A 461373-nucleotide genomic window follows, 5' to 3' on the forward strand; every position below is an offset into this window, starting at 1 on the left:
TGAGCTTCGCGTCATGCCGCCTGATCGGCTGACGCGTTCGTTGTCGCGCTCAGTCCTTGCGGAACAGTGACAGCAGGCCGTCGAGCCCTGCATGGTTGAAGGCCACCGAAGCTTTCTCCCGCACCACCGGCTTGGCCCGGAACGCCACCGACAAACCGGCGATGGCCATCATCTGAAGATCGTTCGATCCGTCTCCCATCACGATCGCCTGTGCAGGCGTAGCGCCGAACTGCGCCGCGACTTCGGCGACCGTGCGTGCCTTGACTTCCGCATTGACGATTTCACCCAACACGCGGCCGGTGAGCTTGCCGTCGACGATTTCCAGGGTATTGGCGCGGGTGACGTCGAGATTCAGGCGTGGCTTCAGACGGTCAGTGAAGAACGTGAAACCGCCCGAGACCAGCAGCGTGCGAATGCCTAGTGCCTGAACGCCGCGTAGCATCGACTCGGCACCCGGGGAAAGCTGCAGACGCTCCTCGTAGACCTTTTCAAGCGCACTGGCGTCAAGCCCTTTCAATAGCGCCACGCGTCGCGTCAGACTTTCGTTGAAGTCCTTGATCTCGCCGCGCATGGCGGCTTCGGTGATGGCAGAGACTTCCGCCTTCAGCCCGCAGTAGTCCGCGATTTCGTCGATGCACTCAATGGTGATGAGTGTCGAATCCATATCCATTGCAACGAGCTTGAAGTCCGTCAGTCGTCGCTGGCTGTCGACGATCGAGACGTCCACGCCGTATTGCTGTGCGAGCGCACCGATCGCGCTTCTGAGGGCAGGCGTATCGGTGACGTCCCGAACACGTGCAACCCCTTTTGCCATATCGAGAGCGCTCTGTGGCGCCAACGCCTGAATAGCCGCTTGCGGCACGGGCAGCGGTGCGTCTGCCGATTGCGTTGCTGCACCCGAGCCGGGGTGAGCGGCCGTGTGGGGTCCCAATATGACGAGGTCGTGAGCCATCTGAAAAGGAAAGTAATCGATTGCGCAAATATCGCGTGGAAGTCGCCCGGTTTTGGGGGCGTCGCGTGCGAATGGAACCGCATTTTACCGTGTTGCGACAACAGGAACCGCATTTCCCAATGCGTCGAAGTTGGGCGAAAAGTGAACGCAGCGGCGCGGCCCGCGGTAGGAGTATCTGAGCGCCGTGACCGATTAGCCCCAAAGGAGAGAGTTTGCCGATGCTTCTACCTCCATTGCGTTTCCCACCAACTGGCCTCGCGGCCACCTCGTCCAATGTGTCGTCATCCGATGACAGTTCGCAGCGGCCATCGTCCAGTCAGACGCCCGGGCATGAGCCACCGGCCGGGGCGGCCGTCGACAGCTCGCCGCAAGTGACGCCCATCGACATGGCGCTTCCCGAGGTGCTGGTCGGGCAGGATTGGCGAGCCCGTGTCGTCTGCGGTCTGGTGTTGCGTGCGCCCTCGCACTGGGGGCCGGTGTCCTCTGCCATGGCATTTGCGCTGCTGGATCGGCGCGGCGACCTGCATGACGCTGTCGAACAACACGGACTGGCCCGGTTGGCTGGAATGATGGGGGCGGCGGGCTTCGTGCTGCACGAGCGGGAAGCGGCGGGCCTGCAAGAACTGCTGTATGAAGACGGACGTTTTGGCATCCGTGTACGCCGGGAGGCGCAGGTGGAGGTGCGATGGGCTTCCGGCGATCTGCCGTGCGATGGTCTTTGGCATGCCGTGCTGGCAGCGGTTGTCGCGACCGAGGTGGAGGACATCGATCCGTCGTTACTGTCGACACTGCCCGGGTTGTTGGCACGTCTGGTGGCGGAGGATCCCGGCTTCGCCGTCGCAGCGTGGCAGTCGCACCTGGCTGGCGACTTACCGGCATTTATGCCGGCCACCACCGCAACGCTGGGCGACGTTGCGTGGCGATGCGGTTCATGGATGGCGGTAGCCGCTGGTGCTGCGATAGGGCTTACGTTTGGGTTTGCATCAGACGCATTGCAGTCGTCTGCGGTGACGGCGAGCGACGGCGCGCTGCAGCCTTCCACCGAACTGATCGGGAGTGAGACCTTGGGATGCCGGGGAGGGAATGGGATGTTGGGGGCCGTCGCGCCATTGGCGGGCGCGTTCGCGTGTGGTGCGATGGAACTGGCAGCGGCGGCTCGACTGTATGCCGCCGTTCCGTCCGAGCGCGCGGCAGTAGCCTTCGATCGCGCACAGCATCTGTCTGCCTACGCGCTCTTGCTGCCTTCGCTGACGGCGGACGAGTTACGACTCCTGATGTCGACACTCGGCGAGACGTTCGCCGAGCTAGATGTCTTCGACGTCGCCGCGACGGTGCAATTTCGTCTAACAGAAAGACCGACGCCGATGACGCCGCGCGGCGCGATTTCCTGCATCAAGTGGCAAAAGCTACGTCGCAAGGCACGACAACGTGAGCAAAGCCGATTTCACTTCGCCGCGCCCGGTTGGGTAACCGCGCTCGAGTCCGCATTGCAACTGGCGCAAGGGGCGAATTTGCTGACGCCCTTCGGGAACGTGGTTCAGGAGGCGCACGCCCAGCGCCGTCGGGCGCAATGGAATGCCGAGTGCGATGTATTGGATGCGCAAGCGCTTGCGAACGCGCCGCGTCGCTTGCCAGCCTTTGCGGGCGAGCCGCCACCAGTCGTGACCTGTCCCGGGAGCAATCGGTCGTCGCATGTCGTAGAAAGAGCAACAAGCGCAACAAGCGCAACAAGCGCGACGGGGCGCGGCGGTCCGGATTCGACTCATTGGCTCGTGACGGCAGCGTCGCAAGCCGCTATGGCGTCGCTGAGTCCGAGTGCATGGCGCCGCCGGTGGCTACCGGTCACCGGTGTGCTGAGCCTTGGGGCGCTTGGCGGTCTGGTGATGTGGAGCCGCTTTCGCTCGGAGGGCGACCTTGCCGAGTCGACGGCCGTCGACGCCGACGCCCCTCGCAGGCAGACGCGGGAGCTTCGGCCCTTCCACCACCTTGCCCCGCAGCGCGAGGGGATGGAACTGGCCCAGACCGCGGAGCCGGAGACGCTTGAAGACATGCTGAATCTGATCGACGCGACCGATGCTATCGAAGCGTCGGCCAACGTGATGGAAAAGCATCGCAGCCAGGCGGTGACGGTCATCGAAAAGCAAATGGAGGCGGTGCTGCGCAAGCAGGGAAAGGGGGCTGCCGATCTGGGATATCGCACGGCATTGCCGTGGAGCGCCGAAGTCGAGGTGACCTACAGCAAAGCCGGACGCTCTCCGGACACCAGAGGGTTCACCTTTTCATTCAGTGAAGAATACGAGACCAAACGTGTCACGGTGCGAGACGTGGCGATAGGTACACATTATTCGGACGAGTACGAAATTACCGGTGGCTATAAACGTGTCGTGTCGTTACGTGTTCTCGATAACGCGGCGCATAGTTTGCTGATGGCCGTGAACCGGGACGAGTTCCGGACCCAACTACAGGAGCGGGATGAACGCCAACTCAAGGCACTGGAAGCGTCGGGCGAATTGATGAGCGAGTACGCGCGATACGTGCAAGAGGTATTCACGGGCGTACTGTTTAACGCGACGTCGTTCGATTGGGAGCGCCAGATTCCCCCTGGCAGCCGGGCGGGGAGCTCCATGCTGGCGCCACATCCGCAGACAGTCGGAACGCGTTCGCGCGTAAGGGTCGGTCGGGGGCCTGTGCGCCTGATTTCGTTCGACGGCGAAATACTGGCGGACTTGCTATCCGTGCAACAGCCGGATGGCAATGCAGTGCTGCTGATTTCGATCAAACACGCGACGTACTTCTGGTGGTGGCCCGGTGTCGAGGCGACGCTGGAGTTTCAGGAGTTCATCAGCCTGCACATGTCGCCAATCGACTTGCAGCGACTGGAGAGTCCATTACGTCGCAGTCGTATGCGGTATCAGATCGACCCGGGGTCTGCGAAAAGCCATTGGGCATGTGCGTCTTCGAACCGGGAAGTTGGCGAGACGACGACAACGCCGCAGCCTCGGGGGCCGTTCGACGCGCTGTACGACGAAGTCTCGCTCAAGCCTTACTTCAAGTTCGAGACCTGTCCATCTTTGCACCTGGCCCTGTGGACTGCAAAAGTGCGCCGGGCGCATAGTGACCGCGATCTGGTGATCGTCACGCAAAAGGTGCGTGACGAACGCCGCCTGAACAGCGTTCAGCATATTGTGCTCAATTACGTGAAGCTGCTGGGGCCCGCCATGATCGCGGCGTTCAAGAGCAAGGGGCGTATCGCGAGCGCCATCATGACGCTGGCGTTCGAAGTGGGGCCGTACTTTGGCACCTACGCGTTGCTCGCCGAGCGGGCGAAGTCGGCGGATCTCGAAGAGCTCAAACGCATTCATCGCGAGATGTCGGTGTCGTACGCGGTGGCCATGATGCTTCGGGCGTTGAATTCACCGACGCTCGACGCCATCGCCGACAGGATCGTCGGTGATCTGGAATCGACCCGCGTCGCATCCCAGCACCTCAGGACCTTTATGGCGGCGTGGCCGCTGGTGAGCGAACAGCGCAAACAGTTTGCCGACGACGTGCGCGCCATCGTCAGGGGAGAGCGTCGGGAAGGCACGCTTAACCGGCAGCCTGCCTGGACCATATTCACGGGCATCAAGGCCTATCGGAATCTGCTTACCGACGGTGCGCAAACCGAACCGATGACGGCGGACGAACAGCACGTCGACAGGTTCCTTGGGGCCGGGCGAAGGCAGGTCACGACGCAACGTGAGCTGATGCGCTTGCCCGAAGGCTACTGCGTTGCGCTGACCTATCCCGACGGCACCATGTTTTTTGCAGCGGTGACGAGTGGATCGGGCAAGCTGTTGGGGGCCGCCACCGACGACAGCGATGGCACCATCATGCGACGCACGGAATTGCCGATCCATCGCATGGAACGCATTTCGCAAGATGCCATGGTCTTTCTCGACGATGGTCGCGTCATGTGTGGTGCCATCGAAGCGCGTATGTACGTCGAGCCATTGCGTGACCGCGTGCCGCCCTGGCGGCAACCCGAGCAAAGTGCGAAAAGTGCGAAAAGTACGAATGGCATCTGGCCGCGAGTGCCGACGCTTCCCCCGCTCTACACGTCGACCCCTGCGTCGCCCGAGCTTGCGTCGAATCGCGCTCCCGTGATCGGCTCGGGGTAACCATCCCCCGCCAGTCGTTCGAAGCGCGCGCTCGATCGATGGGGGAAATTCGTGGACACCTGGTATGCGCGCGCCGGACGTACCGTCGTGCCTGGCGAGTCCTTGACGGCGACGCCTTCGAATATGGCTTCATTGCCGCTTCCCGTTGCATCGGTGAGTCCCATGCCCCCAACACCATCGACACCGGTGAGCTTCGTCTCCCCGACCGTCGGTACGCCGCCACCGTCCCCCGGCGTGATGGCGGCCTACTGGAACGCGCCGCCGTTCAGGCGTGCGTTCGGGGAGGTCGTTTCACGCGTCACACGAGGACTGCTGCTCTGGCATTTGCAGGCCTCGCCCATTGCCCAATCTGCGCCGACGGCGCAACACCGATTGTTACTGCGCGCGCTACAGGGCATTGGGACGTTTCGTCCGATCACTGTGAACACCGTGCGGGTACCGGGGGTAGTCGGCATGATCGGCGATGAGGGTTGCTTACTCCTCTCGTTGACGACTTGCGAAGCCATCACGGTGAACGGGGAGGGCGGGGGCGCATCGACACCACGCATTCCTGCAGACGCGAGCGAACCGCTGCGAAGATTCGTCGGGATGCACGTGACTGAGGACATCGCCGGGCAACTGCGTGGCCAGGCGATGGGCGTCGCGCTCGATGGTGCACAGGCCAGCGATGCGCAGGAAGACAATCGCGACACTCACCGGATCATTGGCGACCTTCGCAATCGGGTCGAACGGGCGACGCAACGCGGACACACGGTGGACGGCGGAATTCTCAGACTGATAACGCATGCCGTGCGCACATTGCCGGGCATCGACGGCGAGACATTCACCGCTGGCATTCAGGGTGTGACCCGCGAGGTGCCGCATAGGGCGTCGGATGTCGTCTATCTCAACGAGCCGGTCGACGGGCCACAGATCGCTCCGAGCGTCGAACTGGCGTATGACCTCGGGACGGCGATCAGAGAGTTCGCCAACGACGTGTTCCCGCGAACGCCGTCCGACGACGGTCTTGCCACCGCGACCGTGTTTGCGACGAGGTTTGTCGATTCGGTGCAACAGTGCCGCATCCTGACGAGGGTGAGCAACGACGTTGCGAGCCTGATCGAGTCGGGGATGGGAGATACCGAATTCGTGACGGCGATGCTCGCTGCCGGACGCGGTTTAGGTGACGGAAAGTTCGGTGCCGCATTCGCCAGCATGTGGGAGCAGGTTCCCGGGCAAATCGGCGCTTGCGGGCGACAGTCGACGGTGCCGCAACTCGTGAAACTGCGTGGTACGCGTTTGCTGCAACAGGTGCCCCGGGGCCACCGCATTCTCGCGCGACTGACGTCTGCCGACGATGATCCGCAAGGAGGCTACGACGACATGTTGAGTCTGGGCGAGGGGCATGTCGCTGTGGCAAGTCATGTGGGAACCGAGCTTGCACCGCGCTTCAATCTGACGTCGGTCGATCTGACGCGCGCCGATGGCGATATTGTCTGGTCCGAAGATGTGGGTGCGTGGCGTCGCGATGGCCACCACTTCGACTTCTGGATACAGAGCGACACCCCGGGAGTCTTCGCCGAGCCGATTCGGCAAGAACTGGAGGCCGGGAGCCTGAATCCTGCCCCGCTGAGGGGGGCGCTACTTGCGCATTCGAGCCTGACGGCATTGCAGGCCGAGCGCCCCGGGGCGAGTGGGTGGCTGTTGGGCGATACGACGACGCGCATGCTCGATGCGTCCACCGAAATCTTCGCCAAGTACGGGTTCACGGACATTCGTTATCGCCTGATTGTGGCCTGGTCCGAACCTGACCAGTTTAAGCCAGCGGTGTCGTTTGCCTTGGTCGGCAAAGGCGCAGGGGAGACGTTCAGGTCGTGGATTACGAGTGGCTATGTCGATCGCGTCGTAGCCGATCTACTGCCGAGGCGGACCTTGGGAAATGGGCCACGGCTTACCGGCGATATCTGCGTCGCGAGTGAGGTCGACTGGGCTTACTTCTATGAAGAGCACAGCGCGACGCAGTGCATCAAGTATGTCGATTTCGATACGGCAGATGCCGTACTCGCTGCGGCGCGCCGCTACACCGCTGTGCCCGGCGTGTTGCCCGGTGACTTCATGCCGGCAGGCATATTGCTCCGGGTGCCTGTCTGGTCGAGCGCTTCAGCGCGGGCGTCTTGAAAGGGACCGGTGCGTTACTGCGGGTGAGGCGTCAGTCGGAGATTCGTCGCGCCCGGCTTGGCGGTAGCGCGTCGAACTTGTGCCACACACGTCGCAGGTGACGGCCAGACCCGAATCCCGCCCGCTGCGCAATGTGTTCGAGATCGAGATGACTGTTGCCGAGCATCTCGCGGGCGAGCGCTATGCGCAGGCGATGCAGGTAGTCGATGGGCGCGACACCTGCGTGTTCGCGAAACAGACGCGTCACGTGTCGCTCGCTGGTACAGGCGATGTCCGCCATCGCGGCAAGCGTCCAGTCGTGTGCGGGGTCTGCGGCGACGGCGTCCTGCACGCGATGCAGGGCGGGGTGCAGATGGTTGCGGCCTTCGAGCCACGGCGACAACTGGGGATCGGCACCGGCGCGTCGCGCGTACACGACCATCTGACGGGCGACGGCTGCCGCGCAGAGCGGGGTGGTCGCGTCGGCGATGAGCGTGAGCATCAGATCGAGACCGGCGGTGACGCCTGCACTCGTCCAGACGTTGCCGTCACGCACATAGAGCCGGTTATCGGCGACCCGCGCGCCCTGCGCCAGTGAGCGAAGTTCGTCGCAACTGCCGTGGTGCGTTGTGCAGGCAAGCGTGTCGAGCAAACCCGCGCGTGCAGCAAGCAGCGAGCCTGTGCAGATGCATGCCAACTGATGCGTCGGACGCACGACCCGACGAAGCCATGCGACGGCTTGCGCTTCGGCGTCTGACGTCGGGGTCGAGGTGTCGTCCGGCGGCACCGGGAGCGGCTTCTCCACGGTGCCGGTGACAACCAGCCACGCGTTGTCCGGCACCGACGCGGGCAGCACGTCGAGCGGTGAGAGGCGCAGGCCGATCGACGTTGCCACTGTCGGCTGCGTGCCGACGTAATGCAGTTCGAACCGAATCTCGTCCTGTTGGTGATTCGCGATGCGCAAGGCTTCGGCCGGCGCGGCGATATCGAGCAGCAGCGCATTCGGCATCGCGAGAAGATACACGGGTTGAAGTCTTGGCATTGCAGCAACCGTTTAGGACGGATTCAGACGGAGATGTCGAAACGTTACACCGCCGCGAGCGCCTCCTCAACCGTCACGATCCGCGCGAAGCGGTCGACGAGCACCGTCTCTGTGCGCTCCTTGAGGTCGGCGACCGACAGCTCGCGACCGGTGCGCGGGTGCTGCATCGGGAACGTGAGCGTGGCTTCGGTGACGAAGTCGACGGCGTAACCGGCGTCGGAGGCAGCACGCGTCGTCGTCTCGCAGCACTGCTCGGTGCGAATTCCGGAAACGATCAGGCGGGTGATGCCATGATCGACAAGCCAGGCGCCGAGCGTGGAGCCAGCCAGCGCGCTGTGCTTGACTTTATCCACCGTAAAGTCTGGAGTAATGCGCAATTCTTCGAGCGTGCGCACGAAGCCCGAATCGCGGGAGAACGTGCCCGATCCGATGTGGAAGACCTGCACCACCGGCACGCCACGCGCCACGGCCCCGTCGACGAGCGCTTGCTGACGGGCGAAGTATTCGGAGAGGTCATCTTCGCGCCAGTACGGGCGGGTGCGGAAGGATTCCTGAGCATCGATGACGAGCAGGGCAGTACGCGAAGTTTGCTGGGTTTGCGACATGAGTGCGGCTCCATTGCGTGGGTGACGATGGTGCCATCTTACGTGTCTCCCATTCGCTCCAATAGACCCGCCGAAGACGAGAATCGGACGGATTCGGACATTGGCGTTCGCCTTGCGTCGCGCGCGTGTTTTAGATTGCAGCGCGTACGCCGACGTTGCCCGCTTGCGCCCGGTGATAAAGCGCAGCGGCCAGTGCAACGTCCTGCGCACCCATGCCGAGCGACTTGAAGAGCGTGACGGATTCGGCGTCGGTGCGCCCCGCATGCGTACGAATGACCAGTTCACCGAGTTCGGCAAGCAGGTCGTCGGGCCCGATGCGGCCTTCTGCAGCGGCGGCCAGATAGTCGCCCGATTCATTGATCGTCGATTCGCGACGGTCGACGAAGAGTTGTGCCCGCGCCATGAGCGACGTGTCGGCTTCACGATGGCGTGGCGTGCTGCTGCCCACCAGATTGACGTGGGCACCCGGTGCGATCCATTGCGCTTGTAGCACCGGGTCGGTCGAGTTCGTCACCGTCACCACGATGTCGGCGTCGCGTACGGCCGCCTCGACACTCTGCGCCGCTTCAAGGCGAAAGCCGTAGTTCGGTTGTTCCTTGTCCACGAACGTCTGTGCTGAGGCGAGCGAGCGGCTTGCCACACGCACATGTCGCAGCGGGCGGGCGGCGGCAAGCGCAGCAAGATGCCAGTGCGCCTGATGGCCTGCGCCGATCAGGGCAAGACGGGAAGCGTCATGTCGGGCAAGCAGACGCGTCGCCAGTCCCGTTACTGCGGCGGTACGAATGCCGGTGATCTCGGCGGCGTTCATGACGGCGAGCAGTTCGCCCGTCTCGCCGCTCATCAGCAGCACGCAACCCTGGTGGGGATCCTTGCCCAGCGCACTGTTCCCCGGGAAAAAGGTGCCCACCTTCGCGCCGTAGACCGGTGTGCCGGACACCGTTGCGCTCAGGAACGCAGGCATCATCCCCAGCAAACCCTTTGCGCCCAGCGTCTCGGGTGGCCGGACGATCTGGCGCAACGGCAGGTGAATCTGCTCGCGAGCGAGCGCACCGAACATATCGGACATGACCGGGATCGCTTCGGCCACCGGCATGAGCGCGGCAATTTGTGCAGCATCGAGCAGGAGAACGGGGGGCGAGGAAACAGTGGCGGACATTGGGAATCCTTGTCAGCCGTTCGCTTCTGCGGCGAGGGCGGCTTCGATATGGCGGTTGAACGTCGCGGTATCGGTGTTCGTCCCGCACAGCAGGACACCCACGCGCTTGCCCATGAGCTTGTCACGCAGCGGGCCCATCAACGCAGCCGTCGCTGCCGCACACGCCGGTTCCACGGCCAGCTTCAACTGACGGAATAGCGTGAGCATGCCCGCGCGCATTTCGTCGTCGGTGATCGTCACCAGTTCGTCGATGTGACGACGGCACAGCGTGTAGCCGTACAACTCGGTGTGCGGCGCCATGAGACTGTCCGCGATCCCCGTCATCGGTCCCATCTTGATCGGGCCGCCTTGAGCAAAGCTCTGGGCCATGGCGTCGGCACCTGCAGGCTCCACGCCGTAGACCTTCACGTGCGGCGCGAACAGCTTGATGGCGGTGGCGACACCCGAGATCAGACCGCCGCCGCCAATGGGGACGATCACGGCGTCGAGGTTCGGGGCCTGCTGCATCCATTCGTAGCCGAGTGTGGCGGTGCCGAGAATCGTGCGATAGCCGTTGAACGGATGCACGAAGTAGCGGCCTTCTTCCTGTTCCACGCGCTTGACGATCTCGAACGCCTCATGGACGTTCTCCGCGAGAATCAGGTCGGCGCCGTACTCTCGGCACAGCGACGAGCGGGCCGGGCTGGCCGTCTTGAGCATGACCGTCTTGGCGGCCACGCCCATCGCCTGCGCCGCGTAAGCGACTGCGACGGCGTGGTTGCCGGCGGACACACATGTCACGCCTGCCTTGCGTTGTGCATCGTCGAGCGAGAGCAGATTCGAGAAAGCGCCGCGCGCCTTGAACGTCCCCGACGCCTGCAACAGTTCGTACTTGAACGTCACTTCCGTGTTGCCGAGCGTCGGAAAGTCGCGGCGGGTGAAGACCGGCGTCGTACGCACGTAGGGCAGCAGCTTTTCGTGTAGCGCGGCAATGGTGTCTTTCGTCGGGACGGGCTGGCCGTCGATGGTCTCGTCGTGCAGGGCAGGGGTCGATTGCGTCACTTGGACTGTGTCTCCGTAGTTAGGGAATCCGATGCGATGACAATGCAATGAGCGGGGCGGCAATGTTGCCAGCCCCGTATCGCTGCACCGACGATCGGACTCAGCGCATGCCGATCTTACGGCTGCGCAGCAGCGCGGTAATGCTGATGAGCGCTGCGAAAATCAGATAGAAGCTAGGCGCAAGCTTGTTGCCCGTTGCGCCAATCAGCCACGTGATGATAAACGGTGCGAAGCCGCCGAACACGGTTGCCGCGATGTTGTAGCCGAGCGAGAGGCCCGTGGTGCGCACCTGCACCGGGAACAGTTCCGTAAGCAGCGCGGGCAGCGCGCCGAAGTAGGTCGTCATCAGCAGGCCGAGCACGATCTGGAACACCATCAGCGAGCCGAACGTCGGGTTCGCGTCGAGGAAGCGGAACATCGGGTAGACGAGCACCAGCAGCGCCACAGCGGCTGCGAGCATCGGCTTGATGCGACCGTGCGTGTCCGACCAGTGACCTACGATCGGTGCGACGATCAGTTGCACCACGCCCGTGAGCAGCACTGCCGAGAAGGCGGCCGACGACGGCAGACCCAGTTGCTTCACGGCGTACGTCGGCATGTAGAGCACGAGGTACGTCGCAACGGTGGCCATCACCACCACGCCGATGGCGAGCAGAAGGCGTTCCTTCTGGTTGGCGAAGGTGTCGCGCAGCGGGCTTTGCGTCGGTTCGATGTCGAGGAACTCGGGCGTCTCGTCCAGACGGCGGCGAATGTAGTACGCCACCGGGCCGATCAACAGGCCGAAGAAGAACGGCACACGCCAGCCCCACGAGGCCATTGCCTCGGGCGACAGGTTGCCCGTCAGCAGTGCGCCGAAGCCAGCGGCCAGCAGTGTCGTGAGACCTTGCGACGCAACCTGCCAGCTTGAGAAGAAGCCACGACGCTGCGGTGCGTGCTCGGCGAGAAACGCCGTCGCGCTACCGAATTCGCCGCCAGCCGAGAAGCCCTGAACCATGCGGGCGATGACGATGCCCACAGGCGCGAGCACACCGATGGCGGAGTACGTCGGCATGATCGCGATGAGCAGCGTGCCGACCATCATCATCAGGATCGAAAGGGTGAGGGCGGCTTTACGTCCCGCGCGGTCGGCGTACGCGCCGATCACGATGGCGCCCAGCGGACGCATGAAGAACGACACCCCGAACGTGCCGAGCGTGAGCAGCAGCGACACCGTATCGTTGCCGGTCGGGAAGAACAGTTTCGCGATGGTCACGGCGAAGAAGCCGTACACCACGAGATCGAACCATTCGAGCGCGTTACCGATCGAGGCCGATACGATCACACGCCAGGCGTGTGGGGAAGTGCGGCCGGCCTGTGCCGTCGCGTTGGGGGCTGCGCTTGCGCTCATGGGCGAGATCTCCAAAACCTGTCTGACGTACGTATTTGTTATCTTGCGGATGGATGTCCTGTGCGCCCTTGTTATTTAGGCGTCTGTTACTGCGTGCTTCATTCGTACAAATTGGGTCTTGCCAATGCTTCGGGTGAACCCGGTCCTGCACTTGCTGCGAAGGCAACGGGCCGCATCCGACGAACGGAGTACGGCCCGGTTGGACGGCGGTTGCGCTGACCACGTCCCTGAATCGGGATGTTGCAGCGGCCCGAAGCGATCCGGGCCGACATTCACGCTCAGGCGCCGACGGTGTTGCTGCGAAGCAGCTTTTGCAGGAACGACTCGCACTGCGCGATCTGTTCGAGCGACACGAACTCGTTCGGCTTGTGGGCCTGTTCGATGTTGCCCGGACCGCACACGATCGACGGCACGCCTGCGAGCTGGAACTGACCCGCTTCGGTACCGTAGGCGACCTTGCGCTTGTCGGTGTCCTTGGTGAGCGCGCGCACGAGTTGGGTGATGGCGTCCTGCTCCGAGGCGTCGAGCGCCGGGGCAGCCGCAATCTTCTTGAACTCGATGCCTGCGTTCGGATGCTCCTTCTGCATCTTCGGCACCAGTTCGTTCACGGCGTATTCCTGAATGCGCGCGAAGATGCCTTCGGCGTCCACGCCCGGCAGGTTGCGATATTCGAAGACGAACTCGCACAGGGCCGGAATCGTGTTCAGGGCGATGCCGCCCGAGATAGTGCCCGTCTGCGCCGTGGTGAACGGCACGTCGAACAGTTCGTCGAACGGACCGTTCTGCTTGAAGTGATCGGCCAGATCGCGGATGTAGCAGATCAGGCGCGCGGCGTACTCGATGGCGTTCGAGCCCTTGGGCGTGAGCGACGAGTGTGCTGCATGACCGCGCACGCAGCACTGGTAAGCGTTGATGCCCTTGTGTGCGACGATCACGCGCATGCTCGTCGGCTCGCCCACGATGCAGCCGTCGGGGCGGATGCCGCGCTCGCGCAGTTCGGCGAGCATGACCGGCGCGCCCACGCAGCCGATTTCTTCGTCATACGAAAAGGCGAAGTGGAACGGCGTCTTGAGCTTGGCGTCGCGCATCTGGGGCAGCATCGTCATGACCGAGCCGATGAAGCCCTTCATGTCGCACGTGCCGCGGCCGTAAAGATTGCCGTCGCGCACGACCGGCTTGAACGGATCGGTGTCCCATGCCTGGCCGTCGACCGGCACGACGTCGGTGTGACCCGAGAGGACGATGCCGCCTTGCGTGTTGCCGTCGGCAGCGGGCAGGGTGACGAACAGGTTGGCCTTGCGCTTCGTGGCGTCGTAAGACAGCCACGGTTCGACGCCGGCGTGTTGGAGGCTGTCGCGCACCGTCTCGATCAGGCCGAGGTTCGATTCGCGGCTCGTGGTGTCGATGCTGACCAGCTTCGAGATCCAGTCGACCGATGCCGGCTGAGCCTCGTTGGTGGCCTGCGGGGCGATAGCTTGGGAAGCGCTTGTCATTCGAATCTCCGGGAATCTTCCAGTCATACGATCAATACGTTCAATGCGTTGGATCACGTTGAATACGTATTGCTACTGGGAAATGTTACTCAAAAATAATTTAGAGGTAAAAGGTTGTGTGAACAACCATTCTTGCCTCGCGGGAAAACGCACGAGAAAACGCACGCCGGGCGCGGGTTTGCCCGGACGTGCGAAAAAGCGGTGAGATGGAAATTGCTGCGCTGCACACGAGGTTTGCTCGTTTTATTTGGCTTTCGATGTGTTCCGGGCAAGCGTCGTGTGCATGGCGACGTTATGAAACTCAGGCCGCTTTCGCGCCGGGTGAGCCCAGCGCGCGCAGCGTTTCCTTGATCGCCCGTACGCGGTCGGTCAACTGCGCGTGCTTCACTTCGATGCGCAGCTTGTCCTGTCCGGCGAGCTTGATGTGGCGGTGTTTCTGCACCAGCTCGATGATGCGCATCGGATCGACGGGGGGCGTCGGCTCGAATTGCAGCGCGACGGCTTCTTCGCTGGCGTCGATCTTGATAATGCCGAGCGGTTTGGCCAGCAGACGCAGCCGGTGTGTCTCGATAAGCGCCTGAGCCTGTTGCGGCAGCTTGCCGAAGCGGTCGACGAGTTCTTCCTGAATCGTGTCGATGGCGTCGGGATGCGTGCCGTTAGCGAGACGTTTGTACAACGAGAGTCGCTCCTGAACGTCGCCGCAGTAGTCGCTCGGCAGAATCGCAGGCACGTGCAGGTTGATTTCGGTCGTGGCAGCGAGCGGGGCGGTGAGGTCCGGCTCGCGACCGGCCTTGAGAGCGCTCACGGCGTCCGCCAGCATGTCGGTGTACAGCTGGAAGCCGATCTCGTGAATTTCCCCGGACTGCTTGTCGCCCAGCACTTCGCCAGCGCCGCGAATTTCCAGATCGTGCATGGCAAGGTAAAAGCCCGCGCCGAGTTCTTCCATCTGCTGAATCGCTTCGAGACGGCGCTGCGCCTGCTTGGTGAGCGACTTCGGATCGTGCACGAGCAGATAGGCGTAGGCCTGATGGTGCGAACGCCCGACGCGGCCACGCAACTGGTGCAACTGCGCCAGACCGAACTTGTCGGCGCGATGCATCAGGATCGTGTTGGCCGTCGGCACGTCGATGCCGGTCTCGATGATGGTCGTACACAGCAGCACGTTGGCGCGTTGTGTCACGAAGTCACGCATCACGCGTTCGAGATCGCGCTCGTGCATCTGGCCGTGGGCGACGACGATGCGCGCTTCGGGCACGAGCGCTTCGAGCTGCGCCTTGCGGTTCTCGATCGTCTCTACCTCGTTGTGCAGGAAGTACACCTGCCCACCGCGCTTGAGTTCGCGCAGCATGGCTTCGCGGATCACGCCGTCTTCCTCGCGTCGCACGAAAGTCTTGATCGCCAGACGCTTCTGCGGCGCGGTGGCGATCACCGAGAAGTCGCGCAAGCCTTCGAGCGCCATGCCCAGCGTGCGCGGGATCGGCGTGGCGGTCAGCGTGAGCATGTCCACTTCGGCGCGCAGCGCCTTGAGCGCTTCCTTCTGACGGACACCGAAGCGGTGTTCTTCGTCGATGATCACCAGGCCGAGGCGCTGGAACTGGATGTCGTTCGATAGCAGCTTGTGCGTGCCGATCACGATGTCGACCTGACCTTCGTTGATCGCCTTCACGCTCGCGTTCACTTCCTTCGTGGTCTTGAAGCGTGAGAGCTCGGCAATTCGCACCGGCCAGTCGGCGAAGCGGTCGGAGAAGGTTTGCGCGTGCTGCTCGGCCAGTAGCGTCGTGGGCGCAAGAATCGCGACCTGCTTGCCGTCGAGTACGGCAATGAACGCGGCGCGCAGGGCGACTTCGGTCTTGCCGAAGCCCACGTCCCCGCAGACCAGACGGTCCATCGGGCGGCCGCTTGTCATATCGCTCATCACGGCGGCAATGGCGGCGGCCTGATCCGGCGTTTCTTCGAAGCCGAAGCTGTCCGCAAACTTCTCGTAATCGCGCGGCGACAGCTCGAACGCATAGCCCGAGCGTGCGGCACGGCGGGCATAAAGGTTAAGCAGTTCGGCGGCGGTGTCGCGGATCTGTTGTGCAGCCTTGCGTTTCGCCTTCTCCCACTGGCCGGAGCCGAGCGAGTGTAGCGGTGCGGTGTCCGGATCTGCGCCGCTGTAGCGCGAAATCAGATGCAATTGCGAGACCGGCACGTACAGCTTGCTGTCGCCCGAGTATTCGAGATGCAGGAACTCGGTTTCGCCCTCGCCGAGATCCATACTGACGAGGCCGTGATAGCGGCCGATGCCGTGCTGGCTATGGACGACCGGGTCGCCAACCTTCAGCTCGGCCAGATCGCGCACCATCGAATCGACTGATGTGGCCTGCTCCTGGCGGCGCTTACCCGCACGGCGCGCGAGCCCTTCGTAAAGTTCGTTCTCGGTGACGAAGGCGAGGTCTTCCGTCGGTAACAGGAAACCGGCGGCCAGTGGCGCGACGCCGATCGCGAAGCGTTTGTCCGAGGTCAGAAAATCTTCTAGCGATTCGACGCTTGTCGGGCGCAGATCGTTGTCGTGCAGCAGTTGCAGCAGCGTCTCACGACGTCCGGCCGAGTCGGCGCACAGCAGCACGCGCGCGGGTGTGCGCGCCAGGTACGCGCGCAAGGCGGCGAGCGGATCGTCTGCACGACGGTTGATGGCCAGCGGTGGCAGGGCAATCGCCCAACTGCCGTCACCCGGCGTGGGCAGCGTCAGGCGCGCGAAGGGTTTGGCGAGCGTGAAGAAGTCCTGATCGAGCAGGAACAGCTGCTCTGGCGGTAGCACCGGGCGCTCGCGGTCGTGAGACAGAAAGTTGTAGCGCTGGCGCGTGTCGTTCCAGAAGCGGTTGATGGCCGCGTCGAGATCGCCGACGAAAACGAGTTGCGCGTCTGCTGGCAGATAGTGAAACAGCGTCGCCGTCTCTTCGAAGAATAGCGGTAGGTAGTACTCGATACCGGCCGACGGCACACCGCTGCCGATGTCCTTATAGATGGGGCTGCGGCTCGGATCGCCTTCGAAGACTTCGCGCCAACGGCCCCGGAAGGCCGTGCGGGCGGGTTCGTCGAACGGGAATTCGCGCCCGGGTAGCAGACGCACTTCCTTCACCGGATACAGGCTGCGTTGCGTGTCGGGATCGAACGCGCGAATGCTGTCGATGGTGTCGTCGAAGAGATCGAGACGGTACGGCAGTGCCGAGCCCATCGGGAAGAGGTCGATCAGGCCGCCACGCACGCAGTATTCGCCAGGGCGCATGACCTGACTTACGTGCTCATAGCCTGCGAGCGTCAGTTGCGACTTCAGACGCGCTTCGTCGAGCCTTTCGCCCTGGGTGAAGAAGAACGTGTAGGCCGCCATGTAGCTGGCGGGTGCCATGCGATAGAGCGCCGTCGTTGCGGGCACAAGCACAATGTCGCAGCGCTTTTCGCCCAGATCGTGCAGCGTGGCAAGACGCTCGGAGACCAGATCCTGGTGCGGCGAGAACGTGTCGTAGGGCAGTGTCTCCCAGTCGGGGAGCAGGCGCACGCGGGCCTCGGGCGCGCACCACTTCAACTCCTGCTGAAGACGCAGCGCATCGGTGGCTTGCGCGCACACCACGGCCAGCAACGGCAGACGCTCGCGATTCTCTTCGAAATAGCGGGCGATGAGCAGGGCGTCGCTCGATGCGTGCGAGCCGGCGAAAGCGTAACGCTGTCCCGCTTTTACGAGCGGCACAGGCACGGTATTACGGGATAGGGCGTTGGCGGAGGACATAAGAAAACGTTGCAGAAATGGCAAAGCACGGGGCTCCATTCGCATGGGGCCCCGTGACAGTCAGTGTCTATTATAAAATCCCTGCTTTATCCTTACCTGCGTTTTATCGTGAGCGACCGACTTTTTGCCGTGATCCCGTGTGCCGGGGCCGGTGTACGCGCCGGGGCGGACGTGCCCAAGCAATACCGAAGCGTCGGCGGACGTCCCATGCTTCACTATGCGCTCGCCGCGTTCGACGCCTGTTCCGAATTCGCGCAGACCGTGCTGGTGCTGGCGCCGGACGACAATCATTTCGACGGGCGACGCTTCGGCACGTTGCGTTTCGCCGTGCGCCGCTGTGGCGGGCCGTCGCGCCATGCGTCGGTGCTGGGCGGGCTTCAGGCGCTCACCGAGTTCGGTGCGCAGGACACCGACTGGGTGCTCGTGCACGATGCGGCGCGTCCCGGTATTACGCCTGAACTGATCCGTACGCTCGTGGGCGCCCTGCGCGACGATCCCGTCGGCGGTATTCTGGCGCTGCCGGTCGCCGATACGCTCAAGCGTGAGCAGCCCCCTGTCGAGAAAGGCAAGTTGGCGGCGATTCAGGCGACCGAGTCGCGCGACGGGCTCTGGCAGGCGCAGACGCCGCAGATGTTCCGTCTCGGCATGCTCCGTCATGCGCTGGAAGACGCGCTCGCCGCTGGGGCCGAAGTCACCGACGAGGCCAGCGCCATCGAGCGCATGGGCCATGCGCCGAAGCTCGTGCGCGGTAGCCTGCGCAACTTCAAGGTGACGTATCCCGAAGATTTCGCGCTGGCCGAGGCGTTCCTCGGCACGGCCAAACCGGCCTGAGCCTCGAGCGTCCGACGTGAACTGACGTATCGTATTTCCGCCTTTGGCGATTTCAAGACTCCACATGACTGAACAAGCTGTTTCTCCTGTTTCGCTGGCCGCACTGTCCAAACTCCGTATCGGTCAGGGCTACGACGTGCATGCCCTCGTGCCGGGCCGTCCGCTCATCATGGGCGGCGTGACGATCCCGTTCGAGCGCGGCCTGCTCGGCCATTCGGACGCCGACGTGCTGCTCCATGCGATCACCGATGCCGTGCTCGGTGCTGCTGCGCTGGGTGACATCGGTCGTCACTTCCCGGATACCGACCCGACGTTCAAGGGCGCGAACAGTGTCGTCTTGCTCAAGGAGGCGATGCGTCGCGTGCGTGAGCAGGGTTACGAGATCCTGAACGTCGACTGCACGGTCATCGCACAGGCCCCGAAGCTCGCGCCGCATATTGCAGCGATGACGCAGTCGATTGCGGACGCACTGGGCGTGAGCGTCGCGCAGGTGAATGTCAAAGCGAAGACAAACGAAAAGCTGGGCTACCTCGGACGTCAGGAAGGTATTGAAGCGCAAGCGGCGGCGTTGCTGATCGGACGCTAATGTTGCTGTGGTTCGCTTAAGTCTCTGACCCCACCGTCAGCCGGACAACAAGCAAAACGGCGCTACCGGAATCTTCCGGTAGCGCCGTTTTTATTGGGCGACGACGTATGTCGTCCGCCGCATCGAAGCTTATGCCGCTTCGGCAGCGATCACCTGAGCCGCAGCATTGATGACGGCAGCGATACGGCCGACGTCACGCAGTTGCGCGGTGCTCATGCCATGCTCGGCGGAGAGCAACTGCGCGTGCGACTTCACGCAGAAGTGGCACTTGCCGACGATGGACGCGGCCAGCGCGTACATCTCGAAGCGACGCTGGTCGACACCGCCACGCGTGGCGTAGCCATTCATGCGCAGTTGGGCCTTTTCGTTCTTGAGCTCGGCGTTGTCGGCCATCTCGAGATACGGATACCAGGTGTTGTTCATGCCCATGAGCGCGGCAGCGGTCAACGCGCCTTCAAGCTCTTCCGGGGCCAGCACGCCAGCTTCGCGAATTGCCTTGACGAGCGGCTGGCTCTTGGCCGCAAATGCGGCGGCGAGGGCCACGCCGACGGCGTCGTTGCCTTCCAGCGAGGAGCGGACGATGGTGCCGTCGAGGTTCAGGCGGATGTCCTTGGCGTAGTCAGGGATCTGCGCCTTAATCGCGGTGATGAATTCCATAAATTTCTCCTATTGCTTTGGGCTGAAAAAGCCCGCTTGCGCGGGCTTCGGGAGACGCTTAGAGCGTTTCACCGCCGACTGCACGGTTGCACGGGCAGAGTTCGTCCGTTTGCAGACCGTCCAGAATACGCAGAACTTCTTCCGGGTTACGGCCGACGTTCAGGTTGTTCACCGACACGTGCTGGATGACGTTGTCCGGGTCAACGATGAACGTTGCACGCAGTGCCACGCCAGCTTGCTTGTCACGCACGCCCAGTTGGTCGATCAGAGCACCGGTCGTGTCGCCGAACGAGTAGTGGTTCAGCTTGTTCAGGTCCTTGTGCTCACGGCGCCATGCCAGCTTCACGAATTCGTTGTCGCTCGAGCCGCCGAGCAGCACTGCGTCACGATCCGAGAAGTCATTGGCCAGCTTGCCGAATTCCACGATTTCGGTCGGGCACACGAAGGTGAAGTCCTTCGGGTAGAAGTAGATGATCTTCCACTTGCCCGGGAACGAGGCTTCGGTGATCGTTTCGAAAGCCGACACGCCGTTTTCTTCGTGGTTGTTGAAACCAGGCTTGGCCGCTACGACCGAGAACGCTTCGAGTTTATCGCCGACAGTCTTCATCGATTACTCCTAAATTAGTGCGGTTTATGTCGTGATGTCGCACGGACATCAAAACTAGCAACTGACCGAGTTCACGCGATCCCGGTCAACTAAAGCAGTATACGCTATCGAACATTTGATGGCAATAGCTTATTTTTATGCAGGGGATAGTTAAAACAAATCCCGTCGATAGGATTTTGCGGCTTGGGGCGAGGCCAAGCCTTGAGCATAGCCAAATTTTCGTCCGATCACATCAAACACTTATTTAGCAAGCGGAAATGACACCGTGATTTCAAGTCCGGAGCCGGGGTGCACGTTGCGCAGCGAGGCATGGCCTTTGTAGCGCGTTGCGATGCGCTGCACGATGGCCATGCCCAGGCCCGTCCCGTCGGCCTTCGTGCGGGCGGTGTCCACACGATAGAAGGGACGGAACACGAGGTGCAATTGTTCTTCAGGGATGCCGGGGCCGGTATCGCGCACGCGCATCTCGACGCGCTCGCCGAGGACTCGCGTGGAAATGTGGACGTTGGCGACGTCGGTTTGCGCGTCGCGGCCGTACTTGCGAGCGTTTTCGATCAGGTTCGTGAGCAGACGCTTGAGGTCGGTCCGCTCGGCCAGTATCAGCGCCGTATCGGCAAGTTCGACGCTGATGTTCACCTCATCGCGCCCTTCGAAAGCGCTTGCCGTATCGCGCGCGATTTCGGACAGATCCACGGCCTGTGCGGCGCGCGAAGCCGGGCGTGCGTAGTCGAGGAAGCGGCCGATGATCTCGTCCATTTGCTCGATGTCGCTGATCATGTCGCGCTTGACCGTTTCATCCGACGGGCTCATTTCCGTCTCGAGACGAAGGCGCGCGAGCGGTGTGCGCAGATCGTGCGAGATGCCGGCGAGCATCAGTGCCCGGTCGGCTTCGAGCCGGTCGAGTTCCTCCACCATCTGATTGAAACTTCGGTTGGCCTCTGCCGCTTCGCCCATGCCGCGCTCGGGCAAGGGATCGGGGCGCTGACCTTCGCCGATGGCGCGGGCCGCGTGGGCGAGTCGCGCGAACGGCCGGTTCACGAGCGCCGTGATGAACGCCGCGCCGATGAGCGAGAGGGCGAGCGCGAACGTCCCCCAACTGAACAGTTGAAGGCCTGTCGCCGTGTCGATCCGGTCTTGCTCGATGGCTACCCAGTAGTCGTCTTCATCGATCTTGAAGCTGATCCACATGGCGGGGATCTCGTTGACCGACGCGGCGATGATGGTGTCGGTGCCAAGGCGTCGTTGTACGTCGCGCGCGATCAGGTCCTGTACGACGCCACCGGGTTGCTTCTCGATCGAATCGGCCGGTTCGCGCGGATAGACGCGAATGCCTTCGTTACTTTCCAAATCCTGAAGTAGCGCGCGACGCAGGTCCGGCTCGGAATAGAGCAGGGCGGTGCGCGTGAGCTTGACGATGGAGACGAGTTGCTGCGCGACGCGCTGTGCTCGCGGCTCGCGTTCGATTACGCGAAAGCTCTGATACCACGCGGCGAGACTGACGCCGATGAGCAGTGCGATGAGGAAAAAGGTACGCCAGAACAGACCGCCGAACAGCCCGCGTACCATCCGAATCGGATGCATGGGGTTGCTCCGTCTAATGCGTGACGAGGGCGGGTCGGAAGTTCCGAAGCGCGCAAGATTCGAAATGACGGAGGCTCATGGGAGCCACGGCAAGCGACATGAATTGCGGGAATTGCGAGGTGAGGCAAGACAAGACGCCGGTGCGCGAATGGGGCGCGACCGGCGTCGTTTTGCAGCGCGAGACGTGATGCGCGATCACGCGCCGCCGTCCGGGATGAACACGTAGCCGAGGCCCCATACCGTCTGAATGAAGCGGGGGCTGCCCGGGTCCGGTTCGATGAGCTTGCGCAGACGCGAGATCTGCACGTCGAGGCTTCGGTCGAAGACTTCGTATTCGCGGCCGCGCGCGAGCTCCATGAGCTTTTCTCGCGAGAGCGGCTGACGCGGATGCCGTGCGAAGACCTTGAGGACCGAGAATTCGCCGGTCGTCAGGGCAATTTCCTGGCCGTTCTTGGTGAGCGTGCGTGTGGCGAGGTTCAGGGCGAAGTCGCCGAACTCGAACGTCTCCATGGTTTCGCTGGGCGCGCCCGGAAGTTCCGGCGGGGCCTGGCGACGCAGAACGGCGTGGATGCGCGCGACGAGTTCGCGCGGATTGAAGGGCTTGGGAAGATAGTCGTCGGCGCCCATCTCGAGGCCGACGATTCGGTCGACATCCTCGCCTTTGGCCGTTAACATGATGATCGGCGTGCGGTCATTCGCGCCACGCAGACGGCGACAAATAGAGAGACCGTCTTCACCGGGGAGCATCAGGTCCAGCACGAGCAGATCGAAGCGCTCGCGCACCCAAAGCTTGTTCATGGCCGTTGCATTTTCGGCCACAAAGACATTGAAACCCTGTTCCCCGAGGTAACGACGAAGCAGGTCGCGCAGGCGCGGATCGTCGTCGACAACCAGAATTTTGGGAGAGTTTTTGTTTTCCATGCCACGTATCTTAGCCCGAAATGTTGCGAACTGAGGAGGCCGCCAAAGCGGGTTACAAAGGGTTACACAATTTACCCTACGGCTTGTGCGCTGACCATAGGCAGTGGGTACACTTGCACCCCTGCCAGGGCAAAAACAGCCGCATGGCATGAAGGACATACGCACAAGATGAGATGGGCTGCTGAGTTTACGCTACTGTTCGGGGGAATCATGCTCTGGGGACACCTGGGCGTGACCTATGCCCGTCCCGTCGCGCATTTCAGTACGCAGCATCAGGGCGCGAGCGCCCCTCGGATTCAACGCGCGGCCCCGGCGCCGTCGCCGCGCAACCCCACCAAGAATGCCCCGGCGAGCGATCCCAACGCCGATCGCCGCAACGACGACCTCCCGAATACGCCGCCTGGGCGACGTCCCAATGGACATATGTCGCCCGAAGACCGACGTTTGCTGCGTCAACACATTCAAGACGCCGTGCGTGAACTGTATAGTCACTGACACGACGCTCGCCTTTCCCCTTGTCCGAACTGTTCGGATCAGATAGGAATCGCCGCGAAACGCTTCTTCCGAAAACGCCAGTGACGCCACTTTGACGAGAGCGTGACATGAAGCAAAACCGAACCCCGCCAGCCTCTGCCGACGCTGGCTTTTTTTGCGTCCGAAATACCGAGTCCGGCGATGGATTGCCTATTTCGATGGCGTCGCCCGGGAGGCTCGGGGCATCGGTACCTTCGGTCGCGTCCCCATTGCCCCTTTTTCCCTTATTAACCAGGGCGAAAATTCTTTCCGTCCGTGTGACGGCTCTCTCGGGGGCGGCAGTGGCAGTTTGCCTTGCGTCGCCGCTCGGCTATGCATCCGGTTCGCGTCACTCGGATGCACAACACACCGCCCAGTCGACGCGTACTAAGGCTTCGAAGTCGGCGACGTCCGCCGCCGATGCATCCCGCCGCGAACTGACGGCCGACGACGCGCGCTACCTGCTCACGCGCACCGGCTACGCGCCGGACGCCCGTGAGCTTGCCCCATTCGTCGGCCTGACCCGTGCACAGGCCGTTGACCGGCTGTTGGAACAGACAAGGCGGACGGCAGTTACGCCGCCTCCGGCGTGGGTCTCGGAGCCGCCGTTGGCCAGTGTGCCGGTCAAGGGCATGACCGACGCGCAGCGTCGTGATCTCAATGAGCGACGCAATCGCATGTCGGCGTCTCTCAAGGCGTGGTGGGCGCAGGAAATGGCGACCACGCCGTCTCCGCTGACCGAACGCATGACCATGTTCTGGCATAACCACTTCGTCTCGAGCGACGACAAAGTGCGTGAACCGGTCGTGCTCTATCGCCAGAACGTGCTGCTGCGCGCGAACGCGCTGGGCAACTTCGGCCTGATGCTGCACGAGGTGTCGAAGGACCCCGCGATGCTCATCTATCTGGATGGCGCGAATAGCCGCAAGGGGCATCCCAACGAGAACTTTGCACGCGAGGTGATGGAGCTGTTCACCCTGGGCGAAGGGCATTACACCGAACAGGACGTGCGCGAGGCGGCGCGAGCCTACACCGGGTGGAGCATCGACCGGCCGACGATGACCTACGTCTGGCGTCCCAATTTCCACGATACGGGCGTGAAGACGGTGCTGAATCAGACGGGTGACTTCGACGGCGATCAGATGCTCGACGTGCTGCTGGCGCGTCCTGAGACGGCGATGTTCATCACCAGCAAGCTTTGGCGCGAATTCGTGTCACCGACGCCCGACCCGGTGCAGGTTAAGCGGATAGCTGCGACGTTCCGAGAGAGTGGCTACGACATTCGTGTCGCATTGCGCGCCTTGCTACTCACGTCGGCGTTTTGGGATGCGCGTGCGCGAGGTGCGCTGGTGAAGTCACCTTCCGAGTTCGTGACGGATGCGGTGCGGCAATTCGACATCGGGTATGACGATCCGCAGATGCTCGCGCAGCAGATGCGGGTGCTGGGGCAGGACCTGTTCCGTCCGCCGAACGTGAAGGGCTGGCCGGGCGGCGACGCGTGGATCGACAGCACTACGCTGCTCGCGCGCAAGCAGTTCGTCGAGCGTATGTTCCGTGCGACGGAGAACGCTAACGCGGGTGGTCCGTCGATGGCTGCACCGTCCATGTCGGCGCGTCCAGGCGTGCAGCGTGCGGCGCTCCGTCCCGCGCAGCCGATGTCACGAACGGTGGCGGGAGTGCGCTTCGATCTGTCTCGCTGGCTGCAGCCCTATACGCTCGGGCCGATCGATGTGCCGGACATGGGGGCGCGCGAGTCCCTGCAGCGCGCTGTGTTGCCACTTGCGCCGGCGGCACCGCAAACGCCGGGCGTCAACAGTGCGGCGTTTCTGCAAGCGCTATTGATGGACCCTGCGTACCAGCTGAAGTGATCACGATGGTGATCGCGAAAACCGCATCGATGGGGATGGATGTAACGGCAGGGACGTTCGGGGCAGTTCGGGCGACTGAGACGATTCAGTTCCTTGGGACGCCGGGCGATGGCGAGTTTGGTGACAGGTATGTTTGCGACTGGCGCTCGGGCGGTGAGTCCGGGCGGGTCATGAGAGGTGTGAGATGCGTCGACGTGATTTTCTGACGTTCGCTGGTGGTCTCGGGGCGGCTTGGCTGGCGCCGACGCCGGTGTTGGCCGCTGCGCGCGATCTGTCCGGGATAGTGCCGGGCAGTGGCGGTAAATATGGGAATTTGCTGATCCTGATTGAGCTTAAGGGTGGCAACGATGGGTTGAACACGGTCATTCCTTATGCGGACGCAATGTACGCGAGCTTGCGTCCTACGATTGGCATCAAGCGCGAGCAGGTCGTGCAGCTGGACGAGCACAGTGGTTTGCATCCGGAGATGCGCGCTTTGTTGCCGATGTGGCAGGCGAACGAGTTGGCGATTGTGCAGGGTGTGGGGTATCCGCAGCCGAATCTTTCGCACTTCCGGTCAATTGAGATTTGGAATACGGCGTCGCGCTCGGACGAGTATTTGCGTGACGGATGGTTGTCGCGGGCGTTTGCGGAGCAGGCGGTGCCGTCCGGATTCGACGCCGATGGCGTGATCGTCGGCAGTGCGGAGTTGGGGCCGTTGAGCGGTGGCGCGCGGGCGGTGACACTGACGAATCCGGCGCAGTTTTTACGCGATGCGAGTCTGGCGTCGACGAATGCTGCGCAGGTGAGCAATCCGGCGTTGGCACACGTGCTGCGGGTGGAGAACGACATCGTGAAGGCGGCGGACGGTTTGCGTCCGCGCCAGGGGCAGTACGTCTTGCGCACGCCGATGCCGCAGGGAGCTTTCGGCAATGTGGTGAAGACGGCGTTGCAGGTGGTCGCCGCTGCGGATTCCCCGAGCGGCGTGCCGCAGCCGGGGCGTGGCGTGGCGGTGTTGCGTCTCACGCTCAATGGTTTCGATACGCATCAGAACCAGATGGGGCAGCAGGCGAACCTGTTGCGTCAGTTGTCGCAGGGGATGATGGCGTTGCGGGCTGGGCTGACCGAGCTGAATCGGTGGCGGTCGACGATGATCGTGACGTACGCCGAGTTCGGACGGCGCCCACGTGAAAATCAGAGTGGCGGGACGGATCACGGCACGGTCGCGCCGCACTTCATCGCGGGCGGCCGCGTGCGTGGCGGTCTGTATGGCGAAGCGCCGAGACTGGATCGGCTGGACGGCAACGGCAACTTGCCGTTTGCCGTCGATTTCCGCGACGTCTACGCGACGGTGCTGCAGCGGTGGTGGGGCCTGAACCCGCAGCCCGTGCTGGGCGGCGTCTTCAAGCCGTTGGATGTGATGCGGGTTTGAGTGGTGGAGGGGCGTGACGAAGTGATGGCGTGATGGCGTGGGCTGTGATTCGAGCCCACGGTCTGTGCCTGGCGGCGCGCTCAAGCTCAGCGCGCTCGCCACGCTCGCCAGAATTTGCGCAGCGGCGTCAGGTCGATACGCTGATGGAGAACTTGATAGTCACTCGCGGCGACTTCGTCCATCAATGCCAATTGCAGTGCGGCGAGGGCAAGCAGAGGACGTTGCTTGCGACGATCCTGTTTAGGGATCGCGGCGGCGGCGTCAATGATGGCCTGGCGTGCGCGTGCGTGCTGGAACTTCATTAGCTCGACGAAGGCGGGCGAGTACTTGCCGTTCTGGATGTCGGCGGCAGTGACGCCGAAGCGCTGAAGTTCGTCGATGGGGAAATAGACGTAGCCGGAGCGTGCGTCGACACCGGCATCGGTGACACGTCGTCCGAGCGTGATGGCGTGACCTAGGGCGCGCGCGAGGGCGGGCGTTTGCGGGTCGTCGAAACCGTAGACTTGGGACGTAAGTTCTGCGGGGGCACCGCCGGCGGCATCGCAATAGTGTGTGAGGCCGGCGAAGTCGAGATAGCGCATCTGCGAGAGATCCATCTCGGCGCCGTGCAGGACGGCCTCGAAGGTTTCGCGCGAGAGCTTGCTATTCTGCACGACGGGAAGGAGTGCTCGCGTGACCGGATGTGCGGGGTTGCCAGCAAAGAGGCGAGCCAGTTCCTGGCGCCACCAGTCGAGTTTGGCGTGTGCGACGCCGGGGTCATGAACCGCCGAGTGAATATCGGAGATTTCCTGACAAAAGGCGTGGGCAGCGTAGGCGGCGTCGCGCTTGGACGGTGGCAGTTGGAGCAGGGCGTAATAGAGCGCGGATCCGGGCGGGCCAGCTTTCTGGCGGCAGTATGCGTTGGCCTGGGTGATGTTTGCGGGGGAGCCGGAGGCGTCGTCGGCGGTCTCGTGGGGTTGCATGCGAATGGGGTATCGGTTTGGTCAGGTGCCCGGAAATCGGTGCGCAGGCGCTTGGGTGCGTAAGTGGGGCGTAAGTGCGCAAGCGGGCAGAAGCCATGAATTGGTGCGAATTCTAGCATTGCGAGCTGACCGGACGCGCGGGACGGCGTGAGCGTGAGAGGAGATTGCCGGTCGAAATCGGTTCGTGTAGAATACGCGCCTGCTTTGACGCATGCAGCGGGGCGGCGACAAGTCGCCCTTTTTCATGTCCGACAGGACGCATGCATGTCGTCGACCCGATGCCGGGATGTCGCGCCTAAAAGGTAACGACGCCCACGGGCTGCGAGGATGGCGAAATTGGTAGACGCACCAGGTTTAGGTCCTGACGCCCGAAAGGGTGTAGGGGTTCGAGTCCCCTTCCTCGCACCACAATTCTTTTTAAAATCAACGGGTTACGTTTTGATGCAGGCAAAAATCTAGCCGGTTTTTGCCCGTTTTTCTCCAGAAATGCCAGCTTTTGTGCCAGCATTTTGGGCGAACTTCTTCACCGCTTTATTCCCCGCTTCCTCGTCCGCCGCCGGCATCCACCGTCCGTACACCCGCGCGATCATCGTCCAATCCGCGTGCCCCATCTGCTTTGCTACCCACATCGGGTGCTCGCCCGCCGAGAGCATCATCGATGCATACGTGTGCCGGGTCTGGTACGGGTTACGGTACCGCATGTCGGCCCTTTTTAGAGCCGATTGCCAGATGCGCCAGATATGATTAGCGCCGGTGAAGCGCTCTCCAGACCGATCCTTAAAAATTGCCCCGTCTTCTTCCGATAGAAAAGTCAGTGCCTTTTGTGCCTGAAGGGCAGCGCTTGCTGGCGCAAGCAATCGAATGTCGCGCCGACCGGCCGCGGTCTTAGGGAATTCGGCGATGCCCTTTGCCTCGCGCGTCATCGCCCGACGCACTCGAACATATCCTCCAACGAAATCGATATCCGACCAGTTAAGAGCGATGAATTCTGAGGTGCGCATCCCGGTCCAGAGCGCAAACTGGATCAGATTGCGATTCCCGCCCGTCAGCTTATCGAGAATAGCGGCGTGCTCTTGTGGGGAAAGTGGATCGATTTCGTCTTCCTCAATTCCTTCGGTCGTTCTGCGCGTGCGTAGGTGTATCCCGCTAGAGGATTCGCCTCGATGATCTCGTCACCTGCTGCATCGCGAAGGGCCGAGCGCATGCAGCTTTGAATATTCGCCAGCCACTTGTTGGAGACTTTGTGCTCTCGTTCCTGATCGATTGTGACGCGCCAGTCTCTGATGGTTGCACGCTTAAGGTCAGATAACGGCAGCTTGCCGAACTTCGGGATGACCCAGTTGCGTTCCACTGCAAGGTTGTCAGAATTTTCGAGGTGCTTTACCGAGTTCGCAAGTCCCTTCCCCGGTGGACATAGGGGGAAGGTCGTAGGTGCCGTTCGGCCTCCTCGAATACACCGAAAACTTGTAGGCTCCTGACGACCTCGAAATCTCCCCTTCCTCGATCCATGGTAGCCGGCCGTTCGGCCTTGGTCGCCCCTCTCGCTTCACCCTGTATGTGGTCTCTGACGCAACCGCCTCGGCCTTGGGATAGTCGCTGGCTAAGCACTCGACCGTGTCTCGGTCAGCGCCGGCGCAATTAAAGGCTCTATACGTGTTGGTCTTGTAGTCGAACTCGCGGACGCTACTAAGGGTGCAGAAAAACATGTCGACTGAATCGGCGTATGCGAAATTATTCAAGCAAAGAATGAGGGTGGCTGCCGGCAAATGGAGCTTCTTATGCATGTATGACCTCTTACGGGAAGAGCGGTTGGCGATGTTGCAGGCATATTAGCTTCCCGATGAACGGCCAAATATCACTCAAATGAATGATCCGTCTCGCATATTGAGCGCGCTATCTTATTGCATGGATTGGAGGTTCTCTTTAGCAATTAAGCGTATCGGGGGTCACAAATGAGCGTAAAAAATTGGTTGGTTTTGGCGATTTCCGCATCGTACTTTGCAGCTTCAACGTCGTGGGCTGCATCGTGCATTCCAGTGAGCAATAGAGGGGAGAAGTGCGTCAGTCTTATCGATAACACTAGCAAACCGCGTTACGACGGGGGCACAACGTACACCCTTAAGTTCCGGAACATCTGCAATAAGATCTTCACTGTGAAGGCGCAGCGCTCTATGCATTTGGATCGCGGCGACGATGGGGTTTCAAGCACCGGCGTGCGCCCAAATGGTGAGTCGGAAATTGTCTGCACTGATATTCCTTCTGGAAGGAAGTGTGCCGGATTTAGGGAATGGTGGGTTGACTGCTACTAATCGAAAGTCGCGACTCGGCTGGACACGTGTCTCTGTTCCCGTACTTTTGCCCGCCTTGCAATAACAGGGGCAAGCCAGATCACGACGTGTTGCTTGTCCCTGCGGCTTCTCCCATCACTCTTCCCGTTCCGCCCCATAGCGGACGTCGCTCATCAGCCGCCGAGTGCACCCGTTTCTACCTGCATAGCAAATAAAATTCAAATATTGCAAATGCAGGTGAAAGTGATCATTTATCGGGCGCGCCAGGAATCTGCGGCAGTTCTCCCCTTGATTCACGGTTCTCCCCAAGCGCGGACTTCAGCCATTCAAGTGCGATGAGCGTGCCGCCGACTTCCTCGCGCCATGCCTGATTGATGATCACGCAAAGCGTCTCCACCCTCCGAATCACCGCCTCTTTGCGTCGAACCTGTTCCCGACGGAAAACCAACTCTTCAAGAGCCTGGCGCACACCTGGATCCTTGTTGGTGAGCCATAGGCTGCGCAATTGATCGATCGTCAGGTCGGATGGACGCGGATGAAGCGGCACGGCGGCCTCCCTCGTGGTGCTGGTGAGGGAGGTAAATTAGCATAAATACTGTACAAAAAAACAGTATAATGCAACTATGGAAGATTCCCTTAGGTGTGGGAACAAGCGCTCGCCCTTGCATTCCTCGGCAAGCTTGCCGTATCGTGCCCGGGGCGCCGAAGGTCTTCGTTTCCGCGCCTACCGATGTGCTCGATTGCAATTGCCGGAGGATCAATGCTGAGCGGTTTCGCCAAATTTCTCTTAGCGTTGACCGCCCTTTCGCCGGTAGCGCTTACATGGGCTATTGCTGACTATAGTCGTCGTGGCTTTGTCAGCGATCAGCTATTTGCGATTTCGATATCGTTGATTCTGGCGGTCGGATGTGCGGCATTGCTGCGCGTTAGTAGAAAAAGATTGACGAAAGTCACATTCGCAGTCGATGAGCTAAAGGCGGTAGATAACGAGGTGGTCGCTTACATAGTCACCTATTTATTCCCGCTGGTTGCGCCAGCAACCGATATCAGTTTGCTCGCACAAGGATTTGTTTTGGCTCTTCTTGCATTGGTGCTGTCGACGTCCAATGCATTCACGTTCAACCCGGTGCTAAGCCTCTTGGGTTATCATTTTTACGAAGTAAAATGCGCATCTGGTGTATCTTATTTGCTTCTGTCGAGAAATGACATAACAGACGTGCGCGTCATTAAGAAAGTCGGTCGACTATCGAGGCACCTTATGCTCGACCTATCGTAAATCGGGGGATTTATGGATTTTTTTGCGCTTGTTGGTGGGCATCTACCTGCTGTTTATCGGCTTGATTTGCAGCAGGACCTACAGAACCGACTAGACCAGATGTTCGTGGACCATTCCGAGCAGTTGCTGAATCCTGATCTAGTTGCTGTTCCGTTTGAGCGAGAAAATTTTCATCCAGACGACTCCGAAATATTGGAGATAAACCCATTCGACCTACCAGATCTGATTTTCGATCCAATCGAAAATGCTATCGGATGGCCGGTGCTTCCCAATGATCCGGACGTGCTTTCCCGAGTCTACTGTGTTTTTGCTCACGACGATGGGAGTGATAGAGTAATTTTTCAGGTCATCAACAAAGCTCAGCGGCTTAATACCAGCGCGATCAATATCATTCTGCGTGGCAACGTATTTTCTAGGTTGGAAGAGCCGGGGTTGATGCTTGCCAACGCATGTCATGCGGTATATCAAAATAACGCCTTGCGCTTTAAGAGCATATGGTGGTTGAAGCAAATATTTGATATTGGCGACTACTACCGCGCAGCGACTGAAGCTGATGTCGATGCGTTCTCTCGACTGGAAAATGTCAGCGTCGAAAATCTTGATGCGCTCAAGAACCGTTCGGGGCAATGGGTTAGGACACGACTTGCGTATATTGTTGACTCAGGTGTGTTAGAGCAGTGCCCGCCGGAGCGGCTTGTTGAGAAAGCTGCAGAATTTAACGTTGATCTGCAGTGCGTGAATGAGAATGGTCGACAAAAGTTGCTGATTCCCGAAGCTCCAAGGCAGTTGCGCAAAGTCTTGAAGTTTTTAGAGGAAGAGTATTACGCGGGTCCCATCACGGGTGCCGCATATGAAGCGAATTCGAAGCGCCGACGCGGGCAAGATTAATGTCCGGGGCCGGGCTGCGTATGTTTATGGACGGCGGCGGTGTTTTCCTTGGATGTGGCCGTCCCGGAACCAGGCTCAGAAGCGCACTTGATGACGATCATCAAGCCGGACGATTACCATGACTGGTTGGGCGTGCGCTTGATCGACGAGGCGCGGTCGTTTGTGACTTTGCCGGATGCTCAGTCAATGGCCGCGGCCCCCGCCTCAAAGGCCGCCGTGTGAGGCTGCGTCGTCGGATGATCAAAGACGTCCGCTAGGCGGACCCAGTCTGGACGCGGCGCAATAAATGGTTCGTGCTTTAGGGGAAGGACAGGGACCTGATCGCCTCCGAACCTGTGCCGCGAGTTGAGCATCTGTTGATACACGTTGTAGACGCCCAACCCACCGTTCATCGGCAAGACGATATTGAAGTACATCACGATGGCAACGACGCGCTGCGTTCCACGCAGGAATTCGAATGCAGCTTGCTCCAGCATTTCACTTAGCGGCGGCTTGATGTCGCCATCGGGCGCCCAGGATTGCGGGCACTTGAGGAAGAATGCTCCCATTTGATCATTTGGCAGTTGCGTGCGCGCACCTTTGAGGGTGTTTAGGATCGCGCTCGAACTGGGGGAGGGGCTACTCTCAACTTTGCACTTGACGTCCGCACACACCTTGCCCGCCGACGTCGCGATCTCTAGGTCGTAGCTGCTGCCACGGGGGCCGCCGGGTGTCACGAAATTGACCCGCGAGCCAGCCATAACCAGCATCTTGGCCACCTCAAGCTCAGCAAAGCGGTCTTCAATGTGGCCCAGCTTCATCTCGTGGAGAACGTCGATCAAGCCTGGAACCTTCCGAAGGTTGATGATGGTCTCGGCGAGATCAACCACGCGCGCGCGATGCAACGCCTCGTCTCCAGCGGCCGCGTCGACATTGCGAAAGAAGGGGGATTGGTTATCGCTGGCGAATATGTGACGTTCCAACCAGTCATTGCCGAATTGCGAGTTCAGGACCCTCACCGCCAAGGTGTATACGTGATTCGCCCACGACTCGTTGGGCATCATTTCACGCACTTCCCGTGCGTATTCGCGGAACTGTTCGACCATTGAAGGTAGCGGCGGTGTTGTCATGTCATTCTTCTAGGAGCAAGACGAGCGGATTCTCCTCGCCGTTCGTCTGGTGGAACATCGGATAGCATAAATCACAATGGCAGTTTTGCCCCTGATGTCCGCTTCTGGCCGAAAGTTGTCATTGCAGACAGGACAAGTACAAAAGTGCCAGCTTTGTGCCAGTGTATCGTCTGAAAGCCGCTATGTATAAGGATTGTGCGGGGGTTCGAGTCCCCTTCCTCGCACCAACTCCCCGTTTTGGCATCGGTTTCGTAGGTCTCACTTCTTCCCGCAATATCTCGCAAATGACCTGCCTGTAAGGCTTGGCGGGGTTCTTTGCGTGAATTCCGATTGTTCGTAGGACGTCCAAATCTCACCTCATTACCGCCAAAATCGTGGCCGATCTCCCATTTTTTTACCTGGTGATTCCCCGCGGATGGTGCGAAAAGTTGCAGTGCGAACGCCTCGCGCCGAGCATGTCTCGCGTCAACGCATTTGGCTCGGCCTGATGTGGACTCGGATCAACCGTCACGGCCTTGACGACAGAAGGTCTCCACTGGAACTCCCTATAGGTCGCATTTAGACGCGACGGTAAAATGCGCTTCAGATGACGCCAAGAGGTCATTCATTCATTCGTTACATGGAGGACTTCACAAATGCGTAAACTCGCTTTCCTGCTTCTCGCGACCACGGTCTTGCTCGCAAGCTGTGCCGTGTACGTTCCCGACGACGGACCTCACGGTGGTCGTGGTGGTCCCGGCAACGGTTTCTGTCCGCCGGGACAAGCGAAAAAGGGGAATTGTTGACGGAAGTGGCTTCTTGCCCGCCAGCGCCCCTAGCCGCAGACGGCGGCGCTGGCTACGTATTGAGAGCAAGGGTCACTTCCTGGCCCCATATGCTCCCACGGTGACCCCCATACGTGCTCGTCGATTCAGGGCATGCTTACTACGTAGTCTGCGCGCATCCATGTAGATCGTTCGTGGTCTTTGTCCTAGTTTTCATTATCTTCGCCCGACGGAGTGCATCCTCGTCGCGGTGGCAGAGCTCACTATTGCCGGTTGTTTTAGGCGAACCGGCAACGCTCAGGCCTCACGTTCGCGCTAGTCCCATTCTCGCTACGCAACCCATCCGATCGTTCGCCCCCTAGACTTTGTTCATGCATGGCAGTCCCCTGTCGTGTGTGTCGTGAGAGGAAGTGCTTGCCCCGGCATTGAAGAATGCCGGGGCTTTTTTGCTCGGTGATGTACGCGAGTGATGCCGCTCACCACGCTCGCATTTGCAGGGTCGTTTCTTCCCGTCCATGTGGTGGTTTTGGCCCCGACGACCCCGCCGTCGGGGTCTTTTACTTGCGTCATGTGTGGAGGTCAACGAAGTTCAATCACTCCCACTCAAACGCCTTCTTCTTCCACTCATAAGCGAAGCCGAGGACTAACACTCCGAGAAACGCGATCATCGCCATCAGGCTCACCATGCCCGCTTCGCGCAGTGAGACCGCCCAGGGGATGGTGAACGCCAGTTCAATGTCGAAGATGATGAAGAAGATGGCGACGCGATAAAAGCGGACGTCGAACTTTTTGCGCGCGTCGCCGAAGGCGTTGAATCCGCATTCGTAGGGAGAGTTCTTTGCGTCATCAGGCCTGCTTGGCCGGATGGGTTTGGCGACGAAGAGTAAGCCCACCCCCATCAGCAACGCCACGACGAGAAAGAGAAGTGCCGGGTAGTATTCAGAGACGTCCATCAATCGATCCAATCAAAAGAAGCGCGCGCCGGTGGCAACGCAAACGTGCGAACGCATACCTTCGCACAAGCCCACCGGTGCATCGAAACGAATCCCAAACCAAGTCATAAGCAACACCAACACGAGACGCGCAAGTGCCTCACCGGTTCGAATGACCTAAAACGATGTTGTCGACTACGACGAGAGTTTCATGAGGATCAGGCCGCTGACGATCAACGTTGCAGCGGCGATGCGGGCGGTACTGACGATTTCGCCAAGCGCGAAAATGCCGACGACAAATGCGCCAACGGCACCAATGCCAGTCCAGATCGTGTAAGCGGTGCCCAGCGGAAGGGATTTCATGGAAACCGATAGCAAACCAAAGCTAGCGGCCATCGTCACGAGTGTGACTACAGAGGGGATGAGCTTCGTGAAGCCTGCTGACTGCTTCATCGTATAAGCCCAAAGGACTTCCAGAACACCTGCAAGCGTGAGATAGATCCAAGCCATACGGCTCTCCAAAAAAGAGCCGGGCCGTCCCGGAGTGTCTCGTCACAGGTGAGGTCGTCCTCACGCCCGTCACTATACGAGTTCAACCGATTCTGCGCAATCTCTCCACGGTTTATCCGAGATTGACGGGTAGGATCGCTGGCGACAGATGATCAGGATCGTCATTGGCATGTCGCCAGTGTGCCCTGAGTGGTCGGAGCAGCAATGGAGCACCCCGGAAGTCAGGACATGCGCGAGGCCATCGAGCGCCTCGCCACCGCAATGGACAAGTCCCGCAAAGAACTGGAAGGTCTTGCAAGACGCGACGTCGCACTTCGCGCACGGTATCGCACCTCGGTCGCACGCGTTGCAGAACGCGCCATTCCAGATCTCCGCCGCAGGACGCTCGAACAACTGCTCACCGACCATCGCCTCTTTGTAAGCGAAGCAGTGCTCGACGTCTTCGCCCGAAATAGCGTCATGGCCCGGATTCTCAACACGCGCCGGTATGCCGCGTCGCTAACCTCACTGCGCGATAGCTTCTGCGACTACATCGGTCGCTCCGGCGCGGCTCCGTTTGCGTCGGCGCGCGCGGAAATCGCCGCGATCGAAGCTTTGATGGTGCGTGCCCGAGCGGAAGAGGCCGATGCCGCCGGTGTCCTAGCCGGTATGCGAAGTGTCCTTGCCAACGACATCCAGATTCCTGACGAACTCGTCCCCGATATCCGGCTTGTCTGTCGTCCACGCTCAAGAAAATCGGCCAGCGTTACGGCGTCCACGCAGAGCAGCGCAAGCGGTGACGTCAGCGAGCTTTCGGGTATCCCAAATGCCGTCCGGCAGTTTGCGTTGTCTGTGGCTGTCGCCTGAAGCGACAGATCAAAACAATATCAAAACCGATTAGCAACACAAATCAATACAAAACAGAGCACGACCAACAAACGCTCAACGCAATCGCGGGCTATCGTCGAAAGCCGGGTGATGACATCGCCATCGGTGTCGTCGGGTGATTTCGTAACGTTTGGAGAGATCGTGTTGTTGGCTAAATTCTCGTTGTTTGGGGCGCGGACACGCGCGCTTAATCTGACCTTCGTGGCCTGTCTTGGCGCTCCGATCCCCGGCCTGGCACAAGTCGCCGAGCATGCGGGCACGATGAGCATGGTGCACGCAGGCGACGACGTCAGTGCTATAGCAAAAGTCCTTGGTGATGCGTGTCAGATCGACGTGCAGGGCCGTCCCGGCAAGAAGTTCTCGCCCACGCACATTAGCGTGCCGTCGACGTGCAAGACACTCACCGTCCAATTGATTCATACGGGCAGGAAGCCCAAGACCGCCGCCGGACACAACTGGGTGCTGGTCCGCGAGAGCGACGTCCATGCGGCCATCGCCGATGGTCTCACTGCGGGGCCCGACTATGATTGGGTCAAGCCGGGTGACGAACGTGTGATCGCGAAGACCGCGATGATCGGCGGCGGCGAACGGACGTCAGTGACATTCGACGTATCGAAGCTCTCGCGCGGCACCGCCTATACCTACTACTGCTCCTTCCCGACCCACGCCGAGATGATGCGAGGCACGCTATCCATCGAATGACCGTGCCTCACCCAATCCTGAGCATCGGGATCTCCGTCGAAAGCGCGTCGATAGCGCAGCGCGTCTTCGACGGCAGATAGGGCGACTTCGGCCATACCACGTGAATCGCTTGCGGACGCACCCCGCAACGGCTGCGCACGACCACCAGCCGTCCTGCCGAGGCATGCTTCTCGAGAAACCAGCACGGCAAATACACCAGCCCAAGCCCGGCAATCCCCGCGTCGGCAATCGCCTGAACATCGTCGAGACTGAGCTGACGGGTAATCTGCAACTCGTGTTCGGTGCCGTCGTCGTCGAGCATGTGCCATCGCGACATGGACCCACTGCGCGAATACGAGATTCCGGTGTGGGCCGCGAAATCGTCCGGCTCGATGGGCATGCCATGCTCCGCCAGATACGCAGGCGACGCGCCGATGCTCATGTACTGCGTACCGATGCGTCGGGCGTCGAGCGTCGTGTTATCGCGCAACTCGCCAATGCGCACCGCCAGATCGATGTTCTCCTCGATGAGATCCACGCTCCGGTCGGAAAACGAAATGTCGATTTGCAGCTTGGGATACTGACGCGCCAGCCCGAACAACACCGGCGCGACGCATTGATGGCCAAACGCAATCGGCACGCTCACACGCAGTCGTCCGCGCGGCTCGTTCAGCCCGCTTTCGACCTCCGCCGCACCTGCGTCGAGTTCGGCCAGCGCCCGCACGCAACGCTCGTAATACACACGTCCCGCTTCCGTGAGCGTATGACTGCGTGTCGTGCGATGCAGCAGACGCACCCCCAGCCGCGCTTCCAGTCGCGAAATCACCTTGCCGATGGCCGAACGCGTCAGATGCATGCGCTCCGCCGCGAGCGTGAAACTGCCAGCTTCGATGACCTGAACGAAGACGGCCACGCCGTCGAGTTTATTCGTCATATTGGGTCTCTGGTGTCGCGTATTGCGGGAAGAAATGTCAGTAATCGGGAATATGGTTCCCGATATATTACCTCTGACTTCATTCTCGTTCGCGAATCTCATGACACCCTCACGCGCGTCTCAAAACGCACTGGCGCTTGCCGCCGTCTGCCTGACATCGCTGATGTTCGGCCTGGAAATCTCCAGTGTGCCGACCATCCTCTCCACGCTGGAACGTGTACTGCCTGCGGATTTCCGGGAAATCCAATGGATCATGAACGCCTACACACTTGCGTGCACCACGGTGTTGATGGCAACAGGCTCGCTCGCCGATCGGTTCGGACGACGTCGCGTCTACGTCATCAGCATTGTGGTGTTCGCGCTGACGTCGCTCGCCTGCGGGCTGGCGCAGAGCGCGCCGGTGCTCATCGTCAGCCGCTTCCTTCAGGGGATGGGTGGGGGCGCGATGCTGATCTGTCAGGTCGCGGTGCTATCGCACCAGTTCCGCGAGGGACGAGAGCGCAGCAAAGCGTTCGGCGCGTGGGGCATCATTTTCGGTATCGGTCTGGGGTTCGGTCCGATCATCGGCGGCATGATCGTTGCCGTGGCCGACTGGCAATGGGTCTTCCTCGTGCACGTGGTGCTGTCGATTGTGGCACTGGGACTCGTGTTCGTCGGGGTGCAGGAATCGCGCGATCCGCATGCGAATTATCTCGACGTGCCGGGCATCGTCACGCTGTCGCTCGCCACGTTCGGTCTCGTGTACTTCATCACGCAAGGGCCGGATCTCGGCATGGGCAGTCCGCAGGCGCTCGGCATCGCAGCGGCGACGCTCGTCAGTTTCGTTACCTTTCTCTGGATCGAGAAACGCAGCCCGCGGCCGATGTTCGACTTTTCCGTGTTCCGCATCCGACGTTTCTCCGGCGCAATGTTCGGATCGATGGGGATGAACTTCAGCTACTGGTCGTTCATGATCTACCTGCCGATCTACTTTCAGGGCGCGCTTGGTTACAGCAGCGTGAACGCCGGGCTGTCGCTGCTGGCGTACACATTGCCGACGCTCGTGGTGCCGCCGTTCGCCGAGCGCCTGTCGCTGCGCATCGATGCTCGCCGTGTCATTCCGCTAGGTCTGTTCACCATCGGCCTCGGCTTCCTGTTGATGAAGATCGGCTCGGGCATGGCCGATGCCAGTTGGCTCACGATGCTACCCGGCAGTCTGCTTTGCGGCGTGGGCCTGGGCATGACGAATACGCCTGTCACCAACACGGCTACCGGCGCGGTGTCGGCCAATCGTGCGGGGATGGCGTCGGGGATCGACATGAGCGCGCGGCTGATCAGCCTCGCCATCAACATCGCGCTGATGGGCTTCATCTTGCTCAAGGGCGTGAGTGCGTCGCTGGCAAACGCGTTGCCGGGCATCTTCGACGCGGCGTCTCTGCGTATGCTCGCGGAGAAGGTCGCCGCCGGTAGTCTCGAACACCTTGCGCAAAACAACGCGGCGCTCGCAGCGGCCGACCCGCAGGGGCAGATCGTGCAAGCGGCACTGGTGCACGGCTTCGGTTGGGTGATGGTGTACGGCGTGGTAGGGGCGTGGGTGCTCGCGCTGCTGAGCGTGGTGGCGTTCGGGGCGGGCGGGCGCGACGTCGAGCGGGTATGCGAGCCGCCGCCAGCCGCCGCTGAGCGCGTGTGCGAGCCGACGTTATAACGCTGAGGCGCTAACCCGCTAACCCGCTAACCCGCTACAGCGCTTACGCCCGCGTCCGGTAAGCCTTGAGCTGCGGGAACGTCTCGTCGTCCAGCGAACCGAATTCGCCGCGCTGATAGGCGGACATCCGGTCGTTGAGTTGTTCGACGGTGTTCATGACGAACGGGCCGTGTTTCGCTAGCGGCTCGCCGAGTGCCGGTCCGGATAAGACCACAAAGTGGCAGTCCGCCCCGGCACGCAAATCGATGGCGAGGACGTCGGCCGTCGCGCGCTTGCTCAGGCCGACGGCGACAGCCTCGCCAGCGCCCAGTTGCCGAGTCGTGCCGTCGGCATCGAACTGCAAGTGCCCCGAGACCACACAGACGGTGGCATTCCAGCCGCGCGGCAAATCGTGGTGGAACGCGGCGCGATCCGTCAGGAACCCGTCGAGCAAGGTGAACGGTTGAGGAAGGTCATCATTCTTCTTTGCTGTCACCCCATTGCTGGCGCCCAAAACCACCCGCACACGCACACCCGGCGACACCACCTCGGGAATTTCCGTGGGTTCGACGTCGAACGCATAGGGCGCGTCGTATTTCTGCGAAGCGGGCAAGTTGACGAAGATTTGCAGCGCGTGCACGTCATGGCCGTCGCCTTCGGGTTGCTCGGTATGCACCGCGCCGCGTCCGGCGGCGAACCAATGCAAGGCGCCCGGCACGATCGGGCCGTAGTTGCCGAGTGAGTCGTAGTTGACGTGGGCGCCGACGGCGTCTTCGAACATGTACGTCACGGCAGAAATTCCGGCATGCGGATGCGGCGCAAAGGTCGGGGCCGTCATGTGGAAATGATCCAGCATGACGACCGGGTCCATCAAACCGCCGAATGTCTGCTCGCCGAAATGCTTGGCGCGAAAGCCATCGCGAATGGTCATGTCATGACCGCTCACGACTTCCGAAATCCGCACGAATTCGCTGCTATTGCCGACGTTGCTCATGTCATCTCCCCGCATCTTGAGTGGAGTCAATCATAGCGACGAGACGCATCGCGGAATATAGGCGGTTCGGTAACTCGAAGTTGCGCAGACGGAACAATCGCGACGGCTAATGAGGCTAATGCGGCCAATGCGGCTGATGCCTCAGAACCGGTAGCTCATCACCAGCTCCGCGCGACGGTCGTTGCCCAGCAGCCACTGCGTGTTGTTGTAGTAGGCCGTTTGCACGTAGTGCCGGTTGAAGACGTTATAGACGCGTCCGGTCAGCGTGAGATCGCGGCGTGGCTTCCACGCGAGCGCCAGATCGACCGTCGTATAAGACGGCAGCGTCAGCGTATTCGCGGTATCGGCATAACGCTTGCCGACGTACTTCAGCCCGCCGCTGGCCGTCCACGCTTGTGCGAAGCGCCAGCTCAGCCACAGATTTGCCATCTGCTGAGGCACGTTCACCGGAATGTTGCCCGCCCGCGAGACGGATATACCGCCCACGCTTTCGTCGAACTGGTCGTACTTGGCGCGCAGCCACGTGCCGTTGGCGTCGATCCGCACGTCGCGCGTCAACTGCGCCCCCACGGTCAGTTCCACGCCCCGTGACGACTGTTGGCCGACCTGGAGACTGAGCGACGGATTGAGCGGGTCGACGGTGAGCAGATTGTTCTTGACGATGCGATAGACCGACAGCGTGCCATCGACGCGACCGTCGAGCCAATCCTGCTTCACGCCGAACTCGATCTGTTTGCCTGTCGCAAGATCGAACTTTGCCTTGGCCGGTGTGAGCGAGAGCAGTGACGTGATAGGGTCGGCGGCGACCGAGTACTGACCGTAGACGTTAGTGTTAGCGCTCAAGTCATAGACCGTGCCCACGCGCCAGCCGGTGTAGCTGAGGTCCTTGGAGAAGGCGGTGCCTGCGATCAGATCGTCACGATTGATGCTGGCATGGTCGTAGCGCACGCCGCCAATGACCGACCATCGCGACGTAACTTTCAGACGGTTCTCGGCGAAGAACGCGTATTGGTTCGCCTGCGACCGATACTTGGGAAAGGTGCCCGCCACATTCACGAAGTTGCCGGGATCGGGGTTGTACAGATCGACGAGCGACGTGCCCGAGTAGGGCGAGTTGTTGGTGTGCTGGAACGTCGTGTGATTGAACTCGAAGCCTGCCGACACGGCGTTCTCCATCCCGAACAGTTGGCCCTTGAGCGTCGCGGTCGTGACGTTGCCGATCTGTTCCTGATCGTGAAGGATTTCGGTGTAGCTGCTGCGCTGCACGAGGCCGCTTGAGGGCACATAGTTGTAATACTCGGCGTCCTTCCAGTGGCGTTTGCTCTTCATGCGATACAGCGTGCTCGTGATCGTGAGATTGTCGATAGGGCGCCACGTGGCCCCCAGCGTCGCCCAACTGTCACGAAACGTGATGAGTGAATCGGCCACGTTGTAGTTCTTCCGATAGGTCGCCGGGTCGAGACGCCCGTTCACGAGCGGTACGCCGAAGTACTGCATCGGATGCTGATTGCCCTCGGCGAGCGTGGCCGTCACGGAAAAGCGCGGCGTGAAGTCGTACTTGATGGCGGCGGAGAACGACGCGTTGTGCGAATTGCCTCGGTCAACCCAGTTGTTCGAACTGTTGGCGCTCGCATCGAAGCGATAGGAGAGTTTGTCGGTGATCGCGCCGCCGCTGCCGAACGCTGCGCGGCCAGTCTTCTCGGTGCCGATGCCGAGCTGAATTTCGTTTTCGATGGGCATCTGCTCGGGCTTCTTCGGGACGATGTTGACCACACCGCCGATGGCCCCCTCGCCATAGATGACAGAGGCCGGGCCGCGCAAGACCTCGATGCGCTCGACGGACCACGTGTCGAACGGGAACGTGACGCCGATGGCACCGTATGGACGCACGCCGTCGTAAAGCTGTGTGACGGACGCGCTGCCGACGAAGCCGCGCGCGCCAAGCTCCGAGCCGCCATTGCCTGGATGGGGAGAGGCATTGATGCCGGTCGCGCGACTGACGGCGTCGACGATGTTCGCATCGCCGCGCTCCACCAATTGCTGCCGGTCGATGACCTCGACGCTCGCCGGTGTCTCCTTGATCGAGAGGCCAAGACGACTGCCGGTCTGCACCGGTTCGTCGAGCGGTTTCACGATGTCCGCGTGTACCTGCGTCGCGGGGAGTTCGACGTTTTGCGAGGCGTTGGCGTTGTTGCTGTTGTCGGCAGCGTGCGCGAGGGCGCACAGCGAGCCAATGGCCACCGCGATGGCGGTGCGCACTGGAATTGACGTTTTCATGACGCTGTCTGGTTATCGTTGTCGGGCACACGCGGGCCTGCGCCGCTGGGCGGTGCTGGGTTGGCGTGTGCGGGCTGCCGCTGGTCGGTGTGCGATGGGCGGCAGCCGTGAGAATCGGAGTCGATGCAATGTGACGATCGAACGCGCCCGCCCGCGCATCCACATCGCCCCGAACACGGGCGACGCGATGTGCGGGACATCGGCGAAACGAACGACTTGAGGGTGTCAGGCGTGCGGCGGGGCGCGTGAGGGCGGGGTGAGACGCTGCGGCGTGCCGCTATGAGGCAGCGCTGGCGCAAGGGTGAGGCGTGGTCCGCCGATGCGAATGTCGGCCAGCGTGACCGGAGTAGACGGGAGTGGTGGCGTGTGCGCGAGCAGCGAGCAATAGCCGCAGGCGGCGCTCGTCGCGTGCGTGATCGGTGTGTGCCGACCCTGTGCTGCCGTTTCGTCGAGACTGGTACAGAACGTGCTGGACAGCGCGTCGTCGATTGACGACGGGTGCGCGCGCAGATACTGGCTGATCAGCGGTGCGCAAAGCAGCATCCACATGGCGGCGAGGCCGACCCATGCGATGCGTTTGCTGCGTGACCATACCGGCATGTTCAGGGCGCGCGACGACAAGCCGCGTTCGTGACGACGAGCGGCGATGCTATCACGCAGCGCCGTTCGATCATTCGTTGTCCCTGACAAATTCACGATGGATGCGACGCGTTGCGGCAATTTGTCGCGCAGTCATGGCGACGAGCGCTGAGTGTGTCTTGAATCGATGCGTATTGCTAAGCCTGATTAAGCCAGGTTATGTCTGGTGTGCCTGGTATGCCACGTCGAACGAGACAATTCGGCGGCGGGCTGGTAATATACGTTTCGTAGCTATTTCGTATATAGGAGCCCGCCCTATGGGTATCGTCAAGATATCGGAGCAAATGCATGAGGCGCTGCGCAATACCAGCGGCGCGCTCAGTCGCTCGATCAACGCGCAAGCCGAGCACTGGCTGCGCGTCGGCATGCTCGCCGAACTGAATCCCACGTTGAGTTACGGCGAGATCTGCCGTCGACTCATCGAATCCGATGGCTCGCCGGTCAGCGAGACCGGCGCTGTCGCTTCTCCAGCAACCGGTGCACCCGTCACCGTCATGAATAAGGTGGCCTAATGGTGCGCGAACGCGTTGTCATCCGCTCGAACGAAGAAATTGCCCTGTCGCGTCGCGCCGGGGAGATGGCCGCACAAGTGCTCGCGATGATCGGCGAGCACGTGAAGCCCGGTGTCACGACCGATGAACTCGACCGTCTGTGTCACGACTTCATCGTGAATGAACTGAAGGCGATTCCCGCCAACATCGGCTATCACGGGTATCCGAAGACGGTGTGCGCGTCGGTCAATCACGTGGTGTGCCACGGGATTCCGGGCGATAAGAAGCTGCACGACGGCGATATCGTGAACATCGACGTCGCCCTCATCAAGGACGGCTGGTTCGGCGACACAAGCCGCATGTATTACGCGGGCAAGCCGAGCATCATGGCCAAGCGTCTGGTCGACACGACCTACGAAGCGATGGTCGCAGGCATTCGCGCGGTGCGCCCCGGCGCGACGCTCGGCGATGTCGGTTATGCGATTCAGTCGGTCGCGCATCGCGAAGGTTTCAGCATCGTGCGCGACTACTGCGGGCACGGCATCGGCACGACCTATCACGACGATCCGCAAGTGCTGCATTACGGACGTCCGGGCACGGGTCTGACGTTGCGCCCGGGCATGATCTTCACCATCGAGCCGATGGTCAACGTCGGCAAGCCGGACACGAAGCAACTCGCAGACGGCTGGACCGTCGTCACGCGCGACCGCTCGCTCTCGGCGCAATGGGAGCACATGGTGGCTGTCACGGAGACGGGCTTTCAGGTGCTCACGCAATGGCCGGACGGGCTTGGCGAATATGCGCGCTATGGTGCGCTCGATAGTGGTGGCGCGACGGCGAATGCGGCCTGAGCGGCGGTAGTTTCGGCACGACACAGGACGTCATTGAAATGAAGAACGGGGCGCAAAGTTTGCGCCCCGTTTCGTTATGCGTCGCGATTTTACAAATCGTCCGGCGCACCGTCCATCAGCAGCAACTGGCTGGCATAGCGATGATAAAGCCATCCGCCGACGCCGCATGCGACGGCGAGCCACGCAATCGAAAACACCGTTTTCAGGATCAGGGAGCCGAGTACCGCAATGGTGACTTCCGGCATGAATCGCAGGACTAGCGCCAGCAGCAGTGTGATCACGATGCCGGTGCCGAAGAGCGGCAGGAACGTCACGAATGCGGTCCCGAACATCGACCAGAAATGTCCGCGCGAATCCTGCCACGCGGCACCCCATCGCTTGCTGCGTCCGACCGCGACCTGCGCATAAATGAGTGAGATGCGCGTGATGACGAAGACCGCCGCGCAAGCCATTAACACGATGAACGTGGCGAGTAGGGCATAGGAATGGCTGTTCCCGCTCATCCGCGTGGCGAAGCCGATGATAAACGCGGGAATGAAAGCCGCGATCATCATGGCGATCACGATTTGCAGCGATAGCCAGATATAACGCCACACGTCGCGACCGAACCAGGGCGATTGCCGGGCGGCGTCCGGGCCGAGGATGACATAGCGCAGGATGTGAACGGCAAGTACCGCGAGCGCGATCAAATTGACGAGTCCAACGCCAAGCGACAGAAGGGCGATGTTGATGCGGTAGGTCGCGTCACCCCCTTGAGCCGCAGCGCTGGCGAGTTGCTTCAGCGAGATGCCAAGTGCGGACGACACCAGTACAACGAGGGCCACTATCAGACTTAACAGTGGTCGATTGCGTAACGCATTAAAACCGTCGATCCATGCTCCTACGAAACACTGCTTGAACGTTATCGGTTCCATGTTTCCCCCTGAGCGAATTTTTTTGCTTCGGTGATCGAAGCTGTACGGCGTGACTGCGTTACTTCGACGCCATTCTTGCAGATCGCCCTACGACTGACAATCTTGCAATGAATGGTGCAATGACGCGGGATAGCGCCTGTTGTGGCGGGGAGACGGACAGGCCTGCGAGACGCGCGTGGGGGACGGGCGGGGATGTGTGGGGAGGTGTGGGGACGGGGGGATTCGACCTGCGACGCCGGATTGACGTCGCAGGCCGCAGACGGCTGAGGCCTCAGGCGTTCACGACCTTGCGCAGCACGTCGGCGTTCGTGACGACCCCCACGAGCCGGGCGGCGTCGTCGAGCACGGGCAGTGTGCCGTGGCGTTGCGTCGAAAGGAGCGCGACCAGTTCGGAGAGCGGCATGCCTGCGGTGGCCGACTTGAGATTGCCTTGCATCAGATCGCGGACGGCCGGGCGTTGACCATTCCCGAGCGACACGCCGAAGCGCGGCCAGTTCTGGCGACGCGCACGCCGCATGTGCAGATCGTGTCGCGTCAACAGGCCGATGACGCGCGCTTCCGAATCGATCACCGGCACGGCGTCCAGTCCATGACGTTGCAGCAAACGCCATGCGGCCGGTACTTCCTCATGCGCTTGTACCTTGGCAAGCGGCGGAGCCATCACGTCGGCCGCCGTCAGTTCGCGGGCACGACGGGCAAAGGCTTCGCGTTGCGTGTCGCGCAGCAGGCTGGCCAGATCGTCGGCCGAGATGTCGAGCAGTTCGCTGCGACGGGCGAGGGCCTTTTCGGCGTCTGCCGTCGTCACGGGAATCGCTTGTGCATTGACCGGACGCGCCGGTGCCTGCGTCTTCATCGCATGCGGGTAACGGTGGCCGGTGATCGCGTGATAGCCGATGGCCGAGCCAAGCAGCATGACCGACTGCAGCGCAATCGGTTCGAGCACGAAGCCGTAGCCGAGTGCATGAACTGCCGGGCCGCCGAGCACGGCGGTGAGCGCAACCGCGCCTGACGGCGGGTGCACGCAGCGAAACGTGAACATCAGTGCGATGGACACACCGACCGCAGTCGCGGCGGCGATGACCGGTGTCGGAATAAACATGGCGCACGTCACGCCGACGACAGCCGCCACGAGATTGCCGCCGAGAATCGACCAGGGTTGCGCGAGAGGACTGGCGGGCACGCCGAAAAGCAGAACGGCCGACGCACCCATCGGGGCCACCAGCCAGGGGATGTAGGAGGCGGGGCCGAGCAGCCACAGCATCAGCCCACCGGTCACAGCGATACCGCATAGCGCGCCGAAGCCTGCGCGCAGGCGCTCGCGCCAGTGAACAGCCACCACGGCGGGCAGAAAACCCGCCATCCAATCCTTCACATCACGTCGTGTCATTGCCATCTCGTCCCGCTCCATCGGACGCACCTTTCTGGGGTGTCGTCTTGATATTTTGTGCATGATATATCGTATATCGATAAATTGGGAGGGCGGGAGCGCGTGATTCTAATGCTGCGACGCAGCGAAATCACCGCCTGGAACCGGCGCACATTAAAGCGGCGCACCAAATCGAGGAAAACGAGACGGAAAGGGCGTGAAGCTTGCTACGGCAGGAGGGATCGGGCGGGGCGGGAGAGCGGAGCACGTGATACTTCTGGCGCCAAGCGGCGAGCAAAGACGAAACGCCAACGAAATACGGCAGGGCGCGAGGCCCTGCCGTACGGCTGGCGAGTCAGCGAAAATTCACGGCGCCGACGAGTGGCTAAGGCGTCGGTCGGGGATCAGTGCCCGCCCACGATCTGAACGATCACGCCCGAACCGTTGACCAGCAGGAAGTCGCCGCCCACGCCGACCCAGTGGTGGCCGCGTTTCGGCGCGTCGAGATGGTACTGACGGTAGTCGTCGACGCGGTATTGCGCATCGCGGTATTGCTGCGGCACGCGATCGCCCTTGCGCCAGTCGGGATGTTGCCACCCGGAATCGTCGCCGGGGCCACGTTGGGCCTGCGGGGGCGGTCCGCCGTGCGGACCCTTCTTCGGACCATGACCCGGAGGACCACCGTGTGGGCCACCCGGCTGATGTCCCGGGGGCGGGCCACCCATACCGCCCATACCGCCCATACCACCCTGAGGTGGCGGGCCGCCCTGTGCCAGGGCGAGAGAAGAGGAAACCGCCAGACCGGCGGCGAGGCACAGCGACAGTGTCTTGCGCATCTTCATTATTTGCACTCCTTATCGTAGGGTCGAGGGACCGAACGCGGGGGAAGCATTCGAGATGACTTGCCAGCGACGGCCGACGCCTTCGCACCGTTCGCATCGCGCACAAAACAGCGCAAATGGCGAAAACGAGGCTCAAAAGACGAAAGCCGTGCGTCCATCCTACCATCGCAGCGCAAAAAAAAGCCCGGACATGCCGGGTGTCGTTTGACATAGGGCATGCGCCGGGCAAGCAGGGACGCAGGGAAGAAACCTGTTGGACGGGGCTCGACGGTGCGCGCGCACCGCATGAGGCGCATCGAGACCGGCGGCTCGCCAGGCGCGCGTCGGGGGCAGGTCGGCGCGCCTCTCGTCTTGGGGGCACGAGCGCGGCCGCCGGTTCGATGCATCCATCGCTGCGCGACGTTCCCGGGGGGAAGAACGCCGCGCCTGCCGCCGGGACTGTCGTTCAACACAACATGCCCCGACGTTTCACGACGCGTTTGAACGCGCCGCGATACTACTCAACTCACGGTCTTGCTACTCAGTTCCGCTACTCAGTCCCGTTAGCTACTCAGCGGGCCGCGACCGTTGCACCGGCCGCGTTCGCCGTGGGTACGGCTGGCGCGGCGCCGTCGGCGGGCGTCTTGGGCAAATCGCCCCAGCCGCCGCCCAGTGCGCGGATCAGGTTGACGGTCGACACGGCTTGCGCCCCGGCGAGTTGAACAGCGCTGCGACGCGATTGCAGTACCGTGCGCTCGGCGTCGATCACATCCAGATAGGCAATCGAGCCTTCCTGATACTGCGTACGCGAGAGCTGCGCGGCACGGCCCGACGCCTTCACGGCATCGTCCTGCGCACGCGTTTGCTGCGCAAGCAGACGCAGATTCGACAGGTTGTCTTCGACTTCCTGGAACGCCACGAGCACTTGCTGCCGGTAGTTCGCGACGTCTTCTTCGTACTGCGCACGGGCACGCGACAGATTGCCGCTACGTGCACCGCCATCGAAAATCGGCATCGAGAGCAGACCACCGACAACCGGTCCCAGCAGGAACGTACGGCTCGACCAGTTGAACAGATCGCCCAGCGTGGCGGCTTCGAATCCGCCCGAACCGGTCAGCGACAGCGACGGGAAGAACGCGGCCTTTGCGACACCGATGCGCGCATTCGCTGCGGCCATCGCACGCTCGGCGGCCGCGATGTCCGGGCGACGCTCAAGCAATGCCGACGGCAGACCCGCGGGGACCTGCACGGTGACGGGCACGAGCGGCGAGGGCGCGAACGAGAACTCCGCCGGCGTCTTGCCCAGCAGAATCGCCAGGCTGTGTTCGGACGCGGCACGCAGACGCGCAACCGCCAGCGCGTCGGACTGCGCCGTGGCCAGTTCGGCCTTGGCACGGGCGACGTCCAACTCGCCAATATCGCCTTCGGTGAAGCGTCGCTGTACCAGCTTCAGTGCTTCTTCTCGCAACGTGACCGTCTGCGTGTACAGCGCCTGTTCGGCATCGAGTTCGCGCAGATTGAAGTAGTTCTGCGCGACGTCGGCTTGCAATGCGAGCTGCACCGAACGGTACAACGCTTCGCTTTGTTCAGCGTCGGCGCGGGCAGCGGCGACGTTGTCCGACACACGGCCAAACAGATCGACTTCATAGCCCACGCTCGCTTGCGCACGCCACAGCGTGTACGGCGCGATGTTCGTGCCGTCCGGCTGTAACTGCGAGGCGGGCGAGATCTTCTGACGTGACGGGCCGAAGCCTGCGTCAAGCGTCGGGAAGAGCGCCGCGCGGGCCTGACGCTGCACGCCACGTGCTTCCTGCACGCGCGCGGCGGCCGCCTTCAGGTTCTGGTTAGCGGACAACGCATCGGCTTCCAGCTTGTCGAGCGTTGCGTCGCCGAACACCTTCCACCATTCGCCGCGCGCCAGCGCTTCCGACGGCTCAGCCGTCTTCCACGTGCCCGCTTCACCTGCGGGCAGTGCGGCTTCCTTGAATGCCGTCGGCGTACCCTTGTCGGTCACCGTCGGCACTTCGTATGTGGGAGCCATCGAGCAGCCCGCCACCACCAGCAGGGTGGCGAGCAAACCCGAGACGCCCAGACTTCTTTTCATCCATTGCGCTTGCATGATTGGCATCCTTCAGACTTCGGATTTGACGTTGGCGGGCATGGTCGAGGCGTGCGCGCTATGCAGCGGCTTCTTGCCCGCCAGCGTGCGCAGCAGCACGTAGAACACCGGCGTCAGGATCAGACCGAAACCGGTCACACCGATCATGCCGAAGAACACGGCCACACCCATGGCATGACGCATTTCCGAACCTGCACCCGTCGACGTCACCAGCGGCACCACACCCATGATGAACGCGATGGACGTCATCAGAATCGGGCGCAGGCGCAGACGGCTGGCTTCGATGGCGGCCGCGATGGCCGTACGACCTTGCATTTCCAGTTCCCGCGCAAACTCCACGATCAGAATCGCGTTCTTTGCGGATAGCCCCACCAGCACCATCAAACCGATCTGCGTGAAGATGTTGTTATCGCCTCGCGTGAGCCACACACCGAACAGCGCGGACATGATGCTCATCGGCACGATCATGATCACGGCGAGCGGCAGCGTCAGGCTTTCGTACTGCGCAGCCAGCACCAGGAACACCAGCAGCACCGAGATCGGGAATACCCACAGCGCGGAGTCGCCAGCGAGGATCTGCTGATATGTCAGGTCCGTCCATTCGAACTTCACACCGCGCGGCAACGTTTCCGCTGCGATACGTTCCACAGCCGCCTGTGCCTGACCCGACGAGTAACCCGGGGCCGGGCCGCCGTTGATGTCGGCAGCGGTGTAGCCGTTGTAACGCACCACCATTTCCGGACCGTACGTCGGCGAGACCTTCACCAGCGACGAGAGCGGGACCATGTCGCCATTGACGTTACGCGTCTTGAGCAGGCCGATGTCGTCGGCGTGCGCACGATACGGCGCGTCGGCTTGCACACGGACCTGGTACACGCGACCGAACTTGTTGAAGTCGTTCACGTACAGCGAGCCGAGGTAGATCTGCATGGTGTCGAACACGTCGGTGATCGGCACACCCAACTGCTTGGCCTTCACACGGTCGAGGTCGACGTTCAGTTGCGGCACGTTGATCTGGTACGACGAGAACGTCGGGCCCAGTTCCTTCGTCTGCGAAGCCTTCTTGATGAATGCCTGCGTCGCGTCGTTCAGCGCTTCGTAACCGAGGGCGCCACGGTCTTCCACTTGCAGCTTGAAGCCGCCGAGCGTACCCAGACCCAGCACCGGCGGGGGCGGGAACACCGCAATGAACGAGTCCTTGTTCTTCGCGTATTCGCCGTTGAGCTTCGCCGCGATGGCACCGGCCGAGAGCGACTTGTCCTTACGCTCGCTGAACGGCTTGAGCGTGACGAACACGATACCGGCCGACGACGAGTTGGTGAAACCGTTCACCGACAGACCCGGGAACGCCACGGCATTCTTCACGCCAGGGGTCTTCAGCGCGATTTCCGACATATCGCGAATCACCTTGTCGGTGCGGTCGAGCGAGGCACCGTTAGGCAGCTGTGCGAAGGCGATCAGGTATTCCTTGTCCTGTGCGGGCACAAAGCCACCCGGCACCACCTTGCCCAACAGCATCGTCACACCCAGCAGCACGGCGAAGATGGCCATCATGACGGCCTTGCGACCGATCACGCGGGTCACCCCCTGACCGTACTTCTCCGAACCGCGATGGAACACGCGGTTGAACGCACCGAAGAAGCCACCCAGATAACGGTTCATCTGACGCGTGAGCCAGTCCGGCTTGGCGTGATGGTCCTTGAGCAGCAGGGCAGCCATGGCTGGCGAGAGCGTCAGCGAGTTGAAGGCCGAGATCACCGTCGAGATGGCGATGGTCATGGCGAACTGCTTGTAGAACTGACCCGTCAGGCCCGACATGAAGGCGAGCGGCACGAACACAGCGACCAACGTCAGCGCGATGGCGATAATCGGCCCGCTCACTTCACGCATTGCCTGATACGTCGCTTCCTTCGGCGAGAGACCGGCGGCGATGTTCCGCTCGACGTTTTCCACCACCACAATCGCATCGTCCACCACGATACCGATGGCCAGCACCATCCCGAACAGCGACAGCGCGTTGATCGAGTAGCCGAAGCCGAGCAGCAGCGCGAACGTACCGACGATGGACACCGGCACGGCGAGCAGCGGGATGATCGACGCACGCCACGTTTGCAGGAACACGATCACCACCAGCACCACGAGCGCGATGGCTTCGAGCAGCGTGTGCACGACGGCTTCGATCGACGAGCGAACGAACTGCGTCGGGTCATACGCGATGCGGTATTCCACGCCCGGGGGCATATCCTTTTGCAGGTCGGCCATCGCGGCGCGGACGTCGTCCGAAATTTGCAGCGAGTTGGCGCCCGGCGACTGGTTGATACCGAGACCGATCGCCGGCTTGTTGTCGAGCAACGAGCGCAGGCTGTACGACGACGCGTCGAGCTGCACGCGGGCCACGTCGCTCAGATGCGTGACGGCACCGTCGGGCGAGGTCTTCAGAATGATGTCGCGGAACTCTTCTTCCGTGTTCAGACGACCGCGCGTATTCACGTTCAGCTGCAACGGCGTATTCGGACCGGCGGGCGTCGCGCCGATCACACCGGCGGCCACCTGCACGTTCTGTTCGCGAATGGAGCGCACCACATCCGACGCCGTCAGGCCGCGCTGTGCGACCTTGGCCGGATCGAGCCAGACACGCATCGAGTAGTCACCCGCGCCCCACATCTGCACTTCACCCACGCCCTTGATTCGCGAGAGGCGATCCTTGACGTTGATGAGCGCGTAGTTGCGCAGGTAGGTCATGTCGTAACGGTCGTTAGGCGAGATCAGGTGCACGACCATCGTGAGCGTGGGCGAAGACTTGATCGTTGTCACACCCAGGCGCTGCACATCGTCCGGCAGGCGCGGCAGCGCTTGCGAGACACGGTTCTGCACGAGCTGCTGTGCCTTGTCCGGGTCGGTGCCCAGACGGAAGGTCACCGTCGTGGTGAGGTTGCCGTCGCTATTCGCCTGCGACTGCATGTACAGCATGTTTTCCACACCGTTGATCTGCTCTTCGAGCGGGGACGCAACGGTTTCGGCGATCACCTTCGGGTTCGCGCCGGGGTATTGAGCGTGCACGACGACCGACGGCGGAACCACTTCCGGGTATTCCGAAATCGGCAGCTGGAACACGGCGATCAGGCCGGCCAGCAGCGTGAGGACCGAAAGCACGCCCGCAAAAATGGGCCGGTCGATGAAAAATTTTGAGATGTTCATGACGAAACTCTGGGGTGTCGTTCAGCGTGCGATGTTGCTGTGTGCCTGCACGCGCATTTCTCGCATCGGATGCTCGACAGCGATGATGAACTTACGAACGCGACGCGGTTTTCGCCGCGGCTTTCGTGGCGGCGACCGATTGCGTCTTGCTGTCGTTCTGCGAAGTCTTCTGCGTCGTCGGTGCGTCGTTGGCCGCTGCTGCAGGTGCCGGGGCAGGGGCCTTGGCGGCGTCTGCCGTACCGGTCGTTGCGACGGCCGTCGGTGCGATGTCGTGCGCGTCGCCCGTGTCGCCGGCCATCTTCACTACCTTCGGCGTAACGGCGTCGCCCGGGCGGATGCGTTGCAGGCCGTTGACCACGATGCGCTCGCCGTCCTTCAGACCGCCTGCGATTTCCACGAGACCGCCGTGGCGTTCACCAAGCTGCACTTCGCGGTACTGCGCCTTGTTCGCCTGATCGACCACCATCACGTATTTCTTGCTCTGGTCGGTGCCGACAGCGGCTTCGTCCACCAGCAGTGCCGGGTGCGGCTCGCCGCCACCGACGCGAATCCGTGCATACAACCCCGGCACGAGCGCGCCATCGGCGTTGTCGAAGCGTGCACGTACGCGGATCGTGCCGGACGTGGTGTCGAAGCGGTTATCCACCGAGTACACCGTGCCCTTGCGCGAGTAACCCGACTCGTTGGCGAGACCCAGATCGACCGGAACGCCGTTCGTCTTGGTGTCCTTCGAGAGATAGCGCAGGTACGTTTGCTCGTCGACGTCGAAGGCCGCGTAGATCGGCGAGACGGACACCACCGTGGTCAGTGCGGGTGATTGCGCGCCTGCCGAAACGGTGTTGCCCACGGTGATTTCCGCGCGCGACACGCGGCCGGCCACCGGCGCCACGATCTGGGTGTAGCCGAGGTTGATGCGGGCCGTTTCCAGTGCGGCTTGCGCGGCCTTCACGTTGGCGACGGCTTCACGCGCTGCGTTTTCCTTCTGGTCGAAGTCCTTCTTCGCGATGGCGTTATCCGCGATCAGGCGCTGCGCACGCGCGAGGTCGGTGCTGGTGAAGACGTCGCGCGCTTGTGCCGACGCGAGTTGTGCCGCAGCGCGGTCGACTTCGGCGGCGTACGGACGCGGGTCGATCGTGAACAGGGCGTCGCCTTTCTTCACGAGCTGGCCGTCCTTGAAGTGCACGGCGGTGATGGTGCCTGACACGAGCGGCTTGATATCGACGCGATCCACGGCGTCGAGACGGCCGGAGTAGCTCTGCCAGTCGGTGACGGTGCGCGAGAGAACGTTGGCAACGTCGACTTCGACGGTCGGCATGACTTGCGCGGCGGGCGTGCTGGCATCGACGCGCACGACAGTGAGCGTGCCGATGGCCAGGAGCGCGGCCGTGGCGGCAGCGGCGATAAGTACGGGTTTGCGAGCGAGGGTGGTCATTATTGAAATCTCCGGGATCGGATTGGACTCACTGGGTAGAGCCGGTGGCAGGCAGTGCCAGCCGACGTGTCAGGAAGGTGGCCACCTCCCGCAGCGCTGCGGGCAGGGCGGCCAGGCCGTAATGGGACGCGCTGCGATGGCGCGTAACTTCTGTCGGCACGCCGGCCGCGATGAGCTCGGCAGCGTATTTTTCAGCTTCGACGTGCAACAGGTCGTGTTCGGCGGAGGCAATCAGCGTGGGCGGCAGGCCCGCGAGACGGCGCGACTCCAGCGGTGCGGCGTACGGATGCAGACGTTGCGTTGCGTGCGGCAAATAGGCGCGGTAGCAACGGGCGCACTCGTTGGCTTCGATGTCGCTGGGTGTGCGACCGTCGGCCAGACGCGTCATGCTGGGATCGAGCAGCGGCGCGAGCAGGGCTTGCGCCGACACCGTAATTTCGCCCCGATCTCGGGCAATCATCGTGAGGGCAGCGGCAATGTTGCCGCCAGCGTCGTGCCCCGCCACGGCCAGACGGCGCGGACTCGCACCGTACCGGCGAGCGTGACGGTGCAGCCAGAGGGCTGCGCACCAGGCGTCTTCGGGCGCTGCCGGAAACGGGTGTTCGGGCGCGAGCGAATAGCCGACCGAGACGACCAGCGCCGGGACGTTCGACGCGAGGTAGCGGGCGGCGGCATCGCCATCGTCCAGCGAGCCTTTGCAAAAGCCACCGCCGTGGAAGTACAGCACGGCGGGCAGATGCGCTTCGAGCGGCACGACGACTCCCGGCTGACCGGCGTGCGCATCCGCGGCACCGGGCGTGGCGACGCCGACCGGCCGGTAAACGCGTAGCGTGACAGGCGCGGAATGGCCCGGGATGCTGACTTCTTCGATGCGCAGTCCGTCGTCGCTGCTGAACAGCTTGTCGGTCTTACCGGATTTGCCCGGTTGTACCGACTTTCCCGAGGGCGACTTGGCGTTGGCTGACATATGGCTTCGGGTTCGCGCGAGCGATACCCCTCTGATGACATTCGATGGAGCGAAGTCTAGAGGCCACGGACATTGGGATAAACGCCTATAATTTGGCAACACTGTTCGGCCAGCTCGACTAATCGGTCTCGGCCTTATGGGCATTGGCTTATGCCGTCGACCAATAAGCATATGCAGTTGCGACGGAGGTGAAATTTCGTTGATTTCGCCTGTTCGGCCAGTGCAACAGTGCTTTCAATGGGGAAATATCATGGATCGCTTGCAAGCGATGCAGGTCTTCACGCGGGTGGTCGAGGCGAACAGCTTCTCGCGTGCCGCCGACAACCTCGGGTTGCCGCGTACCTCGGTGACCACGATCATTCAGAATCTGGAGTCGCATCTGGGCACCCGGTTGCTCCAGCGTACGACCCGCAGACTCAACCTGACGCCTGACGGCGCGGCATATTACGAGCGCTGCCTGCGCATCCTCGCGGATATCGAAGAGACGGAATCGTCTTTCCGCGAAAGCAGCCAGCGCGTGCGGGGCAAGCTGCGCATCGACATGCCGGGCTCGCTCGGCAAACTCGTGGTGCTGCCGTCGCTGTGCGAATTTCACGACCGCTATCCGGAAATCGAATTGATGGTCGGCATGGGCGATAAACCCGTCGATCTGATTCAGGAAGGGGTGGATTGCGTGCTGCGTGTGGGGACGCTTCAGGATTCGAGCCTCGTGGCACGACGCGTGGGCATGTTTCAGAGTCTCACGTGCGCGTCACCGGCTTACCTTGAGCGCATGGGCATGCCGCATACGCTGGACGACCTTCAGCGCCACACGGCGGTGCACTATTTTTCGAGCCGCACGGGCCGCGTGATCGAAGAGCAGTTCGTCGTGGACGGCAAGGAAGTCGAAATCCACATGCAGGGCTCTGTCGCGGTGAACGACGCCGAGGCATATCTGCAACTCGGTCTCTCGGGCTTCGGCACCGTGCAACTGGCGCGCTTCATGGCGTTGCCGTATCTGCAATCGGGCCAACTGGTCGAGATCCTGCACCAATGGAAACCGCCCCCCATGCCGATTTCGGCGGTGTACCCGCATAACCGCCATCTGTCGCCAAAAGTGCGCGTATTTGTCGACTTCATCGCCGAAATCTTCGAAAGATGCCCGTTGTTGCAAGGGCTCGACGAGACGGCGGGCCAATGCAAGCCGACCGTCGCGGCGGCCGATGCCGACTCGGCTGCAAATGACCGCTGGGCGGCCTACGGCACGGAAATGTCGCCACAAGAGGTCGTGGTTTGACGCTTCAAGAGGCGGTGCGAGTTCGGCTCGCGACGCCAAACGAGGTGTCTCGGTTGCTCGCCGTCGAGCGTAGTGCTGGCGAGATGTTCCGGGCGCTGCCGGGCTTGCAGGCACTGGCAGACGGCGAGCCGATTGCCGAGGCACGTCATCGCCAGTGGGTGGCGCAGGGGACTGAGTGGGTGGCGACGGATAGGGAAGGCGTACCCGTTGGCTTTCTCGCCGGTGAGGTGTTCGACGATGTTCTGCACGTATGGGAGATGTCGGTGCATCGCCAGTGGCAAGGTCGGGGAATTGGGCGAGCGCTGATGGAGGCTGCTGTAGCGTACGCGCGCGACACAGGGCTTCAGGCGCTCACGCTCACGACGTTTCGCGACGTGCCGTGGAACGCGCCGTTTTACGCCCGTTTGGGCTTTGCGCCGTTGACCGACGGCGAGCTCGACGTGCGCTTGCAGGCAACGCTCGCCGACGAGGTCGCCGCCGGGCTCCCGGCGGAACGTCGCTGCGCAATGCAGCGACGACTCGTCAGTCCGTAACCTGAATCATTCCGAAATCGGACGATGCGCTTTTCACCGAATTAGTTAGCATAGCTAATCGAATTGCATTGCGCGCACGCCTCATGCCTTTCCCCGGGGCGGGCGATGAGCGATTCTCGGACGCGTGTGAAACGGCCTCAATGAAAAAATTGGGCCCTTTCATCGCAAACCGATGGGGGGTGTCCTATCCATCTCCCCGTTCAATACGACCATGCCGTTCTCGACGAATGACTGTCTGCCGTTCGAGCCCTCGCTCGATCTACCCGCGCCGGTCCTCACCGGTGCCACCGATTTCCATCGCGACACTTGTGCGCTGACTGCCCTGAATCCGCTGCTGCGCAAAGGGGTTCGATGATTGCCGACGCTATTCAGGCGCTCAGAAGTGCGCTCCACCCGTGTCGTAATCTCGCCTCGGCATCGGCTCATCTGACGCGGGCGATGAACACCTTGCAAGATCGCCTGCAAGACTGTTCTCCAGGCTCGGCTGAACTCTCCAGAGCGATTGAGCGGGTCGAAGCTGCTTTCACCGGGAACGACGGTTGGCAACTCCTCAAACACTGCTTTGAACGCGACGTCGACCGTTCTACGTTCGTCAGGCGCCTCGTGCGCAATCACGTCTGCACGACACCGGTTGGCTTCGAACACGTTCGTCGCAAGATGTCGGAGGCGCAACTCGATGCGCTCGCCACGCAACTGAGTAGTGCGCTAAGACCGCATATTCGTGAGGAAATCGTCGATCGCTGGTCGCAAGCAGAAGACACCGGGGTCCATTTGACAGAAGGCGGATTCATCGCTGTCGGCATTCCGGGTACGGACCTTCGTCTCTCGCTGATGGACGCTGGATTTTCGCATCGAGGGTTGAATCTGACGCAGGCGGAGGTTACCCGGTTGTTGCTCGCACGCCCTGACGGGATGCCGCCTGGCGCGACATTGCTGGACGCGATGCCCGCGCTCACGCAGGACCACGCGCTGGTCTGCTTCCGTCTCATCGGCGCGGCGCTCGGGGCCGACGGTAGCTTGCTGCCCGGACTTGATCCGGCGGCAGTCCGAAGCGTCGCCGCCGCAGCACACGACGCCCTCTCGCCGCTCAGCGGAACGCTGGCAGAAAGAGAGCCGCTGGCGCGGTACTTCCATCGGGTGGGGGACGACCTTCGGGCTGGCCAATCGAGGCAAGCGATCGCGACGATTCGCGAGCAAACGTCGGCGCAGGAAGACCTGCCTTCCGACGACATCGCACGGGCGATGCTCGCGTCCGGTGAGGATGTTCGCCGGGCGAATGGCCTGCGCGTCGGCATCGATCGCCACCGCGCGGCATTTCACTACGACCGGGCTGCGCAGCCGCGTCTGGCTGCGGAACAATATCTGGCTGCCGCAAACGTCTTTGTTGCGGCCGGCGATCGCGTGATGGCCGCCGGAAACTACGCGAGTGCTGCGGAAAAACTATCGGCTTGCGAGACATTTACCCCGATGGTGACTACGCTTGCCCACGCCATCGAGCTATACGGCGACGACTTCCAAGCGGTGAGCAAGTTAGGCGCGCGCTGCGCGGAGGTCTTCGCGGCGCGTGGGTTTCACGTCAGTGCCGCCATGGTCCATGAACTTGTCTTCACCCGTCTTGAAGTGCTCGAGCGTGATGCCCGCGTGAATGCTGCCGCCCTGAAGTCTCTGCTTGCGGATCATGTGGCGAAGGCGGAAGCGGCGTTCGCCGCAGTTGGCCTCTCCGCGCTCGACGAGAATGTTCCGTCCCTGATCCGGTCGGCCATTGACGCGAGGCTGGACTGCTTCACGACGACGGAGGGACTTCAGGGCAATGGATACCGCATTCTGTTCGAAGACCACAGCGACATGATCTCGGCCGAGGAGTTCGACAAGAACGCGCCGACCGAGTGGGTACTGTTGCGCAGAGGCTTATCCACGGCATCTCATCACGTCTATGAACTGATGACCGGCGACACGCGGCATTCGCTGATTTCGAGCAGGAGTCTTCATCCGTATCTGCAACGACCATTGATCGAATCGGATTTCGTCGATGGTGTCGATGCGCTCGACATGCTGACGGCTGCGACGCTCGGGGCAGGTTCCGGCAAAACTGAGACTGCGTCGCATCCGGACACTTACTCAATGACCGACTCGATCGAATCGACGAGACTATGAGCCGTTGATGCCGCCACCCGTGCGGTCGTCCCTGAGTGATGCGAGCGCGGGCGCAATCGAGGCAAGCCTGCCAGCACCTGGCTCGGTGTTCCCGCTGCCAGGTGCTCCGCGATAACGACTTATCGCCCGCCAGCCTCTGTCACGCGCTGCGCGATGTGCGCCAGCGCTTCGTCCACCTGATCGATGAGGATCAGGCACAGGTCGCCCGGTTGCAGGCGGGCGAGGGCCGTGTCGATGGCGATGAACTCGCCGTTGATCTCGTCGACGTAGCTCGTGCGGCTTGCGTCAACCAGCCCTTCACGCAGCAGGCGGATCACTTCGCCGTCTTCACGGCCACGCTGGCACTGGTCCTGATACAGCAGCACGTCGTCGAACGCGCCACCCAGAATCTCCGTCTGACGGCGAATGTCTTCGTCGCGACGGTCTCCCGCGCCCGAAATCACCACCGAGCGACGGCGCGCGGGCATCGTCTCGATGGCCTGCGTGAGCGCGGCAATGGCGTCGGGGTTATGGCCGTAATCGGCAATCACCGTCGCGCCCTTGTAGTCGAACACGTTGAAGCGTCCCGGGGCCGTGCCAGCATCGTTCACGAAGGTCGCGAGACCGGCGCGAATCGTGGCCGGATCGATATGCAACGCCCATGCCGCACCGATGGCGGCCATCGCGTTCTCGACCTGGAAGCCGATTGCGCCGTTGCGCGTGAGCGGAATCGCCGCCAGCGCGTAACGGGTTTCTTCGCTGCCGTGCGCCGTTACGATGTGAGCGCCGTCGACATAAACCACGCGCTTGCCCTTGGCGCGGTGCGTGGCGAGTACCGGATGGGTGGCGTCGGCCGTGAAGTAGGTCACGTCGCCCGGGCAGGCGTCTGCCATGCGCGCGACCATCGGGTCGGCGGCGTTGAGCACAGCCATGCCGCGCGGCGCGACGTTGCGCACGATCACGCTCTTGAGCACGGCGAGGTCCTCGACCGTGTTGATGTACGACAGGCCGAGGTGGTCGCCCATGCCGATGTTGGTCACCACGGCGACGTCGCAACGGTCATAGGCAAGACCTTCACGCAGCAGGCCGCCACGCGCCGTTTCGAACACGGCAGCGTCGACGTCCGGGTGCATCAGCACGTTGCGCGCGCTGCGCGGGCCGCTGCAATCGCCGGTATCGATACGCTGGCCGCTGATGTAGATGCCGTCCGTGCCGGTCATACCGACACGCAGGCCTTGCTGGCCAATGAGGTGGGCAATCAGGCGAACGGTGGTCGTCTTGCCGTTCGTGCCGGAGACCGCCACGAGCGGAATGCGGCCGTCGTCGCCGTCTTCGAACATGGTCGAGACGATGGCTTCGCCGACGGCGCGCCCCTTGCCGTACGACGGCTGGAGGTGCATGCGCAGGCCGGGCGCGGCATTGACTTCTACGATGCCGCCTGCCTGATCTTCGAACGGTTTGATGACGGTTTCGCACACGGCGTCGACGCCGGCGATGTCCAGACCGACCTGCTGTGCGGCCGCTACGGCGCGCGCGGCGATTTCGGGGTGGACGTCGTCCGTCACGTCGGTGGCGGTGCCGCCCGTCGACAGGTTGGCGTTGTTGCGCAGGACGATGCGCGCACCGGCATCCGGCACGGAGTCTGCGTTCAGGCCCTGCTTGGCGAGCGTTGCCAGCGCAATGTCGTCGAAACGAATCTTGGTGAGCGACGTGGCGTGACCTTCGCCACGGCGCGGGTCGGCGTTCACCGTTTCGACCAACTGACGCACGGTGTGCACGCCGTCACCGGTCACTTGCGGCGGATCGCGGCGGGCCGCGGCCACCAGCTTGTTGCCGATGACCAGCAGGCGGAAGTCGTGACCCGGAATGTAGCGCTCGATGATGACGTCGCGGCTAATGTCCTGCGCGGCTTCGAACGCCTTCTCGATTTCTTCGCGCGTACGCAGACGCACGGCCACACCCTTGCCCTGGTTACCGTCGCGCGGCTTGACCACCACCGGGGCGTCGATTTCCTGCACCAGCTTCCACGCGTCTTCGATATCGCGCACCGTGCCGCCCAGCGGCACCGGCACACCGGCGGCGTGCAGCAGCGTCTTGGTGAGATCCTTGTCCTGCGCAATCGACTCGGCCACGGCCGACGTGCGGTCGGTCTCGGCGGCCTGAATGCGGCGTTGCTTGCTGCCCCAGCCGAATTGCACCATCGACCCTTCGGTCAGACGGCGGTACGGAATGCCACGGGCGACGGCGGCGTAGACGATAGAGCCGGTCGACGGGCCGAGGCGCACGTCTTCATCCAGATCGCGCAAGCGGTAAAGGGCGTCGGCCAGATCGAACGGGCCGTCTTCGAGGGCGGCGTGAATCAGTTGCTGCGCCAGGTCGAAGGCAAGGCGTCCCACCGGCTCTTCGCTGTACTGCACCACCACCTGGAACGTGCCCGGCTCGATGGTTTGCGTCGTCTGGCTGAAGGTCACGGGGCAACCGGCGGCGGCTTGCAGATGCAACGCCGTGGTCGCCAGTGCGTCGGCCAGCGAGACCGGGCGCTCTTCAGCGTCGGGTGTGAGCGCGGGCAGCTCGGGGAAGCGAGCGCGCAGTCGGGCCTCGAAACCGGCCAGATTGCCGATCGAGTATTCCAGATCGGTGCACGTCACAATCGCCTCAATGGCGGTGTGACGGCTCCAGAGGTTCGGCCCGCGCAATGCGCGGATGCGGGAGACTTCCATAAATTGCAATCCCTGTCTGTCCACTTCGCGTCCCTGTATATCTCAATATGGCAGATGCGTGGCGAGAAAAACGACTGTGGCTAGGTATCTGGTGACTATCTACATATAGAGACGGCGGTGGCGGAGATGTCTGCCGACCGCCGCTCGTCATTCATCTTTCAGTGACTCATTGCCTCAGGCCGCCAGTGCGCGCATCGGCTGACCCATCCACAAATGGACGAGATCGAGCATCGCGGCGGCACCGCCTTCGTCGGCCTGCAACACGAGCAGATCGCCGCTCGTGAGCTGGGCCAGCGCGGCCTCGGCGGCGGCACGGCGTTCGCCTGCGTCCGTCACCTGCACCTTGCGACCGGCGGCGTCGATGCCTGCACGCAGTTGAGCGCGTGACTCGGACGACTCGCGCTTGCGGGTAATGCTCAAGTCGTCGCACAGCACTATGCGCTCGAACGTCTGCGCCAGCAGCTTGCCTTCGGCCTGAAGGTCTTCGTCCATGCGATCTGCACCCGGGCCGTAGACCACGGAGCGGCGCTCGGCGGGCAGGGTGGCAAGGGCGGCAGCCAGTGCGGTGAGGGCCGGGGCGTTATGCGCGTCGTCGACGATCACCGTCGCGCCTTGCTTCTCGAACAACGTGAAGCGGCCCGGGGCATCGACCTGACCGACGTCGAACGTCGTCACGCCGGTGCGCAGAACATCCAGCCCCACACCCATCGACCACGCGGCGGCCACGGCGGCCAGCACGTTCTCGACCTGGAAGGCGACACGTCCTGCGTAGGTCAGCGGCATATTGGCCGTTGCACCGATGGCGGTTTCTTCTTCGCCCGTCGCGAGGATGACTTGACCATCGCGCACGAAAACGGCGCGCTTACCGGCGGCGCGGTGAGTCACGATGGCCGGGAGTTGCTCGTCCAGACCGAAGAAGATCACGTCACCGTCGCACAACTCGGCCATTTCCACGACCAGGGGGTCGCGGGCATTGAGGACTGCCACGCCGTCGGGCAGCACGACGTCGACTTGCGTACGCAGCACGCTGAACATGCGGTCGACGTCTTCGACGAAGTTGTGGCCCAGATGGTCCGGACGGTCGATGTTCGTGACGATGCCGACCTGGCAACGGTCGTAGGCAAGGCCCTCGGACAGAATGGCGGTGCTGTCGTTTTCGAAGACGGCGGCCGTCACGCTGGCGTTCATCAGCACGCGGTTCGCGGCGTCCCAGTTGGCGCGGTCGCCGCCTTGCACCAGACGCTTGTCGAGGAACAGGCCATCGCTGCATGCGAGACCCGTATGTTCGCCCGCCAGTTGCAGCAGGTGCGTGAGCAGGCGTGCCGTGACCGTCTTGCCGTTCGTGCCGGTAATGCCGACGACCGGAATCCGGCCTGCGTCGCCATCGGGGAACAGATGGTCGACGATGGCGCGGCCGACCGGACGCGGGGCGCCGTCGGCAGGTTTCAAGTGCATGAGCAGGCCGGGGCCGGCGTTGACTTCCACGATCGCGCCACGCTGTTCTGCGAGCGGACGCGAAATGTCTTCGGCGACCAGATCCACGCCGGCAATGTCCAGACCCACGATACGGGCGGCCAGCGACGCATGGGCGGCCACGCTCGGGTGCACGCGGTCGGTCACGTCGAAGGCGACGTTGCCGTTACGCTGGATCAGCACGTTTTTGCCTTCCGGCGGCACGGAATCGGCGTCGAAACCCTGGCGCTTCAATTCGAGGCGCGCCGACGAGTCGATGCGCACACGATTGAGCGGCTGGTCTTCAGCGCTGCCGCGACGCGGATCGCTGTTGATCTGGATCTCGATGAGTTCCGAGACGGTGTGCTTGCCATCGCCGGTCACGGAGGCCATTTCGCCCATCGCTGCGGCGACGACGCGACCGCCCACGACCAGCAGACGGTGTTCCAGACCCGTGACGAAGCGCTCGACGATCACGCCGTTGCCTTCTTCAAGGGCCACACCGAACGCGGTCGTGACTTCTTCTCGCGTGGTGAGATTAATGAACACGCCACGGCCATGATTGCCGTCATACGGCTTGACGACCACGGGCAGGCCGATGTCCTCGGCGGCTTCCCAGGCGTCTTCCGCGCTGTCGACCAGACGGCCTTCCGGCACGGGCACGCCGCACGATTCGAGCAGTTGCTTGGTCAGGTCTTTGTCGCGCGAAATGCTCTCGGCGATGGCCGGGGTGCGGTCGGTCTCGGCCGTCCAGATGCGACGGGCGGCAGCGCCGTAACCCAGTTGCACCAGATTGCCGTCGGACAGACGCAGATGGGGGATGTCGCGGTCGTCGGCGGCGTCGACAATGCACGCCGTGCTCGGGCCGAGGCAGTGTTTGTCGACCAGGCCGCGCAGTTCTTCGACGGCGGCTTCGACGTCGTATGGGCGGTCTTCGATGGCAGCCATGACCAGATCGCGGGCGGCAAACAGGGCGGCGCGGGTCACGTCCTCATGCCAGGCGCGCACGATCACCTTGTAGACGCCCGAAATCGGGGTCTCGCGTGCCTTGCCGAAGCCGCCGGGCATGCCGGCGAGGTTCTGAAGTTCGAGCGTGACGTGCTCGAGGATGTGGCCGGGCCACGTGCCTTCGCGAAGACGCTGAAGGAAGCCGCCGCGCTCGCCGATGCTGCAACGGTGCTCAATGAGGGTCGGCAGCCATTCGGACAGCCGTTCGGGGAACCCCGGGATCTTGTTGGACGGGAACTCTTCCAATTCCCCGATATCGACCCATGCCTCAAGCACCGGCCGATATGTCCACATATTCGGTCCGCGCAGCGACAGGACATCGAAAATCTCAATGTCTTTCTTTTTCATCTAAGGCTTTAATTCACGCGTCAGGGCTGGTACACAAAAGCCGGCAAGGCCGATTTCATGCGGCACAGCCGGTCGCGCTCTTTCAGTTAACTGGATGCTTAACGCAAAAATTCCGTAAACGGTTGACACCCGCAACAATATTTCGATGTTGCACCGTGTCATGCGGGAACTCCGTGCCGCAAGAAGCGTCGCTGTGGTTATACTTGCGGCAATTTTGCGGACCTGACAGGGAAAGTCCGCGTCGATTCTTTACCGTTTGCCTCGATGTCCGCCCCTTGAGGACACGTCTGCCGCATCAATGACCGACACCTCCGCCGCCACTCCGTCCGACGCCTCTGCGGATTCGCCCGCGCAAGCCTCCCCTGTGTCTTCCGCTACCGCCCGCAACGCCGCAGCCGAACCCTGGTACCCCGATCTCGCGGGGCAACTCGCCGACGGGGAGACGGTGCTGGCCTGGTTGCCCATCGATCTGGATGCGCAGTTGCACTTCGCCCGGGGCGTGGTCGTGGCGACCGAGCGTCGGGTGCTGGCGCGTGACGCGCGGCGCGACGGCGGATCGAGCCAGTCGCCGTGGCAATCGTGGCCGTACCACGCGGGGCTATCGCTCACCCATACGGACCACGCGGGCGTTGGCTCGCTGGAGTTGTGCGATGCGCGCCAGAAGCTGGCGAACTGGCGTTACACACTCGGTCACAATCCGGCGGCGCTCACGCTGATGGACACAATCGTGCGTCAGCGCGATATCCACGTGGCCGGTCACGCGGCGGTGCATGAGGCAGAAGAGGCGGGCGTCTGCCCGATCTGTCAGGCGGAACTGCCGCCCGGCGTGGACGAGTGCCCGCAATGCAATCCCGAGGTAGAAGCCCCGCCGTCGACATGGGCATTGCTCCGGTTGTGGCGTTTCGCCCGACCGTATCGCTTTGAGTTGTTGGCGGGTTTCCTGCTGACGCTTTGCGCCACGGGCGCGACGTTGATCCCGCCGTATCTGACGATGCCGCTCATGGACAACGTGCTGATCCCGTTCCAGAACGGCAAACCCATCGATTACCACCAGGTGGGAATGTATCTGTCCGGTCTGCTGGGGGCCGGTCTGGTCGCCTGGGTGCTCGGCTGGGCGCGCACATATCTGCTGGCGAAGGTGTCGGAGCGCATCGGCGCGGACCTGCGCACGGCAACGTATTCGCATCTGCTACGGCTGTCGCTGGAGTATTTCGGCGGCAAGCGCACGGGGGACCTGATGGCGCGTATCGGCTCGGAGAGCGATCGCATCTGCGTGTTCCTGTCACTGCACTTGCTGGACTTCGCGACGGACGTGCTGATGATCGTCATGACGGCGGTCATTCTGGTGTCGATCAATCCGTGGCTGGCCGTGGTGACGCTTCTGCCGCTGCCGTTCATCGCGTGGCTGATCCATCTGGTACGTGATCGCCTGCGTCATGGCTTCGAGAAGGTCGATCGGATCTGGTCGGAAATCACCAACGTGCTCGCCGACACGATTCCGGGCATTCGCGTGGTCAAGGCGTTTGCGCAGGAAAACCGTGAGGTCGCGCGCTTCAAGGAAGCCAACCGACACAACCTGATGGTCAACGACCGGGTGAACAAGGTTTGGTCGCTGTTCACGCCGACGGTGACGTTCCTCACCGAAGTGGGCCTGCTGGTGGTCTGGATCTTCGGTATCTGGCAGGTCTCGAAACACGAAATCACGGTCGGGGTGCTGGCCGCGTTCCTCACGTACATCAGCCGCTTCTATACGCGTCTGGATTCGATGAGCCGCATCGTCTCGGTTACGCAAAAGGCGGCCGCCGGCGCGAAGCGCATCTTCGACATTCTCGATCACGTCTCGAACGTGCCGGAGCCGGTCAATCCGGTGCATCTGAAGGAAGTGAAGGGCGCCATCGATCTGCGCGACATCGGTTTCCGCTACGGCAACCGGGCGGTGATTCGCGGGATGGATCTGCGCATTGCGCCGGGCGAGATGATCGGTCTGGTCGGCCACAGCGGCTCGGGCAAGAGCACGCTGGTGAACCTGATCTGCCGCTTCTACGATGTGGCCGAGGGTTCGATTCAGATCGACGGCGTGGACATTCGCGCGCTGCCGGTGTCGGACTTCCGTCGCAACGTTGGGCTGGTCTTGCAGGAGCCGTTCCTGTTCTTCGGCACGATTGCGGACAACATCGCTTACGGCAAACCGGACGCAACGCGCGCAGAGATCGTCGCAGCCGCGCGCGCAGCCCATGCGCACGAGTTCATTCTGCGTTTGCCGCACGGGTACGACTCGCTCGTAGGCGAGCGGGGTCAGGCGCTGTCGGGGGGCGAACGTCAACGTATCTCCATCGCCCGCGCGCTGCTGATCGATCCGAGAATTCTGATTCTCGACGAGGCGACATCCTCGGTCGACACGGCCACGGAAAAGGAAATTCAGAAGGCGCTCGACAACCTCGTCAAGGGACGCACGACCATTGCGATTGCCCACCGGTTGTCGACGCTGCGCAAGGCCGACCGGCTCGTGGTGCTCGATCGCGGCAAGATCGTCGAAGTGGGCAACCACGATGAACTGATTGCCCGCGAAGGCGCGTACTACAAGCTCTATCAGGCGCAGCAGCGCAATGTCGATACGGATATCGACGAGGTCGTCGCCTCGGCCGAAGCGGCCGCCACGGTCGCGGCAGTGACTGCAGCACCGGCACAGCCGCTGTCCATCAACTAATCGCAGATTGACCGTCAACAGAACCGTTCGCGAAGACTCCTATGCAGATCGATTTCACCCTGTCGCGCAACGCCTTCGGCCGTTTGGTGCTGACCGATGCCGAGGGCGTGGCCCATGAGGGCGTGGTGCCCGTGAGGGCCTTTCCGATTGCCGCGCCGGACGAAGGGCTGGCGCTCGTGAGCACGGAAGGGCGCGAGCTGGTCTGGCTCGACTCGCTCGACGTGCTGCCGGCAGCCATGCGGGTGCTCGTCTCGGAGGAACTTGCCGCGCGCGAGTTCATGCCCGAAGTGCTGCGCATCAAGGGCGTGTCGACGTATGCGACACCCAGCACCTGGACCGTTGAGACGAACCGTGGCGAAGCGTCGTTCGTGCTTCGCGGCGAAGAGGACATTCGCCGTCTCGGTGGACAGACGCTGCTCATCACCGATAACCACGGCATTCACTTCCTGATTCGCGACACGGGCACGCTGGACAAGCCCAGCCGCAAGATTCTCGACCGCTTCCTGTAACGTCTGGTTGCACGATTCGGGTTAGCGCACTTCGCTGCACCTCGGCACACTGGTAAAATCCATGCTTTTGATTTTGCGGTGATGCCGATGTGGTTCAAGAATCTTCAGTTGCACCGAATTCCTGCCGGTTGGTCCATGAGCGTCGCGCAAATGGAAGAGGCGCTCGAGAAGCACGCCTTCCGTGAGGGCGGCAGCCTCGAAATGCAGGTACAGGGCTGGGCGCCGCCGCGCGATGGCGGCGAGCTCGTGCACAGCATCAATCGTCAGTTCCTGCTGGCTTATCGCGCCGAAAAGAAGCTGCTCCCGACGACCGTCGTCAATCAGGTGACGCGTGCCAAGGCCGCCGAGCTTGAGGAGCAGCAAGGCTTCAAGCCGGGGCGCAAGCAGATGCGCGAACTCAAGGAGCAGGTCACGGACGAATTGCTGCCGCGTGCGTTCGGCATTCGTCGCGACACGCGTGTGTGGATCGATCCGGTCAATCGCTGGCTGGTCATCGACGCCGCGTCGCCCGCCAAGGCCGACGAAGTGCGCAGCTTGCTGCTCAAGACGCTGGACATCACGCTTGAGAACGTCGAGCTCAACGAAGCGCCGGTGTCCGTGATGACGTCGTGGCTGGCTGGCAATGAAGCGCCGGGCGGCTTCACCGTCGATCAGGACGTGGAACTGCGCTCGAATACCGACGAAAAGGCGGCCGTGCGCTACGTGGCGCACCCGCTCGATGGCGCGGATGTGCGTCAGCACATCGAAGCTGGCAAGCGCTGCACGAAGCTGGCGATGACGTGGAACGACCGCATCTCGTTCGTGCTCACCGACGCGTTCATCATCAAGCGCATTACGCCGCTCGACATCATCAAGGACGCTGCCGACCCCACCGCAGAAGGCGAAGCCGAGAAGTTCGATGCCGACGTCGCGCTCATGACCGGCGAACTCGCCCGTATGCTCGACGATCTGGTCGAAGCCGTAGGCGGTGAACGTCAGATGGACAAGGCGGCCTGATCCGGCTGGACGGGAGCTTGGGTGAGCTCTGGTACTCGCCTGTGGCTCAAACAAGACAAAACGCCGCGATACCTGAAAGGGTGTCGCGGCGTTTTTGTTGGCGAGCGCGAAATCTTTCGAGACCTTTTCAGGACTGCGCTTCGGCTTCCAGATCGATCAGATAGACGCCCTGCGACAGACCTTGTTTGACCTGGCGCGTGGCGTCGTCGACGCTCACCTCCAACGCGCCCGCTTCGATGGCCTCGTAAGCCTGACGCACGACATCGGACGGCGCGCTTTTTTTTGCGTCGAAGCCGCTCGTGAGATCGGTGTCGATGTAACCCGCATGCAGGCCGATCACCTGCGTGTTCTGGGCGCTGAGTTCGCGCCGGACACCGTTCGTCAGCGACCACGCGGCCGACTTGGTGATGGCATATTCGGGAATGCTGCTCGAAGTGATCCAGCTAACGACCGAGAGCACGTTGAGCAGTGCGCCGCCGCCGTTGTTGCCGAGGATAGGCGCAAATGCCTGCGTCATGGCCAGCACGCCGAACAGGTTGGTTTCGAGCGTTTCGCGCAGCAGCTCGGTGGAACCCGGCTGGGTCAAGCCCTGGGTCAGGCGAGCGATCCCGGCGTTGTTGATGAGCAGGGTCACGTCGCCCGCGAGTTGCGCAGCGGCCGCGACGTCGTCCGGATTATTGACGTCGAGCTTGACGGGAATCACGCCCGGCAGCGTCACCTTCGACGGGTCGCGCGAACCTGCATAGACCTTCTTCGCGCCGAGCGCCAGCGCCTGTTTGGCAAATTCAAGGCCGAGGCCCCGGTTGGCGCCAGTCACGAACACAACCGCATCTTTGATCTTCATTTCACTGCTCCAGCAAGATAAGTGGGCCGCGCCAGTCGGGCGCACGGCGTAAGGTTTCGGCTATACTTCATGACAATTGTGATCGCCATCGTCATTTGCGTTGCATTGTGCCGACTCCGTTGTACTAATGTCAATGGTGATCGACATTGTCTTTTTCGATGAGTCCGATAGCGGCGATTGCGCCGTCGACGGACGGGGAGTGATCAATGGGTATTTCCAGAGAGCAGGCCGCAGAGAACCGCGAGGCGATCGTCAGTGCGGCCGACCGGCTGTTTCGCGAGCGTGGCGTCGATGCGGTCGGGCTGACGGCGTTGATGAAGGAGGCCGGTTTCACGCAGGGTGGCTTTTATAACCACTTCAAGTCGAAGGATGCGCTCGTCTCGGCCGTGATGGCGCGAGCGATGGCCGCCAACGAAGTGCTGATGGCGCAAGGCATGGGTGAGGCGTCGGGCGATCCGGCTGTCGCGTCGAAGGTCGGTGTCGAGCAGTATCTGTCGACGGCGCATCGTGACGATGTGGCGTGCGGTTGCCCGGTGGCTGGGTTCGCTGGCGACGTCCCACGCATTGGCGAGGAGGCGCAGGCTTGTTACGCGAAGGGACTGGCGGCGTCGCTCGAACGAATGACGGCGGCAGGCGTTGCCCGAGGGCTAACGCGGGAGCAGGCGACGCGCAATGCCATGGCGCGATTCTCGCAGATGGTCGGCTCGTTGATTCTGTCGCGCGCGGTGGTCGAAGCCGACCCGGCGCTATCCGAAGCGCTGCTGGCGGCGGGACGTGAAGCGACTGAAGCGTCCGAGGCGGGGCACGCGAACAATTGAGCGCCGGGGCGCGATGACGCCGTGTCCGTCAATCCGGCGACCAGCGCCACGTCGCGCGTAGCTGGTCGCGCAGAAAGTCGATGAATACCCGCGTGCGTGGCGCAACATGACGGCTATGTGGATACACGGCGTGCAGTGGCGCGGCCGGAATCCGAAGCGACGGTAGCACGCGTACCAGTCGCCCCGCCTGGATATCGTCGCTGACGTCAAAGATCGATTTCTGTGCGATGCCTGCGCCATGCAGGGCGAGTTCGTGTGCGGTGTCGCCGTCGTCTACGACGTATGTATCCGGCACTTGTACGCGCAATGTTTCGGACTGCGATACGAAACGCCAGTCGCCATGTGGCGAGTTGCCAAACAAAATGCAGTCGTGCTGCCGAAGGTCGCCGACGTCCTCGGGCGTGCCGCGTCGTTTCAGATACTCGGGCGACGCGATAAGTACCCGGTAATTCGGGGCCAGCTCCTGCGCGACAAGACTTGAATCGGGTAGGGTGCCGACGCGGATCGCCACGTCGATGCCGTGCGCGACCAGATCGACCCACAAGTCGCTCAGTGACAGATGTACCTTCACATCCGGGTGGCGTTCGCGAAACGCGACCAGGAGCGGTGTCAGATGACGACGCCCGAACGCGCGCGGGGCGCTGATGCGCAGCACCCCGCCGACGGTGCCCGCCTGCCGCGTCATCAGCCGTTCCGCCTCGGCAATCTCCGCCAGAATCCGCTGGCAGCACGCGTGAAACACCTGCCCCTCTTCGGTGAGCGCCTGTTTGCGCGTGGTGCGATTGAGCAGGCGCACGCCGAGGCGCTGCTCCAGCAACCCGAGCCGTTTGCTCACGACGGCGAGCGACAACCCCAGCTCGCGCGCGGCCGCCGACATGCTACCGGTAGCGACAACTCGGTCAAAGAGCGTGAGATCCAGCGTCTGGTCGATCATCGTGGTGATAATTATCAAAAATTTGTAGAGAGTGATTCAGTTCTTCGAGGGATTATCGTCTTGCGTGGAGAGGATCACAATAGCCTCATGACGTTGCTTCCGGGTTGCGACGTCGCAGTTGTCTTCTCCTTCCGATTTCATCGATCTCATTCTGGAGTCACACCATGTTCAATTTCGAAGGCCAGCGCGTGCTGGTGATTGGCGGCAGTTCCGGCATTGGCCGTGCCGCCGCACAGGCGTTTGCCAAGGCGGGGGCGGTCGTCACGATTGCCTCGCGCAGTCAGGCGAAGCTCGACGAAGCGCTGGCGACGATCGGCAGTACGGCGCGCGCCGTCGTGCTCGATACCGGCGACGTGGCCGCCGTCGAACGATTCTTCGCCGACCATGCACCGTGGCAACACGTCGTGATCTCAGCGGCGCAAACGCCGACCGGTCAGGTGCGCAAGCTCTCGCTCGACGACGCGCATGCGGCGTTCGACAGCAAGTTCTGGGGGACGTATCACGTGGCGAAGTTCGCGCGTATCGAGGACGGCGGATCTCTCACGCTGACGTCGGGCTATCTGAGCGTGCGGCCGAACACGTCGTCGGTGGTGCAGGGGGCGATTAACGCGGCGGTGGAGGCATTGGGGCGCGGGCTGGCGCTGGAATTGTCGCCGGTTCGCGTCAACACCGTGTCGCCGGGGCTGACGGTCACGCCGTTGTGGAACAAGCTTGCCGAAGCGGACCGCGAAGCGATGTATCACAACGCAGCGCAGCGATTGCCAGCACGTCGGGTCGTCGCGGCGGAAGACGTGGCAAATACCATCCTGTATCTCGCCGGTACGCCGAGTGCGACAGGCTCCACGGTGCTGATCGACGCGGGTGGCGCTATCGCCTGAGGCCCTTCGATCTGGCCCGTCGGACGCTGAAAAATGCTGCGCCGCCACATCCTCCCGGCCCCGAAGTTGCGTTCTTTTTGATGTCACGCAAACGCGGTATACCCGAATCACTTTCGGGTACCTATTTCGATAGGGATTGCCTAGAATGAAGTCGTGCCATCCCGTGACATCGAAGAATGGAGGCCACTATGCTGACAGGGAGCTTGATTGGGACTTTGGTGATAGCGCTGGTCGTGGGCGCGGCAGTGGCCTGGCTGGCGAATCGCAACTGGTGCCGGGAGCATCCGGCGGCGCGCCACACGTGGCGACGCCACCGTCGTGACGTCCGGCACGGTTGAGTCGTGTCGAGAGATTCGGGCGAACGGCCCGGACAAATGAAAAGCCCGCCTTCCGGCGGGCTTTTTTGCGACTACAGACACCTCTACATCTGGCTGGGCGCTCAGGCAACGGCCTGAAGGAAGTACTTGCCCTGAACAGTCAGGCGGGGTGACTTCGCTCCCGTCTCCAACTCTTCCCACTCGATCAGTTTGCTCTCAAGCAACGATTCGAGGTCAGGGCGATCCAGCTCCACTTGCTCCGGAGCATCCTTCACCAGCATCAGGGTGGCAAATTCATGATGACTCAGCATCTTCGTCTCCCGGTTTGCGGTTCCACAGGGGGGTCCCTCGTCAGGGACTTTAAGGATAGGTCACGAAAAAGACGCTTGCGCGACAAAATTCGTACTTTCGATGCTGCTTTGCAGCACTTCTCGTGTTGGACTTTCCCACGCAGAGAATAGGCTTTGCTGATGACATTGGCATGTCAATCGTCTAGCATTTCGCAACGCCATAAACGTATTCAAAATGCATCGTGCTGCTGCGTTGCGGCAATGGTGTTTTTTGGGCAATTTGCGGGGGTGCCTGGGGGTTGCCCTGCTTATTAGCGGTTTGCAGGAGGTCAAGGGGCGGTAGAATGGCCCAATTTGCCAGCAATCGCGCACAACAACCTGACATGCCGCAAAAGAAAACGCCGTACTTCGAGTTACGCAGTGGTGCCGTAGACACCTTGCATTTCGTAGTCAAGACGCCTCAACTGGACAGCTTGCGCACCGAACTGGCGCAACGTTTCGAAGCGACCCCGGAGTTTTTTGCTGGCGACACCGTCGCCATCGACGTACGGCGTCTGTCCGGCGACGAACGCGTCGCCGTGCCTGCGTTGGCCGAAATGCTGGCCGAATTCCGCATGAAGCCGATCGGGGTCGTCGCCAACACCGAACAAGCGGGTTGGGCTGTGGTCGACGGTCTGCCGCTTCTGGACAGTCATGAGCGCCACGAGCGCCGTGCGCCGCGCGCGGCACGCGACGACGATGCAGCGCCGCAGGCAGGCGTCGAGGCTGCGTCGGAGGCGTCTGCACAGGCGGTTCCCGAGGCATCGTCCATCCCCTCGACCATCATCGACAAGCCGTTGCGCTCAGGCCAGCAGGTCTATGCGAAGGGCGACCTGATCATCCTCGATCTGGTCAGTTATGGGGCCGAGGTGATCGCGGAAGGTAATATTCACATTTACGCGCCGCTGCGGGGGCGGGCACTGGCAGGAGTGAAGGGCAAGCTCGATGCGCGCATCTTCTGTACCTGTCTTGAGCCCGAGCTGATTTCCATCGCCGGTATTTACCGGACTGGCGAGTATGCGCTGCCGCCCGATGTTCAGGGGCGTTCGGTGCAGGTGCGGCTGGTAGACGACAAACTGATTTTCGAGCCCCTCGGGCTCAAGTGATTCGTAGCTAATTTCATCCTCAAGTTTGGGAAGGCATCGACAGATGGCAAAAGTGATTGTGGTGACCTCTGGCAAGGGTGGTGTCGGCAAGACGACGACCAGCGCCAGCTTTTCCGCCGGCCTCGCCTTGCAGGGGCACAAGACGGCAGTCATCGATTTCGACGTCGGCCTGCGCAATCTCGACCTCATCATGGGTTGCGAGCGCCGCGTGGTGTACGACCTGATCAATGTGATCCAGGGCGAAGCCAACCTTAATCAGGCGCTCATCAAGGACAAGTCCTGCGAGAACCTGTTTATCCTCCCCGCCTCGCAAACGCGTGACAAAGATGCACTCACGCAAGCGGGCGTCGAGAAGGTCATCAAGGACCTCACTGACATGGGTTTCGAATACATCGTGTGCGATTCGCCGGCCGGTATCGAGTCGGGTGCGTTGCTCGCGATGCACTTCGCCGACGAAGCGCTCGTGGTGACGAACCCGGAAGTGTCGTCGGTCCGTGACTCGGATCGCATTTTGGGCATTCTGTCGTCGAAGACGAAACGTGCCATCGATGGCAGCGAGCCGATCAAGGAGCATCTGCTCATCACCCGTTACAACCCGAAGCGTGTCAACGACGGCCAGATGCTGTCGCTGGAAGACATTCAGGAAATTCTGCGAATCAAGCTCATCGGCGTGATTCCGGAATCGGAGTCGGTGCTCCATGCCTCGAACCAGGGTACGCCCGCCATCCATCTGGATGGCACGGACGTGGCCGATGCGTATCGCGACGTGGTAAGCCGATTCAAGGGCGAAGACAAGCCCATGCGCTTTACCGACTATCAAAAGCCGGGCCTGTTGCAGCGCATTTTCGGCTCGAAGTAAGGAGCGCCCATGTCCTTCCTGTCTTTCCTCCTGGGGGAGAAGAAAAAGACCGCCGCCGTTGCCAAAGAGCGCCTGCAGATCATTCTGGCGCACGAACGCACGGGCTCGTCGCCACCGGCCGATTACCTGCCGGCTTTGCAACGCGAGCTGGTCGCCGTCATCTCCAAGTACGTGAAAATCGCGCAAGACGACATCAAGGTCAGCGTCGAGCATCAGGACAACCTCGAAGTGCTCGAAGTCAAGATCGAACTGCCGCAGACCTGAACGGTCATCGGTGATCCGGCGGCTTCTTTGCAAGACGCCGGTGTTTGACGTGCGAATAAGCGAAAAGCCCGCCACCCTCGATGCAGGGTGGCGGGCTTTCGTCGTGCTTGTGGTGGTTGTCTGGCGTAGGTTGCGTCAGAACTTGTAGTCTGGGTTCTTCGGATCGAACGTGGCGTCCGTCCACTGTTCCTTGCGCACCTTCTCGAAGCGCATTTCCTCGACCTTCTGCCCGGCGGCGTCCCATGCTTCGATACCTCGCGGTCTGCCTGTCTTGAGATCGAGCAACACGCGCGACTTGTTGGCGTAGTGCTGAGGCGGCCCGGACGGGGCCTCCCATTCCAACGCGAGCACGCGAACGCCATTCGATTCGGATACCGATATTCTTGCGGGCTTCTCGGAAAGTCCGGCGGCGCGGAAGCTCTTGCCGTCGTGTGCAATCTGTTCGGCGATGAAGGCAAAACCGAGATCGCGCACCGTGTGGTTCGACTGTGAGCGTGCGAGCGAGCCGTCGATGCTGCTCCAGATCGACGTGAAGCCGAGGATGCCGCCAAGGTGCCCGTACATCTCCTTGGGGCGCTTCGTCTCGTCATAGATGATTTCCTGCCCGGCATGCGCGCCGTCAGGCTGCCATTTCGCGTAGATCTGCAATGGATTTTCGCGAATTTTCACGAGCATGCGGTCGGGCGTGGTCTGCCACTGATTGTTGATGCGTTCGTGACGCGTCAGTTCGTACTGATACTCCGGCAATGCCGACGCCTCGGCTTTCAGAAAGCGCACGAGCGCTTCCGGCTGGATGGCCTGCATGGTGGCGACGATCTGTTCGTCGGGCATCTTCGCCAGGTCGCCGCTCTTGATTGCGCGCGCGAGCCATTGCGTTTGCGCTGCGACGGGCAGGGCGGCGAGCTTTGCCGTGTCGGTGTCTGGCGCGCTGGCGGAGGTGGCCGTGGATGCGGCGGGGGCGCTCGCCTGAGCGAGCGCGCCGCAAGGGCCGAACACGCCCGCGAGCGCACTGAAGGTCAGTGCTGCGGGCAGCAAAAGCGTCAATGTCGTTCGCATGTTGTTATCTCCCTTTATCTCTCTGTGTTGCCGTGAGTCTCTCGCTACCTCCCTGAGACCGGATCGCGCAGCTCTCGCCGCAGGATTTTGCCCACCGTCGACTTGGGTAGTTCGCCCTGACGGAATTCGATGATGCGCGGCACCTTGTATGCGGTCAGATGCTTGCGGCAGTGCGCGGCCATGGCTTCGATGGTGAGCGTCGGGTCTTTGGCGATGACTACGAGCTTCACGCGCTCGCCAGCCACCGGATCGGGCACGCCGACGACGGCCGCCTCGCGCACGCCGGGGTGGAGCATCACGACGTCCTCGATCTCGTTCGGATAAACGTTGAAACCCGACACGAGAATCATGTCCTTCTTGCGGTCGATCAGCCTCACATAACCGCGTTCGTCCATGACACCGATGTCGCCGGTCATCAGCCAGCCGTCTGCGTCGAACGTTTTGGCCGTCTCTTCGGGGCGATTCCAGTAGCCGCGCATGACCTGCGGTCCGCGCACGCACAACTCGCCCGGCTCGCCGAGGGGTGCCCACGTACCGTCGTCGCGCTTAAAGCGAACATCGGTCGACGGCGCGGGCAGGCCGATGGAGCCGGAGAAATCGACCGCGTCCATGTGCGCGATGTCCACGGGATTCATCGTGACGATGGGGGAGCATTCGGTGAGGCCGTAGCCTTCGATGATCGGCTTGCCCGTGACCTGCTTCCATCGCTCGGCTATCGCGCGTTGCGTTGCCATGCCGCCAGCGAGCGACAGTTTCAGTTTGGAGAAGTCGCGTGCACGGAAGTCGGGGTTCTCGAGCAACCCGTTGAACAACGTGTTGACGCCGGTCACGCCGGTGAACGTTTCGTTGCGAATGATGTAGACGACCTTTTTCACATCGCGTGGATTCGCAATCAGGATGTTGCGTCCGCCCAGGCTCATGAACACCAGACAGTTCAATGTGAGCGAGAGGATGTGATACATCGGCAGCAACGACAGATTGACTTCGATGTCGCCGTCGAGCTGATCGGCCGCCCACGCCTCCGTTTGCAGCAGATTGGCCAGCACGTTGCCGTGAGAGAGCATGGCGCCCTTGGCGACGCCCGTTGTCCCACCGGTGTATTGGAGAAAGGCGAGGTCTTCGCGCACGAGAGGCACCGGCGTGGCCTTCAGCCTCGCGCCGCTCGCGAGCGCCTGACGAAGCGCCACCGCCTGCGGCAAGCGATACGGCGGCACTTGTTTGGCGATGTGTCGCATGAGGAAGTTGACGGCACGCCCTTTGACGTTCGCTCCCGGCTGGAGCAAATCGCCGATCTGCGTCACGAGTATGTTGCGCACCTCGGTGTCGGGTAGCGCTTCCTCCAGTGTTTTGGCGAAGTTCTCGAAGACGACGATGGTCTGCGCACCGCTGTCCTGCAACTGGTGCTTCAGTTCGCGCGCGGTGTACAACGGGTTGACGTTGACGACCACAGCACCGGCAATGAGCGTGCCGAACAGGCAGATCGGATACTGAAAGCAGTTAGGCATCATGAGCGCGACGCGCTCGCCTTGCTTCACGCCCTGGGCTTGCAGCCACGCAGCGAAGGCATGAGCCTGACGGGACACCTCGGCATACGTGATCTCACTGCCGAGACTCACGAAAGCGATGCGGTCGCGGTACTTCTCGATCCATTCGTCGAACGCCTGCACGAGCGATGCATAGCGATTGACGTCGATGTCGGCAGGTACCCCGGGAGGGTAGGCACTGAGCCACACGCGTTCCTGATGAACAGCTTGATCCATCGTTGTCTCCGTTGAAGTTTTCTGCATTTTTATGCGCCGCCATGATTGCGATGCGGCCGATCTGTCGTCGGCTCGCGCTCGTTCGCCCGGCGGCGTTTGCAACTTCCCCTGTGTGGCTTTGCTCGTTGTTTTATCGTTCCAGCATCGCGACGACACCCTGACCGCCAGCCGCGCAGATCGAGATGAGGCCGCGGCCGCCGCCGCGCTGAGACAACAGCTTCGCGAGGGTGGCCAGAATGCGCCCGCCGGTGGCGGCGAACGGATGCCCGCAAGCGAGCGAACTGCCGTTCACGTTCAGACGCTGACGGTCGATGCTGCCCAGCGGCGCTGCCAGTCCCAGCTTGTCGCGGCAGTACGCAGGGTCTTCCCACGCCTTGAGCGTGCAAAGCACTTGCGCGGCGAAGGCTTCGTGAATTTCGTAGAAATCGAAGTCCTGCAACGTGAGACCCGCCTGCGCGAGCATGCGCGGCACCGCGTAGGCCGGGGCCATCAGCAAGCCCTCGCGCTGCGATTCGTCCGGATTGAAGAAGTCGACGGCCGCCGTTTGCGAGTACGTCAGATAGGCGAGCACCGGATGGTTGTGCGCCCTCGCCCAGTCTTCGCTCGCGAGCAGCACGCATGACGCGCCATCGGTCAGTGGCGTGGAGTTGCCTGCCGTGAGCGTGCCTGTCGCGCTACGGTCGAACACCGGCTTGAGGCTGGCGAGCTTCTCCAGTGTGAGATCGGGGCGCAGGTTGTTATCGCGTTGCAGGCCGCGAAACGGTGTCATCAGATCGAGGAAGAATCCGCGCTCGTACGCCTGCGCCAGATGCTCGTGACTGGCAAGCGTGAGCGTGTCCTGCGCAGCGCGCTCGATTTCCCAGCGCTTTGCCATCAACTCGCAATGCTCGCCCATCGAGAGGCCCGTGCGAGGCTCGCCGTTGCGCGGCAGCGCCGGGTTGAACAACATGCCCGGACGCACCTTCGCCAGCGCGCCGAGCTTACCGCCGGTGCTGCGCTGACGGTTCGCTTCGAGCAGGATCTTGCGCAGCTTCTCGTTGACGCCGATGGGCGCGTCCGATGCCGTGTCGACGCCACCGGCAATCGCCACGTCGATCTGACCGAGCGCGATCTTGTTGCCGGTGAGGATCGCCGTCTCAAGACCCGTGCCGCAGGCCTGCTGCACGTCGTAGGCGGGCGTTTGCGGGGCGAGCGTGGTCGACAGCACCGACTCGCGCGTCAGATTGAAGTCGCGGGCGTGCTTGAGCACGGCGCCCGCCGCGACTTCGCCGAGCGTCTGACCGTGCAGGTCGAAGCGGTCGATGAGGCCCTGAAGCGCGGCCGTGAGCATGTCCTGATTCGACGCCGTGGCGTAGGTCGTGTTCGAGCGCGCGAAGGGAATGCGATTGCCGCCTAGAATCGCGACTCGGCGCAAGGCGGGGGCGGGCGCAGTGGGTTTGAGGGCGCTCATGGCTGGTCCGGGAGATGGGTCTGTGAGGATGAGGAAGACGAAGCGGGCTTGGCCGAGGACGCGCCGTCTAGGGCCTGCCAGCGTCCGCGCAGGTGCGGGACGGTGCCTGTGGCGTCGCGCAGTTCAAAATGTGGCGCATGCGGTTGCACGTGCGGATGCGCGGGCGGTGCGCGCCAGAAGGTGACGTCGCCGGGGAGCAGCACAGGTGTCTTGAATTCCACCAGCAGATCGACCGGGCCGGAGGCGTTCACGTCTTCTGGCAGCACGGCCGCAAGCGTTCGCGCGAAGCTCCACATCCCGTGAATGATGGGGCGCGCAAAGCCGAACAGTTTCGCCGTGAGCGGCCACAAATGGATCGGGTTGTAGTCGCCCGAGATGCGCGCGTATTGGCGTCCAAGGTCGGCCGGGACCGGCCATGTCGCGACTTTCGTCAGTGACGGATCGGCGCTCAGTTGCGCCTGATAGGGAGCGCCGAGTGCGTCGCGCACGCCAGTACGCAGGTACAGACTCTCGCCGATCCACACGACGATGTCGTCGCGACGCGCCGTCGTGACCACCGTGAACACCTGTCCTTTGTCGTGGGCGGACAGCGGGCCGCACCGCACATCCAACGTCAGGCGGTCGCCCACATTCAGCGTCGCAAACTGCCGGATCCGGTTCGCAAGATGCACCATGCCTAGCATGGCGAACGGGAAGGCGCGGTCGGTCATCAGCAGCATGTGGAGCGGGAAGGCGAGCAGATGCGGCCACGTGGGCGGCACGCCCATCGTCTGCGCGAAGCCGCACAGCCGCGCGTAGCGCGCGATGTCTTCACCGTCCAGTGGCACGTTGCGTCGCTCGAAAGCCAGCGGCGGCATCGGCTGCGCGCGGGCCGGTTTGCGCGAGGTCATCAGTGCGCGCAAGTACAAATGCAGTGGCGACGGCAGATACGTGACCTGCTTCAGTTGTGTGGCAACGGCGATGTTCGGACTGTCGGATGGATCACGCGGTCGATCGTTAGGCATCGTCATGCTCCGAGCAGGCTCTGGCCGCACACGCGCACGACCTGTCCGGTCAGCGCACCTGAGGCCGGATGGGCGAGCCACGCGATGGCTTCGGCCACGTCGACAGGTTGACCGCCTTGTCCGAGCGAGTTCATGCGGCGTCCGGCTTCGCGAATGGCGAACGGGACCGCCGCGGTCATCTGCGTCTCGATGAAGCCGGGGGCGACGGCATTGATGCTGATATGGCGTGCGGCGAGCAAGGGCGACCATGCCTCGACCATCCCGATGACGGCCGCCTTCGATGCGGCGTAGTTGGTCTGCCCGCGATTGCCCGCAATGCCACTGATAGAAGCGACGCCGACGATCCGGCTGTTTGCGCGCAGCACACCGGCGTCGAGCAACGCGGCATTGAGACGCTGGGGTGCGCCGACATTGATGTCGAGCACGCTTTGCCACTGCGCATCGGTCATGCGAACAATCGTTTTGTCGCGTGTGATGCCAGCGTTGTGTACGAGGATGTCCAGACCGTGCGGCGCGTGCGTTGCGAGATGCGCCATCAGTGTGGCTGCTGCCTCCGGCGATGCGATATCGCACGTGAGGGCGCTGCCGCCGAGGCGCGTGGCAACGGTGGTCAGCGCGTCTTGTGCGGAAGGCATGTCGACGCAAACGACATGCGCTCCGTCGCGCGCGAGGACGGTCGCGATGGACTCGCCGATGCCGCGTGCCGCACCCGTCACCACGGCGACCTGTCCGGCGAGCGGACGGGTGTCGCGCATAGGGGGTGTTTCGAAGACAGGCGCTTGAAGTGTGATCGCCTGACCGCTCACATACGCGGCGCGAGGTGAGAGGAAGAACCGCAACGTGGAGTGCAGCGATTCGCGGGCATCGGGGGCGACATAGAGCAATTGCGCCGTTGCGCCACGCTTTAGCTCCTTGGCCAGCGAGCGCACAAAGCCTTCCAGCGCGCGCTGCGCAATACTCGCCTGCGGCGTGGCGGCCATTGACGGCGGCAGACCCAGCACCAGCACGCGAGCGCATCGATCAAGCGTTGCCAGCGTGTCGTGGAAGAACGCGTAAAGCGACTCCAGCCCCGAGGTGTCGGCAATGCCGCTCGCGTCGAACAGCAACGCCTTGGGACGCACGCCTTCGTTCTCGTTGAATCGTCCGCTCATCGTGCCTGCCTTATTCGCGTAGGAGATCCAGTCGAGCCGCTGCGCGTGAGCGAGGCTCGGGATGCCGAGCCAATGCAGTTCGCGGGCGAGACCGGGCAGCAATGGCGCATCGCCCGCGCCGCCGACGACGGCTAGCGGCGGCGCAACGAGACGCGCTTCGGCGACATCGTCTCCGTAGTCCGGCATGCGCTCCAGCGGTACCGGGCGTGGCAGGCCCAGCGCGTTGGCCAGGCGGCTGCCCACGGCGGAGTTGGCAAAGGCAAGGTATCGGTCGGACGTCGTCACGGCGCGGAAATCCTCAGAGTGTTCTGGCGAAAAAATGGGCAGCGGTTGATGGCTGTTGATAGCGGTTGATAGCAGTTGGTAGTGGTGGCGGATGGACTCACGACGTGAGCGCTTCGTCCGCCGGAGCCTGCTGCCGGGCGTGTTGCATGTCGGCGGCGCGCCCGAAGTCGGCCGGAAAGTCGTCCACCGCCACGGCCTTCGCCGCGTAATCGGCGTACTGCGCCAGCAGGCGGCGCTCATCGTCGCTTACCAGTTGCAGCGTCGCCGCGTGGTCCACCCAGGCGGTGAATTCGGGCAGGCTCTGCGGCATGGCTGCCAGACGCCCCTCCTTGATCGCGGTGCGCAGACGTTGTTCGATCACGGTGACTTGCGGCGTCATCTGGAAGACGATTTCGCCGTAAGCCAGATCGTCGACATCGGCGCTCGGCGAGTAGCTACCGGCGATGAGGCGCTCGCGGGCGTCGCCCGGTGTCTGCATCACCTCGGCCACGCGTGCGGCCAGCGCATCCGACGGCTTGGCGTACGGCAGGCCGAGCGGCATCAGCTTCCAGCGCATCCACCATGCGACGCCCCGCGACGGATAGTTCGCCAGCACGCCCTCGAAGGCCTCGCGCGCTTGCCAGAGGGCGTCCTGCGCAGCCCAATGCACCAGTGGCAGGTCGGCTTCGGGACGGCCTTCGTCCTCGAAGCGTTTGAGCGTCGCCGTGAGGAGAAATAGTTGGGAGAGGATGTCGCCGAGGCGTCCCGTGATGCTCTCGCGACGCTTGAGCGAGCCGCCGAGTACCGCCATTGAAATGTCGGCCGCGATGGCGAGCAGCGTCGACATGCGGTTCGCCGCGCGGTAGTAGACGTGCAGTTCGGGCGCGGCCTTCGACGGTACGGCGGAGAAGCGCGCGTGCGTGATGCCTTGCAGCGCACCCCGCACGATGTTGCTCGTGACGAAGGTCAGGTGGCCGAAAAGGGCGTCGTCGAAGGCGCGCACGGCGGCAGTGTGGTCGGCCGTCTGCGCGGCGGCCAGTTCCTTGAGCACGTACGGATGGCAGCGGATCGCGCCCTGACCGAAGATCATCAGACAGCGCGTCATGATGTTCGCGCCCTCCACGGTGATCGACACAGGAATCTGCTGGTAAGCGCGAGCAAGGAAGTTGTTCGGGCCCATGCAGATGCCCTTGCCAGCGACGACGTCCATGCCGTCGTTCACCACTTTGCGGGCGCGCTCGGTCACGTGGTACTTCGCGATGGCCGAGATCACCGAGGGCTTTTCGCCGAGGTCGACGGCCAATGCTGCCATGCGACGCGCAGCGTCCATCGCATAGAGGTTTCCGGCCATGCGCGCGAGCGCTTCCTGTACCCCTTCGAATTTGCCGATCGGCGTGCGGAACTGGCGGCGCACGGCCGCATATGCGCCGGTCGCGCGAACGGCGATTTTCGAGTAACCGACGTTCGACGACGGCAACGAAATCGCGCGGCCTGCGGCCAGACATTCCATCAGCATTCGCCAGCCCTTGCCGACTTGTGCCTGTCCGCCGATCACCCAGTCGAGCGGGATGAAGACGTCCTTGCCCGAGTTCGGACCGTTCTGGAAGACGGCATTCAGCGGCCAGTGACGACGGCCGATCACCACGCCCGGATGCTTCGTCGGAATCAGCGCACAGGTGATGCCGGGTTCGGCGTCGTCACCGAGCAGGTGATCGGGGTCAAGGGCGCGGAACGCGAGGCCGAGCACCGTGGCGATGGGGCCGAGCGTGATGTAGCGTTTGTTCCACGTGACGCGAAAACCGAGAGTTTCGCGGCCCTCATGCACGCCGCGGCAGACGATGCCGACGTCGGGAATGGCGGCGGCGTCCGAACCCGCGTAGGGGCTTGTCAGCGCAAAGCAGGGGATTTCTTCGCCCTTGGCGAGGCGGGGCAGGTAGTAGTTCTTCTGGTCCTCGGTGCCGTAGTGCAACAGCAGTTCGGCCGGACCGAGCGAGTTCGGTACCATCACCGACACGGCGGCAGCGGAGCAGCGCGAGGCCAGCTTCATCACCACCTGCGAGTGCGCATAGGCGGAGAATTCGAGACCGCCATAACGCTTCGGAATGATCATGCCGAGAAAGCCTGCATCCTTGGCGTATTGCCAGGCCTTGGGCGGCAGATCCTGCCAGACTTGCGTGCTTTCCCAGTCGTTCGACAGATCGCAAAGATGCTCGACCTGATTGTCCATGAATGCCTGCTCGTCCGCCGACAGCGCGGGGGCGGGCATGGCGGCGAATTTGTCCCAGTTCGGGCGACCGGAGAACAGATCGGCATCCCACCAGACGGTACCGGCTTCGATGGCATCTTTTTCGGTGTCCGACATTTCCGGCATGATCGAACGGAACTTGGCGAGCATCGGTGCAGTGACCCATGCACGGCGCAGCGGGCCGATGCTAAGAATCAGTGCGGGAACGATCAGCACGACGGCGAGAATCGCTGTCGCGACCGCCCCTGTCAGTCCGAGCGAGATGCCTGCACCCACCCACAGGACGGTGGCGATCAGCCATTGCCAGGCGCGCGCACGATAGAACAGCAGGGCGGTGACGCCCACGAGAAACGCGAGAATCCATAAGACCATCATTTTTCTCCTCCCTTCGGGTTCAGCTCCCCGGCCGGTGCCAGATGGCCCGCCTTCGCGCTGAGCGTGCGCCCGGAGGGGCGAACGCAGCGCCGGGGCTGTCGTCCTCGTGCCGTCTGTCGATCTTCGCTGGCGGTGTGCGCAGCGAGATTCGGTGACGGCGTTGTTGTTGGATCGTTCGGCAACACAATGGTGCGCCGGGAATTCGAGTAAAGCGTCGAAACCTGAAACCATCACGCGATGGAAAGCCGACGGCCGTCCAACGCGCGTTATGGGTTAAGGGTTAGTCAATTGACACGGCAAGCGCGCGGCCATTTGTCCGGCCGCGTAAGTCGCGGAATATGCCGAACACGTTCTGCGTCAGACGTTCGCGAGCGAACGGTCGCTGGCGCTCGATTCCGGGCCGCCCGCGTGCGTTTGAGATTCCGTATGCGCGGACGCTTGTCCGGCTTCGCGCGGCGGGGTGACGTCGGCATCTTTCGCCAGAGCGAAAACGGCGGCGAAGCTCGCCAGTTGCTCGTCGCCTGGCATCGGGGCTTTGAGCGCGGCGACCATGAGCGCCGTCAGGCGTGCCACGACTTGCAGATCGCCCATCGGCTGGCCCTGTGCGAACGTGTCGATGAGGCGGGAGGTGTCGCTGCTGGCGAGCACGCCGGAGAGCGCTTGCAACGCGAAGTGCAGACGCCAGCCCAGTTCCTGGCGCGGTAACTCCGGTAGCGCGCGCGCGAAGGCTTCGAAGAAGCGCTCGAATACCGGCGCGTAATGCTGTTGAAGATAGTCGCGGATGAAGGGCGAGGGGTCGGCGTAGACGCGTCCGAGCAGCCGCAGGAACGCGGGGCCGCCGATGTCGCGATGATGGGAGATGGCGAGCGCTGGGATGAACATGGCGCCCAGCACGTGTTCGCACGTCAGCTTCGGGGCGGGCCATGTGGCCTCGGCGCGCGTGAGCAGGGCGAGGCGTTCGTCGTTGAGCCGGTCCAGCCGGCGGGAGAGCATCGCCTGGAGCAGGGTTTCCTTGCTGCCGAAGTGATAGTTCACGGCCGCCAGATTGACCTCGGCACGCGAGGTGATCTGGCGTAAGGACATGGCTTCATAGCCGAATTCGATGAACAGGTCTTCTGCCGCATCGAGAATGCGCAGTTTGGTGTCGCCAGCTTGACGGCCGGCCGAGACGCGAGGACTCACGACGAACCTCCTGTGTGTTCCAGGGACGGACTCAAGGGATGGACCCTGCGGACGGACGGCACGACACCGCTCCATCGTCAGGAACCGATGTTTCATTCAAACGTTCGATTGAATCCTAGGCGGTAAGCCGACGTCCCCCAAGCGCTTTTTGTGGGTGCCGCCCTCTAATCTGCGTTTGGCGCAACGACCGCCGGGGGCGCCTTTTTCGGGACGGAGAACTTCGGGAACGGTGGAAAGGTCTGATTTCGGTGCTTTCCAGCCGGAAAGTCTGGAGGCGGGACAATAGTTTGCTAAAATGTTCCGCTTTGTGTGCAAGACCGTTTTGGCGCTAACCCGATTTGTCGGGTGCGGAGGGAAGCCGGCGTCGCATCGTCGGTTCCGGCCCAAGGTTGATTAACTGACAGGGTCCGCTTGCGGCATTCCCTCGCCGCAACACAGAACGACCCTCTGGATGGACGAATATCCTCATGACTATCGCTGTTGAAAACCTCGGCAAGCTCGAGCGTCGCTTTACCATCACCCTGCTCAAGCAGGACGTCGAAAAAGAAGTCGCGACGCGCATTCAGCGACTGTCGAAGACGGTTCGCATGCCGGGCTTCCGTCCGGGCAAGGTGCCGCTGAAGATGGTCACCCAGCAGTACGGTGGTCAGGTCGAAGCCGAAGTCGTCAGCGACAAGGTTGGCCAGCAATTCTTCGAAGTCAGCAAGGACCAGGACCTGCGTGTGGCCGGTCAGCCGCGTTTCGCGCCGAAGGCCGACGCCGCTGAGACCGAATACGCTTTCGACGCCACGTTCGAAGTCTATCCGGAAGTGAAGATCGGCGATCTGGCCACGGCTGAAGTCAGCCGCACCACGACCGACGTCTCGGAAGCCGAGATCGATCGCACCATCGACATTCTGCGTAAGCAGCGCGTGCACTACCACGTGCGCGGCGAAGCCGGCGCCCATGGCGACGGCGGCTCGGTCGAAGCCAAGGACGGCGACCGCGTGACGGTCGACTTCGTCGGCAAGATCGACGGTGAAGTGTTCGCAGGCGGCAGCGCCGAAGACTTCGTGTTCGTGCTGGGCGAAGGCCGCATGCTCCCGGAATTCGAAAAGGCAACGCTGGGCCTGAAGGTCGGCGAAGCGAAGGAATTCGAACTCAAGTTCCCGGACGAGTACCACGGCAAGGAAGTGGCCGGTAAGACCGCCACGTTCACCGTCACGCTCAAGAAGGTCGAGTGGGCGCACCTGCCGGAAGTCGACGGCGAATTCGCCAAGTCGCTCGGCATCGCCGATGGCAGCATCGAAAAGATGCGCGCCGACATCAAGGAAAACCTGTCGCGCGAAGTGAAGCGTCGCACGCAGGCGCTCCTCAAGGATCAGGTCATGAACGCGCTGATCTCGGTGTCGGAACTCGACGTGCCGAATGCGCTGATCGAACAGGATCAGGAACGTCTCGTCGCGATGGCCCGTCAGGACCTCGCACAGCGTGGCGTGCCGAACGCCGGCAACGTGCCGATCCCGGCTGAAATGTTCAAGGAACAAGCCGAGCGTCGCGTGAAGCTGGGTCTGATCCTGGCCGAGCTGGTCAAGCAAAACGACCTGCAAGCCAAGCCGGACCAGATCAAGGCCGAAGTCGAAGAGTTCGCGAAGAGCTACGAAGACCCGCAAGAAGTCGTCCGCTGGTACTATGGCGATCAGCAGCGCATGGCGGAAATGGAAGGTTTCGTCGTCGAGAACAACGTGGTCGAGTTCGTCCTTGGCAAGGCCAAGGTGACCGACAAGCAAGTTAGCTTCGAAGAGCTGGCCGGCAACACGCAAGCCTAATCGGCGCGACACGACCGACTGAACCGCCGCGGCCGCAAGGTCGTGGCGGTTCTTTTCCAAATGGCCTTCGGGCTTCCTCCTTGCGGCGCGCAAAACCATCTCGATAGAAGGGTCGAACCGATATGATTACCCGTTCCGAATTGCTCGCCCAACTCGCCTCCCAGACGCACAACTCCGCTCTCGAAACGCAAGGCCTTGGCCTCGTGCCGATGGTCGTCGAGCAAAGTGGTCGTGGTGAGCGCGCTTACGATATTTATTCGCGACTCCTCAAAGAGCGCATCATTTTCATGGTTGGCGAGGTCAACGACCAGAGCGCCAACCTCGTCGTCGCCCAATTGCTGTTCCTCGAGAGCGAAAATCCTGATAAGGAAATCTCGATGTACATCAACTCGCCGGGCGGTTCCGTCTCGGCGGGTCTGGCGATTTACGACACGATGCAGTTCGTCAAACCGGCGGTCTCGACGCTGTGCCTCGGTATGGCTGCGAGCATGGGCGCTTTCCTGCTGGCCGCCGGTGAGAAGGGCAAGCGTTTTGCGCTGCCGAACGCACGCATCATGATTCACCAGCCGCTGGGCGGTGCGCGTGGTCAGGCGTCGGACATCGAGATTCACGCCAGGGAAATCCTGCTGCTCAAGGACCGGTTGAATCGTCTGCTGGCGGAGAACACCGGGCAGTCGCTCGAAGTGATCGCACGCGACACCGACCGCGACAACTTCAAGTCCGCCGCCGACGCCGTCGAGTACGGTTTGATCGATCGCGTACTTGAAAAGCGTCCCTGATTCGGACCCGAATACGGGGCGCCTGACGGCGAAATCGTTGGCGCGACACCAGGCATTTTCGATTCGGGAAGCTGGGTGATCGCGCCAAGTCTTTGTCGTTAAAGGGAATTTCCGGCTGTCGCGAGTGGGCCACACGCTCGTACAGCATGGCGTTACAATGGGATTCACGTATGCCGCGTTTGCCGCCCCCGGCGGGGGACGACCGGGGCGCAAATTGCTAGCAGGCTGACACAGATATGGTGGATAAAAAAAGCACTTCCAACGGCGAAAAGCTGCTCTACTGCTCCTTCTGCGGAAAGAGCCAGCACGAGGTCAAGAAGCTCATCGCAGGTCCGTCCGTGTTCATTTGCGACGAGTGCATTGATCTGTGCAACGAGATTATTCGCGACGAGGCCGCAGCGGCTGAAGACGAGAGCGGCAGTGGCGCTAAGTCCGATCTGCCGTCCCCGCAGGAAATTCGCGAGAGTCTCGATCAATATGTGATCGGTCAGGACCGGGCCAAGAAGATTCTGGCTGTTGCGGTCTACAACCATTACAAGCGATTGAAGCATCTCGGCGACAAGCGCGACGAGGTCGAACTTTCCAAGAGCAACATCCTGCTGATCGGGCCGACCGGCTCGGGCAAGACGCTGCTCGCGCAGACGCTCGCGCGTCTGCTCAACGTGCCTTTCGTGATTGCCGACGCCACCACGTTGACCGAAGCCGGTTATGTGGGTGAGGACGTCGAAAACATCATCCAGAAGCTCCTGCAAAACTGCAATTACGAGATCGAGCAGGCGCAGAAGGGCATTGTCTACATCGACGAAATCGACAAGATCAGCCGTAAGTCGGACAACCCGTCGATTACGCGCGACGTGTCGGGCGAAGGCGTGCAGCAGGCGCTGCTCAAGCTGGTCGAAGGCACGATGGCGTCGGTGCCGCCGCAGGGCGGTCGCAAGCATCCGAACCAGGATTTCATCCAGGTCGATACGACGAACATCCTCTTCATTTGTGGCGGTGCGTTCGATGGTCTTGAAAAGATCATCATGAACCGTACAGAAAAGACGGGGATCGGCTTCGGCGCAACGGTCAAGACGGGCGAAGAGCGCGACGCAGGCGAGTTGCTGCGCGACGTCGAGCCCGAAGATCTGATCAAGTTTGGTCTCATTCCGGAACTGATCGGTCGTCTGCCAGTGGTTGCCACGTTGGGTAAGCTTGACGAAGACGCGTTGGTCACGATCCTGATCGAGCCGAAGAACGCGTTGGTCAAACAGTATCAGCGCCTGTTCTTGATGGAAGGCGTGGAACTGGAGATTCGTCCGGCCGCCATGCACGCCGTGGCGCGTAAGGCGATCAAGCGCAAGACGGGGGCGCGCGGCCTGCGTTCGATCATCGAACAGGCCTTGCTGGAAGTCATGTACGAGTTGCCGTCGCTTAAGGGTGTGACCAAGGTCATCCTTGACGAAAACGCGATCAGCGGCGACGGAAAGCCGCTCTTGATCTATCAGGAGTCGCCCAAGGTTGCCGGTTCCAATTGAACGGTCAACTTAGCGCTACCCCAAGCCGTTCATGGAAACATGGACGGCTTTTTTTCCTTCATACTAGTGCCACGGGCAATGAAACCCCGAGTGGTGCAACTTGTTGGCGAAAGGGCTTTCCCAGCCTCTTGTAATTCTCGCCGGCGGCCTCAATTAGCTGGAACACAACGGTATCGTTAAATATGGGGAACGAGATGTCAGGCACCCAAATCCTCCCGCCCGAAGCGATTCAACTGCCCCTGTTGCCTCTGCGCGACGTGGTCGTGTTTCCGCACATGGTGATTCCCCTTTTCGTGGGGCGTCCGAAATCGATTAAAGCGCTTGAAACCGCGATGGAAGGCGGCAAGCACATCATGCTGGTCGCGCAGAAAGCTGCGGCCAAGGATGAGCCCACGTCCAAAGATCTCTATGAGATCGGCTGCGTGGCGAACATCCTGCAAATGCTCAAACTGCCCGATGGCACCGTCAAGGTGCTCGTCGAAGGGATTCAGCGCGCCCGCACCCTGAGTGTGGACGAAGAAGAAACCCAGTTCACGTCGGAAGTTATGCCGCTTGAGCCGGACGACGGCAATTCGCCGGAATCCGAGGCCCTGCGTCGTGCGATCGTGGCGCAGTTCGACCAGTATGTGAAGCTCAACAAGAAGATTCCGCCGGAGATCCTGACGTCGCTGTCGGGGATCGACGAAGCGGGTCGTCTGGCTGACACCATCGCTGCACACCTGCCGCTCAAGCTGGAGCAGAAGCAGAAGATTCTGGAGATGTTCCCGGTCATCGAGCGCCTTGAGCATTTGCTCGCGCAGCTCGAGAGCGAGATCGACATTCTCCAGGTGGAAAAGCGCATCCGTGGCCGCGTAAAGCGCCAAATGGAAAAGAGCCAGCGCGAGTACTACCTGAACGAGCAGGTCAAGGCGATCCAGAAAGAGCTGGGTGAAGGCGAAGAGGGTGCGGATCTCGAAGAACTCGAGAAGCGCATCAAGGCCGCACATCTGCCCAAGGAAGCCAAGAAGAAGGCTGACGCCGAACTCAAGAAGCTCAAGCTGATGTCGCCGATGTCGGCAGAAGCGACCGTCGTGCGCAATTACATCGACACGCTGGTCGGTCTGCCGTGGCGCAAGAAGAGCAAGGTGAACAACGATCTGTCGAACGCCGAGAAGGTGCTCGACGAAGACCACTTCGGTCTCGAGAAGGTCAAGGAACGCATCCTTGAGTATCTTGCTGTGCAACAGCGTGTGGACAAGGTCAAGGCACCGATCCTGTGCCTGGTCGGGCCCCCCGGTGTGGGCAAGACCTCGCTCGGTCAGTCGATTGCGCGTGCCACGAACCGCAAGTTCGTGCGTATGGCGCTGGGCGGCGTCCGTGACGAGGCTGAGATTCGCGGTCACCGTCGCACGTACATCGGTTCGATGCCCGGCAAGATTCTGCAAAGCCTCTCGAAGGTCGCTGTGCGCAACCCGCTGTTCCTGCTCGACGAAGTGGACAAGATGGGCATGGACTTCCGTGGCGACCCGAGCTCGGCGTTGCTCGAAGTGCTCGATCCGGAACAGAACCACACGTTCTCGGACCACTACGTCGAAGTCGACTTCGATCTGTCGGATGTGATGTTCGTCGCGACGTCGAATTCGCTGAACATCCCGGCGCCGTTGCTCGACCGTATGGAAGTGATCCGCCTGTCGGGTTATACGGAAGACGAGAAGGTCAACATCGCCCAGCGTTATCTGCTGCCGAAGCAGAAGAAGAACAACGGGTTGAAGGAAGGCGAAATCGATCTGACGGAAGCCGCGATTCGCGACATCATTCGCTATTACACGCGTGAAGCGGGTGTGCGTTCGCTTGAGCGTGAAATCTCGAAGATCTGCCGCAAGGTCGTGAAGATGTTGCTGCTCAAGAAGGTCGATGGTTCGTCGATCAAGGTCGACGCTGGCAATCTCGACAACTTCCTCGGCGTGCGCAAGTTCGACTTCGGTCTGGCCATGAAGGAAAACCAGATCGGTCAGGTCACGGGTCTGGCGTGGACGGAAGTCGGTGGCGATCTGCTGACGATCGAAGCTGCACTGATGCCTGGCAAGGGCAACATCATCCGCACGGGTTCGCTCGGCGACGTGATGAAAGAGTCGGTCGAAGCTGCACGCTCGGTGGTGCGTTCGCGTGCACGTCGTCTCGGCGTGTCCGACGAGCAGTTCGAGAAGAAGGACATCCACATCCACGTGCCCGAAGGCGCGACGCCGAAGGACGGTCCGTCCGCCGGTATTGCGATGACGACGGCGCTCGTGTCGGTGCTCACCGGGATTCCGGTGCGTGCGGATGTGGCAATGACCGGTGAGATCACGCTGCGCGGTGAAGTGCTGCCGATCGGCGGTCTCAAGGAGAAGTTGCTCGCAGCGCATCGTGGCGGCATCAAGCTCGTGTTGATTCCGGAAGAGAACGTGAAGGATCTCGCCGAGATTCCCGATACGGTCAAGAACGCGCTGGAGATCGTGCCGGTGCGCTGGATCGACAAGGTGCTTGAACTCGCACTGGAGCATGCACCGACACCGCTGCCGGAAGAAGAAGCCAAGGCAGCGCCTGTGACGCCTAGCGCAGACGCAAGCGGCAAGCAGGAAGTCATCAAGCACTGAAAGCGGGTTTCGTTGAGCGACTGATCGCAGTGCGGTCGTCGCTCGATGGAAAAACGTTCAAAAAGCTCGGGGTTTTCCCCGGGCTTTTTTTGTTCACGCAAAGTGCTCGAAAATAATGTCCGGCAAGCATTGATTCAGGAGTGCTTCCGATGCAGTCAGAACGCCGCAAAACGGCTTGACATCAGGGTTTGCGGCTTGTCTAATGGCAAAGCCAGCGGACCTCTCAGATCAATGTCAAGGCGCGCAAAGAGCGCCTCCGCGGCTCAATCGCCTACTATCCTTGCAAGGGGGTTACAGTGAATAAGACGGAACTGATCGAGCACATCTCTGAACAGGCAGATATTTCGAAAGCTGCCGCAGGCCGATCGCTTGACGCATTGGTGGGTGCAGTAAAGAAAGCGCTGAAGAAGGGTGACGACGTGACGCTGGTCGGCTTTGGCACGTTCCATCTCGCCAAGCGCGCCGCTCGTACGGGACGCAATCCGCGCACGGGAGAACCCATCAAGATCAAGGCGGCGAAGGTTCCGAAATTTCGCCCTGGCAAAGATCTCAAAGATGCAGTAAACTAACGAGCTTTCCTGCTTCGGCAGGAGGCAGCAAGAACAAGACTAAAATCGGGAACGGGTGCTTAGCTCAGTTGGTAGAGCGGCGCCCTTACAAGGCGTAGGTCGGGGGTTCGAGCCCCTCAGCACCCACCAGTTCCAGATCTTGGGGAGCGGTAGTTCAGTTGGTTAGAATACCGGCCTGTCACGCCGGGGGTCGCGGGTTCGAGCCCCGTCCGCTCCGCCAAATTGTGAAAAGGCGAACTTCGGTTCGCCTTTTTTGCCATATAGCGTCATAAAACGCATCCAGACGACTCTTCCGATTTCGTATGTTCGACTTCATTCGCCGTCACCAACGCTTAGTTCTCATCTTCCTGACGGTGCTGATCGTCCCGTCGTTCGTGGTGTTTGGCGTTCATGGCTGGCAGGAATACGCCTCGGATGCCGGTACGATCGCGAAGGTTGGCGATCAGACCGTGACGCGCCAGGAATACGACAGCGTGCTGCGCGCGCAAACGGAGCGCATGCAGCAGATGTTTGGCGGTGCCGTCGACGCGAGCCAGATCAACACGCCGGAAATGCGCAGTGCTGTGCTGGATAATCTGATCCAGCAAAAACTGCTGCAACAGGAAACCCTCAAGAAGAATCTGTCGGTGCCTGACGCGCAAGTGCGTGAGGCGCTGCTCGCCATTCCGGCGATTGCGCAGTTGCGCCGTGCAGACGGTTCGATCGATCAGGCTGCTTACGAGCAATTGCTGTCCGCGCAGAACCTGACCCCGCAGCGTCTCGAAGCGCAGATCCGTTTCGAATTGGCCTCGAATCAGTTGCCGTCGAGCGTGCAGGCGAGCGCCATGCTGCCGAAGACGGTGCTCGAACGTTTCGCACAATTGCGTTCGCAGCAACGCGAAGTGTCGGCGCTGGACTTCCCGCTGACGGACTTCGCCGGCAAGATCGTGCCGACGCAGCAACAGATTCAGGCGTACTACGACGCACACAAGGCTGCATTCCAGACGCCGGAGTCGGCTGATATCCAGTACGTGGTGCTCGATCCGAAGGCCATGCCGACGTCGGCGCAAACGGCGCCGAGCGACGATGTGCTGCGCAAGATGTACAACGACAATCTGAAGCAATACACGACGCAGGAAGAGCGCCGTGCATCGCACATTCTGATTGCCTCGCCGGCCGATGCGTCGCCGGCCGACCATGCCAAGGCGAAGGCCAAAGCTGAAGCCGTCCTCGCGCAGATTAAGAAGAATCCGAACGACTTTGCCAAGCTGGCCAGCGAGAACTCGGAAGACCCGGGTTCGAAGGGTAACGGTGGTGACCTCGGCTTCTTCGCGCGCGACGCTATGGTCAAGCCGTTTGCCGACGCCGCATTCGCACTCAAGAGCGAAGGTGAAGTGAGCGATGTCGTGAAGAGCGACTTCGGTTATCACATCATCAAGCTCACGGGCATCAAGCCGTCGCAGACGAAGTCGTTCGACGAAGTGAAGTCGCAACTGGCCGATCAGTATCGTCAGCAGGAAGCCGCGAAGGGCTATGCCAAGCTCGCGGACCAGTTCACGAACGCTGTGTACGAGCAGCCGGACAGCCTGCAACCGGTGGCCGACAAGCTGAACCTGAAGGTGCAGACGGCCAAGGTAACGCGTACGCCGGATGCCGCACTCGCCCAGAGCCCGCTCGGCAACGAGAAGCTGCTGAAGGCTGTGTTTGGCGACGAGTCGCTCAAGAACAAGCGCAATACCGAAGCTGTGGATGTGGGGCAAGGCGTGCTGGTGTCGGCCCGCATCGTGACGTATCACCCGGCTGCCACGCCGCCGCTCGATCAGATCGAAGCGCAGGTGAAGCAGAAGGCGATTGCCGATCTGGCCGAACAGGAAGCCAAGAAGGCTGGCGCAGCAAAACTGGAAGCGCTCAAGAAGGGTGGCGATGCGGCATTCGGTGCTGCGCAAACCGTCTCGCGCGACAATCCGGGCAAGCTGGTGCCGACCGCTCTGACCGCCATTTTCGGTGCGGACACGAGCAAACTGCCCGCCTACGTGGGTGTGTCGCTGGGCGAAGGTCAAGGCTACGCCGTGTATCGCATCAGCAAGGTGTCGCAACCGGCAACGCAAGATCCGCAGCGTCTGGCAGCCGAAGCGCAACAACTCAACCAACTGGCCGCACAGGCTGAGTGGAATGCCTGGGTGGGTGATCTGCGGGCGCGCTCGAAGGTCAAGGTCGTGAACGACGTGACCAAGGCGGCGAGCAACTGATCGAGTGAGGATCGTATAGCGCACGATGGGTACGATCCCTCAGCAAAAAGAAAAACGGCCAACTGAGTTGGCCGTTTTTTTATGCGCCGGACTTTGATGCGCGCGAGTCAGGCGCTTTCGCGGATGGTTTGGCAGGGGCTGCCGCAGCAGCGGGTTTGAGCAGCGGCTTCACCGTCGGCCAGACGTTTTGCAGAATCTGCGGATGCGCCTTTGCGAGCGGATGAATCTGGTCTTGCTGGAACCAGTCCTGATGTTCGATGACGCCCGCCAGCAGGAAGGGGACGTAGCCGGTCTTTTCCTGCTTGGCGATGGTCGAGAACATGGTGAAGAATTGCTCGCTATAGTCGGGGCCGTAGTTCGGTGGGATGCGCATGCCGACCACGATCACACGGCTGCCGACCTTGCGCGACGCGGCGATCATCTCGCGCAGATTGGTGCGGGTGAGATCGAGCGGAATGCCGCGCAGCGCGTCGTTGCCCCCCAGTTCGATGATGGTCACGGCGGGGTGATAGCGTTCGAGCAGCGGGGCGAGACGGGAGCGCCCGCCACTCGTTGTGTCGCCACTGATACTGGCATTCACGACGTTATAATCGTACCCACTCTGCGTGATCGTCTGCTGCATCAGATTGACCCAGCCGGCACCGCGCGCGATGCCATATTCCGCCGAGAGGCTGTCGCCGACGACGAGAATTGTCGGCGCGCCAGAACTTGCCGCGTTCGCTGCGGTCCCTGTCAGCATGCACCAGCCAAAGGCGGCTGATGCGGCCAATTTCAAGAACTCTCTTCTTGCCATGTCGTTTTCCGAAAACGTAATTGAAGTGCGGGGCCTGGGCAAACGGTTGCGCGACGCCACCGGCGAGCTAGTCATTTTGCAGGATATCGACTTCTCCGTCGCGAAAGGCCAGAGCGTGGCCATCGTGGGAGCGTCGGGGTCCGGCAAGTCCACGCTGCTCGGTCTGATGGCCGGGCTCGACACCGCGACCGACGGCAGCATCACGCTGCTGGGCAAGTCGCTCGGTGAGCTTGACGAAGAGGGGCGCGCCGCGTTGCGACGGGGTGCCGTCGGCTTCGTCTTCCAGTCCTTTCAACTGATGCCGCACCTGACGGCGCTAGAAAACGTGATGTTGCCGCTCGAGCTGTTGGGTGAGACACGGGAGATTCGCAATCGTGCCGTCAAATTGCTGGAACAAGTGGGTTTAGGCTCGCGCCTGACGCACTACCCGAAGCAACTCTCGGGCGGCGAGCAGCAGCGTGTGGCGCTCGCACGCGCGTTTGTGACGGAGCCTGCTGTGCTGTTCGCCGACGAGCCGACAGGCAGTCTCGATACCGCCACGGGCGAGCGAGTCATCGAACTGATGTTCTCGCTCAACGAAGCCAGTGGTGCGACGTTGGTGCTGGTGACCCACGATCTGGCTATTGCACAGCGTTGCGACGCCACGGTGCAGCTTGCGGGCGGACGGGTCGTGAACGGCGCTGCGATCTGATGCGCGGTTTCGATGCGAGGTTCTGAGGATTGCCCGCTTGCCTGACGTTACCTGAAACGAAAAAGAGAAGCCGCAATGGCTTCTCTTTTTGTTGGCATCTGACGAAACCACAGGCGTTTGCCGGAAAGTTTCCGGCCCTCTGTTGTCCTGTTACCCCTTCTTCTTTAACGCATTCCCCGCGATGCGGATCAGCGATGCCGTCGAGGCGTCGTGCGCGTCCGGCTTGAGCGAGTCCGGATCGAGAAGCTCCGGCTCGATCGCTCGGCACAGGGTCTTGCCCAGCTCTACACCCCACTGATCGAACGGATTGATATTCCAGATGGCGGCCTGCACGAACACCTTGTGTTCGTAGAGTGCGATCAACGCGCCAAGGCGTTCGGGCGTCAACTTATCGATCACCAGCGTATTGCTCGGACGGTTACCCTCGAAGCAGCGTTGTGCGCCTAGCGGGCCGCCAGCCTGTTCGGGCGTCGCCATCGAGCCGCCCTGAAGCAATGCCTCGCTCTGCGCGAAGCAGTTCGCCAGCAGCTTGCGATGGTGGTCGAGATAGGCCGGCTGATCGTATTGCGGTTCGAGCACGGCGATGAAATCGACCGGCACGAGCGTCGTGCCCTGATGCAGCATCTGGAAGTAGGCGTGTTGGCCGTTCGTGCCGGGCTCACCCCAGATAATCGGTGCCGTCTGCCAGGCGACGGGCGAACCGTCAATCTGCACCGACTTGCCGTTGCTCTCCATGTCGAGCTGCTGGAGATATGGCGGCAGCTTTTGCAGTGCGTCGGTGTACGGTGCGATGGAGAGCGTCTGTGCGTCGAAGAAATTGCGATACCAGATGCCGAGCAGGCCGAGCAGCACCGGCATATTGGCTTCGAGCGGCGCGTGACGGAAGTGTTCGTCCATCGCATGCGCACCGGCGAGCAGTGCTTCGAAATGCTGCGCGCCCAGATACAGCATGACGATCAGACCGACGGACGACCACAGCGAGTAACGTCCACCCACCCATTCGCCGAACTGGAACACGTTCTCGCGAAGAATCCCGAATCCCATCGCCTCGTCCACATTGGTCGAGACCGCGACGAAATGCTTGTCGAGATCTTTCTCGGGGATGCCGCTCTCAATGAGCCACGCGCGAATGGTGCGCGCGTTCGTCATGGTTTCGAGTGTGGTGAACGTCTTCGAGCAAACCACGACGAGCGTGGCTTCAGGGTCGAGCGCAGGCAACGTGCGCGCGAGCTCTGTCGGATCGATGTTGGCGATGAAGTTTGCCGAGAGGTCTTCACGCCCGTAGACGGCGAGGGCGTCGCACACCATGCGCGGGCCCAGATCCGAGCCGCCGATGCCGACGTTGATCAGATGCTTGATGCGCTTGCCCGTTGCGCCGACCCATCGGCCGTCGCGAACGCGTTCGCTGAAGTCGCGCATGCGCGCAAGTGTCTCGCCTACGCCGCTGCTGACTTCGCCGGTCGTGTCGCGAAACGTTACGCCCTTGGGGGCACGCAGCGCGATGTGCAGCGCGGCGCGATTCTCCGTGACGTTGACGTGTTCCCCGGCCCACATGGCGTCGCGCTTGGCGGGCACGTGGCATTCACGCGCCAGATGGGTGAGGAGCGTGCGCGTTTTGTCCGTAATGCGATTCTTCGAGTAATCGAGATACAGCCCGGCCGCGTGCAGCGAAAAGTTGTCGACGCGGGCGTTGGCCCCTGCACCGGCGAACCAGTCGCGCATGTGTTGTGCAGCGATCTCGTCGCGGTGTTCGAGCAGAGCGCGCCAGGCGGGAAGTTGGTCCAGACGAACGGATGTCTTGTACGGCATGTGCGATATGGCCATTTCGATAAAGCGAAGTATAACGGGAGTCACCGCGAAATCACGTTAAACGCGCTGAAATGCGGCTACGGGCAGCTAAGGACGGCGTTATGCGCGGATTGCGCTTGCCATCGCTATTGCCAGTTCTGCGCGGATCGCCGGCAGGAGTTCCGACGCCGTCAGACCCGCTGGCCCCGCACCGTCCCTTACGCAACGATCGGCGGCGCGTCCGTGAATCCACACGCCAGCCAGCGCCGCTTGCGTTGCAGGCATGCCTTGCGCAAGCAGCGCGCCGATGACGCCGGTCAGCACATCGCCGGTACCGGCCGTCGCCAGCCCGGCATTGCCGGTCGTATTGATCCACGTTGTTGCGCCATCGTCCACGACGGTGCCCGATCCCTTGAGCACGACCGTCGCACCAAAATGCTGTGCCAATGCGCGGGCGGAAGCGAGTCGATCCGACTGAATACGGGCGACGTCGCAGCTCGCGAGCCGAGCGGCCTCCAACGGATGCGGCGTGAGTACCGTCGGTCCGGCGCGGCGTCGTACGCGCTCCGCAAGTGTCGGTTCGGTGGCCAGCAGGTTGAGTGCGTCGGCGTCGATCACCAGCGGCGTATCGTCTAGTGCCAATGCGCGGGAGAGGCAAGCGGCTGAGGCGGCCGACGTTCCGAGTCCAGGGCCGACGGACACCGCACTCATGGTCGCGAGATCGAGATTTTCGGCGTGACGCAGCATCAGTTCGGGGTGCGCCGGATCCCACGCAGGGGCGTCGTGCGCGACGAACCCGACGTACACGCGACCGGCACCGGTCATCAGGCCCGTGCGCGCAGAGAGCATTGGCGCGCCCACCATGCCATCAAATCCGCCGAGGAGCGCCAGCGAACCGTAGCTGCCCTTGTGCGACGCATGGTGACGATGTGGCAAATGCGTGCGAAACGCGTCTGGCGAAATGGTGAGGATGGGCGATCGCGCCGGTGCTTCGGCGAATGCATCGTGGGCGCCCAGGGTGGCAACGTGCACGTCACCCGCGACATCGCGGCCGATGCCGGTAAAGAGTCCCGGGCAGGCACCGATCATCGCTATCGTCGCGTCGGCCCGGATGACCGGCCCATCCGCCATGCCGGTGGCGGCGAGCAGCCCGCTGGGAATATCGATGGCGAGCACTGGCGTGCCTTCTGTGTTTGCGTACGCAATGTTATCGACCAGTGCGGCGGCTGCGCCGTCGAGGGGCCGGGACAGGCCGATGCCGAACAGGCCGTCGACGATCCACGCATAGGCCATCGGCTGCGGCCAGGTGGTTGGCGCAGGCCGCACCGGTACGCCAGCAGCGAGAGCTTCGCCGAGCGCCCAGCGAGCGTCGTCTGCTGTGGGGGGGGAGAGTTGCCACACGTCGATCAGCACGCCTCGACGGTGCAGTTCGCGAGCGGCAATGTAGGCGTCTCCGCCGTTGTTGCCGGGGCCGGCGAGCACCAGTACGGGTTGACGTCCCGCGCTTGCAAGGACGGGGAGGCGACCGTAGAGCCAGTGTGCAATGGCCGCACCGGCGCGTCTCATCAGGGTGTGCGGTGCCAATTTTGCGGCGGCAGCGCGCTCGACGTCGCGCAGTGTGGCAGGCAGATGCAGATCGAGCGACGCGATGGCGGTAGCGGTCGTTGAGACGGTGTCTGGGAGGGAATGCGTTGCGCGCGGGGAATCGGACATGGCAGGCGAAGCTCCCGGAAACTAGGGCAATGGACATGGCGTCGCAGCGCGCGACGCGACCCGTTCGATTCCTGTCGGGGGGACAAGAGGCGTTGGGGGATGTCGCTGCGCTTGGCGCGCCTATCTGGAGATTATGCCGTCAACGCGCCGCTTCGCCTGTCGGTGTGAATCCCGACACAGTGTCGGCAATCGCCGACGCAGCGCACCGAACGGGAAAGGGGAAGGGGAAAGGGGGGAATCCCCCGTCGTTTCCGCCCGGTTAGCGCTCAACGATCGTATCGAGCGAGCGTCAGCCCATTGAGATCGATATCGGGCGTTTGTCCGGAGATGACGTCCGCGAGCACGCGTCCCGAGCCGCAGGCCATCGCCCAACCAGTCGAGCCGTGGCCGACGTTTAGGAAAATGCCGGGCAGATGTGTCGCGCCGAGCAGCGGCGGGCCATCCGGCAGCATCGGACGCGCACCAACCCACGCCCGCGCCTCACGGTATTTACCTGCCCCGGGGAACCAGTCGGTCGCCACTTTGTAAAGCGTGGCGATGGCGCGCTCGCGCAGCACGAGCTGCGTGTCGCCCAGTTCGGCCGTGCCCGCAATGCGTAGGCGGTTGCCCTGCGGGGTGATGGCGGTTTTGTACGACTCGTCCATGACGGCGATTCGCGGACTGAACAGTTCGGTCTTGACTGGCACCGTGATCGAGTAGCCCTTGATCGGCCACAGCGGCAGGTCGATACCGAGCGGGCGTAGCAGCGTGGTGCTCGCCACACCTGCGGCGATCACGACGGCGTCCGCTTCGAGCGTCGATGTTTGCCCCATCTGGGCGGTACTGGCCGTCTCGACGCTCACACCGGCACGACCAACGTTCGGTCGCACGGAGAGGACCGTCGTCTCGGTGGCGAGCGTGACACCCATGTCGCGTGCGATTTGGGCGAGGCGCTTGGTGAACAGCGGGCAGTTGCCGGTCTCGTCGCGCGGCAGATGCAGGCCGCCAGCGAGCTGCGCATCGGTGGAAATGGCAGGTTCGAGCTTGCGGCACTCCTCGGCAGTCAGCAGCCGGTGCGGCACTTCATTCTCGGCGAGCATGGCGCGCGCCGGCTCGTTCATCTTGATTTCGCGCTCGGTACGGAACAATTGCAGATAGCCCTGCGTGTGTTCGTATTCGAAGATGTGCGACTCACGCAGTTCGTGGAGGCAACGCTGGCTGTAGAACGCGAGACGCTGCATGCGTTCGCGATTGGCGCGATAGCGGTCGATCTTGCACTCACGCAGCCAGCGGGCGGCCCAGCGCCACGTGCCGGCCGACAGGCCAGGGCGGAAGATGAGCGGGCTGGCGGCGCTGAACATGTAGCCCAGCAGCTTGCGCGGCATGCCAGGTGCCGCCCAGGGCGTGACGTAGCCCGGGGCGATGACGCCTGCGTTGCCGAAGCTGCTCTCTTGCGCAACCGTGCTATTGCGCTCGACGAGCGTGACCGTGTGCCCCGCAGCGGCCAGATAGTAGGCAGTACAAGTGCCAATGACCCCGCCGCCGATAACGATGACCTTCATTCCCAACCGTCTGGTGTGTGGCGAACGCCCGTTCGTTCGCTTGTTAGTGTCGTTTTTTGACGTGCCGCATGACCGGCGAGCTGCATGAACCGGGTTTTGCGGCCCGAGTGGATACGGGGCGCATAGGTTACCAGAGAGACGCCCTCACCGGGCGGGACGCAACGCAGATTGCCTGTCGCGCACTCGGGTATAACCCGGGGTAAGCAGGGTATAATCCCGGTTTGTCGTTCCCCCGCGTTCTGAACGCCTCGCCTTCCGTCCTTCCATGACTCACATTGCCTGCTTCGCCGGCGCCTTGGCGCTCTCCGAATTCCGCCAGCAACGTCTTCTGCAGACCCTGCAAGCCATCGACAGTTCGATCGTGCGCATCGATGCGCGCTACGTCCACCTGGTCGCCAGCGCCGAGCCGCTGTCGGGTGACGATGTCGCTCGCGTCGCCGGTCTGCTCACTTACGGTGAACCGGTGCGCGAAGAGCCGGTAGGCGACCAACTGCTGGTGATTCCGCGTCTGGGTACGATTTCGCCGTGGGCAAGCAAGGCCACGGATATCGCCCGCAACTGCGGCATCGATCACGTGCGCCGCATCGAGCGCGCAGTGGAATACACGATTGGCGTGAAGTCGGGCCTGCTGGGCGGCAAGAAGTCGCTCGCCGCCGACGTGCTCGCCCGTGTGGCCGGCGTCCTGCACGACCGCATGACCGAAACCGTCGTCGCGACGCGCAAGGATGCCGAAGCGCTCTTCATCGAACTGCCGGCCAAGCCGCTGCAGACGGTCGACGTGATCGGCGTAGGCCGCAGCGCACTCGAAGCCGCGAACCGCGATCTGGGTCTGGCGCTGGCCGAGGACGAAATCGACTATCTGGTCGACGCGTTCACCACCCTGAAACGCAATCCGACCGACGTCGAACTGATGATGTTCGCGCAGGCTAATAGCGAGCACTGCCGTCACAAGATTTTCAACGCCGACTGGACCATCGACGGCGAGCGCCAGGACCTGACGCTGTTCAAGATGATCAAGAACACGCACCAACTGCACCCGCAGGGCACGGTGGTGGCGTATTCGGACAACGCTTCGGTGATGGAAGGCGCCGAAGTCGAGCGCTGGTATCCGCGCGGTGCCGATGGCAAGTACGGCCGCAGCGTCGAACTGACGCACACGCTGATGAAGGTCGAGACGCACAACCACCCGACGGCGATTTCGCCGTTCCCGGGTGCGTCGACGGGCGCGGGCGGCGAAATTCGCGACGAAGGCGCGACGGGCCGTGGATCCACGCCGAAGTCCGGTTTGACGGGTTTCACCGTGTCGAATCTGGCGCTGCCGGACGCGCGCGAATCGTGGGAAAACGACCGCGATGTGGCCGTGCCGCCGTCGCTGCGCAAGCCCGACGACACCGGTACCGACTACGGTCGTCCGGACCGCATCGCCTCGCCGCTGCAAATCATGATCGACGGCCCGCTCGGCGGCGCTGCGTTCAACAACGAATTCGGTCGTCCGAACCTGGGCGGCTACTTCCGTACGTACGAACAGAATGTGGGCGGTCGTGTGCGTGGTTATCACAAGCCGATCATGATCGCGGGCGGCATGGGCAACATTGCCGCGCAACACACGCACAAGCACGACCTGCCTGCCGGCACGCTGCTGATCCAGATCGGCGGCCCGGGCATGCGCATCGGCATGGGCGGTGGTGCGGCCAGCTCGATGGCGACGGGCACCAACACGGCTGAACTCGACTTCGACTCGGTGCAGCGTGGCAACCCGGAAATCGAGCGCCGTGCGCAGGAAGTCATCAACTGGTGCTGGCGTCAGGGCGAAGCCAACCCGATCCTGTCGATTCACGACGTGGGCGCAGGCGGCATCTCGAATGCATTCCCCGAACTGGTCGACGGTGCAGGCAAGGGCGCTCGTTTCGATCTGCGTCAGGTGCAGTTGGAAGAGTCGGGCATGTCGCCCGCTGAAATCTGGAGTAACGAAGCGCAGGAGCGCTACGTGCTCGCCATCGCACCGGACAGCTTCCCGGCATTCCAGGAAATCTGCCAGCGCGAGCGTTGCCCGGTGGCGGTCGTGGGTGTCGCCACGGACGAGCGTCAACTGAAGCTGGTCGACCCGATGCATCCGGAATCGCCGGACCCGGTCGACATGCCGATGGACGTGCTGCTCGGCAAGCCGCCGCGTATGCACCGTAACGTCACGCGTGTGAAGCACGAACTCCCGCCGGTAGATGTCACCGGTCTGTCGCTGGACGAAGTGGCGCGTGCCGTGCTGCGTCACCCGACGGTCGCGAGCAAGTCGTTCCTCATCACCATTGGCGATCGTACCGTGGGCGGCCTGACGGCGCGTGACCAGATGGTCGGCCCGTGGCAAGTGCCGGTGGCCGACTGTGCCATCTCGCTGATGGACTTCGCGGGCTATCGCGGTGAAGCGATGACGATGGGCGAGCGCACGCCGCTGGCCGTGATCGACGCACCGGCATCGGGCCGCATGGCAGTCGGTGAAGCCATCACCAACATCGCCGCAGCGCCGATTACGTCGCTGGACCAGATCAAGCTCTCGGCCAACTGGATGGCCGCATGCGGCACCGAAGGCGAAGACGCTGCGCTGTTCGACACGGTGAAGGCCGTCGGCATGGAATTGTGTCCGGCGCTGGGGCTGTCGATTCCGGTCGGCAAGGATTCGCTGTCGATGCGCACCAAGTGGGACGACGCTGGCCGCAACAAGGATGTCGTCGCGCCTGTGTCGCTGATCGTATCGGCGTTCGCGCCGGTCGAAGACGTTCGTGGCCATCTCACGCCGCAGTTGCGCTCGGTCGCTGACGCGGGCGAGACGGTCCTGATCGCCATCGATCTGGGACACAACAAGAATCGTATGGGCGGCAGTATCCTCGCGCAGGTGACGCAGCAGATCGGCGATGTGACGCCCGATCTGGACGATCCGGCGGATCTCAAGCGTTTCTTCGACGCGATTCAGAAACTCAACAGCGACGGCAAGCTGCTCGCTTATCACGATCGTTCGGACGGCGGTCTGTTCGCCACGGTTGCCGAAATGGCGTTCGCCGGTCACGTCGGCGTGTCGCTCAACGTCGACATGCTCACGCTCGACGAAGGCTTCGAGTCGGATTATGGCGATGCCAAAGATTGGGCGAAGCAGACCGTCGGACGTCGTGAAGACAAGACACTGCGCGCGCTGTTCTCGGAAGAGCTCGGTGGCGTGATTCAGGTGCGTGCTTCGGAGCGCGACGCTGTGTTGCAGACGCTGCGTGAAGCGGGTCTGTCGTCGTGCACGAATGTGATCGGCAAGCCGAACACGAGCGACGTCATCGAAATCTATCGCGACGCCAAGAAGGTCTTCGGTGCCCCACGCGCCGAACTGCAACGCGTGTGGAGCGAAGTGAGCTGGCGCATTGCGCGTCTGCGCGACAATCCGGCCGCCGCGGACGCTGAGTACGAGGCGCTGAACGACACGAGCGACCCGGGCCTCTCGCCGAAGGTGACGTTCGATCCGAGCGAAGACATCGCGGCACCGTTCATCGCGTCGGGCGCGCGTCCGAAGGTGGCTGTCCTGCGTGAGCAGGGCGTGAACTCGCACCTGGAGATGGCCTACGTGCTGGACAAGGCCGGTTTCGAGGCTTACGACGTGCACATGAGCGATCTGCTTGCGGGCCGTCACTCACTTGAAGCGTTCAAGGGCTTCATCGCGTGCGGCGGCTTCTCGTACGGCGATACACTGGGTGCGGGTGAAGGCTGGGCGAAGACGATCCTGTTCAACCCGTCGCTGGCCGAGCAATTCGCGGGCTTCTTCAATCGCGCTGACACGTTCGCGCTTGGCGTGTGCAACGGTTGCCAGATGATGAGCAACCTGTCGAACCTGATTCCGGGGGCGGCGGCTTGGCCGAAGTTTACGTACAACCAATCGAAGTACGAAGCGCGTCTGACGCAGGTGGAAGTGCTTGATTCGCCGTCGTTGTTCTTCAAGGACATGGCGGGTTCGCAATTGCCGATCGTGATCGCACACGGTGAAGGCTTCGCCAACTTCGGTCAGCAAGGCAACATCGACCAGGCGATTGCGGCGATGCGTTTCGTCGACCATCGCGGTCAGCCGACCGAGCAGTATCCGTACAACCCGAACGGTTCGCCGCGCGGTCTGACGGCAGTGACGACTGGCGACGGTCGCTTCACGGTGATGATGCCGCACCCGGAGCGTGTGTTCCGCACCGTGCAAATGAGCTGGGCACCGGAGCAATGGGGCGAAGACAGCCCGTGGATGCGCATGTTCCGCAACGCGCGCCGCTGGGTGGCTTGACGAGTTGCGCGGTGACCGCGCGCCTCGATTGATGTTGTAAGTCTGAAAGACCGTCTTTCCTGACAAGGGGAAGACGGTCTTTTTACGTCCGGTTCCCATAAACAAAAATCCCGCCGAGTGGCGGGATTTTCATATCGAATTGCAGCGCGACCTTACTGAATCTTGGCCTTCTTTTCCAGGCCTTCGATAAAGCCTTGCAGCTTCTCTTCCTGCATCTGCTGCACCAATTGCGGCTTGACGTCTGCCAACGGTGGAATCTGCGCGTCGCGTACGTCGTCCAGTTCGAGCACGTGGTAGCCGAACTGCGTCTTAACCGGCGTTTGCGAATACTGACCCTTCTGCAGCTTTTGCAGCGCATCGGCGAACTCGGGCACGTAGGCGTTGGCGGGCGACCAGTCGAGGTCGCCACCATTCTGTGCCGAACCCGGATCCTTCGAGTACTGCTTGGCGAGGTCGGCGAACTTCGCGCCGCCCTTGAGCTTCGCGATGATGTCCTTAGCCGTATCTTCGCTCGGCACCAGAATGTGACGCGCGTGATATTCCTTGTCGCCGAACTGCTTCTTCAACTGGTCGTAACGCGCTTGCAGGTCGGCGTCCGTGACCGGCGACGTCTTCCGGAAGTCAGCGATGAGCGCGCGGATCAGCACGCCTTGCTCAGCCAGTTTGAGCTGCTGCTTGACGCCCGGGTCCGTAGCGAGGCCCTTGCTGATGGCTGCCTGCGCGAGCACTTCGCGCTTGACCAGTTCTTCACGCACTTGCTGCTGCAGTTGCGGCGAGTTCGGCTGACCCGGACGGGCCACCTCGCGCAACATGGCGTCGGCGCGGGCCACAGGCACCGGCGTGCCGTTCACGACGGCGACGTTCTGAGCGAGGGCGGGGAGGGGGACGGCGGTCAGCGACACGGCTGCGCCGAGCGCCAGTGCCGTGCGGGCGAGTTTCAATGCCATGCTGTTTTTCCTAACGAATGACGAAGGCAAGATTAATCGACGGGGGACGCGTCGCAGGCTAGTTACGCTTCGCCCGGGGCGAGCGCAACGATGGCGAGGGCGTGAATGCCGTTCTGCATCAAATCGGCTAGCGCATCATACACCAGGCGGTGACGCGCAACGCGGTTACGTCCGGTAAACGCGGCGGAGACGATACGCACGTTGTAATGCCCGCCCGAGGCGGCGCCAGCGTGTCCGGCGTGCCGTGCGCTATCGTTCTCGAGCGCAAACTCGAGCGGGGACAGCGCAGCGGTGAGCCGCGCTTCGATTTGCTGTTCCATGGTCATGGCGGAGGCTTCCTGACAGACGACGTTATTCGTCCTGTTTGATGTACTTCGCGAGCCACAGGCTCTGCACGACGATGAACACGACCATGAGGCCCATGCCGCCGAAGAGTTTGAAGTTGACCCACGTGTCGGTGGAGAAGTGATAGGCGATGACCAGATTGAGCACGCCCATCGCGAGGAAGAAGAGCGCCCAGCTGAAATTCACGGCACGCCACAGATGCTCGGGCAGCGCCATTTGCTTTTCCATCATCGCGCGAATCAGATTCTTGTCGAACATCAGTTCGGCAACGAACAGCGTGACGCCGAAGAGCCAGTAAAGCGCAGTGGGTTTCCACTTGATGAAAGTCTCGTCGTGCAGCAGCATGGTCGCGCCGCCGAACACCACGATGATCGCAAGACTCACCCATTGCATGGGTTCCACCTTGCGGTGGCGCAACCACATCCAGATAACCTGAGCAATCGTCGTGACGATCGCGATGCCGGTCGCAACGTAAATGCCAGCGAATTTGAAGGCGACGAAAAACAGGATGACCGGTAACAGGTCGAAGAGAAATTTCATGAAGTCTCGGCTTGGGGGCTTCGGAGGTTTCCGCCCCCGGCGCAAACCCGCATTATATTTCAAAGGCCCGTGCCGGGAACGGAGAAGCGTGTCGGTTATTTGACGATTTCGATGCGCTTCACGTCGATATCGTTCGGCTTCATGCGGTGGGTGTCCACCTCGCCGATGATGCGTACCAGCGTCTGCGGGGTAATCTGCTGCCCGGTCGGGAGGTATTTGTCGTCGAGTTCGATCTCAATCGAGCCGGAAGCGTCCTGGAACGTGTAGTGCTCGTGCTTGATCCGGTTGACGATGTGCCCCTCGATGACGGCCTCCATATCTTTCGGGGCCTTGAGCGCCTGCTCGACCGTCACGGCGCGCGGCGTGACAGCCGGTACAGCCACGCTGCCTCCGGCCGGCGCGCCGGCCTGCGGCACATTGATTTGCGCATGCGCCGGGGCGCTAAGCATGACGCCGCCGGCAATCAGCGAGGCGGCGACGGCGAGGCTAAGGCGGCGTTCGGATTTCTTGGACATGACATGGGCTCCCAGTAAAAAGTCAGGTGGACGCAAGACTAAGGCCAGAAGTTGCCAATTGCGGGAGAAGGGCGTGAAATTCACGCCGATTCACCGTGATTCAGCGGCGCGTGACCGCCTTTTGAAAGCGGACGCCGTGGCGTCCGCTATGCAGAAGATTACCCTCAATCGTCTTTCGGCTTGTCGGACTCTCCCGCCTTGTCCTCAAAGTTCAGCGATGCCGAGTTGATGCAATAGCGCAGGCCGGTCGGCTGCGGACCGTCTTCAAAAACGTGCCCGAGGTGGGCGTCGCAGTTGTGGCAGCGCACTTCGACACGCACCATGCCGTGACTGTAATCGGCGATTTCGTCGATGCCTGCGCCGTCAATTGGCTTGGAATAGCTCGGCCAGCCGCATCCGGCGTCGAACTTCTCGGTCGACTCGAACAGCGGTGCGCCGCAGCACACGCAGCGGTAAGTGCCGTCCTTCCAGTGATCCCAGTAACGGCCGGTAAAGGCACGCTCGGTCGCCGCGTGGCGGGTGATCTGGTACTCGACATCGTCGAGTTGGGCACGCCATTCGGCGTCGGTCTTTTCCACTTTGCTCATAGAAGTCTCCTGTGGGGCGCCAGCACGGCGTTGGTTGCCGTGCGTCGCATACGTTCAGTCGGGTTCAAAGGGATTCAGCGTGTCAGGAAGCCAATATGGGGACGAAACCTGTCTTTGCAACGCGCGGGTACTCCACGTTAGCGGCGCGCCGGATCCAAAAAAATCAAGACGAGCAACTCACTTCCAACTGACCGGCCCAGTCGGGCGGCAATTCGGCGTAGCGCTCGAATTCGGGTTGTTCGTCATACGGATGCGAAAGCACCTTGAGCAGCGTATCGACCTCGGAGAAGTCCTTCTCATTGGCGCGACGAATGGCCACTTCCGCCAGATGGTTGCGCAAGATGTATTTCGGGTTGACGAGTCGCATTGCTACGGCGCGTTTCGCATCGGTGCTGGCCTCATGGCGCAGACGCGCGCGGTAATCGACAGCCCACGCGTCGAAGCCCTGACGGTCGATGAACATGTCGCGCAGCGGGGCGTCCGCGTCGGGGTTGTCCAGTTGGAACGTCGCCAGTGTGCGGAACAGATGCGTGAAATCGACACGCCCTTCGTGCATCAGCTTGAACAGCCGGTTGATGAGCGCCTCGTCGTCGGCGTGCGACTCGCGCAGGCCCAGCTTGGCGCGCATGCGCAGGTCAATTTCTTCGGCAAAGCGCGTCTTGAAAACGGGCAGCACCGATTTCGCCTGTTCGACGGCTGCTTCGCCTTCGCCGAACAGCGGCAGCAGCGATTGCGCCAGACAGAACAGGTTCCAGTACGCCACGTTCGGCTGCGCCTGATAGGCGTAACGTCCCTGCGTATCGGAGTGATTGCAGATGTGATGCGCGTTAAAGCCATCGAGAAAACCGAACGGGCCGTAATCGATCGTCAGACCGAGAATCGACATGTTGTCGGTGTTCATCACGCCGTGGCAGAAGCCCACGGCCTGCCAGTGCGCCACGAGTTCGGCCGTCGCGTCGCATACGGCGCTCAGCAGGGCGAGATAGGGATTGGCTTCCTCGCGGCAGTGCGGATAGTGGTGATCGATCGTGAAGTCGGCCAGCTGACGCAAGGCTTCGTACTGATCGCCCGCCCAGAAGTGTTCGAAGTGGCCGAAGCGAATGAAACTTGGCGACAGACGCGTAACGACGGCTGCGGTCTCGATCGTTTCGCGGCGCACCGGCGCGTCCGAGCCGATGACGCACAGGGCACGTGTGGTCGGTACGCCGAGGTGAAACATGGCTTCCGAGCCGAGAAATTCACGGATCGACGAGCGCAGCACGGCGCGTCCGTCGCCCATGCGCGAGTACGGTGTGAGACCGGCGCCCTTGAGCTGAATCTCCCAGCGCCCGCCGGGGCCGTCCGATTCACCGAGCAACAACGCACGGCCATCGCCCAACTGACCGGCCCACACGCCAAACTGGTGCCCGGAGTAGACGCTGGCGAGCGGATCGCCGCCGACCAGCGGCGTATTGCCCCCGAACGTGGCAAGGAATTCCGGATCGCGCGCGGCGTCCGGCGACCAGCCGAGCAGACGCGCTGCGTCGGCGGAGAAACCGACGAGGTAGGGCGCGGGGAGGGGCTGGGGCGGCAAGCGGGTAAAGAACTCGGTGCCGAGCGTCGCGAAACGGTTCGCCAACGGTAGCGGTCCGAACGGTTTGAGCGAGGCGGAAACAGTGGCGGAGCGGTCGGTGGCCGGCATTGGGGACGTTCCTGATGGTGAACAAACATTCTACTTGAGGTGTCCGTTGCTTGCTGCCAGCTTGCGTACACTGGCGGGGCGTTGCCCGTGTTGCGCCGCACAAGCGATGAGCGTTGACCGGGCGAGCGTGCACGTCAAGAATGAATTCAAAACATGCCTTTCGGATCGCCGCTTTCAAGCGCTCGCTGTTCAGTCTTTCCATTGTTGTTCCCCGACGTATCCCCGTAATTCCGGTTTTTCCGACTTTTCTGGAGATTCGACGTATGGCAACACCGCTCCTCGGTCAGATGATGGCCGCGCCGCTCCTGATTTCCTCGCTGCTCACCCATGCCGCCCGCCACCATGGCGACACCGAGATCGTGTCGCGCCGTGTCGAGGGCGATATCCATCGCTACACCTGGCGCGACGCCGAGCAGCGCGCGCGTCAACTGGCTCAGGCGCTGCGCCGTCTGGGCGTGAGCGACGGCGAGCGCGTGGGCACGCTGGCATGGAACGGTTACCGGCACCTTGAGCTTTACTACGCCGTCTCCGGTATGGGCAGCGTGGTGCACACCGTCAATCCCCGACTGTTCCCGGAACAGATCGCCTACATCGTGGGGCATGCCGAAGACCGCTACGTCGCGTTCGACATCAACTTCCTGCCGCTGGTCGAAGCCATTGCGCCGTTGTGCCCGGGCGTGCAAGGCTGGATTGCGATGACCGATGCGGCCCACATGCCTGCGTCGAATTTGCCGTTGCTTTGTTATGAAGACCTGATCGCCGCCGAGGACGGTGACTTCGCGTGGCCGTCGATGGACGAGAACACGGCGTCCGGGCTTTGCTACACGTCGGGCACCACGGGCAATCCGAAGGGCGTGCTGTATAGCCATCGCTCGACGGTGCTGCATGCTTTCGGCGCGTCGCTGCCCGATGCCATGTGCATGTCGGCGCGTGACGCCGTCCTGCCTGTGGTCCCGATGTTCCATGTGAACGCCTGGGGACTGCCTTACTCCAGCGCGCTCACCGGCGCGAAACTGGTATTTCCCGGCAAGGATCTCGACGGCAAATCGCTCTACGAACTCTTCGAAGCCGAGGGCGTCACGTTTTCGGCGGGAGTGCCTACCGTCTGGCTCGGGCTGCTGACGTACGTGAAATCGATCGGAGCCCGTTTTTCCACGTTGGAGCGAACGGTCATCGGCGGTTCGGCTTGCCCGCCAGCCATGCTGCAATCGTTCGAAAAGGATTACGGCGTTCGCGTCATTCATGCGTGGGGCATGAGCGAAATGTCGCCGCTCGGTACGTTGTGCCACCTTCGCAAGCATCATCGCGATCTGCCGGAGTCGGCGCAGCAACACATTCTCGAGAAGCAGGGGACGGCCATTTACGGTGTCGATCTGAAGATCGTGGGGCCCGATGGCGAGGCGTTGCCGTGGGACGGCAAAGCATTCGGCGATCTGCATGCGCGCGGGCCCTGGGTGCTCGACCGTTATTTCCGCGCCGACACGTCGCCGCTGATCGACGGCTGGTTCCCGACCGGTGATGTGGCCACCATCGACCCGGAAGGCTACGTGCAGATCACGGACCGCAGCAAGGACGTTATCAAATCCGGCGGCGAGTGGATCAGTTCCATCGACGTCGAGAACGTCGCCATGGCGCATCCGGAGATTCACGAAGCTGCGTGCATCGCGATTCGTCACCCGAAATGGGAGGAGCGGCCGTTGCTGGTGGTCGTGCGCAAGCCCGGATCGACCTTGAGCCGCGAGGACGTGCTGGCGTTCTACCAGGGGCGCGTCGTGAAATGGTGGATTCCGGACGACGTGGTCTTCGTCGATGAGATTCCGCATACGGCGACGGGCAAGATGCTCAAGCTCAAGTTGCGAGAGAAATTCCGCGATTACCAGTCGGCGACGTGACGTTGCCGGAGTGAGGGCAGCGTGCACCGCAGACCGGATCGGAATCTTCCGACTCAGCGGTGCTCGTCGTCCGAAATCCAGCATTGACGCCGTTTTTCGGGCGATCCCGGGCCATTCCGACGGCACGTCCCATCTATAATGTCACCCTGAATTTCCCCCCGATGCGGCGCTTGCGCCGCGTCTTTCATTGGCTTCCCGAAGGAGACGAAGTGCATCTGCTGAGTGCCACCGCCGGCCTCGTGCTGGTGAACGGTGTGAGCTACGGCTTGCTGCTGTTCATGCTGTCCAGCGGACTCACGCTGATTTTCAGCATGCTCGGCGTGCTGAACTTCGCGCATGCCAGTTTCTACATGCTCGGCGCGTACTTTGCTTATGCGTTATCGGGCGTGGTCGGTTTCTGGGCGGCGCTGGTCGTCGCGCCGCTGGTGGTTGGCGCTGCGGGCGCGTTGTTCGAGCGCGTCGTCCTGCGACGTCTGCGCGCGCGCGGTGCTCTGGCGGAATTGCTTGCCACATTCGGACTGGCCTATATCGTGGTGGAGTTGGTGCAACTCGCCTGGGGGCGAGGGCCGGTCGACTACGGCGTGCCAACAGCCTTCGAAGGCGTTCTCGTGCACGTGGGCGGGATTGCGGTGTCGGCCTACCGTCTGTTCCTGATGGGCCTTGCCTGTGCGATTGCGCTGCTCGTCTGGGTAGCGTTTCGTGCGACACGCGCCGGGCTGATCCTCCAGGCGGCGCTCTCGCAGCCGGCCATGACGCAGGCGCTGGGATACGACGTGCCGTCTCTGTATACAGGGGTGTTCGCATGCGGTGCGGCGCTGGCCGCCCTTGCCGGTGCGGCAGGCGGCAATGTGCTGGTGACGGAGCCGGGCATGGCCGCGACGGTGGGCAGCGTGGTATTCGTCGTCGTGGTCGTCGGTGGACTCGGTTCGCTGGGCGGCGCGTTCGTCGCGTCGGTGCTGATCGGGTTGCTGCAAACCTGGGCGGTGACGAGCGACGCGACACTCGATCAATGGTGGTCGCGCAGCGGAGCCGGTGACGCTGCCTCACCCCTTTCGCTTCTGTCGCCCTTGTTGCATCTGAGCGTTGCGCAACTGGCACCGGCCGTCCCCTATCTGCTCATGGTCGCGGTGCTGTTGTGGCGGCCGCGCGGGCTATTCGGCCTGAGGGAGGGGTGATGGACGAGGTGATCGTGAGGGCGCCGCATGCGTCGCATGCGAGTCCTGCGTCGTGGCGCTGCCGGGTCGCCGTGTGGGGAGCCTTTGCCGCCATCCTGTGTGCGGCCCCGTGGTGTTTCCCGTCCGACGCGGCGCTGACCCTGATGACGCAGATGGGGACGGCCGCGATTCTTGCGCTCTCCTTCAATCTGCTGCTTGGCTCGACGGGCCTGCTTAGCTTTTGTCATGCGACTTACGCGGGCATCGGCGCATATGCCGGTGTGTGGTGCATGAATCGCATCGGCATTCAGGGGTTGCCGGTGTCGATGGCGCTCGTGCCGCTCGCGGGGGCGCTGGCCGGGGGCTTAGCGGGCGCCACGCTCGGGTATGTCACGACGCGTCGCGCCGGAATGACATTCGCCATGATCACGCTCGGTGTGGCTGAGCTTGTGTGGGTGATGGCCGCGATGCTGCCCGAGTGGTTCGGCGGCGAGCGCGGCATTCCCACCGACCGCACGCTTGGCGCTGCATGGTTCGGCGTGACATTCGCGACGCAGCGCGAAGTCTATGGACTGGTCGCGTTCTGGTTGTTCATCTCTGCGGGCATGATGTTTGGCGTGACACGCACGCCGCTGGGATTTCTGGCGCGCGCCGTGCGCGACAACCCGGTGCGTGTCGCATTCCTCGGCGAGTCGCCTGCCAGTGTGCGATACCGCATGCAGATCCTCGCAGCAGCGTTTGCCGGGGTGGCCGGTGCGTTGGGCGCAATGAATTTCGAACTGGTGAGCGCCGACACATTCAGTCTGGAGCGCTCGGGTGTTGTACTCGTCTTCACGGTGCTGGGCGGGGTGTCGTATTTCGCCGGGCCGATGCTCGGGGCTGTCGTTGGCGTGTTTGCGACTGTCGTGCTCGCCACGATTACCCGCGCGTGGCAACTCTATCTCGGTCTGGGATTTCTGGTCGTCGTGGTGTTCGCGCCGGGTGGCATTGCGGGCCTGCTGGCGGCGCATTGGCAGGCATGGCGTGAAGGTGCGCTTCGCAAGCTTTGGAAGCCCTACGCAGCCGTGTGTGTGGGCGTCGTGCTGACATTGTTTGCGGGCGTGACGATCATCGAAATGATCTATGACGCGCGCCTTGCCATCGACGGCGTGTCGACCAGCGGTCTGAGCCATCGATTGGGCGTGCGCGCTTGGATGCTCGCTGTCGTTGCGGGTCTTGCCGGTGGGGCCATCCTGACGTTTGCAGGGCGTCGCTTGCGCCGCAAGATCGGCGACGTCTCGGTGTCGGCGGAGGTCTTGTGATGAGCCCATTTGTCATGCGCGCGGATCCGGCGGCGACCCAGGCACAGGCGCTGAGCGTTCGGGGGGTCGGTAAAGCGTTCGGCCGCACCCAGGTGTTGGGTGGTGTCGATCTCACGCTCTCGCCCGGCGAGCGGCTTGCCATCATCGGTCCGAATGGCGCAGGGAAAAGCACGTTGTTCGATGTCATCACGGGAAGAACGCGTCCCGATAGTGGGCGGGTGCTGATGCACGATCGCGATGTGACGGGCCGCCCACCCCACGTCATCAGCAGGCTAGGGTTGTCACGCAGCTTTCAGACGTCGCAATTGTTCGGTCAGATGAGTGTGATCGACCATTTGCGGTGTGCCGGTCTTTGGCCGAGCGGCCATCGTTATACGTTTTGGCGGCGCTTGCGTGGTCTGGACGATGTGACCCGTCGCAGCGAAGCATGGCTCGAACGTCTTGGGCTGGAGGCCCGGCGTGACGTGCCTGCGAGGGCGTTAAGCTACTCGGAGCAGCGTGTGCTGGAGGTCGGCTTGTGCGCGGCATCGGCGGGCGACGTGATGTTGCTCGACGAGCCGACCGCTGGCATGAGCCAGTCGGAGTCGGTGCGCATGGTGTCACTGATCGCCGAGCTGAGCCGAGGGCGCTCGCTGCTCATGATCGAACATGACATGCAGGTCGTGTTCTCGCTGGCCGACCGGATCGCGGTGCTGGCGCGGGGTGTCGTGATCGCATGCGATACACCGGACCGGATTCGTACGCATCCCGACGTACGGATGGCGTACCTCGGGGAATTCGCTGACAGATTCGACGTCGATGCAACGAGCGAGGGACACGATGCTTGAGTTGATTGACGTCAGAGCCGGTTATGGCGGCAGTCGCGTGTTGCACGGCGTGACGATGCGGGTCGCACCGGGCGAGATCGTGGCGGTGCTTGGGCGCAATGGGGCGGGGCGCTCCACGCTGGCTCGCGCCATCATGGGGCAGGTGGCGCGCGAGGGAGAGATCCGCTGGCAAGGGCAATCGCTGAGCGCACTGGCGTCACATCATATCGCCAGACTGGGCATCGGCTACGTGCCGGAGACGCGGGATGTCTTCGGACCGCTGACGGTGCTCCAGAATTTGCAGCTTGGCCAGCGTGTCGTTAGACACCGGAATCGCGCGGGTGTGTCCGACCGGACAATGACGGTTGCGCAGGCCTTTGAGCGCTTCGAGGAGCTAGCACCGCGTCGTGATGCACCGGCCGCCTCGCTATCGGGTGGTGAGCAGCAATTGCTTTCTCTGTGCCGGGCCATGATGGCCGGGCCGGATTTGTTGATCGTCGACGAACCGACCGAGGGACTTGCGCCGCGTGTAGTGGCTCGCATTGGACGGATTCTCACGGATCTGCGAGCGACGGGCGTCGCCATTTTGTTGATCGAACAGAAACTCTCGCTCGCGCTGAGTTGTGCGCAGCGCGTTGCCGTCATGGGGCGCGGAGCGCTGGTTTTCGAGGGCACTCCGGAGGCGCTTGCGGCCGCGCACGAGATCCGTCGCGAATGGCTTGAGGTGTAGCGCTGCGCTAGAATCGGGCGATCGTCTTGCCGCAGCTTGCGGGATCGCGGCGCCCCCAAACGACGCCAACACTATAAGGAAAGAGACAAGGATGAGCACGGCTTATGAGGTTCGTGACGGCGTGGCCGTCATCACATTGGAGAATCCCCCGGTCAACGGCCTGGGTCATGCAACGCGTGCTGGCATTGCGCAGGGACTGGCGCAAGCCCAGGCGGATGCGCAGGTGCGCGCGATTGTGCTGATCGGCAGCGGAAAGGCCTTCTCCGGTGGAGCCGATATCCGTGAGTTCAATACGCCGAAAGCCACACAGAGTCCGCTGCTCGTTGACGTGATCAATGCGATCGATGCGTGCACCAAACCGGTCGTCGCGGCGGTGCATGCGGTCGCCATGGGCGGTGGTCTGGAACTGGCGCTCGCCTGCCACTATCGCGTGGCGTTGCCGGGCGCGCAAATTGCCTTGCCGGAAGTGAAGCTGGGCTTGCTCCCGGGGGCAGGCGGCACGCAACGCCTGCCGCGTGCTATCGGCGTTGCGCGTGCGCTCGACATGGTCGTCACGGGGCGCGTCGTGAAGTCAGAAACGCTCGTCGGTACGCTTTTTGCTGATGTTTTCGAGGGCAATCACGACGATTTGCTGGCGGGCGCCATCGCGTTCGCCAGTGACGTCGCTGACGCCGGGAATGCGCTGCCGCGACTGCGCGACGTCGCAATCGAAGACACCGACGGCTCCGCTCAATCGGCTATCGACGCCGCACGAGACAAAGTGCAGCGCGAGCAACCGCATTTTCCGGCACCGCATAAGTGTGTGGCGGCAGTCGAAGCGGCGTTGCAGCGTCCGTTCGACGAGGGCGTCAAATTCGAGCGTGAGTGTTTCGTCGCACTGGTGAGTTCGCCGGAATCGAAGGCGCTGCGTCATGCGTTTCTCGGTGAGCGCGCGGCCGCCAAGATTGTGGACGTGCCCGACGATACGCCGGTGCGCAGTATTGAACGCGTGGCCGTCATCGGTGCGGGAACGATGGGCGGTGGCATTGCGATGACGTTTGCCAATGCGGGCCTTCCCGTCACGCTTGTGGATACGACTGAAGCCTCGCTGGCGCGCGGCGTCGAGGCCATGCGCAGCAACTACGCCCGGGCCGTCACGCGCGGCAAGCTGTCGGCCGATGAGGCGCAAACGCGGCTGGCACGCATTCACGGCAGTACCGATTTCGCATCGGTGGCCGACGCCGATCTGATCGTCGAAGCAGTTTTCGAAGATCTGGCGATCAAGCAGGTCGTTTTCCGCGAACTGGACAAAGTCGCGAAGTCGGGCGCAATTCTGGCATCGAATACCTCCACGCTGAATCTCGATGTACTGGCGGAAACCACTTCGCGCGCGGCGGATGTCATCGGGATGCATTTCTTCAGCCCGGCGAACGTCATGCGTCTGCTCGAAGTCGTGCGCGGCGCGCATACAGGCAAGGATGTGCTTGCGACCGTAATGAAGCTCGCTAAGCGTATCGGCAAGCTCGCCGTGGTGGCGCGCGTGTGCGACGGCTTCATCGGCAACCGTATGCTCGAACCGTATTTCAAGCAATCGCAGTGGATGGTCGAGCAAGGCGCGACGCCTGCGCAGGTGGATGCAGCCATCGAGCGTTTCGGTTTCGCGATGGGGCCGTTCCGGACGAGCGATCTGGCGGGCAACGACGTCAGCTGGGCGATTCGTAAACGCCGTCACGCCGAGCAACCGGGGATCGTGTATCCGAAGATTGCCGACGTACTTTGCGAAGCGGGGCGCTACGGTCAGAAGACGCACGCCGGCTGGTATGACTATGCCGAAGGTGATCGTACGCCGCGTGAGTCGGCGAAAGTTGCGCAAATGCTCGAAGACTATCGCAAGACGAACGGCATTACGTCGCGCGTGTTTTCGGACGACGAGATCGTCGATCGCCTCGTGTACGCACTGGTGAACGAAGGCGCCAGAGTGCTGGCCGACGGAACGGCGGCGCGCGCGTCGGACATCGACATGGTGTACCTGAACGGCTATGGCTTCCCGCTGTGGCGCGGTGGCCCGATGCTCTATGCCGATACGGTCGGGCTCGATAAGGTGCTCGCACGTGTGAAGGCATTCGAAAGTGGCGAGCACGGCGAGGACTGGGTACCCGCGGCTCGACTGGTCGAATTGGCCGAAGCCGGGAAGCGTTTCAACGGCTAAGGAGAGGGGCAGAACATGAAGCCAATGGATGAAGTGTTGCTCGTGATCGACGCGCAGAACGATTTCATGCCGGGCGGCGCGCTGGCGGTTCCGCATGGGGACGAGGTGGTCCCGGCGATCAATGCGTTGGCGAGTCAGTTCGCTCATGTCGTGATCACACAGGACTGGCATCCGGCGGCGCACGTGTCGTTTGCAGACAATCATCCCGGACGTCAACCGTTCGAAACGATCACGTTGGCGTACGGGGAGCAGGTGTTGTGGCCGACGCATTGTGTTCAGAACACACAGGGCGCAGCTTTACATGCGGATTTGCATATTCCGCATGCGCAGGCGGTGGTGCGCAAGGGCTATCAGGCTAGCGTCGACAGCTACTCGGCGTTTCTGGAGGCCGACCGCAAGACACCGACGGGCCTTGCAGGCTATTTGCGCGAGAAGGGCGTCAGGCGGGTGCATTGCGTGGGACTCGCGACGGATTTCTGCGTCGCGTGGAGTGCGCTCGACGCCAAAGCCGGAGGCTTCGATGCGTGTGTGATCGAACACGCGTGCCGCGCCATCGACCTGAATGGTTCGTTGGCCGCAGCATGGGCGGCATTGGCCGCCGCAGGCGTGTCACGTGAGTAGAAGTGAGTAGACGCGGGTGGTCGCGCTTCGGCGCGATCGTAGGTGTAGCGATGAAAATCAGACGTCGCGCCGCATGGGCGAGGTCGTTAGTTGAAGACAAGACGATGGACAAGTTTTACCGTGAAGGCCAATGCGCCCGGAGTTTCCGATGAGTGCGCTGACGATTCGTTCGGGATTTATCGATCATCTGGGCATCGAGTTGTTGCGCGCCGAGAACGGCGAGTCGGAGTTACGTCTGGACTTGTCGGCCAAGCATCTGAATAGCTGGGAGGTGATGCACGGCGGCGTCACGATGGCGCTGCTCGATGTTGCGCTGAGTACTGCAAGCCGTAGCGTCGCACCGGAAGGTACGGGTGTCGTGACCATCGAAATGAAGACGAGCTTCATGCAGCCCGGTTCGGGTGAAATGCGTGCGTTCGGCCGATTGCTGCATCGCTCGACGACGATGGCGTACTGCGAAGGTGAGGTGCGAGATGCCAACGGCAAGCTCGTCGCCAAGGCGATGGGCACGTTCAAGTATCTGCGCCGTCTGGCAGTTGGACGCGAAGTGCACGAGCAACGTCGACCGGGCGAGCCCAGTGGGGACTGAGGTTTCGCGACGCAACCCGATCGCGCGGTCAGGTCACTCGTTTACGTAATTCATGCATGTCACTGATGCGGAGGAAGTCACATGACGATCAATCGCCAGATTTTGTTGGTCTCCCGCCCGACGGGGGAAGCCACGCTCGACAATTTCCACCTTGCCGCCCCTGAGCTACCGGAGCTTGGCGACGGGCAGGTGCTGGTGCGTAACTTCTACCTTTCCCTCGATCCGTACATGCGGGGCCGGATGAGCGACGCCAAGTCGTACGCACCGCCGCAGCCGCTCGATACGGTGATGATCGGTGCGACCGTGGGCGAGGTGATCGAGTCGCGAAATCCGGACTGGCAACCGGGGGATGCCGTGACGGCTATGTTCGGCTGGCAAGAGTATGGTATTTCGGACGGCAGCAATCTGCGTCGTCTTCACGATACGAGCATTCCGATGAGCGCTTATCTGGGGGCCGCTGGCATGCCGGGGGTGACAGCCTGGTACGGTCTGAACCGGATCATTGCGCCGAAGGCGGGCGAGACGGTCGTGGTGAGCGCGGCATCCGGCGCGGTGGGTAGCGTTGTAGGGCAGTTGGCCAAGCGGGCAGGATGCCGTGTGATCGGCATCGCCGGTGGCGAGCAGAAGTGTGCGTACGTCGTCGAGACGCTCGGCTTCGACGCGTGTGTCGATTACAAGGCGGGCAACGTCTACGAAGCATTGCGTAACGCGGCGCCCGACGGCATCGACGGATACTTCGAGAACGTGGGAGGTGAGGTGTTCGATGCGGTGATGCGCAACCTCAACGCGCATTCGCGCATCGCACTGTGCGGCATGATCGCGGGGTACAACGGCGAGCCGATTCCGATGAAGTACCCGTCGCTGTTGCTCACGCAACGTGTGAAGCTCGAAGGCTTCATCATCATGGAACACCTGGACATCTGGCCGCAGGCGCTCAAGGAACTGACCGAAGCGATCTCTGCCGGTGAGTTGCGTTACCGCGAGTCGATGACGCAAGGTATTGAGAGTGCCCCCGCCGCATTCCTCGGATTGCTCAAGGGCGAGAACTTCGGCAAGCAGATCGTGCGACTGGTGTAAGTCCCCGATCGAGTGGCCGGATGACAGAGGCTTGCGGACCGGTGACTTCGTCAGGGCGCCTTCGGTCAGGCGCGGTTGACATCGAACCGGTAGTGCCGAAGATCGCGCAATTCGCTCGCAGGTTGCGACGGCGAGACGGTTGACTCGGTCACTTCGATGACACCGTCGCGGTGAAAACGCAGCAACGTCGTGCAACGCGTTCCGTAGGCGGGCGATGCGATGAACGCCGCCGAGAGCTTTTTTTCCCAGTCATGCGTTACCCCCGTTTCAGGCAGTGATTCGTCGGCGGCTTCGGCGGCGTCGCGCATGACTTCCATGAGGGCGAAGTCGTCGGCACCGTTCTCCAGCGCGTCGCGTAGCGCATTACGTCGACTCACCAGCTTGGGCCACGGCGTGTCCAGAAGCGCGTTCGATAGTCCGTGAAAGCCCGGTGCGATCACGTGGGCCACTGGCAGAGACGTTCGGCTTCCTGCTCGTTCCGCAGTCCGCGCATCTCCGGCCTGCGTCTCCCGATTCCCCAACCAAAACAACTTACCCGCGGGCAAATCGCCCGCAAGCAGGTTGAAGCCTGCGTATTCGTGGGCGTGCTTCTCGACGCGTGCCAGATCGTCGTCGAATGCGGTCGCGTCGAGCATGGCAGACACCAGCAGGCCGCGCGACGGCGAGTCCTTCGGTGTCATTGGTGCCCGGCCGTCACGGAAGTTGGTCAGGGCGGCGAAACGTCCCGCACGATTGACACCCATCCACGTTCCGCCGCCGCGCAGATCGCGCCCGGCAAGCACATCGGGATGATCGGACCACCAATGTAGCGGCTCGGCGGCGCGCTCGAAGAATTCGTCGCGATTGGCGAGCAAGATCAGCGGGGTGGCGGCGTCGGGTTGCCAGGAGAAGACGATCAGGCACATGGGGAAGCGGGCGCCGGCATATCGACGAAGCATTCGACATGGCGTTCGCCTTCGAGCAACGACGCTAGACCAGATTCGACGACCATTTGCGGCAGCGCCTCGACGAACGCGGCATCGACGGCGTCGTATCGCTCCATCCAGGTCGCGCCGCCCTTGGCGACATCGTTGTCTGAGACGTCGGCGCGCCATTGAATGCGGCCGGAAACGCCGAAGCGCCCGGCCGTCAACGCAAAGAGACGGGCGACAGCGTCACGGGCGGCAGCGGTCTGCGTGATCGAGACACGGTAGTAGACGTAACAGTCCATCGGCGCTGGCCGTAGGGGCAACTCAGGAAGCAGCGGCCGACGGCGCCGATGATGCAGGCGCCTCCGTCGGATCGATAATTTCGTAAGGCAGCTCACCGAATACCAGCGCCGGGCCGTCGACCTTGCCCAGGCGGACATCGTCGGCTTCGCGCGCAGTGAGTTTCAGCTCGACGAGGACGTCATAACCGCCACTTGGTGCCGGTGCAGCCAGCACGACCATGCCGCAAGGCTGTTCGGCATCGCTCGTTTCGACCAGTTCCTGGCCCGGCGCAGGCAGCACGCCGTCAACATGGGCCAGATGAAGCCGACGCTTGATCGTGCCGCGATACTGGCTGCGCGCGACGACTTCTTGCCCCGGGTAGCAGCCCTTGCGGAAGTTCACGCCGCCAACGACTTCCCAGTTGATCATCTGCGGTACGAACTGTTCTTGCGTTGCCGTAGTGACACGGGCCACGCCGCTTTGCACGTCGAGCCAGGCCGCGAGCGTCGGGTCGACGGCGACCACGCCGTCCGTGCCGACAAGCGAGTTCCAGACTGCGGCGGCCTGCGCGACCGGCACGCTCCAAAGGAAGCGGGAGAGCGAGCGAGCCGTACCGGCGTCGGGCAGACGAATCAGGCTGGTGCCGTTGCCGGGCGCGTCGCCCATGGTGGCATGTGCGGCTGCCAGCGCGGCGGCGGGCAGCGACGCGAACGTCCGCGACAGCACGGCTTCAACGGCCGGGCCACCGACTTGCAGCAGGACATGCGTGGCGGTGCCGTCCGTCAGTTTCGCCTTCGCGCGCAGCACGAACATCGACAGACGTTTCTGCACCGCGGCCTGCACGGTGGCGTCGCTGGCGAGATAGATCGTCGCGTCGGGCGACGTGTCGCGCCACATCAGGAAGGTCGCGAGCAGGCGTCCCTTGGCCGAGCAATAGCCCGCCAGACGTGCCTGCACGGGCGACAGACGTTCGACGTCGCTGGTCAACTGACCGTGCAGGAACGTGGCCGCGTCGGCACCGTTCACGGCGATGAGGCCGGTGTCGCTCGCCAGGGCGACGAAGCTGCCCGTGCGCAACGCATCGAACTGTGCGGCACGTGCATCGGACGAAATATCGGAAGGAGAAGCGGCTGCCGCTTGCGGCAGAAGATCACGCCATGTGGAGGTCATAAACGAAAGTGCCTGTCAATCTGTGAGGGTTCGGCAAGTCAAAGTATTATATTGGGTCTTCCGCCAGGACGTGCGAGCCCGGTTCGACGCGCAAAATGCGCCCCCCGACACCGTTGCCGCCACGCGCGTCCGGCAGACGAGTCCCCCGAACCCGCTGTCGTCATCGCGCGACTTATCCTGCAATTCATGTACTTCATCAAACGTCTGTTTGTTCTGTTGATCGTCGCGGCACTGGCGGCCGGCGGCGCTTTCTATTATTGGGCACAAGCGCCGCTGCAATTGGGCAAGCCGACACTGGACGTCACGATCAAGCCTTACAGCTCGGTGCGCAGCGTCGCCACGCAGTTGCGCACGGGCGGCGTGCCGGTGCATCCGCTGCTGTTCAATCTGCTCGCCCGCGTGATGGACGTGGGCACCAAGCTCAAGTCGGGCAACTACGAGTTCGCGACCGGCATCACGCCCATGGAAGTCATGGACAAGCTCGCGCGTGGCGACGTCAATCAGTACGTGGTGACGATCATCGAGGGCTGGACCTTCAAGAAGATGCGTTCCGAGATCGATGCCAACCCGGCGTTGCGTCACGACACGGCCGGGCTGCCCGACGCCGACCTGATGCAACTCGTGGGCGCAGATCGCGCGGAAGCGGAGGGCATGTTCTTCCCCGACACGTACCTTTTTCCGAAAGGCACCAGCGATATCGATATTTACAAGCGTGCTTATCGCCTGATGCAGAAACGTCTGGACGAAGCATGGGCGTCGCGCGCACCGGGCTTGCCGTACGCCACGCCGTACGAGGCACTTATCATGGCTTCCCTCGTCGAGAAGGAGACGGGGCAGGCTGTGGAGCGCGGGCAAGTCGCCGCAGTGTTCGTCAACCGGCTGCGCAAACGCATGCTGCTGCAGACCGACCCGACGGTGATCTACGGCATGGGCGATCTGTACACGGGACGTCTGCGCAAGCGCGATCTGCAAACGGATACGCCGTACAACACGTACACGCGCGCCGGTCTGCCGCCGACGCCGATTGCGCTGCCGGGAGTGGCGTCTCTGGCGGCGTCGCTCAACCCTGCGCCGACCGACGCTCTGTATTTCGTGGCGCGCGGTGACGGCACGAGTCACTTCTCGACCAATCTTCAGGAGCACAATCGCGCCGTGGACAAATATCAGCGAGGTGAGCAATGACGCATTCCCCGGACGCACCGGCCGTGGTGCCGGGCAAGTTCGTGACATTCGAGGGCATCGACGGCGCGGGCAAGAGTACGCACGTCAACGCCTTTGTCGACGCACTGCGTCAGGGCCTGGCCACCGTTGGCCGTGACGTCGTGGCGACGCGCGAGCCGGGGGGGACGCCGCTCGGCGAAGCGCTGCGCAAGCTCGTGCTCGACGAGCCGATGGATATCGAAACCGAGGCGCTCCTGATGTTTGCGGGTCGCCGCGAACATCTGGTGAAGGTGATCGAGCCCGCGCTTGCACGCGGAGACTGGGTCGTCTCCGATCGTTTTACCGATGCGACGTTTGCGTATCAGGGCGGCGGGCGTGGCCTGTCGCGCGACAAGCTGTCGATTCTCGAACGCTGGGTGCAGGGTACGCGCCAGCCCGATCTGACGATTCTGTTCGACCTCGATCCGGCAATTGCCGCCGCACGACTGGCCGGTGCCCGCGCGCCCGACAAGTTCGAACGGGAGTCGGCCGCGTTTTTCACCCGGGTGCGCGAGGAGTATCTGCGTCGTGCCGGGGAATCGGGCGGGCGCATGGTGCTGATCGACGCAGCGCAGAGCATCGACGCCATTGCCGAACAACTCGCTGACGTATTCGCACGGCTGGGATTGCCGGGGCACTAAGCCACATTAGGCAACATTGAGCGTTTGGGGGAAGGGATGGACTTCATCCGGTTTTTCCCGACGCGCGCATAATTCGGATATCCACGTCGATGGCTGACGTTGAGCACATCACGATTTCCCGCGGTCTCCCATAGACACGGGCCTCGGTCGACGCGCCAATGCAGCACCGAAACATCTGCAACATCCGGCCAAGGAGCCCACATGCTGTATCCGTGGCAGTCAGAGGACTGGACACGCCTTAACGACCTGCGCACCCAGATGCCGCACGCCCTGCTATTGCAGGCGGTGCCGGGCATTGGCGAGGTGGCGCTGGCGCGGACGTTCGCGCAGGGTTTGCTGTGCGAATCGCCGCGTGACGATCATCTTCCGTGCGGTACTTGCGGCGCATGCCAATGGTTCGCGAGCGGCAATCACCCGGACTTTCGCGTAATTTGCCCCGAAGCGCTGGCGGACACGCTCCCCGGCGCAGACGCGCGGGCAGAGACCGACGGTGACAAGAAGACGAAAACGCCGAGCAAGGAAATCAAGATCGAGCAGGTGCGCGAGGTCATCGACTTCGCGAGCCTTGGCTCGCATCGTCAGGGGCGTCGTGTCGTGTTGCTGTACCCGGCCGAGTCGCTCAACGTGCACGCGGCGAACGCCTTGCTCAAAACGCTGGAAGAGCCGCCCGAAGGCGTCGTGTTCCTGCTGGTGACGACGCAACCCGACCGCTTGCTGCCGACGATTCTGTCGCGCTGTCGTCGACTGGTGCTCACGCGTCCCGACGACGCGCAGGCCACGCAATGGCTGATGGGCGAGGCTGGCCTAAATGCAACCACCGCCGCGGCCGTGCTTGCAGAAGCAGGCGGTGCCCCGCTGGCCGCGCGCGCGCTGGCCGAGCCCGATGAGCGTGGCTGGCGCGACTGGCTGCTGGGGCAGCTCGCGCAAGGCGGTGCTATCGACGCTTTCGCCTGCGCCGAGCAACTGCACAAGGGCAGCTTGCCGGGCATTCTTGAGACGTTGCAACGCTGGTGTTTCGATGTGCTCGCCGAGCGCATGGCCGGTGCCGTCCGTTTCTTTCCGGCGCAGGCACAGGCGTTGCGCCGCTGCGGCGACGCGACCGACGACGTCCGTCTGCTTGGCTTCCTGCGCGAACTGGCGCAACAGCGTCAGGTGCAGAATCACCCGCTCAATACGCGCGTGCTGCTCGAAGCGCTTTTCCTGAAATACAAACAGTTGTTCGGCGGGCCCGCATCGCTTTGATGCGGATCACCGGCAACCGATCGCACATCATGTTCATCGATTCGCACTGTCATATCAATTTCCCTGAGTTGGCCGAGCAGATGCCGGACTTGCTCGCTCGTATGCGCGAGAACAAGGTCAGCCATGCGCTGTGTGTCTCCGTCGACCTGCCGACGTTGCCGCAGGTGCTGGAGATCGCGGCGCAGCACGAGAATGTCTACGCCTCCGTAGGCGTGCATCCCGACTATGAGGACACACCCGAGCCGAGCGTCGAGGATCTCGTGCGTCTCGCGGCCACACCGAAGGTCGTCGCCATCGGGGAGACCGGCCTCGACTACTACCGGCTCGAAGGCCGCAGCATCGAAGACATGGAATGGCAGCGCGAGCGCTTTCGGACGCACATCCGCGCCGCACGCGCGACAGGCAAGCCGCTGATCATTCATACCCGCTCGGCCGCAGACGATACGCTGCGCCTGATGCGCGAAGAGGAGGCTGGCGAGCCAGCAGGGGTGATGCATTGTTTTACCGAGAGCTGGGATGTCGCGAAGGGCGCGCTCGATCAGAACTTCTACATCTCGTTCTCGGGCATCGTCACATTCAAGAGCGCGCGCGATTTGCAGGACGTTGCGCGTCGCGTGCCGCTCGAACGCATGCTGATCGAAACGGATTCGCCCTATCTCGCGCCGGTGCCATATCGCGGTAAGCTCAATCAGCCGGGCTATGTGCGCCATGTGGCGGAATTCATCGCGGATTTGCGCGGCGAGCCGTTGCAGAAGATTGCCGAGGCGACAAGCGAGAACTTCTTCCGCCTCTTTGCCACGGCGAAGCATTGAACTCGCATCGCGCGTAGCTTTCGAACCGACGTTTTTCGTCGACGCTTTTGCCGACGCTTTTAATCGAACTTCCCGGACGACCGACAGGAGCCCCCGATGCGTAAATTTTCAGTGATCCACGTCTTCACGCTGCTGAGCGTGTTGTGGTTGACGGCGTGTGCTACGGCCGCGACCTCCAATACGTCATTGGTCAAAGCGGTGGTGTTCGACGACACCAAGGCCGTGCAACAGGCACTTAAGGCCGGTGTCGATCCGAACACGCGCGACGAGAAGGGCGATCCGTTGCTGGTGATTGCAATGCGCGAGAAGTCCGTTGGCGTCGCCAAATTACTCATTGAAGACAAGCGTACCGATCTGGATGCCACGAATCGCGCGGGCGAGAACGCCATGATGATCGCGTCGCTGCAGGGCCTCACGCCGATGGTGAAGCTCCTGATCGACAAGGACGCCGAAGTCAACAAGAAGGGCTGGGCACCGCTGCACTACGCGGCGACGAACGGTCATGACGACATCGTGCAAATGCTGCTCGACGCGTCGGCCTACGTCGATGCGGAATCGCCGAACGGCACGACGCCGCTCATGATGGCCGCACGCGGCGGCCACATCAGCACGTGCAAGGTGTTGCTCGACGGTGGGGCGGACGTTCGTCTCGCGAACCAATTGAAGATGACGGCCATCGACTTTGCGAAGCAGGCCAATCAGAAGGAAATTGCAGACGGTCTGAGCAAGCGTCTGGCGCAATTGCCGCCGCTTCCTGCACCGGCCCGATAAGGCTCGATAAGGCCCTGAGCGTTGGTCTGTTTTGGCTTCCGACGCCGGGGTTACAGGCGGTACAGGAGCAGGGGTTAAGGCGTTAAGGGGCTAAGGGGCTAAGGCGTCTTGCGCGGCGCACCATGCCTGCCAGCGCCGGCCAGAAACGCGCGAGCGCCGGCGACGCCTTCCGAGAAGACGACCTCGTGTCCGGCAGCCCCTTCCTGACGCAGCGCAGCGTCCAGCGGCAGATCCCACTGTGCGTAGGCCGCCCGGCGGTCGGCGCGCAGTGCGCCTTGTGGTAACTCGGCGATCTGATGCGCCAACGCAAGTGCGCCCTGACACGCCATGCCTTCCGGCACCAGCCGGTTCACCAGCCCGATCTCGAACGCCTCCTGCGCGCCCACCGCACGGCCTGTCAGAATCATGTCGAGCGCCCGACTCATACCGATCAGGCGCGGCAGGCGGACCGTTCCCCCATCGATCAGCGGCACCCCGAAGCGTCGGCAGAAGACGCCGAACGTAGCGGAGTCGTCCGCGACACGCAGGTCGCACCATAGCGCCAGTTCCAGTCCACCCGCCACGGCATGACCGGTGACGGCCGCAATGACCGGCTTGTCCAGATGACGTCGCGTAAGGCCCATCGGTCCGTCGCCACTGCCGTCGGGCGTCACGTCGTTGCGGCGCTCGGGATCGTCGAAGGCGGAAAGATCCGCACCGGCGCAGAACGACGCCCCCTTGCCGCAAAGCACCGCGACGCGCGCGTTCTCGTCCTGTTCGAAGGCGAGCAGCGCGTCACGCAACGCCGCCGCCATGTGGCGGTCGACGGCGTTGCGACGGGTTGGACGAGCAAGCGTGATGAGCGTCACCGGCCCGTCGGTCTCGACTTCGACGCACGGGGTGTCGGCAGGGTCAGAGGTGTGGCTCCGTTGGCGCATGGCATGGCTCCTGAGGGCGTCGTCCACGGCCGTCCTGCGCAGTCGTCGGACCGAAGCTGTCGGACCGAAAGTATCGGACCGGCGCAGGACCGGCAGTCAGGCCGCGGCGGGTTGGGCGCAGCGCAACAAGGCGGGTGTCGCGGTCGTCGGCGCGCGCAGATCGGTAATGAAGCGGTCGCGCCACGTCGAGAGGTTGTGCTCGCGCAAGGTACTCATCATGCTCTCGTGACGCGACTGGCGCTCGGACAGCGACATGTTCAGCGCCGAGCGCAGGGCTTCGGCCATACCGTCGATGTCATAGGGATTCACGATCAGTGCGCCGTCGAGTTCCTGCGCCGCCCCTGCAAAACACGACAGTACCAGCACGCCGGGGTCGGCCGGATCCTGCGAGGCGACGTATTCCTTGGCGACGAGGTTCATGCCGTCACGCAACGGTGTGACGTATCCCACCTGCGACGCGCGGAAGAACGACATCAGCACTTCGTGATCGTAGCGCTTGTTGATGTAGCGCAGCGGTGCCCACGCCAGGTCCGAGAATCGACCGTTGATATGACCGGACAGCGTTTCGAGCTGACGCCTGATTTCGCCATAACCCGCCACGTCGGAGCGGCTTGGTGGCGCAACCTGAACAAAGCTCACCGTGCCTTGCTGGTTTGGCCATAGCTCCAGCAGTCGTTCGAACGCGCGAAAGCGTTCCAGCATCCCCTTCGAATAATCCAGTCGGTCCACGCTCATGATGAGCTTGCGCTCCTGCAATCCTTGCTTCAGATCGAGGATGTGCTTGACGGTCGCGCGGGCAGTCGCCTGTTTCTGAATCTCGTCCGGATACACGCCGATCGGATACACACCCGTGCGCAAAGTGCGGCCATAGGCGGTGACCGTGCTGTCGCTGTTGAGCGTGGCCCCGGCGTGGCGGACCAGATAGTCGGTGAAGGCGGTGCGGTCCGTCTCGGTCTGGAAGCCGACCAGATCGTATTCGCACATCGCACGCACGAGCGCTTCATGCGGTGGCACCGTCATCAGGACTTGCGGCGACGGGAACGGAATGTGAAGGAAGAATCCCAGCCGTTGGCGCAGACCGATCTGGCGGCACGCCTGTGCGAAGGGCAGCAGGTGATAGTCGTGCACCCAGATGAGATCGTCGTCTTTGAGCAGTGGGGCGAGCAGCGCGGCGAAGCGTGCGTTGACGTGACGATAACCGTTGTAATCGTCGCGTTGATACCGTGTGAGGTCGTCGCGGTAGTGAAACGTCGGCCACAGGGTCGCATTGGAGAAGCCGCGGTAGTACGTGTTGTAGTCGCGGCGGGTGAGTGGCACGGTGGCGAAGGTGACGTTGTTGCGATGCGCGATCTCGGGGGCGGTGGCGGGCTGCGCATCGATCTCGCCGTTCCAGCCGAACCACATGCCCCCGGTGTCCTTGAGCGCATCGAACACGCCGATGGCAAGGCCGCCGGCAGTAGGTTTGCCCTCGGTCATGGGGGCAACCCGGTTCGATACGATGACTAAGCGACTCATACGTCTGTCTCCTGTGAGCGTTGAGGCGGGGCCGGCGAGGTGTCGCCGTGCAGCGTGAGCAGCCAGGCGGTGAGCGCCTCCGGCGAAGGCAGCCGGTAATGCGCACAGGTCTCTCCGTCCCCGATCTTGATCGTGATGCCACCCAGCGCATTCACGTCGGCAAAACCGGCCTCGTCGGTGAGGTCGTCACCGGCAAAGAACGGCGTTCGACCCGCAAACGGGGCCTCGTTCAGAAGTGTCGAAATGGCGCGGCCCTTGCTGACATTGCGCGGGCGCAGTTCGAAGACCAGCTTGCCTGGCTGTAGCGAGAACCTGTCGGTGTGCAGATCGGCCAGTGCGCGCATGGTGTCGCGCGCCACACCTGCCAGTTCGGGGGCGCCGCGATAGTGCAACGCGAGCGCACAACCCTTGTTCTCAAGCAACAGCCCCGGATGCTGCGCGACCAGCGCTTGCAGCGGTGCGGCCATGGCGGCGATGCTTTCGGTGTCGGCGGCGTGGCCGTCAGCGCGCGCGAGCCTGCCGTCCGCATGACGAATCTCAGCGCCATGCAGACCGGCGGCCGGTACGTGCAGTGGGGCGAGCAGGCCGTCGATGTCGTCGATGGCGCGACCCGACACGACGGCGACTGCGCCGTTCGCGCGCTCGAGCAGGCGAGCAAGCACACGGGCGGTGTCGCGCGGCAGTTTGACCGCGTCCGGACGCGCCGCCAGCGGGGCCAGCGTGCCATCCAGATCGAAAAAGAATGCCACCGTGGCAATGCTGACGGCGCGCTGATCGGGTGGATGAGCGGCGAACGCAGTCGCAGACATCGCTGATGGCGGGGCCGTTGGCGTCACGCTCGTGACGGGCGGGGAAGACGTTGTGGGTTGCATGGCTCTCCGTCGCTGTCGTGCCGCAGGTCGAGAGGTCGTTCCAGGGCCAGCAGGAGGGCTAGGGATTGGGCAGACGAGACGTGACGTGCGGCGGGATTGAAGGGCGGGAGCGCGGATATCCGCGCGGGATGTATTCATCCTAACCGCTCAAAAAGCGACCAGGCGTCGTCCGATGTATGAAATTCCTGTCAGATGACACCTACGCGGGGCGCGGTAGACGTTAGACAGCACCCTCAAGACGAAGAAAGGCAAGTAGGTATTGAATATGAGAATCGTTTGCAATAACATTCGTTAATTGCCGCATAGTGCTCCATCCGGGGATTGCGGCACGGCACACCTGCCACGCACGCGCCACCACCGGCGCACGGACGTGCGTTGGACGACAACAATGATGAAAAGACTGTGGTTTCAACTGCACTGGTTCTTCGGCATTACGGCCGGTCTGGTGCTGGCGGTGGTTGGCCTGACCGGCGCACTGCTTTCCTATTACGAAGAACTCACCCGTGCATTCAGTCCGGGTGTCATGACCGTGGCGGAGCGCGACACGGCACCTTTGCCGGTGCCCGACCTGGTCGCGCGCGTGCATGAGGCCGTCCCCGATCGCCGCATTTTGTTGATGACGGTCATGCGCAATCCCGAGGACGCGGTTGGTGTGCGGCTCTCTATCGGTGACGGCACACGCGGCGAGACCTATTTCGTCGACCCGTACACCGGACAGATGCTGGGCCGCTCGCAGGCCGACGTCGTTTTCCGCTTCATCATGGACATCCACCGTTTCCTGACGGTGGACGGCATCGGCAAGCAGATCACGGGCGCGGCAACGCTGCTGCTGTTCCTGCTCGCGGCGAGCGGTTTGTACCTGCGCTGGCCGCGCCGGATCGGCAACTGGCGCGCATGGTTTCACATCGATTTCAAGAAGCAGGGACGCCCGTTCCTGTGGAATCTCCACGCTGTGATCGGCACGGTCGTGCTGGTGCCGTATCTCGTGTCGGCGACGACGGGCCTGTATTGGTCGTACGACTGGTGGCGCGGCATGCTCTTCTCGATGGCTGGCGTTGAACAGCCGGTACGCAACAAGCAGCCCGAGAAGCCGAAGATGGCGAAGCAGGGTGATGCGAATACCAAGGGCGAGCGCAAGAAGGCGCTGCCCGATCTGGCGTCGACCTCTGCAGACGACATGAGCACCGTGTGGGACAGCTTCGTCGCGCGCGTGCCCGATTACACGAAGGTCTATCTGCGCCCGTCGCAAAAGGCAGGTGGGCCGCTGCAGATGACGTGGCTCGACAAGTCTGTGCCGCATGAGCGTGCGTTCAGTCGCATGGATATCGAGCCGGCGTCCGGCACGATTCGCAACGAGGAGCGTTACGCGCAGAAGACGACCGGCGGCCAGTTGATGACGAGCATCTACGCGCTGCACCGTGGCAGTTTCTTCGGGCCCGTGGGCATCGTCGTCATGATGCTGTCGAGTCTGATGATGCCGGTGTTCTTCGTCACGGGCTGGATGCTCTATCTCGACCGGCGCAAGAAGAAGCGTGCGTTGGCGGCGGCGCGCCCGGCGCAGGGTGCCGATGGTGCGAAGGGTGCGAAGGGCACGAATGGCGTGACGGCACCGTCGAGCGGTGGTTCGTTCGCCGACGAAGGGGTGCTGATCGGATACGCAAGCCAGAGCGGCGTGGCCGAGGGGCTTGCCTGGCAGACGGCCGGTATGTTGCAGGGGGCGGGCGTGCCCGCACAGATTCAGCCGCTCGCGCGCATCGGACAGGCGCAGCTCGGCGCGGCCAAACGCGCGTTGTTCATCGTCAGCACGTTCGGTGACGGCGAGCCACCCGACAGCGCACGTCGTTTCTCCCAACAACTGATGAATCAGGCGCTGGCGCTGCCCAAGCTGCGCTTTGCCATGCTCTCGCTGGGCGATAGTCATTACGACACCTTCTGCGGTTTCGGCCGCAAGCTCGACGGCTGGCTGCGGGCGCAGGGCGGTGTGGCGGCATTCGAGCCGATCGAAGTCGACCGTGGCGATCCGGGCGCCTGGGCAAGCTGGCAGGAACGTCTGGGCGAATGGCTCGGTCGTCCGCTGGTTGCCACGAAGGCCGACGACGGTCCGCGCTTCGCGCCTTGGGCGCTTGCCGAGCGCGAAGTGCTCAATCCGGGCAGCACCGGTTTGCCTGCCTATCATCTCGCGTTCACGCCGCCGCAAGGCGCGCAGTGGGTCGCGGGCGACTTGGTCGAGGTGCTGCCGCGCCATACGGCCGCGCGCATCGACGCGTTCCTCGCGGGCAGCGTGTGGGCGTCGGATGTGCGCGTGAGCGTGGCCGGTCGCGAGGCGTTGCTGGGGGAGGTGTTGCGTGAGCGCGTGCTGCCGGACGCTGCACCGCCTGCTGGCGTCGACTTGCAGGATTGGCTCGAACGTCTGGCACCGTTGCCCGAGCGGGAGTATTCGATTGCATCGACGCAGGACGAGGGCAAGCTGATGCTGCTCGTGCGCCAGACGCGCAATCCCGATGGCTCGCTGGGCTTGGGCTCGGGCTGGCTGACGCACGGCATGGCGCTGGGCGATAGCGTATTGATGCGCGTGCGTTCGAATCCCGGCTTCCACGGTCCGGCTGACGCAAAGGGCATGATCTTGATTGGTAACGGCACCGGGCTGGCCGGGCTGCGCGCCCATCTCTCGGCGCGCATCGCAAAGGGGCAGGTTCGCAACTGGCTGATCTTCGGCGAGCGGCAGGCGAGTCACGATGCTTTCCACGACGCGACGTTGCGCGAGTGGCAGGTGCAAGGCGGTATCGCTCGTCTGGATCGGGTCTATTCGCGTGATCAGGCTGAGCGGATCTACGTGCAGGATCACGTCCGCCAGTCGGCGCAAGAGATTGCGAAATGGGTGGCCGATGGTGCGTCGATTTACGTCTGCGGCAGTCTTGCGGGCATGGCCCCTGCGGTCGATGCGGCATTGGCCGAGGCCATCGGCGCAAATGCTCTGCTGGACCTCTCGGCACAGGGACGCTACCGCCGCGACATCTATTAGGCGTGTACCGGTGGTGTGCTAACGTAATGACAGGGCTCGATAGTTATCGGGCCCTTTTTCAATCGAACACCATCGAACGCCATCGAACACCATCGAACGTACTGGCGACGGCAGGAGGCGCAATGACGACAACGTGGCAAATCGTGGTGCACGGGCTGGTGCAGGGCGTGGGGTACCGCGCCGCGTGCGTGGTCGAGGCGCGCAGGCTCGGTCTGGTGGGATGGGTGCGAAATCGTCGCGACGGTACGGTGGAGGCCATCGCACAAGGCGAGGCTGCGCAGTTGCTGGCGCTGTGCGAATGGATGCGTGAGGGGCCGCGAGGGGCGCAGGTGTCGTCGTGTGACGTCGACAAGGCGTGGGTAGCAGAGTCGCCGCTCAAAGGTTTCGAGCAGCGCGCCAGCATCTGAGGTCTCAGCGCGCTTGTCGCATTTGCCTCCCCCGCCGCAAGCCCGCCAAACGGACGGCGGGCAGGGCGGGGCGGTGCAGCAGAGGTATCAGGCGGCGAGCGCCAGCGCGCCCGGTGCGCCGGTCGACGCCGTGCCACTCGTGCTGTGTGTCTGCGCGTGGCTGGCTTCGTGCGACGACAGTCGGAACAGCGCCACCGACTCGCGTAGGCGGGCGGCCTGCGTTTCGAGCGCAGCCGCCGCGGCCGAGGCTTCTTCGACGAGCGCCGCGTTCTGCTGCGTCATCTCGTCCATCTGCGTGACAGCCATGTTGACCTGCTCGATGCCGCTCGACTGCTCCACGCTGGCCGCGGAGATCTCGCCCATGATGTCGGTTACACGTTTGACGGACTGCACGACCTCCGCCATCGTCGAACCGGCGCGCTCGACCAGACGCGTCCCGACCTCGACACGATTGCCCGACGCTTCGATCAATCCTTTGATCTCCTTGGCGGCCGACGCGCTGCGCTGCGCCAGCGTGCGCACTTCGCCTGCGACCACGGCAAAGCCGCGGCCCTGTTCGCCCGCACGTGCCGCTTCGACGGCCGCGTTCAGCGCCAGGATGTTCGTCTGGAAGGCGATGCCGTCGATGACCGTGAGAATGTCCGAGACTTTTTGCGAGGCTTCGGCGATATCGCGCATCGTCGTCACGACTTCCTGAACGACGTCGCCACCGCGCGAAGCGGTTTCCGAGGCCGTCACGGCCAACTGGCTGGCCGCGCGAGCGTTCTCGGCGTTCTGTTTCACAACGGCCGTCAGTTCTTCCATGCTCGCGGCCGTTTGCTCCAGCGACGATGCCTGCGATTCCGTGCGGCGAGACAGATCGGCATTGCCATCGGCGATCTCACGGGCGCTGCCGTGAATGGCTTCCGTGCTCTCGCGCACCGTGCCCACCGTGCTGGCCAGCCCATCGCGCATGCGGCCGAGCGCGCCGAAGAGCTGGCCCATCTCGTTGCGCGTGCGTTGCTCGATGCGCTGGCTCAGATCGCCGGCGGCCATCCGCTCGAAGTACGCAATGACCTCGCGAATCGGGCGCAGGACGGCGCGCGCCAGCATGGCGCGGCCCCAGAGGGCAAGCAGTAGCGCGATGACGAGCGTGGCGCCCATGGCGATGCGCATGACGTTGTATCGCTGCTGAGCGGCGTCGTAGCGCGCCTTCTGACGCGCCACCTGAATGTCCTGAAGCTCGCGCATGAGCGTATCGACACCGTTGTATGCGGCCGGGGCGACGCGTGCCTGAATCTGATGGAAGCCTGCGACATCGCCTTGCTTGAGCGCGTTGAGCGCGGGCGTGATTACCTTATCGAAAAAGGCCTTGCGCTTTTCGTCGGCCGCCTTGGCCAACTCCGCTTCGTGCGCATCTTCTTTGGGACGTTTCAGATAATCGTTCCAGAGGGCGTCGGAAGTGGCGATGTACTGGGTGCCTCGTTTGAGGACTTTGTCCGATTCTTCGGGATTGGCCCCGAGGCTGACGTACGACGCATAGGTCGCCATCGACAGGCGGGTCCGGAGGATTTGCTCGCCGGTTCCCTTGAGTTCGGCCAGGGCGGGGGTGTCTTCCGTGGCCATCTTGCTCAGGGAGTCGTTGCTGGAGCCGAGCGCCCAGAGGCCCAGCACGCTGGCGAGGACGAGAAGTGCACCAAGCAAACCTAGGACCAGTGTCAGGCTGGCCCGAATCGTAATGTTCTTATACATATTGATCGATGGATTGAATGCCCAGGCCGCGCCAGGAGATCGCGGGCCTCCCCGTCCATCGGTGAGTGCAAGACAGGGCATAGGGATTATCGGCATATGAGAAGCAGAACTTGAGCCATTCGGGCTCGGGGGAATCCGAAAGTGCGCCTGCGCGGGAAAAAGTTCGGAATTTGCGCAGTCGCAAGCGTCACGCAAACGGCCAGACTTAAAGGCTGTTTCACTTTCTTCAGTACGCCGAAGCGCGTGAATCGTGATGCGGCGTCAATGACGCGATGAATCCCGACAAATTCAAGTTCCGAAACAGAAATGATGAAAGTCACGCCAATCCCGCAAGCCCGAATTCGGGGACGTATGCATCGGAGGGCGACAGCCTGCCGGAAGGATTTGTAAGGAATGCTGCCGAACACGTTACGGCAGACGCCGGCACGTTTCGCATGGCGCTGGTGCACGAGTTGCGTGCACCGCTCCAGGTGTTGCAGGGGCATCTCGATGCGCTGTGGGACGACGCCGGGGAGGTCGCTGGCGCGATACACGCATCCGCGCCGCGCGAGCGGCTGGGCAACATGCGGAGCATGCTCGATGTGCTCGCCGGGGCCGTCGACGATGTCCTGTACCTCGGGCAGGACGACGTTGCACGGTTGCCGCTGCGGGAGGCGGTGTTCGAGGTGCGCCGGAGCCTCGATGCCGAAGTCGATGCCTTTGCCGATTTGGCGCGTCGCAAAGGACTCGATCTGACGTGTGAGATCGAGGATGCGGTGCCTGTCTTTTTGTGGGGCGACGGCGCGCGACTGCGGCAGATCTTGCGCACGCTGATCGATAACGCGTTGAAGTACACGGTGGTCGGTGGCGTCGCGGTGCGGGTCTCGTGGGCGTGCGGGCTGGTGCGTTCGGATGCGGCGGACGCTGCCGATCTGCCTGATGGCGGCGACACCATTCGCGCCCCGCATCTGTCCATTCGCGTTACCGACACGGGGCCGGGCATTCCGGCCGGGATGGAAAACGCGGTGTTTGCCGCGTTTTCCCGTGCGCAAACGTCGGTGAAAGGCACAGGGCTTGGGCTTTGGGTCGCCCGGCAGTGGGCGTGGCGTCTGCGCGGCACGCTTCATGCCGAGCCGTGCGCGTCCGGTGCGCGATTCCGGTTGTCGGTGCCATTCGCTTTGCCGGGAGGTGGTGCGACGGCGCAGGCCATGGATGACACGCCTGCCGAGGCGAGTGCAACGTTGCCTGGGGGACCGGCGCGCAGGCCCGAGCGAGAGGTCGTCGAAGTGGCCGTGCGCCCCGGATTGCAGGCACTTGTCGTGGACGACCATGTGATGAATCGCAGGATTCTGGCCGATCAGTTGGCGTCGCTCGGATGCCACGTCGCCAGTGCGGCGGACCTTACGGACGCGCTCGTGCAATGGATTGCGCTCGACGTCGATGTCGTGCTGACCGACGTGCACCTCGACGGCGTGAGCGGTCTGGCGCTCGCAAAGACGCTGCATGCGCTCGCCCCGATGCTGGGCCGTCGGGAGCCGGTCGTGTACGCGGTGACAGGTTCGGTGGTGGAGGCGCGCGCTGCCCGTGAGGCCGGACTGGACGGTGTGCTGACCAAGCCGGTTTCGCGTGAGCGGTTATCGCAAACGCTGGCGGTGCGCTGGCCCGCGTTGGATGAAGACGATGACGACCTCGCCCGCGATGTGACCTGCAGTGTCGGGGGCGATGCAACGTCGGAGGTGGCTCCGTCGCTCAGCCAGGAAAAAAGCTTGCCGAAATCGCGGTCGGCACTAAGGGATGACCCCTACGCGCGACGCATGATGCGAGATGAAATGGCGAAGGATCTGGCGCGCTTTCGTCGTCTTCTGGCAAGACGTCGTCGCGAAGACCTGGAAGTCGCTCAGGGCCTCATTCATCGCATGCGAGGCGCGTGCCGCATGTTCGGCGATCCGGCGTTGACCGAGCGATGCGACCGGCTCGCCAAGCGGTTGGCGAACTGCCGGTGCACCGCGCAGGGTTTAGACGACGGATGAGCGCAAAGGTACCGAAAGCGTCAGATGTAGCGCCACACGGCGAGGTAATGACATACGGTGCCGCCGATGGCGAACAGGTGCCAAACGAGATGCCCGAACTTGATGTGTCCGTCGAGCGAATAGAAGATCGCCCCGATGGTGTAGGCGGCGCCACCGGCATACAGCCATCCTGCGCCGGGGCCGGGAATGGCGGCCAGCACCGGCCCGGCGACCAGCACGGCCATCCAGCCTAGCCCGATGTAGAGCAGCGTCGAGACGAGCGGGCGGTCGAGCAGTCCGAGTGACTTGGCGACGAGTCCCGCGATCGCCATCGCCCAGACGCCGGTGAGCAGGGGCCAGCCCCACGGATCGTGCAGGATCTTGACGGTGAAGGGCGTGTAAGTACCGGCAATGAAGAGAAAGATGGCGCAATGGTCGACGCGCATGAACACCCGCTTCGCCCGGCCGTCCGGCAACCCGTGGTACAGCGCCGATGCCAGATAGACCACGACCATCGTGACGGCGAACACGCCGATGCCGATCTGCTGCACAGTGCTCGGCATCGGTGGGCGTACGGCGGTGAAGAGAAACGGGATCGCTGCGAGCGCGGCCAGACAGGCGAGGCCGTGGCTGAGGCTGTTGGCGAGTTCTTCGCTGCGGGTCTGCGCGCGGGCGATGGCCCTCGTCCTCGCCGTCGGTGTAGCCGTGGTCATGCCGTCCTCATCGGAGAGTCGTCAGTGGTGTCTTTGCGATGCCTTCAGTGATGCGTCTCGTGCCATTTGCGAACGGCAGCCATCGTGTTCTGGACGTGCTTGTCCGGATCCATGCTGACGTAGCTGTAGATCACCTTGCCGTCGGGGGCGATGACGTAGGAGATGCGATTGGCGATGTCCGGTTTGAGGGCGAGTACGGCGTCGTACGCCTTCATGATCTTCTGATCGGTGTCGGCCGCCACGGCAAACTTGCTGCGGCACTCGGACACGGAGAACTTGTTGAGCGTGTCGATGTTGTCGTGCGAAACGCCAATCACCGTCGCGCCCATCTCCTTGAACTTGTCGGTCGCTTCGGCGAAGTCATGCGCTTCGATCGTGCATCCGGTGGTGAACGCGGCGGGATAGAAATACAGCACGACGGGGCCCTGTTTGAGCGCGTCCGCGAGCGAGAACGTGAAGACTTTGCCGCCGAGCGAGGCCTGCGCCTTGAAGTCGGGCGCCGATGCGCCGTTCTGCAATGCCGCATGGGCGGGGATCATGCACCAGGCCGTGACACCGACAATCGCGGCAGCGGCGGTCATTCCTAACCAACGTTTCATGCAAGGCTCCCGAAGTGGATGCTTAAGGATAGAGGCTTGCGGGGGCGCTGTCCAACGTGCTCCGCGTCGTTTATCAGGACGAGCGAAGGCTGCCTGATGTTTAACGGAAGCCAGACAAGCGGCAGACGAACGACCGACAGTCTACGGTCGGTTTCGTGACATGAATCTGTCAGCACTGCGTCATGAATTGCCGGAAGACGCGTTGCCGTGCGCACCGGCCTGTCCGCTGCCGATCGGCAACACCGTGGTCGACTTGATCTGCGAGAGCGCAATCATCGAGTTCACTTCCTGCACCATCGGCAGTTGTGAGAGCCGCTCGAAGAAGAAGCGTTCGTAGGCGTCGACATCACGCGTGACGATGCGAAGCAGAAAGTCGACGTTGCCCATCAGCACGTGGCATTCCAGAACTTCGGGAAAGTCCTGAATCGCCTTGGAGAATTCGGGCAGCGCGTTGCGGTTGTGTCCCGCGAGTTTCACGTGGGCAAACAGCATGACGTTCAGCCCGACCTTCTTGCGGTCGACCAGCGCGACACGCCGCTCGATCACGCCTTCGGCATCGAGCCGGTCGATGCGTCGCCAGCATTGCGACTGCGACAGGCCGATGCGCTCGCCGATCTGCGCGGCGGAAAGTGACGCGTCTTCCTGCAGAATTGCGAGGATTTTTTCATCGAATTCGTCAATTTGCATGATTTATTCCTCGGTAAATGTAAATTTGAATGAATCATGTGAAACTGAGTGGTTTTTGTCAACGATACGCGAAGCATTTACCGCTCAGACCCCGTAAACTTCAAACCTCAGTGATATTCGCCGCAGCAATCCTCTCCCGTTCGACTGAATCAGCAGGAAAACACGTACCCATGAAACTCGATTTGACTTTGCCCGCTGCCGAAACCGCGACCGGTGCCGTCGCCCAGCCCGTTGCTCCGCTGTCTGCCAAAGGCGCAGACCTGATTGCGCGCACGCTGGTCGACATTGGCATCGATACGGTGTTCTGCTACCCGGGCGGAGCCAACCTCGAAATGCTCGATGCGCTCTCGCGCGTATCGATCACGCTGGTGCGTACCGAGCATGAGCAGGGCTCCGTCTTTGGGGCGCAAGGCTATGCGCGCGCAACCGGCAAGTTGGGTGTCTGCCTGGCGACGTCCGGCCCGGGCGCGACCAATCTTGTGACGGGCATCGCCGATGCTGCGAGCGATTCGGTGCCGATCCTGGCCATCACCGGCAACGTCGCCACGCACTGGCTGGGCAAGAACGCCTTCCAGGAAGTCGATATCGTCGCCATCACCAAGCCCGTTACGAAGCTCGCGCGTCAGGTGCGCGAAGCGCGCGACATCCCGGCGGCCCTGCGCGAAGCGGCGGCGTGCGCGCTGGCCGGACGTCCCGGTCCGGTCTTGCTCGATTTTCCGAAGGACATTCAGCAGGCGCGTCCCGAACAGCCGACAGACAAGCGCTTTACGTCTGCCGTGCCTGCGGGCATGAGCGACGAGACGGCACAACGCATTGCCGCGTTGCTCGCGCAGAGTGAGCGGCCGGTGCTCTACGCCGGTGGCGGAGTGATCGCGTCGGGGACGAGCGCACAACTGGTCGCGTTGGCCGAAGCGCTCGACTGCCCGGTCGCGCTCACGATGATGGGACTGGGGGCGGTGCCCGACGACCATCGTTTGTTGCTCGGTCCGCTGGGCATGCACGGTGCGTATGCGGCGAACGTCGCGGTCAACGAAGCCGATCTCGTGCTGGCGCTCGGCGTGCGCTTCGACGACCGGGTGATCGGCGATCCGGCGTCGTTCGCGCGTCACGCGAAGATCGTCCACATCGACGTGGATGCTGCCGAGATCGGCAAGAACAAGCCGGTGACGCTGGGAGTGCACGCGGATCTGCGCGATGCGTTCGCTGGTCTGCTGGCGCACGCCAAACGGCGCGAGGTGCCCGCCTGGCATAAGTATCTTCGCGAGCGTCGCGAAGCCCATCCGCTGCGTGCACCGCAGATGGCAGGCGAGGCGAGTGCAGGCAAGGACGGCAGTGTGCTGACCGGGGTGGACGTCATCGCGGCGCTGGCGGCGATGCTCCCGCCCGAAGCGGTAGTCACGACGGGTGTGGGGCAGCATCAGATGTGGGCCATGCAGCACCTGCGTTTGCGCGAGCCGCGTACGTTCCTGTCGAGCGCTGGATTTGGCACGATGGGCTTCGGGTTGCCCGCGGCCATCGGCGCCAAGGTCGCGTTGCCGAACGTGCCGGTGATCGATATCGACGGCGACGGCAGCCTGAACATGTCCGTCAACGAGCTGTCGACGTGCCGTCGTTACGGCCTCGGCGTCAAGGTGCTGGTCATCAACAACCAGTGGCTGGGCATGGTCCGGCAGTGGCAGGACATGATCTATGCGCGCAACCGGGTGGCGTCGTCGCTGGTCGACCCGAACGCGCCCGATGGCGCAGACGACGGCCGTCCGTACCCGGATTTCGTGACGATTGCGGCGGGGTACGGTGTGGCGGGTGCCCGTGTCACCCGCGCCGAGGATTTGCCCGCTGCACTGGAGCGCATGCTCGAAGACCCGAGTGAGCCGTATCTGCTCGATGTGCTCGTGGCGCGTGAAGACGACGTCTACCCGATGATCCCTGCCGGTAAAACCTACCGTGATGTGGTTTTCGGTCCGGGGCAAGCCGCCGGACCGATTGCGGCGGGCGCATTCTGAATTTTCTGCGCAACCGGCAGGACGACCGGGAGGGCGGTAGGCCCTGCGGCACAGGCGTTTTCATGACGTGAGAATTCGGTCGTACGTCGCGAGATCGCAACGAGAAAACCCGCTTTGGCGGGTTTTTTTCGTTTCAAGGGCGCCGAGGAGTATCATTGCGCTCTTTCTGGAATCCTCGCCAAGGAAATTACTATGTTGACGAAGCGCCTGGTGCTGGCCGCCGCTTGTTTTCTGACGACCTTTGCCGCGCTGCCGACAGCGCAGGCCGCCGATCCGACCTACACCGTAGGTGCAGGCGGCACGTATCGTCCGTTCGAGTTCGAAACGCCGCAAAAGGAACTGGTGGGCTTCGATATCGACATCATCAAGGCGATCGGCAAGGCGGGCGGTTTCAACACCAAGCTGGTCAGCACCCCGTGGGAAGGCATCTTCGCCACGCTCGATCAGGGCGACCGCGACATCATCATTTCCGGCATCACCATTACGGACAAGCGTCGTGAAATGGTCGACTTCTCGGCCCCGTACTTCCCGGCCGATCAGGTCATCATCACCTCGCCGGGCGCGAAGGTCGCCGGTCTGGCCGATCTGAAGAAGCTGCAAGTCGGTGTGGTCAATTCGAGCACGGGCGATATCGCCGTCTCGGAAGAGCTGGGCAAGGCCAGCACCGCTATCCGTCGCTTCGACAACACGCCGCTCATGCTCGAAGAGCTGTATCGCGGTGGCGTGGACGCCGCAGTGGGCGACGTCGGCGTGATCAAGTTCTACATCAAGAGCCATCCGGAAAAGCCGTTCAAGCTCGTCTACGACAGCAAGTTCAAGCGCCAGTACTTCGGTATCGCCGTGAAGAAGGGCAACAAGGTCGCGCTCGACAAGATCAATACCGGTCTGAAAAAGATCGTGGCAGACGGCACCTACGCCAAGATCTACAAGCAGTGGTTCGACGCCGACGTGCCGACCCTGCCGCAACAATAAGTCATTCGCAACGCGTATAAGATTCGCGCCACGCGCGCCAGAGATTCTGGCCACTCGCGGCCCGTGAGCTGATCGTCAACTACCGACGTCAACCCCCGGGCCGCGAGCGTTTTTCCGCCGGTCGGACCGGTTCGTTTCATTTTGTGAGAAAGGTGCTTCATGGGTGGGTTCCAGTGGAACATCATCAGCGAATACATGCCCCTGTTCGTCGAGGGCACGCTGATGACGCTCAAGTGCACGGTGATCTGTGTGATCGCCGGCACGTTACTTGGGCTCGTGCTGGGCGTTGGCCGTCTGGCCGAAGCGCGTCACGGCTTCTATAAGTATTTCCTGCGCTACGCGGTGCAGTTCCCCGTGCGCTTCTACGTCAGTTTCTTTCGCGGCACGCCGCTGTTCGTGCAGATCCTGCTGATCCACTTCGCGTTGATGCCGTTGCTGATCAATCCGTCGGGCGGCTTGCTCGTGAGCGGCGATTTCGCCCGCGAAATCCGTTCGCAGTACGGTGCGTTCATGTCGGCCGTGCTGGCGATCTCGCTGAACGCCGGTGCCTACGTGTCGGAAATCTTCCGTGCCGGTATTCAGTCGATCGACCGTGGCCAGGCCGAAGCGGCCCGTTCGCTCGGCATGACTTACATGCAGACGCTGCGTAAGGTGGTGCTGCCGCAGGCGTTTCGCCGCATGCTGCCGCCGCTGGGCAACAACGCCATTGCCATCGTGAAGGACTCGTCGCTCGCATCGGCCATCGGTCTGGCCGAACTGGCGTACGCTGCACGCACGGTGTCGGGGGCCTACGCGCGCTACTGGGAGCCGTATCTGACGATTTCGCTCATCTATTGGGTGATCACGCTGGTGCTGTCGGCATTTGTTCAACATCTGGAAACGAGGTACGGCAAAGGTGATCGTCGTCAATAACCTGCAAAAGCAGTACGGCGAGGCGCACGTACTGCGCGGCATTTCGTGCCGCATCGAAGAAAAGGAAGTGGTGTGCGTGATCGGGCCGTCGGGCTCGGGCAAGAGCACCTTCCTGCGCTGCCTGAATGGTCTGGAAGACGTGAGCGGTGGCGAAGTCCTCGTCAACGGCTTTCACGTGGAAGATCCAAAGACGGACATGAATGCCATGCGCGCCAGCGTTGGCATGGTGTTCCAGCGCTTCAACCTGTTCCCGCACATGTCGGTGCTGGAGAACCTGATTCTCGCGCCGATGCAGGTGAATGGCATCAAGCGTGACGAGGCGGTGACTATCGCCGAACAGTTGCTCATGAAGGTGGGCCTGATCGAGAAGATCGACGCGTTCCCGAATCAGCTCTCCGGCGGTCAGCAGCAGCGCGTGGCGATTGCCCGCGCACTCGCCATGCAACCGACGGTCATGCTGTTCGACGAGCCGACCTCGGCGCTCGACCCGGAGCTGGTGGGCGAAGTGCTGGAAGTCATGAAGTCGCTCGCCGAAGAAGGGATGACGATGGTCGTCGTGACGCACGAAATGGGTTTCGCTCGTGAAGTCGCCGACCGCGTGTTCTTCATCGACCAGGGCGTGATCATGGAAGAAGGACAGCCCGAACAGATATTCACGGCGCCGAAGCACGAGCGCACGCGCGAATTCTTGCGCAAAGTCCTGTAATTCTCACGATTGCGGTGCGCACAGAGGTATATCCGCGCGTCGCATCTGATTACAATGCGAGGGTACGCGCGCTGAGTGACCGGGGTGACTTAAGGCCCCGGCGCGTCGCAGGCACCCTGAGCGCCCAGCCAGGTTTTTTTACAGGGCAGTGACCTTTGTCCGGGCCTGCCCCGCAATCGCAGATTGCACTCCGATTTCACGAGGTAGTCATGAGCCAGCAAATCGCTGTGACCCGCCAGACGTTCGACGACGTGATGGTGCCCAATTACGCTCCTGCCCAGATGGTGCCCGTGCGCGGCGAAGGCTCGCGCATGTGGGATCAGGAAGGTCGCGAGTATGTCGACTTCACCGGCGGGATCGCGGTCAACGCGCTTGGCCATGCCAATCCGGAACTGGTGAAGGTGATCGAAGAGCAGGCCCGCAAGGTCTGGCACATCGGTAACGGTTATACCAACGAGCCGGTGCTGCGCCTGGCCACGGCGCTCACGCAAGCGACGTTCGCCGACAAGGCGTTCTTCTGCAATTCGGGTCTCGAAGCGAACGAAGCCGCCCTCAAGCTGGCGCGCCGCTATGCCTACGACCACGCCGCCGAGCGTGGCGGCAAGGAAAAGAGCGAGATCATCTCGTTCTACAACTCGTTCCACGGCCGTTCGCTGTTCACCGTGAGCGTGGGCGGTCAGGCCAAGTACACCGAAGGTTTCGGTCCGATCCCGGCCGGCATCATGCATCTGCCGTACAACGATCTGGAAACCGTCCGCGCGACGATTTCGGACGCCACGGCCGCTGTCATCGTCGAACCGGTGCAAGGTGAGGGAGGTGTGTTGCCCGCCGATCCGGAATTCCTGAAGGGGCTGCGCGAGCTGTGCGATCAGCACGGTGCGCTGCTGATTTTCGACGAAGTGCAGACGGGCGTCGGTCGTACCGGCACGCTGTATGCCTACGAACAATACGGCGTGACGCCGGACATCCTGACCACCGCCAAGGCGCTGGGCAACGGTTATCCGATCGGCGGCATTCTCACGACGAGCAAGATTGCTGCGAGTTTCTCGCCGGGCACGCACGGCTGCACGTACGGTGGCAACCCGCTCGCGACGGCCATCGCCGGTCGCGTGCTGGAACTGATCAACACGGCCGAGACGCTGAACGGTGTGAAGGCGCGTCACGATCATTTCGTCAAGGGCATCGAAGCGATCAACGCGCGTCACGGCGTGTTCGATCAGGTACGCGGCATGGGCCTGCTGATTGGCGCCGTGCTCAAGCCGGCGTTCGCCGGTCGTGCCAAGGACATCGTCGTCGAATCGGAGAAGAACGGTCTGATGCTGCTGGTGGCGGGCGGCGATGTGGTGCGCTTCGCGCCGTCGCTGAACATTCCTTTCGCCGACATCGACGCCGGTCTCGCCTCGCTGGAGAAGGCGGTCGCAACGGTGGCTGCCACGGCGAAGGCCGCTTAAACGCGCTGCGAACGAAACGAGACCTGCGCCGATGCACAGGACTTCGGGCCGGACCGACGGATAACGTCGCTCCGGCCCTCGTTTTATCCAACTCACGGGATGCTTCCATGACGCGTCAATCGAAAGCGACGACGACCTCCGACGTATCTGCTGCCGCCTCCGATGTATCTGCTGCCGCCGCTGACGACATCGCTGCGAATTCGCTGCGCGTGGTGCGTCTCGCGCGTCCCGGCGATCTACCCGCGCTGCTGGCGCTGGCAGCGATGGCCGGTCCGGGCATGACGTCGTTCAAGCCTGACCGGGCGGCGCTCGAAGCGCGTCTGGCGCGCGTGGCGGCGACCGTCGAAGGACATGCGCCCACGGCGGAGCAAGGCTATCTCTTCGTGATGGAAGACGTCGACACCGGCGAGATCGCAGGCGTGTGCGGACTGGAAGCCGCCGTCGGCCTGGACCAGCCGTTCTACACCTATCGCAAGGACACGATTGTCCACGCGAGCCGGGAGCTGAATGTCTGGTCGCGCATGCTGACGCTCTCGCTCTCGAACGACCTGACCGGCTACAGCGAACTCTGCTCGCTGCTGCTTGACCCGAAATGGCGCGGACACGGCAATGGCGCATTGTTGTCCAAGGCACGCTTCCTGTTCATGGCGCAGTTCCCCGAGCGGTTCGGTCCGCACGTGTGTGCCGAGTTGCGTGGCTTTTTCGACGATGAGGGCCAGAGCCCGTTCTGGCAGTCGCTCGGGCAGCACTTCTTCAAGATCGACTTCGATCAGGCAGACTACCTCACGTCCATCGGCAAGAAGTCGTTCGTGGCTGAGCTGATGCCAAAGTACCCGATTTACGTCGACTTCCTGTCGCAGCAAGCGCAAGCGGCCATCGGCGTGACGCACCGCGACACGCTGCCCGCCCGGCGTCTGCTCGAGCAGGAGGGGATGCGTTCCGGATCGCACGTGGACATCTTCGACAGCGGCCCGGTGCTCGAAGCCCGTGTTGCCGATTTGCGTGCAGCGCGCGACAGCCGGTATATGGCGGCCAATGTGATCGCCTCCACAAACGAAGACGGTAGCCCCGTACCGGCGACGCCGAACGCGGAGCCGTATCTCGTGGCATGCCTGGGCCTCGAAGGTTTTCGCGCGACGCTGGTGAACGGTCGCCCCGAACGTCGTGCGTTTGCGCTCAGCCCGCTCGCCGCGAAGGCGTTGGGCGTGAAGACAGGAGATCGCCTCCAGGTCTTGCCGCTCAAGCCGCCGCGCGCCGAAGCGGTCTGAACTCGCTCGGAACGCTATCAGAACTGAATCGTCGCCGTGACCGCGTCGGTATAGACCCCGGGGGCGGGCGTCGATTGTGGCGGCACGCGCGCATAGATGGGGATGGCCTGCACGAGCCCTGTACCGGTGCCGGTCAGTTGTGACGTCCCCGACGTTCCGTCCCCCAGATCGTGGCGTAGCCGCTGTCGAGATATAGCTGATAGCCGATGCTCGACGTGAGGCCGCTCATTGTGCGCGACGTGACCGTTCCCAGAAGTCCGCCCGACAAGCTCACGCGATAGGCGTCGTTCTTCGTGCATTGCACCGTGAGTTGCCCGCTGCTGGTGACTGGGTTTGCGAGCGTCGATTGCGTGGCAAAGGTGATGTTGGCGGCGGCGATGGTGCAGTTGTTGATCACGGTGACGTTCGCGGTGAACGGCGAGCCAGGCGCGGCCGTCATAGCTGTGCCGCAGGCGGGCGCGGGCGAAAGCGCCGCGTAGGACGCGTATTGCAGCGAGGTGTCCGTCGACGCGAACGTCCGTGTGTAGACCGTGTTGCTGCTGCCGCTCGTGGGTACCGTCGTTTGCGACGCCGCGATCCTGCCGTAAAAGTTCACATTCTGTGTGACCGTGCCACCGAGCAGCGGCCGCGCCATTGTCAGCGAGATCACATTGCTCGTGCCGCTGCCCCACGCGGTTGAGTAGGCAGGATCTGTGAAGAGTCCGAAATTGATCGCGTTACCGGCATTCGTCAGCGTGAGTGGCTGCGTGACATTCAACGCCAGACAGAGTTTGACGTTCGGATTGCCGGTAAGCACGGGCCAGTTGCACGATACCGGGATCGTGCCGGTCGCCGAGAGCGCGAAGCCCGAGATCGGGCTGAACGCAGCGAACGCCAGCGTTGGCGTGCCGACGGAGCATGTCTGCGCCAGCGCACTCGCCGACAACGCGAGGCAGCCCGCTGCAATGGCGGAGTGCCGTCGCACGATCCGAAGCAGTGTCGTAAGCGTCATGACCGGCCCTCCCCATCGGAAGGCGTTGGCGGCATTGACGGCGTGAACGGCGTTAGCGGCGTTAACGGCGCTGCCGGTGCTAGCCAATCCGATGCCGACACTGCCTGCGGCGAGCGCGACAGCGCTTCCCTCGCGAGCGTGCCGAATGCCACGCACGCCAGCGGACCGACGCGGGCGATGCGTCCTTCGGGCGGCGTCGTCCAGTCGAACGAAACGCGGCAGCGCTGCCGTCCGTCTCGCGATTCGAGGGTGTTGCGGGGGCCGAGTGCGTCGATGAACACTTCGCCGTCGTAGCCCACCACCGTCACCATGCCGCTCTGCACATGGCGCACCGATGTACCCGGGCGCAGCGGTTGCCCCAAAGTGTCGACCAGTGTAATGAGTGCCGCGCGATAGCGACGCACCGGGAAGTGCACGAGCACGCCGCTGCGCGACTGCGGGGCCACACGGCGTTCGGTTGTCGTGACTTCGAGATCGGCGGGCAGATGCATGGGGTCGATGCCGATGCGCGACGCTTCGAAGCCGTTCAGATCGGGCACGAGGAAGTAGCCGTGCGAGTCCGTACGGCCGACACGTACCGATTCGCGGGTCACCGGGACGTTGGCTTGCGCGTCGGTGCTCACGAGCGCGAAGGCGTCGTAAGTGCGTCGTGTGGCGTGCACGCTGTTGTCCATGACAACAAGTGCGCCGGTCATGCCTACACCGACACCGGACTGCCGTCCCACTTGCTGCGCCAGTGCCGAGACCTGACCGTGCCGCCCGAGATACTGCACTTCGCCCTGCATCGTGCGCTGCGAGAAGGCTCGTCCGCCGAGTACCTGCCAACCCCAACCGCCTGCGTAATCGGGTGTGCGGTTCGCGCCTGCCCACGCCTGCGTTTGCCCGTCCTGTTGACTGAGCGATGCGTTCCCCAGCGCTGCACTGGTGCCCTCGCTTCCACCCTTGTTTCCGCCGCCGAGCAAGACGCTGAGCATTGCGAAGATGCCGTGCGAGCGACGCCTCGCAAAGTCGCGAAATCCCCCCATCGAGAACATGCCGCGCGTGCCTGCGGGTAGCGTCAGGCTGGCGGACAGCACGCGCGTTGCCGGCTGACGTGGCGCGCGTTGGGCGAACCAGGCGAGCGACGCGGTGCTGCCACGCGCTAACGGCACTGAGAGGCTCACGCGATCGCTCGCACGGGGCACAGGCACGCCGTCGAGCGTGGCGATATCGCGGTAGCGACCGGTCGTGCGGATCGTCTGCAAGTCGACGCTCACGCGGCGCGACAGGTACTGATAACCCGCGCTCCATTGGCTGCCGGTGCCACCGCCACCAGACACGGCGGTGGATGCGCTGACGACGCCCGCCTGACCGAGCGCAATCAGCGCGCCTGCTCCAGCGAGGGCGAGCCGCCTCCCGGCTTGCGCCTGCGCTTCGACGGTCAGGGTGTCCGTTGCGCCGTAGCGCGCGGCCACCGACGCGACAGGATGACGCCTGTACGAAAACGAGCGCACGCCGTAGTCGTCGCGCGGCAGGCCTGCCTCCACGGAAAAGCTCGACAGACCACGTGCGAGCAGGCGGGGATCGATGTACAGGGGCACGGTGGTGATCTGCTCGCGCCCGAGTGCGTCGCGTGTCACAACGCTCGCCTGCAAATCGCCCGTGAGGCCTGGCGTTTCCTGAATGACGAATGGACCGGGCGGTACGTGTCCGCCCATGCGGCGCACGCCATCGAGATACAGATCGACGGAGGAGGGCACCACGGCGCTGCCATGCAGCGCGGGGATTGGGAACGTCACCAAATCCGGACGCAGCGCAAAGTTGCGACGCCACTGAAGCCCACCAATGCGCAGCGACCGGCTCCATGAGAGCGAGCCGGTAATGAGGTCGCCCGCGACCCACGTGGTCAGGCGCGACGGGTCGTCGTGTTGCCACCAGGTGTCGTATCGTCGATAGCCACGACGCCACCGCGAATGCTCGGCGAGACCGGTCTGTTGCAGCGTGCCGCCCGACCAGAAGCCACGTACCTCACTCCAGACGGAGGCGCGCGTGAAACGGTCACGCTGCACGTAGCCGTCGTAGTTCAAGAGCAAACCGGGGTCGGACGTCGCTCTGACAACAACGGGTGCAGGGCTGCCCAGACGATACGGCGAGAGCCACGCGTCGCCAACCTCAAGCGAGAGTGTCTGGTGCGTGGCGTCGTACGAGGCGCGGATGCCGTTCAGCGAATCGAGCGCGACGTCGGCCGCGTCGTTGTCGGGCAGACCGCCGGATGAGGATGTCAGCCCGAGCGCGCGCAGATCGCCTGCATGAGCGAACCAGCGGCCTTGCCGTCGCACGAATGGCGCGATGCGCCCGGTCGATTCGCCGTTGATGATGACCTCCAGTACGTAGGGCCCGTCGAGCCGGGAAATGCCTGCTGTACTTGTCGTTCGCGTGGGCACGGGCTTGGACGACGGCACTGTCGATGTGCGGGAGACGGCCAGCGACGCATCGTCGAACAGGGCCGCGCCGACGGCGCGTGGCTCGGCCGATATTGAGCCAGGCGCGAGTGCACCCATCGTCGTCAACGTAGCAAATGCGACCCTCATCGGCGCGGCGGCGGCCACGGACACGCCTATCGACGTTCGTCCGGCTCGGCGCCTGCGACAAAGCGCATCGGCACCGCGTCGACGCGTGACTCCACCGTGAACGGTGCAACGGGGGGCGCGCCGGCGGGCCAGCGCACCGCGAAGCGACGCGTTTGTCCGGCGAGCACGTAGCCCAGCAAGCCGCGCGTGAGTTCCACGCTGCGTCCGGAAGCGTCGAGTACCCGTGTCGCCCCTAACTGCGCGTGACGCTGGCCTTCGTTGCGCACTTCCAGCTCGCCCTGGGTCATGCGCACATCGAAATGCAGCGAAGGCGAGCGCGTCTGATTCGCCTGCACGAACACCGGCAGCGAGTAACGCAGACGGATGGAGACACCCTCCGATGGCGCCGCATCGACAGGCGGCAACTCGTCCACCAGCAGTCGGTAGCTCTGCTCGTCTCCCTCGACTTTTGGGGCCATGTACACCAGCCGCACGATCTGTCGGTCGCCCGGTTCGATACGCACGATGGGCGGGCTGGCGATGAGCGCGTCGGTAGGGGTGAGGACGTTGTCGCCGTTGCGTTGCGTCCACGCATACAGACGTAACTGGCCGTGAATCGGCAGATCGCCTGAATTGCCGAGCGTGAGCGTGGTCGCGGGCTGCGTAGGCAGGATGTTCACGATGACCGGCGAGACCTGCAGGGTCGCGCCGTTGCCGTCAGTCACGCAAAGTGTGACCAGCGCGACGAACGCGCCGCCACAGGCATACGCCGTCGGCCGCCGGGCGACCGGTCTGGGAGGGCTCATGTTCGCCATAATTCACCTGACCTCTCAGAAGTAGACGGTCGCGGTGACAGTCGACGAGTAGACGTCCGGCGTGGGCATAGTGGCCGAGAGGGTCGCCTGACCGTAGACGGTGTACGTCTTCACCACGCCCGTACCCGAGTCGCTGAGCGTGTTCGAGCCCTGCGTGTTGCCCCATGGCGTGGCGTAGCCAGCGTCCTGAAAAAGTCCGAACGGAATGGTCGTGGTGTTGCCGGTGAGTGTGCCCGCAAGCAGGCGGTTGGTCTCGGTGGAGTTCGGCACGGTGCCCGCATTCAGGCCGATGTTGTAACCCGTCGACGCGGTACAGATCACGGTGAGCGACGAGGTGCTCGCCACCGGTCCTGTCGCCGAACCCTGTACCGCGTTGAACGTCATGGGTGTGGTGGCGATGGTGCACCCGGGCAGGATCGTCAACTGAACACGCATCTGTGCAGTTGCCGACCCGTTGGAGTAAACGGCGGCGTGAGCCGGCGCGCTCTGTCCAAGCGCGACGACGATTCCCGTGAGGGCCAGACAAAGCAACGGTCGGTTCATGATGTTTCTCCTTTGGAGTCCTATTCGAAAGCGCGATGATTCACCGTGGGGACTACGTAGATATCGTTCTCGCGACGCCCGTACACGCCCTGCATTTCAGACGCTTTTTGCGTAGTCTAGGAGGGCCTTTGCCCGAAATGCGAACGCCCAAAGGACTTTCGGAATGATCCCAATTGCAAGGCGCAGCGACGCTCTGAGGGGCTCGGGCGTGTACGCGCAAAGCGCACGTTTTCGATGGACGCATTGCGCATGTGGTGAGTGGCTGCGGGCAATGATGGTGAGGTAATGCGTGCGAATGCGACGCATTGCCGCAGCGATGGCAGGACGATCGCGAGTGTCGTTGCGGAAGTGCCTGTGGACGTGCGGGGCGGAGAATCGAGGCGGGATGACGTCAATCAAAGCGCGTACGGATGACACAAGCATTCGCGTATATTTCACTTGATCTCACGTCGAAGCCGTCTCTAGAATGAGTTCTTGACGCCCATCGAGCGCGCCCAGCCACACCAAAGGTGTCATAGGTGTGGTAGGTGCCCGTCGTCCGGATTCGCTACCTGCGGATATTTCACGAGAGGGATGCCATGCTCAGACTTCTGTCGAAATACTGGTGGTTGCTTGTGCTACGCGGTGTGTTGGCCGTGATTTTCGGTATCGCCGCCTTTGCGTTACCCGGCGTGACGATTGCAGTGCTGGTGCTATGTTTCGGCGCGTTTTCTTTCGTGGACGGGGTCTTCTCGCTCAGCGGCGCATGGAGTGCGCGGCAGGAGCATGCCGATTGGTGGCTGCCGTTGCTGCAAGGCATCGCGGGCATAGTGATCGGAGTCCTGACTTATCTCAACCCGGCGTTGACCGCCGTTGCGTTACTTATCTATATCGTGGCCTGGAGTTTCGTCACCGGCGTGTTGCAGGTGGCTGCCGGTATCGCGTTGCGTCGCGAGATCAAGGGCGAGCTGTGGGTCATTCTCTCCGGCGTCTTCAGCATCTTGTTTGCCATCTTCATCATGTGGCAACCGGGCGCGGGTGCGTTGGCGCTGATTTGGGCCATTGGGTCGTGGGCCATCATCTGGGGCGCTTTGTTGGTGCTGGCAGGTTTCAAACTGCGAGGTGCCGCGCATGGCGTGTCGCATGCGCCGCCGGGACACCTCAAGTCGTAGTCGCATTGTCTCCGTTCGTCCGCATGGGCGCCGAGCGCCCGTCGCCGACGGCTTCCCCCCGGCAACCTGCGAGTTGCCAGACGTCAGGAGTGTCAAATGGCTTTGAATCATACGCGTAACACCCTCGGTGAAAAGATCCGTATCGAATCGGTCAACCAGCTCAATCGTGGGCTGATCAATGGCATCGACGTGCAGCGTCAGGCGAAGCAGGCGCACTGGAACGTGCACGGCCCGGGCTTCATCGAGCTGCACTTGCTTTTCGACGAGGTCTATAACGCGGCCATCGAGTGGGCCGATCTGTGCGCCGAGCGTCTGGTGGCGCTGGGCGGCGTCGCCGACGGCCGCGTGCAGACCGTTGCACAGAAGACCGAATTGCCGACGTACAAGAACGAGTTCAAGCGCGGTCTCGATCATGCCGCCGCTTTGGCCGAAGCCCTCGCGGCCTACGGTGAGATCATCCGCGGCCTGATCGATGCGTCCGCCGAGATCGGCGACGCCACCACGTCGGACGTCTTCACCGAAATCTCGCGCGGTGTCGACGATCACCTGTGGAAGGTGGAAGCGCATCTGCGCGGTGAGTGACGATAAGCCCGGGCGCCTGTGCGGGCGCCCGCGCGACGAACCCATCTTTCGACGTCGACGGCGGCGCCGATAGTTCTGCATCTCAGACGACGATGAACGCGCGCGCCGTTTGAACCGGGGCGCGCGTTCTCGCGTGCGCCGTCTCGCTGTTTCCCACGCTGTCTTACTCGCCCCCGGAGTCGCCATGACCACCCGTAATCTGAGCCAGATGTTCCAGCCGAAGTCGGTCGCCGTGATCGGCGCGTCCAATCGCGAGCGACGCGTGGGGACGACCGTGCTGCAAAACATCGTCGACGGGGGCTTCAAGGGCGACATCTATCCGGTCAATCCGAAGTATTCGACGCTCCTCGATCTCAAGTGCTACCGCGATGTCGGAGATCTCCCGCAGGCACCCGACCTCGCGGTGATCTGCACGCCGCCGTCGACCGTGCCCGATCTGATTCGCGAACTGGGTGAGCGTGGCACGCGCGCGGTGGTCGTGCTGACCTCGGGGCTTGCCAGAGAAAAGGATCGTCACGGGGTGACGTTGCAGGACCGCATGCTCAAAAATGCGAAGCCGCACGTGCTGCGTATTCTCGGTCCGAACTGCATCGGGCTGCTGAGTCCCGGCATTGGTCTGAACGCCAGCTTCGCGCACATGGGGGCACGCGCAGGCAAACTCGCGTTCGTCTCTCAGTCGGGGGCACTGACGACGGCCGTACTCGACTGGGCCGACGCCCGCGAAATCGGCTTCTCGCACTTCGTGTCGATGGGGGACAGTGCAGACGTGGATTTCGGCGACATGCTCGATTACCTCGCGAGCGATCCCGGCACGGACGCCATTCTGATGTACATGGAGTCGATTCGCGACGCGCGTAAGTTCATGTCCGCCGCACGCGCAGCAGCACGCAACAAGCCGGTCGTCGTGATCAAGTCGGGACGCGTGCCTGAGGGCGCGCAGGCCGCTGCGTCGCACACCGGCGCGCTGGCTGGCTCGGACGACGTGTACGACGCCGCGATCCGTCGCGCAGGGATGCTGCGTGTGGATACCACCGACGAACTGTTTGCGGCCGTCGAGACGCTGGCGCGCCTGCGCCCGTTCGCAGGCGACAAGCTGTCGATCATGACCAACGGCGGCGGTGCGGGCGTGATGGCGACCGACGCGCTGGTGCTCGACGGCGGCAAGCTTGCCCATCTGACGGAAAAGACCCGTGCTGCGCTCGACGCCGCGTTGCCGAAAACGCTGGGCCGTGCGAACCCGGTGGATATTGGCGGCGACGCGGATCTCGAACGCTATACGGCCACGCTCGCGGCGCTATGCGAAGACCCGGAGACGGCAGCCGTTCTCTTCATTCAGGCGCCCACGGCCGTGATGCCGAGTCTCGACGTGGCGAACGCGCTGGCGGCGCTGCCGCGTCCGTCGAAGAACGTCTTCACCTGCTGGCTCGGTGGCGAGACGGCCGAGCGCGCGCGCCGCATCTGCCGCGAAGCCGGACTGCCGACCTACGACACGCCGGAGAACGCTGCGCGGGCCTTTCTCGAAGCCGTCAACTATCGCCGCAATCAGGCGTTGCTGATGGAAACGCCGCCCTCGATCCCGCCGGGCTTTGCACCGGATGTCGCGCGCGTGCGCGCCATTGTCGACAGCGCCATGCGTGAGGGCCGGGAGTTGCTGACCGAACCGGAAGCGAAGGGCGTGCTGGCGGCCTACGGGATTCCGGTGGTCGAGACGCTCGTGGCCGAGACACCAGAGCTGGCGGGCGAAGTCGCGAAGGGCATCGGTTTTCCCGTCGCCGTCAAACTGATTTCACCGGACATCACGCATAAGTCCGATGTGGGCGGCGTGGTGCTCAACATCGAAACGGCAGAGCAGGCGAGCGACGCGGCACGTCAGATCGCCAAGCGTGCACGGGCTGCGAAACCCGACGCACGTGTGACCGGCTATTCGGTGCAGCGTATGGCGAACGGTGCCGAAGCCTTCGAGCTGATCGTGGGGGTGGCGACCGATAACGTCTTCGGTCCGGTGCTGCTATTCGGGCAGGGCGGCACAGCCGTCGAAGTCATCGCCGATCGCACTATCGGCCTGCCGCCGCTGAACCTGAACCTCGCGCGCGACATGGTGGCGCGTGCCCGTGTGTCGAAGTTGCTCGCGGGCTATCGCAGCCGCCCGGCCGCCGATCATGAGGCGATTTATCTGACGCTGGTGAAGCTCTCACAACTCGTGTGCGATGTGCCGGAGATCGCCGAGCTGGACATTAATCCGTTGTTTGCAGATGCCCACGGCGTGCTGGCGCTCGATGCGCGGATTGTGGCGCGCAAGCCGTCGCTCCCCGGGCATGGACGGCTGTCGATTGCGCCGTATCCGCAGGAACTGGAAAGTACCGTCGATGCAGGAGGTAAGCCGGTGCGTGTGCGTCCCATCCGTCCGGAGGACGAACCGGCCTATAACGCGTTCTTCCACACACTGACACCGCAGGACGTGCAGTTCCGCTACTTCGGTCTGATCAAGGAGTTGTCGCATTCGCAGATGGCGCGCGTCACGCAGATCGACTACGACCGTGCAATGACGTTCGTCGCCACGGAAAAGGACGAGGCGGGCAACACGCGATTGCTGGGCGTGGTGCAGGCGATGGCCGACCCGGACAACACCGTGGCGGAGTTCGCGGTGACGGTGAGTCCTGCGGCGCAGGGGCGAGGGTTGGGGCGAGCGCTCATGGAGCATATCGTCGACTACAGCCGCAAGCGAGGCACCGGGGAACTCATCGGCTATGTGCTCACGGCAAATACGCGTATGCTGACACTCGCCCGTCATCTTGGCTTTGTCGAAGACAAAGAGATGGAGGCGGGTATCGTTCATATCCGGCTGCCGCTGCAACAGACGGCGCAGGCGCGGGAGACACGCAAGGGCTGACGGTCGCGAGGTGGCGGCGGTGGCGTGCGCAGTGCCCGGCGCTCGCGCCGCGCGTAGCATGCAGGGCGGCCGCCTCGACCAGGAAGACGCATGCTAGTGAACTGTGTGGCCTATGAGGATGGCCGCAAGATTGCCGATCTGCACCCCGATGAAATCTCGGACTATCTCGAGCGTCCGCACTGCTTTGTCTGGGTGGCGCTCAAGGATCCCGGTCCGGGCGAACTGGCGCAGATGCAGCATGAATTCGGTCTGCACGACCTCGCCGTCGAAGACGCCCAGCACGGGCATCAGCGTCCGAAAATCGAGCAATACGGCGACTCGCTCTTTGCCGTGCTGCACGTGCTCAACAAGGACGCCGACGGCGATTTCACGATTGGCGAAGTCGCGATTTTCGCGGGCCACAACTATGTGCTTTCGGTGCGCTCGAACGCCACGCAGGGACTGGGGGCGGTGCGAGCGCGAGCGGAGAAAGAACCGAATTTACTGCGCCAGGGCTCGATCTTCGTCCTCTATGCCCTGATGGACGCTATCGTCGACAGTTACTTCCCTGTATTCGACGACCTCGAAGCACAGCTCGAAGCCATCGAAGAGCAGATCTTTACGCCGAATGCGCCGAACAAGGGGCGCGCGATCATCGAGGATCTGTATCAGCTCAAGCGTCGGCTCATTACGCTGCAACACGCGTGCGTGCCGCTCATGGAAGCGGTCAGCAAGCTGTTCGGGGCCATGGCGCCCAAGCTGTGCGGCGGCATGCAGGAGTACTTCCGCGACGTCTTCGACCATCTCCAACGCATTACGAAAAACATCGATCTGCTGCGCGAAATGGTCACGACGGCGCTCTCTGTCAATCTCGGCATGATTTCGCTCTCCGAGAACGAGACGACGAAGCGGCTCGGGTCGTTCGCGGCGCTTTTTGCCGTGCCAACGATGATTGCCGGCATCTACGGCATGAATTTCGCCGATATTCCCGAACTGAAATTCCAATACGGATATCCGGCTTGTATTGCCGCGATGGTCGTCATCGACGTCTTGCTATTCATGAAATTCCGCAAGGCTGGCTGGCTGTAACGGCCCTTATAACGCTGCGGCTGCTAACGGGCGGGGTGCGCTGTCTGTGTCAGGCGCGTGTCCCGGCGGGCGTTGCCACCCGGGTTGTTGCCCGGTGGCAACGTGTGTTGCGACCTCCATTTTTTCGCAGTGACCGGCGTTGAATAACTGTTCTAGAATGCGCTGAATGCCGCGTCAGACGGCTGCCAAGGGTTGAAAACAACAACAAACCGCCAGGCAAGCAAATAGGGGTCAGATATTGAATGCACCACTCACGGGGATCCGCGTCATTGAGTTCTGTCGTGGCGCGGCAGGTGCCTATTGCGGCATGCTGCTTGCCGACATGGGCGCGGACGTCATCATGGTCGACGATCCCGTCGACGATATTTCCACCGAATATCAAGGCACGATCGGCGAATCGGCGCAGGTCGGATTGCGTCGCAACAAGCGCTCTGTCGCGCTGGACCTGCTAACGCTCGAAGGTCGAAGCCTTGCTCACACGCTGGTGCGCGGGGCGGACGTCGTCATCGAGTGTCTACCACCCGGCACGTTAGCGCGCGCCGGGCTTGGTTACGATGCGCTATCCGTTGTGCAACCGCATCTCGTCTACGTTTCCATTTCCGCATTCGGGCAGGATGGGCCACGCTCTGTGCCGCAGCCTGGAGTACCCGCGCTTGAAGCGCTAAGGGGCATGCTGGGAGTGGTGCCAAGCGGCGCCGAGCCGCCGCGCGATCTGCCCATTGCCGATCTGGCCGCGGGACTGTACGCCGCGTTTTCCGTCTCTGCGGCGCTCGTCGCAGCGAAGCAGCACGGCGTGGGCGTGCACATCGATGTACCGATGCTCGGGGCGACGCTGGCCATTGCCGCATTGCGGGCGGGCGATGCCGGGGCCGAGGCTGCCCATCGCGCAGGGCTCGTGCCGGCGGCCGCCATGGCCGGTACCGAAGCAGGCGACACGGCGCAGGCCGACGCCGAAATGTCGGCCGTGGCGCGTCAGCGCAGGGCAATGGCTGACGCAGCGGGCCATGGCAAGGTGTCGCCGCTGGCCGTGCCACTGCCCGGTGAGGGCGAGCGTTTCGGCGGCCCGTCGGCCCCTTGGCCGACTTTCCGGGCGCGCGACGGGTACTTCGGTATGGATCTGGACGCCCAGACGCATTGGGAGGCAATTTGCGCCCTCGTGCACCGTGTGGATCTGCTCGACGATCCGCGCTTCGGCAGTGCGCGGGAGCGGGCGCGCCATCAGGCAGCGTTGCGCGACGTGCTCGAAGGGGTATTCGTGCTGGACGACCGCGATGTCTGGCTTGCGCGGCTGGTGGCCGTGGGTGTCCCGTGCACGGAAATCAGCACCTATTCACGTGTGCTTTCCGATCCGCAGGTGGCCCATATGGGCTGGGTGCGCCCGATGGTGCTGCCCAGCGGCGAGACGACCCACACGATCGTCTCGCCCGTGCGTCTTAACGGTCAAAGCCCTGTCACGCGCCTCGACCCGCCTGCGCCGGGCGCTCACACGGGAGACATCATCGCGGAACTCGACGCAGGGCTCGATGCCGGGCCCGCTGCCAGCGAGTTGCCGGTGGACGTCGGTGTCCGGACATCCTCGTCATAGGCATTTCTGGTTGTTTCCCGCATTTTCAGACATGGCGGCGCTCAGGTAGCGCCGCTTTTCTTTTCTGCCGTCCGATGCTTCTATATAATTCATCGTCATAAGCTTATGACAAATAGTGATTTGGCTTTGGTGCCAGGTCACCCTCTGCTGGATACCGCCCATGTTCTCCGACCTTTCGAGTGCTTCGCCCACGGCCGCCCTGCTCGGTGCAGCGGTCGGACTGGTGTTGGGTTTGACGGGCGCGGGCGGGGGTATCTTTGCGGTGCCGGCGCTGGTGTTCGGACTCGGTTGGGGCGTGCCGCAGGCAGGGCCCGTCGCCTTGCTTGCCGTTGGCGCGAGTGCCGCCGTGGGCAGTGCGCAAGGCTTGCGGGCCGGTATCGTGCGCTATCGTGCGGCGATGCTGATGGCGGGCATCGGGGTTTGTCTCGCGCCACTAGGCTCGTGGATGGCGCATCGGCTGCCGGAGCGGTGGCTCGTCGGGCTGTTCGCCATGGCGATGCTGATCGTGGCCGCACGGATGTATCGGGCGTCTCGAAGTGGGGCGCGCAGTGCGGGCGCGAGTGACATCGCTGGTACGTATGCACCGTTGCCGCCATGCCGGATGGACCCCGTCACGGGGCGCTTGCACTGGACGCGGCAAGTGGCGAGCACGCTGGGTGCGATCGGTGCCATCTCGGGCTTTGCGTCGGGGCTGCTAGGCGTTGGGGGCGGTTTCGTCATCGTGCCTGCATTGCGGCGCTTCACCGACATTTCGGTGCACGGCGTCGTCGCGACGTCACTCTTCGTCATTGCGCTGATTTCTGCGGGCACCGTCGCCAATGCATGGTGGCATGGCATGCATCCGGGCACGCAGGGATGGACGTTTGTCGTGGGCGCGGTAGCGGGAATGTTGCTGGGGCGTGCGCTCGCGCCACGTCTGGCCGCATCGCGACTTCAACAGATATTCTCTACGCTCATGGCCGTGGTGGCACTCGGCATGTTCTTCAAAGCATTTGGCGCTTGAATCTATTTATTCAAAGTCGCTGAGTCTGCGTAATTCTGGATTTCCTTCGGCTTATCTTCCGCTTTAATCAAATTTAATAGAATTTAATCGTATTTAATCGCCGCCGGTATCGGCGGCGTTGACGCGCGTTACGTCTCACAATCAAAAGACACGAAGTATTTCGAAAGTCGCAACGTCTTTCGAGTGACTTTTTGCCGTTTCGGCAATGACCTACTACGTCGTGTGCGGCCTGTGGCTGACAAGATTGGCATCTTTCAAATGAATCTTTTCCTCATTTGCGTGTCCATTGGAACGCTGCCTGAGCGTCCGCGCTACGTCATCTGAGTTATTTCCGCACTGAATTCGATGCTGACGCGCGGGCCGTGTAGGGCGCGAACGGTATTCCTCCTAATTTGGACTAGGATGTTTCCTATAAAGAGATCCAAATCGGCTGGGATTTGTAGATTTATCCTATATTTCCGCTGGTCGTAAAAACGACGCGTAACGTTCCTTTGTCACGCGGCGAGACGATTGGTAATGGACCGATGACACAAACACACGTTGACGCTTTCCTGCTCAGCCAATGCCCTCGCTCAAGTGCCACACAAGCGATGGGACGGCGCGCTGTGACGACACTAATAGGCTTTGGCAGCGCGCTGGCGATCGCGCTGCTTGCGGGGTGTAGCGAATACAAAGCGTCGACGGCGGATGTGACGGGCCCCACGCTGGAATCGGGGGGCGACGGGGCTTCGCTGGCGCGTGTTGAGCCTCCGGTTGCGTCATCGCGAGAGGTCGAAACGCGGATGCGCCCGGTGGCAGCAGCGGTGAAGCTGAGCGATACGCCGAGGGTGGGCACGCTCGTGAGCGGCTCGTACCGATGGATGGCGGATTGGCCTGAGACCGATAGCGTGCATCTGTGGGAAGCAGCCGCCGGGCCAACGCGCATTCGCGTCGTCGGACGCACGCGCGAAATGATGCCCTCGGCAGGTTTGCGCGGCGTTCGCATTCGTTACTGTGTCAAGCCGGTCATCGGCGCGGGCACAACCCGGTTGACAGGGCACAAGACGTGCTCGGCGTGGACCACCGTCGATGGACCGGGTGCGGTCGTCGCCGGGAGTGTCGGATAACTCGAGCAGCGGGCGAGGGGCCGCGAGCGGCCCACGCATCGGACTGCGGGGTCCCGCAATCGTCGCCCAGCAGCAATGCGGTCACGCCTTTGTGACCAACGCGTGCGTCGGCAAGACGCACATTCCTCTTTTGGGAAGCCATGACGCGAAGACACGGCGAGGGATCGCGCGCGCCCACGGCTGACTTCTTTTAATAGGATCCAGCAAATGATGGTAAAGATTCTGATTGCGGACGATCACCCGATCGTCGCCTCCACGCTTCGTGAAATGCTTTCTCCGGACCCGGGCTTTCACGTGCTGCCTCCCGTCTCGAATTCGACCGAGTTGTTCAAAGCGCTCGAAACGAATTCCGTCGATGTCCTCATTACCGATTACTGCATGCCCGGTGGCGCATTCGGTGATGGCCTCGTCATGATCAACCGCGTTCGTCGTAAGTATCCCGACGTTAAGATCATCGTGTTCACGTCGATCGAACAGCCGGCCATCATTCACGCACTCGACAGCTGTGGCGTGTTGGGTGTGATGACCAAGTCCGACGATCTGCGTGAAATCACCGTGTGCGTGGAGCGTTGCCGTCGTGGAATGAGCTATCGCGGAGGGCGTGCCGAGCAGATTCTCGAGGAGCAGATGCGCCGCAAGCCGACGGCACGACGCCCGCTCTCGCCCAAGGAAATGGAAGTGCTGCGCATGTATCTGGATGGTCAGAACGTGTCGCAAATTGCGGGCGCGCTCAAGCGTTCGGCCAAGACGATCAATAACCAGAAGCGCATGGCCATGTGCAAGTTGGGGTGCCGTACCGACATGGAGTTGTTCAAGCTGCATGTGTCGAGTCCGGTTCAGTTTGCGCGTGACGGCGAAGCCGAAGCGCCGAGTGCCGCCTGAGTTCGCCCCGATCACGGACGTTGGAGTCTATGCCTGCCAGAACGATGACCCGCGACATCGCCATCGCGGGCCGCCTGCTTCGCATTGGTGGCCTGCTGGCCCTGCTGTTCGGTTTGTCGGTGTGGGTCGCGGCGGTCTCCTATGCACTCTTCGGCACACTCTGGCAGAGCGGACAAAAGACGGAGTCGTTCTTTGCGGCCGTCGGGCGAGAAATCCGGGATCTCGAAATCTTCAACGAACAGGCCCGCGCGATGGCGCAGGCGACCCAGGCAAGCTCCGTGCGTCCCGGCGGTACCACCCAGGCGCTGACCGACCGCATTCTCAAGCCGCTTGTTTCCATGCCGGTGGGCACTGCGCGACGCATCAGCGGGGTGGGCTGGGACAGCGAATTCGAAATCGTCAAACTGGCGGAAATCACGCAAGAGCGTGCGGCGTTGCTCGCGCGTCTGACTTTGCGCCTAATGGTGCTTGACGCCAACTTCTGGAGTCCGCTCGACGCGCAGGATGAGACTTTCATCATTTCCGCAGACGGCGCGTTTGCAACCTATCGCCCCGCCGTCGGCCGGGAGGCGTTCAGTCCGGCCGATCTGGCGCGCGACACGCAGGCGATTCTCGCGGAAATCAACAAGGTCGAGCGCTATCACGCGCGTATCCGGGGCAACAGTGAAGGTCCATTCTGGACTTACAACTACACGCATCCCGTCACGCATCTGAAAACCGTTTCGAGTTTCGTGCCGATCCGCGATCTCAACGGCCATCTGGTGCTTTATGTCGGCACCAGTATGTCACCGGACATGATCGTGCCGCCGCGCATGCGCAACCTTGAACGTTCCGGCGAAGCGCTCCAGTTGATTTCGGAGGATGGCCTCGTCATTGCGAGCGCCGGGCTTCCGATGTCGTCATTGGGCTATTTGCGTACGCTGGTAACGCTGCCGCTCTTTGGTGGGGCGCAGATGACCTTGCGCTCCGACGGTCAGCGTCTGGTGTTCGAGCGCCGACTGGCCTCTACGCCGTGGTTCGTGCGTTACGCCGTGCGCCCCGCGCAGTTGCTGCAAGAGAACGCCACGTTGCTGCTCGGCGCGACGTTGCTATTGCTTCTGTACGCCGGCGGCGTTTATGCGGGCATGCGTTACATGCGTCAACGGATCATCGAGCCTGCGCGTCAGCGCACGACGGCGCTGCTCGAGCGCGATGCGTTCACACAGACGCTTATCGAGACGGCACCCGTCGGTATGGCGATCATCGATCCATTCGAGCCGGCCGTGGTGATGAGTAATCCGGCGTATGCCGGTACGGTCGATTTGCTCAGGCATCTTGGCGATGGCGAGCTGACGCGGATGTACCGTCAACTGCACAGCGGCGTGGTGGCGCGTCCCGTCCGGCGTCTCCTCAGTGCGCTCGACGACGCCGGTGAGCGCCACTACGCGGTGAGCTTCGTCGATACGGTGTTTCGTGAGCAACCGGTGTTGATCGGCACCCTGTCGGACGTCACCGAACAGCGCCGCTTCGAACTGGAGCAACGCAAGGCACGTCTTGCAGCGGAGAGCGCCAATCGCGCAAAGGACGTGTTCCTCACGACCGTCAGCCATGAGATGCGCACGCCACTGTATGGCACGCTGGCGTCGCTCGAATTGCTCAGCGCCCAGAACCTTGGCGACGACCATCGTTATTACGTGGACGTGATGGAGAGTTCGACACGTAATTTGCTCGATCTCATCAACGATCTTCTCGATTATTCGCGCATTCAGGTCGGTCGCTTCGAACTGAATTCCCGTGATTGCTCACTGCTAAAGGAGCTTGAGGCGGTGGGGTTGTCGTTCACGGGCCGCGCGCGTTTGCAGGGCCTCACGTTGGACTGGATGATCGATCCGCTCCTGGTTCGTGCGGTGCACACCGATGCCCTGCGTCTCGGACAGGTCGTGACCAACCTTGTCGGCAACGCCATCAAGTTCACCGAAAAGGGATACGTGGCATTCAGTGCAATGGTGACGCGCTCGGACATGCAGGGCTGCGACGTGGCCTTTACGGTTAGCGATAGCGGCGTAGGCATTGCGGCCGCAGATCTGGCCGATCTGTTCCGGCCATTCGGCAAGAGCACGACCGAGCCGGGAATGCAGCATGGCACCGGACTGGGGCTGGCAATTTCGCATCAGTTCGTGGGCATGCTCGGTGGTGTTCTGGCCGTCGACAGCGAGCAGGGGCAGGGCACGACCATGCGCTTCACGCTGCATCTGCCGTGGGCGCCCGATAGCGAGGCACCGGTTGTCGTGGATTCGCAGGAGACGTTCGCTTATGTGAGCGCATTGTCGCGTCGACATTGGTACCTCGATGCGTTGATCCGCCGTGCGGGTTTCGTCCCGGTTCGATATGACGACGCCGTGTCGTGGTCGACGGGCGCCGGTCGCGAACGGGATTCCGGTCTCCTGATGTTCGCAGACGAATGGCCGGTGCGCGGCATGGCGGGCGCGGAAGTCTACTTACTCCGTGCTACGCCGGTGGACCGTCCGGCCGGAAGCACACCGACGTGGCCGCGCGACATCGCCCTGCTGCAACAGGCCGAACTTTGGGAGGCACTGGGCGCCACGCCGCGCCCTGGCCTGTCGACCAACGGCGACCTGCCGGTGCCGGGCACGGCCAATGCGCAAACGCGCGTGAGGCCGTTGGCCGGTTGGTACGTGCTTGTCGCAGACGATCATCCGATCAGCGGCATGTTGCTGTCACGTCAGTTGGAAGGGCTCGGCGCGATGGTGGATTGCTATCACGACCCTCGCGAAGCGCTCGACGCGTTCGATGCCGAGTCGCACATGCTTGTGATCACCGACGCCAACATGCCCCACATTTCCGGGCATGCGCTGGCGACGGCGATCAAGGCACGTGCACCCCATGTGCCGGTGGTGGTGGCGACGGCCGACGTCACGCTGCGCAATGATCGCGAGGCGAAATCGCCTTACGATGCGGTCGTCTATAAACCCGTCGACGCCCGTTCGTTGCTGCGTGTCATCGAACTGGTTCGCTCGCGCTACCCCTCGCTTTGCGTGGAGATCGCGCCGTTGCCGGCGTCGTCGCGACTGATCGAGAATGCGCCTAAACCTGTGCCTGAGGCGGCGTCACCCAAGGATTGGCGTTTGCCCTTGTCGGATATGCTCGACACCTTTGTCAAGATTGCGGATCAGGACATCGCGAATTGCAGGGCTGCGCTCGCCGAGTCCTCGCGCGAGACACTCCGCCACTCGGCGCACCGGCTGCGCGGCGGCTTCATGGCGTTTGGATTGAGTTCGCTGGCGTCCTTGGCTGCACAGGTCGAGCATCTCGCGCCTCAGGCGTCGGTCGGACAGATGGAGGCGGCTTTCGACGCTCTCGATACCGCATGGAACGATTGGCTGCGCTCGCAAGGGCATGCCATCGCCAGCGACGCATGAGCGCGAGATGGGAGGGGATGGCGGCGGACTGTGCCGGGAAAACGTGGCTCGTCGTGCTATTCCACAAAATGCTCCGAGATCAGCTGACGTAGCCACTGATTGCCTGCGTCCTGATGGTAGCGCCGGTGCCAGAACACGTTGGTTTGCAGCGCTGGCAGACGCAGGGGCGGTTTGACGAAGTGCAGCCCGAACGGTGCGGCGGCGCGTTCGGCAAACTTCTGCGGTACCGTCACGACCAGATCGTTCGTGCTGACAATGTAGGGCACTGCGATGAAGTGGGGCACCCAGAAATTGGCGTCACAACCGAAGCCGGCCTGTGCGAGAAGCTGATTGACGCGCGCGTAGGGGTTGTCGCCGGTAGCGACGAACAGATGGCGAGCCGCCTTGAATTCTGGCAGCCCGGCGTCCGGCGAATCAAGCGCGTGACCGATGCGGAACATGCTCACATATTGCTGCCGGAACAATCGTCGCTGGAAAAACGGCCCGGTCAGATCGTCGAATGCGCCCACCGCAAGATCGATGCGCCCTGCGGCCATCGCCTCCTTCAGATCGGGCAACGACGCCCGAACCGTGCTGATACGCACCCCCGGCGCCAGTTGCGTGCATAGATCGATCAGCGCGGGCATAAAGTAGACCTCACCCACGTCCGTCATCGCCAACGTAAATTCCCGCTGACTACTCACCGGATCAAACGCCTCGCGATGGTTGATGGCGCGCGAAATGCCTTCCAATGCAGCCGATACCGGTTCAGCCAGCGCCTCGGCGAACGGCGTGGGTTGCATGCCGGTGCCCGTGCGCGTGAACAACTCATCTTCGAACGTCTGCCGCAACCGTGCGAGTCCATTGCTGACGGCGGGCTGCGATAGCCCCAGCTCCCGTGCTGCCTGAGAAATGCTCCGATGCGTGAGCACCGCATGGAACACCACCAACAGGTTCAAATCGACGTCGCGTAAGGAAATCATCAACAAAGCGTCCGCGGCTCACTGCAGTGATATTCGCGTTGTGAATATAGTGGATTTGTCTATTTATATCGCAAAATGTGGTCGCTTGGCGGACAATTGTGCCATTCGAAAACAGGAGACGAGGCACTCATGCGTCAAGCAGACCAAATTCAGGGGGAACTGGGCTATTTGTCCGGTTTCGCCAACGAGCTCGCGACCGAGGCATTGCCGGGCGCGCTGCCGATCGGGCAAAACTCGCCGCAACGTGCGCCTTACGGCCTCTACGCGGAACAACTCTCCGGTACGGCGTTCACGGCACCTCGCGGTCTCAATCGCCGCTCGTGGGTGTACCGCATTCGTCCTGCCGCTATGCACAAGCCGTTCACCGCGATCGAGAACACGCGCTGGTTGAGCCGCTTCGATGAGGTGCCCACGCCGCCGAACCAGATGCGTTGGGACCCGCTGCCGATGCCCGAAACACCGACCGATTTCGTTGATGGCATGGTGACGATGGCCGGTAACGGCGGTCCGGACGCAGGTCACGGCTGCGGTATTCACGTGTACGCGGCTAACAAGTCGATGGACGGTCGCTTTTTCTACAACGCCGACGGCGAATTGCTGGTCGTGCCGCAAGAAGGGCGTCTGCGTATCGCCACAGAATTCGGCGTGCTGGAAGTCGAGCCGTATGAAATTGCCGTGCTGCCGCGCGGCGTGCGTTTTCGCGTGACGCTGCCCGATGGACGCGCCCGTGGCTACATCTGTGAGAACTACGGCGCATTGTTCCGTCTGCCGGATCTTGGCCCGATCGGCTCCAACGGTCTCGCGAATCCGCGCGACTTCCTGACGCCTGTCGCGGCATACGAAGATGTCGAGGGCGACTTCGAACTGGTGGCGAAGTTCGGCGGGTCACTGTGGCGTGCCGATATCGGCCATTCGCCGCTGGACGTGGTGGCCTGGCACGGCAACTACGCGCCATACAAATACGATCTGCGCCACTTCAACACGATCGGCTCGATCAGCTACGACCATCCGGACCCGTCGATCTTCCTGGTGCTGCAGTCGCAAAGCAATGCCCCGGGTGTCGACGATATCGACTTCGTGATTTTCCCGCCGCGTTGGTTGGCGATGGAAAACTCGTTCCGCCCGCCTTGGTTCCACCGCAACATTGCGAGCGAGTTCATGGGCCTGATCCATGGCGTGTACGACGCCAAGGCTGAAGGCTTCGTGCCGGGCGGAGCAAGCCTGCACAACTGCATGTCGGGGCATGGCCCCGATGCGGGAACCTTCGAGAAGGCCTCGGCCGCCGACACGAGCAAGCCGCATAAGGTGGACGCCACGATGGCTTTCATGTTCGAAACGCCGGCGGTGATTCGTCCGACGCGCTTCGCACTGGAGACCAAGCAGTTGCAGGACAACTACTACACCTGCTGGCAGGACTTGAAGAAGCACTTCAATCCCAACCAGAAATAAGGGACGGTGTTGGCGTGAAAGGCACAGACGCCATTGCGCCACAGCACCTTTGATCATCACGACGGCCGACCCGGCGCTTCGCTTGCGCACGGTCGGCCGAAGCGTTACCTCGAACAAGGAATTCCACATGTCTGCTCTCCTGCAAAGCTGGGTCGCGTCCGCCAACACCGGTGTGACGGACTTTCCGCTGCAAAACCTTCCCTACGGTGTGTTCAGCACGCAAGCACAGCCCACGCCGCGCGTCGGCGTCGCGATTGGCGATCAGGTGCTTGATCTGGCGGCGCTTGAAGCCGCCGGCGTGCTCAAGGCAAGCGACACGCCCGTCTTCGCGCAAGCGTCGATCAACGCGTTCGTGGCGCTCGGTAGTGCCGCCTGGCGTGCCACGCGTGCTCGCCTGACGTCGCTGCTGGCTGTCGACGGCGACGCCGCACTGCGCGAAAACGCCGCGCTCAAGTCGCAAGCGCTCGTGCCGCTGGCGCAAGCTACGCTCCATCTCCCGGTGCAGGTGCCGGGCTATACCGACTTCTACTCGTCCAAAGAACACGCGACCAACGTCGGCAGCATGTTCCGTGACCCGGCTAACGCGTTGCTGCCGAACTGGCTCGAAATTCCGATCGGTTACAACGGCCGGGCCAGCTCGGTGGTCGTGAGTGGCACGCCGCTGCACCGTCCGAACGGCCAGATCAAACTGCCGGATCAGCCACGCCCGATTTTCGACGCCTGCCGCAAGCTTGACTTCGAACTGGAAACCGGCTTCATCGTCGGTCGGGAAACGGCGATTGGCGAAGCACTGAACGTGGAAGACGCCGAGGCCGCCATCTTTGGCATGGTGGTCCTCAACGACTGGTCCGCCCGCGATCTTCAGCAGTGGGAATACGTGCCGCTCGGCCCGTTCAACGCGAAGACGTTCGGCACGTCCATCTCCCCGTGGGTCGTGACGATGGAAGCCCTCGAACCGTTCCGCGTGGCCGGTCCGGCGCAATCGCCCGAGCCGCTGTCGTATCTGCAACAGCAGGGCGAGCACGCGTTCGATATCGAACTCGAAGTCCTGCTGCAAGCCGAAGGCGATGCCGAGGCGACGTCGATTTGCCGCACGAACTTCCGTCACATGTACTGGAGCATGGCGCAGCAGTTTGCCCATCACACTGTCTCGGGTTGTAACGTACGTGTGGGTGATCTGATGGGCTCTGGCACGATCAGCGGTCCGACGCCGGACTCGTTCGGCAGCCTGCTCGAACTCACGTGGAACGGCAAGAATCCGATCACGCTGGCCAGCGGCGCGAAGCGATCGTTCATTGAAGACGGCGACACCGTCGTGATGAGCGGCTGGTGTCAGGGCGACGGCTATCGCATCGGCTTCGGCGACGTGTCCGGCAAGATCCTGCCTGCCAAGGCGCGCTGAACGCACGGGGCGGGGCTGATTCCGCCCCCGATCTGATCAGACTATGCGGGCAAGCGTTGCCACCACGGATTGACGCGCCCCACTGACAGGCTCGCGGTGACACGGCAACGTGTCGGGGTATAGGCCAGTTCATCGGCGACGCGTCGCAACAGTGGCGGATCCCCCAGGCGGGCGCGACGCGGCACGCGTAGCGAGCGCCGGGGGCGTGGGGTGGTCTGGACGGTGGTCTTGATCGATGGCATGGCATGGCTCCCGGACAGGTGTGGGTGTGAGAGCCATTTAGCCACGTCGCGGTGATGCGCGACAGGTGAAGGAATCCGAAAAATGAGTACGGGGCGCGTAACGTACGCGCCCCGCGTTCATCCCTCTGATTGGGCGGTCAGCGAGGTTTTTTGACGTCCGGTGCGGCCGTCGAGAGTGCCTTCGGTGCCGCATCCGGCGTACTTTCCGGCAAGACTTTCTCATCCGCATGCGACGCCAGCGGTGCACCGCTCGGTGCTGTCGCCGGACGGTTTAGTCCCTCGTTGATCCACGCCATCAGCAGCGTGTATGTCACCGCGAGAATCACCGGGCCGACAAACAGTCCGACGATGCCTAACGTCAGCATCCCACCGAGTACCCCAGCGAGAATCAGCGTCATCGGCAGATCGGCACCTCGGCGAATGAGCATCGGTCGCATGACGTTATCGAGCATGCCGATGAAGATCGACAGCACCAGCAGCAACGTGGCGAGCGTCGGGCTGTCTTGCCAGTAGAGCCATGCCACGCTCGAGAGCAGTACCGGGAACGGCCCGATCTGGGCGATACACAGCACCAGCATCAGCGCCGTCAGGAAACCCGGCAGCGGCACGCCGGTGAGCCACAGGCCTAGTCCGCCGAGCAACGACTGTGTGACGGCCGTCACCACGATGCCAAGCGCAACCGCGCGGATCGACATACCTGCAAGCCTCACCGACTCTTCGCCGCGATCCCCGCCGAGGCGTCGCGCAATGCGAATCAGTGCGCGTGCGGCACGTTCGCCCTGCATGAAAAGAATGCCGGAGATGATCAGCGTGAGGCCGAGGTGGACTACCAGCAAGCCGATGGACCCCAGCTTGGAAAACCCCCACGACGCCGCTTTGACGGCATACGGCTGAACCTTGGAGACCAGACCACCGGGACCGGCGACCGCAAGCGACTGCCATTCTTCGCTGGCCCGCTGGCCGACCACCGGAATGCGCGCGAGCCACTCGGGGGGCATGGGGAGTCCTTTCTGGCCGAAGGAATGCACCTGATCGCTGATGTCCGAAGCGTGCCCGATCAGCGTGCCGATCGCTGCCGAGAGCGGTGCCACCACGATAATCAGCATCCCGACGATCATGATGGTCGTGGCAAGCCACCGCTTGCCCCACAGGCGACGCTGCAGACCGATGAGCAACGGCCAGGTCGAGGCGACGATCGTCACGGCCCAGATGAAGGCGGGCAGGAACGGCAGTAACACCCATAAAGTGCCGACGATCAGCAGTCCCAGGACCAGCACGATCAGCAGGTTACGAGCGAGTTCGCTCGGCGTGGAATTAAGCATAGGCGCTCCGGCAGGCAGGGGATGACGCGTCTTGCGGTGCGTCCGTCAGAAGTGTCATGCGCAAAGAACGCGCTTGGAGAGCAAGATGCCACGCCGGGGCAGTCACGGCAAGTGCGCGCAACACTTCGTCACAAAGCCGTCTGGATGTCCTCGGGTTCGCCAGCTTCGTCCGGGGCCATGGCCATCTGGTGTCTCGCGGGTGGCGATACCCCGGCGGGCGGGATCGACGTCCCCCGTTTGCGTGCCTGAAAGCTCTGATGTCCGGGATGCAGGTCATGGGGTTCGGCTGGCACAGGATCACCGACGTCGCTATCCGACGACGTGCTGGTGGCATCGTTCATCGGCAGGAAGACGGCGTCGTCGCCGGACGTGTCACCGGCATCGGTGTGTTGTCCATTGGCGACGGAAAAGGCGTTCGTGCGGTGGCTAGCCGGGCTGGCCGGACTGACCGGACTGTCAGGCAGGTCCGAGTGAGAGCCGCCGGAGGAGCGCCCCGAATCGGCCTGCGAGGTCAGTGTGACGGTGCTGATCTTCGGGCGTCCTCGCCGACGCGTGTAGGCCGTGGCAATCGCCTCATGCCGCGACGCCATGCCCTGCATCGACACGAAGGACGCAATCAGTCCATAAAGCACGCAGAGCACCGCCTGTGTGTGCCAGTCGACGCCCCCGCTTGCGGCACTGCCTGCCTCCGGGGGCGTGGTCGCATTAGCGCTGAGCGTCATCGCGTTTTCCCACGCGGTCTCGTCGGTGCCGGACGCGTCGAACGCATCGTCGATTTCCCCGGTCACGGAAGTCGAGCCGTGGAACGTCGACAGAAAATAGAAGCCGAGGGTCAGCGTGAGCCAGATAGCCTTCGGCGCGCCGGAGCGCAGCAACTCCCTGAAGGCGGTCTGAAACGCGGGCCAGAACGAATCGCCGCCCTCCGGCGCGACGTCATCGCTCATCTTGCAGATTAGATCCGCAAAGCGATCCTGCAATAGCGGCTCGAGCCGGGCATGGTCCGGGTCCAGCGCGATGCGGTCGATGATCGGCCCGAGGAACGTGCCGGGGATCGGACACAACAGGATCTCGAGCGCGGCGTGGATCGTGCTGCCGAATCGATGCGTCATGATGCCCGGTACGGCACTCGACAGCCCGGCTTCTGCGGCGATTCTCGCCAGATTGCGCACGACACCGTAGCAAAACACGAATCCGATCACATGTGCGGCAACGTCTCGTACCGGATGTCGCAGCATGGTGCTAACGGCTTCGAGCGACTGCGTCGGTGTGATTCGCGCCATCCGGCTCGCCAGTTCAGGATGCCCTGCGGTAAAGCGCGCCATGCCGATCAGGTTGATCAGCACAACCCCCATCGCTTCGATAGGTGGCCACATGAGGGCGAGACGCCGCTGAGGATCGACAGTGTCCGCGAGTACGGCGAGCACGGTGGAGCCGAGCGCGAAGGGAAACGCGTCGCGCTCCAGTCCGATTTGCATCGCGCGCCAGGAGACGCCGGGGTGCTCGTGACGAACGAGCGCATCGAGCCGATGCCGGACCGTGTCGACGCACAGGCCGCGCTGAGCCAGCAGTTGCGATTCCGTGCGCAGATGGGGAAGCAGGTCGTCGAACCACGGCGGCGTGGCCGTCATGGTGTTGGGGCGAGCACCCATGCGCGATGCAGGCGCTGGAGACCTGGCGCGCGTCGCGGCGTTGCCGTGCATGCGTTCAAAGCGGCGCAGCGCGGGTACGGCGACCTCGTCACGTAGCATCGTGTAGATCTGATCGGCTGCGGCGGGGGCATCCCGTGCGATGGACAGGCCTGATGCAAGGGCGCGTCCCCCTTGTGCATCCCGCGACGATGCCAGGTTGGCAGTGCGCCGCAGCACGAGCGAGAGTTCGTCGCCGTGTTCGCGGGGAATCGCCTGTGCGACAGTGGTGATCCGAGGGCCCTGAGTCAGCATCAGAGCTGCCTGCTGCGCACGCGCGAAATCGCCGACGAGGCGCCGCGCGGGTGTGGTCGATGGTGTAGGCGTCGCGCGCTCGACGCTCAACGCGTTGACGCGTGAAATGTAAGAAGGGGCGAGCGAGAGTTCGTGAGGCATGTCGTCGGTGGACGGCCGGACGCGCGCGTTTTCCCGATTCCCTTTACCCGCGACGCCCGCGGCCGTTTCGCAGGAGAAATGAAGTGGGCGATGCTACCCGTATCCCCGCGCGACGACGACGCCCGGACAGGCGTTTAAAACCGTTCATTCGCGATCCTGCGTAGGCGCCGTCGCACATTGCCAGTGACATGTCACCGGCATTCACGCAAAACGTCGCCAACCATCGGCCTGTCGGGCACCTGATTTACTCAGGCACGACCATGACGCCTGCACGCAGGCCGTTCGCTACATTCGGATTGGGAAACACGATGCGCTCTTCCGGATGCGAAACGGTGTAGGTGTTCTCGCCGTCGCGCGCTAGTACGGTACCTGCGGGATACGCCGTGAAGTTCGGCGTGTCGGCGGGCACGTCGAGGACGAATGCATCCGTACGGCGCACGATTTCGGCCGCCACCCGAAATCGTTTCGCCTGCAACACCTGTCCATCTTCGCGTGCCGCCATGTCACCGCCGGACAACCATCGGCGCAACGCGGCGTCGATGCCCGCGAAGTCGGCCAGCCGGTTCTCGCCGAAGGGCGCAACCTTGCCCAGCTCCAGCGTGCAACTCTCGGCCCCGAAACGGGCGCAAGTGTAGTAGGAGAACGTGACGGACGGCTGTTCAGTGCGCATCGTCGCTTCGATATCGGCGGCGGCGAGTGCGTCGAACCAGGCCGACTGAGGAGGACGTTCCGGCGTGCCAGGGACGACGGCAAAGCGAGGGAACAGTGAAGCGCGAATCGCGGTGTGCATGTCGACGTGACGTCGTTGACGGCGAACGCCGTCTACCCCCGCAAAGAACTGCGCCACGATGACTTCCAACTCGCGTGCGCGCTGAACGGCAGGCGACTCGGCGCGCTTGGCGTGTGCACCCTGAAACAGGCGATTGAGGTCGTATTCGAGATAGCGCTTACCTGCGCGCACGGCATCCGGGTTGCCGAGCACTACGAGCACACGCTCGCGCAGCGTCAATTTTCCGTCAGCGATGTCGTGCAAGATGCCGTCGACGATTTCGATGGGGGCGGTCTCGTCTCCGTGAATGCCGCAGGAGAGGATGGCGTCATAACGATGGCCAGGACGGCCCGTATGGCCTGCTGCGGATGCGGATGTGGCGTCGGAAGATTCGGACACATCTGACGTCGTGGGGGCAGCAACCATCCCCGGCGGCGTCAATTCCAGCACACCCTCTGCGTGCCGCTGCCAGTGCACTCCGCAAGGATCGATGCCTGCGTCATGCGGATGATCTCGCGATTCGCGTACGTCACTGAGCCAATGACGAAGGGCTGAACGTTTGGCGTCGGTCATGATGAGCATTCTCCTAAAGCTGATGCGTATTCTATGCGTGTCCATGGCGTGACCGTCATGTGACGTCGCGCATGCCCGGGGGACAGGCGATTGCAGCCGCGTGCAACGACCGCGCATTGTTCCGCCTGTCGAATCCGTGTCATCATGATCCGCATCGCACGCCGCACCATCGGGCGTGGCCTCCGGGACTGCGATTCATGACCGATCTGTACATCGAAGGTGTCTGGCGCGCTGGCAACGGTGCGCAATTCTGCTCTCTCGATCCGATGTCGGGCGACGTCGTCTGGCGCGGGCATGCTGCCGATGCGGCGGACGTGGACGCTGCGGTACAGGCAGCGCGTCGTGCCCAACGCGACTGGGCGCGGCTCGGCGTCGATGCGCGTCTGGCCATCTTGCAGCGCTTCGCAGCGATCGTGAGCGCGAACACGGAAACATTGGCGCACGCCATCGGCCGCGAAACCGGCAAGCCGCTCTGGGAAGCGCGCACCGAAGTCGCGACGATGTCCGCCAAAGTGGTCAACTCGGCCAGAGCCTATCAGGAGCGAACCGGCGAGCGACGCACTCAGGTCGCCGACGGCGAGAGTGTCGTGCGGCACCGCGCCCACGGCGTGATGGCCGTCTTTGGCCCGTACAACTTTCCCGGGCATCTCCCGAACGGGCACATCGTGCCCGCACTTCTCGCGGGCAATACCGTGGTGTTCAAACCCAGCGAACTGGCACCCGGCGTCGCGCAGCGTACGCTGGCATGCTGGATCGAAGCCGGTTTGCCGCCGGGAGTGCTCAATCTTGTGCAAGGTGCGCGCGAGACCGGCGTCGCGCTGGCCGCACATGACGCTATCGACGGCGTGTGCTTCACGGGCAGTTCTGCCACGGGGCGTGCGCTTCACCAGCAATTCGCAGGGCGACCGGACAAGATGCTCGCGCTTGAGATGGGCGGCAATAATCCGTTGATCGTCGAAACACCCGCGAACGTCGACGCCGCAGTGCACGTCGCCGTGCAGTCGGCCTTTCTATCCGCCGGACAGCGATGCACCTGCGCGCGCAGGTTGCTGGTGCCCAAAGGCGGGCAGGGCGATGCGTTCGTCGAGCGGCTGGCGTACGTCACGCAACGCATCAGCGTCGGTCGCTACGACGCCGAGCCGCAGCCATTCATGGGCGCGGTGGTGTCGTTGCAGGCCGCACGTCGCATGACGGCTGCGCAGGCCGGTTTGGTGGGGCTGGGGGCGCGCACCATTGTGCCGTTGTCTCAGCCCGATGGTCGCTCGGCGTTGCTGACGCCGGGTCTGATCGACGTCACGGCGCTTGCCGAACGCGATGCCTTGCCCGACGAGGAGTACTTTGGACCGTTGCTTCAGGTGCTGCGGTACGACACATTCGACGACGCCATCCAGCTCGCGAACCGCACCCGCTACGGACTCGCCGCCGGGTTACTGTCCGACGATCCCGCGCGATACGAACAGTTTCTGGCCGAGATACGGGCAGGCGTCGTCAACTGGAACCGTCCGACGACAGGGGCGGCGGGGGCCGCTCCGTTCGGTGGGGTGGGCGCGTCGGGCAATCATCGACCAAGTGCATGGTATGCCGCCGATTACTGCGCGTACCCGATAGCGTCGATGGAGACAGACCGCCTGGCGATGCCGGAACGCCTGAGTCCGGGATTGAATTTTGGTGCAGCGTGATTCAGGCACAATGCCGCAGATTGCTGTACGCAGTGCAGTAGGTTTTTCGTCTCAGGGTTTGGGTTTTTCTCTCAGGAATTCACATGACGCGCTTTGCCCTCGAAGCCAACTTCGACGGATTGGTCGGCCCCACGCATAACTATGCGGGTTTATCGTTTGGCAACGTGGCGTCAGCCAACAACGCCAATCGCGTATCGAACCCGCGCGAGGCCGCGTTACAGGGGCTCGCCAAGATGAAAGCGCTGGCCGACATGGGCTATGCGCAGGGTGTGTTGCCGCCGCAGGAGCGTCCGTCGGTCGCGTTGTTGCGCACGCTCGGGTTTTCGGGGGACGACGGCACCGTCATTCGTGAGGCCGCTCGCAGCGCACCGGGACTACTGGGGGCCGCCTGCTCAGCGGCGAGCATGTGGACAGCCAATGCCGCGACCGTCAGTCCGTCGGCCGACACGTCCGACGCTCGCGTGCATTTCACTGCGGCGAACCTCTGCAGCAAGCTGCACCGCGCCATCGAACACGAGACCACGTCGCGCGTGCTGCGTGCCGCGTTTCCCGACGAGGCCCATTTTGCGCATCACGACGCGTTGCCCGGCTGGCCGTCGCTCGGCGATGAGGGCGCCGCCAACCACACGCGACTATGTGGCGCGTATGGCGAGCGCGGCGTCGAGTTCTTCGTCTACGGTCGCGACGACCTCGCCACCGGCGCCGCGCCCCGGCGCTTTCCCGCCCGTCAGACGTTGCAGGCGAGTCAGGCCATCGCCCGCCTGCACGGTTTGAACGAGGCGGATGTCGTCTTCGCCCAGCAACATCCCGACGCCATCGACGCGGGCGTCTTCCATAACGACGTGATTGCGGTGGGCAACGGCAACGTGCTGTTCTGCCATGCACAGGCATTCCTCGATCAGGCGGCCGTGCTGGCCACGCTGCGCGAACGGCTGGCCGCACAGGGCACGTCGCTCGAAGTCGTCGAGGTCTCGGCTACCGACGTGTCGATGGAAGACACCGTGGGCAGTTACCTGTTTAACAGTCAGTTGCTTGCGAGAACGCCGGAGGCGCGGGGCGGCATGCGACTGGTCGTGCCACAGGAATGCCGCGAGCGCCCGGCAGTATGGCGTTATCTAGAGTCGCTAGTCGCCAGCGGTGGGCCGATTCGCGAGCTGCACGTTTTCGATTTGCGCGAAAGCATGCGTAACGGTGGTGGACCGGCGTGTCTGCGGCTGCGGGTGGTGCTCACCGAGCAAGAACGTCAGGCGGCCCACGCGGGGTTGTGGATGGACGATACCCGCTACGCCACCTTGACCGATTGGGTGAAGCGTCACTACCGCGACCGGTTGGCGGTGGCCGATCTCGCCGATCCTGCGTTGCTCGACGAGTGCCGCACCGCGCTCGACGAGCTGACGCAACTGCTTGCTCTCGGCAGCCTGTACCCCTTCCAGCGCGTGGCGTGAGCGGTGCCGAGCGTGGTGCCGCCGTCAGCACATTCCGTTTTGCAACGACAAAGGAGTCGATTCGATGACGACGATCATTGGTTTGTCCGGCAGCCTCCGCAAGGGCTCTTACAACACGGCACTGCTGATGGCCGCCAAGGCGGAGGCACCGGCGGGCGTCACCCTGGACGTCAGAACCCTTCACGGCATTCCGCTGTATGACGGCGATCTCGAAGCGAGCGAGGGGATCCCGGCGGCGGTCACAGTTCTGAAGGATGCCATCGCACAGGCCGACGGCCTGCTGCTCGCGACACCCGAGTACAACAACGGCATACCGGGCGTGTTCAAGAATGCGCTGGATTGGCTATCGCGTCCGCCAGCAGATAGTGCGCGGGTGTTCCGCGACAAGCCGGTGGCGATCATGGGCGCATCGCCCGGCGGTTTCGGCACCATCCTCAGCCAGAACGCCTGGTTGCCGGTGCTGCACACCTTACAAACCACGCCCTGGTGGCAGGGGCGGTTGATGGTGTCGCATGCGAACAAGGCCGTCGACGCGGATGGCAATCTTGTGGACGACGCTGTGCGTCAACAAGTGAAGGATTTTGTCGCAGGCTTCGTCGAATTCCTAGGGTAGTGAAACCTTGCGGGGTAATTTAGTCGTTATTAATCATTGCGTTGTGATGATTTGTTAACGTTAAATATCGAGATTCGAGTGATCCGGAACCTTCCCCAATCGATCGTGACGAACCGATAAGCGACGCAATTTTCCGATCGTCCACCGATGCACTATGCTGGATGGAACGTGTCGGCCGACACGTCGATTGCGTCCTTTCGTCAACCGGGGGTGCCGCCATGCAGATCGAGTTTCCGGATCACCGTCCCATGTTCAATTACGAAGAGCTGACGATCGAGTTTGCTGTCGTCGTCAATGGCCGCCCGATCGATTGTGCCGTCTCCGCCGAAGCGCTGGAATCCCACTTCCACGCCCACTCGGCACGCGCTGATGACCTGCTTCACGCGTTCGAACACGGTCGCAGCCGCATCCATGCCCTCACGCGCGAATACCTCGCGATGGGACTTCCCGGTCCCGTCCTGCTGCGCAGCGGGCATTTCCGCTGGGCGCAAAGTCAGAGCGCGCGCCGTTAAGCAACGGTCAACCGACAGTCGAGCGACATCCCGTAGTCAGCCGTCTTCCCATGAGGTGAAGGTAGGGCTCGGCGGGTTTCGCTCTGCCCCAACGGGCCCAAAAGGGGCCAAAAAGGGGCCAAAAAGGGGCCGAAAAGGGGCCGAAAAGGGGCCCAAAAGCGCCAAAAAGGCCCGAGATATTGACGCGCATCAAACCCCGGATGGTTAGGCATACGACTCAATTGGCGCGCCATAGCGTTCGGCGTACACTGATGTTGCCGCGAAAGAGGTTACTCCGCTAACGGATGTAGCGAACGAATGAAGGTTCGCGCGCGGCACCATTGCCGATAACTAGAAGGAGTCGCTATGGGCTCGGAATTTCGCGTCGTCATCGCCTCGATTGCGGCCTTCATGACGCTTGGCGGGGCATTCGCCACCATTCACGGACTGCTCTACGACAAGACGCACGTGATGAACGGCGGTGTTATCACGGTGCTGTTCGGGATTTTGTTCGTTGTCGTGATGCTCACACCCTGGCCGCGCGACAGCGAGGCCGAGACCAAGTCAAAGTCCTGACTTCCGACATTTTCGCTGCACGAAGGTCTGACCGGCGACGGTCGGCTTACCGTTTGCGCAACGGCGTCCTACACTGAAATCGAGGGACGCCGTCGAAGCCATCCGAAGTTTGCGCGGCCCCGGGGTGCGCCGATGTGGCGATGCCGCCGGTCGCGTGAAGTCTCGCGATCGAAGCATTGGCTTCGCAACGGGCGTGGCCTCGTTGCGAGGTGACGTATGTGCTCCGATACCCGCGTCTTCATTGCCTCCATCGCCGCGTTCGTGATGCTAGGCGGCATTTTCGCCACAATCCACGGTTTGCTCTTCAACCTGCCCGAGGTGTCCCGCTACGGCGTGGCCGCCGTGCTGGCAGGGGCGACGTGCACCGCCACGATGCTGATTCCGTGGGGTGCGCGTGACGAGTCGTGACGATTCAACTGAGCGCGTTGCGCACCCGACTTATGGCGCGGGCTTCTGTAGCCGTGCCCGCAGACACATGAACGCGGGGGCTTGGGATAGCTCGTCATAAAGCCGGGGGCTGACGGCTTTCATCTCCGGCAGCGGGAGCGGTTCGACCATGTGTTCAAGCCGCCAGCCAGCCGCTGCGGCGGCATTGAGAATGCCTGCCAGCGGACGACGGTAAGACTCGACAAAGGGCTTCGGCTCGCCGAACCCACTCCAGTACATCCCGAAGCGTGTGATCTCGAAGTAGCTGCGGTTGCGTCGCGTGCGCTCGTCGAGCCAGTCGCGCATGGGGTGTCCCATCGACCAGACCAACGTTGCGCCGGGTTTGGCGACGCGCGCGAATTCACGGAACGTCGGGCCGAGGTCTTCCACGTAATCGAGTGCGAGGGCGCTGACGATCGCGTCGAAGCTGTCGTCGCCGAGTGTGGCGAACGGTGCGCCGAGGTCCTGCACGTCGAAAGCGGCGGCCATGCCCTGGCAACGCTCGCGCGCCAGCGCGATCATTTCGGGCGTCACGTCGATGCCATAGACGGTAGCCCCTTGCTCGACAAGCCACGCGCTGTTGATGCCCGGCCCGCAGCCCGCATCGAGCACATGCAGACCGGCGACGTCGCCCAGCAACTGGCGCGTTGCAGGGCGCTCGTACAGCGCGTTGTGCGGCTTGGTGACGGCAATCTCCGCGTAACGTTCGGCGAAACTGGCGTAAGCGGTGCGTCCCATCGACGGCGGTTCGGATGACGACATTCGCGACTCCACGTGTGACGTCCTCGGCGCGAACGGCGAGCGTGCATCGGCAGCGGTGGCCGGGCAGGCGTCTCGATCGCGACAGGACGGATGAAAAATGCGGGGGAGGGATTGTAACGCCAAAGCGTCGAATGTTCCGTGAGTGGCGGCTCCCCTGCGTCAAATCGACAGGGCGTTAGAGGGTTTCATACGTCACCGATGTGGGACAATGTCGGCCTTGCCGCGCGGGCTTCCCGCCGCCGGTCTTCTTCATATTCCAGCATGCCCCCATTGAACGCACCTCACCCCTCATCCGACGATCTGAATGCTGCCCCGAACCCCGCCATCGATGTTGTCGATGTGGCGGTGATCGGCGCGGGACCGGCCGGTCTGATGGCGGCCGAAGTGCTGTCGGCGGCGGGCTGGCGCGTGGACGTGTACGACGCCATGCCCTCGGTCGGACGCAAGTTCCTGATGGCGGGCAAAGGTGGCATGAACCTCACGCATAGCGAACCCGCCGAGCCGTTCGTGGCGCGCTACGGCAAGCGCGCCGGGGCCGTCGGTCAGTGGTTGCGTCGTTTCAGCGCAGACGACGTGCGCTCGTGGTCGCATCGCTTGGGCGTCGACACGTTCGTGGGCACGTCCGGCCGAGTGTTTCCTGTCGACATGAAAGCAGCGCCGTTGTTGCGTGCGTGGCTTTCGCGGCTGCGCGCGTCAGGGGTGCGCCTGCATGTGCGGCACCGTTGGCTTGGATGGGACGAGAATGCCGCAGCAGGACCGAATCATCTGCGCTTTGCGACGCCGACCGGTGAGCGTCAGGTCTGTGCGAAAGCGGTGGTGCTGACGCTCGGCGGCGCGAGCTGGCCGCAACTGGGGTCGGACGCCGCGTGGGTGCCGTCATTGCGCGAGCACGGCGTGAGTGTCGCGCCGCTGATTCCGGCGAACGCGGGCTTCGAGGCGGACTGGACGCCGCACATGCGCGAGCGCTTCGCGGGTCATCCTGTGAAGTCCGTCACGATGACGTTGCCCGACGGCACCACGCGCCAGGGCGAATTCGTGATCTCCGAACACGGCATCGAAGGCAGTCTCGTCTATGCGATGTGCGCGCCGATTCGCGACGCCATCCGGTCGAGCGGCAGCGCGCAGGTCTATCTGGATTTGCTGCCGGACTGGAGCGCAGAGCGCGTGGCGGCAGAAGTGGCGCGTCAGCGCGGGTCACGTTCGATGGCGAGCCACTTGCAGAGTCGTCTGGGTATCGCGGGCGTGAAGGCCGCACTGCTGCGCGAATGCTTGTCTCGCGAGACGTTCAACGACCCCGCAGCGCTGGCCGCAGGGATTAAGCGCTTGCCGCTGACATTGCTCAGAGTCCGGCCGATTGCCGAAGTCATCAGCAGCGCTGGTGGCGTGTCGCTGGAATCGCTGGATGCTCAACTGATGGTCAAGGCGCTGCCCGGCGTGTTCTGTGCGGGCGAGATGCTGGACTGGGAGGCGCCCACTGGGGGCTATCTGCTGACGGCCTGCTTTGCGAGCGCCTGTGTGGCGGGAGATGGCGCGGCCGCTTACCTCGAAGCGAACCGCTGATCCGATGCTTGCCGACGGCGTTCGCCGTCGGCGCTTACTGAATCACTTGCCGGTCATGCATCCCCGAGCTTAGGCGGGGCGCACACCCAGACGCCATAGCGACGTCACTTCGGCGCGTCGCGCGGCATGCAGCGGATCGTTGGCATCGGCCGCCTTCGGGTGATTGGCCCGCACGTCGTGACGCGCCAGCACCACGAGCCCCGCGCCGTGAATCCACGACAGCAGCGTCTCACGCGTGCGCAAGCCCAGATGCTCGGCGAGATCGGACATCACCAGCCAGCCTTCGCCGCCCGGGCTCAGATGCGCAGCGAGCCCGTTCAGGAAGCCTTTGAGCATCTGGCTGTCCGGATCGTAAATGGCGTGCTCGATCGGCGCATTGGCCTTCGCGGGCAGCCACGGCGGATTACAAACGATCAGGGGCGCCTTGCCTTCCGGGAACAGGTCGGCGTCGACGATCTTCACCGCGCGGTCGTAGCCAAGACGCGTAATGTTCTCGCGCGCGCAGGCCAGTGCACGGGCATCGCGATCGGTGCCGATGACTTGCTGAACACCGCGACGTGCCAGCAGCGCCGCGATCACCCCGGTACCCGTACCGACGTCGAAAGCGAGGGACGTGGCGGGCAGCGGTGCCTGATCGATCAGTTGGAGATACTCGCCGCGCACGGGCGAGAACACGCCATACCACGGGTGGATGGAAGCACCCAGCGCCGGAATCGCGACACCCTTCTTGCGCCACTCGTGCGCACCGATCAGACCGAGAATTTCACGCAACGAGGCGACCGAGGCGTTAGCGTCCGGCGCGCCCCATGCTTCGGTGCAGGCTTCACGTACGTCAGGGGCGCGGCGCAGCGGAATGCCGTAGTCGGCGTCCAACGGGATCAGCACCATGCCGAGAATGCGCGCACGCTGCGCCTGTGCCATGCGGTGCTTGTGGAAAGCGTCGGCGGGACTCGGGGCCGGGGCATCCTTGGCGGCCGGTTTGCGACGCGGGCGATGCGGCGGACGGTCGACGCGACGCGCCATTGCTTGCATCAACTGACGCGCGTTCTGGTAATCGCCACGATAGAGCAGGGCGGTACCGCCACAGGCGAGTTGATAGGCTTCGTCGGCCGTCACGGTGTCGTCGACGACTTCGACGCGACGCGGCGGCGTGACGCCGGCTTCTGAGCGCCAGCGGGCGGTGACGGGGCGACCGTCTTCGGTCCAGTCTAGCGTCGGGGTATTGTTCATGCGGGGGTCTTCTGAAAGGCGTGGCGGCGCGCCGTGGGTGCGCCGTAAGCCCGCATTATGCCTGCGTTGGCACGTGCCCGGGCCGAAAGACGGTTTCAGTCGGGTGTGCCGGGTGCGCTAAAGAGCATGCCGATGGCCTCACGCAACACGCGATCCAGGATCGGATCGACGCCGTCGATGGGACCGTCGGGTAGCACGGGTACGGGACCACCGTGACGCAACGCGGCGGCCATGTGCGTGAGAATCGCCGCGCCGGGATGCACCGGTGCATCGTGATCGTCCCCATGCGGGACCGTGTCGGTGATCGCGTTCGCCACGCGCTCAAGTGACACCAGTGCGGGCCACCAGCGTGCGGCGCGTCGACTCACCAGGGGCGGCTCGGACAGCGCCCGCTGCAAGGCGACGCGTGTGTCGTCCAGTGCCTTGTAGGCTGCGCGTCGCGCCGCAAACGCAGCGTCCGCGTCGTGGGTGTCCGCCAGGGCTGCGTAACGGCCAAGCGCGTCGAGTGCATTCGCGACCCGCTCATCCAGTTGGCGGCGCTCCCACTTGGCCCACGGCAGATAGCCGACGAGCAGCACGATGGCGCAGGCCGCTACGGCATCGATGAAGCGCGCCAGCGCAATGTCCTGACTGCCCGGCTGCAATGCCCCCATCACCAGCATCAGGATAGGCAGCAGCAACGCGCTGAACAGTCCGTAGTTGCGCCGCAATGCCCACGGCAGGCAGGCCGCCAATGGCACCAGTGTGACGAGATTGAACCAGCCGTTGCGGTCGATGGCGACGACGGCGGCCGACACCGCCACGCCGACGATACTGCCTACGCCGCTTTGCAGCGCGCGCGCAAACACGGAGCCGTAGTTCGGCTTGAAGATCACCACGACGATCAGCGGCACCCAGTACGAGCGCGGGAGCGCTGTCACGGCGATGAAGATCTGCGCGACGAGCACGCACAAGCCAATGCGCACGAGGTAACGCCAGACGTCCGGCCACGGCCATTTCGGCATCCAGCGCGGATGCACCGCGGCGCGCGCCTGATGGCGGGCGAGCGCCACGAGCGGGGCTTCGGACGCATGCACGACGCCCGTGAGCAGCGGTTCGGCGCGACGCAGGGCGGCAGCCAGCGTCGGTGCGTCGTTTTCTTTGGCTACCGCGACGGCGGTGTCGAGCGCCACTGGCCGGTCGCGCGCAATGTTGCGTGCCACACCGTAGAGCGCTTTGCCCAGCGGCGCCGGTACTGGCTGGCCGCTCTGCACGAGCCCGATGACCGCCGACGTGATCGGCTCGGCGGCGAGAATCTGCGCGGCGCGGCGCTCCAGCACTTCCCAGCCGCTCGACGTGCTCGCCCGCGCGGTGAGTAACGTGTCGTAGGCGGCAGCAATGGCGTTTTCGAGCGAGCGCCGGGCCAGCCTCACGCGGGGTGTACCGCTGGCATCGAGCACGTTCGCCAACTGTTGGTAAATGGCGGCGACGGCATCGCGCTCGGCCGCACCAGGGTGCCTTAGCCAATGCACGGCCATGAGGAGCATGCTGAAGATGCCGCCGGCGGCGAGCAGCAACGGCGCGCGCCATTCGGGCGGGGGCAGCGCGAGGCCCCAGCCGACGATCAGGTAGACCGCGCCCTGCAACGTTGCTGCGGACGCCACGTTGCCGAACGTGCCGATGAAGCTGAAGAGCAGGATGGCGATTTGCAGCAGCACGTGGGCCAGCCACGGTTGGGTCTCGCCCACGGTGTGGATCAGCATTCCGGCGTGAAAGCCGAGCACGCCGGTCACGATGGTGATCAGGATGGAGCGGGCGCGCGAGCGATAAGGGCCGGTGCGGTCACCCGTGATGGCGGGCAGTGCGCCGAGGGCGATGAGCGAGGCGTCGGCGCCATACCCGATGGATGCGCCGATGCCCGTGGGCACGGCGACGGACAGGGCGGCGTGAACGGCGTCCCAGCGCGAGAACGCCACCGGCTCCAGACGTGCCAGTCGCGACATCCATGCGACGCGCCGCCCCGGCGGCGGCAATTCAGGTGTGGGAGGTGCTGGAGGTGTCGGGGGTGTGGGCGTCATCGCGATGGAAGCGCTCCCAGACTCACAGGGCGCGCACAGGCGCGTCGGCGTCAGTGAGCGGCATCAACTTGCCCTGACCCCGAATCCACGCATGGTCGGCACGCTCGGCCATTTCCTTGTCGCCACGGCTGTCGCCGTAAGCGAAGAGGACACGCGGCGGCGCATCGCCCCACCACGCTTCGAGGCGTCGCACCTTTTCGGGACCCCAGCAGTTCGGTTGGGCGAAGGTCCCGGTGAAACGATCCTGCGCATCGAAGGCCAGTTCGGTACTGAGCACGGCCTCGAAACCGACGCTTGTCGCCCAGGGCCGCAGGTACAAACCCGGCGACGCGCTCACGAGCACAATGCGGTGGCCCAGCGCCCGATGCTGTCGTACGCGTGCGAGCATCTCGGGACGCAGCAGGGCGGGCAACCGATGTGCGATGAAGTCTTGCGCGTCGGCTTCGAGTTGCGCGCGGGAGCGGGCTGCGAAGACCGCGCGCAGGAAAGCCGCTTTGGCCGTGCCCCGGTCGATGAGTTTCATGGCTGCCCCGATCAGCCAGGGCGACGCGAGCAATGCCCCCGCCACAAAGCGCGGTGTGCCGACAGTGCGGCGCACGAACACGCGCAGGCTGTCCGTGGTGGAGATAGTCCCGTCGAAATCGAACGCGGCGACGATGGAAGCGTCTCGCATGCCGGGTCAGCGCGTCCCGGCCGAATGTTTCGAAGACTGAGAGAGTGGCGAGACCGACGCCGCACCTGCACGGGCGTTCGCAACGGCCACCAGATGCGGCCAGCGCTCGCTGGCCTGCTCGCTCGCGACGATGGCCTGCTCGTCGCGGTAGTGGGGCAGCACGTCGGCGCCGACGACTTCCCGCAACCGATCGATATCCGACGGATACCGTCGCTCGATCATTGCATCGGCGGCATGCTCTGCCGCGTGTTCACCCACAGGATCGACGGCAGGGGCGGCAACAGATCCAGCCGCATGTTCGACCATGCGCACGTCGGACGGGCCGGCAGCGGAGGAGGAGAGTTCGGTCTGGCTCATGCCGGGCATTCTATACGGTGCATTGCACACAGGGCAATTCCCATGGCGGCCGGTCGACCGATGTACCCGCCGCACGACACTCGGAGGCTAACGTCCGCTTGCTCACTCACACCGAGGCAAGCTAGCATGACGCAACGTGCCATTTCCAGACACATGAACTGCGCTGTCCCGCCGGGCCTTGGCTATCTTAGGATTGCCCGACGACGTGATGTGACGTCGGGTCAATGGGGCGTCGTTCGTGTGGATGTGGCGAACATGCAGCGCAAGAACAGACGAGGCATCACACATGCAGCTTCGAGCGTCTTGGTCGCGTTACACGAAGGTCTCAGCCATCTGCTTGCTGGTCGCCGCAGCGATGGACCCCGGGGGTGTCATGCTTGCGGGAGCAGCGCCCACCGCAGGCCGGACAGGCAAGGCTGCGGCACCGGCCGGTGCCACGACCGCACCGGAAGTCGCCTCTGGCGTCAGCGCGGCAGCGGATGCGTCCGGCGCTACGGCGCCGGTCATCGCGCCTGTGCCCGGCACCAGTCAGCGCACCGTCACGTTCGCCCAACTCGGGCAGACGAACGGGCTGCGTCTGCGCGGCACCGAGGGGTCGGGAGACGTCAACTTCGGAATCCGACTCGATCAGTCGGTCGCATCGGCCTTGCTCCGGTTGCGCTACGCCTATTCCCCCGCGCTGATTCCCGATCTGTCGCAGCTCAAGGTTTATCTGAACGAAGAGCTGATCGCGACGTTACCGTTCAACAAGCAGGACGGCGGCAAGAATCTCGTGCGCGACATTCCGCTCGACGCGCGCATGCTCTCGGGCTTCAATCGCGTGCGCCTCGTACTCATCGGGCATTACACGATGGAGTGCGAAGATCAGATGCATTCGAGTCTATGGGCCGATATCAGCCCGCAGAGCGAGATCATCACGAGCACGCAGCCGCTCACCCTGCGCAACGATCTGTCGACGCTGCCCGCCCCGTTCTTTGACCGTCACGACAACCGCGATCAGACCGTTCCGTTCGTGTTCGGCGCGCCGCCGTCGCTGGCAGTGGTCCATGCCGCAGGCGTGGTGGCGACGTGGGCCGGTGCGATTGGCGACTACCGTCGCACGCGCTTCCCAGTCAGCGTGAATGCGTTTCCGTCCAGGCATGGCATTGCGTTCGTGACGAACGACACCATGCTGCCCGGCCTTGATCTGCCTAAGGTCGACGCGCCGACGTTGCGTATGGTCTCGAATCCGAACGACCCGTCGCTCAAGCTGCTGGTGATTCAGGGACGTGACGCGAAGGATCTGGAGACGGCCGCGCTGGCGCTGGTCTCTGGTCGGGCGGCGCTCTCGGGCGACGCGACCCGCATCGCCGAGCTTAAGCAGTTGCCGCCGCGTCCGGCTTACGACGCACCGCGTTGGGTGCGCACCGACCGTCCAGTGAAGCTGGGCGAACTGGTCGACAACCCGAGCGACTTGCAGGCGAATGGCTATATGCCGTGGCCGATCCGCATCCAGCTCAATCTCCCGGCCGATTTGCTCACGTGGCAAAACACCGGCGTGCCGATGGATCTGAAGTATCGTTACACGCCGCCGGTCAAGCCGGACGATTCGTCGATGAGCGTGTCGATCAACGACCAGTTCGTGCGCGCGTATCGCCTGCGCTCGGCGGGTGCGAGCAGCGACAAGAGCCATATGCTCGTCGAACTGCTGTCCGATGGCACGATGGCCGACCGCAAGGAAGTGCGCATCCCGGCGTTCCAGGTCGCGTCGCGCAACTCGCTGTCGTTCCAGTTCGCGATGGAGCCGCACAAGGAGGGCATGTGCAGCCAGACCATCACCAACGCGGCGCGCTCGGCCATCGACGCAGATTCGACCATCGACTTCAGCGAATTGCCGCATTACGCCGAGTTACCGAATCTGAGCTTCTTCGCGGGTAGCGGCTTCCCGTTCACCAAATACGCCGACCTTGCTCAGACGGCTGTCGTCATGTCGAAAACGCCGGACAAGGCGGAGCTGGAAACGGTGTTTTCGGCGCTCGGTCAGTTCGGCCGCTCCACCGGTGTGTATGCCGATCGCTTCGAGGTGCTCGACACAACGCAGACGGATCGCTTCAAGGATCGCGACCTGCTGGTCGTCGGCGGGAAAGATGCGGCCGATCTGCTAACGAAGTGGGGCAAGAATCTGCCGCTCGTCATCGACCAGACGCGTCGCGTTATGCAAGCCGAGCCTCAGGGCTACCGTGGCGACGGCGCGACCGGCTCTGCGCTCGCGGCCAGCCGCATCGGCCCGCAGCGTATGGACGCGATCTCCCAGGGCCCGCTGGCGGCGCTGGTCGGCTTCGAGTCGCCGGTGAGCAGTTCGCGCTCGGTGGTGGCGATCAACGCGTCGAGCGACGACGGACTGCTGAGCGTAGTCGATGCCATCGACACGCAGGCCAATGCGATCCACGGCGATCTGGCGGTCGTCAACGGTGCCAGCACGGCATCGTACCGACTGGGGAAGACGTACTTCGTGGGCGACGTGAGCTGGTGGACGCGCATTCGTTACCACCTCTCGAGTTATCCGATTCTGGTCGGTCTCGTCGCGTTGCTGGCGGCGTTCGCGATAGCGCTCAAGTGTTTCGGCTGGTTGCAGCGTCGCGCCGCACGTCGACTGGAGAAGTAAATGACACGCGCCGATGCTGACAGGCGGCGCCGTCGGGCCGTGCTGCGGGCGCTGGTCGCCTGTGGCGCAGGACCGGCGCTCGCCGGACTGACGCCCGCCTCGCATGCTGCGCCCACTGCGCCCACTGCACCCGCCAAGCCATCGGGCGCGTCTGCGCCGGGTGGGAAGCCTGTCGCCGGTGGCAAAGCGTGCCCGCCGGTCGACTGGGCGTCGTGGACGCGCTTCAAGGCAGGCTTTCTGAGCGACGACGGCCGCGTGGTCGACCACAGCATGGCCGACCAGCGCACCGTCTCCGAGGGCCAGGCGTACGCGCTGACGTTCGCCGTCATCGCCAACGACCGGGCCACCTTCGACAAGGTGCTCGACTGGACGGTCGACAATCTCGCGCAGGGCGACCTAACCGCGCATCTGCCTGCCTGGCTGTGGGGCAAGAAGGACGACGGTCAGTGGGGCGTGCTCGACAGCAATCCCGCCAGCGACGCCGACATGTGGATCGCCTATGCGCTGGGCGAGGCAGGGCGACTCTGGAACGTGCGTCGGTACACGGCGCTCGGTGCGCTCGTCGCCCGGCGTATCGCGTCGGAGGAAACCGACTTCATCCCCGGACTCGGGCGCACGCTGCTGCCCGCGCCCGTCGGCTTCCATCCCGCCAAGGATCTCTGGCGTCTGAACCCCAGCTATGTGCCGATGCAAGTGGTGCGGCGTCTGGCGGGGCTCTTTCCCGAGAGCGGGTGGGGGCAACTGATTACGTCCTCGCTCAAGCAGATCACGTTGACCGCGCCGCCGCTGGGCTTTGCACCCGAGTGGGCGATGTATCGCGCGGGACGCGGTTTCGACATCGATCCCGAGACACAAGGCGAGGGGAGCTACAACGCCATTCGCGTCTATCTATGGGCGGGCATGCTGGCGCCGGGCAGCGATGATTTCCGGGCGTTGATGCACTCGTTCCCCGGCATGTTGAAGTATGTGGCTGCGCATGGCGCGCCGCCCGAGCGGGTGAACACGCGCGACGGCACGGCGAAGCAGGAAGGCGGTTCGGGCTTCTCGGCGGCGCTCGTGCCGCTGCTGCAAGCTGTCGGCGACACCGCGCTTGCACGCGCGCAGGCTGAGCGGGCTCGCTCGCTGGACGCCCAGTCGCCCCCCGGCTACTACAGTTCTGTGCTCTCGCTCTTCGGATTGGGATGGCACGAAGCGCGTTTCCGTTTTGCGGCTGACGGCACATTGCAGGTGCCATGGGAGGCGGTTTGCGCGACACGCTGATCCGCTCCGCTTGCATGACGTGCCTGCTGATGGCCGCAGGCGGTGGGCATGTGCGTGCCGCGCCTGCGCCTGCGAACAGTACGGCCAAGCCCGCCGTCGCCGCGAACCGTGACGTCAGCAACCTGCTCTCGAGCGCGACGCTGTGGCACTCGCGTCATCGCAACGACCTTGCGCGTGCCGCGCTGGAAAAGGCATTGCTCGTGCAGCCGGAGCAACCGGAAGTCCTGTCGTTGCTCGGGCAGATCGATATCGAAGAGAACAAGCCTGCGGAAGCAAACAAGGCCTTGCAGACGCTGCGTGCCCGCTATCCGAACGCTCCGGCGACGAAGGCGCTGGCCGATGTGATTCGCATCAACACCGTCGATAAATCTCGCATCGCCCGTGCGCGGCTGCTGCAACGTAGCGGTCAGGCCGATGCAGCGTTCGCCGAATACAAGGCGCTGTTTCCCGACGGTCCGCCGACGGGCGATCTCGGTGTCGAGTACTACCGCGCGCAGGCCAACGCCACGAACGGCTGGCCTGCGGCGCAGCAGGGGCTGGCGAACCTGTCGAAGGTGTCGCCCGAGGATTCGCGGGCGTCGCAGTCGCTGGCCGAGCTGATGATCGACCGGCCGTCGAGTCGTCTCGCGGGCACGCGGATGGTCGCGGATCTCGCCGCGCGTCCGAACGCCGATCTGAACGCCTTGCTGCCGCTCTGGCAGAAGGGGCTTTCCAAGGCCGACGGCAACCTTGCATGGCTGCCGCTCTATCAACGCTATCTCGCACTTGCGCCCAACGACGCCGACATCCGTGCGGCCTACGACAAGCTGAATGCGCAACAAGCGGCGCGCACGCGCATGCTTAACGACCCCGCATACAAGTCGCGTCAGGCGGGCATCAAGGCGCTGGATCAGGGGCGTCTTAACGACGCTGAGAAGTCGCTCGATGCCGCCCGCGTCAAGCGCCCCAACGATGGCGAACTGCTCGGCTCGCTGGGTCTGGTGAAGATGCGTCAGGGCGATCACAAAGGCGCGCAGGAACTGTTTGCGCAGGCCTTGCGCAAAGACCCCGACAACGCGGGCAAGTGGCGCAGTCTGTTGAAGACGTCGCAGTTCTGGGGCGCGATGTCGCAGGCGCGCGACGCCCGTGATGCCGGACGTCTGGACGAAGCGGACCGTCTTGTGCGCGGCGCGCTCGCCAGCGACCCGAACAACCCAGACGGACTCGCACTGCTAGGCGACATCGCGCTGGACGACAAGCGCGACAAGGACGCTGAGCGTCTTTTCCAGCAGGCGTTGAAGATCGAGCCGGACAACGACACGGCGCTGCGCGGCATGATCACGCTGTACTCGCGTCAGCAACGCCGCACGGAACTGGCGAACCTGTTGGGCGATCTGCGACGTCGTTTTCCGCAAGACAAGGCGCGCTTCGACAAGGCTGAGGCGGCAGCGCTGTCGGATGACGCCGATCGCGCCATCGCCGAAGGGCACAACGGTCCCGCACTTGCCGCGCTCGAGCGCGCCGTCGCTCTTGATCCGGGCAACGCATGGACGCGCTACTCGCTCGCGAGCCTCTATCGCAAACTTCGTCTGCCGCAGATCGGGCGAGAAGTCATGGCCGAAGGCATGCGCCAGCCGTTGGAGGCCGACGACCGTGCGCAGATGCTTTACGCGCAGGCCATCTATCTCAACGTGATCGACGACGAGGCCGGTGCCCGCGAATCGCTCGCGCAGATTCCGGCGGCGAACGTCACCCCGTCGATCAAACGCATGCAGACGACGCTGGCGATTCGCGACACGGCGCGCCTGGCGCGCGAGGCGCGTGCGGCAGGCAACGACGACGATAGCGAGCGCCGCTATGGCGAAGCGCTTTCGCTGGCGGGCGACGATCCCGAGCTGATCGGCGAGGTCGCACGGGCGCGGGTGTCGGCGGGGCAACCCGATCAGGGGTTGGCGCTCATGCGCGACTGGCTCGCGGCGCACGCCGACAAACCGCAGCCTGATGCGCAATTGCGCTATGCCGAGTTGCTCAATACGGCCGAGCGCGACGAGGAACTGGGCACCTTCCTCGCGAGCATGGAACCGTCTACGCTCGGTGCCGACCAGCGCGACGAATGGCAGGATCTTCAGGACCGGCTGGCACTGCGTCAGGCGGACCGTGCCCGCGCGTTGGGCGACTTCGACACGGCGCAGCAAAAGCTCGAACCGCTGCTCTCGCGTCAACCACCGGACAAGCGCGCGTTGTCGACGTTGGGCGACATCTATTTCGACGAACGCCGTTTCGACGATGCCCGCAAGATTGCCGAAGACCAGATCCGCCAGGATCCGACGAATCAGGATGCCCGTCTGTCGCTCGTGCGTGTGCTGTACGAACAGCAGGACGACGAGGCCGCCAACCGCGAACTCGACCGCGCGCTCGCTGAAGCTCCGCCCGACGACGTGTGGACGCAACTCGCCGCCGTGCGGCGTCTGACCGCCATGGAGCGCTACGACGAAGCCATCGCGCTCAACGACCGGTTGCGCACGCAGTTCCCCGACACGTCGGCCGTCACCGTGCAGCGCGGACGCATTGCACAGTCGCAACGTCACTACAACGAAGCGAAGGGGTGGTACGACCAGGCACGCAAGGAAGAGATCGTGCAGGGCGCGCTGCCGGGCTACGACGGCATGACGTCGGCCGAGTCGGCCATCGATTCGCTGGAGTCGCGCCGTAACAGCTATGTCGCAGCCGGTTACGAAATCGACCAGAAGAAGGGCGACGGCGGCATCTCGATGTTCAACGCCCGCGCCGTCCCGCTCTATGGTCAGTACGCTGTGGGCTACGACGGCCATGTCTTCGCGCAGACGGATTACGTCAGCGCCGATTCGGGCGACTTGCCGCTCAATGGCACCTCGGAGTTCGGCACGCTGCCGTTCCTGAACGTGGCGTCGTTCCGTGCGGCGAATCCCGGCGTGCAGAGCGACTACGGCACGAAGCGTCAGAAGGCGCATGGGCAGGCGCTCATGCTCGGTTATGAGAACGACTGGATTCGCGCCGATATCGGCCACACGCCGGTCGGCTTCCCGATTTCCTATGTGACGGGGGGCGTGCGACTGTTCGGCAATCTCGGGCGCTACAACTACTGGGTCGACGCGTCACGTCGGCCGATGACCGGCAGCATGGTGTCGTACGCCGGGGCGTATCTGCCGCTGCCCGAAGTATTCGGTGACGGCAAGTGGGGCGGCGTGCGTCGCGATGCGATCACGTTCCACGCGTCGCGCGACTTCACGAAGTGGGGCATCTTCGGCGAGGCCAGCGTGGCACGTCTCACGGGCGAGAACGTGCTGAACAACTCGGAAGTGTCGGCCCGTGCGGGTGTCGATCTGCCGTTGATCTACAAGCGCGATATGCGCCTGAATACCGGCCTCACGCTGTTCTTCGACAGCTTCGCGCAGAACGAACGCTATTACACGTACGGTCACGGCGGTTACTACAGCCCACAAACCTATGTGTCGCTCACGTTGCCGCTCGAATGGTATGGCCGCACGCAACGCTGGTCGTATTACCTGCGCGGTTCGGTGTCGTTCTCGCAGAGTCAGGAAAAAGCCATGCCGTACTTCCCGACGAACGGCGCGTTGCAGGCCGCGAGTGGCGATCTGACCTACGGCTCCGGTGGCGGCTTCGGCGTGGGCTTCTCCGTGACGGGGCGCGCCGAGTACTGGGTCAACCGCCATTGGGTGATCGGCGGACAGGTGCAGTTTGAGCGTTCCGACTACTACGCGCCGAATCGTTTCCTCGTCTACATGCGCTATCACTTCGACGCCCGCCGTGGCGACGTACCGATGCCACCGTCGCCGGTTCGCCCGATCTGGAGTTACTGACACATGAGCGCTCGCGTCGATACCGAATTCATGATGACAAACGATGTCGTTCGGCCTGTGATCCCGGCCGGGGAGGGTGCATGCTGACACTCATCGCCATCGTTTCTACCGCAGGCGGCGCGGGGCGAAGCACCGTGACGGCGCATCTCGCCGCGCAACTCGCCCATGCCGGACAGCCGGTCGCCGTGCTTGAACTTGATGCGCAGAACGCGATCGGTGCGCTGCTCGGGTTGCGTGAGACCTGTGAGACGGGCGTGCTGTCGTCCGGCGTGGCGCCGGACGGCTGGCGCGCGGTATTACGCGACACGCCCGCCGGGGTCCCGTTGCTGCCCTCGGGCCGCACGAGTGTCGGCAATCTATCTGCGATGGCGCAATGGCTGCAGGGCGATGTGGGCGGATTGCGTCGTCAGTTGACGGCCGTCGGCTTGCCCGAAGGCGCGCGTGTCCTGATCGACACCCAGCGCCTACCCGATGCCATCGCACTGGCCGCCGTTGCGGCGGCCGATCTGGTGCTGGGCGTGGTGCCCGTCACGACGGCCGGTTACGTGACGCAACCGGATCTGATGGCCGCGTGCGACGGTCGCGTGCAGATCGTGCCGAACGTGGCGGCAGCCAATTCGTCGCTCAACAACGATCTGCTGAATCTGATTCAGGGACGTGGTGGCGACGCCGTGGTCCCGGTGCGCATCCATCGCGATATCGCCGTCGGCATGGCGGCGGCGAACGGTGTGACGCTGGCCAAAGCGGGCAACGGCTCGCAGGCCGCGCTCGACTTCGTTCATCTCGAAGCGTGGTTGCAGCGCGCAACGGAGGTGGGGGATGGGAGTGAGGGCGCCGCCAAGGGAGGCACGCGCCGATGATCAGCGACGCGCTGCGCTCCCTCTATCGGCTCGGACGCGATATTCTCGCGGTGCGTCTGGTCGTGCCGCATCGCCCGGACGGGCGTCCGCCGGGCGTCATGCAGTGGATGCTGGCCGCGACCGTGCGCTCGCCGCAGCACCGATGGTGGATCTCGCAGATGTCGGACCATGTAGTGGCGCGTCTGGCCGTGCGACTCGATGTCCGTCAACTGGACGAATGGCGCGACTGGTGGCTGCGCGCAGTGTTTCAACCGGCGCGCTCCGGTCGTCCCGACTACCCGGGCCGGGCCTTCGCATGGCTTAACGAACGGTTGACGCAACGGCTCGACGTGCCAGCCGATGCGGGCTTCTGGCACGTTGTCGGTGCAATGCTGTGGCGTCGCAGCGATCGGCGTCCGGCATTTCCTCCCTATACCGCGTGGCTCGCGTTCCGACGGGGCAACGAACGGCTGCGTCTGTGGCTCGTGCAGACACTCTTCGGCATTCCGCCCGACACGCCCGCCGAACTCGCGCATCGCTTCGACCGGAAGCTGGAAAAGGTCATGCAATGGCGCGTGACGTCGACCATCGTTGCATTGCTGGGGTTGTTCGGCGTGTTCTGGATCGTCACCACGCCGTTCGATCCGTTCTCGCAGTTGCTGTTCTCGATCTGCACGCTCACGCTAGCGCTGGTGTTCCGTCGTCTCGACAGCCAGTACTCGGTGCTGGTGCTGATCGGCCTGTCGCTCACGTCGACGGTGCGTTACGTGTGGTGGCGTCTCACGCAGTCGCTCGCGTTCGATACCGTGGCGGAAGCCGCCGTCGGCTACACACTCGTCGCCGCCGAAATGTATACGTGGATGATTCTGCTGTTCGGTTACATCCAGACGATCTGGCCGCTGCATCGCCGTATCACGCCGCTGCCGCCGGACACCCGTGAATGGCCGACCGTCGACGTCTACATTCCGACCTACAACGAAGGGCTGGATGTGGTGCGCCCGACCGTGTATGCCGCGTGCGGCATCGACTGGCCGCCCGAGAAGCTCAATATCTATCTGCTCGACGACGGACGCCGTCCGGAGATGCGCGAGTTCGCGGCGCAAGCCGGGGTGCATTACATGACGCGCCCCGACAATCGTCACGCGAAGGCGGGCAACATCAACCATGCGCTCGGCAAGACACAGGGCGAGTTCATCGCGATCTTCGACTGCGATCACATTCCCGTGCGCTCGTTCCTGCAAACGACGATGGGCTCGTTCCTCAAGGACGAACGTTGCTCGCTCGTGCAGACGCCTCACCACTTCTTCTCCGACGACCCGTTCGAGCGCAACCTCGCCACACGTGGTGCGGTGCCGAACGAAGGGCGTCTGTTCTACGGGGTCGTGCAGGACGGCAACGACTTCTGGAACGCCTCGTTCTTCTGCGGTTCCTGTGCGGTGTTGCGTCGCACGGCGCTCGACGAGGTTGGGGGCGTGGCCGTCGAGACGGTGACGGAGGACGCGCATACGGCGCTCAAGATGCACCGTCGCGGCTGGAATACGGTCTACCTCAAGGTCGTTCAGGCCGCAGGTCTGGCGACGGAATCGCTGTCAGGACACGTCGGGCAGCGCATTCGCTGGGCGCGCGGCATGGCGCAGATCTTCCGCGTCGACAATCCGCTGTTCGGCCGGGGCCTGAAGATCGGTCAGCGCATCTGCTACGCGAACGGCATGCTGCACTTCTTCTACGGCATTCCGCGCATCATCTTCCTGCTCGCGCCGATCTGCTATCTGTTCTTCGGGCTGCATATCGTGCAGGCAGCGGCGTTAAGCATTTGCGCTTACGTGCTGCCGCACATTGCGCACGCGAATATCGCCAACTCGCGCATTCAGGGCAAGTACCGGCACTCGTTCTGGTCGGATGTCTACGAAGCGGTGCTGGCCTGGTACGTCGCGCTGCCGACGACCGTCGCGTTCATCAACCCGCGCTACGGCAAATTCAACGTGACCGCGAAGGGCGGGCTGATCGAACAGAGTTTCTTCGACTGGAGCATCTCGAAGCCTTATCTGGTGCTGCTCGGCTTTAATGTCGCGGGTTTTCTGGCGGGCATTCTGCGCTACTTCTACGGCCCTGCACACGAGTCGGGAGCGCTGGTGTTCAACCTGCTCTGGGTGACGTTCAACCTCGCCGTGTTGGGGGCGGCGGTGGCCGTGGCGACGGAAGTGAAGCAGGTGCGGCGCACACACCGGGTGTCGATGCGCATGCCCGCCACGCTTTATCTGCCGGACGGCCGCACCGTAGCCTGTCACACTCGCGACTTCTCGGGCGGTGGGCTGGCGCTGGTGCTGCCGGTCGCAATCGATCCGGCCGTGGGCACCGAGGCGCACGTGGCGCTCGCACGGGGCGCGACCGAGTACGGCTTCCCTGTGAGTGTCGTCGGTGCGCGCGGCAACCAGCTCTTCCTCGCGTTCATGCCACTCACGGCCGAGCAGGACAAACATCTCGTGCAGTTCACGTTCGGGCGCGCGGACGCGTGGCGCGACTGGGACGCCGAGCGCACGCGCGACGAACCGATCAAGGCGTTGTTCGAGATGCTGGCGATGGGGCTGCGAGGCTATCAGGTGCTGGCCAATTACCTCCTGAGCAAGCTGGTAACGCGCTGGCAGAATAGTCTGCGTGGAGCACGGCAAGCGTGGCGCGATGTGCCCGATACGCCCGATACGCCCGACACACGTGCCTGAGACCAAGGAAACCATACGATGGGTATCTGGAACCTCTATTTCATTCTGAAGCTGCTGCTGCTGTGGGCGGGCATCCTCGGCTTTCACGTGCTGCCGAACTTCGTCTTCGCGCTGTTCCTCGTGGTGCGGCTGCGCCCGCGCTGGGCGCGTATCGCGCGGCAGGTCATCGCCATCCCGCTCGGTGCGGCGCTGCTTTACTACGACTCGAATTTGCCGCCGTTCGGACGCTTCATCGAACAATTGCCCGCGCTTCTGCAGTTCCGCTTCTCATACATCGTCGAACTGCTCGGCCGGTTCGTGCCGGCGCGCGACTGGTTGCTGCTCGCGATCATGGTGCTGGCTTACTGGATCGTGAATCGCTGGGTGCGCGTGACGACGTTCGTCCTGCTGGCGTTGCTGATCGTGCCGGGGGTGCTGCGTGTCGGCACGCTTGTCTCCGTCGCGCCGGTCGTGGCCGCGCAGGGCGATAAGACGGCCCTGGCTTCGGGTGCCGCGACGGGGGCACCCGCAGCAGGTGCCGCCAGCGGCGGCAGCGAATTCCTGACGGGCGACGGCGAGGTGCCGCCAGGTGCGAACCCGAACGCAGCGCTTAACAGCTTCTATTCGCGCGAACTCACCCGTTCCGTCTCGTTGCCCGCGCAGGCGGGGGCAGGTCCGGACTACGACATCATCTTCCTTCACATCTGCTCGCTCGCGCAGGACGACCTCGATGTCGACAACCTCGATAACCTGCCGTTGCTCGCGAAGTTCGATTTCATCTTCAAGAACTTCAACTCGGCTGCCAGCTATAGCGGCCCGGCGGCAATTCGCGTGCTGCGTGCCGGTTGCGGGCAGCCGGAGCACAAGGCGCTGTACGACCCGGCAGGCCCGCAGTGCTATGTCATGAGCGATCTGAAGAACCTCGGTTTCACGCCGACGCTCGCAATGAACCACGACGGTCACTTCGACAACTTCATGCAGGAAGTGCAGCAGAACTTCAACGTGCAGGGCGTCACGCCCTTCGACAACACGCGTACCCGCGTGGCGATGCGCGCGTTCGACGAGACGCCGATCCGCTCGGACGGCGACGTGCTGCAATCGTGGTGGAAGCAGCGCACGGCCATGCCGGACAAGCGCGTGGCGCTTTACTACAACACGATCTCACTGCACGACGGCAACCGTCTGGAAGGCTCGAAGCTCAGCAGCGTGCAGAGCTATCCGTTGCGCGCGAAGACGATGTTCGACGACTTCGGTCAGTTCATCGACACCATTGCGAAGTCGGGACGTAAGGCGGTCGTCGTATTCGTGCCGGAGCACGGCGCAGCACTACGCGGAAGCAAGCTGCAGATCTCCGGCATGCGTGAGATCCCGCTGCCTGAGATTACGCACGTGCCTGTGGCGGTGAAGCTCGTCGGCTTCGGCGACGGGGCCGCCGCGTCGCACGGCACGCCGGTGACGATCTCCACACCCACGAGCTATCTGGCGATGATGACGCTCATCTCGCATCTGATCGCCAACAACCCGTTTGCGGGCACGCCGGATCTGGCGCAGTACGCCAACGATCTGCCGCAGACGGCCTTTGTATCGGCCAACGAGCAGACGACCGTCATGAAGTACGGCGGCAAGATGATGATCCGCGGCGCGGATGGCGTCTGGCTCGATCTGAAGTCGCTGGAATAGTGCACGAAGCGCGCGCGTCGCGTGAGCGTTGGGCGGCGCACGCGTTTTCCCGGAATCGCGCATACTGTGCACCTTGTCCGCCACGCTGACTGATTCGAAACCTCCGGGAGTTACCGTGCAATACACGAAATTCGGCCGCACCGGCCTGACCGTTTCCCGCCTGTGCCTGGGCACCATGACGTTCGGTCTGCAAACCGAAGAAGCCGCGAGCCACGCCATTCTCGACCGCACCGCAGAGGCGGGCGTCAACTTCATCGATCTCGCCGACGTCTATCCGCTGGGGGCCGACAATTCGCTCGTCGGCCGTACCGAAGAAGTGGTGGGTCGCTGGCTCAAAGGCCGTCGCGATCAGTTCATTGTGGCGACGAAGGCGTGCGGGCAGATGGGGCCGTCGCCGTGGGACAAGGGGGCGTCGCGCAAGCACTTGCTGAGCGCCATCGACGCGTCGCTCAACCGCATCGGCACCGATTACGTCGACCTGTATCAACTGCATTCGGACGACACCGACACGCCCATCGACGAAACGCTCGAAGCGCTCGACACCATCGTGAAGTCGGGCAAGGCCCGTTACGTCGGCGTGTCGAACTACCTCGCGTATCGTCTGGCACGTGCGTTGGGCCGCGCCGACGTACTGCGTGTCGCGCGTTTCGTGTCGGTCCAGCCGCGCTACAACCTGCTGTTCCGTCAGATCGAACGGGAACTGCTGCCGCTGGCGAGCGAAGAAGGGCTGGCTGTCATCCCCTACAACCCCCTCGCAGGCGGACTGCTGACCGGCAAGTACCGCCACGATGCGGCGCCGACCGAAGGCCGCTTCACGTCGGCCACGGTGGGCAAGGCAGGCGCGATGTACCAGCAACGCTACTGGCATGAGCGCGAATTCGAGACCATCGAAGCGCTCAAGGGCATTGCGAAGGACGCAGGCGAGTCGCTCACGCGTCTGTCCCTCGCGTGGGTGCTGGCGAACCCGACCGTGACCTCGGCGATCATCGGCGCAAGCCGTGTCGAGCAACTGACCGAGACGCTGGGCACCATCGACTACACGCTGCCGCCGGAGCTCAAGGCAAAGCTCGACGACGCGTCGCACGCTTATCGCTGGGGCGACGCCGCACGCTGAGCCGCCGCCGCACGCTTCGTCGCACTCTGACGCCACAGGTCCGCTATGTCGGGCCTGTGGCGTTTTTGCGTTGCGTCAAAGGAAGCGAAGTCCACTGCCCAATCCGGCCGTGAACGGTGCACGGAGGGTGGCCTTCGCGCCCTATCGAGCGGTATAGTGGAAGCGTCGTGCAAGGTTCGTCAGATGAAACATCGGGATGGCTGGACACGCGCATGGCAATCCTTCGACTCTCAACGCGAGGCTGCTCATGACAAAACGCATTCTGCTGGCGACCGACGGTAGCGAGTCGTCACGCCGCGCATTGCGCGAGGCTGCTGCCTTTGCGCGTCACGGTGACGCGATTCGCGTCATTCACACCGTGGAAGACCCCGTCAATCTGCTGACGGCCGCCTTCGGCAAACTCATCGATCTGGAACAGGTGCGTCGCGACATGCAGCGCGAAGGCGAAGAACATCTCGCACGGGCGGTGCTGTACTTGCGCGAAGAAGGCTTCGACGCGCAGGCGCATTTGCTCGACTTGCGCACGACGGGCGAAACCGTGCCCGAAGCGATGACGCGCGAAGCCATCGAGTGGGCGGCGGACATCATCGTCGTCGGGACGCACGGGCGCAGTGGCGTGCGCCGCGCGATGCTCGGCAGCGTCGCGGAACAGATCCTGCGCAGCGCGGAAGTGCCGGTGATGCTCGTGGCGGGCGAGGCGCGCCCGCATCAGCCGCTGCGTGCGGGCGGCCATTACGAACGTATTCTCGTCGCGCTCGACGACAGCGAGACGTCGCGGCTCGCCTTCGAATATGCGTTGGCGCTCGCGCGCACGCATGGCGCGTCGCTGCGGGTGGTGCACGTGCTCGACCTGCCGGGACCGTTCCTCGCAGGTTTCGATCCGGAGCCGTTGCTCGATGCCGTGCGCGCCGTGGCCGAACAGGTGCGAATCTGGGCGCACAAGCGCATGAAAGAGGCGGAAGTACCGGGCGAAATCGAGATGCGGGAAATTCAGCCGGTGGGTGAGGGCGTGGCGGATCAGATCATCGCTGCGGGGCGCGATGCCGACGTCGACCTGATCGTGCTCGGTACGCACGGGCGACGTGGATTTCGGCGCTTTACGCTAGGCAGCGTGGCCGAAGATACGGCCCGTCATGCGGGCCGTCCGGTGCTGCTGTTGCCTGCACACGCGCCATCCGCCAAATAAGGCTGACGGCGCGCGGTCGATGGCAAGTTTCGACGCAATTAGCCGAGCTCAGTCAGCAACGTCTTGAGCGGCGTGGCGGCATCGGCAAGACGCGCCGGATCGACCACCGCACGGCGGCCGACGAGTTCACGCGCCGTCATGAATTCCTGCGCGCGGTTGATGCTCGCAGCGGCCACGATCGCGCCATCGCGCAGATAGAACAGCATGAAGACGGCGGCGCCCTGTGCATCGGGCAAACGGCGTTCGATCACGGCGTCGTGGCCATCGGTCATGCCGACCATCTGCAACTTCGCGTTGAACTGATCCGACCAGAACCACGGGGCAGTTGCGACGGCCTTCGGTGCGTCGCCATGCACCACGCTGGCGGCAACCTTTGCCATTTCGCTGGCGCTCGGTACCGATTCCAGCCGGATGCGACGACCGAGTGCCGGGTGTTCGTGATGGGCGCAATCGCCCACGGCAAGAATCGCCGGATCGCTGGTGCGGGCGAATTGGTCGACGACGATGCCGTTGTCCACGCTCAGACCGGCGGCTTGCGCGAGTTCGACGTTCGGGATCAGACCGATGCCGACGACGACCACGTCCGCTTCCAGACGCTTCTCACCGGCCACCACGGCCACCACATTGCCTGCGGCATCCTGTTCGAGGGCGGTGACGCCCACGCCCACCTGAACGTCCACACCGTTCTCGCGGTGTAGCGTTGCGAAGAAGCCTGCGAGATCTGCTTCGGCCACGCGGGCGAGCAGACGCGGGGCAGCTTCGAGCACCGTCACCGAAGCGCCTGCCTTGACGGCGCTCGCCGCCACTTCCAGACCGATGTAACCGCCCCCGACGACCACAACACGCTTGCCCGGCGCGAGCGCTTCACGCAGGCGCTGCGCGTCGGCGATGTTGCGCAGGTAGTAGACGTTGGACGCGTCGCCGCCGGGAATCGGCAGGGGACGCACACGGCCGCCGAGCGCAAGCACAAGGTGGTCGTAACCGAGCGTCTGGCCGTCGTCGAACGAGACGGTGCGCGCCGTGCGGTCGATGGCAGTTGCGCTCACGCCGAGGCGCACGTCGATCTCGGCTTTCTCATAGGCGTCGGCCGGGCGGATCAGCAGACTGGCTTCGTCGGCCTGACCGGCGAGGAATGCTTTCGAGAGGGGCGGACGGCGATACGGCAGATGCGTTTCGTTGCCAGCGAGCACGATGCGGCCGGTGTAGCCGAGCTGACGCAGCGCGAGGGCGGTTTCGCCGCCGGCTTGACCGGCGCCGAGAATGACGGTGGTGGAGGTGGCTTCGGACATGGAGTTGGAGGCGTAGGAAGCTTGAACAAAGCGAGTGAATTTGGCCGCCAGTGTAATGCATCGGCGCCGTCAAAGCGTCTCGGATACCGTCAGATGGCGCTTGTGTCTCTCGATCTGGCGCATCCGGGCACATGGTGCAGCAAGTCGCGCAGCGGGCGGAAGCCGCGCTTTTCGCTTGCCCGGCACACGGGTTTGGTCAGGCAAAACCCCCGTCGGAACCCTTTTCGTTCCGCGGTGTTCGAGCATCCATGCGGGCTGTGGGCCGGTCTTGGACTCGCTTGCATGATGGTCGGTTTTCAGGCGTAGAGTGATTTCGTCGCGCAACATTGCCGCCGATGGAGGGACACCATGGCCTGGACCAGAGAACAGAAGCATGTGGTAACGGCAAGCTATCTTGGGTGGACGCTCGACGCGTTCGATTTCTTTCTGATGGTGTTCGTGCTCAAGGACATCGCAAAGGAGTTCAATACCGAGCTGGGCAGCGTGGCGTTCGCGCTGTTGCTCACGCTGGCGATGCGCCCGGTCGGCGCGTTCGTCTTCGGTCGACTGGGCGACAAAGTCGGACGCCGCCCGGCCATGATGGCAAGCGTGCTGCTGTACGCGTTGCTTGAGCTGGCCTCCGGCTTTGCGCCAAGTCTCACCGTCCTGCTGATCCTGCGCGCGCTCTTTGGTATCGCGATGGGCGGCGAATGGGGGGTGGGTGCGGCGCTCACGATGGAGAGCGTGCCGACGCACTCGCGCGGCATTGTCTCCGGGCTGTTGCAGGCGGGATATCCGAGCGGGTATCTGCTGGCGTCAGTCGTCTATGGGCTCTTCTACGACAGCATCGGCTGGCGCGGTATGTTCTTCGTCGGCGTGCTTCCGGCGTTGCTTGTGCTCTACATCCGACGGCACGTGCCCGAGTCGCCCGCCTGGCGCAAGGGCAAGACGACCCGTGCTGCGCCACGCGCCAACTTCATGCAGGTGCTGTCGCGCGACTGGAAGCTGGCGTTGTACGCCATCGTGTTGATGACAGCCTTTAACTTCTTCTCTCATGGCACACAAGATCTGTATCCGACCTTCCTGCAAGTGCAGCATAAGTTCGATACTCACACGGTGAGCTGGATCGCCATTACGTACAACATTGGCGCCATCATTGGCGGTCTGTTCTTCGGTGCGATTTCGGAGAAGATCGGACGCCGCCGGGCCATCATCATTGCGTCGCTGATCGCGCTACCGGTGCTGCCGTTGTGGGCGTTTTCCAGCGGTGCGGTGCTGCTGGCGATCGGTGCGTTCCTCATGCAGATTTCGGTGCAGGGGGCATGGGGCGTGATTCCTGCGCACCTCAATGAGCTGTCTCCCGACGAAATTCGCGCCACGTTCCCGGGGCTTGTCTACCAGCTGGGCAATCTGTTCGCGTCGGTCAACGGGAATTTGCAGACGACCATCGCGAAGGCGCACGACGGCAACTTCGGACTGGCGATGGCGCTTGTGGCCGGGACGGTCGCGGTGGTGATCGCCGTCATGATCTACTTTGGACGCGAGCGGCGCGGTGTGGTGTTGGGCACAGGTGCCGATACCCCGCAGGCAGGGGTGATGCCGCCCGGCGCATCGATGTCGCACTAGCGCGATAGCGATAGGTGTGCGCTGCAGATGACGACACCGGCGGGCACCGCATCAATATTCGACCGTCGGTTCATTCGTCCGCTCGTGGCGGCGTGAAGAAGACCATCTCGACCTGCTTGAGCAACGCCGGCCCGAACGCCTCACCGCCGACCTCAGGCGCAATGACCTGCATGAGCACCGGCGAGCCGGGGGGCGGATGCAGCGCATGGGCGAGTACGCAGAAATACATCGCGGGATGCTCGGCGCGAATCACACCTGCGGCCATCCCCTCCACGATGAGCTTTTCCATGCAGTTGTAGACGGGTTCGAGGAGGTGGCGATAGAGAATCGCGCCACGCTCGCCCGTCTCGGACGCATGCAGCGAAATGAAGCACTTGTGTTCGGGGTGCTGCACCGCGTAGGCCGCGATGAGCCCGATGGCGTCGCGAAGGCGGTCTCTGACCGGGCGCGTTTCGTCGACCGAAATCGCACGGAGCATTTCGACGGGCGCGGCCAGCGCGGCTTCGAGCGTATCGACGCAAGCGCGCCATAGCTGTTCCTTCGAGCCGAAGTGCACGCGCACAAGACTCGCGTCGACCTTGGCGGCCGCAGCGATACCGCGCAGGTTAGCGCCGTCGTAGCCGAGGTGCGAGAAGGCGTCGATGGCCGCGTCGAGCAAGGCGGCGCGGCCATCGGGGAGGTGTTTGGGGCGTCGGCCCCGGGTCGTGGTTCGGGTGGTCATCGTCTGGCTACGTCTTGCGACGGGGCCGGTTGTGCCGCAGCCGGGGCTTGCGCCGGGGCGGCGTCGGCGGGCTCGGGCGGCACGCCCATCGCGTAAAACAGTAGCGCAGTATCCGACAAACGCGCACCGGTTGCACGCACCGTCGTCAGGTAGGCGTTCCAATACTGCTGTTCGCGCCCGCGTGCGGACGACACCGGCAAAGCCCCCAGACGCACCCGTGCCGCCGTATCGCGATAGATCTGCTCGGCGGCCGCACTGGCGCTGTCTGCGTGCAACAGCGACGTATTGTCGGCTTCGAGCGACGCCAGCGTGTCCGCCACGTTCTTGAACGCCGTCAGCACGGTCTGCTTGTACTGTTCGACGGCCGCCTCGTACGTCGCCTGTGCCGCGCGACGCTGCGCAAGCAATGCGCCGCCGTGGAAGATCGGCTGCGAGATCGATGCCGCGATGCTCCACAGCGACCCGGCGTTGGACATCACCGTCGGCCAGTTGAAGCCGCCTTTGCCCATCGATGCACTGAGCGACAAGCTCGGGAACATCTGCGCGGTCGCCACGCCCACCTCCGCCGAAGCCGCCTTGAGCGCCATCTCCGCCGCCTGAATGTCGGGGCGCGATTGCAGCAGCGTCGAGGGCACGACCACCGGCACGGTGCGCGGCACCTTCAGCTCTCCGAGCGCCAGATCGTCCGGCGCCTGATCGGGCGTACGGCCGAGCAGGACGGCGAGCGCATGGCGCGTCGATTGCCACTGCGCACGCAACCCCGGTAGCGACGCGGCCAGCGATTCGGCATTCTGGGCAGACGCCAGCGCATCGGCACGCGACACCGCGCCGAGCGCTTCGCGCCGGGCCATATCGGTGGCATCCGCCTGCGCCAGTTCGACCAGTCGCTCGGTCGCCTTGACCTGTGCGCCGAGCACCGACGCGCCAATCGCACCGGAGACGATGTTCGCCGCGAGCGCCTGACGCGCCGATTCCAGCTGGAAGGCCTGCTGATCGACTTGCGCGGCGAGCGACGCATTGGCGAAGCGCGACGCTCCGAAGAAGTCGAACGTATAGCGCGCCTGAATCTGTCCGACGAACATGTTGTACAGCGCCGTTGGCGGACGGATGTTCGGAATGCCGAGATTGCGCTCGCGGGCCACTTCCCCACCAAGGTCGATGGAAGGGAACAGCGACGAGCCGATCTGCGCCTTCAATTGCTCGCGCGCTGCTTGCAGTGCATGGTCGGACGTCGCCAGATTCGGACTGTTGCGCAGGCCTTCGTCGACCAGTGCGTTGAGTTTGTCCGACTCGTAGGCTTGCCACCAGGCCTTCACCGGCGGTGCGCCCACGTCGAAGCGTTGCGAAGCCCCCTGCGCCGTGACCGTGCGCTCGGGCAGGGCGTTCGCGCCGTAGTGCGACGGCGACGGCATTGCGGGCGGTTTGTCGCCTGGCGTGAATGAGCAGGCGCTCAGCCAGATCATGGGGACGAGCGGGGCGCACCGCAGGGCGCGCGAAACGATGCGCGAAGTCATGAGCGGTCTCCTTGCGGACTGCCGGACGATGCCCGCGACGGATGATCGGCACGTTCGTCGTGACGCACACGGAACGCCGTCGCATACAACGCTGGCAGGAAGAACACGGTAAGAATGGTCGCGCTGGTGATGCCGCCCATGAGCGCCGTCGCCATCGGTCCGAAGAAGTTACTGCGCAGCAGCGGAATCAGGGCAAGCACGGCGGCAGCAGCGGTGAGCGTAATCGGACGGAAGCGTCGCACTGTCGCACTGACGATGGCGTCGAAGCGCGGGTGTCCGGCCGAGACGTCCTGTTCGATCTGGTCGACCAGAATCACCGAGTTACGCATGATGATCCCGAACATGGCGATCACACCGAGCATCGCGACGAAACCGAACGGTTTGCCAAACAGCAGCAGTGTTGCGACGACCCCGATCATGCCGAGCGGCGCGGTCAGCACCACCAGCATGGTGCGCGCGAAGCTCTGCAACTGAATCATCAGCAGCGTGAGCACCGCGATCACCATGATCGGCATTTGCGCGTTGATCGACGCCTGACCCTTACCCGACTCTTCGACCGATCCGCCGATCTCGATGCGATAGCCGACAGGCAGCGCCTTGCGAATATCGCCGAGCTTCTTGTAGACGGCTTCGGTCACGTCGATGCCTTGCTTGCCTGCACGCACGTCGGAGCGCACGGTGATGGTCGGCTGACGATCGCGCTCCCAGATCACGCCGTATTCCAGTTCGTCCACCACACGGCCGAGTGTGGCGAGTGGCACCGGGCCGTTGGGCGTGGGCATGGCCAGCGTTGCGAGCTTCGCCGGGTCCACGCGTTCGGCCTTCGGCGAGCGCAGCGTGATCGAGATCAGCTTGTCGCGTTCGCGGTACTGACTGATGTCGTAGCCCGTGAGCGTCATGGCGATGAAGTTCGCGATGTCCGACGAACTGACGTTCAACGCACGCGCTTTCTGCTGATCCACTTCGAAGCGTACCGAGCGTTGCGACGGCTCGTCCCAGTCGAACTGGACGTCGACGGTATCGCCGTTGTTGCGCATTACGTCCGCCACTTGCTCGGAGATCTTACGCACCGTGCCGATGTCGTCGCCGCTCACGCGGAACTGCACCGGGAAGCCGACCGGCGGCCCGTTCTCAAGGCGTGACAGACGGGTGCGCACGCCCGGCATGCTCTCGCGCAGCTTCGGTTCGAGCCACTGCGCGAGCGCCTCGCGCTCTTCCACCGACTTGGCGGTGATCACGAGCTGCGCGAAGTTCGGCGTGGGCAGTTGCTGGTCGAGTGGCAGATAGAAGCGGGGCGCACCGGTGCCCACGAAGCTCACCGTGTGATCGATCTCCTTGCGGCCTTCGAGCAGCTTTTCGAGGCGCTCCGTCTCGCGCAGCGTGGCCTGATACGACGCGCCTTCCTGCAGGCGCAAGTCCACCATCAGTTCAGGCCGGTCGGAACTTGGGAAGAACTGCTGCGGCACGAGCGAGAAGCCTGCCATTGCGATCAGGAACAGCACGACGGTGATGACGAGCACGATGAACTTGCGCTCGATGCACCACGTGAGCCAGCCGCGCAGACGGTTGTAGAACTTCGTGTCGTAGACCTCGTGCTCGTGATCGTCGCCATGATGCGCTTCGCGCGGGCGCTCCGGGAGCATCTTGTAGCCGAGCAGCGGAATGAGCACCACGGCTGCGAGCCACGACGCGAGCAGGGCAATCGCCGAGACTTCGAAGATCGAGCGGGTGTATTCGCCGGTGCTCGACTTGGCGAGCGCGATCGGCAGGAAGCCGGAGACAGTCACGAGCGTGCCGGTGAGCATCGGGAACGCGGTGCTGGTGTACGCGAACGCGGCGGCGCGCTTGCGATCCCAGCCCTGCGCGAGCTTCACCGCCATCATTTCGACGGCGATGATCGCATCGTCCACCAACAAACCGAGCGCGAGAATCAGCGTGCCGAGCGAGACTTTGTGCAGCCCGATGTCGAAGATGTACATGAACAGCGACGTGACGGCGAGCACGACCGGAATCGAAATCACCACCACCATGCCCGTGCGGAAGCCGAGCGAGACGAGGCTCACGACCAGCACGATAGCGACGGCTTCGGCCACGGCTTCGAGGAAGTCGTCGACCGAGTGCGACACGGACTGCGACATGCTCGCGACTTCCGTCAGCTTCAACCCGGCAGGCAACTGCGCGCGCAACTCGCCCATGGTGTTCTCGAGCGCTTTGCCGAGGTGAATGACGTCCTGTCCCTTTTGCATCGTGATACCGATGCCGAGCACCGGCTTGCCGCCAAAGCGCATTTCCGAGACGGGCGGATCGACATAGCCACGCTTGATCGTCGCAATGTCACCGAGACGGAACGTGCGATTGTTCACGCGGATGAGCGTGTCGGCGAGTTCGGCGACGTTGCGGTACTGGCCGCTCGGGCGCACGACCACGCGATCGTTAGGCGCTTCGATGGTGCCTGCCGGTGAGACGGCGTTCTGCCCGTTGACGGCCTGCGCGATCTGATTCGGCGAAATGCCGAGGCGCGTGAGTTGCGTGTTGCTGATTTCGACGTAGATGCGCTGATCCTGATCGCCGAAGTAATCGACCTTTGCCACGCCGGGCACGCGCAACAGCACGGTGCGTAACGCGTCGGCGTAGTCACGCAACTGGGCGGGGCCGAAGCCATCGCCTTCGAGTGTGAAGATGTGCGTGTAGACGTCGCCGAACTCGTCGTTAAAGAACGGTCCCTGCACGCCTTGTGGCAGCGTGTAGGCGATGTCGCCCACCTTTTTGCGAACCTGATACCACTCTTCGGGTACCTCGTTGGGCGGCGCGGAATCCTTCATCGAGAAGAACAACAGGGACTCGCCGGGGCGCGAATAGCTGCGCTGGAAGTCGATGTTGGGCATCTCCTGAAGCTTGCGTGCGATGCGGTCGGTGACTTGCTCCTGCACCTGCTTGGCGGTCGCGCCCGGCCAGAACGTGCGAATCACCATCACGCGGAAGGTGAACGGCGGATCCTCCGATTGCGCGAGACGCGAGTAGGCCAGAATGCCGAAGATCGTCGCCATCGCGATCAGGAAGATCACGAGCGACTTGTGACGAAGCGCCCACGCGGAGAGGTTGAAATGCCCCTCCTCGTGACGATAGTCCTTCGGTGCATCGGTGGGGGCGGCTGGACCCGTTTGCGGATCCTGGGGTACGGGCGGCTTCCCGTCCAGCGTGCTCATGACGCGAAGTCCTCAGGATGCAGCGGCGCGACCACGCGCACTTTCTGGCCGGCGGTCACGGTGTGCACGCCTTGCCAGACGATGCGCTCGCCGGGCTCGATGCCCCCCGCGACCGTGACGGTGCGCTCGCCATAGCGAACGATCGTTACACGGCGCAGAGCGAGCGTGTCGTCCTGCTTGACGACCCATACGGCAGGTTGATTGCCATCGTGGAAGAGTGCGGTAGAGGGCAGGGTGATCGGTTGCGCGGTGGCGGCCGTCGCGCCGGATGCCGCCGCCGGTGCCGACGCATTCGCCACGGGGGCAGCGCCTGTCGGAAGCGGCTGGGCGAAGGCGACGTTGGCCGTCATGCCGAGTTTGACTTCGTTGCCTGGCGACAGCAGCGAAAGCTTCGCGCGATACGTGCGGCTCATTGGATCGGCAGCGGGCGAAATTTCGCGCACGCGTGCCTGCCACGTCTTGCCAGGAATCGCGGGGAGAGAAACCGTGGCCGTCTGTCCGATGCGGAACGCGCCGAGCGCGACTTCGGGGACGTCGGCAATCACATCGACGTCACCCGTCCAGGCCAGCTGATATACCGGTTGACCGGCGCTGACGTTCTGTCCGGTGTCGGCTTGCTCCGCGGTGATGACGCCGTCGCGGTCCGCCTTGAGATTGCCGTAGCTCAACTGGTCACCGGCGAGGGCTGCCTGTTGCGTGGCCTGATTGCGCTGCGCGAGGGCGCTGGCATACGCGTTCTCGGACTGTTCGAGCTGCGCGGGGGCGATCAGGTTCTCGCGCGCCTGCGCGCGGTCGCGGTTGACCGTTTGCGTCGCGTAATCGAGTTGATGCTGCGCGGCGTCGAGCTGCGCACGCGCGCTGGCGGCATTCTTCGACAAGTCGGCGGGGTCGAGTCTGGCGACGACCTGACCCGCCTTGACGGCGTCGCCAAGGCGCACCGAGCGATCGACGATCTTGCCTGCCACGCGGAACGACAACGGCGTGGTGTAACGCGCTTCGATCTGCGCGGGCAGCGATGCAATCGGCGTTTGTTCGGTGAGCTTCGCGGCGACGGCGACGACCGGTCGCGGCGGCGGCTCCGGCGGCGCCTTGCGTGAGCAGGCAGCTAACGCGGCGGCGGCAATCGTGGTGATGGCGACAGCCAGCACGAGCCGGCGTCGGGGGGCGTTATCCGCAGTATCGGGCAGAAAGGGCATCATGCGCTCGTGACCCACAAAATAGGAATTCGGGTAAGAAAAACAACGAGTTACGACGACTTCAACGACGTGATCGCAATGATGGTGTCCGCCCCGAGGACGGTCGTCTTCGCGCGATCAGGAAAAAATCTACGGGCGATGATATATGGATTGCCGGTGCGCTGCAACGGCCACGAAGGGGCTCGACGCATACCCCTGTGACTATCGATAGGGGCGGGCCATTGGATTGTTGTTGACGAGGTGCGAATGACCAACCAACAAATTATTTTGGAGTACGATGCCTGACAGGCGTACCCGCAAGAGCGTACGCGAATGAGGTGCCAGCAGATCGTCATATTGCATGCAATCGACGCGGTGACGACGCATGCTGGCGCGCATGTCAGAAAGGCTACTCTCCGGGACAAATTGTCACAACCGAGGAACGTTGTCACGCGCATCGAGTCGCACTCGGGCCAGTTGCAATGACTGGCGACATCGCGGCGTTGACACCCGGCAGTTCACAACAAGAGCAGCACAGGAGGTCGATGCCGGCAGCGCGCTTTTCGATGCTGACGGTGCCGAGTGTTGCTGCGGCTTGACCAGGGTCAAGCGAAGTCTTTGCCGGGGTGTCGATTGCCACAGCAAGTCGGTCGTTCGCGACTATGCTGGATGTATCCGAAGTTTAACGATAGACGTTAACCAGAGACGGATAGCCATGACAACACGAACAGCATTGGTGACAGGCGGCATGGGCGGTTTGGGCGAGGCGATCAGCCTGCGTCTTGCCGATGCCGGATACCGCGTTGCGGTCACCTGTTCACCCCAAAATCACGATTGCGAAGGATGGGTCGAGCGCATGCGCGCAACCGGCCGCGACTTCGCCGCATATCGTGTCGACGTTGCCGACTTCGCGTCCTGCGAGGCTTGTGCAAAGACCGTCGAATCGGACTCCGGTCCGGTGGACATTCTCATCAACAATGCGGGGATTACGCGCGATGCCACGATGCGCAAGATGACGGCCGAAGACTGGCAGTCGGTATTGCGCACGGATCTGGATAGCGTTTTCAATATGACCCGGCCGCTTTTTGGCGGCATGGTCGCGCGTGGCTGGGGACGCATCGTCAACATCTCCTCAGTCAATGGCAGTCGCGGGGCATTCGGCCAGGCAAACTATGCGGCGGCCAAAGCAGGTATGCATGGCTTCACCAAGTCGCTCGCGCTGGAAGTCGCCAAATCGGGCGTGACGGTCAACACGATCTCGCCGGGCTATCTCGCGACGAAGATGGTCACGGCCGTGCCGCAAGACGTGCTCGAATCGCGCATTCTTCCGCAGATTCCGGTCGGCCGACTCGGTCGTCCCGACGAAGTGGCTGCGCTCGTCGCCTTTCTTGTGTCGGACGACGCAGGTTTCATCACCGGCAGTAACCTCGCCATCAACGGCGGCATGCATATGGAGTGACGTGCAGCGACGCATCAAAACTACTGACTTAGGAGATTGACGATGTCAAAGGAAACGAATCCGGCACTGGCGCTGGTCAAACTGGGTACGGCGAGCGCGCTGGGTGCTTACGGGATTCTGCTTGAAGCCGCGCAACGCACGCATCAGTTGCAAGTCGAGCGCGACGGCGAGTTGCTCAAAGCCCATTCGGAAGCCGCCAAATCGCTGGGCGGCGCGAAAGACTTCAACGGCCTGCTGACGGCCCATCTGCAACTGCTCAATGGCCAGATCGCTCAGCAGAACGAGTTCTGGCGCGAGTGGCTGGCCGTGTGTGCGAACAACCAGTTGCTGTGGGCGGAGCATTGCCGCAAGACTGGCGAGGAGCTGCAGCACGGCATGGCGGGCGCAATGACGCTGCCCGATCTGATCGGTGCGGGCACGGCCGCCGGTGCAGCAACGCAAGCGGCCGAGGCGCCGTTGCAGAAGTGGTTCCAGGCGTTCAACGAGGCGACGCAGGGCACGATGGACGCGTGGCGTCGCATGTCGACGGAGGCCGTCCAGGCGACCGAAGCCGCGGTTTCGCAGCAGTCGCCGCTTAACGGTCGCGTGCCGCCCAAGCGCGGCGGCAGCCACGCTCAGCGTTCGAGCACGTAAGCACCGGGCGCGTCGCCGAGCGAAGTCGCCGGCGGCCAGGGGGCTGCGACGGGTTTGTCGCCGCCCCCGTGCTTGCCTTGCGCCAGCAGCCACGCCTGCCATGCTGGCCACCATGAGCTTTGCATAGCGGGTGTCGCGCCGAACCATTCATCCGGATCGCGATAGGCCGAACCGGCCACGCGCGTGGCGATCCGGTGATGGCTGCGTGCGTGTCCCGGCTCGCACACCACCCCCACGTTGTGCCCGCCCGAGACGAGCGCGAATGTCAGATCGCCGTGGTTCAGCAGGTGCATTTTGTAGACCGAGCGCCACGGCGAAATGTGATCGCGCTCGGTCGCCACGACGAACATCGGTACGCGAATATCCGAGAGTGCCACCGGTTGACCACCGATTTTGAGTGTGCCGGTCGCCAGCGCGTTGTTTAAATACAGTTCGCGCAGACATTGACTGTGCAGGCGTGCCGGAATGCGGGTGGTGTCGGCATTCCAGACGGTGAAGTCGGTCGTCTGTGCCGCTTCGCCGAGCAGGTAGTCGTGCATGAGACGCGACCAGATCAGGTCGCGCGAATTGAGCAACTGGAAGGTACCTGCAAGTTGCTCTCCACCGATGAATCCTTGCCGCCACATCATCGCTTCGAGATACGCGACCTGACTCGCGTCGATGAACAGGCCCAACTCTCCCGGCTCGCTGAAGTCCGTTTGCGCGGCGAGCAAAGTGACGCTGGCGAGCGTGCCGACATCGTCCACTTTGCGCGTTGTTTGCCCTGACGGGCCGGCGGCGCCCGATTGACGCGCGAGCGTCGCCGCAGCGATGGCGAGCAGGGTGCCCCCGAGACAATAGCCGCAGGCGTGCACGGGCACGTCGCCGGTCATGCGACGCACTTCGCGCAGGGCGGTCAGCAGGCCCGACTCCAGATAGTCTTCGAGACCCCCGTCACGATCTTCCGGACCGGGGTTGTGCCAGGAAATCATGAAGACGCTATGGCCTTGCGATACCAGATAGGCCACCAGCGAATGTTGCGTTTCCAGATCGAGGATGTAGTACTTCAGCAGCCACGACGGCGCGATCAGTATGGGTTCACGCCAGGTCTGCGCCTGCGCAGGCGCATATTGCAGAAGTTCGAAGAAAGCGTTTCGGTAGACGACCTTGCCCGGCGTGGCGGCGATTTCGTGTCCGACGCGAAACGCCTTGCACGCCTCGGGGCCTGCGCCGGGGGCGTTGCCTGCCGCCATATCGCGCAGATCCGACCACCAGCGTTGTGCACCTTTAACGAGGTTCTGACCTTGCGTCTCGCGAATCGACGAGAGCACTTCGGGGTTCGCCCACCACTGATTGCTGGGTGAAAAGACGTCGAGCCACTGCCGCGCCATGAACCGTACGACATCCCGATGGTGCGGGTCGACACCGGGAATGTCGCCGGTCATCTCGTCGACGAATGCCTGCGTGCGCAGGAATCGCTCCCGCCACCAGGAGAACGGCGGCTTGTCCCATGACGGATCGCGAAAGCGCCGGTCGGCCTCGCGGGGACCATTGACGTTCGTCGCATCGGTGCTTGCGGGCTTGTCGATGGCGGCGAACGCTTTGAACACGTTCAACTGATGGCCGGGCGCGGTCGCCGCGTGCATTGCCCAGTCGGCCCATGCCAGGGCGACGGCGGCGGGCGAGACGTTGCCGGTGAAACGGGCAGTCGTCGCTATTGCGGCGCGATCGAGATGATCTGTGAACGTCGTGAGTGGCGGGGCCGAGGGGGACGAGGGCGCTTCCGATGGCTTCGAATCGGGCGTCGCTGGCGTCGCCTTGTGCGTCACCGAGGGACCGACAGTCGTCCCACTGGGCATCGTCCGACGCGTTGGTGGGTTGGCCGTCTTCGGCGCACCGCGAGACCTCGACGCGGTGGATGAAGCCGGTGGCGGCGGCACTTCCGCCGTGGTACGGGGCTTGCTGGATCGGGAAGTCGTGGAGCGGGACGTCTTGTCACTGCGAGCAGGCATGGCGGACTCCGTTCGGTCGCACGACGTGGGTCGTGCGTTTCACTGAATATAACGCACGCCACGTATGACTACTCTGATCTACGACAAGTTGCGCCCGCGCGCAGCGACTGCCTAACGCACTGAGGCAGGGCTCGGCGTGGGAAGCGCGGGCGTCATCGGTGTCACCGGTGTCGCCGGTGCGGGCAAGGGCTTGTGGGCCAGCCAGCTATAGCGTTTGAAGGGCTGTTCGCGGCCCGACATGATGAGCGCGATGTCGGTGATCCAGCGTTGCGTCGGCACACTCTCGCCGTGCAGCCACATCATGAGCATGAACAGACTCGCGCCCATGGGCAGCGTCTTCAGATTAGGCGCATCGTCGCCGCGCGTGTACCACGCGAATGCCGCACAGACCGAGAAGCCGACGACACAGCCCGCAATCGACTCCGAGACCGAATGCGCCGACAGCGCCACCCGTGAGACGCCCACGGCCACGCTCCCGGCAGCCGCGAGCAACGTGCCGAGTACCCGCCACGGCCATGGCAGCTTGCTCAGCAGTAGCCACGCAATGACCGGATAGACGGTCGCGGCAAAAAACGTATGGCCGCTCACGCCGGTGAAATCGATTTCGCGAACGCCAAGCCCCCAGCCGAGGAACATGACCTTCGAGACGGCTACGACGAGCGAGCCCGCGCCAAACAGCGCAATCCAGGCGAAGGCGGCGTGCCACGCGCGTGCGCAGAGCAACCAGAGGATGAGGGCGGCGGCCAGCGGCACCGTGACGGCAGCGCTACCGAAATCGGTAATGGTGATCCAGAAGTTAGACATGACTGCGGAATGACGGCCCGGGAGCAGGGCGCTCCGGGCGAAAGCGCTATCTTACGCGTGCCGCCGTGACGAAACCAAATTGTCATGTGGCGGCGCGATATGCCCCCGGTGACCCCGTCGAATTCGATGGGGTGTCACCGGGACAACGGCATAGTACGATGTCTGCGGTGTGACCCCCCGCACACCTTCCGGAGTTCTCATGGCTTTACCCCCGGCGCAAGCGCCTGCGCTGCGCGCGCGCAACGATGGCATCGACCTGCTGCGCGGCTTGTCCATCCTGTTCGTGGTCGTTCACCACCTCGCCCTGAAGTTTCGTCTGCCGCTCGGCCCGAGTTTGTTGGGCGATGTGTTGCCCGAGCGCATCGTCAAGGGCATCAGTTTCAACGGTTACGAAGCCGTGTTTGTCTTCTTCGTGATTTCCGGTTTTGTGATTACGCGTCGTTCGCTGGAACGCTACGGTTCCCTCGACGCCATGCGCTGGCGTCACTTCTACGCGCTGCGCGCCGTTCGCATCTTCCCGTTACTGCTTTTGCTGCTGAGCGTGCTCTCGGTGATGCACCTGCTCGGCGTGCCGACGTTCGTGATCAACAAGCCGGGGCAGTCGCTCGCCGGTGCCCTGACGTCGGCGCTCACGATGACCCTCAACTGGTACGAAGGCCGCACGAACTGGTTGCCGGGCGGATGGGACGTGCTCTGGTCTCTCTCCATCGAAGAGTGCTTCTATCTGGCGTTCCCATTGCTCTGTCTGTTGCTGCGCGGCCCATGGCGCGTGCTCGCGCTCGTGGCGCTTGCCGTCTCGTTACCGTGGACGCGCGCGGCGCTGGCGGGCAATGAGATCTGGCAGGAGAAGGCATATCTTCCGGGCATGGCGGCGATTGCGTGGGGCGTGCTCACGGCATTGCTGATGCAACGTGTGACGCTCCCGCGCGGTGTTGCCCGAGGCCTTGGCGCGCTAGGCGTGGCGGGGTTGCTTGCCGTCGTTTTTTTCAACGACGTGTTGTGGCCGCGCCTGCACGACCACGTCATGTTGCTGCTGTGTCTGAGTGCGGCGCTGTGGCTCGCCGCCGCACATGGCGCCACGCGCGCGGTACCGCGCGGCTTCGGCTGGCTCACGCAAATGGGCCGCTGGAGTTACGAGATTTACCTCAGTCACATGTTCGTCGTGCTGGCCGTGACGCCAGCGTATCGTGCGCTCGCGGGCGACGACATGCGCTGGAGCTTCCTCGTCTACGTGCCCGCGCTCGTCGTCTGCACGCTGCTCGGCGGCGCGCTGCACCGGCATGTGAGCGGACCCGCCGCACGGCGCCTGCTGCCACGTCAGCCAGGCGTGACGCCAGCCGCTGCGTTGTGATTTGTTGACGCTTGAGGCACTGCACCAGCCGTTTTGAAGTGAACTTCCAACGCGCGATGGTACATTTCGGGTTCACGCTTTTTGAAGAACAGGATAGGTCGTGAGCCAAAATGCCGTCGCCGTTATGCCCGAAAGCAATACGCTTTTGGAGATCGTCAAAGCGCAGACCGAAATTGCCAAACTCGGCCTGGATCTCGGCGGCGTGATGGACTTTGTGACGGAGCGGGTGCAGCATCTGACGCAAGCGAATGGGGCGGTGGTGGAGCTGGCCGAGGGCGACGACATGGTGTATCGGGCGGCGTCCGGTGTCGCCACCAACCTGTTGGGCATGCGGCTGTCGCGCGATGGCTCGCTCTCGGGCCAGTGCGTGAAGACGGGCGAGATCCTGCGCTGCGACGATTCCGAGACCGATCCGCGCGTCGACCGCGAGGCCTGCCGCAAGGTCGGTCTGCGCTCGATGATCGTCACACCGCTCAAGCATCTGGACACGACCGTCGGTGTGCTCAAGGTTTTCGCGCCCGACCCGTTGGCGTTCCCCGATGCCGACGTCCGCACGCTCGAACTGATGAGCGAACTGATTGCGGCGGCGATGTTCCATGCAGCGCGCTTCGAGACGAGTCAGCTCTATTTGCAAGCCACGCACGACGCGCTCACCGGCCTGCCCAATCGCGCGTTGTTCTACGACCGCTTGCGACAGGCCGTGCATCTGGCGCTGCGTTCGTCGTCGCGGCTGGGCATTCTGAACATCGATATGGACGGGCTCAAGCCCATCAACGACCGCTACGGCCATCGTGCGGGCGACGCCGCCATTCGCGCCGCCGCCGAGCGTATGAACGCCACGGCGCGACGTTCGGATACGATCGCCCGCGTGGGTGGCGACGAGTTCGGCATGATCCTGTGCGGTATTCACTCGCGTGAAGACGCCGAGGCGCACAGCCAGCGACTGGCTCAGGAAGTAGGCGCGCCGTTCGAATTCGAAGGCAAGCCGCTCGAACTGGGAGTGAGCGTCGGCATTGCCATGCTGCCTGATGACGGCACAGATATGACGCAACTGATGGATCACGCCGACGAGGCGATGTACGCCATCAAGCGCACGCGTCCCGGCACGCGACGCTGACCTGCCCGGCGACGCCACCTCCGGCGCTCGCCTACCTCAGTGCATCGCGTTGAGGAAAATCCCAGTTTCCGGGGTTTTGGCCGCAACTTGCGGTTATTTTGAGTCTTTTCCTATCTAATAGCGTCACATCGCCCCGTAGACTGCGTCGTCTCCGACTGAGTTTCTCGAGCGATGTCTTTCTCTACTCCTTTCGTTTGGTGCATGCGCGCCGCGTTGGGCAACGCCGCGCAGAGCCAGCGAGGGCAGGGCGAGTGCGCCCGCCCGCCCGGGGCTGCCGTCGCTGTTGCCTTCGGACTTTGGCTGATCGCGCCGCTGTCGGCGCTGGCTGCTGCAGACGGGCTGCTGCAGGCGCATCCGCGACTAACCACGGTGCCGTTGTTTGTTCTCGAAGCGCCCGTGTCGATGGTGTCGAAGGCGTCACGTGGTCAATTCGGCAGCGGCACGAGCGGCACCAGCGCGCCGCACGCTCCTATGCTCGTATCGGCGGTCGGCCCGTGGATGCCGCCGGGGCTGGCACGTCCGGGTTTGTTTTCCCAGCCGACAAACATCCGCCCGTCAGCACAGACCAAGTCGTTTGTCATGCCGGTCGCCGGGGGGCGCATCACGTCTGAATTCGGCATGCGACGCCATCCGGTCCGTCGGGTGTCGCACAGTCACACCGGCGTCGACTTCGCTGCCCCCGTCGGCACGCCGGTACGCGCGGCCGCCGATGGCGAAGTGAAGTTCATCGGGTTCCAGCAATACGGCTATGGGCGGTACATCGTGATCTCACACCGGTACGGGAGCGAGACGCTCTACGCGCATTTATCCGCTGTCGTTGAGGGCCTTCGCGTAGGCGACACCGTCGCGACTGGCGAGCGGATCGGTGCTATCGGACGAACGGGAACTGCTACAGGGCCTCATCTGCATTTCGAATTGCGTCGAAACGGAAATCCGGTCGATCCGGGGCCGCTGTTGCGCCAGCGCGTGGCAGATGCCGAGGGCGTCGGTAACGAGTACCAAAAGACAGTGCTGGACGTCTCTCCGGGCGCGCCGACCTGGGTGACTTATGGCCGTGCCGGCGTGCTTCCCCGCTGGAACTACTCACCGCTCTGACCCCAGCTTCGAAGTTCGTCTATTTGCAACGTCGCTCAGGCGATCGGGAATAAATCGTCGGGTGCGCCGGTATTACAGATAACGGCGCGCTCGAAACCCCGTCATGGTGACGAACCGGGCGCCCCCATTCTGCGGAGGTGTGCCATGAGCGATCGGGATCCGAAGGACGATGGGAAAGACGTAGTCGACGCGCCAGCGATGTCGCGTCGTCGTGCGATGGCCTGTCTGGCGTGGGCTGGGGCGGGGATCTTATGGACGCTCGATGGCGGCGTGCCACGTGGCCTCCCGCTGGCGACGATGCTGGGCGGCACGACGGCCTCCGCTGCCGGGAATCCGTTGTCCGGCACGCTTTCGTTCGTGCAGATCAGCGATAGCCACATCGGCTTTAACAAGGCCCCCAACCCCGATCCGGCCGCCACGCTGCAATCCGCCATCGAGCGCATTCGCAGTGCCTCGCAGCGGCCCGCGTTCATGCTGCACACCGGCGATGTCAGTCATCTTTCCCGGGCCGAAGAGTTCGATACCGCGCAGCAGATCGTGAATGGCGCAGGTCTCGAGACCCACTACGTCCCGGGCGAGCATGATGTCATTGGCGACGACGGGCGCGCCTTCTTCAGCCGCTTTTCCCCCGCAGCGGGGGCAATGGCTGGTACAGCTTCGACCAGCAGGGCGTACATTTCATTGCGCTTGTGAACGTCCTCAATCTCAAGGCGGGTGGCATGGGCTACCTCGGCGACACGCAGCTCGACTGGCTCGCCGCCGATCTCAAGGGACGGTCCCGCAGCACGCCGCTCGTCGTGTTCACCCACATGCCGCTCTGGTCCGTCTATCCCGCGTGGGGATGGGGGACAGACGACGGCGACCGTGCGCTTGCGTTGCTGCGTCCGTTCGGATCGGTGACGGTGCTCAATGGCCACATCCATCAGGTATTGCAAAAGGTCGAAGGCAACGTGCGATTGCAGACGGCGATGTCGACGGCGTTTCCGCAGCCTGCGCCGGGTGACGGCCCGGGGCCAGGACCGTTGAAGGTCGACGCATCGCAACTGCGGCAGACGTTGGGGATTCGCCGCGTGGATTTCACCTCGCTGGACGGTGCGCCGCTGTTGGGCGACACCACGCTGGCGTCATGACCTGGAGTGCCGCCATGAAATCGTCTTCTTCGTCTCCTTCTTGTCCTTCTTCTCGCCTGAGTCCGCATGCCGCGCAACGTCGCACGCTGCTGGCAGGTCTCTCGATCGCAGCGACCGGTATGCTCGTGCTCGCTGGGCGAGCCGAGGCCGCCGCGGCCACAGATCCGGGCGCAGTCCACATCGATAACTTCACCTTTTCGCCCGCGACGCTCACCGTCAAAGCTGGCACGCGCGTGACGTGGACCAATCGCGACGACGAGCCGCACACCGTCACGAGTTCGTCGAACCCTCGCACGTTTGCATCCGGTGCACTCGATACCGACGGCACGTTCGCGTTCACCTTCGACAAGCCGGGAACGTACCCGTACTACTGTGCGATTCATCCCCATATGACGGGGGTGATCGTCGTGAAATGACCGTTCGCGCGAGCAGATGTGATTCAATGAGCCCACTGACGTTGTTTGCGCACGCCTGTGACGATCAACGCGATGTCGTTCGCGATGTAGTTCACGGTGTCGCGCGCAGCGTCAGTCCGACTCACGCGGGCACGGTGTTGTCCGATCTCGGGAGATCCCGGTGACCGATGCGCATACCCCCGGCGCTCATGCGTCAGGACGATTCGAAGCGCTGGCCTTGCCGCATCTCGATGCGGCCTACAACCTCGCGCGCTGGCTCTCGGGCAGCGCAAGCGATGCAGATGACATCGTGCAGGAGGCCTATCTGCGCGCGCTGCGCTTTTTCGACGGCTTTCGTGGCGAGAACGCGAGAGCCTGGCTGCTGGCCATCGTGCGCAATACATGGATGACCGAGTGGCGACGCCGGTCCGATGCCGCCGACGGCACCCCGTTCGACGAAGCCATGCACGGTTTGCACGAGGCGGATCGACTGCCGGGCTGGGACGACGCGTCACCCGGCGATCCGGAAATGCTGGCCGTGCGCCGCGATGAATGTGCGCTGGTGCGCGAAGCGCTCGCGAGCTTGCCTGTCGTATTCCGCGAAGTGCTGGTTCTGCGTGAGATGGAGGATATGAGTTACCGGGAAATCGAGACGATCGTCGGCGTACCTGCGGGCACGGTCATGTCGCGGCTCGCACGCGGCAGACAGATGCTTGCGGCGGCATTGCGCGCGGCGCAAGCGAGTGGGGCGGACGCGTCATCGTCTTCCGCGTCTTCTTCGTCTTCCTCATCTGCGCAAGTGACACGCCTGACGCGCTTGCCGCTCGATGGCACGACTCGGGGAGGACGCGATGAGTAAGCGTGACAATGGGCATGAAAACGAGCGTGACGACATGCACGACGATCCTAAAGACCCGCCGACGACAAGCGAAACAACCACGCTGGGCAAGATGCTGCGCGACGGCTCGTTGCATCACACGGCGCCGCAAGCGTTGCGCGAACGGCTCCGTGACGAGTTGGCGAATGCCGAGCGTCGTGCCATCGCGCAGGAGACGGTGAGTGCATCGTCCTCGTCCGACGTTCAGCGCGAACCCATGCGAGATGTAACGCGGGATGTGAAGCAGGAGGTAAAGCAGGAAGCGAAGCCGCAAACCGGACCCGCGAAGCCCGTCAGGGAAGCCGCGTGGGGGCCGAGTCTTGCGCCGTGGCTGTTCGGTGGCGCGGGCGGTGCGATGCTTGGCGGGCTGGCGGTGGCGATGGCGCTGCTCGTGGCGCGTCCGCCTGCGCCCGCGCAGGCGCCCGAACCGGCAGCTCAGACTGGCTTGCAGCCGCAGGAGATTGTGTCGAGTCACGTGCGCGCGCTGTTGTCGCAGCATCCGCTCGACGTGATCTCGACGGACCAGCATACGGTCAAGCCGTGGTTTAACGGACGCCTCGATTACGCACCGCCGGTCGTCGATCTGGCTGACAAGGGATTCCCGCTCGCGGGCGGACGTCTGGACTACGTCGGCGGTCGCACGGTGTCCGTGCTCATCTATCACACCGACAAGCATCCGATCGATGTCTACGTGTTTCCGGCACGCGACAAGGCGTCCGCTGCGCCCATGATCACCGGAAGCGACGGCTATGCGATTGCTCGCTGGCGACGCAACGGCATGACGTACTGGGCGATCACCGACGCGGAACCGTCGCATCTGCGTGTCTTCGTGGAGGCGTTGCAGGCGGCGACCTGATATCGTGACGGCTGTTGATCGATACCCCCCGATGGAGTGATTCATGTCGCAAAACCAGCCCTCGAATACCTCGCACGCCCCGACCAACCCGGCATGGCAGGCGTCGCAGTACGTCAAGTTCGAAGACGAGCGCACGCGTCCCGTGCGCGATCTCGTCGCTGCGATCCCCGAGCTTCCCGGCCGCGATGCGGCACGTGTCGTGGATATCGGGTGCGGCCCCGGCAACTCGACCGAAGTGCTTGCTGCGCGCTATGCGCAGGCACAAGTCCTCGGGCTGGATAGTTCGCAGGATATGGTCGACGCGGCGCGCAAACGTCTGCCTCAGTTTCAGTTCGACGTCGCGGATATCGGTGCGTGGAAGGACGGCCCGTTCGACGTGATTCTCGCGAACGCCGTGTTGCAATGGCTGCCGGATCACGAGACGCTTTACCCGCGCCTCGTTGCGTGTCTTGCGCCCGGTGGCTCGCTCGCGGTGCAGACGCCCGACAATCTCGACGAACCCGCTCACCGGCTGATGCGCGAAGTCGCCGCCGACCCGCGCTGGGCCGATACGCTCAAAGGCACGGAACGCACCGCGCGACATGGCGCGGCGTTCTACTATCCGATGCTGCGCGCCCTGTGTACGCGCGTCGATATCTGGCGCACGACGTACTATCATCCGCTCGCTGGCGGTGCACCGGCCGTCGTCGAATGGTTCAAGGGCAGCGCGTTGCGTCCGTTCCTCACGAAGCTGGACGACGCGTCGCGCGAGGCGTTCCTCGCCCGATACACGGAAGAAATCGCAAAGGCTTATCCGGCGCTGGCTGACGGCACGGTACTGCTGCCGTTCCCGCGACTCTTCGTCGTGGCCACGCGCTGATCGAGCCAGCGTGCCGTGCAGGCGGCACCGGCCACAGCCAGCAACATCGGCGCGAGGAAATCCTGATTCACGTGCGTGAATTCCAGCGCCAGCACCACGGCCGTGATCGGCATGCGCATCGACACGGCGAGGAAGGCGGTGGCCCCGATGAGGGCTGCCGCGCCGAGCGCCACTTCCATCTCCTGCGGCAGCGCGCCATTCCACAATCCCACCAGCACGACCGCGAGTAACGCACCGTTCGCCAGTCCCGGCGTGAGCAGACCGCCTGCCGCCCCGGCGCGCAGACTGCTCCAGGTAAAGAGCACGCGCAGCACAAGCAGCACGAACGCCAGTGTCGTCACCAGTTCGCCGTTGAATGCGAGCGATGCCGGGCCCTTGCCATTGCCCGGCAATTGCGGGTACCAGGCGATCACCAGACCCAGCACCATGAAGTTGGCCAGTGCGAAGACCGGTGCGCGCCAGTCGCGCGGCGCAGCGGCGCGGGCCTTTTCCGTCAGACGCGCGAATGCCCACGCGGCCACTCCGACGAGCGGGCCGCACACGAGCGCCCAGCCGACGAGCGGCGCGGTGACATCGAACGCCGGGACGGTGTACTGCTGTTCCGCCCCCATGCCGATCCATGCCACAGCGGCCGCAATCGCCGAGGTCGCAAAGGCGGGCAGCACCGCACGCCACGCGAACGTACCGAGCAGTACTTCCAGCACGAAGATCGCGCCACCGAGCGGTACGTTGTAGACGGCAGCGAGTCCCGCGCCTGCGCCGCATGCGACGAGCAAACGGCATTGTTCGGCAGACAGCCCGGCGCGACGCGCCAGTTGGTCGCCGATCAGCGCACCGATTTCACGCGGCGCGACTTCGCGCCCGAGCGGTGAGCCGAGCGCGACTGTCACGATCTGCAACAAGGCATGGGCGAGCGTGCTGCCGACGGGCATTGCGCGGGAGCGTCCGACCGCTTCTTTGATGGAGACGAGCTTTGCGCCGTAGCGATGCACGGCATACCAGCCGAGTCCGGCAACGACGCCGCACACCGTTAGCACGGCAAAGCGACGTTCGGGCGAGGCGGCTGCAACGCCGCTCAAAAAGCTTTGCGCACCGAAGACCTGATCCTCGGCATAGCCAAAGGCCATGTGCTGAACGATGTGGAGCAAGGCGGCGAGCAGTGTGCCGCCGATGCCAGCCCCAATCCCCGTTAGTGCAGTGACGACGGCGAGCGTGACGAGCGGGGTGGCTCGGATGCCCTCCATCTGCGCGGTCTCGCGGCCGGCCGGTGCGACGGCCGTGCGCGGGGTCGGTTGCCCGGTCTGATGCGTTGGGATTTGCGTGGCTTGCGGGGTGTTCATCGTGCTGCGCCTTAACTTCGGATACTCAGGACGTTCCTGTTGATCAGGGAATACCCGGAGTGTATGGCGCAACGCAGCATAAGAGAAATGAATGTTGCGTTGATATTTATGATTATTTCGTATGGGTGTCGAGTGCGATGTCCGGACCGGCGACCGGCAGGTGCAGTTCGGCGCGCAATCCGCCGCCGGGGCGGTTCGAGAGGATCAGCGAACCATCGTGCGCCTGTGCGATGGTGCGGGCAATGGCCAGACCGAGACCGGCACCGTCAGGACCGCCAGGCACACCGTCATGTCCTTGCTCAGCGCCCTGCCGATGGGCGCCGCCGCGCACGAAGGGCTCGACAGCCGCCGAGAGTTCGGCATCCGGGATGCCAGGGCCGCGATCTTCCACCACGATTTCGAGATGCGTGCCCTGCGCCGACAGATGTGCCGACAGCCGACATCCACCGGCATAGCGCAACGCGTTGTCGACAAGGTTCTGTACGCAGCGTCGCAATGTGCGCGGATAGCCGCGTACCGTGCCGCTTGCGCTCTGGTCGCGCACGCGCACGTCGCCGCCCGTCTCTCTCGCGTCTTCCGCCACGGCGCGCAGCAAGGCTTCGATATCGACGTCGCGCAACGCTTCTCCACTCGGCACGCCGCGCACGTGATCGAGCGACGCGGCGATCATCGCTTCCATTTCCATCAGATCCTGACGAAAGCGCTCGCGCTGGGCCGGATCGCTGAGCGTTTCCGCGCGAAGTCGCAGCCGTGTGAGCGGTGAGCGCAGATCGTGCGAGACGGACGCGAGGAACGCCGTACGCGCCTGCATGGCTTCGATCAGCCGATGCTGCATGGCGTTGAACGTCTGTGCAGCGCGGCGCACTTCCACCGGGCCGTTCTCGTCGAGGGGCGGGCTGTGAATGTCGCGTCCGAGCCGGTCGGCCGCCGCCGACATGCGCGCCAGCGGACGTAAGGCGATCCGGACCGCGATCACCGCGATCAGAATCACCGCAAAAATGCGCGCGAGATAGATGCGGACGAAGTAATCCGCGAACGCCGCACCGGGACGCAGATCGAGCCCGGCCTGACCCGCCACCACGGCGAGCGACATCCATTGTCCGTCTTGCAGACGCACGTCGGCGGCGAGGTGCGCCGTTGGGGCGTGCGCGCGCAGCAACGTGGCGAGCGCCAGGGGTTCGCCGGTGTCGTCGTACAGCACGACCGGGTGCGCGACGAACGCATGCATCGGACCGAGTTGCGACGTCAGCACGCTGTCGAACAGATCGTCGGAGAAGTGCGACATGCGTTGTTGCGCGGCGGGGGCGTCGATATTGCGCACTTCGACGCCGGTCGCGCGCAGCCGCTGCATGAGCGCGCCGCGCTCGGCGGGTGGAACGACGTCAAACAATTTGACGGCATCGGCAATGCGCGCGCCGCCCGAGCGCACCGGCACTTCGGCCACGCGGCCATAGCGGGCGTCGAACCACACAGTGCCTGTGACGAGTTGTGTCGCGAGCATGCCGATGACGAGAATCAACGCGAGGCGTCCAGAGAGCGTGCGTGGCCAGCCAGGATAGCGACCATAGCGTGCCCATCGCGAAGCGTACGACGCAGGTGCGGTCTGCGCACGGGAGAGATCAGACATGCGAAGCCACCACATCGGCGGCGAGCATATAGCCTTCGTTGCGAACCGTACGAATCAGCGGCGACGGCCGTGCACGCGTATCTAGATGGGCGCGCAGACGGCTTACGCAAACGTCGATGGCGCGATCGTTGGCGGCCCCATGACGACCGAATGCGCAGTCGAGCAGAAAGTCGCGCGAGAGCGGCCGGTGCGGATGCATCACCAGTGCCTGCAACGTGCGGTAATCGGAGCCGCCCAGTGTAATCACGCGACCTTCCGGTGAAATGAGCTGGCGCGCGAGCGTATCGAGCCGCCATCCGTCGAAGTCGAAATACGCCGCCTGTGAGGGCTGGAGCTGCGCATGGTGCAGTGTGGGGAACGACGACACAGGCACACCGCGCGCGGCCATCACGCGGTCGGACGTCACCGCCTGTGTGCTCCCTGGCGGCAGACGTGGCCCGCGTCGCAACACCGCTTTGATGCGCGCGAGCAATTCGCGCGGATCGAAGGGCTTGGGCAGGTAATCGTCCGCACCGACTTCGAGGCCGACGATGCGGTCGAACAACGTGCTGCGCGACGTGAGCATCACGACCGAGACGTCACCGCGTGCATGCAACTGTCGGCAAAGCGACAAGCCATCCTCACCCGGCAGCATCAGATCGAGCACCACCACATCGGCAGGTATCGCGGCAAGCTGCGCCCACATCTGCACGCCGTCGGCGGCGGTCGCGACATCGAAACCCGACTCGCGCAGATAGTCCGAGAGCAGGTCGCGAATCTGAGGATCGTCGTCGACGACCAGCAAGCGCGCAACCGAACGCGCAGGAGCCATAGCGGAAACAGCAGAAGAAGAGGGGGCGGCCGACATCACAAGGACATTCCAAAGAACGGGAGTCTACCGGCGGGCACCCGCTTTGCGAGCGTTGCCCATATACCGATACACGCCAATACAAACCAATACATACCGAAATTCCGTCAACACGAAGCCAACACAACGCAACGCTACATTCTAATGGAAATGAGAATGGTTCTTGATTCTATGTTGGATGTCACTGTGATGCGGATGTTTTTCTCTCAGACCGTCAGACGCACTGTGTGCGCGGCGAGTGTTGTACTGTCGACAACCCTGGCGGCCATGACCGCAACGGCGGTTGTCACCCCGGCCCACGCGGGCGAAACCGTGACCGATATGGCCGGACGGCAAGTCACGCTGCCCGACCACGTCGACCGGATTCTGCTCGGCGAGGGACGGCTGCTTTATGCCGTGGCGTTGCTTGAGGGCAAGCAGCCGCTTGCGCGCATCGTGGGCTGGCAGGGCGAGTTGCAATCGCTCGACCCGCAGACGTGGCAGCAGTACGAAAAGATTTTCCCGAAGATCGACACCATTCCGAAGATCGGCCAGTCATCGGAAGCGACGGTCAGCGCTGAGAAGGCGCTGGCGCTCAAGCCAGACCTCGCCATCTTCAGCATTGGCGGTCACGGCCCCGGGCGGCACAACGCACTGGTCAAGGAGTTCGCCGCCGCCGGTGTGCCGGTGATCTTCGTGGACTTTCGTCAGAAGCCGCTCGAAGACACGGTGCCGAGTCTGCGCCTGATGGGCAAAGCCATGCACCGCGAAGCGCAGGCCGACGCGTATATCTCGCTCTACGAGTCGCACCTGAAGGCGGTGCGCGACGCCGTCGCGACGATTCCGGCGAACGAACGTCCGAAGGTCTTCGTACAGATGCTCGCAGGCGTCTGGCCCGGTTGCTGCCACACGGTCGGCAACGGCAACATCGGCGAGTTCGTCGATGCGGCAGGCGGTGTGAATATCGCGCGCGATTTGCTGCCGGGCGTCATCGGCGACCTGAACGTCGAGCATGTGATTGCATCCCGGCCGGACGTCTACATCGCGACCGGCACGCGCGGCAACGCCAATCAGTTGCGAATTCACGTGGGGGCGCAGACGTCGGCGCGCGATGCGCGCGATTCGCTGAACGCCTTCGTGAAGTCGCCGGGCATTGCCTCGATCAAGGCGGTGCGCGAGGGCCGCACGCACGGGCTCTGGCACAACTTCTACGACTCGCCTTACAACATTGTCGCGGTCGAAGCGATGCTCGGCTGGTTCTATCCGGGCCGCTTCAAACAGATCGACGCGAACGCGACGTTTGCCGAGATTCACAAGCGCTTCCTCGCGGTGCCCTTTAACGGCACTTACTGGACCGACGGAGATAAGCCGTGAGTCTTGCCGGAGAAGTGGCGGATCTGTCCCGAGCATCGGGGCGCGCGCTGCCGGGTGCCCCCTCGGCGAAGCTGGCGGCAGAAGACGTTTTGCATGCGGGCGTGGCGAGTGGTTATCGCCGGTTGAACCTGCGCCGTGCCCTCTGGCTCGTTGCATTGGCGGCGCTGATCGTGCTTGCGTTGGCGCTGGACTTCACACACGGGCCGTCGGCGCTTGGCTGGCGCGATTTGTGGCGAACGATCGTGTCGCCTGCGACCGCCAGCCCCGATGCACAGGTCATCGTCTGGCAGATTCGTCTGCCGTACGCCCTCATGGCGGTGCTCGTCGGTGGTGCGCTGGGGTTGGCCGGTGGCGAGATGCAGACGATTCTCGACAACCCGCTCGCCAGTCCGTACACGCTGGGTGTGTCGGCGGCGGCGGCCTTCGGCGCGGCGCTGGCCATCGTGCTCAACCTGCACGTGCCCGGCGTGCCGGACGTGTGGGTCGTGCCCGTGAACGCTTTCATCTTCGCGTTGATCTCTGCGCTGGTACTCGACGGTGTGGCGCGCTGGCGCGGTCTGCCGACCTCGGGTGTGGTGCTCATGGGCATCGCCCTCGTTTTCGTCTTCCATGCGCTCGTCTCGCTGATGCAGTTCGTCGCCACCGAGGACGCGTTGCAGGGACTCGTGTTCTGGACGCTGGGCAGCCTCACACGCAGCGACTGGACACAGGTGCGCGTGTTGGGCGCAGTGCTCGTGATCATGGCGGTGCTGGCATGGCGTCAGTCGTGGGCGATGACGGCGCTGCGGCTCGGTGAAGACCGCGCAGCGAGCTTCGGTATTCGTGTGGCGCGGCTGCGGCTTGTCACACTCATGCGCGTGTCGTTGCTCTCGGCGCTGACGGTGTCCTTCGTCGGCACCATCGGCTTTGTCGGACTGGTCGCGCCGCATATCGCGCGTGGCATCTTCGGCGAAGACCATCGCTTCTATCTGCCCGGCTGCGTGATCGTCGGTGCGCTGGTCATGTCGCTTGCGTCGATTGCGTCGAAGACACTGCTGCCCGGTGTGATCATTCCTGTGGGCATCGTAACGGCGCTCGTCGGCATTCCGTTCTTCCTTGTGATCGTGGTGCGTTCGAGCGGGAGGTCGCTGTGACCGTCTCGTCTCAAACACTTGCCCTGTCGGCGACGGGCATCGATGTCACGCTCGGCCGCCGTCACATCCTGCATAACGTGTCGCTGCCGCCGCTGCTTGCTGGCAGCGTCACCGCGTTGCTCGGACCGAACGGCTCGGGGAAATCGACCTTGCTGCGCACGCTTGCCGGACTCGTGGCCGGGCGCGGCGAAGTGACGTTCGGTAGTGAGATTCTGCACCGCTGCACGGGCCGTGCGCCCGCGCGCAATGTCGTCTATCTGCCGCAAGCACTGCCCGCAGGCGTGCATCTGCGCGTGCTCGAATCGGTGCTGGCCGCCGGGCACGGTGCGCGCCGTGCTGCGCGCGATTCGGTGAGCGCGACAGCCCCTACGCCCGCCGTCGTCATGGCGTTGCTCACGCAGTTGGGGATCGAAGCGCTGGCCATGCGCTTTCTCGACGAGCTCTCCGGCGGTCAGCGACAACTCGTCGGGTTGGCGCAGGCACTGATACGTGCGCCGCGCATCCTGCTGCTGGACGAGCCGCTGTCGGCGCTCGATCTGCACCACCAGTTTCAGGTGATGCGGCTGATTGCGCGCGAGACCGTGGCCCGTCAGATGATCACCGTCGTGGTCATGCACGATTTGTCGATTGCTATGCGCCACGCCAACGCGGCCGTGATGCTGCGCGAGGGACGCGTGGTCGCAGCGGGCGATGTCGGGGACGTGGTGACAGCCGACGCCATCGCCCGCGTATTCGACGTGCAGGCCCGGGTCGAGCGCTGCTCGCGCGGCTTGCCGCAACTGATCGTGGACGACGTCGTGACATCTGTCTAGACGCCGTTCGCCACCCCGACGCGACCCGCCGGGCTTCGCAGCTCAAGTCCTCTGCGCAGCAGCGTCAGCACCGGCGCGCCCAGCCACATCGCCACGCCGGTCGCGTCGTTCTTTCCTTGTTGTCCGAGTCAGTCCGAACGCATCGGCGGTGTCGCGCACCCCGGCGCGCGGGGACGCATTTTGTCTATTCATCTCATAACGCACAACACCAGATGAAGCACTTGAATTCGATGAAACCCGGCATCGCCGACACCGCGTTTTCGCCATTCGCCTCGCCGCTGGGGGCGGCGACGCCAACGGCGCGCCAATCTCGGCTGCGGCTGAACACGCGCATGACGCTGGCCGCCGCATTGGCGGCCGCGTCACTGCATGCCGCCGCACAGACGCCACCTGCAACGGATGCGTCGGTCGCCGCGCAGCCCAACGGCACTGCGACCCCCGCGAAGACCACTGCGGATGCGGTGGCGCTGCCCGCAACTTCCGTCACCGCCACGGTCGACGCGCCCTACAAAGCCGAGACCGTCTCGTCGTCGAAATACACGGCGCCACTGCGCGACATTCCGCAGAGCATTACGGTCGTGCCCAAGCAGGTACTCGATGAGCAGAATGCGCAGTCGTTGCAGGACATTCTGAAGAACGTCCCCGGCATCACGTTCATGTCGGGCGAGGGCAATCTGGGCTGGGGCGACCTGTTCTCGATTCGCGGCTTCTCGTCCGAGCAGAGCATCACCATCGACGGTGTGCGCGATGCCGGTCTGTCGAGTCGAAACGACACGTTCGATCTGGATCGTGTGGAGGTCTACAAAGGCACCGGCACCATCGAGTCGGGTGTCGCGGCGCTGGGTGGCTCCGTCAATCTCGTGTCGAAGGAAGCCGAACTCGGCAGCTTCTATCGGTCCTCGTTCGGACTGGGGAGCGACAACTACCGCCGCATGACAGCCGACCTGAATCAGCAACTCGGCGATTCCACGGCGCTGCGTCTGAACCTCATGTCGCACCACAACGGCGTGGCCGGGCGGGATGAAGTGAAGAACGACCGCTATGGCATTGCGGCGTCGCTGGGTCTTGGGCTGGGCACTAGCACGCGGGTGATCTTCGACGTCTTCCATCAGAAGGACAACAACGTCCCCGACACGGGGCTGCCGATCCAGCGCGGCACCGGCGGGCAACCGATGCCGGGTGTGCAACAGAGCAACTGGTATGGCGCGGCGGACATCTACACGCAGCAGACCGAGAGTACGTCGCTCTCGGGGCGCGTCGAGCACGACTTCAACGACACCACACGGATTCGCAGCCAACTGCGCTGGCAGCGCACCGACAACTTCTCCGTGCTGTCGCCCGCGCGCTTTTTCGCGGCGACCGCCAACGGCAACAAGGTTTGCAGCGGCACGCGTTGCGCCACGCTGGGATACGCGGGGGTGGGACCGTTGTCCAGCATCGGTGGCGTGAATTCGTACACCGATTACACGTTGACTGGCGCGCAGTACGGCATTCTGCGCGGCAGCAACTTCGGTAACTCCACGCGTTATCAGATTCTCGATAACCAGACCGATCTCAAGTTCACGGCGAACACCGGGCCGTTCAAGCATGACGTGGTCACCGGGTTCGAGCTGTATCGCGAGACTTACGGCGGCAACCCGCGCGCGGCCTACGTCCCGGCGGGCGACATGTTCTTCAACATGGCGAATCCATCGAATTCATTCGCGGGCACGTGGTCGATGGAGGGCAACAATAAGTCGAGTTCGACCGTCAACGACGCCGCCGTCTTCGCCAGCGACACGATCACGCTGTCACCGCACTGGCAGGTGCTCGCGTCGCTGCGTTACGACCGGTGGCGTGCGGAAACGAACTCGCCAACGGGTGCCACGCTCACGTCGAGCATCAACGGTGCGTGGAGCGGCCGTGCGGGTCTCGTCTACAAGCCGGTCGAGCCGGGCAGCATCTACGTGTCGTACAGCCGCGCAACGCAGCCGACCGCCATCGGCGCGAGCACGAACAATCTGATCTACGGCACGGCGACGACGGCCAAGTACGATCCGGCGACGTCGCAGACGTACGAGCTGGGCACGAAGTGGGATCTCGCGGGCGGCGCACTCGGCCTGACGGCGGCCGTCTTCCGTACCGAACTGAGCAACTCGTGGCAGTACACGAGCGACGACACGTCGCCCGTGCGTGCGCTTCCCGCCAAGCGCGTCGACGGTGTCGAACTCGGCTTGCAGGGCAACATCACCGACAAGTGGTCGATCTTTGCGGGCATCTCGCGCATGAAGAGCCGTATCACCAAGGGCGCGAACGAGGGGGCGGAGGCGGCCAACGTGCCTGACTGGAGCGGATCGATCTGGACGACCTACAAAGTCACGCCGGACCTCGCGCTCAGCTACGGCGTGCAGTATGTGGGGCATCGCCGCTATACGGACAACCTCTACGTCGGCGGCCAGAACAACAACAGCAGCAATGCGTCGGGGCCGTCGGGGGTGAACCCGATCTATACGGCGGACAACGAGAAAGCGCCGAGCTACTGGGTGCATAACCTCGCGGCGCGCTACCGCGTGAACCGCCATGTGCACGTCAACCTGAACCTCAACAACGTGTTCAACAAGTTCTATTACGCACAAATCGGCGCGTCGCTCGACGGGTTCCAGTTGTACGGTGTGCCGGGCGCAGGACGCACGGTGACGCTCAGCGCGGATATCGCGTTCTAAACGTTCCGAGCGCAGGAGAAAGCACCATGATGATCGAGATTCCCGGCGTCTTCAGTCGCGACGAAGCGCGCGCTCTGTGCGAGCAATTGCAGGCGCAAACGTGGGTCGACGGTAAAGCGACGGCGGGCATGCAGTCGGCACAGGCGAAGGAAAACCGGCAGCTTCCGGAAGACGACCCGTGGGGGCGTCGTCTGGGCGACGAGATTCTGCGGCGTCTGTCGCAGGACGCCGTGTTCATGTCGGCCGCGCTGCCGCGCCGGATCTATCCGCCGCTGTTCAACCGGTACGAAGGCGGCGAGGCGTTCGGCTATCACGTCGACAATGCCGTGCGTGGCATCAAGGGCGTGCGCGAGCGGGTACGCACGGACTTGTCCGCCACGTTGTTCCTCGCGGAGCCGGATAGTTACGACGGTGGCGAACTGGTGGTGCGCGACAGCTTCGGCGAGCGGGCCGTCAAACTGCCTGCCGGTCACATGGTGCTTTACCCCGGTACGAGCGTGCACAAGGTCAACCCGGTCACGCGGGGCGTGCGGCTGGCCTCGTTCTTCTGGATCGAGAGTCTGGTGCGTGACGACGCCCAGCGGAGTGTCTTGTTCGACATGGACGTAGCGATTCAGCGCATGACGCAACAGGGGGCCGATCGGGTCTACGGCGAATCGCTGGTGCAGCTGACCGGCAGTTATCACAACCTGTTGCGCATGTGGGCGGATGTTTAGCCGCGAGGGTTGTGGCCGCTCCCGGTCGTCCTCGTGCATGCCTGACGGCCGTGTGCGGCGCAGTGTAAAGTAACGGCCATGGATGCCTTGTTTCAGCCCGTTCAACCGTTTCAGCCGTTCCGCAATGCCCCTTTGTACTGGCGCTCGACGCTCGTGCCCGGGGGCGACATGCTTACGGCCGAATACAACGACCATACGTTCGCGCCGCACTGGCACGACGCGTACACGTTCGCGTGCATCGTGGCCGGAGCGGAGCGCTACGCCTATCGCGGCGGCGAGCACGTGGCGGACGCCGGGTCGATCGCCATCATTCATCCCGGCGAAGTCCACACGGGCGCGCGGGAAACCGACTTTGGCTGGCGTTACCGAGTGTTTTACCTGCCGGTCGGCTTCGTGCAGGGCGTGCAACGTCAGTTGGAAAGTCCGCTGGACATGCCGGGCGGGCCGTCGTCGGTGGACGAGGCGATGCCCTGGTTCGGCGAACACGTCATTTACGACGTGCAGGCCATGGACCGGCTGCTCGAAGCGCACCGGCTGCTTCAGATGGGGGCAGATCCACTGTTGGCGGAAAGCGTGCTGATCGAAGCCGTGTCGATGATGCTGGTCCGCCATGCGCAGGCGCGCGTGCCGACGTTGGAGATGCACCGCGACGCCGTGCGCGTCGAGACGATGAAGGCGCGTCTGTCGGCCGATCTCACCGAATCGCTCTCGCTGACGGCACTCGCTGAAGCCGTCGATCTTTCTCCATTCCATGCAGCGCGCCTGTTCTCCCGCGAGACCGGATTGGCCCCCCATGCGTGGCGCAATCAGTTGCGCCTCGTGCGCGCGCTGCCTGCCTTGCGCGACGGGGTGTCGGCGACGGACGTCGCACTCGCACAGGGCTTCAACGATCTGTCGCACTTCACCCGGTACTTCCGTCGCGCGTTCGGCGTGTCGCCCGGGAAGTGGAGCGTCGGACCGGGGGCGTAAGCGCTGCGGTAGGCGTGTGTGCAGCTTCATGCGCGGCTTCATCTGCGGCTTCATGCACCCACGCCAGGAAATCCCGCAACGGTCTCGATTTGTCGGCGTCGCGCGGCACGAGCGTGACGTAGGTCGCACCGTCCGCCTGAATGTTCGGAAACGGCATGACGAGGCGACCGGCCGCCAGTTCTCGATCGAGCGTCGGCGTGCAGCCAATCCCCAGCCCCAGTCCATCCACCACCGCCTGCAAGCTCACGTGATAGTGGTCGAAGCGATGGAATCGCACTGGCCGAAGCGCGGGCACACCGGCCACACTCAACCAGTCTTCCCAGGCACCCACGCGCGTTTGCGTGGCGACGAACGTGTGCTTCGCCAGATCCTTCAACCGACGCAATGGCAGCGCTTCGAGCAGCGAGGGGGCGGCCACGACGCTGGCGCGTTCGGTGAACAACAGCGTCCTCTCATAAGGCTGCCATTCGGGACGTGGGGGCGGATCGCGTCGGATGGCGACGTCGAACCCACCGCGAAACGCCGGATCGGCCCCGCTCGACGTGGTGACGACCACCTGCACATCCGGGTGAGTTGCATGAAACGCGGGTAGCCGTGCGATGAGCCAGTGCATGGCAAGCGTGGTCTGAGCGTTGACGCGCACCACGCGCGTTTGCGGTGCTTTGCCGAAGCGCAGCGCCGCGTCGCCAATGAGGTCGAACGCAGCACTGATCTCGGCCGCGAACGCCCGTGCGTGGTCCGTCGCGACATTACGCTGCCCCTGACGGACGAACAACGTTTGCCCCAGCCACTCTTCGAGCAAGGCGATCTGTCGGCTCACGGCACCATGCGTGATCGACAATTCCTGTGCGGCGGCGCTGAGGCTCTCGGCGCGTGCGGCGGTTTCAAAAACACGCAGGGCATGCAACGGCGGTAGTTGGCGCGACATGTTGGGGGCTCTGAAGGGCGAGGTCGTCAATGAACTGTGACTTTTTATCACAGAAGGGCGGCGAATTTGTCGATGGTGTGAGTGTGAATCATGCTTTATCGTCGCGGCTAAGGGTCACGCTGCATGAGATGGCTTAATCGCGTGAGGAAATCGGCAAATCGCGAGGCACGGATGTTGGCAGGATTCTTGGCGGGACACGCTTGGGGCATGGTCATGATCGCCATCGTCGGGACGGCGGCGGGGGCGGTCAGCGGGGTGGTCGGCACGGGATCGTCGATGATGTTGCTGCCCGTGCTGGTGTACACGTACGGCCCGAAACAGGCGGTGCCGATCATGGCTGTCGCGGCAATCGTCGGCAATCTTTCGAAGGTAGTGGCCTGGTGGCGCGAGATCGACTGGCGCGCCGTGCTGGCCTACTCGGTGCCGGGCGCACCGGCGGCCGCCCTCGGTGCGAAGACACTCTGGAGCCTCCCGTCGACCGCCGTCGATATCGCGCTGGGATTGTTCTTCATCGCCATGGTGCCGACCCGGCACTTCCTTCGACGCCGTCAGTGGCGTCTGACGCTCTGGCAACTGGTCGCGGTAGGCGCAGTGATCGGCTTCCTCACCGGCATCGTGCTTTCGACGGGGCCGCTCAGCGTTCCCGCATTCGCCGCGTACGGCCTGTCGGGCGGTGCGTTCCTAGGGGCGGAGTCGGCCAGCTCGGTTTTCATCTACGTGGCCAAGGTGTTGATGTTCTCAGGCCTGGGTGCGCTGCCGCCCGAAGCCTGGGCCAATGGCCTCATCGTCGGCATGACGCTGATGCTGGGCACGATGCTGGGCAAGCGCTTCGTCCTCGGCATTACGCCGACCGTCTTCCAGCGCTTGCTCGATACGATGCTGGTCGTCTCCGGTGGCGTAATGTTGAGCGCGGCGTGGCGATGAGTCGCGTGAGGGCGCATTCGTCGCCCAACTGACCTCTGGACTTCAAGCCTTCAAGCCGGAATCGCGCCTGCCTCATCGAGCAGCCAGTCCGAGAACGTGCGAATCGGTCCCTGACGCAATTCGAGCGGTTCGGGTAGCACGAGACAGAAGTTCTTTGCCACGGCGCTGTCCTGCGGCCACGGTGCGACCAGGCGGCCTTGTTCAAGCTCGGCCCCAACGTAAAGGCGCGGTACCAGCGCCACGCCCAGACCGGCCAATGCGGCTTCGATCAGCATCGAGTGAAAGTCGTAACGTGCACCTACGGCAGAGTTCGTCAGCGTGATGCCTGTGCCCTGCGCATAGTGTTGCCAGGCGTCCGGATTCTGGCGACGATGCAGGCGCGGCAGATCGTCCAGCGACGCGCCTTCCCCCGCGCGGGCCAACAGCGACGGACTGCACACAGGGATCAGCACTTCCTCTAGCAGACGATGCACGTGCATCCCGGCCCATGCCGGATGCTCGAAATGGATCGCCGCGTCGAACCCGCTACCGGCCAGCAGGAACGGCGCCATGCATTCCGAAAGGTGGACGGTGATATTCGGATGCTTGTCCTGAAAACGCGCCAATCGGGGGATGAGCCAGCGCGTTGCAAAGGTCGGTGTCGCTGCAATATCGAGACTCGCCCCCTCGCTCGGTTGCCCCATCAGATACAGGCTGTCCCGCTCAAGCCGGTCCAGCGTTTCGCGCACCTGCGCGGCATATCGCGCGCCGTTCGGCAGCAACCGTACCCGGTTGCCGATGCGCTCGAACAACGTCACCCCCAGAAATTCCTCCAACCGTCCGATCTGACGGCTGACGGCACCTTCGGTGCGGGCCAACTCGTCGGCCGCGCGCGCGAAGCTCCCATGCCGGGCGGCGGCCTCGAAGGCGAGGAGGGCGGAATGGCTCGGGATCTTGCGTCGCATCTGGGTTCGGTCGGTGGGAAGGCGATGGCAGTCAGCTTGATTAAATATCAGTGAAGACTGATCGGAAATCGTTATGGACGTCGAAAATGCAAGATTAGCATTACGTTCATGCAATGAAAACGCACGATTCACGTGCGAATGCCCAACCTCCCGGAACGACGAGACATCATGATCTACACCGTCGAATGCACCTTCGCCGACCTTGCAAGCGAGGCCGAATGGAACGACTTCTACAGTCGCGAAAAGCTGCCTGCCCTCATTTCAGTGACGGGTTTTCAATCGTCGCAACGATTCAAGGCGCTCACCGGGGGATGTCCTGTGTATCTCGCCATCCATACGGTCGACGGGCCGGACGTGCTGACCAGCGACGAATATCGCCAGAAGGGCGGTGGCAACTTCGCGCGGTGGCAGCAGCACATCACGGACTGGCATCGAAATCTGTACAGCGACATCGGTCTGGCACCTGCCGTGCAGCCCCGCGAGCGTCTGGCGCTCTGCGAGCGCGGGCCTGAGCCGCTGATCGACATGGGGCTCAAGCCGCTCGCCATGCAAGCGGTGGCGCTGGAAAAGGTTCCGGCGCATCGCTGGCTTGCCGTGGTGCCCGCCGACGAAGCCGTGCGTCTCGCCGAGCCGCCGCAAGGTGTGCATCTCTACGCGCCGATGGGCGAACGACTGACCCGCAGCGAAATCAGCGAAATGCCGCGCTGAGGGAAGCTAAAGCGAGCGAATGCGCGCCGAATCCCGGCGGGCGCCACTACCTGTTCAGGAGTTGCAAGATGTCTGTCCCTCACTTCCCGCGCCAGCAGATTGGCGATTTCACCGTGGTCGCCATCAGCGACGGCTACCTCACCGCGAGTTTCGACTTCCTGTCGAATATCGACGCCACCCACGCCGAGAGCATTCAGCGTGCTGCCGGTGAGCGCAATCCATCGGCCGTCCACATCAATTGCTACGTGGTGCAAGGCGGCGGGCGCACCGTCCTCATCGACAGTGGGGCGGGTGGCATCAAACAGTGGGGCGGCCATCTCATCGCCAACCTTCGACATGTGGGCATCGACCCGGAATCCATCGATACTGTGCTGCTCACCCATGCGCATCCGGATCACGTTGGTGGGTTGATGACGACGGATGGTCAGCGGGCATTCCCGAACGCCGAACTGGCCGTCAACGAGAGAGAGATCGCGTTCTGGCAGGACGATACCCATCTGGCGCGCGCAAGCGAACGGGCGCGAGGCAACTTCCAGATCGCACGCGGCGTCTTCGAAGGCTACCGCGAACAACTACGCACCTTTCGCGCCGGAGAAGTGCTCCCCGGCATTCAGGCGATGCCGCTGCCCGGGCACACGGAGGGCCACACCGGTTTTCTCGTCGAATCGCGCGACGCGGGGCTGCTCGTCTGGGGCGATATCGTGCACTTCCCGCATATTCAGATCCAGCGACCCGATGTCACGATTGCGTTCGATCAGGATGCCTCGCTTGCTGCGGCGACCCGCTCGCGGTTGCTCGATAGCGTCAGCGCTGACGGCGTGCTGATCGCAGGGATGCATCTGGGTGAGCCTGGCTTCGCGAGGATCCGTCGCTCGAAGGGCGAGTACGGTCTCGCGTACGAGACCGATGCATGATCGATGCCGAATCGGTGAGTAATGGGTGACCAATCGGTGAGTCGGGGGCGTGCGGCGTCAGGCCCGCGCCATCCTCGCCGCAATGAGGTTCACCGCCAGCCCGAGCGTCATGGCGACGCCGCCTACGACGAACAGCAGCGAGTAGTTGCCGGACGTCGCGGCGAAGAGGAACGACAGCCCGTAGGCAGCACCTGCCTGAAAGGTGGCGAAGCTGGTCGTCGCGGTACTCCAGGCACCTTTTTGCGCGGCGGGATGATGAACGAGGAGTTCGTTCACACGGCCGAGGACGAGCGGCACGATGCCCGGCGTGAACGCTCCCATCACCATGCTGGAGACGATCAGGGCGGGTAGCCCGAGACCGAGCACCGGCAGGATCACGGCAAACATCTGCGCGACGTACGCGACCCGCAAGGCGCGTGCAAAGCCAATACGATCGGCGAGGTGTCCGACGAAGAGCGGGCCGACGATGGCCCCCAGTCCGTACAGCACCCAGTAATTGGCGCCTGCGTCGAGGCCTTTGCCCAGACCGCGCGCAACGTAATCGACCAGGAAGATCATGTGCGGGACCAGTGCCACGGCGTTCAGCGCGTACTCGATATAGAGCGAGCGCAACGTGATGGGCGCGGCAGGGCGGTGCCTCGGATGCGCGGCCGTCGCGGCTGTCGCTGGCGCATTCGCAGGCCAGCCGCGCCATGCCACGACGGTCAGGACTAGCGACAACACGCCGAGTCCGATCCAGGTTTGCGCGAGGCCCTGACGCAGCAACAGCGGCACGAGCGTGCCCGATGCCGCGATCCCCAATCCAAGGCCCGCGAAGATCGCGCCGCTCACAATGCCGCGCCGCGACGGCGTGACGTGCGCCAGCACCGAAGGGGCGGCAATGACCATCAACACGCCGCCCGCGAAGCCCGAGACGAAGCGCCACGCGAAGAACCACAGGAACGAAAGCGGCCACGCACAGGCAAAAAATGCCGCAACGACCAGCAGCATCATGACGCGCAGGATCGTCACGTTCGACGCATGACGCGACAATACGCGCGCGCCCAGCGCACCGGCGAGATAGCCGCCGAGGTTTGCTGCACCCAGGTAGGCCGCCGTCGAGGGCGCAAACCAGTGCGCGCCGATGATCGCAGGGAGCAGGGCGGTGTAGGCGAAGCGGGCAAAGCCGATACCGATGAGACTTGCGCAGGCGGCGCAAAGTGTGGCGCGCCAGGCGTTGAAAGGGGCGGTCGACGTGCCGCCGAGGACTGCATTGGACATGATGACTCCGGGGGACGCTGTGTCGCGTCGCGCATCGAACTGCGCGGCGCGCAAAGGCGATGGAGTCAGTGTAGGTTGCTGCGGTGCGTCAGAGAACGGCTGCGCGTTGGAAGTCATTCTTCCGCGCGGCGTACGAATCGACGCCCATTTAGCCCGTCCGTCGTGGTGGATTGCCGCTTAACGCTTGCCTGCCGCCAGCTTGTGCGCATGCGAGAAATGCTTGCGCAGTCGCGGCACTGCGAAGTCCACGAACGCACGGACCTTGGGCACGGCGAGTCGCCCTTGTGGCGTGATGACGTGCACCGGCATCGGCGGATGTTCGTAATTCTGGAGGACGATCTGCAACGCGCCGCGCTCCAGTTCGTCGACGATGTGATACGAGAGCATGCGCGCCACGCCGTGCCCGGCCACGACCGACGCGATGGCTGCCCGAATCGAGTTGACGATCAGTCGCGGGGTGAACTGGACGATCTGGGGCACGGTGCTGCGCCCCGTGGGCGGGAAGCGCCACGAGTCGATACCGAAATAGGTCATGGAAACGATGCGATGTTTCGACAGGTCGGCAGGCGTCTCGATGGGCGGGTGCGAGGCCAGATATTCGGGGGACGCGGCGATGACGCGTCGCACTTCGCCAACCTGCGTCGCCACCAGCGACGAGTCGGGCAGGTGTGCCACGCGTACCGCCACGTCGACGCCTTCGTCGATCAGGTTGACCGGCAGGTCGCTCATTTGCAGACGCACTACAACGTCCGGGTAGCGCTCGATGAACGCTTCGGCGATCTCGCGCATGAACGTCTCGCCAGCGGCGAGGGACATGGAGACGGTCAGTTGTCCGCGCGGTGCAGATCGTTCACCCGCGGCGATGACGTCGGCTTCATCCAGGTCGAGCAGAATGCGTCGGCACGCGGCCGCATAACGCTCGCCGGCGGCGCTGAGCTTGAGCGTGCGCGTGGTGCGATGGAGCAGCGCGGTGCCGGTGTGTGTCTCAAGATAGGCGATGGCGCGGCTCACGGCGGCGGCCGAGCGTCCGAGACGCCGGGCGGCTCCGGCGAGGCTGCCTTCGTCGACGGTGGCGACGAAGACCTTCATGGCGTCGATTCGGTCCATGAGCGATAGATGAGGGCGAAGACGGCCAAGCGTACCCGAAACCCCCGAAACCGCCTAATGCGGCGACAATGGCGTGCGGATTTCCCGCCGGAGCCAGACACCATGCTGACGGTTCATCACCTGAACAACTCCCGCTCGCAGCGCGTGCTGTGGATGCTCGAAGAACTTGGGGTGCCGTACGATCTGCAACGTTACGAACGCGATCCGAAGACGATGCTCGCGCCGCCGGAACTGCGCCGCATTCATCCGCTCGGAAAATCCCCCGTCATCACCGACGGCGATCTGACGCTAGCCGAATCGGGGGCGATCATCGAGTACCTGACTGACCGCTATGGGCAGGGACGTCTCGCACCGCCGCGCGACACACCCGAGCGTCTGCGCTGGACGTACTGGTTGCATTACGCCGAAGGCTCCGCGATGCCGCCGTTGCTGCTCAAGCTGGTTGCCTTGCGTATCGCCAGCGCGCCGATGCCGTTTTTCGTCAGACCCATCGCACGCAAGATCAGCGGCACGCTGCAATCGAGTTTCGTCGATCCGCAACTGGCGCTGCATTTCGGGTATGTCAACGATGCCTTGACCAGTACCGGATGGTTCGTCGGCGATAGCTTCAGCGCGGCCGATATTCAGATGAGCTTTCCGCTGGAGGCCGCTGCCGCACGCGGGGACGCGAAAGACCGCTGGCCCGCCATCGCCGATTTCCTTGAACGTATCCATGCACGCGACGCCTACCAGCGCGCGCTCACGCGCGGCGGTCCATACGAACTGCTAAGCTGATCGCCCGAGCGCGCCACACCACATTCGTCAAACGTTATGAAAAATCCAATTGCTTCGTTGCTCGCCGCCGCCGTCTGCCTTGTCGCAACGGCGTCCGTCCATGCCGCAGAAGGCATGGCGCCGTTGCCCGGTTCGGCGATTTCAGCGGCTGCCACGGAAGGACTGGGCGCATCGGGCAGTGCGACGCCTGCCGTGCCCGTGTCGCAACTGGCCGCGAACAAGCAGGCCGTGCTGGCCTTCTATGAAGCAGGTCTGAATCGCAAGGACTTCGCTGCCGCGCGTCAGTATCTGGGTGACAAGTACATTCAGCACAACCCGAATGCGCCCGACGGTGTCGAGGGTTTCGGCAAGTTCGTCGACTTCCTGCGCAAGAATCAGCCGGACTCGCACAGCGACATCGTGCGCGCGTTTGCCGACGGCGATTTCGTCATTCTGCATGTGCGCAAGGTGCCGCATCCCGGCGATCTGCCGATTGCCATCGTCGATATCTTCCGTCTGGAGAAGGGCAAGATCGTCGAGCATTGGGACGTCTCGCAGCAAACGCCCGCGAAGACCGTCAGCGGTAACTCGATGTTCTGATTTCCCGGCAAGCGACACGCGCACGCCCGCATTAGCCGGGCGCGTCGTTGGCGAACAATCGTTTGCAGTGTTCGAGGTAAGCGGCTTCGTGTTCGCTTGTGAGCTGGACCACGCTGTTCCAGAGCCAGACCGGCGAGTCGATGGTCTTCGAGCGGTTGCGTTGCAGGTCGGCGAGCCACTCGCGACAAGTGACGTCGTCCATTTGCCTTGCGTGCGCGCGGCCGACGACACCCCCGAGGTACTGCGCCACTTCGGCGGCATCGTGCTGCGTGAGGGTGTCGATCTCGAGCTTCAGATCCTGCGGTAGCAACTCGCGAATCACGACGGAGCGATCCATCAGACGTGCCGCACGCATGCGTTCACCAAGCGACGGCGATAGATGCCGCGCGCCGGTGACGACACGTTCGGCGTTGTCGCGAGGCATGCGAACGCCTGCATAGCGAGGCGCTGCCGCTTTCACGCCTTCTTTCAGGTCCATGAGGCAGAGGTCGTCGCCCTGCACGACGCCACCGTCCACGTCGAGCAACACCGCGTAGCGCAGTCGCCCGAGCGAGCTGCATCCCTTCACCCAGTAGGCCGCGTCGAGCACTTCGACGGCACCGTCGTTTGGCCGTCCGCGCAATGACGTGGCCAGACTCGCGATGGTGTCGAGCTGAAATAGCGCATCGATTTGCTTTTGCTCCGTCGCGCTAAGGGGCCAGAAGCGTCGGCCCAGCGGAATCTTCGGACGAATGTCTTCAATGCGCTCCAGCGCGAGATGCTTCCACGAGCGTTTGACCGCGCGCCGCATGATCAGATCGACAATCTCCGGGCGCTCGTCTTGCTGCTTCCCGTTGCGCGATTTGCCATGCCCTTTGCTCGCTTTCGTGCCGCGTGACTTGCCACCCTTAGGATCGTCCTTGCCATCGCCGCGATCGAACGCGGCCATATAGCCATGCGTGAGCGCTTCGAGCATGTGGATGATGGTCAGTCCGGAGAGCGCCGAGCCGCGCGCGGCGCTGGCCAGCGAGAGGGCGAGGCGGATGAGGTCATGGACCGGGTTGCCGATGACGGTCTGGTCGAGATCGCGAATCAGCACGTCGACGTGCCCGTTTGCGTCCGCGAGCGGGCCGAGATTGCCTGTGTGACAGTCCCCGCAAATCCAGATCGCGGGGCCTTGCGGCAAATTGACGTCGGCTTCGGCCAGCCATTCGTAGAATCGTGCGGTGCTCCCGCGCACATAGGCATGGGGTGATCGCGCCATCTTGCGGTCGCGTTCTCGGGTGAGTCGCTCCAACCGGGCCTTGGGCGTGGCCCATTGCTTCTTCTTGCCAGCTTTGACGCGCTTGCCGTTCGCCATTCGACGCTCCCTGAGGGCGCGTCGCGCCAGCCACGCTTGTGGCTGGACGCGATGCAATGCACCCAGTGTCCGGCAAACGTTGCCTCAATGGCAAGCGACGAGCGTCTTGACGACGTCGGCAAGCGAGGTCGTGCCGCATCGCGGCGTGCCTTCGAACGTCAGCCAGCCCTCGTTGAAGCCGTCGAGCATTTGCATGCGCGGCGTGGGGTGACGCATGCCTTGTGCGAGGAATCGCGCTTCCCATTCGTCGCGGGCAATGACTTGCGGCGCGACGTCGCGACCAAGTGCGTGGCCCAACGTCTTCGCCAGTAAGTCAGGCGAGACGGGGTCCGGCCCGCGCAACTCGACAACGCGCTTGCCCGCCCACGGTTCGCGCAGCAAATGGGCTGCGGTCGTGCCGACGTCGGCGGTGGCGACCATCGGGATCGCACGGTCGAGCGGCGACAGGTAGCTCTCCAGCACGCCGTCCGTGCGGGCACGTGCCACGTCCCACGCCGCGTTCTCCATGAACCACGCCGCGCGAAGGAAGGTCACCGGCAGGTCGAGTGCGCCGACGTGCTGTTCCAGCAGCGATAGTTGTGAGAGCAGGCTGGGCTGGGTGGCCTGCGCACCGACGGTCGACAGGCAGACCACGCGCGCGGGTCGCGCGGCCTGCAGCGCTTTGACAATCCCCGCGATGTTGGCGCGTGACTCGGCGAAGTCGGGGGACGGATCGAAGTGCGGCGGCAACAGCACGAACACGCCTTGTGCGCCGGTGAAGGCGCGGGTGAGGGCGTCGGCATCGGCCACATCGGCGACGGCGACGTCGCAGCCCCGAGCTTTCCATGCCGCGCCCTTAGCGGCGCTGCGCACCACGGCGCGCACCGTGTCACCCTGATCGAGCAGCGTTTGGGCGACGACGCCGCCGACTTGTCCGGTAATACCAGTAATGGCGTACATCTCGAATCCTTAAATGGTCGCGGTCCCTACCGCGCTGGTCGCTATTCTCGACAGATCACGTGCATTTCGCGATAACATCAATGGCATTTGATTCATGCCAATTTGGCATCTGATGTCAGGGGAGAGCGAGGTGGCCGGATTCGATGAACGCATGCTCAACGGCATGAGCGTGTTCGTGGCGATTGTGGAAGCGGGCAGCTTTGCGGCGGCGGGCGAGCGGTTGGATATGTCTCAACCGGGTGTGAGCCGCGCTGTGTCGCGCCTGGAGGGACGGCTCGGCATTCGCCTTTTCGACCGGACGACGCGCGTGGTGTCGCTCACGGACGAAGGGCGTCGCTTCTACGCACAGGTCACGCCGTTGCTCGCCGGGCTGGAGGATGCAGCCGCGACGGCGTCGGGCGGTGCCACGGCCGTGCGCGGGCGTCTGCGAGTGAACATCGATCCCTTCTTTTCACGCCTGATTCTCGGGCCAAGTCTTGGGGCATTCCTCGCGCAATATCCCGCGCTCCACCTCGAGCTGATTACGCGTGACAGTCTGGGCGACATGATTGCAGACGGTTTCGATCTGGCGGTGCGTTTCGGCGTGCCGCCCGACTCGACGCTCGTCGCGCGCAAACTGCTCGACACGCCGATCCTGACGGTTGCAGCGCCCTCGTATCTGAAGCGCTGCGGGCGACCGCTCAAGCCTGAGGAACTGGCGTCGGACGCGCACACCTGCATCGAGTTTCGCGATCCGCGCACGGGACGTCCGTTCCCGTGGGAGTTTCATCGCAAGCGCAAGCGTCTCGAAGTGCCGACGAACGGGCGGCTCGTCGTGAACGACGCGGGCACGCTGCTCAGCGCCTGTCTGGCTGGTTACGGCGTGGCGCAGGTGATGGGCTTCGGCACCGAAATCTGGCGCGAGAGCGGCCAACTCGTCGATCTGTTTCCCGACTGGCCCGACGAGCGATTTCCGCTCTACGTTTATCATCCGTCGCGCCATCATCCGCCCGCCAAGACGCGGGCGTTTCTCGACTTTGTGACGTCGCTCACGGCGCAGACGTAAGGACCATTCTCGCAATGAGACGCTGCACCGCGTTACTGCCCCTGCGCTTGCTCGCGGAAGGTGCGGAAGGCGCGCCACATCTCCTGCGCGAAGATCGCCGGTTCTTCAAAGGCCGCAAAGTGTCCGCCTGCACCGACTTCGTTCCAATAGAACACCGTTTCCCACGCCTGCTCCGCCCAGTGACGCGGCGGGTTGAACGTCTCCGCAGGGAAGAGGCTCGCGCCCATCGGAATCTCGATCCTGCCGCCACCTGAGCGGCCCGGAGAAAAGAATTCGTGACTGCGGATCGTCTCGCCGACCCCTTCCCAATACAAGCGCGACGCCGATGTACCTGTGCCGGTGAACCAGTAAAGCGAGATGTCGTCGAGCATCTGGTCGAGACTTAGCGCGTCTTCAGGCTTGCCCTGATTGTCGGTCCAGTCCCAGAACTTCTCGTACATCCACATGGCGAGCGCCAGCGGTGAGTCGTTCAGCGCGTAGCCGATGGTCTGCGGACGCGTGTTCATCTGGTCGGCGTAACCAGTCCCTTTAGTAACGAAGTACTCGATGCCTGCAAGCGCTTTAGCTTCCGCCTCTGTGGGGTGTTCAGGCAACTCGGCAGGCACCACCATCGGTAGATTGACGTGCGCGGCGAGCAGGCCGTCGGGCTTTTGACCGGCGAGCGCCGTCGTGATGGCAGAGCCCCAGTCGCCGCCTTGCGCGACCCAGCGTCGATAGCCGAGGCGTTCGGTCATCAACACGCTCCACGCTCGCGCGATACGGGCCGGATTCCATCCGAGCTCACGCGGCTTGTCGGAGAAGCCATAGCCGGGAATCGCCGGGACGACGACGTGGAAGGCGTCTTCGGCCTTGCCGCCGAACTTGACCGGGTCGGTCAGCCGCTCGATCACATTGACGAACTCCGCGATCGATCCTGGCCATCCATGCGTGAGCAAGATCGGCATGGCGTTCTCATGCGTCGAACGGGCGTGAATGAAGTAGATGCCGACTCCGTCGATGCGCGTGCGAAATTGCGGGAAGCTGTTCAGGCGCGCTTCGAAGCGTCGCCAGTCGTAGCGATGCAACCAATGTTCGACCAGTTGCTGTGCTGCAGCCAGCGGAACGCCTTGCGACCAGTCGTCGACCAGTTCGCGATCGGGCCAGCGAATGCCCGCGAGACGGCGGTGCAGATCGTCAATGGCGGCGTCGGACACACGAACTTCGAACGGCGTGACGGCCTCGGTGGCTTCGGGCAGCGTCAGGAATTGCGGCAAAACAGACATGAAAAACTCCATGAACCGACATCGATCAACGGCGTGACCGATATCGAAAAGGGGAAATCAACGCTTAAATGTAGCGAGTGCTACAATATTAAACATGCAACGGCATGCGCATCAAGCGTTTTTTAACGGTCGCTACATTTGGAGTACACTTCGCGTCATGGCACGCAAACTCGCATTCGACTACGAGCAGGCGCTCGACCGCGCAACCACGTTGTTCTGGCAACGGGGGTACGCCGCGACCGGACTGCGCGATCTTCTGAAAGTGATGGAGATCGGGGAGGGTTCGTTCTACAACACGCTCAAGAGCAAAAAGCACCTGTATCTGCTGTGTTTGCAGCGCTATCAGGATCAGGTCGTGAGCGCGCGCATGCATGCGCTAGTCACCGCGCCGGACGCTGCATCGGGCATCCGCGCGTTTTTTGCCGCCGTGCTCGACTGCCTCGACGACCCGCAGACGCCACGTCTTTGCATGCTCGCGGCGATGGAAGTCGACGAGGTGCTGGCCGAACCGGAGCTACGTGAGCGCGCCGAGCAGGGGTTGCATCAGTTGCGCTCGGCGCTGGTGAAGCGGTTGAAAGAAGACCGCAAGTCAGGCCGATTGCCGGCGACGCTGGACGTCGAGACCGTCGCCCAGATCCTCGTGACGTTCCTGCAAGGCCTCTGGCGCATGGCGCTGGTCAAGTACGACAAACCGGCTTATGTGCGCCAGATCGATGGCCTGTTGACGGGGCTCGGCCTCTGAGGTCAGCGCGGGGCGTTCCACAGATCGTCAATCGCGCGGATGGCGAGCAGATACCCGTTCGCCCCCGCGCCGCAGATCACCGCCGTCGCCGCGACGGAAATCGTGGAATGGCGATACTCCTCCGTGCGTCGATGAATATTGGTGATGTGCAGCTCAACCACGGGCCGCGCCAATAGCTTGACGGCGTCCAGCACGGGAATGCGTCCGAACGAAAAACCGGCGGGATTCAGGATCAGGGCTGCGTCCTGAAGGAACGCTTCCTGAATCCAGCCGACCAGTTCGCTCTCGCTGTTCGTTTGACGGAACACGCAATCGAATTCGAGCGTCTCGGCCAGCTTCAGACAGTTTTGTTCGATGTCCGCCAGCGTGGTGGTGCCGTACAGCTGCGGCTCTCGCAAACCCAGCATGTTCAGGTTTGCGCCGTTGAGGATGTAGAGTTTTCGGGTCATGACGTCAGTGAGTGGATGATCGTTCCAGGGGCGTGCCCTTCGTTTCGGGCGAGATGGCGATCATCAGGAAGGAAAGCAGATTCAGCGAGCCGCACACGGCGACGATGGCCCAGGGCGAACCGTTGAAGGCGCCCAGCAGCGCCACGGCGACGATGGGCATCGGTCCGCCTGTCAGCAGATTCGCCCCCGAGTACGACAGGGCCGACCCGGTGTAGCGGGCTTCGGTCGGGAAGGACTCCGCGAACCACACGGGTTGAATGCCGCTCTGGAACTGCGTGAAACCGAGGAACGCGCCCATCACGACCATCGTCAGGGGTAGCGAGTTCTGCCCCAGGATCGGGAAGTAGATCAGGCAGCAGACCAACGTACAGAACGAACCGAGCAGCAGCGCACGCTTGCGACCGATACGGTCGCTCAGATAGCCGCCTGCCAGCGCGCCTACGATGGCGCAGACGTTCGCCACCATCAACAGCATGAACCCCGTTTGCTTGGGCACGCCGAACTGTTTGGTGAGGTAGCTGAGCGAGAACACCACGATCAGATAGAACAGCGCAGCGGGGCCGCAGAAGAACAGCGTCAGACGCAGCGCCGTACGCCAGTGATGCTTGAACACGATGCCGAGCGGATTCGACACGCGCTCGCGTTGCCCGTCTTTCTTGAGCGCTTCGAACGCGGGCGTCTCGCTGACCTTGCGGCGAATGTAGATCCCCAGCAACACGAGCACGAAGCTGGCGAGGAACGGCACGCGCCACCCCCACGATTCGAAGGCGTCCGGCGAAAGCAGGCTCGCTAGCGCGAACAGCGAGAAGTTGGCGAGGATCTGGCTCAGTGGCGAGCAGATGCCCAGTAAGCCGGAATACCACCCGCGCCGCTCGGCGCTCGCGTGCTCCACGGCCATCAGTTGCGCGCCGGTCGATTCGCCGCCAAGGGCGAAGCCCTGAATGATGCGCAGCGTCACGAGCAGCGTCGGTGCAATGATGCCGACTTGCGCGTAGGTGGGCAGCAGCCCCATCAGAAACGACGAAACGCCCATCACCGACACGGTAATCAGCATCAGTTTGCGACGTCCCCAACGGTCGCCGAGCATGCCGCAGATCACTGCGCCGAGCGGACGCGCGGCGAGTCCGGCCCAGAAGCTCGCGAGCGAAGCGAGCAGTGACGCCGTCGGGTCGAGCGACGGGAAGAACAGCTTGGGAAAGATCGTGGCCGCGACCACACCGTAGAGCGCGAAGTCGAACCATTCGAGCGCGGTGCCAACCGTCGCCCCCGCGACCGCCCGACGCGCCATCAATTGGGCCTGCGTGGATTGTGCTTCCACGTTCAGGTCCGAATCCACCAAAGTTGACATGTTGTCTCCTGAGTTCTCGATATTTTGAAACGTTCGTTTCTGGCGACGAACAAGTGCTATTGTTTGCGCGCACCGGAGAGGTCGTTCCAGACCGGAACTCCATTCCACATTATGGAAGATGACATCGGATGTCACTGAAAAACGGGCTGAGAATTCTCGATTTGCTGGCGTCGGAAGGTGAGGGCGCGGGCCTTGTCGCGATTGCCGAAGCGCTGTCGTTACCGCGCAGCACGTGTCACCGCGTGTTGACCGAACTGGTCGAGAGCGGGTACGTCAGGCAACTGGTCGATCACGGCCGCTACATCCTCACGATGCGCATGACGTCGAACGGACTTGAATTCCTGAGTCTGACAGGCATCGCGGACATCGCGCAGCCGATCATCGAACGTCTCGCTGCGCAGACGGCCGGGCTGGTGCGTCTGTCGCTGGTCGACTGCGACGCCATCATCTGGGTGGGCCGCGCCGACGGTCAGCGAACGGGCTTTCGCTACGACCCGGACATGGGGCATGCAGCGCAACTCTCCTGCACGTCGACGGGCCATGCGTGGCTCATGACGATGACCGACGAACAGGCGGCGTCGCTCGTGCTCAAGCAAGGCTTTGGGCAGCCGAATGAGTTCGGACCGAACGCACCGACGACGCTCAAGGCATTGCTGGGTTTTCTGCACGCCGCGCGCGTGCGGGGTTACGCGATGATCGACGAGGTCTTCGCGCCACGCATGGCGGCGGTGGCAGTGCCTGTCGTGAGCGGTTCGCGTTGCGTGGGCGTCATCAGTCTTGCGGCGCCTCGCGTGCGGCTCACGGCGAAGAAGATCCACGAGTTTTCGGGGCTGATGCTCGAAGCGGCCAACGAACTGGCGCAACTGAGCAATATGGCGGGCTTTCCGAGCCGTCCGCCGTTGGGCAAAGGCTAAGCGCTCAGGCTGATTCGCCGCGAACAGGAATCGCGGCGATAATCGTGGGCTACCCAATGGAGTATTAGATGGACATGCGTAATCAGCGCGATGCAACGCACGTTGAACCGGCGGCGGTGAGCGTGAACATTCCGAGCGATTTCAGCCGAATCGACGTGCCTGCGCGTCTCAAGGCGCAGTTGTTGTTCATGCGCGAAGTGGATGCGCTCAAAGAGACCTGGCGCAACACGTTGCTGATCACCGGCAAGCGTTTCGAGAACGATGCCGAGCACAGTTGGGAAATGGCGTTGATGGCGACGGTGCTGGCCGAGTATGCGCCGCAAGGCACCCAGATTCCCCGCGTCATGCTCATGCTGCTGATCCACGATCTGGTCGAGATCGATGCGGGCGACACCTATGCTTACGACGCCGTGGCCGCTCAGGATCAGCACGAACGCGAGCAGGCGGCGGCCGAGCGCATCTTCAATCTGTTGCCCGTGGATCAGGCGAAATCGTATCGCGCGCTCTGGGAGGAGTTCGAAGCGCGCGAGACAGTCGATGCCAGGTTCGCACGCGCGATGGACCGGCTCCAGCCGCTGCTGCACAGTTATCACACGCACGGTCGCGTGTGGGCCGAACGCTCGATCAAAGCGTCGCAGGTGCGCAAGCTGATGCATGTGATCGGCGACGCGTCCCCCGCGCTTGGAGAACTCGCCGACCGGATGATCGCCGACGCTATCGACAGCGGCTTCCTCGAGGAGAACTGACGTTTAGCGGCGGATTCTAGCGACAAATGTCCGCGATCTGCTCGCGCAGCCATCGATGCGCGGGGTCGACGTCGCGACGCGCGTGCCATGCGGCCTGAAACAGAAACGGCGGTATCGCAAACGGCGCGGCGAAGCGACGCAACTGGCGGTCGTGACGCAGATGCGCGACGGCCGTTTGCGCGACCGTCAGAATCAGGTCCGTCCCCGCAATCAGCTCCGGTGCAATGCTCCAGTGCGGCAACGTGACGGCTACGCGCCGCGTGTGTCCCAACGCCTCTAGCGCCTGATCGATTTCGTTGTCCGCCCCCGGTCGCATCGCGACCAGCACATGCGGGCGCGCCAGCCATGCCGCCATCGTCAGCCCGCCCCGCGCAGGCAGCGTGGTGCGATCCGCCAGACAGACGAACGATTCTTCGAACAGCGTCTGCGTCTCCAATTCCCCCGGAAATTCGTGAAACACCCCCAGGGCCAGATCGATTTCGCCGTCGAGTAGCTGGGTGAGCATCGCTTCGCGGCTCGCTTGCGTGGCTGCGAGATCGATGCCGGGTGCTTGCTCTCGCACGCGACGCGTGAGCTGTGGCAACGAGACGCGCGAACCGTAATCGGACAGCGCGATACGAAAGGTCCGCTTCGCCCGGCGTGGATCGAACGCCGGAGCGTGCAACAACCCTTGCAACTGATCGAGCGCGTCTTCGAGCGGACGTTGCAGTTCCAGCGCTCGCGAAGTCAGTGCGAGGCCACCGTCGCGCCGCACCAGCAGCGGATCGTCGAAGATGCCGCGCAGTTGCGCGAGCGCGTGGCTGACTGCCGGTTGGCTGCGATGCAGCCGCAGCGCTGCACGCGACACATGCCGCTCCGCCAGCAAAGCGTGCAGCGTCAGCAACAGATTGAGGTCGATTCGACGCAGATCATCCATTTGGCGAATAGTTTGTGTGACGAATTCGAATTTCCATTATTGAAATGGATGATTCATGCTGAAGGCAAGCGATTTTTACGAATAGAGAGGTCACTTCATGAATGCGTCAATGACACCCCAAATCCCCGCGACAGTCCTGTTGCCGCTCGCCATCGCGATGCTGGCCGGTGCTGTTGTCCCGTTCCAGGCTGGCAGCAACGCAGCGCTTGGGCGCGCACTGGGTCACCCGTTGTGGGCGACGGTGGCGTCGTTGCTCGTAAGTCTCATCGTTGTGCTGCCCGTGTTGATCGGCATGCGCGCGGGATTGCCGGACATCGGTGCAGCCGCACGCGGGCCGTGGTGGCTGTGGATCGGCGGTATTGCGGGCGTGGCTTATATCACGGCGGCGCTGGTGCTCACGCCGCGTCTGGGGGCGGCGAACTTCATCGTTTGTGTGGTGGCGGGGCAGGTCGTCGCGTCGCTCATCATCGATCACTTCGGGCTGATGGGACTTGCCACCAAGCCCGTCAATCTCGCGCGCATTGCGGGTGTAGCGCTTATTGTTCTGGGCATGCTCGTTGTGCAATGGGGCACACGTGCGGCATCAGCAGGGGCGACAGACGCGGTTAAGTCCATCGCGTCCTGACGGACGCAACCCGTGTCGTCGTCACCCGTTCGGCATTACGTTCAACGTCGATGTAATCAGGTGGCTTGATATATTTGGTGTATACGCAATTAGCGTTGTTCGGACCCCATTTCGGCGCACCGTTCCACCGGTGGAACGCCTTGTCTGGCGGGCGTTTTCGGGGTGCCGGATGAATTTGTCACGGCAAGGCTCAAGTTTCGTCAAAAGCACTCGTTAAGTCTCGTCAGAGGTACCGAAAGCGGTACGGAGAGAGACAGTGACCTGCCGCGCGTGCTGGCGGCAGGGCGAAACCAAGACCCCCAGGACGAATCGCGCAACCACCGATGTTCAAGAATCTGAGTATCAGCAAACGGCTCGCCGCCGCCTTTTCCCTCAACGTTCTCATGCTGCTGGTCGTGGCGGTCGTCGCCGTGACGAAGATGGCGACGATGGACACGAACACGCAGCTCATCGTGTCCGACCTGAACAACAAGATTCTCGAATTCCATAATCTGAAGGATCGCGCGGCCCATGTGGCGGTGCTGCTGCGTGACATCGCGATGTCCGAAGACGCTTCGCAGCTCGACACGCGTCTGAAGAAGATCGAAGAGCTGCGTCAGGCGAACCTGAAGAGCATCGACGGCATGGCGACGATGTTCTACACGGAGAAGGGTAAAGCGCTCTATCAAACGCTCACGCAGGCCAGCGCGGAGTACGGCAAGCAACTCGACGCGTTCAAAGCGCTCGTACATAACGGCGACTACGCCGGGGCCAAGGCGCAACTGCTGGGCAGTCTCCAGAAGGCGCAAGTGGCGTTCTTCTCCCCGCTCGACGACCTGATGGGCGTCGGCAAGGCAGTGAGTGCGAAGGAAGCGGCTGACGCTAACGACGCCTATCTTTCCGCCCGCGTTTGGCTGTTTGCAACGTTGTTGCTGTCGGTGACGTTGTCTGTAGTGGCGGGCGTGGCGATTGCGCGCTCGGTGACGCGTCCGGTGCGCGCGGTCTCGCAAGGGGCTTCGGCGCTCGCCAACGGCGACCTGACGCATCGGGTGAAAGTCGAAAGCCGCGACGAAATCGGAGAGATGGCCAATGCGCTGGACACGGCCATTGCACAACTGAGCCATCTGGTGCGCAACATCCAGGGTGCATCGGGTGCCATCGACACTGCCGCGCGTGAGATCGCACAGGGCAACACGGATCTGTCGCAGCGTACGGAAGAGCAAGCCGCCTCGCTTGAGGAGACGGCGGCGTCGATGGAGGAGCTGACGTCGACCGTGCGTCAGAACGTCGAGCATGCCGTCGAGGCCAGGCGTCTGTCGCAAGAGGCGTCGGGCGTGGCCGATGCCGGGGCGCACAGTGTGCGTGCCGTCGTGGAGACGATGCAGGCGATGGCCAGCGCCTCGGCGCGCATGAGCGAGATGATCACCGCCATCGAAGGCATTGCATTCCAGACCAACATCCTCGCGCTCAATGCCGCAGTGGAAGCCGCGCGTGCGGGCGAGCAAGGCCGCGGGTTCGCTGTCGTGGCTGGCGAAGTGCGCACGCTGGCGCAGCGCTCGGCGGGCACCGCCAAGGACATTCGCGAGTTGATCGCGGCGTCCGTTAAGCAGGTGCAGGACGGTTCGTCGCGCGTGGAAGTCGCCGGTCGCACCATGGATCAGATCGTGGTGTCCGTGCGGCGTGTGAGCGAACTCATCACCGAAATCGCTGCGGCTAGCGACGAGCAGGCGCGCGGCATCGAACAGGTCAATCAGGCCGTCGCGCAGATGGATCAGGTGACGCAGCAGAACGCCGCGCTAGTCGAAGAGGCTGCGGCGGCGGCCGAGCACATGCGTCAGCAGGCCGCCGACCTCGTGAGCGAGACGTCGAAGTTCCGCGTGGACAGCGGTGTCGGCACGCACGGCGACTTTGCGCATCATCCGGTGCCCGTGACGCCGGGGCTCGCCGCCCCCGAAGACAGGCATTTGCGCGTCGTCGCCTGACGACGCGCTATCGCCGTCGTTGCGTACTTGCTTCAGGCAGCGTCGGCCACCGTCGCCCCTTGCGCTGCCTTCGCACCGAACGCAGTGTCGATGGCGGCGACGGCATCTACCAACTGCTGCGCAAGCGCCGGTGACGCACTCGTCATCGGTGCACGCAGCACGTCCTCCAGCCAGCCTTCGCGCGCGAGCCACGCCTTCACCGGGCCGGGGTTCGCTTCGGCAAACAGCAGCCTCACGACCGGCATGAGCGCATGAAAGAGTACGCGCGCGACGTCGAGTTGCTGCGCGCGCACGGCACGATAGAGCGCTGCGAAATGGGCCGGACGGCAATGCGACGACGCAATGATCGCGCCATGGCCGCCCATCGTCAGCGTCGACAGCAGTTGATGATCTTCGCCCGCAAGGACGGACAGACGCCCATCGGCGATCAGCGCCTGTGTCGTGTGCGCATTCCCGCCGCAATCCTTGATGCCGCGAATGTTAGCGTGACCGGCGAGCGTGAGCAGTGTCTCTAACGTCAGCGTGGCCCCTGTGCGATACGGAATATCGTAGAGCACCAGCGGCGCGGCCGAGCGGTCGGCCAGCGCATGGAACCAGTCGACGAGCCCCGCCTGCGACGGGCGGATGTAATACGGCGCGGGCGTCAGCACACCGGCGAGCGGCAGTGCGTTCAGGGCGTCCATGCGCGTGAGCGTATGCCCGAGATGATTACCCGCTAGCCCCGCGATGACAGGCAGCCCGTCGGCTTCTGCCAATACGGTCTCAAGCACGGCGATTTGTTCGTCGTCTTCCAACGCGGCGGCTTCACCGGTCGTGCCACAGATCACGAAGCCCGCAATTCCCGAATGACGATAGTGCGCAACGATCCGCCGCAGTGCGGTGTGATCGACCGGCGCATGTGCGCCTTCTCGCTTGAACGGCGTGATGAGCGGCAGCCAGATCCCGCGAAAGCTGGACGACGCGTGAAGCGAGGTCGACTGAGCGGCGGCGATGGGCGATTGCGAGTCTTGCATGGTGTCTCCCTGATACGAATACGATGAACGTGTGGTGACCTTGTACGGAAACCGTTCAGCAGGGCGACGCAAGATTTGACGCGTGGCGTTCGGGGCAGATTGGCCGGTGATGCGGTGCGGGTATTGCAGGCGCGCACTGGGCGCTGGGCGGGACTGCCGGTCCACGTGGCTATTCCGTCGCTCAACTGACGGAACAGCACGCTCCGGTCAGTTGAGCGACTGTTTTTTGCTTTTGACGAACGCACCCCGTTGTCCCGGAAGGGCAACGCGCAGCGTCTGCGAACGGAGGAGGGCGGAATTCGTCATGCGGTGACTCTATACGCAACGCGCGGGTAACGTCAAGCGCGTCAATGCAAAACGTCAAGGCGATGCCAGCAGGGTCTCAGACAGGGCGAACTTGCCACGAATGGAAGAAAAGCTTCGGCGGTCGTCCACCCGACCGGGATTCGCGGGCGTGGCGTCTACATCCGACGCATGGCATGCGACTTGCACAAGGATTTGTCCGGTGCCGGATCGGTTGAACAGGAGCCGTTGCTTCTGGACCGCTGGTGCTGTTCATCTGGAGAATCATCATGCAACGACGATACGCAACGCGCGATAACGAACGCGAACGGCAAACGCAAGGTGGCGGACAGCGCAACCAATACCGTCGCGATTTCGACGAGGAGGCCATGCAGCGGGAATTCTCCGCGTACGACCAGGAGGACGAGTACGGCATGCAGCCGTCGCGCGAGCGTGGCGAACGAGGAGGACAAGGGGCATGGCAAGCCGACTGGAGCGAAGCTGGCCGTGCACGCATCGACGATCCACGCTACGGCTATTCCCGCGACACATACGGCCGTTCGCAAGGCGGGCAAAGCCGCGAAACCTGGGGAACACGCAGCGGTTCGGGTGGCACGGGCGGCTACGGCCGAGACTACGGTCGCGATTACGAGGACGCTTTCATGGGCGAATACGGCAGCGACAATGGGGGCGATTTCGGCGCCAACTATGGTCGTGACTATGGCCGAGATTACGGGCGCGATTATGACCGCGATTACGGGAGCCGTATCTCGCAAGGCGCCGGACGTCGCCAGGGCTACGGCGGGCAGTCGATGCAGCGCGGACCCCAAGGCTGGGAATCGCAGGCGCAGCAGCGGGGCTACGGCAACCATGGCAGCTACGCAAGCCAAGGCGCTCAGGGAGGTCGGGGAGGTCAAGGCGCGTCGATGGACATGCGTCATCGTCAGGGACCAAAGGGCTACAGCCGTTCGGACGAACGCATTCGTGAGGACGTCTGCGAACGCCTTTGCATGGCGCACGAGCTTGAAGTGCAAGACGTCAGCGTGCAGGTGAAGGACGGTCGCGTCGACTTGCAGGGCAGCGTGCCGGAGCGCTGGATGAAGCACGCCATCGAAGACTGCGCCGAGCAGTGCTTCGGCGTGCAGGACGTCGAGAACCGCATCCGTACGCAGTCGTCGCACGCCGACCACCAACACGGTGGCACCGGCTCGGGTGCCTCGGCGTCGCAACGTACTTCGGGGCAAACAGGTACGGTCGGCACGGCAGGGGCGCACACAACGTCGAGCGCCGCAGGCTCGACCGGCGCGTCGTCGGGGACGTCCGGCCAGGGTAACGACGCAGGTAAGCACCACTAAGAAGGATCGGGGCCGCCACTTCCTCGTGATATGGGGAAGTGGCCGGGGGCCGTCACTGCGATCAGCGCCCGGTGGATGTCGTCAGCCGGTTGTATAGCGTTTTCAGACTGACACCGAGTGAGCGTGCAGTGCGTGGCTTGTCGTTCTCGTGATGTGCCAGCGATGCCGCGATGAAGTGATGCTGTGCGTCGGCCAGCGTGATGACGCGAGGCAATTCGAGCGTGCCGTGATGAACGACGGGATCGGCGGGCATCACGGAATCAGTCGTCACGTGCAGCACGTCGTCGGAGAGAATGAACGCACGCTCGATCACGTGATGCAACTCGCGCACGTTACCGGGCCACGCGTGCGCGTCAAGCGCACGCATCGATGCGACCGACAAACGTTTCGACGTTCTCGCCCGCGCGTTAAGCGAACGGACATGGGCATGCGCGAGCGTCGCAATGTCCCCGTCGCGATGGCGCAGCGCGGGCACGTGCAATACAAACGCGGCGAGCCGGTAGAGCAGGTCGTCGCGCAACGCGCCGTTGCGCAACGCCTCGGTAACGTCGTGACGCGTCGCCGCAATCACGCGAACGTCCACAGGCACCGCCTGACTGCCGCCAACGCGGCACAACGTGCTCGATTCGAGCGCCCGCAGGAGCTTCACCTGCATGGCTGGCGGCATATCGCCGATTTCGTCGAGGAACAATGTGCCGCCGTTTGCGGCTTCGAAGTAGCCGCGCCGCTGGTCGACAGCGCCCGTAAAGCTGCCGCGCTCGTGCCCGAACCACTGGGACTCGGCAAGGTCTGCGGGCATCGCACCGCATGGCACGGCAACGAACGGTCCGTCGCGACGATCGCTCGCGGCATGCAACGCACGCGCTGCAAGCTCTTTTCCGCTGCCACTTTCACCCAGTATCAGGACACTGACGGACGTTCGCGCAACACGCTCGATCTGCGCGCGCAAAGCGCGAATCGCTGTCGAGTTGCCGAGCAGTGAAACGACGGGGATGTCGGGCTGACGTGTCATGCCGTTGTGACGCGAAGTGCTCCGCGAATATCCCGTCCGATCCGAAATTCGACATTGAAATTTTGTAGTCGATGCGCGTATCGCATAGGAAGTTTCGATGACATCGCGCCGAACGGCATCGCGGATTACGTAGTCGAACAGAGCATCTGCGGTACCCCCGGAGGAGTTCATGTCAGTCTATTCTGACGCGTCACGCCACGCTGCCGACCGGTCGCCCATATTTTTGGTGGGCGCGGATACGGCGACACGCGATGCGTTGTCCGATTTGTGTCGCGCCGTCTGCCCACCGACATTTCCGCCGCCCGCATGGGCCGGTACGCTGGCCGAGGCCGATGCGTGTCTCTCGCACCTCTCGGATGCACCGCCTTCGCTTGTGATGACCGACGTCGATATGCCGGACGGTTCCGGTTTCGACGTGCTCGACGGCTGGGCGAATCATCGCAACCTTGATGTGGTGATGTGCACTGCGCGTCCCGGCTGGGAGAGCGCCGTGCAGGCGCTGCGCCGGGGCGCAAGCGACTATCTCGTGCTACCGGGGGACCGACAGCGCGCGGGCGAGTGGATCGCGAAGGCGTCGGAGAGCGCGGTTGCTAACGAGGCTTTCTGTGGCGCTGCGGCGTCGTCGGTCGTCGGCGCGTCGACGAGCGACGCATTTGCCGCATTGGTGGGAAAGTCCGTGGCCATGCAGCGTGTCTTCGATGCTCTCTCACGCGTTGCACCCACCGATGCCGCTGTGTTGCTCACCGGGGAATCCGGCACCGGCAAGGAATTGGCGGCACGCGCCGTACACGATCTCAGCGAGCGCCGCGACGCGCCTTTCCTCGCCGTGAACTGTGGCGCCATCGCACCGAATCTCGTCGAGAGCGAAGTCTTCGGTCACGATCGTGGCAGCTTCACGGGGGCCGAGCGTCGACATCGTGGCTTCTTCGAGCGCGCGCACGGCGGCACGCTGTTTCTGGACGAAGTGGCCGAAATGCCGCTCGCGTCGCAAGTCAATCTGTTACGCGTACTGGAGACCGGCAGGCTCATGCGTCTCGGGGGCACGGAAGAAATTGCGGTAGACGTGCGCATCGTCGCCGCCACCAATGTGTCGCCCGAGGCCGCCATGCGTGCGGGCAAGCTGCGCGCGGACCTCTATCATCGGCTCAACGTTTTTCCCGTGACCATGCCGCCATTGCGCGAGCGTGAGGACGATGTGACGTTGCTGGCGCAAACGATGCTCAATGAGGCCAATGCACGCGATGGCCGCGCAATGCGATTCGCGCCGCATGTGTTGACGGCGCTGCGCCGTCACGACTGGCCGGGCAATGTGCGCGAGTTGCGCAACTTCATTCAGCGCGTTCGCATTCTGAGTGCGACGCCCGTTATCGATTCTCTACCGCCGCCGATCTTCGACGAACTGGCGGGCTTTCCGGTGCGTGACGACCGCACGACCATCGCGCTCGACGCCCCGCTGGCCGACCTCGACCGTCAGGTCATTCTCGGCGCGCTTTCGCAATGTGGCGGTATCAAGGCACAGGCCGCGAGACAGCTCGGCATCAGTCTGAAAACGCTGTACGCGCGCCTGGCACAGATGCACGCATAGACGTCTCACAACAATGCCGGGAGGGCATATGTATTCACGAATCACTAAAGTGCGCAGCGCTTGTGTACTCAGCGCTGCACTTATGGCGAGTCCGTTCGTTATCGCGCAGGAACTGCCGAAGGGCGACCCGGGGCAGGGCGGCGGCACCGATCAGGCGTCGCCGACGGCGGGCGTTGAAGTGACGCAAGTGGCCCCGAAGCCCATGCGCACGGCACAGCCCAGCGCGGGCATCGACGTCGAATTCGTCGACAAGGCGCAAAAGGCTGGCAAGGCCGAAGTGCAGGCGAGTCAGGTGGCGGTGCAACGTTCCAACAATCCCGCCGTCAAGCGCTTCGCTCAGCAAATGGTGACGGATCACAGCAAGGCGAACGAAGCGCTGCGTCAGTTGGGCGCGAAGAAGGGGGTTAGCGTGCCGAACGACGCCGCTGTCGATCCGGATATCGAAGCGCTCAAGAGCAAGAAGGGGCGCGAGTTCGACGTGGCCTACATGGCGCTCGCCGGTCCCGAGGCGCATGAGCAAGCCGTCAAGCTCTTCCAGACGGAGTCAGAGAAGGGGCAGGATCCCGATCTGAAGGCCTTCGCGACGAAGACGCTGCCGACGCTTCGTCATCACCTGAGCGAAGCCCGGGAGGTGTCGGCCAAGGTCGAAATGGGTAAGTAAGTGCCCGGCGCGACCTCAGGCGACAGATCGGCATCGGTGGCACCCTCGGCACTACTGCGCGAAGGGCAGAACTGCTGGCGTATCGCTCCGGCGGCACGCATGCGCATGCTGGTGGACGGCGAGCAGTACTTCAGCGCGCTGCGTGAAGCGCTGCTGGCCGCTCGTCACGCGGTGTTCATTCTCGGCTGGGACATCGACAGCCGGATGCAACTCACCCCTAATAAATCGGACGACGGATTGCCGCCGGGGCTGCGTGATTTCCTCGACGCGCTCGTGCGCCGCCGCAAGACGCTGCGCATCTATTGCCTCAGTTGGGATTTCGCGATGCTCTATGCGCTGGAGCGCGAGTGGCTGCCGTCGGTCAAGCTCGACTGGAAGACGCATCGCCGGCTGAGCTTTCGGCTTGACGGACGCCATCCGACGGCGGCGTCGCATCATCAGAAGGTCGTGGTGGTCGATCAGCGGGTGGCGTTCGTGGGGGGACTCGATCTCACACGCAATCGCTGGGATACACCGGCGCATGCTCCTGACGACCCCGGTCGCAAGGATCCGTCAGGGCACGCCTATCCGCCGTTTCATGACGTGCAGGCGATGGTCGACGGTGAGGCGGCATACGCGCTGGCGGAACTCGCCGAGGACCGATGGCACCGCGCGACGGGCAAGCACGTCGACCTGCGTTTGCGCACCCCGCGCGATGCCCCTTACGCGCCCCTCGACCCGTGGCCGGTATCGGTCGCCCCCGACCTGACGGAGGTCGATGTCGCCATATCGCGCACGGCACCGGCGTTCGAGGGCAGGCCTGCGGTGCACGAGATCCAGACGCTCTACCTCGATGCCATTGCCAGCGCGCGTCGTCGTCTCTATCTCGAGAACCAGTACTTCACCGCAACGTGTATCGGCGACGCGCTGATCGAGCGTCTCGCGTCGCCCGACTGTCCGGATGTAGCCGTCGTCTCGCGTCGTGCAGAGTCGGGCTGGTTGCAGGAGCAAAGCATGGGCGTGTTGCGTGCCCGGCTCTACCGGCGCTTGCGCGACGCCGATCCGCAGGCGCGCTTTCGTCTCTATTGTCCTGAAGTGCCCGGCATCGCGCCGGCGTGCGTGAACGTCCACAGCAAAGTGATGGTCGTCGACGACGCGTTGCTCGTGATCGGGTCGGCCAATCTCAACAACCGGTCGATGGCGCTCGACACCGAGTGCAACCTGTCCGTCGCCGCCAATGGCGACGCACGTATCGCGGCAGGTATCGCGCGTGCACGCAACCGTCTGCTCGCCGAGCATCTCGACGTGTCGGAGGCTGCAATGGCCGCAGCGTTGTTGCGAGACGAAGGGCTGCACGAGGCCATCGACGAACTGCATCGCGAAGGGGCGCGAACGCTGTCCGCGTTCACGCCCGCGCTGAAGGACGCTGACGACGCGGCGTCACCCGGTGCTGTCGTGCTCGACCCGATGGAGCCGATCGACTTCGAGAACGTGATGGGGACGTTCATCGAGACCGAGGCGCGGCCGCTTCTTGCCGGGCGCATCGTCGCGCTCGTCCTCCTGTTGCTGGGGCTTGCCGGACTTGCATTGGCGTGGCGTTACACGCCGTTGCGTGAGTGGACCGATCTGCCGCGCGTGTTACGTGTCGTCGAGCGCATTCGTCTGATGCCGTTCGCGCCGCTCGTGATCATGGCGGTGTACCTGCTGGGCACGCTGATCATGGTGCCGGTGACGGTGCTGATCATCGTGACGGTGGTCGTGTTCGGGCCGTTCGCGGGCGCCGCGTACGCGCTGGCAGGAACGTCGCTCGGCGCGGCGGCCGGTTATGGCGTGGGCCGGACATTGGGACGCGACGCGGTGCAGCGCTTCGGCGGTGAGCGGCTGAACGCGTTAAGCCGTCAGATCGGCCATCACGGATTGCTGGCGATGGTCGTGTTGCGGCTGATGCCCATTGCGCCGTTCACGCTCGTGAACCTTGTCGTGGGCGCGTCGCGCATCCGGCTGCGGGATTGTATGCTGGGGACCGTCATCGGCATGTTGCCGGGCATTCTGATCGCGGCAGCGCTGGTGGACCGCGTGGCGGCGCTGGCACAACGCCCGAACGGCTGGACGGCTGCGCTGCTGGCCGCCGTGCTCGTGTTGCCGGGCATGGGCGTGGTGGCGCTGCGTCGGCGTATCCGGGGCATGGGTGGTGAGACGCCGGAAGATGACCGTCCGCCACGGCGTTCGATTGATGCGGACGTTTCGTCACGCCCCGCGTTGCGGGATGTCTCGTCGTCGCGCGTTGAAACCATTAGCCGCGAGATGAGCGTGGCGAGCTACAACGTACACGGATGTGTCGGCACGGACGGCGTTCACTCGCCGGACCGCATTGCGCAGGTGCTCGACGAGATCGACGCGGATATCGTCGCGTTGCAGGAGATCGAAGCCAGTGCAACCGACGTCGGCACGTTAGCCCGGCTGGCCGCCGCGCGAGACATGCATTTCATTCCGGGACCGACACTTCGGTGCGGCGGACAGGATTACGGCAACGCCATCATGACGCGCTTCGCACCGGTGGCCGTGCGACACATCGATCTGAGCGTGGCAGGACGCGAGCCGCGCGCTGCCATCGACGCAACGCTTGCATGGGAAGACCCACACGGACGGGAAACGCAACTGCGCGTGATCGCGACGCATCTCGGCCTGCGGCCCGGCGAGCGGCGCGAGCAGGTGCAACGTCTGCTGGAATGTCTGGCGAATCAGCCGGGAGCGGCGACTGTGCTGATGGGGGATGTGAACGAGTGGTGTCTATGGGGGCGTCCGTTGCGATGGTTGCATCGCTTTTTCGAACGCGCACCGCATGTGGCGACGTTTCCGTCTCGCTGGCCCTTGCTCGCCCTCGACCGCATCTGGACGTCGCCGCGCGCGCATCTCGGCGCCGTGCGCCGCCATGCGACGCCGCTCGCGCGACGGGCGTCCGATCATCTGCCGTTGGTGTCGGTGTTGCGCATCACCGTCCCGGTGTCGCCGCGCGCCAGCGCACGCCGCGACGCCGAGACAGCGACGCAAGCCGTCGCCGCTGTGGCGGGCGGACGCTAGCTCGACCGGCTTCAGCCCGCTGCGGCGCGATCGAGCGTGGCGATATCGATCTTATGCATGGTCATCATGGCTTCCATTGCACGGCGCGCTTTGGCGACGTCGGGATCGGCCATCAGATCGAGCAGTCGCTTCGGAGTGATCTGCCATGAGAAGCCCCAGCGGTCCTTGCACCAGCCGCACGCCGATTCGGCGCCGCCGTTGCCGATGATGGCGTTCCAGTAGCGGTCGGTCTCTTCCTGATCCTTCGTGACGACCATAAAGCTGATCGCCTCGTTCGGCTTGAACTCAGGGCCACCGTTCAGGCCGACGAACGGCTGACCCAGCACGGTGAACTCGACGGTCAGTTCCTGCCCGGCGCCAATGCCGGGGATGGGGGAGACGTGGCGGGCCTGAACGTGACTGTCGGGAAAGGTGGCCGCGTAGAATTCGGCAGCCTGGCGGGCCTCACCGTTGAACCAAACACATGTGACGAGCTTCGTCATGAATGTCTCCTGTCGTGAATCGCCAATGCGAAGAAGAGGGCGAAGGCGAGTCAGGTTACTACACCGGTTGGCTGCGGAAGTCGGGCATCCCACGGCCGGTGTAGAGCGGCGGCGCCGCGCGTGAAAATGCCGCGGCCAGTTGAAAGGCCGTGAGGTCGTCGAGCGTGTTGGACACGATCTGCATGCCTATCGGTACGTTGCCCGGACCTATACCGGCAGGCGCGGAGACCACCGGATACAGGCCCAGCAGATTCCAGACCCACGTCAGCGCGAACGTCAGGCCCGTAATTTGCCGGTCGCCGAGCTTTACCGTATCGGTCGCCGGATGCAGGCCGTGTTCGGCGGGGATTAGCGGTGTGCCCAGCGTCGGCATGATGAGCGCACGATAGCCCTTCAGGAAGACAGTTTCCTGCACGCGGCGCTGATACTCGCCCAGCAGTTCCTCCGTGCGCACCAGCGCTTCTGGCCCGGTCTTGCCCTGCATCCGCTCGAACACGCTGCGGGTATAGGGCATGAGCTGATCCGGGTGCTGCATCGCCGCGCTCATCATGCCTCCCATGCTAGACGACATCAGGCCAATCAGGTAGGTCTCCATGTCTTCGGCATTGAAGCCGATGTCGACCGTCTCGACAGTGACACCGAGACGGCGCAACGTCGCGATGGCCTGCTCCATCGCGCGGGTGACAGCGGGGTCGAGTAGCGTCAGATGCGTGGCGGGGTCGTAGGCGACTTTCCAGCCGGAAACGTCCTCATAACGCGAGGGATAGCGCAGGCGCGGGCGTAACGAGCTATGAATGAGCGGATGCGGGCCGACCATTGCGTCGGTAAGAAGATTCATGTCGTCGAACGTCCTCGCGAGCGGTCCCTCGGCTTCATACGGCACTTCACTCGTCGGCACGCGGCCGAACGGAGGCTTGAAGCCGTACAGACCGCACTGGGATGCCGGGATGCGGATCGAGCCCCCCATGTCGGATCCGAGGGCGAGTGTCGTGAATCCGGCGGCCAGCGCTGCCCCCGACCCGCCGGACGAGCCACCCGGAGTGTAGGCGAGATTCCAGGGGTTGCGCGTGGTGCCCCACAACTTTGTCGCGGTCGTCATCCACACGTAGAACTCGGGCACTGTGGTCTGAATGTGGAAGATCGCGCCCGCTGCGCGAAGGCGCTCGGCGACCGGGCCGTCTTCCTGTGCTGGCGGTGCGTCCTTGAGCAGGGTCGAGCCCATCGTCGTGCGCCAGCCGTTGACGGCGTATTCATCCTTGACTGCGACGGTCACGCCTTCAAGTGGTCGGGGATTGCCTCGCCGATACCGCGTAGCGGCCTCGCGGGCGGCGGCACGGGCGTCTTCGAAATGTCGCACCGTGACGCAGTTCACCTGTTTGTCCAGGGACTCGATGCGGCGTATTTGTGCGTCGAGGACATCGAGCGGCGAGAGGCTCCCGCGCCGAAATTGCGCGATGAGATCGGTTGCGCTGAGGTAGGCCGGATCCGTCGCCGCGTGGGCGCGCAGCGGCGTGCCTGCGAGGAGCGTGACACCTGCGGTAGCCCCCGCAAGGTGGCCGGAAATCCGAAGAAAATCACGTCGGTCGACCATGAATCGTTCTCCTGAATGTCCTGCGAAGGCATTGAGCGATCACTATATCGCAGCGCGGGGGAGATATCAGGGGGGCGTTGATTTTCTCAGGATATTTGATTCGTATTCCTATGCGGTTGGAGGAATAAAAATATCTGCTGTTTTCCTGCGGTCGACGCGTCGAAAACGGTCGATTAGACTGCTGACCTGAGGGCGCCACGCCGCCCGGAAAGCCCCGTCGCGCGGGCACCACGGGTCTGTTTTGCCGGTTGCTTATTTGAAAAGTCCAAGTGACAATCACCGAAACCCGGGCAGTCAAAAAATATCGGGGGGAAGAAGGGCGGGCAATAACGAATAAGAATCGGGACAAGATGGCAGCCAAAGTGGTGAAGTATTCGCGCGACGGGGTAATTTATTACGAAATTCGAGGCGCTTTACCGGACGGCACGCGGTACGTCGACCGGGTGGGCTTCAGCGAACGGGAGTTGGGATTCCGTCACCTGGTGGCGGCGAGAATCAAGCTGCTGCGCACCGAGTACGTAGCGGCATGCAGCAAGGTACAGGCGGAATGCGCGGCGGATGTCGTCACACCGCGTTGGGTCAAGCAGTTGATTTTTTAAGCGAAATCGGTCGGTACGGCTGGTCGGTCCTGGCAGCGGCCGTCTCAGGAGGGCAATCGCAGGTCTTGCGTTGTCATGGTGATGCAATATTCATATGTTGAGATTGTCATATAGAGGCAGGGTGCTTCTCGGCCGTTCGAAATAAATGGAATTCGTAACAAAAGACGTCCTGGCAAGTTGCATGGAGTTGCTGCTGGACGCAGTGTTTCTCGTCAATCGGTCCGGGACTCTCATGTACGTGAGCCCGGCCTGCGAAGCTATTCTCGGCTATAGCGCGCAAGAGTTGATGGGGCGCTCGATGATCGATTTCGTGGCGAAGGAAGACCGCGACAGGACCATCGAAGAATCGAAGCTGGTCATGGCGGGACGCCTTCGGATCGGGTTCGAAAACCGTTACATCCATAAAGACGGCCATTACGTTCACATCATGTGGTCGGCGCGCTGGTCCGAAGAGCACGGCATGCGTATTGGCGTCGCCCGCGACGTCTCGGCCCGCAAGCGGGCCGAAGCCTTACAGCGCGCCACCTACTCGATTTCCGAAGCGGCACACGACGCCGCCGACATCCGCTCCCTCTGCAAGGCCGTTCACGACACGCTGGGTACGCTCTTTCCCATCGACGCTATCGTTGTCGCGACGTGCGATGCGGACCTGCGCGTGTGGGACAAGGCTTATCAGTACCGCGACAGCACGGATATCCCGTTGCTCGACTGGGCGCAGGCGGAAGCGCTATCTACGCAGGCCACCAATGCGCAGGAACCGCTCTGGCAACTGATCGAGACAGTGCCCGACGCCGATCCCGCGACGCATGCGGTGCAAGTGCGCACTGAGTCATTCTCACTGAACGACAACGTTGAGGCCGCACGGCACGCGCTGGCCGTGTTGCCCATGCATACCGCGCGACGCGCCGTCGGCACGCTCATGATCTACGGGCCCGTGAGAGCTTTGCAGGCGGAAGCGGCGCAACGGCTGCTGGCGTTCGTTTGCGATCAGACGGCGCTCGCCATCGAGCGCAAGCAACTCATCGACGATCTGTACAAGGCAGCGCGGTTCGACGAACTGACCGGACTGCCGAACCGCCGCACGTTCGGCGAATTCGCCAGCGAAGCGGTACGCCGCGCGCAGCGCACCAACGGCAAACTGGCGCTGCTCTTCGCCGATATCGACGGATTCAAGGACGTGAACGACAGCCTCGGACACGCGACAGGCGATCTGCTGCTCAAGGAGATCGGACGCCGCATGAAGGCCGGGGTGTCAGACTGCGGATTCGTGGCGCGGCATTCCGGCGACGAGTTCGTCGCTGTCGTGCAGGACGCCGAGATCGTCGAGCGCATCGACTTCGCCGTGAACCGGCTGCGCTCGGAGATCGAGCAGGCGATCTCGGTAAACGATGCGAGCCTGACCGTGCGGGTGAGTGTGGGCGTCGCCGTGTTCCCTGACGATGGCGAGTCGATGAGCGAGCTGATCCGCGTGGCCGATCAGCGCATGTACGCCAACAAGGCTGCGCGCAAGTCAGGTGGCGCGAGTTTTCTCGAACGGTTGATGTGACGCGAGGCTGAACATCGCCGTACCGCCCGCGTTACCGTAGCGTTACCCCAGCGTCTGGGTCGGCCAGACCATCTCGATTTCGACGGCAATCGAGCGCGCGAGTCCGTCGAGATCCGGAAACAGCGACGCGTTCGTAACGTTCATCCGGTAGAGCCACTTCATGGCATCGGCGCGCAGTGCGACAGGCAACACGATCTTGCGCAGCAGCGGTTCGTCGCTCTCGTAGCCGTCCAGAATGCGATGCATCGGCCGGTCGATCACACCGGGCACGACGAAGGTCCCGGACTGCGCGATCAGGCGGCCATCCATTTCCTCCGGCTCGCCGAACCAGACCACCTCGTTATCGTTGCCGAGGAAGTACTTCTCCATATTCCCCTTGACGCGTGGGTCGATCGTATCGCGCGTGAGCCACGGCGCATGGCGCGGGCGTGCGCGGTCGTCGTACAGCGCGGGCGTGTTCAGCGCAAAGATGGCGGAGTCGGACGTCGCGCGTTCCAGTGCAAAGAACGCCGCCACGAACGGTGATTTGGTGAAATCGAGCAAACGGGTGGGCGCGCCATGGTGCTGCATCAGCCCGAGACAGCGCAGGTCGTCGTGCAGCAGGTCGGGCCAGGGCACGTGGTTGTGCGCCTTGCGACGGAAGATGCGAATCGCGCGGGCCTCGCGGCTGCGCCACTGCTCCTTGTCCGACACGTAGGCGTGCAGGTAGCGCGAGAGCGAACTTTGCAGATGCCAGCGGGCGTCTTGCTGCCCGCGAAACGCCCAGCCTTCGAAGCGGGAGGACAGCTCCATGAAATCCTTCCAGCTCTCGACGACAGTGGTGTCCATAGTGGGCGAAATCCTTGAGTCGGCGTGCCACGGTGCCCTGTGTCGCCATGCGATTTTGTGAGGACGCCACAGCGCAACGAGTGCGGCATGGCGTCGGCCACTATAGTACGGCGTCCGTGACAGCTCAAGCGCGAAGAGTTCGTTCGCGCCGACTTGCGCTCAGCCTGAGGCGGCGATCAGGGCCGTTGCGGCGCTGACCACCCAGGCACCCGCATATAGACCCAGACCGAACACCGTGTGTGTGATCAGACTACGCAGGCGTGCCTGTGCCGGTTTCGGTGTTTTGCTGGCCGCAATACCGGCGCCGAACGCGGGTTGCATGACGAAGAAGGGCATCACGACGGTGACTACGCCGTATGCGAGCGCCGTGGGCCAGGTCGGCGCATCCAGCCACGCAGAACCCGCGAGCACGACGAGGAAGGCCGCGAAGCCGACACCGATGGCGTAGTGCGCGAACCACCCGAGTGCCTTTTCGCCGGGGACGGGCGTTGCACGGGCGATGCTGGCGTGAGCGAAGCGACCGGCAGGTATGTGCCCAAGCCAGCGCCCGACCATCGCGAAGTCGAGCGATGTGACGCCGAAGACCCGGCGAAGCATCAGTGCCCAGAGGTCCATTACAACCGTGGCGAAGACGCCGATCGCAAGGATCTGCGTGGCGAGGGTGAGCGTTGTCATTGTCATCTCCTGAATCGACGGTGCGTCGGTGCCGTGACGGCGAGTCCGCGGTTAGGGCACTATACGAATTCAAGTCAACTTGAAGTCAAGCGGGAGTCTCGACATGACACTGGACATTGGCGACGTCGTCGCGCGTGCGGGTGTGCCGCCGTCCACGCTGCGGTTTTACGAGGAGAAGGGGCTGATCGCTGCCACGGGACGGCGCGGTTTGCGACGGCAATACGATGACTCGGTCTTGCAGACGTTATCGCTCATCGCATTGGGCCGCACGGCCGGATTCTCGCTGGACGACATTGCCGGGATGTTGTTGCCGCAAGGCAAGGCGAATATCGACCGCGAGCGGTTGCAGGCGAAGGCGGCGGACATCGACAAGACAATCAGGCAATTGAGCGCGTTGCGTGACGGCTTGCGCCACGCGGCGGAGTGTCCGGCAACGGAGCATCTGGCGTGCCCGCAGTTTCAGCGTCTGATGCGGCTTGCGAGCATGAAGGGAGCGAAGGGAGCGAGAAGGGCGAGCGCGTCCTCCCTGGAGAAGCGCTCGCCACGGCCGGGCAAGCCCGCGACGTTGGGCTGACGTTATCGCCCGTCGGCAGTGCGCCCGAACGACGGCATCGAACACGCGGCAGCAAGGCTCCCCGGCGCGGCGGGACGCGCTTGCAAGGCGCGTTGTGTGTCGGGCGTGCCGATGAGCGCCATCAATCCACAAGCCAGCGAGCCACGCCAGTGCAGGTAGTCGTGCCCGGTCGCCGTCGACGTGTATGTCACGCGGTAACCCTTGGCGCGCAACACGTCGCGCATGTGACGGCCGGACGTGCCGATACCCGTTGGCCCGCGTCGGTCTTCGAACAGCCCCGATTCAAGGTAGAACTTCACCGGCAGACGCGGGCCTTCGGCGTACTGACGGATCAACCATCCGGATTCGCGCGCGTCGGCATCGCCTTGCGACGGTGCCCACCAATACGATCCCGACTGCGATAGCACGTTGCCGAACCACTGCGGCGCTTCATGGGCTGCCCACGCCGACGCTAGGCCCCCGTAACTCGATCCGGCAACCACCGTCTGATCGGCGGACGCGGATACGCCTTGTGCTTTGGCCCACGGCATCAGTTCATCGGACAGGAACCGCGCGAACGCCGGATTCGGCGGCAGCTCCTTACCCCGGGTACTGCCGTCGATCACACCGACGATGAGCGCCGCCGTTGGCGGAATCCGCCCCTCGGCAATCAGGTTGTCGAGAATCACCGGCGTGGGCACGGTATTCACATAAGCGTGCGCGTCGAACACCACGAGCAGGCCTCGCGACGCGTCATCCGCACGATATCCCGCAGGACGATAGACGTAGACATCGCGCGTATTGCCGAGCGCTTTGCTGGTGAAGCGTGTGGCCTGCAGGGTGCCCGTCGGCACATCGGCGCGGCGTTCGATCCACGGTTGCGGTGGCGCGTCGGGCAAGACGACCGACGACTTCACGCTGCGCTTGCCGTCGAAGCCTTCTACCGTGAAGGGATGGCGGTTGAGCGGGTCGGCCTGCACCGTCTTCAGGACCGCCCGGCGACGTTCCATTGGCGTGCCCTCAATGTCGGGGACGTTCGGCGCGAGCTGGTAGGACAGCCGGGTGCTCTCGGGAACGACATAGCTGCGGTACCAGACGTCGCTGTCGCGCAACTGATGCATATCGTCGTGATCGCCGGACGGCGCGCCCAGAATGCGCACGTTGTGTGGATGGCCGCGCCAGAGGAAGGTGATCAGCGACACCTTGCCAGGCGGCGGCGCGAGCGGCGAGGCCATCTCGTCGCCGGTGATGGCATCCGGCGTCACTGCTTCGATCATCGGCGTGCCAGTCGCGCCGACTTCTTGCCAGAAGGCGTCGGTATTGCCCCCGGCGCACAACGCGGCGTTCAGTGAGAGCAGACGCGGGCTGACGAGTCCGAGCCGGTATTGCGGTGCCTGAGCATCGCAAGCGCCGGCGGCGTGGGACGGCGCCGGGGTTGCCAGTGCGAGGCTCGTCATGCCGCCGGACGCAACGAGCGCGACGGCAACCGCCGTCGCCCGAAGGATAGGGAATGTCATGACGAACCTCAGAAGTCGACGCTGGCGGAGAGCTTGAACGTGCGCGGGGCGTTCTGGATCACGTAACCGTCGTTGAACGTGCCCGACCATGCAATGCGGTTGGTGACGTTTTCGACGGCGGCGCGAAACACCACGCCCTTGCCGTAGACGCGTGTGGCATAGCGCGCGCCGACGTCATAGCGGGTCCATCCACCGATCTTCTGCGTGTTGGCCGAGTTCACGTATTGCGAACTGGTCGTGATCATGCGGCCCGTGAGCGTCACGCCCGGAATCCACGGCAAGTCCCATTCGGTGCCGAGGTTAGCCGTCCATTTCGGCACACCGTACGGTGTATTGCCGTTGTAAAGATTGCCAGCGGTCTTGGTCAACTCACCGCGTGTGTAGGCCGCACCGCCCAGCACACGCCAGCGTGGCGTAAATTCGCCGAAGACGTTCCACTCCACGCCACGGTTACGCTGTTCGCCGTCCGGGTTGTACGTGTTAGTCGCGACGTCCTTGATCATGCCCGGCTTGGTGATCTGGAAGAACGAGAGCGTGTTCGTGAAGCTGCCTGCGTCCCACTTCACGCCGAACTCGGCTTGCTTGCTGCGATAGGGGACGAAGACCTGTCCGTAGTTGGCGGCGCTCACGTCGGTGACCATACCGCCTTGCGTGAGGCCTTCGATGTAATTGCCGTACAGCGAGATGTTTGGCCCGAACGGCTTGAGTACCAGACCGAAGGCCGGGGTGATGGCGTTCTCGTCGTAGTTGGAGGTGCGCGCGCCGGTGGTCGCAGAGAAGGCGGCAGCGCGAACGCGCTGGCTGCGCAAACCGGCGATCAGCGTCACACGGTCCTGGAACATTGAGACGGTGTCGGCCAGTGCAAAGCTGGAGAGCGTGGATTCGGCGGTTTTCGGGGCCGAACCGGGGTCTTTCGCCAGGGTCGGATTGACGGGGGCGTAGATGTTCGAGTTGTAGTTCGCGCTCGTGGTGAAGACGTTGCCGCTGGTCGTGTCGAGCGTTGTGGCCGAGAGCGTCAGTTCATGCTTGAGCGGGCCGGTGCGAAAGCGTGTGCGAACACCCGCGTCGAGCGAGAGGGTATCGGTCCAGCCGCGCTGGAAGTAGGTCGCGCCGGTGTAGCTGCCGTCCGCCTTGATCGGACCGGTGCGTGTGCCTGTGATGAAGCCGGAGTAGCGATAGCTCAGCGCGCCGATGCCAGCGTAGGCCGTGATGGCGTCGGTCACGTCGACCTCGCCGCGCAGCTGCACGCCAGTGCTTTCAAGATTGCCGAACTCCCCGCGTAGCACGTTGGTGCCCGAGGCGGGCGGTGCGACGACTTTCGTTGCGAAGGTCGCCATCCACGGACTGCCGCCGGTGTACTTCTCCGAGTCGGTGTAGGCGTCGAGTCCGATACGAACGCGATCCGTCTTCAGGTCCAGTGCGACGGAGCCGAATTCGCGACGCTTGTTCTGACCTTCGAGCGTGGTGCGACCGTCGCGCAGCGCGCCGTTAAAGCGAATGCCGATCTGTTCGTTGTCCCCGAAGCGGCGGCCGACATCGGCCTGCACGCCGAATTGCGAGTCCGACACGTAGTCGGCGGTCAAGCGCGTGAGCGGTGTGCTTTCCGCTTTTTTCGTCACCACATTGATCGCGCCGCCGACCGCCCCCGACGGCGACATGCCGTTGAGTAGCGCGTTCGGTCCCTTGAGCACTTCAACGCGCTCGATGAACTCGGTGGGCACGTGGCCGTAGGGCGACAGGCCGAACATGCCGTTAAGCGAGACCTCGTCGGCCGTCAGCGGAAAGCCGCGCACGCTGAAGTTCTCATACATATGGCCGCTCGACGTGGTGAAGCGGACCGACGGGTCGTTGTCCAGCACGTCGGCCAGCGTGGTCGATTGCTGATCCTGAATCGTCTTGGCGGTGTACGCCGTCAAGTTGAACGGCACATCCATGAAGTCCTTGTTGCCGAGCAGGCCGAGACGCCCGCCGCGCGCGACCTGTCCACCGTCGTACGCCTCCGGCAGGCCGACGGCCTGCGCGACGACGTGCGTGGTCGGCAGCAACACGCCGTCGCCTGCGAGCGCCGCGCCGGTGTCTTGTGAGGCGGCGCGCAGGGTGTAGACACCCTGACTGCTGCGCATCGCCTGCAACTGATGCGGCGAAAGCAGTTGGTATAGCGCCTGCGTCAACGTGTAATGGCCATGCAGACCGGTGCTCTGACGCCCTTGCGTGAGCGACGCATCGACGACCAACTCGATGCCTGCCGCGTTGGCAAAGCGGTTGAGCACGGCGTCGAGCGTGCCGGGGGCGATCTGCCACGCGCGGTGCGCATCGACGGCGTTTTGGGCGACGAGGGAGGGCGCGGACGCGGGTGCAGCGCTGGCGCGCTCGGCAACGCTTGCGGCCGCAAGGGCGATCAACAGGGCGACGGCGGGACGAAGGGCCGCAGCAGAGGGCTTCAAGCGGGGCTTCAATTGCGGCATTAAGCTCGGCATCAAGCGCGGCGTCGGGCGCAGCAAGGCGGCTTTGGGAGTCAACACGTTCGTGAGCACGGTGGTCAGGGCTGGATAGCCAGAAGGTTCGGAAACGGATGCCGGTGCGGTCATGCCGCACCGGCGCATACAGGTATTCCGAACGAGATCGGCAAACCCTCAACCGATTTGGAGAAAATCTGAAAAAAGCTGGCGGGACGTTGTGAGGCGGGACGTCAGACGTGATGTGCCATCGCTATCGCGCTTTGACACTCACCCAGTACCGCGTGCGATAGACCGTCTCGACGGGCAGGCCAACGGCCAGACTCGCCAGCGCCCGGTCGGTGTCGGCGAGCGAGAACACGCCGCTCACAAGCAGATCGGCGACGGCGGTATCGCAGCGCAGCACGCCGCGACGGTAGTGCGAAAGCGTCTCAATGAGATCGCCGAGGCGAATGCGTTCGACGACGAGTTGAGCGCGTGTCCATGCTGCGGCGTTTTCGTCGAACGGTGTCGACTCGGCCAATGGCTCGATGGCGCTGGACGAGAAGCTCGCCGCCTGTCCGGCATTGAGCCGTTGAGTCTGTGCGCCGCGTGCGGGGCGCACGAGCACGATGCCGTCGAAGACAGCGACCTGCGTGCGCGCGCCGTCGTCACGCACAGTAAAGCGCGTGCCGATATCGCGAATCTCGCCCTGGCGCGTGGCGACGACCAGCGGTGCGCCGTGAGTGCTGTTGGACGGACCGGTCTCGATGCAGATGCGACCGCGTCTCAACGAGATGTGACGCTCGTCCGGCGAGAAGCGCACGTCAACCGATGAGGCGGTGTCGAGCCACAGTTGTGTGCCGTCGGCCAGCATGACCCGCCGCACTTCCCCCACGCCGGTCGAATAGTCTGCTGTCACGTTGTCCCACATCGGCGAGCGACGCAGTGTGTAACCGGCACCGGCCAGCGTGATGACACCGCCGAACACGCGCAGCGCGCGGCGGCGTCCAGCATCGCTCACGCGCGGGGCCGGACGGGCTGTCAGCGTGTCGAAAGCCACCCGGGGCGGTAGCTTGTCGAGCGCTTCGAACTTCTGTCCGATGGTGCCCAGACGTTGCCACGCACGCTCATGATCGGGATGGGCGGCGCGCCAGCGCTCGCATGCGGCAATGTCCTCGGCGGTCACGGCTTCGGACCAGAGTCGGGCGAGCCACAGGCTGGCGCGTTCGACGACTTCCGGTGCCAGGGGCGAGACGGGGGCGCTCGGCGAGCTCATACGTCGCTCCCGAACTGCACGGTATAGCACTCGCGTAACGCCTGCGCGATGTACTTTTCCACCGACGACACCGAGACCTGCAGCCGCTCGGCAATCTCTCGATAGCCCAGCCCTTCGAGCTTGCACAGCAGGAACGCCGTGCGCGCTTTGGCGGGCAGACGCGAGAGCAGGGTATCGATTTCGATGAGCGCTTCAAGCACGAGGGCACGTGTTTCGGGCGACGGGGCGATCGGCTCGGGCAAAGCAGCCAGGGTTTCGAGATAGGCCGTCTCGATGTGACGCCGCCGGAACAAATCGATCACCAGACAGTTGGCGATGCGCGCCAGATAACGGCGAGAATCTTCGATGTGCGGTGCACGTCCGGCGCAGAGCACGCGCAGATAGGTGTCGTGCGCAAGATCGGCGGCGTCGAACGCATTGCCGAGCTTCTTGCGTAACCAGCCGCGCAGCCAGCCGTGATGATCGCGGTAAAGCGCGCCCACCTCGCGCTGAAAATGACTTTCCATGATTCCCCGTGTTTGCATGACGCGTATTCCACGGGCGATGCCGCTCAAGAAAGAACGCTGATCCGCAAATGATAATGATTCTTATTAATTCTAAGGGTGAATCGTAGGGCGGCGCAATAGGCGTGACATTCGCGGGGAGAGCGCGCGACGGAATTCAGGCGGCGCGGGCGGGGGACAGACGGGCCTGGAGGTCGGCAAGCGCTGCCTCGGGCGTGATGTCCGACGTGTCGAGCGTGATGTCGGCCAGCCGGTACAGCGACTCGCGGGCGTCGAGCATGCGATGGATGTGTTCGAGCGCTTCGTTGCGCAGGGCTTCTGTGGCGATGCGCGCATCGTTTTGCTGCATCACTCGCTGGAAGTGGACTTCCGGGCGTGCGCGTAGCCACACCGTACGGAATGCGCGCAGCACGCGCTCGAAGGTCGGCGCTTCCGAGACGATGCCGCCGCCGGTGGCCAGCACGACATGCTCATGCTCGTCGATGATCCGCTCGATGCACTGCCGCTCGATACGACGCATCGCGGCCTGCCCGTATAGGGTGATGACTTCGCCGATAGCAATGCCAGCTTCGCGTTCGACTTCCTTGTCGAGTTCGACGAAGGGTGCGCCGATGGCTTGCGCCAGTTGAGGGCCGAGCGTCGACTTGCCCGCTCCGCGCAGACCGATGAGCGCGATGCGCTGGCCCGTCCGTCCGTGGTCGGCCGCGACAGGCACGACGAGTTGGCGGCGCAACCGCGAGAGGACCTCCGGCGATTGCTGGCGCAGGTACTCGATGAGGATGAGCAGATCGCCGTCGTGAATGGAACGTTCGGCGACCAGTGTTTCGACGCCCACATTCAGGGCCTCGGCCAGCTTGTGCAGCACCGCCAGAGACACATTGCCGGTACCGGCTTCCACTCGCGCGAGATACGGCAGCGAGACGCCCGACTGCGCGGCGAGCTGCTTGCGCGTCATGCCGCGCTGGGCGCGCAGCATGCGCACCTGCCGGGCGAGCGAGGCCAGACGCGACGTCACCCCGGCGTCGGCATCTTCTGCCGGATCGGACTGTGGCGTATCGGCAGGCAGTGTTTTCATGGGCTAACGGGGCATAGTGCGGTTGCTGCCAAATATACTATGAGATAGCACGTGCGGTCGCATCCGGCTGCGGACTTTCGGCGTCGATGGCTCTTAATCTGCATTAAATTGCCTTTATTGGCAAAATATCCCTGTTAACCCTGAACTGCATTGCACAAGCTGCGCAACAAAGAAAATATCTTATAAGATACTTTCCACGATTTGGAGCGATGCAGACCATGACCTATCCCCACCTGCGTGTGCGCGTCGAAGACGCCATCGCGTTCGTCACTCTCGACCGAGCCGAGAAGCGCAATGCGCTTTGCGATGCGGCCATCGATTCGCTCGAAGCAGTGTTTCGCGACTTCGACGACGGCGTCAGAGCCGTTGTCCTCAGCGGTGCTGGCGAGCACTTCTGCGCCGGGCTGGATCTCTCCGAAAACAGCACACGCGATTCTATTGACGTGCTGCGCGTCTCGCAGCGCTGGCACAAGGTCTTCCATGAGATCCAGTTTGGCGGACGTCCGGTGATCGCCGTCCTGCAAGGCGCTGTCATTGGCGGCGGGCTGGAACTGGCGCTGGCCGCCCACGTGCGCGTGATCGAGCGCAACGCGTTCTTCCAACTGCCCGAGGGCAAACGCGGAATCTTTGTCGGCGGCGGCGCCTCGGTGCGGGTGGCGCGCATTCTCGGCCCGGACCGCATGACGGAAATGATGCTGACGGGACGCTGTTACGACGCCGTAGACGGTGAGCGTCTGGGCCTCGGACACTATCTTGCCGACGTTGGCGACGGACTCGCGCTGGCAACACAACTGGCGCGCGACACGGCGGCGAACAGCCCGCTGTCGAATTGGGCGACGATACATGCGCTGTCGCGCATTCACGATATGTCGATGGCCGACGGCCTCTTCACCGAATCGGTGACGAGCGCACTCATGCTCGCTACGCCCGAAGCGCGCGAGCGTATGGAACGCTTTCTTGGTCGCGCGGCGCGCTAGCCGTCCGGCCATCCCCACGGAGACGAATATGAAATACGACAACATCGAGCAGGTCGCCGTCATCGGTACCGGTGTCATCGGCGCGAGCTGGGCCGCGTACTTTCTGGCACGCGGTCTGCGCGTGAGCGCGTGGGACCCCGCACCGGGCGCACGTGAACGTCTGCGCGAAGCGGTCGATGCGCACTGGCCCACGCTTATCCGCATTGGGCTGACGACAGGCGCGACACGCGACAGCCTTACATTCCACGACACGCTCGACGCCGCGCTCGAAGGGGCCGATTTCGTGCAGGAGAGTGGCCCCGAGCGCGAAGACCTCAAGCAGGATCTTTTCCGCAAGATGGACGATGCGTTGCCGCCGTCGGTGGTGATTGCGTCGAGTTCGTCGGGGTTGTTGATGAGCCGTGTGCAATCGGTGTGCGCCCATCCCGAGCGTGTGGTGCTCGGGCACCCGTTCAATCCGCCGCATTTGATTCCACTCGTCGAGGTGATCGGCGGCGAACAGTCGTCGCAAACCGCCATCGACACCGCCATGCAGTTCTATCGCGCCATTGGCAAGCGCGCGATCCACGTCCGCAAGGAAGTGAAGGGGCATATCGCGAACCGTCTGCAAGCGGCGCTGTGGCGCGAGGCGATTCATCTGGTGGATACCGGCGTGGCCTCCGTTGCGGATATCGACGACGCCATCGCTTACGGCCCGGGCCTGCGCTGGGCGGCGCTGGGGCCGTTCCTGAATCTTCACCTGTCCGGCGGCGCGGGCGGCATCGCCCATCTGCTCGAACACCTTGGCCCGCCCATCGAGTCCTGGTGGGCAGATCTCGGCGCGCCGGTACTGACGGACGACCTCAAGGCACGTATCACCGCTGGCGTCGAGGCCGAGTTGGCCGGGCGGGGCAATGCGCGACTCGAAGCGCAGCGAGACGCGGTCATCCTCGGCATTCTCGCGAGCAAGCCCTGAACCCTGCGCATCCCCTCTGGAAGCATCCGATCCAACGAACCACCGATTCGAAGAAGGAGACACGCATGAGCAAACCCAAAGTCATCGTCACCATCGCGCCCACTGGCGGCATGGCGTACAAGTCGCAGAACCCGCATCTGCCCACGCAGCCGGACGAAATCGCGCGCGATGTCTACGACTGCTACAACGCTGGCGCGAGCGTCGTGGCGATTCACGCGCGGCGTCCGGGCGATGACGGTGCGACGTGCGATCCGGCGATCTATCGCGACATCAACCGCCGCATTCGCGACAAGTGCGACATCGTCATCAATAACTCGACAGGCGGCGGCGTCCACGGCGACATGATCGGGCAGGCCGACAACGGCTATTGGGAGATCCTCTGGGAGGAGCGCCTGAAGGGCATGGACGCCGGTGCCGAGATGTGCACGCTCGATGCCACGACCATCATCGCGAGCTTCGGCGGCAAGGAACTGCTGATGCACACCTCGCCGGAGCGCTCGAAGCATCTCGCCATCGAGATGAAGAAGCGCGGCATCAAGCCGGAGTGGGAGGTCTTCAGTCCCACGCACATCGTGCAGGACCTGGCCACCCTCACTGCTGCCGGATTCGACGACGAGCCGTTCTTCGTCAACCTCGTGCTCGGCGTGCATCGCGGCTTCCAGAACGCCATGCCGTACACGCCACGCGTGTTGCAGTCGATGGTCGATCTGTTGCCCAAGGGCAGCATCTTCTGCGTGAGCGGCATCGGACCGGCGCAACTGCCGTCGGCGATGAATTCTCTGCTGCTCGGCGGCCACGTGCGGGTTGGCCTGGAAGACAACCTGTACTACGAGCACGGCGTGCCTGCGACGAACCAGCAACTCACCGAGCGCGTCGTGCGGCTCGTGCGTGAGATGGGTTACGAGCCCGCCACGCCCACCGAAGCGCGCGAAATCATGGGCCTGCCGCGCAACCGCGAAGTACTGCCGGAGTTCGCTGTGCGCTGACGGGCAAGTGCGCGTTGCAAGCTGTCCGGCCACTAGAACGAAAACATCCCAGGAGACAAGTCACATGGCGGCAAACAGGTTCACACGCAGTTTCGCGCTATCTCGCATCCTTTCGTTGTCGACGCTCGCCGGTGTGGCGATGTTCTGCGCGACATCGCAGACGTACGCCCAACCGGTGGGCGTCACCGTAGGCGTCACGCTCTCGACAACCGGCCCGGGTGCGTCGCTCGGGATTCCGGAGAAGCAGGCCATCGGCATGTTGCCACCGACACTTGGCGGGCTGCCCGCGCGCTACATCGTGCTCGACGACGCCACCGATCCGACCACCGCGACGAAGAACGCGCGTCGTCTCGCGACCGAAGACAAGGTCGACGCGATCATCGGGTCGTCCACGACGCCTGCGTGTCTGGCCGTCGCCGCAGTGGCAGCCGATACCCGCACCCCGCAGCTCGGCCTATGTCCGTTCGTGCCGAGCGCCACGCAAATGCGTTACGTCTTCTCGCTGCCGCAATCGGTCGCCGTCATGGCCGACGCTGTGCTCGACGACATGAAGGCGCACAAGGTGAAGACGCTGGGCTTCATCGGCTTTAACGATTCCTATGGCGAAGCGTGGCTCAAGGACATTCAGGCGCGCGCCGTCGCCCGTCAGATTCAGGTCGCGCCGGTCGAGCGTTACGCGCGCAACGATCAGTCCGTGACGGCGCAGGTGCTGAAGGTCATGTCGTCGAACGTGGACGCGGTCATCATCGCGGCGAGCGGCACGCCGGGCGCGCTGCCCATGAGCACGTTGCGTGAGCGCGGCTACAAGGGGCGTATCTACCAGACGCATGGTGTCGCCAACAACGACTTCCTGCGCGTGGCGGGCAAGAGCGCCGAGGGCGCGATTCTGCCGGTGGGCAACATCCTCGTCGCTGAGCAATTGTCGGCGAACCATCCGGGCAAGGCCGTCGCCACGGACTTCGCGAAGCGTTACGAAGCACAGTACGGTGCTGGCTCGCGCAACCTGTTCGCGGGTTATGCGTACGACGCGTATCTGGTCCTCGACCGTGCCGTCGCGGTGGCGGCGAAGCAGGCGCAACCGGGCACGCAGGCGTTTCGCGACGCACTCGTCACCGCCGTCGAGCAGACGCGCGGTCTGGCGGCCACGCACGGCATGATCAATGTCAACGCACAGGACCACTCGGCTTATGGCGAAGACGGTCGCGTGCTCGTCACGGTGAAGGGCGGAAAGTGGAGCATCGAGTGAACGTGGCGGCGGCCGCGCGCCGCCTCGCCCGGCCCGACATCGAACGCGAGGTGCGCGCAGACGGCAGCTTCGTGATTCGCTCGCGCACTGTGCTCGGCGAGTTCGAGCGCAGCCCGGTCGACTGGCTCGTGCAATGGGCTTCGAGGACGCCGGAGGCTGTTTTCGTGGCCGAACGGAGGCAGCCCGGCGATGCAGTGTCCGATGCAGGCCTCTGGCGTGAGGTCACCTACGGCGAAGGGCTGGCGATGGCGCGCGGCATCGGGCAGGCGTTGCTCGACCTCGACGTGCCGCGTGAGCGTCCCGTGGTGATTCTGTCGGACAACAGCGTCAATCACGCGCTGCTCGTGCTCGGCGCGATGATGGCGGGGCGCCAGACGGCCATTGTGTCGTCTGCGTACTCGCGCATCGCGAAGGACATGGGCAAGCTGCACGGCATTCTTGCGCGGCTCGACCCGGCGCTCGTGTATGTCGAAGACGGCGATGCCTACGCGCGTGCGCTGGACGGTGCGCCGATCCATTGCCCCGTCGTCGTCACGCGACATGGGCGTGCGGACTGGTTGCGCTTCGACTCGCTTGCGTCGACCTCGGCAACGGCGGCGCTGGATGCCGTCTTCGCGCAAGTGCACCCCGAGGATACGGCGAAGCTGTTGCTGACGTCCGGCTCGACGGGCAAGCCGAAGATCGTCGTCAACACACACCGCATGCTGGCAGCGAATCAGCAGATGATTGCGCAGTGCTGGCATTTCCTCGACGAGACCCCGCCGGTCGTGGTCGACTGGCTGCCGTGGAGCCACACGTTCGGCGCCAACCACAACTTCCATATGGCGTTGCGCAACGGCGGAGCGTTCTATGTAGACGACGGTCGTCCTGTGCCCGAGCTCGTGGGGCGTTCCGTCGAGGCGTTGCGCGACGTGTCGCCCACGCTGCACTTCAACGTCCCGAAAGGGTTCGAAGCGCTCGCGCCGTTTCTCGAAGACGACGAGGCATTCGCCTCGCGCTTCTTCGGTCGTCTGCAAGTGCTGTTCTATGCGGCGGCGAGTTTGCCCCCGGCGGTATGGCAGCGCTTCGAGCGACTGGCGTCGCGGCACTGCGAGACACTGCCGTTCTTCACTTCGGCTTGGGGCGCGACCGAGACATCGCCGCTGATCACCAGCGTTCACTTCCCGATTCCGGGCGCGGGCAATATCGGTCTGCCCGCACCGGGTAACGAGCTGAAGTTCGTGCCCAACGGCGACAAGCTGGAGATGCGCGTGCGTGGTCCGTCGGTATTCCGTCGCTATGCAGGGGACCCGGAGGCGACGGCGCAGGCGTTCGACGAGGAAGGTTTTTATCGCACCGGCGATGCGGGTCGTCTGTCGGATGTGAACGATCCCGGCGCAGGTGTGATTTTCGACGGCCGGGTGTCGGAGGACTTCAAGCTGACGAGCGGCACGTGGGTTTCCGTAGGGGCACTGCGGCTGCGGGCCGTGACGGCATTGGCCCCTTACGCGTCGGACGTCGTGATCGCGGGCCACGACCGCGATGAAATCGGGCTACTGATCTTCCCGAGTCCCGCCATGCGGGCGAAGGCGGCATCTGTTCAGGTGTCAGAGGACGATCACGCAGGAAAGACACTCGCGATGCACGACGATGTCCGCTCGCTCGTTGCACAGGCGCTCGCCCAACTGGCGCATGACGCCGGGAGTTCGCAACGCGCCGCGCGCGCGGCCATTCTGGCGTCGCCGCCGTCGCTCGAACAAGGGGAGATCACAGACAAGGGATACGTGAATCAGCGTGCGGTGCTGACGCTGCGCGCCGACGACGTCACGCGGCTTTACTCGGACTGCCCGTCGGTCATTCGCTTGCCGTCTTCCTGAGGTCAGTGCGACAACTTGAGAGATAGGGGAAGTGAGAGCGGCGGCGCGCCGGTGGCGGAGCGTGCCACCGGCGCGTCAGATTGCCGCAACTGTGCGCCAGCGTTCAGCGATCAGGCGAGCGCTTCGCCGTGGCTTTCCGGCAGGAAGAAGTAGACGATGATGGCGGCGAGCAGGAAAAAGCCTGCCGTAGCACCCAGTGCGACACTCACGTTCTCGCCGCGCGACAGCAAGCCGACAGCCGCCGGGGCGAGGGCGCTCGCGGCGCGTCCCGTGTTGTAGATGAAGCCCTGTGCCGTAGCACGCACTTGCGTCGGGAACATCTCGGCGAACGTCGGGGCGAAGCCGCTATAGAAGCCCGTACCGAAGAACGCCACGACCGGACCGAACGCCAGCAACAGCATCGGTTCGCGAATCGCGACATAAAGCGGCACGGTAATCGCCGACACGATGAAGAACAGCAGGAACGACTTGCGGCATCCGATGCGGTCCGCGATGTAGCCGAAGCACACGAACCCTGCCGCCGCACCGATCTGCATGATGACGATCCACGTCGTCGAGCGCATCAGATCGAAGCCCGGGCCGCCCTGATCGACCGGCGTCGACAGATACGCCGGAATCCAAGTGAACAATCCCCAGTAACCGCACATCGCCGCCGCCGTGAAGGCGAGGCCGACGATAGTGCTGCGCGCATACGGCCCGAACAGCATGCCGAGCGTCTGGCCGAGCGTGAGTCGCACACGTTGTTCGCGCCAAATCGCAGGTTCTTCCACGTGACGACGCACCCAGAACGCGAGTACCGTCGGCACCAGACCGAAGGCGAACACCCAGCGCCAGCCGAAGTGCGGCAGGATGACGGCGGCCACGATAGCCGCGACCGCATAACCCACGGCAAACGCGCTCTGCACCCAGGCCATCACCTTGGCGCGATGCTCGGCTGGCCACGTTTCCGTAATCAGCGCCGCGCCCGCCGACCACTCGCCGCCGATACCCAGACCCAGCAGGAAACGGAAAATGAGGAGCGACGTCACCGAATCGGCGAAGCCGCACAGCGCGGTGCCGATGGAGTAACACAGGATCGAAAGAATCATCGACTTCGTACGACCGATGCGGTCGGCGAGGAAGCCGAAGAACAATCCACCGAAGGCCGTTGCCAGCAGGGTGAGTGAAGCGATGATGCCCGCCACACCTTTGTCGAAATGCAGGTCGACGCTGATGTAGCGAATCACCATCGCGAACAGCATCAGATCCATGATGTCGAGCATCCAGCCGATGTAGGCCGAACCAAATGCTCGCCATTGCGCCGGGGTCGCGCCGCGATACCACGGTCGACGCGCTGCGCCCGCCGCTTTCAGGGCGGTCGTGCCAGTGTCCATTCTTGTCTCCTTCATGGAACTATCCTAATGTCAGTCCTCGCGTATCGACTATCGATACGCATGGGATTGATTTCGTTTGAATAATATCAGCACATTTCTCGATCGGGTCTCGTGGTAAACCATAAATGGTTCTTTGTGTATCGATGATCGATACTCGGTGTCAGTGTTGTCTCGATGGTCGGGGCAATCGACTGGTCACAGGAGATCGAAGTGAAGCCGTTTCAATTGCGTTTGTACGAGGATGTCATCGCACCGAACCATCCGCCCGTGTATCTGCCGTCTGCGCGTCGTGCGATTTATGTCGTGCGTGGCGACGTGGCCATCGAGTTCGACACGGGCGCGCAGCATCATCCGGCCGAGAGTGCCTGGCTGGGCGACGACAGCATTGCGCTGATCGCGGGAAGTGAAGGGGCGACGCTGTGGCGCTGGGAACTGATGTCGGGCAACGAGCCAACGCCGGGTGAGATCGCCTCGGCACCGGGGGCATCGTCGACACTCAAGCTCGACGCACCTGTCGAGCTGGACCCGCGCCAACAGTGGCTCATGCGGTGCGACAAGGTACAATTCCCCCCCGGCGGCGTGGCGCATACGCACGTGCATCAGGGGCCCGGCGTGCGTTGCACGCTCGAAGGCGAGATCACGATCGAGACCTTGGGCGCGTCGCACACCCATGCAGCAGGGCAAGCCTGGCTCGAACTCGGACATGCACCGGTGCTGGCACCGACGACCGAGGCACGCGATACGACGTTCATCCGCTGCTTCATCCTGCCGCGGGCGTGCCGTAATCGCAGCTCGATCCGTTACGTGCGCCCCGAGGACGCGAACAAGAACAAGCCGCAGCGCTATCACGTGTTCGGCGAGCGTTTCATCTCGCTCGACGCACAGTAATCGGCGCGCGGCAACAGTGACAAAGGACACGCAGTGAAAGGATCGAAGGACACCCCGAACGACGTCATCCGTCGCCCGCGCGCTGCCGCTGTGCCGAGTGCCGCCAGCGACGAACAGGGCGGCGACGAAATCAACACGTCGTCGACTTCGGTCATTTCGTTGCGCATTCTGGAGTTGCTGGCCGAGCGCAATGCCGAGTGCGGCGTCACGCACCTGGCAGAAGCGCTCGGCGTCCCCAAAGCACGGGTTCACCGACATCTCACTGCACTGCGTCAGGAAGGCTATGTGGTGCAGAACCCGCGCACGAGCCGTTACCGGATCGGCTGGCGTCTCTTTCTGCTCGGGCAAAAGCTCGTCAAACAGTTCGACGTGGTGGGGCTGGCACGCCCGGTCATGGAAGAATTGCGCGACGCCGTGGGACAGACCATCGTCATCAGTTCGTTCACCGAGACCGATGTGGTGGTGCTCGACGTGATGCGTGGCCGCAGTCCGCTGGAGATCCTGCTGCATCCCGGCACGCAGTTCAAACTGCACAGCGTGGCGCAGGGCAAGATTGCGCTGGCGTTCGGCGCAAAGGAGCGGCGCGACGCGGTGCTTGAAGGCCCGCTCGACGCCTGTACGCCGCACACCATTACCGATGCGATGCGCCTGTCGCACGAACTCGCGCTGGTGCGCGAGCGCGGCTGGGCGGATGCGCCGGAAGAAGTGTTTCTCGGTGTGAATGCGCTGGCGGCACCTATCACGCAAGACGACGGTTCGCTCTTCGGCACGCTCGCCATCGTCGGCTCGATTCACTATCTGCCTGCGCACCCGAACCCGCAGACGGTCGCCGCGCTCACCGACGCGGCACGGCGAATCTCGCTGCTGCTCGGGAGCGGGCGCGGCAACTGAGCGCCAGGTTCACGTTCTTCACATCCCTCACAGCCGCAAGACGGCGGCTGCAGCGATTGTCAGCGTCAGCAACATCATGTGTGTGAGTTGCAGGCCTTCCTGCCGAATCCAGTAGCCGAACCACAAGCCGCCGATCATCATCATCAGCCACGCTGCGCTCAGGGCCGAAAGGCCCAGCGTCGCCCAGGCGATGGCGGTCGCCTTCGCGCCGCCGCCGAGTGCAGCGGCCAACTGTATCCCGCCCCAACCAAGACAGACGGCGGCGATCACCTGCAGCGCAATCAACGTCAGCAGTGCCAGCGTCGCCCAACCCTTTGCGTGCATTGCGCGTCGCAGCAACGGGATGTCGATAGCGGGCGCTTCGCGCAGCGGCGCCATGCTAAGTGTTCGTCCAATGGCACCTGCCGACGCGCCGAATGCCACGACGTTGTTGAGTGCCGCAATGGCAGACCAAAGCGTCAGGCCAGTCACCAGCACCAGCTTGAAAATCACGAGCGCATCAAACGTATCGACAGCACCGGGCATTAGGAACGGCTCCTGGGGTTTGGGATCGCATGTCTTCGCAAAGACGAGCATAGGGAAGTAGGCCAAAGGATAGGAGCGCATCGTTATTTATGCAAGTTAACGCTTGCATAAATCAGGGGTATGAGAAGCCTTTCGCAGACGGCTTACCCGGCAGGCACCCGAGGCCATCGAGGGTCGTGTGGATGGCGACGTCGAGCGGCGTGTGCGGCTCCTCGCCGAGTGCATCGACGAGACGTGCGTTGTCCATGCGAACCGGCTGCTTCCAGAGATAGCGCATCTCCTGCAGCTCGCGCAGCGTCGTGACAAAGGGCGACGCCAGCGTCATCAGCCACCACGGGAAACGGCGCATCTTGACGTCGACGCCATGACGCGACATTACGCGCGTGATCGCTGCGGCCATTTCCGTGCCGTCGGCGTCCCAATGCCCGGCCATGTGAAAGTTGGCGAACGCGTCGAGTGTGTGGCGGCGTTCGATCAGCATGACCATCGCGCGCGCCACGTCAGGCAGATACGACCATTGATGGCCGACGCCGGGCGCGTTGGGGATTTGCACCACGCGCGTCGTCTGTCCGGGCTTCACCAGGCCCTGTGCGAACCAGCTATTGCGGGTGAGCGGGCCGAAGAAGTCGCCAGCACGCACGATGATCGTCTGCACGCTGTTGCGACTCGCGTCACGCAAACGGCTTTCCATCGTCGCGCGAATACGGCCCTTGCGAGTCAGCGGCCGTTGAGGCGCGTCTTCATGCAGCACGGGGAACGTCTCCGGACCGTAGTTGTACACGGTGCCCGGCAGGACGATGGTCGCGCCAAAGCGTGTAGCGGCGGCAATCGTGTTGTCCAGCATGGGCAGCACCTGCGTGTTCCAGTTGCGATAGCCCGGCGGGTTGACGGCGTGCACGATCACGGCGCAATCGCGGGCGGCGGCGAGGACGTCGTCGGCGCGCATGGCATCGCCGTCGATCCACTCGATGCCAGCGTCCGTCATGGGACCGGGCGCGCCGCCCCGACGCAGGGCACGCACTTGCCAGCCCGCCGCGAGCAACTGCCGCGCGACTTCGCCGCCGATGCCACCCGTCGCGCCAAGCACCAGGGCACGGGATGTTGTCTGTTGATTGGAATGGCTCATGAGGAGACCCCTCGTTCGTTGTCGGTGATGCCATTCTCCGCGCGAGGCGATTGGAATAAAATTACCGAAAACCATCGACCAGCTATACATTTTTGTATGACGTCAAATCTCAGTTGGGACCTTTACCGAACGTTCCTCGCCGTGCTGACGGAGGGCTCGCTCTCGGGCGCAGCGCGTGCGCTGGGCATCACACAACCGACAGCGGGACGACACATTGCCGCGTTGGAGCAAGCGCTCGGGCAGACGCTCTTCACGCGCTCGCAAACGGGCTTGCTGCCGACGGATGCGGCGCAGTCGCTACGGTCGCACGCGCAGGCGATGCAGCACACGGCGCTGGCCTTCGAACGTGCCGCAGCGAGTCACGGGGACGGGGTAAACGGCGTGGTGCGAATTTCGGCGAGCGAAGTCGTTGGGGTGGAAGTCTTGCCGCCGATCCTGGCGGCGTTGCGTCGCGCGCATCCGGATCTGACCATCGAGCTGGTGCCGACGAACCGCATTCAGGATTTGTTGCATCGAGAAGTGGACATTGCGGTGCGCATGGCGCCGCCGCAGCAGGACGCGCTGATCGCCCGCCGCATAGGCGTCATCGACGTCGGCCTGCACGCGCGCGACGACTATGTCGCCCGCTACGGTGCACCGACTTCGCTGGCCGACCTCGCGCATCACACGGTGATCGGATTCGACAAGTTGACGCCGTTCCTGCGCGAGGCGACGCGCGGCGTGCCCATGTGGGCGCGGGAGACGTTCGCGTTCCGGGCCGACAGCGATCTGGCGCAACTGGCGATGATTCGCGCCGGATACGGAATAGGCGGGTGTCAGGTGCCGTTGGCCAGACGCGACCCGCGACTGGTGCGCCTGTTACCGAGCGCCTTCCGATTCCGGCTACAGACGTGGGTCACGATGCACGAAGACTTGCGCGCCAATCCGCGATGCAAAGTCGCATTCGACGCGCTCGTGGCCGGATTATCCACCTACATGGCCGGATAAGCCGCACAGAAGTCGACAACGGGGCAAATAACCGACGTAATCGAACAGGAGTGTGATATACAATATATCAATAACATCAACGATTACGGGACAATCACCGCGCCATGTTCGACCCTTCCTTGTTCGGACGCATGCCACCGGACGTCATCGCGTCCAGCGCCCCGAGCGCGCCAGCTTCGGCTTCTGCTTCGGCCTCTGTTTTGCCGCCATCTTCCGACCCTCTGCCTGATCCGTTTGCCCCCGGTCGCCATTCGTTGGGCCTGAGCGAGGCACGCGACGTAGTCCTATACGTTCCCGCCGATCTGCCCACTGACAAACCGGTGCCGCTGTTCGTGATGTTTCACGGCGCGGGCGGATTCCCGGAGAAGGTGTTGCCGTTCATCGAGCCGCACGCGGATCGGCACAAGTTTCTCGTGCTCGCCCCGCATTCGACTTTCCCAACGTGGGACATTGTGATCGGTGGCAACGGTCCCGATCTGGAGCGTCTGCAAGCGGCGCTGCGGAAGGTCGCCGTGCGCTATCGCATCGATGCGCAGCGGGTTGCCTTCGCGGGCTTTTCCGACGGCGCGAGCTACGCGCTGTCGATTGGCGTGACGAACGGCGACATTGCTAGCCACGTCATCGCATTCTCTGGCGGTTTCATGTCGATCTTCGTGCAGGAAGGGCTGCCGAGAGTGTTCATCGCCCACGGGCTGATCGACGAGCAACTACCGATCGCCACGAGCGGACGTCAAAACGCAAACAAGCTAAAAGCGGCGGGCTACGATGTGCAATACGTCGAATTCGACGGGCTGCACATTATCGAGCCGGGCGTCGTGGCGCGTGCCATCGACTTCTTCCTCGCCTGAACCGACACGCCATACGGGGAGTGCCGTCCATGGATTTCGAAATTCCCGAATCACTGATTCATCCGCTGATGCAACTGATCGGCACCGAGTCGCCGCTGGGCAAACAACTGACGGCTTACGGCGTGTGTCGCGGCAATATGCTGGTCTCCAGCGAATGGTTCGACGCGAAGTCGCTCAACACGCTCTACGTGCTGAGTAAGTCGCAGAATGAGCGCGCGCTGATGTTCCAGATGCTCGCACTCGATAACGTCTACAACGCGCCGCAAGCGCGCGTGATTCCCAGTCTGGACAAACTCGTGCCGGGGCTGGTCGCTTACCTCGCACGCGACGTCATCGACGGCTGGCTGTATCAGCGTCATCGAGATGGCGCGTTGCTGCCCTGGCTGGTGCGACGCTTGCGCTACGTCGAACCGGATCAGGGCTCGCCGTACGTCGTCGTCGACATGCTGGCGAACACCATGCAGTCGGCGAACCTGAGTCCGACGGAGCATCGCCCGCGACGCTCGGGTATGACGACGTCGCTAGTCTTCACACGTGACGACATTGCGAATCGCACCATTCCCGAATTGCTCGCGGAGTTCGGTTTCTACAAGGAATGCGCGGAGTTCAAGACCGAATACGAACAGCACGCGCAACGCTTCCTGCGCGTGCAACGCGCGTTCGGTGCGCAGTTCGTGCTGAGCCGCGCTGCGTTCTCCGTTGACCCGAAGGGCGTGACGGAACTGATTCGCGTGGGCGACGGCGTGACGGCCAAATGCGTCAACGACGAGGAGCGGCTGGAGCGCAACTTCGAGATGGCGTGCGATGCCGACTTCTGGCGCAACGCCGAGATCGGGCAGGCGTTCGAGACGATTCCGCTGCACTGCTACGTGCACGTGTTCCATCTCGACTGGCACCGCAATCTCTGGGTCCACGTGCAGAACATGACCGAGTACGAATATCAGCCGAGTCTGCGCGACAAGTTGGTGTTGCCCGCACATCATCACGATCTCATCGACATCCTGACGTCGAATATGGACGTGATGATGCCGGACTTCGTCCCGGGCAAATCGGGGGGCGCGACGATCCTGTGTCAGGGCGCACCGGGCCTCGGCAAGACGCTGACCGCAGAGATCTATTCGGAAGTGGTTGGCAAGCCGCTGTACCGCGTGCACTCGGGGCAGTTGGGCACGACGGCGGCGTCCGTGGGCGCGACGCTCATGAGCATCTTGCGACGCGCCATGCGCTGGAACGCGATCCTGTTGCTCGACGAGGCCGACGTGTATATCCGGCGTCGCGACAACGATCTGGAGCACAACGCCATCGTCGCTGAGTTTCTACGCTCGCTGGAGTACTTCCATGGTTTGCTGTTCATGACGACGAACCGCATCGGCGACGTGGACGACGCCATTCTCTCGCGCTGTATCGCGACGATTCACTACGAGGTGCCGTCGGCGGCAGACGCACGCAAGCTCTGGCGCATGCAGGCAGAGCAGGTGGGCGCGCATCTCGACGACGGGCTGATCGAAACGTTGGCCGCGCGTTATCCGAAAGCCAGCGGGCGCGATATCAAGGAGTTGATGAAACTCGCGAGCCGCTATTGCAAGGTCAAGCACCTGCCTTACACCGAAGACGTGTTCCGTTTGTGCGGCCTGTTTCGTGGTTACGATGGGTGACGAACGGATATGCTTGAACGCGGCGAGCGGTTGCGCTCAGCGTTTGCGCACAGAGCGTTTTGCCGTCTTCCTGTGCGAAGCTTTCATCTGCCGGAGCATGCTGATGCCGGAGAACATCAGTTCGATGGCATAAGCGAGCAGCGCGGCAACCAGTGCGAATACGGCACCGACGAAGAGCCAGACAATGTCGCGTTGATTGAATTCGTCCCGGACTGCGCCGCCCAACAGGCCGAGAATCGCGAGGCACGTGCAAATGGCGGCGACCACTGCCAGCCCGACGGCGCATTCGAGTGCCAATGTTCTGCGACGCAGGTAGGCGAGCTGCGGTGCACGTGACGCCTGCTCATCGCGGCGTTCCGCGACGATGTCGTCGATCTCGTTGACCCGGTCGGCAACACGCCCGAGTCGGGTGGTGAACACGTTGATGAAACCGGCGGTTCCAGCGAGCAGGAACGCTGGGGTAAGCGCTGTGCGCATGGCGTCGGCCAGGACTTCGATACTTTGCGGGAGCAAGAACACCTCCTGAAGACAGTCGTGAACGCATGGACGAATCCTATACCAACGTGCGCCAAGGTTCGGTCGTCGACATGCTCTGCATGACGACTTCATCCATTTTTCGAATACCACTCAACCAAACATTTAATTTCCCAATTCAAAACGTCCCACCCATACTCCATTGCACCAACACGCATTCAGCAAGGGCGATGCATAGACCGCGCCAATAAGCGGTCAGACCGAACGGTCAGGTCGTCCTTGCTTCAATCAAGGAGACAATGCGGATGCAATTGGACGTTTCGAACGAGGTCCTGGGCGGCATGCCCACGACCGGGCAGTCCCATGCCCAAACTCACGCGCATCACGCCGCGCATGGGCTCAGCCCACGGCTGCATAACGCCGATCTGGCGCCGACAAAGTCCGAAGGGCGGCGCTGGGGCCGCTACAGCATCTTCGCGCTGTGGACCAACGATGTGCACAACATCGCCAACTACTCCTTCGCTATCGGACTCTTCGCACTGGGTCTGACCGGCTGGCAGATGCTTGCGTCGCTCGGCATCGGCGCGGCGCTCGTCTACGTTTTCATGAACCTGACGGGCTACATGGGCCAGAAGACCGGCGTGCCGTTCCCAGTCGTCAGCCGCATGAGCTTCGGTGTTTACGGCGCGCAGATTCCCGCCATCGTGCGTGCAGTCATCGCGATTGCGTGGTTCGGTATTCAGACGTATCTTGCCTCGGTCGTGCTGCGCGTGTTGCTCGTGGCGGTGTGGCCTGCGGTGAACGCTTTCGATCACAACAGCGTGCTCGGTCTATCGACGCTAGGCTGGCTGAGTTTCGTCGCAATCTGGCTCGTGCAACTCGCGATTCTCGCGTACGGCATGGAGATGGTGCGCAAGTATGAAGCGTTCGCCGGGCCGATCATTCTCGTCACCGTCACGAGTCTTGCGGTGTGGATGTATCACCGCGCCGGGGGCCACATCGCCGTGTCGGTCGGCACGCCGCTCACGGGCATCGCCATGTGGACGAAGGTCTTCGCGGGCGGCGCGTTGTGGCTCGCCATCTACGGCACGTTGGTGCTCAACTTCTGCGATTTCACACGCGCTTCGCCGAGCCGTAAGGTGATTCGCACCGGCAACTTTTGGGGACTGCCCGTCAATATCCTGATCTTTGCGGTGATCAGCTTCGTGCTCGCCGGCGCGCAATTCAGTCTGAACGGTCAGATCATCCACAGCCCGACCGAGATCATCGCCACGATTCCCGACAAGACGTTCCTCGTGCTCGGCTGTCTCGCGTTTCTCGTCGTGACGGTCGCCGTCAACATCATGGCGAACTTCGTCGCTCCGGCGTTCGTGCTCACGAGCCTTGCGCCGCATCGGCTGACGTTCCGTCGCGCAGGTCTCATCAGTGCCACGATTGCCGTCGTCATCCTGCCGTGGAATCTCTACAACAGCCCCATCGTGATCGTATATTTCCTGTCCGGTCTCGGTGCGTTGCTCGGACCGCTCTACGGCATCATCACCGTGGACTACTGGCTGCTTCGCAAGACGTGCGTGAACGTGCCGCACTTGTACAGCGAAATGCGCGAGGGCACTTACCACTATGTGCGTGGCGTGAACCCGAAGGCTGTGATCGCGCTGGTGCCGTCGGCCCTCGTCGCGGTGACGGCAGCGCTCGTGCCGGCGTTCAGCGCACTCACGCCGTTCTCCTGGCTGCTAGGTGCAGGCATTGCCGGTGGCGTGTACTACGCGATCTCGGACCGTCGCCGCGCATTCGAAGATTGCTCGGGCGAGCACTTCGCCGTCGACAGCGCCGCACACTGATCCCCCCGCCTGTGCGGCGCTGCCCGCACAGGCGAGTTTCACCGCTGCATCCCTTCAAATCCCTTCTGGAGTGTTTATGAAGATTCTTGTCGTGAACGTCAACACGACGGCCGCGATAACCGACGCCATCGCGCACCATGCACGTGCGAGCGCGTCGCCGGGCACGGAAATCGTCGGGCTCACGCCGCACTTCGGTGCGGAATCCGTCGAAGGCAATTTCGAAAGCTATCTCGCGGCCATTGCCGTGATGCAGCGCGTGATGAGCTACGACGAACCGTACGACGCCGTGATTCAGGCCGGTTACGGCGAGCACGGGCGCGAAGGCTTGCAGGAATTGCTGCACGTGCCCGTCGTCGACATTACCGAGGCTGCCGCAAGCATGGCGATGTTGCTCGGCCACCGATACTCGGTCGTGACGACGCTCGATCGTACGGTGCCGCTCATCGAAGACCGCCTGAAGCTGGCCGGACTCGACACTCGCTGTGCCTCGGTGCGCGCGAGCGGCATGCCGGTGCTGGAACTGGAGCGCGATCCGCAGCGCGCCATCGAGGCCGTTGTCGCGCAGGCGGAGATTGCCGTGCGCAACGATCATGCCGAAGTCATCTGCCTCGGTTGCGGCGGGATGGCCGGACTTGACGCGAAGATTCGCGAGCGTACGGGCGTGCCGGTCGTCGATGGCGTGTCCGCGGCCGTCGCACTCGCCGAGTCGCTGGTACGGCTTGGCCTGAGCACGTCCAAGGTGCGCACGTATGCGCCGCCGCGCCGCAAGCAGATCGTCGGCTGGCCGCAGGCGCTGTTCGGTTGATGCGGATGACATCTGCCTGTCGTTCCTCTTTCGTTCCTCTCGCGTTTCCGCCACGCTGCGACATCCATCAGAAAAACTCATGAAGCAACGCAGCATGTCAATATGCGGGAAAACTAGAGGCGCGCGTGCGCGCCGGTCTGGCTATATTGGTTGCGGACCGGTGCCGACGTCATGGCGAGCCTCTGGCAAGGCGCACGCCTTGTTTGCCAGCCTTTGACTGTGCTGCACTGCGCCATTTCATCGGTACGGCAAGGAGACGCAGTGGAGACGCATGGCGAACTGCACCGGGCGATTCTGAACAACATCCCGGATCAGGCGTGGCTCAAGGACACCGAGTCGCGCTACATCCTCGTCAACGACGCCTTCATGGCCGCATGCGGGCGCACCGAGGCTGACATCATTGGCAGCACGCCGGACAAGGTCTGGTCCTCCGAGTGGGGACGTGTGTACCTCGCCACCGACCGCGCTGTCGTCGCGAGCGGCGTACGTCGTCGCTACGAAGAGAGCCGCCCGGGGGCAGACGGTGCGCCGCGCTGGTTCGACACCGTCAAGATGCCTGTGCGCGATGCGCACGGGCGCATCGTCGGCACCGTCGGCATCTCTCGCGATATCACCGACCGCAAGCGCTCCGAGATGGCGCTGCTCGACTCACGCGCACAACTGCGTCAGCTCTCCGCGTATCTGCAAACCGTACGCGAAGCCGAACGCACGCGCCTGTCGCGCGAATTGCATGACGAACTCGGCCAGTGGCTGGGCGGCCTGCGTCTCGGTCTGAATTATCTGGAGACGCAACCGGATTTGCCTGCCGCAGATCAGTCCGCCCAGATACAGATGCTTAAGGAACTAGTCGACGAGACCATCGACGCCGTGCATCGCATTGCGGCCGACCTGCGTCCGGCGGTGCTCGACGAACTTGGCCTGCACGCCGCGCTGGAATGGCTCACGGAATCGTTTGCGCAGCGTCACGGCTTGCCGTGCGAACTGGCGATGCCCGAGTCGGTGACGACGTGTCTCGATAGTGAGTGCAGCACAGCTATCTTCCGCATCGTGCAGGAGTCGCTCACGAACGCGAGCCGTCACGGGCAGCCGACGCAAGTCCGCGTGACGCTCGAATTGCGCGACGGTCACTGCCATGTGTGTATCAGTGACAACGGGCGAGGCATGGACCCGTTGCGTGCTGGACACGGCCAACGACTTGGTCTCATGGGCATGCGCGAGCGGGCGCTGATGCTGGGCGGTGCCTTCGATATCGAGAGTGCGCCCGGGGAGGGCACGCGCATCGTCGTGCGGATTCCGGCACGGCCCGCAACGCACGCCTCGACGATTCCGGCTTCTCACGATGCGGGGTGGCCATGCGTGTGATGATTGCCGATGACCATGCGATCATTCGCGACGGTCTGAAAAAGATCATTTCGATGGCCCCCGACATGGCCGTCGTGTCCGAGGCGGTGGATGGCGAAGATGTTCTGAAGCGCCTGCGCCTGACCACCGTCGACGTGCTGTTGCTCGATATGTCGATGCCCGGGAAGAGCGGCATCGCGCTCATCGCCCAGATCAAGGCGAGCTATCCGTCGTTGCCGATTCTGGTGCTCAGCATGTATCGCGAGTCGCAATATGCCGTGCAGGCCATTCGCGCTGGCGCAGCGGGCTATCTGACGAAGAACGCCGAGTCCGAGCAACTGATGAGCGCCATCCGGCGCGTGGCACGTGGGGGGACGGTCGTGTCGCCGCTGGTGGCCGACAAGCTGGTACGCCAATTGCAGCAACCGGCCGAGGCACTACCGCACACGCGCCTGACCGCGCGCGAATTCCAGATTTTTCAGATGCTGGTCGAGGGTAATGGCATCAACGACATCGCCCGCTGCTTGTCGTTGTCGGCCAAGACCGTCAGCACACACAAGGCGAACATTCTTTCCAAGATGGACATTCCCTCGACGGCGGGGCTTGTGCATTACGCCATCGAACATGGCCTGATCGTCGCCGGTACCGACGCCTGATTCGGTCGGTGCTTGCGTGCGCCGGGCGCTCTGTCCGGCCGCACTTTTCCCCCCGTTCTCAATGCTGCACCGCGTCTAGGGAAATTCTTAGACGAAAACCAGCAAATCCCGATGCCCCATATTCGGGCGCTCTTCTAATCTTGGTTCAAGCCTCTCTTGAACCTTTGCCACCCCGGCCGTCGACACATTCCTGGCACTTCGGCCAAGTCCATCAACCTCACTCTGCGACGCTATTCGCAAGTGCTTTTCGTGACGTAAGGAGACCCGCACCATGCATGTGGACCTGCTGATCAACAACGTGTGCGTACGCGACGACGCGCCGCTCGTGGATATCGCTATCAAGGGCGGACGCATCGCCGCGATAGAGCCGGGCATCGACGCCACCGCCGACGAGCACATCGACGCGCAGGGCCGGGCGGCGATTCCCGGCCTTGTCGAGGCCCATCTGCACCTCGACAAGGCGCTGTTGCACCGTCGTCTGCCCGCACGCTTTGGCACGCTCGACGAGGCCATTCGCGTGACCGGCATTCTCAAGAGCAAGCAGGAGCGCGAAGACGTGCTCGACCGCTCGCGTCAGGTACTCGACATGGCGGTCAAGAACGGCACGGTCGCCGTGCGTGCGCATCCCGACGTCGACCTGATTCAAGGCCTCATCGGTGTCGAAACGCTGCTCACGCTCAAAGACGAATACGACAGCCTGCTCGACCTGCAAATCGTGGCGTTCCCGCAGGAGGGCATTCTCAAGTCGAAGGGCACCTACGAACTGATGATCGACGCGCTGCGTATGGGGGCGGATGTCGTGGGCGGCTGCCCGTACAACGAGCTGAACTGGGAAGACACGAAGCGCCACATCGATATCGTGTTCGAGCTGGCGCAACGCTTCGATGCGCCCATCGACATGCATGCGGACTTCGCCGACGACACCAGCGATCAGCGCTTCGCCGCCATCTCTTACATCGCGCAGCGGACCATCGACACGGGCTATCAGGGACGGGTGTCGCTCGGCCATGTGACGAGTCTGGGCGCGCTCGACAACGACGAACTGGCGCCGGTGATCGAACAAATCCGTCTGGCGGGCATCAGCATCGTCACGCTGCCAGCGACGGATCTGTATCTCGGCGGACGCAAGGATGTGCAGAACCAGCGTCGTGGGCTGACCCCAGTGAAAGCGTTGCATAGCGCGGGTGTGAACGTCGCGTATTCGTCGAACAACGTGCGCAACGCGTTCACCCCGTTCGGCAAGGCCGATATGTTGCAGATCGGCAATCTGCTCGCGCACGTGGCGCAATTCGGCGTGCCCGAGCATCAGCAGGCGATTCTGGATATGGGCACGCATAACGCCGCGCGCGCCATCGGGCTGTCGCACGACTACGGCATCGCCGTGGGCAAGCAGGCCGATCTGATCATTCTCGATACGTTCCGGGTGGCCGACGCGCTGCTCGATATCCCGCCACGTCTGTGGGTCATCAAACGCGGCCGCATCACGGTCGTGACGCAGCACAGCTGCGAGATTCACCGGCATTCATGTTGTTGTGCGCAATGAAGTTCTTATAAAACTCAAGGAGACAATCATGAAGAAGCTGCCTGCGGAAGTCGTTGCCTCACTACTTGCTGTCACCACCATCCCGATTGCGATGCTGCCGTTGCATCTGCCGCCATGGGCCATCTTTATCAGCTGGGCAGCCACGTTCGCGATGGGCGGCCCGACGCTGGTGAACCTCAAACGCATCTGGGCGACGCTACCGATCGGATCGTTCTTCGCGTTCCTGATCGTGCTGGGCTTCAAACAGGCCGCGACGCAGTTCAGCGGCAACACGCTGGTAGTCGCGGAGATGGTGATCCTCTTCGCAGGCAACGGCTCGATGATGGCGCTGGCGCGCTTCTTCCCCGGCCTGAACTTCATCCCGGGCATGTTCTTCGGCTTCGCGACTTACTTCGCCACGCTGTTCGGCGGCTTCGGTCCCGTTGCACAGGACCCGCTGGCCGCACTGGCCGCCGCAGTGGCGATGAACGCCCTCGGTCCGGTCTACGCCTGGGTCAAGGAGCGTTACTCCGCCCCGGAAGTCTCGCATCAGCGCAACTGGAAGGGCTGGAAGGCGGAGGTCTGACCTCCAATCCCCCGACGACTTAACGATTTAACGATGTACGGGCGAAGCGCTGCCAGTGTCGGGTGCGCTTCGCCTTCCAATGACATCCCCGAGGGAGACGGCATGACGTTCGCACCAAAACTGGCCGATGGCCATACTCCGACACCACCGCAATCGACGCCGCTGCCGTCCGCTGCTGGCGATGTGAGCAGCATCAACGCGCGCCGCAATTTTTTGATGGGGACGGCGGCGCTTGCCGGTAGCGCCGTCCTGCCGCTCTCGGCCGTGGAGGCTGCCGAAGCCGTCGCTGCCGCACCGTCGGTGACGACGAAAGCGCTGACGAGCGCAAAGCCGGACGGGCGTCTCGCCCAATCGACGCGCGGTATGGTGACCAGTCCGCATGAGCTGGCGAGCGAAGCGGGACTGGAAGTGCTGCGTGCGGGCGGGAACGCCATCGAAGCGGCGATTGCCATCGGCGCGGTGCTAAGCGTGACGTATCCGCATTTCACCGGTCTGGGCGGCGACGCCTTCATGGTCATCAGCGATCGTGACGGCAATGTGCGCACGCTCTCAGGCATCGGTCAGGCCGCGGCACAAACGCCCGAGTACGGCAGCACGATTCCTGTGCGCGGCCCGGGTGCGACGCTGACCACGGCCGCGACCGTCGCCATCTGGGACAAGGCATTCGAATTGAGTCGCGCGCAGTGGGGCGGTCAGCAATCGTGGTCGTCGCTCTTTTCACGCGCGACCGAGTACGCCGCGAACGGCTTTCCCGTGACGCCGTCGCAGCACTTCTGGCAGATGTTCCGGGCCAACGAGTTGTCCGGCTGGGAGGGCTTTTCGTCCACTTTCATGCCGAACGGACGCATCCCGCAGGCCGGTGAGCGCTTTCATCAGCCAGCGCTGGCGCGAAGTCTCGACAGCATCGCCACCCACGGCGGACGCGAATTTTATGAAGGCGATCTCGCCGGACGCATCGCGTCCGGTCTGAAGAAGGTCGGCTCGCCATTGCGCGCGAGCGATCTGTCCCGTGCGCAGGCGCGTGAGGAAGCGCCATTGCGCGTGGCGTATCGGGACGGCGAGTTGCTTGGGCTGCGTCCGCCGACACAAGGCGTGACGACGCTTGAGATCATGGGCATCCTCAATCGCTTCGATCTGAAGTCGATGCCGGAGGGCAGCGCCGACTACTATCACGTACTGGTCGAAGCGGTGAAGCTCGCGTTTGTCGACCGCAACCGCTACGTGGCCGATCCCGATTTCGTCGACGTGCCGGTGGATCGTCTGCTGTCCAGTGCGAATCTCGACGCCCATGCGCGCAGCATTCGCATGGACCGCGCGATGCCGTGGCCGCACGTCTTCAAGACCGGCGACACGGTGTACATCGGGGCGGCGGACAGTCAGGGCAATTGCGTGAGCATGCTGCAAACCGTCTACTTCGACTGGGGCAGCGGTGTGGTGCTGGGTGACACCGGCGTGCTGTGGCACAACCGGGGGGCGTCGTTCAGCATGGACCCGACGAGTCCCAACGTGCTGCGCGGCGGCAAGCGTCCGTTCCATACGCTCAATCCGGGCATGTACCTGAAGGACGGACGTCCGCAATTACTTTACGGCACGCAAGGCGCAGACGGGCAGCCGCAGACGCTTGCGGCCGTGCTCACCCGTCTCATCGACTACGACATGGATCCATTGACGGCATTGAAGCGCCCTCGCTTCCTGCTGGGCAAGACGTTCTCGGATTCGCGCGACAGTCTCAAACTGGAACAGGACGCCGGTGCGGGTGTATTCACCGCGCTTGCCGCGCGAGGGCACGAGATGAGCCCGCTGCCACCGCAAAGCCAGTTGGCGGGACATCCCGGCGCGATTCGTATCGGCCCGCAAGGGCAGATGAGCGGGGCACACGATCCCCGCAGCGACGGCCGGGCGTTGGGCGTCTAGCCAGGCGCGACATGCACGGCGCGGTGCCGGTAGCCATCATGGCGCTGGCACCGCCGAAAACCCCAGTTGCCGGGCGTTCGTCGCGCGTGATACAAGTTCAGCCATTCATCGCAAAAATAAATACGAGACATGGCTGGCAGTGCGAAATCGAATCGACCGCTGTTCGATCTGGACCTCTTGCGCTCCATCATCATGGTGGCCGATTGCGGCAGCTTCACGACGGCGGCCGCGCGTCTGCATTCGACGCAGTCCACCGTCAGTCAGAAGGTGAAGCGCCTGGAGGACATGGTCGGCCATAAGCTGCTCGACCGGGGCAATCGCGAGGTGCACGCCACCGACGCGGGCGAGTTGTTGCTCGGCTATGCGCGCCAGATGCTTGCACTCAACGATCAGATGTTCGAAGCGCTTTCGGGCGCGGTGGTGGCGGTGACGGTGCGCCTCGGTGTGCCCGAGGATTTCGCCACCGGTGCGATGACGCAGGTGCTGGCACGTTTCAATCGTCAGTATCCGCAGGTCAAGCTCGAAGTCACGAGTGGCCTGAGTCGCGATTTGCTGGGCAGTTACGATCACGGTGAACTGGATCTCGTGCTGGTCAAGCAGCGCCGCAACAGTCGCGAGTCGGTGGCGAGCAGTCCGGAAAAGCTGGCGTGGATCGACAGCGCGAAGCATCCGTCGTTCGGTCTCGATCCCGTACCACTCGTGACGTTCCCGACGCGAGGGCTGTACCGCGACGATATGATCAACGCGCTTGAAGCGATGGGGCGCAACTGGCGCATCAGCTTCACGAGTTCGAGTCTGAGCGGCATTCAGGGGGCTGTGGCCGATGGCATGGGGATCAGTCTGGTGCCGCCGCGCGCTGTGCTGCAGGGGCACGTGGTGCTCGGTCGTGCGCAAGGGTTGCCTGTCGTCGACACGTTCGAGCTGGCGATCTTTCACCGGCCGACGGCCGACCCGATGGTGGGCGCGCTCGCCAAGGTGCTTGTCGGGATGCTGGAATCGAAACCACGTGCGTCGAAGTGATCGCAACGCACGCGGCTTAACGACTCTTTAGCTACGGCTCAATGCCGCTTACTTCGGCTGAGCGCCCAGCGTCAGATTCATGTGACGGTTGACGTCCTTGTACAGCAGGTAGCGGAACGGGCCGGGGCCACCGGCGTAGCAGGCCTGCGGGCAGAACGCACGCAACCACATGAAGTCACCGGCTTCGACTTCCACCCAATCCTGATTCAGACGGTAGACGGCCTTGCCTTCGAGCACATACAGACCGTGCTCCATCACGTGCGTTTCTGCGAACGGGATGACGCCGCCCGGCTGGAACGTCACGATGTTGACGTGCATGTCGTGGCGCATGTCCTGAATGTCGACGAAGCGCGTCGTCACCCAGCGACCGTCGGTGCCCGGCATCGCGATTGGCTCGACGTCCTGCTCGTTCTTCACGAACGGTTCCGGGTACGGCAGACCTTCCACCGCCTGATAGTGCTTGCGGATCCAGTGAAAGCGCGCCGTGCTCTGGCTGTTGTTGCGCAGTTGCCAGTCGGTCGCAGGCGGGATGAACGCGTAGCCGCCCGGCGTGAGCGTGTTCGCCTTGCCCTGAATCGTGACGGTGATTTCGCCTTCCACGACGAACAGCACGCCTTCGGCCTTGTCGTCCTGCTCGGGCTTGTCGCTACCACCGCCTGCGCCCACTTCCATGATGTATTGCGCGAACGTCTCGGCGAAACCCGAGAGCGGACGGGCCAGCACCCACAGACGCGTGTTGTCCCAGAACGGGAGGTGGCTGGTCACGATGTCGCGCATCACGCCCTTCGGGATGACGGCGTACGCTTCGGTGAACATGGCGCGGTCGGTGAGCAGTTCCGTTTGGCCCGGATGCCCGCCGTGCGGCGCGTAATACGTAGTCTTCGACATGCTTGTTAGCTCCTGATGATTCCGATGCGTCGTTCTGTTGCGTCGTTCTGTTTTTTCCCCATCGTCCGCCGCCGGGTTCCTGGGTCACGATCCACGCTTGGGGGCGCGCTCGGATCGCTTCACCTCGGTGCGACGAACGTCAGCGACGCCGTCGCCTCGCGCAGGCGGCAGCGGCGCGCATGACAGTCAGGTCGGGGTGACCCCTGCTGTGTCCTTGAGCAGGGCAGGATCCAGCGCGAGTTGCGCCGGGCCGCCCCAATAACGTCCGTGACGAATCACTGCGCGCGCCGCCGGTGCGGCGGCCACAGCGGCGGCCGCGTTCGGTGCGTCGAAGACAATGAAGCTCGCTTCGTTGCCCGCGCTTAGCCCGTAGTCCGCTTTGCCGATCACGGCGGCGGCGGCTGTCGTCGCCATCTCGAGCGCGACTTGCAGGTCTTCGTCCGTATAGAAACCCGAGCGATAGCCGAGGAGCATCGCGCGTTGCAACATGTCGCCGTTGCCGTACGGCCACCAGCTGTCCTGAATGTTGTCGTTGCCCGTGAATACACGCACACCCGCTTCGCGCAAGCGCAGAATCGGGGGGAAGGCACGGTCGCCCGGGGCGTTGGTCATGATCGAGACGTCGGCGTCGGCCAGTGCACGTGCGATGGTGTCGAGTTCCTCCGGGCCAATGTCGCCCAGTCCGTAGGCATGGCTGACGGACACACGTCCCTGCATTCCGGCCGCCTGCGTGCGTGCCGCAATGCGATGCAACTGCGCGAGACCGATATCGCCAGGCTCATGCAAATGGATGTCGATCTTCGTGCCGTGCTTCTCCGCGATGCCGAAGATCACGCTCAGTTGCCCGTGCGGGTCGCCGTCGAGCGTGGTCGGGTCGATGCCGCCAACGACCTGCACACCGGCGCGAACGGCGTCTTCCAGAACCTCGGCTGTGCCTGGGCATGTCATTACCCCGGCTTGAGGGAAGGCCACGAGTTCGATGTCCAGCCATTCACGCCACTTTTCGCGCATGGCGAGGATTTCGTTCAGGTGGGTGAGGCCGGTGCTGGCGTCGACATCCACATGACAACGCATGGCAACGGTGCCGAACGACACCGTTTGGCGCATGAGGGTGTCGGCACGCTGCGCCATCGGCGCGGCGGCGGCGATTTCTTGTTTCTCGGCAGCAAGACGCTCGCGCAAGGTCGCGGCGGGGCGGTGCGGCCGCCAGCGATCGCCAACGAAGCTCTTGTCCAGATGGATGTGACCGTCGACGAAACCGGGCAGCACGAGCTTGCCCTGAAGATCGATGATCTGAGTGCCAGTGGTGTCGGGGGTGTACGACTCGGGCGCGCCGACGTAGATGAAATGTCCGTCACGCACAGCGAGGGTGATGGGGTTACCGTCGGCACCGACGGCGCCGACGAAAACGCGGTGAGTCATTGGGAACGCCTCTATGCTGCCCGGGGCCTCGCTGGCGCTGCCTCACAACCTGCCGAATGAACGTGTCGTGTGGCGAGGCGCAGTCGCGCTGCGGGGTCTCGTGGGGGTGAAACTGCGGGGTAAGACTTACAAGATAGCGAACCGATCGGGCATCGACAAATTAAATATCAAAATGCATGCCATTCGATTTCTGAATAGTTAGCAGTGTTAGCGCGACGCGTGATGGCGGGCAGGCGAACGCATCACGGCACGACGATTTGCAGCGACCACGTGAAGCGCCCGAGGATGTTGGCGTCGCGGTCGGTCACCGTGGCGTCGACCTTGACGGCGGCCGTCCCGCTGGCGATCACCTCAGTCTCCCAGTAGGCATCCGGCGCTTCACGCGATACCGGTGCTTCGGGCATTGCGGACTGAGGCGCGAAGCGTGTGGCGTGGTTGTCGACGTGCAGGCTGGACCGTCCCAATGTGGTCTCGTCGGCGAGTTCGAATTGCAGTAACGCCGCGTGTTCGCCGCGCATGGCGAGCGGTGTCCAGCGCAGCTTCAGGCGGCTGCCGGGTTGCGCCTCGATCACCCACTTTGCCCCGTTGACGCCGGTTAGGGCGTCGGCATTCGGGGCCAGAGCATAGTAGGCGTCTCCGGTGACGGGCTGCGGTGGCCCTTCCGTCCCGGCCGCGCGATCGAGCAGCGTCACCGTATCGACGACGAGCAATACGTCGGTGCAGGCGGCGCTGCGGGTATCGACCCCCGTATCGCCGCAGGGCTTCGCTTCGGACATGGAGGCTCCCTGCTGTAGGCCGTGATGACCGCCACTCGTCGCACGCCTGAACGCGTACAACAAATGGCGGACCGTCGTGATGACGTGGGGACTCAGTGGTTGCGAATGGTGATGAACGGATCCCACTGATAGCAGCCGCAGACATTGCCGCTACGGTCGAGAATCATGAACTGGAAGTGATAGGTGACGCGACCGGTCTTGAGCGTTTCGCTCGACCAGAAATAGTTCGAGCAGGATTGCTTCTTCGGTTTGGTCGGGTCCGGCGGGTTCGGCACGGGGATCGTGACTTCGGCCTCGCGCGGGGAGGGCGGTGAGATCAGCTCGTTGCCCTGATTGCCCACGAACTTGTAGAAGATGCACGACTGCTCGAAGCCCAGCGAGAGCGAGCATTCGCGCCACCGGATGACATCGCCGACCGTGGCCGCGACGTCCAGTTCTCCGCCTGCTTGCCCGCTCACCACATTGCCCTGCGTCACGATCATGAAAACGTGCTTGAAGTCGATGACCGGCGGATTCGCCATGCTGGAATTCTTGCCGTACCGGTCGACGATGGTCTTGGTGTCGATGCTGACCAGTACATCGGTGATTTGCGACATGTGAGTCTCCACGAGAGGCTGAATTGAATACCGTCGGTGACAAAGACGACGGCGCCGAAATGACGATGAAACGACAAAACGACCTGGCGTTTCTGTTATGGAGGGTAGGCAGCGGTGGTGGATGTTCAACCTCGCAACGGATGAACACTATTGGTGACATCTCCGTGCAAAGCGGCCTGGTGTCTCGATTGACACTCGCGGACCCGGTGCTGACCAATCGACGAATTGGAGGGGGATGCACAAAAGAAAAGCCCATGCGCGCGCGGGGCGGGCATGGGCCGGGTGAGGTGTTATGGGGGGTATGCGCGCAATGGCGCCGGATCAGTCGTCCTTGCGGCTATGTTGCAGACGTTCGAGGACGTGGATGCTCAGGCGTGCTGTGTGACTGCGCATCGCGTTATACGCGGCTTCGGCATCGGCGGCGAGCACGGCTTCCACGACGCGGTCGTGTTCGTCGAACGACACGGTGAAGCGCTCTTCGACGTCGGACTGGGCCGCCCGGAACGGGGCGAGCCGTTCGCGGTGGCTGTCGATCAGGGCCATCAGCGTCTTGTTCTGGGTACCTGCGCTCAGCAACTGATGGAACTCGCGGTTGAGCGCGAGATAACCGGCTTCGTCTCCCGCATCCATGCACTGCTTGCTCTGGACGTGAATCATCTCCAGTTGCTTCTTTTGCATGGCGCTCATGCGCTGTGCGCTCAGACGGCAGCAAAGCGCGTCGAGTTCGCACATCGCTTCGAGCATGTCGGACAGGTCATCAATGCTGATGCTCGCGACGACACCGCCCTTGTGCGGCGTGAGTTCGATGAGCCCACGGGCGTTTAGCTCGCGCAGTGCTTCGCGAATGGGCGTGCGCGACGCCTTGAAGCGCTCCGCCAGCACGACTTCTTCAAGCTTCTGGCCGGGGGGCAGGCGGCCGTCGATGATTTCGCCCGTCAGTACGCGGCAGATCCGTGCGGCAATGGTTTCGGCCATGCTGGTTTATCTCGCTCCGTAGATGCGTCGTTTTAGTCGGATTGTATACATGCGGATTATACGAGTATTTTTCCTTATGTTCTCGTGTAAAAAGGGCGCAACGCCATAAGGGGCGGGGTTTGATCGATTTTCGGAACGGTGGAAAGCTCAATGTGCATTCAAAAATACGTTTTTGAATGCAATATGCTGAGATAGTATACATAAGCCATTCGCCGGAGGTGCCGGCGAGGCCTATCACCTCAATCCGAAGGAGACATTCATCATGGCCAAACTGCGTCACATTGCGCTTTCCGTGCCGGACCCATGGAAGGCAGCCGAGTTCTACATGCAGGCGTTCGATTTCAAGAAGGTCGGGGAGACGGACTCCTCGCTCGCCCGGGGCGTCTACCTCTCGGACGGCGTCATCAACCTCGCGCTGCTCAACTATAAGAACGACGAAGCCGCGGGCGACCGCGGCCGCGAGTTCGTCGGCCTGCATCACATCGGCATCTGGGTGGAAGACGTGGCTGCCACGCGCGCGAAGATCGAGGCCGCTGGCGGACGCTACTACATGGGCGAAGTGCCGGTGAAGAGCAACATCTTCTACGAAGTGAAGTTCTTCGACCCGAACGGCGTGATCTTTGACGTCACCGCGCACGGCTGGGGCGGCGCTTCGAAAGACGGCACCGGCAACGACAACGCGCCGAAGCTGCGCCACGAAGGTCTCCAGGCCGACCGCAGCGGACTTTGATCGGCACGCGCCGCATCTCGACATCCCCCACGGTAGTGCCCCGAATCGCCGTCGGCCACCTCGCGCGCGTTGCGCGAGGTGTGTCGGCGGCGATTCATCATCCAAAGTCCTAAGGGGTAACCCGCTATAAAAAAATAGCCCGTTTGTATAAGCAAATAGCAGTAGAAATTCAATTTCTTTGATATGTATAATTCGTCGAAAGATTGTATACATACAACGGGCGAGCGGCAGACATCCCGGCAGTTAAACAGGGGAGGCGTCGCAAATAAAACGAGAAACATCAGGAGACAGCATGAAGAAGCGAGTGTTGTGTGCATTGCTGCTGGGTGCAATGCAGGGCGGTGCGTACGCGCAGTCTTCCGGGGGTGTCACGCTCTCGGGGTTCATCGACCTGAACATGGAGCAACTGTGGGGGTCGGGCGCGAATGGCGGCAAGGTCACGAGAATGTCCAGTGGTGGGCTGAACAATTCGCGTTTCAACCTGAGCGGTTATGAAGAACTGGGCGGTGGCAATCGCGCGTTCTTCACGTACGAGCCGATGTTCTCAGCCAACAACGGCACACAATCGACGCAGGCGCGTCAGTCGTTCGTGGGGATCAAGGGGCCGTGGGGTGATCTGTCGTTGGGCCGTCAGTTCACGCCGTCGTACTGGATCGCGGGTTACGCCGATCCGAGCTGGGCGGCCGACTTCAGTATGGTCAACAACATGGAGTTCTTCTACGCCTCGTATCGCGTCGACAACTCCATCCAGTACAAGACGCCCACCTGGTACGGCCTGAACGCGCGCTTCATGGCGACGACCGGTGTGGGCGACGGCACGCGCTCCGGTCGCTTCTACTCGGCTGCATTGGAATATCGCCAGGGCGGCATTTTCCTCGGCGCGGTCAGTGAGCTGCAATACACCCGTGACATCTACTCGGCCAGCCAGATCCGCTCGTCGCGCGACAACTACTTCGCCGCGACGTACAAGTTCGGCAGCGTCGAACCGACGCTTATCTATCACACGTACAACGGCTACTACGCTTATCCGCCGTATGTCGCGTTCAACGTGCGCGGCTGGGACATTCAGGCTGGCGTGCGTTATGCGCTGACCGACCGCCATCGTTTCTACGCGAGCTTTGTCCACCGTCAGGACGACGACAACAAGGCGCTCTCCAACGCCAACGGCTTTGTCGTCGGTTACATGTACGGCTTGTCGAAGCGCACCACGCTTTATGCGACCTACGCTCGCGTGCAGCACAGCAACGACACGACCGTTCACTATCCGGTGACGTTCCAGGTCACACCGACCGGCTCGCAGAACCCGTCGGGTGTGCAGTTCGGTATTCGTCATGCGTTCTGACGCAGACGTCGTTCGCCATCAGCATTTGCGCATTTCCGCTTTTCAGTAATACGCCGCCGGCGAGGGTCGTTCACAGCGCCGGCGAGAAGACTTTTGAGATGAAGGAGGAAGACATGTTTCGCATGCAGACACGCGGTGCAGCCCCCGCCATGTTGACAGCCACGGCAGTGCTCGCGGCGCTTACGATGACGCTCGCCGCGCACGCCTCGGCCCCCGAGAGCGCGCCGGTCGCGCAGCCGGCGCCCGCCGATAATCCGTCGGGTACGCCTGGCACGCCGAACGTCAAAGACCCGTATCTGGCCGGATGGCTGCGCCTCACGCCGGACCGCGAACCGAAGCCGCTTAAGGCCGGTGTCGATTACGGCATGGACCCGGCCACAGGCAAGTTCATCTGGCCGAAGGCTACGCCCGAAATTCACACAGGCCAGCGCTTCCCCGGGGAACTGACCACGTGGGACAAGAAGAGCTATTCGAAGAACGTAAAGGTGCTGGCGTTCTATCCGGGCGTCGATTCGCCGTTCCACGCGTGGAATAACATCGCCGACTTTAACGGCAAACGTTATCTCTACATCCACGACCGCGACTATCTGCGCATCATGGACGTGACCGATCCGGCCAACGGTAAAGTCGTCTACTCGAAGGGCGGTGTGTGGGGGCCGAAGGGATCGAGCGAGAAGTTCGACGCCAACAACGTGCAGGACTACCTTGGCGGCGCCACCATCGTGTGGAACAAGAAGCTGGGCAAGCCGATCCTCGTCGCGTCGTTCGAAATCGGCCGCTACGGGCTGATGCAGGACAAGTCGAAGCAGCCGGACAAGGTCGCAGCGCAACGCAACTACAACTCGCTCAAGGGCTTCAAGGTCTTCGTGATGGATGGCCCATTGCCGTCCGACTGGAAGCTGATCGCCACGCGCACGACCGACTACAAGCATCCCAATGCGCCTGTCGGTCAGCAGCAAGGCTCGGGTTCGCTCGACTCGCCAGAGTTCTACGGCGGCAAGTACATGATTCTCTCGTCGGCGCCGGACGACAGCTACGCGCTCACGGAATACCCGAACTATCTCTACTCGCCGGGCTACCAGGTGTGGGATATGTCGGACCCCGCGAATCCGAAGTTCATCTCCCAGATTTCGGTGCCGGGCCAGATTCTCGGCAACGAAGAGCATGAGCAGGCGTACCTGCAAAACCCGCGCGCGGGCAACCGCACGTCGTGGATGGGCTCGCGTATGCCGATCTTCCTGCCCAAGCCGCTGGAGCAGGGGGCAAGGTGGGCTTCGGCGCGATGGGGGGCCTCGGTCTGTGGTCGTTCGATCTGAGCGATCCGGCGCATCCGAAGGTCGTTGGCAACGTGAACACGGCACCGAGCTTCGCAGGCACGGAATATGACAACGCCGACGTCAGCCAGTACGAGCGCACGGGTTACGTGTTCACCAGTGGTTACCCGATGAACCGCGACTGCTACGAGCCGTACAAGGACATCTTCGTCGTCGACGCGCGCAATCCCGCGAAGATGAAAGTGGCTGGCAAGCTGCCGGAGCCGGAAGTGCCCGAAGGCGCGCCGTTCACCAGCTTCTGTCAGCGTGGCGGCAACTACGGTCCGAAGCGTTCGAACTCCATCGGTCAGCCGGGTACGTGGCGTCAGGGCATCGTGCCGTATTCGTTCTACAACGCGGGCGTGCAGATTTTCGACGTGAAGGACCCGACCAAACCGCGTATCGCCGGTTACTTCGTGCCGGGCCTGGCCGACGAGACGGAACTGCCCGTCTACACGCTGGGTAAGGGCGTGTTCGCGATGTACACGGAGTACGACCGCAACATCATGTGGGCCTTCACCGAGAACGGCGCCTACGCGTTGTCGAGCCCGCTGCTGGGTGAGCCGGTGATGGGCGCACCGGCAAAGCCGTACCCGGCACGCTAACGAACGATTCGACGTCAAGGGCGGCGCGACCGGAAGGATCGGTTCGCGTCGTCACCGCCGACTTCACAGGGCCTCCAAAGCGTGAAGTGTTGAAGCGGGCAACCTCCGATGGTCTCCCGGTTGCCCGCTTCTTTTTTATTTCGACGCGATGCGGTGCCCAACGGAGTTGACTGCAGCCGGTAGCGACGTGCCAGCGAGATGGGCGCGTACGTTGGCCAGCAGCAGGTCGATCTGGGCTTGTAGTGCCGCGGGAGAGCGGCCTGAGATGTGCGGCGTGAGCACCACGTTCTCGAGCATGCGCAGTGCGGACGGTACCTCGGGTTCGGTCTCGAAGACGTCGAGCGCGGCACCGGCAATCACGCCGTCGCAAAGCGCTTCGATCAGCGCCACCGTATCGACCACGCTGCCCCGGGCCACATTGACGAGGAAGCCGTGTGCGCCCAGACGTGCCAGCACGTCAGTGTTCACGAGGTGATGCGTGGCCGGACCGCCGGGACAGGCGAGCACGAGGAAGTCGCTCACGTCGGCCAGCGCGCCGATGTCGTCGAAGTACCGCCAGCGACAGTTCGTGCGGGCTGTGCGCGTGTGATAGCCGATGGACATGCCGAAGGCTTCCGCGCGCGTCGCGATGGCCTGACCGATGTTGCCGAGGCCGACGATGCCGAGTTGTGCGCCGCTCAGCGTGGGACGCGGTGCGCGATGTTTCGCCCAGCCGCCAGCTTTCACGGCGCGGTCGAGCGTGACGAGCCCACGAGCGCTGGCAAGCATCAGCGCGAGTGCGTGATCTGCGACGGTCTCGCCGTTCGTGTTCGGCGCATGCGCCACGGCGATGCCGCGCTGCGTAGCAGCGTCAACGTCGATGTTTTCGAAGCCCGCGCCGAAGGCGCAGATGAGTTCGAGCTGGGGTAGCGCATCCATTTGCGCAGCCGTGAGGCCGGTGGTGCCGTTCGTGAGCACGAGACGTACATGGGGCGTCACGGGGTCGCCAGCGACGCAAAGCAGGGGTGCGTCGACGTCATGCAGACGCAGTCCGGCAGCAAGCAATTGTGCGCGGGCCAACGGTTCGAGCGGGATGAGATTGAGCAGGAGCGGCATGTCGTTCATGGGTCTTAATCGTCTCGATGAGATGGATTGAAAAATAAAATACAAATCAGTTGCTATGTATACATATGCTATGTATTGTGTTTCAACATAGCAATCAAAAAGACAGCCGATACGTGAAAACGAGATCGGTTACCGATGGAAGACAAGGAGGAAGGTGTGACCTGGTTTGGATTGGCAACTTATGAATCGCTGGCGCCGGGCGCCGTCGCCGCTCGTCGTACGGCACTGGTGCAGCACGGCCGTCTGTATGACCTCGACGCGGTGCTGCATCACATGGGCGCGGGTGCGGAAGACGGTCTCGCGTCGGCACAAGACCTGACGGCGCTGCTCTCGGACTGGTATGTGCATGGCGAGGCTGTGTCGGCCGCCGTGCGTCGCGCGATGGACGCAGGTGTTCCGGCCAAGGTGGGGGCGCTGGCGACCGACAGCTACCGTCTGTGCGTGCCGTATCAGCCGGGCCGCATTTTTGCCACGGCGTCCAACTTCTACGAACACGCGGCGGAAATGGGCACCAAGCTCGCGCCGCGCAGCGAAAGCTCGCCGTACATGTTCATGAAGGCCGAGACGAGCGTGACGGCGACCGGTACCGATGTCGTGCTGCCGCCGCATGCCGAGCGCGTCGACTGGGAGGTCGAACTGGCCGTGGTGATCGGGCGTCCGGGCCGTCATGTGCCGGTCGAACAAGCGCATGAATGGATCGCCGGTTACACCGTTATCAACGACGTGAGCGCACGGGATTTGAACCGTCGCACCGACTATCCGTTCACGCACGACTGGTTTCGCGGCAAGAGTTTCGATACCTTCGCTCCTCTGGGGCCGTGGTTTGTGCCGCGCGATGTCATTCGCGATCCCCAGAACCTGCGCATGACCCTGTCGGTCAACGGCGAGTCGATGCAGGACGACACGACGGCAGGAATGATCTTCAACATTGCGGAGCAGATCGCTTACCTGTCGGAAATCCTCACGCTCAAGCCCGGCGATCTGATCGCCACGGGCACGCCGACCGGCGTGGGCATGGGGCGTGGCGTGTATCTCAAGGCGGGTGACGTGATGGTGGCGGGTATCGAGGGCATTGGCGCCATCGAGAACCGTGTCGTGGCACAACGCAAATAAGAAAGACCGCTCAAGTGGCGGTCAGGAGGAGGCAGCAATGCAGCAGTGGCAGTGGACCCGGCGCTGGTGGACGGCGCTCGCATGTGCCAGCACGATCGGCACGGCAGGGATTGCCGGCGCAGGCGCGTTGTGGGCGACGCCGGTCGCCGCACAGGACAAGGTCAAGTTCAACCTCTCATGGCTGCCACAGGGCAGTACCGGCGGCGTGCTCGTCGCGATCAACAAAGGCTATTACCGCGAAGCAGGGCTGGAGGTATCGGCCATCGTCGGTCACGGCGGGCAACGCACCGTCAACGAAGTCGATCAGGGCCTGTTCGAGTTCGGCTACGGCGACCCGATCAGCGTCATGCTCAATCGCGCGCAGGGCGGCAAGACGCGGATGGTGGGGTCGATCAATGCGGTCTGGCCCGGCGCGATCTGCTATCTCGCGAAGCCTGGTCGCACCATCACCAAACCCGCCGACCTGAAAGGCATGTCGATGGGCGGTGGCGGCGCGTCGCCGTTGCAGAACATCGTGCCGGCGTGGCTCAAGGCGAACGGCCTGCCGCCGACGTCCGTCAAGCTGCTCCGCCTCGATCCGTCCACGATCAATCCTTCGTTCTTGCAAGGGCGTGTGGATCTGACCGAGTGCTGGGAAGGTGCGAATCTGCCGGTACTCAAATCGCTGGCGTCGAAGCAGGGCCGCGAGATCGGCTCGCTGCGCTATCGCGATTTCGGGCTGGACATGGTCGGCAACGGCATCGTCACGACCGAAACGATGATCGCGCAGAAGCCGGATGTGGTGCGTCGCTTCGTGCAGGCAACGTACCGGGGCTATGCCTGGATGCGCGAGCATCCGGAGGAGTCTGCGGGTGTGATCGTCTCGCAGTACCCGATGCTCGACAAGCAGGTCATGGTCGAACAGATTCGCCAGATCGGTGCGCTGGAGACCGATAGCGAAACGAAGGGCCACAAGCCGGGCTGGCTGCCGGTGCCGCGTATGGAGTCCACCGCGAAGTTCGTGCGCGACGCCTTCAATCTCGCGCCGACGCTCAAAGCCACCGACATCTATACCAATCAGTTCGTCGAGTGATTCCCGGTGTTCGGGAATCCGATCGCGACCCGATGAGAACTGTTGCAATGCAAGGAGTGGAGATGACAAGCCCCAAACCCAAACTCAATCCGAAGCGTCTCGGCCATCTGGTGCTGGTCGTACGCGATATTCAGAAGTCGGTGAAGTTCTATACCGAAGTGCTGGGCCTCACGGTCTCCGACTGGATCGACGACCAGATGGTGTTCCTGCGTGCGGGCAGCGATCACCACGATCTGGCGCTGTCGCAGATTCCGAAGAACTCGCCCGACATCGACGATCTGCCGCGCTACGGGCGTCCCGGTATGGAGCACTTCTCGTATCTGGTCGACAGCGTCGAGGAGATGGAGAAGGCCGTAGACGTGCTGCGCGCCCATGAGGTCGAGATCGTGCGCGGCATCGGTCGCCACGGTCCCGGTGCGAACTACTTCCTCGTGTTCAAGGATCCGGACGGCAACAACGTCGAGCTGTATTGCGAGATGACGCAGATCGACGCCGAGCATCCGTACGAGGCGAAGGTGTGGGAGCGCAACATCGAGAGCTTCGACCGGTTCCGGTTCGAGCGTTTCGTCGTGCCGCCCCCGCCGGGGATGGTCAAGGAGAAGTCGGGCGGCAAGGCCTAACCCGGCTTGCCCCATCCATCCGGAGGAGACATTCGAATGAAACGCATCGCACAGACGATCGTATTCTGGGGCGTGTTGCTCGCCCTGTGGGAAATGGCCGTGACGTACTTCAAGGTGCAGTCGTACCTGATGCCGCCGCCGTCGGCCATCTTTCGCGCTGCGTGGGAAGTGCATCCGCAGATGCTCGCGGACACGTGGGTGACGACCGTCGAAGTGCTGACGGGGTTCGTCGCCGCCGTCGCGGGCGGGCTCGTGATCGGTGTGGTCATCAGCTACAGCGCGTTCGCGCGCCGCACGCTGTATCCGCTCGTCACCGCTTTGCAAAGCATGCCGAAGATCGCGCTCGCGCCGCTCATGATCGTGTGGTTTGGTTACGGCTTTGCTTCGAAGCTGGCGTCGACGTTCCTGTTCGCCTTCTTTCCTGTCGTGGTGGCGACGATGGGCGGTCTCGCGTCCGTGGCACGCAATCTCGACGAGCACTTCCGTGCACTGGGCGCAAGCCCGTGGGACACCTTCTGGCGGCTGTATCTCCCGGCGGCGCTGCCTGCGTTTGCCGACGGTCTCAAGATCGCCATGCCGCTCGCTGTCATCGGCGCCATCGTCGGTGAGTTCATCGGGTCGGAAGAAGGGCTGGGACATCTGATCGTGTTCGCGTCGGCAGCGGCACGCACCGACGTGATGTTCGCGGCGATTCTGATGGTGACGTTGCTGGCGGTGGTGCTCTACTGGGCCATCGAACGGCTGGCACGGTTTGTGTGGTGGCGGGGGATCAACGTATGAGCGGTCTGACTAATTCGAAGGCGAATATCGTGACGCCTCTGCATTCGGCGAGCGCAGCGGTTGCCCCGTCCGTCGCTCCTCAGACGTCGGACGCCATGATCGAAGTGCGCCACATCGACAAGACCTTTCCGGCGAAGAACCGCAAGACTGCGCCGGTGAAGATCCTCGACGACGTATCGCTCTCTATCGCAGACCAGGAGTTCGTGTCGATTCTTGGCACCAGCGGCTGCGGCAAAAGCACGCTGTTGCGCATCGTGGCGGGCCTGGTGGCGCATGACGGCGGTGAAGTGCGCGTGGCGGGTCAACGCGTGTCGCGTCCAGTGCCCGAGATCGGCGTCGTCTTTCAGACGAGCAATATGCTGCCGTGGCTCACGGTGCGCCAGAACCTGCTGCTCGGCACCAGCCTGCGCAAGATTCCGAAGGAGAAGAGCGAGCCGCGTGTGGCGGCGCTGCTGGAGATGTTGGGACTCGCGCAGTTCGCCGACCACCATCCGCACGAGCTGTCCGGAGGCATGCGTCAACGTGCATCCATCGGCCAGATTCTGGCGCTCGAACCCAAAGTGCTGCTGATGGACGAGCCGTTCGGTGCGCTCGACGCGCTTACCCGCGACAACCTGAACGTCGAGCTGCTGCGCATCTGGCAGGAGCATCGGCAGACGGTGTTGCTCGTGACGCACAGCATCGAGGAAGCGGTGTTCCTGTCGGACCGCGTGATCGTGATGTCGGCGCGTCCGGGCAAGGTCGAGCAGGAAGTGGTGATCGATCTGCCGCGTCCGCGCTCGCCGCAGACGATCAAACAGCATCCGCGCTACGCCGGGTACATCGCGCAGCTTTCGCAGTTGATGGGAGTCTATTGATGGACGGACAGACGCCAGCCGCCGCCGAGTGGGAAGTCGCGCGCTCGCTCATGCGGGGACTCGGCCCCTCGTGGACCGACGACATCGCTGCGGGACGCCGCGCCGTGCTCGACACCTACACGCCGTTGCTGGCGAAGGCGTCGGCGGAAGGCTTCGCCGTCGTGCGGGATCTGGCCTATGGTCCGCATGCGCGGCATCGGCTCGACGTCTACCGTCCGACAGCGTCGGTCGGACCGGCGAGTGCACCCGCATCCGCACCTATTGTGGTCTTCGTACACGGTGGTGGGTTCGTGCGCGGCGATATGAATGCCAACGCGCAGATCTACGGCAACGTGCCGCGCTACTTCGCGCGACACGGCTGCGTGGCCGTCAACGTGGAGTATCGGCTTGCGCCGGAAGCCACGTTCCCGGGCGGCGCAGAGGATGTCGCGCTGGCGATGCAATGGATCCGTGAGCACATCGCGCAATATGCAGGCGAGGGCGGGGCCGACTTGTCCCGCATCCTGCTGATCGGGCATTCGGCGGGCGGCTCGCACGTCGCCAGCTATCTGTGCGATCCATGTGTGCGTCCGGCGGCACCTGAAGTGGCAGGGGCCGTGCTGATCAGCGCGCGGCTGCGTGCCGATGTCCTGCCGGACAATCCGAACGCCCCTGGCGTCATCGCCTATTACGGCGACGACGCAGCGCGTCATGAGGCGAACGCCCCGATGGCGCACGTCGATGCCATGCCGGTGCCGGTGATGACGGTCGTTGCCGAGTTCGAGAATCCCCATCTCGATACTTACGCGCTCGAATTCTGTCATCGGCTCGCGAAGCGCGATGCGCACGCGCCGCGCTTCATTCAGGTGCACGACCACAACCACACGTCGGTCGTTGCGCATCTCGACACGGGCGACGATTCGCTCGGCCGCGAAATTCTGCAATTCCTGCACGAAATCAACCCATCGCCCTGATGCGGTCCGCGCCTGCCTGAATCGCTGAACGGGGACGTTCAGCGACGGCAGCGCCGCAACTCTCCCCCTCTCTCTTAGGAACTGTCATGGTCGATCACGAATTGACCGGGGCGTTTGCGCCCGTCGTCACGCCGTTTCATGCGGATCTGACGCCGGATGCCCCCCGTTTTCTCGCGCATTGCGAATGGTTGCTCTCGCAAGGTGTCGGTCTCGCGCCGTTTGGCACGAACAGCGAAGCGAACTCGCTCGGACTCGGCGAGCGCATGGCGTTGCTCGACCTGCTCGTCGACAACGGTCTGGACACGCGGCGCATGCTGCCCGGCACCGGTTGCTGCTCGTTGCCGGAAACGGTGGCGCTCACACGACATGCCGTCGAGCGTGGCTGCGCCGGTGTGCTGATGCTGCCGCCGTTCTTCTACAAGGGCATCTCCGACGACGGTCTTTACGCCTACTACGCCCGCGTGATCGAGCAAGTCGCCGATGCGCGTTTGCGCCTGTACCTGTATCACATCCCTGCGCTGTCGGGCGTGCCGATCACGCTGCCGGTGATCGAGCGGCTGATTCGCGACTTCCCGCAAACGGTCGTTGGCATCAAGGACAGTTCGGGTGACTGGAACAATCTGAACGCCATGCTCGACGCCTTCCCCGGTTTCGGCATCTTCCCGGCGTCCGAGTCGCTCGTGTCGCGGGCGTCGGCCAAAGGTGCGAAGGGATGCATTTCGGCGACGGTCAACGTCAATCCGCAAGTCATCGGACGGCTGTGCCGCGAGTGGGCGGGCGATACGAGTGACACGGGTGACACGGGCCCTGCGCTTCAGGCGCAAGCGGATGCGGTGCGCAGCATCGTGCAGTCGTACCCCATGATCCCGGCGCTCAAGGCGGTGCTGGCGTCGCATCGCGACGATCCGGCGTGGTCGCGCGTGCGTCCGCCGCTCACGCAGTTGTCGGACGAGCAACACGAGCGGCTGCTTGCGCAGTTGGCCGCTTGTGGTTTCACGTTGCCGGGTTAAGCGACGATGCGCGGCGCGTTGCGGTATCGGTATCGGTTCTCACGCCGACGGGACACGAGTCAGGCGACACGTTCGGGCACTACGCGCGCTGGTGCGCGTATGCCCGGCGCGGTGCTGGCGATGGCCGTCGGACTCGGCGCTTGCGAGATGTCGCAGGCGCAGGTGCAGATCTACGGGCATCTCACGCCGATGACGGACTGGGTCAGCGTGAGCGGACGTCAGGTAACGGCCGCCGCGCCGCGCCCGACGCAAGCGCCCGCAGGCGCGATCAACGTGCCGGAGATGAGCGGCACACGCATGCTCTCGAGCATTTCGTACTTCGGCATGCGAGGCAAGGAAGATCTCGGCGACGGCTATGCCGCGATCTGGCAAATCGAAACGCCGGTCTCCATCGACGGCAAGGCCGTCGGCGCCATCGGCAATCGCAACTCGAACGTCGGGCTGCAGGGGCCGTTCGGCACGGCGTTTCTGGGTAACTGGGACACGCCGTATCAGTGGTCGACGCTATCCGTCGGCTCGCCGGTGCGCAATCCCTACACGGGCGACCTCAGCACCATCCTGAGCAATCCCGGCTTCAACGTGCCGAACACGACGACGCAATCGGGGCGCGTCAACAACGCCTCGGATGCGACGTTCAACCGCCGTCAGGGCAACAGCATTCAGTACTGGACACCTGAGTGGTACGGGCTGCAAATGCGGTTTTCGTACTCGCTGTCGAACGGCAGCGTCACGACACCGGCAGGCAGCATTTCACCCCAGGTGTTCGGCGCGGGGCTGGAGTACGTGAACGGTCCGCTGCGCGTGCGTTACGCGTACGAGATGCACAAGGACTACTTCGGACTCGCGTGGCTCGGCGCACCGGCGAGTGCGAATCCGTCCAACGTGGGTTCACGTGCGACGGGATCGCGCGACGACGGACACAAAGTGCTCGTCGTCTTCACGTATGCCAACACAAAGTGGGTGGCGGGCTGGGACCGGCTGACATATCGCACGGACGATGGCACCAGCGGCAACCTCAACCACTACCGCCGCGACGCCGTCTACGCGATGGTCCAGCACTTCTTCGGCGGAGGAAAGCACTCCATATGGCTCGGTGGCGGCTATGCGATGAACGGGTCGTGCTCGCGCGTGGGCGGTGGGGTGTGCAGCACCGCCGACCTCGGCGCGACGCAGATGAACCTCGGCTACCGCTACGACTTCTCGAAACGCACCGACGTGTACCTCGCCTATTACCAGGTCATCAACCGGGCGTGGGGCAGCTATGGCTTCTCGCCACGTCCTAACTTCAGCGCCACCAATGGCGGCGCCGCTCCGCCTGGGGCGCACTACCGGGGCATCGGCTTCGGCATCGAACACACCTTTTAGTCATTTCAATACCGCAGTACCGCAAGGAATATAGGAGACGATCTTGAGTACGACACAACCAGGCTTCGACAGCATTGTCGAGCGAGAAAAGGGACTGCACCGCGGCCTCACCAGCGGGCAGTTATCGATGATTGCGATTGGCGGTGCGATCGGCACCGGCCTCTTTCTGGGTAGCGCATTCGCCATCGGCTTTGCCGGGCCGAGCGTCCTGCTGAGCTATGCCATCGGCGGTGCGATTGCGCTGCTGCTCATGGGTTGCCTCGCGGAGATGACCGTGGCGCACCCGACGTCAGGCTCGTTCGGCGCGTACGCCGAGCACTACATCGGGCCACTGGCCGGGTTTCTGGTGCGCTACGGCTACTGGTCGTCGATCGTCTTTGCGGTCGGCACGGAAGTCACGGCGATTGCCGTCTACATGAAGTACTGGTTTCCGGCCGTGCCGGGCTGGTACTGGATCGTAGGCTTCTCGGTCGGTCTCATCGCGATCAATGCGGCGAGCGTCAAAGTGTTCGGCGCGGTCGAGTATGCGTTCTCGATGCTCAAGATCGTGGCCATCGTCGCGTTCCTGATTCTCGGCGCGTACATCGTGTTTCGTGCGCCGGCCGAGAGTGGCATCGGGCTGGCGAACTACACGTCACACGGCGGCTTCTTCCCTAAGGGGGCGTGGGGCATGTGGGTGGCGGTGATCGTGTCGATCTTCAGCTATCTGAGCATCGAGATGATTGCCGTGGCGGCGGGCGAGGCGCAGGATCCGCAGCGCGCGATCACCCGAGCCTTCCGCGCGACGATGTTCCGTCTCGTGTTCTTCTATCTGCTCACGCTGGCGCTCACGCTCGCCATCGTGCCGTGGAACGCCGCAGGTGAGGACGGTAGTCCGTTCGTGAAGGTGATGGCCGCAACGCATATTCCGGGCGCTGCGGGCGTGATCAATCTGGTGATTCTGGTCGCAGCGTTGTCCGCGATGAACAGTCAGCTCTACATCACCACGCGCATGATGTTCTCGCTCTCGCGTGCAGGGTATGCGCCGCGCCGCTTCGGTGAAGTCAGCCGCAACGGTGTGCCGGTCGCCGCGCTCATGCTCTCGACCATCGGAATTGCATTGGCTGTGGCGCTTAACGTGCTTGCTCCGCAGGCATCGTTCACGCTGATGATGTCGGTCTCGATGTTCGGCGCAATGTTCACGTGGCTGATGATCTTCGTCACGCATCTGTTCTTCCGCCGTGCGCACGACGCGAAATCGCTGAGCTTTCGCATGTGGGGGTATCCATACGCCAGTCTGGCGGGCGCGTTGCTGATGCTGGCGACGCTCGTCACGACCTACTTCACCGACGAGTTCCGTATGACGCTGGTCTACGGCGTGCCGTTCGTGATCGCCTTGTCGGTGGTGTATGCGCTTTGGTACCGCCAGCGTGGCAACGCCGCTGCTGTTCCTGCTCAGGGGCAGGGTAACTGACGTCGCCGGGCGGCAACCGGTATTTAGGCGGGAAGAGGGAACGCACCGCGCCGAGAAAAATGGCGCGGTGCGAATATCGTGCTTACGACGTGTGCGTACCGTCCAGACGAAGCGGGTCGATCTCCAGCGCGGTGCGTTTGCGCACGGCGTCGGTCGTCGCGTCATCGCTGGTGCCGCCGGACGATCGCGTTGCATTTTTCGCGTCGTTTTGCATGATGGACTGGAGCAACGTCATCAGATCGGACGTGCTCGACGCCGACAGCGGCGTGGTGACGTCGCTGACCAGCTTGGCCATTTCATAGCGCTGCACTTGCGTTTTCTGGCTGGCCGAGCGGCTGACCTGAGCATGGGCAAGCAAGCCGTCGCGATAGCTCACGTCGACATTGCTCGACGCCGAATCCTGCACCTTCACATATTCGTAGTTCTGCGACTTCGGATCGCTCGTCAGTTGCAACGGCACCCCGGCCCAGAGCGAGCGGTGATAGCTCGCGGTCAGTGTGGCCTGCGTTTGCTGCTGAATCTTGCGGTTAAGCGTATCTGTGCCGCCGATCTGAGTGTTCTGCGAGATCTGGTAATCGAAGCCGTCGACTTCCGACGGACGCATCGGATTCGGCGACGTCTTCGTCTGCGACAGCGAGGCGCTGAAGTCTGCCAGACCGCTCAGCGTGGCCTTGTCCGCATTGCTAAGCGTGATGCGCGGCAGGGTGGGCGCGCTCGGGTAATGGCTGTTCAGGCCGCTGAACGCTGCCTTGAACATGTTCATGAGCGAAGCATCGCCGTTGCCTCGCGCCTGCGCGGTGTCGAAGCGGGTGAGCCAGGCATCCAGAGCGGCGGCTTGCGCCTTCGGGCTGCCGATGGCCTGAAGATTCTTCAGGTCGACGTTGACGTCGAACTTGCCGCTCGCACCGTCGACGTGCATCGAACGTTGCGTGGCGTCCGCGTGGAACACGAAGGTCTGCGGCGTGGTGCCGTTGGCATTGAGCGTGGCGTTCAGGTCCACCGACGTGAGCACGGACGTGTCGAAGCCTGTCAGTGCGCTGAAGTCCACGACCGGCGGCTGCTTGGCGAGTCCGTTCACGGCGCTCTGGAAGGCATCGCCCAGTTTGCCGAGCTGGTCTCGTTCCGCGTCGGTCAACGTGCCTTTCGTGACGGAAAACTCGACGGACAGGCCGTCGTCGCTGCTGCCCAGTTTGACGTTGACTTGCGCGCCGCTGGCGGTCGTGACCGTCAATGCGAACTGGTTGTCGGCGCTCGTTTGCAGCTTGAATTGTTGCAACGCCAGATCGGCGTCGGTGGCGGGCGCGGCGGATGTAGAGCGCACCACGCTTTGCGAGAAGGACGTCGCCCCCGTTGCGATGGCGGACATCAGCTTCGACCCGAGCTGATCGAGACGATTGCCCAGCGATGTCGTCGACAGGTTGCCCGACATCAGTAGCGAGATGGCGTCTGAGGGCAACTGCCGCCAGTTCAGCGCGGTCCCGTTGGCGACCGGCTGGGTGTACGTCGGCCAGTTGGCGACGGGCGGGGTCTGCGTGAGGGTGACGCGCGTCGACTCGGCGACCGCCGAAGCGCCCGAGCCGGTGGGGACTGTGCCGGGCACTGCGCTCGGATTGGCGGCACGCGACGCAATGTCGCTCGTCGTCAGTGAAATCAGGTTTGTTGCTGTGTTGATAGACGTCATCGGGGGGCGTGTCGTCGAGAGGGTTCTGGTAAGGCCCGGTAAGGAAAGCGGGCCAATCCTATGCATTAACGACCAGAGGTCGCCAATATTTAGCGGTACCCCTCAAATTGCACAGGCCCTGATGTCGCTCGCAACGCGACCTCGTCGAACACGCCACTTGCCTGCGTTGCATCTCTCATGGCATGATGAAACATCAAAAGTTACATGAATGTGGAGCCAGCCATGCGGCAAGAGACCATCGCGATGTTCGACCAGCACGCGGCAACGTACGACCAGACCTGGAGCGCGATGACGCCTTTGCGCGATGCGCTGCAACTGGTGCTCGACAACGTTTTCGCGCCGCTGCCGCCTGAGGCGAACGTCTTGTGTGTCGGCGCGGGAACGGGTGCGGAGATTCTGTATCTGGCCGAGCGTCATCCGGCGTGGTGCTTCACCGCCGTTGAGCCGTCGGGGCGGATGCTCGACGTGTTCCGCGGCAAAGCCGAAGCGCAAGGCATTGCGTCGCGCTGCGTCTTCCATCAGGGCTTTCTCGACTCGTTGCCCGAGAGCGAACCGTTTGACGGCGCAACGTCGATTCTCGTCTCCCAGTTCGTGACGGACCGGGCCGAGCGGCGGGCATTCTTTCGCGGGATTGCCGACCGGCTGAAACCGGGTGGCTACCTCGCAAGTGCGGATCTGGCGTGCGACATGACCTCCGAAGCCGGGCGACGGCTGCTGGAAGTCTGGTTCGGGATGATGTCGGTGTCGCCCGAGGCGCGTGAGCGGGCGAAGGCCATTTATGGGACGCAGGTGGCTGTTGTGCCGCCGGAGGCGATGGACGACATCATCTGGGAAGGCGGTTTCGACGAGCCGGTGCGTTTCTTCCAGAGCGGACTGATTCACGCGTGGTTCGCGCGTCAGGCGTTGTGAGCGAGGGGCGACGATGAGAAGCGACAGCCGACTTTCGCGCATGCTTCACGTGCTACTGCACATGGCTCGGCATGACGCACCTTTCACGTCCGAACAGCTCGCCCAGATGCTGCGCACCAATCCTGTGGTGGTCCGGCGCACGATGGCGGGGTTGCGCGAGGCCGGGTACGTTCGCTCGGACAAGGGGCATGGGGGCGGCTGGAGCATCGCCTGCGATTTGCACAAGGTGACATTGCTCGACATTCATCGCGCTGTCGGTGGTCCGAATATCTTCGCCATCGGTGTGGAGAGCGACAACCCCGAATGCGCCGTCGAGCGCGCGGTGAACGCGGCGCTCGACGGGGCGTTGCGTGAGGCTGAGGCGATCCTTATCGCAAGGCTCGGCGCCGTCTCGCTTGCCGATCTGGCACAGGACTTCGATGCGTTGTGCTCACGACACGAAGCGGCGGTGCGATAGGCGTTCTTTTGCGGCGTGCTTACGATGGCTGAGCGGCCAACTGCGCCTTGATGGCCGCTTCCGTCTTGTCGTAATCGCCCTCGCCGAAGTGCGTGTAGACGATCTTGCCTGACTTGTCGACGAGATAGAACGCGGGCCAGTAGAGATTGTCGTAGGCTTTCCACGTGGCGTAGCGGTTGTCCTGCGCGACCGGATACGTGATGCCTGCGCGGCGCACGGCTTCCTGGACATTCTTCGTATCGCGCTCGTAGGCATATTCCGGCGTGTGCACGCCGACCACGACCAGTCCCTTGTCTTTGTACTTCTCGTACCACTGCTTAACGTACGGCGTGGTGTGAATGCAGTTGATGCACGAGTACGTCCAGAAATCGACCAGTACGACCTTGCCACGCAGTTGCGACAGTGTGAGCGGCTGGCTGTTGATCCAGTTGTCGATGCCCGTGAACTCGGGCGCGGTGCCGCCTGAGATCGGGCGAGCCTGCGACGGTGCGCAAGCGGTAAGGCCGGTTAGGGCGAGGGCGACGAAGGCACTTCTGAGTAGCGTCAACATGGCAGTTCTTCTCCTGTGAACAGTGCAACGGTTTTAGTGAGTCGGTAGCCGTATTTCACTGTCCGCGCGTATCTGCCATGTGTGCAAAAGGCCGCATTTCGGCAATGTCGTGTATCGGGGGGCCATCCAGATACATTGAGATACAAACCGGGATAACGGGCGGGTTCGATTGCGATATAAAGCGCTTAACGACCGTGCCGCCGGCGCGGACTTATCCGGGAGTCGATCCATGTCTGAAACGTTGCAAGGTTCCTGCCACTGTGGCGCTGTCCGATTTGAAGTTGTCACGCCGGTTGAACCGGCTGCGCGCTGCAATTGCAGCTTATGCCGCCGCAAGGGGGCGCTGATGACGCCGCCGTTCCCCGAAGCCAATTTGCGCATTCTGTCGGGCCAGGATGATCTGACCCTTTATCAGTTCAATACTCGCCTGGCGAAACACTATTTCTGCAAGCACTGCGGTATTTACCCGTTCCACGAGACGCGCATGATGCCCGGGATGTGGCGCGCCAATATCGGATGTCTGGAAGGCGTGGATCCGTACGCGCTCGAATATACGGTCGCGAATGGACAGAAGCATTCCGTGGTGGAGGATGCATGAAGCGTCTGCTGAGTCTGCTGGCATTTCTGGCGGGTGGCCTGAGTGCCGAAGTCGTCCATCCGCTGCAATGCGATCTCGCACCTGCGAGCCGCCGCGTGCTGCCGGAGACGGAGCGTGCGCGGCGTCGTAAAACCCCCGATCTGACGGAGGGCGGCGACGACCGTGGGCGTGGTGACTCGTCGCTATAATCGTTCACATGGAAAAAATCGATCATGTGCTGATCGTCGACGACGATCGTGGGATTCGGGAGTTGCTTGCCGACTACCTCGAAAAGAACGGCATGCGTGTGAGCGTGGCCGCTAATGGGCGTGAGATGCGCGCGGTGCTTGCCGACGGTGCACCCGATCTCATCGTGCTCGACCTGATGCTGCCTGGCGACGACGGCCTCGTGCTGTGCCGCGAGCTTCGCGCGGGCAAGTTCAGGGCGGTGCCGGTGCTCATGCTCACCGCGCGCAGCGAAGAGACTGACCGCATCGTCGGCCTCGAAATGGGCGCGGACGATTACCTGGCCAAGCCTTTCGCGGTGCGTGAATTGCTGGCGCGCATCAAGTCGGTGCTGCGTCGCACGCGTATGTTGCCGCCGGGCATGCAGGTCACGGAGACGGCCGAGATTCTCGGCTTCGGCGAATGGCAGCTCGATACGACGGCGCGTCACCTGCTCGATACCGACGGCACGCAAGTCGCGCTCAGCGGCGCGGAGTATCGCCTGCTGCGCGTATTGCTCGATCATCCACAACGCGTGCTCACGCGCGACCAGTTGCTCAATCTTACGCAGGGCAGACAGGCTGACGCCTTCGACCGGTCCATCGATCTGCTCATCAGCCGGTTGCGCCAGCGCTTGCGCGACGGTGCGCGTGAGCCTCGCTATATCAAGACGCTGCGCAACGAAGGCTATGTGTTCTGCTCGGCTGTCACCGTCGTCGGCACGCCAGAATGACTCCCACCCTGACACAAGGCCCTGCTCCCGGGGCGTTCCAGTGGCACTGGCCGCGCTCGCTGTTCGCGCGGCTCGCGCTCATCCTCTTCGTAGGGCTGGCGCTCGCGCAGGCGCTCTCGTTCTGGCTCACCATGACCGAGCGCAATCGCGTGACGTCGAACATGATGAGCGTGTACATCGAGAGCGAAGTCGCCAGTTCCGTCGCGTTGCTCGATCATCTGCCAGCCGCCGAGCGGGCGCAGTGGTTGCCGCGTCTGGCGCGTCGTAGCTATCGCTTCGAACTTGGCACCGGTGCTGCCGGTGGAAAGCCCGATGCCGGTGCGGCCGCGCAGGTCGCACGCGTCATCGAAGATTCCATTGGTGTGTCGTATCCCGTGACGGTCAATAGCGTGCCCGGCGACCCGGATCAGCTTCAGGCGCACTTGCGTCTGAGCGATGGCTCGCCGCTGACCATCGACGTCTTCCCGACGCCGACCTTGCCGCTTTCGGGCTGGCTGCCTGCGATGCTGGTGCTGCAACTGGTCTTGATCGCCGGGTGCTGCTGGCTGGCGGTGCGTGTGGCGACGCGTCCGCTGAATGCGCTGGCGAAGGCCGCCGATACGTTGGGGCCCGATTTGCGGGCGGAGCGTCTGAGCGAGGACGGCCCGTCGGAAGTGGCGCGTGCCGCGCGGGCGTTCAATGCGATGCAGGATCGCATCGGCGGCTACATGACCGAGCGCATGCAGATTCTCGCGGCCATCTCCCACGACTTGCAGACGCCGATCACGCGCATGCGCCTGCGCGTCGACACGATGGAAGACGAAACGTCGGCGGTGCGTCTGCAACAGGATCTGAAGGAGATGGAGTCGCTGGTCAAGGAGGGGGTGACGTACGCCCGAACGCTGCATGGGGCGTCCGAAGCACCTTGCAAGGTGGATATCGATTCGCTGCTGGATAGTCTTGTGTGCGATTACGTGGATGCGGGGTCGCCCGTCACGTTGAAGGGGCAGGTGGGACAGCCGATCGTGACGCGTCCGCAGGCGTTACGGCGTATTGTAGGCAACCTCGTGGACAACGCGCTCAAGTATGGCAACGAGGCAAATCTCGACGTGACGCGGCGTGCCGAACGGATCGACGTGATCGTGACCGATTGCGGTCCGGGCATTCCGGAGGACATGCTCGAAGCGGTCTTTGCGCCGTTCGTGCGGGTGGAGACGTCGCGCAACCGTCACACCGGCGGCACGGGGCTGGGGCTGGCGATTGCGCGTCAGCTCGCGCAGGCGATGGACGCGACGCTCACGTTGCGCAACCTTGAAGGCGGCGGGTTGGAGGCGCGGTTGTCGCTCAAGGCGTAAGCAGGAACAACGCTATCGGTGGTCGCTTTGTATCGCAGTTTGTCTGGCAGCGTCGCAGGTACTTACGATTGCACTCGGCGCTGGATCGGACAAATGCCAGATACCTCCGAGAGGTCTAATGGTTTCAACGGCGGAGCAACAGAACCACACCGCGCGTTACCTAACCTTTACATCCTCTGGAGTTACACCATGAAAGCCCTTCTGATCGCTGTTTCGCTCGCTACCCTTGGCACCGCTGGCGTCGCTTACGCCGCAGGCACCGATGAAATCCTGACGAGCACCGGCAACTCGCTGTCTGCCGCTCACTGGACGCCGGACAACGGCCCGACGCTCAGCACGGCGCAAGTGCAGGCGCAACTGAAGAGCGCCGAAGCCTCTGGCCAGATCGACCACCTGAACATGACGCTGTACAAGGGTGCATGAAGCGCATCGACAGGCGATGCCGGGCGAATGTGCCCGGTATTGCCGAGCGGTTTGCTGGCTTGAAACGGGCTGGGTTCTGTCTTGCGCAGATCTCAGCCCGTTTTCCTTTCGTGGCGTCGTCACAACGTCAATGAGACGACACATAGATCCCATCGGCGAACGCTTCCGGAATCGCGAAACTCTCACGCATGCGTCTCGTTTCGGCGGCTGGTGTCAGACCGAATAGTCGCTTGAACTCCCGGCTGAACTGAGACGGGCTCGTGTAACCGACGGCATGGCTTGCGGCTTCCGCCGTCAGGTCCTGACGCACCATCAGCAACCGTGCCTGATGCAGGCGTGTCGACTTGACGTACTGCATCGGCGAGACCTGCGTAATCGTCTTGAAATGACTATGGAAGCTCGGCACGCTCATGCCTGCCTCGTCTGCAAGCTGCGTCACGTCGAGCGGTTGGGCGTAACTGGCATGAATCAACCGCAGCGACCGGCCGATCCGGCCGAACTGTCCCCGCATCGAAAGCGCCTCGCGCATCGCGCCGCCCTGCGCCCCGGTGAGTACCCGGAAGTAGAGTTCACGCAGCAGGCCGTGTCCGAGGACGGCGGCTTCAAGCGGATCGCTCATTGCTTCGAGAAAGCGGAGTACGGACGTTTGCATCCGTGCGTCCATCGGTGTGGACATCATGCTTCGCGGTGCGACTTCATGCACGGCAATGCCTTCCCGATCGATCTGCGCCGCAAGTTCCGCGGCCAGCGTGAAATCAAGATGCAGATAGAGCGCGAGCAGCGGCCGTTCGCGCGTCGCGTCCGTCTCCATACTGAAGGGGACGGGCACGGAGACGGCCAGATAGTGGTCTTCGTCGTACTCGTACAACTGCTCACCGAAATAGCCTCGCTTGCGCCCCTGACACACGATCACGATGCCCGGGTCGTACAGCACCGGCGTGCGCGACAGCGCACGGTCCGAGCGCAGGATACGAACGCTGGGCAGTGCGCTCAGGTTGTAGCCCTCGGCAGGCGCGAGGTCACGCAACAAGGCGATGATGCGTGAGCGTGTGTCGCTGTCTGTGCCTGACGGCTTGCGTGGCGAAGTCCTTTGAATCATAGTTTTAGGCAAGAAAATCAGCGAATTTTGGCTTAAACATCAATTTCAATGAGACTAGTATGCACCCATCGATCAACGTTTGGGAGAGGCAACGATGTCATCAGGAAAGATCTTGCTCATTACGGGCGTGAGTAGCGGTTTCGGCCGCGCGTTGGCACAAGAGGCGCTTGCAGCAGGCCACAAAGTGGTTGGCACGGTACGTAGCGAGCAAGCGAAGCGTGACTTCGAATCGCTTTCACCGACATCGGCGTTCGGCCGCATGCTCGATGTCACCGACTTCGACGCCATCGACGGTGTGGTGGCGGAGATCGAGGCCAACGTCGGGCCCGTCGATGCGCTGATCAACAATGCCGGTTACGGGCACGAAGGCATCATGGAGGAATCGCCGCTGTCCGAGATGCGTCGCCAGTTCGACGTCAACGTCTTCGGCGCAGTGGCGATGATGAAGGCGGTGTTGCCGTTCATGCGTGAGCGTCGGCGAGGGCACATTCTGAACATTACGTCGATGGGCGGGCATATCACGATGCCGGGCATCACGTATTACTGCGGAAGTAAGTTCGCGCTGGAGGGGATTTCGTCGAGTCTCGGTAAAGAGGTCGAGCCTTTCGGGATCGCGGTGACGGCTGTCGCACCGGGCTCGTTCCGAACGGACTGGGCGGGACGTTCGATGGCGCGCACCCCGCGCTCGATCCCGGACTACGACGCCAGCTTCGATCCGGTGCGTCGTGCGCGGGAAGAGAAGAGCGGGAAGCAACTCGGCGACCCGGTGAAGGCCGCTCGCGCCATGCTCGCCGCCATTGACTCGGCACGTCCGCCCGCGCACCTCCTGCTCGGTAGCGATGCGCTCAGACTCGTACGGGAAAACCTCACGGCATTGGAATACGAATTCAGTCAATGGGAGCCGGTCACGCTCTCGACGGATGGTTAAAGCGGGAGAGCGGCGTTTAATCGGCCCGCGCGATGCGAGACACCTTGGGGTGCCCACGAAAGCGCGGACCGGTGGTCGATGCCGCTCAGAGCAGATCGGCGATCTGCGGATGGAACTTGACCGGATCGAAGACCGTGACGCGATAGTCGGCAAGACCATGAATGCGGAACGGGTCTTGCTCGATGAGCGCGTCGAGTTCGTCACGCGAAACCTTACCGGAGACGAGGAAGATGCCACCGTTGCGCGGCTCCTTCGGTCCGGAGGCGATGAAGATCCCGCGCTCGTATTGCGTGGAGAGAAACGCGCGATGCGCTTGCAACTGCGCATCGATGGCATTGAGCGGTTGAATGTAGGTCAGTTCGACGATGTACATCAGGGTAGCCCCATCAGGAAAGTACGGCGATTGCCGCTTGAAGGGCAGTGTAACAATTCGCCTCTGAACGTGCGGACCAGAAGGTCGCCGTGCCACGCCGGTTATCTGTCGGTGACAGGCGTTTCATGCAGATGACGCCAAACGATATGTCCGTCGGCCTCGCGTTCGAATACCGCGGTGGAGCGACGCACCGTCTTGTGGCCTTCACCGTCGGTTTGCGTTTCGCGGTACGCCACAACGCCGCCTGCCGGCGACGCCGTGATGGTGTCGACTTCGTCGACGACGATTTGCAATCCGGGGCGCTTGCCGTGTCCCTGTCCGAACAGCGTGTCGAGCGCGGCGCGATTCACGCGGGTGCCCGAGAGCCCGATCATCGAAAATGCCGGCGAGAATCGGGCCAGCAGTAGTTCGAGCGCCGAAGGCTCGGCGCGGCCGCCGAGCCATTGTTCGATGGCGATGTGCGCGTCGATGACTTCCTGAGCCAATGGGCAAGAGAATGGAGAGCGATGGTTTGACATGTCGTGGCAGACCCGAATGTGAAGCCGGACATTCTAGCGAGGTCGCGTCCGAACTGCACATTACGTCAGATTGCGTCACATTGAGTTACAGCAGATGTATTGAGCGCGTCCGTCGCCGTCTCGGCATGACGGCCGCGCCCGAACCGTGCAAGAGGCGACTCTCTGGCATGGTGGCGAAGCGCAGGCGTCTCGCGAGCGCTTCCGTGGGATGACATCGCGGGCGCGCGCCGATCCGCTGCGCTTGCTCATGTCGCTGTGATCGTCTTCGGCAGGGCGTGTGGGGCTATCGCTCCAGTCCTGCGCGATGCTTTTGATACTGGATCGCTGAGACGATGGCCACGCGCCGGATCGGCTCGGGCGGCAGCCACGTCGGGCGTTCGAACCCCAGCGCGTCTGCCAGTTCCGGCGATTGTTGGCAGCAGGCCATCTCACCGAGCAACTTGCCGAAGATGCTGCCCTTGAGCACGCCTGCGCCGTTACAACCGAGCGAGGCGAACAGGCCTTGCCGGACCTCACCGAAGTACAGCGCGCCGTTGCGGGTGAGCGCCGTCACGCCGCCCCACACATGCTCGAACTTGTGCGAGGTCATCTGCGGATAGCGGCGCTGATAGGCGTCGGCGAGCATAGCGTTGACGTCACCCAGCGGACGCTCCTTCTCGTACGAGTAGGCGCTACGCACGACGAAACGACCGCCGAGCGTCTTGCGCAGCGTTGTCCCGAGTCGGTTCGCCGGGATCACACCCCATTCGGCGGCCGGGCCGAGCTTGGCGAGCTCGTCGGCGGACAGCGCGGGGGTCATCGCCGCATACGTGTAGATCGTGAAGACGCGATCGCGCGCCAGCCCCAGCTTGCTGGCAAAGCCGTTGTTGGCGACGATGACTTGTCCGGCGCGCAGTTGCGTCGTCGCCGTCGTTACCGTGAAGGGGCCGGTACCGTCGAGCGACACGACCGGTTCGTTTTCCCAGAGTCGGACGTTTGCGGGCAGGCTGTCGGCTAGACCGCGCACGAGGGCGGCCGGTTGCACGAAAACGTTGTTGTCCGAGTGGTAGCCGTAGCCGTAGTAGCCGGTGCCGATCTCGCTGCGCAGGGCGTCGCGCGACAACTCACGGTACGTCACCCCCCATTCGCGGTACTGCGCGAGCGTGTCGCGCAGACGTTGCTCGCCATCGGGCGTGGCGGCCGCATGGTACTTGCCGACGGGGTTCCATCCGCAATCGATGCCATACGTCGTCACGAGTTCGTGCAGCCATTTCAGGCCGAGGTCGTACAGGTGGATCTGCTTGCGGGCGACCTCGACCGGGCTGCCGTGTCCGCCCATGCCAGTGTTATGGGGCAGGTTGATGAGAAAGCCCGAGTTGCGTCCCGCCGACCCGTTGCCCACGGTAGTGGCGTCGATCACGAGCACTGTGGCGTCCGGACGGAGTTCCGCGACGCGACGTGCTGCCGCCAGCCCGGTGAAGCCCGCACCGACGACGATGACGTCGAAGCTGCGCGCGACCGGCGCTTGCGTGTGGGGCACGCGAGACGGCAGCAGCGCGTTCCAGCCTGCACCCGCCTGGTAGGCAGGGAAAGTACCCCGCGAAGCGCGGGAGGGAGTGACTTGATTGGACATGACGATTGAATTGCGGGGGCTTGCGAAACGTTGCTGAGGTGATGAAGTCGTATGTCGAGCCGTGTGCGACCCTATGCCGCCTGACTCTCCAGGCTGCGCATGACTTCGGTTTGCACCGTGTTCCAGATTTGCGATTTGAGTTCGTTGTAGCGCGGCGAGAGCTGTACCTGTGCGTCACGCGGCATCGGGAGATCGTTTGTCAGATCGCAGGCCACGCGACCCGGGCGGGCACTCATGATCACCATGCGCGTCGAGAGCATCAGCGCCTCGTCGATGGAGTGCGTGATGAAGACGATGGTCTTGCCGCTCTTCTGATAGATCTGGAGCAGTTCTTCCTGCAACACCTGACGCGTCATGGCGTCGAGCGCGGCGAACGGCTCGTCGAGCAGAATCACGTCCGGGTCGTTGGCGAGCACACGGGCGATCGACACGCGCTGACGCATACCGCCGGAGAGCGCCTTCGGGTAGCGGTCCTCAAAGCCTTTGAGGCCGACCATGTCGATATAGCGTCGCGCCGTGGCGTAACGCGTGGTCTTGTCGATGCCTTTCATCTTCAGGCCGAACGCCACGTTATCGAGCACACTTAGCCACGGGAACAGCGCGTACTGCTGGAAGACCATGCCGCAATGCGGGTCGATGCCTTTCACTTCGCGGTCGTTCACACGGATGCGGCCGGTCGTCGGCGCGTCGAAACCGGTGATCAGGTTGAGCAGCGTCGACTTGCCGCAGCCGGACGCACCGAGCAGCACCACGAACTCGCCGCGGGCGATGTCCATGTCGACGCGCTCGAGCGCCTGAAACTCGCCGTATCGCTTCGATACGCCTTCGATGGCGATCATCGTGTCGGACGATTTCGCGCGCGGCGTATCGTTGCCGTGATGCGCCGTTTGTGCCCCTGCGTGGGAATCGATGCGATCGTTCATGCTTGCCACCTCAACACCTTGCGCTCGATGGCGCGAAATACGATATCCGTCACGAGCACCGTGACGCTGATCATCACCATGCCGAGCACGACGACTTCCGTCTGGAAAAACTCCTTGCCGTTCATGATGAGAAAGCCCAGCCCTTCGCGTGCGGCGACCAGTTCGGCGGAAATCACACACGTCCACGACAGGCCGAGAATGATCTTCATCCCCGAGAGGATCTGCGGCAGGCTCGCGGGCAGGATGACCTCACGCATGACTTGCCAGTTGCTCGCGCCGAGGTTCTTGGCGGCGCGCACCAGCAGCGGGTCGACGTTGCGCGTGGCTTCGATCACATAGACCAGCGCCGGGGCGAACGTCCCCATGAACACGATGCTGTACTTCTGCGTCTCCGAGATGCCGAACCACAGCAGCGAGAGCGGAATCCAGCTCATCGATGGCAGCGGACGAAGGAACGACAGGATCGGGTCGAACGCGGCGCGTGCGTAACTCGACGTACCCAGCACGATCCCCAACGGAATCGCCACGGCCGTGGCGGCGATGAAGCCGGTCATCACGCGACGCGTGGAGGCGAGCACGTTCGAGAGCAGCGTGCCGTCGCTCAGCATGGCGACGATGCGCTCGCCCACGGCGGAGGGCGGGGGCAGGAACAGGGGATCGATGACCCCGGTGCGGCAGGCCGCTTCCCATGCGAGCAGGAAGACGACCACGGACGCAAATCCCACACTCAGCAGCGTGGCGCGGGACGGTTGACGATGATTCACAATCAGACTCCTCAGGCGGATGCCGGTACGGATCGAGGGCGTACCGGCACGCGGATACTTACAGATACGACGTGTTGATCCACTGACGCACGGCAGGCGCCTTGTCGATCTGCTTGTACGTCACGAGCATTTCGGCCAGACGCTGGAGGCCGTCGACATAGCTGCCCGGCGACTTGAGCAACTGCGTCTGTTGCGCGTGGCTGTACCACTCCGCGCCCTTGATCGTCTCGATCTGGTCGAGCGCCGACATGCTCGTCAGGCCGACCAGCGTGCGTGCGGCTTCGTCCGGCTTGTCGCGCAGGGTCTGGCAGGCGTCGAAGTAGACCTTCAGGTACTTGCGCACCACGTCCGCGTTCTTCTCCGCCCAGGCATTGCGAACGATCAGGACGTCAGGCCCCGGCGTCACGTTGTACTTCTTGTAGAGAGAAAACTGCGTGTCGTCGGCGAGCAGCTTCATGCCTGTCATCGCGCGGATGCGATTGAACTGCGGCGTCCAGGCGGCTGCGGCGTCGATCTGGCCCGACTGAATGGCGCCGGGAATTTCCGGGGCGGGGACGTTGAGCACAGTGACGTCGTTCGACAGACCGGCGTTGCCCAGCAGATCGAGCACCAGCAGATGGGCACTCGACGCGAACGTCACGCCCAGCTTCTTGCCCTTGAGGTCCTGGAGCGAGTTCACGCCGTCACGCACGAACAGTCCTTCGACGCGCCCGAAGCTTTCCGGCACCGCGACGATCGAGAAATGCTTCGAGCCGCGCGCCATCAGCGCGAGCGCCGAGACGATCCCCGTGCAGGCGATGTCGATGCCGCCGGAGAGCACTGCGCTCATGCGAGCCGACGACGTGCCGAACGATTGCCATTGCTGATCGATGCCTGCTGCGCTCAGGGCGCCCGACTTCATCGCGAGATAGGCGGGATAGTGGCCCAGCCATGCCGAGCCGCCGTACTGAACCGTTGTGGCGTCGGCGGCGCGGGCGATACCCGACAGCGACAGGCCGCCGACGGCGGCAGCGGCAGGCAGGGCCGAGAGCGCGGCGCTCGTGTGGAGGAATTTGCGTCGTGAGAGGTTCATGCGTGTCTCCTTTGTAGGCTATGTGTTATTCGCGTTGAACGGTGGGCGCACTTCAGGTGAGGTTCGGTGTGGAATTCATCTGGCCCGGCGCCCCGGGCGGTGGATCAGCAAAGCGCCAGCCGCTCGCCCAGCCAGGGCATTACACGGCGCAGTTCAGGGAAGGCCTCCTGCGCGAGCGCGAGACGCCCGGCAAGAAAGCATTGCGAGGCCATCTCCGAGACCTCGCCTTCACGTGAGACTTGGTAGATCGTTCGGGAGAGCGCGGGGCCGGGCAGTGGCAGAGCGGCGACTTGCGAGAGCGACGCGCGGCCTTGTAGCAGACAGAGCGGCGTCGCAATCGTGAAACCGACCTCGGCGGCGACCATCGACATCACCACGTCCGACGTATCGATTTCGAGGTGCATGCGTGGCGAGTGTCCGGTGCGGCGCAGGTGGCGCTCGATTACTGCACCGAAGTGGGAGCGCCCGGAAAAACGAATCAGCGGCATCGACCGGATCAGCTCGCTGAGATCTGCGCTCGCAAGCTCGGCCTCGCGCGCCTTCGGCACGACGACGATGAACGGCTCGGTGAAAATCGGACGGCGCACGAGACGTTCCATGTCGTGCATCGGATCGCTCGTGACGATCAGATCGAGTTGGCGCGCGAGAAGCGCCTGCGCGTGACCGTTGGCGAGACCGGACCAGAGAAGCAGCTCGCTGGTGCTCCCCGACATCTGCTTGACGATGGAGGGGCCGACCGTGGCGGCGAAGGAGTCGATCATGCCGACGCGCACGGCGGCGCGGCTGGCGACATCGGCGTCCTGCACCTGAGCGATGAGTCGGTCCATGTCGTCGACGATTTGGCGAGCGTGACGCGAGAGTGCGAGGCCAGCGGGCGTGAGTTTCAGCGGGCGGCGTGACCGGTCGAGCACACGGGTGCCGACGGTTTGCTCGATCTGTGCGATGGCTTGGGAAATGGCGGACTGGGTGACGCCGAGGGCTTCGGCGGCGCCGGAGAGGCTACCGGCGCTGGCGACGGCTTCGAAGATCCGGAGTGATCGGACGTCGAGGTCTGCGCGCTTTTTCATCGGCGTGTCTCCATTCGGGGCGGCGAGTATCAGGTGGCGAGAAGGACTTTCCTGAGGCGCTGCGATGTATCGGTATAAGAATTTCTGGCGATTGTAGGGATATAGAGGGATAAAACAAAACCAAGTTAAGTAAAACTAATACTTTGTATTAGATGGCGGGAATCGAGAGCGAAAGAAGGGGGAATTCTGGCGACGTCGGTCTCAGCGGATGAAATCGGCGAGACGAAGGAGGGAGGGGGAGGTTTCGGTTGAGGGACTGAGGGCGATGAGAGGGACGGATCGGCGCCCCCTTCTGAATCGAGTTGGGTTTATGTCTGAGAGGCGGAAGGGGGCGCCGATCCGTCGGACTGCGGGTGGTTGAGGCGGGTCAGTAGAAAGACAGAACAATGCCTCGGCAAGCGACATCAGAAAATCAAATCAGAACAGCCGATAAGCCAAACGCGCGGCAACACGTGCCCCGGTGCCTTGTGCATCGAAGCGCGGGTTGTATTCGGCGAGATCGGCGATGCGCAGTTTGCCGGAGCGGCGCACGTGGGTGACGATGGCTTCGACGACGGAGATCGGCACGCCATAGGCCGCAGGGGCGGAGACACCGGGCATGACGGGGGCGGGGAGCACGTCGAGATCGATGGTGAGGTAGACGTGGCTGGCGTCTGCGATCAGTGTGTCGATCTGTGCAAGACGCTCGTCGAGATGGCGGTCCTGCATCTCCGTATCTTCGACGTACGTCACCTTTAACGCATTGGCGCGTTCAAACAGCGACGCTGTATTGCTCAACCGGCTGACCCCGAGGCACGCATAGTCGAACGGAAGTCCCGCAGCCTCGCAAGCCTGAGCGATCTGATCGAACGGCGTACCCGACGTTCCGGGGCGCGCTGTACGCAAGTCGAAATGCGCGTCGAGGTTCAGGATGAGCACCCGGGAGCGATCGCCCTGTGCGTCGAGGTGAGCGCGCAGGCCTTGCCACGTTCCCCACGCAATCTCGTGTCCACCGCCGAGCACCACCGGCTGTGCCCCGGCGTCGAGTTGTCGGCGCACGGCATCGGCAAGGGCTTGCTGTGCGGCTTCGAGGGCGTCGCCGTCGCAGACCACGTCGCCTGCGTCATACAGACACGCGATGTCGTGCGCAGGCAGATTCGCCAATGCACGACGAATCGCAAGCGGGCCTTCGGCGGCACCGACGCGTCCCTGATTGCGTTTGACGCCGGCGTCGCTCGCAAACCCGAGCAACACGGGCGCGCCGCTCGTCGGGACATCCGTCAGCGCGTCGATCTCGCGCACGACATTAAAGAGACGGCGCGTGTCGCCGCGCTCGCCGACGTCCGTACGACCTTGCCAGATCGGCGTGTCGCCGGATACCGGTTTCAATTGCGTTGCCATGAAAATGTCTCCAGTTCGCGGATGCTCAGCGTGTCGAAAGATCGCGCCACTCACCGTTGCGCACCGTGCGCGAGGGCAGTTCGCCGCCCAGCCAGTACGACAGCTCCGCCGGACGCTCGATTTCCCATGCCACGAAGTCTGCCGCCTTGCCCGCTTCGATCGTGCCGTGTGTATCGAGCATGCCGAGCGCCTTGGCGGCGTTGCGCGTCACGCCTGCGAGGGCTTCTTCCGGCGTCAGCCCGAAAAGCGTGCACGCCATGTTCAGCATGAGACGCAGCGACAACGCAGGCGATGTGCCCGGATTCAGATCCGAGGCCACCGCAATGTCCACACCGTGACGTCGCAGCAAGTCCACCGGCGGACGACGCGTCTCCTGCAACATATGGAACGCGCCCGGCAGCAGCACGGCTACGGTGCCCGCACGGCCCATCGCGGCAGCGTCTTCGGGCGTCATGTACTCCAGATGGTCCGCCGACAACGCGCCCAGTTCCGCGGCCATGCTCGAGCCACCAAGCGGAGACAACTGCTCCGCGTGCAGCTTCACCGGCAGCTTCAGCTTTTGTGCGCGAAGCAGCACACGCATGACCTGCGCCGGTGAGAACGCAATCGTTTCGCAGAAGGCATCGACCGCATCGACAAGACGTTCTTCCGCGAGCGTCGGCAGAATTTCGGAGCACACGTAATTCACATACTCATCCGCCTTGCCTGCGAACTCCGACGGCACCGTGTGCGCGGCCAGACACGTCGTCTTCACCGTGACCGGCAGCGTCTCGCCGAGACGGCGCGCCACGCGCAACATCTTGCGTTCGCTGTTCAGATCCAGCCCGTAGCCGGACTTGATCTCGACGGTGGTCACGCCGTCGCGCATCAGCGCGAGCAAACGCTTGCGGGCGGATTCGTAGAGGGCGTCCTCCGTGGCGTCGCGAGTGTGACGCACCGTGTGCTTGATGCCGCCCCCGGCCGCCGAAATCTCCGCGTAACTCACGCCTTGCAACCGCTGCTCGAACTCGAGACTGCGGTTACCACCGAAAACCAGATGCGTATGGCAATCGATCAGACCGGGCGTGACCCACGCGCCCTGAAGATCGATGCACTCATCCGCGCCGGAAGCCGAACGCTCGCCACGCGGACCCACCCATTCGATCTGCTCGCCGCGCGTGACGATCACGGCATCTTCGATAGCGTTGTAGCGGCCGTCGCGCATCGTCGCGACATGGCAGTGCTTCCAGTAGGTACGTTTCATGTGAGGCTTATTCCAGACTCATAGAGTTGCGCAATTGCGCTTCCTTGGGTTTGACACCGAATTGATACGCCACAGACATCAGCGCGATCCAGCCTGCACCGACGTAGAGCGCGACGCGCGTGTCTTCCATATACCCGAGCACACCGATGACGAAGAGCATGAAGGCGATAGCGAGCGCCGGACCCACCGGCCACAGCGGCACCTTGAATTTCAGCGCGGCCACTTCCTGCGCCGACAGACGGCGGCGCATCGCCACCTGCGAGAGCAGAATCATCAGCCACACCCAGACCGTCGCAAACGTGGCGATGGACGCAATGATCAGGAACACGCCTTCCGGAATCAGGTAGTTCAGTACCACGCCGCCGAGCAGCGCGAACGTCATCACCAGCACCGTGACCCAGGGCACGCCGTGACGCGACGTCGCCGAGAAAGCCGCCGGTGCCTGTCCATGCTCGGCCATACCGAACATCATGCGTCCCGCGCCGAAGATGTTGCTATTGATGGCCGAGATCGCCGCCGAAATCACGATCACGTTGAGAATCGCTGCGGCCGACTTGATGCCGAGGCCCGAAAAGATCTGCACGAACGGGCTACCCTGGCTGCCGATGCCGGTCCACGGGAAGATCGTCATGAGCACACACATCGTGAGCACGTAGAACAGCAGAATTCGGGCCGGTACAGCGTTGATCGCCCGCGGAATCACCTTCTCCGGATTCTTCGCTTCGCCGCCCGTAATGCCGATGATCTCGATGCCACCGTAAGCGAACATCACCACGGCCAGCGAGGCCACCAGCCCACCCCAGCCATTCGGCAGGAAACCACCGTGCGACCACAGATTGCTCACCGCTGGCGCATGCTCGCTGTGCAGTTGCACACCAGCAAAGAGAATGACACCCCCACCCACAATCATCGCGACGATGGCGAGAATCTTCACCAGCGCCAGCCAGAACTCCATCTCGCCGTACACCTTGACGTTGCAGAGGTTCAGCCCGCAGATCAGCATCACGATGCCCAGCACCCAGATCCACTGAGGGACGTCCGGGAACCAGAAACCCATGTAAATCCCGAAGGCGGTCACGTCTGCAAGACAGACGATCACCATTTCCAGAATGTAAGTCCAACCCGTGAGGAAACCGGCCAGCGGACCGAGGTTGTCGCGTGCATAGCGTCCGAACGAGCCCGACACCGGCTGGCGAACGACCATTTCACCGAGGGCGCGCATCACCATGTAGACGGCGGCACCGCCTACGATGTACGCAAGAATGACCGCCGGGCCTGCGAGTTGGATGGCCGACGCCGAGCCGTAGAACAGACCGGTGCCGATGGCTGAGCCGAGCGCCAGAAAGCGGATGTGCCGCGCGCTCAGATTGCGTTGCAGGTTTTTCAAGCTGTCTCCTGAATGCCTAATGAGCCGGCCCGCGTGTGCGGGCGGCAGGTGAACTCGGGTTGTGCGTGGACCGGACCGACGGGCGAACCCGTGGACCGGCGAACGAGGGGGCAACCCGGTACGCCACAATGCCGGTGCGCGAATCACTGTTCGTTTCGCCCCGGCAAGGGGCCAATTCAAACGCGAATCAACGGTGAATCAGGCGCTCGGCAACGTACCGGCGGGCACAAGTGCGCTCAGTTGTCGTTGCGCAATCAGTTCGCTGGCGCCCTCGATGTCCGGGGCGAAGTAGCGATCCTTATCGTAGAACGGAACCGACTGGCGCAGCAGTGCGCGTGCCTTTTCAAGGGCAGGCGTGGTCTTCACACCTTCGCGGAAGTCTAGTCCCTGCGCGGCGCTCAGCCATTCGATCGCAATGATGCCCTTGACGTTATCGGCCATCTCCCAAAGCCGCTTACCGGCGTTCGGGGCCATCGAGACATGGTCTTCCTGGTTGGCCGAGGTCGGGAGACTATCAACGCTGGCCGGATGTGCCAAGGCTTTGTTGTCGGATGCGAGTGCAGCGGCCGTCACTTGCGCGATCATGAAGCCGGAGTTCACGCCGCCGTTGGCGACCAGGAACGCGGGCAATTGCGACATGTGCTTGTCCATCATCAGTGAGATGCGACGCTCGCTCAGCGCACCGATTTCGGCCAGCGCCAGCGCGAGATTATCGGCTGCCATCGCCACAGGCTCGGCATGGAAGTTGCCACCGGAGATCACGTCGCCCTGTTCCCAGAAGACGAGCGGGTTGTCCGACACCGCGTTCGCTTCGACAGCGAGCACTTCCGCTGCCTGACGGATCTGCGTCAGACACGCGCCCATCACTTGCGGCTGGCAGCGCAGCGAATACGGATCCTGCACCTTCTCGCAGTTGGCGTGCGATTGGCCGACTTCGCTCGTCTCGCCCAGCAGGTGACGAAATACCGCTGCTGCGTCGATCTGGCCGCGTTGACCGCGTGCCGAGTGAATGCGCGCGTCGAACGGTGCGCGCGAGCCGAGCATCGCTTCGACCGTCATTGCGCCGCACACGCTGGCGGCGGCGTACATGTCTTCCGCCTCGAACAGGCCGCGCAGCGCGTAGGCCGTCGAGACTTGTGTGCCGTTAAGCAGCGCGAGACCTTCCTTCGCGGCGAGCGTCAGCGGCTCGAGACCGGCGATGGCGAGCGCCTCACGGGCGTTCATCCACTGACCGCGATAGCGCGCCTGACCTTCGCCGAGCAAAAGCAGGGACATATGGGCGAGGGGGGCGAGGTCGCCCGACGCGCCCACCGAGCCCTTGAGCGGGATGCGCGGATAGACTTCAGCGTTCACCAGCGTGACGAGCGCATCGATCACTTTGCGGCGAATGCCCGAGAAGCCGCGCGCCAGGCTGTTGATCTTCAGGACCATGATGAGACGCACGAGGGCGTCGTCGAGCGGCGCGCCCACGCCAGCGGCGTGCGAGAGCACAAGCGAGCGTTGCAAGTTTTCGAGGTCGTCGTGTGCGATGCGCGTGGAAGCGAGCAGACCGAAGCCGGTGTTGATGCCGTAAGCGGTGCGGCCCTCGGCCACGATGGCTTCCACACACGCCACGCTCTTGTCGATGGCGGCATAGGCCTTCTCATCGAGCGTGACGGTGGTCGGGTTCTGATAGACGTCGCGCAGTTGCGCCAGTGTGAGGGTGCCGGGCGTCACGAACAGTTTTGCCATGGACGGATTTCCTTGATTCGACATATCGGGGGGTGTCTTGTCTTGATGTTTACTTTGCAGTGTTCAGCATCGGCAGATTGAGGCCGTGTTCATGGGCGCAATCGATGGCGATGTCGTACCCGGCGTCGGCGTGGCGCATGACGCCGGTTGCCGGATCGTTGTTCAGCACACGGGCAATGCGCGCGGCGGCGGCATCGGTGCCGTCGCACACGATCACCACGCCGGAGTGTTGCGAGAAGCCCATGCCGACGCCGCCGCCGTGGTGCAGCGAGACCCACGTCGCGCCGCTGGCGGTGTTAAGCAGCGCGTTGAGCAGCGGCCAGTCGGAGACGGCGTCCGAGCCGTCGCGCATGGCTTCCGTTTCACGATTGGGGCTGGCGACCGAGCCGGAATCCAGATGGTCGCGGCCGATCACGACCGGTGCAGAGAGTTCTCCCGAGCGTACCATTTCGTTGAACGCCAGTCCGAGCTTCGCCCGCAGTCCCAGTCCTACCCAGCAAATGCGTGCAGGCAGCCCCTGGAAGGCGATGCGCTCGCGCGCCATGTCGAGCCAGCGGTGCAGGTGGGCGTCGTCGGGGATCAGTTCCTTGACCTTGGCGTCCGTCTTGTAAATGTCTTGCGGATCGCCTGAGAGCGCAGCCCAACGGAACGGGCCGACACCACGGCAGAACAGCGGACGGATGTACGCGGGCACGAAGCCGGGGAAATCGAACGCGTTCTGCACGCCTTCTTCCTTGGCCATCTGACGGATGTTATTGCCGTAGTCGAACGTCGGCACACCCATGGCCTTGAAGTCCAGCATGGCCTTCACATGAACGGCCATCGATTGCTTGGCGGCCTTCACCACCTCGGCAGGCTTCGAGCGGGCGCGTTCGCGGTACTCGTCCCAGGTCCAGCCGATCGGCAGATACCCGTTGAGCGGATCGTGCGCGCTGGTCTGGTCGGTGACCATGTCCGGCCGGACGCCGCGACGCACCAGTTCCGGCAGAATCTCGGCCGCGTTGCCGCACAGGGCGATGGACACGGCCTGACCTTCTGCCGTGTACCTGGCGATGCGGGCGAGGGCGTCGTCGAGATCCTTGGCTTGCTCGTCGACATAGCGCGTGCGCAGGCGGAAGTCGATGCTCGTCTGCTGGCATTCGATGTTCAGCGAGCAGGCCCCGGCCAGCGTGGCGGCCAGCGGTTGCGCGCCGCCCATGCCGCCCAGACCGGCGGTCAGTACCCAGCGACCCTTGAGGTTGCCGCCGTAATGCTGACGGCCCGCTTCCACGAACGTCTCATAAGTGCCTTGCACGATGCCCTGGCTGCCGATGTAGATCCACGAGCCGGCGGTCATCTGGCCGTACATGGCCAGACCTTTCGCGTCGAGTTCGTTGAAGTGTTCCCAGGTGGCCCAATGCGGCACCAGATTCGAGTTGGCGATGAGCACGCGCGGCGCGTCGGCATGCGTCTTGAACACGCCGACGGGCTTGCCTGACTGGACGAGCAGCGTTTCGTCGTCGCCCAGCGTCTTGAGCGTCTCGACGATCTTGTCGAAGCATTCCCAGTTGCGTGCGGCGCGGCCGATGCCGCCGTAGACCACGAGCGCGTTCGGATTCTCGGCGACGTCCGGATCGAGGTTGTTCATCAGCATGCGCAGCGGGGCTTCGGTCAGCCAGCTTTTAGCATTGAGCTGCGTGCCGCGCGGGGCGCGGATCGTGACGTCGCGATATCGGGTGAATTGGCTCACGGTAAGTCCTCTAGTTCTGAGCAGATGATGGCTTGTACAGTATTGTATATACAACCAATCGTGAACTAGGGTTTTCACGAACGCCGAACCCCGAGTAGGGCGCTCGTCTGAAGTTGCTTGTCGATGGACTTAGTCGTGAGGACGCTTGATCAAGCGTAACCAAGCGTCATGGCAAGCGATCATCCGTGACTACTCGGCGTCGCCGAAACGCCCTTCGAGACGATGGCGCGAACCCGGATGCAGCAGTCGGGCGACAGAGACGACACGCTTGCCCGACCACGTTCTCCGGCGAATCAGCAGACAGGGTTCGGTGCGCTGGATTTGCAGCATGTGGGCTTCGTCCGGCGTCGCTGTGACGGCTTCGACCACATGCTCGCCCGACGTCAGTGGTGAAGTGCGCTGCAGGTAAGCGTTGGGCGTGAGCTTGGTGAAGTCTTGTTCGAGATAGTTCGGTGCGAGCGCGGGATTGACGAAGCGGTCTTCGATCTGCACCGGAATGTTGTCCTGATAGTGGACGATGACCGAATGGAACAGCTTCTCGCGTTCCTGCAATCCCATGGCCAACGCGCGCTCAGGCCCGGCCAGTTCCTCGCGAAGCAGCTTCACTTCGGCGCGATGGCGGTGGCCGTGCTCGGAGATCTCGTCGGCAATGTTGTTGACGGCGAGCAGCGGCGAGTGCGACTTCGGTTCGGCGACGAACGTGCCTACGCCCTGCATGCGCACGAGGCGGCCTTCGGCGGTCAGCTCACGCAGCGCGCGATTGACCGTCATACGGCTCACGCCGGACTGTTCGACGAGTTCGTTTTCCGACGGTACGCGGTGGTGCGGCGGCCACGCGCCCGTGTCGATCTGACGGCAGATGAACTGCTTGAGCTGCAAGTAGCGCGGCGCAGGCCCTTGTTCGTTGAGCGTTTCGGCAGTGGGCTGAGCAGTTTGGCGTGGCACCTTGTTGGCCTCTCCGGTCACGAGTGTGCGGGTGGGGAAAGCCTGAAGGATAAGCCAATCGCCTGCCGGAGACGAGAAAAAAAGCGGCACGCCTGCGCACAGCACGGCGTGAGGCAAGGCCGTGCGAGGGGAGTGCGAAAGCGTGCCCAAGGGTGAGCCGGTCCGTCATGCAACGCCACACCATGTCCACAACGTTGCGTGTCGATCCGGTTCTCGCGAAGTCCCCGAGGTGAGACCAGAGCCCCCCGCCGTGGGGCGGCGAGGGGCAGTCCAACGTGACCTTACATCTACTACGGTGCTACAACTGCGATCCGTTCAGACGCTTAGAACGTCTGACGGACACCCACGCGCACGAACGTCTGCGTCGCCGTGGCGGAGGAGATGCCGTTGCCCACGTCGCCGACCGAAGCCGTCGCCGAGACAACGTTGCCGAACGTGTCGAGCGTGTTGCCCGACGCCTTCTGATAGCCGACCAGACCGTATAGCGACGTGCGCTTCGACAGGGCGTAGTACGAGGCGAAGTTCACCGTGTGGTACTTCGGACCGCCCGCACCCTTCACGTCGCTGCCTTGCGTGTAGTTGTACGCAGCAGCCAGCCGCAGGGCCGGTGTGAACTGATAAGCGATGCTCGTGCCGATCGTGTTGAACGTGAAGCTGCTGGCGAACGTCGAGAGCGCGCCCGGCGTGTACTGCACGTTGCCGTACTGGATGCCGACCTGCGTGGCGCCGAAGGTGTAGCTACCGGCGGCCGAGATGATGCGCTGGCTGGCAGCCGAGGCGAAGCCTTCGTTGATCGACGACGAGAACGTGCCGTCATACGAACCGGACCAGGTGCTCGACGACGTGCCGTAAGCGTTCGTTGCCTGCAGGTAGCCCACTGCCACGGCGAACGGGCCGCTGGCGTACGAACCGCCGAAGCCCCACGTGTTCTGGTTCTTCACGCTGCCGGGTTGACCGCCGAAGCCATAGATCGCGCCGAACTGGAAGCCGGCGTAGTTCGGGCTGGCCCACTTCACCGAGTTGTTCACGCGCGACTGGTTGTCCTGGTTGTCGATGTCGCCCGGGTGTGCGCCCATGCCGGTCACGAACGAACCGGCACTGATCGGGCCGACGTAGTCGACGATCGGATCGTACTGACGGCCGAACGTGAGCTTGCCGAGCGTGGCGCTTTGCAGACCCATCCACGATTGACGACCGAACTGACGACCGCCCTGACCCGACGTACCGTTACCGATGTTGAAACCGTTTTCCAGCTGGAAGATGGCCGAATTGCCGCCACCCAGATCTTCCGAACCCTTCAGGCCCCAACGGTCGCCCGACCAGGTGCCGCTCGCGAAGCCCCAGACCGAACCGTTCGTGTAGTTGATCGGTGCGCCGACGCCGCCCTTGGAGTTGGCCGTACGCTGACCGCTGGCATAACCCACGCCGGCATCGACGATGCCGTACAGGGTCACGCTGCTCTGAGCGTAGACGGGAGCCATGATGCCGGCCATACCGCCAAGGCCGAGTGCAGCGAGAAGAATACGTTTCATAATATTAGTGATCCTAAATTTATATTGCAGGAACATCACGAAAACGCACCGGCAGTTCCCCGGTGTGGGTCGGTTTTATCGAACTGCCGGTGTTACTTTCCGGGGTGGTCACCTCCGGGAAGTCCGGTAACGCTCAGCCAGGTGGCCACGGCCACGACCAATGCGTCGATATCGTCGAAGCTCTCGGTGCCCGGCACGGCCGGGGCGTCGAGGACGGTAAAAACCGGTTTGCGCCACTGAAGTCCCAGCGCGATTTCCGAGAGCGTGCCCAGCCCGCCACCCACGGCCACGAGGCAGATCGAAGCGCGAGCGATCAGGGCGTTGCGCGTGATGCCCAGCCCCGTAGGCAGTGCCACGCTCAGGTATGGATTGGCGTCGTTCGCATGCTCCTCGGGCAGCAGGCCGATCACGATGCCGCCTGCGGCCGATGCCCCGGCGGAAGCCGCTTCCATCACGCCACCTTTGCCGCCGCATACCAGTGCGACACCGGCCGCCGCCAGCGCTTCTCCGATGCATTGCGCAGCGTAGAGTTGTGCGGGCGACGCTTCGCGCGGGCCGATGACACCGACGGGCGTCACATGACGCGAGGAACCTGCCTGACGGGCCGCGAGTTGATCGAGGGCGTGGCGGGCCGCAGCCGACCACTCATTAAGGATGACGCCGTACAAGACACTCTCCGAGAGCGAGCACACCGCTGCATACCGCCATCAACACGAGCGACAGCGCGGCAGCCTGAGGGAAATCCGTTTGCCCGTCCGACATCTTCAGGAACATGAGCAACGGCAGGATGTTGATCTGGGTACCTGCGAGCGCCAGCGCCGTGCCGTACGTCCCGAGCGCAATCGCCGTGACGAGACACCACGCGGCGGCCAGTGTGGGCCACAGTTCGCGCAAGGCGACGTCGACGATCGCACGTAACGGCGTTGCACCCAGCGTGAGTGCGGCTTCGATGGGACGGCGATCGAGGTTGGCGATGGCCGGATACACCATCAGCGCCACGCGCGGGATCAGGTAATACGCATAGGCGGCGACGAGCCCGGGTGCCGTGTAGATCAGCGCACCGAAATGCACCGGATCTGCGCCGAGCGACGCGAGAGTCATTGTCACAAAGCCGGAGCGACCGAACCCCAGGATGAAGCCATAGGCGATCACCAGTCCCGAGAACGCGAGCGGCACGCCCATAGCCGCCAGCCAGAGTCGCCGACGGCGCGGTGTCTGACGCGCGAGCGTCACGGCGATCAGCGCGCCCACAATGAGCGAGACGGTGCCCGCACCGATGGCCAGCGCCAGCGAGTTGACGAAGGCGTCGCGTACGAGAGGGTCGAGGGCGACGGCGGAAAACGCCGCACCATGGCCCTCGAACGCCGCCACGACCAGCGACGCGAGCGGCAAGCCGAAGCCGAGTACCAGTACCACGGCGGCGGGCAAACCGCCGAAGCGGCGTACCCATCCGCGTGGCGTGTCTTTCACACGGCTGAGTGCTGGCGACACGTGGGGATCCGGTGGCTCGACGATGCCGGTCGATGCGCGCACTGACGTCATGGTCTGCGAGCTCACTTGGCGAGTGCGGCGGCCGACCACAGACGATCGACTTCGGCCTTTTGCGCCGAGGCGCGAGCGACGTCGAGCGGATGCACCTGCGGGGCGTCCGGCATGCGGGCGCGCATCTCGGCGGTGAACGGCGTGCCGGGAACGGCCGGACGCACATAGCCCTGCGCGAACAGCGACTGACCGACCGGGCTCATGATGAGGTTCAGCCACAATTTGGCCGCTTCCGGATTGGGACCGTTCTTCACCAGACTGATGGCGTAGGGTGCGGAGACGCTGGCTTCCTTCGGAATCACGACCTGCGCTGCGTCGCCCATGCCGTCGGTGTACTTGGCCTTCAGGCCGTCGTTCTCGTAACCGATGAGGATCGGGATCTCGCCCTTGACGAACTTGGCATATGGCGTGGTGCCTTCGACGCGCATCACGTTGCCAGCCTCACGCAATTTGCCGAAGAACTCGGCACCCGGCTTCGGATTGTCGACGTTTCCGCCGAAAGCGTACGCCGCTGCAAACACGGCAACCTGACCCTGACCGGTCGAGCGCGGATCGAGGTACACCACCGAGTTCTTGTACTCGGGCTTGAGCAGGTCGGCCCATGACTGCGGCACGTGCTTGACCAGCTTCGTGTTCACGAGGAACGCGATGTTGAGCGAGTGAATGGTGAACCAGCGACCGTCGTTGTCGCGGAAGACCTTCGGCAGCGTGTCGAAGTTGATCGGCTTGAACGGTGCGACCACATCCTTCTGCACGGCGTCGAGCGCCGAGCCAGCGAAGTAGTAAGCCGTGTCGGCTTGCGGACGGCGACGGGACTTGTCCAGTGCGGTGACGGTCGCGGCGGAGCCGATGTCGTTGTAGGTGATCTCGACCTTCGGATAGCGCTTGCGGAATTCGGCGAACAGCGCTTTCCAGTTGGCCCATTCCGGACCGGTGTCGAAGGACACGACCAGCCCTTCCTCGGCCGCCTTGGCATACAACTCGGTCTCGCCCGGATACAGCGGCGCGGCAGCGCTGGTTTGAGCGAATGCGGAACCTGCGGCACTCGACAACAGTGCAAAGGCAGTCGCAAGCGTCGCCACTGCAGGCAGGGCGCGCGGGCGCAGGGAAGAGGCGGGGTGGATCATCGACATAGCTCCGTCTTGGACGTGAATCGGGGAATATTTGGCACGTCGCGCGGTTCTGGGGGCAGGCATCTCAGGCCCCGACCGGCGGCAATACGCGCAGGTGCGCGGGGTCAAGCGCGATGGCGAACGACGCGGGCGTGCGGCTCTCGCCGAGCAGTGGGGTCGTTGCGCCTTCGGGCAGGAAGTCGAATCGGCAAGTCGCGCCGAAGAAGCGCACTGCGCCGGGATGACCGCCGAGGCGGTTGATGGTGCTCACTGGCGGGTCGCACTGAATGTGTTCGGGCCGCACCAGCAGCGAGACGGCCGTTCCCGGGCGCCATGCGCCGGTCTCGACGTGCAACTCGGCGAAGCCGGTGTCGACCATGCCGGGACGCGTCACCCGCGCAGGCAACACCGTCGACAACCCGGTAAAGCTCGCCACCGTTGCGCAGGCCGGGGCGTCGTACAGGCGTTGTGGCGTGTCGATCTGCAACAGACGACCGTTATCGATGACGGCAACGCGATCTGCCATGCTCAGCGCCTCGTCGCGGTCGTGCGTAACGATCAGCGTGGTCTCGCCGCTGGCCTGTTGCAGCGCGCGAATTTCGTCGCGTAGTTGCTGACGAATGCCTGCGTCGAGCGCGGCGAGCGGTTCGTCGAGCAGCAATACGCGCGGCGAGATGGCCAGGGCGCGGGCGAGCGCCACGCGCTGCTGTTGACCGCCCGAAAGGGACGTCGGGCGACGCGTTGCGAATTCGGCCAGCCCGACGCGCGTGAGCATGTCGAGGGCCGCACGCTGACGCTCGGCCGTCTTGACCCCTTGCATCCGAAGCCCATAAGCGACGTTATCGACAACGCTCAGATGCGGGAACAGCGCGTACTGCTGGAACACCATGCCGACGTGACGACGCCAGACCGGCACGCCGCCGACGTCTTCACCGCCGATGGCGATGCGTCCGTGATAGCCGTCGAGCAAACCTGCGACGAGGCGCAGTACGGTCGACTTACCCGAGCCGCTGCGGCCCATCACGGCAAGCAATTCGCCCTGACGCGCTTGCAGGCTGACGTCGTCGAGGCCATTGGCCGCGCCTGCGTAGCGGAAGCTGACGTTTTCGAGAGTGAGACTCATGAACTGACCTTCTGGCGGGAAGCCGCAACGATCGACATGCCGGTCGCGGCAAGCGCAAGCACGAGCAGCACGACGGTGGCGGCGCAGGCGAAGCCGGTCGCACCGTAGAACGCCTGAAGCAACACCACCGGATAGTTGCGATAGCGGAAACCCGCGATGAGATTGGAAATCTGGAATTCGCCGATTGAGAGCGCCGCGACCATGACCAGCCCGGCCACCAGACTGTGCGTGAGATTCGGCACGGCAATCGTCAGAAACTGACGCAGCGGCGATGCGCCCAGCGTGGCCGCGCAATCCTCAAGTTTTGCAATGTCGAGATGCCGCAGATCGGCAATCAACGTCTGCGTGAGATAGGGCAGCGTGAGTACGGCGTGCGCCAGCACGAGCAGCCAGAGCGAGCCGAGCCACGGCAGCGTGTCGCCGCTGAAGACGGCGATGTAGCCGAAGCCGAGCGTCAGGGCGGGCACGGCCACGGGCAGCAGCGTCACCAGCCGCGCAATCGCCCCGCGGCCGCTGCGCGAGCGGTGGTGCAGCGAATATGCCAACGGCAGGCCGATCAGTGCAGTCATCGCACAGCAGCTCAGCGCGACGATGAGGCTCGTCGAGAACGCGCGGCGAAATGATGGGTCGCCCGCCAGATCGGTGAACCAGTGCCCCGTCACGCCCGTGGGCAATACGGTGTTGGTCCACGTCTGGCCGAACGCGCCAATCAGCAGCAACAGTACGGGCAGGCAGAGGTAGATCAGAAATAGGGTTGCGACGGCGCGCACGACCCAGATCAGCAGACCTGTCTTCGCGCGTGGCGCGGCATGCCTCGCGGCACCTGCGTCGGCAGGGGCTGGGTTGTGCCGGGGTGGCACAGTTTGGGCAAGGCGGTCGGCGTGAACGTCGGACATCGGGGAAACCTGAACGGCATACGGTGACAAATTCGCATCGGTCGGCCGAATGTCTTGCAATCCCTTACTACGAAAGGGCGGGCGGGGAGACAGCCGGATCGACGTTGGGCGAGAGTTTCACGGTCTGAAATGTCATCGTCATGAAGAAAACACACAATTCGGGCATCGTTCTGTGCGAAAACGGAACAGTTGGCGCGTCGTCGAAATCGGCCGCGAACCGCCGTTCCTGACCGGAACCCAACGCCAGCCTGACATTCCCCGATGCGCCATTGCTATCCGAACATCGCCGAACTGCTCGCCTTCACCAGCGCCGCGCGACACTTGAATTTTTCTCGTGCTGCTCGTGAGCTGGGCCTGACGCCGAGTGCCGTGAGTCGGCAGATTGCGGCGCTGGAGACGCTCGTCGGCACGCCGTTGTTCGTGCGCGAAGGGCGTCATCTGGTGTTGACCGACGCGGGGCGTCGCTTTCACGACCGCGTGGCGGAGCCGCTTCGCGAGATCGGCAACGCGTCGCTGGAACTGATGACGTCGCGCGGCGAAAGCGATCTGCTGACGATTGCCAGCGTGCCGACGTTCACCACCAAATGGTTGATCCCCCGTTTGCCCGACTTCCTGGCGAGCACGCCTGGCGTTACGCTAAGCTTCAGCCGTCATCTGGCGCATGGCGATGCTTTCCCGTTCACGCTGGACGCGGCCGTGCGCTATGGCGATGGCTCGTGGGAGGGGGTCGTGAGCGAGTACCTGGACGGACGCCGGTTCGTGCCGGTCTGTGCGCCTTCGTTCGTCGCGCGCTATCCGCTGGCGAGCGCAACGGATGTGGCTCGCGCACCGAGGCTCGTGCACAATCAGGCGGAGGAAGTCTGGGGAACATGGGCGACGGGCTACGACGTCGCGCCCCACGCGCAGCGTCCGGGGCCTCGCTTCGAACAGTACTCGGTGCTGCTACAAGCGGCGGAGGCGGGCATGGGCGTGGGATTGGTGCCGGAGTTTCTGGCGCGTGAGGCGATCCAGGCTGGCCGTCTCGTCGTGCCCGTGGATGCTGGCGTGGATGTGCCACGTCATGGGCACTACCTCTGCTACCCGAAGGAGCGCCTGCAACAACGCTCGGCGTTGCGGACCTTCCGCGAATGGATGCTCGCTCAGGCGTCGCAGAGGTCAGTTACTTTTCAGGGAATTGCGTAATGGTTTTGCGTCTCGTCAGAATTGCAGGAGTTAGCGCAGCTATGTCGTTCACGATTGGGGCTTATGCCGCGCAAGGCGACTGTCCCGCGCCGCCACCGGGCAACCCCGACATCCGGGCGATGGGCTACTACTCGGACGCCGCCAGCTCCGTCATCGATCCCCGGCTCAAGGCTGAAAGCGACGCGGCGGCCAAACCGCTGAACGACTTCGCGTCTCATGTCACCAAATCGGCCGATGCATACGCCAGAACCGCCGACGCTGCCGCCGCACGTTGTACATTGACGTGGCTCGATGCGTGGGCCGACAGCGGCGCGATGCTCGGACGCATGGTGCACGTGAACAACGACCAGTCGGACTACATGCGTCAGTGGATTCACGGCGCGCTCGCGCTGGCCTATCTGCGCACGCAGGCAGCGGCGACACCACAGCAGCGGGCGTCCATCGAGCCGTGGTTGCGCAAGCTGTCGGCTGCCAATCTTGCGTACTGGGACGAGCCGAAACATAAGCGCAACAATCACTACTACTGGACCGGGATCGGCATTATGGCGACGGCTGTCGCCGTGCGCGACGACGCGTTGCTCAAGACCGCTCAGGGCATATTTCGCACCGGCATCGATGCCATCGAGCCCGATGGCAGTCTGCCGATGGAGATGGCGCGCAAGCGTCGCGCGCTGCATTACCACGACTACGCGACAGCACCGCTTGTGATGATGGCCGAGCTGGCGCGTCTTCGCGGCGAAGACTGGTATGTGTACCGTCAGGGGGCGCTGGAACGCCTCGCCGCACGGGTGGCCGACGGCTACCGTGATCCCGCGTGGTTCAACGCGCAATCCGGTTCGGTACAGGAGACGGGCAGTCCCAAGGCGTCCAGCGGCTGGGTGGAGTTCTATCGTCTGCGCTCACCCGATCCCGCCCGCTTCCAGTCGATGCATGACGCCGGGCCATTCCGGGATCCGCGCATGGGGGGCAATCTGACGTTCATGGCCACGAACGGCATCGTGCCATCCGCGAACTGATCGACAGCGTCGGTCGGTCAGCCGTCGAGCGTTGCGCGGGACGCGATCAGATCGTAGAGCGCTTGTGCAGCGGGTGAAAGCCGTGCGCCTCGTCGGGTTACGAGTACCAATGTCCGTGCAATGACCGGTTCGACCAGATTGACCACCCGTATGTCCGGGTACGCTCCCTTTTGCAGCGCGAGACGCGGCACCACCGCCGCGGCCACCCCTTGCGCCACCATCCCGACGGCCGTCGAGCTGCGCTGCACCTCGAAGTGCGGCTGTAAGTCGACGTCGCCCAGCGCGCCATCGAGCAATGCCCGGTTGGCGCTGACCTGCCCCGCGAAGATAAGCGGGTAGGGCGACAAACTGCGCCAGGGCACGCGACGACGCCGGGCGAGCGGGTGCGATGCGTGACAGATCAGCACGAACTGATCCTGCGCGACGGGCAGACCGACGAGATCCGCATGACGTGACCCGGCGATGTGAATGCCGAACTCGGCTTCGCGACGAAGTACCGCGTCCGTCACGGCAGACGACGAATGATCGAGCACGCGCACGCGGTTATGCGGGAACTGCTGGGCATATGTCTGAAGAATGTTCGGTAGAAACTGTACCCCCGCCGTCGGCACGCAGGCGATGGAGACGTCGCCACGCGCGGCCTGCCCGCTTTCGCGAATCTCGGTGAGCGCGTCGGACAGTTCGTCGAGCAGTCGTCGCGCCTGCGGCAGGAAATCGCGTCCGATCTGCGTGAGCGACACCGAACGCGTCGTTCGCTCGAACAACGTGACCCCCAGATAGTCTTCCAGCTTGCGCAACCGCTGAGTGATCGCCGTTTGTGTGACGCAGAGCGCGTCGGCAGCGCTCTGGAATCCGCCACGGTCTGCAATGGCCACGAAAGCCTGCACGCCAAGAATGTCGATTTTCATCAGAATTATTGAGTAATCGGACAGATAAATTCATTTTACCGGCATTGAGGCCGACGCCAGAATGCGTCCTGCGATCGCACCCATCCACCCACAAAACGTTCCAAGAAGGAGTGATCGATGTCTCAATTCCTCTCTGCGGAGGCGCTCGCACGCCTTTATGCCGCCATGGCCGACAAGCTGGCTATCGTGCGACGCCGTCTCGGTCACCCGCTGACGCTTTCCGAGTCGGTGCTGCTCGGTCACCTCACCGATCCCTTGACGCAGCCGCTGGTGCCGGGCAAAAGCTATCTGGCGCTCGGCGTCGACCGCGTCATGTTTCAGGACGTCCTCGGTCAGACGGGCATGCTCCAGTTCATGCAGACGGGTCGCGAGCGTGTCGCCGTGCCCGCGAGCATTCATTGCGACCATCTGATTCAGGCGCGTGTCGAGGGACGGGCCGACCTGAAGGCGTCCGTCGACGAAAACTATGAGGTCTACGCGTTCCTGCGCAGCGCGGCGGCAAAATATGGCCTTGGGTTCTGGGAGCCAGGCGCAGGCATCATTCACCAGGTCGTGCTCGAAAACTATGCGTTTCCCGGCGCGCTCATGATCGGCACCGACTCGCATACCCCGAATGCAGGTGGTCTTGGCGCGTGTGCCGTTGGCGTGGGCGGTGCGGATGCTGTCGAAGCACTGGCCGGTTTGCCGTGGGAAGTGTTGTATCCGAAGCGCATCGCCGTGTACTTGACAGGCACGCTCGGCGGCTGGACGGCGCCGAAAGACGTGATTCTGCGTGTCGCGGGCGAGTTGACGGTGTCGGGCGGCACCAATGCCATCGTCGAGTACATCGGTCCCGGCGCTCGCACGATCAGCGCGACCGGCAAGGCGACCATCACGAACATGGGGGCAGAATTGGGGGCTACGACGTCGATGTTCCCCGCCGACGCGCGCATGCTCGATTACCTGCGGGCGAGCGGACGTGGCGATCTGGTGCCGGTGATCGAAGCCAATCTGGCGTTGCTTGCCCCCGATCCTGAAGTCGAAGCCGACCCCGAAGCGTTTTACGACCGGGTCATCCGCATCGATTTGTCGACGCTTGAGCCTCACGTTGTCGGACCGCACTCGCCGGATCGGGCCCGCACCGTAGCGGAACTCGCATCGCAAATGAAAGCGGCCGGTGAGTCGCAGACGTTCGACGCAGGGGACGTCCAAACCGATGCTGTCTCCGCCGCACTCATCGGCAGTTGCACCAACTCCTCATACGAAGACATGAGCCGTGCGGCGGACGTCGCCAGGCAAGCGCAGGTACACGGTCTCAAGGCGACGGTACCGTTCATGGTCACGCCCGGTTCCGAGCAGGTGCGGGCGACCATCGAACGCGACGGGCAACTGGCCGCGCTGTCGTCGATGGGAGGCACTGTGCTCGCCAACGCTTGCGGGCCGTGCATTGGCCAGTGGCGTCGTGAGGCAGCAGCGGTGGCATCGCCCAACACTATCGTCACCTCATACAACCGCAACTTCCCGCGCCGCAACGACGGATCGGCCAACACCGTAAATTTGATCGCCAGCCCGGAGATCGTGACGGCGTGGGCGCTCGCCGGACGGATTTCGTTCGATCCGCAGCGCGATACGCTGACCGGCCCCGACGGCAAGTCATTTCGGCTTACGCCGCCCGCCGTCGCGCCCGAGGTGCCGCCGCAGGGTTTCACGCGCGGCGCGACGCATTACATTGCACCACCCGAGGACGGCCGCGCCGTGACGATTAACGTCGATCCTGCGAGCGAGCGCATTCAGGTGCTGCGTCCGTGGCCCGCATGGAACGGCAGCGATCCGAAGGGCATGCCCCTGCTCATCAAGACGCGGGGCAAGACCACGACAGACCACATCTCCCCGGCGGGACCCTGGCTCAAACTGCGCGGACATCTGGAGCGTTTCAGCGACAACCTGCTGATCGGTGGCGCTAACGCATTCACCGGCGAGACGGGCAGCACGACCGACTGGCTGACCGGTGAAACGGGTGTCACACCGGCGCAGGCGGCACGCGCTTACCGCGCGGCGGGGGTGCCTTGGGTGATCGTCGGGGACTTCAACTATGGCGAAGGCAGCAGTCGCGAGCATGCGGCGCTGTCGCCGCGTTTGCTTGGCGGTATGGCGGTGATCGCGCGGAGCGTCGCACGGATTCACGAGACGAACCTGAAGAAGCAGGGGTTGCTCGCGCTGACGTTCGTGAACGCCGACGACTATGAGCGTGTTCGTGCGGACGACCGTATCGATCTTGTTGGGCTGAGCGATCTCGCACCCGGACGCGAGGTGCAATGCGTGCTGCATCACGCCGACGGCACACAGGAAACGGTGCCGCTCAAGCACAGCTATAGCGATGTGCAGTTGGCGTGGTTCCGCGCGGGGTCTGCGCTGAACGTTGTCCCTAAGGCCGCGCAGTAACGGAGTATCACCGAGCAACGCGGAGCAGTCGGACGGACGAGACCGAAGGTGTCTCGCCGTCCGGCACCTTTACGTCATGTCATTTCATCGCGACGCACTCTGACGCGTTGTCTGACCCTTCGCCTCAAGCACGGTGTTAAACGACGTATCGACGATCTTGCTCACATCGAAGCGGTTCGGCAGCGCGCCGGTTTGCGTCAGGAAATCGCTAGTGCCCTGATAGTCGGCCACGGCTTGCTTGTCGACGGCATCGACCGTCATTCCGGCCTGACCGATCCAATGCCGCGCCACATCGCGATCCAACCCGGCCTTCTTAGCCCATTGATCGGCATACACCTCCTTGTGACTCTCGACCCACGCACGCGCCTTTTGCAGGCGTGCGAGGAAGTCGGCAATCACCGCGTGCTTTGCGGTGACCGACGGCGCGTAGGCGGCTACGCTACTCAGTCCCGGCATCAGATCGCGTGCGGTGATGATCGGACGTGCCCCGTTGTGCACCACTTGCTGCGAGATGTACGGCTCCCAGACGGGGAACGCATCGATAGCGCCATTCGGCAGCGCGACGGCGGCGTCAACCGGCATCAGCTTGACGAACTGGACGTAATTGGTCGGAAGCCCGGCTTTCTCCAGCACGCGCAGCGTCAGTTGCTGACTCCACGCACCTGGCCAGTAGGCAACCTTTTTGCCCTTCAGATCCTGAATCGATTTGACGGGCGAATCTTTCGGCACGAGTAGCGCAATCGTGTCGGGGTTCTGACGCGAGACGGCGATCAGTTTGACCGGTGCGCCTTTCGCGGCGAGGAACAGGAAGCCCGAGTCGCCGAGGAAGCCGAGGTCCAGCGCTCCCGCGTTGAGTCCTTCGGCTACCGGCGCGGCCGACTGAAAGTGTTTCCATTCGACCTGATAGTTCGCGCCTTCAAGCGCACCTGAGGCCTCCATCGACGCCCGCACGTTGTAGTAGTTCTGATCCCCGACGCGCAACGTGACGCCTTGCGCGTTCGCCACGCCTGCGTGCATTACGCCGAACGCAGTGAAAGCAGAAAGGGAAAGAGCGGGAAGGGCAAAGCGGGCGCGACGAATCCAGCGCAGCAACATCATGACACCTATAAAAAGCGATTGAAAAGAAGACAAAGAAACGTAATCGCGACGAGAATCACGCCGCCTGAGGCGCGCGCTGCCGGTCGAGTTCGGCGGTATGGCGGCGGATGGCGGGAATCAGCGATTCGCCATAGCGGATCGTGTCTCCGAGCGGGTCGAACCCGCGGATCAGGAACGTATCGACGCCAAGTGCGTAATAGCGGCCCAGCGCTTGCGCCACCTGTTCTGCGGTACCGACGAGTGCCGTTGAATTCCAGCGAGCGCCCGTCGCTTTTGCGACGCCCATCCACAGGCGCTCGTCCACGACGTCGCCGCGTTGGGCGGCGGCCAGCAGTCGCTGCGAGCCGACGTTCTCGGGAGCTTCGGCACGAAGTCCAAGGCTTGCTCGCGTTGCTTTGACCTGACGCAGCACGTCGTCGGCCCGCGCCCATGCTTGTTCTTCCGTGTCGGCGACGATGGGGCGGAACGAGATCGAAAAGCGTGGCTTACGGCCGTAACGCTGCGCGGCGGTGCGTACGCGGTTGACTAGCGACTCGACGGCGTCGAGCGGCTCGCCCCACAGCATGTACGTATCGGCGTGGCGTGCCGCGACGTCGATGGCGGCGTCGGACGCACCGCTGAAGTAAATCGGGATGTGCGGCTTCTGCCAGGTCCGTACGGCGGGTGACGCCTGTTCGAAGCGATAGTGCGCGCCGTCGAAGTCGACCGGACTGTCGGCAGTCCAAATGCGCTTGAGGGCATCGAGGTATTCGTCCGTGCGGGTGTAGCGTGCGTCGTGATCGAGAAAGTCGCCATCGCGGCGCAAATCGGCATCGTTGCCACCGGAGACGACGTTGAGCGCCACCCGTCCGCGCGAGAACTGATCGAGCGTGGCGAGTTGACGGGCCGCGAGCGGTGCCGCGATGACCCCGGGACGGTAGGCGAGCAGAATTCCCAGCCGTTGGGTCGCGGCTGCGACGTGGCTACTGACGAGGCTGCCTTCCGGGCCGTTCGAGAAGTAGCCGATGAGGGCGCGGTCGAAACCGGCCGTCTCATGGGCCTGCGCCATGCGCGTAATGAACGTGGGGTCGACGGCCGCGCCCGTGGGTTGATCGACTTCGGACCCCGGCGCTGCCGTGATCATCCCGATAATTTCTACGCTCATAAGTGCACTCCATACAGGCAAAGTGCGAGCGTAGCGGGCGCATGGCCCGCCGTGAACGAAGGAAATCGGGATACGTTATGCCGCGAGTCGGCATAAGCATCGCCAGCGTGCGACGCAATCCTTAAGACGAGATTTGGCGCTCACCAGCCGTGCAGACGTGGCCACGTTGCGACATCGCGATCCTGATCGATGGCGTGGTACTCGGGAAACTGCGCACCCGTCGCACACGCGTGATTCGGCAGAATGCGAAGCAGCGTGCCGATGGGGAAGCGTGCCACGATGTCCCCGTCGGCTCCACCCTCGCGCGACAAAATGCCGTGCTCCTGATTCGCACCGCTCAGCACGTAACCGGGCACAACGCTGCCGTCGATTCGGCAAACCTGCCCGTAGCCGAAGTCATGCTTCTGCTTTTGTGTGCCCCGGTCGCGGCTCATGGCCATCCAGCCAGCGTCGACGATGGCCCAGCCTTTGTCGGCCTGATGTCCGATCACCGTCGTGAGTACGCTCAGTGCCAGCTCGTCGGTCGTGCATACGCCCACGTTATGCATCACCAGATCGAAGAACACATACACACCGGCGCGGACTTCCGTCACGCCTTCCAGGTGTTCGGCGGCGAGCGCGGTGGGCGTCGAGCCGACGCTCACGACCGGACACGGCAGACCGGCATCGCGCAGACGCGTTGCCGCCAGCACGCAGCCCGCACGCTCCTGTTCGGCGATGGCGGCGAGCGCTTCGGGCGTGTCGAAGTCGTAGCTCGAACCGGCGTGCGTCATGACGCCGCCCAGCTTCGCGCCGCCATCGTGCAGCACGCGGGCGACGTCGATCAGGGCGTCCTCACCGGGACGGATGCCCGAGCGGTGTCCGTCCGTATCGATCTCGATCCACACGTCGAACGTCTCACCATACTCGGCCCCGAAGGCGACGATGGCCTGCGCCGACGCCACGCTGTCCGTGATGATCTTCAGATCGCAACCCCGGCGACGCAACGCCAGCGCCGCAGGCAACTTGCTCGCCACCATGCCTACTGCATAAAGGATGTCGGTTACGCCGTGGTCGAAGAAGTGCGCAGCTTCTTTGAGCGTGGACACAGTGATGCCCGTTGCACCAGCATCGATTTGGGCTTGTGCAACTTCCACGGACTTGCTGGTTTTGACGTGCGGCCGAAATCGCACGCCGAGCGTGTCCATGCGCGATTGCATGCGGCGGATGTTTTGTTGCATGCGGGGCACATCGATAACGGCGGCAGGCGTTTCCAACATTTCCAGCGTTCGCAAGGACGCGAGCGCAGCGTTGTGGGTCGAAGTCATGGCGATGATTCTCAGGCGGTGGCGTGGAAGTGGCGAAGCCAGTCGAGTGCAGGGGCAAGCGTGGGCGCTTCGCCATCGGGGGCGGGCGCACCGTCGGGACGCGACAGGCCAACACGGTTATGCCAGAACGTGCGCAAGCCAACGGCGGACGTGCCGAAGAGGTCGTAACCGGAACCGGCGACGAAGGCCGCATCGCTGGCGTCGACACCAAGCTTGTCGAGGGCCAGACGATACGGGCGAGGGTCGGGTTTGTAGAACCCGGCTTCCTCCGACGTCACCACGACATCCCAGTCGATGCCGAGCAACGCGGCGGCTTGATGCCCGAGTGTCTTCGAACAGTTCGTGACGACGCCCAGTTTGCAGTGCGGACGAAGCGCCTGAAGCAACTCGCGTGCACCGTCCCAGGCGGGGAGTGTGAGCCACTCGGCTTCGAGCGCAAGCGGTGCCGACGGCGGCAGACCGACGTGCGCCGCCGCCTCGCGCACCAGTTGTTCGTAGCTCACATATGCGCCGCAGCCGTAGGTGCGTCGCAGATACTCCGCGCGCCACGTGCGGCCCGTAGTTTCGCTACCGGCGGCGCGATTCCATACGGTCCACGAGTCGAGCAGCGCCGTCAGAAGATCGAAGAGCACGGCGCGCGGCCAGCCGGTCTCGCGGGCGGGGGATGTGTCGGACATGACAGCCTCTTTCATTGTGATTTTGCGTGAGATGACTGGACGCAGTGTAGGAAGGGTAGGGCGTGCTGTGGTTAAATTACGGCACATCAAACATTAAGCTCAGGTGAATGATTCAGATCGAAGACCTGCGTCTGATCGAGGCGCTGTCGCAGTCGGCATCGCTGAGTGCGGCGGCGCGCATGCTGAATGTGACACCGCCCGCGTTGTCTGCCCGTCTGCGCAAACTCGAAGCGACGCTGGGGCTGGCGCTGGCGACACGCACCTCACGTCAGCTTAGTCTCACGGCCGAAGGCGAGCGGCTGGCCCGAGAAGGGTCGGCGTTGCTCGCACAACTGGACGCGCTGCCCGAGTCGTTTCGACGCGAGGATAAACGTCTCACCGGCACGCTTCGCATTTCTGCCCCGTTCGGTTACGGACGGCACCACGTGGCCCCGGTGCTGGCGCGCTTCGGGCTGTTGCATCCGGATTTGAAGCTGCAACTGGAGCTGCGTGAAACCCCGTGGCCGGACAAACACGACTCGGACGCCGTCATTCATGTGGGCGCCGTGCGCGATTCGTCGTGGATTGCCCGGCCGCTTGCGCCGAATGACCGCTGGCTGTGTGCGAGTCCCGCCTATCTGCAACGACACGGCACACCGACTGAGCCGCACGCGCTACTACAGCATCGCTGCATCTGTATTCGGGAGAACGACGAGGACGCTTCGTTGTGGCGGTTTCGACGTCGGGCGAAGACGTCCACCAAAGTTGCATCCGCGACGTCCCGGCGTGCCCCGGCACGCGACAGTGTGCGCGTGGTGCCTGCGTACACAACGAACGACGGCAGCGTCGCACGGGAGTGGGCGGAGCAGGGGCTGGGGCTGGTGCTGCGTTCCGAGTGGGACACGCGCGACGCCGTGGCGGCGGGACGTCTCGTGCGCGTGCTTGCGGACTGGGACTTCGACAGCGCACCCGTCACGCTGCTGGTGCCGACGCGTCGCGGGCGCACTGCACGTCTGCAGGCGCTCATGGCGTTTCTCGAGGAGGCGCTGGCGACGTCGGCAGCGGTGCGCCGTCCTACACGTTCTACACGTCCTGAAGGTCCTGCAGGCGCGCGGCTCTAAAGCGCTCAGGCCGGTTGATGGGAGTGCCGGGCGCTGAGGGTGCGTGCGCGGTTGGCCAGCACGCTGCACAGTACGAGCAGGATTGCCGTCATGAAGAACACCGCCGGGAGTCCGAACACCACGGCGATCTGACCGCCGATGATCGGGCCAATGACCTGCCCGCTGAATTGCGCCGACTGCAGATAACCGAGCAGTTTTCCAGTGCTACGCTCGTCCACGGCGTGACGCGCTAGCTTACCGATGGCGGGCAGCAGACCGGCCAGCGTCATCCCCATCAGCACGCGCAGCGCGGCCAACTGCCACCATTCGGTGACGAACGCCTGTGGAATCATCACCAGGGCGGTTGCGATCAGACACCCGACGATCACGCGCCAACTGCCTACGCGGTCCGCCAGCGCGCCGAGCTTCGCCGCAGTCAACATGCTGCCCAGCGCCGAGCTGGCCATGACCACACCGGCCACACGCGTGAGGTGCGCTCCGTCCACACCCAACTGACCGATGTAGACGGTAATGATCGGTTCGATGGACATGTTGGCGAGCAGCACCATCATGCCCGTGAACAAGATGGCGGCGATGATGCCCACGCGCGCTCGGGGCATGGGCGCGGTCGTGCCCGGCGTGGCTTTGCGCTTGCTGTCACGTGTGCGGTCGAAGTCTTCGCGAACGCCGAAAATCGTGAGCAGAGCAGTCACCGAGATCATGCCCGCACAGGCGAAAAAGGTGCCTCGAATGCCGAGTAAAGGTGGCAACAGACCGCCGATCAGCGGGCCGATCAGGTTCCCCGCGAGTGCGCCGGTCGAGAGTACGCCGAGCGCCCAGCCTGCACGATCGCGCGGCGCTTGCGTGCCGATCATCACCGTGGAGGCTGACGCATAACCGCCGATCAACCCCGTCAACAGACGCAACGCGACGAGTTGATAAACGTTGTGCGCAATACCGATGAGCGACGTCACGATCACCATGCCCACGGCGGCGCGAATCAGCATGGGCCGACGCCCGAAGCGGTCGGCCAGATGTCCCCAGATCGGCGCGGTCACAGCGGTGCCGAGAAACGTCGCACTGAACGCGACCCCGGACCACTGAATGACGGCCGATTCCGGCGCGACGCCGAGTTGCTTGACGTACAGTGGCAGGAACGGCAGCAACATGCTGAGTCCGGCGAGCGTCGTGAACGAGCCGAAGACACAGATGGCGAGGTTACGTTGCCAGTAGGGATGGTTGCGTTCGGTGTAACTGGCGGTAGGGGGAGTGGATTCGGACGGGGGATTCACAAAAACCTCTGAGTTTCGCGATGCCCGCGCGGCACGGGACATCGAAATCCGCATACCGGCAGGCAACGCGAACGCGGCCTGCCGACGGTGATGTGCCGAGTCTATTCCGTGCGAGGACGCTCGGATACGGCTGTGGCGCGTACGTCACTCTTACGCGGCGCGGATGAATGTGCAAGCGTCTCCATCAGATAATCGACGAAAACCCGCGCACGCGACGGCAGCGTCTTGCTGTGTGGGTACATCAGACTCACCGGGCGAGAACGTCCCGCGTAGTCGGCTAGCACTTCGACGAGCTGACCCGACGCGAGATCCGCTTCCACGATGAAGCGGTAGGTCTGGAAAATGCCGCCACCGGTTCGCGCGAGCGTCACACCGGCAAGCACATCGTCCGCACATCGAAAGTTGCCGCGCGCGTGGTACTCGATGTCGTTGCCTGCATCTCGGAACAACCACGGGATCGGGCGTCCCGTACTCGGCAAATCGAACTCGATGCAATCGTGAGCGGCGAGATCGTCCGGTGTCTTCGGCGTGCCAGCGCGCTGGAGATAGTCGGGGTGGGCGACGACGACCAGTGCGGCGTCTTCGAGATGTCGCGCCACCATGCGCGACTCGGGTTGGGCCCGGAAGCGAACCGCGAAGTCGAAGCGTTCCTCGTGCAGGTCGATATTCTGGTTGCTGACCTGAATGTCGAGCTTGATGAGCGGGAAACGGGCGCGGAATTCAGGCAGCACCGGCAGCAGCCGGTAATGACCGTAGGTCGTGGGCACGCTGATTCGCAACGTACCCGATGGCTGCGACTGCGCACCCGACACCCGCCGTTCGGCCTCCGCCAGCAGACTCAGCGCAGTCCGGCATTCTTCGAAATAGGCGCTGCCGCCCTCCGTCAGACGGATGCTGCGCGTCGAGCGCACGAACAGGCGCACGCCCAGTCGCTGCTCCAGCCGCGCGACCGACCGGCTGACGGCAGCGGGCGTCACGCCCGCCTGATTGGCGGCCGCCGTAAAGCTCCCAGCCTCCGCCGCCAGACAAAACAGTTCGATGCTGCCAAGCAGGACATCGTCGAATTGACGTTGCATGTTCGCGATTGATTACACGATGTAAAAAGACAAGTGTAATCGCATGCGTTTTTCGCGTCTTCAATCATGAATAGAGTGTGTTCAACCGGCGGGGCGGACGGATTGGCCGACGCCCCGGCAGGCGAAACGACATCAAGGACATCCATCATGAGCAAGTCGGAACATACGGTCATCATCACGGGCGCTACGAGCGGCATTGGTCTCGGACTGGCGCAGTCATTCTTGCGCGACGGGTACAACGTCGTCGGCACCGGGCGCAGCAGTGCTCGTCTAGAGAAGACGGCGGCTTTGCTGAACGCAGGCGAACGTTTCCTGCCGGTCGCGGGCGACGTCGCCGATCCGTATGCCGCCACCGCAGCGTTTGCGAAGGCGATCGAGACGTTCGGTCACGTCGACGTGCTGATCAACAATGCAGGCATCTTCGCGGCGAAGCCGTTCGTCGACTTCACGCCGGAGGAGATCGAGGTGCAGATCGCCACCAATCTCAAGGGTACGCTGTACTTCTCGCAGGCGGCCGCACGCCACATGAGCGAGCGCCGCAGCGGACGGATCGTGAACGTGACGGCATCGATCGCTCTTCAGGCGCATTCGGGCGTGCCGGCGTTGCTGGCTGCGGTGCTCAAGGGCGGGATGAATCAGGCGACGAAGGCACTGGCGCTGGAACTGGCGCCGTTCGGCGTCACCGTCAACGCCGTGGCCCCGGGCGTGGTGAATACGCCGATGCATGCGCCCGAGACGCACGAGACACTGGGCAAGATGCATCCGCTGGGCCGTATCGCGGAAGTCGAGGATGTCGCACGCGCGGTGCGGTACTTCGTGGAGAGCGATTACGTAACCGGCACGATTGCACCGGTGGACGGCGGTTACGCCGCCGGTCGCTAATCGCTGCGACGGCCGCTCATTCGCGATGAGTCGGTCGTCTTCCCCCAACATCCATAGGAGCCAGTCATGCCGTTCGTCAGCATTCGCATTACCCGTGAGGGCAACACCGTCGAGCAGAAGGCGCAGGTCATTCGCGAAGTCACCGACACACTGCAACGCGTACTGGGCAAGCCGCCGCATCTTACGCACATCGTGATCGAGGAAGTCGATACCGATAACTGGGGCTACGCGGGCCAGACAACCACCGAGTTTCGGCGTCAGTCTGCCGAGAACAAGGCCTGAGGTCTGCGCGTTTCCGATGTTGCCGATGGCACGCCGCCGTCATGCATTGGGAGGGCGGCGTGCTTTCGTTCGGACGTTGTCAGAACGGCTTCGACATCGCCAGATAGAACGTGCGTCGCGGCCCGAACTGCGGTGCGCCAACGCCGATGCCGGTGCCGTCGCGCAATTCGTAGACACGGTCGAAGACGTTCAGGACCGACAGCTTTGCATCGAAGCGGCCGACCCCCGGCAAGTTGAACTTCTCTCCAACGCCGAGGTTGACCTGAAGGTACGCCGGAAGGTGCTCGCTGTTGACGAACCCGCTGCGCAGCCCCGAGCCGAACAGCGCATCGGCCGATAGCAGCGTTCTGCCCCACTGATAAGACACACCGGCCGAAGCGCTCACCTGCTGGTCGTGATCCAGATGCACCCAGTGATTGGCGATGTAGGCCAGTTCGTCGGCACCGAAGTTGAACTGTCCGGTCTCGATGCCCTGTCCCATTGCGCGCGAGAGGGCGACGTTAAGGTACGCGCCGACGTTGCCCTGACGGTAGTTGACGGTGCCTTCCACGCCGTAAATGCGGCCGTTCTCGTAGTTGAACGTCGAATAGATCAGGGCATTGCCGAACTGCCCTTCGTCTTGCAGATGGTTCACGCGTCGATAGTAGGCGTCCAGCCCGACAGTAATCGCCGACGTCAATTGATGCGAGACACCCAGATCGAAGTAATCGGAGCGTTCGGCGCGCACGGCGGTGTTCGCGTCGGAGGGTAGGGCGTTGGTCGTATTGAGGAATTTCGCGACCGAGGTGGTATCGATCTTCTCGGTGGCTGGCGGCGTGAAGTAGCGCGAATACCCGGCGTGCAGACGCGTGCGGCTCGTCAGGTCGTACGTCAGCCCCAGACGTGGCGACAGTTGGCCCTCGTTCGTCACGGTATTCACGTGATCGTAGCGGGCGCCGTAGTTGAGCGTCAGACGATCGGTCGCCTTCCACTCGTCTTGCAGATACAGGCCGTAGGTGGTACCCCGGTCGTTTGCGTTGTCCACGATGGTCAGCGGCGTGCCGCTCGTCTGCTGACCGTTGTCGTCGGCGGGGAAGACGCTCGACGTGTTATCGACGCTGAAATGCTCCTGCTGCACGAACAGTCCGAAGCGCAGCGTGTGGCGGTCGGTGAGCTTGTAGCTGCTGTCGGCCTGCACGCCATACGCTTCATTGCGGCGCGTGATATTCGAAGCCACGCCGTTGTAGACGAGATCGCCGATCGGGTCCGGTGTGTAATCGACGCGGCTGGTGCGATGGAACAGGGAGATCTGAGTGTCGAGCTTTGGCGAGACGTGGCTTTGCCATGACAGTACCTGGAAGTCGGTCAGTTCGCGTTGGTGCGCGTTGAGGCTCGACGAATCGGGCGTTGCTCCGTTGTCCAGCGTGAACTGTGGCGCAACGCCCGGCAGGTTCGGAATCTGGAAGCGGTTGTTCGCGGTGCCGAACATGAACGACACGCGATTATCCGGGTTCAGCAGGTACGACATCATGCCGAACGCGTTCGTCTGATTCGTATGGTCGTGAATCGCGTTGCGGTCGCCCGTCGGATTCTCGATTCCCATGTCGTTGGCCGAAACCCGCGCGCTGAAGTAGTAGCTGAGCGCCCCTTTAGTGCCGTACAACTGGGTGCTCACCTCGCGGTCGGCATGGCTGCCGAACACCACGCCGACTTCGCCGCCGAAGGCCTTCGGGGGTTCGCCGGTGTCGGCGGTGCCGTCGGCGAGGCCGGGCGAGCCTTTGGTGTGAATGTCGACGATACCCGCCGTGCGATAGCCGAACTGCGCCGGCAGGGCGCCGGTGATCAGATTGATTTGCGACGCGATGCGCGCATCGATAGCCTGACCGAATCCGCTGATCGATTCCGGAATGATCACACCGTCGATGCGGTATTGCAGGTTCGCGTGATCGCCGCGCACGTGCAGCTGGCCGTATGAGTCCTGCACAACGCCCGGCGCTTGCAGGAGCACCTGATTGAGCGGTGTGTTAGCGCCGAGTGGCAGTGCCTCGATATCCGTGTGGTCGAAGTTGTAGACCGAGCTGCCGGTATCGGGCGAGAGCGCGTTACGTGCGGCGTCGAGCCGCCTGGCGGAGACGGTCGTGCCGGAGAGCGCGACATTGGCGTCGCCCGGACTAGCGGTCGATTGGGCGTGCGCGTTGATCGCGAAGGCCGACGCCGCTGCCGCCGCGAGGGCATGACGGGCGAAGCGGACGAGATGTGGGGCGCGCGAAAAATGCGTGGGACGAACGAAAGGAATCCATCGGGCAGACATGCCGGACCTCAGTGTGCTTGACGTGTGGACGCCGCGCAGCCGGTGGCAGACGCGCCAGCGCTGGCGCGTCGCGACCTGCGACGGCGAATGTTCTGATTCAGGCGAACGACACTGAGGGGTGAGGAGGGTCGCGATTACGCGTCGGCCCCCGCAAGACGGAGCGCACGTGCACCGGCGCAACCGGTGGGTAGTGCCACTCGCGCAGCGGCGGGAGCGAAGCGAAGACGGGCAGTGCGGGGAGCGCAACGTCAACCGCGATGAATGCAAGGCATTGCTCGCAGACGGCGTCTGCGTCGTCCGAACGCTGACCGGTACGACCATTACCACCGCTGCGACCGACATCGCCATGTTGACGTTGCGCGTCCGCAGGTTCCACCGCTGCGACCGACGTAGCCGCCAGCGCGGACGCGGTGTGAAACACCACGTGCCGTGCAAGGGCCATCTGCGAGACGAGCACGCAGACGATCAGCCAGAAAGGAAGCCAGCGGCGATGCATGAGCCGACGAGAAGCGGAAAAAGAGGAACGTCGAGAATCGGACGACAAACCGGACGACAAATCGCGACACAATCAAATGCAACTCAATTGCAATGCAACTGAGTTGCGAATTCTGTCACATTAGCGGGGGCTTTGCCAAGTCGGAAAGCTGGGCGGAGGCGAACGGGGAAGATCGGGAAAGCGCGGAAGAGGGAAGGCCGCGCGAGGCGGGGCGACGCGCCACCGAGGGCAGCCACCCGGTGGTGGCGTCCGTTCAAGTGGCGCGCAAGACTTCAGGCAATCGGCTGACGCAGGGTGGCGTCGGCGACACGAATTTGTCGCGGGATCAGCTTGAGTTGCAGGAACGTGTCGGCAATCCGTTGTTGCGCGGCCAGCACGGATGGTGACACTGGCTTATAGACATGGGCGTAATGACGCAGCCCCTTCTCGATAATTTTGGCGTCGAGCCCCTGAACGGGGGCCAGTTGCGCGGCGGCTGCGGCATAGTCGCCACGAATTTGCTGCCCCGTCTGGCCGAGGGCGTCGAGCGTTGCTTTGATGACGTCGGCGCGTTTTTCCGCGAAGGCCCGTTGACTCAGGAAGAACTGGTGGTGGTCAGCCGCGCCTTCGGCATTGGCGAGCAGACGCACCGGACTCTGGTCGAGCACGGCAGTAAGGAACGGGTCCCAGATGGCCCAGGCGTCGACCGAGCCGCGCTCAAGTGCTGCGCGGGCGTCGGCGGGTGCAAGAAACACAGGGCTGACGTCGCCGTAATCGAGCCCGTGCTTGCGCAGCAACGCAACGAGGAACCAGTGGACATCCGACCCCTTGTTGAACGCCACGCGCTTGCCGCGAAGATCGGCCACCGTCTTGACGGGCGAATTGTTGGGCACGACGACGCCCTCGGCGAGGGGAGTGGGCACCTCGTAAGCGCTGTAGACGAAGTCGGCCCCGGCCGCTTGCGCAAAGACGGGCGGTGCTTCGCCGACGTATCCGAAGTCGATTGCGCCGACATTCAGCGCTTCGAGCAATTGCGGGCCAGCCGCAAACTCGGCCCACGTGACTTCCACGCCCAACGGCTTGAGCCGCGCCTCCAGCGAGCCATTCGCTTTGGCAAGCACGAGGGTGCTCGCTGCCTTCTGATAGCCGATGCGGAACTTGCCCGGCTCGTAGGCGGCGCGCGCCGGGAACGACGGCAGCGCTGCCGCTGCCGCTCCTGCGCTGAGGACTGTAAGGAACTGACGGCGTGAAATAGCTGAGATGGCGTTATGCGGTTTCATGAGCGTAGCCCGTGCAATGGCGTTGTAATGAATGTCGGTCGATGCACAGGAATTATCCGGACCGGGTCCACGCGGGCAACGAAGCGATTCTGCTTTAGATATTCACGGCCGCGGTGCAATGTAAGCGACGCAAAGCGGCATTGCCGAGCCGGGTTTGTTGCCGCCGTGGTACGAGAACGGGAGCGTCTCGCGGGCGTCGATGGTCAGCGACGGCCAGAGGGCGAGCGTGTTCGCGAAGCTGGCGCGTCGACACGACCGGCCGGGGTGGCCGAGCAAGATCGCCCCTCGGGCGCGGACCTCCACTTCGTCGAGGTCATTTGTGTAGATGTTGGGACGCTTCTTCTCCGACCAGCGGGTGAGCAGGCGCGGCTCGCCCGGCGCATAGAACGTCAGCCACGTGGCGAGATGGTCGTTGCCGACGTAAGCCAGTGGTGCGTGATAGCGTGCCTGCCAGCGCTGTTCAAGGGCGATGCTCGCGGCCTTGATTCCGGCGAACTTCTCTCCGGTGTTACGCAGGTTCAGGCCCAGCACCGTCGCATAGCCGATCCACACCGTCAGCCCCACGACGGGCAACCAGCGTGAAATTCGCGGGGCGCGCTTTGCCGTGATCGGTACCACGCACGCGACGAGTAGCGCGGGAAGCGGCACGGCGAACGGTTGCAGCCATTCGGAGATGCGTCCGCCTTCGTGCAGGGTGAAATACACGAGGATGGGCAGCAGTGGCGTAAGTACTGTGACCGTAACGACCCAGCTCGGCGCGGCCGGACGCCTGAAGCGAAGCCCCGCCAGATGCATGACGAATGCGAGCGTCGCCACAGGATAGAACGCCGTGAGTGCGCCGCGCAGACCGCGCCAATTCAGCCGTTGATGGATCTGGTCGTCGACCCAGCGCACCGCTGCGAAATCGTGCTGTAAAAGCCAAAGGATGTTAGGCGCAATCAGGCCGAAGAAGACGAGCAGCCCGAGCAGAAGGGCCGGGTGACGGTAATGGCGGCGCGTGTCAGGTGTCCTCAGCGTCATGACAAACATCCCACCCAGCAGTGCGAACGTCGAATACTTGGTCATGGCGGCCAGACCGGCGATGACGCCGAACGCGAACCAGAACCTTGGCGAATCGAACATCGCGCGCACGAAAAGCCAGAGCATCCACGGCCAGAGCATGACTAGAAGATAGTTGTCGTTGTACGGGAGGATGTCGATGTTGATCGCCCCCGTCAGGTGCAGACTCAGCATGGCAAGCCAGGCGAGACGCTCGTCCCCCGATAACCGGTTGGCCAGATGCCAGACCCCCAGCATACCCACGGCAACCACGGCGAAGTGCGACGCGTACCAATAGAACGCAAGCGCTTCGCCGTTAAGCCCTAACGCTAACGCTGGCCACATCGAGAACCCGACCAGCCAAGGGTTCTTCGGTGTTCCCCATTCTGCATTGCGCGCCCAGTTCAGGGCCTCGACGGCGTCGAAAGGTACGGTGGGATCGAGGGCTGCGCTCGTGAGCGTCCAGACGATGGCGTACACCGTCACATAGAGCGATGGCGAAAACTGAACGGCGACGGCCGCGCGGCTGAAGAGTGTTCGCAACGTGATCGTGCGACGCACCGGCGCATCGGTCGGCGAAGTGGAGGGGGCGACGTGATTTTGCATGCGCGCTTCGACCGGGCGAACGCGCGCATGTTCTTCACGTTATTTTGCAATCCGAATCAAAGAAAGTACTGATGAATTGCGATGTATGTTGTTGTTTTTGTTAGGGTTTTTGGCGTCGTGACCGTGTGCTGTGGGCCGTTTTTAGTCAAGCTTGTTCACAAACGTCAACAAAACAAAACGAATGAAAAAGGACGACAACAAATTGCCGCTCGACGACGTCGCTCGTCAGCCGTTTTCGAGCGGTGCGTCAACGATCAGTGCCGCGTTCACCTGACGGATGCGCTGATCGACAAAATACCCACCGCCTTCCTGATAGCGCAGATAAAGCCGACCGCAGTCGCGGCACCGGCAGACGTTCGCGCGGTTGTAGGGAAAGTAGCGCGGCGCGATGGGCGCGTTCGTTGCCCAGTAGGACGTGCCGTCAGGGTGATACTCGCTGAACGTCGGTTCAGGCTCATTTGGCGCGAACAGCGTGCCGACGACTTCGAGCTGCGCATCGGGCAACGAGTTGGGCAGGCTCGCCCATCCGTCGAGCGGCGTCCGGGTGCATTGGCAATCGGTGGAAAGGGTGGCGGACGATTCGGCGCGAGCGGCGAGGTCAGCGAAAGCGGTGTGATCGAGGTAAGGAAGATCGGTCATGGGGACTATTGAAGTGGCGTCTGGCCGTCATCGTGCCTGATCTTGCATCGTCGGGGAGGCACGGTGCGACGGTGTTCGCCATGGTAGCGCACCCGGGAAAATGAAACATGGCTCATCGCCGCCGCCCATCGAATCCCTGATATTCGCTGCCCCGAAATTAACTTCAGATGTTAATCTTTTGCGCGTCCGTCCTCGAAGGCGGATGTTATGCATAACTAGCGATTCACTAGACATCGATTGACATCAGGAGGGTATGTGTTCGAAATGTTCCGTCAACAAGGTGGGCGTCTGACCCGACAGTTGCCGAAGTTTGCGTCGGGTTTGATGGCCGCGGCAGCATTGCTCGGTGCCCCGGCGCACGCGAGCGAGGTGTTGTCGAGCGAGGTCTACAGCAAGAATCTGTCGCGCCCGCTGACCTACAACGTCTACCTCCCGACGGGCTACGAAGCCAGCGGCAAGACGACGTACCCCGTGCTGTATCTGCTGCACGGTAACGACGGCGTGAAGAACGACTGGGCGGTCAAGGGCCACATGCAGTCGACCATGGACAAGCTGATCGGCCACGGCGACATTCCGCCTGCCATCGTGATCATGCCGGACGCCGATACCAACTGGTACGTGGATCTGAAGGAGCGCATGGAAACGGCATTCTTCAGCGAGTTGATTCCGCACGTCGAGAAGACGTATCGGGCGATCAAGACGCGCGACGGACGTCTGATCGGCGGCCTGTCGATGGGCGGGTACGGTGCAATGCGTTACGCACTCAAGTATCCGGAGAAGTTCAAGGCGGCTGCGCTCATGAGTCCGGCCATCTACAATCCGGAGCCGCCGAAGGACTCTTCGGCTCGCTTTGTAAAGGTGTTCGCCGAACCGAACACGAACGGCGAGTACAGCGCGCGAGTCTGGCAGCAGAACAACTACCCGGCGTACTTCGACGAGTTCCTGAAGAAGGGGATCAAGGTGCCGATGTACATCAACTCGGGCGATGACGACGATTTCAACATCGAGATGGAGGCCACGCGCTTCTATGAGTTGCTGCGTGCGAACAAGCAACCGGCGGAGTTGCGCATCGTGGACGGCAAGCATGAGTGGCCGGTCTGGGCGAGCACGCTGCCCGACGCGCTGAAGTACATCTTCCGCGATGTTCAGCGTCCGCAGCGCAATGACTGACGTCTGATCCAGCGGTTGACGTGATTCAACCCCGGCCCCTCGAATCCATGCGACCGAGGGGCCGATCGTTTTGAAACCACGGTGTCGACTACAGTGAACGCTCGATTGCCTGTCCGAGCAACGACAGTCCCAGATCGACTTCTTCGTCGCTGACGGTCAGCGGCGGCGCGATACGGAACACGCCGCCCATGCCGGGCAACTGCACAATGTTCATGCTCAGACCTAGGTTCATGCATTCACGCGTGATCTTCGCGCCGAGGCCGTCAGCGGGCGCTTTGGTGCGTCGGTCCTTCACAATCTCCATACCGAGCAGCAAGCCGCGTCCGCGAACGTCGCCCACGCAATCGAAGCGCTCCATCAATCCCAACAAGCCGTTGCGCAGCCGCTCACCCATCACGTTGGCGCGGGCGACGAGTCCGTCGCGCGCCACCACGTCGAGCACGCGCAAGCCGACAGCCGCCGGTAGCGGGTCGGAAACGTGGGTCGTGTAGAACAGATAGCCGCGTTCGTGGGCGCGCTCCTCGATTTGCGCCGACGTCACGATGGCTGCGAGCGGAAGGCCCGCACCGAGCGTCTTCGAGAGGGTCAGAATGTCGGGCGTCACGCCGTCGCGTTCGAACGCGAACATGGTGCCGGTGCGTCCGATGCCGGTCTGCGCTTCGTCGAGAATCAGCAACATGCCGCGCTCCTCGCACTTGCGCTTCAAGGCGGCGAGGTAGCCGGGTGGAAGTTCGATGATGCCGCCGGAACTCAGGATCGGTTCTGCGATGAACGCGGCCAGATTGCCGCTCGACTGACGATCGATCAGATCGAAGGCGTAATCCAGTTCGGCGAGGTAGTCATATTGACCGGCAGGGCCGAAGCGCGGACGGTACGTGAACGGCGCGGGAATGGCAAACGAGCCCACGGCCGCCGGGCCGACGCCTTTGCGTCCCGCACTGTAGGTTGCGGACGCGGCTGCGCCCGTCATCCCATGCCAAGACTGTGCAAAACCTACAACTTCGTACTTGCCGGTGACGAGCTTGGCCATGCGGATGGCCGCCTCGTTCGACTCCGCGCCAGTGCTCAGCAACATCACGCGGTCCAGTCCCTCGGGGGTGATCTCGGCCAGCCGGGTGGCCAGATCCACGACTGGACGCGAAAGCATGCCGCTGAACAGGTGGTCGAGCTTGCCGATAGATTCCGTCACCACCGAGACGATGTCCGGATGGCTGTGGCCGAGCACGGCGCTCATCTGCCCGGAGGTGAAGTCGAGGATCGCGCGCCCGTCGGCGTCGTAGACGAAGCTGCCCTGGGCGCGCTCGACGATCATCGGCTCGAAGGTGCCGCCGTAGCGGATCAGATGCTCGCGGGCATTGCGCCAGAATTCGGCGTCTTGGTTCTTTGACACGGAAAATCTCCGAGGAAGGGCATTGGACGAAAAGCAACGGGAGGCGCAACACTCGCTTGCAGTCTAAGCAGCGCTCTGCTTTCATAAAAGCGAATAATGCTAATGAGAGATAGTAGTGAGACTAATATCGTGAGCGCGACACTGGAAATCGATTTGCTGCGCTCGTTCACGGCCATTGCACAAGCCGGTTCGCTCAGTCGCGCCGCGCAGCGCATCGCCCGAACGCAGTCGGCGCTGAGTCAGCAGATGAAACGCCTGGAGGAGATCGTCGAGCAGCCGTTGTTTCAGCGCACAGGGCGCGGCGTGGTGCTGACCGGCTCCGGCGAGCGTCTGCTCGGTCACGCGCAACGCATTCTTCGCGCACACGACGAGGCGATGGCCGACATGTCGGGGCGCGGGCTGAGCGGGACGATCCGGTTCGGCTGTCCGGATGACTATGCCGCTGCGTTCCTACCCCATCTGCTGCGCGAGTTCGCGGTGGTGCATCCGCATGCGCAAGTCGAGGTGATTTGCGAGCCGACACCGAGATTGCTGGAACAGTTATCGCGTCACGCGCTCGATCTTGCCCTTATTTCGTTGCCCGACGGCGTGGACACGCCCAATGTGATCCGGCGCGAAGCATTGGTCTGGATCGGGAGTCCGGGGCTCGACGGGGTGCTCTCGAACCCGGACGAACCCTTGCCGCTGGCGCTCTCCGATTCCGACACGCTGGACCACATTGCGGCATGCGATGCGCTCTCGAAGGCCGGACGGGCGTACCGGATTGCCTACGCGAGTAGCAATCTGGCAGGACTTACGGCGCTCGCACGCTCCGGACAGGCGTTCGCGGTGATGACGCAAACGGCAGTGCCACCGGACTTACGCATTGTTACAGCTGATACCTTGCCGACGTTGCCGTCCGTAGGGATTACGGTAAAGTTCGATCGCGCGCGTCCCAGTCACCTGAGCGTGGCGTTCGCCGATCAGATTAGGCAGACGCTGGCAGTGATGTAAGGCTGATGTGCATCGACAGAGCGTCGTTGCACGTTCCCGTGGAGGCGAATTTCAAGCACAATTGCGCGTTGCGCAGACGAACGGGCCAAGTCCCGGGCAGGCGCAACAGTCAGTCAAAAGAATCCGGGTTCTGTGCATTGGGGGCATCGATGGCCAGAGATCCGGGGTAATGCAGTCTTCGCAAGTTTTTGCGATTTTTTGTATCGAGGTCGATATGTTGGCGCGTTTCGTGGCGTTTTCTCTGGTAATCGGTTCGCTGTTTGCACTGGCGGGTTGCAACACGGTCGACGGCGTCGGTCAGGACATTTCGGGCGCGGCGCGCACCGTCAAGCGCGCGCTGTAAGTCATTCACGCCGCGCGAATCCGTTCATGCCTCGTTTTGGTGCCAATTCGCCGAAATGAGGCCGTGCTTGACGCGCTATCTCAAGTTTTCCGCCTTCTCGCCGTTGGAGCCGCTAACGCTGTCATGAAGGTACGGGTATCGTGCCGGGTGGCAGACGGTGGCGGCCGCTCTCGGTGGCCACAAAATGGAAAGAAAGGCGGAAGCGCAAATGTTGAAAAATTGGACGATTCGTTGGCGGTTGCGGATGGCCGTGGCTGGTCTGGCAGCCCTTGTGCTGATCATCGGTGGGCTGGCGCTCATTGGATTGCGCGACACCGTGGGGAGCTTGCGCGAGGTCTACGACAAGGAACTGGCGAGCACCCGTTTACTGGGCGAATCGGAAATTCATATCGGCCGCGCGCGCGCTGTCGTGCTGCGTGCACCGCAAGCGCCGTCTGAAGAGATCAAGGCGGCTGACGTCAAGAAGGGCGCCGAGTACTGGGGTGAGTCGGAGAAGGCATGGCAGGCCTACCTGGCGTTGCCGTCGGACGCCGAAGAACAACGTCTTGCGAAAGACGTGACCGGTACCCGCCAGGCGCTCAAGGACGCTTTCACGTTGATCCAGAACAGCATTGCTGCCGGACAGACCGACGTCTACTACGAGCAGGCGGCGGTGCTGGGCAAGCGTTACACGTCGTACGTCAACGCTAACGAAGCGCTCAAGAAGCTTTACGACGAGCGGGCAAAGTCCAGCTTCGATTCGGCGGTGTCGACCTACGATCGCTTGTTTGTCGTGACCCTCGGCGCGATTGCGTTTGCGATTATCGCGGCCTTCCTGACGGCGCGCTCGCTCAATCGTGCGATCACGCGACCGCTTGACGATGTCCTCGAACACTTCCAGGAAATCGCTGACGGGAATCTGCAACGCGCCGTGCATGCAACGTCGACCGACGAGATGGGCCGCTTACTGGGCGCACTCGCCAATATGAAGACGCAGCTCAACGATACAGTCTCCCGCGTGCGCAAGAGCGGCGAAGCGATTGCGGCCAGCGCGCGTGAGATTGCTGCGGGCAATCTGGATCTGTCGGCCCGCACTGAGCAGCAAGCGGCCTCGCTGGAGGAGACGGCGGCGAGCATGGAGCAACTGACCAGCACAGTGCGTCAGAACATGGAGCATGCGCGTCAGGCGAACCAACTGGCGCGACAGGCGAGCGACCAGACGGGGGCGGGCGACACCGCAATGACCGAGGTTACGGAAACCATGCGCGCCATCGATGCGGGGTCGGCACGGATTCGCGACATCATTGCGCTGATCGACGGCATCGCATTCCAGACCAACATCCTCGCCCTGAATGCAGCCGTCGAAGCAGCGCGTGCGGGGGAGCAGGGGCGTGGGTTTGCGGTCGTCGCCGGTGAAGTGCGTACGCTGGCACAGCGCTCGGCAAGTGCGGCGCGCGATATCAAGACGCTCATCGAGACGTCGGCCGAGCGCTCGGCGGCGGGCAGCCGCATCGTGGGTGAGGCAGGCGCGGCGATGAGCAGCATTGCGAACAGCGTGCAACGCGTGACAGACATCATGGCGGAGATTTCGGCCGCGTCGGAAGAGCAGACGGCAGGCATCGATCAGGTGGCACGAGCCGTGACGCAAATGGACGAGGTCACGCAGCAGAACGCGGCACTGGTCGAGCAGGCGTCGGCGGCGGCCCAATCGCTGGCCGAACAGGCCGAATCGCTGAAGTCCGCCGTCGCGGTGTTCCGTCTGGCGTAAGCCGAATCAGATCGACGAACGCCCCCACCATTCGCGCACGAAGTCGCCGCGGTCCGGGCGGGGCGTGACTTCCGGGTTCTCAGGCGGCGTACCGACGAAGAGGAAACCGAGCACTCGTTCGTTCGGTTCAAAGTCGAGAATGCTATGGATGTCGGGGTCGTAGGCGTCGACGCCGGTGGCCCAGAAACCGCCGTAACCCAGCATATGGATGGCGTTCAGCAGATTCATGCTGGCTGCGCCCACGCTGAGGAGTTGTTCGATTTCCGGCACTTTCGTCGCCGTCGAAATAGACGCCGCAATGACGATGATCATGGGTGCCGCAAAGGCTTTGCGACGGCGCTGCTCGTGCGCCTCGGCAGGCGCTTCCGGATCGCGGCTGGCGGCGGCTTCGACGAGCGCTTGTCCCAGATCGTGACGGGCGTCATCGCGCACGACCACGAAACGCCACGGACGCAGACGTCCGTGATCGGGGGCACGTAGCGCAGCATCGAAAATCAGATTCAGTTCGGTATCGCTGGGCGCTGGCGCTGCGAGCGGCCATTGGGACTGTCGCGAGAGCAGTGCTTCGAGAGCCAATTGCCGCGAAGCCACATCCGGCGGCGAGAATTCAGGGGTCGTACCCATCGGGGGGATTCTCCAGAAATGGAACCCCATCATCCGCTATCTACGTAAAAAATGCAAAATGATTCTCATTTGCAATATTGCCGAGTACTCCCTTGGATGGCGAGGCGTTTCATGCCTCGGTAGGACGGCGTTATTCCGCGAAAGCTTGTAACCTACGCGTTCACTTCCTCACACGCCTGTCCGGCGCACGTCATCCATGAGCCAGCAAAAGCCTGTCGAATACGTTTGCGCAACACCTGAAGTCAAAGCCGTCTTCGACGACATCAAAGCGACGCGGGGCGTCCCCGACGTCAACAACTTCTGGAAGTACATCGCACAACATCCGCCGACCTTAGCGCGGACCTGGGGCAGTCTGAAGGACATCATGGCCGATGGCGCGCTCGATCCGCTGGTCAAGGAGCTGATCTACGTCGCGGTCAGCGTTACGAACAATTGCGGATATTGCGTTGCGAGTCACACTGCAGGCGCGCGTCGTGCGGGGATGACCGACGAGATGTTCGGCGAACTGCTGGCCGTCGTGGGCATGGCCAACGAAACCAACCGGCTCGCCGTCGGCTACCGGGTGCCGATCGATCCGGCCTTCGAGTAGGCGACTTGGCAGCGACGTCGACATTCGCGCGACGTTCAGGCGACGTTCAGCGCGCCAAATTGCGAGTCGTGTCCCGCGCCATCCAGCGGCGGTAGCGGCGCGTCTGACATGCCGCGCCAAGTTGCTGGGCGATCAGCGCTCGCATGGGTGAGACGGTCGGGTTCGTCACCCGGCCGGTACTCAGGCGCATGAGCTGAAACTTGACGACGGCCATGTTCGCCATCGACCCCAGCATCTTGTTCTTCCAGCGAATCGGCTTGAGTTGCGGCTCCGACGGCTGCCCCAGACGCCAGCGATTCGGCAATTCGGGATCGATGGAGAGTGCCGTCGCCATGCCCACCATCGCTACACCGCTCGCGATCACCTGGTCCGCAACCGTCCGACGGCGAATGCCGCCCGTCACCATCAGTGGCATCGTCGCCACGCCAATCATTTCGCGTGCGAATTCCAGAAAATAGGCCTCGCGTGCGAGCGTCCGTCCGTCGCGCGATTCGCCCTGCATCGCGGGCGCTTCATAGCTGCCGCCTGAGAGTTCCACGAGGTCGACGCCCAGCGCGCCGAGCATCTGAATAACGCGACGTGCGTCGTCCGGCCCGAATCCGCCACGTTGGAAATCGGCCGAATTCAGTTTGACGGCCACCGCGAAGTCGGTCGCGACAGCCGCACGCACGGACCGCACGATGTCGAGCAGCAAGCGGGCGCGATTCTCGAGACTTCCGCCCCAGCGATCCTGACGCTTGTTCGTCAGCGGCGAGAGGAACTGACTGAGCAGATACCCATGCGCTGCGTGAATCTCTACGCCAGTAAAACCGCTGCGCTCGGCGAGCAGCGCGCTTTGGGTGAAACGTGCAATGACCTCCGCGATATCCGTCTCCGTCAATTCTCTGGGCATCGCGAAGCGCTTCGAGAAGCTCCCGAGTTCAAGGGCGACCGCAGACGGTGCGACGGTGGCCTGACCCAGCGCGGACTGCATTTGGCGACCCGGGTGATTGAGCTGCATCCAGATCTGCGCGCCATGCTGCCGCGCCGCCAGCGCCCATTGTCGGAAGCGTTCGAGATGCGCGTCGTTTTCCAGCACCACGCCGCCCGGACCGGTCATCGCTCGCGCGTCGATCATGACGTTGCCGGTGATGATCAGGCCAGCACCCCCTCGACCCCACGCGTCGTACAGGCGAAGCAGTTCGTCGGACGGCGCGTGATCGGCGTCCGCCATGTTTTCTTCCATCGCCGCCTTGGCAATGCGGTTGGGGATCGACGTGCCGTTCGGCAAGGCAAGTGGAGCAAAGAGCGACATGGTGGACATGGCCGTACCTCGAATCTTCAGTTGACGATGGCACGACCATAACCTTAAAGTTCACTTTAATGTCAAGTGCCTGGAGCGTGAAAATGAAAATCGGAGAGTTGGCGCGGGTGAGTGGCGTGGCGGCGTCGCGAATCCGCTTTTACGAAGCGCAGGGCCTGCTGCCCAATGCGCTGCGACAGATCAATGGCTATCGCGAGTACGACGGCGAGGCACTGACGCGTCTCGATTTAATTCGGCGCGCGCAAAACGCCGGATTTTCGTTGGACGAAATCCGCACGATCCTGCCGCCGGATCTCAGCGACTGGCCACACGACAAATTGCTTGACGTGCTACGCCGCAAGGTGGACGAGATCGAGGCGCTGGAACGGAATCTGGCGCTATCGAAGCAAAATCTGAAGGCGGTAATCGATGCCATCGAACATCGCGAGGAAGGGGAAGACTGCCGGGCCGCGTCGCAACGTGTGCTGACGTCGGTGCGCCGGGCCGAAGACAGTGCTGAGCCTGCGTCCCGGCGCGCCCCGGTCAAAAAGCGCGCCTGACGCGCCCGACAGCCACGACGTATTCAGCGACTGGCAAGAATCTCGTTGGCTTTCGCGATGACCGGTGCGTCGATCATCTTGCCATCCAGTGCGACGGCTGCACCTGCGCTGGCATTGGCGGCGGCGACAACGCGTTCGGCCCATGTAATTTCATCGTCGCGCCACGCGAATGCCGCGTGAACCGGCGCTACCTGACGCGGGTGGATGCACAGTTTCCCCCGGAACCCGAGCGCGCGAGCGCGGCGGGTGGCGGCCTCGATTGATGCCGAATCGTCGAGCACCGTAGTCACACCATCGACGGGTGCTGCGATGCCCGCGATACGCGACGCCAGCGTGATGTGTGAGCGGAAGTACAACAACTCGTCGGCGTCGCCCTCGATGCCGATGTCCAATTGGAAATCGATGGTACCGAACATTAACCGGTCGACGCGTGGCGCAGTGGCGATCTCTCCCAGCACGGCAAATGCCTGCGCCGTCTCGATCAGCGGTACGAGTTGCAGCGACGGCGCAGCGCTTTTCACAACGCGGGCGAGGGTGCCGGCATCTTCCGTCTTCGGTACGACGAGGCCGCTGAGTTGCGTCAGACCAGCGAGTGCTGCGACATCCTCGGCAAACCAGGGGGTCGACGCGGCATTGATACGCACATAGACCGGGATCGATGTCGTGGGACTCGGCGCCATCAGCCATTGCACCACCTGCGCCCGGGCAGTCAGTTTGTCGGCGGGCGGCACGGCGTCTTCGAGATCGAGAATGACGGCGTCCGCGCCCGAAGCACATGCCTTGTCGAAACGTTCCGGACGATTGCCCGGCACGAAAAGCCAGCTACGAATGACAGGATGTTTTTGCATCGCTCACACCACCTGCGCTGCGTGCAGCGCTTCGATCTGCGCCGACGTGCGGCCAAGCTCGGTGAGAATCGCGTCGGTGTGCTGTCCCAGCGCCGGAATCGGATCCATGCGTGGCGCAAACGCTGCGCTCGCTGACGGCATGCCCGGCGGAATCGGTGCCTTGATCGTGCCGTTGGGCGTTGCGACGTTTGCCCAGCGCTCACGCGCGGCGAGTTGGGCGTGTTGCCACACGTCGTGCATCTCGTTGAGGTTGGCGTTGGCGATGCCCACGGCGTCGAGTCGACTCACTAGTTGCGGTGCCGAGAGTCGCATGAAGACTTCGCGGATGATGGCACGCAGCGCATCGCGATTCTCGAGACGCTTGGGGTTGGAAGCAAAGCGTGCGTCTTCGGCGAGCGCCGGCTGTTCGAGAACCTTGTCGCAGAAAATCTTCCACTCGCGCTCGTTCTGCAAGCCCAGCATGACGGTCTTCCCGTCACCGGTTTCGAACGGCCCGTACGGAAAGATCGTTGCGTGCGCTGCACCTGCACGGGGCGGGGGCGTCTGATCGTCCACGGCGTAATACAGCGGAAAGCCCATCCACTCGACCATGCATTCGAGCATCGAGATGTCGATGCGCGAGCCTTTGCCGGTCTTGCCGCGCTGGATCAACGCCGAAAGGATGTTCGTATAGGCGTACATGCCTGCGGCAATGTCCGCAATCGAGCACCCAGCCTTGGCCGAGGCCTCAGGTGAGCCCGTCACCGACAGAAAGCCCGATTCGCTCTGGATGAGCAAGTCGTATGCCTTCTTGTCGCGATAGGGGCCGTCCGGACCGTAACCCGAAATGCCGCAAACGATGATGCGGGGATAGCGCGCCGACAGCACTTCGTAGCTCAGGCCAAGGCGGTCGGCCGCGCCGGGGGCGAGGTTCTGCACCAGGACGTCGGCGTCGGCGAGAAGGTCGTGAAGGACCGACTGGGCGGCGTCCTGTTTCAGGTCGAGCGTCAGACTTTCCTTCGAGCGGTTCGTCCACACGAAGTGCGACGACATGCCGTTCACCCGTGCGTCGTAAGCGCGGGCGAAGTCACCTGCGCCGGGCCGCTCGATCTTGATGACGCGCGCGCCCAGATCGGCCAGTTGGCGGGTGCAGAACGGTGCCGCAATGGCGTGTTCGAGCGCGATGACCTTGATGCCGTCCAAGGGCCTCATGACAGAAATCTCCGAGAAAACCAGTTGAGTGGGGCGAGGCGGTCGCCGGGTCAGACGATCTTCGCGAGCACGATAAGGCTCAGCGTGATCGTGATGGCGCCGCCGATGCGCGTGGCGATTTGCGCGAACGGCATGAGTCGCATGCGGTTCGCTGCGGTGAGGATGGCGACGTCGCCCGTGCCGCCCATGCCGCTGTGCGTGCCGACGACGATGGCTGCGTCGATGGGATGCATGTTCATGCGGCGCGCTACGACGAAGGCGGTGACCATCAGGGTGAGGACCGTCGCGACGATGGTCACGAGCGTCGGCACATTGAAGGAGGCGACGACCTTCTGCCACGGCGTGATCACGACACCGATGGCGAACAGCAGCGGGTAGGTCACCGCCGTCGCGAAGAATTTGTAGACGACGCCAGCACCGGCTTCGAGCTTTGGCGAGAAGATGAAGCCGATCTTCGCGGCGACGGCCAGCACCAGCATCATCACCGGTCCGGGTAGGCCGAGCGTGTTCTGCGCGAGCATGCCGACGAAGTACAGGCACACGGCGATCATGCCAGCCGCCGCGATGTCCGTCGCATCGACCGCCTTCGCAGGTTCAGCGTGCACGTCGTGTGCGCCGATGTCGTCGCTACCCGTTCGCATGAGTTGCCCGTTACCCGTCAACGAGGGGTAACGCTTGCCGAGCGCGTTGAGTACCCCCGAAAACACGATGGCGCAGACGTTGCCGAGCATGACGGCAGGCAATGCCTGCGCGAGGAGGTCGCCAGCGCCCTGATGCATGACTTCCGAGTAGCCGATGGTCAGCGGAATTACGCCTTCGCCCAAGCCGCCGGACATGACCGGGATCACGACGAAGAACACGGTGTGAAACAGGCCCATGCCGAGCATCGTGCCGACGGCTGTGCCGACGATGCCCGCGAGCACCGATCCGATGGCGAGCGGGACGAAGATGCGCACGAAGCCGCCAATCAGCACCTTACGGTCCATGCTCAGAATGCTGCCGACGATGATCCCGGGAATAAATAAGTACAGGAAGTTGCTTTGCTTCCAGAAGGCTACGATGGGGGTGACGACAGACGGGGGCAGCACGTTCGCGAATACCAGCCACGAGGGCAGGAACGTCACGAGAATCACCGGGCCGCCAATGCTGCGAAAGATGGGGATTCGCTGACCGACTTCCATGCAGGTAAAGCTGCACACGGCCAGCAGCGCGATGATCGGCGAGAGTTCGGCGGAGAGTTTGCCGGTGGTGAGAACGGTCGTCGCGATAGCGGCAATGAGCACCAAGTGGACCGGTAACGGCACGATGCCGACGCGCATGTCCATGATTCGCCACCACAAGTCGCGCAGCGGATGGTGCTGTGCTGCCTGAGAAGCTACCTGAGCGCTTTGATTGCTTTGGCCGCCCTGACCGCGTTGTGCGGCAGTGGCCGAGAGTCCGTCTCGCATCCTGCTGTCTCCGTCCATTTGGAATTGGTTTGTTGACGGGACTATAGGCGCGTAGCCAGCGTCGAAGGAAATACCGATTTTGGATGCGGGTATAGGGTAAAACTATGGCTTGAGCTTCTCGTTGCGCGGGAATGGCGCAAAGATGGCTTTCTATGCAACGAAAACCTGAGTTTCACGATGCATCGTATAGCAGTACGCTATGGCTTTTCGTTACTGCCAACCGACCCGTCTCGGAGGCCGATGCCGTTATGGACGTGAGACAACTCAGGAACTTCGTGGCTATCGTCGATAGCGGCAGCTTGTCGAAGGCGGCGGAGCGGTTACATATCGCGCAGCCATCGCTGAGCGCGCAATTGCGTGGGCTTGAGGACGAGCTGCAAACGCAACTTCTGGTACGCAGTGCGCAGGGCGTGACGCCGACCGAAGCAGGCAAGGCGTTGTATCGCCATGCGCGCGTGGTGTTGCGTCAGATGGAGCAGATACGTCAGGAAGTGCGAGAGGGCGGCGGCAGCGAGGCGGGGCCAGTGGCCGTGGGATTCCCGACGACCATTGCGTCGATCCTTGCTGTGCCGTTATTTGCGCGCGTGAGGGAGCAGTATCCGGGGATTCGATTGCAGATTTTCGAGAGCATGAGCGGGTACATCGGCGAGTTGCTCGCCAACGGACGGCTCGACCTCGCGATGCTTTTTCGCGACTCGGAAACGCGGGGCATCTCGGTGATGCCGTTGTTCGACGAGGAACTGTATGTGCTGGGCGGGCACCGGGTGTGTCCGGCGATCTATGAGGATGCTGAGCACAACGCTGACGGGACTTGCCCACTGGAGAAGCTGGACAACGTGCCGATCGTCGCGCCGAGCGCGTCGAACGGCTTGCGCCTGCTGATCGAGCGGAGTTTTGCGCAGGCGAATACGGAGTTGAACATCGTCGCGGATATCGACTCGCTGCCGACGCTCATCGACATTGCCCGCTCGGGCGACGCGTGCTCGATCCTGCCCGTGTCGGCATTGGCGTCGCGCGACCCGGCCTTACGTCCGCCCTCGCGTCGGATCGTCGCACCGCACCTGCAACGCCCGGCGAGTGTGTGCTGGTCCAACTCACTCCCGGTAGGCTCGGCGACGGTCGCGGTACGTCAGTGCATCGCCGACCTCATCCGGGAATTGCAGGCGGATGGACATTGGACGGGAATTACGTTGCGGCGCGGGAGTTACTGGCCAAATTAGCTTTTCATGACGAGTCCCCGCCGCTGGCGGAGCGGTTGCGCTGTCAACGGACGGATGAAGCATCGCCGTCTACCATGCACGCACTTCGTTGTCCGCTTGAATCACTTTCGCAAACTGTTCGTGAGACACATTTCCGCCGGAAATTACGGCGACTACGCTTTTGTCGCGGAATGATCGTATCTCGGAGAGGACGGCGGCGAACGCGATGGCTCCTCCGGGTTCGGTCACTAGTTTGAAATGACGGAAGAGAACGCGCATCGCAGCCTCGACGCATGCGTCATCAACCAGCAATACGTCACGAACGGATTGCCTCATGAGATCAAAGGTGAGGGCGCCTGGACGCCGATTTCTAAGTGCGTCACATATTGTGATGCCGACATCAGGTGCTTCGCAGGGCTCGCCCGCTAACAGGGATCGTTTCGTATCGGCAGCCGCCGTCGGCTCCGCGCCCAATAGCGCGATCGGACTATGCCCGACGACCAGCGCAGCGCCAGCGATCAGACTTCCTCCTCCGCACGGGTAAATCAGTGCATCGGGTGCGCTGCCGTTGTTTGTCTCAGAGAACTGAGAAAGTAACTCAAGCGTTACCGTGGCTTGCCCATCGATGACCGAGATGTCGTCATATGCAGGTATGACAACCGCGCCCAACCTGGCCGCGATCGACTTTCCCATCTTCACTACATCTTGCGTATCGGATGCCGTATACACGTCGGCCCCACGACTAAGAATATTGTCGACCTTCACCTTAGGAATCCACGGAGGTACGACGACCGAGGCGGGGATCCCCAAGTCTTGTGCCACTTCTGCTAATGCTGCGCCGTGATTGCCTGAGGACCATGTGAGCAGGTGAGAAGCGGATTCGTCGGACGTCGAAGCCAGCGTTTTGTTCAGAGCCCCTCGAATTTTGAATGAACCGGTTCTCTGTAGATTCTCCGCCTTTATGAACAGATTGCATTGCAATCGATCGTTCAGGTAATCGGACTTCAATAGTGGAGTGGTCTGAATGAACGAGGATATTCTGGCGGAGGCAATCTCAAGTCGATCCGCGATGCCCCCTGAATTTGTGTTTACTATCATTTTCTGTGCTCCGTGCGGTTGATTTTTCTTTTCTAATGTTGTGAGTTCTTGGATTAATCATTTTTATGTCTCTACAATAATTCCGCGTCCTGCATGAAACCGTTCCGCTGTTTCCATATTTATGGCGGCGTCTTGCTGAAATGGAGGAATTCCGGAAGGATTGTGTAGGTAAAGCGTTTTCCCCTCAATTCCGTGAACAAGAATAAGATGACCGCCTTTTCGATTGTTGGGGTTGTTCGGGGATCTAATTTCGGTGCTTACGGATGAAATCACCATGAATGATTTTTTTATGAATTTCCCCACATAATCAAATTTTTCATTTTCGTATATGAATGAATTTATTTTATAGGCATCCCGAATCCAATTGCAAAAAGGCTCGTATATTAGGCCTTTGACTGAGTTGTCGCTGATTTTTATGTATGCGCCCCATGATGTTGCTGCCTCGATTAGCTCTCGCCTGTTTGGATGTGGAATTTTCATGAAATCCAGAATTGATTCAAGGCACGCAATTCCACATGATCGATTGCTCCAGAAGCGATAGTCATCCGGCGTTGCGAATCCGGAATTAATCCAGTCGGGATCTTCGCAGGGATCCATGTTGAATTTTATGATTTTCTCATTCAATTCTGGATTTGCCCACTGTGATCTGTAAGGCACGTTTTTATGGCGATAGTCGTTGGGCATGTCTTCTTCCTATGTCTCTAAGAAGTGGAAGCGATATGAGTTGCAGGATTGATAGCGCGGCCGCGAGCGCAAGTGCCACGCGGTAGCTTTCCCATGTGCAGATGAATGAACCTAGTACAGCACCGAGAGGCATAAATCCCCAAGTGATCGATCGATATATCCCCGTGATTCGGCCGAGCACTCTTTCGGGAACAAAGCGCTGGCGATATGTAATAGAAACGACATTCCATATCGCTAGGAAGAATCCGTAAATGAATAGCGCTAATGAGACAAACATTGGCGGCCCTCCGGTTAGTCCGACTAGAGGGAGGACTGTCATGGCGAGGATGGACGCACAGATGAGCGGGAAATGGGGGAGGTTTGAGATGAGCTTTGTCGACAGAATCGTTCCAGTTAGGGACCCAAACGCGATCGATGACATCATCAGGCCATAGCCGAATGTGGTGAGTCCCAGTCCGCTAGCACTGTCAAAGACATAAAGAGCAAAAGCTGAGCTCCATACGCCATAAGAAGTCATCATTATTGATGCGACAAGAAGAGTTCCAAAAAGAGTTCGATCCTTAAGAGGGGTGAGTATCTGTTGTGGTTTGGTTCTTATTGGGTTTTTATGAATTGATTGGGGATTTTTTGGGTGGCCATGAATTAATATGATTCCTATTTGAATTACAATCAATGATTCTATCAGAGTTTTCGGGCCGCCAATTAATGCGGCGCCAGCGAGAATCGGAGCAATCAACTGTGAGAATGCTGCCTGCAACCCTAGAAATAATGAATTTATTTTTTTGAGATTTTGTTTTTGTGATATTTTCGGAATTGATGTCTGGATTGCCAGCTCTGCCGAGATGTCGCCGATGGTTATGATTGTGGAGAGAACTATAAATTCAGAAAAATTTAATGATTCAAGGAGTATCAATACAATAATAATCGAAAGTGATGTCAGCCTTATTAAGGAGCCTGATAAAATTATTTTTTTGAATGAGAGATGATCTATCGCAAACCCTACGAGGACCGGTGAAAACAGCCAAGGAAGCTTCGATGCAGCAATCGACATACCTATGGCGGATGGGTCGCTGTTTAGGGAGATTGCAAGTACGGGAATCGAAGATCGAAAAATACCTTCTCCCAAGAAATTCAGTGTGATCATGGACCACATTGGCAGATTTCTTGACATTACGGCCGATATTTTCTGGAGGTTTCGATCGTTTCGATCAATCTAGATATCAGGTCTTCATAGTCCCAGTTCAGGGCGTATCCCATTTGAGCCAGGTTCCCATGTCTCGATAGCCCTGGAAGTGTGTTCACTTCCAGAAACCAGGGGGCTGTGTCGTTGAGGATGAAATCAACACGTGCAAATCCTCTGCAACCCAGCGATGAGTAGATGCTGAGTGCCATTTCCTTGAGTGAGAATTCCTCGGATTTTGAGATTTCCGCCGGACAGAGATAGGCGCGACGTGAATTGCCGCACTTAACGTCGAAGCTATAGAACTGTTCGTCGTGCCGTGTTTCGAGTAGGGGAAGCGCAACGGGAATGCCTGCAATTTCAATGATCCCGACGCTTATGTCTTTTCCCGGTACGAACTGTGCGGCGACAAATAGCGGCAGTTCGTCGTTAGCCGCCGAGGAAGCCCAGTCGTAGAAGTCGTTGGCACTGGATAAGATCCGGGCGCCTTGACTGCATCCATTGGCCGCAGGTTTAACGAATACCTGCGACCCCAACGTTCTGAAAAGTTCACGGGGCTCAGGTAATCGTCCGCGCCTGAGATCGATCAGTCTCGATCGGGGAGTGCGAAGGCCGGAGCTTTCAGCAATCGCGTTGGCAAACGGCTTGAAGTATGCAGCGGCACTTGCTGCAACGCCTGAACCCGAATAGGGGATACGCAACAGATCAAGGGCACCTTGGAGTTTTCCGTCCTCGCCATACCAGCCGTGCGTAGTGAGAAAGGCGCATTCGATTTGCTCAAGTTCACGGAAGTCGAGTTCCGCGGCATCGAAAAGTGTCGTGCTGATACCAAGTGATATGCACGCTTCGCGGACGTGCTTTCCGGAAAGAAGCGCCCCGGGACGCTCAGGGCCGTAGCCTCCGGTGATGATGCCCAGTTGCATGGCACTCCCCCCATCCTTTGCGAAAATCGCAGACCAAAGGTGACGGGGGGTTGAGCGGTATTAGAGCAGAAAAGGCTCTGTTACTCATGATTCGGCGGATGGGAATTTTCTGAGATTTTTTCGCAGATGGAGACGTGGCGGGTCGCGTCCAAGCGATATAAAGACGTCACCATTTTCCCACCCTCCAGCTTACTGACGCATCCCGATCGCCAGACGGTTGAACGCGCTCATCAATGCGATGGCGAACGTCAGGTCGGCGATTTCGGCGTCGGTGAAGTGTTCGCGCAGCGGGTTGAAGTCTTCGTCCGGGGCGTTGGTGCGATCGATGGCGCCGACAGAGTCGGCCCAGGCGAGGGCGGCACGCTCACGGTCGCTGAACTGCGAGCTCACCCGCCAGCCGCCGACGCTGTCGATTTTGGCATCGGCCATGCCACCGGCGCGCAGCGCCTTGCTGTGCATCTCCAGGCAGAAGGCACATCCATTGATCTGCGACACGCGCAGATAAACCAGCTCGATCAGCGGTTTGCCGAGACTGCTTTTCTCCAACGCCTTTTTCGTGGCGACGAACCCTTGATAGGCATCGTTCGACAGCGTGAAATAGGACAGGCGAAGCGTACTCATCGAAATTCTCCAGAAATTAACTGAGCAAGGGGCATGGGTTAAGGCTTGATGCGAACTGCAGGGGGATTGTCGCAACGTCACCAATTTACGAGAATCATGGCCTAGTAGTCAGATGCAAGAATTGACGGAATCAATGGGACATCGCGAATGGATTTTCCGCTTTTAAGTCCGCACCTGAAGCCCGGCCCGGGTGACGACGCACCGCTCTACCTCCAGCTGTATCGCCGCTATCGCGACGCCATCGCCTCCGGCAAACTCCGGGCGGGCGACCGCGTGCCGTCCGTGCGTAGCCTTGCCAGCGAACTCAATCTCGCCCGTGGCACAGTCGAGCTGGCCTATCAGATGCTCACCAGCGAAGGCTATTTCTCACCGCGCGGCGCGGCCGGGACGTTCGTGTCGCCACGACTCGAACACCTTAGCGAGACGGCCGCGCCGGTCGTCACTCCGGCAACTCCCGTGCCCCCGCCGCGTGATGCGCTCGCGGCCGTCGGTGCGCCGCGTCCGTTCCAACTGGGCCTTCCCGCATTGGATGCATTCCCCCGCAAGACGTGGGTGCGTCTGGCCGGACGAAGTCTGCGCGTCATGGACCTCGCATCGATGGCCTATCCCGATCCCGCCGGGTACGCGCCGTTGCGCCATGCCATTGCCACCTATCTCGGAATCTCTCGCGGCATCGCATGCTCCGCGCAGCAGGTTTTCGTCACGGCGGGCTATCGTGCCGCCCTCGATCTCGTGTGCCGGACGTTGATCGAGCCCGGCGCGCAAGGCTGGTTCGAAGAACCGGGATACCCTTACGCACGGCACTTTCTGACGAGCGTCGGTATGCGCCTCGCAGCGATCCCGGTCGACGAAGAGGGGCTTAACGTGGAAGAGGGCGTGCGCCGCGCTCCGAAAGCTCGCTTCGCCGTCGTGACCCCGACCCATCAGAGTCCCACCGGGGCGACGATGTCCTTACCCCGGCGGCTCGCACTGCTCGAATGGGCAAGCGAGCAGCAGTCGTGGATTGTGGAAGACGACTACGACAGCGAGTTTCGCTATCACGGGCGTCCATTGCCCGCGCTCAAGAGTCTCGATCACGACGGCCGGGTGCTGTACACCGGCACGTTCAGCAAAGTGCTGTTCCCCGGACTTCGGCTTGCGTACCTTGTGGTGCCCGACGTCCATATCGAGCGTTTTACGCAGGCCGCCAATCAACTGGGCGGACCGGGCTCGGTCCACGTGCAGACGACGGTAGCGGACTTCATGGAGCAGGGGCATTTCGCACGGCACCTGCGCAAAATGCGGGCGTTGTACGCCGAACGGCGCGGCTATCTCGTCGATGCGCTGGCCGACGTCTTTGGCGAAGACCTGTACGTGCAGCCACAGGCTGGCGGCATTCAGACGCTGGCGTATCTGCGCCACGCTCTCGCCGAACGGGACGACGAAACCATCTCGCTTGCCGCCCACGCGCAAGGCCTGGCGGTGCACGGGCTGCGCCACTGGTACGGCAACACGCCATCTCGGTCTGCGTTGCTCCTCGGCTTCACCAACATCCCGGATAGCGCGACGGCACGGGCGCTGAGCCTGCGATTGCGCGCGTCGATAGCGGGCTGAACGAGGCCGGATCGAGCCGGTCGTCAGCGCCCATCGGAGTTTCGGGTCGGAGCGCCCGATAAGACCACGTCAGGACAGGTGCTTTCGAAACCCGCTATGCTTCGTTGACTGGCGCACGCGCGCCCCAAAAAAACACCGTGCCGGTGGCGACTCAGGCTCGCCCCGCGCCCCAAGCTTCTCAGGAGTCCCCCTCGTGGCAGCGTTCGACATCGACGATATCGTTTCTTCATTGCATTCTGCCCGCCTGCGCTGGCGCGACGGGCAGCGACGCCTGCTCGAACCCGGTGGTCGCGATCTGCCGTCGCGCGAGCGTCTCGCAGACATCGTCGTGCAACTCAAGGGCGCGCTGTTCCCCATGCGTCTCGGCCCGCTCGACCTGCACCAGCAAGGCGAAAACTACTACGTCGGTCATACGCTGACGAGCGCACTGAACGGTCTGGCCGAGCAAGCACGCCTTGAATGGCGCTACAAGGCGCGTCACGACGCCGCCATCACGGCAACGCTCATCGAAGAGCGTGCGCATTCCGCCATTCAACAATTCGCAGGCAAGTTGCCTGAGATTCGCGATTTGCTCGATCAGGATGTGCTCGCCGCCTATCAGGGCGATCCGGCGGCGGGCAGCGTCGACGAAGTGTTGATCTGCTATCCGGGCATCCACGCGATGATTCATCACCGCATCGCCCACGAGCTGTACCGGCTCGAACTGCCGCTGCTCGCCCGCATCATCGCCGAGCAGGCACACTCCGAAACCGGGATCGATATCCATCCGGGCGCGCGCATCGGTGCGGGCTTTTTCATCGATCACGGGACTGGTGTCGTTATTGGCGAGACGGCCATTCTCGGCCAGCGTGTGCGCGTGTATCAGGCGGTCACGCTGGGGGCCAAACGCTTCCCGGCCGACGACGACGGCAACCCGCGCAAAGGCCTTGCGCGTCACCCGATCGTCGAGGACAACGTCGTCATCTATGCCGGTGCGACGATTCTGGGTCGCGTCACCATCGGCGAAGGCTCCGTCATTGGCGGCAATGTGTGGCTCACGCAAGACGTGCCACCGTTTAGCAACATCACGCAGGCACGCTCGCGCACCGAAGCTGGCTCACCGCCTGTCTCCGGCTGCGATAACGATCGTTCCTGATGTAAGCGACGCGCGTCGTCAGACCGGTGCCGGCGGCGCAGCGATGCGCGCACGCACCTCCGGCGACGCGAGGCACGTCGTCACCGCTTCGAAGCCCGGCGAGCCTGCATACGGCGCGACGCGCACCGGCGGGCTATGATTCGCCGGGCAAAGGACGACGGCTTCGTCACTGCCCACAGCGCTCAGGTCGAGAATCGACGACGAGCGCGTCATCATGAAAAGCGGGTGTGCACGCGTGCGCGCCCGCATGCGCAGATAGCGAATCAGCGCCTCTTGCGTCGGCTGTGCCAGATCCTGCTCGATCATGTCGACGACCAGCGCACCGGCACGATCGGCTTCCAACGCCGTCACCAGAATCGTCAATGCATCGGAGGGTTCTGCGCCATCGTCCACTAGCCAGATCAGCGCCTGATCGACACGTCGTTGCAGCGCATTGTCGATCGAAGCCTTGCCAGAGGCCACCACGCGCGGCGGGTCCAATCGGTCCAGTCCAAGAAACGCGCCGTTCGGCAGGGCTTGCGCCAGACGCATCGCCAGTCGTGTCTTCCCGCTACCCAGCGAGCCGATGATGTAGTTCAGCGCACGAATGTCGCGCATTTCGAACCACTCGCCGCCCCAAGGCCAGGGGAGTTCGAAGGCGACACTCGGTGCCGCTTCTTCAACAAGGCCTGGCAATTCGCCGCGATTGGGCATTCTGCCGCTTGCGAGTTCGGCACGAAGGCTTCGCACCGTCTCCAGTCGACGCAGTCGCTCTCGGATCTCTGCATCGAGTGAGTGTTCGTGCGCCTCAAGGGCTGTCGACAACGTTTGGGCATTGCCCTTCAAGACACTCGCGACCTGCGCGAGGCTCAGGCCCAATGCCCGAAGCGCGACGACTTCGGACGCGCGCGCCATCTCGGCACTGTCATACGTGCGATAACCGGCCGAGGATCGTTTCGGCGACAGCAGGCCGTGCTGCTCGTACAACCGAAGCGCCTTATTCGAGACGCCAAGCCGCCGCGCCGCTTCGGACGCATTCAGACTCACCACAGAATCCTTCATCGTTCACCTCTTGGTGTTGATCGGGGTGACGCCATCGTCGAGCCGTCCCCAAGGGGCAGGTCAAGCCTTTGCGATCTGTCGGGACGATTCACGACCGCTCCATACGCTACGCAAGCCCCGGATAACTGTCGAGTTATCTTCTGAATAATTAACCGACCGGTCGGTTATTGTCATGTTAGGCTTCAATGCACATCCTCAAAAAACTACGGAGACATCGATGACTTTGAATTTCTGCTCGCCTGTTTCAGTGAGTGCAACGCCCACTGGCATTCGACATCAAGCTGCGAGTCCCGGCCGTAGTCGGGTTTCGCTGGTGTGTGCAAGCGTATCGGCGGCGCTGGTGAGTCTGGCGCTGGTCGCCCCGAGCGTTGCGAGTGCCGCGCCGGGCGCAACAGGAGCAAAAGGAGCACCGGCGGCCACCGCCGTCGACAAAGTCCCGGGGCGTACCGACGTCACCATCAAGCGCGACGAATTCGGTGTGCCGCATATCTACGCATCGACGACATACGCGCTGTTCTACGGCTACGGCTACGCCATTGCGCAGGATCGTCTGTTCCAGATGGAGATGGCGCGACGCAGCACGCAGGGCACCGTGGCGGAAGTGCTGGGCGAGAAATTCGTGGACTTCGACAAGTCGATTCGCGGCAACTACTGGCCCGCATCGATCCGTCGCCAACTGGCCGATCTGCCGCAGCGCGAGCGGGATATTCTCGACGGCTATGCCGCTGGCATGAACGCGTGGATCGCGCAGATCCGCGCGAAGCCGGACCAGCGCATGCCCAGGCAATTCAACGACTTCGGTTTCCAGCCGACGAACTGGGACGCGTTCGACGTCGCCATGGTCTTCGTGGGGACGATGGCGAATCGCTTCTCCGATGCGACGAGCGAGATCGACAACCTTGCGTTGGTCACCGCACTCAAGGACAAGTACGGTGCGCAGAAGGGTATGGCGTTGTTCAACGAGCTGAAGTGGATCGTCAATCCGGATGCGCCGTCGACGGTACCCGCGTCGGACGGCGTCTATCCGGTGAAGGTCGGCCCGGCGACCGGCGCGGCCATGCAACCCCTCGCACGCTACGACGGACCGGCGCCGATGTTCGCGCGACTGGCACGCGGCAACGACGGCGGGCTTCTGCATGAGGACACAGAAACCAATGCCGCGACGATGCTCGCGCAATTTGCCGAGTCGGGCCAGCCGGGTCTCGCCGGTTTCCCCACGACGAGCAATATGTGGATCGTCGGCAAGGGCAAAGCACGCGACGCTCGCGCAATCATGCTCAACGGCCCGCAGTTCGGCTGGTTTGCACCGGCCTACACCTATGGCATCGGCCTGCATGGCGCGGGCTTCGATCTCGTCGGCAATACGCCGTTCGGCTACCCCTGCATTCTGTTCGGTCATAACGGCAAGGTGTCCTGGGGCTCGACGGCGGGCTTCGGCGACGACATCGACATCTATGCGGAGAAGCTCGACCCGGCCAATCCGAACCGCTACTTCCACAACGGTCAGTGGCACGACATGGAAAAGCGCGTCGATATCATCAAGGTGAAGGGCGGGGCGCCGGTCGTGCAGGAGGTGTATCGGACCGTGCATGGCATCGTGATGCAACGCGACGCTAAGCAGCCGATTGCCTACGCCAAGGCGCGCGCGTGGGATGGCCTCGAAGTGCAGTCGCTGCTCGCGTGGACGCATCAGGCGCAGGCGCAGGACTGGAAGTCGTGGACGGCGCAGGCCGCGCGTCACGCGTTGACCATTAACTGGTACTACGCCGACGTGTCCGGCAATATCGGCTACGTCCACACGGGCGCTTATCCGGCGCGTCAGCCTGGCCATGATCCGCGTCTGCCGGTGCCGGGTACCGGCGAGTGGGACTGGAAGGGACTGCTGCCGTTTTCCACCAACCCGAAGGTCTACAACCCGAAGCAGGGCTGGATCGCCAACTGGAACAATTCGCCACAGAAGGGGTACCCGGCGAGCGATTTGTTTGCGTTCCTGTGGGGCGGCGCGGACCGCGTGGTCGAGATCGACAAACGGATCGAAGCGCACGACAAGCTCGGTGTCGACGAGATGTGGCAGATCCTCAAGGATACGAGTGCGGTGGACGTCAATCGTCGTCACTTCCTGCCGTTCATCGAACGCGCGACGGCGAACCTCCCGGCCAGCGACGCACGCCGTCAACTCGCTATGCAACTGACCGCATGGAATGGCCTGAGTCGTGATGAGAAGCACACGGGGCATTACGACACAGCAGGTCCGGCCGTCATGGACGCGTGGCTGAGCGCCATGCTCAAGCGTACGCTCGGTCAGGTCGTTCCCGCGCCGTACGACAAGTGGTTCCTGGCAAGCGGTTACGCCGCCCCGCAGGACGGCCCGACGGGGTCGCTCAATATCGGCAACGGCAGCAAGGTGTTGTACGAGGCGCTGCGCGGTGACAAGGCAAGCGTGCCGCAAACGTTCGATATCTTCGACGGCAAGCGTCAGGACGACGTCATTCTGGCGGCGCTGGACGACACCATCGCGTCGCTCAAGACGAAGCTTGGCCCCGACATGGCCACGTGGCGCGCGCCCACCGTGCCGCTGACGTTCCGCGCCAACAACTTCTTCGGCGTGCCGCAGGCCAACGCGAACGAAGCGGTGCGCACGCCCGTCTACATGAACCGGGGCACGGAGAACGATCTGATCGTGTTCGGACCGAAGGATAGCGCCGCGAAGGTCGAAGCGTTCGACGTCGTCGCACCGGGACAGAGCGGCTTCATCGCGCCGGACGGCACTCGCTCGCCGCACTATGCGGATCAGGTGGAGATGTACACGTCGTTCGGCCGGAAGCCCCTGTGGCACGACACGGCGGACGTGAACCGGGCGGCAAAGTCGGTGGAGCGACTGCGTATCGAGCGGGTGTCAGACAGTGAATAAGTCGCACTAAGCCGTCAGGCCAACCCCGTCGCACCGGCGATCACGCACAACGCGACGACCGCCAGCGGCGGGGTTTTCCACCGGACCAGTAGCACGAAGGCAACGATGGCGAGCGCGACATCGGCAGCGCTGTGAACGGCGCTGGTCCACACCGGCGAATACAATGCCGATGCCAGAATCCCCACGACCGCGGCATTGATGCCCGCGAGCATGGCTGCTGTTGACGGACGAGTCCGAAGCGTCTGCCAATGCGGGAGCGCTGCGATCACCAGCAGCAGTCCCGGAAGGAATACGCCGAGCGTGGCGAGTGTCGCGCCTAGCCACGAATGGGACGGTGCGCCCGCCATCCACCCGAGATACGACGCGAAAGTAAACAACGGGCCGGGCACGGCCTGCGCCGCGCCGTAGCCAGCGAGAAAGTCGTTCGCCGACACCCATCCTGTCGTGACTGTCTGCGCCTGAAGCAGCGGTAACACGACGTGGCCGCCGCCGAAGACCAGCGCGCCCGAGCGGTAGAAGCCGTCAAAGATGGCGATGGCCCGGCCGTTCGTCCACTGATGCACGAGTGGCAGGCCAACCAGCAGTGCGGCGAAGAGCACGAGAGACGCCACGCTCGCCGTGTGAGAAATGTGGAATCGCAGTGTCGGTACGTCGGGAGATGCCGGGGTGGCGTTCGATGTGCGAAGCAGCCCGTAGCCGAGCGCCGCGCCGAAAACGATCACGATGAGCTGCGCGAAGACCGTCGTCGTCAGTGCAAGGACCGCAATCGCCGCCAGCGCGATACCCGCTCGCCGTACGTCGGCGCATAGCCGTCGTGCCATGTCCCAGACGGCTTGCGCCACGACAGCCACCGCTACCAGCTTCAGACCGTGCAGAACGCCGTCGCCGACCGTGCCACCGAGATGTGGCGCGAGTACGGAGAACAAGAGCAACAGGCACACCGACGGCAGCGTAAAACCGCACCATGCCGCAAGACCGCCGAGCCATCCGGCGCGCAGCAACCCGATGGAAAAGCCGACCTGACTGCTCGCTGGACCGGGCAGGAACTGACACAAGCCGACCAGATCGACGAAGCTTGCGTCGTCAAGCCACCGGCGTCGCGTGACGAATTCGCGGCGAAAGTAACCGATGTGTGCGACGGGACCGCCGAAGCTGGTCAGCCCAAGCACGAGGAACGCGCGGAGTACGTCGAGTGCAGCACGCGGTCCGGTGGCCGTGGTCGAAGGCGGTGTGAGGTCGGACGAAGACGGTTCGGGCACGGCGGGTTCGGGAGATAGTGTCGATGTCACGACGGTAGCACGTCCGGATGTCACGCGGCCACGCGGCGAGATGTGCTGCCGGTCGCGGTGGTTTGTCACAGGTCTCCCAATCGTGCAATGCGGTTGGGGCAATCGTCTATTCCCGAACAGTTCGCGGTTCGTTTCAGCAATCGTGTGGAGCCTCGGCGCGATAGCGTTTGTTTCCGTGTCGCGAGCGGCGATCTGTCGTGCCTTCGCACGGCGGCCGCTGGCGGCCCGACGCCCAGGAGAGACGTTCCATGACTCGCATGCATCCATCGATGCCACACCATGCCCATCGGCCAAACGCCCATAAGCGCGATGCGCCACCGCGCAGGCGTTGCCATGCCCTCGCGGACGACTGGGGCGCGGGGCGCGCATTGCCTCGCAGACCGCTGCACAACAGCGCACGGGCGCAGCGCGGCGAAGTGGGATCGTCACGTGCGCCAGGAGAGGACGTGCGCAGCCAGGCGGCGAGCGCTGCGTTTGCGCTGACATTTCTGGCGCTCGCGAGTGTCGCGAGTGTCGCCAACGCAGCTGCGGCCGACGTGCCACGAGGTCCTTTCACCGGTTTGCGTGCGAGGGGGAGGCGTCAGACGGTGCTCCCCGTCGTCAGCACGCACCCCCCTGCGACGTTGGCGCAGTCACAGGCCATCGCAGGTATTCGCACACTGCTGAAGTTTCGTCCGGCACCTGACGAAAACGGGAACGTCGCATCCCAGTGTTTGCCGTCACCGAGAACATCGGCGATTGGCATTTCGCCACCCGCTGCCGATAGCGAAGCTGCGCTTCGCATGGGACTATCCGCCTATCGCGAGGACCTGCAGCGAGTCGTCGTCGCCATGATCCGTGATTCCGTCGCTGCCGCCCCCCTGAAACGCGCGAGGCGTTCGCGAACGCCGAGGTGCTGCGCCCTCGGTACATGACGCTACGTGTTACCCACAAAGGAACGAAGGGCTGGCCGCCGCCCAGCATCTACTTCGCGCCGTCCGGTATCACGCTTAACCTACGCGACGAACAGGGTCGCTGGCGACCGTTCGCACTCACGCTCGCCGCTCAGGCGCCCGCACTCGTCGTGCCGCTGCCGACTTGCCGGGGGCAGAGTCCGGCCGACGCGGAATGTATCAAGCGAACACTGGGACCGTTGTTCTGGGGGGATCGTTGGGCATCGATTGCCGAGAAGATCGACGACACCGACACGGTACGGTTCGTATCGATGCGTGCCGGTGCGACGGTGTCGCCGGGATGGCCGTCGCCCGACACACCTGTGCTTGAATCGCCCGATATGGAGGAGGTCGCCGAAATCCTTCTGGAGACGCTGATTCGCGGCGAACCGTCGAATGAAAGGCTCGGGTCGCGTCTCCGGCGAAGTGCGATGAACGACGTTGGCGGGGCGCGGACACTGGCGACGCGATTGCGCGCCTCCGGTCTCGAGTGCCTCGCTGCCGTGATCGGTGCAGGCACGTTCGACAACGATGCCATGGCTTTGCTGCGGCACCTCTGGCCTTCGGGGCCCGTACAGGTTTCCGATGTTGTCGCTTTGCCGCAGCCTCCCGCGCCGGCGACGTTCCCGCACGAGTCGTTCAGCGGCCCGCTCGGACGCGGCGTGCAGTGGGTCTTGCCCCCGAACGTGTACGTCGAGTATCGGCCCGACCTCACGCAAAACGGGGTGAAGGTCTTCGACGTCGACGGCACGCTATATGGCGCAACCGTCGCCCGCACGCGCAAGCACGCTTCCGACCTGCGTCCGTTAGACCAGATGCGCAACGAACTCGGACCGCTCGCGTTGTGCCGCATTTCGCGCGGCGTCGGCATCGATGTCGACGGTATGTGTCTGGAGTGCCACACTGAACCGGACGGCGAGGTGTCCGTCACCGAGCAGGGGGCAACGATCACACAGCATCAGGTGCTGGAGGCTTCTCCGCTGGCACGTCTGCGCGTCGCGGTGTATTCGCAGCCGTTCGAATCCGAGGACGGACGTCGGCAGTTCTTCGCTTTCGGACGTCTGGGTGAATTCGACGCGCAGGGCGTGCCACGGGTGACGTCGAACTCTCCACTGGTACCAGGTGAAGTCTACGCACGAGAGCTGGAGGGCGAACTCGGCTACTTTGAGCAGGCCACGACGGCAGGCCCCATGGGGGGACGCCGCGTTCGTCTCACGCTCGGGAACATGCATGTCGCTGCGCCCTTCGGCACGTATCGCGACCGTCACGAGGTGTTGCACGGCGTGGTGCAGTTGTCGCGCGAGGTCTACTACCGGTTCGCGTTGCCCGGCGGGAATGTGGGAGAGGCGGGCGGGATACCCCGGCGCGTGCGTTTGCAGTATCGCCACGCGGGGAACCGCGATATCCGTGAGTACTGGATCGCACAGCATCATCGTGCGGCGGCGGAGAACGCCAGTGTTCTGCCAACGATCTCGTACGGGGAGGCGCGCACGTTACTGCAACTGTATCTGCGCATGTGGGAGCAGGCGCCATCGCCGTCCGAGGTGTGGCACGGCCTGGAGGACATTGCGCTGTCCGTCGCCGAGGCCCGCGAAGCGGTCGGGCAGCTCACGCACGCCATCGAGTGGCATGTGGCGTCAGCGCGAGGTGCGAATAATGGCGACGGTGGAGACGCTGATGAAGTGGACGGTCCGCGCGTGCGCTCAGCGCCCGAGGTCGATCCGGCGTTGCTTCCGATGTTCAACCGGCTCTGGTCGCATTGGCAGCGTTATCCCGGTCAGGCGGACGCTTTCATCGGTGCAGTGGCGCGCGACTTCGTATCGCGCCCGACACCACTGGCGGTATGGTCGCAACTGCCGTTCACCGGCGACGTGCAAACGACGCGCGATGTACTCGCACTATTCGAGGAAGTCTTCCCCGGTATGCCAGATCTTCAATCGGTGGTGTCGGGCAAGGCTCGGGCTGCTCGTGACGTCGACAACCGAATGCGTCACGTGTCGACGAACGCCAATATCGCGCTCGCCGAAGTCACACTCGCAGACGGCACGCGAACGATCTACTATTGCCTCTCCGGACTCCAGCGGCGTGTGCTGCCGACGAACGCTCCGACGGTGCGATTCGTCGATGCCGGGCGCGCTTATCTCGAACGAGAGAACAACGTCATCACACAGCAAGGCGAGGACCCGCTAGCACGAGCGCAGGCGCACCCGACCGAGCCACCCGAGTTGCGGTTTGTCGTCGCCGACGCCAACCTGCCGACGTATCACGCAGCGTCAGGCACGGCCAAGTCGCGCACGCTCGACACCGAGCGCCTGATTCTGGCTCAGATCTATGCGGACCATCCGGCTGGCGAGAACGTCGTGCGCTCGATCGTGATGTGCTCGCGTATGCCATTCTGCGACTCCTGCGCGGTCAACCTGGCGATGGTGCCCTACCACTATCCCGATGCGGCGCTGCGCTTCTACTACGTCGCATCCGGGCCGCTTACCCGCACACCGTCAGAGAACGCACTAGCCCTCACGCAGGCCCCGGTGACCGGGTTGCCGCGGGACCGGGCAGTTGCTCACGCGCCCGACAGTCACGTGCATTCGACCCTCTAAGCGGGACGTCTACGGATTTTTCCCCTATATTGACCGCTCGCGCTGCACATTACAGCGCCTCGCAACGCCTGATGCTTTCCCGGGGCGTCAGCTTGTGCTGCGGCCCGCTTGCATGACATCTGCATCACGTCTGCATCGGACGGCGATATCTCAGCTATTTCTGCAATAAGGAACGAAGAACGCATGACGGCGCCAGAGGCTTCCCCGCGCAAACCCGCCATCGGACTCGGCAGTGCCGCCCGTGACCTGTATCGCGCACTGTGGCGACATGCGCAGGGCGTACGTATGCATCTGCTGGGCGCAGCGGGGTTGCTCTCGGCGGCACAACTGCTCCGGCTGACCATGCCGTGGCTTGCCGCGCAGGCCATCAATGCGCTTCAGCAGGGCGATATGACGGTCGCGGGACGCTGGATCGTCTACCTCGTCGGCATCTATCTCCTGTCGTGGTTGTTGCATGGCCCGGGGCGAATTCTTGAGCGCAATGTCGGCGTCCGGGTGCGCTTGCGTCTGGCCGATCAGTTGTATGCACGCATTGCGGTTGCGCCGCTGGCGTGGCGAGACGGACGACATTCTGGCGAGTTGCAGCATCGCGTCGTGCAATCCAGTCGCGCATTGTCGGACTTCGCCCAGAATCAGTTCGGATATCTGCAAAGCGTATTCAATTTCGTCGGCCCGCTGGTCGCGCTGGCGCTGTTGTCGCGTACCAGCGGTGCGATCGCCGTGACCGGGTATGTCGTCATCGCCATCATCATCCTTCGATTCGACCGCGTGCTGATGCAACTCGCACGTGCCGAGAACGATGCCGAGCGTCGCTATGCAGCGGCGCTGCTCGATTTTGTCGGCAACGCGGGCACGGTGATCGGTCTGCGCTTGCAGGCGGCATCGCGCAAGCTGCTCGGACATCGGATGGACGCCGTGATGGTGCCGCTGCGACGAACGGTGACGGTCAACGAAGGCAAGTGGTTCGCCGTCGACATCCTCGGCATGGGGTTGACCTGGATTCTCGTCGTGGTCTACGTGTTGCAGTCGCGCGTACCGGGACAGGCCGTGATGCTCGGCACGGTGTTCATGATCTACCAGTACGCACAGCAGGCGGCGACGGTGGTCGGTGCGATGGCGTCGAACTTCCAGAGCTTCGCGCGGATGCACACGGACTACGGCAGCGCCGAGCCGATCTGGGACGCCCCGAGCGATCCGGATGCCGCCGTCCCGGCGGTCATCGCCGACGCGCCGTGGCGCACGCTGACGTTGCGTAACGTCTCGTGGAATTATGCCGATGATGCGCGCGGCGGGTTGCGCGGCGTCGACCTCACGCTTCGGCGCGGGTCGCGCGTAGCGCTCATCGGTCCGAGCGGCGGTGGCAAAAGCACGTTGCTGCGAACGCTTGCCGGTCTGTACCTTCCGCAACACGGCGAACTGCTACGCGACGGCAACGCCACCGACTGGTCGGATCTGCGCACATTGGCGACGCTGATTCCCCAGGAAACCGAAGTGTTTGAAGCCAGCGTTGAAGAGAACCTGACGTTCGGTGAACCGGCTGACGCACAAGCGCTCCAGACAGCTGTGCATGCGGGCGTATTCGACGACGTGCTGCAACATCTCCCGGACGGCCTGTCGAGCACGCTCAACGAGCGCGGTAGCAATCTTTCCGGTGGTCAACGCCAACGGCTTGCGCTGTCGCGCGGTGCGTTGGCGGCGCAGGGCAGTTCGCTGTTGCTGCTCGACGAACCGACGAGCGCGCTCGATCCGTTGGCCGAAGGGCGCGTGTTCGACCGCATGTACGACGCGTTTCCGACGGCATGCATCGTGGCGTCCGTGCACCGGCCGAGTCTGCTGAGCCGCTTCGACACCATCGTGGTCATGGAAAGCGGTCGTGTTGTAGACGCGGGGCCAAGAGACGAAGTGCTCGCCCGGCGAACGTGATCCGGTGGCGTTGCCCCTTTTTGTCGCTTACATCCCCGGCGGAAGTCCACCCTCGTGTACACGCCGCCAACGCGTGAACATGACCTGTGGGGCAACGTCAAACCGTCGCCGGTCGTCCCGAGCGAGCGCCAGGACATCTCAACTCGCTCGAAATGCACAGCCCACCGGTCCAATAGCCGGTGGGCTGTTTGCCTTGGAAGACTGCCCAATTCATTACGAATTTTCACGAGCGCGCTATTCGCTACGCGCTTGTGCTACAGTTCCGCAGCAAAAAATCAAAAGCCAACATTCCGGGCGGTGCAAAAACGCTCAGGAATCCAGATCGTCGTGTTTCGCTATGCGACACGATGTAAGAAATTTTGCGACACGCCAGTTCCAGTAGTCGAAAGTGCTGTACCGAATCAGATTTTGCAACCGCATTGCGAAAGGGTATCGGGGACCATGATTAACGCTGCTGTGGGCCACCTTGCGGGGCGGCTCAACGAACACTTAAAACAAACGTATACGCTCGACGGCGACATCGTGACGATGTCCGGTCTGGTCGAGGTGAGCGGTCAGGCTGTCGCCAACACCAGCAACCGTCTGGTCGTGATGCTCACACACATCGAGCGCGACTCCGGCCCGGTTCGCAAGGGCATTCCGGGCGACGCGGGGGCATCGAGCCTGTCGCTCGGCGTGGCACCGCTGTATCTCAATCTCTATGTCATGGTGGCGGCTAATTTCTCGGGTGGTCACTACGAGGATTCGCTCAAGCTGATCTCTGCGGCCATCGCATTCTTCCAGCGCAATCCTGTATTCGATCATCGCTCGTCGCCGTCGCTCGATCCGCGTATCGACCGGCTGATGCTCGAGATCGAGAATCTGGATATCCGTGAACTCAGCAACCTCTGGACGATGCTCGGTGGCAAGTATCTGCCTTCCGTGTTGTACAAGGTTCGCCTGATGGCGCCGGATACCGGCGACATTACCGGCACCGTGCCGACCGTGCGTGCGCCGGTCCCCGCGATTAGTCACTGAGCGGAATCGAGGGCATGCTCACGTCTGCTTCCACGCCGGTGGTGCCGGGCTATACACGCCTGTTTTCCATCGACGTCACCCACGCCTACTGGACGATGCCGCACCTATGGCTTCGCCATGAGGCTACGTCGGACACCGCCGAGTGGGTGCGCCGCCGCGACCTGCTCGTGCGTGCGCATCGTCAGGGCGTGGCGGTTTTCTGCGCGGCCGAGCGTCGAGACCTTCTGCTCGACGGCGTCCGACGCGGGGATGCCGTGGCGACGTTCAAGTGGTACGCGCAGGACACCGCATTTTCCCTTTACACGTCACCGACACGCCCGGCTGCGCAGCTCGGGGCGTCTGTGTGCTTCGTCACCAGCGTAGCGAGCGTGCCCGTCGATGGACAGACGTCGGCACGTCGGCTGCATGCGCAACCTTACATCGACGCCAGCGATGTCGTACCCGTCGATTCGCCATTGCTCGCGCCATATCTCGAACGCGCCGATCGCGTGAGTGCGCCGGTGCTGATCGTGCAAATCGACCTCGCCGATCAGGTGGCGGGCAGCGAGCCGGGGGGCATCGACTATGTGGCGAATTTCGGCGCGCGTGAGAGTTGCTGGCGCTATTACTACGTGTGCGCGGATGCAGAGGAAGCCGCCGATGGCGCGCACGCGCTGAACATCGTCGATCTGGACGAAAAGGTGAGTTTTGTCACGGCAGGCCGCGAGGCACGTCCGGGCGGACGTCACGCCGTGATCTTCGAGAGTGAGCAAGCAATTGCAATGCAGCAGCAATACCCGCAGCGATTTCAGTTGCGGGAACGGGGCCGGTCGGGTGAACGCGTGTTGATCCGGAGACTGCCCAATGCCGACATCGGCAGCCTGACGCAGAAGACGCCGAAGGTGCACAAACCGCAGGACGCTGAACTAGCGGCGCAAAGCCGGGCAGTACTGGTATCCGAGATCTACATCAATTGACATCGATGACCGAGGTGAACACATGGCGCAATACAAAACACCAGGCGTATACGTAGTCGAGCAAAACGCGTTTCCCAATTCCGTGGTCGAAGTCGCCACGGCCGTGCCTGCCTTCATCGGCTACACGCAGTTCGCCGATAACAAAGGCACGCCACTGGCCGGTACGCCGTGGCGTATCAGCTCGATGGCCGAATTCCTGATGTACTTCGGTGGCCCGCCGCCGACGACTTACTCGCTCGACGCGGTGGCCGCTGCGACGGCGCCGGCCAAGCCTGCCGCCGATGCTGCGGCCGGTGATGCCGCTGCTGCGCCTGCCGGTGGCGATGCCGCTGCCACGCCGCCCGCGCGTCCCGTCGTCACCGACCTGTTCATCGGTGCACAGGGCGCGCGCAAGCCGTTCAAGTTCACGCCGCAAGGCATCGAATACCTGCTGTACTACAGCATGCTGCTCTTCTTCCAGAACGGCGGCGGCCCGTGCTACATCGTGTCGGTCGGCACGTACGAGGGTGGCAGCGTCAGCTCCGACGACCTGATCAAGGGCATCCAGTCGCTCGTGAAGGAACAGGAGCCGACGATGGTGCTCGTGCCCGACGCGGTGCGTCTGTCGCGTCAGGACTGTGCCTCGGTGCAAAAGGAAATGCTCATGCACTGCGGTTACACCATGCGTAATCGTTTTGCGATTCTCGACGTGTTCGGCGGTGCATGGGACCGTCAGGCACCGGGCGGCGATTGCATTACCGACTTCCGCGACGATGTCGGTTCCTCCTTCCTCGACTTTGGCGCGGGCTACTACCCGTGGGTCAACACGTCGATCGTGACGGAGAAGGATCTCGACTTCACGAAGATATCCAACCTCAGTCAGCTTCAGACGCTGATCACCGCCGAACTCGATTCGGTGCTCAATCCTCCGGCGCCCGTATCACCGGCCGCACAAGCGAAGGCCGCACAGGTCAAGACTGTCCTCGCGAAGCTCACGGGCGGCGATGCGGCGAAGACGGATGCTGCACCGGCAGGCGCAGCGGATGCCGCCGCACCGGCCGCCGAGGGTGACGCAGCCGCAGCCCCCGCCAAGGCGGACGCCACGGCCGCGGCCAAGCCCACGGCCATGACGAAGGCTGCCATCGCCGATCTGCACAAGACGTTGAGTGTCATCAGCGCTGTCTACGTGCAGGTGCTTCAGGCACTTCAGAAGAAGATCAACCTGATGCCGCCCGCCGCTGGCATGGCCGGTCTTTACACGCTCGTCGATAACACGCGAGGTGTGTGGAAGGCCCCGGCCAACATCAGCCTGAACGGCGTTGTGTCGCCGTGCGTGAACATCTCGAATGCCGATCAGGAAGACCTGAACGTGCCGACCACCGGCAAGTCCGTCAACGCCATTCGCAGCTTCATCGGCGAAGGCGTGATGGTCTGGGGCGCACGCACGCTCGACGGCAACAGTCTCGACTGGCGCTATCTGAGTGTGCGCCGCACGATGATCATGATCGAAGAGTCGCTGCGCCTCGCGTGCAAGGCCTATGTGTTCGAGCCGAACACGGCCAATACGTGGGTGACGATCAAGAGCATGGTGCGCAACTTCCTCACCAGCGTGTGGAAGCGCGGCGGTCTGGCGGGTGCGAGCCCGGACGACGCCTTCCAGGTCTTCGTGGGCCTGGGCGAGACGATGACCGGCGAGGACATTCTCGAAGGCATGCTCAAGGTGACGGTGCTGGTGGCGGTGAGCCGTCCGGCCGAATTCATCGAGCTGACGTTCCAGCAACAGATGCAGAAGTCCTGAGCGCGCCCGGGCGCGATCCGCTAGGCCGGACGACAGCCGCTGCGCACGCAGGAGATCGACAGATGTCGACGCGAAACGCGAAACGTGGGCACGGTCCGGCATTTTCCGCATGCAATCAATAGACGAGGTGTGTGATGGCAGACGATGGTTCGAAACAATCCACCACGGTTTGGCCCCTTCCTAAGTTCTACTTTCAGGTGAAGTGGGACTCGCAGGTCATGTCGTTTCAGGAAGTGAGCGGCCTGGACGTGCAGTCCGAAGAAATCAAATACCGTCATGGCGATAGCCCCGAGTTCTCCGTGATCAAGATGCCGGGCATGAAGAAGTACGGCAACGTGACCATGAAGAAGGGCGTGTTCAAGTCCGATAACAAGTTCTGGGACTGGTTCAACCAGATCAAGATGAACACGATCAAGCGGGTGCCGGTGACGATCAGCCTGCTCGACGAAGCGGGCAAGCCGACGATGGTCTGGACGCTCGCGAACGCGTGGCCGACCAAAATCACGGGCACCGACCTGAAGTCCGAAGGCAACGAAGTCGCCATCGAGACCATCGAGATCGTGCACGAAGGGCTGACCATCGCCAATAGCTGACGCGTGCGTGCCGCGCTGGTGTGCCCGCCTCGCGAGCCGCCAGCGCCGGGTGCCGTCGTGCATGTCCGGGGCAAGCGCTCGATTCCGCTCGCCCCCATTTTTCACGTTGTCCTGGCCGTTCCGATTACCACGCGTCTGCGCTATGCCGTCATCTCCGTTCGATCCCTATCCGCCGTCAGCCTTTCATTTTCGCGTGATGTTCGCGTCCACCGCCGGTGCGATGGATGCTTCGTTTCGCGATGTGTCGGGTATCGCGACGGAACTCGATACGGAAGCGGTGCCCGAGGGCGGGGAGAACCGCTTTGTGCATACGCTGCCGAAGGGCGTCAAGCATCCGCATCTGGAGCTCAAGCGGGGCATCGCCTCAATGACGTCGCCCTTGGTGATGTGGTGCCGTTCGGTGTTCGAGGGCGAGTTCATCGTGCCGATCCGGCCGCAGTCGCTGATGGTGCAGTTGCTCGATGAATTGCACCTGCCGATTCGCATCTGGACGTTCGCGAACGCTTTTCCGGTGAAGTGGGAAATCGAGAGTTTCGGTTCGACGAAAAATGAGGTGGCCATCGAGAAGATCGTACTGAGCTACACCTACTCGAACCGCATGGCGTGAAGACAAGAAAACTGCAAAAGGGGATTCGCCGATGCCAATCGAAATCGGTCATCTGAGCATCAAGTCGACGATCGTGCAGCGTGCGTCCGACACCGTCGGTGCACTGACGCCGCAGATCGAAGCGCCGGGCGCGTCGCGCAGCTTCGACGAACAGGCGCGAGCCGATTTGCTCGCCGAATGTCGCTCGCTGGTGCTGGATCTGCTCGAACGGGCGAAGGAGCGTTAAGCCGTGGCGACCAGTCTCACCCGTCGCAAGTTCAGCATTGCGCCGTGCACGGTGTCGAGCGGCCAGATTGCCGTGGACAACAGCCGCACGCCGTTCGAAGCGCTGATCAACCCGGTCGGCTACAAGCGCAAGCTGAGCATCGAGTACAACAAGAAGCAGACGCTCGGGCAGCCGAGCGCGACGCCGCGCTTTAGCGCCGTGCGGCCCGAGACCATCAGCATCGACAATCTCGTGCTGGATGGGACCGGCGTGGTGGATGGTACCGACTCGCGCAGCGTAAAGGACATGATCGACGCCATGCTGGCGGTGATCTACAAGTACGACGGCAAGAAACACGAGCCGAACTACGTGCGTTTGTTGTGGGGCACGTTCATTTTCTTTGGGCGTGTCGAGTCCATCGGGCTCGACTACACGATGTTCAAGCCCACCGGCGAGCCGCTGCGCGCCCGCGTGTCGCTGGGCATCGTCGGCTGGGTGAGCGCGACGGAGAGTTCGCTGCGTGCGAATCTCAGCTCGCCGGACCTGAGTCACCTCGTGGAAGTCACGGCGGGCGACACGCTGCCGCTGCTTTGCAACCGAATCTACAACGATCCCTCGTATTACCGCGAAGTGGCGCGTATCAACAATCTGACCGGTTTCCGAAATCTGGAGCCGGGCATGATGCTGCGCTTCCCGCCACTGGTCTGACGCTATGGCCGACTCTCCCGCACTCAATTCCAGCGGCGTGCTCAAGCTAACGATCACCAGCAACGGTGCGTCCCTCGCCGACACGATCCGCGTGATTTCGGTCGATATCGAACGCGCCGTCGGGCGTATATGTCAGGCGCGCATCGAGATCCTCGACGGTGATATGCCCGACAACGACTTTCCAGTCAGTGACCTGGACACGTTCGCGCCCGGCGCGGCCATCGTGATCAGCGCTGGCTATGGATCGAGCGCTACACAGATTTTCGACGGCGTTTTGATTCGCCACAGCATCCGGATCACCGGCGGTAACGAAGCACGGCTCGTGCTGGAATGCCGTCACAAGGCTGTAAAGATGACGATTGGCAGCTACAACGCCAACTACATCGACATGAAAGACAGCGACATCATCAGCCAGTTGATCGGCAAAGCAGGTGCGACGTCCGATGTCGCCGCGACGACCACCCAGCATAAGGAAATCGTGCAGTTCTACAGCACGGACTGGGACTTCATGCTGCTGCGGGCGGAGGCGAACGGTGCACTGGTCATTGCCGACGACGACGGCAAGATCACGGTGAAAGCGCCGCAGACCAGCGCAGCCGCCGTGTTGAAAGTGACCTACGGCATGGACCTCATGTCGTTCTCGGCCGACATCGATGCGCGCACGCAGTTGCAGAGCGTCGTGGCCGCTGCGTGGGATCCGTCCACTCAGGCGATGGTCCAGCAAACGGCGGGGGCTACGTCGCTCTACGAGCAAGGCAACCTGAGCGCATCGACACTGGCGAGCGTCGCGGGGCCAGCCACGTTCCGTCTGCAATCGACGGTGCCGGTGCCGTCCGACGATCTCAAGTCCTGGAGCGACGCGACGCAAATGCGTGCCGCACTCGCCCGCATTCGCGGACACATGTCGTTTCAGGGCAGCGCATTGGCCAAACCGGGGACGATGATCGAAGTTGAGGGCGTCGGCAAACGCTTCAGCGGCAGCGTGTTCGTGAGCGCCGTGCAACATCGCATTGCCGACGGCAACTGGATCTCCGAGGTGGACTTCGGCATGTCGCCGGAGCGGTTCTCCGAGCGCCGGGGCGCGGGCGATGTCATGGCGTCGGGCCTTGTGCCGGGTGTCGGCGGCTTGCAGATTGGCGTCGTCACGAAGCTCGACGCCGACCCCGAGAACCAGTACCGGATTCAGGTTGCGGTGCAGGTGCTGCAGGCGGAGACGGTCGGCGTCTGGGCACGGCTCGCGAGCTTCTACGGTTCGTCGGGCGTCGGCGCGTTTTTCATCCCCGAGATCGGTGACGAAGTGATTCTGGGATATCTCAACGGCGACCCGTCCTATCCCGTGGTGCTCGGCAGCGTCTACAGCAGTCAGCACAAGATGCCTTACGCGCTGAGCGCCGAGAACTTCACCAAAGCGCTCTGGACGAAGGGGCTGCTCAAGGTCATCTTCGACGACGACAAGAAGGTCATCACGCTCATCACGCCGCAGAAGAACACGATCGAGATGAGCGACGACGCCAAGTCGATCTGCCTGACCGATCAGAACGACAACAAGATCCAGATGACGCCGGACGGCATTACGCTCGACAGCCCCAAAGACATCGTCATCAACGCGAAGGGCAAGGTGAGCATCAGCGCGGTGGGGAATATCGAGCAGACCGCGCAGGCCGATCTCAAAAGTCAGGCGCTCAACATCACCAGCACCGCGAACGTCGGCTTCACGGCCAAGGGATCGGCCACGGCCGAGCTCTCGGCCAGCGGACAGACGACCGTCAAGGGCGCGCTGGTAATGATCAACTGACGCGCAAGCCACGCGTTGGGAAAACGACAGAGGAGACAACGATATGCCGATGGCCGCCAGATTGACCGACATGCATACCTGCCCGATGCAGACACCCGCCGTGCCTGCGCCGATCCCGCATGTCGGCGGTCCGATCATCGGTCCGTGCGTGCCCACGGTGCTGGTCGGCAAGTTGCCTGCCGCCGTGGTCACGGACAACTGCGTCTGCGTGGGTCCGCCGGACAGCATCGTCATGGGCTCGACGACGGTGATGATCGGGGGGAAACCCGCGGCCCGGGTGGGGGACACTTGCGCGCACGGCGGCGCGATCGTATTGGGATGTCCGACCGTAATGATCGGCGGCTAGACGCAGGAGGCACGTTTGAGCACAGATAAATCGTTTCTCGGGACCGGCTGGGCGTTTCCGCCGCGCTTCGGCGACAGCGCCGACATTGGCCGCACGCAGATGGTCGAAGCCGAGGCGGATATTCGTGAGAGCCTCGGCATCATCCTCTCCACGGTGCCGGGCGAGCGCATCATGCAGCCCACGTTCGGCTGCGGGATCAAGGCGTACGTCTTCGAGGAAATCAGCGAGAGCGTGATGACCGAGATGCGCGACGCCATCGACCGGGCGATTCTGTTCTTCGAGCCTCGTGTCACGGTGGAGCGCATCGAGATCGACGCGTCGAACGCCATGGAAGGGCGCGTCGACGTGCTGATCGATTACACGGTGCGCGGCACGAACACCCGCAGCAACATGGTCTATCCGTTCTATTTCCTCGAAGGCACCAATGTGCCGACGGTGCAAATCGAGCCGCAGCGGTAATCCGGCCCGGTGTCCCGATAACAAGAAACGTCACGATCAGCGCAACGACAACACGAACCGATGCACAACCTCATCATTCGAGATGGCACCAGTCAGGCGATGCGGGCGCTGCCCGCGTTGCAGGACGGGTATTTCCATCTCGACGAGATGACGTTTCACGAACTGCTCGATGTCGTCGTCGAATTCGCGGGGCTGGTGCGCTTTCACAACGCCGAGGACCAGCCTGAGGGCGATTGGTCGCCATTCTTTCGCGCCGACGAAACCGTCGTCATGAGTCGAATTCTGGCGTTCGATTTGTCGCGCGAGACGGAGCGGTTCGCGCAATGGTGGCGGGACACCCCGGAATATGACGGCGTGCGCGGCAACGGCGCAGGCGTTCGCGCGATGATCGGTGCGTCCCCGGTCCCGGAACTTGTCGTCACGCTCAACGACTGGTACGTGGCGCTCTCGCAAGCGCAGACGGACAACGGACTGGCACTGCGCACGGTGCTGCGGGCCGTCATCATGCAACTGAGTCGGCGGGCTTCGGGCGTGCCGCGCGTGATCGAATCGATGTCGCTGCGAGAGCCGCTCGATGCCGTCTGGTCCGAAGCGGAGCACTTGCCGCATTCGCCGATGGCGACCGCAGCCACGCATGAACCGGACACTGTGCCGGGCAAAGCCGATGTGCGCGCAGATTTTCACGCGTACATGAAGGCCATCGAGATGGTGCGAAAAGAGGCGTTGGCCCGCTTGCCTGCGTCGCTCCAGAGCGGTAATCACGATCCGGCCATCGGCTTGCTGATTGCGTTCGTCAAACAGTTCGAGAAGCTCCAGAACAAGCTCAACGGGTACACGCAGAAGTTCATCGATTTCTACTACGAACGCATGCTGGGCAGTGCGCCGCGCGGCGTGGTACCCGATCGGACGTGGCTGGTGTTGCGTCGCAATCCCGATGCCAGAGATGTCGTGGTCCCCGCAGGGACGGCATTCCCCGCCGGGGTCGACGCACACGGTCACGACATCGTCTACGAATCGGAAGACGAACTGCGCGTGAGCGGTGCACGCGTGACTCGCGTGCAGACGCTTTATCTCGACCACAACGGCTACAGCATGCCGGAGAACCTGCTGCCGGAGGATCCGGACAACGGTGCGACCGGTCGCAAGTGGCCCACGGCGGCGTGGTTCGAAGACGTGCCATGCGGGCCACCCGGCGTGGAACATCCGCAAGCCTGGCCGGTGCTCGGCGCGCCGAAGCCCGGTGCGGGTATCACCCCGCATAGTGCCGCGCGGATCGGCTTTGCGCTGGCCAGCAAAGTGCTGTTGCTCAAGGAAGGCGAGCGCGCCATCCGGCTGACGATTACGTTCGCCGATGAGCGGTTAGTCACGCAACTCGGACACATCGCCGACGCCGTATTCAATACGCCAGTCGAAGGCGCTGCCCCGAGCGTTGACGACGGCGAGCACGGGCGAGAAACGGCGAGCGAAAGCCATCTGCGCCGTCAAGACTTGTACCTCAAGATCCTGCGCAGCCTGTTCTCCGTCTCGCTCACAGGAGAGAAGGGCTGGATCGACATTGCGGGCTACGTACCGGGACTGCTGGGCAACCAGATGACGCTCAGCTTCGTGCTCGCACCGGAGGCGCCGTCGGTGGTGCGATATTCGACGGCGCTGCATGGTGAAAATTTCGACGTCGACACGCCGCTCGTGCGCTGCGTCATCAATCCAGGCGCGTATCTGTTCCCGTACGGCTTGCTGCGCAATCTGCCTGTGACCGGTGCGCAAATCGATGTCGACGCGCATGGCTGTCGCGACCTGGTGCTTTATAACAACATCGGGCAGCTCAGCGCGGCAACACCTTTTGCACCTTTCGGGCCGCTGCCGCGACTGGGTAGCTATCTGGTGGCGGGCAGCACGGAAATGGCGGCGAAGCGCATCACACGGTTCAGTCTTCGCATCGAATGGGCGGACCTGCCGCGCGTGACCGGCGGCTTCGGCACGTGGTACGACGGCTACGACGTGCGTCTCACAAACGAAGACTACGTGGCGTCGGTCGAGGTGCTGGCCAAGGGCGGATGGTTGCCAGTCGGGGACGCACCGCGCCCCGTCGTGCCGCTCTTTCACACGCGGGTCACGCCCGGCAAGGGCGAGCGCATCGACAACGCTATCGTGTGGGAGGTGGGCTCGCTCGCGCATCTCTTCGAGCCGGACGAAGGTGTCTGCCCCGCGCATCCGCTCACATGGGGGCCGGGGGCGAAGAACGGATTCTTCAAGTTCACGTTTGCCGCACCCGCCTTCGCTTTCGGGCACGAGGCCTACCCGCAGGTGCTGTCGTCGACGATGCTCGCCAACTCACGCAAGCGTATGTGGCGCCGACAGCGCCCGATGCCGCGTGCCCCATACACGCCCATCGTCAACACCCTCTCGTTCGATTACAGCGCGACCGGTGCGATCAGCGTCGACCGGATTGCGAATCGGGACGAAGACGGCCGCTTCCTGCATCTGTTCCCGTCCGGCTGGGAATCGCTCGACATGACAAGCTATCCCGCCCCCGAACTGCTCCCACGCTTCGAAGATGCAGGCAACCTGTACATCGGCATCGATGCGAACGACCTCGGTGACACGTTGACGTTGCTGTTCCAGCTTCGCGAAGACTCCCGGCCGGTGAGGGTGGACGATGATGTCGATGAAGTACGCCCAGCGGGTTTGCGCTGGAGCTACCTCAGCAACAACGTCTGGAAGCCGCTCGCGCTTCGCGACGTCCTCACGGACGGCACGCACAAGCTCATGACGTCGGGAATCGTGACGTTGCGGGTGCCGGACGATATCGGCAATCGCAATACCGTCATGCCCGACGGGCTGTACTGGCTTCGCGTGAGCGCCAATCGCGATATGGAGAAGTATTGCAGCCTCTACGCAGTGCACGCGCAAGCCGTGCAGGTCCGGCGCGGGGCAGACGTACCGCCGGACCTGCCGATGGTCCTGCCAGCGGGCACCATTGCGCGCAGTCGGCGTCCGTTGCCTGGCATCGTGTCCGTCGTGCAACCGCTGCCGTCGTGCGGCGGCCGGGCACCGGAGACGCGCGAACAGATGCGTACGCGCGTGAGCGAACGGTTGCGCCACAAGCAGCGTGCGGTCACGCCCGCCGACTTCGAATCGATGATTCTCGAGGCGTTTGCGGAAGTCTACAAAGTGAAGTGCTTCGCGAACCTGTCGACCCGGCACGGTCCGGTCGATTGTGTTCGCCCGGGACAGGCGCTCGTGGTGCCGCTGCCGTACTGGCCTGCCACGAAGGACGGTGAACAGATGCCAATGCTTGACGGCAACGTCGTCCAGCAGATCGCCGAGTTTGCGAATGCGTTGTCGTCGCCCTGGGCGAGTGTTTCCGTCGAGAACCCAGTCTACGAACGCATTCAGGTGCGCTGCAAGGTGCGCTTCACCGATCGCGCGGGAAACGGTCACTACCTCGCGCTGCTCAACGCGGCGATCTCGCGCTATCTCACACCGTGGCAGGACGACGTGGGCTACCGCACGCACTTCGGATGGTGTATCCGGCAACACGATCTCGAGGCGTATATCGGCTCGTTGCCCTATGTGCAGTACGTCTCGGGTTTTTCGATGCTGCGCATCGCGACGGTGGTCGCGGACCCCGACGCGACAGCGGCAGCGGGCACCGACACGCAGACCTTCACGCTATTTGACACCGCCCGGCGTTCGGGCGAAGCCACGGCCCTGCAGACGGACATCGTTCCGCTGTATCCGTGGAGCATCGCGATCCCGGTGGCGCACCACGCCATCGAAGCGGTGGACGACGACAAGGATTACGCGGGCGTGCCGACCACGCTCAGTCAGTTGGAAATCGGCACCACCTTCATCATTTCGGATGACGACCATGAACGGAAAACCGATCGCCCGGCGTAACCGGGACACTTTGCGGCGAAAGTTTGGCAACGGCGAGATGCCGTCGGCCACGGCATTCTCCGAATTGATCGACTCCATGCTCAACATCGTGGACGAGGGGTTCGACAAGACCCCGGTCGATGGCCTGAAGGTCTCCCAGCTCAATCAGGGCAAGTTGCTGAGCTTCTATCAGAACATCGACCTGAAGAGTCCTATCTGGACGATCCAGCTTGACAGCGAGGCGGGTGGACTGGCTTTCGGTAACCCCGACAACCCCAACGCGCTCACGTTGCGACAGTTGGGCAAGAAGCCTGCGCGCGACGCGGTATCGGGACCGCCGCAGGGGCAGGGAGGGCAGGCAGCGCCGGGGGCCGGACCCACATTCGAACTTGACGTGGCCGGGCGCGTGGTTGCCGACGGGCGTCGCGGACGCCCGGGTGCGCGCAGCGTGCAGGCTGACGGCAAGTGGCACGACATCACCGACCCGCTCACGGGTTGTCAGGCCTTCGAGATCACCGCCGGTGTCGGCAAGCGCGGCAGCGGCAAGTTCGCGCTGATGCACGCCTATGCGGTGATGGCTTACAACGGTAAAGGGGATATCGACTACCGTCAGTCGCATTTCGGCAGCAAATGCAATCGTCTTCAACTGCAATGGGTCGATGCGCCTGACGGCGCGAAGCATAGCTATGTGCTGCAAATGCGTGTCGGCTGTCCGTACGACTCGACGCGCGATGCCGCCGGTGCGCCGAAGACCTGGGTGACCTATTACCTCACCACGCTGTGGTTCGATCCCGACATGACGGGCAGCGCCACCGACCCGGAGCCCAAGGGGGCGCAATGACCCACGAGAACGTGAGTGCCACGCCCACGACGGTGGACATCGTCATCGGCACCGACGACGCGCAACTGCTGATGGCCGCGCTGGGCGAGTTGCCGTTCAAACGCGTCTTCGAGCTGATCGGCGCGTTGAACCGCCAGGCCAACGCCGTCGCCACGGGGGCACCGGTCGTTTGTGCGCTCGACGCGACGGCCTTCGCACTGATCGTCGAAGCGCTGGGGCATCTGCCGTATCACCGCGTGCACCGGCTGATCGACGACCTGAAGGCGCAATTGCATGCAGCGAGGCATGCGTTTGGCAACGCGGCGGCGGACAGTCCAGGCCGTATGCCGGGGGCGAGGATGCAATGAACGCGCCCGAGTCCATTGCCCGCTTTGCGCCCGATCCTCAGGGGCTAGATTTCGATGCGCTGCGTCGCGCCGGGATCGCGACATTGCAGGCGCTGTGCGGCGATCGCTGGACCGATTACAACCTGCACGACCCGGGCGTCACGATCCTCGAACAGTTGTGCTACGCGATCACCGAACTCGGTTATCGCTCGGACTTTGCACCCGAAGATTACCTGACCGACGCCGACGGACAGATCGATTACCGGCATCACGCGCTGCATCCGGCGGACGAAATTTTCCCGAGCGAAGTCCTGACGTTCGAGGACTATCGCAAGGTGCTTTACGACACGATCCCCGAGCTGGAAGACGTCTGGCTGACGCGTGACGAACGCCCGGGGAGCACCGGCCAGCCCGCGCACGGCTTGTGTCGCATCGCCATCAAACTGAACGATGCATTGCTCGACAGTGCCGACGAGGCGTCGCTTTCGCAGATCGAAGCCGCCGTGTGTCTGCGGGTGCGGGAAGTTTTTCACGCGCACCGGAATCTGGGTGAAGACCTGTCGGACGTAACCGTCGTGCCGGTTCAGCCGGTGTATCTGAGTGGCGATATTCAGATTCACAGCGAGCGCGACCCGGCGTCCATCTTTGCGGACGTCTTCTTCCAATGCGCGCGCGCCGTGCATTCTGGATTCCGCATCGAGCGGTACGTGAAAGCGTCCGAGGCCGGTATGACGCTCGACACGTTGTTCGCCGGGCCCCGGACGGTGCACGGATACGTCGCCAGCACGGGCGCACAGGCGCAAGGCGCACCGGTTGCGGTGGCGCGTCTCGTCGGACTGGTGCAAGCGGTGGACGGCGTGGCGCACGTCCAACGTCTGGCGCTGTGTACCGCCGATGGAGCGCCCGTGAGCGGCGACAGTTTGGCGGGTGCGTCCGGCACGGTATTGCGCCTGCGGTTTCCCGGCGACACGCAGAGCAACTTCCTGCGATTGCATTTCGCCAGCGGGGCGCTCGGGAGTGGCACGCATGCGTTGACGTCCGCCAGCGATCATCGACGTGAGGAGAAGTCGCGGGTCGTACTCGACGACGCCCGCGTGGCCCTCGCCAAAGCACGCTTCGAGTTCGATACGCTGCGCAATACGAAGCAGTCGCTAGCGACTGTGGTGCCTGCACCGACGGGCACGTCGCGCGAATTGCGCGAATACTTCTCGATTCAGCATCAGTTTCCGGCGATCTACGGCATCAACCGCTTCGGCGTGCCGCCCACGGCCCCGCTGGAGAACCGTGTCAGTGCGCACCAGTTGAAGGCTTATCTGTATCTGGCCGAGCAACTGATGGCGAACTATCTGGAAAACCTGCAATCGGTCGGCCGCATGTTCTCGGTCGACACGCTGTACGAGACCTATTTTTCACAGCGGATCGACAACGAGGCGTTGCCGGACATTGAAGCGTTTTACACGGACGCACCGGACGGCATTCGCAGCCAGTTGGCACGGATCGTCTCGCGCAAGGACCGTGCGCAGGACCGTCGCAGCCGGTTGCTCGACGTGCTGCTGGCCATGTACGGCGAGACTTACTCGCAGAAGTCCCTGCGTCGATTCGACGATTATCAGGACGTGCACGGCGCACGCTGGCTGATCGATAACAAGCTGGATTTTCTGCGTCACATTGCGACGCTCTCGCGCGACCGGGCGTCGGCGTTCGATATCACGGCGGCGGAGATGCGGGCTGACGGACGGCCCAACGTGGCTGGCGTGCACGCGAAGATCTCGATCCTGCTGGGCTTGCCTGCCGAGCCACCCGGTGCGCCGCTGAGCGATGCGTTAAAGCGTTGGCATTTGCGGTTGCAGGGAGATCACACGGCGACGAAGGAAAGCTACGAATTCGCGGCGGCGCGTCTGATCGTGCTCAAGTCTCAAGGGGCGCCTGAGGTTCGTCCGGCCGGTGCGCACACTCAGCCCGGCGACACGTTGCCCGGCGGCTTGCTCGTGCATGGCGTGCGTCTGGAGAATTTCATTCTCCGACAGCACGACGACGCGGTGCACGTTCATTTCCGCACGCACGATGCGCGTCTTGGCGGCAACGCGTCCGGCGAAGTCCTGCTCGCGCGATTTCATGGCGACGACGCGGTGACATACGCCGGACGCTATGTCGAAATTCTGCGCGAATTTCTCTGTACGCTGAATCAGGCATCCGAGGGTTTCTATCTGGTCGAGCATGTGCTGTTGCGGCCAAAGCGTGTCGGTGCGACGCAAGACGAAACGACGGCAGAAGCCGACGTGCAGGCGCGTGAGGCCGAGTCGTTTTTCAACGCACGGGTTAGCGTAGTCTTCCCCGCGTGGACGTCGCGCTTTAGCGATCCCGACTTCCGCCAGTTGGCGCAGGAGACAGTGTGCCGCAATCTGCCCGCGCATCTGCTGCCGGAGTTTCACTGGATGGATTACGTCTCCATGCGCGACTTCGAGCATCGATACGAACTGTGGCGCGCGAGGCTGCGCGAGCGGGAGACGGCAACCACACCGGACCGGCTGGATGCCGCGAGTGCCAGCTTGCGTGCGCTGCTGATGCGACGCCGTCGAGCGCATAACCTGACGTTGTGGGTGTAGCCATGGCCGCGCGACATTGGATCCGCTCGTTCAATTTCGATCTGACCTTTGCGTCGGGCGGCATGGCCATGTCGCAAGGCGAACCGCTGCGAGCGCTGGTCGTCGACCAGTTGCTGCCGGTGGTGGCGTCGGTGTTCGATGAGGCGACGGACGATGGCGCAGCGGCGGACATCTACCGTATCGATCGGCTCAACGTCGACCTTGGCGAGGTATACGCCGAGGATCTGCCCGAGACGCTGGCAGAGCGGCTGGCGCAGGCATTGGCGGACGTGCTCATCCTGCGTCGGGACACAGGTGCTGCGGACGATGGCGGGGCGGGTGAGGAGGGTGATGGTTTCGGTGTCGGAGATGGTGGTGATGGCGGCTCGGTGGCTGGGCAAATGCGGTTGGAAAGTGACGACGCTTCCGTGTGGTCTCAGGCGGCGCCGACACCTCATGTCAGCAAGTTCGCGACAGCCACCGCTGCGGACGTGGCCGACCTGATCGCGTTTCTCGCGTCAGGCCAGTCGGCGAAGCCAGGAGTGGCGCCAGCATTGGCGCAGGCCGAACGTGAAGATACGTCACACCGGGAGGAACGAATGCGTCGAGACACCGACGCTGTGGCGGCCGACGATATCGAAGGACTTCTGACGCGGGTGCTGGCGGGTGACATACAGTCCGTCCGACAACAAATCCGGGCGAGCGCGTCGCCGGACATTCTCATTGAGCGGCTGACGAAGCAGTTTCCGGCAGACCGCGTCGAAGCACTTCTTCGCGCGTTACGTCCGGCAGAGGCATCCGCGTGGTTGCGCCAGCTTGATTCGCTGGATCGCTTGCTTACGACGGTAGGCTGGAACGCGACACAACGCAACGCAGCGCAATCGGCCGCCCGCGCACGATTGCTCGCAATCGGCCTGCTTCCACCGCACGCCGACCTGCGGGAAATGCCGTGGCATGGTGTCTGGCAATCGGTGCTGTCGATTGCGCAGGTGCGAGGATTGGCACGCGACGCGTTCGAGTTCGTGGCGAAGGTTGAAGATAGCGTGTGGGCCTACAAGGATTATGCGTCTGCGATAGCCGTCACCCAGTCGGGAGGGAGATCTCAAGCAGATTTGGCGTTCTCACCGATGATCGACGCCCTGCATCGCGTCGCCGACGCACTCGCAGGCGAGGAGGTGAGGGCGGGCGGTACCACCGCCCTCCATTCGGAAGTGGTCATGGGTATGGCAGGCGAACGTCCCGACGTGGCGGTATCGACGGCGAACGCATCCCCGCGTCCCTCCCCACGCGCCCTTACGCGGGCTGGTCTGCGAGTGTTGCTTGCGACAGCACTGATGCGTGCGCAGGCGAAGCCGCTTTACGGCATCTGGCCAACGTTGGTGGCGAACGAGGCGGGCACTTTGCGCGAAGCACTGCTTCGCTACCTCGCCGTACCGGACCTGCGCGAGCAAATTGCAATGACGTTTCCGGAGTCAATGCTTGAGGATATGTTGACGCTCCTTCTGGCGGCACATGCCAACGCGGTGCAAGCGTCGACCCGGGTGCGTCGCAAACGAGCCGACGCGTACGCCGTTGCGACAAATTCACCGAGCACCGACCATGACATCAATCGAACGTGGGGATGGCGAAACGCATGGTCTCATGACATCGCAGGGCTGTTGGACATCGACGATTCCGACGAGATGCCCGCGACTAGCTCGCGAGACGAGGCCCTACGGGACGCACCCGTTCTCGACGCTTCGTTCGACATGCGTGCTGAGTCCGACGCTGCGGTCTTAATAGGACAGGAGAATTCAACGGCTGCGATGTCTGGCGACTCGGTGCAGGACGACCCATCGGACGCGCTCATCGCTAACGAGTCGGTGCCGCGCAGCGGGGGACGCTATGCACCCGCTGGCGAGCGCAAACCTAACAACCCGTCGTATGTGTTGCCATCGGTGCGGCCATCCACAAATGACGCCGAGGCGCATGCGGGAGCCACAACTCGACAAGACACGCTTATCCAGGCGCTGTTGAGCGGTTCGGCCGTGGCGCTTCACGAGGATTGGGCTGAATGGACCGGTGAGGAACGCGCAGTGCTTGCGGCGGTCTGGCGTCATTACGCGACGTACGACACGGTGTTGATGCGCGTCGTGGAGGGCTTTCCGGAAGCGATGCTTGTGGATCTGGCGACGTTGACGGAGCCGTCTGCATCGGCCGTTTGGGAGGCATTTGGGGGGCTTTCGGTCAGTCGGCTGGTTGATGCAGATCAAGTGTCGGCGTACGCCATTGAACGGCTGCCCGGCGACACTTCCCGCGCGCTCGACGGCCCCTCCAGCGTTGCCGATAACGGCGGGCATGAGACGCACGCTCAGCCGATCACACGGAACCTGCCGTCGAAAACCGAGTTCGATCGATGGAAGCGGGAAGTCTGGCATGCGACCTTCATACAGTTACGTGCCATTTCGCCGGTCGCGTCCACGTCATCCACGTCATCCACGTCGTCCACATCGTCAATCTCGTCCATGTCGTTCGCTGCGCTGGAAGCCATCGCCTGGAGTCGCGGGACGACAGCATTGACACGTCGGGCGCTTGATCTGTGGCGAGCCTCCGTCACAAACGCTACCGTGGCTACCACCACCAATACGACTTCCCCGGGCACGATTGCACGTTCGCCGAGCGCGGCCAACAGCATCGACGTGGATGACAATGACCGCCGACCGCTGGAGTCATCGACTGCCGCTGCAATGCCATCCGCGTCGGTGCCGCTCCCAGTGAGCCGCCACACTGCGCACGTAGCGATCCAACGCCTCATTGCGCTTCGCCAACGAGTGAACCCGCAAGGCGGCGATCTTATCGCTCGTGCCTCGTCGTTGCCCGACGCCGAGCGAGTCGAGCTCCGGCAAATCGTCACGGAGATATCGTCATCGCTAGATGCCGATCTTCTCGGGATCGACGCTCGCCACTGGCAAGCCGTCGTCGACACGATGATCACCGTCAGCGAGACGATTCCCGACGCGCACAGAGAAGTGCTTTATCGCTCGATTCTCGACAACACGCCGGAGGTCGATGATCGTCGCGCCGAAGCCGCCGAAGCCGCCGAAGCCGCCGAAGCCGCCGAAGCCGCCGAAGCCGCCGAAGCCGCCGAAGCCGCCGAAGCCGCCGAAGCCACTGGGCGCTATTACGCGAGTGTGGCCACCGCACTCGCCAGCGATGCCGTGCTCGATCTTGACCTGTTCGCGGCGTCGGCGATTGCAGACGTCGCTTCGTCGTCCCCGGACGATCCGGATTTCAATTCACCCGAACCATTCCCCGCGACATCCCCAAACCGTCCGCCCGCCATGCCGGAAGACTTCATCACCTATCTCACCTCTACGGACTTCCGCCAGGGCAGCACTCCGCCTGCAGGCTTCGACATCTGGCTTCGTCAGTCGGTCTATTCGGGCGCGCAGGTTCTGCGACCGGTCATCGCGATGGCCGCAGAAGACGAGGTACTGGCCGAGCGTTGGCTGGATGTGATTCCGCAGCCGCTGTGGCCGGGCATCGCGCGACTGTCGTCCCGCGACACGCCGCAAGTGGCTCAAATGCTGCGCGTCGCCAGCGACATCACGGATCTGTTCGCTACGACCGTCGAGACGGTCGCACCGGCGAGTCTGCACCGTGCGCGCTGGCGTTTCCTGTTCCCGTGGCTGTTCCTGTCGCAGCGTCCGTTCGACGCCACACCGTTCGCAACATCGCTCGTGGCGCAACTGGCCCGTCACGCGAACGTGTCTGTGCCACCCGCGCTCGCCTCGCGCGTTCAACAACAAACCGGTATCGATATGCGCACTGCCGAGGTGACCGACGACGTCCACCTTTTGCAGACTCCGTTGATGGTGCCTTACGCCGGGATCGTTCTTGCCTGGCCGTTCACGCCTCAGCTTTGGGAGACGCTCGGCCTGACTAAGGAACATCGCTTCGTCAGCGACGAAGCCGCTGAGCGTGCAGTGCTCCTGCTGCATCACGTCGGCTCAGGCCTCACCGAAGCCCCGGAACCGCATCTGACGATGCACAAGCTGCTTTGCGGATTGCCGTTGGCTACGCCCGTAGCACGCAATCTCGACATTACGGCAGACGAGTCGGCGATATGCGACCGGATGCTCGACGTCATCATCGAGCACTGGTCCGCCATCGGTAACACGTCTCGCGAGGGCCTCAGGGGAAGCTTCCTGCAGCGCGAGGGCCGGTTGTCGCTGGCGGAAGACGGCTGGCACTTGAAGGTGAAACGAGCGCCATACGACATGCTGCTGGATCGGCTGCCGTGGAGCATCTCGACAATTCGTCTGTCCTGGATGGAGCAGACGCTATGGGTGGAGTGGGCATGACGGCCTCCTTAGATCCCGTCGACCCGTTGGGTGCGAACGCCGCGAGCCTGTCGCGCGAGATCGACTGGTTCGGCGCAGTGCTGGAGACGCGGCTGCACGCGTATTTCATGCATGACGGCGTGCCGCATGACATCTATGTGCATACGCCGCCGGATCTCACGGACGATCCGTCGCCGTTTGCCCGTGCCTTGGTCGAACACGCGCTGGCGGACGATTTCGACGCACGTATCGTGCTCATGCTCGCGATGCTGCCCCATGTCCGCCCGCAAGCGCTAGATCTGCTATTCACGCAGAACAAGAACACCGAGCGCCAGTTCACCGAGTTCGGGGGATGGCGGGCCCAGCATCACAACGGTCTTCTGCCGACCGGAGAAACCGCTGCGTTCGTTCTCGCAGGCGACGATCTGAGCCGCCGCTTCGACGTCATGGCGCTGTTCGATGCTGACCACGTTTTCGCGCGCGCCTCTATTCTGCGACTCGAACGCCGGGCGGACGGCGAACCGGCCCTGGCCGCCGCGTTGCATATCGAGCGGGATTTCCTCGAACGCAGTACATCTGGCCGCGAGCATAAGCCGGACTACAGCGCCGGATTTCCTGCCAAGCGCATCACGACGCAGCACGACTGGACAGACCTCGTGCTCACGCCGGACGTCATCGAGGAGATCGACCAGATTCGGCAATGGCTCGACGACGGCGAGGGCATCATGCAACGCTGGCAACTCGATCGCATCGTCAAACCCGGCTTCCGGGCATTGTTCTACGGCCCGCCGGGCACGGGCAAGACACTCACCGCGACGCTGCTCGGCAAAGCGGCTGGCGTGGATGTGTATCGCATCGACCTGTCGAAGATCGTCTCGAAGTACATCGGCGAGACGGAGAAGAACATGGCAAACGTCTTCGATCAGGCGCAGAACAAGCACTGGATTCTGTTCTTCGACGAAGCCGATGCGCTGTTCGGCAAGCGCACCGAGGGCAGCACCGCCAACGACCGTCATGCCAATCAGGAGGTCGCTTACCTGCTTCAGCGCATCGAGGACTATCCCGGTGTGGTGCTGCTGGCAAGCAACCTGAAGGACAACATCGACGAAGCCTTTGCCCGGCGGTTTCAGAGTGCGATCCATTTCCCCATGCCGGATGAAATCCAGCGGCTGCAACTGTGGCGCAATCTCTTCCCGGCACGCCGGGGGCTGTCGGATGACGTTGATCTGCCCGCGCTCGCAGCGCAACACGTGCTCTCGGGCGGTGCGCTGCTCAACGTGGTGCGGCACGCCGTCATGTGGGCGGAGCGCGACGGCCGTCAGGTCGTGAAACAAGGCGACTTGCTGCGCGCGATCCGACGCGAACACATCAAAGAAGGACGCACGATCTGATATGAGCCCTGTCGACTTTCTGAGAAGTGCCCGCAGGTGGATGCCGTTAGCCGGTGCGGTGGTGCTCGGATTTTTCATGCTTGCACCGGCCGTCGACGCAGAGACGATCTCAGCGAGTGAGGCGAGTGAGGCGAGTGCAGCGAGCGCGGCAGGGGCGTCAGCACCGCAAGCGGCTTCTGCTACGGAAGCACCCGCCGTCTCCGCACCAACCTCGCAACCTGTGGCCGTCAAGGGCGCCCCCACGCAAGCCGTCGCGGCCCCCGTCGAAGCGTCGACGGGGAAGTTCTCGCGCATGGCACCGCCCATCGGCAGCGATGGCCAGCCAATGACGCCCGAGCAGGCATGGCACATCGTGAACACCGTTCAGGTGAAGCCCGAACCGACCTCCGGCCCGGCCACGGTGCTGATTTCGGCGGATGTCGTCCGGCATCTCGCGCCTGCCACGCGTCGTGCCATCCAGCAAGCGTTGCTCATCATCTACTCGGAAGATCCGGCCTATCTTCAGGCGTACCGAGAGAGCACGCGGCCCCTGTCCGACAACCTTGTCGGCCCGATTACCCTGTCGTGGCTGAACCGATTCTGGCTCGACTTCAAGATGCAGCCCGTGGGGAACCTGACGAGCGCGTCGGTGCAGGCGCTGCTGAAATTCGCGTCGATTGTGCGTGCACATCCACAATGGAAGGCCGATCTGGTCGGCGCAGACCTCGGGAAGTGGATCGACGGGTTCGACGCAAAAGAACAGGCCCGCTATTACCAGATCCGTCTCGCGGGCACGGACGACGAGATCGCCGCCATGTTGTGGCTGTACCACCTCGACACCGACGGCAACCGCAATGCAGGCCCCGATCCTGACCGTGCGCTGCTCACGATCTACAACTACACGCTCGACGCTGCGGACTTCACCTTGCTGGCGTCGAAGTCGAAGGTCATCGATCACCTTTCCGCCTTGCAGGACAAGGTGTACCTGAACCAACCGCTGTTCGACGCAGCGGTGCTCGATGCGCTCAAGGACCTGGGCAAGCAGGCGGAAGCCTATCTGCCAGAAGCGCGTGCGGTGGCGATCACAACGACCTATCAGTTGACGCAAGCCTCGCTTGCGCAACTTCGCAACGACGCCCGTGTGCCCACGCCGATCATCGATGCCGTCGCCGGGTTGACCGAAGAGTATGCGAGTCAGGCGGACTTCAACGAAGCAATTCTCGACGCCACGGCCGACATCAAGACCCCGGTCGATCCTTATGTCCCCGAGATCGTACGGGCGGCGCAATCGCAAACCACTTATGTGCTGACGGCTCAGGCGCTCGCAGAGCTGGCGTCAAGTCGGAGGAACGAATCGGTGCCGCCGGTCATCCTCGACATGCTCAAGGGGCTGCAGGGATTGCAATATCCCCAATTATGGTTGTTCGACCGGGCTGTGATGGCGCGTCTGCGCGAGGGCGTGGGCGCGTGCCCCACCGGCATTCCGGGCAGCGTGGCCGACGCACGCAAAGTCTCCGCCGAACAGATGCAGCAGTTGTCGGCGGTCCTGCGCGATCCCGCGCTGTTCGCGCAACTCGAAGCGCTGTGGCGCAAGGGCGCATGCAGCAACGTCGACACCCTGTCGCTGCCGCAACTGATGCAGGCGCTGTACGACCGCCTCCGCCCGTCGCTGGTCGCCACCGCGCGCAAGAAGCCCGCATTCGACCCGAACAAGCAGGTGAGTTGGGACGGCAACGGCTGTGGGTGTGTTCTGGACCGTCTGGACGGTGAGGTGTACGGCTTCTTCCCGTTCTGGATGGCCGGGCCGAAGCAAAACGTCGACTTCAGCACGCTCTCGCGCATTGGCTACTACGGGGCGACGTTCGACGATACCGGGCGGCTGGTCCAAGCCAACTACGGCAGTAGCTTCGTCGATCTGGCACAGACGTCGGCGTCATTGCCGGGGGACTTCGTGTCCGTCGCTCAGCGCCATCAGAGCAATGTGCAGTGGGTCATTCAGCGCAACGACTGGCGCTCATGGACCCGGCTCGACAAGGATCGTAAGGTCGCCGTCCTCAATCGCCTGAGCGACGACATCGTGCGACTGCTCTCGACCGGGCTGCAAAACTGGACCGCCGCCGTCTCGAACCGACTTCCGTTCGGCGCGCGCTTTGCGCCGACCAACGGCAGCGGCGTGGTGCTGTTCTTCGACGGCTATCCGGAAGACCCGGTGTCGGTGCAGGCCTTCAACCAGTTCGTGGATCAGTTGCGCAGCCGTTTGCGCAAGGCAAGGGCGGGGGATCGCATCGACGTCATGCTGCGGCACGACCGCGTCGGGCATGGCGTCTACAGCTATGCAAACCTCATGCAGTTGGTAACGGATAGCGACAAAAACGCCGTGACGGACCTGCTGGCCCGTGTCGAGCGCGACCAGAAGCGTCGGCCGAACTTTCTGGTGCTGCTCGACGAGCCGACCACCGATTCGAAGAAGGCGCTGCGCGAATCGGTCGAAGCCGGGCTTCACGGTGAGGAACGCATGACGGTGCTGCGCCAGATCGTGCCTGTCATCACGTTCGACAACGACAACTGGCAGCAACTCCAGGACGACATCGTCTATGCGCAGGACAATTTCGGCGGGATCGGCTTCTGGCCAATGCCGCTGAGCGCCGCCGGCGCGGCGCAAAAGACCGATCCGGCGATGCCGACGGTGGACTCGCTGGTGCCCAGGGCGATGGAGGGCGTGCAGGCCTGTACGCTGACGCGCAGCATCAGCGAGTGCATCGCAGACCACTATCAGGATCCGCCCGGCGCGCAATCGTCCGCCGTGTGCAAGACGGTCTGCGAGAACCTCTACGCTTTCCGGCTGGCGACAAAGCTCGTGCTGCTGTTGCTGATCGGGTGCGGCGTGGCGTACTACGTGTCGTGCCGCTGGCGGGAATGGATGGCGCGCTATCATCACGCACCCGCACTGGTCGTGGCTGCCGTGTGGATTCTGCTGGGACTGGCGTTGCTGTTCTGCGATCCGTTCCTGCGATGGCTCGCGCGCGGCTACATGATCCCGATTTTCCTGGTGCTGTTCATCATCGCGGTGATCGCCTGGTACCAGTACCAGCTCAAAGCGCGCGACGACCAGCCTTAATCGGACAAGATCAGTCGACGTAGGCGGTAAGAGAACGAAGCGAGGCGGGCTGCGTCGTTTGCAAAACGACGTGGGCCCGCCACCGATTTCGGCTATGCTGGCGACTAAACAAGCCGAAGAACGGGGTCATCGCGGGGATGACGATCGGGGGGCCGCGCAGCACGCACACCCCTTGGCCCGTTCCGGCGATATACGAAACAAAATACTTCGCCAGGTCTACATGTCTATCCCGGCAGTCTTCATCAGCATCGCGATCCTCTCGTGTGTCATGAGCGTGGCGGTTCTCGGCTCGCTGTATCAGGCGCACGTGCCGGGAGTTCGCTTGTGGAGCGTGGCGAGCGCGCTGCTGGCCGTGACGTCCGCGCTGTTGCTCTCCGGCACGTCGGATATCGTCGTCGCGACGTCGAGCAGCCTGCTGATGATTGCCTCGCTTCTCGGGGTACAGGGTTTCCGTCAGTTTCTGAACACGCGCCCCGACTACGCGTGGGAATACGTGGCTATCGCTGCGATCCTCGGTCTGCTGATGTACTGGACGTTCGTGTCCCCGCACGTCGATGCCCGCAGCGCTATGATCTCGGGCGTCATCGCCTACGTCCGCTTTAACATTGGTTGGATGGTGCTGAGGCACCGTCCGCCGGGACGGCCCAAGTACGCGTATTACTTCGTGTCGGTAGCCGCAACGCTCGGCGCGGTCGTACATGGGGTTCGTTCGATTGCCTATGCGCTGGGCCTCGTCCATGAAACGGTGTTCCTTGAGCCGACACCCCTGAACGTGCTCTTCCTTGGCATGGCCACGCTCACGCTCCCGAGTCTGTCCGTCGGCATGGTGCTGCTGGCGCACGACAGGCTCGCCGACCGAATGGAGCGGCTCGCCACCTACGACGACCTGACCGGCGTGCTGGCGCGCCGCGCCTTCATTGCTCGCGCCGAAACCGTTGCCATGCAAAGCGAGATTGGGCGCACGCCGTTGTCCGTCGCCATTCTCGATATCGATAACTTCAAAAGCGTGAACGACCGGTATGGGCATGCTGCCGGGGACTGCGCGCTGGCGCATGTGGCGTCGCTGATCTCGCGATCTATCCGGGCGGACGACGTCGTCGGACGCATCGGCGGAGAAGAGTTCGCCTTGCTGCTGCCACACGTCACGAAAGAGGAAGCGGGGCGCCTCGTCGACCGGCTGCGTGACATTGTGGCAACCTCCGGCTCATGCATCCCGAGCCGGGATGTGGTGCCTACGCTCAGTGCCGGTGTGGACGCTTTCGGCCGGGGAGACACCCTGGCGACCGTGATGGCCCGAGCCGACGCGGCGCTCTATGCCGCAAAGGCAAACGGTCGGAACTGCGTCGTGGTCGTGCCGGACACCGAAGTGCGTCCGGCCGAGGGCTGGGACCGGCGCACGGGTGCGGGCAAGGCGGCCGCGGGCTGAACGTGCCGCCGTTTTGGGGACTAATACCATCAGGTGATATTCCGGCATCCCCCGGGTCGACTAGTCTTTCGTCGGGTTGCACTGTGCACCCGCGCGCAACGTAAAGTCAAAGGACCCTGACCATGTCGAATCCCAAGCTCGAAGTCTTGACCCCTCAGAACAGCCAGCTCATCATCATCGACCACCAGCCGCAAATGGCATTCGGTGTTCAGTCGATGGACCGTCAGGCGCTGAAGAACAATGTGGTCGGTCTGGCCAAGGCCGCAAAGATCTTCAATATCCCGACGACGATCACGACCGTCGAGAGCGAATCGTTCTCCGGTTACACCTATCCGGAAGTCCTCGACGTATTCCCCGGCGCGAAGACCCTTGAGCGCACCTCGCTGAATTCGTGGGACGACCAGAAGGTGCGCGACGCGCTCAAGGCCAACGGCCGCAAGAAGGTGATCGTGGCGGGCCTGTGGACCGAAGTCTGCAATACGACCTTCGCCCTGTGCGCCATGCTCGAAGGCGACTACGAAATCTACATGGTCGGCGACGCCTCGGGCGGCACCAGCAAGGAAGCCCACGATTTCGCCATGCAGCGCATGGTGCAGGCAGGCGCGGTACCGGTTACGTGGTTGCAGGTGCTGCTCGAATGGCAGCGCGACTGGGCGCGCCGCGATACCTACGACGCCGTGATGAAGCTCGTCAAGGAACATGCAGGTGCCTACGGCATGGGCGTCGACTACGCCTATACGATGGTGCACAAGGCCCCGCAGCGCACGTCGGGCACGCACGAATCGCTGGCCCCGGTCCCGGCTCGCTGATCGCTCTTCACCGTTCGACGTAATAAGAAAGGCCGCCAGTTTGACGCTGGCGGCCTTTTTTGCGAGTTACGTTCGAGACGCTCAGTCGTCCAGCGGCAACCCGCTACGATCCTTCACCAGCGCGACGGCAACGACCGACACCAGCGCACACGCGATCATGAAGAAGACCACCGGCACGTAGCTGCCGCCGAAGTAGGCGACGAGCGCGGTGGCGATCAGCGGCATCGGACCACCCACGAGCGCAGCACCGATCTGATAGCCGAGCGACATCCCGGTATAGCGAATTGAGGGCGGGAACGCCTCGGCGAGCAACGTGCCGATCATCGAGCCATAGGTCGTCCAGATCACGCTCAGGCCAACGCCCACGGCCACTGACGCGAGCAGAATCGACTTCTGATTCAGCAGCCAGAAATACGGCCCGATCCACACGATGAACGCGACCGTGCCCCACAGGAAGACCTTCTTGCGCCCGATCTTATCCGACAGATGCCCGAAGTAGAGCATGAAAGGGAAGGCGATCAGCGCACAAACCAGCACGATGTTCAGAATGTCCGAGCGCGCAAAGCCGTGGCCGATCATGTACGAAATCGTGAACGTGGCATACAGGAAGAACGTCGACGTTTCCACGACCTTAGCGCCAATGGCGATCAGCACCGAGCGCCAGTGGTCCTGCAGCGTTTCCTTGAGCGGAATGCGCGTTTCAGTGCGCGTGGCCATGATTTTCTTGAACGACGGCGTCTCGCCCACGGCGTTACGAATCCACATGCCGATCAGCACGAGCACGATCGAGCCGACGAACGGAATACGCCAACCCCAGCTTTGGAAGTCGGCGTCGCTGATCGAGTTGCTCAGTAGTGACGTGATGATGTTGCCCAGCGCGAGCCCGAGCACCGCACCCGTCTGCGGCACAGCACCGTAAAAGCCGCGACGATGGCGGGGCGAATACTCGACCGCGAGCAACACACCGCCGCCCCATTCGCCGCCGAGCGCCAGCCCTTGCATCAGCCGCAGTACGGAGAGAAGGATCGGTGCCCATACGCCGATCTGGTCGTAGTTGGGCAGCAAACCCATGAGTACCGTCGACATGCCCATCATCGTGAGCGTGATGGCGAGCGTCTTCTTGCGGCCGACGCGATCGCCGATGTGCGCGAAAATCACGCCGCCCAGCGGACGAATGACGAAGGCCAGCGCGAACGTCGCCAGCGCCAGCAGGTTACTGACCAGCGGGTCGGTACTCGGGAAGAATTGCTTGGCGAAGATGATGGACGCCATCGTTCCGTAGAGGAAGTAGTCGTACCACTCGATGGTGCTGCCCACGGCACTGCCGAGGAGTGCGCGCCGACGCTCGGCGTCGGGCACCATCGCTTCTTTCATTGCTGACGTCAGGCCGGGGGTGCCTGCGCTGTTGGGCGCTATTCCGCTCATTGTCTCCACCTTGTTTTTTAATGACCGGACGAAGTCTACAAAGGCAGGAGGCGGCAGTACACTGAACGTTTGCGTTAGCGCTATAACTTTTTCTCAGAGCAGACGGCTGCGGCGCGCCCCTTCGCCATGCGAGGGACGCATACCAGCAATACCGTGGACGAGGAGGGCGTGCCGCTTATTCCCCCGGGCAGCGCCGTTCGCGACGATGGCATCCATTAGCATCTGCGCGCCGTGCGACAGCGGGGCACCGCGTCGCGTGACCAGTTCGTATGGCTCGCTGAGCGACGACAGGGTCAGGGGAAGCGTACGGGCGATGCCATGTCCGGTATGGAAGCGCGCCACGTCGATCGACACCAGCGCGACCAGCGACGGGTTCTTCTGAAGCAAAGAGACGGTCGCGAAGGCGGACGTCGTTTCCAGTAAATGCGCGGGGAAGCGCAAGCCTGCGTCATGAAACTCCCGTTCTAGCAGCCGTCGCATCGGCATGTTGGCCCGATAGACGACCCAGCGATAGTGCGCGAGATCTTCCAGCGACACATGGGCGGCGTCGGCCAGCGGGTGCGCAGTATTGGCGATGACGGCGAGCGTTTCGTCCTGAACGAAGGTGCTGTCGTAGAGGTAGGGGGTCTGGCTGACGCTTGTGCGGCAGATGGCGAGATCGAGCCGACCGGCGTCGATCTGACTGAGCAGGGCGGCGCTCGTGTCTTCCACGATTTCAATCGACATATCGGGCTGCGCTTCGCTGACCGCCGTGATGGCATCGGTGAGCAACGGCACGGCCCCCATGATCACGCCGACCGACACGCGCCCGCCGTGTCCGCGCATGATCCCGACCATCTCTTCGCGCAGGTGCGCCAGATCCGACTGGATCAGGCGTGCGTAGCGAATCACACAGTGCCCTACGGCGTTCGGTTCGAGGCCACGGTTCGAGCGTTCGAACAGGGCGGTGCCGAAGGTCGTCTCGATCTCATGCAGCGCCTTGCTCGCGCCAGGTTGTGTCATCGCGAGCTGCTTGGCCGCGCCTAGCAATGAACCGTGTTCCTCGATGGCGATGAGCAACCGGAGTTGCTTGACGTGCAGCCGGGAGATGATCGAATTGAGCGAGGGAGGCATCATTGTCTTGATGAAAAGTTATATCGCTATCAAATGCTGTCAATATCGCCGCAGCGCGATGGGCCATACACTGCGAAATCTCTGCGTGAGCATAGCTTTCCTATAACTTTTCGTCATCTACTATGTCCCTCATCAACTACATCACCCAGATCCAGTTCGGCTTCGACTCGATCCGGCTTCTCGCGAGCGAGTGCGAACGCATCGGTATCCGCCGCCCGTTGATCGTGACGGACGCGGGCATTCGGGCCGCCGGTTTGCTCAACACGGTATTGAGCGCACTGGGGCAGGGCGAGTTGGTGCCGGTCTTCGACGCGACGCCACCGAACCCGAACGAATCGGTCGTGCGCGAGGCGGTCGCCATGTACCGGTCGAACGAATGCGACGGTGTGATTGCGCTGGGCGGCGGTTCTTCCATCGATCTGGCTAAGGGTGTTGCGGTGTGCGCAACGCACGAGGGCCCGTTGCAGAGTTTCGCTGTGATCGAAGGCGGCGCTGCGCGTATTACGTCAGCAACCGCCCCGGTGATCGCGATTCCGACAACCGCCGGTACTGGCAGCGAAGTCGGTCGTGGCGCCATCCTGATCCTCGACGACGGCCGCAAGGTTGGTGTGATCTCTCCGTACGTCGTGCCGCGTCTGGCGATCTGCGACCCCGCACTGACGCTGGGTTTGCCTGCCGGAATGACCGCCGCGACCGGCATGGACGCCATCGCGCACTGCATGGAAACGTTCATGGCCCCGGCGTTCAACCCGCCCGCCGACGGTATCGCCCTCGACGGCCTGTGGCGCGCCTGGCGGCACATCGAGCGCGCGACACGCGAGCCGTCCGATCGTGAGGCACGCCTGAACATGATGAGCGCTTCGATGCAAGGTGCGCTTGCCTTCCAGAAAGGCCTCGGCTGCGTGCACAGCCTGAGCCACTCACTGGGCGGCATCAATCCTCGCCTGCATCACGGCACGCTCAACGCTATCCTGTTGCCTGCCGTGATCGCGTTCAATCGCACGGCACCTTCGATGCAGGACGACGCAAAGCTCGACCGGCTGGCACAGGCGATGGCGCTGCCCTCGGGCGACGACGTCGGTCCGGCGATTGCCGCGATGACCGCAAAACTCGGCCTGCCGGGCGGACTTGCGGAACTGGGGGTGACTCGCGAGCAGTTCCCGCGCATCATCGAGGGTGCGCTGAAAGATCACAGCCACAAGACCAACCCGCGAGATGCCTCGGCTGAGGATTATCGCGAGATGCTGGAAGCGTCGATGTAACGCGCAGCGGGGCGTACGCAGGGCCGATGAGCATCGGTTCGTACGCCTTGCCTTTGCCCAATCATTCTCAGGAAATTCATATGGTTACGTCAGGTTATACAGACACCAAACTTCTGATTAACGGCGAGTGGTGCGATGCCGCCAGCGGCAAGACGCTCGACGTCGTCAACCCGGCGACGGGCAACGCCATCGGTAAAGTCGCGCATGCGGGCATCGCCGACCTCGACCGCGCACTCGACGCCGCCCAGCGTGGTTTCGCCACGTGGCGCAAGATTCCGGCCGCCGAGCGTGCCGTGACGATGCGCAAGGCTGCTGTTCTCGTGCGCGAGCGTGCCGATTCGATTGCGCGTCTTATGACGCAGGAACAGGGCAAGCCGTTTGCCGAGGCGCGTATCGAAGTGCTCTCCGCCGCAGGCATCATCGAATGGTTCGCCGACGAAGGCATGCGCGTGTATGGCCGTGTCGTGCCGTCGCGCAATCTGAATGCGCAGCAGACGGTGCTCAAGGAGCCGATCGGTCCGGTCGCCGCCTTCACGCCGTGGAACTTCCCCGTCAACCAGGTCGTTCGCAAGCTGAGCGCTGCGCTGGCCTGCGGCTGTTCGTTCCTGGTCAAGGCACCGGAAGAGACCCCGGCGTCGCCTGCCGCGTTGCTGCAAGCGTTTGTCGACGCGGGTGTGCCCGCTGGTGTGGTGGGCCTGGTCTTCGGCGATCCGGCCGAGATTTCCAGTTATCTGATTCCGCACCCGATCATCCGCAAGATCACGTTCACCGGCTCGACGCCGGTCGGCAAGCAACTGGCCTCGCTGGCCGGTCTGCACATGAAGCGCGCGACGATGGAACTGGGCGGTCATGCGCCTGTGATCGTGGCGGAAGACGCGGACCTCGCGCTGGCCATCAAGGCGGCCGGTGGTGCGAAGTTCCGTAACGCAGGGCAGGTGTGCATCTCGCCGACGCGTTTTCTCGTGCACAACAGCATCAAGGACGAGTTCGCCAAGGCGCTCGTCAAGCACGCAGAATCGCTGAAGCTGGGCGACGGTCTTGCTGAAGGCACGACGCTCGGCCCGCTCGCCAACGCACGTCGTGTCACGGCCATGAGCCGCGTGATCGAAGACGCACGCAAGACGGGTGCGACGATTGCGACGGGCGGCGAGCGCGTCGGCACGTCGGGCAACTTCTTCGCACCGACGGTGCTGACCGACGTGTCACTCGAAGCCGATGTGTTCAACAACGAGCCGTTCGGCCCGGTGGCGGCCATCCGTGGCTTCGATAAGCTCGAAGATGCGATTGCAGAGGCGAACCGCCTGCCGTTCGGGCTGGCCGGTTACGCGTTCACGCAATCGTTCCGCAACGTGCATCTGCTTTCGCAACAGTTGGAAGTGGGCATGCTGTGGGTCAACCAGCCCGCTGCACCTTCTCCCGAAATGCCGTTCGGCGGCGTGAAGGATTCGGGCTACGGGTCGGAAGGCGGACCGGAAGCGATGGAAGCCTATCTCGTGACGAAGGCTGTCTCGGTCATGGCGAACTGATCGTCTGAGTGATCGTCTGAAATGCGCGGCACTCCATTCCCGGGGTGCCGCGTTCGCGGAAAGTCAATTCGAGGTATCGACCATCAGTTGCACGCGGTCAGCAGCGAAGTGCGTGATGCCGTATTTGATCGGCACGCCGTCGAGATCGACGTCGACATTCTCGACCCAAAGCACCGGTTGCTGGCGATTCACGCCGAGCCGCCACGCGATCTCGGTGTCCGGCAGCACGCTGCCGATACGACTCCACTTGCGCAGATAGTCAGGCACACCCATCGAGGCGAGCGCGTGCGTGATGCTGCTGTCTTCTTCGAGCAGGCTCGGCAGATCCGGGAAGCGCGCGGCAGGGTACCAGTTGCACGCGTAGGTCAGCGGCACGCCGTCGGCCGCATGCAGCGACTCGATGCGCCATACCGGGGCGCGCACACGCAATTCCAATTCCTTGGCGACGGCCGCATCGGCCTGAAGACGCACCGCTGAGAGCATCTGTCCCTCGGCCGCGTGGTGTTGCTGACGCAGGTTCTCCGTGAAGCGTGTGCGCCGTCCGATCAGGTAGTCGATAGCGCCGCGCTGCACGAAGGTGCCGCGTCCCTGTTCGATGCTCACCAGACCGTTCGCGGCCAGCCCGAGCACCGCGCGGCGCACCGTGTGACGGTTCACGTCGAAGCGCTTCGCGAGTTCCCCTTCGCTCGGCAGGCGGCCTTCGTCACCGAAGCCGTCGGCGGCAATCTCCCTGGCGAGAATCTGCTCGATCTGACGCCAGACGGCCACGCCTGCGCCGCGCTCCACGCGCTCCCCATTGCCTGCATTTGCACTCAATACTGCATTCCCGCTCGCTGTCATAGCGACGTCATCCCCTGGACTTCATATGTTCATCGATCAGGGCGCATTGTAGTGCGCGCGACGTGATGGATGTGTGACTTTGGCGTGTCCGTATGCAGAATCGTCACGATTTCCGAGCGTAATTTTTAGTAACAAAATCATCTAGACGTTCAGATAAATGCATCACGGTTCTGTCATGTCCGATTCCTAGAATCCGCAGCAGAGTTTTCGCATGCCCGTAGTACAACCCAGAGGGAATTCATGAAAGCTATTAAACGCTTCGCCGCGCTCGCCTTCTTTGCTGCTGTCGCCAGCGGTGCAGCACACGCCGCAGGCGAGTGCCCGAACAATGGTGTCGTCCGCTTTGGCGTCGAGCCGTACGAATCGTCGGCGCGTATGCTGCCCGTCTACACCGATCTCGCCAAACTGATTGGCGACAAGCTCGGTTGCAAGGTCGAGTTGTACATCGCCACGAGCTACAACGCCGAGATCGAAGCGATGCGCAACAACAAGCTCGAATTCGCCCAGTTCGGCCCGCTCGGCTACGTACTCGCGCATCAGGTCGCGCATGCCGAAGCCGTCGCCACGTTCGCCAACGAAAACGGTTCGCCGCAAAACTACTACGCATCGATCGTCACGTGGCCGGGTTCGGGCGTGACGACGCTTGCCGACACGGCGGGCAAGTCCTTCGCGTACGCCGATCCGGCATCGACCTCGGGCCACCTGTTCCCGGCCTACGGTCTGCGCAAGAACGGCATCGACCCGGACAAGGGTGTGAAGGCCATCTATGCGGGCAGCCACACGGCGTCGTTCGAAGCTCTGCGCAACCACAAGGTCGTTGCTGGCGAACTGAACAGCGAAGAAATCTCCAGCGCGCGTCTGCACGGCGAATACGACGACAAGGCCTACGTCACGCTGTGGAAGTCGGACCCGATCCCGGTCGACCCGATGGCCGTTCGCGGCGATCTGCCTGCTGAGTTCAAGTCACGTCTGGCGAAGATCCTGTCGAACCTCGACCTGAAGGAACTGCCGGAAGCCGACCAGAAGTTCATGGCCGCCAACGCGACTCCGGCGCTCAAGACCGTGCCGCAGAACGACGCGGCTTACAACCAGATTCGCGATCTCGTCTCCACCCTCCATATCGATCTGTCGAAACTGTGAACACCTTGTCCAAAGCAACGGACGGATTGGCATTGACCCCGGCTGACGCGCTCGCGGCCGCCGGGGCCGCCCATGCCAGCACGCCGGGAGCGTGTCGCCGTACCAGACTCGCCCCCGGTGTGAAGCTCGCCGTTCAGAATCTGACGATGTGCTACGCGAACGGTCATACCGCGTTGCGTGATTTCAATCTGTCGGTCGGGGCCGGCGAAATGGTCGTGGTGCTCGGCAGCAATGGCTCCGGCAAATCAACGCTCATGAAGTGCGTGGTCGGGATCAACCGGCCGACGCAGGGCAGTGTGAATCTGGCCGGACGCGATCTGGTCAAGTTGTCCGGCGAGCCGCTGCGCGAAGCACGTCTGCCGCTTGCACTGATCTCGCAGAACGCCAATCTGGTCAAGCGTCGCAGCGTGATCGCCAATGTGTGCTGTGGTGCACTCGGCCGTCACCGCACCCTCTCGACCGCGCTCGGACGCGTACCGCGCGAGACCATCGAACCGGCGCGCGCGTATCTCGATGAAGTCGGCCTGTTGCATCTCGAAAAACAACGTGCGGGCACGCTGTCTGGGGGTCAGGCGCAACGTGTCGCCGTCGCCCGTGCCCTCGCGCAGGAGCCGCACGTGTTGCTGGCCGACGAACCCGTCGCGAGTCTCGATCCCGAGGCAGCGGACGAAGTCATGCGCCTGCTGCGTCGTCTTGCGACCGAGGACGGACTGGCCGTCGTGGTGGTGCTCCACCAGCCGGATCTCGCCATGCGTTACGCCGATCGCATGGTCGGACTGCGTCGCGGCGTGATGGAATTCGATCGGCCAGCGCGCGAAGTCTCTGCAGGTCAAATCTCCAATCTTTATGTCACCGAGGCTTCATGAGTACAGTGCTTGAAATGCGGGGTGGTCGTGGCCCGGGAGAGATGCCTGCGGGCATGCGCAGCGCGCTGATGTTGATCGGTGCGGTGATCGGCATCGCGTTGTTCGTGCAGGCGTGGATCGTCGTGCAGGCGCGTCCGCAGGATCTGATCACCGGCGCACACGGTATGGCCGACATCATCTCGCGCGCCATGCCGCCGGATTTTGCCCAGTTCATTCCGAACTTACGCCCGGTGCTCGAAACGATCGACCTGGCGATCTTCGGCACAGTGTTCGGCATTGTGCTGGCGTTCCCGCTGGCGATTCTCGCGGCAAAGAACGTCACGCCGGGCTTGCCGCTCTACTACGGTGCACGTGCGGTGATCGGTGTGACGCGCGCGGTACCCGATCTGGTCTGGGCGTTGCTGTTTGTGACGGCGGTCGGTCTCGGGCCGTTCCCCGGCGCACTGGCGCTCGCCGTGCACTCGGTCGGCATGCTCGGACGTCTGTTCGCCGAAGTCATCGAAGACATGGACATGGGGCCTGTGGAAGCCCTGACACTTACCGGAGCAGGACGCATCGCCGTGCTCACCCATGCGGTCATCCCCGGCGTATTACCTTCGTTGCTGGGCATCGGGTTGTTCCGTTTCGACGAGAACCTGCGGTCGTCGCTGGTACTCGGCTTCGTGGGGGCGGGCGGCATCGGTTTCCAGTTGCTCACGGCGATGAACCTGTTCGACTACCAGACGGTGTCGTATCTGCTGATCGTCACGTTCGTGTTGGTGGCTTGTGCGGAGCGCGCTTCGGCGTACCTGCGCAGTCTCGTGCATTGAGGGCAACTCGGTATGCAACGTATTAATTGCGGAGAGGGCGTCGATCCGTGGACCGGCGCTCGAGTGTTGAGCGAGACACCGGAGATCGATCCGACATCGCTCGTGCGTGATAGCGATTTCGGGCGCTTTACCTATCTCGGACCGAATTCGGCGGTGCGGGCATCGAGAATTGGCGACTATGGCTACGCGATGGGCAGCAACCAGATCGCGCACGCGCACATTGGCAAGTTCGTGAATATCGCGACGGGCGTTCGCATCAATCCATCGAATCATCCGATGTGGCGCGCGACGCTGCATCACTTCACGTATCGCTCGCGATCATATGGTATGTCGCTCGACGACGATGCCGAGATTTTCGACTGGCGCGCGCAGGACGCTATCACGATCGGCCCGGACGTCTGGATCGGCCACAACGCGATCATCATGCCGGGCGTGAGCATCGGCACGGGGGCCGCGATTGGCTCCGGTGCAGTGGTGACGAAGGACGTGCCGCCGTACGCCATCGTCGTCGGTGTTCCAGCCCGGGTGCTGCGCTATCGCATGGACGACCGCACCGCCGAGCGCATGCAGGCGATTGGGTGGTGGGACTGGAATCCGGCGCAACTGGACGCGGCGCTCGCCGATTTCAGAATCCTCAGTTCCGCAGCGTTCGTGGAGAAGTACGAGCGGTAGGACGGGGTGATGAGGGTGATGGGGCTGACGTGCCGCAATGCCGGGGGCGTCGGCCGCGCGCTTCCGTAGTAGAATCCGCCGGAATTGCCGGGACAACCGACGGGAGCGTCACCGACCATGCAATTCCATGCGAAGCCGCATCAGGATAACGACAATCGGGCCTCGGTCGCACCGGAGGTTTCCCGACCGGAAACGGTCACACAACGCTACCACTTCGTAGATAACCGGCCCGCCACTGCACAGTTGCGCAGTCTGCAAAGCGCCATGAACGACAGCCCCCGGGCCATCGCACAGCGCAAACGCATCGGCGGTCTTTTCCCCTCGGAAGGTGCACCTGCGCAACGGCGCATGCCCCATGACCGTCGCGACGATCTTCACGCGCGAGGCCTGAAAGAGGCACTTAACGACGGTGAAGTTGCGTTGAGTCGGCGGCCCGACGTCGGAGCGGTCAATCTCCGCCATCTGGCGCAATCGCTAAAACCCATCACCCAGCCCAACGCGACGCCTGTGGCCGATGCGCTGCAAGGCAACACTGCCGTCATCACGCCTGCTCAGGTGCAGATGAAAGGCATCGAAGCGACCTCCGATCCCATATCGATTGCGCGCCAGGTGGGCCAACTGCGTCCGAAGGACACACGTATTCGACCGCTCACGGGCGGGCGTTTCGAACTTCAGGCGCGTCTGAATCCGTGGGTGTCGGTGTTGACGGGCCGCGTCATCGAAGGTCTCGCCAGTGGTTCGGAAAAGCCGAAGGACGGTGCGCGCCATCCGGACCGGCCTGATGTTGTCTGGCGGGACGAGCTTCCGGAGGAAGATCAAGCGGATGCCTACGCGGCCTTCATGCAGTGTCTTGCGGAAATCGATGAGGACAAGTCGCTGAAGGCCGAGGCAAAGCAGCAGGCCAAGTCGGAGATGCTGCTTGCGTTTCATGGGGGTCTGCGGTCGTTGCCTGCCGCAGCCATTCTGAAGTTTGGTACGGACCTGATGCACGCCATTGCGACGCATGAAGAAACGGATTCACTCGACACGGCGTTTGAGGAAAACCGGGTCGTTTACCGCACATGGCATGAACCCAAACGGATCGCCGAATCCACCGACTTGGGTGCGAGCGAGGAGGGCGGCAAAGAGCTTGTGGGGGCCGACGCACTGAACGTCGCCCTGGATCCGGTGCGCTTCAGGGCGCATAAGGAAAAAACGAAAGAGGCCGACTCTGGACTCGTGCCAATCGGTGCTGCGCCGTCGTCGTTGCTTTACGGCGACCTCAAGGACAACCTGAGGAATACGGTTTTCCTTCGCGATCGCGGCACGGCTGCTGCGCTTTTGCCCGAAAACCTGAACGCGGGCTTTAGCCTGTTCAATGAGACCGCCAAATCGGTATTCCGGTCGAAATCACCGGAGGACGAATTAGATGCCGACGAGCAGAATCTGCAAGAGCACGCCAAAGCGATGCGCGCTTATGTGACTCGGCCGGTCTTCTTCGACAAGGGGGATATTCAGTCGTCCGTGGGGGCTTATAGTCATGAAGACAAGGGGGACGGCCTTCACGTCAGGAAGACGCATTCGGCACTAGGCACGGGTCACAACCCCTTGCGTGAGACCTTCGAACAAAAGTTGAACGATCCATTGCGTCGCAACGCGATCTTCTACCAGACGTTCTCCGAACACTCTCGCGCGAATGTGCATGGCGGCGCGTGGAACGAGATGGTCGTCAAGTATCGAGGGACCGGAAAAACCTCAGCGCTCGATGACAATGTGGCGCAATGGGTGCCGGGCATCCCGATGAACGACACCCTCGCCCCGCAACTGCTCGACAGCGGCAAGTTCAGTGCGGAGTATGCGCAGGCGACTAAGGCAGAGGCAGACTCAGCGCTGGACGGGAAAGCGTTCGATCCCTCCGTTGAACAACCCGAAGCCCCCGTTAGCAAGCGACGAGGAAAGAAGAAAAAGGGCGGGCAATAGGGCAATAGGGCACTACGGCGCTACCGCACTAGTCCCTTTCGATCAGATCGATGCCCATCCGGTGCAACGCCGACGTACGGCCTTGCACAAACTGCGCCGCCTGAGTCGCCAGCCACTCCTCGAACACGCCGACAGATGGCGACTCGCGATTGCGCGTCACCGTCCAGTAGCTTGCTGGCGAGCGAACCGCCACCGGCAGCAAGGGCACGAGTCGGCCGTCTGCCAGTTCATCCAAAATCAATGAAGCACGGCCGATAGCCACGCCCTGATGATTGAGCGCTGCGCTATACGCCATGCTCGCCAGATTGAAGCTCGGGCCATTCACGAACGGCAGCCAGTCGGGCCGGATCGCTTGCATCCAGGCCTGCCATTCTGCGGACGCTTCCGCCCCCGGCCACGCAAACGCATCGTGTAGCAACACGCAGGACGCATCGAGGCGTCCGTCGGCCAGTATCGGATTGCGCTGGACATAGGCAGGCGTTGCCACCGGGATCAGCCACTCGTCGAACAATCCGGTGCGATTGCCGGATGTGTCCGGGATCTCGGCGCAGTACCGGATCGCGAGATCGATTTCCGTGATGTTGTCCGTCGCGACACCAAGCGCGCCGAACTCGGCCATCAACTGCACCGGGTTGCGTTCGTCGTGCTGGTGATACTGCGACAGCCGCGACACGAGCCAATGCAGTGCGAACGAAGGGCAGCACCCGACCTTCACCGGCGTGGCCGAATTGGAAATGCTCGCCAGCGTCGATTCGATTTCGTCGAACGCCCGCTGTGCGCCTGCTAGCAACGTAACCCCTTCCGAGGTCAGCGCCAGACTTCGATGTCCGCGCACGAACAGCGGATACCCCAGACGTCGTTCCAACTGACGCATCTGCTGACTGATGGCGCTTTGGGTCAGGCTGAGCGCGTCTGCCGCCCGCGTAAAGCTGAGCAGTTTTGCCGCCACGGTGAACGAGCGCAATGCGCCAAGCAGCGAAGCGTCGACCTTGTTTCGCATTAGTTTGTCTAACTCCAAAGTAAAAAATCGTCGCTTGTCACGCTATCGGGATTTCTAGACCATGCTTCGGTCACACCGTAGGAATGCATGCAAATTCGTGCGAATTAGCATAAGTCATTTTTGAGGCTAACGAATCACCGGATCGCTTGATCGCTCAATCGCCGATAAGGAGGCATCTTGATTTCAACACTGGCATCTGCGCTGGAAAAATTTCCAAGCGTCGCACTGACGCGACTGCCGACGCCGATTACGCGCATCGAGCGTCTGGAGCAGGCGTGTGGCGCGCAATCGCGCGGCATCCGGATATTCTTCAAGCGCGACGATATCGGCGATACCGGTAACGGCGGCAACAAACTTCGCAAGCTGGAGTTCCTGCTTGGACAGGCGCAAGCGGAGCGTGCTGACACAGTGATTACCGTAGGCGGCGTTCAGTCGAATCACGCGCGACTCACGGCGGCCGCCTGCGCGAAGCTCGGCTTCGCCTGCGAACTGTTTCTCTCCGATATGGTGCCGATTCAAAGCACCGAGTACCGCGAAGGCGGGAACGTGCTGCTCGACCGGATATTCGGGGCAACGTTGACGGTCGTGCCGTCGGATCGGGATGTCATGACTGTCGCCAACGCGAGGGCAGCCGAGCTGGCGTCCACAGGGCGTCGTGTGATGGTGATTCCTGCCGGTGGCTCGTCACCGCTAGGGACGTTGGGGTATGCGAAGTGCGCTCGGGAAATTCTCGAATTCGAAGCGCAGAACGGCATCGAATTCCGTCATATCGTGGTACCCAACGGCAGCCACGGCACGCAGGCCGGACTGATTGCCGGGTTGACGTTCGCCGGGCAGCGCGGTGAGCGGGTGAAAGCCTACTCGGTGCTGGCCGAGCGCGACGCGACGCATGCAAGAACGGCCGCGTTGGCGCGCAGCACGCTGGAACTGCTCGGCGGCAACCCGGCGAACGTGGATGAGCACGCCGACGTCCTGGTCGACGGGGGTTATCGGGGCGTGGGCTACGGCATCCCCACACAGGCCATGGCCGACGCGGTCCGGCTACTCGCCAGAACCGAGGGCATTCTGTTGGACCCGGTGTACTCGGGCAAGGCGTTCTCGGGGCTGTTGGCCGATATTGGGAGTGAGCGCATTGCCGCAGGGTCGAACGTCCTGTTCGTCGCCACGGGCGGCTTACCGGGCCTGTTTGCTTACCGCGACATGTTGGCGCAGTCGGCGACGGCCATTTGACGGGGTTTACTGGCCAGCATGGCGCCCGCCCGGCAAGATCGTTTCGCTTCTGCTATAGTTCGCCTCATCGAAAACGTTTTCGAATTCGGCAAACTACGAAGCCTGTAATGAAACAGCGGACCAACATCGTCGAGCTTGCACGCCATCTGGGCCTTTCCGTGTCTACGGTTTCAAAGGCTTTGAATGGCCGCTCGGACGTCAGCGAGGCGACGAAACAGCGCGTGCTGGAAGCCGCCAGCGGGCTGGGGTTCTCGCCCGACCCTGCTGGCCGACGGTTGCGCATGGGGTCGTCGGAGACGATTGGCTTTGTCCTGTCGCCACCGCAAGCGCACTTCGCGCAGCCGTTCTTTCTCGATCTTCTGATGGGCATTGATCAGGGACTGGAGAACACACCGTTCCAGCTGGTCATCGTCACGGCGCGAACGGTGGAATCGGAAGTCGAGAGCTTTCACCGGCTCGTCGAGCGCCAGCGTGTCGACGCCGTCATGTTCGGCAGGACGCGGCGCGACGATGCTCGCATCCAGCTGCTCCAGGATCGCGGAATTCCATTCGTGACGCTGGGGCGGAGCGAGACGGGTGATCCGTTTCCTTATGTCGACATCGACCGTACGGTGGCAGGACGCAATGGCACCGCGCGCTTCATCGGTCTGGGACATCGCCGCATCGGCTTGCTCAGTACACCGGGCTACCTCATGCTCAGTCAGCATCTGCGCGAGGGCTATATTGCCGCGCTTGACGCAGCGAAGCTCCCGTTCGATCCCAATCTTGTCGTGGAGTGCGATCTGTCCGAGGAGGGCGGATTGAACGGCGCACGGCAACTGCTGAGCATGAAGCACCCGCCAACGGCATTCATGTGCGGGCACGATCTGATCGCGAGCGGTACCATGCAGGCCATCGTCGAAACGGGGCGACGTCCCGGCGCCGACATCGGTGTCATTGGCTGCGACAATCATCCACTCGGCCCGTATCTGAATCCGCCACTGACAACGTTTTCCGCGCCGACGGTGGAAGCGGGCAAGCGCATGGTGCAGTTGCTGCTGGCGCACCTCGATGACCGCCCCATCGAAACGCTGCAAGAAGTCTGGTCGCCGGAGTTGATCCTGCGTGGCTCTCATGGCGGTGCCATCGACGCCCAATAGCCTTGGGCATCGTGCGGTCGTGCTATCACACGGCCATTTTTTGACACTGATGACGAAAACGTTTTCGATTCTAACTGTTTTATGAGGGGCTGCCCCATGAAAGTACGCGAAGGAAGCTGCCTGTGCGGCACTGTCCGATACACGTTGAAAGATGAACCGCAAGCGACCGTAATTTGCCATTGCACGCATTGCCAGAAGGCGAGCGGCAGTGCGTTTTCGGTCAACCTGCTGGTCAGGGAGGCCGATTACGAGCAGACGGGCGAGACGAAATTTCTCGTCGATATCGGGGATAGCGGGACGCCATCCTATCGGCACTTCTGCGGACATTGCGGTTCGCCAGTAATGACGAAGGCCTCGAACCTGCCCGGCATCGTATTAGTCAAGGCGGGCACGCTCAACGACAAGGCAGGCATGCGTCCGCAAGCAGAGATTTACACGGACTGCAGCGTCGCGTGGCATGTGTCTCCCGAAGGCACGTCGCGCTTCAGGCAGGCGCGTATGGCCTGATGGGTTCACGTCGTATGACATTGCTTTACCCAAAATCGAAAACGTTTTCGATTCAGCATTTTCACTACGTTTTTGTCGAGGCTCCATGGCCCCGACGTTCTCAGCTAACGCATCCATTGCAAGGAGTTTTCTCATGAGCTTCCAGAGCATCAACCCCGCAACGGGCCAACTTCTGAAAGAGTTTCCGCTTCAATCCGACGCCGAGGTCTTCAGCGCCCTGGAGAAGGCCGACAGGTTGTATCGCGAGAATTGGCGTTTCCGACCAGTGGCAGAGCGCATCGCCGTCATTGCGCGTGCCGCCAAGATCTTGCGCGAGAAGCGCGACGAATACGTCACCTATCCGACGCTTGAGATGGGCAAAGTCACGCGCTTCGGCTACATGGAGATCGATCTCGTCGCCGATATTCTCGATTACTACGCTGCCAATGGCGAACGTCTGCTGGCGGCGCAGGCGCTGCCGGGTGAACCGGGCGCCGTGCTGCTGTCCGAGCCCATCGGCGTGATCCTCGCCATCGAGCCGTGGAATTTTCCGTACTACCAGTTGGTCCGCGTCGCCGCACCGCAACTGATCGCAGGCAACGTGGTGTTGATGAAGCATGCGGAGAATGTGCCGCAATGTGCACTGGCGTTCGCACGCTTGTTCGAAGAGGCGGGGGCACCGCAGGGCGCTTACACCAATCTCTTCTGCAGCATCGAGCAGATCGGCAAGCTGATCGACGATTTCCGCGTGCGCGGCGTCGCCCTGACGGGAAGCGAGCGCGCCGGCACGTCGGTCGGAGAGCGCGCCGGACGCAATCTGAAGAAGGTCATTCTGGAGCTTGGTGGCAGCGATCCCGCGATTGTGATGCCCGGCGCGCCGCTGGATCATGCCGCCGAGCAGATCGTGATGGGCCGTACGTTCAACTCGGGACAAGGGTGCGTCAACATCAAACGCGTGATCGTGATCGGACGCGAACGCGGCGAGCAAATGCTGACGGCGCTGCGGGAGCGATTCGCGGCCATCAAGGTGGGAGACCCGACCGACGAGGACACGTTGCTCGGTCCGCTCGTTAGCGAACGCGCGCTGAACGGACTGCTCAAGCAGATCGATGACGCCGAAGCAGCAGGGGGCCGCATCGTCTTTGGCGGCAAGCGCGTTGCGCGCCCCGGCTTCTATCTTGAGCCGACGATTATCACGGACATTGACGCGAATAACCCGCTCTACACGCAGGAAGCTTTCGGGCCGGTGCTGTCGTTCTACGTCGTGGACACTGAGGAAGAGGCCATCCGGCTGGCGAATGCCACGCCTTACGGGTTGGGCGGCTACGTGTTCGATGCCGACGTGGATAACGCCCGGCGCATCGCGTCGCACATCGATTCCGGCATGGTCTACATCAACTCGTGCTTTGCCGATTCGCCGGGACTGCCGTTCGGTGGCGTCAAGAACTCCGGCTTCGGGCGGGAGCTGTCTGAGATCGGGATGGGTGAGTTTCTGAACCGCAAGCTGATTCGCGTGGCAGACGTCGGCTGAAGTCAGGTCAAGCCGACGATGCGCAATCCCCGTGCAAGGAGTTGCGCATCGGTACTTGCGCGTCAGTCGCTCAGGACTGCGCCACCGCCTGACGGGGCGTCAGCAAATCGCCGAGTTCGATGGCTTTGTAGATTTCACGGCGCATGCGGTCTGCCACCGCGTTGACAACCTCCGCGCCGTCTTGCGATGGGTCGACGTGCACGCGGAACGGGCGACGGCCGTGCGGCAGATCGACGACACGCACGATCTCACGGGCCACTTCAGCGGGGTCCGCGTCGCCCGGCTCCAGACTGGCGAGTCCTTTGAGCGCAGCTTCGGCTACCCCCGCATACGGCCCTTGCTCGTACTCGGCAGCAATATGCGCATCGGCAGGCTTGCCCGAGTGGGCGAAGTGGTTCGTCCCCTTGGTGAATGCGCCCGGCACCATGATCGTCGTCTCAATGCCCCAGCGCGAAAGCTCGGTCGAATACGACACGGCCAGCGCGTCCATGGCGGCCTTAGCAGCGAAGTACGGCGCGAGGAACGGCGGCGTGCCGCCCCGGGTCGACGACGAGCCCACCCACAACATCAGCGCGCGTCCTTGCTTGCGCAGGTGCGGCAGAGCGGCGCGGTTGACACGTTGTGCGCCGAGCACGTTGACGTCGTACTGCTGAATCATTTGTTCGGGCGTGAAGGCTTCGGCGGGACCGAAAACCATATGCCCGGCGTTGTGGATGAGGACATCCAGACGGCCCACGTCGGCGAGCACGCTCTGGATGGCGGCAGCGGCCGACGCATCCGACTGCACGTCCAGCTCGACGGTGCGCAGGTTCGCGGCATTGTCCGACGCCCATTGCGCCACTTCCGCTACGCGCGGCGCATTCCTGCCGGAGGTGTCACGCATGGAGGCGTAGACAGTGTGGCCCGCCTTGGCGAGCGCCTTGGCAGTCATAAGGCCGAAGCCCGACGAGGCACCGGTGATAAGAATGGTTTGAGGCACGGCTTGAGACATGACGACGGCTCCCTGGGAAGAGAAAAACACGAGAAAACGTAAATTGAATTCGTTGGAATCGGAAGGAATCGACACCGCCTGCGCTACTGCGCGGCAGGCAATCCGTTGGTTGCATTCAGACCGCTGTAGAACTGCTTTCCTGCGGCGAGGTGACGGTCGAGCCTGAAACCTCGCGCCAGCATGTCGTCCATGTCGGCGGCGGCAATATGCATGACGTAACTGTGATCGTTGGCAGTGAGCCGGTAATCGTGGTTGCTCACGCGATCACGGTTGAACCATTTCCCCGGATCGGCGTGCCCGCTCGGGTAACGTTGGCCGCCCACGATCAAATCCCATCCGCCATCCAGCAAGATCCAGTACCCGTTGAAATCGTTCGGGCTTTCGGGTGTGACGATGGGTTGCCCCGTGGTCACCTCCCACTCGCGTGAGTGTCCGATGACCCAGCGCAACTGGTCGGTCGTGAGTTCGGTGAAGAACGGGGTGTGGCGCAGCAGGTGCAAGTAGGTCACGCTGGATTTCATGGACGGTGTCTCCTGCGGGTCGGGGCGCGCACATGCGGCCATCGCCCCCATCAGCGCGGTGAGCGCCAGCAGCACGGAGGTTTGGCGAAAGCGCTTCATGGCCGTGATGTTCAGACCACGCCGCCGTTGGCGCGCAGCACCTGACCATTGACCCAGCCGCTGTCCGGACCGGCGAGAAACGCCACGACATTGGCAATATCGTCGGGCTGCCCGAGGCGTTCGAGCGGCGGCATCTTGGCAAAGGTCTGAATCTGCTCGTCTGTCTTGCCGTTCAGAAACAATTCAGTCGCCACCGGGCCCGGCGCAACGGCGTTGACGGTGATGCGACGTCCACGCAATTCCTTGGCGAACACACGCGTGAAGGACTCCACTGCCGCTTTGGTGCCGTTGTAGATGGCGTAGCCGGGCATGTTCAGGCCGAGCGTGGTGCTCGACACATTGACGATGTGACCGCCTTCGTTCATGCGCGTCGCCGCTTCGCGCAGCGTATTGAAGACGCCACGCGTGTTGATCGCGAAATTCTGTTCGTATAGTTCGTCGCTGGTTTGCGCGAGGGGGGCCGTCTTGAGAATTCCGGCGTTGTTCACGAGCACGTCGATCTTGCCAAGCCGTTGCTCGACCGTATCGAACATCGCTTTCACCTCGGCTGACTTCGAGACGTCGGCCTTCACCGCGATGGCGGCGGTCCCGGCGTCCCGAAGTTCGGCCGCCAGCGCGTCGGCCTCGGCGGCGTTCGAGGCGTAGTTGATGGCGACGGAGAAGCCGTCACGTGCGAGGCGGCGGGCGATGGTGGCGCCAATGCCGCGCGAAGCACCGGTGATCAGAGCGATTTGAGACGTTTTCATGGTGGTTTCCAGTTCAGGTGGTCGGTGAAGACATTCTGGTTCATTCCATTTGAAAGATCATTGGGGGTGATTTGTTTTCAGAATTCCATTTGCTTTAACAAATCGATGGCACTATGGCGGGCAACGGCACGGATGACCGGCAATACCCGAGGGGCAGAACACCATGGACAGATTTCAGGAAATGCAGGTTTTCGTGCGCATCGCCGACCGGCACAGCTTTTCGCTCGCGGCCGACGATCTGCAGATCCCCCGTGCGACCGTCACCAATCTGATCAAGCGGCTGGAGGCACGCATCGGCGTACGGTTGCTGGAGCGTACGACGCGCCAGGTGCGGCTGACGCTGGAGGGGGAGGAGTATTACCGTCGCTGCGTGCGACTGCTGGCCGATCTGGAGGAGACCGACGGTGCATTTCGCAACGCGCCGCCGAAAGGACTGCTGCGGGTGAATCTTCAGGGGACGCTCGCCAAGCACTTCATCATGCCCACGCTCGGCACTTTCCTCGACGCTTATCCCGGCATCGCGTTGCACGTGGGCGAGGACGACCGGCTGATCGACATGGTCAGAGAAGGGGTGGACTGCGTGCTGCGCGCGGGCGTGCTGCAAGACTCGTCGCTGGTCGGTCGGCAGGTCGCGACGATGGAACAGGTCACGGTCGCCAGTCCTGCGTATCTGCAGCGTTACGGTATGCCGGACGACGTTGAGGATCTGGACGCGCACCTTGCCGTCGACTATGTTTCCAGCGTGACAGGGCGGCCCGTGCCACTGGACTTTCGTCTCGACGACGAATACGTCACCCGGCGGTTGAAATCGAACATTTCCGTGAACGGTGCGGATTTATATACCGGTGCGGCGCTCGCCGGTCTTGGGCTCGTTCAGGTGCCGCGATATCGCATCGAAAGCGAGTTGGTGGACGGGCGGTTGCAGATCGTTCTGGCGGACAATCCGCCGCCGCCGATGCCGGTCTCGGTGCTTTATCCGCAAAGCCGTCAGTTGTCGCGTCGTGTAAAGGTCTTCACCGAGTGGCTGTCGGAGCAATTCGCACGCGTTCAGGACAAAGGTCGCTGACCACGCGAACTCGCAAGCCTGCGAGGATCAGTCGAGGTCCGGTGCGCCTTGCTTGAAGACCTTCGGCGGTGCATAGCCGTGTTGTCTGAACAGACGCGCGAGATAAGACGGAGAGTCAAGCCCGACAGCCGTCGCCACGGCCAGCACCGTCATGCCAGGGGCACGCAGCAACGTTGCCGCGACTTCAACGCGGCGTCGCGACTGATAATCGACGACGGACTCGCCAGTGGCCTCCCGGAAGATCCGCGTCAATGTGCGTCGTGACAGGCCGAATTCATAGGCGACGCGATCGAGCGAAATCGGCTGATCGAGCGTTGCGTCCAGAAACGTCTGGATATCGCGCACTATCTCGGCATGGGCATCGCCACGATTTTGCGGGATCGGGGCGGACGTCAGCCCCGCTTCGACACAAGTCGCAGCCACCGTGCGCACAGCGAGATCCGCACGGAAGGCAGCCAACTCAGGGAGAGGGACCTCGTGAGTCATGCGCGTGTCGCTTGCAACACGAACCGCATCGAGCAGGGCCAGCGGTGCCGACCAGATCGAGATACGGCTGCAAGCGAGCTTGCGTCGTGCCTTGCGCTCGCAAAAGGCCACGAAATCGCTCGCGACATAGACGGCGACATGCTCCTGCCCGGGCCGGTAGCCCCGCGTATCGTGAACACGCTGCGGCGGCACCACCACGAACGACTTTGGCGCGACGCGCACCGGCGCAACATTCGACTCGACGTTGAGCACGAGTTGCCCGGTCCTGGGGAGGAGGAACATGTACTCGTCGTCATGCGCGTGAGGATTCGTGCGGTATTCACCGACGCTCACATGCCGGACATCGGCGATGCGATCTCCGTACAAATGACGCGATGCGGTGGGATAAAGCTTCACTCTCGATTCCTTGGCTGGACAGACGGGATGCCACCGTTGCCCGAGCATATACCGGCGTGCAGACGACCAGTATAGTCTTTGTCCAAAGCGTCGGTGGCACAGGCTCGAGCGCGGTTTGGCCCGATCGGACGCATGAACTGGCCCGATTGACGGCGACTGTCGTTCCGACGTTGGGCATGCTTGCGCCACTTGCTATCAGGAGTGTCCGATGACCACCCCAAGCCTTGTTCCCCACAGCATTGCCTCGCCCGAGGCAGCCGCACCGGATTTGCGCTTCGTCAACGTGTTCTCTTCCGGTGCCGGTGGCGGCAACCCGGCACCGGTCGTGTTCGACGCCGACAGCCTCTCGTCAGACGACATGAAGGCAATTGCCGCACGCTACGGCCATGAAAGCGCGTTCGTCTGTCGAGCCAGCGACCCGCGCAATACGGTTCGTCTGCGCTTTTTCGTCCCGGCGCATGAGATGGAGATGTGCGGGCACGCCACGCTTGGTGCGATGTGGCTGTTGCGTGAAGCGGGGCGCTGGACGACTGCAAGTGCGACCGTGGAGACGCTGAGCGGTCTGGTCGATGTACGTTTCGACGAGGTAACGCAGCGCATCGATGTCGGCCAGCCGCGCGGTATCGTCGAACCGGTGGACGACCCGGCGCGGGTAGCCGCCATTTGCGAAGTGCTCGGCATCGGTGAGGACGATCTGGCGCCGATGGGCGTTGTCAATGCCAGCACGAGCCGCACGAAGACGTTGGTGCCACTGCGCTCCGTGGAAAGGCTGAACACGCTCACGCCGAACCTCAGCGCGGTCGCTGCATTGTGCAACGCCCTCAATTCGACCGGTCTGTATCCGTTCGCCGTCGAGCGTACGCGGCCCTTGGAATTACATGCGCGGCAGTTCCCGCGTTCGTCCGGTTATCCGGAAGACGCCGCCACCGGCATCGCCGCAGCCGCCACGCTTTACGGCGTGCTGCATTACGGGCTGCTGGCAAACGGCGAGTCGGCCATACGGGTCTATCAGGGCTTTGCCATGGGACGCCCGTCCTGCATTCGTGTGGCGCTACGCGAACCCGGCAATTACGGGTCAGGCTGCTGGATCAGCGGCGCAGTCGAGTTCGCCATGCTTGAGCCGCACGCTTGAGCGAGTCGACGTCACTCGACGAGAACTGAAACGTCGACCGCGTGGAATCTTCGGCCTCTTCCTTCGCAGTCCAAAAATTGTCAATATGTCGGACATCGCGCCAGCGCTTGGTGCGATGCTCGATAAACGACATAACAGGAGCGAATTCATGACATCGTCGAAGACCCCTCGGCAGGTTCTGATGCACTCGATCGCGATTGCCGCACTGACGTTGAGCGCTGGCGGCTACGCCGTAACGGCGGCGGCCGCCGGTTCGGACCAACCCAAGCCGCGCATTCTTGTGCTCGCGACCGGCGGCACGATCGCCAGCACGGGCGACGCGCGCTCGGCCATCGGCTACAACGCTGGTGGCGTGACGGGCGAGCAACTGACGGCCAGCGTGCCCGGTCTGGATAAGCTCGCCACGATCAAAGCGGAGCAGATTTCGAACATCGGCTCGCAGGATATGAACAGCAAGGTCTGGTATCAGTTGGCTGCGCGCATCAAGCAGGCTTTCGAGCGCAACGAGGCCGACGGCATCGTGATCACGCACGGCACCGACACCATGGAGGAAACCGCATTCTTCCTCGATAACGTGCTCGCCACGAGCCAACCGGTCGTGCTGGTCGGCTCGATGCGCCCGAGTACGGCGGTGAGTGCCGACGGTCCGGGCAATCTCTATGAAGCTGTCGAAGTGGCCGCCAGTGCGCAGTCCCGCAACCGGGGCGTGCTGGTCGTTCTGAACGACACGATTCACTCGCCGCGTTGGGTCACCAAGACGAATACGACATCAGTGCAGACGTTTCAAAACCCGAACGGTGGTCCGCTCGGGTATGTCGATCCTGCGTCGATCCGGTATCTGGCCGCAGCCCCGGCGGGTCGAAAAGGTCCGCTGGCGGTACCCAACGCTGGTTTGCCGCGCGTCGACATCGTGTACGCGCACGCCGACATGGATGCAACCCAGATCGATGACGCCGTGCGACGCGACGCCAAGGGCATCGTGCTCGCGGGCGTAGGCGATGGAAATGCCTCCAAAGCGGCACTCGATGCGCTCGAAGCCGCTGCGCGCAAGGGCATTGTCGTGGTCCGGTCGTCGCGCGTGGGGGCCGGGTTCGTCAACCGCAACGTCGAAGTCTCCGACGACAAGACGGGGTTCGTCGTCTCATACGATCTGAATCCGCAGAAGGCCCGAGTACTGACGCAACTCCTCATCGGCAATGGCGTCAGCGCCGCAGATAAGGTGCAAAAGGCGTTCGACGCCACGTATTGACGAGCGTTTATCCATCGGACTGACTTCGGCGCGCCACTGTCGTTTCGACGTCCAGGTCAGTCCAGCGCGGGCTCTTCTGCGATCTTTCGGTCGCGCAACTGGCGGAAGAATCGGGCGTTGTGGTGATCGGCGACGGTAAAGACGTCGTCCGACGCGCGGGCGAGTGCGGCGAAGAGCCGTTCGAGTTCGTCGTACGCTGGGCCGGACATGCCACAGCGCTTGACCAGCGATTGCCTTATCTCGTCCATGGTGGCCTGCCGGAAGCAATCGAAGGCAGGCGCTGGCGTGGCGTCGAGATGATTGATGTGCGCAAGTAACATGCCGAGCACCTGCGCGTGCACGAGCGCCGTGGCGCGTTGTTCGATAGCCAGTACGTCGGTTTCCGTCATGATGACCTCTGTCGGACGTGGGTGGGAATACGAACGGATGCACTTGCAGCATAGCACCCGCGCATAGGGCTCGCAGGCGCAGAAAGGGCTTCGCAGCTACTGACGCAAAAGTGTCGCGTCAAAGGGCCAGAATGTCGCAAGCCGTCTCCGGCCAGCCAGCGAATCCTTATATGAAAGCTATTGACCAACGATTGGCCGTCGCAGTGCGCATCGTCTACGAGGCTGCGCACTCAGCGCTTGACTTGTTTAACGCACGCGGCCGGTTCGCGCTTGAGGAGAAGGGCGCACACGAATATGTGTCCGAGGCCGACAGGATCATCGAACGCCAAATTCGCGAAGCCCTGGCGACCGACTTCCCTGAAGACAATGTGATGGGGGAGGAGATGGGCGGCAAAGGCTCGAACGCCTTCTGGGCCATCGATCCCATCGACGGCACCGCCAATTTTCTGCGGGGATCGCCGCTATGGGGCGTGTCGCTGGGTTTTGTCGAGGACGATGAGCCGGTCGTCGGTGTCATCGCCTATCCCTCGCTGGGCTTGACGCTGAGTGCCGCGCGCGGGTGTGGCGTATCACGCAACGGGCTGCCTTTTGAACGAAATGTCGACTTCCCGTCCGTCCATCTGGCAGCCGTCGGCGAGAACACCCGTTGGCCAGCCACCGAAATCGCTCACGTCGAATACGCATTGCGGACGTCGGGCTGGGGCGTAGCCCAGTATCGTTGCGCCACCATCGGTCTTGGCTTCACCGCGCTCGGGTGCGTCGATGGCTATCTGGAAAAACACACGAGCATCTGGGATATCGCCGCCGGATCGGTGATTTGCCGGGAAGCCGGTTTAAACGTCCACGCGCACGGGACATATGACGGCGGCGGCCAAACGATCTTCGCCGGGACCGACGCATTGCGCGCCGTCGTCGGCCGCTATCTCACCTGAAGCTAGTCGCGCTGCGAGAGCTGAAAAACATTGCCCTCCGGATCTTCCCCATCGCACATCGATTGCGGGAAACCCTCGTAGCGCTTCATTTCACGCATCCTGACGCCCGCGTTGAGCAGCGTCTCCCGTAAGTCCTCCAGCCCTGATCGCACCGAAAAGACGAGCTTTGCGTTCGATGTCTCTCCGCTCGTCGGCCGGTCTCGGTAGGCCACGCCGACACGGTGGAGCGCGATCTCCACTTCACCAGCTTTAAGCACCGCCCATTCGCTCTCGATTTCTTCGATCACAGGGAAGGCGAAATGCGTCCGATAAAACGATTTCAGCAATTCAACATCTCGGACGTAGAGGATCAATCTGGACATGGAAATCGGCATGCGCGCTCCGAAATGACTAGGTCGTATCAAGAGGATCGGTGTTGCCGGAATCACGTCATTTCGAAAGCAAGGTCCCGCTTTGGGACTGCATTCCGACGTCACCCGGCATGCGTTTAGCATCAAGACGATTCGACTTTACGGATATTCAGGCAGCGGCCCGAATACAGCCGAAATGGGGGCGAAGTAGGGTCATAAATGTGGCGAAAACCATCGATTCCCGAAAAATCCCATCTGACCCCCACTTCAATATCAGGGTTTCCACCCATGTTTTCGACGGTCTGAGCTACAATCCGGCGTTTTCGATGTTCGGCTTGTGCTATCTGCCGAAACACCGGCTGGATGACGTCTGTCGGTCCGAATCCCGCCAGCGCGCCCGCCAAGCGTGCGCTTTTCCCCCCGGCGTGTGGAAGATGGCAACGCCACACGTAATTGATAAGGTGACTGATTCCCATGACTCAAACCGATAAGAAACCGGTGCCCGGTAGCGGCCGCAAGCGCTTTACCCGCCGCAAATTCCTGGGCACCGCCGTTGGCGCCGCTGCGGTGTGGGCCGGATATTCGTACTTCTTCGGTAGTCAGTACCGCGCCGCCAAGGCGGACCGCAAGGTCGACGTGCTGCTGATCGGCGGCGGCATCATGAGCGCGACGCTCGGCGTCTATCTGTCCGAACTGGAGCCGAACTGGACTTGCGAAGTCTTCGAACGTCTGGACAAGGTCGCAGAAGAAAGCTCGAACGGCTGGAATAACGCGGGTACCGGTCACTCGGCCCTGTGCGAACTGAATTACACGCCGATGGACGATAAGGGCAACGTCCATATCACGCAGGCCATCAACATTAACGAGAACTTCCAGATCTCGCGTCAATTCTGGTCGCATCAGGTGCGTCAGGGCGTACTGGGCAATCCGCGTGAATTCATCAATTCCACGCCGCACATGAACCTTGTGTTCGGCGAAGAGAACCGCGAGTTCATCAAGAAACGCGTGGAAGCACTGAAGGCTTCGCCACTGTTCGCCGGTATGGAAATGACGACCGACCCGGCGAAGATCGCCGAGTGGATTCCGATCATGATGGAAGGCCGCAAGCCCGACGAGGTGGTCACCGCCACGCGCTCGCCGCTCGGCACGGACGTCAATCTGGGCGAGATCACCCGTCAGTTCTACAAGCACCTGACCGAGAAGTCCGGCGTGAAGGTCTCGACCGGTTACGAAGTCCGTTCGATCACCCGCAACGAGGACGGTAGCTGGCGCGTGTCCGCGTTCGATATGAACGACAGCTCCAAAATCCAGACGGTGGATGCACGCAATGTGTTCATCGGCGCGGGCGGCGCTGCACTCCCGTTGTTGCAACTGTCGGGCATTCCGGAAGCCAAGCAATACGGCGGCTTCCCGGTGGGCGGCGAGTTCCTCGTCACCGAAAAGCCCGAGATTGCTTCGCGCCATCTGGCCAAGGTCTACGGTCTCGCCGATACCGGCTCGCCCCCCATGTCGGTGCCCCACCTGGACACCCGCGTGCTCGACGGCAAGAAGGTCATCCTGTTCGGGCCGTTCGCAACGTGGTCGAGCAAGTTCCTCAAGAACGGCTCGTACTTCGACCTCGCGAAGGCAGCAACGCCGTCGAACGTCATTCCCCAGTTGCAGGTCGGCGTGCACGAGTTCGCGCTCGTGAAGTACCTCGCGCAGCAATTGCAACTGTCGATGGACGAGAAGATGGCGGCGCTTCGCCACTACATGCCGGAAGCGAAGAACGAAGACTGGCGTCTGTGGGAAGCCGGGCAGCGCGTGCAGATCATCAAGAACGATCCGGAGAAGGGCGGCGTACTGAAGCTCGGCACGGAAGTCGTGGTGTCGAGCGACCGCACCGTGTCGGCACTGCTCGGCGCATCGCCGGGCGGTTCGACTTCGCCTGCGATCATGTTGTCGCTGCTCGAGCGCGTGTTCCCGGATCAGATGAAGACGCCCGCGTGGCAACAGAAGATTCGCGAGATCGTGCCGAGCTACGGCAAGAAGCTCCATGACAATCCGCAGATGCTCGCCACCGAGTGGGCGACGACAGCCGAAACGCTGCAACTGGCCATCGCACCGCCGAATCTGAATGGCGTTGTGCCCGACAATGCGCCGATGGCTAATCCGGGTGTCGTGAAGAAGACGCCGGATATGGCGCTGTAATTTACCTTCACGTAGCGCGAAGCATCAAGGGGTTCCGGGATATTCCGGAACCCCTCTTCTTTTAGCACCTGCAAACAGAGGGGCCGACGGTAGAGGGCAGGTGGCTTAGTCCGTGGCCGCGCCCGATCAGGGCCGCGATCGGTCCGACTATGGCGCGACGGCAATCGCAATCTTTCCCCGCAGGCCATTGTTGCGACGCTCCAGCAGGGCGTGAGCCGCCGGAATGTCGGCAAGCGAGTAAACCGCACCGACGTGTGGCCGCAGTTGGCCGCGCTCGACCAGTGCGCTCAGTTCGTCGAGCTTGCCTCGGTTTTGCCGTGTAAAGACGAAGTGATAGCTGGCGTTCTTGCCCCAGGCTTGTACGAGATTCTGCGGCTGCGCAATATCCACGATCGTGGCGACGCAGCCAAGTTGTGCGAGCACGTCGGGGCTGCGCGATAAGGTGTCGCCGCCGATGGTGTCGAAAACGACGTCGACGCCTTGGCCGTTCGTCTCTCGCAGAATGACGTCGACGTAGTCCTCCTTCTCGTAGTCGATCACGACGTCGGCCCCCATTTCCCGGACGAAGGGGACGTTTGCCTCACGCGCTGTCGTGAACACGCGAGCGCCCATGGCTTTGGCGAGCTGAATCGCCACGTGTCCGACACCGCCAGCACCGCCATGAACGAGAACGCTCTCGCCGACGCGCAGCGCCGCGCGTTCGACCAGCGCTTCCCACGCCGTGCCACCCACGAGAGGCAGGCTGGCCGCTTCGAGATGGGGTAGGGACGGCGGCTTCTTGCCGACAATGCGCTCGTCAGCGACGTGGTACTCGGCATAGCTGCCGGGACCATCGAAAATCTGCGGGGTGTACCAGACCTCATCCCCCACGGAGAGACCCGTGACGCCCAGCCCGAAAGCTTCCACAACGCCGGAAACGTCATGCCCGGTAATCGATGGCAACGGGACGAGGTCCGGATAGTCGCCACGTCGCACCTGATAATCCAGCGGATTGATCGATGTGGCATGGACCCGAACCAACACCTGTCCGGCGTGAGGGACGGGGGTCGGCACGTCCTCCAACGCAAATGATTCCGGACCGCCAAACGACTTGAGTACAACTGCTTTCATTGATGGCTCCTGATTCGACAAACCGGGATATCGGAATTTATCGATATTTACGAGTAAAAAAATTGGACGTCGATTACAGCTCCTTCCCGATCACGCGGGCAAGGGCACTGATGGTGGCTTCGTTGCGCTTGTAGTAAGTCCACTGACCGATGCGTCGCACTTCGACGAGGCCAGCGCGTTGCAGCGTCGCCAGGTAGTCGGATACGGTCGACTGCGACAGGCCGACGCCTTCCTGAATGCTGCTGACGCAAACACCCACCGTGTGAACGTCGCCTTCGTCCTGAGGCGGAAAGTTCTTCACGGGGTCCTTCAGTCCTTTCAGGATCTCAAGGCGAGTGCGGTTCGAGAGCGCTTTGAAGATTTCGAGCAAATCCATGCGCGAGATTGTATCGGGATTTTCCGATATGTCAATTTAAGCAGTCGGTGAACGGTCGGTCGACAGCTAGAATCCCGAGGAACGGTCAGCGTTTCGGACAACCAACCTCGGGGAATAACGCATGAAAGCGCATCAGGCAGTGAGCCTCATCGAAGGCCTTTTCGCCGCGAATCAGCAGACCAAAAGTCCGCAGGTAAAAGATGCCACTGCTGACATGGTGACGACCTTGCGCGGCGCGCTTCCTGAGATCATGGACGACGAGGGAGAGGCACAGGCCTTGCTCGCGTATTTTGCAAAAACGTCAGTAGACAAGCTGCTGCTGAAAGAGAAGCTCGAGCGGCAGATGAACCAGATCCCACGGCCAAGCAAGGCCAAGTTCAAGATCTAAGGTAATGAGAGCCAAGAGAGGTGCCGGTCATAAGGCAATCCCATGCCGCCACCGCGTTGATCCGGCACGTCGACCGAAGTATCGTGATCAACCGCACAAAACACCGGCGCCGCTCCCCCTTCGGACGCCGTCAGGATCAGGAGACACGCAGTGCGCAAGACAAGAATTGCCGGACTAGGAGTGTGCCTTATGACGATGCTTTGCGCGCCGGGTATGGCGCAGACCTCAACGGATTCTAAGGCTGCCACAATGCCTCAGCGAGACGCGTTTTTCTGGCTGGGCGAAATCAACAAGGCGTCACTCGTCATCAACACCCGCCAGGGTTTGCTGGATGCGAAGCTGGCGCCGCACATCGCTCAGGGGCTCGACACGGTGCTGCGCGCGGGCGATCAGCCGGGAGGCTCGCGCCCGGATCTGGTGATCACGTTCGAGCCGTTGCTGATCAAGGCGGCGGGCGTCGAAGCGACACTGCTGCATGCCGGACGCTCCAGTCAGGACATGCTCGCGACAGTGCGCGCTGCGATGTATCGCGATCGGTTGCTCGTCCTCGCGACCCAATTGCGTACGACGACGGCAACGCTTCGCCGACTTGCGCAACAGTACGAATCGACTATCGTGCCCAACTACACGAATGGCGTCGCAGCGCAGCCAAACAGCT

Annotated in this window: 390 protein-coding genes, 3 tRNA genes and 3 pseudogenes (2 of these 396 only partly in view); 219 read left to right on the forward strand and 177 right to left on the reverse strand. The window is 63.0% G+C overall.

Translation table 11 applies throughout. From position 1 onward, the window contains the following. Positions 1–32, forward strand: partial view of an OspG family effector kinase gene (locus NA29_RS09980; protein WP_157127368.1) — the end only. Its footprint begins 1240 nt before the window's first position; only the last 32 of its 1272 coding nucleotides appear in the window; the start codon falls outside the window, past its left edge; its stop codon occupies positions 30–32. 17 nt (positions 33–49) lie between these two features. Here the strand turns inward: NA29_RS09980 and serB are convergent, their stop codons facing one another. Then, positions 50–814 carry a phosphoserine phosphatase SerB gene (gene serB / locus NA29_RS09985; protein WP_084104201.1) on the reverse strand — a complete coding sequence of 255 codons (765 nt, stop codon included), beginning with the start codon at positions 812–814 and terminating at the stop codon, positions 50–52. A 356-nt stretch (positions 815–1170) separates the two neighbouring features. Here serB and NA29_RS09990 point away from each other — a divergent pair, with 356 nt between their 5' ends. Continuing rightward, the gene (locus NA29_RS09990; RefSeq protein ID WP_157127371.1) at positions 1171–5112 is read left to right on the forward strand and encodes a hypothetical protein; all 3942 of its coding nucleotides are present in this window, start codon (positions 1171–1173) and stop codon (positions 5110–5112) included. Positions 5113–5274: 162 nt separating this feature from the next. Beyond that, positions 5275–7269 carry a hypothetical protein gene (locus tag NA29_RS09995; protein WP_157127373.1) on the forward strand — a complete coding sequence of 665 codons (1995 nt, stop codon included), beginning with the start codon at positions 5275–5277 and terminating at the stop codon, positions 7267–7269. Positions 7270–7300: 31 nt separating this feature from the next. Here NA29_RS09995 and NA29_RS10000 read toward each other — a convergent pair whose 3' ends face one another. From NA29_RS10000 to mfd, 7 genes are all read right to left on the reverse strand, one after another. Beyond that, positions 7301–8290, reverse strand: coding sequence for a GlxA family transcriptional regulator (locus NA29_RS10000; RefSeq protein WP_039397872.1), 990 nt, complete (start codon positions 8288–8290; stop codon positions 7301–7303). 44 nt (positions 8291–8334) lie between these two features. Beyond that, on the reverse strand, positions 8335–8895 hold the full coding sequence (locus NA29_RS10005; RefSeq protein ID WP_039397874.1) for a cysteine hydrolase family protein: 561 nt from the start codon (positions 8893–8895) through the stop codon (positions 8335–8337). Between the two features lie 130 nt (positions 8896–9025). After that, complete coding sequence (locus NA29_RS10010; protein ID WP_039397876.1) at positions 9026–10051, reverse strand: ornithine cyclodeaminase family protein; 1026 nt, start codon at positions 10049–10051, stop codon at positions 9026–9028. A 12-nt stretch (positions 10052–10063) separates the two neighbouring features. Further along, positions 10064–11092: a threonine/serine dehydratase family protein gene (locus tag NA29_RS10015; RefSeq protein ID WP_039397878.1), complete on the reverse strand. Its 1029-nt coding sequence runs from the start codon at positions 11090–11092 to the stop codon at positions 10064–10066. A 100-nt stretch (positions 11093–11192) separates the two neighbouring features. After that, entirely contained in the window at positions 11193–12479 is a 1287-nt protein-coding gene (locus NA29_RS10020) for an MFS transporter (protein WP_039397880.1), read from the reverse strand. Between the two features lie 278 nt (positions 12480–12757). Next, complete coding sequence (gene argE, locus NA29_RS10025) at positions 12758–13972, reverse strand: acetylornithine deacetylase (RefSeq protein WP_039397882.1); 1215 nt, start codon at positions 13970–13972, stop codon at positions 12758–12760. 301 nt (positions 13973–14273) lie between these two features. After that, entirely contained in the window at positions 14274–17738 is a 3465-nt protein-coding gene (mfd, locus tag NA29_RS10030; protein WP_039397885.1) for a transcription-repair coupling factor, read from the reverse strand. A 108-nt stretch (positions 17739–17846) separates the two neighbouring features. On the opposite strand from mfd, the gene ispD reads away from it, so the two are divergent. Further along, positions 17847–18569, forward strand: a complete 723-nt coding sequence (gene ispD / locus NA29_RS10035; protein ID WP_039397887.1) for a 2-C-methyl-D-erythritol 4-phosphate cytidylyltransferase — start codon at positions 17847–17849, stop codon at positions 18567–18569. A 64-nt stretch (positions 18570–18633) separates the two neighbouring features. Beyond that, entirely contained in the window at positions 18634–19155 is a 522-nt protein-coding gene (gene ispF / locus NA29_RS10040) for a 2-C-methyl-D-erythritol 2,4-cyclodiphosphate synthase (RefSeq protein ID WP_052252789.1), read from the forward strand. 129 nt (positions 19156–19284) lie between these two features. On the opposite strand, the gene NA29_RS10045 is transcribed toward ispF, so the two are convergent. The 4 genes from NA29_RS10045 to ompR all read right to left on the reverse strand — a co-directional run bounded on the left by NA29_RS10045 (position 19285) and on the right by ompR (position 22921). Then, on the reverse strand, positions 19285–19812 hold the full coding sequence (locus NA29_RS10045; protein WP_039397889.1) for a carboxymuconolactone decarboxylase family protein: 528 nt from the start codon (positions 19810–19812) through the stop codon (positions 19285–19287). 58 nt (positions 19813–19870) lie between these two features. Further along, complete coding sequence (locus NA29_RS10050) at positions 19871–20419, reverse strand: peroxiredoxin (protein WP_039397891.1); 549 nt, start codon at positions 20417–20419, stop codon at positions 19871–19873. 240 nt (positions 20420–20659) lie between these two features. Then, a complete protein-coding gene (locus NA29_RS10055; protein ID WP_095178433.1) occupies positions 20660–22000 on the reverse strand; it encodes an ATP-binding protein in 1341 nt (446 codons plus the stop codon). A gap of 195 nt (positions 22001–22195) precedes the next feature. Next, positions 22196–22921 carry an osmolarity response regulator transcription factor OmpR gene (ompR, locus tag NA29_RS10060; protein WP_010808867.1) on the reverse strand — a complete coding sequence of 242 codons (726 nt, stop codon included), beginning with the start codon at positions 22919–22921 and terminating at the stop codon, positions 22196–22198. 210 nt (positions 22922–23131) lie between these two features. Here ompR and NA29_RS10065 point away from each other — a divergent pair, with 210 nt between their 5' ends. The 3 genes from NA29_RS10065 (at position 23132) to NA29_RS10080 (ending at position 26713) form a co-directional block, all read left to right on the forward strand. After that, complete coding sequence (locus NA29_RS10065) at positions 23132–23416, forward strand: hypothetical protein (protein WP_039397893.1); 285 nt, start codon at positions 23132–23134, stop codon at positions 23414–23416. Positions 23417–23523: 107 nt separating this feature from the next. Beyond that, complete coding sequence (locus NA29_RS10070; protein WP_084103610.1) at positions 23524–25302, forward strand: DUF1800 domain-containing protein; 1779 nt, start codon at positions 23524–23526, stop codon at positions 25300–25302. Positions 25303–25486: 184 nt separating this feature from the next. After that, entirely contained in the window at positions 25487–26713 is a 1227-nt protein-coding gene (locus NA29_RS10080) for a DUF1501 domain-containing protein (RefSeq protein ID WP_039397898.1), read from the forward strand. Between the two features lie 86 nt (positions 26714–26799). On the opposite strand, the gene hpnD is transcribed toward NA29_RS10080, so the two are convergent. Next, on the reverse strand, positions 26800–27675 hold the full coding sequence (gene hpnD, locus NA29_RS10085) for a presqualene diphosphate synthase HpnD (RefSeq protein ID WP_052252791.1): 876 nt from the start codon (positions 27673–27675) through the stop codon (positions 26800–26802). A 321-nt stretch (positions 27676–27996) separates the two neighbouring features. Between hpnD and NA29_RS10090 the strand changes: the two genes are divergently transcribed. Next, a tRNA-Leu gene (locus NA29_RS10090) sits at positions 27997–28083 on the forward strand. Between the two features lie 47 nt (positions 28084–28130). Here NA29_RS10090 and NA29_RS26260 read toward each other — a convergent pair. The 3 genes from NA29_RS26260 to NA29_RS10110 all read right to left on the reverse strand — a co-directional run bounded on the left by NA29_RS26260 (position 28131) and on the right by NA29_RS10110 (position 30510). Further along, positions 28131–28676, reverse strand: a complete 546-nt coding sequence (locus NA29_RS26260) for a site-specific integrase (protein ID WP_072633247.1) — start codon at positions 28674–28676, stop codon at positions 28131–28133. A gap of 44 nt (positions 28677–28720) precedes the next feature. After that, a complete protein-coding gene (locus NA29_RS26265; protein WP_052252793.1) occupies positions 28721–29026 on the reverse strand; it encodes a hypothetical protein in 306 nt (101 codons plus the stop codon). 1184 nt (positions 29027–30210) lie between these two features. After that, positions 30211–30510 (reverse strand): hypothetical protein, encoded by a 300-nt coding sequence (locus NA29_RS10110; RefSeq protein ID WP_072633248.1) that lies wholly within the window; start codon positions 30508–30510, stop codon positions 30211–30213. Positions 30511–30723: 213 nt separating this feature from the next. On the opposite strand from NA29_RS10110, the gene NA29_RS10115 reads away from it, so the two are divergent. Together NA29_RS10115 and NA29_RS10120 are read left to right on the forward strand one after the other, a co-directional pair. Beyond that, positions 30724–31239 carry a KwaA family protein gene (locus tag NA29_RS10115; RefSeq protein ID WP_039397902.1) on the forward strand — a complete coding sequence of 172 codons (516 nt, stop codon included), beginning with the start codon at positions 30724–30726 and terminating at the stop codon, positions 31237–31239. Positions 31240–31251: 12 nt separating this feature from the next. After that, entirely contained in the window at positions 31252–32127 is an 876-nt protein-coding gene (locus tag NA29_RS10120) for a Kiwa anti-phage protein KwaB-like domain-containing protein (RefSeq protein ID WP_039397904.1), read from the forward strand. A 179-nt stretch (positions 32128–32306) separates the two neighbouring features. Here NA29_RS10120 and NA29_RS10125 read toward each other — a convergent pair whose 3' ends face one another. From NA29_RS10125 to NA29_RS10135, 3 genes are all read right to left on the reverse strand, one after another. After that, complete coding sequence (locus NA29_RS10125) at positions 32307–33236, reverse strand: hypothetical protein (RefSeq protein ID WP_150777203.1); 930 nt, start codon at positions 33234–33236, stop codon at positions 32307–32309. A gap of 1357 nt (positions 33237–34593) precedes the next feature. Further along, on the reverse strand, positions 34594–34953 hold the full coding sequence (gene ndhC, locus NA29_RS10130; RefSeq protein ID WP_039397909.1) for an NADH-quinone oxidoreductase subunit A: 360 nt from the start codon (positions 34951–34953) through the stop codon (positions 34594–34596). A 174-nt stretch (positions 34954–35127) separates the two neighbouring features. After that, a complete protein-coding gene (locus NA29_RS10135; RefSeq protein WP_039397911.1) occupies positions 35128–35442 on the reverse strand; it encodes a DMT family transporter in 315 nt (104 codons plus the stop codon). Positions 35443–35646: 204 nt separating this feature from the next. Here NA29_RS10135 and NA29_RS10140 point away from each other — a divergent pair, with 204 nt between their 5' ends. Both NA29_RS10140 and azu read left to right on the forward strand, forming a co-directional pair. Then, positions 35647–36288 (forward strand): hypothetical protein, encoded by a 642-nt coding sequence (locus NA29_RS10140; RefSeq protein ID WP_157127375.1) that lies wholly within the window; start codon positions 35647–35649, stop codon positions 36286–36288. 162 nt (positions 36289–36450) lie between these two features. Further along, positions 36451–37011, forward strand: a complete 561-nt coding sequence (azu, locus tag NA29_RS10145) for an azurin (RefSeq protein ID WP_224786761.1) — start codon at positions 36451–36453, stop codon at positions 37009–37011. Between the two features lie 7 nt (positions 37012–37018). Here the strand turns inward: azu and NA29_RS10150 are convergent, their stop codons facing one another. Further along, on the reverse strand, positions 37019–37924 hold the full coding sequence (locus NA29_RS10150) for a LysR family transcriptional regulator (RefSeq protein ID WP_039397916.1): 906 nt from the start codon (positions 37922–37924) through the stop codon (positions 37019–37021). A gap of 100 nt (positions 37925–38024) precedes the next feature. Between NA29_RS10150 and NA29_RS10155 the strand changes: the two genes are divergently transcribed. After that, positions 38025–39608: an MFS transporter gene (locus NA29_RS10155; protein WP_084103612.1), complete on the forward strand. Its 1584-nt coding sequence runs from the start codon at positions 38025–38027 to the stop codon at positions 39606–39608. A 43-nt stretch (positions 39609–39651) separates the two neighbouring features. Here the strand turns inward: NA29_RS10155 and NA29_RS10160 are convergent, their stop codons facing one another. The 3 genes from NA29_RS10160 to NA29_RS10170 all read right to left on the reverse strand — a co-directional run bounded on the left by NA29_RS10160 (position 39652) and on the right by NA29_RS10170 (position 43479). Beyond that, the gene (locus NA29_RS10160; protein ID WP_039397918.1) at positions 39652–40581 is read right to left on the reverse strand and encodes a pirin family protein; all 930 of its coding nucleotides are present in this window, start codon (positions 40579–40581) and stop codon (positions 39652–39654) included. Positions 40582–40722: 141 nt separating this feature from the next. Further along, entirely contained in the window at positions 40723–42858 is a 2136-nt protein-coding gene (locus tag NA29_RS10165; protein ID WP_039397920.1) for a TonB-dependent receptor, read from the reverse strand. 225 nt (positions 42859–43083) lie between these two features. Further along, positions 43084–43479, reverse strand: coding sequence for a DUF2946 domain-containing protein (locus tag NA29_RS10170; protein WP_150777204.1), 396 nt, complete (start codon positions 43477–43479; stop codon positions 43084–43086). A gap of 275 nt (positions 43480–43754) precedes the next feature. Between NA29_RS10170 and NA29_RS10175 the strand changes: the two genes are divergently transcribed. Together NA29_RS10175 and map are read left to right on the forward strand one after the other, a co-directional pair. After that, entirely contained in the window at positions 43755–44009 is a 255-nt protein-coding gene (locus NA29_RS10175; protein ID WP_039397922.1) for a ParD-like family protein, read from the forward strand. After that, positions 44009–44839 carry a type I methionyl aminopeptidase gene (gene map / locus NA29_RS10180; protein ID WP_039397924.1) on the forward strand — a complete coding sequence of 277 codons (831 nt, stop codon included), beginning with the start codon at positions 44009–44011 and terminating at the stop codon, positions 44837–44839. The genes NA29_RS10175 and map overlap by 1 nt, the downstream gene beginning before the upstream one ends. Before the next feature lie 89 nt (positions 44840–44928). Here map and NA29_RS10185 read toward each other — a convergent pair whose 3' ends face one another. From NA29_RS10185 to NA29_RS10215, 7 genes are all read right to left on the reverse strand, one after another. After that, on the reverse strand, positions 44929–45663 hold the full coding sequence (locus NA29_RS10185; protein WP_039397925.1) for a hypothetical protein: 735 nt from the start codon (positions 45661–45663) through the stop codon (positions 44929–44931). A gap of 361 nt (positions 45664–46024) precedes the next feature. After that, on the reverse strand, positions 46025–47140 hold the full coding sequence (locus NA29_RS10190; RefSeq protein ID WP_039402996.1) for an HPP family protein: 1116 nt from the start codon (positions 47138–47140) through the stop codon (positions 46025–46027). Between the two features lie 383 nt (positions 47141–47523). Continuing rightward, positions 47524–47961, reverse strand: a complete 438-nt coding sequence (locus NA29_RS10195; protein WP_039397927.1) for an RcnB family protein — start codon at positions 47959–47961, stop codon at positions 47524–47526. Positions 47962–48511: 550 nt separating this feature from the next. Next, positions 48512–50059 carry an efflux transporter outer membrane subunit gene (locus NA29_RS10200; RefSeq protein ID WP_052253233.1) on the reverse strand — a complete coding sequence of 516 codons (1548 nt, stop codon included), beginning with the start codon at positions 50057–50059 and terminating at the stop codon, positions 48512–48514. A 12-nt stretch (positions 50060–50071) separates the two neighbouring features. Beyond that, positions 50072–53257 (reverse strand): efflux RND transporter permease subunit, encoded by a 3186-nt coding sequence (locus tag NA29_RS10205; RefSeq protein ID WP_039397929.1) that lies wholly within the window; start codon positions 53255–53257, stop codon positions 50072–50074. A 91-nt stretch (positions 53258–53348) separates the two neighbouring features. Next, complete coding sequence (locus NA29_RS10210) at positions 53349–54689, reverse strand: efflux RND transporter periplasmic adaptor subunit (RefSeq protein ID WP_039397931.1); 1341 nt, start codon at positions 54687–54689, stop codon at positions 53349–53351. Between the two features lie 28 nt (positions 54690–54717). Further along, entirely contained in the window at positions 54718–55656 is a 939-nt protein-coding gene (locus NA29_RS10215) for an alpha/beta hydrolase (protein ID WP_084103614.1), read from the reverse strand. Positions 55657–55906: 250 nt separating this feature from the next. On the opposite strand from NA29_RS10215, the gene NA29_RS10220 reads away from it, so the two are divergent. The 4 genes from NA29_RS10220 to NA29_RS10230 all read left to right on the forward strand — a co-directional run bounded on the left by NA29_RS10220 (position 55907) and on the right by NA29_RS10230 (position 59619). After that, positions 55907–56932 (forward strand): LysR family transcriptional regulator, encoded by a 1026-nt coding sequence (locus NA29_RS10220; RefSeq protein ID WP_039397933.1) that lies wholly within the window; start codon positions 55907–55909, stop codon positions 56930–56932. 44 nt (positions 56933–56976) lie between these two features. Continuing rightward, positions 56977–57465 (forward strand): GNAT family N-acetyltransferase, encoded by a 489-nt coding sequence (locus NA29_RS10225; RefSeq protein ID WP_231965146.1) that lies wholly within the window; start codon positions 56977–56979, stop codon positions 57463–57465. Positions 57466–57676: 211 nt separating this feature from the next. Further along, positions 57677–57820: a hypothetical protein gene (locus NA29_RS25730; protein WP_157127377.1), complete on the forward strand. Its 144-nt coding sequence runs from the start codon at positions 57677–57679 to the stop codon at positions 57818–57820. A gap of 575 nt (positions 57821–58395) precedes the next feature. Further along, entirely contained in the window at positions 58396–59619 is a 1224-nt protein-coding gene (locus tag NA29_RS10230; protein WP_157127379.1) for a hypothetical protein, read from the forward strand. A gap of 119 nt (positions 59620–59738) precedes the next feature. Here NA29_RS10230 and cphA (NA29_RS10235) read toward each other — a convergent pair whose 3' ends face one another. Continuing rightward, positions 59739–62318, reverse strand: coding sequence for a cyanophycin synthetase (gene cphA / locus NA29_RS10235; protein ID WP_039397938.1), 2580 nt, complete (start codon positions 62316–62318; stop codon positions 59739–59741). A 174-nt stretch (positions 62319–62492) separates the two neighbouring features. Beyond that, entirely contained in the window at positions 62493–65126 is a 2634-nt protein-coding gene (gene cphA, locus NA29_RS10240) for a cyanophycin synthetase (RefSeq protein WP_039397940.1), read from the reverse strand. 298 nt (positions 65127–65424) lie between these two features. On the opposite strand from cphA (NA29_RS10240), the gene NA29_RS10245 reads away from it, so the two are divergent. The 3 genes from NA29_RS10245 (at position 65425) to NA29_RS10255 (ending at position 69338) form a co-directional block, all read left to right on the forward strand. Further along, positions 65425–67833: a cyanophycin metabolism-associated ABC transporter gene (locus NA29_RS10245; RefSeq protein ID WP_052252799.1), complete on the forward strand. Its 2409-nt coding sequence runs from the start codon at positions 65425–65427 to the stop codon at positions 67831–67833. A gap of 41 nt (positions 67834–67874) precedes the next feature. Further along, complete coding sequence (locus NA29_RS10250; protein WP_039397942.1) at positions 67875–68342, forward strand: cyanophycin metabolism-associated DUF1854 family protein; 468 nt, start codon at positions 67875–67877, stop codon at positions 68340–68342. An 87-nt stretch (positions 68343–68429) separates the two neighbouring features. Further along, a complete protein-coding gene (locus tag NA29_RS10255) occupies positions 68430–69338 on the forward strand; it encodes a recombination-associated protein RdgC (protein WP_039403004.1) in 909 nt (302 codons plus the stop codon). Positions 69339–69465: 127 nt separating this feature from the next. Here NA29_RS10255 and NA29_RS10260 read toward each other — a convergent pair whose 3' ends face one another. Continuing rightward, entirely contained in the window at positions 69466–70182 is a 717-nt protein-coding gene (locus NA29_RS10260) for an SDR family oxidoreductase (RefSeq protein WP_039397944.1), read from the reverse strand. A 206-nt stretch (positions 70183–70388) separates the two neighbouring features. Between NA29_RS10260 and NA29_RS10265 the strand changes: the two genes are divergently transcribed. After that, positions 70389–71000, forward strand: a complete 612-nt coding sequence (locus tag NA29_RS10265; protein ID WP_039397946.1) for a TetR/AcrR family transcriptional regulator — start codon at positions 70389–70391, stop codon at positions 70998–71000. A 28-nt stretch (positions 71001–71028) separates the two neighbouring features. Here NA29_RS10265 and NA29_RS10270 read toward each other — a convergent pair whose 3' ends face one another. Beyond that, positions 71029–71934, reverse strand: a complete 906-nt coding sequence (locus NA29_RS10270; protein WP_039397948.1) for a LysR family transcriptional regulator — start codon at positions 71932–71934, stop codon at positions 71029–71031. A gap of 164 nt (positions 71935–72098) precedes the next feature. Between NA29_RS10270 and NA29_RS10275 the strand changes: the two genes are divergently transcribed. Continuing rightward, complete coding sequence (locus NA29_RS10275) at positions 72099–72812, forward strand: SDR family oxidoreductase (RefSeq protein ID WP_039397950.1); 714 nt, start codon at positions 72099–72101, stop codon at positions 72810–72812. Between the two features lie 439 nt (positions 72813–73251). On the opposite strand, the gene NA29_RS10280 is transcribed toward NA29_RS10275, so the two are convergent. Beyond that, positions 73252–73440 carry a hypothetical protein gene (locus NA29_RS10280; protein WP_039397952.1) on the reverse strand — a complete coding sequence of 63 codons (189 nt, stop codon included), beginning with the start codon at positions 73438–73440 and terminating at the stop codon, positions 73252–73254. A 362-nt stretch (positions 73441–73802) separates the two neighbouring features. Here NA29_RS10280 and minC point away from each other — a divergent pair, with 362 nt between their 5' ends. The 3 genes from minC to minE are packed head-to-tail and all read left to right on the forward strand — an operon-like array spanning position 73803 to position 75687. Then, entirely contained in the window at positions 73803–74564 is a 762-nt protein-coding gene (gene minC, locus NA29_RS10285) for a septum site-determining protein MinC (protein ID WP_039397954.1), read from the forward strand. A 43-nt stretch (positions 74565–74607) separates the two neighbouring features. After that, a complete protein-coding gene (gene minD / locus NA29_RS10290) occupies positions 74608–75423 on the forward strand; it encodes a septum site-determining protein MinD (RefSeq protein ID WP_039397956.1) in 816 nt (271 codons plus the stop codon). 9 nt (positions 75424–75432) lie between these two features. Further along, positions 75433–75687: a cell division topological specificity factor MinE gene (gene minE, locus NA29_RS10295; RefSeq protein WP_039397958.1), complete on the forward strand. Its 255-nt coding sequence runs from the start codon at positions 75433–75435 to the stop codon at positions 75685–75687. Positions 75688–75822: 135 nt separating this feature from the next. Here the strand turns inward: minE and NA29_RS10300 are convergent, their stop codons facing one another. From NA29_RS10300 to NA29_RS10330, 7 genes are all read right to left on the reverse strand, one after another. Further along, positions 75823–76743 (reverse strand): DUF1571 domain-containing protein, encoded by a 921-nt coding sequence (locus tag NA29_RS10300; RefSeq protein WP_084103616.1) that lies wholly within the window; start codon positions 76741–76743, stop codon positions 75823–75825. Positions 76744–76787: 44 nt separating this feature from the next. Then, positions 76788–78503 (reverse strand): AMP-binding protein, encoded by a 1716-nt coding sequence (locus NA29_RS10305; protein WP_039397960.1) that lies wholly within the window; start codon positions 78501–78503, stop codon positions 76788–76790. Between the two features lie 130 nt (positions 78504–78633). Beyond that, the gene (locus NA29_RS10310; protein WP_052252803.1) at positions 78634–79953 is read right to left on the reverse strand and encodes an acetyl-CoA C-acetyltransferase; all 1320 of its coding nucleotides are present in this window, start codon (positions 79951–79953) and stop codon (positions 78634–78636) included. Then, positions 79950–80957: a MaoC family dehydratase gene (locus tag NA29_RS10315; protein WP_072633249.1), complete on the reverse strand. Its 1008-nt coding sequence runs from the start codon at positions 80955–80957 to the stop codon at positions 79950–79952. The genes NA29_RS10310 and NA29_RS10315 overlap by 4 nt, the downstream gene beginning before the upstream one ends. 2 nt (positions 80958–80959) lie before the next feature. After that, the gene (locus NA29_RS10320) at positions 80960–82393 is read right to left on the reverse strand and encodes a 3-oxoacyl-ACP reductase (protein WP_039397962.1); all 1434 of its coding nucleotides are present in this window, start codon (positions 82391–82393) and stop codon (positions 80960–80962) included. A gap of 97 nt (positions 82394–82490) precedes the next feature. Further along, positions 82491–84989 (reverse strand): acyl-CoA dehydrogenase, encoded by a 2499-nt coding sequence (locus tag NA29_RS10325; RefSeq protein WP_039397964.1) that lies wholly within the window; start codon positions 84987–84989, stop codon positions 82491–82493. A 360-nt stretch (positions 84990–85349) separates the two neighbouring features. Next, positions 85350–86174 carry a TetR/AcrR family transcriptional regulator gene (locus NA29_RS10330; RefSeq protein ID WP_039397966.1) on the reverse strand — a complete coding sequence of 275 codons (825 nt, stop codon included), beginning with the start codon at positions 86172–86174 and terminating at the stop codon, positions 85350–85352. Positions 86175–86641: 467 nt separating this feature from the next. Between NA29_RS10330 and tig the strand changes: the two genes are divergently transcribed. From tig to NA29_RS26480, 8 genes are all read left to right on the forward strand, one after another. Continuing rightward, positions 86642–87982, forward strand: coding sequence for a trigger factor (gene tig / locus NA29_RS10335; RefSeq protein ID WP_039397968.1), 1341 nt, complete (start codon positions 86642–86644; stop codon positions 87980–87982). 125 nt (positions 87983–88107) lie between these two features. Beyond that, positions 88108–88761 carry an ATP-dependent Clp endopeptidase proteolytic subunit ClpP gene (clpP, locus tag NA29_RS10340; protein ID WP_039403009.1) on the forward strand — a complete coding sequence of 218 codons (654 nt, stop codon included), beginning with the start codon at positions 88108–88110 and terminating at the stop codon, positions 88759–88761. A gap of 236 nt (positions 88762–88997) precedes the next feature. Next, entirely contained in the window at positions 88998–90278 is a 1281-nt protein-coding gene (clpX, locus tag NA29_RS10345; RefSeq protein ID WP_039397970.1) for an ATP-dependent Clp protease ATP-binding subunit ClpX, read from the forward strand. 194 nt (positions 90279–90472) lie between these two features. Further along, a complete protein-coding gene (gene lon / locus NA29_RS10350) occupies positions 90473–92893 on the forward strand; it encodes an endopeptidase La (RefSeq protein WP_039403010.1) in 2421 nt (806 codons plus the stop codon). 296 nt (positions 92894–93189) lie between these two features. Next, complete coding sequence (locus NA29_RS10355) at positions 93190–93462, forward strand: HU family DNA-binding protein (RefSeq protein WP_039397973.1); 273 nt, start codon at positions 93190–93192, stop codon at positions 93460–93462. 53 nt (positions 93463–93515) lie between these two features. Next, a tRNA-Val gene (locus NA29_RS10360) sits at positions 93516–93591 on the forward strand. A 14-nt stretch (positions 93592–93605) separates the two neighbouring features. Further along, positions 93606–93682: transfer RNA gene (locus NA29_RS10365), tRNA-Asp, on the forward strand. 82 nt (positions 93683–93764) lie between these two features. Continuing rightward, positions 93765–95690 carry a SurA N-terminal domain-containing protein gene (locus NA29_RS26480; RefSeq protein ID WP_039397975.1) on the forward strand — a complete coding sequence of 642 codons (1926 nt, stop codon included), beginning with the start codon at positions 93765–93767 and terminating at the stop codon, positions 95688–95690. 79 nt (positions 95691–95769) lie between these two features. Here NA29_RS26480 and NA29_RS10375 read toward each other — a convergent pair whose 3' ends face one another. Continuing rightward, positions 95770–96429, reverse strand: a complete 660-nt coding sequence (locus NA29_RS10375) for an arylesterase (RefSeq protein ID WP_039397977.1) — start codon at positions 96427–96429, stop codon at positions 95770–95772. Positions 96430–96481: 52 nt separating this feature from the next. Between NA29_RS10375 and NA29_RS10380 the strand changes: the two genes are divergently transcribed. After that, the gene (locus NA29_RS10380) at positions 96482–97174 is read left to right on the forward strand and encodes an ABC transporter ATP-binding protein (protein WP_039403011.1); all 693 of its coding nucleotides are present in this window, start codon (positions 96482–96484) and stop codon (positions 97172–97174) included. Between the two features lie 150 nt (positions 97175–97324). Here the strand turns inward: NA29_RS10380 and pgi are convergent, their stop codons facing one another. The 3 genes from pgi to NA29_RS10395 all read right to left on the reverse strand — a co-directional run bounded on the left by pgi (position 97325) and on the right by NA29_RS10395 (position 102216). Further along, positions 97325–98983 carry a glucose-6-phosphate isomerase gene (gene pgi / locus NA29_RS10385; RefSeq protein WP_039397979.1) on the reverse strand — a complete coding sequence of 553 codons (1659 nt, stop codon included), beginning with the start codon at positions 98981–98983 and terminating at the stop codon, positions 97325–97327. 99 nt (positions 98984–99082) lie between these two features. After that, positions 99083–100675 (reverse strand): bifunctional ADP-dependent NAD(P)H-hydrate dehydratase/NAD(P)H-hydrate epimerase, encoded by a 1593-nt coding sequence (locus tag NA29_RS10390; protein WP_039397981.1) that lies wholly within the window; start codon positions 100673–100675, stop codon positions 99083–99085. A gap of 266 nt (positions 100676–100941) precedes the next feature. Next, positions 100942–102216 (reverse strand): D-amino acid dehydrogenase, encoded by a 1275-nt coding sequence (locus NA29_RS10395; protein WP_039397983.1) that lies wholly within the window; start codon positions 102214–102216, stop codon positions 100942–100944. A 265-nt stretch (positions 102217–102481) separates the two neighbouring features. Here NA29_RS10395 and purL point away from each other — a divergent pair, with 265 nt between their 5' ends. Further along, on the forward strand, positions 102482–106513 hold the full coding sequence (gene purL, locus NA29_RS10400; RefSeq protein WP_039397984.1) for a phosphoribosylformylglycinamidine synthase: 4032 nt from the start codon (positions 102482–102484) through the stop codon (positions 106511–106513). Between the two features lie 152 nt (positions 106514–106665). Here the strand turns inward: purL and NA29_RS10405 are convergent, their stop codons facing one another. The 6 genes from NA29_RS10405 to NA29_RS10430 all read right to left on the reverse strand — a co-directional run bounded on the left by NA29_RS10405 (position 106666) and on the right by NA29_RS10430 (position 111128). Beyond that, complete coding sequence (locus tag NA29_RS10405) at positions 106666–107460, reverse strand: peptidylprolyl isomerase (protein ID WP_039397986.1); 795 nt, start codon at positions 107458–107460, stop codon at positions 106666–106668. A 62-nt stretch (positions 107461–107522) separates the two neighbouring features. Beyond that, on the reverse strand, positions 107523–107786 hold the full coding sequence (locus NA29_RS10410) for a BolA family protein (RefSeq protein ID WP_039397988.1): 264 nt from the start codon (positions 107784–107786) through the stop codon (positions 107523–107525). A gap of 25 nt (positions 107787–107811) precedes the next feature. After that, on the reverse strand, positions 107812–108345 hold the full coding sequence (locus tag NA29_RS10415; RefSeq protein WP_039397990.1) for a septation protein A: 534 nt from the start codon (positions 108343–108345) through the stop codon (positions 107812–107814). Positions 108346–108440: 95 nt separating this feature from the next. Beyond that, a complete protein-coding gene (locus NA29_RS10420) occupies positions 108441–108860 on the reverse strand; it encodes a NirD/YgiW/YdeI family stress tolerance protein (RefSeq protein WP_039397992.1) in 420 nt (139 codons plus the stop codon). A 164-nt stretch (positions 108861–109024) separates the two neighbouring features. After that, positions 109025–109447, reverse strand: coding sequence for a peptide-methionine (R)-S-oxide reductase MsrB (gene msrB / locus NA29_RS10425; protein ID WP_039397994.1), 423 nt, complete (start codon positions 109445–109447; stop codon positions 109025–109027). A 163-nt stretch (positions 109448–109610) separates the two neighbouring features. After that, positions 109611–111128 (reverse strand): protein adenylyltransferase SelO, encoded by a 1518-nt coding sequence (locus tag NA29_RS10430; RefSeq protein WP_039397996.1) that lies wholly within the window; start codon positions 111126–111128, stop codon positions 109611–109613. Between the two features lie 263 nt (positions 111129–111391). On the opposite strand from NA29_RS10430, the gene NA29_RS10435 reads away from it, so the two are divergent. The 10 genes and pseudogenes from NA29_RS10435 to NA29_RS10475 all read left to right on the forward strand — a co-directional run bounded on the left by NA29_RS10435 (position 111392) and on the right by NA29_RS10475 (position 121486). Further along, positions 111392–113020: a 3-(methylthio)propionyl-CoA ligase gene (locus NA29_RS10435; RefSeq protein WP_039397998.1), complete on the forward strand. Its 1629-nt coding sequence runs from the start codon at positions 111392–111394 to the stop codon at positions 113018–113020. A gap of 278 nt (positions 113021–113298) precedes the next feature. Further along, complete coding sequence (locus NA29_RS10440; protein ID WP_231965177.1) at positions 113299–114195, forward strand: branched-chain amino acid ABC transporter permease; 897 nt, start codon at positions 113299–113301, stop codon at positions 114193–114195. Continuing rightward, complete coding sequence (locus NA29_RS10445; protein WP_052252808.1) at positions 114195–115475, forward strand: branched-chain amino acid ABC transporter permease; 1281 nt, start codon at positions 114195–114197, stop codon at positions 115473–115475. Before NA29_RS10440 ends, NA29_RS10445 begins: the two co-directional genes overlap by 1 nt. A 110-nt stretch (positions 115476–115585) precedes the next feature. Continuing rightward, a pseudogene (locus tag NA29_RS26635) lies at positions 115586–115981 on the forward strand (ATP-binding cassette domain-containing protein); the annotation flags it as partial. Positions 115982–116128: 147 nt separating this feature from the next. Beyond that, positions 116129–116302 (forward strand): ABC transporter ATP-binding protein C-terminal domain-containing protein, encoded by a 174-nt coding sequence (locus NA29_RS26640; protein WP_442756987.1) that lies wholly within the window; start codon positions 116129–116131, stop codon positions 116300–116302. Further along, the gene (locus NA29_RS10455; protein WP_039403020.1) at positions 116295–117011 is read left to right on the forward strand and encodes an ABC transporter ATP-binding protein; all 717 of its coding nucleotides are present in this window, start codon (positions 116295–116297) and stop codon (positions 117009–117011) included. Before NA29_RS26640 ends, NA29_RS10455 begins: the two co-directional genes overlap by 8 nt. 91 nt (positions 117012–117102) lie before the next feature. Then, a complete protein-coding gene (locus NA29_RS10460) occupies positions 117103–119199 on the forward strand; it encodes a 3-hydroxyacyl-CoA dehydrogenase NAD-binding domain-containing protein (protein WP_039398000.1) in 2097 nt (698 codons plus the stop codon). A 15-nt stretch (positions 119200–119214) separates the two neighbouring features. Beyond that, entirely contained in the window at positions 119215–119820 is a 606-nt protein-coding gene (pncA, locus tag NA29_RS10465; RefSeq protein WP_039398002.1) for a bifunctional nicotinamidase/pyrazinamidase, read from the forward strand. Positions 119821–119968: 148 nt separating this feature from the next. Then, a complete protein-coding gene (locus NA29_RS10470) occupies positions 119969–120409 on the forward strand; it encodes a PaaI family thioesterase (RefSeq protein ID WP_039398004.1) in 441 nt (146 codons plus the stop codon). Positions 120410–120490: 81 nt separating this feature from the next. Beyond that, on the forward strand, positions 120491–121486 hold the full coding sequence (locus NA29_RS10475) for an NADP-dependent oxidoreductase (RefSeq protein ID WP_039398006.1): 996 nt from the start codon (positions 120491–120493) through the stop codon (positions 121484–121486). A 65-nt stretch (positions 121487–121551) separates the two neighbouring features. On the opposite strand, the gene NA29_RS10480 is transcribed toward NA29_RS10475, so the two are convergent. Genes NA29_RS10480 through ygfZ form a run of 3 tightly spaced genes read right to left on the reverse strand, consistent with a single transcriptional unit; the run spans position 121552 to position 123846 of the window. Next, positions 121552–122391 carry an NRDE family protein gene (locus NA29_RS10480; RefSeq protein ID WP_052252812.1) on the reverse strand — a complete coding sequence of 280 codons (840 nt, stop codon included), beginning with the start codon at positions 122389–122391 and terminating at the stop codon, positions 121552–121554. Then, on the reverse strand, positions 122382–122696 hold the full coding sequence (locus NA29_RS10485) for a DUF4936 family protein (RefSeq protein ID WP_039398008.1): 315 nt from the start codon (positions 122694–122696) through the stop codon (positions 122382–122384). The genes NA29_RS10480 and NA29_RS10485 overlap by 10 nt, the downstream gene beginning before the upstream one ends. Positions 122697–122718: 22 nt before the next feature. Further along, on the reverse strand, positions 122719–123846 hold the full coding sequence (gene ygfZ, locus NA29_RS10490) for a CAF17-like 4Fe-4S cluster assembly/insertion protein YgfZ (RefSeq protein ID WP_039398010.1): 1128 nt from the start codon (positions 123844–123846) through the stop codon (positions 122719–122721). 186 nt (positions 123847–124032) lie between these two features. On the opposite strand from ygfZ, the gene mltG reads away from it, so the two are divergent. From mltG to NA29_RS10515, 5 genes are all read left to right on the forward strand, one after another. Next, entirely contained in the window at positions 124033–125028 is a 996-nt protein-coding gene (mltG, locus tag NA29_RS10495; RefSeq protein WP_039398012.1) for an endolytic transglycosylase MltG, read from the forward strand. 23 nt (positions 125029–125051) lie between these two features. Beyond that, a complete protein-coding gene (gene tmk / locus NA29_RS10500; protein ID WP_039403023.1) occupies positions 125052–125687 on the forward strand; it encodes a dTMP kinase in 636 nt (211 codons plus the stop codon). Between the two features lie 201 nt (positions 125688–125888). Beyond that, positions 125889–126929, forward strand: a complete 1041-nt coding sequence (holB, locus tag NA29_RS10505; protein ID WP_039398014.1) for a DNA polymerase III subunit delta' — start codon at positions 125889–125891, stop codon at positions 126927–126929. A gap of 29 nt (positions 126930–126958) precedes the next feature. After that, positions 126959–127741 carry a TatD family hydrolase gene (locus tag NA29_RS10510; RefSeq protein WP_039403024.1) on the forward strand — a complete coding sequence of 261 codons (783 nt, stop codon included), beginning with the start codon at positions 126959–126961 and terminating at the stop codon, positions 127739–127741. Between the two features lie 96 nt (positions 127742–127837). Next, on the forward strand, positions 127838–128512 hold the full coding sequence (locus NA29_RS10515; RefSeq protein WP_039398016.1) for an ankyrin repeat domain-containing protein: 675 nt from the start codon (positions 127838–127840) through the stop codon (positions 128510–128512). 98 nt (positions 128513–128610) lie between these two features. On the opposite strand, the gene NA29_RS10520 is transcribed toward NA29_RS10515, so the two are convergent. The 3 genes from NA29_RS10520 to otsB all read right to left on the reverse strand — a co-directional run bounded on the left by NA29_RS10520 (position 128611) and on the right by otsB (position 131753). Further along, positions 128611–129429: a crotonase/enoyl-CoA hydratase family protein gene (locus tag NA29_RS10520; protein WP_052252814.1), complete on the reverse strand. Its 819-nt coding sequence runs from the start codon at positions 129427–129429 to the stop codon at positions 128611–128613. Positions 129430–129525: 96 nt separating this feature from the next. Beyond that, a complete protein-coding gene (otsA, locus tag NA29_RS10525) occupies positions 129526–130944 on the reverse strand; it encodes an alpha,alpha-trehalose-phosphate synthase (UDP-forming) (RefSeq protein WP_052252815.1) in 1419 nt (472 codons plus the stop codon). Beyond that, on the reverse strand, positions 130941–131753 hold the full coding sequence (gene otsB, locus NA29_RS10530) for a trehalose-phosphatase (protein ID WP_052252816.1): 813 nt from the start codon (positions 131751–131753) through the stop codon (positions 130941–130943). The genes otsA and otsB overlap by 4 nt, the downstream gene beginning before the upstream one ends. Positions 131754–132204: 451 nt before the next feature. Between otsB and NA29_RS10535 the strand changes: the two genes are divergently transcribed. Together NA29_RS10535 and NA29_RS10540 are read left to right on the forward strand one after the other, a co-directional pair. Then, a complete protein-coding gene (locus NA29_RS10535) occupies positions 132205–134838 on the forward strand; it encodes a PepSY domain-containing protein (RefSeq protein ID WP_039398019.1) in 2634 nt (877 codons plus the stop codon). Between the two features lie 122 nt (positions 134839–134960). Then, on the forward strand, positions 134961–135245 hold the full coding sequence (locus NA29_RS10540; protein WP_039398021.1) for an acylphosphatase: 285 nt from the start codon (positions 134961–134963) through the stop codon (positions 135243–135245). An 87-nt stretch (positions 135246–135332) separates the two neighbouring features. Here the strand turns inward: NA29_RS10540 and NA29_RS26485 are convergent, their stop codons facing one another. After that, on the reverse strand, positions 135333–136976 hold the full coding sequence (locus NA29_RS26485) for a methyl-accepting chemotaxis protein (protein ID WP_072633250.1): 1644 nt from the start codon (positions 136974–136976) through the stop codon (positions 135333–135335). Between the two features lie 434 nt (positions 136977–137410). Between NA29_RS26485 and NA29_RS10550 the strand changes: the two genes are divergently transcribed. Next, entirely contained in the window at positions 137411–138985 is a 1575-nt protein-coding gene (locus NA29_RS10550) for an ATP-binding response regulator (RefSeq protein ID WP_039398023.1), read from the forward strand. A gap of 20 nt (positions 138986–139005) precedes the next feature. On the opposite strand, the gene trhA is transcribed toward NA29_RS10550, so the two are convergent. From trhA to NA29_RS10565, 3 genes are all read right to left on the reverse strand, one after another. Then, a complete protein-coding gene (gene trhA / locus NA29_RS10555) occupies positions 139006–139677 on the reverse strand; it encodes a PAQR family membrane homeostasis protein TrhA (protein WP_052252817.1) in 672 nt (223 codons plus the stop codon). Positions 139678–139721: 44 nt separating this feature from the next. Then, positions 139722–140276, reverse strand: a complete 555-nt coding sequence (locus tag NA29_RS10560) for a peroxiredoxin (protein WP_039398025.1) — start codon at positions 140274–140276, stop codon at positions 139722–139724. 180 nt (positions 140277–140456) lie between these two features. Continuing rightward, complete coding sequence (locus NA29_RS10565) at positions 140457–140963, reverse strand: Lrp/AsnC family transcriptional regulator (RefSeq protein ID WP_052252818.1); 507 nt, start codon at positions 140961–140963, stop codon at positions 140457–140459. A 170-nt stretch (positions 140964–141133) separates the two neighbouring features. Between NA29_RS10565 and ilvB the strand changes: the two genes are divergently transcribed. From ilvB to astA, 6 genes are all read left to right on the forward strand, one after another. After that, positions 141134–142966, forward strand: coding sequence for a biosynthetic-type acetolactate synthase large subunit (gene ilvB / locus NA29_RS10570; RefSeq protein ID WP_039398027.1), 1833 nt, complete (start codon positions 141134–141136; stop codon positions 142964–142966). A 192-nt stretch (positions 142967–143158) separates the two neighbouring features. Continuing rightward, a complete protein-coding gene (locus tag NA29_RS10575; protein WP_095178436.1) occupies positions 143159–143938 on the forward strand; it encodes a basic amino acid ABC transporter substrate-binding protein in 780 nt (259 codons plus the stop codon). A 159-nt stretch (positions 143939–144097) separates the two neighbouring features. Beyond that, on the forward strand, positions 144098–144850 hold the full coding sequence (locus tag NA29_RS10580; RefSeq protein WP_039398029.1) for an amino acid ABC transporter permease: 753 nt from the start codon (positions 144098–144100) through the stop codon (positions 144848–144850). Beyond that, on the forward strand, positions 144834–145556 hold the full coding sequence (locus NA29_RS10585; protein ID WP_039398031.1) for an amino acid ABC transporter ATP-binding protein: 723 nt from the start codon (positions 144834–144836) through the stop codon (positions 145554–145556). Before NA29_RS10580 ends, NA29_RS10585 begins: the two co-directional genes overlap by 17 nt. A 209-nt stretch (positions 145557–145765) precedes the next feature. After that, positions 145766–147007 carry an aspartate aminotransferase family protein gene (locus NA29_RS10590; protein ID WP_039398033.1) on the forward strand — a complete coding sequence of 414 codons (1242 nt, stop codon included), beginning with the start codon at positions 145766–145768 and terminating at the stop codon, positions 147005–147007. A gap of 203 nt (positions 147008–147210) precedes the next feature. After that, the gene (gene astA / locus NA29_RS10595; protein ID WP_039403034.1) at positions 147211–148275 is read left to right on the forward strand and encodes an arginine N-succinyltransferase; all 1065 of its coding nucleotides are present in this window, start codon (positions 147211–147213) and stop codon (positions 148273–148275) included. Between the two features lie 17 nt (positions 148276–148292). Here the strand turns inward: astA and NA29_RS10600 are convergent. From NA29_RS10600 to NA29_RS10615, 4 genes and pseudogenes are all read right to left on the reverse strand, one after another. Continuing rightward, positions 148293–149266 (reverse strand): annotated as a pseudogene (locus NA29_RS10600) (Csu type fimbrial protein). Then, a complete protein-coding gene (locus NA29_RS10605) occupies positions 149263–151854 on the reverse strand; it encodes a fimbria/pilus outer membrane usher protein (RefSeq protein WP_157127387.1) in 2592 nt (863 codons plus the stop codon). Before NA29_RS10605 ends, NA29_RS10600 begins: the two are co-directional and overlap by 4 nt. Before the next feature lie 8 nt (positions 151855–151862). After that, the gene (locus tag NA29_RS10610; protein ID WP_072633427.1) at positions 151863–152621 is read right to left on the reverse strand and encodes a fimbrial biogenesis chaperone; all 759 of its coding nucleotides are present in this window, start codon (positions 152619–152621) and stop codon (positions 151863–151865) included. 24 nt (positions 152622–152645) lie between these two features. Beyond that, on the reverse strand, positions 152646–153173 hold the full coding sequence (locus tag NA29_RS10615) for a Csu type fimbrial protein (protein ID WP_052252821.1): 528 nt from the start codon (positions 153171–153173) through the stop codon (positions 152646–152648). Positions 153174–153751: 578 nt separating this feature from the next. On the opposite strand from NA29_RS10615, the gene NA29_RS10620 reads away from it, so the two are divergent. The 9 genes from NA29_RS10620 (at position 153752) to NA29_RS10660 (ending at position 166859) form a co-directional block, all read left to right on the forward strand. Beyond that, on the forward strand, positions 153752–154324 hold the full coding sequence (locus NA29_RS10620; protein WP_039398037.1) for an HdeD family acid-resistance protein: 573 nt from the start codon (positions 153752–153754) through the stop codon (positions 154322–154324). Positions 154325–154420: 96 nt separating this feature from the next. Next, on the forward strand, positions 154421–154906 hold the full coding sequence (gene dps, locus NA29_RS10625; protein ID WP_039398040.1) for a DNA starvation/stationary phase protection protein Dps: 486 nt from the start codon (positions 154421–154423) through the stop codon (positions 154904–154906). A 184-nt stretch (positions 154907–155090) separates the two neighbouring features. Next, positions 155091–157796 carry a bifunctional acetate--CoA ligase family protein/GNAT family N-acetyltransferase gene (locus NA29_RS10630; RefSeq protein WP_039398042.1) on the forward strand — a complete coding sequence of 902 codons (2706 nt, stop codon included), beginning with the start codon at positions 155091–155093 and terminating at the stop codon, positions 157794–157796. Positions 157797–157886: 90 nt separating this feature from the next. Further along, positions 157887–158864, forward strand: coding sequence for a magnesium/cobalt transporter CorA (corA, locus tag NA29_RS10635; RefSeq protein WP_039398044.1), 978 nt, complete (start codon positions 157887–157889; stop codon positions 158862–158864). Between the two features lie 238 nt (positions 158865–159102). After that, positions 159103–160449: a CaiB/BaiF CoA transferase family protein gene (locus NA29_RS10640; RefSeq protein WP_072633251.1), complete on the forward strand. Its 1347-nt coding sequence runs from the start codon at positions 159103–159105 to the stop codon at positions 160447–160449. Positions 160450–160609: 160 nt separating this feature from the next. Beyond that, positions 160610–161452: a sulfite exporter TauE/SafE family protein gene (locus tag NA29_RS10645; RefSeq protein ID WP_039398046.1), complete on the forward strand. Its 843-nt coding sequence runs from the start codon at positions 160610–160612 to the stop codon at positions 161450–161452. Between the two features lie 605 nt (positions 161453–162057). Next, the gene (locus NA29_RS25735) at positions 162058–162558 is read left to right on the forward strand and encodes a hypothetical protein (RefSeq protein ID WP_150777213.1); all 501 of its coding nucleotides are present in this window, start codon (positions 162058–162060) and stop codon (positions 162556–162558) included. A gap of 207 nt (positions 162559–162765) precedes the next feature. Next, positions 162766–163440, forward strand: a complete 675-nt coding sequence (locus tag NA29_RS10655) for a response regulator (RefSeq protein ID WP_039398051.1) — start codon at positions 162766–162768, stop codon at positions 163438–163440. Between the two features lie 29 nt (positions 163441–163469). Continuing rightward, positions 163470–166859, forward strand: coding sequence for a hybrid sensor histidine kinase/response regulator (locus NA29_RS10660; protein WP_084103630.1), 3390 nt, complete (start codon positions 163470–163472; stop codon positions 166857–166859). A 56-nt stretch (positions 166860–166915) separates the two neighbouring features. On the opposite strand, the gene NA29_RS10665 is transcribed toward NA29_RS10660, so the two are convergent. After that, complete coding sequence (locus NA29_RS10665) at positions 166916–167821, reverse strand: LysR family transcriptional regulator (RefSeq protein WP_084103632.1); 906 nt, start codon at positions 167819–167821, stop codon at positions 166916–166918. 129 nt (positions 167822–167950) lie between these two features. On the opposite strand from NA29_RS10665, the gene hmgA reads away from it, so the two are divergent. Together hmgA and fahA are read left to right on the forward strand one after the other, a co-directional pair. Further along, positions 167951–169270 carry a homogentisate 1,2-dioxygenase gene (gene hmgA, locus NA29_RS10670; RefSeq protein WP_039398057.1) on the forward strand — a complete coding sequence of 440 codons (1320 nt, stop codon included), beginning with the start codon at positions 167951–167953 and terminating at the stop codon, positions 169268–169270. A 127-nt stretch (positions 169271–169397) separates the two neighbouring features. After that, entirely contained in the window at positions 169398–170672 is a 1275-nt protein-coding gene (gene fahA, locus NA29_RS10675; RefSeq protein ID WP_039403039.1) for a fumarylacetoacetase, read from the forward strand. 41 nt (positions 170673–170713) lie between these two features. On the opposite strand, the gene NA29_RS25740 is transcribed toward fahA, so the two are convergent. The 4 genes from NA29_RS25740 to astE all read right to left on the reverse strand — a co-directional run bounded on the left by NA29_RS25740 (position 170714) and on the right by astE (position 175659). Then, positions 170714–170914 (reverse strand): hypothetical protein, encoded by a 201-nt coding sequence (locus NA29_RS25740; protein ID WP_150659533.1) that lies wholly within the window; start codon positions 170912–170914, stop codon positions 170714–170716. 137 nt (positions 170915–171051) lie between these two features. Beyond that, on the reverse strand, positions 171052–172236 hold the full coding sequence (ydiK, locus tag NA29_RS10680; RefSeq protein ID WP_052252823.1) for an AI-2E family transporter YdiK: 1185 nt from the start codon (positions 172234–172236) through the stop codon (positions 171052–171054). A gap of 128 nt (positions 172237–172364) precedes the next feature. Beyond that, complete coding sequence (locus tag NA29_RS10685) at positions 172365–174317, reverse strand: hypothetical protein (protein WP_039398059.1); 1953 nt, start codon at positions 174315–174317, stop codon at positions 172365–172367. 244 nt (positions 174318–174561) lie between these two features. Continuing rightward, entirely contained in the window at positions 174562–175659 is a 1098-nt protein-coding gene (gene astE / locus NA29_RS10690) for a succinylglutamate desuccinylase (protein ID WP_084104208.1), read from the reverse strand. A 197-nt stretch (positions 175660–175856) separates the two neighbouring features. Here astE and astD point away from each other — a divergent pair, with 197 nt between their 5' ends. The 6 genes from astD to NA29_RS10720 all read left to right on the forward strand — a co-directional run bounded on the left by astD (position 175857) and on the right by NA29_RS10720 (position 180871). Further along, positions 175857–177338 (forward strand): succinylglutamate-semialdehyde dehydrogenase, encoded by a 1482-nt coding sequence (gene astD / locus NA29_RS10695; protein WP_039403043.1) that lies wholly within the window; start codon positions 175857–175859, stop codon positions 177336–177338. 83 nt (positions 177339–177421) lie between these two features. Further along, positions 177422–178783, forward strand: coding sequence for an N-succinylarginine dihydrolase (gene astB, locus NA29_RS10700; RefSeq protein WP_039398062.1), 1362 nt, complete (start codon positions 177422–177424; stop codon positions 178781–178783). A gap of 64 nt (positions 178784–178847) precedes the next feature. After that, positions 178848–179396 carry an NADPH-dependent FMN reductase gene (locus NA29_RS10705; RefSeq protein WP_039398064.1) on the forward strand — a complete coding sequence of 183 codons (549 nt, stop codon included), beginning with the start codon at positions 178848–178850 and terminating at the stop codon, positions 179394–179396. A 218-nt stretch (positions 179397–179614) separates the two neighbouring features. After that, the gene (locus tag NA29_RS10710; protein WP_039403045.1) at positions 179615–179908 is read left to right on the forward strand and encodes a DUF1488 family protein; all 294 of its coding nucleotides are present in this window, start codon (positions 179615–179617) and stop codon (positions 179906–179908) included. A 345-nt stretch (positions 179909–180253) separates the two neighbouring features. Next, positions 180254–180463, forward strand: coding sequence for a DUF2964 family protein (locus NA29_RS10715; protein ID WP_039398066.1), 210 nt, complete (start codon positions 180254–180256; stop codon positions 180461–180463). A 216-nt stretch (positions 180464–180679) separates the two neighbouring features. Further along, positions 180680–180871, forward strand: coding sequence for a DUF2964 family protein (locus NA29_RS10720; protein ID WP_039398068.1), 192 nt, complete (start codon positions 180680–180682; stop codon positions 180869–180871). A gap of 30 nt (positions 180872–180901) precedes the next feature. Here NA29_RS10720 and NA29_RS10725 read toward each other — a convergent pair whose 3' ends face one another. Then, complete coding sequence (locus tag NA29_RS10725; RefSeq protein ID WP_039398070.1) at positions 180902–181651, reverse strand: class I SAM-dependent methyltransferase; 750 nt, start codon at positions 181649–181651, stop codon at positions 180902–180904. Between the two features lie 261 nt (positions 181652–181912). Here NA29_RS10725 and NA29_RS10730 point away from each other — a divergent pair, with 261 nt between their 5' ends. Then, the gene (locus NA29_RS10730; protein ID WP_072633252.1) at positions 181913–183211 is read left to right on the forward strand and encodes a TIGR03862 family flavoprotein; all 1299 of its coding nucleotides are present in this window, start codon (positions 181913–181915) and stop codon (positions 183209–183211) included. A 69-nt stretch (positions 183212–183280) separates the two neighbouring features. Here the strand turns inward: NA29_RS10730 and NA29_RS10735 are convergent, their stop codons facing one another. The 4 genes from NA29_RS10735 to NA29_RS10750 form a co-directional block, all read right to left on the reverse strand. Further along, a complete protein-coding gene (locus NA29_RS10735) occupies positions 183281–184441 on the reverse strand; it encodes a methyltransferase (RefSeq protein WP_039398072.1) in 1161 nt (386 codons plus the stop codon). Positions 184442–184536: 95 nt separating this feature from the next. After that, a complete protein-coding gene (locus NA29_RS10740; protein WP_052252825.1) occupies positions 184537–186423 on the reverse strand; it encodes an FUSC family protein in 1887 nt (628 codons plus the stop codon). Positions 186424–186520: 97 nt separating this feature from the next. Further along, positions 186521–187171 (reverse strand): HAD-IB family hydrolase, encoded by a 651-nt coding sequence (locus NA29_RS10745; protein WP_039398075.1) that lies wholly within the window; start codon positions 187169–187171, stop codon positions 186521–186523. A 6-nt stretch (positions 187172–187177) separates the two neighbouring features. Further along, positions 187178–187528, reverse strand: coding sequence for a hypothetical protein (locus NA29_RS10750; protein ID WP_150777219.1), 351 nt, complete (start codon positions 187526–187528; stop codon positions 187178–187180). A gap of 286 nt (positions 187529–187814) precedes the next feature. Between NA29_RS10750 and bcsB the strand changes: the two genes are divergently transcribed. The 8 genes from bcsB (at position 187815) to NA29_RS10790 (ending at position 202789) form a co-directional block, all read left to right on the forward strand. Beyond that, positions 187815–190172, forward strand: coding sequence for a cellulose biosynthesis cyclic di-GMP-binding regulatory protein BcsB (gene bcsB, locus NA29_RS10755; protein ID WP_052252826.1), 2358 nt, complete (start codon positions 187815–187817; stop codon positions 190170–190172). Then, positions 190173–191432, forward strand: coding sequence for a cellulose synthase complex periplasmic endoglucanase BcsZ (gene bcsZ / locus NA29_RS10760; RefSeq protein WP_039398079.1), 1260 nt, complete (start codon positions 190173–190175; stop codon positions 191430–191432). Then, on the forward strand, positions 191405–195271 hold the full coding sequence (locus NA29_RS10765) for a cellulose synthase subunit BcsC-related outer membrane protein (protein WP_039398081.1): 3867 nt from the start codon (positions 191405–191407) through the stop codon (positions 195269–195271). Before bcsZ ends, NA29_RS10765 begins: the two co-directional genes overlap by 28 nt. Before the next feature lie 80 nt (positions 195272–195351). Further along, complete coding sequence (locus NA29_RS10770) at positions 195352–196131, forward strand: cellulose synthase operon protein YhjQ/BcsQ (RefSeq protein WP_039398083.1); 780 nt, start codon at positions 195352–195354, stop codon at positions 196129–196131. Beyond that, positions 196128–198830, forward strand: coding sequence for a UDP-forming cellulose synthase catalytic subunit (bcsA, locus tag NA29_RS10775; protein ID WP_052252827.1), 2703 nt, complete (start codon positions 196128–196130; stop codon positions 198828–198830). The genes NA29_RS10770 and bcsA overlap by 4 nt, the downstream gene beginning before the upstream one ends. A gap of 18 nt (positions 198831–198848) precedes the next feature. Then, positions 198849–200489 carry a cellulose biosynthesis protein BcsG gene (bcsG, locus tag NA29_RS10780; protein ID WP_039398085.1) on the forward strand — a complete coding sequence of 547 codons (1641 nt, stop codon included), beginning with the start codon at positions 198849–198851 and terminating at the stop codon, positions 200487–200489. 115 nt (positions 200490–200604) lie between these two features. Beyond that, on the forward strand, positions 200605–201603 hold the full coding sequence (locus NA29_RS10785; RefSeq protein WP_039398087.1) for an aldo/keto reductase: 999 nt from the start codon (positions 200605–200607) through the stop codon (positions 201601–201603). Positions 201604–201850: 247 nt separating this feature from the next. Further along, positions 201851–202789 carry a universal stress protein gene (locus NA29_RS10790; protein WP_039398089.1) on the forward strand — a complete coding sequence of 313 codons (939 nt, stop codon included), beginning with the start codon at positions 201851–201853 and terminating at the stop codon, positions 202787–202789. Positions 202790–202827: 38 nt separating this feature from the next. Here the strand turns inward: NA29_RS10790 and NA29_RS10795 are convergent, their stop codons facing one another. Continuing rightward, a complete protein-coding gene (locus NA29_RS10795) occupies positions 202828–204078 on the reverse strand; it encodes an NAD(P)/FAD-dependent oxidoreductase (protein ID WP_039398091.1) in 1251 nt (416 codons plus the stop codon). A 348-nt stretch (positions 204079–204426) separates the two neighbouring features. Between NA29_RS10795 and NA29_RS10800 the strand changes: the two genes are divergently transcribed. Continuing rightward, on the forward strand, positions 204427–205683 hold the full coding sequence (locus NA29_RS10800) for an MFS transporter (protein ID WP_084103638.1): 1257 nt from the start codon (positions 204427–204429) through the stop codon (positions 205681–205683). Positions 205684–205753: 70 nt separating this feature from the next. Here the strand turns inward: NA29_RS10800 and NA29_RS10805 are convergent, their stop codons facing one another. From NA29_RS10805 to NA29_RS10820, 4 genes are read right to left on the reverse strand one after another with little or no spacing between them, the layout of a single operon-like run. Then, the gene (locus NA29_RS10805; protein ID WP_072633253.1) at positions 205754–206404 is read right to left on the reverse strand and encodes a TetR/AcrR family transcriptional regulator; all 651 of its coding nucleotides are present in this window, start codon (positions 206402–206404) and stop codon (positions 205754–205756) included. After that, the gene (locus NA29_RS10810; RefSeq protein WP_039398093.1) at positions 206401–207918 is read right to left on the reverse strand and encodes an efflux transporter outer membrane subunit; all 1518 of its coding nucleotides are present in this window, start codon (positions 207916–207918) and stop codon (positions 206401–206403) included. Before NA29_RS10810 ends, NA29_RS10805 begins: the two co-directional genes overlap by 4 nt. Beyond that, positions 207915–211124 carry an efflux RND transporter permease subunit gene (locus NA29_RS10815; protein ID WP_039398095.1) on the reverse strand — a complete coding sequence of 1070 codons (3210 nt, stop codon included), beginning with the start codon at positions 211122–211124 and terminating at the stop codon, positions 207915–207917. The genes NA29_RS10810 and NA29_RS10815 overlap by 4 nt, the downstream gene beginning before the upstream one ends. Beyond that, on the reverse strand, positions 211121–212320 hold the full coding sequence (locus NA29_RS10820; RefSeq protein WP_052253239.1) for an efflux RND transporter periplasmic adaptor subunit: 1200 nt from the start codon (positions 212318–212320) through the stop codon (positions 211121–211123). Before NA29_RS10820 ends, NA29_RS10815 begins: the two co-directional genes overlap by 4 nt. A gap of 694 nt (positions 212321–213014) precedes the next feature. On the opposite strand from NA29_RS10820, the gene phbB reads away from it, so the two are divergent. Continuing rightward, positions 213015–213758: an acetoacetyl-CoA reductase gene (phbB, locus tag NA29_RS10825; protein WP_052252829.1), complete on the forward strand. Its 744-nt coding sequence runs from the start codon at positions 213015–213017 to the stop codon at positions 213756–213758. 42 nt (positions 213759–213800) lie between these two features. Beyond that, positions 213801–214391, forward strand: a complete 591-nt coding sequence (locus NA29_RS10830; protein ID WP_039398100.1) for a hypothetical protein — start codon at positions 213801–213803, stop codon at positions 214389–214391. On the opposite strand, the gene NA29_RS10835 is transcribed toward NA29_RS10830, so the two are convergent. Beyond that, complete coding sequence (locus NA29_RS10835; protein ID WP_084103640.1) at positions 214373–216229, reverse strand: PHA/PHB synthase family protein; 1857 nt, start codon at positions 216227–216229, stop codon at positions 214373–214375. The two genes, NA29_RS10830 and NA29_RS10835, sit on opposite strands and share 19 nt — an antisense overlap. On the opposite strand from NA29_RS10835, the gene NA29_RS26040 reads away from it, so the two are divergent. Continuing rightward, positions 216111–216428, forward strand: coding sequence for a hypothetical protein (locus tag NA29_RS26040; RefSeq protein WP_167370880.1), 318 nt, complete (start codon positions 216111–216113; stop codon positions 216426–216428). The two genes, NA29_RS10835 and NA29_RS26040, sit on opposite strands and share 119 nt — an antisense overlap. Positions 216429–216493: 65 nt before the next feature. On the opposite strand, the gene NA29_RS10845 is transcribed toward NA29_RS26040, so the two are convergent. Beyond that, positions 216494–217186 carry a phosphatase PAP2 family protein gene (locus tag NA29_RS10845; RefSeq protein ID WP_039398104.1) on the reverse strand — a complete coding sequence of 231 codons (693 nt, stop codon included), beginning with the start codon at positions 217184–217186 and terminating at the stop codon, positions 216494–216496. 199 nt (positions 217187–217385) lie between these two features. Between NA29_RS10845 and NA29_RS10850 the strand changes: the two genes are divergently transcribed. From NA29_RS10850 to tam, 8 genes and pseudogenes are all read left to right on the forward strand, one after another. After that, positions 217386–218537, forward strand: coding sequence for an acyltransferase family protein (locus tag NA29_RS10850; RefSeq protein ID WP_052252830.1), 1152 nt, complete (start codon positions 217386–217388; stop codon positions 218535–218537). 124 nt (positions 218538–218661) lie between these two features. After that, positions 218662–219654, forward strand: a complete 993-nt coding sequence (locus NA29_RS10855) for a sensor domain-containing diguanylate cyclase (RefSeq protein WP_039398106.1) — start codon at positions 218662–218664, stop codon at positions 219652–219654. Positions 219655–219825: 171 nt separating this feature from the next. Beyond that, a complete protein-coding gene (locus tag NA29_RS10860) occupies positions 219826–220749 on the forward strand; it encodes a M23 family metallopeptidase (protein ID WP_084103642.1) in 924 nt (307 codons plus the stop codon). Between the two features lie 144 nt (positions 220750–220893). After that, positions 220894–221879, forward strand: a pseudogene (locus NA29_RS10865) (metallophosphoesterase family protein). Between the two features lie 14 nt (positions 221880–221893). Next, a complete protein-coding gene (locus NA29_RS10870) occupies positions 221894–222295 on the forward strand; it encodes a cupredoxin domain-containing protein (RefSeq protein ID WP_224786764.1) in 402 nt (133 codons plus the stop codon). A 160-nt stretch (positions 222296–222455) separates the two neighbouring features. Continuing rightward, a complete protein-coding gene (locus tag NA29_RS10875) occupies positions 222456–223133 on the forward strand; it encodes an RNA polymerase sigma factor (protein ID WP_052252834.1) in 678 nt (225 codons plus the stop codon). Continuing rightward, entirely contained in the window at positions 223126–224007 is an 882-nt protein-coding gene (locus NA29_RS26090) for an anti-sigma factor family protein (RefSeq protein ID WP_174555905.1), read from the forward strand. The genes NA29_RS10875 and NA29_RS26090 overlap by 8 nt, the downstream gene beginning before the upstream one ends. 43 nt (positions 224008–224050) lie before the next feature. Further along, positions 224051–224866, forward strand: coding sequence for a trans-aconitate 2-methyltransferase (tam, locus tag NA29_RS10885; protein WP_039398111.1), 816 nt, complete (start codon positions 224051–224053; stop codon positions 224864–224866). Here tam and NA29_RS10890 read toward each other — a convergent pair. From NA29_RS10890 to NA29_RS10900, 3 genes are all read right to left on the reverse strand, one after another. After that, on the reverse strand, positions 224797–226110 hold the full coding sequence (locus NA29_RS10890) for a chloride channel protein (protein ID WP_039403073.1): 1314 nt from the start codon (positions 226108–226110) through the stop codon (positions 224797–224799). The two genes, tam and NA29_RS10890, sit on opposite strands and share 70 nt — an antisense overlap. Positions 226111–226318: 208 nt before the next feature. Continuing rightward, entirely contained in the window at positions 226319–227833 is a 1515-nt protein-coding gene (locus NA29_RS10895) for an ATP-binding protein (RefSeq protein WP_167370893.1), read from the reverse strand. Further along, positions 227826–228644: a response regulator gene (locus tag NA29_RS10900; protein WP_039398114.1), complete on the reverse strand. Its 819-nt coding sequence runs from the start codon at positions 228642–228644 to the stop codon at positions 227826–227828. Before NA29_RS10900 ends, NA29_RS10895 begins: the two co-directional genes overlap by 8 nt. A gap of 303 nt (positions 228645–228947) precedes the next feature. Here NA29_RS10900 and NA29_RS10905 point away from each other — a divergent pair, with 303 nt between their 5' ends. From NA29_RS10905 to NA29_RS10930, 6 genes are all read left to right on the forward strand, one after another. Next, positions 228948–230033, forward strand: a complete 1086-nt coding sequence (locus NA29_RS10905) for an ABC transporter substrate-binding protein (protein WP_224786765.1) — start codon at positions 228948–228950, stop codon at positions 230031–230033. Between the two features lie 71 nt (positions 230034–230104). Further along, positions 230105–231166, forward strand: coding sequence for a FecCD family ABC transporter permease (locus NA29_RS10910; RefSeq protein ID WP_371328973.1), 1062 nt, complete (start codon positions 230105–230107; stop codon positions 231164–231166). Further along, positions 231163–231978 (forward strand): ABC transporter ATP-binding protein, encoded by an 816-nt coding sequence (locus NA29_RS10915; protein WP_197701875.1) that lies wholly within the window; start codon positions 231163–231165, stop codon positions 231976–231978. The genes NA29_RS10910 and NA29_RS10915 overlap by 4 nt, the downstream gene beginning before the upstream one ends. 212 nt (positions 231979–232190) lie before the next feature. Continuing rightward, on the forward strand, positions 232191–234680 hold the full coding sequence (locus NA29_RS10920; RefSeq protein WP_231965150.1) for a TonB-dependent receptor: 2490 nt from the start codon (positions 232191–232193) through the stop codon (positions 234678–234680). Between the two features lie 26 nt (positions 234681–234706). Beyond that, a complete protein-coding gene (locus tag NA29_RS10925) occupies positions 234707–235396 on the forward strand; it encodes a Fe2+-dependent dioxygenase (RefSeq protein WP_039398116.1) in 690 nt (229 codons plus the stop codon). Positions 235397–235474: 78 nt separating this feature from the next. Further along, on the forward strand, positions 235475–236365 hold the full coding sequence (locus NA29_RS10930) for a helix-turn-helix transcriptional regulator (protein ID WP_052252836.1): 891 nt from the start codon (positions 235475–235477) through the stop codon (positions 236363–236365). Here NA29_RS10930 and NA29_RS10935 read toward each other — a convergent pair. After that, complete coding sequence (locus tag NA29_RS10935) at positions 236298–237293, reverse strand: LysR substrate-binding domain-containing protein (protein WP_072633254.1); 996 nt, start codon at positions 237291–237293, stop codon at positions 236298–236300. The genes NA29_RS10930 and NA29_RS10935 overlap by 68 nt on opposite strands. A 171-nt stretch (positions 237294–237464) precedes the next feature. On the opposite strand from NA29_RS10935, the gene NA29_RS10940 reads away from it, so the two are divergent. Next, positions 237465–238217, forward strand: a complete 753-nt coding sequence (locus NA29_RS10940) for a sulfite exporter TauE/SafE family protein (protein WP_224786767.1) — start codon at positions 237465–237467, stop codon at positions 238215–238217. Between the two features lie 50 nt (positions 238218–238267). On the opposite strand, the gene NA29_RS10945 is transcribed toward NA29_RS10940, so the two are convergent. After that, positions 238268–239161, reverse strand: a complete 894-nt coding sequence (locus NA29_RS10945; RefSeq protein WP_039398118.1) for a LysR substrate-binding domain-containing protein — start codon at positions 239159–239161, stop codon at positions 238268–238270. Between the two features lie 168 nt (positions 239162–239329). Between NA29_RS10945 and NA29_RS10950 the strand changes: the two genes are divergently transcribed. Together NA29_RS10950 and NA29_RS10955 are read left to right on the forward strand one after the other, a co-directional pair. Further along, positions 239330–239869 carry a hypothetical protein gene (locus NA29_RS10950; RefSeq protein ID WP_039398121.1) on the forward strand — a complete coding sequence of 180 codons (540 nt, stop codon included), beginning with the start codon at positions 239330–239332 and terminating at the stop codon, positions 239867–239869. A gap of 68 nt (positions 239870–239937) precedes the next feature. Beyond that, complete coding sequence (locus NA29_RS10955; RefSeq protein WP_039398123.1) at positions 239938–240783, forward strand: MBL fold metallo-hydrolase; 846 nt, start codon at positions 239938–239940, stop codon at positions 240781–240783. A 57-nt stretch (positions 240784–240840) separates the two neighbouring features. Here NA29_RS10955 and NA29_RS10960 read toward each other — a convergent pair whose 3' ends face one another. Then, on the reverse strand, positions 240841–242043 hold the full coding sequence (locus tag NA29_RS10960) for a YbfB/YjiJ family MFS transporter (RefSeq protein ID WP_039398125.1): 1203 nt from the start codon (positions 242041–242043) through the stop codon (positions 240841–240843). A 177-nt stretch (positions 242044–242220) separates the two neighbouring features. Continuing rightward, positions 242221–243150, reverse strand: a complete 930-nt coding sequence (locus tag NA29_RS10965; protein WP_039398127.1) for a LysR family transcriptional regulator — start codon at positions 243148–243150, stop codon at positions 242221–242223. Between the two features lie 102 nt (positions 243151–243252). On the opposite strand from NA29_RS10965, the gene NA29_RS10970 reads away from it, so the two are divergent. Continuing rightward, positions 243253–243924 (forward strand): glutathione S-transferase family protein, encoded by a 672-nt coding sequence (locus NA29_RS10970; protein ID WP_039403091.1) that lies wholly within the window; start codon positions 243253–243255, stop codon positions 243922–243924. Between the two features lie 114 nt (positions 243925–244038). Further along, on the forward strand, positions 244039–244503 hold the full coding sequence (locus NA29_RS10975; protein ID WP_039403092.1) for a nuclear transport factor 2 family protein: 465 nt from the start codon (positions 244039–244041) through the stop codon (positions 244501–244503). 31 nt (positions 244504–244534) lie between these two features. On the opposite strand, the gene NA29_RS10980 is transcribed toward NA29_RS10975, so the two are convergent. Further along, complete coding sequence (locus tag NA29_RS10980) at positions 244535–245872, reverse strand: DUF2252 family protein (protein ID WP_371328974.1); 1338 nt, start codon at positions 245870–245872, stop codon at positions 244535–244537. Between the two features lie 54 nt (positions 245873–245926). Further along, positions 245927–246781 (reverse strand): NAD(P)H-binding protein, encoded by an 855-nt coding sequence (locus NA29_RS10985; RefSeq protein ID WP_039398131.1) that lies wholly within the window; start codon positions 246779–246781, stop codon positions 245927–245929. A 130-nt stretch (positions 246782–246911) separates the two neighbouring features. Here NA29_RS10985 and NA29_RS10990 point away from each other — a divergent pair, with 130 nt between their 5' ends. Next, positions 246912–247826 carry a LysR family transcriptional regulator gene (locus NA29_RS10990; protein ID WP_231965153.1) on the forward strand — a complete coding sequence of 305 codons (915 nt, stop codon included), beginning with the start codon at positions 246912–246914 and terminating at the stop codon, positions 247824–247826. A gap of 32 nt (positions 247827–247858) precedes the next feature. Here NA29_RS10990 and NA29_RS10995 read toward each other — a convergent pair whose 3' ends face one another. After that, positions 247859–249088: an epoxide hydrolase family protein gene (locus NA29_RS10995; RefSeq protein ID WP_052253241.1), complete on the reverse strand. Its 1230-nt coding sequence runs from the start codon at positions 249086–249088 to the stop codon at positions 247859–247861. A gap of 157 nt (positions 249089–249245) precedes the next feature. Between NA29_RS10995 and NA29_RS11000 the strand changes: the two genes are divergently transcribed. Next, complete coding sequence (locus tag NA29_RS11000; protein ID WP_039403093.1) at positions 249246–249830, forward strand: TetR/AcrR family transcriptional regulator; 585 nt, start codon at positions 249246–249248, stop codon at positions 249828–249830. Positions 249831–249832: 2 nt separating this feature from the next. Here NA29_RS11000 and NA29_RS11005 read toward each other — a convergent pair whose 3' ends face one another. Both NA29_RS11005 and NA29_RS11010 read right to left on the reverse strand, forming a co-directional pair. After that, positions 249833–250279, reverse strand: coding sequence for a type II 3-dehydroquinate dehydratase (locus tag NA29_RS11005; RefSeq protein ID WP_039398137.1), 447 nt, complete (start codon positions 250277–250279; stop codon positions 249833–249835). A 4-nt stretch (positions 250280–250283) separates the two neighbouring features. Continuing rightward, the gene (locus NA29_RS11010) at positions 250284–251627 is read right to left on the reverse strand and encodes an MFS transporter (RefSeq protein ID WP_371328962.1); all 1344 of its coding nucleotides are present in this window, start codon (positions 251625–251627) and stop codon (positions 250284–250286) included. A 128-nt stretch (positions 251628–251755) separates the two neighbouring features. On the opposite strand from NA29_RS11010, the gene NA29_RS11015 reads away from it, so the two are divergent. Together NA29_RS11015 and NA29_RS11020 are read left to right on the forward strand one after the other, a co-directional pair. Then, a complete protein-coding gene (locus tag NA29_RS11015; RefSeq protein WP_039398139.1) occupies positions 251756–252541 on the forward strand; it encodes an IclR family transcriptional regulator in 786 nt (261 codons plus the stop codon). Positions 252542–252609: 68 nt separating this feature from the next. Next, positions 252610–253287, forward strand: a complete 678-nt coding sequence (locus tag NA29_RS11020) for an HD domain-containing protein (RefSeq protein WP_224786769.1) — start codon at positions 252610–252612, stop codon at positions 253285–253287. Between the two features lie 16 nt (positions 253288–253303). Here NA29_RS11020 and NA29_RS11025 read toward each other — a convergent pair whose 3' ends face one another. Beyond that, entirely contained in the window at positions 253304–254203 is a 900-nt protein-coding gene (locus tag NA29_RS11025; RefSeq protein ID WP_039398141.1) for a LysR family transcriptional regulator, read from the reverse strand. 109 nt (positions 254204–254312) lie between these two features. Here NA29_RS11025 and NA29_RS11030 point away from each other — a divergent pair, with 109 nt between their 5' ends. Then, entirely contained in the window at positions 254313–254828 is a 516-nt protein-coding gene (locus NA29_RS11030) for a DMT family transporter (RefSeq protein ID WP_039398143.1), read from the forward strand. Positions 254829–255151: 323 nt separating this feature from the next. Then, the gene (locus NA29_RS26490; RefSeq protein ID WP_039398145.1) at positions 255152–256789 is read left to right on the forward strand and encodes a methyl-accepting chemotaxis protein; all 1638 of its coding nucleotides are present in this window, start codon (positions 255152–255154) and stop codon (positions 256787–256789) included. A gap of 32 nt (positions 256790–256821) precedes the next feature. Here NA29_RS26490 and dapA read toward each other — a convergent pair whose 3' ends face one another. Beyond that, on the reverse strand, positions 256822–257802 hold the full coding sequence (gene dapA, locus NA29_RS11040) for a 4-hydroxy-tetrahydrodipicolinate synthase (RefSeq protein WP_039398147.1): 981 nt from the start codon (positions 257800–257802) through the stop codon (positions 256822–256824). 572 nt (positions 257803–258374) lie between these two features. On the opposite strand from dapA, the gene NA29_RS11045 reads away from it, so the two are divergent. Further along, positions 258375–259439 carry a BON domain-containing protein gene (locus NA29_RS11045; protein WP_039398149.1) on the forward strand — a complete coding sequence of 355 codons (1065 nt, stop codon included), beginning with the start codon at positions 258375–258377 and terminating at the stop codon, positions 259437–259439. Between the two features lie 61 nt (positions 259440–259500). Here the strand turns inward: NA29_RS11045 and NA29_RS11050 are convergent, their stop codons facing one another. Next, the gene (locus NA29_RS11050) at positions 259501–260451 is read right to left on the reverse strand and encodes a sigma-54 interaction domain-containing protein (protein WP_052252837.1); all 951 of its coding nucleotides are present in this window, start codon (positions 260449–260451) and stop codon (positions 259501–259503) included. A gap of 169 nt (positions 260452–260620) precedes the next feature. On the opposite strand from NA29_RS11050, the gene NA29_RS11055 reads away from it, so the two are divergent. Genes NA29_RS11055 through NA29_RS26300 form a run of 3 tightly spaced genes read left to right on the forward strand, consistent with a single transcriptional unit; the run spans position 260621 to position 265757 of the window. Next, positions 260621–262036, forward strand: coding sequence for a sigma-54-dependent transcriptional regulator (locus NA29_RS11055; protein ID WP_052252838.1), 1416 nt, complete (start codon positions 260621–260623; stop codon positions 262034–262036). 28 nt (positions 262037–262064) lie between these two features. Further along, complete coding sequence (locus NA29_RS11060) at positions 262065–262697, forward strand: DUF4142 domain-containing protein (RefSeq protein ID WP_072633255.1); 633 nt, start codon at positions 262065–262067, stop codon at positions 262695–262697. A 36-nt stretch (positions 262698–262733) separates the two neighbouring features. Continuing rightward, positions 262734–265757 carry a VTT domain-containing protein gene (locus tag NA29_RS26300; protein ID WP_072633256.1) on the forward strand — a complete coding sequence of 1008 codons (3024 nt, stop codon included), beginning with the start codon at positions 262734–262736 and terminating at the stop codon, positions 265755–265757. Between the two features lie 11 nt (positions 265758–265768). On the opposite strand, the gene NA29_RS11070 is transcribed toward NA29_RS26300, so the two are convergent. Both NA29_RS11070 and NA29_RS11075 read right to left on the reverse strand, forming a co-directional pair. Beyond that, positions 265769–266239, reverse strand: a complete 471-nt coding sequence (locus tag NA29_RS11070; protein ID WP_039398153.1) for a VOC family protein — start codon at positions 266237–266239, stop codon at positions 265769–265771. Positions 266240–266297: 58 nt separating this feature from the next. Then, positions 266298–267830, reverse strand: coding sequence for an amidase (locus NA29_RS11075; RefSeq protein WP_039398155.1), 1533 nt, complete (start codon positions 267828–267830; stop codon positions 266298–266300). 269 nt (positions 267831–268099) lie between these two features. Between NA29_RS11075 and NA29_RS11080 the strand changes: the two genes are divergently transcribed. Together NA29_RS11080 and NA29_RS11085 are read left to right on the forward strand one after the other, a co-directional pair. Continuing rightward, complete coding sequence (locus NA29_RS11080; protein WP_157127389.1) at positions 268100–268429, forward strand: hypothetical protein; 330 nt, start codon at positions 268100–268102, stop codon at positions 268427–268429. A gap of 181 nt (positions 268430–268610) precedes the next feature. Further along, entirely contained in the window at positions 268611–269975 is a 1365-nt protein-coding gene (locus tag NA29_RS11085; RefSeq protein ID WP_052252840.1) for a GGDEF domain-containing protein, read from the forward strand. Positions 269976–270017: 42 nt separating this feature from the next. Here the strand turns inward: NA29_RS11085 and NA29_RS11090 are convergent, their stop codons facing one another. Beyond that, on the reverse strand, positions 270018–270803 hold the full coding sequence (locus NA29_RS11090; RefSeq protein ID WP_039398159.1) for an FRG domain-containing protein: 786 nt from the start codon (positions 270801–270803) through the stop codon (positions 270018–270020). Between the two features lie 159 nt (positions 270804–270962). Further along, positions 270963–271478 carry a DUF2938 domain-containing protein gene (locus NA29_RS11095; RefSeq protein WP_039398161.1) on the reverse strand — a complete coding sequence of 172 codons (516 nt, stop codon included), beginning with the start codon at positions 271476–271478 and terminating at the stop codon, positions 270963–270965. A 103-nt stretch (positions 271479–271581) separates the two neighbouring features. Between NA29_RS11095 and NA29_RS11100 the strand changes: the two genes are divergently transcribed. Then, positions 271582–272052, forward strand: a complete 471-nt coding sequence (locus NA29_RS11100; RefSeq protein ID WP_039398163.1) for a helix-turn-helix domain-containing protein — start codon at positions 271582–271584, stop codon at positions 272050–272052. Between the two features lie 2 nt (positions 272053–272054). On the opposite strand, the gene NA29_RS11105 is transcribed toward NA29_RS11100, so the two are convergent. From NA29_RS11105 to NA29_RS11125, 5 genes are all read right to left on the reverse strand, one after another. After that, the gene (locus NA29_RS11105; protein ID WP_052252841.1) at positions 272055–273548 is read right to left on the reverse strand and encodes an enterochelin esterase domain-containing protein; all 1494 of its coding nucleotides are present in this window, start codon (positions 273546–273548) and stop codon (positions 272055–272057) included. An 8-nt stretch (positions 273549–273556) separates the two neighbouring features. Then, the gene (locus NA29_RS11110) at positions 273557–275992 is read right to left on the reverse strand and encodes a TonB-dependent receptor (RefSeq protein ID WP_224786771.1); all 2436 of its coding nucleotides are present in this window, start codon (positions 275990–275992) and stop codon (positions 273557–273559) included. Between the two features lie 265 nt (positions 275993–276257). After that, positions 276258–277262, reverse strand: a complete 1005-nt coding sequence (locus tag NA29_RS11115; protein ID WP_039398165.1) for a FecR domain-containing protein — start codon at positions 277260–277262, stop codon at positions 276258–276260. Further along, positions 277259–277768 carry a sigma-70 family RNA polymerase sigma factor gene (locus tag NA29_RS11120; protein ID WP_039398167.1) on the reverse strand — a complete coding sequence of 170 codons (510 nt, stop codon included), beginning with the start codon at positions 277766–277768 and terminating at the stop codon, positions 277259–277261. The genes NA29_RS11115 and NA29_RS11120 overlap by 4 nt, the downstream gene beginning before the upstream one ends. A 154-nt stretch (positions 277769–277922) precedes the next feature. Next, positions 277923–278840, reverse strand: coding sequence for a helix-turn-helix transcriptional regulator (locus tag NA29_RS11125; protein WP_039398169.1), 918 nt, complete (start codon positions 278838–278840; stop codon positions 277923–277925). Positions 278841–279058: 218 nt separating this feature from the next. On the opposite strand from NA29_RS11125, the gene NA29_RS11130 reads away from it, so the two are divergent. The 5 genes from NA29_RS11130 (at position 279059) to NA29_RS11150 (ending at position 284860) form a co-directional block, all read left to right on the forward strand. Further along, on the forward strand, positions 279059–279817 hold the full coding sequence (locus NA29_RS11130) for a crotonase/enoyl-CoA hydratase family protein (RefSeq protein ID WP_039403104.1): 759 nt from the start codon (positions 279059–279061) through the stop codon (positions 279815–279817). Positions 279818–279845: 28 nt separating this feature from the next. Then, complete coding sequence (locus tag NA29_RS11135) at positions 279846–280772, forward strand: 3-hydroxyacyl-CoA dehydrogenase NAD-binding domain-containing protein (protein WP_039398171.1); 927 nt, start codon at positions 279846–279848, stop codon at positions 280770–280772. 65 nt (positions 280773–280837) lie between these two features. Next, on the forward strand, positions 280838–281758 hold the full coding sequence (locus tag NA29_RS11140) for a beta-keto acid cleavage family enzyme (RefSeq protein ID WP_039398173.1): 921 nt from the start codon (positions 280838–280840) through the stop codon (positions 281756–281758). Between the two features lie 64 nt (positions 281759–281822). Then, entirely contained in the window at positions 281823–283004 is a 1182-nt protein-coding gene (locus NA29_RS11145) for an ABC transporter substrate-binding protein (protein WP_084103650.1), read from the forward strand. Continuing rightward, positions 282989–284860 (forward strand): feruloyl-CoA synthase, encoded by a 1872-nt coding sequence (locus tag NA29_RS11150; RefSeq protein ID WP_084103652.1) that lies wholly within the window; start codon positions 282989–282991, stop codon positions 284858–284860. The genes NA29_RS11145 and NA29_RS11150 overlap by 16 nt, the downstream gene beginning before the upstream one ends. A 110-nt stretch (positions 284861–284970) precedes the next feature. Here NA29_RS11150 and NA29_RS11155 read toward each other — a convergent pair whose 3' ends face one another. After that, positions 284971–286248, reverse strand: coding sequence for an MFS transporter (locus NA29_RS11155; protein WP_224786772.1), 1278 nt, complete (start codon positions 286246–286248; stop codon positions 284971–284973). Positions 286249–286443: 195 nt separating this feature from the next. Here NA29_RS11155 and NA29_RS11160 point away from each other — a divergent pair, with 195 nt between their 5' ends. Then, positions 286444–287121 (forward strand): cupin domain-containing protein, encoded by a 678-nt coding sequence (locus NA29_RS11160; protein WP_150659473.1) that lies wholly within the window; start codon positions 286444–286446, stop codon positions 287119–287121. A gap of 33 nt (positions 287122–287154) precedes the next feature. Continuing rightward, positions 287155–288012, forward strand: coding sequence for an IclR family transcriptional regulator (locus tag NA29_RS11165; RefSeq protein ID WP_039398180.1), 858 nt, complete (start codon positions 287155–287157; stop codon positions 288010–288012). A 27-nt stretch (positions 288013–288039) separates the two neighbouring features. Here NA29_RS11165 and NA29_RS11170 read toward each other — a convergent pair whose 3' ends face one another. Beyond that, entirely contained in the window at positions 288040–288537 is a 498-nt protein-coding gene (locus tag NA29_RS11170; RefSeq protein ID WP_039398182.1) for a DUF2165 family protein, read from the reverse strand. A 112-nt stretch (positions 288538–288649) separates the two neighbouring features. Continuing rightward, on the reverse strand, positions 288650–289663 hold the full coding sequence (locus NA29_RS11175) for an NAD-dependent epimerase/dehydratase family protein (RefSeq protein WP_039398184.1): 1014 nt from the start codon (positions 289661–289663) through the stop codon (positions 288650–288652). A gap of 96 nt (positions 289664–289759) precedes the next feature. Between NA29_RS11175 and NA29_RS11180 the strand changes: the two genes are divergently transcribed. The 3 genes from NA29_RS11180 to NA29_RS11190 all read left to right on the forward strand — a co-directional run bounded on the left by NA29_RS11180 (position 289760) and on the right by NA29_RS11190 (position 293153). Then, a complete protein-coding gene (locus NA29_RS11180; protein WP_039398186.1) occupies positions 289760–290650 on the forward strand; it encodes a LysR family transcriptional regulator in 891 nt (296 codons plus the stop codon). Between the two features lie 104 nt (positions 290651–290754). Further along, on the forward strand, positions 290755–291498 hold the full coding sequence (locus NA29_RS11185; RefSeq protein WP_231965154.1) for an alpha/beta hydrolase: 744 nt from the start codon (positions 290755–290757) through the stop codon (positions 291496–291498). Positions 291499–291527: 29 nt separating this feature from the next. Continuing rightward, positions 291528–293153, forward strand: a complete 1626-nt coding sequence (locus NA29_RS11190; RefSeq protein WP_039398188.1) for an AAA family ATPase — start codon at positions 291528–291530, stop codon at positions 293151–293153. A 36-nt stretch (positions 293154–293189) separates the two neighbouring features. Here the strand turns inward: NA29_RS11190 and NA29_RS11195 are convergent, their stop codons facing one another. After that, positions 293190–293666, reverse strand: coding sequence for a DUF2721 domain-containing protein (locus NA29_RS11195; RefSeq protein ID WP_197701876.1), 477 nt, complete (start codon positions 293664–293666; stop codon positions 293190–293192). Between the two features lie 302 nt (positions 293667–293968). On the opposite strand from NA29_RS11195, the gene NA29_RS11200 reads away from it, so the two are divergent. The 8 genes from NA29_RS11200 to NA29_RS11235 all read left to right on the forward strand — a co-directional run bounded on the left by NA29_RS11200 (position 293969) and on the right by NA29_RS11235 (position 303312). After that, positions 293969–295468: an NCS1 family nucleobase:cation symporter-1 gene (locus tag NA29_RS11200; RefSeq protein WP_052253247.1), complete on the forward strand. Its 1500-nt coding sequence runs from the start codon at positions 293969–293971 to the stop codon at positions 295466–295468. 76 nt (positions 295469–295544) lie between these two features. Then, positions 295545–296273, forward strand: a complete 729-nt coding sequence (locus tag NA29_RS11205) for an aspartate/glutamate racemase family protein (RefSeq protein WP_039398191.1) — start codon at positions 295545–295547, stop codon at positions 296271–296273. 261 nt (positions 296274–296534) lie between these two features. Then, the gene (locus tag NA29_RS11210; RefSeq protein ID WP_052252842.1) at positions 296535–297635 is read left to right on the forward strand and encodes a PAS domain-containing sensor histidine kinase; all 1101 of its coding nucleotides are present in this window, start codon (positions 296535–296537) and stop codon (positions 297633–297635) included. Beyond that, on the forward strand, positions 297626–298270 hold the full coding sequence (locus NA29_RS11215) for a response regulator (protein WP_039398194.1): 645 nt from the start codon (positions 297626–297628) through the stop codon (positions 298268–298270). The genes NA29_RS11210 and NA29_RS11215 overlap by 10 nt, the downstream gene beginning before the upstream one ends. A gap of 271 nt (positions 298271–298541) precedes the next feature. Next, the gene (locus NA29_RS11220; protein WP_052252843.1) at positions 298542–299813 is read left to right on the forward strand and encodes an amidohydrolase family protein; all 1272 of its coding nucleotides are present in this window, start codon (positions 298542–298544) and stop codon (positions 299811–299813) included. Positions 299814–299841: 28 nt separating this feature from the next. Next, positions 299842–300378: a DUF1097 domain-containing protein gene (locus tag NA29_RS11225; RefSeq protein ID WP_039398196.1), complete on the forward strand. Its 537-nt coding sequence runs from the start codon at positions 299842–299844 to the stop codon at positions 300376–300378. Positions 300379–300594: 216 nt separating this feature from the next. Next, positions 300595–302292: a gamma-glutamyltransferase family protein gene (locus NA29_RS11230; protein WP_174555927.1), complete on the forward strand. Its 1698-nt coding sequence runs from the start codon at positions 300595–300597 to the stop codon at positions 302290–302292. Positions 302293–302421: 129 nt separating this feature from the next. Continuing rightward, complete coding sequence (locus NA29_RS11235; RefSeq protein ID WP_039398198.1) at positions 302422–303312, forward strand: LysR substrate-binding domain-containing protein; 891 nt, start codon at positions 302422–302424, stop codon at positions 303310–303312. A 48-nt stretch (positions 303313–303360) separates the two neighbouring features. On the opposite strand, the gene NA29_RS11240 is transcribed toward NA29_RS11235, so the two are convergent. From NA29_RS11240 to NA29_RS11265, 5 genes are all read right to left on the reverse strand, one after another. Continuing rightward, positions 303361–304200 (reverse strand): bifunctional allantoicase/(S)-ureidoglycine aminohydrolase, encoded by an 840-nt coding sequence (locus NA29_RS11240; RefSeq protein WP_039398200.1) that lies wholly within the window; start codon positions 304198–304200, stop codon positions 303361–303363. 186 nt (positions 304201–304386) lie between these two features. Further along, positions 304387–305622, reverse strand: coding sequence for an amidohydrolase family protein (locus tag NA29_RS11245; RefSeq protein WP_039398203.1), 1236 nt, complete (start codon positions 305620–305622; stop codon positions 304387–304389). A gap of 242 nt (positions 305623–305864) precedes the next feature. After that, entirely contained in the window at positions 305865–306398 is a 534-nt protein-coding gene (locus tag NA29_RS11255; RefSeq protein ID WP_039398207.1) for an AidA/PixA family protein, read from the reverse strand. 92 nt (positions 306399–306490) lie between these two features. Further along, positions 306491–306994 carry an inclusion body family protein gene (locus NA29_RS11260; protein WP_039398209.1) on the reverse strand — a complete coding sequence of 168 codons (504 nt, stop codon included), beginning with the start codon at positions 306992–306994 and terminating at the stop codon, positions 306491–306493. A gap of 321 nt (positions 306995–307315) precedes the next feature. Further along, a complete protein-coding gene (locus tag NA29_RS11265) occupies positions 307316–307969 on the reverse strand; it encodes a GntR family transcriptional regulator (protein WP_039398211.1) in 654 nt (217 codons plus the stop codon). 262 nt (positions 307970–308231) lie between these two features. Between NA29_RS11265 and NA29_RS11270 the strand changes: the two genes are divergently transcribed. From NA29_RS11270 to NA29_RS26305, 4 genes are all read left to right on the forward strand, one after another. Beyond that, the gene (locus NA29_RS11270) at positions 308232–308699 is read left to right on the forward strand and encodes a VOC family protein (protein ID WP_224786775.1); all 468 of its coding nucleotides are present in this window, start codon (positions 308232–308234) and stop codon (positions 308697–308699) included. Between the two features lie 292 nt (positions 308700–308991). Continuing rightward, entirely contained in the window at positions 308992–310041 is a 1050-nt protein-coding gene (locus tag NA29_RS11275; RefSeq protein WP_039398215.1) for a porin, read from the forward strand. A 113-nt stretch (positions 310042–310154) separates the two neighbouring features. Continuing rightward, entirely contained in the window at positions 310155–311357 is a 1203-nt protein-coding gene (locus tag NA29_RS11280) for an LVIVD repeat-containing protein (protein ID WP_257125722.1), read from the forward strand. Then, on the forward strand, positions 311324–311959 hold the full coding sequence (locus NA29_RS26305) for an LVIVD repeat-containing protein (protein WP_257125723.1): 636 nt from the start codon (positions 311324–311326) through the stop codon (positions 311957–311959). Before NA29_RS11280 ends, NA29_RS26305 begins: the two co-directional genes overlap by 34 nt. Positions 311960–312094: 135 nt before the next feature. Here the strand turns inward: NA29_RS26305 and NA29_RS11285 are convergent, their stop codons facing one another. After that, positions 312095–313063: a 2-hydroxyacid dehydrogenase gene (locus NA29_RS11285; RefSeq protein WP_039398217.1), complete on the reverse strand. Its 969-nt coding sequence runs from the start codon at positions 313061–313063 to the stop codon at positions 312095–312097. A 135-nt stretch (positions 313064–313198) separates the two neighbouring features. Between NA29_RS11285 and NA29_RS11290 the strand changes: the two genes are divergently transcribed. From NA29_RS11290 to NA29_RS11330, 9 genes are all read left to right on the forward strand, one after another. Beyond that, the gene (locus NA29_RS11290; RefSeq protein ID WP_231965155.1) at positions 313199–314176 is read left to right on the forward strand and encodes a fumarylacetoacetate hydrolase family protein; all 978 of its coding nucleotides are present in this window, start codon (positions 313199–313201) and stop codon (positions 314174–314176) included. A 37-nt stretch (positions 314177–314213) separates the two neighbouring features. After that, a complete protein-coding gene (locus NA29_RS11295; RefSeq protein ID WP_039398219.1) occupies positions 314214–315248 on the forward strand; it encodes an ABC transporter substrate-binding protein in 1035 nt (344 codons plus the stop codon). Between the two features lie 62 nt (positions 315249–315310). Then, the gene (locus tag NA29_RS11300; RefSeq protein WP_039403122.1) at positions 315311–315868 is read left to right on the forward strand and encodes a VOC family protein; all 558 of its coding nucleotides are present in this window, start codon (positions 315311–315313) and stop codon (positions 315866–315868) included. Between the two features lie 36 nt (positions 315869–315904). Further along, positions 315905–316648: an ABC transporter permease gene (locus NA29_RS11305; protein ID WP_039398221.1), complete on the forward strand. Its 744-nt coding sequence runs from the start codon at positions 315905–315907 to the stop codon at positions 316646–316648. Further along, the gene (locus tag NA29_RS11310) at positions 316645–317505 is read left to right on the forward strand and encodes an ABC transporter ATP-binding protein (RefSeq protein ID WP_224786777.1); all 861 of its coding nucleotides are present in this window, start codon (positions 316645–316647) and stop codon (positions 317503–317505) included. Before NA29_RS11305 ends, NA29_RS11310 begins: the two co-directional genes overlap by 4 nt. Then, positions 317505–318458 (forward strand): alpha/beta hydrolase, encoded by a 954-nt coding sequence (locus tag NA29_RS11315; RefSeq protein WP_039398224.1) that lies wholly within the window; start codon positions 317505–317507, stop codon positions 318456–318458. Before NA29_RS11310 ends, NA29_RS11315 begins: the two co-directional genes overlap by 1 nt. An 86-nt stretch (positions 318459–318544) precedes the next feature. Continuing rightward, the gene (locus NA29_RS11320) at positions 318545–319468 is read left to right on the forward strand and encodes a dihydrodipicolinate synthase family protein (RefSeq protein ID WP_039398225.1); all 924 of its coding nucleotides are present in this window, start codon (positions 318545–318547) and stop codon (positions 319466–319468) included. A gap of 99 nt (positions 319469–319567) precedes the next feature. Further along, positions 319568–320833, forward strand: a complete 1266-nt coding sequence (locus tag NA29_RS11325) for a porin (protein ID WP_052252844.1) — start codon at positions 319568–319570, stop codon at positions 320831–320833. Positions 320834–320876: 43 nt separating this feature from the next. Further along, positions 320877–322286: an amino acid permease gene (locus tag NA29_RS11330; RefSeq protein ID WP_039398227.1), complete on the forward strand. Its 1410-nt coding sequence runs from the start codon at positions 320877–320879 to the stop codon at positions 322284–322286. A gap of 82 nt (positions 322287–322368) precedes the next feature. Here the strand turns inward: NA29_RS11330 and NA29_RS11335 are convergent, their stop codons facing one another. After that, positions 322369–323967, reverse strand: a complete 1599-nt coding sequence (locus NA29_RS11335; protein ID WP_052252845.1) for a hypothetical protein — start codon at positions 323965–323967, stop codon at positions 322369–322371. 222 nt (positions 323968–324189) lie between these two features. Between NA29_RS11335 and NA29_RS11340 the strand changes: the two genes are divergently transcribed. Next, a complete protein-coding gene (locus NA29_RS11340; protein WP_039398229.1) occupies positions 324190–324876 on the forward strand; it encodes a class I SAM-dependent methyltransferase in 687 nt (228 codons plus the stop codon). Between the two features lie 13 nt (positions 324877–324889). Further along, positions 324890–325333, forward strand: coding sequence for an Rrf2 family transcriptional regulator (locus NA29_RS11345; RefSeq protein WP_039398231.1), 444 nt, complete (start codon positions 324890–324892; stop codon positions 325331–325333). A 19-nt stretch (positions 325334–325352) separates the two neighbouring features. Here the strand turns inward: NA29_RS11345 and NA29_RS11350 are convergent, their stop codons facing one another. After that, positions 325353–325883 (reverse strand): thioredoxin family protein, encoded by a 531-nt coding sequence (locus NA29_RS11350; protein WP_039398233.1) that lies wholly within the window; start codon positions 325881–325883, stop codon positions 325353–325355. Between the two features lie 229 nt (positions 325884–326112). Between NA29_RS11350 and NA29_RS11355 the strand changes: the two genes are divergently transcribed. From NA29_RS11355 to NA29_RS11375, 5 genes are all read left to right on the forward strand, one after another. Continuing rightward, on the forward strand, positions 326113–326481 hold the full coding sequence (locus NA29_RS11355; protein ID WP_039398235.1) for a GFA family protein: 369 nt from the start codon (positions 326113–326115) through the stop codon (positions 326479–326481). Beyond that, positions 326478–326669 (forward strand): hypothetical protein, encoded by a 192-nt coding sequence (locus tag NA29_RS11360; protein ID WP_039398237.1) that lies wholly within the window; start codon positions 326478–326480, stop codon positions 326667–326669. Before NA29_RS11355 ends, NA29_RS11360 begins: the two co-directional genes overlap by 4 nt. An 8-nt stretch (positions 326670–326677) precedes the next feature. Next, positions 326678–327418 (forward strand): response regulator, encoded by a 741-nt coding sequence (locus tag NA29_RS11365; RefSeq protein WP_039398239.1) that lies wholly within the window; start codon positions 326678–326680, stop codon positions 327416–327418. Beyond that, on the forward strand, positions 327415–328752 hold the full coding sequence (locus tag NA29_RS11370) for an ATP-binding protein (protein ID WP_039398241.1): 1338 nt from the start codon (positions 327415–327417) through the stop codon (positions 328750–328752). Before NA29_RS11365 ends, NA29_RS11370 begins: the two co-directional genes overlap by 4 nt. A 189-nt stretch (positions 328753–328941) precedes the next feature. Then, positions 328942–329175, forward strand: coding sequence for a DUF4148 domain-containing protein (locus NA29_RS11375; protein WP_039398243.1), 234 nt, complete (start codon positions 328942–328944; stop codon positions 329173–329175). A 127-nt stretch (positions 329176–329302) separates the two neighbouring features. Here NA29_RS11375 and NA29_RS11380 read toward each other — a convergent pair whose 3' ends face one another. After that, positions 329303–330274 carry an AraC family transcriptional regulator gene (locus NA29_RS11380; RefSeq protein ID WP_052252846.1) on the reverse strand — a complete coding sequence of 324 codons (972 nt, stop codon included), beginning with the start codon at positions 330272–330274 and terminating at the stop codon, positions 329303–329305. Positions 330275–330368: 94 nt separating this feature from the next. Here NA29_RS11380 and NA29_RS11385 point away from each other — a divergent pair, with 94 nt between their 5' ends. Further along, positions 330369–331202, forward strand: a complete 834-nt coding sequence (locus NA29_RS11385) for an oxidoreductase (RefSeq protein ID WP_039398246.1) — start codon at positions 330369–330371, stop codon at positions 331200–331202. A gap of 85 nt (positions 331203–331287) precedes the next feature. Here NA29_RS11385 and NA29_RS11390 read toward each other — a convergent pair whose 3' ends face one another. Further along, positions 331288–331575 (reverse strand): YciI family protein, encoded by a 288-nt coding sequence (locus NA29_RS11390; RefSeq protein WP_039398248.1) that lies wholly within the window; start codon positions 331573–331575, stop codon positions 331288–331290. A gap of 101 nt (positions 331576–331676) precedes the next feature. Then, entirely contained in the window at positions 331677–332093 is a 417-nt protein-coding gene (locus tag NA29_RS11395; protein WP_039398250.1) for a nuclear transport factor 2 family protein, read from the reverse strand. A gap of 145 nt (positions 332094–332238) precedes the next feature. Here NA29_RS11395 and NA29_RS11400 point away from each other — a divergent pair, with 145 nt between their 5' ends. Then, positions 332239–332352 carry a di-heme oxidoredictase family protein gene (locus NA29_RS11400; RefSeq protein WP_084103660.1) on the forward strand — a complete coding sequence of 38 codons (114 nt, stop codon included), beginning with the start codon at positions 332239–332241 and terminating at the stop codon, positions 332350–332352. Positions 332353–332376: 24 nt separating this feature from the next. On the opposite strand, the gene NA29_RS11405 is transcribed toward NA29_RS11400, so the two are convergent. The 17 genes from NA29_RS11405 to NA29_RS11485 form a co-directional block, all read right to left on the reverse strand. Next, a complete protein-coding gene (locus NA29_RS11405; RefSeq protein WP_039398252.1) occupies positions 332377–333705 on the reverse strand; it encodes an NAD(P)/FAD-dependent oxidoreductase in 1329 nt (442 codons plus the stop codon). A gap of 71 nt (positions 333706–333776) precedes the next feature. Next, positions 333777–334544, reverse strand: coding sequence for an ABC transporter ATP-binding protein (locus tag NA29_RS11410; RefSeq protein ID WP_039403134.1), 768 nt, complete (start codon positions 334542–334544; stop codon positions 333777–333779). Between the two features lie 80 nt (positions 334545–334624). Continuing rightward, positions 334625–335392 carry an ABC transporter permease gene (locus NA29_RS11415; RefSeq protein ID WP_039398254.1) on the reverse strand — a complete coding sequence of 256 codons (768 nt, stop codon included), beginning with the start codon at positions 335390–335392 and terminating at the stop codon, positions 334625–334627. A 58-nt stretch (positions 335393–335450) separates the two neighbouring features. Beyond that, positions 335451–336464: an ABC transporter substrate-binding protein gene (locus NA29_RS11420; RefSeq protein ID WP_039398256.1), complete on the reverse strand. Its 1014-nt coding sequence runs from the start codon at positions 336462–336464 to the stop codon at positions 335451–335453. A gap of 104 nt (positions 336465–336568) precedes the next feature. Next, positions 336569–337531, reverse strand: a complete 963-nt coding sequence (locus NA29_RS11425; RefSeq protein WP_039398259.1) for a LysR family transcriptional regulator — start codon at positions 337529–337531, stop codon at positions 336569–336571. 417 nt (positions 337532–337948) lie between these two features. Further along, complete coding sequence (hutG, locus tag NA29_RS11430; RefSeq protein ID WP_052252847.1) at positions 337949–338911, reverse strand: formimidoylglutamase; 963 nt, start codon at positions 338909–338911, stop codon at positions 337949–337951. A gap of 25 nt (positions 338912–338936) precedes the next feature. Then, positions 338937–340154 carry an imidazolonepropionase gene (gene hutI / locus NA29_RS11435; RefSeq protein ID WP_039398261.1) on the reverse strand — a complete coding sequence of 406 codons (1218 nt, stop codon included), beginning with the start codon at positions 340152–340154 and terminating at the stop codon, positions 338937–338939. Between the two features lie 7 nt (positions 340155–340161). Further along, positions 340162–341541 carry an L-histidine transporter HutT gene (locus NA29_RS11440; RefSeq protein WP_039398263.1) on the reverse strand — a complete coding sequence of 460 codons (1380 nt, stop codon included), beginning with the start codon at positions 341539–341541 and terminating at the stop codon, positions 340162–340164. 198 nt (positions 341542–341739) lie between these two features. Beyond that, positions 341740–343296 carry a histidine ammonia-lyase gene (gene hutH / locus NA29_RS11445; RefSeq protein WP_371328963.1) on the reverse strand — a complete coding sequence of 519 codons (1557 nt, stop codon included), beginning with the start codon at positions 343294–343296 and terminating at the stop codon, positions 341740–341742. 25 nt (positions 343297–343321) lie between these two features. After that, complete coding sequence (hutU, locus tag NA29_RS11450) at positions 343322–345001, reverse strand: urocanate hydratase (RefSeq protein ID WP_039398268.1); 1680 nt, start codon at positions 344999–345001, stop codon at positions 343322–343324. A gap of 189 nt (positions 345002–345190) precedes the next feature. Next, positions 345191–345946, reverse strand: a complete 756-nt coding sequence (hutC, locus tag NA29_RS11455) for a histidine utilization transcriptional repressor HutC (protein WP_039403138.1) — start codon at positions 345944–345946, stop codon at positions 345191–345193. A 323-nt stretch (positions 345947–346269) separates the two neighbouring features. Then, positions 346270–347478 carry a porin gene (locus NA29_RS11460; protein ID WP_039398270.1) on the reverse strand — a complete coding sequence of 403 codons (1209 nt, stop codon included), beginning with the start codon at positions 347476–347478 and terminating at the stop codon, positions 346270–346272. A gap of 92 nt (positions 347479–347570) precedes the next feature. Next, positions 347571–348146, reverse strand: a complete 576-nt coding sequence (locus NA29_RS11465; protein ID WP_052252848.1) for a TIGR00725 family protein — start codon at positions 348144–348146, stop codon at positions 347571–347573. Then, complete coding sequence (locus NA29_RS11470; RefSeq protein WP_084104215.1) at positions 348127–349020, reverse strand: ABC transporter permease; 894 nt, start codon at positions 349018–349020, stop codon at positions 348127–348129. Before NA29_RS11470 ends, NA29_RS11465 begins: the two co-directional genes overlap by 20 nt. Before the next feature lie 11 nt (positions 349021–349031). Continuing rightward, positions 349032–350147, reverse strand: a complete 1116-nt coding sequence (locus NA29_RS11475; protein WP_084104217.1) for an extracellular solute-binding protein — start codon at positions 350145–350147, stop codon at positions 349032–349034. A gap of 70 nt (positions 350148–350217) precedes the next feature. Further along, a complete protein-coding gene (locus NA29_RS11480; RefSeq protein WP_039398272.1) occupies positions 350218–351255 on the reverse strand; it encodes an ABC transporter ATP-binding protein in 1038 nt (345 codons plus the stop codon). Further along, positions 351252–352151 (reverse strand): ABC transporter permease, encoded by a 900-nt coding sequence (locus tag NA29_RS11485; protein ID WP_084103662.1) that lies wholly within the window; start codon positions 352149–352151, stop codon positions 351252–351254. Before NA29_RS11485 ends, NA29_RS11480 begins: the two co-directional genes overlap by 4 nt. Positions 352152–352412: 261 nt before the next feature. Between NA29_RS11485 and NA29_RS11490 the strand changes: the two genes are divergently transcribed. Both NA29_RS11490 and NA29_RS11495 read left to right on the forward strand, forming a co-directional pair. Continuing rightward, positions 352413–353333, forward strand: coding sequence for a LysR substrate-binding domain-containing protein (locus NA29_RS11490; protein ID WP_039398274.1), 921 nt, complete (start codon positions 352413–352415; stop codon positions 353331–353333). A gap of 41 nt (positions 353334–353374) precedes the next feature. Further along, on the forward strand, positions 353375–354349 hold the full coding sequence (locus NA29_RS11495; protein ID WP_224786778.1) for an alginate lyase family protein: 975 nt from the start codon (positions 353375–353377) through the stop codon (positions 354347–354349). Positions 354350–354366: 17 nt separating this feature from the next. Here the strand turns inward: NA29_RS11495 and NA29_RS11500 are convergent, their stop codons facing one another. Beyond that, positions 354367–355257 carry a LysR family transcriptional regulator gene (locus tag NA29_RS11500; RefSeq protein WP_039398278.1) on the reverse strand — a complete coding sequence of 297 codons (891 nt, stop codon included), beginning with the start codon at positions 355255–355257 and terminating at the stop codon, positions 354367–354369. Positions 355258–355374: 117 nt separating this feature from the next. On the opposite strand from NA29_RS11500, the gene NA29_RS11505 reads away from it, so the two are divergent. Then, positions 355375–357678: an aconitate hydratase gene (locus tag NA29_RS11505; protein WP_039398280.1), complete on the forward strand. Its 2304-nt coding sequence runs from the start codon at positions 355375–355377 to the stop codon at positions 357676–357678. An 84-nt stretch (positions 357679–357762) separates the two neighbouring features. Here the strand turns inward: NA29_RS11505 and NA29_RS11510 are convergent, their stop codons facing one another. The 4 genes from NA29_RS11510 to NA29_RS11525 form a co-directional block, all read right to left on the reverse strand. Next, complete coding sequence (locus NA29_RS11510) at positions 357763–358695, reverse strand: ABC transporter substrate-binding protein (protein ID WP_052252849.1); 933 nt, start codon at positions 358693–358695, stop codon at positions 357763–357765. A 136-nt stretch (positions 358696–358831) separates the two neighbouring features. Further along, positions 358832–359920, reverse strand: coding sequence for an LLM class flavin-dependent oxidoreductase (locus NA29_RS11515; RefSeq protein ID WP_039398283.1), 1089 nt, complete (start codon positions 359918–359920; stop codon positions 358832–358834). 140 nt (positions 359921–360060) lie between these two features. Further along, positions 360061–361227, reverse strand: coding sequence for a DSD1 family PLP-dependent enzyme (locus NA29_RS11520; protein ID WP_052252850.1), 1167 nt, complete (start codon positions 361225–361227; stop codon positions 360061–360063). 11 nt (positions 361228–361238) lie between these two features. Then, the gene (locus NA29_RS11525; RefSeq protein ID WP_039403154.1) at positions 361239–361904 is read right to left on the reverse strand and encodes an HAD family hydrolase; all 666 of its coding nucleotides are present in this window, start codon (positions 361902–361904) and stop codon (positions 361239–361241) included. Positions 361905–362011: 107 nt separating this feature from the next. On the opposite strand from NA29_RS11525, the gene NA29_RS11530 reads away from it, so the two are divergent. Beyond that, positions 362012–363004: a LysR family transcriptional regulator gene (locus NA29_RS11530; protein WP_052252851.1), complete on the forward strand. Its 993-nt coding sequence runs from the start codon at positions 362012–362014 to the stop codon at positions 363002–363004. Between the two features lie 5 nt (positions 363005–363009). Here NA29_RS11530 and NA29_RS11535 read toward each other — a convergent pair whose 3' ends face one another. Together NA29_RS11535 and NA29_RS11540 are read right to left on the reverse strand one after the other, a co-directional pair. Further along, a complete protein-coding gene (locus tag NA29_RS11535) occupies positions 363010–364275 on the reverse strand; it encodes an MFS transporter (protein ID WP_039398284.1) in 1266 nt (421 codons plus the stop codon). 101 nt (positions 364276–364376) lie between these two features. Then, positions 364377–365351, reverse strand: coding sequence for a LysR family transcriptional regulator (locus NA29_RS11540; protein WP_039398286.1), 975 nt, complete (start codon positions 365349–365351; stop codon positions 364377–364379). A 147-nt stretch (positions 365352–365498) separates the two neighbouring features. On the opposite strand from NA29_RS11540, the gene NA29_RS11545 reads away from it, so the two are divergent. Both NA29_RS11545 and NA29_RS11550 read left to right on the forward strand, forming a co-directional pair. After that, positions 365499–366233 carry an SDR family NAD(P)-dependent oxidoreductase gene (locus NA29_RS11545; RefSeq protein WP_039398288.1) on the forward strand — a complete coding sequence of 245 codons (735 nt, stop codon included), beginning with the start codon at positions 365499–365501 and terminating at the stop codon, positions 366231–366233. Between the two features lie 66 nt (positions 366234–366299). Then, positions 366300–366515 (forward strand): tautomerase family protein, encoded by a 216-nt coding sequence (locus NA29_RS11550; RefSeq protein WP_039398290.1) that lies wholly within the window; start codon positions 366300–366302, stop codon positions 366513–366515. A gap of 79 nt (positions 366516–366594) precedes the next feature. Here the strand turns inward: NA29_RS11550 and NA29_RS11555 are convergent, their stop codons facing one another. The 5 genes from NA29_RS11555 to NA29_RS11575 all read right to left on the reverse strand — a co-directional run bounded on the left by NA29_RS11555 (position 366595) and on the right by NA29_RS11575 (position 372843). Then, positions 366595–368805, reverse strand: coding sequence for a TonB-dependent receptor (locus tag NA29_RS11555; RefSeq protein WP_052252852.1), 2211 nt, complete (start codon positions 368803–368805; stop codon positions 366595–366597). Between the two features lie 97 nt (positions 368806–368902). After that, complete coding sequence (locus NA29_RS11560; RefSeq protein WP_052252853.1) at positions 368903–369301, reverse strand: hypothetical protein; 399 nt, start codon at positions 369299–369301, stop codon at positions 368903–368905. 272 nt (positions 369302–369573) lie between these two features. Further along, positions 369574–370560, reverse strand: coding sequence for a sulfonate ABC transporter substrate-binding protein (locus tag NA29_RS11565; RefSeq protein WP_039398291.1), 987 nt, complete (start codon positions 370558–370560; stop codon positions 369574–369576). A 102-nt stretch (positions 370561–370662) separates the two neighbouring features. Next, complete coding sequence (locus tag NA29_RS11570; protein WP_052252854.1) at positions 370663–372204, reverse strand: glycosyltransferase family 39 protein; 1542 nt, start codon at positions 372202–372204, stop codon at positions 370663–370665. Between the two features lie 225 nt (positions 372205–372429). After that, positions 372430–372843, reverse strand: coding sequence for a hypothetical protein (locus tag NA29_RS11575; protein ID WP_039398293.1), 414 nt, complete (start codon positions 372841–372843; stop codon positions 372430–372432). Positions 372844–373107: 264 nt separating this feature from the next. On the opposite strand from NA29_RS11575, the gene NA29_RS11580 reads away from it, so the two are divergent. Further along, positions 373108–374013: an alpha/beta hydrolase gene (locus NA29_RS11580; RefSeq protein WP_039398295.1), complete on the forward strand. Its 906-nt coding sequence runs from the start codon at positions 373108–373110 to the stop codon at positions 374011–374013. A gap of 88 nt (positions 374014–374101) precedes the next feature. On the opposite strand, the gene NA29_RS11585 is transcribed toward NA29_RS11580, so the two are convergent. Beyond that, entirely contained in the window at positions 374102–375403 is a 1302-nt protein-coding gene (locus NA29_RS11585; RefSeq protein ID WP_039398298.1) for an aspartate aminotransferase family protein, read from the reverse strand. Between the two features lie 102 nt (positions 375404–375505). On the opposite strand from NA29_RS11585, the gene NA29_RS11590 reads away from it, so the two are divergent. From NA29_RS11590 to NA29_RS26495, 3 genes are all read left to right on the forward strand, one after another. Then, entirely contained in the window at positions 375506–376396 is an 891-nt protein-coding gene (locus tag NA29_RS11590) for a LysR substrate-binding domain-containing protein (protein WP_072633258.1), read from the forward strand. A gap of 214 nt (positions 376397–376610) precedes the next feature. After that, positions 376611–376739, forward strand: a complete 129-nt coding sequence (locus tag NA29_RS26310; RefSeq protein WP_257125724.1) for a hypothetical protein — start codon at positions 376611–376613, stop codon at positions 376737–376739. A 208-nt stretch (positions 376740–376947) separates the two neighbouring features. After that, positions 376948–378486, forward strand: a complete 1539-nt coding sequence (locus NA29_RS26495) for a methyl-accepting chemotaxis protein (RefSeq protein WP_072633259.1) — start codon at positions 376948–376950, stop codon at positions 378484–378486. 6 nt (positions 378487–378492) lie between these two features. Here NA29_RS26495 and NA29_RS11600 read toward each other — a convergent pair whose 3' ends face one another. After that, entirely contained in the window at positions 378493–379110 is a 618-nt protein-coding gene (locus tag NA29_RS11600) for a nitroreductase family protein (protein WP_039398302.1), read from the reverse strand. A 196-nt stretch (positions 379111–379306) separates the two neighbouring features. Between NA29_RS11600 and NA29_RS11605 the strand changes: the two genes are divergently transcribed. Then, on the forward strand, positions 379307–379699 hold the full coding sequence (locus NA29_RS11605; protein ID WP_039398304.1) for a carboxymuconolactone decarboxylase family protein: 393 nt from the start codon (positions 379307–379309) through the stop codon (positions 379697–379699). Between the two features lie 46 nt (positions 379700–379745). On the opposite strand, the gene NA29_RS11610 is transcribed toward NA29_RS11605, so the two are convergent. After that, positions 379746–380993 carry an NADH:flavin oxidoreductase/NADH oxidase family protein gene (locus NA29_RS11610; protein ID WP_039398305.1) on the reverse strand — a complete coding sequence of 416 codons (1248 nt, stop codon included), beginning with the start codon at positions 380991–380993 and terminating at the stop codon, positions 379746–379748. 92 nt (positions 380994–381085) lie between these two features. On the opposite strand from NA29_RS11610, the gene NA29_RS11615 reads away from it, so the two are divergent. Beyond that, a complete protein-coding gene (locus NA29_RS11615; protein WP_039398307.1) occupies positions 381086–381541 on the forward strand; it encodes a MerR family transcriptional regulator in 456 nt (151 codons plus the stop codon). A gap of 23 nt (positions 381542–381564) precedes the next feature. On the opposite strand, the gene NA29_RS11620 is transcribed toward NA29_RS11615, so the two are convergent. The 3 genes from NA29_RS11620 to NA29_RS11630 are packed head-to-tail and all read right to left on the reverse strand — an operon-like array spanning position 381565 to position 385028. Continuing rightward, on the reverse strand, positions 381565–382389 hold the full coding sequence (locus NA29_RS11620; RefSeq protein ID WP_039398309.1) for an HpcH/HpaI aldolase/citrate lyase family protein: 825 nt from the start codon (positions 382387–382389) through the stop codon (positions 381565–381567). A gap of 3 nt (positions 382390–382392) precedes the next feature. Further along, the gene (locus tag NA29_RS11625) at positions 382393–383580 is read right to left on the reverse strand and encodes a CaiB/BaiF CoA transferase family protein (protein ID WP_039398311.1); all 1188 of its coding nucleotides are present in this window, start codon (positions 383578–383580) and stop codon (positions 382393–382395) included. A gap of 50 nt (positions 383581–383630) precedes the next feature. Then, complete coding sequence (locus NA29_RS11630) at positions 383631–385028, reverse strand: 2-hydroxycarboxylate transporter family protein (protein ID WP_072633260.1); 1398 nt, start codon at positions 385026–385028, stop codon at positions 383631–383633. Positions 385029–385276: 248 nt separating this feature from the next. Between NA29_RS11630 and NA29_RS11635 the strand changes: the two genes are divergently transcribed. Continuing rightward, positions 385277–386248 carry a LysR substrate-binding domain-containing protein gene (locus tag NA29_RS11635; RefSeq protein ID WP_039398315.1) on the forward strand — a complete coding sequence of 324 codons (972 nt, stop codon included), beginning with the start codon at positions 385277–385279 and terminating at the stop codon, positions 386246–386248. Between the two features lie 69 nt (positions 386249–386317). On the opposite strand, the gene NA29_RS11640 is transcribed toward NA29_RS11635, so the two are convergent. The 5 genes from NA29_RS11640 to NA29_RS11660 all read right to left on the reverse strand — a co-directional run bounded on the left by NA29_RS11640 (position 386318) and on the right by NA29_RS11660 (position 390733). Then, complete coding sequence (locus NA29_RS11640) at positions 386318–387235, reverse strand: threonine ammonia-lyase (RefSeq protein ID WP_157744773.1); 918 nt, start codon at positions 387233–387235, stop codon at positions 386318–386320. Between the two features lie 153 nt (positions 387236–387388). Next, positions 387389–388009: a C39 family peptidase gene (locus NA29_RS11645; RefSeq protein ID WP_072633261.1), complete on the reverse strand. Its 621-nt coding sequence runs from the start codon at positions 388007–388009 to the stop codon at positions 387389–387391. After that, on the reverse strand, positions 387987–389162 hold the full coding sequence (locus tag NA29_RS11650) for an MFS transporter (RefSeq protein WP_072633262.1): 1176 nt from the start codon (positions 389160–389162) through the stop codon (positions 387987–387989). The genes NA29_RS11645 and NA29_RS11650 overlap by 23 nt, the downstream gene beginning before the upstream one ends. Before the next feature lie 17 nt (positions 389163–389179). Beyond that, positions 389180–390112 carry a D-alanine--D-alanine ligase family protein gene (locus NA29_RS11655; RefSeq protein ID WP_039398320.1) on the reverse strand — a complete coding sequence of 311 codons (933 nt, stop codon included), beginning with the start codon at positions 390110–390112 and terminating at the stop codon, positions 389180–389182. 189 nt (positions 390113–390301) lie between these two features. Beyond that, the gene (locus NA29_RS11660) at positions 390302–390733 is read right to left on the reverse strand and encodes a carboxymuconolactone decarboxylase family protein (protein ID WP_039398323.1); all 432 of its coding nucleotides are present in this window, start codon (positions 390731–390733) and stop codon (positions 390302–390304) included. Positions 390734–390880: 147 nt separating this feature from the next. Here NA29_RS11660 and pdxR point away from each other — a divergent pair, with 147 nt between their 5' ends. After that, entirely contained in the window at positions 390881–392326 is a 1446-nt protein-coding gene (gene pdxR / locus NA29_RS11665) for a MocR-like pyridoxine biosynthesis transcription factor PdxR (protein ID WP_039398325.1), read from the forward strand. A gap of 193 nt (positions 392327–392519) precedes the next feature. Then, entirely contained in the window at positions 392520–393461 is a 942-nt protein-coding gene (gene epsC, locus NA29_RS11670) for a serine O-acetyltransferase EpsC (protein ID WP_039398327.1), read from the forward strand. 18 nt (positions 393462–393479) lie between these two features. Here epsC and NA29_RS11675 read toward each other — a convergent pair whose 3' ends face one another. Beyond that, complete coding sequence (locus NA29_RS11675; protein ID WP_039398329.1) at positions 393480–394502, reverse strand: MerR family transcriptional regulator; 1023 nt, start codon at positions 394500–394502, stop codon at positions 393480–393482. 217 nt (positions 394503–394719) lie between these two features. Between NA29_RS11675 and NA29_RS11680 the strand changes: the two genes are divergently transcribed. Further along, a complete protein-coding gene (locus tag NA29_RS11680) occupies positions 394720–397413 on the forward strand; it encodes a penicillin acylase family protein (protein ID WP_084103670.1) in 2694 nt (897 codons plus the stop codon). A 14-nt stretch (positions 397414–397427) separates the two neighbouring features. Here NA29_RS11680 and chrA read toward each other — a convergent pair whose 3' ends face one another. After that, a complete protein-coding gene (gene chrA / locus NA29_RS11685) occupies positions 397428–398672 on the reverse strand; it encodes a chromate efflux transporter (RefSeq protein ID WP_039398331.1) in 1245 nt (414 codons plus the stop codon). 940 nt (positions 398673–399612) lie between these two features. Here chrA and NA29_RS11690 point away from each other — a divergent pair. From NA29_RS11690 to NA29_RS11790, 21 genes are all read left to right on the forward strand, one after another. Beyond that, positions 399613–402234 (forward strand): deaminase domain-containing protein, encoded by a 2622-nt coding sequence (locus NA29_RS11690; RefSeq protein ID WP_072633263.1) that lies wholly within the window; start codon positions 399613–399615, stop codon positions 402232–402234. A 183-nt stretch (positions 402235–402417) separates the two neighbouring features. After that, a complete protein-coding gene (locus tag NA29_RS11695; protein ID WP_084103674.1) occupies positions 402418–404157 on the forward strand; it encodes an ABC transporter ATP-binding protein in 1740 nt (579 codons plus the stop codon). A 441-nt stretch (positions 404158–404598) separates the two neighbouring features. Then, complete coding sequence (locus NA29_RS11700; RefSeq protein ID WP_039398335.1) at positions 404599–405174, forward strand: Pvc16 family protein; 576 nt, start codon at positions 404599–404601, stop codon at positions 405172–405174. Positions 405175–405188: 14 nt separating this feature from the next. Further along, the gene (locus NA29_RS11705) at positions 405189–406130 is read left to right on the forward strand and encodes a hypothetical protein (RefSeq protein WP_039398337.1); all 942 of its coding nucleotides are present in this window, start codon (positions 405189–405191) and stop codon (positions 406128–406130) included. 22 nt (positions 406131–406152) lie between these two features. Continuing rightward, entirely contained in the window at positions 406153–407907 is a 1755-nt protein-coding gene (locus NA29_RS26325; RefSeq protein ID WP_039398339.1) for a phage tail sheath family protein, read from the forward strand. Between the two features lie 218 nt (positions 407908–408125). Next, a complete protein-coding gene (locus tag NA29_RS11715; RefSeq protein ID WP_231965158.1) occupies positions 408126–408500 on the forward strand; it encodes a phage tail protein in 375 nt (124 codons plus the stop codon). A gap of 142 nt (positions 408501–408642) precedes the next feature. Further along, the gene (locus NA29_RS11720; protein ID WP_039398343.1) at positions 408643–409107 is read left to right on the forward strand and encodes a phage tail protein; all 465 of its coding nucleotides are present in this window, start codon (positions 408643–408645) and stop codon (positions 409105–409107) included. A gap of 31 nt (positions 409108–409138) precedes the next feature. Further along, the gene (locus tag NA29_RS11725; RefSeq protein ID WP_039398345.1) at positions 409139–409333 is read left to right on the forward strand and encodes a DUF5908 family protein; all 195 of its coding nucleotides are present in this window, start codon (positions 409139–409141) and stop codon (positions 409331–409333) included. Between the two features lie 3 nt (positions 409334–409336). Continuing rightward, complete coding sequence (locus NA29_RS11730; protein WP_039398347.1) at positions 409337–410020, forward strand: CIS tube protein; 684 nt, start codon at positions 409337–409339, stop codon at positions 410018–410020. A gap of 4 nt (positions 410021–410024) precedes the next feature. Beyond that, complete coding sequence (vgrG, locus tag NA29_RS11735) at positions 410025–411815, forward strand: type VI secretion system tip protein VgrG (protein ID WP_039398349.1); 1791 nt, start codon at positions 410025–410027, stop codon at positions 411813–411815. A gap of 49 nt (positions 411816–411864) precedes the next feature. Beyond that, on the forward strand, positions 411865–412161 hold the full coding sequence (locus NA29_RS11740; protein ID WP_224786779.1) for a PAAR domain-containing protein: 297 nt from the start codon (positions 411865–411867) through the stop codon (positions 412159–412161). A gap of 15 nt (positions 412162–412176) precedes the next feature. Next, the gene (locus NA29_RS11745) at positions 412177–412620 is read left to right on the forward strand and encodes a GPW/gp25 family protein (protein ID WP_039398353.1); all 444 of its coding nucleotides are present in this window, start codon (positions 412177–412179) and stop codon (positions 412618–412620) included. Positions 412621–412680: 60 nt separating this feature from the next. Continuing rightward, on the forward strand, positions 412681–416520 hold the full coding sequence (locus tag NA29_RS11750) for a baseplate J/gp47 family protein (RefSeq protein WP_039398355.1): 3840 nt from the start codon (positions 412681–412683) through the stop codon (positions 416518–416520). Then, the gene (locus tag NA29_RS11755) at positions 416492–417340 is read left to right on the forward strand and encodes a hypothetical protein (RefSeq protein WP_150777246.1); all 849 of its coding nucleotides are present in this window, start codon (positions 416492–416494) and stop codon (positions 417338–417340) included. Before NA29_RS11750 ends, NA29_RS11755 begins: the two co-directional genes overlap by 29 nt. Next, a complete protein-coding gene (locus NA29_RS11760; RefSeq protein WP_039398359.1) occupies positions 417337–417687 on the forward strand; it encodes a hypothetical protein in 351 nt (116 codons plus the stop codon). The genes NA29_RS11755 and NA29_RS11760 overlap by 4 nt, the downstream gene beginning before the upstream one ends. Next, positions 417684–420272, forward strand: a complete 2589-nt coding sequence (locus NA29_RS11765; protein WP_039398361.1) for a baseplate wedge protein — start codon at positions 417684–417686, stop codon at positions 420270–420272. The genes NA29_RS11760 and NA29_RS11765 overlap by 4 nt, the downstream gene beginning before the upstream one ends. A gap of 2 nt (positions 420273–420274) precedes the next feature. Continuing rightward, a complete protein-coding gene (locus tag NA29_RS11770) occupies positions 420275–424594 on the forward strand; it encodes a contractile injection system tape measure protein (RefSeq protein ID WP_052252856.1) in 4320 nt (1439 codons plus the stop codon). After that, positions 424591–425964 (forward strand): ATP-binding protein, encoded by a 1374-nt coding sequence (locus tag NA29_RS11775; protein WP_039403164.1) that lies wholly within the window; start codon positions 424591–424593, stop codon positions 425962–425964. The genes NA29_RS11770 and NA29_RS11775 overlap by 4 nt, the downstream gene beginning before the upstream one ends. Before the next feature lie 40 nt (positions 425965–426004). Beyond that, complete coding sequence (locus NA29_RS11780; protein WP_072633264.1) at positions 426005–429061, forward strand: hypothetical protein; 3057 nt, start codon at positions 426005–426007, stop codon at positions 429059–429061. Between the two features lie 220 nt (positions 429062–429281). After that, entirely contained in the window at positions 429282–430487 is a 1206-nt protein-coding gene (locus NA29_RS11785; protein ID WP_052252858.1) for a GGDEF domain-containing protein, read from the forward strand. Between the two features lie 122 nt (positions 430488–430609). Further along, positions 430610–431296, forward strand: coding sequence for a hydrolase (locus tag NA29_RS11790; RefSeq protein ID WP_039398367.1), 687 nt, complete (start codon positions 430610–430612; stop codon positions 431294–431296). Positions 431297–431377: 81 nt separating this feature from the next. Here NA29_RS11790 and NA29_RS11795 read toward each other — a convergent pair whose 3' ends face one another. Further along, the gene (locus NA29_RS11795) at positions 431378–432721 is read right to left on the reverse strand and encodes an MFS transporter (protein ID WP_039398368.1); all 1344 of its coding nucleotides are present in this window, start codon (positions 432719–432721) and stop codon (positions 431378–431380) included. 93 nt (positions 432722–432814) lie between these two features. Then, positions 432815–433834 (reverse strand): LysR family transcriptional regulator, encoded by a 1020-nt coding sequence (locus NA29_RS11800; protein ID WP_084104219.1) that lies wholly within the window; start codon positions 433832–433834, stop codon positions 432815–432817. 122 nt (positions 433835–433956) lie between these two features. Here NA29_RS11800 and gbd point away from each other — a divergent pair, with 122 nt between their 5' ends. Continuing rightward, positions 433957–435096 (forward strand): 4-hydroxybutyrate dehydrogenase, encoded by a 1140-nt coding sequence (gene gbd, locus NA29_RS11805; RefSeq protein ID WP_039398370.1) that lies wholly within the window; start codon positions 433957–433959, stop codon positions 435094–435096. An 80-nt stretch (positions 435097–435176) separates the two neighbouring features. Continuing rightward, positions 435177–436622, forward strand: coding sequence for an NAD-dependent succinate-semialdehyde dehydrogenase (locus NA29_RS11810; RefSeq protein WP_039398372.1), 1446 nt, complete (start codon positions 435177–435179; stop codon positions 436620–436622). Between the two features lie 63 nt (positions 436623–436685). Here NA29_RS11810 and phnF read toward each other — a convergent pair whose 3' ends face one another. After that, the gene (phnF, locus tag NA29_RS11815) at positions 436686–437462 is read right to left on the reverse strand and encodes a phosphonate metabolism transcriptional regulator PhnF (RefSeq protein WP_095178445.1); all 777 of its coding nucleotides are present in this window, start codon (positions 437460–437462) and stop codon (positions 436686–436688) included. A gap of 240 nt (positions 437463–437702) precedes the next feature. Between phnF and NA29_RS11820 the strand changes: the two genes are divergently transcribed. The 5 genes from NA29_RS11820 (at position 437703) to NA29_RS11840 (ending at position 442908) form a co-directional block, all read left to right on the forward strand. Further along, positions 437703–438602 carry a phosphate/phosphite/phosphonate ABC transporter substrate-binding protein gene (locus NA29_RS11820; protein WP_039398374.1) on the forward strand — a complete coding sequence of 300 codons (900 nt, stop codon included), beginning with the start codon at positions 437703–437705 and terminating at the stop codon, positions 438600–438602. Between the two features lie 5 nt (positions 438603–438607). Next, positions 438608–439468, forward strand: a complete 861-nt coding sequence (locus tag NA29_RS11825) for a phosphonate ABC transporter ATP-binding protein (protein WP_224786780.1) — start codon at positions 438608–438610, stop codon at positions 439466–439468. After that, positions 439465–440277, forward strand: coding sequence for a phosphonate ABC transporter, permease protein PhnE (phnE, locus tag NA29_RS11830; RefSeq protein WP_052252859.1), 813 nt, complete (start codon positions 439465–439467; stop codon positions 440275–440277). Before NA29_RS11825 ends, phnE begins: the two co-directional genes overlap by 4 nt. 12 nt (positions 440278–440289) lie before the next feature. Beyond that, a complete protein-coding gene (locus NA29_RS11835) occupies positions 440290–440949 on the forward strand; it encodes a DapH/DapD/GlmU-related protein (RefSeq protein WP_052252860.1) in 660 nt (219 codons plus the stop codon). Between the two features lie 264 nt (positions 440950–441213). Further along, entirely contained in the window at positions 441214–442908 is a 1695-nt protein-coding gene (locus NA29_RS11840) for a hypothetical protein (protein ID WP_157127391.1), read from the forward strand. A 28-nt stretch (positions 442909–442936) separates the two neighbouring features. Here the strand turns inward: NA29_RS11840 and NA29_RS11845 are convergent, their stop codons facing one another. Beyond that, a complete protein-coding gene (locus NA29_RS11845; protein WP_039398378.1) occupies positions 442937–443908 on the reverse strand; it encodes a LysR family transcriptional regulator in 972 nt (323 codons plus the stop codon). 177 nt (positions 443909–444085) lie between these two features. Here NA29_RS11845 and NA29_RS11850 point away from each other — a divergent pair, with 177 nt between their 5' ends. The 4 genes from NA29_RS11850 (at position 444086) to NA29_RS11865 (ending at position 448294) form a co-directional block, all read left to right on the forward strand. After that, a complete protein-coding gene (locus NA29_RS11850) occupies positions 444086–445138 on the forward strand; it encodes a D-cysteine desulfhydrase family protein (RefSeq protein ID WP_052252861.1) in 1053 nt (350 codons plus the stop codon). A gap of 107 nt (positions 445139–445245) precedes the next feature. Continuing rightward, positions 445246–446277 (forward strand): LacI family DNA-binding transcriptional regulator, encoded by a 1032-nt coding sequence (locus NA29_RS11855; RefSeq protein WP_039398380.1) that lies wholly within the window; start codon positions 445246–445248, stop codon positions 446275–446277. Positions 446278–446373: 96 nt separating this feature from the next. Beyond that, positions 446374–446784, forward strand: a complete 411-nt coding sequence (locus NA29_RS11860; RefSeq protein ID WP_039398382.1) for a GFA family protein — start codon at positions 446374–446376, stop codon at positions 446782–446784. Positions 446785–446917: 133 nt separating this feature from the next. Then, on the forward strand, positions 446918–448294 hold the full coding sequence (locus NA29_RS11865) for an aldehyde dehydrogenase family protein (protein ID WP_039398383.1): 1377 nt from the start codon (positions 446918–446920) through the stop codon (positions 448292–448294). A gap of 70 nt (positions 448295–448364) precedes the next feature. On the opposite strand, the gene NA29_RS11870 is transcribed toward NA29_RS11865, so the two are convergent. From NA29_RS11870 to NA29_RS11880, 3 genes are all read right to left on the reverse strand, one after another. Then, entirely contained in the window at positions 448365–449285 is a 921-nt protein-coding gene (locus tag NA29_RS11870) for an SDR family oxidoreductase (RefSeq protein ID WP_039403188.1), read from the reverse strand. Between the two features lie 83 nt (positions 449286–449368). Then, positions 449369–449905 (reverse strand): hypothetical protein, encoded by a 537-nt coding sequence (locus tag NA29_RS11875; RefSeq protein WP_039398385.1) that lies wholly within the window; start codon positions 449903–449905, stop codon positions 449369–449371. A gap of 11 nt (positions 449906–449916) precedes the next feature. Then, positions 449917–450651, reverse strand: coding sequence for an SDR family oxidoreductase (locus NA29_RS11880; protein ID WP_039398387.1), 735 nt, complete (start codon positions 450649–450651; stop codon positions 449917–449919). A 163-nt stretch (positions 450652–450814) separates the two neighbouring features. Between NA29_RS11880 and NA29_RS11885 the strand changes: the two genes are divergently transcribed. Further along, entirely contained in the window at positions 450815–451717 is a 903-nt protein-coding gene (locus NA29_RS11885) for a LysR family transcriptional regulator (protein WP_039398389.1), read from the forward strand. 27 nt (positions 451718–451744) lie between these two features. Here NA29_RS11885 and NA29_RS11890 read toward each other — a convergent pair whose 3' ends face one another. Continuing rightward, entirely contained in the window at positions 451745–452599 is an 855-nt protein-coding gene (locus NA29_RS11890) for an AraC family transcriptional regulator (RefSeq protein WP_039398392.1), read from the reverse strand. A gap of 208 nt (positions 452600–452807) precedes the next feature. Here NA29_RS11890 and NA29_RS11895 point away from each other — a divergent pair, with 208 nt between their 5' ends. Both NA29_RS11895 and NA29_RS11900 read left to right on the forward strand, forming a co-directional pair. Then, positions 452808–453731, forward strand: coding sequence for a PhzF family phenazine biosynthesis protein (locus NA29_RS11895; RefSeq protein ID WP_052252862.1), 924 nt, complete (start codon positions 452808–452810; stop codon positions 453729–453731). A gap of 148 nt (positions 453732–453879) precedes the next feature. Then, positions 453880–454980, forward strand: a complete 1101-nt coding sequence (locus NA29_RS11900; RefSeq protein ID WP_371328964.1) for an asparaginase — start codon at positions 453880–453882, stop codon at positions 454978–454980. A gap of 56 nt (positions 454981–455036) precedes the next feature. Here the strand turns inward: NA29_RS11900 and NA29_RS11905 are convergent, their stop codons facing one another. Continuing rightward, positions 455037–455369, reverse strand: coding sequence for a hypothetical protein (locus NA29_RS11905; RefSeq protein ID WP_039398397.1), 333 nt, complete (start codon positions 455367–455369; stop codon positions 455037–455039). A gap of 170 nt (positions 455370–455539) precedes the next feature. On the opposite strand from NA29_RS11905, the gene NA29_RS11910 reads away from it, so the two are divergent. After that, positions 455540–456301 carry an inositol monophosphatase family protein gene (locus NA29_RS11910; RefSeq protein WP_039398399.1) on the forward strand — a complete coding sequence of 254 codons (762 nt, stop codon included), beginning with the start codon at positions 455540–455542 and terminating at the stop codon, positions 456299–456301. Positions 456302–456303: 2 nt separating this feature from the next. Here the strand turns inward: NA29_RS11910 and NA29_RS11915 are convergent, their stop codons facing one another. Both NA29_RS11915 and NA29_RS25750 read right to left on the reverse strand, forming a co-directional pair. Further along, the gene (locus tag NA29_RS11915) at positions 456304–456675 is read right to left on the reverse strand and encodes a VOC family protein (protein ID WP_039398400.1); all 372 of its coding nucleotides are present in this window, start codon (positions 456673–456675) and stop codon (positions 456304–456306) included. A gap of 119 nt (positions 456676–456794) precedes the next feature. Beyond that, positions 456795–457127 (reverse strand): hypothetical protein, encoded by a 333-nt coding sequence (locus NA29_RS25750; RefSeq protein WP_150777251.1) that lies wholly within the window; start codon positions 457125–457127, stop codon positions 456795–456797. Here NA29_RS25750 and mqo point away from each other — a divergent pair. After that, positions 457126–458841, forward strand: a complete 1716-nt coding sequence (mqo, locus tag NA29_RS11920; RefSeq protein ID WP_052252863.1) for a malate dehydrogenase (quinone) — start codon at positions 457126–457128, stop codon at positions 458839–458841. The two genes, NA29_RS25750 and mqo, sit on opposite strands and share 2 nt — an antisense overlap. A gap of 147 nt (positions 458842–458988) precedes the next feature. Here the strand turns inward: mqo and NA29_RS11925 are convergent, their stop codons facing one another. Together NA29_RS11925 and NA29_RS11930 are read right to left on the reverse strand one after the other, a co-directional pair. Beyond that, the gene (locus NA29_RS11925; RefSeq protein WP_039398402.1) at positions 458989–459951 is read right to left on the reverse strand and encodes a zinc-dependent alcohol dehydrogenase family protein; all 963 of its coding nucleotides are present in this window, start codon (positions 459949–459951) and stop codon (positions 458989–458991) included. Between the two features lie 73 nt (positions 459952–460024). After that, positions 460025–460327, reverse strand: coding sequence for an ArsR/SmtB family transcription factor (locus tag NA29_RS11930; protein WP_039398405.1), 303 nt, complete (start codon positions 460325–460327; stop codon positions 460025–460027). Between the two features lie 121 nt (positions 460328–460448). Here NA29_RS11930 and NA29_RS11935 point away from each other — a divergent pair, with 121 nt between their 5' ends. Both NA29_RS11935 and NA29_RS11940 read left to right on the forward strand, forming a co-directional pair. Continuing rightward, complete coding sequence (locus NA29_RS11935) at positions 460449–460715, forward strand: hypothetical protein (protein ID WP_039398407.1); 267 nt, start codon at positions 460449–460451, stop codon at positions 460713–460715. Between the two features lie 189 nt (positions 460716–460904). Further along, positions 460905–461373, forward strand: the start of a protein-coding gene (locus NA29_RS11940) for a lyase family protein (protein ID WP_084103676.1). 1025 nt of this gene lie beyond the right edge of the window; the window shows 469 of its 1494 coding nt (coding positions 1–469); it begins with the start codon at positions 460905–460907; its stop codon lies beyond the right edge, outside the window.

The sequence above is a fragment of the Pandoraea sputorum genome, assembly GCF_000814845.2.
In the GTDB taxonomy this organism is placed as follows: domain Bacteria; phylum Pseudomonadota; class Gammaproteobacteria; order Burkholderiales; family Burkholderiaceae; genus Pandoraea; species Pandoraea sputorum.

Excerpts from the sequence above, each read along its gene's own strand:
- NA29_RS10315 (WP_072633249.1), bottom strand. The coding sequence starts at position 80,957 with ATGCCTAACGATCGACCGCGTGATCCATCCGACAGTCCGAACATCGCC.
- NA29_RS11460 (WP_039398270.1), bottom strand. The coding sequence starts at position 347,478 with ATGAAACGTATTCTTCTCGCTGCACTCGGCCTTGGCGGTATGGCCGGC.
- NA29_RS11725 (WP_039398345.1), top strand. The coding sequence starts at position 409,139 with ATGCCAATCGAAATCGGTCATCTGAGCATCAAGTCGACGATCGTGCAG.
- NA29_RS26640 (WP_442756987.1), top strand. The coding sequence starts at position 116,129 with ATGCAGGTCGTGTTCTCGCTGGCCGACCGGATCGCGGTGCTGGCGCGG.
- NA29_RS10870 (WP_224786764.1), top strand. The coding sequence starts at position 221,894 with ATGAAATCGTCTTCTTCGTCTCCTTCTTGTCCTTCTTCTCGCCTGAGT.
- NA29_RS11605 (WP_039398304.1), top strand. The coding sequence starts at position 379,307 with ATGAGCCAGCAAAAGCCTGTCGAATACGTTTGCGCAACACCTGAAGTC.
- NA29_RS10210 (WP_039397931.1), bottom strand. The coding sequence starts at position 54,689 with ATGACCACCCTCGCTCGCAAACCCGTACTTATCGCCGCTGCCGCCACG.
- NA29_RS10575 (WP_095178436.1), top strand. The coding sequence starts at position 143,159 with ATGTTGACGAAGCGCCTGGTGCTGGCCGCCGCTTGTTTTCTGACGACC.
- NA29_RS10265 (WP_039397946.1), top strand. The coding sequence starts at position 70,389 with ATGGGTATTTCCAGAGAGCAGGCCGCAGAGAACCGCGAGGCGATCGTC.
- NA29_RS10155 (WP_084103612.1), top strand. The coding sequence starts at position 38,025 with ATGACACCCTCACGCGCGTCTCAAAACGCACTGGCGCTTGCCGCCGTC.
- NA29_RS11135 (WP_039398171.1), top strand. The coding sequence starts at position 279,846 with ATGAAATACGACAACATCGAGCAGGTCGCCGTCATCGGTACCGGTGTC.
- NA29_RS10815 (WP_039398095.1), bottom strand. The coding sequence starts at position 211,124 with ATGAGCACGCTGGACGGGAAGCCGCCCGTACCCCAGGATCCGCAAACG.
- NA29_RS11190 (WP_039398188.1), top strand. The coding sequence starts at position 291,528 with ATGGATTTCGAAATTCCCGAATCACTGATTCATCCGCTGATGCAACTG.
- NA29_RS10300 (WP_084103616.1), bottom strand. The coding sequence starts at position 76,743 with ATGCGAACGACATTGACGCTTTTGCTGCCCGCAGCACTGACCTTCAGT.
- NA29_RS10715 (WP_039398066.1), top strand. The coding sequence starts at position 180,254 with ATGGGCTCGGAATTTCGCGTCGTCATCGCCTCGATTGCGGCCTTCATG.
- NA29_RS10520 (WP_052252814.1), bottom strand. The coding sequence starts at position 129,429 with ATGCGCCAACGGAGCCACACCTCTGACCCTGCCGACACCCCGTGCGTC.
- NA29_RS11180 (WP_039398186.1), top strand. The coding sequence starts at position 289,760 with ATGACGTCAAATCTCAGTTGGGACCTTTACCGAACGTTCCTCGCCGTG.
- NA29_RS11645 (WP_072633261.1), bottom strand. The coding sequence starts at position 388,009 with ATGCCCAACGACTATCGCCATAAAAACGTGCCTTACAGATCACAGTGG.
- NA29_RS11870 (WP_039403188.1), bottom strand. The coding sequence starts at position 449,285 with ATGTCTCAAGCCGTGCCTCAAACCATTCTTATCACCGGTGCCTCGTCG.
- NA29_RS10830 (WP_039398100.1), top strand. The coding sequence starts at position 213,801 with ATGTCAAAGGAAACGAATCCGGCACTGGCGCTGGTCAAACTGGGTACG.
- NA29_RS26480 (WP_039397975.1), top strand. The coding sequence starts at position 93,765 with ATGTTCGACTTCATTCGCCGTCACCAACGCTTAGTTCTCATCTTCCTG.
- NA29_RS10535 (WP_039398019.1), top strand. The coding sequence starts at position 132,205 with ATGATGAAAAGACTGTGGTTTCAACTGCACTGGTTCTTCGGCATTACG.
- NA29_RS11145 (WP_084103650.1), top strand. The coding sequence starts at position 281,823 with ATGGCGGCAAACAGGTTCACACGCAGTTTCGCGCTATCTCGCATCCTT.
- NA29_RS11775 (WP_039403164.1), top strand. The coding sequence starts at position 424,591 with ATGACGGCCTCCTTAGATCCCGTCGACCCGTTGGGTGCGAACGCCGCG.
- NA29_RS10395 (WP_039397983.1), bottom strand. The coding sequence starts at position 102,216 with ATGAAGGTCATCGTTATCGGCGGCGGGGTCATTGGCACTTGTACTGCC.
- NA29_RS11350 (WP_039398233.1), bottom strand. The coding sequence starts at position 325,883 with ATGTTGACGCTACTCAGAAGTGCCTTCGTCGCCCTCGCCCTAACCGGC.
- NA29_RS11565 (WP_039398291.1), bottom strand. The coding sequence starts at position 370,560 with ATGAAACCGCATAACGCCATCTCAGCTATTTCACGCCGTCAGTTCCTT.
- NA29_RS10995 (WP_052253241.1), bottom strand. The coding sequence starts at position 249,088 with ATGTCTGTTTTGCCGCAATTCCTGACGCTGCCCGAAGCCACCGAGGCC.
- phnE (WP_052252859.1), top strand. The coding sequence starts at position 439,465 with ATGAGTACAGTGCTTGAAATGCGGGGTGGTCGTGGCCCGGGAGAGATG.
- ygfZ (WP_039398010.1), bottom strand. The coding sequence starts at position 123,846 with ATGACCTCCACATGGCGTGATCTTCTGCCGCAAGCGGCAGCCGCTTCT.
- NA29_RS11155 (WP_224786772.1), bottom strand. The coding sequence starts at position 286,248 with ATGAAGGAGACAAGAATGGACACTGGCACGACCGCCCTGAAAGCGGCG.
- NA29_RS11935 (WP_039398407.1), top strand. The coding sequence starts at position 460,449 with ATGAAAGCGCATCAGGCAGTGAGCCTCATCGAAGGCCTTTTCGCCGCG.
- NA29_RS11695 (WP_084103674.1), top strand. The coding sequence starts at position 402,418 with ATGACGGCGCCAGAGGCTTCCCCGCGCAAACCCGCCATCGGACTCGGC.
- NA29_RS11140 (WP_039398173.1), top strand. The coding sequence starts at position 280,838 with ATGAGCAAACCCAAAGTCATCGTCACCATCGCGCCCACTGGCGGCATG.
- NA29_RS11325 (WP_052252844.1), top strand. The coding sequence starts at position 319,568 with ATGCCCGGCGCGGTGCTGGCGATGGCCGTCGGACTCGGCGCTTGCGAG.
- NA29_RS10275 (WP_039397950.1), top strand. The coding sequence starts at position 72,099 with ATGTTCAATTTCGAAGGCCAGCGCGTGCTGGTGATTGGCGGCAGTTCC.
- NA29_RS10610 (WP_072633427.1), bottom strand. The coding sequence starts at position 152,621 with ATGAGCCCTCCCAGACCGGTCGCCCGGCGGCCGACGGCGTATGCCTGT.
- NA29_RS10745 (WP_039398075.1), bottom strand. The coding sequence starts at position 187,171 with ATGCGAGACGCTTCCATCGTCGCCGCGTTCGATTTCGACGGGACTATC.
- NA29_RS26090 (WP_174555905.1), top strand. The coding sequence starts at position 223,126 with ATGAGTAAGCGTGACAATGGGCATGAAAACGAGCGTGACGACATGCAC.
- ilvB (WP_039398027.1), top strand. The coding sequence starts at position 141,134 with ATGAAACTCGATTTGACTTTGCCCGCTGCCGAAACCGCGACCGGTGCC.
- NA29_RS11235 (WP_039398198.1), top strand. The coding sequence starts at position 302,422 with ATGGCTGGCAGTGCGAAATCGAATCGACCGCTGTTCGATCTGGACCTC.
- NA29_RS10860 (WP_084103642.1), top strand. The coding sequence starts at position 219,826 with ATGTCTTTCTCTACTCCTTTCGTTTGGTGCATGCGCGCCGCGTTGGGC.
- NA29_RS10580 (WP_039398029.1), top strand. The coding sequence starts at position 144,098 with ATGGGTGGGTTCCAGTGGAACATCATCAGCGAATACATGCCCCTGTTC.
- mqo (WP_052252863.1), top strand. The coding sequence starts at position 457,126 with ATGACTCAAACCGATAAGAAACCGGTGCCCGGTAGCGGCCGCAAGCGC.
- NA29_RS10125 (WP_150777203.1), bottom strand. The coding sequence starts at position 33,236 with ATGACAACACCGCCGCTACCTTCAATGGTCGAACAGTTCCGCGAATAC.
- NA29_RS11550 (WP_039398290.1), top strand. The coding sequence starts at position 366,300 with ATGCCGTTCGTCAGCATTCGCATTACCCGTGAGGGCAACACCGTCGAG.
- NA29_RS11175 (WP_039398184.1), bottom strand. The coding sequence starts at position 289,663 with ATGAGCCATTCCAATCAACAGACAACATCCCGTGCCCTGGTGCTTGGC.
- ispF (WP_052252789.1), top strand. The coding sequence starts at position 18,634 with ATGACTGAACAAGCTGTTTCTCCTGTTTCGCTGGCCGCACTGTCCAAA.
- NA29_RS10165 (WP_039397920.1), bottom strand. The coding sequence starts at position 42,858 with ATGAAAACGTCAATTCCAGTGCGCACCGCCATCGCGGTGGCCATTGGC.
- NA29_RS10965 (WP_039398127.1), bottom strand. The coding sequence starts at position 243,150 with ATGGACCGAATCGACGCCATGAAGGTCTTCGTCGCCACCGTCGACGAA.
- minE (WP_039397958.1), top strand. The coding sequence starts at position 75,433 with ATGTCCTTCCTGTCTTTCCTCCTGGGGGAGAAGAAAAAGACCGCCGCC.
- NA29_RS10735 (WP_039398072.1), bottom strand. The coding sequence starts at position 184,441 with ATGAACAATACCCCGACGCTAGACTGGACCGAAGACGGTCGCCCCGTC.
- NA29_RS11675 (WP_039398329.1), bottom strand. The coding sequence starts at position 394,502 with ATGAAGGATTCTGTGGTGAGTCTGAATGCGTCCGAAGCGGCGCGGCGG.
- NA29_RS11425 (WP_039398259.1), bottom strand. The coding sequence starts at position 337,531 with ATGAAAAAGCGCGCAGACCTCGACGTCCGATCACTCCGGATCTTCGAA.
- NA29_RS25750 (WP_150777251.1), bottom strand. The coding sequence starts at position 457,127 with ATGGGAATCAGTCACCTTATCAATTACGTGTGGCGTTGCCATCTTCCA.
- NA29_RS10255 (WP_039403004.1), top strand. The coding sequence starts at position 68,430 with ATGTGGTTCAAGAATCTTCAGTTGCACCGAATTCCTGCCGGTTGGTCC.
- NA29_RS10430 (WP_039397996.1), bottom strand. The coding sequence starts at position 111,128 with ATGCCGGCCACCGACCGCTCCGCCACTGTTTCCGCCTCGCTCAAACCG.
- NA29_RS10325 (WP_039397964.1), bottom strand. The coding sequence starts at position 84,989 with ATGGTCTTATGGATTCTCGCGTTTCTCGTGGGCGTCACCGCCCTGCTG.
- NA29_RS11860 (WP_039398382.1), top strand. The coding sequence starts at position 446,374 with ATGAAAGTACGCGAAGGAAGCTGCCTGTGCGGCACTGTCCGATACACG.
- NA29_RS11690 (WP_072633263.1), top strand. The coding sequence starts at position 399,613 with ATGACGCTACGTGTTACCCACAAAGGAACGAAGGGCTGGCCGCCGCCC.
- NA29_RS11555 (WP_052252852.1), bottom strand. The coding sequence starts at position 368,805 with ATGTCTGCCCGATGGATTCCTTTCGTTCGTCCCACGCATTTTTCGCGC.
- NA29_RS10250 (WP_039397942.1), top strand. The coding sequence starts at position 67,875 with ATGCAGATCGATTTCACCCTGTCGCGCAACGCCTTCGGCCGTTTGGTG.
- NA29_RS11300 (WP_039403122.1), top strand. The coding sequence starts at position 315,311 with ATGACAAGCCCCAAACCCAAACTCAATCCGAAGCGTCTCGGCCATCTG.
- NA29_RS11380 (WP_052252846.1), bottom strand. The coding sequence starts at position 330,274 with ATGATTCAAAGGACTTCGCCACGCAAGCCGTCAGGCACAGACAGCGAC.
- NA29_RS11625 (WP_039398311.1), bottom strand. The coding sequence starts at position 383,580 with ATGAGGCCCTTGGACGGCATCAAGGTCATCGCGCTCGAACACGCCATT.
- NA29_RS10890 (WP_039403073.1), bottom strand. The coding sequence starts at position 226,110 with ATGGAGGGCATCCGAGCCACCCCGCTCGTCACGCTCGCCGTCGTCACT.
- dapA (WP_039398147.1), bottom strand. The coding sequence starts at position 257,802 with ATGCAAGACTCGCAATCGCCCATCGCCGCCGCTCAGTCGACCTCGCTT.
- NA29_RS10720 (WP_039398068.1), top strand. The coding sequence starts at position 180,680 with ATGTGCTCCGATACCCGCGTCTTCATTGCCTCCATCGCCGCGTTCGTG.
- NA29_RS10310 (WP_052252803.1), bottom strand. The coding sequence starts at position 79,953 with ATGAGCGCCCTCAAACCCACTGCGCCCGCCCCCGCCTTGCGCCGAGTC.
- NA29_RS10665 (WP_084103632.1), bottom strand. The coding sequence starts at position 167,821 with ATGATTTCCTTACGCGACGTCGATTTGAACCTGTTGGTGGTGTTCCAT.
- NA29_RS11200 (WP_052253247.1), top strand. The coding sequence starts at position 293,969 with ATGCCCACGACCGGGCAGTCCCATGCCCAAACTCACGCGCATCACGCC.
- NA29_RS11545 (WP_039398288.1), top strand. The coding sequence starts at position 365,499 with ATGAGCAAGTCGGAACATACGGTCATCATCACGGGCGCTACGAGCGGC.
- NA29_RS11310 (WP_224786777.1), top strand. The coding sequence starts at position 316,645 with ATGAGCGGTCTGACTAATTCGAAGGCGAATATCGTGACGCCTCTGCAT.
- NA29_RS11290 (WP_231965155.1), top strand. The coding sequence starts at position 313,199 with ATGGAAGACAAGGAGGAAGGTGTGACCTGGTTTGGATTGGCAACTTAT.
- NA29_RS11750 (WP_039398355.1), top strand. The coding sequence starts at position 412,681 with ATGCACAACCTCATCATTCGAGATGGCACCAGTCAGGCGATGCGGGCG.
- NA29_RS10855 (WP_039398106.1), top strand. The coding sequence starts at position 218,662 with ATGCCCGAAAGCAATACGCTTTTGGAGATCGTCAAAGCGCAGACCGAA.
- NA29_RS10160 (WP_039397918.1), bottom strand. The coding sequence starts at position 40,581 with ATGAGCAACGTCGGCAATAGCAGCGAATTCGTGCGGATTTCGGAAGTC.
- NA29_RS10515 (WP_039398016.1), top strand. The coding sequence starts at position 127,838 with ATGCGTAAATTTTCAGTGATCCACGTCTTCACGCTGCTGAGCGTGTTG.
- NA29_RS11375 (WP_039398243.1), top strand. The coding sequence starts at position 328,942 with ATGAAAGCCCTTCTGATCGCTGTTTCGCTCGCTACCCTTGGCACCGCT.
- NA29_RS10475 (WP_039398006.1), top strand. The coding sequence starts at position 120,491 with ATGACGATCAATCGCCAGATTTTGTTGGTCTCCCGCCCGACGGGGGAA.
- NA29_RS11045 (WP_039398149.1), top strand. The coding sequence starts at position 258,375 with ATGCAACGACGATACGCAACGCGCGATAACGAACGCGAACGGCAAACG.
- NA29_RS11220 (WP_052252843.1), top strand. The coding sequence starts at position 298,542 with ATGCATGTGGACCTGCTGATCAACAACGTGTGCGTACGCGACGACGCG.
- NA29_RS26310 (WP_257125724.1), top strand. The coding sequence starts at position 376,611 with ATGTTGGCGCGTTTCGTGGCGTTTTCTCTGGTAATCGGTTCGCTGTTT.
- NA29_RS10560 (WP_039398025.1), bottom strand. The coding sequence starts at position 140,276 with ATGAAACGTTGGTTAGGAATGACCGCCGCTGCCGCGATTGTCGGTGTC.
- astE (WP_084104208.1), bottom strand. The coding sequence starts at position 175,659 with ATGACCGACGCCAAACGTTCAGCCCTTCGTCATTGGCTCAGTGACGTA.
- NA29_RS11570 (WP_052252854.1), bottom strand. The coding sequence starts at position 372,204 with ATGCAAAATCACGTCGCCCCCTCCACTTCGCCGACCGATGCGCCGGTG.
- fahA (WP_039403039.1), top strand. The coding sequence starts at position 169,398 with ATGTCTGCTCTCCTGCAAAGCTGGGTCGCGTCCGCCAACACCGGTGTG.
- NA29_RS11085 (WP_052252840.1), top strand. The coding sequence starts at position 268,611 with ATGGAGTTGCTGCTGGACGCAGTGTTTCTCGTCAATCGGTCCGGGACT.
- otsA (WP_052252815.1), bottom strand. The coding sequence starts at position 130,944 with ATGAGTCGCTTAGTCATCGTATCGAACCGGGTTGCCCCCATGACCGAG.
- NA29_RS10750 (WP_150777219.1), bottom strand. The coding sequence starts at position 187,528 with ATGAGCCAGACCGAACTCTCCTCCTCCGCTGCCGGCCCGTCCGACGTG.
- NA29_RS11495 (WP_224786778.1), top strand. The coding sequence starts at position 353,375 with ATGTCGTTCACGATTGGGGCTTATGCCGCGCAAGGCGACTGTCCCGCG.
- NA29_RS11615 (WP_039398307.1), top strand. The coding sequence starts at position 381,086 with ATGAAAATCGGAGAGTTGGCGCGGGTGAGTGGCGTGGCGGCGTCGCGA.
- NA29_RS10420 (WP_039397992.1), bottom strand. The coding sequence starts at position 108,860 with ATGTCCAAGAAATCCGAACGCCGCCTTAGCCTCGCCGTCGCCGCCTCG.
- NA29_RS11225 (WP_039398196.1), top strand. The coding sequence starts at position 299,842 with ATGAAGAAGCTGCCTGCGGAAGTCGTTGCCTCACTACTTGCTGTCACC.
- NA29_RS10135 (WP_039397911.1), bottom strand. The coding sequence starts at position 35,442 with ATGGCTTGGATCTATCTCACGCTTGCAGGTGTTCTGGAAGTCCTTTGG.
- NA29_RS10925 (WP_039398116.1), top strand. The coding sequence starts at position 234,707 with ATGATGATCGAGATTCCCGGCGTCTTCAGTCGCGACGAAGCGCGCGCT.
- NA29_RS10020 (WP_039397880.1), bottom strand. The coding sequence starts at position 12,479 with ATGAGCGCAAGCGCAGCCCCCAACGCGACGGCACAGGCCGGCCGCACT.
- NA29_RS09995 (WP_157127373.1), top strand. The coding sequence starts at position 5,275 with ATGCCCCCAACACCATCGACACCGGTGAGCTTCGTCTCCCCGACCGTC.
- NA29_RS10540 (WP_039398021.1), top strand. The coding sequence starts at position 134,961 with ATGACGACAACGTGGCAAATCGTGGTGCACGGGCTGGTGCAGGGCGTG.
- NA29_RS11885 (WP_039398389.1), top strand. The coding sequence starts at position 450,815 with ATGGACAGATTTCAGGAAATGCAGGTTTTCGTGCGCATCGCCGACCGG.
- dps (WP_039398040.1), top strand. The coding sequence starts at position 154,421 with ATGGCTTTGAATCATACGCGTAACACCCTCGGTGAAAAGATCCGTATC.
- cphA (WP_039397940.1), bottom strand. The coding sequence starts at position 65,126 with ATGAAAAAGAAAGACATTGAGATTTTCGATGTCCTGTCGCTGCGCGGA.
- NA29_RS10140 (WP_157127375.1), top strand. The coding sequence starts at position 35,647 with ATGGAGCACCCCGGAAGTCAGGACATGCGCGAGGCCATCGAGCGCCTC.
- NA29_RS10705 (WP_039398064.1), top strand. The coding sequence starts at position 178,848 with ATGACGACGATCATTGGTTTGTCCGGCAGCCTCCGCAAGGGCTCTTAC.
- NA29_RS11905 (WP_039398397.1), bottom strand. The coding sequence starts at position 455,369 with ATGACGGAAACCGACGTACTGGCTATCGAACAACGCGCCACGGCGCTC.
- NA29_RS11385 (WP_039398246.1), top strand. The coding sequence starts at position 330,369 with ATGTCATCAGGAAAGATCTTGCTCATTACGGGCGTGAGTAGCGGTTTC.
- NA29_RS11260 (WP_039398209.1), bottom strand. The coding sequence starts at position 306,994 with ATGTCGCAAATCACCGATGTACTGGTCAGCATCGACACCAAGACCATC.
- NA29_RS11930 (WP_039398405.1), bottom strand. The coding sequence starts at position 460,327 with ATGGATTTGCTCGAAATCTTCAAAGCGCTCTCGAACCGCACTCGCCTT.
- ydiK (WP_052252823.1), bottom strand. The coding sequence starts at position 172,236 with ATGCTTAATTCCACGCCGAGCGAACTCGCTCGTAACCTGCTGATCGTG.
- NA29_RS11005 (WP_039398137.1), bottom strand. The coding sequence starts at position 250,279 with ATGACCCGAAAACTCTACATCCTCAACGGCGCAAACCTGAACATGCTG.
- NA29_RS11270 (WP_224786775.1), top strand. The coding sequence starts at position 308,232 with ATGGCCAAACTGCGTCACATTGCGCTTTCCGTGCCGGACCCATGGAAG.
- NA29_RS11610 (WP_039398305.1), bottom strand. The coding sequence starts at position 380,993 with ATGTCGCTCTTTGCTCCACTTGCCTTGCCGAACGGCACGTCGATCCCC.
- NA29_RS11715 (WP_231965158.1), top strand. The coding sequence starts at position 408,126 with ATGTCGTTTCAGGAAGTGAGCGGCCTGGACGTGCAGTCCGAAGAAATC.
- NA29_RS10565 (WP_052252818.1), bottom strand. The coding sequence starts at position 140,963 with ATGCAAATTGACGAATTCGATGAAAAAATCCTCGCAATTCTGCAGGAA.
- NA29_RS11370 (WP_039398241.1), top strand. The coding sequence starts at position 327,415 with ATGACTCCCACCCTGACACAAGGCCCTGCTCCCGGGGCGTTCCAGTGG.
- NA29_RS11720 (WP_039398343.1), top strand. The coding sequence starts at position 408,643 with ATGCCGTCATCTCCGTTCGATCCCTATCCGCCGTCAGCCTTTCATTTT.
- NA29_RS11170 (WP_039398182.1), bottom strand. The coding sequence starts at position 288,537 with ATGCCCGGTGCTGTCGATACGTTTGATGCGCTCGTGATTTTCAAGCTG.
- pncA (WP_039398002.1), top strand. The coding sequence starts at position 119,215 with ATGAAGCCAATGGATGAAGTGTTGCTCGTGATCGACGCGCAGAACGAT.
- NA29_RS11740 (WP_224786779.1), top strand. The coding sequence starts at position 411,865 with ATGGCCGCCAGATTGACCGACATGCATACCTGCCCGATGCAGACACCC.
- NA29_RS11185 (WP_231965154.1), top strand. The coding sequence starts at position 290,755 with ATGTTCGACCCTTCCTTGTTCGGACGCATGCCACCGGACGTCATCGCG.
- NA29_RS11760 (WP_039398359.1), top strand. The coding sequence starts at position 417,337 with ATGACCCACGAGAACGTGAGTGCCACGCCCACGACGGTGGACATCGTC.
- NA29_RS11630 (WP_072633260.1), bottom strand. The coding sequence starts at position 385,028 with ATGCGAGACGGACTCTCGGCCACTGCCGCACAACGCGGTCAGGGCGGC.
- NA29_RS11395 (WP_039398250.1), bottom strand. The coding sequence starts at position 332,093 with ATGTCAAACCATCGCTCTCCATTCTCTTGCCCATTGGCTCAGGAAGTC.
- NA29_RS11910 (WP_039398399.1), top strand. The coding sequence starts at position 455,540 with ATGAAAGCTATTGACCAACGATTGGCCGTCGCAGTGCGCATCGTCTAC.
- NA29_RS10280 (WP_039397952.1), bottom strand. The coding sequence starts at position 73,440 with ATGCTGAGTCATCATGAATTTGCCACCCTGATGCTGGTGAAGGATGCT.
- NA29_RS11500 (WP_039398278.1), bottom strand. The coding sequence starts at position 355,257 with ATGAAAATCGACATTCTTGGCGTGCAGGCTTTCGTGGCCATTGCAGAC.
- corA (WP_039398044.1), top strand. The coding sequence starts at position 157,887 with ATGCTAGTGAACTGTGTGGCCTATGAGGATGGCCGCAAGATTGCCGAT.
- NA29_RS11105 (WP_052252841.1), bottom strand. The coding sequence starts at position 273,548 with ATGACATTCCCTATCCTTCGGGCGACGGCGGTTGCCGTCGCGCTCGTT.
- NA29_RS10845 (WP_039398104.1), bottom strand. The coding sequence starts at position 217,186 with ATGTCTAACTTCTGGATCACCATTACCGATTTCGGTAGCGCTGCCGTC.
- NA29_RS11655 (WP_039398320.1), bottom strand. The coding sequence starts at position 390,112 with ATGCAACTGGGCATCATCACCGGAGGCTACGGCCCTGAGCGTCCCGGG.
- NA29_RS10615 (WP_052252821.1), bottom strand. The coding sequence starts at position 153,173 with ATGAACCGACCGTTGCTTTGTCTGGCCCTCACGGGAATCGTCGTCGCG.
- NA29_RS11780 (WP_072633264.1), top strand. The coding sequence starts at position 426,005 with ATGCCGTTAGCCGGTGCGGTGGTGCTCGGATTTTTCATGCTTGCACCG.
- NA29_RS10220 (WP_039397933.1), top strand. The coding sequence starts at position 55,907 with ATGGATCGCTTGCAAGCGATGCAGGTCTTCACGCGGGTGGTCGAGGCG.
- NA29_RS10120 (WP_039397904.1), top strand. The coding sequence starts at position 31,252 with ATGGATTTTTTTGCGCTTGTTGGTGGGCATCTACCTGCTGTTTATCGG.
- NA29_RS11520 (WP_052252850.1), bottom strand. The coding sequence starts at position 361,227 with ATGACTTCGACCCACAACGCTGCGCTCGCGTCCTTGCGAACGCTGGAA.
- NA29_RS11590 (WP_072633258.1), top strand. The coding sequence starts at position 375,506 with ATGAGAGATAGTAGTGAGACTAATATCGTGAGCGCGACACTGGAAATC.
- NA29_RS10920 (WP_231965150.1), top strand. The coding sequence starts at position 232,191 with ATGAAGCACTTGAATTCGATGAAACCCGGCATCGCCGACACCGCGTTT.
- NA29_RS11010 (WP_371328962.1), bottom strand. The coding sequence starts at position 251,627 with ATGTCAACTTTGGTGGATTCGGACCTGAACGTGGAAGCACAATCCACG.
- mltG (WP_039398012.1), top strand. The coding sequence starts at position 124,033 with ATGTACTTCATCAAACGTCTGTTTGTTCTGTTGATCGTCGCGGCACTG.
- NA29_RS11095 (WP_039398161.1), bottom strand. The coding sequence starts at position 271,478 with ATGACAACGCTCACCCTCGCCACGCAGATCCTTGCGATCGGCGTCTTC.
- NA29_RS10660 (WP_084103630.1), top strand. The coding sequence starts at position 163,470 with ATGCCTGCCAGAACGATGACCCGCGACATCGCCATCGCGGGCCGCCTG.
- NA29_RS11345 (WP_039398231.1), top strand. The coding sequence starts at position 324,890 with ATGAGAAGCGACAGCCGACTTTCGCGCATGCTTCACGTGCTACTGCAC.
- NA29_RS11060 (WP_072633255.1), top strand. The coding sequence starts at position 262,065 with ATGTATTCACGAATCACTAAAGTGCGCAGCGCTTGTGTACTCAGCGCT.
- msrB (WP_039397994.1), bottom strand. The coding sequence starts at position 109,447 with ATGAGCAAAGTGGAAAAGACCGACGCCGAATGGCGTGCCCAACTCGAC.
- NA29_RS10935 (WP_072633254.1), bottom strand. The coding sequence starts at position 237,293 with ATGTCGCGCCAACTACCGCCGTTGCATGCCCTGCGTGTTTTTGAAACC.
- NA29_RS26325 (WP_039398339.1), top strand. The coding sequence starts at position 406,153 with ATGGCGCAATACAAAACACCAGGCGTATACGTAGTCGAGCAAAACGCG.
- ompR (WP_010808867.1), bottom strand. The coding sequence starts at position 22,921 with ATGGAAAACAAAAACTCTCCCAAAATTCTGGTTGTCGACGACGATCCG.
- NA29_RS10070 (WP_084103610.1), top strand. The coding sequence starts at position 23,524 with ATGAAGCAAAACCGAACCCCGCCAGCCTCTGCCGACGCTGGCTTTTTT.
- purL (WP_039397984.1), top strand. The coding sequence starts at position 102,482 with ATGACTCACATTGCCTGCTTCGCCGGCGCCTTGGCGCTCTCCGAATTC.
- NA29_RS10810 (WP_039398093.1), bottom strand. The coding sequence starts at position 207,918 with ATGACTTCGCGCATCGTTTCGCGCGCCCTGCGGTGCGCCCCGCTCGTC.
- cphA (WP_039397938.1), bottom strand. The coding sequence starts at position 62,318 with ATGGAAGTCTCCCGCATCCGCGCATTGCGCGGGCCGAACCTCTGGAGC.
- NA29_RS10630 (WP_039398042.1), top strand. The coding sequence starts at position 155,091 with ATGACCACCCGTAATCTGAGCCAGATGTTCCAGCCGAAGTCGGTCGCC.
- gbd (WP_039398370.1), top strand. The coding sequence starts at position 433,957 with ATGTCCCTCATCAACTACATCACCCAGATCCAGTTCGGCTTCGACTCG.
- NA29_RS11785 (WP_052252858.1), top strand. The coding sequence starts at position 429,282 with ATGTCTATCCCGGCAGTCTTCATCAGCATCGCGATCCTCTCGTGTGTC.
- NA29_RS10800 (WP_084103638.1), top strand. The coding sequence starts at position 204,427 with ATGGCCTGGACCAGAGAACAGAAGCATGTGGTAACGGCAAGCTATCTT.
- phnF (WP_095178445.1), bottom strand. The coding sequence starts at position 437,462 with ATGACAGCGAGCGGGAATGCAGTATTGAGTGCAAATGCAGGCAATGGG.
- NA29_RS11030 (WP_039398143.1), top strand. The coding sequence starts at position 254,313 with ATGACACCCCAAATCCCCGCGACAGTCCTGTTGCCGCTCGCCATCGCG.
- NA29_RS11510 (WP_052252849.1), bottom strand. The coding sequence starts at position 358,695 with ATGCACGCAGGCGTGGCGAACGCGCAAGGCGTCACGTTGCGCGTCGGG.
- hpnD (WP_052252791.1), bottom strand. The coding sequence starts at position 27,675 with ATGCAACCCCACGAGACCGCCGACGACGCCTCCGGCTCCCCCGCAAAC.
- bcsB (WP_052252826.1), top strand. The coding sequence starts at position 187,815 with ATGCAGCTTCGAGCGTCTTGGTCGCGTTACACGAAGGTCTCAGCCATC.
- NA29_RS11865 (WP_039398383.1), top strand. The coding sequence starts at position 446,918 with ATGAGCTTCCAGAGCATCAACCCCGCAACGGGCCAACTTCTGAAAGAG.
- NA29_RS10195 (WP_039397927.1), bottom strand. The coding sequence starts at position 47,961 with ATGAAGATGCGCAAGACACTGTCGCTGTGCCTCGCCGCCGGTCTGGCG.
- NA29_RS11280 (WP_257125722.1), top strand. The coding sequence starts at position 310,155 with ATGTTTCGCATGCAGACACGCGGTGCAGCCCCCGCCATGTTGACAGCC.
- NA29_RS11335 (WP_052252845.1), bottom strand. The coding sequence starts at position 323,967 with ATGACGTCTATCAACACAGCAACAAACCTGATTTCACTGACGACGAGC.
- NA29_RS10460 (WP_039398000.1), top strand. The coding sequence starts at position 117,103 with ATGAGCACGGCTTATGAGGTTCGTGACGGCGTGGCCGTCATCACATTG.
- NA29_RS10900 (WP_039398114.1), bottom strand. The coding sequence starts at position 228,644 with ATGGCTCCTGCGCGTTCGGTTGCGCGCTTGCTGGTCGTCGACGACGAT.
- hutI (WP_039398261.1), bottom strand. The coding sequence starts at position 340,154 with ATGAAACGTACCTACTGGAAGCACTGCCATGTCGCGACGATGCGCGAC.
- NA29_RS11390 (WP_039398248.1), bottom strand. The coding sequence starts at position 331,575 with ATGTACATCGTCGAACTGACCTACATTCAACCGCTCAATGCCATCGAT.
- NA29_RS10390 (WP_039397981.1), bottom strand. The coding sequence starts at position 100,675 with ATGTCCGATTCCCCGCGCGCAACGCATTCCCTCCCAGACACCGTCTCA.
- tam (WP_039398111.1), top strand. The coding sequence starts at position 224,051 with ATGTCGCAAAACCAGCCCTCGAATACCTCGCACGCCCCGACCAACCCG.
- astD (WP_039403043.1), top strand. The coding sequence starts at position 175,857 with ATGACCGATCTGTACATCGAAGGTGTCTGGCGCGCTGGCAACGGTGCG.
- NA29_RS10455 (WP_039403020.1), top strand. The coding sequence starts at position 116,295 with ATGCTTGAGTTGATTGACGTCAGAGCCGGTTATGGCGGCAGTCGCGTG.
- NA29_RS10115 (WP_039397902.1), top strand. The coding sequence starts at position 30,724 with ATGCTGAGCGGTTTCGCCAAATTTCTCTTAGCGTTGACCGCCCTTTCG.
- hutG (WP_052252847.1), bottom strand. The coding sequence starts at position 338,911 with ATGGCAACGCAATTGAAACCGGTATCCGGCGACACGCCGATCTGGCAA.
- NA29_RS11490 (WP_039398274.1), top strand. The coding sequence starts at position 352,413 with ATGCGCCATTGCTATCCGAACATCGCCGAACTGCTCGCCTTCACCAGC.
- NA29_RS11880 (WP_039398387.1), bottom strand. The coding sequence starts at position 450,651 with ATGAAAACGTCTCAAATCGCTCTGATCACCGGTGCTTCGCGCGGCATT.
- NA29_RS10985 (WP_039398131.1), bottom strand. The coding sequence starts at position 246,781 with ATGTACGCCATTACTGGTATTACCGGACAAGTCGGCGGCGTCGTCGCC.
- NA29_RS11070 (WP_039398153.1), bottom strand. The coding sequence starts at position 266,239 with ATGACGAAGCTCGTCACATGTGTTTGGTTCAACGGTGAGGCCCGCCAG.
- NA29_RS11480 (WP_039398272.1), bottom strand. The coding sequence starts at position 351,255 with ATGAGTCTCACTCTCGAAAACGTCAGCTTCCGCTACGCAGGCGCGGCC.
- NA29_RS11875 (WP_039398385.1), bottom strand. The coding sequence starts at position 449,905 with ATGAAGCGCTTTCGCCAAACCTCCGTGCTGCTGGCGCTCACCGCGCTG.
- NA29_RS11575 (WP_039398293.1), bottom strand. The coding sequence starts at position 372,843 with ATGACCGATCTTCCTTACCTCGATCACACCGCTTTCGCTGACCTCGCC.
- NA29_RS11660 (WP_039398323.1), bottom strand. The coding sequence starts at position 390,733 with ATGAGTACGCTTCGCCTGTCCTATTTCACGCTGTCGAACGATGCCTAT.
- NA29_RS10045 (WP_039397889.1), bottom strand. The coding sequence starts at position 19,812 with ATGGAATTCATCACCGCGATTAAGGCGCAGATCCCTGACTACGCCAAG.
- NA29_RS10405 (WP_039397986.1), bottom strand. The coding sequence starts at position 107,460 with ATGGCATTGAAACTCGCCCGCACGGCACTGGCGCTCGGCGCAGCCGTG.
- NA29_RS11705 (WP_039398337.1), top strand. The coding sequence starts at position 405,189 with ATGCTCACGTCTGCTTCCACGCCGGTGGTGCCGGGCTATACACGCCTG.
- NA29_RS11845 (WP_039398378.1), bottom strand. The coding sequence starts at position 443,908 with ATGCGAAACAAGGTCGACGCTTCGCTGCTTGGCGCATTGCGCTCGTTC.
- NA29_RS11895 (WP_052252862.1), top strand. The coding sequence starts at position 452,808 with ATGACCACCCCAAGCCTTGTTCCCCACAGCATTGCCTCGCCCGAGGCA.
- NA29_RS11600 (WP_039398302.1), bottom strand. The coding sequence starts at position 379,110 with ATGGGTACGACCCCTGAATTCTCGCCGCCGGATGTGGCTTCGCGGCAA.
- ndhC (WP_039397909.1), bottom strand. The coding sequence starts at position 34,953 with ATGGACGTCTCTGAATACTACCCGGCACTTCTCTTTCTCGTCGTGGCG.
- NA29_RS10260 (WP_039397944.1), bottom strand. The coding sequence starts at position 70,182 with ATGAAGATCAAAGATGCGGTTGTGTTCGTGACTGGCGCCAACCGGGGC.
- NA29_RS11360 (WP_039398237.1), top strand. The coding sequence starts at position 326,478 with ATGAAGCGTCTGCTGAGTCTGCTGGCATTTCTGGCGGGTGGCCTGAGT.
- NA29_RS10655 (WP_039398051.1), top strand. The coding sequence starts at position 162,766 with ATGATGGTAAAGATTCTGATTGCGGACGATCACCCGATCGTCGCCTCC.
- NA29_RS11265 (WP_039398211.1), bottom strand. The coding sequence starts at position 307,969 with ATGGCCGAAACCATTGCCGCACGGATCTGCCGCGTACTGACGGGCGAA.
- NA29_RS10950 (WP_039398121.1), top strand. The coding sequence starts at position 239,330 with ATGATCTACACCGTCGAATGCACCTTCGCCGACCTTGCAAGCGAGGCC.
- NA29_RS11515 (WP_039398283.1), bottom strand. The coding sequence starts at position 359,920 with ATGAGCGTAGAAATTATCGGGATGATCACGGCAGCGCCGGGGTCCGAA.
- NA29_RS10305 (WP_039397960.1), bottom strand. The coding sequence starts at position 78,503 with ATGGATCAAGCTGTTCATCAGGAACGCGTGTGGCTCAGTGCCTACCCT.
- argE (WP_039397882.1), bottom strand. The coding sequence starts at position 13,972 with ATGACAAGCGCTTCCCAAGCTATCGCCCCGCAGGCCACCAACGAGGCT.
- NA29_RS10955 (WP_039398123.1), top strand. The coding sequence starts at position 239,938 with ATGTCTGTCCCTCACTTCCCGCGCCAGCAGATTGGCGATTTCACCGTG.
- NA29_RS10820 (WP_052253239.1), bottom strand. The coding sequence starts at position 212,320 with ATGCCCTTTCTGCCCGATACTGCGGATAACGCCCCCCGACGCCGGCTC.
- NA29_RS11230 (WP_174555927.1), top strand. The coding sequence starts at position 300,595 with ATGGGGACGGCGGCGCTTGCCGGTAGCGCCGTCCTGCCGCTCTCGGCC.
- NA29_RS11205 (WP_039398191.1), top strand. The coding sequence starts at position 295,545 with ATGAAGATTCTTGTCGTGAACGTCAACACGACGGCCGCGATAACCGAC.
- NA29_RS11050 (WP_052252837.1), bottom strand. The coding sequence starts at position 260,451 with ATGACACGTCAGCCCGACATCCCCGTCGTTTCACTGCTCGGCAACTCG.
- holB (WP_039398014.1), top strand. The coding sequence starts at position 125,889 with ATGCTGTATCCGTGGCAGTCAGAGGACTGGACACGCCTTAACGACCTG.
- NA29_RS10710 (WP_039403045.1), top strand. The coding sequence starts at position 179,615 with ATGCAGATCGAGTTTCCGGATCACCGTCCCATGTTCAATTACGAAGAG.
- minC (WP_039397954.1), top strand. The coding sequence starts at position 73,803 with ATGCCGCAAAAGAAAACGCCGTACTTCGAGTTACGCAGTGGTGCCGTA.
- NA29_RS10765 (WP_039398081.1), top strand. The coding sequence starts at position 191,405 with ATGGGAGGCGGTTTGCGCGACACGCTGATCCGCTCCGCTTGCATGACG.
- otsB (WP_052252816.1), bottom strand. The coding sequence starts at position 131,753 with ATGTCTGCGACTGCGTTCGCCGCTCATCCACCCGATCAGCGCGCCGTC.
- NA29_RS26260 (WP_072633247.1), bottom strand. The coding sequence starts at position 28,676 with ATGCGCACCTCAGAATTCATCGCTCTTAACTGGTCGGATATCGATTTC.
- NA29_RS11840 (WP_157127391.1), top strand. The coding sequence starts at position 441,214 with ATGAACGACAGCCCCCGGGCCATCGCACAGCGCAAACGCATCGGCGGT.
- NA29_RS09990 (WP_157127371.1), top strand. The coding sequence starts at position 1,171 with ATGCTTCTACCTCCATTGCGTTTCCCACCAACTGGCCTCGCGGCCACC.
- NA29_RS10770 (WP_039398083.1), top strand. The coding sequence starts at position 195,352 with ATGCTGACACTCATCGCCATCGTTTCTACCGCAGGCGGCGCGGGGCGA.
- NA29_RS10375 (WP_039397977.1), bottom strand. The coding sequence starts at position 96,429 with ATGCTGACAGGGACCGCAGCGAACGCGGCAAGTTCTGGCGCGCCGACA.
- NA29_RS10055 (WP_095178433.1), bottom strand. The coding sequence starts at position 22,000 with ATGCATCCGATTCGGATGGTACGCGGGCTGTTCGGCGGTCTGTTCTGG.
- NA29_RS11915 (WP_039398400.1), bottom strand. The coding sequence starts at position 456,675 with ATGCCGATTTCCATGTCCAGATTGATCCTCTACGTCCGAGATGTTGAA.
- NA29_RS11055 (WP_052252838.1), top strand. The coding sequence starts at position 260,621 with ATGTCAGTCTATTCTGACGCGTCACGCCACGCTGCCGACCGGTCGCCC.
- NA29_RS11485 (WP_084103662.1), bottom strand. The coding sequence starts at position 352,151 with ATGTCCGACGTTCACGCCGACCGCCTTGCCCAAACTGTGCCACCCCGG.
- NA29_RS10080 (WP_039397898.1), top strand. The coding sequence starts at position 25,487 with ATGCGTCGACGTGATTTTCTGACGTTCGCTGGTGGTCTCGGGGCGGCT.
- NA29_RS11015 (WP_039398139.1), top strand. The coding sequence starts at position 251,756 with ATGTCACTGAAAAACGGGCTGAGAATTCTCGATTTGCTGGCGTCGGAA.
- NA29_RS10215 (WP_084103614.1), bottom strand. The coding sequence starts at position 55,656 with ATGTCAGCCAACGCCAAGTCGCCCTCGGGAAAGTCGGTACAACCGGGC.
- NA29_RS11100 (WP_039398163.1), top strand. The coding sequence starts at position 271,582 with ATGACACTGGACATTGGCGACGTCGTCGCGCGTGCGGGTGTGCCGCCG.
- minD (WP_039397956.1), top strand. The coding sequence starts at position 74,608 with ATGGCAAAAGTGATTGTGGTGACCTCTGGCAAGGGTGGTGTCGGCAAG.
- NA29_RS10940 (WP_224786767.1), top strand. The coding sequence starts at position 237,465 with ATGTTGGCAGGATTCTTGGCGGGACACGCTTGGGGCATGGTCATGATC.
- NA29_RS10685 (WP_039398059.1), bottom strand. The coding sequence starts at position 174,317 with ATGCCTCACGAACTCTCGCTCGCCCCTTCTTACATTTCACGCGTCAAC.
- NA29_RS10960 (WP_039398125.1), bottom strand. The coding sequence starts at position 242,043 with ATGTCCAATGCAGTCCTCGGCGGCACGTCGACCGCCCCTTTCAACGCC.
- NA29_RS10930 (WP_052252836.1), top strand. The coding sequence starts at position 235,475 with ATGGATGCCTTGTTTCAGCCCGTTCAACCGTTTCAGCCGTTCCGCAAT.
- NA29_RS10415 (WP_039397990.1), bottom strand. The coding sequence starts at position 108,345 with ATGAAATTTCTCTTCGACCTGTTACCGGTCATCCTGTTTTTCGTCGCC.
- NA29_RS10010 (WP_039397876.1), bottom strand. The coding sequence starts at position 10,051 with ATGTCCGCCACTGTTTCCTCGCCCCCCGTTCTCCTGCTCGATGCTGCA.
- NA29_RS10470 (WP_039398004.1), top strand. The coding sequence starts at position 119,969 with ATGAGTGCGCTGACGATTCGTTCGGGATTTATCGATCATCTGGGCATC.
- map (WP_039397924.1), top strand. The coding sequence starts at position 44,009 with ATGGTGCGCGAACGCGTTGTCATCCGCTCGAACGAAGAAATTGCCCTG.
- NA29_RS11620 (WP_039398309.1), bottom strand. The coding sequence starts at position 382,389 with ATGCAAAAACATCCTGTCATTCGTAGCTGGCTTTTCGTGCCGGGCAAT.
- NA29_RS10380 (WP_039403011.1), top strand. The coding sequence starts at position 96,482 with ATGTCGTTTTCCGAAAACGTAATTGAAGTGCGGGGCCTGGGCAAACGG.
- NA29_RS11020 (WP_224786769.1), top strand. The coding sequence starts at position 252,610 with ATGGACATGCGTAATCAGCGCGATGCAACGCACGTTGAACCGGCGGCG.
- NA29_RS10410 (WP_039397988.1), bottom strand. The coding sequence starts at position 107,786 with ATGACCATGGAACAGCAAATCGAAGCGCGGCTCACCGCTGCGCTGTCC.
- NA29_RS10065 (WP_039397893.1), top strand. The coding sequence starts at position 23,132 with ATGCTCTGGGGACACCTGGGCGTGACCTATGCCCGTCCCGTCGCGCAT.
- NA29_RS11540 (WP_039398286.1), bottom strand. The coding sequence starts at position 365,351 with ATGCAACGTCAATTCGACGATGTCCTGCTTGGCAGCATCGAACTGTTT.
- NA29_RS10485 (WP_039398008.1), bottom strand. The coding sequence starts at position 122,696 with ATGGACTGTTACGTCTACTACCGTGTCTCGATCACGCAGACCGCTGCC.
- bcsA (WP_052252827.1), top strand. The coding sequence starts at position 196,128 with ATGATCAGCGACGCGCTGCGCTCCCTCTATCGGCTCGGACGCGATATT.
- NA29_RS11560 (WP_052252853.1), bottom strand. The coding sequence starts at position 369,301 with ATGCATCGCCGCTGGCTTCCTTTCTGGCTGATCGTCTGCGTGCTCGTC.
- NA29_RS11530 (WP_052252851.1), top strand. The coding sequence starts at position 362,012 with ATGATTCAGATCGAAGACCTGCGTCTGATCGAGGCGCTGTCGCAGTCG.
- mfd (WP_039397885.1), bottom strand. The coding sequence starts at position 17,738 with ATGTCCTCCGCCAACGCCCTATCCCGTAATACCGTGCCTGTGCCGCTC.
- NA29_RS11075 (WP_039398155.1), bottom strand. The coding sequence starts at position 267,830 with ATGGTCGACCGACGTGATTTTCTTCGGATTTCCGGCCACCTTGCGGGG.
- NA29_RS10435 (WP_039397998.1), top strand. The coding sequence starts at position 111,392 with ATGGCAACACCGCTCCTCGGTCAGATGATGGCCGCGCCGCTCCTGATT.
- bcsZ (WP_039398079.1), top strand. The coding sequence starts at position 190,173 with ATGACACGCGCCGATGCTGACAGGCGGCGCCGTCGGGCCGTGCTGCGG.
- NA29_RS10000 (WP_039397872.1), bottom strand. The coding sequence starts at position 8,290 with ATGCCAAGACTTCAACCCGTGTATCTTCTCGCGATGCCGAATGCGCTG.
- NA29_RS10645 (WP_039398046.1), top strand. The coding sequence starts at position 160,610 with ATGTTCTCCGACCTTTCGAGTGCTTCGCCCACGGCCGCCCTGCTCGGT.
- NA29_RS10805 (WP_072633253.1), bottom strand. The coding sequence starts at position 206,404 with ATGACCACCCGAACCACGACCCGGGGCCGACGCCCCAAACACCTCCCC.
- NA29_RS26305 (WP_257125723.1), top strand. The coding sequence starts at position 311,324 with ATGGGGGGCCTCGGTCTGTGGTCGTTCGATCTGAGCGATCCGGCGCAT.
- NA29_RS10480 (WP_052252812.1), bottom strand. The coding sequence starts at position 122,391 with ATGTGCCTGATCGTCTTCTCCTGGCAACCCGACGCCGCCACCCCGCTG.
- NA29_RS10510 (WP_039403024.1), top strand. The coding sequence starts at position 126,959 with ATGTTCATCGATTCGCACTGTCATATCAATTTCCCTGAGTTGGCCGAG.
- NA29_RS10835 (WP_084103640.1), bottom strand. The coding sequence starts at position 216,229 with ATGCCCAGTGGGACGACTGTCGGTCCCTCGGTGACGCACAAGGCGACG.
- NA29_RS10050 (WP_039397891.1), bottom strand. The coding sequence starts at position 20,419 with ATGAAGACTGTCGGCGATAAACTCGAAGCGTTCTCGGTCGTAGCGGCC.
- NA29_RS10550 (WP_039398023.1), top strand. The coding sequence starts at position 137,411 with ATGGCGCTGGTGCACGAGTTGCGTGCACCGCTCCAGGTGTTGCAGGGG.
- NA29_RS10440 (WP_231965177.1), top strand. The coding sequence starts at position 113,299 with ATGCTGTCCAGCGGACTCACGCTGATTTTCAGCATGCTCGGCGTGCTG.
- NA29_RS11925 (WP_039398402.1), bottom strand. The coding sequence starts at position 459,951 with ATGAAAGCAGTTGTACTCAAGTCGTTTGGCGGTCCGGAATCATTTGCG.
- NA29_RS11475 (WP_084104217.1), bottom strand. The coding sequence starts at position 350,147 with ATGATCCACCCCGCCTCTTCCCTGCGCCCGCGCGCCCTGCCTGCAGTG.
- NA29_RS11790 (WP_039398367.1), top strand. The coding sequence starts at position 430,610 with ATGTCGAATCCCAAGCTCGAAGTCTTGACCCCTCAGAACAGCCAGCTC.
- NA29_RS25730 (WP_157127377.1), top strand. The coding sequence starts at position 57,677 with ATGCCGTTCTCGACGAATGACTGTCTGCCGTTCGAGCCCTCGCTCGAT.
- phbB (WP_052252829.1), top strand. The coding sequence starts at position 213,015 with ATGACAACACGAACAGCATTGGTGACAGGCGGCATGGGCGGTTTGGGC.
- NA29_RS11000 (WP_039403093.1), top strand. The coding sequence starts at position 249,246 with ATGGCACGCAAACTCGCATTCGACTACGAGCAGGCGCTCGACCGCGCA.
- NA29_RS11215 (WP_039398194.1), top strand. The coding sequence starts at position 297,626 with ATGCGTGTGATGATTGCCGATGACCATGCGATCATTCGCGACGGTCTG.
- NA29_RS10725 (WP_039398070.1), bottom strand. The coding sequence starts at position 181,651 with ATGTCGTCATCCGAACCGCCGTCGATGGGACGCACCGCTTACGCCAGT.
- NA29_RS11245 (WP_039398203.1), bottom strand. The coding sequence starts at position 305,622 with ATGACTCACCGCGTTTTCGTCGGCGCCGTCGGTGCCGACGGTAACCCC.
- NA29_RS11025 (WP_039398141.1), bottom strand. The coding sequence starts at position 254,203 with ATGGATGATCTGCGTCGAATCGACCTCAATCTGTTGCTGACGCTGCAC.
- NA29_RS11115 (WP_039398165.1), bottom strand. The coding sequence starts at position 277,262 with ATGAGCTCGCCGAGCGCCCCCGTCTCGCCCCTGGCACCGGAAGTCGTC.
- hutH (WP_371328963.1), bottom strand. The coding sequence starts at position 343,296 with ATGTCGAATCAAGGAAATCCGTCCATGGCAAAACTGTTCGTGACGCCC.
- NA29_RS11285 (WP_039398217.1), bottom strand. The coding sequence starts at position 313,063 with ATGAACGACATGCCGCTCCTGCTCAATCTCATCCCGCTCGAACCGTTG.
- NA29_RS26490 (WP_039398145.1), top strand. The coding sequence starts at position 255,152 with ATGTTCAAGAATCTGAGTATCAGCAAACGGCTCGCCGCCGCCTTTTCC.
- NA29_RS11820 (WP_039398374.1), top strand. The coding sequence starts at position 437,703 with ATGAAAGCTATTAAACGCTTCGCCGCGCTCGCCTTCTTTGCTGCTGTC.
- NA29_RS11365 (WP_039398239.1), top strand. The coding sequence starts at position 326,678 with ATGGAAAAAATCGATCATGTGCTGATCGTCGACGACGATCGTGGGATT.
- NA29_RS11810 (WP_039398372.1), top strand. The coding sequence starts at position 435,177 with ATGGTTACGTCAGGTTATACAGACACCAAACTTCTGATTAACGGCGAG.
- NA29_RS11340 (WP_039398229.1), top strand. The coding sequence starts at position 324,190 with ATGCGGCAAGAGACCATCGCGATGTTCGACCAGCACGCGGCAACGTAC.
- astB (WP_039398062.1), top strand. The coding sequence starts at position 177,422 with ATGACGCGCTTTGCCCTCGAAGCCAACTTCGACGGATTGGTCGGCCCC.
- NA29_RS11700 (WP_039398335.1), top strand. The coding sequence starts at position 404,599 with ATGATTAACGCTGCTGTGGGCCACCTTGCGGGGCGGCTCAACGAACAC.
- NA29_RS11835 (WP_052252860.1), top strand. The coding sequence starts at position 440,290 with ATGCAACGTATTAATTGCGGAGAGGGCGTCGATCCGTGGACCGGCGCT.
- NA29_RS11765 (WP_039398361.1), top strand. The coding sequence starts at position 417,684 with ATGAACGCGCCCGAGTCCATTGCCCGCTTTGCGCCCGATCCTCAGGGG.
- NA29_RS10740 (WP_052252825.1), bottom strand. The coding sequence starts at position 186,423 with ATGTCGCGACTGGCACGTCTGGAGCCGGTGGCGTTCTCGCGCTGGGAC.
- NA29_RS26485 (WP_072633250.1), bottom strand. The coding sequence starts at position 136,976 with ATGTATAAGAACATTACGATTCGGGCCAGCCTGACACTGGTCCTAGGT.
- NA29_RS26495 (WP_072633259.1), top strand. The coding sequence starts at position 376,948 with ATGTTGAAAAATTGGACGATTCGTTGGCGGTTGCGGATGGCCGTGGCT.
- NA29_RS11800 (WP_084104219.1), bottom strand. The coding sequence starts at position 433,834 with ATGCCTCCCTCGCTCAATTCGATCATCTCCCGGCTGCACGTCAAGCAA.
- NA29_RS11755 (WP_150777246.1), top strand. The coding sequence starts at position 416,492 with ATGAACGGAAAACCGATCGCCCGGCGTAACCGGGACACTTTGCGGCGA.
- trhA (WP_052252817.1), bottom strand. The coding sequence starts at position 139,677 with ATGACCACGGCTACACCGACGGCGAGGACGAGGGCCATCGCCCGCGCG.
- NA29_RS11410 (WP_039403134.1), bottom strand. The coding sequence starts at position 334,544 with ATGATCGCCATCGAAGGCGTATCGAAGCGATACGGCGAGTTTCAGGCG.
- NA29_RS10590 (WP_039398033.1), top strand. The coding sequence starts at position 145,766 with ATGAGCCAGCAAATCGCTGTGACCCGCCAGACGTTCGACGACGTGATG.
- NA29_RS10270 (WP_039397948.1), bottom strand. The coding sequence starts at position 71,934 with ATGATCGACCAGACGCTGGATCTCACGCTCTTTGACCGAGTTGTCGCT.
- NA29_RS10790 (WP_039398089.1), top strand. The coding sequence starts at position 201,851 with ATGACAAAACGCATTCTGCTGGCGACCGACGGTAGCGAGTCGTCACGC.
- NA29_RS11090 (WP_039398159.1), bottom strand. The coding sequence starts at position 270,803 with ATGGACACCACTGTCGTCGAGAGCTGGAAGGATTTCATGGAGCTGTCC.
- NA29_RS10205 (WP_039397929.1), bottom strand. The coding sequence starts at position 53,257 with ATGAACATCTCAAAATTTTTCATCGACCGGCCCATTTTTGCGGGCGTG.
- NA29_RS10175 (WP_039397922.1), top strand. The coding sequence starts at position 43,755 with ATGGGTATCGTCAAGATATCGGAGCAAATGCATGAGGCGCTGCGCAAT.
- NA29_RS10795 (WP_039398091.1), bottom strand. The coding sequence starts at position 204,078 with ATGTCCGAAGCCACCTCCACCACCGTCATTCTCGGCGCCGGTCAAGCC.
- NA29_RS10895 (WP_167370893.1), bottom strand. The coding sequence starts at position 227,833 with ATGTCTGATCTCTCCCGTGCGCAGACCGCACCTGCGTCGTACGCTTCG.
- NA29_RS10200 (WP_052253233.1), bottom strand. The coding sequence starts at position 50,059 with ATGCAAGCGCAATGGATGAAAAGAAGTCTGGGCGTCTCGGGTTTGCTC.
- NA29_RS25740 (WP_150659533.1), bottom strand. The coding sequence starts at position 170,914 with ATGCCATCGATCAAGACCACCGTCCAGACCACCCCACGCCCCCGGCGC.
- NA29_RS11525 (WP_039403154.1), bottom strand. The coding sequence starts at position 361,904 with ATGTCCGACACATCCCCCGCCCGCGAGACCGGCTGGCCGCGCGCCGTG.
- hmgA (WP_039398057.1), top strand. The coding sequence starts at position 167,951 with ATGCGTCAAGCAGACCAAATTCAGGGGGAACTGGGCTATTTGTCCGGT.
- NA29_RS11255 (WP_039398207.1), bottom strand. The coding sequence starts at position 306,398 with ATGTCCGAAGCGAAGCCCTGCGGCGATACGGGGGTCGATACCCGCAGC.
- NA29_RS11120 (WP_039398167.1), bottom strand. The coding sequence starts at position 277,768 with ATGGAAAGTCATTTTCAGCGCGAGGTGGGCGCGCTTTACCGCGATCAT.
- NA29_RS10190 (WP_039402996.1), bottom strand. The coding sequence starts at position 47,140 with ATGACACGACGTGATGTGAAGGATTGGATGGCGGGTTTTCTGCCCGCC.
- NA29_RS11320 (WP_039398225.1), top strand. The coding sequence starts at position 318,545 with ATGGTCGATCACGAATTGACCGGGGCGTTTGCGCCCGTCGTCACGCCG.
- NA29_RS11580 (WP_039398295.1), top strand. The coding sequence starts at position 373,108 with ATGTTCCGTCAACAAGGTGGGCGTCTGACCCGACAGTTGCCGAAGTTT.
- NA29_RS11680 (WP_084103670.1), top strand. The coding sequence starts at position 394,720 with ATGACTTTGAATTTCTGCTCGCCTGTTTCAGTGAGTGCAACGCCCACT.
- NA29_RS10945 (WP_039398118.1), bottom strand. The coding sequence starts at position 239,161 with ATGCGACGCAAGATCCCGAGCCATTCCGCCCTCCTCGCCTTCGAGGCC.
- pdxR (WP_039398325.1), top strand. The coding sequence starts at position 390,881 with ATGGATTTTCCGCTTTTAAGTCCGCACCTGAAGCCCGGCCCGGGTGAC.
- NA29_RS11125 (WP_039398169.1), bottom strand. The coding sequence starts at position 278,840 with ATGAAAACACTGCCTGCCGATACGCCACAGTCCGATCCGGCAGAAGAT.
- NA29_RS10445 (WP_052252808.1), top strand. The coding sequence starts at position 114,195 with ATGGACGAGGTGATCGTGAGGGCGCCGCATGCGTCGCATGCGAGTCCT.
- NA29_RS11770 (WP_052252856.1), top strand. The coding sequence starts at position 420,275 with ATGGCCGCGCGACATTGGATCCGCTCGTTCAATTTCGATCTGACCTTT.
- NA29_RS11635 (WP_039398315.1), top strand. The coding sequence starts at position 385,277 with ATGGACGTGAGACAACTCAGGAACTTCGTGGCTATCGTCGATAGCGGC.
- NA29_RS11505 (WP_039398280.1), top strand. The coding sequence starts at position 355,375 with ATGTCTCAATTCCTCTCTGCGGAGGCGCTCGCACGCCTTTATGCCGCC.
- vgrG (WP_039398349.1), top strand. The coding sequence starts at position 410,025 with ATGGCCGACTCTCCCGCACTCAATTCCAGCGGCGTGCTCAAGCTAACG.
- NA29_RS10150 (WP_039397916.1), bottom strand. The coding sequence starts at position 37,924 with ATGACGAATAAACTCGACGGCGTGGCCGTCTTCGTTCAGGTCATCGAA.
- NA29_RS10005 (WP_039397874.1), bottom strand. The coding sequence starts at position 8,895 with ATGTCGCAAACCCAGCAAACTTCGCGTACTGCCCTGCTCGTCATCGAT.
- NA29_RS11650 (WP_072633262.1), bottom strand. The coding sequence starts at position 389,162 with ATGTGGTCCATGATCACACTGAATTTCTTGGGAGAAGGTATTTTTCGA.
- NA29_RS11900 (WP_371328964.1), top strand. The coding sequence starts at position 453,880 with ATGACATCGTCGAAGACCCCTCGGCAGGTTCTGATGCACTCGATCGCG.
- clpX (WP_039397970.1), top strand. The coding sequence starts at position 88,998 with ATGGTGGATAAAAAAAGCACTTCCAACGGCGAAAAGCTGCTCTACTGC.
- NA29_RS10970 (WP_039403091.1), top strand. The coding sequence starts at position 243,253 with ATGCTGACGGTTCATCACCTGAACAACTCCCGCTCGCAGCGCGTGCTG.
- NA29_RS11305 (WP_039398221.1), top strand. The coding sequence starts at position 315,905 with ATGAAACGCATCGCACAGACGATCGTATTCTGGGGCGTGTTGCTCGCC.
- NA29_RS11355 (WP_039398235.1), top strand. The coding sequence starts at position 326,113 with ATGTCTGAAACGTTGCAAGGTTCCTGCCACTGTGGCGCTGTCCGATTT.
- NA29_RS11275 (WP_039398215.1), top strand. The coding sequence starts at position 308,992 with ATGAAGAAGCGAGTGTTGTGTGCATTGCTGCTGGGTGCAATGCAGGGC.
- NA29_RS11470 (WP_084104215.1), bottom strand. The coding sequence starts at position 349,020 with ATGACGTCAGTGCGCGCATCGACCGGCATCGTCGAGCCACCGGATCCC.
- NA29_RS10975 (WP_039403092.1), top strand. The coding sequence starts at position 244,039 with ATGGCGCCGTTGCCCGGTTCGGCGATTTCAGCGGCTGCCACGGAAGGA.
- tig (WP_039397968.1), top strand. The coding sequence starts at position 86,642 with ATGACTATCGCTGTTGAAAACCTCGGCAAGCTCGAGCGTCGCTTTACC.
- NA29_RS11315 (WP_039398224.1), top strand. The coding sequence starts at position 317,505 with ATGGACGGACAGACGCCAGCCGCCGCCGAGTGGGAAGTCGCGCGCTCG.
- NA29_RS11855 (WP_039398380.1), top strand. The coding sequence starts at position 445,246 with ATGAAACAGCGGACCAACATCGTCGAGCTTGCACGCCATCTGGGCCTT.
- pgi (WP_039397979.1), bottom strand. The coding sequence starts at position 98,983 with ATGCCGTACAAGACATCCGTTCGTCTGGACCAACTTCCCGCCTGGCGC.
- serB (WP_084104201.1), bottom strand. The coding sequence starts at position 814 with ATGGCAAAAGGGGTTGCACGTGTTCGGGACGTCACCGATACGCCTGCC.
- bcsG (WP_039398085.1), top strand. The coding sequence starts at position 198,849 with ATGGGTATCTGGAACCTCTATTTCATTCTGAAGCTGCTGCTGCTGTGG.
- NA29_RS11240 (WP_039398200.1), bottom strand. The coding sequence starts at position 304,200 with ATGTCGAAGACTACGTATTACGCGCCGCACGGCGGGCATCCGGGCCAA.
- NA29_RS10850 (WP_052252830.1), top strand. The coding sequence starts at position 217,386 with ATGGCTTTACCCCCGGCGCAAGCGCCTGCGCTGCGCGCGCGCAACGAT.
- NA29_RS11130 (WP_039403104.1), top strand. The coding sequence starts at position 279,059 with ATGACCTATCCCCACCTGCGTGTGCGCGTCGAAGACGCCATCGCGTTC.
- NA29_RS11795 (WP_039398368.1), bottom strand. The coding sequence starts at position 432,721 with ATGAGCGGAATAGCGCCCAACAGCGCAGGCACCCCCGGCCTGACGTCA.
- NA29_RS11295 (WP_039398219.1), top strand. The coding sequence starts at position 314,214 with ATGCAGCAGTGGCAGTGGACCCGGCGCTGGTGGACGGCGCTCGCATGT.
- NA29_RS10620 (WP_039398037.1), top strand. The coding sequence starts at position 153,752 with ATGCTCAGACTTCTGTCGAAATACTGGTGGTTGCTTGTGCTACGCGGT.
- lon (WP_039403010.1), top strand. The coding sequence starts at position 90,473 with ATGTCAGGCACCCAAATCCTCCCGCCCGAAGCGATTCAACTGCCCCTG.
- NA29_RS10905 (WP_224786765.1), top strand. The coding sequence starts at position 228,948 with ATGACCGCAACGGCGGTTGTCACCCCGGCCCACGCGGGCGAAACCGTG.
- NA29_RS10730 (WP_072633252.1), top strand. The coding sequence starts at position 181,913 with ATGCCCCCATTGAACGCACCTCACCCCTCATCCGACGATCTGAATGCT.
- NA29_RS11420 (WP_039398256.1), bottom strand. The coding sequence starts at position 336,464 with ATGAACCTCTCACGACGCAAATTCCTCCACACGAGCGCCGCGCTCTCG.
- NA29_RS10245 (WP_052252799.1), top strand. The coding sequence starts at position 65,425 with ATGACCGACACCTCCGCCGCCACTCCGTCCGACGCCTCTGCGGATTCG.
- NA29_RS11405 (WP_039398252.1), bottom strand. The coding sequence starts at position 333,705 with ATGTCCAATCAAGTCACTCCCTCCCGCGCTTCGCGGGGTACTTTCCCT.